At 72.1% G+C, this 456,414-nt stretch carries 400 protein-coding genes, 3 tRNA genes, 6 pseudogenes and 3 riboswitches (2 of these 412 running past the window's edge); of the genes and pseudogenes, 230 read left to right on the top strand and 179 right to left on the bottom strand.

The genetic code is table 11. The annotated features are described in order from the left end of the window. From Srubr_RS26280 to Srubr_RS26260, 5 genes are all read left to right on the top strand, one after another. A protein-coding gene (locus tag Srubr_RS26280) for a GntR family transcriptional regulator (protein ID WP_189997419.1) crosses the window boundary here: on the top strand, positions 1 to 414 show its 3' portion. The gene continues 339 nt to the left of window position 1, outside the view; only the last 414 of its 753 coding nucleotides appear in the window; its start codon lies off the left edge, out of view; the stop codon is at positions 412 to 414. Positions 415 to 890: 476 nt separating this feature from the next. After that, positions 891 to 1,082, top strand: a complete 192-nt coding sequence (locus Srubr_RS26275) for an SPOR domain-containing protein (RefSeq protein WP_189997418.1) — start codon at positions 891 to 893, stop codon at positions 1,080 to 1,082. A 30-nt stretch (positions 1,083 to 1,112) separates the two neighbouring features. After that, complete coding sequence (locus Srubr_RS26270; RefSeq protein ID WP_189997417.1) at positions 1,113 to 1,547, top strand: (deoxy)nucleoside triphosphate pyrophosphohydrolase; 435 nt, start codon at positions 1,113 to 1,115, stop codon at positions 1,545 to 1,547. 318 nt (positions 1,548 to 1,865) lie between these two features. Further along, on the top strand, positions 1,866 to 2,327 hold the full coding sequence (locus tag Srubr_RS26265; RefSeq protein WP_189997416.1) for an ATP-binding protein: 462 nt from the start codon (positions 1,866 to 1,868) through the stop codon (positions 2,325 to 2,327). 269 nt (positions 2,328 to 2,596) lie between these two features. Further along, a complete protein-coding gene (locus tag Srubr_RS26260) occupies positions 2,597 to 5,185 on the top strand; it encodes a SpoIIE family protein phosphatase (protein ID WP_189997415.1) in 2,589 nt (862 codons plus the stop codon). Positions 5,186 to 5,368: 183 nt separating this feature from the next. On the opposite strand, the gene Srubr_RS26255 is transcribed toward Srubr_RS26260, so the two are convergent. Continuing rightward, positions 5,369 to 5,719, bottom strand: a complete 351-nt coding sequence (locus Srubr_RS26255; RefSeq protein WP_189997414.1) for a hypothetical protein — start codon at positions 5,717 to 5,719, stop codon at positions 5,369 to 5,371. Positions 5,720 to 5,814: 95 nt separating this feature from the next. Between Srubr_RS26255 and Srubr_RS26250 the strand changes: the two genes are divergently transcribed. Further along, positions 5,815 to 7,251 carry a glycoside hydrolase family 18 protein gene (locus Srubr_RS26250; RefSeq protein WP_373313588.1) on the top strand — a complete coding sequence of 479 codons (1,437 nt, stop codon included), beginning with the start codon at positions 5,815 to 5,817 and terminating at the stop codon, positions 7,249 to 7,251. On the opposite strand, the gene Srubr_RS26245 is transcribed toward Srubr_RS26250, so the two are convergent. The 4 genes from Srubr_RS26245 to Srubr_RS26230 are packed head-to-tail and all read right to left on the bottom strand — an operon-like array spanning position 7,229 to position 11,142. Next, positions 7,229 to 8,002, bottom strand: a complete 774-nt coding sequence (locus Srubr_RS26245; protein WP_189997413.1) for a succinate dehydrogenase/fumarate reductase iron-sulfur subunit — start codon at positions 8,000 to 8,002, stop codon at positions 7,229 to 7,231. The two genes, Srubr_RS26250 and Srubr_RS26245, sit on opposite strands and share 23 nt — an antisense overlap. Then, positions 7,999 to 10,005, bottom strand: coding sequence for a fumarate reductase/succinate dehydrogenase flavoprotein subunit (locus tag Srubr_RS26240; RefSeq protein ID WP_189997412.1), 2,007 nt, complete (start codon positions 10,003 to 10,005; stop codon positions 7,999 to 8,001). Before Srubr_RS26240 ends, Srubr_RS26245 begins: the two co-directional genes overlap by 4 nt. Next, on the bottom strand, positions 10,005 to 10,826 hold the full coding sequence (locus Srubr_RS26235) for a hypothetical protein (protein WP_189997411.1): 822 nt from the start codon (positions 10,824 to 10,826) through the stop codon (positions 10,005 to 10,007). The genes Srubr_RS26240 and Srubr_RS26235 overlap by 1 nt, the downstream gene beginning before the upstream one ends. Positions 10,827 to 10,851: 25 nt before the next feature. Next, on the bottom strand, positions 10,852 to 11,142 hold the full coding sequence (locus Srubr_RS26230; RefSeq protein ID WP_189997410.1) for a hypothetical protein: 291 nt from the start codon (positions 11,140 to 11,142) through the stop codon (positions 10,852 to 10,854). Between the two features lie 289 nt (positions 11,143 to 11,431). Here Srubr_RS26230 and Srubr_RS26225 point away from each other — a divergent pair, with 289 nt between their 5' ends. From Srubr_RS26225 to Srubr_RS26195, 7 genes are all read left to right on the top strand, one after another. Then, positions 11,432 to 13,669, top strand: a complete 2,238-nt coding sequence (locus tag Srubr_RS26225; RefSeq protein ID WP_189997409.1) for an ABC transporter family substrate-binding protein — start codon at positions 11,432 to 11,434, stop codon at positions 13,667 to 13,669. A gap of 134 nt (positions 13,670 to 13,803) precedes the next feature. Then, positions 13,804 to 15,711 (top strand): translational GTPase TypA, encoded by a 1,908-nt coding sequence (gene typA / locus Srubr_RS26220; RefSeq protein ID WP_189997408.1) that lies wholly within the window; start codon positions 13,804 to 13,806, stop codon positions 15,709 to 15,711. A 482-nt stretch (positions 15,712 to 16,193) separates the two neighbouring features. Next, on the top strand, positions 16,194 to 17,234 hold the full coding sequence (locus tag Srubr_RS26215; protein ID WP_189997407.1) for an ABC transporter permease: 1,041 nt from the start codon (positions 16,194 to 16,196) through the stop codon (positions 17,232 to 17,234). A gap of 103 nt (positions 17,235 to 17,337) precedes the next feature. Then, positions 17,338 to 19,131 (top strand): ABC transporter substrate-binding protein, encoded by a 1,794-nt coding sequence (locus Srubr_RS26210; protein WP_189997406.1) that lies wholly within the window; start codon positions 17,338 to 17,340, stop codon positions 19,129 to 19,131. Between the two features lie 109 nt (positions 19,132 to 19,240). Further along, complete coding sequence (locus Srubr_RS26205) at positions 19,241 to 20,218, top strand: ABC transporter permease (RefSeq protein WP_189997405.1); 978 nt, start codon at positions 19,241 to 19,243, stop codon at positions 20,216 to 20,218. Between the two features lie 14 nt (positions 20,219 to 20,232). After that, positions 20,233 to 21,294, top strand: a complete 1,062-nt coding sequence (locus tag Srubr_RS26200; protein WP_189997404.1) for an ABC transporter ATP-binding protein — start codon at positions 20,233 to 20,235, stop codon at positions 21,292 to 21,294. 13 nt (positions 21,295 to 21,307) lie between these two features. Further along, the gene (locus tag Srubr_RS26195; RefSeq protein WP_189997403.1) at positions 21,308 to 22,429 is read left to right on the top strand and encodes an ABC transporter ATP-binding protein; all 1,122 of its coding nucleotides are present in this window, start codon (positions 21,308 to 21,310) and stop codon (positions 22,427 to 22,429) included. 100 nt (positions 22,430 to 22,529) lie between these two features. Here the strand turns inward: Srubr_RS26195 and Srubr_RS26190 are convergent, their stop codons facing one another. From Srubr_RS26190 to Srubr_RS26160, 7 genes are all read right to left on the bottom strand, one after another. Beyond that, entirely contained in the window at positions 22,530 to 23,015 is a 486-nt protein-coding gene (locus tag Srubr_RS26190; RefSeq protein ID WP_189997402.1) for a hypothetical protein, read from the bottom strand. Positions 23,016 to 23,152: 137 nt separating this feature from the next. Next, positions 23,153 to 23,893 carry a class I SAM-dependent methyltransferase gene (locus Srubr_RS26185; protein WP_189997401.1) on the bottom strand — a complete coding sequence of 247 codons (741 nt, stop codon included), beginning with the start codon at positions 23,891 to 23,893 and terminating at the stop codon, positions 23,153 to 23,155. A 217-nt stretch (positions 23,894 to 24,110) separates the two neighbouring features. Beyond that, a complete protein-coding gene (locus tag Srubr_RS26180) occupies positions 24,111 to 25,154 on the bottom strand; it encodes an ABC transporter ATP-binding protein (protein ID WP_189997400.1) in 1,044 nt (347 codons plus the stop codon). A 25-nt stretch (positions 25,155 to 25,179) separates the two neighbouring features. After that, the gene (locus tag Srubr_RS26175; protein ID WP_189997399.1) at positions 25,180 to 26,214 is read right to left on the bottom strand and encodes an ABC transporter ATP-binding protein; all 1,035 of its coding nucleotides are present in this window, start codon (positions 26,212 to 26,214) and stop codon (positions 25,180 to 25,182) included. 70 nt (positions 26,215 to 26,284) lie between these two features. Beyond that, positions 26,285 to 27,265, bottom strand: a complete 981-nt coding sequence (locus tag Srubr_RS26170; RefSeq protein WP_189997398.1) for an ABC transporter permease — start codon at positions 27,263 to 27,265, stop codon at positions 26,285 to 26,287. Positions 27,266 to 27,368: 103 nt separating this feature from the next. Beyond that, positions 27,369 to 29,129: an ABC transporter substrate-binding protein gene (locus tag Srubr_RS26165; RefSeq protein WP_189997397.1), complete on the bottom strand. Its 1,761-nt coding sequence runs from the start codon at positions 29,127 to 29,129 to the stop codon at positions 27,369 to 27,371. Between the two features lie 81 nt (positions 29,130 to 29,210). Further along, complete coding sequence (locus Srubr_RS26160; RefSeq protein WP_373313583.1) at positions 29,211 to 30,200, bottom strand: ABC transporter permease; 990 nt, start codon at positions 30,198 to 30,200, stop codon at positions 29,211 to 29,213. A gap of 509 nt (positions 30,201 to 30,709) precedes the next feature. Here Srubr_RS26160 and Srubr_RS26155 point away from each other — a divergent pair. The 5 genes from Srubr_RS26155 to Srubr_RS26135 are packed head-to-tail and all read left to right on the top strand — an operon-like array spanning position 30,710 to position 36,292. Beyond that, a complete protein-coding gene (locus Srubr_RS26155) occupies positions 30,710 to 32,335 on the top strand; it encodes a peptide ABC transporter substrate-binding protein (RefSeq protein WP_189997395.1) in 1,626 nt (541 codons plus the stop codon). Positions 32,336 to 32,338: 3 nt separating this feature from the next. Further along, complete coding sequence (locus Srubr_RS26150) at positions 32,339 to 33,259, top strand: ABC transporter permease (protein ID WP_189997394.1); 921 nt, start codon at positions 32,339 to 32,341, stop codon at positions 33,257 to 33,259. Further along, a complete protein-coding gene (locus Srubr_RS26145; protein WP_189997393.1) occupies positions 33,252 to 34,232 on the top strand; it encodes an ABC transporter permease in 981 nt (326 codons plus the stop codon). The genes Srubr_RS26150 and Srubr_RS26145 overlap by 8 nt, the downstream gene beginning before the upstream one ends. A gap of 7 nt (positions 34,233 to 34,239) precedes the next feature. After that, positions 34,240 to 35,214, top strand: a complete 975-nt coding sequence (locus Srubr_RS26140; protein WP_189997392.1) for an ABC transporter ATP-binding protein — start codon at positions 34,240 to 34,242, stop codon at positions 35,212 to 35,214. Beyond that, a complete protein-coding gene (locus Srubr_RS26135; protein ID WP_189997391.1) occupies positions 35,207 to 36,292 on the top strand; it encodes an ABC transporter ATP-binding protein in 1,086 nt (361 codons plus the stop codon). The genes Srubr_RS26140 and Srubr_RS26135 overlap by 8 nt, the downstream gene beginning before the upstream one ends. A gap of 110 nt (positions 36,293 to 36,402) precedes the next feature. Here the strand turns inward: Srubr_RS26135 and Srubr_RS26130 are convergent, their stop codons facing one another. After that, positions 36,403 to 38,532 (bottom strand): S9 family peptidase, encoded by a 2,130-nt coding sequence (locus tag Srubr_RS26130; RefSeq protein WP_189997390.1) that lies wholly within the window; start codon positions 38,530 to 38,532, stop codon positions 36,403 to 36,405. A 172-nt stretch (positions 38,533 to 38,704) separates the two neighbouring features. On the opposite strand from Srubr_RS26130, the gene Srubr_RS26125 reads away from it, so the two are divergent. From Srubr_RS26125 to Srubr_RS26090, 8 genes are all read left to right on the top strand, one after another. Beyond that, complete coding sequence (locus Srubr_RS26125) at positions 38,705 to 38,899, top strand: hypothetical protein (RefSeq protein ID WP_189997389.1); 195 nt, start codon at positions 38,705 to 38,707, stop codon at positions 38,897 to 38,899. A 48-nt stretch (positions 38,900 to 38,947) separates the two neighbouring features. Continuing rightward, positions 38,948 to 39,802 (top strand): N-acetyl-1-D-myo-inositol-2-amino-2-deoxy-alpha-D-glucopyranoside deacetylase, encoded by an 855-nt coding sequence (gene mshB, locus Srubr_RS26120; protein WP_189997388.1) that lies wholly within the window; start codon positions 38,948 to 38,950, stop codon positions 39,800 to 39,802. Continuing rightward, complete coding sequence (locus Srubr_RS26115) at positions 39,799 to 40,215, top strand: DUF6113 family protein (protein ID WP_189997387.1); 417 nt, start codon at positions 39,799 to 39,801, stop codon at positions 40,213 to 40,215. The genes mshB and Srubr_RS26115 overlap by 4 nt, the downstream gene beginning before the upstream one ends. A 158-nt stretch (positions 40,216 to 40,373) precedes the next feature. Continuing rightward, positions 40,374 to 42,836, top strand: a complete 2,463-nt coding sequence (locus Srubr_RS26110) for a hypothetical protein (protein ID WP_189997386.1) — start codon at positions 40,374 to 40,376, stop codon at positions 42,834 to 42,836. Positions 42,837 to 43,015: 179 nt separating this feature from the next. Next, positions 43,016 to 43,945, top strand: coding sequence for an ABC transporter ATP-binding protein (locus tag Srubr_RS26105; RefSeq protein WP_373313581.1), 930 nt, complete (start codon positions 43,016 to 43,018; stop codon positions 43,943 to 43,945). Continuing rightward, complete coding sequence (locus Srubr_RS26100) at positions 43,942 to 44,682, top strand: ABC transporter permease (protein ID WP_189997384.1); 741 nt, start codon at positions 43,942 to 43,944, stop codon at positions 44,680 to 44,682. The genes Srubr_RS26105 and Srubr_RS26100 overlap by 4 nt, the downstream gene beginning before the upstream one ends. Positions 44,683 to 44,714: 32 nt before the next feature. Next, positions 44,715 to 45,875 (top strand): sensor histidine kinase, encoded by a 1,161-nt coding sequence (locus Srubr_RS26095; RefSeq protein WP_189997498.1) that lies wholly within the window; start codon positions 44,715 to 44,717, stop codon positions 45,873 to 45,875. After that, the gene (locus tag Srubr_RS26090; RefSeq protein ID WP_189997383.1) at positions 45,872 to 46,486 is read left to right on the top strand and encodes a response regulator transcription factor; all 615 of its coding nucleotides are present in this window, start codon (positions 45,872 to 45,874) and stop codon (positions 46,484 to 46,486) included. The genes Srubr_RS26095 and Srubr_RS26090 overlap by 4 nt, the downstream gene beginning before the upstream one ends. A gap of 10 nt (positions 46,487 to 46,496) precedes the next feature. Here Srubr_RS26090 and Srubr_RS26085 read toward each other — a convergent pair whose 3' ends face one another. Both Srubr_RS26085 and Srubr_RS26080 read right to left on the bottom strand, forming a co-directional pair. Continuing rightward, the gene (locus Srubr_RS26085) at positions 46,497 to 47,363 is read right to left on the bottom strand and encodes a transglutaminase family protein (RefSeq protein ID WP_189997382.1); all 867 of its coding nucleotides are present in this window, start codon (positions 47,361 to 47,363) and stop codon (positions 46,497 to 46,499) included. A 475-nt stretch (positions 47,364 to 47,838) separates the two neighbouring features. Next, a pseudogene (locus tag Srubr_RS26080) lies at positions 47,839 to 48,837 on the bottom strand (GNAT family N-acetyltransferase); the annotation flags it as partial. 139 nt (positions 48,838 to 48,976) lie between these two features. Between Srubr_RS26080 and fdxA the strand changes: the two are divergent. Together fdxA and Srubr_RS26070 are read left to right on the top strand one after the other, a co-directional pair. Further along, positions 48,977 to 49,294: a ferredoxin gene (fdxA, locus tag Srubr_RS26075; protein ID WP_189997381.1), complete on the top strand. Its 318-nt coding sequence runs from the start codon at positions 48,977 to 48,979 to the stop codon at positions 49,292 to 49,294. Positions 49,295 to 49,418: 124 nt separating this feature from the next. Next, complete coding sequence (locus tag Srubr_RS26070) at positions 49,419 to 50,516, top strand: bifunctional succinyldiaminopimelate transaminase/glutamate-prephenate aminotransferase (RefSeq protein WP_189997380.1); 1,098 nt, start codon at positions 49,419 to 49,421, stop codon at positions 50,514 to 50,516. A gap of 79 nt (positions 50,517 to 50,595) precedes the next feature. Here the strand turns inward: Srubr_RS26070 and Srubr_RS26065 are convergent, their stop codons facing one another. Both Srubr_RS26065 and Srubr_RS26060 read right to left on the bottom strand, forming a co-directional pair. Continuing rightward, the gene (locus Srubr_RS26065) at positions 50,596 to 51,045 is read right to left on the bottom strand and encodes an ATP-binding protein (RefSeq protein WP_189997379.1); all 450 of its coding nucleotides are present in this window, start codon (positions 51,043 to 51,045) and stop codon (positions 50,596 to 50,598) included. Between the two features lie 337 nt (positions 51,046 to 51,382). Further along, a complete protein-coding gene (locus tag Srubr_RS26060; RefSeq protein ID WP_189997378.1) occupies positions 51,383 to 52,375 on the bottom strand; it encodes a heavy metal transporter in 993 nt (330 codons plus the stop codon). A 95-nt stretch (positions 52,376 to 52,470) separates the two neighbouring features. Between Srubr_RS26060 and dapE the strand changes: the two genes are divergently transcribed. Then, the gene (gene dapE, locus Srubr_RS26055; RefSeq protein ID WP_189997377.1) at positions 52,471 to 53,550 is read left to right on the top strand and encodes a succinyl-diaminopimelate desuccinylase; all 1,080 of its coding nucleotides are present in this window, start codon (positions 52,471 to 52,473) and stop codon (positions 53,548 to 53,550) included. A 105-nt stretch (positions 53,551 to 53,655) separates the two neighbouring features. Further along, a complete protein-coding gene (locus tag Srubr_RS26050; RefSeq protein ID WP_189997376.1) occupies positions 53,656 to 54,414 on the top strand; it encodes an LOG family protein in 759 nt (252 codons plus the stop codon). Positions 54,415 to 54,458: 44 nt separating this feature from the next. On the opposite strand, the gene folP is transcribed toward Srubr_RS26050, so the two are convergent. Then, positions 54,459 to 55,319 carry a dihydropteroate synthase gene (gene folP / locus Srubr_RS26045; RefSeq protein WP_189997375.1) on the bottom strand — a complete coding sequence of 287 codons (861 nt, stop codon included), beginning with the start codon at positions 55,317 to 55,319 and terminating at the stop codon, positions 54,459 to 54,461. Between the two features lie 137 nt (positions 55,320 to 55,456). On the opposite strand from folP, the gene Srubr_RS26040 reads away from it, so the two are divergent. Both Srubr_RS26040 and Srubr_RS26035 read left to right on the top strand, forming a co-directional pair. Continuing rightward, entirely contained in the window at positions 55,457 to 55,828 is a 372-nt protein-coding gene (locus tag Srubr_RS26040; protein WP_189997374.1) for a DivIVA domain-containing protein, read from the top strand. Further along, a complete protein-coding gene (locus Srubr_RS26035; protein ID WP_189997373.1) occupies positions 55,825 to 56,412 on the top strand; it encodes a DNA-3-methyladenine glycosylase I in 588 nt (195 codons plus the stop codon). The genes Srubr_RS26040 and Srubr_RS26035 overlap by 4 nt, the downstream gene beginning before the upstream one ends. 28 nt (positions 56,413 to 56,440) lie before the next feature. On the opposite strand, the gene chcB is transcribed toward Srubr_RS26035, so the two are convergent. Then, complete coding sequence (gene chcB, locus Srubr_RS26030; protein ID WP_189997372.1) at positions 56,441 to 57,244, bottom strand: 2-cyclohexenylcarbonyl CoA isomerase; 804 nt, start codon at positions 57,242 to 57,244, stop codon at positions 56,441 to 56,443. A 378-nt stretch (positions 57,245 to 57,622) separates the two neighbouring features. Here chcB and Srubr_RS26025 point away from each other — a divergent pair, with 378 nt between their 5' ends. Next, the gene (locus tag Srubr_RS26025; protein ID WP_004950282.1) at positions 57,623 to 57,790 is read left to right on the top strand and encodes a DUF3117 domain-containing protein; all 168 of its coding nucleotides are present in this window, start codon (positions 57,623 to 57,625) and stop codon (positions 57,788 to 57,790) included. Positions 57,791 to 57,964: 174 nt separating this feature from the next. On the opposite strand, the gene Srubr_RS26020 is transcribed toward Srubr_RS26025, so the two are convergent. Then, on the bottom strand, positions 57,965 to 58,663 hold the full coding sequence (locus tag Srubr_RS26020; RefSeq protein ID WP_289972087.1) for an O-methyltransferase: 699 nt from the start codon (positions 58,661 to 58,663) through the stop codon (positions 57,965 to 57,967). A 234-nt stretch (positions 58,664 to 58,897) separates the two neighbouring features. Here Srubr_RS26020 and sigE point away from each other — a divergent pair, with 234 nt between their 5' ends. Further along, positions 58,898 to 59,611 carry an RNA polymerase sigma factor SigE gene (sigE, locus tag Srubr_RS26015; RefSeq protein ID WP_189997371.1) on the top strand — a complete coding sequence of 238 codons (714 nt, stop codon included), beginning with the start codon at positions 58,898 to 58,900 and terminating at the stop codon, positions 59,609 to 59,611. Then, positions 59,608 to 60,606: a zf-HC2 domain-containing protein gene (locus Srubr_RS26010; protein ID WP_189997370.1), complete on the top strand. Its 999-nt coding sequence runs from the start codon at positions 59,608 to 59,610 to the stop codon at positions 60,604 to 60,606. The genes sigE and Srubr_RS26010 overlap by 4 nt, the downstream gene beginning before the upstream one ends. Before the next feature lie 571 nt (positions 60,607 to 61,177). Here the strand turns inward: Srubr_RS26010 and Srubr_RS26005 are convergent. Beyond that, complete coding sequence (locus tag Srubr_RS26005) at positions 61,178 to 61,333, bottom strand: hypothetical protein (protein WP_189997510.1); 156 nt, start codon at positions 61,331 to 61,333, stop codon at positions 61,178 to 61,180. A gap of 324 nt (positions 61,334 to 61,657) precedes the next feature. On the opposite strand from Srubr_RS26005, the gene Srubr_RS26000 reads away from it, so the two are divergent. The 3 genes from Srubr_RS26000 (at position 61,658) to Srubr_RS25990 (ending at position 64,679) form a co-directional block, all read left to right on the top strand. Then, positions 61,658 to 63,259, top strand: coding sequence for a S1C family serine protease (locus tag Srubr_RS26000; RefSeq protein ID WP_413790259.1), 1,602 nt, complete (start codon positions 61,658 to 61,660; stop codon positions 63,257 to 63,259). Between the two features lie 84 nt (positions 63,260 to 63,343). After that, positions 63,344 to 63,778, top strand: a complete 435-nt coding sequence (locus tag Srubr_RS25995; protein WP_189997369.1) for a sec-independent translocase — start codon at positions 63,344 to 63,346, stop codon at positions 63,776 to 63,778. A 238-nt stretch (positions 63,779 to 64,016) separates the two neighbouring features. Beyond that, positions 64,017 to 64,679, top strand: coding sequence for a hypothetical protein (locus Srubr_RS25990; RefSeq protein ID WP_189997368.1), 663 nt, complete (start codon positions 64,017 to 64,019; stop codon positions 64,677 to 64,679). 84 nt (positions 64,680 to 64,763) lie between these two features. Here Srubr_RS25990 and Srubr_RS25985 read toward each other — a convergent pair whose 3' ends face one another. The 3 genes from Srubr_RS25985 to Srubr_RS25975 are packed head-to-tail and all read right to left on the bottom strand — an operon-like array spanning position 64,764 to position 67,834. Continuing rightward, complete coding sequence (locus tag Srubr_RS25985) at positions 64,764 to 65,897, bottom strand: Mrp/NBP35 family ATP-binding protein (RefSeq protein WP_030787938.1); 1,134 nt, start codon at positions 65,895 to 65,897, stop codon at positions 64,764 to 64,766. A gap of 43 nt (positions 65,898 to 65,940) precedes the next feature. Further along, a complete protein-coding gene (locus tag Srubr_RS25980) occupies positions 65,941 to 66,555 on the bottom strand; it encodes a DUF1003 domain-containing protein (protein WP_189997367.1) in 615 nt (204 codons plus the stop codon). After that, the gene (locus Srubr_RS25975; RefSeq protein ID WP_189997366.1) at positions 66,545 to 67,834 is read right to left on the bottom strand and encodes a magnesium transporter MgtE N-terminal domain-containing protein; all 1,290 of its coding nucleotides are present in this window, start codon (positions 67,832 to 67,834) and stop codon (positions 66,545 to 66,547) included. The genes Srubr_RS25980 and Srubr_RS25975 overlap by 11 nt, the downstream gene beginning before the upstream one ends. Before the next feature lie 190 nt (positions 67,835 to 68,024). Between Srubr_RS25975 and Srubr_RS25970 the strand changes: the two genes are divergently transcribed. Beyond that, positions 68,025 to 68,771, top strand: coding sequence for a hypothetical protein (locus tag Srubr_RS25970; RefSeq protein ID WP_189997365.1), 747 nt, complete (start codon positions 68,025 to 68,027; stop codon positions 68,769 to 68,771). A 150-nt stretch (positions 68,772 to 68,921) separates the two neighbouring features. Here the strand turns inward: Srubr_RS25970 and Srubr_RS25965 are convergent, their stop codons facing one another. Further along, a complete protein-coding gene (locus tag Srubr_RS25965) occupies positions 68,922 to 69,443 on the bottom strand; it encodes a hypothetical protein (protein ID WP_189997364.1) in 522 nt (173 codons plus the stop codon). Between the two features lie 53 nt (positions 69,444 to 69,496). Then, positions 69,497 to 70,624 carry a magnesium and cobalt transport protein CorA gene (locus Srubr_RS25960; protein WP_189997363.1) on the bottom strand — a complete coding sequence of 376 codons (1,128 nt, stop codon included), beginning with the start codon at positions 70,622 to 70,624 and terminating at the stop codon, positions 69,497 to 69,499. 460 nt (positions 70,625 to 71,084) lie between these two features. On the opposite strand from Srubr_RS25960, the gene Srubr_RS25955 reads away from it, so the two are divergent. Further along, positions 71,085 to 71,669, top strand: coding sequence for a suppressor of fused domain protein (locus Srubr_RS25955; protein ID WP_189997362.1), 585 nt, complete (start codon positions 71,085 to 71,087; stop codon positions 71,667 to 71,669). A 53-nt stretch (positions 71,670 to 71,722) separates the two neighbouring features. On the opposite strand, the gene Srubr_RS25950 is transcribed toward Srubr_RS25955, so the two are convergent. Further along, on the bottom strand, positions 71,723 to 72,946 hold the full coding sequence (locus tag Srubr_RS25950; protein ID WP_189997361.1) for an MFS transporter: 1,224 nt from the start codon (positions 72,944 to 72,946) through the stop codon (positions 71,723 to 71,725). Between the two features lie 169 nt (positions 72,947 to 73,115). On the opposite strand from Srubr_RS25950, the gene Srubr_RS25945 reads away from it, so the two are divergent. The 3 genes from Srubr_RS25945 to Srubr_RS25935 all read left to right on the top strand — a co-directional run bounded on the left by Srubr_RS25945 (position 73,116) and on the right by Srubr_RS25935 (position 75,510). Next, positions 73,116 to 73,757, top strand: coding sequence for a DUF6758 family protein (locus Srubr_RS25945; protein WP_030614772.1), 642 nt, complete (start codon positions 73,116 to 73,118; stop codon positions 73,755 to 73,757). A gap of 216 nt (positions 73,758 to 73,973) precedes the next feature. After that, a complete protein-coding gene (locus Srubr_RS25940) occupies positions 73,974 to 74,831 on the top strand; it encodes a PHP domain-containing protein (protein ID WP_189997360.1) in 858 nt (285 codons plus the stop codon). A gap of 73 nt (positions 74,832 to 74,904) precedes the next feature. Then, positions 74,905 to 75,510 (top strand): MarC family protein, encoded by a 606-nt coding sequence (locus Srubr_RS25935; protein ID WP_189997359.1) that lies wholly within the window; start codon positions 74,905 to 74,907, stop codon positions 75,508 to 75,510. A 55-nt stretch (positions 75,511 to 75,565) separates the two neighbouring features. On the opposite strand, the gene Srubr_RS25930 is transcribed toward Srubr_RS25935, so the two are convergent. Next, positions 75,566 to 75,718 (bottom strand): hypothetical protein, encoded by a 153-nt coding sequence (locus tag Srubr_RS25930; protein WP_189751221.1) that lies wholly within the window; start codon positions 75,716 to 75,718, stop codon positions 75,566 to 75,568. Positions 75,719 to 75,926: 208 nt separating this feature from the next. Between Srubr_RS25930 and Srubr_RS25925 the strand changes: the two genes are divergently transcribed. Continuing rightward, entirely contained in the window at positions 75,927 to 76,835 is a 909-nt protein-coding gene (locus tag Srubr_RS25925; protein WP_189997358.1) for an NYN domain-containing protein, read from the top strand. An 18-nt stretch (positions 76,836 to 76,853) separates the two neighbouring features. Here Srubr_RS25925 and Srubr_RS25920 read toward each other — a convergent pair whose 3' ends face one another. Both Srubr_RS25920 and Srubr_RS25915 read right to left on the bottom strand, forming a co-directional pair. Then, on the bottom strand, positions 76,854 to 77,747 hold the full coding sequence (locus tag Srubr_RS25920) for an alpha/beta fold hydrolase (protein ID WP_189997357.1): 894 nt from the start codon (positions 77,745 to 77,747) through the stop codon (positions 76,854 to 76,856). A gap of 903 nt (positions 77,748 to 78,650) precedes the next feature. Then, positions 78,651 to 80,915 (bottom strand): annotated as a pseudogene (locus tag Srubr_RS25915) (DEAD/DEAH box helicase); the annotation flags it as partial. A 522-nt stretch (positions 80,916 to 81,437) separates the two neighbouring features. Between Srubr_RS25915 and Srubr_RS25910 the strand changes: the two are divergent. Next, a complete protein-coding gene (locus Srubr_RS25910) occupies positions 81,438 to 82,184 on the top strand; it encodes a ferritin-like fold-containing protein (protein WP_189997356.1) in 747 nt (248 codons plus the stop codon). A 75-nt stretch (positions 82,185 to 82,259) separates the two neighbouring features. Here Srubr_RS25910 and Srubr_RS25905 read toward each other — a convergent pair whose 3' ends face one another. The 4 genes from Srubr_RS25905 to Srubr_RS25890 form a co-directional block, all read right to left on the bottom strand. Then, complete coding sequence (locus Srubr_RS25905) at positions 82,260 to 82,529, bottom strand: hypothetical protein (RefSeq protein WP_189997355.1); 270 nt, start codon at positions 82,527 to 82,529, stop codon at positions 82,260 to 82,262. Between the two features lie 272 nt (positions 82,530 to 82,801). Beyond that, entirely contained in the window at positions 82,802 to 83,029 is a 228-nt protein-coding gene (locus Srubr_RS25900) for a DUF3107 domain-containing protein (protein WP_189997354.1), read from the bottom strand. Positions 83,030 to 83,206: 177 nt separating this feature from the next. Beyond that, complete coding sequence (locus Srubr_RS25895; RefSeq protein WP_030614744.1) at positions 83,207 to 83,848, bottom strand: TetR/AcrR family transcriptional regulator; 642 nt, start codon at positions 83,846 to 83,848, stop codon at positions 83,207 to 83,209. 156 nt (positions 83,849 to 84,004) lie between these two features. Continuing rightward, on the bottom strand, positions 84,005 to 84,238 hold the full coding sequence (locus Srubr_RS25890) for a hypothetical protein (protein ID WP_189997353.1): 234 nt from the start codon (positions 84,236 to 84,238) through the stop codon (positions 84,005 to 84,007). 197 nt (positions 84,239 to 84,435) lie between these two features. Here Srubr_RS25890 and Srubr_RS25885 point away from each other — a divergent pair, with 197 nt between their 5' ends. The 11 genes from Srubr_RS25885 (at position 84,436) to moeZ (ending at position 99,230) form a co-directional block, all read left to right on the top strand. Further along, entirely contained in the window at positions 84,436 to 85,422 is a 987-nt protein-coding gene (locus Srubr_RS25885) for an alpha/beta fold hydrolase (RefSeq protein WP_189997352.1), read from the top strand. Positions 85,423 to 85,829: 407 nt separating this feature from the next. Beyond that, complete coding sequence (locus tag Srubr_RS25880; RefSeq protein ID WP_413790256.1) at positions 85,830 to 87,140, top strand: DUF3152 domain-containing protein; 1,311 nt, start codon at positions 85,830 to 85,832, stop codon at positions 87,138 to 87,140. Positions 87,141 to 87,197: 57 nt separating this feature from the next. Further along, positions 87,198 to 87,293 carry an Ms4533A family Cys-rich leader peptide gene (locus tag Srubr_RS42110; RefSeq protein WP_351327795.1) on the top strand — a complete coding sequence of 32 codons (96 nt, stop codon included), beginning with the start codon at positions 87,198 to 87,200 and terminating at the stop codon, positions 87,291 to 87,293. Positions 87,294 to 87,570: 277 nt separating this feature from the next. Beyond that, positions 87,571 to 89,289, top strand: a complete 1,719-nt coding sequence (locus tag Srubr_RS25875) for an ABC transporter substrate-binding protein (RefSeq protein ID WP_189997350.1) — start codon at positions 87,571 to 87,573, stop codon at positions 89,287 to 89,289. 4 nt (positions 89,290 to 89,293) lie between these two features. Then, complete coding sequence (locus Srubr_RS25870; RefSeq protein ID WP_189997349.1) at positions 89,294 to 90,346, top strand: ABC transporter permease; 1,053 nt, start codon at positions 89,294 to 89,296, stop codon at positions 90,344 to 90,346. Continuing rightward, on the top strand, positions 90,343 to 91,341 hold the full coding sequence (locus Srubr_RS25865) for an ABC transporter permease (RefSeq protein ID WP_189997348.1): 999 nt from the start codon (positions 90,343 to 90,345) through the stop codon (positions 91,339 to 91,341). The genes Srubr_RS25870 and Srubr_RS25865 overlap by 4 nt, the downstream gene beginning before the upstream one ends. After that, positions 91,338 to 92,930: a dipeptide ABC transporter ATP-binding protein gene (locus Srubr_RS25860; protein WP_189997347.1), complete on the top strand. Its 1,593-nt coding sequence runs from the start codon at positions 91,338 to 91,340 to the stop codon at positions 92,928 to 92,930. Before Srubr_RS25865 ends, Srubr_RS25860 begins: the two co-directional genes overlap by 4 nt. 233 nt (positions 92,931 to 93,163) lie before the next feature. Continuing rightward, positions 93,164 to 94,837, top strand: coding sequence for a DUF3492 domain-containing protein (locus Srubr_RS25855; protein WP_189997346.1), 1,674 nt, complete (start codon positions 93,164 to 93,166; stop codon positions 94,835 to 94,837). Positions 94,838 to 95,553: 716 nt separating this feature from the next. Continuing rightward, positions 95,554 to 96,744, top strand: coding sequence for a hypothetical protein (locus Srubr_RS25850; protein ID WP_189997345.1), 1,191 nt, complete (start codon positions 95,554 to 95,556; stop codon positions 96,742 to 96,744). A gap of 188 nt (positions 96,745 to 96,932) precedes the next feature. After that, the gene (locus tag Srubr_RS25845) at positions 96,933 to 97,892 is read left to right on the top strand and encodes an NAD-dependent epimerase/dehydratase family protein (RefSeq protein ID WP_189997344.1); all 960 of its coding nucleotides are present in this window, start codon (positions 96,933 to 96,935) and stop codon (positions 97,890 to 97,892) included. Between the two features lie 159 nt (positions 97,893 to 98,051). Further along, positions 98,052 to 99,230, top strand: a complete 1,179-nt coding sequence (moeZ, locus tag Srubr_RS25840; protein WP_189997343.1) for an adenylyltransferase/sulfurtransferase MoeZ — start codon at positions 98,052 to 98,054, stop codon at positions 99,228 to 99,230. Between the two features lie 97 nt (positions 99,231 to 99,327). Here the strand turns inward: moeZ and rfbD are convergent, their stop codons facing one another. Beyond that, positions 99,328 to 100,209, bottom strand: a complete 882-nt coding sequence (gene rfbD / locus Srubr_RS25835; RefSeq protein ID WP_189997342.1) for a dTDP-4-dehydrorhamnose reductase — start codon at positions 100,207 to 100,209, stop codon at positions 99,328 to 99,330. A gap of 154 nt (positions 100,210 to 100,363) precedes the next feature. On the opposite strand from rfbD, the gene Srubr_RS25830 reads away from it, so the two are divergent. From Srubr_RS25830 to Srubr_RS25815, 4 genes are all read left to right on the top strand, one after another. Beyond that, complete coding sequence (locus Srubr_RS25830) at positions 100,364 to 100,873, top strand: flavin reductase family protein (protein WP_189997341.1); 510 nt, start codon at positions 100,364 to 100,366, stop codon at positions 100,871 to 100,873. Positions 100,874 to 100,970: 97 nt separating this feature from the next. Further along, positions 100,971 to 102,236 (top strand): beta-ketoacyl-[acyl-carrier-protein] synthase family protein, encoded by a 1,266-nt coding sequence (locus tag Srubr_RS25825; protein ID WP_189997340.1) that lies wholly within the window; start codon positions 100,971 to 100,973, stop codon positions 102,234 to 102,236. Next, on the top strand, positions 102,233 to 103,438 hold the full coding sequence (locus tag Srubr_RS25820) for a ketosynthase chain-length factor (protein ID WP_189997339.1): 1,206 nt from the start codon (positions 102,233 to 102,235) through the stop codon (positions 103,436 to 103,438). Before Srubr_RS25825 ends, Srubr_RS25820 begins: the two co-directional genes overlap by 4 nt. 41 nt (positions 103,439 to 103,479) lie before the next feature. Next, positions 103,480 to 103,740 (top strand): acyl carrier protein, encoded by a 261-nt coding sequence (locus Srubr_RS25815; RefSeq protein WP_189997338.1) that lies wholly within the window; start codon positions 103,480 to 103,482, stop codon positions 103,738 to 103,740. 82 nt (positions 103,741 to 103,822) lie between these two features. On the opposite strand, the gene Srubr_RS25810 is transcribed toward Srubr_RS25815, so the two are convergent. Further along, the gene (locus Srubr_RS25810; RefSeq protein WP_229926820.1) at positions 103,823 to 104,698 is read right to left on the bottom strand and encodes an AfsR/SARP family transcriptional regulator; all 876 of its coding nucleotides are present in this window, start codon (positions 104,696 to 104,698) and stop codon (positions 103,823 to 103,825) included. 375 nt (positions 104,699 to 105,073) lie between these two features. On the opposite strand from Srubr_RS25810, the gene Srubr_RS25805 reads away from it, so the two are divergent. After that, positions 105,074 to 106,219 carry a glycosyltransferase gene (locus Srubr_RS25805; protein ID WP_229926819.1) on the top strand — a complete coding sequence of 382 codons (1,146 nt, stop codon included), beginning with the start codon at positions 105,074 to 105,076 and terminating at the stop codon, positions 106,217 to 106,219. Positions 106,220 to 106,225: 6 nt separating this feature from the next. Here the strand turns inward: Srubr_RS25805 and Srubr_RS25800 are convergent, their stop codons facing one another. Next, complete coding sequence (locus Srubr_RS25800) at positions 106,226 to 107,185, bottom strand: Gfo/Idh/MocA family protein (protein ID WP_373313579.1); 960 nt, start codon at positions 107,183 to 107,185, stop codon at positions 106,226 to 106,228. 184 nt (positions 107,186 to 107,369) lie between these two features. Here Srubr_RS25800 and Srubr_RS25795 point away from each other — a divergent pair, with 184 nt between their 5' ends. Beyond that, entirely contained in the window at positions 107,370 to 108,539 is a 1,170-nt protein-coding gene (locus tag Srubr_RS25795) for a serine hydrolase domain-containing protein (protein ID WP_189997337.1), read from the top strand. Positions 108,540 to 108,597: 58 nt separating this feature from the next. Here the strand turns inward: Srubr_RS25795 and Srubr_RS25790 are convergent, their stop codons facing one another. Both Srubr_RS25790 and Srubr_RS42105 read right to left on the bottom strand, forming a co-directional pair. After that, positions 108,598 to 109,461, bottom strand: coding sequence for an acyl-CoA dehydrogenase family protein (locus Srubr_RS25790; RefSeq protein WP_229926817.1), 864 nt, complete (start codon positions 109,459 to 109,461; stop codon positions 108,598 to 108,600). A 63-nt stretch (positions 109,462 to 109,524) separates the two neighbouring features. Further along, positions 109,525 to 109,623 (bottom strand): annotated as a pseudogene (locus Srubr_RS42105) (hypothetical protein); the annotation flags it as partial. A gap of 384 nt (positions 109,624 to 110,007) precedes the next feature. Between Srubr_RS42105 and Srubr_RS25785 the strand changes: the two are divergent. Next, positions 110,008 to 110,862, top strand: a complete 855-nt coding sequence (locus Srubr_RS25785) for an AfsR/SARP family transcriptional regulator (protein ID WP_308439924.1) — start codon at positions 110,008 to 110,010, stop codon at positions 110,860 to 110,862. A 59-nt stretch (positions 110,863 to 110,921) separates the two neighbouring features. After that, the gene (locus Srubr_RS25780) at positions 110,922 to 111,848 is read left to right on the top strand and encodes an MBL fold metallo-hydrolase (RefSeq protein ID WP_189997335.1); all 927 of its coding nucleotides are present in this window, start codon (positions 110,922 to 110,924) and stop codon (positions 111,846 to 111,848) included. A gap of 62 nt (positions 111,849 to 111,910) precedes the next feature. On the opposite strand, the gene Srubr_RS25775 is transcribed toward Srubr_RS25780, so the two are convergent. Together Srubr_RS25775 and Srubr_RS25770 are read right to left on the bottom strand one after the other, a co-directional pair. Continuing rightward, positions 111,911 to 112,840 (bottom strand): NAD-dependent epimerase/dehydratase family protein, encoded by a 930-nt coding sequence (locus Srubr_RS25775; RefSeq protein ID WP_189999447.1) that lies wholly within the window; start codon positions 112,838 to 112,840, stop codon positions 111,911 to 111,913. Then, on the bottom strand, positions 112,837 to 113,430 hold the full coding sequence (locus tag Srubr_RS25770) for a dTDP-4-dehydrorhamnose 3,5-epimerase family protein (protein ID WP_189999446.1): 594 nt from the start codon (positions 113,428 to 113,430) through the stop codon (positions 112,837 to 112,839). Before Srubr_RS25770 ends, Srubr_RS25775 begins: the two co-directional genes overlap by 4 nt. A 189-nt stretch (positions 113,431 to 113,619) precedes the next feature. Between Srubr_RS25770 and Srubr_RS25765 the strand changes: the two genes are divergently transcribed. Beyond that, positions 113,620 to 114,885, top strand: a complete 1,266-nt coding sequence (locus Srubr_RS25765) for a nucleotide disphospho-sugar-binding domain-containing protein (RefSeq protein ID WP_189999445.1) — start codon at positions 113,620 to 113,622, stop codon at positions 114,883 to 114,885. On the opposite strand, the gene Srubr_RS25760 is transcribed toward Srubr_RS25765, so the two are convergent. Together Srubr_RS25760 and Srubr_RS25755 are read right to left on the bottom strand one after the other, a co-directional pair. Continuing rightward, positions 114,861 to 115,607 (bottom strand): FkbM family methyltransferase, encoded by a 747-nt coding sequence (locus Srubr_RS25760; RefSeq protein ID WP_189999444.1) that lies wholly within the window; start codon positions 115,605 to 115,607, stop codon positions 114,861 to 114,863. The genes Srubr_RS25765 and Srubr_RS25760 overlap by 25 nt on opposite strands. 69 nt (positions 115,608 to 115,676) lie before the next feature. After that, positions 115,677 to 116,657 (bottom strand): twin-arginine translocation signal domain-containing protein, encoded by a 981-nt coding sequence (locus Srubr_RS25755; RefSeq protein ID WP_189999443.1) that lies wholly within the window; start codon positions 116,655 to 116,657, stop codon positions 115,677 to 115,679. A gap of 143 nt (positions 116,658 to 116,800) precedes the next feature. Between Srubr_RS25755 and fabD the strand changes: the two genes are divergently transcribed. Next, positions 116,801 to 117,775 (top strand): ACP S-malonyltransferase, encoded by a 975-nt coding sequence (fabD, locus tag Srubr_RS25750; RefSeq protein ID WP_308439958.1) that lies wholly within the window; start codon positions 116,801 to 116,803, stop codon positions 117,773 to 117,775. Positions 117,776 to 117,850: 75 nt separating this feature from the next. Here the strand turns inward: fabD and Srubr_RS25745 are convergent, their stop codons facing one another. From Srubr_RS25745 to Srubr_RS25715, 7 genes are all read right to left on the bottom strand, one after another. Further along, on the bottom strand, positions 117,851 to 118,636 hold the full coding sequence (locus tag Srubr_RS25745; RefSeq protein WP_373313648.1) for an SDR family NAD(P)-dependent oxidoreductase: 786 nt from the start codon (positions 118,634 to 118,636) through the stop codon (positions 117,851 to 117,853). Next, positions 118,630 to 119,835, bottom strand: a complete 1,206-nt coding sequence (locus Srubr_RS25740) for a serine hydrolase domain-containing protein (protein WP_189999440.1) — start codon at positions 119,833 to 119,835, stop codon at positions 118,630 to 118,632. Before Srubr_RS25740 ends, Srubr_RS25745 begins: the two co-directional genes overlap by 7 nt. Beyond that, entirely contained in the window at positions 119,828 to 120,808 is a 981-nt protein-coding gene (locus Srubr_RS25735; RefSeq protein ID WP_203855056.1) for an aromatase/cyclase, read from the bottom strand. Before Srubr_RS25735 ends, Srubr_RS25740 begins: the two co-directional genes overlap by 8 nt. A gap of 131 nt (positions 120,809 to 120,939) precedes the next feature. Then, on the bottom strand, positions 120,940 to 121,872 hold the full coding sequence (locus tag Srubr_RS25730; protein WP_189999439.1) for a nitroreductase/quinone reductase family protein: 933 nt from the start codon (positions 121,870 to 121,872) through the stop codon (positions 120,940 to 120,942). A 303-nt stretch (positions 121,873 to 122,175) separates the two neighbouring features. Further along, entirely contained in the window at positions 122,176 to 123,198 is a 1,023-nt protein-coding gene (locus Srubr_RS25725) for an LLM class flavin-dependent oxidoreductase (protein WP_308439957.1), read from the bottom strand. Positions 123,199 to 123,229: 31 nt separating this feature from the next. Then, entirely contained in the window at positions 123,230 to 123,964 is a 735-nt protein-coding gene (locus tag Srubr_RS25720) for an SDR family NAD(P)-dependent oxidoreductase (RefSeq protein WP_189999437.1), read from the bottom strand. Between the two features lie 40 nt (positions 123,965 to 124,004). Beyond that, positions 124,005 to 124,445 carry a nuclear transport factor 2 family protein gene (locus Srubr_RS25715; RefSeq protein ID WP_189999436.1) on the bottom strand — a complete coding sequence of 147 codons (441 nt, stop codon included), beginning with the start codon at positions 124,443 to 124,445 and terminating at the stop codon, positions 124,005 to 124,007. 228 nt (positions 124,446 to 124,673) lie between these two features. On the opposite strand from Srubr_RS25715, the gene Srubr_RS25710 reads away from it, so the two are divergent. Further along, positions 124,674 to 125,741 (top strand): glucose-1-phosphate thymidylyltransferase, encoded by a 1,068-nt coding sequence (locus Srubr_RS25710; protein ID WP_189999435.1) that lies wholly within the window; start codon positions 124,674 to 124,676, stop codon positions 125,739 to 125,741. Then, positions 125,738 to 126,721 (top strand): dTDP-glucose 4,6-dehydratase, encoded by a 984-nt coding sequence (gene rfbB / locus Srubr_RS25705; RefSeq protein ID WP_189999434.1) that lies wholly within the window; start codon positions 125,738 to 125,740, stop codon positions 126,719 to 126,721. The genes Srubr_RS25710 and rfbB overlap by 4 nt, the downstream gene beginning before the upstream one ends. 60 nt (positions 126,722 to 126,781) lie before the next feature. On the opposite strand, the gene Srubr_RS25700 is transcribed toward rfbB, so the two are convergent. Together Srubr_RS25700 and Srubr_RS25695 are read right to left on the bottom strand one after the other, a co-directional pair. Then, entirely contained in the window at positions 126,782 to 128,149 is a 1,368-nt protein-coding gene (locus Srubr_RS25700) for an NDP-hexose 2,3-dehydratase family protein (RefSeq protein WP_189999433.1), read from the bottom strand. Between the two features lie 37 nt (positions 128,150 to 128,186). Beyond that, a complete protein-coding gene (locus Srubr_RS25695) occupies positions 128,187 to 129,419 on the bottom strand; it encodes a nucleotide disphospho-sugar-binding domain-containing protein (RefSeq protein WP_189999432.1) in 1,233 nt (410 codons plus the stop codon). A 191-nt stretch (positions 129,420 to 129,610) separates the two neighbouring features. Between Srubr_RS25695 and Srubr_RS25690 the strand changes: the two genes are divergently transcribed. After that, complete coding sequence (locus tag Srubr_RS25690) at positions 129,611 to 130,357, top strand: FkbM family methyltransferase (RefSeq protein WP_189999431.1); 747 nt, start codon at positions 129,611 to 129,613, stop codon at positions 130,355 to 130,357. A gap of 189 nt (positions 130,358 to 130,546) precedes the next feature. On the opposite strand, the gene Srubr_RS25685 is transcribed toward Srubr_RS25690, so the two are convergent. The 3 genes from Srubr_RS25685 to Srubr_RS25675 form a co-directional block, all read right to left on the bottom strand. Further along, positions 130,547 to 132,106: an alpha/beta hydrolase gene (locus Srubr_RS25685; protein WP_189999430.1), complete on the bottom strand. Its 1,560-nt coding sequence runs from the start codon at positions 132,104 to 132,106 to the stop codon at positions 130,547 to 130,549. A 133-nt stretch (positions 132,107 to 132,239) separates the two neighbouring features. After that, the gene (locus tag Srubr_RS25680) at positions 132,240 to 133,784 is read right to left on the bottom strand and encodes an alpha/beta hydrolase (protein ID WP_189999429.1); all 1,545 of its coding nucleotides are present in this window, start codon (positions 133,782 to 133,784) and stop codon (positions 132,240 to 132,242) included. 199 nt (positions 133,785 to 133,983) lie between these two features. Next, positions 133,984 to 137,034, bottom strand: coding sequence for a lysylphosphatidylglycerol synthase domain-containing protein (locus Srubr_RS25675; protein WP_229926986.1), 3,051 nt, complete (start codon positions 137,032 to 137,034; stop codon positions 133,984 to 133,986). A gap of 186 nt (positions 137,035 to 137,220) precedes the next feature. On the opposite strand from Srubr_RS25675, the gene Srubr_RS25670 reads away from it, so the two are divergent. The 5 genes from Srubr_RS25670 to nudC all read left to right on the top strand — a co-directional run bounded on the left by Srubr_RS25670 (position 137,221) and on the right by nudC (position 147,711). Then, positions 137,221 to 137,607, top strand: a complete 387-nt coding sequence (locus Srubr_RS25670) for an MGMT family protein (RefSeq protein ID WP_189999428.1) — start codon at positions 137,221 to 137,223, stop codon at positions 137,605 to 137,607. 320 nt (positions 137,608 to 137,927) lie between these two features. Next, a complete protein-coding gene (locus Srubr_RS25665) occupies positions 137,928 to 141,485 on the top strand; it encodes an ATP-dependent helicase (protein WP_189999427.1) in 3,558 nt (1,185 codons plus the stop codon). Positions 141,486 to 141,597: 112 nt separating this feature from the next. Further along, on the top strand, positions 141,598 to 145,167 hold the full coding sequence (locus Srubr_RS25660; protein WP_189999426.1) for a UvrD-helicase domain-containing protein: 3,570 nt from the start codon (positions 141,598 to 141,600) through the stop codon (positions 145,165 to 145,167). A gap of 52 nt (positions 145,168 to 145,219) precedes the next feature. Then, on the top strand, positions 145,220 to 146,608 hold the full coding sequence (locus Srubr_RS25655; RefSeq protein WP_189999425.1) for a dipeptidase: 1,389 nt from the start codon (positions 145,220 to 145,222) through the stop codon (positions 146,606 to 146,608). A 158-nt stretch (positions 146,609 to 146,766) separates the two neighbouring features. Beyond that, positions 146,767 to 147,711: an NAD(+) diphosphatase gene (nudC, locus tag Srubr_RS25650; RefSeq protein ID WP_189999424.1), complete on the top strand. Its 945-nt coding sequence runs from the start codon at positions 146,767 to 146,769 to the stop codon at positions 147,709 to 147,711. A gap of 69 nt (positions 147,712 to 147,780) precedes the next feature. On the opposite strand, the gene Srubr_RS25645 is transcribed toward nudC, so the two are convergent. Beyond that, the gene (locus Srubr_RS25645) at positions 147,781 to 148,023 is read right to left on the bottom strand and encodes a mycoredoxin (RefSeq protein ID WP_030614688.1); all 243 of its coding nucleotides are present in this window, start codon (positions 148,021 to 148,023) and stop codon (positions 147,781 to 147,783) included. A 232-nt stretch (positions 148,024 to 148,255) separates the two neighbouring features. Here Srubr_RS25645 and Srubr_RS25640 point away from each other — a divergent pair, with 232 nt between their 5' ends. The 4 genes from Srubr_RS25640 to Srubr_RS25625 all read left to right on the top strand — a co-directional run bounded on the left by Srubr_RS25640 (position 148,256) and on the right by Srubr_RS25625 (position 151,798). Further along, complete coding sequence (locus tag Srubr_RS25640) at positions 148,256 to 150,451, top strand: ATP-dependent DNA helicase UvrD2 (protein ID WP_189999423.1); 2,196 nt, start codon at positions 148,256 to 148,258, stop codon at positions 150,449 to 150,451. Positions 150,452 to 150,615: 164 nt separating this feature from the next. After that, on the top strand, positions 150,616 to 150,936 hold the full coding sequence (locus tag Srubr_RS25635) for a hypothetical protein (protein WP_189999422.1): 321 nt from the start codon (positions 150,616 to 150,618) through the stop codon (positions 150,934 to 150,936). Positions 150,937 to 151,109: 173 nt separating this feature from the next. After that, entirely contained in the window at positions 151,110 to 151,478 is a 369-nt protein-coding gene (locus Srubr_RS25630) for a WhiB family transcriptional regulator (protein WP_030787835.1), read from the top strand. After that, the gene (locus Srubr_RS25625; protein ID WP_030787833.1) at positions 151,475 to 151,798 is read left to right on the top strand and encodes a hypothetical protein; all 324 of its coding nucleotides are present in this window, start codon (positions 151,475 to 151,477) and stop codon (positions 151,796 to 151,798) included. Before Srubr_RS25630 ends, Srubr_RS25625 begins: the two co-directional genes overlap by 4 nt. Positions 151,799 to 151,936: 138 nt before the next feature. Here the strand turns inward: Srubr_RS25625 and Srubr_RS25620 are convergent, their stop codons facing one another. Together Srubr_RS25620 and Srubr_RS25615 are read right to left on the bottom strand one after the other, a co-directional pair. Next, positions 151,937 to 153,319, bottom strand: coding sequence for an ABC1 kinase family protein (locus Srubr_RS25620; protein ID WP_189999421.1), 1,383 nt, complete (start codon positions 153,317 to 153,319; stop codon positions 151,937 to 151,939). Beyond that, entirely contained in the window at positions 153,312 to 154,526 is a 1,215-nt protein-coding gene (locus Srubr_RS25615; protein WP_189999420.1) for a TOMM precursor leader peptide-binding protein, read from the bottom strand. The genes Srubr_RS25620 and Srubr_RS25615 overlap by 8 nt, the downstream gene beginning before the upstream one ends. A gap of 329 nt (positions 154,527 to 154,855) precedes the next feature. Here Srubr_RS25615 and Srubr_RS25610 point away from each other — a divergent pair, with 329 nt between their 5' ends. The 4 genes from Srubr_RS25610 (at position 154,856) to Srubr_RS25595 (ending at position 158,985) form a co-directional block, all read left to right on the top strand. Continuing rightward, positions 154,856 to 155,464: a M48 metallopeptidase family protein gene (locus Srubr_RS25610; protein ID WP_189999419.1), complete on the top strand. Its 609-nt coding sequence runs from the start codon at positions 154,856 to 154,858 to the stop codon at positions 155,462 to 155,464. A gap of 219 nt (positions 155,465 to 155,683) precedes the next feature. After that, positions 155,684 to 157,519, top strand: coding sequence for a TerD family protein (locus tag Srubr_RS25605; RefSeq protein ID WP_189999418.1), 1,836 nt, complete (start codon positions 155,684 to 155,686; stop codon positions 157,517 to 157,519). 12 nt (positions 157,520 to 157,531) lie between these two features. Continuing rightward, positions 157,532 to 158,212, top strand: coding sequence for an AIM24 family protein (locus Srubr_RS25600; RefSeq protein WP_189999417.1), 681 nt, complete (start codon positions 157,532 to 157,534; stop codon positions 158,210 to 158,212). 17 nt (positions 158,213 to 158,229) lie between these two features. Next, positions 158,230 to 158,985, top strand: a complete 756-nt coding sequence (locus tag Srubr_RS25595) for an AIM24 family protein (protein ID WP_189999416.1) — start codon at positions 158,230 to 158,232, stop codon at positions 158,983 to 158,985. A 61-nt stretch (positions 158,986 to 159,046) separates the two neighbouring features. Here the strand turns inward: Srubr_RS25595 and Srubr_RS25590 are convergent, their stop codons facing one another. Both Srubr_RS25590 and Srubr_RS25585 read right to left on the bottom strand, forming a co-directional pair. Beyond that, positions 159,047 to 159,568, bottom strand: a complete 522-nt coding sequence (locus Srubr_RS25590) for an NUDIX hydrolase (RefSeq protein WP_189999415.1) — start codon at positions 159,566 to 159,568, stop codon at positions 159,047 to 159,049. After that, positions 159,565 to 161,010 (bottom strand): zinc-dependent metalloprotease, encoded by a 1,446-nt coding sequence (locus tag Srubr_RS25585; protein ID WP_189999414.1) that lies wholly within the window; start codon positions 161,008 to 161,010, stop codon positions 159,565 to 159,567. Before Srubr_RS25585 ends, Srubr_RS25590 begins: the two co-directional genes overlap by 4 nt. Positions 161,011 to 161,200: 190 nt before the next feature. On the opposite strand from Srubr_RS25585, the gene Srubr_RS25580 reads away from it, so the two are divergent. The 4 genes from Srubr_RS25580 (at position 161,201) to Srubr_RS25565 (ending at position 164,400) form a co-directional block, all read left to right on the top strand. Beyond that, positions 161,201 to 162,313, top strand: a complete 1,113-nt coding sequence (locus Srubr_RS25580) for an SDR family oxidoreductase (RefSeq protein WP_189999413.1) — start codon at positions 161,201 to 161,203, stop codon at positions 162,311 to 162,313. 130 nt (positions 162,314 to 162,443) lie between these two features. Continuing rightward, on the top strand, positions 162,444 to 162,905 hold the full coding sequence (locus Srubr_RS25575; protein ID WP_189999412.1) for a molybdenum cofactor biosynthesis protein MoaE: 462 nt from the start codon (positions 162,444 to 162,446) through the stop codon (positions 162,903 to 162,905). Positions 162,906 to 163,078: 173 nt separating this feature from the next. Further along, entirely contained in the window at positions 163,079 to 163,252 is a 174-nt protein-coding gene (locus Srubr_RS25570) for a hypothetical protein (protein ID WP_189999411.1), read from the top strand. Positions 163,253 to 163,302: 50 nt separating this feature from the next. Beyond that, positions 163,303 to 164,400: a YlbL family protein gene (locus Srubr_RS25565; protein ID WP_189999410.1), complete on the top strand. Its 1,098-nt coding sequence runs from the start codon at positions 163,303 to 163,305 to the stop codon at positions 164,398 to 164,400. 277 nt (positions 164,401 to 164,677) lie between these two features. On the opposite strand, the gene Srubr_RS25560 is transcribed toward Srubr_RS25565, so the two are convergent. Then, complete coding sequence (locus tag Srubr_RS25560) at positions 164,678 to 165,220, bottom strand: PPA1309 family protein (protein ID WP_189999409.1); 543 nt, start codon at positions 165,218 to 165,220, stop codon at positions 164,678 to 164,680. Positions 165,221 to 165,384: 164 nt separating this feature from the next. On the opposite strand from Srubr_RS25560, the gene Srubr_RS25555 reads away from it, so the two are divergent. From Srubr_RS25555 to Srubr_RS25540, 4 genes are all read left to right on the top strand, one after another. After that, a complete protein-coding gene (locus Srubr_RS25555) occupies positions 165,385 to 168,339 on the top strand; it encodes a UPF0182 family protein (RefSeq protein ID WP_189999450.1) in 2,955 nt (984 codons plus the stop codon). A 42-nt stretch (positions 168,340 to 168,381) separates the two neighbouring features. After that, positions 168,382 to 168,455, top strand: a tRNA-Met gene (locus Srubr_RS25550). A 210-nt stretch (positions 168,456 to 168,665) separates the two neighbouring features. Next, positions 168,666 to 170,492 carry a tetratricopeptide repeat protein gene (locus Srubr_RS25545; RefSeq protein ID WP_189999408.1) on the top strand — a complete coding sequence of 609 codons (1,827 nt, stop codon included), beginning with the start codon at positions 168,666 to 168,668 and terminating at the stop codon, positions 170,490 to 170,492. Between the two features lie 68 nt (positions 170,493 to 170,560). Then, positions 170,561 to 170,634, top strand: a tRNA-Met gene (locus tag Srubr_RS25540). Positions 170,635 to 170,818: 184 nt separating this feature from the next. Here the strand turns inward: Srubr_RS25540 and Srubr_RS25535 are convergent. Next, positions 170,819 to 171,235, bottom strand: coding sequence for a Fur family transcriptional regulator (locus tag Srubr_RS25535; protein ID WP_189999407.1), 417 nt, complete (start codon positions 171,233 to 171,235; stop codon positions 170,819 to 170,821). 145 nt (positions 171,236 to 171,380) lie between these two features. On the opposite strand from Srubr_RS25535, the gene Srubr_RS25530 reads away from it, so the two are divergent. Beyond that, on the top strand, positions 171,381 to 172,835 hold the full coding sequence (locus tag Srubr_RS25530) for a catalase (RefSeq protein WP_189999406.1): 1,455 nt from the start codon (positions 171,381 to 171,383) through the stop codon (positions 172,833 to 172,835). Between the two features lie 123 nt (positions 172,836 to 172,958). Here Srubr_RS25530 and Srubr_RS25525 read toward each other — a convergent pair whose 3' ends face one another. Together Srubr_RS25525 and hisN are read right to left on the bottom strand one after the other, a co-directional pair. After that, complete coding sequence (locus Srubr_RS25525; RefSeq protein ID WP_189999405.1) at positions 172,959 to 173,354, bottom strand: CBS domain-containing protein; 396 nt, start codon at positions 173,352 to 173,354, stop codon at positions 172,959 to 172,961. A 144-nt stretch (positions 173,355 to 173,498) separates the two neighbouring features. Next, positions 173,499 to 174,299: a histidinol-phosphatase gene (gene hisN, locus Srubr_RS25520; RefSeq protein ID WP_189999404.1), complete on the bottom strand. Its 801-nt coding sequence runs from the start codon at positions 174,297 to 174,299 to the stop codon at positions 173,499 to 173,501. Between the two features lie 215 nt (positions 174,300 to 174,514). On the opposite strand from hisN, the gene Srubr_RS25515 reads away from it, so the two are divergent. Further along, a complete protein-coding gene (locus tag Srubr_RS25515; protein ID WP_189999403.1) occupies positions 174,515 to 175,171 on the top strand; it encodes a TetR/AcrR family transcriptional regulator in 657 nt (218 codons plus the stop codon). Here Srubr_RS25515 and Srubr_RS25510 read toward each other — a convergent pair. The 4 genes from Srubr_RS25510 to Srubr_RS25495 all read right to left on the bottom strand — a co-directional run bounded on the left by Srubr_RS25510 (position 175,125) and on the right by Srubr_RS25495 (position 178,623). Further along, positions 175,125 to 175,448: a DMT family transporter gene (locus tag Srubr_RS25510; protein ID WP_030787784.1), complete on the bottom strand. Its 324-nt coding sequence runs from the start codon at positions 175,446 to 175,448 to the stop codon at positions 175,125 to 175,127. The genes Srubr_RS25515 and Srubr_RS25510 overlap by 47 nt on opposite strands. Before the next feature lie 85 nt (positions 175,449 to 175,533). Then, complete coding sequence (gene rsgA / locus Srubr_RS25505) at positions 175,534 to 176,544, bottom strand: ribosome small subunit-dependent GTPase A (RefSeq protein WP_189999402.1); 1,011 nt, start codon at positions 176,542 to 176,544, stop codon at positions 175,534 to 175,536. Positions 176,545 to 176,555: 11 nt separating this feature from the next. Next, positions 176,556 to 177,872, bottom strand: a complete 1,317-nt coding sequence (gene aroA, locus Srubr_RS25500) for a 3-phosphoshikimate 1-carboxyvinyltransferase (protein ID WP_189999401.1) — start codon at positions 177,870 to 177,872, stop codon at positions 176,556 to 176,558. A 28-nt stretch (positions 177,873 to 177,900) separates the two neighbouring features. Continuing rightward, positions 177,901 to 178,623 (bottom strand): M50 family metallopeptidase, encoded by a 723-nt coding sequence (locus tag Srubr_RS25495; RefSeq protein ID WP_189999400.1) that lies wholly within the window; start codon positions 178,621 to 178,623, stop codon positions 177,901 to 177,903. Positions 178,624 to 178,673: 50 nt separating this feature from the next. On the opposite strand from Srubr_RS25495, the gene Srubr_RS25490 reads away from it, so the two are divergent. From Srubr_RS25490 to Srubr_RS25445, 10 genes are all read left to right on the top strand, one after another. After that, a complete protein-coding gene (locus Srubr_RS25490) occupies positions 178,674 to 179,489 on the top strand; it encodes an SOS response-associated peptidase (RefSeq protein ID WP_189999399.1) in 816 nt (271 codons plus the stop codon). Positions 179,490 to 179,508: 19 nt separating this feature from the next. Further along, entirely contained in the window at positions 179,509 to 180,216 is a 708-nt protein-coding gene (locus Srubr_RS25485) for an alpha/beta hydrolase family protein (RefSeq protein WP_373313647.1), read from the top strand. A 257-nt stretch (positions 180,217 to 180,473) separates the two neighbouring features. Then, a complete protein-coding gene (gene sigR, locus Srubr_RS25480; RefSeq protein WP_189999448.1) occupies positions 180,474 to 181,160 on the top strand; it encodes an RNA polymerase sigma factor SigR in 687 nt (228 codons plus the stop codon). After that, positions 181,157 to 181,468: a mycothiol system anti-sigma-R factor gene (gene rsrA / locus Srubr_RS25475; RefSeq protein ID WP_030609759.1), complete on the top strand. Its 312-nt coding sequence runs from the start codon at positions 181,157 to 181,159 to the stop codon at positions 181,466 to 181,468. The genes sigR and rsrA overlap by 4 nt, the downstream gene beginning before the upstream one ends. Positions 181,469 to 181,579: 111 nt before the next feature. Further along, positions 181,580 to 182,884, top strand: a complete 1,305-nt coding sequence (locus Srubr_RS25470; protein WP_189999398.1) for an HD-GYP domain-containing protein — start codon at positions 181,580 to 181,582, stop codon at positions 182,882 to 182,884. Continuing rightward, entirely contained in the window at positions 182,881 to 184,161 is a 1,281-nt protein-coding gene (locus Srubr_RS25465) for an HD-GYP domain-containing protein (protein WP_189999397.1), read from the top strand. The genes Srubr_RS25470 and Srubr_RS25465 overlap by 4 nt, the downstream gene beginning before the upstream one ends. A 100-nt stretch (positions 184,162 to 184,261) precedes the next feature. After that, positions 184,262 to 185,242, top strand: a complete 981-nt coding sequence (locus tag Srubr_RS25460; RefSeq protein WP_189999396.1) for a hypothetical protein — start codon at positions 184,262 to 184,264, stop codon at positions 185,240 to 185,242. A 106-nt stretch (positions 185,243 to 185,348) separates the two neighbouring features. Beyond that, the gene (gene def / locus Srubr_RS25455; protein ID WP_189751270.1) at positions 185,349 to 185,999 is read left to right on the top strand and encodes a peptide deformylase; all 651 of its coding nucleotides are present in this window, start codon (positions 185,349 to 185,351) and stop codon (positions 185,997 to 185,999) included. Positions 186,000 to 186,287: 288 nt separating this feature from the next. Continuing rightward, entirely contained in the window at positions 186,288 to 187,373 is a 1,086-nt protein-coding gene (gene cyc1, locus Srubr_RS25450; protein WP_189999395.1) for an epi-isozizaene synthase, read from the top strand. After that, positions 187,370 to 188,749, top strand: a complete 1,380-nt coding sequence (locus Srubr_RS25445) for a bifunctional albaflavenone monooxygenase/terpene synthase (RefSeq protein WP_189999394.1) — start codon at positions 187,370 to 187,372, stop codon at positions 188,747 to 188,749. Before cyc1 ends, Srubr_RS25445 begins: the two co-directional genes overlap by 4 nt. A 21-nt stretch (positions 188,750 to 188,770) precedes the next feature. Here the strand turns inward: Srubr_RS25445 and Srubr_RS25440 are convergent, their stop codons facing one another. From Srubr_RS25440 to Srubr_RS25400, 9 genes are all read right to left on the bottom strand, one after another. Further along, positions 188,771 to 189,733: a GlxA family transcriptional regulator gene (locus Srubr_RS25440; protein ID WP_189999393.1), complete on the bottom strand. Its 963-nt coding sequence runs from the start codon at positions 189,731 to 189,733 to the stop codon at positions 188,771 to 188,773. 248 nt (positions 189,734 to 189,981) lie between these two features. After that, entirely contained in the window at positions 189,982 to 190,992 is a 1,011-nt protein-coding gene (locus Srubr_RS25435) for a ribonucleotide-diphosphate reductase subunit beta (RefSeq protein ID WP_203855055.1), read from the bottom strand. Further along, the gene (locus Srubr_RS25430) at positions 190,992 to 193,361 is read right to left on the bottom strand and encodes a ribonucleoside-diphosphate reductase subunit alpha (protein WP_203855054.1); all 2,370 of its coding nucleotides are present in this window, start codon (positions 193,359 to 193,361) and stop codon (positions 190,992 to 190,994) included. The genes Srubr_RS25435 and Srubr_RS25430 overlap by 1 nt, the downstream gene beginning before the upstream one ends. A 122-nt stretch (positions 193,362 to 193,483) precedes the next feature. Beyond that, positions 193,484 to 193,608: riboswitch (cobalamin riboswitch) on the bottom strand. 52 nt (positions 193,609 to 193,660) lie between these two features. Further along, positions 193,661 to 194,167, bottom strand: a complete 507-nt coding sequence (locus Srubr_RS25425) for a GNAT family N-acetyltransferase (RefSeq protein WP_189999814.1) — start codon at positions 194,165 to 194,167, stop codon at positions 193,661 to 193,663. A 201-nt stretch (positions 194,168 to 194,368) separates the two neighbouring features. Then, complete coding sequence (gene mctP, locus Srubr_RS25420; RefSeq protein WP_189999813.1) at positions 194,369 to 195,997, bottom strand: monocarboxylate uptake permease MctP; 1,629 nt, start codon at positions 195,995 to 195,997, stop codon at positions 194,369 to 194,371. After that, positions 195,994 to 196,257 carry a DUF3311 domain-containing protein gene (locus tag Srubr_RS25415; protein ID WP_189999812.1) on the bottom strand — a complete coding sequence of 88 codons (264 nt, stop codon included), beginning with the start codon at positions 196,255 to 196,257 and terminating at the stop codon, positions 195,994 to 195,996. The genes mctP and Srubr_RS25415 overlap by 4 nt, the downstream gene beginning before the upstream one ends. Before the next feature lie 134 nt (positions 196,258 to 196,391). Then, entirely contained in the window at positions 196,392 to 197,153 is a 762-nt protein-coding gene (locus tag Srubr_RS25410) for a GntR family transcriptional regulator (RefSeq protein WP_189999811.1), read from the bottom strand. Between the two features lie 344 nt (positions 197,154 to 197,497). Then, positions 197,498 to 198,283, bottom strand: coding sequence for a glucosamine-6-phosphate deaminase (gene nagB / locus Srubr_RS25405; protein WP_189999810.1), 786 nt, complete (start codon positions 198,281 to 198,283; stop codon positions 197,498 to 197,500). Positions 198,284 to 198,393: 110 nt separating this feature from the next. Then, positions 198,394 to 199,146, bottom strand: coding sequence for an SDR family oxidoreductase (locus tag Srubr_RS25400; RefSeq protein ID WP_189999809.1), 753 nt, complete (start codon positions 199,144 to 199,146; stop codon positions 198,394 to 198,396). Positions 199,147 to 199,239: 93 nt separating this feature from the next. On the opposite strand from Srubr_RS25400, the gene Srubr_RS25395 reads away from it, so the two are divergent. Together Srubr_RS25395 and Srubr_RS25390 are read left to right on the top strand one after the other, a co-directional pair. Then, positions 199,240 to 199,872: a TetR/AcrR family transcriptional regulator gene (locus Srubr_RS25395; protein WP_189999808.1), complete on the top strand. Its 633-nt coding sequence runs from the start codon at positions 199,240 to 199,242 to the stop codon at positions 199,870 to 199,872. A gap of 324 nt (positions 199,873 to 200,196) precedes the next feature. Beyond that, complete coding sequence (locus Srubr_RS25390; protein ID WP_189999807.1) at positions 200,197 to 201,672, top strand: sensor histidine kinase; 1,476 nt, start codon at positions 200,197 to 200,199, stop codon at positions 201,670 to 201,672. A gap of 304 nt (positions 201,673 to 201,976) precedes the next feature. Here the strand turns inward: Srubr_RS25390 and Srubr_RS25385 are convergent, their stop codons facing one another. Next, complete coding sequence (locus tag Srubr_RS25385) at positions 201,977 to 202,234, bottom strand: WhiB family transcriptional regulator (protein WP_003992873.1); 258 nt, start codon at positions 202,232 to 202,234, stop codon at positions 201,977 to 201,979. Between the two features lie 321 nt (positions 202,235 to 202,555). Continuing rightward, positions 202,556 to 203,524 (bottom strand): diacylglycerol/lipid kinase family protein, encoded by a 969-nt coding sequence (locus Srubr_RS25380; protein WP_189999806.1) that lies wholly within the window; start codon positions 203,522 to 203,524, stop codon positions 202,556 to 202,558. Between the two features lie 144 nt (positions 203,525 to 203,668). Here Srubr_RS25380 and Srubr_RS25375 point away from each other — a divergent pair, with 144 nt between their 5' ends. Then, positions 203,669 to 204,121, top strand: a complete 453-nt coding sequence (locus Srubr_RS25375) for a hypothetical protein (RefSeq protein WP_189999805.1) — start codon at positions 203,669 to 203,671, stop codon at positions 204,119 to 204,121. Positions 204,122 to 204,256: 135 nt separating this feature from the next. Here the strand turns inward: Srubr_RS25375 and Srubr_RS25370 are convergent, their stop codons facing one another. The 3 genes from Srubr_RS25370 to Srubr_RS25360 all read right to left on the bottom strand — a co-directional run bounded on the left by Srubr_RS25370 (position 204,257) and on the right by Srubr_RS25360 (position 206,376). Continuing rightward, positions 204,257 to 205,369 carry an RNA polymerase sigma factor SigF gene (locus tag Srubr_RS25370; RefSeq protein ID WP_189999804.1) on the bottom strand — a complete coding sequence of 371 codons (1,113 nt, stop codon included), beginning with the start codon at positions 205,367 to 205,369 and terminating at the stop codon, positions 204,257 to 204,259. 17 nt (positions 205,370 to 205,386) lie between these two features. Continuing rightward, positions 205,387 to 205,803, bottom strand: a complete 417-nt coding sequence (locus Srubr_RS25365) for an ATP-binding protein (protein WP_030609825.1) — start codon at positions 205,801 to 205,803, stop codon at positions 205,387 to 205,389. Positions 205,804 to 206,115: 312 nt separating this feature from the next. Then, positions 206,116 to 206,376 (bottom strand): UBP-type zinc finger domain-containing protein, encoded by a 261-nt coding sequence (locus Srubr_RS25360; RefSeq protein WP_189999803.1) that lies wholly within the window; start codon positions 206,374 to 206,376, stop codon positions 206,116 to 206,118. A 60-nt stretch (positions 206,377 to 206,436) separates the two neighbouring features. On the opposite strand from Srubr_RS25360, the gene Srubr_RS25355 reads away from it, so the two are divergent. Then, on the top strand, positions 206,437 to 208,020 hold the full coding sequence (locus tag Srubr_RS25355; RefSeq protein WP_189999802.1) for a Na+/H+ antiporter: 1,584 nt from the start codon (positions 206,437 to 206,439) through the stop codon (positions 208,018 to 208,020). Here the strand turns inward: Srubr_RS25355 and Srubr_RS25350 are convergent. After that, complete coding sequence (locus tag Srubr_RS25350; RefSeq protein WP_189999801.1) at positions 208,017 to 208,937, bottom strand: 1-aminocyclopropane-1-carboxylate deaminase/D-cysteine desulfhydrase; 921 nt, start codon at positions 208,935 to 208,937, stop codon at positions 208,017 to 208,019. The genes Srubr_RS25355 and Srubr_RS25350 overlap by 4 nt on opposite strands. Before the next feature lie 125 nt (positions 208,938 to 209,062). Continuing rightward, a complete protein-coding gene (locus Srubr_RS25345) occupies positions 209,063 to 209,656 on the bottom strand; it encodes an N-acetylmuramoyl-L-alanine amidase (protein WP_189999800.1) in 594 nt (197 codons plus the stop codon). Positions 209,657 to 209,950: 294 nt separating this feature from the next. Between Srubr_RS25345 and Srubr_RS25340 the strand changes: the two genes are divergently transcribed. From Srubr_RS25340 to Srubr_RS25330, 3 genes are all read left to right on the top strand, one after another. Next, a complete protein-coding gene (locus Srubr_RS25340; RefSeq protein WP_189999799.1) occupies positions 209,951 to 211,357 on the top strand; it encodes a family 2B encapsulin nanocompartment shell protein in 1,407 nt (468 codons plus the stop codon). Between the two features lie 112 nt (positions 211,358 to 211,469). Continuing rightward, positions 211,470 to 212,612 (top strand): family 2 encapsulin nanocompartment cargo protein polyprenyl transferase, encoded by a 1,143-nt coding sequence (locus Srubr_RS25335; RefSeq protein ID WP_189999798.1) that lies wholly within the window; start codon positions 211,470 to 211,472, stop codon positions 212,610 to 212,612. 193 nt (positions 212,613 to 212,805) lie between these two features. Then, positions 212,806 to 213,138 (top strand): DUF952 domain-containing protein, encoded by a 333-nt coding sequence (locus Srubr_RS25330; RefSeq protein WP_189999797.1) that lies wholly within the window; start codon positions 212,806 to 212,808, stop codon positions 213,136 to 213,138. Between the two features lie 46 nt (positions 213,139 to 213,184). On the opposite strand, the gene Srubr_RS25325 is transcribed toward Srubr_RS25330, so the two are convergent. The 3 genes from Srubr_RS25325 to sodN all read right to left on the bottom strand — a co-directional run bounded on the left by Srubr_RS25325 (position 213,185) and on the right by sodN (position 214,554). After that, complete coding sequence (locus Srubr_RS25325; RefSeq protein ID WP_189999796.1) at positions 213,185 to 213,601, bottom strand: VOC family protein; 417 nt, start codon at positions 213,599 to 213,601, stop codon at positions 213,185 to 213,187. A 34-nt stretch (positions 213,602 to 213,635) separates the two neighbouring features. Next, on the bottom strand, positions 213,636 to 213,989 hold the full coding sequence (locus Srubr_RS25320; protein WP_189999816.1) for a helix-turn-helix transcriptional regulator: 354 nt from the start codon (positions 213,987 to 213,989) through the stop codon (positions 213,636 to 213,638). Positions 213,990 to 214,158: 169 nt separating this feature from the next. Beyond that, positions 214,159 to 214,554: a superoxide dismutase, Ni gene (gene sodN, locus Srubr_RS25315; RefSeq protein ID WP_030794683.1), complete on the bottom strand. Its 396-nt coding sequence runs from the start codon at positions 214,552 to 214,554 to the stop codon at positions 214,159 to 214,161. A gap of 145 nt (positions 214,555 to 214,699) precedes the next feature. On the opposite strand from sodN, the gene sodX reads away from it, so the two are divergent. Continuing rightward, positions 214,700 to 215,134, top strand: coding sequence for a nickel-type superoxide dismutase maturation protease (gene sodX / locus Srubr_RS25310; protein WP_189999815.1), 435 nt, complete (start codon positions 214,700 to 214,702; stop codon positions 215,132 to 215,134). Here the strand turns inward: sodX and Srubr_RS25305 are convergent. Next, positions 215,038 to 215,667, bottom strand: a complete 630-nt coding sequence (locus Srubr_RS25305) for a CGNR zinc finger domain-containing protein (protein WP_189999795.1) — start codon at positions 215,665 to 215,667, stop codon at positions 215,038 to 215,040. The genes sodX and Srubr_RS25305 overlap by 97 nt on opposite strands. 99 nt (positions 215,668 to 215,766) lie before the next feature. Here Srubr_RS25305 and Srubr_RS25300 point away from each other — a divergent pair, with 99 nt between their 5' ends. Further along, on the top strand, positions 215,767 to 216,528 hold the full coding sequence (locus Srubr_RS25300) for a class I SAM-dependent methyltransferase (protein ID WP_189999794.1): 762 nt from the start codon (positions 215,767 to 215,769) through the stop codon (positions 216,526 to 216,528). A gap of 54 nt (positions 216,529 to 216,582) precedes the next feature. Here the strand turns inward: Srubr_RS25300 and Srubr_RS25295 are convergent, their stop codons facing one another. From Srubr_RS25295 to Srubr_RS25285, 3 genes are read right to left on the bottom strand one after another with little or no spacing between them, the layout of a single operon-like run. Further along, positions 216,583 to 217,335 (bottom strand): amino acid ABC transporter ATP-binding protein, encoded by a 753-nt coding sequence (locus Srubr_RS25295; RefSeq protein ID WP_030794694.1) that lies wholly within the window; start codon positions 217,333 to 217,335, stop codon positions 216,583 to 216,585. Between the two features lie 50 nt (positions 217,336 to 217,385). After that, on the bottom strand, positions 217,386 to 218,318 hold the full coding sequence (locus Srubr_RS25290) for an amino acid ABC transporter permease (protein WP_189999793.1): 933 nt from the start codon (positions 218,316 to 218,318) through the stop codon (positions 217,386 to 217,388). 40 nt (positions 218,319 to 218,358) lie between these two features. After that, the gene (locus tag Srubr_RS25285) at positions 218,359 to 219,315 is read right to left on the bottom strand and encodes an ABC transporter substrate-binding protein (protein ID WP_189999792.1); all 957 of its coding nucleotides are present in this window, start codon (positions 219,313 to 219,315) and stop codon (positions 218,359 to 218,361) included. Positions 219,316 to 219,872: 557 nt separating this feature from the next. Here Srubr_RS25285 and Srubr_RS25280 point away from each other — a divergent pair. After that, positions 219,873 to 221,096 carry an NAD(P)-dependent malic enzyme gene (locus tag Srubr_RS25280; RefSeq protein ID WP_189999791.1) on the top strand — a complete coding sequence of 408 codons (1,224 nt, stop codon included), beginning with the start codon at positions 219,873 to 219,875 and terminating at the stop codon, positions 221,094 to 221,096. Positions 221,097 to 221,278: 182 nt separating this feature from the next. After that, the gene (locus tag Srubr_RS25275; protein WP_189999790.1) at positions 221,279 to 222,244 is read left to right on the top strand and encodes a zinc-binding dehydrogenase; all 966 of its coding nucleotides are present in this window, start codon (positions 221,279 to 221,281) and stop codon (positions 222,242 to 222,244) included. A 56-nt stretch (positions 222,245 to 222,300) separates the two neighbouring features. Here the strand turns inward: Srubr_RS25275 and Srubr_RS25270 are convergent, their stop codons facing one another. Both Srubr_RS25270 and Srubr_RS25265 read right to left on the bottom strand, forming a co-directional pair. Then, positions 222,301 to 223,353: a PadR family transcriptional regulator gene (locus Srubr_RS25270; RefSeq protein WP_189999789.1), complete on the bottom strand. Its 1,053-nt coding sequence runs from the start codon at positions 223,351 to 223,353 to the stop codon at positions 222,301 to 222,303. Position 223,354: 1 nt separating this feature from the next. Continuing rightward, positions 223,355 to 224,452, bottom strand: coding sequence for a DUF4097 family beta strand repeat-containing protein (locus Srubr_RS25265; RefSeq protein WP_189999788.1), 1,098 nt, complete (start codon positions 224,450 to 224,452; stop codon positions 223,355 to 223,357). 220 nt (positions 224,453 to 224,672) lie between these two features. Here Srubr_RS25265 and Srubr_RS25260 point away from each other — a divergent pair, with 220 nt between their 5' ends. Beyond that, positions 224,673 to 224,852: a DUF6104 family protein gene (locus Srubr_RS25260; protein ID WP_003992906.1), complete on the top strand. Its 180-nt coding sequence runs from the start codon at positions 224,673 to 224,675 to the stop codon at positions 224,850 to 224,852. Positions 224,853 to 224,960: 108 nt separating this feature from the next. Here Srubr_RS25260 and Srubr_RS25255 read toward each other — a convergent pair whose 3' ends face one another. From Srubr_RS25255 to Srubr_RS25240, 4 genes are all read right to left on the bottom strand, one after another. Next, positions 224,961 to 228,767: a multifunctional oxoglutarate decarboxylase/oxoglutarate dehydrogenase thiamine pyrophosphate-binding subunit/dihydrolipoyllysine-residue succinyltransferase subunit gene (locus tag Srubr_RS25255; protein ID WP_189999787.1), complete on the bottom strand. Its 3,807-nt coding sequence runs from the start codon at positions 228,765 to 228,767 to the stop codon at positions 224,961 to 224,963. A 301-nt stretch (positions 228,768 to 229,068) separates the two neighbouring features. Beyond that, positions 229,069 to 230,193: a HAMP domain-containing sensor histidine kinase gene (locus Srubr_RS25250; RefSeq protein ID WP_189999786.1), complete on the bottom strand. Its 1,125-nt coding sequence runs from the start codon at positions 230,191 to 230,193 to the stop codon at positions 229,069 to 229,071. After that, positions 230,190 to 230,930 carry a response regulator transcription factor gene (locus Srubr_RS25245; protein ID WP_189999785.1) on the bottom strand — a complete coding sequence of 247 codons (741 nt, stop codon included), beginning with the start codon at positions 230,928 to 230,930 and terminating at the stop codon, positions 230,190 to 230,192. The genes Srubr_RS25250 and Srubr_RS25245 overlap by 4 nt, the downstream gene beginning before the upstream one ends. A 126-nt stretch (positions 230,931 to 231,056) precedes the next feature. Then, positions 231,057 to 231,734: a spermine/spermidine synthase domain-containing protein gene (locus Srubr_RS25240; RefSeq protein WP_189999784.1), complete on the bottom strand. Its 678-nt coding sequence runs from the start codon at positions 231,732 to 231,734 to the stop codon at positions 231,057 to 231,059. 248 nt (positions 231,735 to 231,982) lie between these two features. Here Srubr_RS25240 and lon point away from each other — a divergent pair, with 248 nt between their 5' ends. Further along, complete coding sequence (gene lon, locus Srubr_RS25235; RefSeq protein ID WP_189999783.1) at positions 231,983 to 234,421, top strand: endopeptidase La; 2,439 nt, start codon at positions 231,983 to 231,985, stop codon at positions 234,419 to 234,421. Positions 234,422 to 234,503: 82 nt separating this feature from the next. Here lon and Srubr_RS25230 read toward each other — a convergent pair whose 3' ends face one another. Together Srubr_RS25230 and Srubr_RS25225 are read right to left on the bottom strand one after the other, a co-directional pair. Next, complete coding sequence (locus Srubr_RS25230; RefSeq protein ID WP_189999782.1) at positions 234,504 to 236,861, bottom strand: SpoIIE family protein phosphatase; 2,358 nt, start codon at positions 236,859 to 236,861, stop codon at positions 234,504 to 234,506. 165 nt (positions 236,862 to 237,026) lie between these two features. Then, positions 237,027 to 237,869 (bottom strand): lysozyme, encoded by an 843-nt coding sequence (locus Srubr_RS25225; RefSeq protein WP_189999781.1) that lies wholly within the window; start codon positions 237,867 to 237,869, stop codon positions 237,027 to 237,029. 240 nt (positions 237,870 to 238,109) lie between these two features. Between Srubr_RS25225 and Srubr_RS25220 the strand changes: the two genes are divergently transcribed. Next, positions 238,110 to 238,601 carry a MarR family winged helix-turn-helix transcriptional regulator gene (locus Srubr_RS25220; protein WP_189999780.1) on the top strand — a complete coding sequence of 164 codons (492 nt, stop codon included), beginning with the start codon at positions 238,110 to 238,112 and terminating at the stop codon, positions 238,599 to 238,601. 76 nt (positions 238,602 to 238,677) lie between these two features. Here Srubr_RS25220 and Srubr_RS25215 read toward each other — a convergent pair whose 3' ends face one another. Beyond that, positions 238,678 to 239,466, bottom strand: coding sequence for a protein phosphatase 2C domain-containing protein (locus Srubr_RS25215; protein ID WP_189999779.1), 789 nt, complete (start codon positions 239,464 to 239,466; stop codon positions 238,678 to 238,680). 372 nt (positions 239,467 to 239,838) lie between these two features. Here Srubr_RS25215 and Srubr_RS25210 point away from each other — a divergent pair, with 372 nt between their 5' ends. The 6 genes from Srubr_RS25210 to Srubr_RS25185 all read left to right on the top strand — a co-directional run bounded on the left by Srubr_RS25210 (position 239,839) and on the right by Srubr_RS25185 (position 246,094). Then, positions 239,839 to 242,676, top strand: a complete 2,838-nt coding sequence (locus Srubr_RS25210) for a sensor histidine kinase (protein ID WP_189999778.1) — start codon at positions 239,839 to 239,841, stop codon at positions 242,674 to 242,676. Further along, on the top strand, positions 242,673 to 243,170 hold the full coding sequence (locus Srubr_RS25205; RefSeq protein ID WP_189999777.1) for a roadblock/LC7 domain-containing protein: 498 nt from the start codon (positions 242,673 to 242,675) through the stop codon (positions 243,168 to 243,170). Before Srubr_RS25210 ends, Srubr_RS25205 begins: the two co-directional genes overlap by 4 nt. Beyond that, positions 243,167 to 243,592: a DUF742 domain-containing protein gene (locus tag Srubr_RS25200; RefSeq protein ID WP_030789923.1), complete on the top strand. Its 426-nt coding sequence runs from the start codon at positions 243,167 to 243,169 to the stop codon at positions 243,590 to 243,592. Before Srubr_RS25205 ends, Srubr_RS25200 begins: the two co-directional genes overlap by 4 nt. Beyond that, a complete protein-coding gene (locus Srubr_RS25195) occupies positions 243,573 to 244,229 on the top strand; it encodes a GTP-binding protein (protein ID WP_189999776.1) in 657 nt (218 codons plus the stop codon). Before Srubr_RS25200 ends, Srubr_RS25195 begins: the two co-directional genes overlap by 20 nt. 23 nt (positions 244,230 to 244,252) lie before the next feature. Beyond that, positions 244,253 to 245,506, top strand: coding sequence for a styrene monooxygenase/indole monooxygenase family protein (locus Srubr_RS25190; RefSeq protein ID WP_189999775.1), 1,254 nt, complete (start codon positions 244,253 to 244,255; stop codon positions 245,504 to 245,506). A gap of 84 nt (positions 245,507 to 245,590) precedes the next feature. Then, the gene (locus tag Srubr_RS25185) at positions 245,591 to 246,094 is read left to right on the top strand and encodes a hypothetical protein (RefSeq protein ID WP_189999774.1); all 504 of its coding nucleotides are present in this window, start codon (positions 245,591 to 245,593) and stop codon (positions 246,092 to 246,094) included. Here the strand turns inward: Srubr_RS25185 and Srubr_RS25180 are convergent. The 4 genes from Srubr_RS25180 to Srubr_RS25165 form a co-directional block, all read right to left on the bottom strand. Further along, complete coding sequence (locus tag Srubr_RS25180; RefSeq protein ID WP_203855053.1) at positions 246,091 to 247,239, bottom strand: C40 family peptidase; 1,149 nt, start codon at positions 247,237 to 247,239, stop codon at positions 246,091 to 246,093. The genes Srubr_RS25185 and Srubr_RS25180 overlap by 4 nt on opposite strands. A gap of 112 nt (positions 247,240 to 247,351) precedes the next feature. Beyond that, entirely contained in the window at positions 247,352 to 247,678 is a 327-nt protein-coding gene (locus Srubr_RS25175; protein WP_189998846.1) for a hypothetical protein, read from the bottom strand. Next, on the bottom strand, positions 247,675 to 248,340 hold the full coding sequence (locus Srubr_RS25170) for a TetR/AcrR family transcriptional regulator (protein WP_189998844.1): 666 nt from the start codon (positions 248,338 to 248,340) through the stop codon (positions 247,675 to 247,677). Before Srubr_RS25170 ends, Srubr_RS25175 begins: the two co-directional genes overlap by 4 nt. 100 nt (positions 248,341 to 248,440) lie before the next feature. After that, the gene (locus Srubr_RS25165) at positions 248,441 to 249,379 is read right to left on the bottom strand and encodes an AurF N-oxygenase family protein (RefSeq protein WP_189998842.1); all 939 of its coding nucleotides are present in this window, start codon (positions 249,377 to 249,379) and stop codon (positions 248,441 to 248,443) included. Positions 249,380 to 249,502: 123 nt separating this feature from the next. Between Srubr_RS25165 and Srubr_RS25160 the strand changes: the two genes are divergently transcribed. Next, positions 249,503 to 250,612 (top strand): ferritin-like domain-containing protein, encoded by a 1,110-nt coding sequence (locus tag Srubr_RS25160; protein ID WP_189998840.1) that lies wholly within the window; start codon positions 249,503 to 249,505, stop codon positions 250,610 to 250,612. Positions 250,613 to 250,727: 115 nt separating this feature from the next. Beyond that, positions 250,728 to 251,564, top strand: coding sequence for a hypothetical protein (locus tag Srubr_RS25155; RefSeq protein WP_189998857.1), 837 nt, complete (start codon positions 250,728 to 250,730; stop codon positions 251,562 to 251,564). A gap of 8 nt (positions 251,565 to 251,572) precedes the next feature. On the opposite strand, the gene Srubr_RS25150 is transcribed toward Srubr_RS25155, so the two are convergent. The 5 genes from Srubr_RS25150 to Srubr_RS25130 all read right to left on the bottom strand — a co-directional run bounded on the left by Srubr_RS25150 (position 251,573) and on the right by Srubr_RS25130 (position 257,142). Further along, positions 251,573 to 253,069, bottom strand: coding sequence for a penicillin-binding transpeptidase domain-containing protein (locus tag Srubr_RS25150; RefSeq protein ID WP_189998838.1), 1,497 nt, complete (start codon positions 253,067 to 253,069; stop codon positions 251,573 to 251,575). Next, complete coding sequence (locus Srubr_RS25145) at positions 253,066 to 254,427, bottom strand: FtsW/RodA/SpoVE family cell cycle protein (RefSeq protein WP_189998836.1); 1,362 nt, start codon at positions 254,425 to 254,427, stop codon at positions 253,066 to 253,068. The genes Srubr_RS25150 and Srubr_RS25145 overlap by 4 nt, the downstream gene beginning before the upstream one ends. Positions 254,428 to 254,575: 148 nt before the next feature. Then, entirely contained in the window at positions 254,576 to 255,820 is a 1,245-nt protein-coding gene (locus tag Srubr_RS25140) for a sensor histidine kinase (protein WP_189998834.1), read from the bottom strand. Next, on the bottom strand, positions 255,817 to 256,542 hold the full coding sequence (locus tag Srubr_RS25135; RefSeq protein ID WP_189998832.1) for a hypothetical protein: 726 nt from the start codon (positions 256,540 to 256,542) through the stop codon (positions 255,817 to 255,819). The genes Srubr_RS25140 and Srubr_RS25135 overlap by 4 nt, the downstream gene beginning before the upstream one ends. Before the next feature lie 93 nt (positions 256,543 to 256,635). Next, entirely contained in the window at positions 256,636 to 257,142 is a 507-nt protein-coding gene (locus Srubr_RS25130) for a protein-tyrosine phosphatase family protein (protein ID WP_189998830.1), read from the bottom strand. 97 nt (positions 257,143 to 257,239) lie between these two features. Between Srubr_RS25130 and Srubr_RS25125 the strand changes: the two genes are divergently transcribed. Then, on the top strand, positions 257,240 to 258,043 hold the full coding sequence (locus Srubr_RS25125; RefSeq protein ID WP_189998828.1) for a nuclease-related domain-containing protein: 804 nt from the start codon (positions 257,240 to 257,242) through the stop codon (positions 258,041 to 258,043). Between the two features lie 103 nt (positions 258,044 to 258,146). Here the strand turns inward: Srubr_RS25125 and ligD are convergent, their stop codons facing one another. Next, on the bottom strand, positions 258,147 to 259,034 hold the full coding sequence (gene ligD, locus Srubr_RS25120; RefSeq protein WP_189998826.1) for a non-homologous end-joining DNA ligase: 888 nt from the start codon (positions 259,032 to 259,034) through the stop codon (positions 258,147 to 258,149). Between the two features lie 53 nt (positions 259,035 to 259,087). On the opposite strand from ligD, the gene ku reads away from it, so the two are divergent. Continuing rightward, on the top strand, positions 259,088 to 260,104 hold the full coding sequence (ku, locus tag Srubr_RS25115) for a non-homologous end joining protein Ku (protein ID WP_189998824.1): 1,017 nt from the start codon (positions 259,088 to 259,090) through the stop codon (positions 260,102 to 260,104). Positions 260,105 to 260,179: 75 nt separating this feature from the next. Here the strand turns inward: ku and Srubr_RS25110 are convergent, their stop codons facing one another. Next, positions 260,180 to 261,436 carry an MFS transporter gene (locus Srubr_RS25110; RefSeq protein WP_189998823.1) on the bottom strand — a complete coding sequence of 419 codons (1,257 nt, stop codon included), beginning with the start codon at positions 261,434 to 261,436 and terminating at the stop codon, positions 260,180 to 260,182. Between the two features lie 117 nt (positions 261,437 to 261,553). On the opposite strand from Srubr_RS25110, the gene Srubr_RS25105 reads away from it, so the two are divergent. Both Srubr_RS25105 and Srubr_RS25100 read left to right on the top strand, forming a co-directional pair. Next, the gene (locus Srubr_RS25105) at positions 261,554 to 261,949 is read left to right on the top strand and encodes an ArsR/SmtB family transcription factor (RefSeq protein WP_229926945.1); all 396 of its coding nucleotides are present in this window, start codon (positions 261,554 to 261,556) and stop codon (positions 261,947 to 261,949) included. A 99-nt stretch (positions 261,950 to 262,048) separates the two neighbouring features. Beyond that, positions 262,049 to 263,278 carry an MFS transporter gene (locus Srubr_RS25100; protein ID WP_189998821.1) on the top strand — a complete coding sequence of 410 codons (1,230 nt, stop codon included), beginning with the start codon at positions 262,049 to 262,051 and terminating at the stop codon, positions 263,276 to 263,278. A 319-nt stretch (positions 263,279 to 263,597) separates the two neighbouring features. On the opposite strand, the gene Srubr_RS25095 is transcribed toward Srubr_RS25100, so the two are convergent. Then, positions 263,598 to 263,669: transfer RNA gene (locus Srubr_RS25095), tRNA-Arg, on the bottom strand. A 166-nt stretch (positions 263,670 to 263,835) separates the two neighbouring features. On the opposite strand from Srubr_RS25095, the gene Srubr_RS25090 reads away from it, so the two are divergent. The 25 genes from Srubr_RS25090 (at position 263,836) to Srubr_RS24970 (ending at position 289,911) form a co-directional block, all read left to right on the top strand. Beyond that, positions 263,836 to 264,396, top strand: a complete 561-nt coding sequence (locus Srubr_RS25090) for a response regulator (protein WP_189998819.1) — start codon at positions 263,836 to 263,838, stop codon at positions 264,394 to 264,396. 150 nt (positions 264,397 to 264,546) lie between these two features. Beyond that, on the top strand, positions 264,547 to 265,527 hold the full coding sequence (gene nrtL / locus Srubr_RS25085) for an ArgS-related anticodon-binding protein NrtL (RefSeq protein WP_189998817.1): 981 nt from the start codon (positions 264,547 to 264,549) through the stop codon (positions 265,525 to 265,527). 53 nt (positions 265,528 to 265,580) lie between these two features. Then, on the top strand, positions 265,581 to 266,972 hold the full coding sequence (gene lysA / locus Srubr_RS25080) for a diaminopimelate decarboxylase (protein ID WP_189998815.1): 1,392 nt from the start codon (positions 265,581 to 265,583) through the stop codon (positions 266,970 to 266,972). A gap of 164 nt (positions 266,973 to 267,136) precedes the next feature. After that, positions 267,137 to 268,426: a homoserine dehydrogenase gene (locus Srubr_RS25075; protein ID WP_189998853.1), complete on the top strand. Its 1,290-nt coding sequence runs from the start codon at positions 267,137 to 267,139 to the stop codon at positions 268,424 to 268,426. A 6-nt stretch (positions 268,427 to 268,432) separates the two neighbouring features. Continuing rightward, a complete protein-coding gene (gene thrC / locus Srubr_RS25070) occupies positions 268,433 to 269,491 on the top strand; it encodes a threonine synthase (protein WP_189998813.1) in 1,059 nt (352 codons plus the stop codon). Between the two features lie 274 nt (positions 269,492 to 269,765). Continuing rightward, positions 269,766 to 270,683, top strand: a complete 918-nt coding sequence (gene thrB / locus Srubr_RS25065; protein ID WP_030610062.1) for a homoserine kinase — start codon at positions 269,766 to 269,768, stop codon at positions 270,681 to 270,683. A 421-nt stretch (positions 270,684 to 271,104) separates the two neighbouring features. Then, positions 271,105 to 273,108 carry a transcription termination factor Rho gene (gene rho, locus Srubr_RS25060; protein ID WP_189998811.1) on the top strand — a complete coding sequence of 668 codons (2,004 nt, stop codon included), beginning with the start codon at positions 271,105 to 271,107 and terminating at the stop codon, positions 273,106 to 273,108. 336 nt (positions 273,109 to 273,444) lie between these two features. Beyond that, on the top strand, positions 273,445 to 274,575 hold the full coding sequence (locus Srubr_RS25055) for an LCP family protein (RefSeq protein WP_189998809.1): 1,131 nt from the start codon (positions 273,445 to 273,447) through the stop codon (positions 274,573 to 274,575). A gap of 160 nt (positions 274,576 to 274,735) precedes the next feature. Further along, on the top strand, positions 274,736 to 274,957 hold the full coding sequence (rpmE, locus tag Srubr_RS25050) for a 50S ribosomal protein L31 (RefSeq protein ID WP_030740744.1): 222 nt from the start codon (positions 274,736 to 274,738) through the stop codon (positions 274,955 to 274,957). A 108-nt stretch (positions 274,958 to 275,065) separates the two neighbouring features. Then, positions 275,066 to 276,133 (top strand): peptide chain release factor 1, encoded by a 1,068-nt coding sequence (gene prfA, locus Srubr_RS25045; protein ID WP_189998808.1) that lies wholly within the window; start codon positions 275,066 to 275,068, stop codon positions 276,131 to 276,133. Positions 276,134 to 276,168: 35 nt separating this feature from the next. Beyond that, the gene (gene prmC, locus Srubr_RS25040; protein ID WP_030790016.1) at positions 276,169 to 277,014 is read left to right on the top strand and encodes a peptide chain release factor N(5)-glutamine methyltransferase; all 846 of its coding nucleotides are present in this window, start codon (positions 276,169 to 276,171) and stop codon (positions 277,012 to 277,014) included. Between the two features lie 52 nt (positions 277,015 to 277,066). After that, a complete protein-coding gene (locus tag Srubr_RS25035) occupies positions 277,067 to 277,714 on the top strand; it encodes an L-threonylcarbamoyladenylate synthase (protein ID WP_189998805.1) in 648 nt (215 codons plus the stop codon). After that, entirely contained in the window at positions 277,711 to 278,388 is a 678-nt protein-coding gene (locus Srubr_RS25030; RefSeq protein ID WP_030790027.1) for an arsenate reductase/protein-tyrosine-phosphatase family protein, read from the top strand. Before Srubr_RS25035 ends, Srubr_RS25030 begins: the two co-directional genes overlap by 4 nt. A gap of 97 nt (positions 278,389 to 278,485) precedes the next feature. After that, positions 278,486 to 279,724 carry a serine hydroxymethyltransferase gene (locus Srubr_RS25025; protein WP_189998803.1) on the top strand — a complete coding sequence of 413 codons (1,239 nt, stop codon included), beginning with the start codon at positions 278,486 to 278,488 and terminating at the stop codon, positions 279,722 to 279,724. 161 nt (positions 279,725 to 279,885) lie between these two features. Further along, complete coding sequence (locus Srubr_RS25020; protein WP_189998801.1) at positions 279,886 to 281,193, top strand: MraY family glycosyltransferase; 1,308 nt, start codon at positions 279,886 to 279,888, stop codon at positions 281,191 to 281,193. A gap of 302 nt (positions 281,194 to 281,495) precedes the next feature. Next, positions 281,496 to 281,936 (top strand): hypothetical protein, encoded by a 441-nt coding sequence (locus Srubr_RS25015; RefSeq protein ID WP_030610083.1) that lies wholly within the window; start codon positions 281,496 to 281,498, stop codon positions 281,934 to 281,936. A 210-nt stretch (positions 281,937 to 282,146) separates the two neighbouring features. Next, a complete protein-coding gene (gene atpB, locus Srubr_RS25010) occupies positions 282,147 to 282,983 on the top strand; it encodes a F0F1 ATP synthase subunit A (protein ID WP_189998799.1) in 837 nt (278 codons plus the stop codon). 74 nt (positions 282,984 to 283,057) lie between these two features. After that, positions 283,058 to 283,303, top strand: a complete 246-nt coding sequence (locus Srubr_RS25005) for an ATP synthase subunit c family protein (RefSeq protein WP_055720591.1) — start codon at positions 283,058 to 283,060, stop codon at positions 283,301 to 283,303. Between the two features lie 37 nt (positions 283,304 to 283,340). Next, positions 283,341 to 283,886: a F0F1 ATP synthase subunit B gene (locus Srubr_RS25000; RefSeq protein WP_189998797.1), complete on the top strand. Its 546-nt coding sequence runs from the start codon at positions 283,341 to 283,343 to the stop codon at positions 283,884 to 283,886. Next, a complete protein-coding gene (locus Srubr_RS24995; RefSeq protein WP_189998795.1) occupies positions 283,883 to 284,698 on the top strand; it encodes a F0F1 ATP synthase subunit delta in 816 nt (271 codons plus the stop codon). The genes Srubr_RS25000 and Srubr_RS24995 overlap by 4 nt, the downstream gene beginning before the upstream one ends. A gap of 158 nt (positions 284,699 to 284,856) precedes the next feature. Further along, positions 284,857 to 286,449, top strand: a complete 1,593-nt coding sequence (gene atpA / locus Srubr_RS24990; RefSeq protein WP_189998793.1) for a F0F1 ATP synthase subunit alpha — start codon at positions 284,857 to 284,859, stop codon at positions 286,447 to 286,449. Between the two features lie 21 nt (positions 286,450 to 286,470). After that, the gene (locus Srubr_RS24985) at positions 286,471 to 287,388 is read left to right on the top strand and encodes a F0F1 ATP synthase subunit gamma (protein WP_189998790.1); all 918 of its coding nucleotides are present in this window, start codon (positions 286,471 to 286,473) and stop codon (positions 287,386 to 287,388) included. Further along, positions 287,389 to 288,825 (top strand): F0F1 ATP synthase subunit beta, encoded by a 1,437-nt coding sequence (gene atpD / locus Srubr_RS24980; protein WP_189998788.1) that lies wholly within the window; start codon positions 287,389 to 287,391, stop codon positions 288,823 to 288,825. A 110-nt stretch (positions 288,826 to 288,935) separates the two neighbouring features. Beyond that, on the top strand, positions 288,936 to 289,310 hold the full coding sequence (locus tag Srubr_RS24975) for a F0F1 ATP synthase subunit epsilon (protein ID WP_023546729.1): 375 nt from the start codon (positions 288,936 to 288,938) through the stop codon (positions 289,308 to 289,310). Between the two features lie 154 nt (positions 289,311 to 289,464). After that, the gene (locus tag Srubr_RS24970) at positions 289,465 to 289,911 is read left to right on the top strand and encodes a DUF2550 domain-containing protein (protein ID WP_189998786.1); all 447 of its coding nucleotides are present in this window, start codon (positions 289,465 to 289,467) and stop codon (positions 289,909 to 289,911) included. A 23-nt stretch (positions 289,912 to 289,934) separates the two neighbouring features. Here the strand turns inward: Srubr_RS24970 and Srubr_RS24965 are convergent, their stop codons facing one another. The 3 genes from Srubr_RS24965 to Srubr_RS24955 form a co-directional block, all read right to left on the bottom strand. After that, a complete protein-coding gene (locus Srubr_RS24965) occupies positions 289,935 to 291,755 on the bottom strand; it encodes a glycoside hydrolase family 18 chitinase (protein ID WP_189998784.1) in 1,821 nt (606 codons plus the stop codon). Positions 291,756 to 291,892: 137 nt separating this feature from the next. Next, entirely contained in the window at positions 291,893 to 292,540 is a 648-nt protein-coding gene (locus Srubr_RS24960; protein ID WP_189998782.1) for a response regulator, read from the bottom strand. Next, positions 292,537 to 293,709, bottom strand: coding sequence for a sensor histidine kinase (locus Srubr_RS24955; RefSeq protein ID WP_189998780.1), 1,173 nt, complete (start codon positions 293,707 to 293,709; stop codon positions 292,537 to 292,539). The genes Srubr_RS24960 and Srubr_RS24955 overlap by 4 nt, the downstream gene beginning before the upstream one ends. 151 nt (positions 293,710 to 293,860) lie before the next feature. Between Srubr_RS24955 and Srubr_RS24950 the strand changes: the two genes are divergently transcribed. After that, positions 293,861 to 294,430: a hypothetical protein gene (locus Srubr_RS24950; protein ID WP_189998778.1), complete on the top strand. Its 570-nt coding sequence runs from the start codon at positions 293,861 to 293,863 to the stop codon at positions 294,428 to 294,430. A gap of 31 nt (positions 294,431 to 294,461) precedes the next feature. Here Srubr_RS24950 and Srubr_RS24945 read toward each other — a convergent pair whose 3' ends face one another. The 3 genes from Srubr_RS24945 to Srubr_RS24935 are packed head-to-tail and all read right to left on the bottom strand — an operon-like array spanning position 294,462 to position 296,607. After that, the gene (locus tag Srubr_RS24945; RefSeq protein ID WP_189998775.1) at positions 294,462 to 295,034 is read right to left on the bottom strand and encodes a cob(I)yrinic acid a,c-diamide adenosyltransferase; all 573 of its coding nucleotides are present in this window, start codon (positions 295,032 to 295,034) and stop codon (positions 294,462 to 294,464) included. Between the two features lie 13 nt (positions 295,035 to 295,047). Further along, positions 295,048 to 295,797, bottom strand: coding sequence for an ABC transporter permease (locus Srubr_RS24940; RefSeq protein ID WP_189998773.1), 750 nt, complete (start codon positions 295,795 to 295,797; stop codon positions 295,048 to 295,050). A 24-nt stretch (positions 295,798 to 295,821) separates the two neighbouring features. Next, the gene (locus Srubr_RS24935) at positions 295,822 to 296,607 is read right to left on the bottom strand and encodes an ATP-binding cassette domain-containing protein (RefSeq protein WP_189998771.1); all 786 of its coding nucleotides are present in this window, start codon (positions 296,605 to 296,607) and stop codon (positions 295,822 to 295,824) included. 79 nt (positions 296,608 to 296,686) lie between these two features. Between Srubr_RS24935 and Srubr_RS24930 the strand changes: the two genes are divergently transcribed. The 4 genes from Srubr_RS24930 to Srubr_RS24915 all read left to right on the top strand — a co-directional run bounded on the left by Srubr_RS24930 (position 296,687) and on the right by Srubr_RS24915 (position 301,727). After that, entirely contained in the window at positions 296,687 to 297,328 is a 642-nt protein-coding gene (locus Srubr_RS24930; protein WP_189998769.1) for a TetR/AcrR family transcriptional regulator, read from the top strand. A gap of 125 nt (positions 297,329 to 297,453) precedes the next feature. Then, entirely contained in the window at positions 297,454 to 298,302 is an 849-nt protein-coding gene (locus Srubr_RS24925) for a 3-hydroxyacyl-CoA dehydrogenase family protein (RefSeq protein WP_189998767.1), read from the top strand. 156 nt (positions 298,303 to 298,458) lie between these two features. Beyond that, positions 298,459 to 298,782 (top strand): STAS domain-containing protein, encoded by a 324-nt coding sequence (locus tag Srubr_RS24920; RefSeq protein WP_014675024.1) that lies wholly within the window; start codon positions 298,459 to 298,461, stop codon positions 298,780 to 298,782. Positions 298,783 to 299,060: 278 nt separating this feature from the next. Next, positions 299,061 to 301,727 (top strand): ATP-binding protein, encoded by a 2,667-nt coding sequence (locus Srubr_RS24915; RefSeq protein WP_189998765.1) that lies wholly within the window; start codon positions 299,061 to 299,063, stop codon positions 301,725 to 301,727. Positions 301,728 to 302,088: 361 nt separating this feature from the next. On the opposite strand, the gene nucS is transcribed toward Srubr_RS24915, so the two are convergent. Then, positions 302,089 to 302,760, bottom strand: coding sequence for an endonuclease NucS (gene nucS / locus Srubr_RS24910; protein ID WP_189998763.1), 672 nt, complete (start codon positions 302,758 to 302,760; stop codon positions 302,089 to 302,091). A 277-nt stretch (positions 302,761 to 303,037) separates the two neighbouring features. Between nucS and Srubr_RS24905 the strand changes: the two genes are divergently transcribed. After that, positions 303,038 to 303,430 (top strand): SCO5389 family protein, encoded by a 393-nt coding sequence (locus Srubr_RS24905; RefSeq protein WP_189998761.1) that lies wholly within the window; start codon positions 303,038 to 303,040, stop codon positions 303,428 to 303,430. A gap of 187 nt (positions 303,431 to 303,617) precedes the next feature. On the opposite strand, the gene Srubr_RS24900 is transcribed toward Srubr_RS24905, so the two are convergent. Further along, positions 303,618 to 304,646: an LLM class flavin-dependent oxidoreductase gene (locus Srubr_RS24900; protein WP_189998759.1), complete on the bottom strand. Its 1,029-nt coding sequence runs from the start codon at positions 304,644 to 304,646 to the stop codon at positions 303,618 to 303,620. Between the two features lie 221 nt (positions 304,647 to 304,867). Between Srubr_RS24900 and Srubr_RS24895 the strand changes: the two genes are divergently transcribed. Continuing rightward, positions 304,868 to 305,200: an ATP/GTP-binding protein gene (locus tag Srubr_RS24895; protein WP_189998757.1), complete on the top strand. Its 333-nt coding sequence runs from the start codon at positions 304,868 to 304,870 to the stop codon at positions 305,198 to 305,200. A gap of 56 nt (positions 305,201 to 305,256) precedes the next feature. Here Srubr_RS24895 and Srubr_RS24890 read toward each other — a convergent pair whose 3' ends face one another. From Srubr_RS24890 to mce, 5 genes are all read right to left on the bottom strand, one after another. Next, positions 305,257 to 306,138 carry an ABC transporter permease subunit gene (locus Srubr_RS24890; RefSeq protein WP_189998754.1) on the bottom strand — a complete coding sequence of 294 codons (882 nt, stop codon included), beginning with the start codon at positions 306,136 to 306,138 and terminating at the stop codon, positions 305,257 to 305,259. Beyond that, entirely contained in the window at positions 306,135 to 307,577 is a 1,443-nt protein-coding gene (locus Srubr_RS24885; protein ID WP_189998752.1) for an ABC transporter ATP-binding protein, read from the bottom strand. Before Srubr_RS24885 ends, Srubr_RS24890 begins: the two co-directional genes overlap by 4 nt. Before the next feature lie 211 nt (positions 307,578 to 307,788). Beyond that, on the bottom strand, positions 307,789 to 308,724 hold the full coding sequence (locus Srubr_RS24880; protein ID WP_189998751.1) for a coiled-coil domain-containing protein: 936 nt from the start codon (positions 308,722 to 308,724) through the stop codon (positions 307,789 to 307,791). 186 nt (positions 308,725 to 308,910) lie between these two features. Further along, on the bottom strand, positions 308,911 to 313,098 hold the full coding sequence (gene scy / locus Srubr_RS24875) for a polarized growth protein Scy (protein WP_189998749.1): 4,188 nt from the start codon (positions 313,096 to 313,098) through the stop codon (positions 308,911 to 308,913). 229 nt (positions 313,099 to 313,327) lie between these two features. Continuing rightward, positions 313,328 to 313,768, bottom strand: a complete 441-nt coding sequence (gene mce / locus Srubr_RS24870; protein WP_030790098.1) for a methylmalonyl-CoA epimerase — start codon at positions 313,766 to 313,768, stop codon at positions 313,328 to 313,330. A 149-nt stretch (positions 313,769 to 313,917) separates the two neighbouring features. Between mce and Srubr_RS24865 the strand changes: the two genes are divergently transcribed. The 3 genes from Srubr_RS24865 (at position 313,918) to Srubr_RS24855 (ending at position 317,518) form a co-directional block, all read left to right on the top strand. Then, a complete protein-coding gene (locus Srubr_RS24865; protein WP_189998747.1) occupies positions 313,918 to 315,117 on the top strand; it encodes an acetyl-CoA C-acetyltransferase in 1,200 nt (399 codons plus the stop codon). A gap of 49 nt (positions 315,118 to 315,166) precedes the next feature. Next, positions 315,167 to 316,123: a methylmalonyl Co-A mutase-associated GTPase MeaB gene (gene meaB, locus Srubr_RS24860; protein ID WP_189998745.1), complete on the top strand. Its 957-nt coding sequence runs from the start codon at positions 315,167 to 315,169 to the stop codon at positions 316,121 to 316,123. A 150-nt stretch (positions 316,124 to 316,273) separates the two neighbouring features. Continuing rightward, positions 316,274 to 317,518 (top strand): MFS transporter, encoded by a 1,245-nt coding sequence (locus tag Srubr_RS24855; protein ID WP_229926944.1) that lies wholly within the window; start codon positions 316,274 to 316,276, stop codon positions 317,516 to 317,518. Positions 317,519 to 317,905: 387 nt separating this feature from the next. On the opposite strand, the gene Srubr_RS24850 is transcribed toward Srubr_RS24855, so the two are convergent. The 4 genes from Srubr_RS24850 to Srubr_RS24835 all read right to left on the bottom strand — a co-directional run bounded on the left by Srubr_RS24850 (position 317,906) and on the right by Srubr_RS24835 (position 320,562). Next, on the bottom strand, positions 317,906 to 318,382 hold the full coding sequence (locus Srubr_RS24850; RefSeq protein WP_189998743.1) for a MarR family winged helix-turn-helix transcriptional regulator: 477 nt from the start codon (positions 318,380 to 318,382) through the stop codon (positions 317,906 to 317,908). A gap of 91 nt (positions 318,383 to 318,473) precedes the next feature. Further along, on the bottom strand, positions 318,474 to 319,283 hold the full coding sequence (locus tag Srubr_RS24845; RefSeq protein WP_189998740.1) for an AIM24 family protein: 810 nt from the start codon (positions 319,281 to 319,283) through the stop codon (positions 318,474 to 318,476). Further along, positions 319,280 to 319,930 carry an AIM24 family protein gene (locus Srubr_RS24840; RefSeq protein WP_189998738.1) on the bottom strand — a complete coding sequence of 217 codons (651 nt, stop codon included), beginning with the start codon at positions 319,928 to 319,930 and terminating at the stop codon, positions 319,280 to 319,282. Before Srubr_RS24840 ends, Srubr_RS24845 begins: the two co-directional genes overlap by 4 nt. Next, on the bottom strand, positions 319,930 to 320,562 hold the full coding sequence (locus Srubr_RS24835) for an AIM24 family protein (RefSeq protein WP_189998851.1): 633 nt from the start codon (positions 320,560 to 320,562) through the stop codon (positions 319,930 to 319,932). The genes Srubr_RS24840 and Srubr_RS24835 overlap by 1 nt, the downstream gene beginning before the upstream one ends. A gap of 228 nt (positions 320,563 to 320,790) precedes the next feature. On the opposite strand from Srubr_RS24835, the gene Srubr_RS24830 reads away from it, so the two are divergent. The 8 genes from Srubr_RS24830 (at position 320,791) to Srubr_RS24795 (ending at position 327,285) form a co-directional block, all read left to right on the top strand. Then, positions 320,791 to 321,135 (top strand): DUF3817 domain-containing protein, encoded by a 345-nt coding sequence (locus Srubr_RS24830; protein WP_189998736.1) that lies wholly within the window; start codon positions 320,791 to 320,793, stop codon positions 321,133 to 321,135. Continuing rightward, on the top strand, positions 321,132 to 321,425 hold the full coding sequence (locus Srubr_RS24825) for an MTH1187 family thiamine-binding protein (protein ID WP_181796415.1): 294 nt from the start codon (positions 321,132 to 321,134) through the stop codon (positions 321,423 to 321,425). Before Srubr_RS24830 ends, Srubr_RS24825 begins: the two co-directional genes overlap by 4 nt. A gap of 142 nt (positions 321,426 to 321,567) precedes the next feature. After that, positions 321,568 to 322,320 (top strand): hypothetical protein, encoded by a 753-nt coding sequence (locus tag Srubr_RS24820; protein WP_189998734.1) that lies wholly within the window; start codon positions 321,568 to 321,570, stop codon positions 322,318 to 322,320. A 152-nt stretch (positions 322,321 to 322,472) separates the two neighbouring features. After that, positions 322,473 to 323,153 carry a DUF4166 domain-containing protein gene (locus Srubr_RS24815; RefSeq protein WP_189998732.1) on the top strand — a complete coding sequence of 227 codons (681 nt, stop codon included), beginning with the start codon at positions 322,473 to 322,475 and terminating at the stop codon, positions 323,151 to 323,153. Next, positions 323,150 to 323,797, top strand: coding sequence for a TetR/AcrR family transcriptional regulator (locus Srubr_RS24810; protein WP_189998729.1), 648 nt, complete (start codon positions 323,150 to 323,152; stop codon positions 323,795 to 323,797). The genes Srubr_RS24815 and Srubr_RS24810 overlap by 4 nt, the downstream gene beginning before the upstream one ends. 821 nt (positions 323,798 to 324,618) lie before the next feature. After that, on the top strand, positions 324,619 to 325,128 hold the full coding sequence (locus Srubr_RS24805; protein ID WP_030610206.1) for a MarR family winged helix-turn-helix transcriptional regulator: 510 nt from the start codon (positions 324,619 to 324,621) through the stop codon (positions 325,126 to 325,128). 43 nt (positions 325,129 to 325,171) lie between these two features. Beyond that, a complete protein-coding gene (locus Srubr_RS24800; protein ID WP_189998727.1) occupies positions 325,172 to 325,510 on the top strand; it encodes a DUF3817 domain-containing protein in 339 nt (112 codons plus the stop codon). Positions 325,511 to 325,584: 74 nt separating this feature from the next. Further along, entirely contained in the window at positions 325,585 to 327,285 is a 1,701-nt protein-coding gene (locus Srubr_RS24795; protein WP_189998726.1) for an acyl-CoA mutase large subunit family protein, read from the top strand. Positions 327,286 to 327,351: 66 nt separating this feature from the next. Here the strand turns inward: Srubr_RS24795 and Srubr_RS24790 are convergent, their stop codons facing one another. Beyond that, complete coding sequence (locus Srubr_RS24790; protein WP_189998723.1) at positions 327,352 to 327,978, bottom strand: TetR/AcrR family transcriptional regulator; 627 nt, start codon at positions 327,976 to 327,978, stop codon at positions 327,352 to 327,354. A 206-nt stretch (positions 327,979 to 328,184) separates the two neighbouring features. Here Srubr_RS24790 and Srubr_RS24785 point away from each other — a divergent pair, with 206 nt between their 5' ends. From Srubr_RS24785 to Srubr_RS24770, 4 genes are all read left to right on the top strand, one after another. Next, complete coding sequence (locus Srubr_RS24785; protein WP_189998721.1) at positions 328,185 to 329,162, top strand: tetratricopeptide repeat protein; 978 nt, start codon at positions 328,185 to 328,187, stop codon at positions 329,160 to 329,162. 625 nt (positions 329,163 to 329,787) lie between these two features. Then, positions 329,788 to 330,444 carry a DUF6230 family protein gene (locus Srubr_RS24780; protein ID WP_189998719.1) on the top strand — a complete coding sequence of 219 codons (657 nt, stop codon included), beginning with the start codon at positions 329,788 to 329,790 and terminating at the stop codon, positions 330,442 to 330,444. 113 nt (positions 330,445 to 330,557) lie between these two features. After that, the gene (locus tag Srubr_RS24775; protein ID WP_189998717.1) at positions 330,558 to 331,103 is read left to right on the top strand and encodes a DUF6114 domain-containing protein; all 546 of its coding nucleotides are present in this window, start codon (positions 330,558 to 330,560) and stop codon (positions 331,101 to 331,103) included. Next, on the top strand, positions 331,093 to 332,583 hold the full coding sequence (locus tag Srubr_RS24770; RefSeq protein ID WP_189998715.1) for a hypothetical protein: 1,491 nt from the start codon (positions 331,093 to 331,095) through the stop codon (positions 332,581 to 332,583). Before Srubr_RS24775 ends, Srubr_RS24770 begins: the two co-directional genes overlap by 11 nt. Before the next feature lie 90 nt (positions 332,584 to 332,673). On the opposite strand, the gene pyk is transcribed toward Srubr_RS24770, so the two are convergent. The 3 genes from pyk to pta all read right to left on the bottom strand — a co-directional run bounded on the left by pyk (position 332,674) and on the right by pta (position 337,496). Continuing rightward, a complete protein-coding gene (gene pyk, locus Srubr_RS24765; RefSeq protein WP_189998713.1) occupies positions 332,674 to 334,101 on the bottom strand; it encodes a pyruvate kinase in 1,428 nt (475 codons plus the stop codon). A gap of 84 nt (positions 334,102 to 334,185) precedes the next feature. Beyond that, positions 334,186 to 335,397 carry an acetate kinase gene (locus tag Srubr_RS24760; RefSeq protein ID WP_189998711.1) on the bottom strand — a complete coding sequence of 404 codons (1,212 nt, stop codon included), beginning with the start codon at positions 335,395 to 335,397 and terminating at the stop codon, positions 334,186 to 334,188. Next, positions 335,394 to 337,496, bottom strand: a complete 2,103-nt coding sequence (gene pta, locus Srubr_RS24755) for a phosphate acetyltransferase (protein ID WP_189998709.1) — start codon at positions 337,494 to 337,496, stop codon at positions 335,394 to 335,396. Before pta ends, Srubr_RS24760 begins: the two co-directional genes overlap by 4 nt. A 193-nt stretch (positions 337,497 to 337,689) precedes the next feature. Between pta and Srubr_RS24750 the strand changes: the two genes are divergently transcribed. Further along, the gene (locus Srubr_RS24750) at positions 337,690 to 338,715 is read left to right on the top strand and encodes an ATP-dependent 6-phosphofructokinase (protein ID WP_181794792.1); all 1,026 of its coding nucleotides are present in this window, start codon (positions 337,690 to 337,692) and stop codon (positions 338,713 to 338,715) included. Positions 338,716 to 338,751: 36 nt separating this feature from the next. Here the strand turns inward: Srubr_RS24750 and Srubr_RS24745 are convergent, their stop codons facing one another. From Srubr_RS24745 to Srubr_RS24720, 6 genes are all read right to left on the bottom strand, one after another. Then, positions 338,752 to 339,459 carry an XRE family transcriptional regulator gene (locus Srubr_RS24745; RefSeq protein WP_189998708.1) on the bottom strand — a complete coding sequence of 236 codons (708 nt, stop codon included), beginning with the start codon at positions 339,457 to 339,459 and terminating at the stop codon, positions 338,752 to 338,754. A 127-nt stretch (positions 339,460 to 339,586) separates the two neighbouring features. Further along, on the bottom strand, positions 339,587 to 340,474 hold the full coding sequence (locus Srubr_RS24740) for a carbohydrate ABC transporter permease (RefSeq protein ID WP_189998705.1): 888 nt from the start codon (positions 340,472 to 340,474) through the stop codon (positions 339,587 to 339,589). Continuing rightward, positions 340,474 to 341,337, bottom strand: coding sequence for a carbohydrate ABC transporter permease (locus tag Srubr_RS24735; RefSeq protein ID WP_189998703.1), 864 nt, complete (start codon positions 341,335 to 341,337; stop codon positions 340,474 to 340,476). The genes Srubr_RS24740 and Srubr_RS24735 overlap by 1 nt, the downstream gene beginning before the upstream one ends. Further along, positions 341,334 to 342,707, bottom strand: coding sequence for an extracellular solute-binding protein (locus Srubr_RS24730; RefSeq protein ID WP_189998701.1), 1,374 nt, complete (start codon positions 342,705 to 342,707; stop codon positions 341,334 to 341,336). The genes Srubr_RS24735 and Srubr_RS24730 overlap by 4 nt, the downstream gene beginning before the upstream one ends. Positions 342,708 to 342,947: 240 nt before the next feature. Continuing rightward, on the bottom strand, positions 342,948 to 343,640 hold the full coding sequence (locus Srubr_RS24725) for a response regulator (protein ID WP_189998700.1): 693 nt from the start codon (positions 343,638 to 343,640) through the stop codon (positions 342,948 to 342,950). Continuing rightward, entirely contained in the window at positions 343,637 to 345,517 is a 1,881-nt protein-coding gene (locus Srubr_RS24720; RefSeq protein WP_189998699.1) for a sensor histidine kinase, read from the bottom strand. Before Srubr_RS24720 ends, Srubr_RS24725 begins: the two co-directional genes overlap by 4 nt. Positions 345,518 to 345,671: 154 nt before the next feature. Between Srubr_RS24720 and Srubr_RS24715 the strand changes: the two genes are divergently transcribed. Next, complete coding sequence (locus Srubr_RS24715) at positions 345,672 to 347,051, top strand: cation:dicarboxylate symporter family transporter (RefSeq protein WP_189998697.1); 1,380 nt, start codon at positions 345,672 to 345,674, stop codon at positions 347,049 to 347,051. A gap of 274 nt (positions 347,052 to 347,325) precedes the next feature. On the opposite strand, the gene Srubr_RS24710 is transcribed toward Srubr_RS24715, so the two are convergent. Then, the gene (locus Srubr_RS24710; RefSeq protein WP_189998695.1) at positions 347,326 to 347,940 is read right to left on the bottom strand and encodes a TetR/AcrR family transcriptional regulator; all 615 of its coding nucleotides are present in this window, start codon (positions 347,938 to 347,940) and stop codon (positions 347,326 to 347,328) included. 126 nt (positions 347,941 to 348,066) lie between these two features. Between Srubr_RS24710 and Srubr_RS24705 the strand changes: the two genes are divergently transcribed. The 7 genes from Srubr_RS24705 (at position 348,067) to Srubr_RS24675 (ending at position 356,143) form a co-directional block, all read left to right on the top strand. Continuing rightward, positions 348,067 to 349,740: an MFS transporter gene (locus Srubr_RS24705; RefSeq protein ID WP_189998693.1), complete on the top strand. Its 1,674-nt coding sequence runs from the start codon at positions 348,067 to 348,069 to the stop codon at positions 349,738 to 349,740. 91 nt (positions 349,741 to 349,831) lie between these two features. Continuing rightward, positions 349,832 to 350,257, top strand: coding sequence for a MerR family transcriptional regulator (locus Srubr_RS24700; RefSeq protein WP_189998691.1), 426 nt, complete (start codon positions 349,832 to 349,834; stop codon positions 350,255 to 350,257). Further along, positions 350,254 to 350,586, top strand: coding sequence for a thioredoxin family protein (locus tag Srubr_RS24695; protein ID WP_308439948.1), 333 nt, complete (start codon positions 350,254 to 350,256; stop codon positions 350,584 to 350,586). The genes Srubr_RS24700 and Srubr_RS24695 overlap by 4 nt, the downstream gene beginning before the upstream one ends. 122 nt (positions 350,587 to 350,708) lie before the next feature. Beyond that, positions 350,709 to 353,003 carry a HelD family protein gene (locus Srubr_RS24690; protein ID WP_229926947.1) on the top strand — a complete coding sequence of 765 codons (2,295 nt, stop codon included), beginning with the start codon at positions 350,709 to 350,711 and terminating at the stop codon, positions 353,001 to 353,003. 209 nt (positions 353,004 to 353,212) lie between these two features. Then, a complete protein-coding gene (locus Srubr_RS24685; protein ID WP_189998689.1) occupies positions 353,213 to 354,949 on the top strand; it encodes a hypothetical protein in 1,737 nt (578 codons plus the stop codon). Further along, positions 354,939 to 355,301 (top strand): hypothetical protein, encoded by a 363-nt coding sequence (locus Srubr_RS24680; RefSeq protein ID WP_189998687.1) that lies wholly within the window; start codon positions 354,939 to 354,941, stop codon positions 355,299 to 355,301. The genes Srubr_RS24685 and Srubr_RS24680 overlap by 11 nt, the downstream gene beginning before the upstream one ends. 206 nt (positions 355,302 to 355,507) lie before the next feature. Next, positions 355,508 to 356,143: a hypothetical protein gene (locus Srubr_RS24675; protein ID WP_203855052.1), complete on the top strand. Its 636-nt coding sequence runs from the start codon at positions 355,508 to 355,510 to the stop codon at positions 356,141 to 356,143. A 72-nt stretch (positions 356,144 to 356,215) separates the two neighbouring features. Here Srubr_RS24675 and glgB read toward each other — a convergent pair whose 3' ends face one another. From glgB to Srubr_RS24655, 4 genes are all read right to left on the bottom strand, one after another. Further along, the gene (gene glgB, locus Srubr_RS24670) at positions 356,216 to 358,627 is read right to left on the bottom strand and encodes a 1,4-alpha-glucan branching enzyme (protein ID WP_189998683.1); all 2,412 of its coding nucleotides are present in this window, start codon (positions 358,625 to 358,627) and stop codon (positions 356,216 to 356,218) included. A gap of 31 nt (positions 358,628 to 358,658) precedes the next feature. Further along, entirely contained in the window at positions 358,659 to 360,044 is a 1,386-nt protein-coding gene (locus Srubr_RS24665) for a maltokinase N-terminal cap-like domain-containing protein (RefSeq protein ID WP_189998681.1), read from the bottom strand. A 91-nt stretch (positions 360,045 to 360,135) separates the two neighbouring features. Beyond that, on the bottom strand, positions 360,136 to 361,836 hold the full coding sequence (treS, locus tag Srubr_RS24660; RefSeq protein ID WP_203855051.1) for a maltose alpha-D-glucosyltransferase: 1,701 nt from the start codon (positions 361,834 to 361,836) through the stop codon (positions 360,136 to 360,138). Then, a complete protein-coding gene (locus tag Srubr_RS24655; protein ID WP_230426667.1) occupies positions 361,833 to 364,067 on the bottom strand; it encodes an alpha-1,4-glucan--maltose-1-phosphate maltosyltransferase in 2,235 nt (744 codons plus the stop codon). The genes treS and Srubr_RS24655 overlap by 4 nt, the downstream gene beginning before the upstream one ends. 332 nt (positions 364,068 to 364,399) lie before the next feature. Between Srubr_RS24655 and Srubr_RS24650 the strand changes: the two genes are divergently transcribed. Then, a complete protein-coding gene (locus Srubr_RS24650) occupies positions 364,400 to 367,018 on the top strand; it encodes a glycosyltransferase family 1 protein (protein ID WP_189999950.1) in 2,619 nt (872 codons plus the stop codon). Positions 367,019 to 367,295: 277 nt separating this feature from the next. Here the strand turns inward: Srubr_RS24650 and Srubr_RS24645 are convergent. The 7 genes and pseudogenes from Srubr_RS24645 to Srubr_RS24615 form a co-directional block, all read right to left on the bottom strand. Further along, positions 367,296 to 367,502 (bottom strand): annotated as a pseudogene (locus Srubr_RS24645) (DUF1990 family protein); the annotation flags it as partial. Between the two features lie 65 nt (positions 367,503 to 367,567). Continuing rightward, on the bottom strand, positions 367,568 to 368,047 hold the full coding sequence (locus tag Srubr_RS24640) for a hypothetical protein (protein WP_229927032.1): 480 nt from the start codon (positions 368,045 to 368,047) through the stop codon (positions 367,568 to 367,570). Beyond that, positions 368,016 to 372,662, bottom strand: a complete 4,647-nt coding sequence (locus tag Srubr_RS24635; protein WP_203855050.1) for a putative T7SS-secreted protein — start codon at positions 372,660 to 372,662, stop codon at positions 368,016 to 368,018. The genes Srubr_RS24640 and Srubr_RS24635 overlap by 32 nt, the downstream gene beginning before the upstream one ends. Next, positions 372,662 to 372,910, bottom strand: a complete 249-nt coding sequence (locus tag Srubr_RS24630; RefSeq protein ID WP_189998478.1) for a hypothetical protein — start codon at positions 372,908 to 372,910, stop codon at positions 372,662 to 372,664. The genes Srubr_RS24635 and Srubr_RS24630 overlap by 1 nt, the downstream gene beginning before the upstream one ends. A 213-nt stretch (positions 372,911 to 373,123) precedes the next feature. Beyond that, a complete protein-coding gene (locus Srubr_RS24625; RefSeq protein ID WP_189998476.1) occupies positions 373,124 to 373,645 on the bottom strand; it encodes a DUF1990 domain-containing protein in 522 nt (173 codons plus the stop codon). 74 nt (positions 373,646 to 373,719) lie between these two features. Beyond that, entirely contained in the window at positions 373,720 to 375,378 is a 1,659-nt protein-coding gene (locus Srubr_RS24620) for a M4 family metallopeptidase (protein WP_189998474.1), read from the bottom strand. Between the two features lie 252 nt (positions 375,379 to 375,630). Beyond that, complete coding sequence (locus tag Srubr_RS24615) at positions 375,631 to 377,685, bottom strand: M4 family metallopeptidase (RefSeq protein ID WP_189998473.1); 2,055 nt, start codon at positions 377,683 to 377,685, stop codon at positions 375,631 to 375,633. A gap of 380 nt (positions 377,686 to 378,065) precedes the next feature. Between Srubr_RS24615 and Srubr_RS24610 the strand changes: the two genes are divergently transcribed. Both Srubr_RS24610 and Srubr_RS24605 read left to right on the top strand, forming a co-directional pair. Then, entirely contained in the window at positions 378,066 to 379,922 is a 1,857-nt protein-coding gene (locus tag Srubr_RS24610; RefSeq protein ID WP_189998471.1) for an ABC transporter ATP-binding protein, read from the top strand. After that, the gene (locus tag Srubr_RS24605) at positions 379,919 to 381,814 is read left to right on the top strand and encodes an ABC transporter ATP-binding protein (protein ID WP_189998469.1); all 1,896 of its coding nucleotides are present in this window, start codon (positions 379,919 to 379,921) and stop codon (positions 381,812 to 381,814) included. Before Srubr_RS24610 ends, Srubr_RS24605 begins: the two co-directional genes overlap by 4 nt. 21 nt (positions 381,815 to 381,835) lie before the next feature. Here the strand turns inward: Srubr_RS24605 and Srubr_RS24600 are convergent, their stop codons facing one another. The 8 genes and pseudogenes from Srubr_RS24600 to glgX all read right to left on the bottom strand — a co-directional run bounded on the left by Srubr_RS24600 (position 381,836) and on the right by glgX (position 389,752). After that, positions 381,836 to 382,396, bottom strand: coding sequence for a GNAT family N-acetyltransferase (locus tag Srubr_RS24600; protein WP_189998467.1), 561 nt, complete (start codon positions 382,394 to 382,396; stop codon positions 381,836 to 381,838). A gap of 131 nt (positions 382,397 to 382,527) precedes the next feature. Beyond that, complete coding sequence (locus tag Srubr_RS24595) at positions 382,528 to 383,940, bottom strand: sulfatase family protein (RefSeq protein WP_189998465.1); 1,413 nt, start codon at positions 383,938 to 383,940, stop codon at positions 382,528 to 382,530. 82 nt (positions 383,941 to 384,022) lie between these two features. After that, positions 384,023 to 384,118 carry a putative leader peptide gene (locus Srubr_RS42100; RefSeq protein ID WP_350969273.1) on the bottom strand — a complete coding sequence of 32 codons (96 nt, stop codon included), beginning with the start codon at positions 384,116 to 384,118 and terminating at the stop codon, positions 384,023 to 384,025. A gap of 60 nt (positions 384,119 to 384,178) precedes the next feature. Further along, positions 384,179 to 385,417, bottom strand: coding sequence for a glycosyltransferase family protein (locus tag Srubr_RS24590; RefSeq protein WP_373313621.1), 1,239 nt, complete (start codon positions 385,415 to 385,417; stop codon positions 384,179 to 384,181). 2 nt (positions 385,418 to 385,419) lie between these two features. After that, a pseudogene (locus tag Srubr_RS24585) lies at positions 385,420 to 386,184 on the bottom strand (dolichyl-phosphate beta-glucosyltransferase); the annotation flags it as partial. A 131-nt stretch (positions 386,185 to 386,315) separates the two neighbouring features. Then, positions 386,316 to 386,789, bottom strand: a complete 474-nt coding sequence (locus tag Srubr_RS24580; RefSeq protein ID WP_189998463.1) for a hypothetical protein — start codon at positions 386,787 to 386,789, stop codon at positions 386,316 to 386,318. Between the two features lie 9 nt (positions 386,790 to 386,798). Continuing rightward, the gene (locus Srubr_RS24575; protein ID WP_189998460.1) at positions 386,799 to 387,305 is read right to left on the bottom strand and encodes a SigE family RNA polymerase sigma factor; all 507 of its coding nucleotides are present in this window, start codon (positions 387,303 to 387,305) and stop codon (positions 386,799 to 386,801) included. A gap of 203 nt (positions 387,306 to 387,508) precedes the next feature. Then, positions 387,509 to 389,752 (bottom strand): glycogen debranching protein GlgX, encoded by a 2,244-nt coding sequence (gene glgX, locus Srubr_RS24570; RefSeq protein WP_189998459.1) that lies wholly within the window; start codon positions 389,750 to 389,752, stop codon positions 387,509 to 387,511. A gap of 163 nt (positions 389,753 to 389,915) precedes the next feature. On the opposite strand from glgX, the gene Srubr_RS24565 reads away from it, so the two are divergent. The 4 genes from Srubr_RS24565 (at position 389,916) to Srubr_RS24550 (ending at position 394,210) form a co-directional block, all read left to right on the top strand. After that, positions 389,916 to 391,139: a L,D-transpeptidase gene (locus Srubr_RS24565; RefSeq protein WP_189998457.1), complete on the top strand. Its 1,224-nt coding sequence runs from the start codon at positions 389,916 to 389,918 to the stop codon at positions 391,137 to 391,139. A 175-nt stretch (positions 391,140 to 391,314) separates the two neighbouring features. Then, positions 391,315 to 392,538: a L,D-transpeptidase gene (locus Srubr_RS24560; RefSeq protein WP_189998455.1), complete on the top strand. Its 1,224-nt coding sequence runs from the start codon at positions 391,315 to 391,317 to the stop codon at positions 392,536 to 392,538. 81 nt (positions 392,539 to 392,619) lie between these two features. Then, the gene (locus Srubr_RS24555) at positions 392,620 to 393,387 is read left to right on the top strand and encodes an enoyl-CoA hydratase/isomerase family protein (RefSeq protein WP_189998453.1); all 768 of its coding nucleotides are present in this window, start codon (positions 392,620 to 392,622) and stop codon (positions 393,385 to 393,387) included. Positions 393,388 to 393,706: 319 nt separating this feature from the next. Then, positions 393,707 to 394,210: an ATP-binding protein gene (locus tag Srubr_RS24550; protein WP_189998451.1), complete on the top strand. Its 504-nt coding sequence runs from the start codon at positions 393,707 to 393,709 to the stop codon at positions 394,208 to 394,210. Here Srubr_RS24550 and Srubr_RS41010 read toward each other — a convergent pair. Then, positions 394,101 to 394,709, bottom strand: coding sequence for a GNAT family N-acetyltransferase (locus Srubr_RS41010; protein WP_373313620.1), 609 nt, complete (start codon positions 394,707 to 394,709; stop codon positions 394,101 to 394,103). The two genes, Srubr_RS24550 and Srubr_RS41010, sit on opposite strands and share 110 nt — an antisense overlap. Before the next feature lie 52 nt (positions 394,710 to 394,761). Here Srubr_RS41010 and Srubr_RS24545 point away from each other — a divergent pair, with 52 nt between their 5' ends. Continuing rightward, entirely contained in the window at positions 394,762 to 395,673 is a 912-nt protein-coding gene (locus Srubr_RS24545) for a helix-turn-helix domain-containing protein (protein WP_189998450.1), read from the top strand. Positions 395,674 to 395,732: 59 nt separating this feature from the next. Beyond that, on the top strand, positions 395,733 to 395,945 hold the full coding sequence (locus Srubr_RS24540) for an EF-hand domain-containing protein (protein ID WP_189998490.1): 213 nt from the start codon (positions 395,733 to 395,735) through the stop codon (positions 395,943 to 395,945). Positions 395,946 to 396,005: 60 nt separating this feature from the next. On the opposite strand, the gene Srubr_RS24535 is transcribed toward Srubr_RS24540, so the two are convergent. Beyond that, complete coding sequence (locus tag Srubr_RS24535; RefSeq protein WP_189998449.1) at positions 396,006 to 396,788, bottom strand: ABC transporter ATP-binding protein; 783 nt, start codon at positions 396,786 to 396,788, stop codon at positions 396,006 to 396,008. Continuing rightward, positions 396,785 to 398,470, bottom strand: coding sequence for a 2-isopropylmalate synthase (locus tag Srubr_RS24530; RefSeq protein ID WP_189998448.1), 1,686 nt, complete (start codon positions 398,468 to 398,470; stop codon positions 396,785 to 396,787). The genes Srubr_RS24535 and Srubr_RS24530 overlap by 4 nt, the downstream gene beginning before the upstream one ends. Positions 398,471 to 398,676: 206 nt before the next feature. Between Srubr_RS24530 and Srubr_RS24525 the strand changes: the two genes are divergently transcribed. Together Srubr_RS24525 and Srubr_RS24520 are read left to right on the top strand one after the other, a co-directional pair. Further along, on the top strand, positions 398,677 to 399,381 hold the full coding sequence (locus tag Srubr_RS24525) for a FadR/GntR family transcriptional regulator (RefSeq protein ID WP_189998446.1): 705 nt from the start codon (positions 398,677 to 398,679) through the stop codon (positions 399,379 to 399,381). Between the two features lie 174 nt (positions 399,382 to 399,555). Next, positions 399,556 to 400,218, top strand: a complete 663-nt coding sequence (locus tag Srubr_RS24520) for an NADPH-dependent F420 reductase (protein ID WP_189998444.1) — start codon at positions 399,556 to 399,558, stop codon at positions 400,216 to 400,218. Between the two features lie 40 nt (positions 400,219 to 400,258). On the opposite strand, the gene Srubr_RS24515 is transcribed toward Srubr_RS24520, so the two are convergent. The 8 genes from Srubr_RS24515 to gcvT all read right to left on the bottom strand — a co-directional run bounded on the left by Srubr_RS24515 (position 400,259) and on the right by gcvT (position 407,927). Then, on the bottom strand, positions 400,259 to 400,813 hold the full coding sequence (locus tag Srubr_RS24515; protein ID WP_189998442.1) for a glycoside hydrolase family 25 protein: 555 nt from the start codon (positions 400,811 to 400,813) through the stop codon (positions 400,259 to 400,261). 37 nt (positions 400,814 to 400,850) lie between these two features. Then, the gene (locus tag Srubr_RS24510) at positions 400,851 to 401,882 is read right to left on the bottom strand and encodes a Ca2+-dependent phosphoinositide-specific phospholipase C (RefSeq protein ID WP_189998440.1); all 1,032 of its coding nucleotides are present in this window, start codon (positions 401,880 to 401,882) and stop codon (positions 400,851 to 400,853) included. A gap of 53 nt (positions 401,883 to 401,935) precedes the next feature. Then, entirely contained in the window at positions 401,936 to 403,078 is a 1,143-nt protein-coding gene (locus Srubr_RS24505) for a WD40 repeat domain-containing protein (protein ID WP_189998438.1), read from the bottom strand. Beyond that, the gene (locus tag Srubr_RS24500; protein WP_189756669.1) at positions 403,065 to 403,472 is read right to left on the bottom strand and encodes a hypothetical protein; all 408 of its coding nucleotides are present in this window, start codon (positions 403,470 to 403,472) and stop codon (positions 403,065 to 403,067) included. Before Srubr_RS24500 ends, Srubr_RS24505 begins: the two co-directional genes overlap by 14 nt. 70 nt (positions 403,473 to 403,542) lie before the next feature. After that, complete coding sequence (locus tag Srubr_RS24495) at positions 403,543 to 404,910, bottom strand: L-serine ammonia-lyase (protein WP_189998436.1); 1,368 nt, start codon at positions 404,908 to 404,910, stop codon at positions 403,543 to 403,545. A gap of 103 nt (positions 404,911 to 405,013) precedes the next feature. Next, entirely contained in the window at positions 405,014 to 406,279 is a 1,266-nt protein-coding gene (glyA, locus tag Srubr_RS24490) for a serine hydroxymethyltransferase (protein ID WP_189998434.1), read from the bottom strand. Positions 406,280 to 406,293: 14 nt separating this feature from the next. Continuing rightward, positions 406,294 to 406,671 (bottom strand): glycine cleavage system protein GcvH, encoded by a 378-nt coding sequence (gene gcvH / locus Srubr_RS24485; protein ID WP_189998432.1) that lies wholly within the window; start codon positions 406,669 to 406,671, stop codon positions 406,294 to 406,296. A gap of 137 nt (positions 406,672 to 406,808) precedes the next feature. Next, a complete protein-coding gene (gene gcvT / locus Srubr_RS24480; RefSeq protein ID WP_189998431.1) occupies positions 406,809 to 407,927 on the bottom strand; it encodes a glycine cleavage system aminomethyltransferase GcvT in 1,119 nt (372 codons plus the stop codon). A gap of 41 nt (positions 407,928 to 407,968) precedes the next feature. After that, a riboswitch (glycine riboswitch) is annotated at positions 407,969 to 408,082 on the bottom strand. Next, positions 408,083 to 408,187: riboswitch (glycine riboswitch) on the bottom strand. It abuts the riboswitch before it with no gap. Between the two features lie 177 nt (positions 408,188 to 408,364). Between gcvT and Srubr_RS24475 the strand changes: the two genes are divergently transcribed. From Srubr_RS24475 to Srubr_RS24430, 10 genes are all read left to right on the top strand, one after another. Beyond that, positions 408,365 to 409,033: an AAA family ATPase gene (locus tag Srubr_RS24475; protein WP_189998429.1), complete on the top strand. Its 669-nt coding sequence runs from the start codon at positions 408,365 to 408,367 to the stop codon at positions 409,031 to 409,033. A gap of 66 nt (positions 409,034 to 409,099) precedes the next feature. Next, positions 409,100 to 409,879: an enhanced serine sensitivity protein SseB gene (locus Srubr_RS24470; protein ID WP_189998427.1), complete on the top strand. Its 780-nt coding sequence runs from the start codon at positions 409,100 to 409,102 to the stop codon at positions 409,877 to 409,879. A gap of 198 nt (positions 409,880 to 410,077) precedes the next feature. After that, the gene (locus Srubr_RS24465) at positions 410,078 to 410,869 is read left to right on the top strand and encodes an enhanced serine sensitivity protein SseB C-terminal domain-containing protein (protein WP_189998488.1); all 792 of its coding nucleotides are present in this window, start codon (positions 410,078 to 410,080) and stop codon (positions 410,867 to 410,869) included. Between the two features lie 349 nt (positions 410,870 to 411,218). Continuing rightward, complete coding sequence (locus tag Srubr_RS24460; protein WP_189998425.1) at positions 411,219 to 412,217, top strand: ABC transporter permease; 999 nt, start codon at positions 411,219 to 411,221, stop codon at positions 412,215 to 412,217. 56 nt (positions 412,218 to 412,273) lie between these two features. Next, the gene (locus Srubr_RS24455; RefSeq protein WP_455569595.1) at positions 412,274 to 414,025 is read left to right on the top strand and encodes an ABC transporter substrate-binding protein; all 1,752 of its coding nucleotides are present in this window, start codon (positions 412,274 to 412,276) and stop codon (positions 414,023 to 414,025) included. Between the two features lie 72 nt (positions 414,026 to 414,097). After that, positions 414,098 to 415,105 carry an ABC transporter permease gene (locus Srubr_RS24450; RefSeq protein ID WP_189998421.1) on the top strand — a complete coding sequence of 336 codons (1,008 nt, stop codon included), beginning with the start codon at positions 414,098 to 414,100 and terminating at the stop codon, positions 415,103 to 415,105. Then, positions 415,102 to 416,193, top strand: a complete 1,092-nt coding sequence (locus tag Srubr_RS24445; RefSeq protein ID WP_189998419.1) for an ABC transporter ATP-binding protein — start codon at positions 415,102 to 415,104, stop codon at positions 416,191 to 416,193. The genes Srubr_RS24450 and Srubr_RS24445 overlap by 4 nt, the downstream gene beginning before the upstream one ends. Next, positions 416,190 to 417,698, top strand: a complete 1,509-nt coding sequence (locus Srubr_RS24440; RefSeq protein WP_189998417.1) for an ABC transporter ATP-binding protein — start codon at positions 416,190 to 416,192, stop codon at positions 417,696 to 417,698. The genes Srubr_RS24445 and Srubr_RS24440 overlap by 4 nt, the downstream gene beginning before the upstream one ends. Before the next feature lie 97 nt (positions 417,699 to 417,795). Further along, positions 417,796 to 419,187, top strand: a complete 1,392-nt coding sequence (locus Srubr_RS24435) for a M1 family metallopeptidase (protein ID WP_189998415.1) — start codon at positions 417,796 to 417,798, stop codon at positions 419,185 to 419,187. A 46-nt stretch (positions 419,188 to 419,233) separates the two neighbouring features. Continuing rightward, a complete protein-coding gene (locus tag Srubr_RS24430; protein ID WP_189998413.1) occupies positions 419,234 to 419,893 on the top strand; it encodes a trimeric intracellular cation channel family protein in 660 nt (219 codons plus the stop codon). Here Srubr_RS24430 and Srubr_RS24425 read toward each other — a convergent pair. Beyond that, complete coding sequence (locus Srubr_RS24425; protein WP_189998411.1) at positions 419,802 to 421,052, bottom strand: alpha/beta hydrolase; 1,251 nt, start codon at positions 421,050 to 421,052, stop codon at positions 419,802 to 419,804. The genes Srubr_RS24430 and Srubr_RS24425 overlap by 92 nt on opposite strands. Positions 421,053 to 421,200: 148 nt before the next feature. On the opposite strand from Srubr_RS24425, the gene Srubr_RS24420 reads away from it, so the two are divergent. Next, entirely contained in the window at positions 421,201 to 422,061 is an 861-nt protein-coding gene (locus tag Srubr_RS24420; protein ID WP_189998408.1) for a thioesterase family protein, read from the top strand. On the opposite strand, the gene Srubr_RS24415 is transcribed toward Srubr_RS24420, so the two are convergent. Continuing rightward, on the bottom strand, positions 422,048 to 422,629 hold the full coding sequence (locus tag Srubr_RS24415) for a TIGR03086 family metal-binding protein (RefSeq protein WP_189998407.1): 582 nt from the start codon (positions 422,627 to 422,629) through the stop codon (positions 422,048 to 422,050). The two genes, Srubr_RS24420 and Srubr_RS24415, sit on opposite strands and share 14 nt — an antisense overlap. 162 nt (positions 422,630 to 422,791) lie before the next feature. On the opposite strand from Srubr_RS24415, the gene Srubr_RS24410 reads away from it, so the two are divergent. Then, positions 422,792 to 423,769: a helix-turn-helix transcriptional regulator gene (locus Srubr_RS24410; protein ID WP_189998405.1), complete on the top strand. Its 978-nt coding sequence runs from the start codon at positions 422,792 to 422,794 to the stop codon at positions 423,767 to 423,769. Positions 423,770 to 423,863: 94 nt separating this feature from the next. Here Srubr_RS24410 and Srubr_RS24405 read toward each other — a convergent pair whose 3' ends face one another. Next, on the bottom strand, positions 423,864 to 424,490 hold the full coding sequence (locus Srubr_RS24405) for a TetR family transcriptional regulator (RefSeq protein ID WP_189998402.1): 627 nt from the start codon (positions 424,488 to 424,490) through the stop codon (positions 423,864 to 423,866). 145 nt (positions 424,491 to 424,635) lie between these two features. Between Srubr_RS24405 and Srubr_RS24400 the strand changes: the two genes are divergently transcribed. The 3 genes from Srubr_RS24400 (at position 424,636) to Srubr_RS24390 (ending at position 426,411) form a co-directional block, all read left to right on the top strand. Further along, on the top strand, positions 424,636 to 424,800 hold the full coding sequence (locus tag Srubr_RS24400) for a hypothetical protein (protein WP_189998400.1): 165 nt from the start codon (positions 424,636 to 424,638) through the stop codon (positions 424,798 to 424,800). Between the two features lie 31 nt (positions 424,801 to 424,831). After that, positions 424,832 to 425,113, top strand: a complete 282-nt coding sequence (locus tag Srubr_RS24395; RefSeq protein WP_189998397.1) for a DUF4190 domain-containing protein — start codon at positions 424,832 to 424,834, stop codon at positions 425,111 to 425,113. Positions 425,114 to 425,241: 128 nt separating this feature from the next. After that, the gene (locus Srubr_RS24390; protein ID WP_189998395.1) at positions 425,242 to 426,411 is read left to right on the top strand and encodes a cysteine desulfurase family protein; all 1,170 of its coding nucleotides are present in this window, start codon (positions 425,242 to 425,244) and stop codon (positions 426,409 to 426,411) included. Positions 426,412 to 426,482: 71 nt separating this feature from the next. Here Srubr_RS24390 and Srubr_RS24385 read toward each other — a convergent pair whose 3' ends face one another. Continuing rightward, positions 426,483 to 427,199, bottom strand: a complete 717-nt coding sequence (locus tag Srubr_RS24385; RefSeq protein ID WP_189998393.1) for an N-acetylmuramoyl-L-alanine amidase — start codon at positions 427,197 to 427,199, stop codon at positions 426,483 to 426,485. Between the two features lie 82 nt (positions 427,200 to 427,281). Here Srubr_RS24385 and mnmA point away from each other — a divergent pair, with 82 nt between their 5' ends. Next, positions 427,282 to 428,415 (top strand): tRNA 2-thiouridine(34) synthase MnmA, encoded by a 1,134-nt coding sequence (gene mnmA, locus Srubr_RS24380; protein WP_189998391.1) that lies wholly within the window; start codon positions 427,282 to 427,284, stop codon positions 428,413 to 428,415. 83 nt (positions 428,416 to 428,498) lie between these two features. Here mnmA and Srubr_RS24375 read toward each other — a convergent pair whose 3' ends face one another. Then, positions 428,499 to 429,281 (bottom strand): alpha/beta fold hydrolase, encoded by a 783-nt coding sequence (locus Srubr_RS24375; protein ID WP_189998389.1) that lies wholly within the window; start codon positions 429,279 to 429,281, stop codon positions 428,499 to 428,501. A gap of 63 nt (positions 429,282 to 429,344) precedes the next feature. Next, entirely contained in the window at positions 429,345 to 429,668 is a 324-nt protein-coding gene (locus Srubr_RS24370) for a DUF427 domain-containing protein (RefSeq protein ID WP_189998387.1), read from the bottom strand. A 65-nt stretch (positions 429,669 to 429,733) separates the two neighbouring features. Here Srubr_RS24370 and Srubr_RS24365 point away from each other — a divergent pair, with 65 nt between their 5' ends. The 10 genes and pseudogenes from Srubr_RS24365 (at position 429,734) to gatB (ending at position 441,097) form a co-directional block, all read left to right on the top strand. Further along, positions 429,734 to 430,273 (top strand): LOG family protein, encoded by a 540-nt coding sequence (locus Srubr_RS24365; RefSeq protein ID WP_189998385.1) that lies wholly within the window; start codon positions 429,734 to 429,736, stop codon positions 430,271 to 430,273. Between the two features lie 7 nt (positions 430,274 to 430,280). Next, on the top strand, positions 430,281 to 430,979 hold the full coding sequence (locus Srubr_RS24360; RefSeq protein ID WP_189998383.1) for an SDR family oxidoreductase: 699 nt from the start codon (positions 430,281 to 430,283) through the stop codon (positions 430,977 to 430,979). A gap of 82 nt (positions 430,980 to 431,061) precedes the next feature. Then, on the top strand, positions 431,062 to 432,069 hold the full coding sequence (locus Srubr_RS24355) for a methionine synthase (protein WP_189998381.1): 1,008 nt from the start codon (positions 431,062 to 431,064) through the stop codon (positions 432,067 to 432,069). Positions 432,070 to 432,083: 14 nt separating this feature from the next. Then, positions 432,084 to 434,279 carry an NAD-dependent DNA ligase LigA gene (gene ligA / locus Srubr_RS24350; RefSeq protein WP_189998486.1) on the top strand — a complete coding sequence of 732 codons (2,196 nt, stop codon included), beginning with the start codon at positions 432,084 to 432,086 and terminating at the stop codon, positions 434,277 to 434,279. Positions 434,280 to 434,538: 259 nt separating this feature from the next. Continuing rightward, the gene (locus Srubr_RS24345; protein WP_189998379.1) at positions 434,539 to 436,794 is read left to right on the top strand and encodes a putative bifunctional diguanylate cyclase/phosphodiesterase; all 2,256 of its coding nucleotides are present in this window, start codon (positions 434,539 to 434,541) and stop codon (positions 436,792 to 436,794) included. A 108-nt stretch (positions 436,795 to 436,902) separates the two neighbouring features. Next, positions 436,903 to 437,435, top strand: a pseudogene (locus Srubr_RS24340) (cupin domain-containing protein). Positions 437,436 to 437,528: 93 nt separating this feature from the next. After that, on the top strand, positions 437,529 to 437,825 hold the full coding sequence (gene gatC / locus Srubr_RS24335) for an Asp-tRNA(Asn)/Glu-tRNA(Gln) amidotransferase subunit GatC (RefSeq protein WP_004925108.1): 297 nt from the start codon (positions 437,529 to 437,531) through the stop codon (positions 437,823 to 437,825). 5 nt (positions 437,826 to 437,830) lie between these two features. Then, complete coding sequence (gene gatA, locus Srubr_RS24330; RefSeq protein ID WP_189998377.1) at positions 437,831 to 439,330, top strand: Asp-tRNA(Asn)/Glu-tRNA(Gln) amidotransferase subunit GatA; 1,500 nt, start codon at positions 437,831 to 437,833, stop codon at positions 439,328 to 439,330. Beyond that, positions 439,327 to 439,566 (top strand): hypothetical protein, encoded by a 240-nt coding sequence (locus Srubr_RS24325; protein ID WP_030614455.1) that lies wholly within the window; start codon positions 439,327 to 439,329, stop codon positions 439,564 to 439,566. Before gatA ends, Srubr_RS24325 begins: the two co-directional genes overlap by 4 nt. Before the next feature lie 16 nt (positions 439,567 to 439,582). Continuing rightward, a complete protein-coding gene (gatB, locus tag Srubr_RS24320; RefSeq protein ID WP_189998375.1) occupies positions 439,583 to 441,097 on the top strand; it encodes an Asp-tRNA(Asn)/Glu-tRNA(Gln) amidotransferase subunit GatB in 1,515 nt (504 codons plus the stop codon). A 65-nt stretch (positions 441,098 to 441,162) separates the two neighbouring features. Here gatB and Srubr_RS24315 read toward each other — a convergent pair whose 3' ends face one another. Continuing rightward, positions 441,163 to 441,960 (bottom strand): SAM-dependent methyltransferase, encoded by a 798-nt coding sequence (locus Srubr_RS24315; RefSeq protein ID WP_373313618.1) that lies wholly within the window; start codon positions 441,958 to 441,960, stop codon positions 441,163 to 441,165. A gap of 76 nt (positions 441,961 to 442,036) precedes the next feature. On the opposite strand from Srubr_RS24315, the gene Srubr_RS24310 reads away from it, so the two are divergent. The 6 genes from Srubr_RS24310 to Srubr_RS24285 all read left to right on the top strand — a co-directional run bounded on the left by Srubr_RS24310 (position 442,037) and on the right by Srubr_RS24285 (position 447,719). Continuing rightward, positions 442,037 to 442,498 (top strand): hypothetical protein, encoded by a 462-nt coding sequence (locus Srubr_RS24310; RefSeq protein ID WP_189998371.1) that lies wholly within the window; start codon positions 442,037 to 442,039, stop codon positions 442,496 to 442,498. A gap of 61 nt (positions 442,499 to 442,559) precedes the next feature. Then, entirely contained in the window at positions 442,560 to 443,135 is a 576-nt protein-coding gene (locus tag Srubr_RS24305; RefSeq protein WP_189998368.1) for a GNAT family N-acetyltransferase, read from the top strand. Positions 443,136 to 443,170: 35 nt separating this feature from the next. Further along, positions 443,171 to 443,806, top strand: coding sequence for a hypothetical protein (locus Srubr_RS24300; RefSeq protein WP_189998366.1), 636 nt, complete (start codon positions 443,171 to 443,173; stop codon positions 443,804 to 443,806). A 195-nt stretch (positions 443,807 to 444,001) separates the two neighbouring features. Further along, a complete protein-coding gene (locus Srubr_RS24295) occupies positions 444,002 to 444,190 on the top strand; it encodes a hypothetical protein (RefSeq protein ID WP_189998365.1) in 189 nt (62 codons plus the stop codon). A gap of 239 nt (positions 444,191 to 444,429) precedes the next feature. Beyond that, positions 444,430 to 447,471 (top strand): helix-turn-helix transcriptional regulator, encoded by a 3,042-nt coding sequence (locus tag Srubr_RS24290; protein WP_189998362.1) that lies wholly within the window; start codon positions 444,430 to 444,432, stop codon positions 447,469 to 447,471. A gap of 38 nt (positions 447,472 to 447,509) precedes the next feature. Beyond that, a complete protein-coding gene (locus Srubr_RS24285) occupies positions 447,510 to 447,719 on the top strand; it encodes a DUF6191 domain-containing protein (protein WP_189998360.1) in 210 nt (69 codons plus the stop codon). A gap of 35 nt (positions 447,720 to 447,754) precedes the next feature. Here the strand turns inward: Srubr_RS24285 and Srubr_RS24280 are convergent, their stop codons facing one another. Continuing rightward, complete coding sequence (locus Srubr_RS24280; protein ID WP_229926936.1) at positions 447,755 to 448,906, bottom strand: PQQ-dependent sugar dehydrogenase; 1,152 nt, start codon at positions 448,904 to 448,906, stop codon at positions 447,755 to 447,757. A 332-nt stretch (positions 448,907 to 449,238) separates the two neighbouring features. Next, entirely contained in the window at positions 449,239 to 450,237 is a 999-nt protein-coding gene (locus tag Srubr_RS24275; RefSeq protein WP_189998484.1) for an aldo/keto reductase, read from the bottom strand. Positions 450,238 to 450,312: 75 nt separating this feature from the next. Here Srubr_RS24275 and Srubr_RS24270 point away from each other — a divergent pair, with 75 nt between their 5' ends. From Srubr_RS24270 to Srubr_RS24260, 3 genes are all read left to right on the top strand, one after another. Next, entirely contained in the window at positions 450,313 to 451,290 is a 978-nt protein-coding gene (locus Srubr_RS24270) for a 2-hydroxyacid dehydrogenase (protein ID WP_189998356.1), read from the top strand. A 386-nt stretch (positions 451,291 to 451,676) separates the two neighbouring features. Then, on the top strand, positions 451,677 to 454,745 hold the full coding sequence (locus Srubr_RS24265) for a putative bifunctional diguanylate cyclase/phosphodiesterase (protein ID WP_189998354.1): 3,069 nt from the start codon (positions 451,677 to 451,679) through the stop codon (positions 454,743 to 454,745). Between the two features lie 243 nt (positions 454,746 to 454,988). Next, positions 454,989 to 456,414, top strand: the 5' portion of a protein-coding gene (locus Srubr_RS24260) for an acetolactate synthase large subunit (RefSeq protein WP_189998352.1). It continues 425 nt past the right edge of the window; the window shows 1,426 of its 1,851 coding nt (coding positions 1–1,426); its start codon is at positions 454,989 to 454,991; the stop codon falls past the right edge of the window.

The following is a 456,414-nucleotide window of genomic DNA, read 5'->3' as shown; positions in this document are numbered from 1 at the left end:
ACCGAGGCCGGCGCTGCCGTCGCCGAGCGGCTCGCCATCCAGGTCGGCGACCGGGTCATGTGCACCCGGTACGTCTTCCGGGAGGCCGGCGAGCCGATGATGCTCTCCACCTCCTGGGAGCCCCTCGCGGTCACCGGCCGCACGCCCGTGATGCTGCCCGAGGAGGGCCCGCTCGGCGGGATGGGCGTGGTCGAGCGGATGCGGGCCATCGATGTCATCGTGGACAACGTCACCGAGGAGGTCGGCGCCCGCCCCGGCCTCGCCGAGGAACTGCACCTGCTCGGCGGGGTCCCCGGCCACGTGGTGCTGGTCGTCCAGCGCACCTACTTCGCCTCCGGCCGCCCGGTCGAGACCGCCGACGTGGTCATCCCGGCGGACCGCTACCGGGTCGCGTACCACCTGCCGGTGAAGTGACCTGGTCTTTGCCGGCTGTACCCCTGACATGGCCCGGTCCGGGCCGGGCCGTCCGGCTGCCTCGCCCGGTCCGGGCCCGCCCCGGCCTCGCCGAGGAACCGACCTCGTAGGGCGGTCCGAGCGGAACCCCGTGTTCCGCTCGGAGTGAGCTAGCGCACACCCCCGCGCGCCGCCGCCCCGGCCCGACGGCGCCCGCCGGTCGTCGCCGCCCTCGCCCGGGGTCCGGTGATCCGGCCGTCCGCCCAGGTGGGCGCCCGGTGGGCCCGGCGGAGCCGCGAGCCGGGGCGGTGGCATCTCCGGCGGCGCGTTCGGTCGTACGCGCCCCCTGACGTTCTGGCTGGTTGCGTACCTCTTTGTGAAAAGCCGTATGCGCAGCGTAAAGGTAGGGCGTACGCTCGGGCATATGCGGAGTGCGGTTTCCTTGTCCGCGGAAGGCGGGTGGAACGGTGCGGGAAGGGGCACGGGCGGTGGGGGCGATGAGTGAGGGGGCGGTTTCCCTGCCCTGGATCGTGATACGGCAGGACGACAACGGCAATCGCTACCGGGTCGGCCGGTACGCGACGCGCGCGGAGGCGCAGAAGACCGCCGACAGCCTCGGCGGCCAGGGCCGGGAACAGCTGTACTGGGTGGAGCGCATCGGCCAGAACGGGGACGGCGCGCAGAACTGACCGGGCGCGCGCTCCCGTAGGCTCCCCTCCATGACGCGCACGACTGCCCAGGTGGAACCGATCGTGGTGGTGGGAGCCGCCCTGTTCGACGGCGGCCGGCTGCTCGCCGCGCGCCGCAGTGCGCCCGCCGACCTGGCCGGGCGCTGGGAGCTGCCCGGCGGCAAGGTCGAGCCCGGTGAGCGGCCCGAGGACGCCTTGGTGCGCGAGCTGCGCGAGGAGCTGGGCGTCGACGCCGAGCCGGTCGAACGGGTGCCGGGGCAGTGGCCGCTGCGCACGCCGTACGTCCTGAAGGTGTGGACCGTCCGCCTGCGTCCCGGCTCGCCCGCGCCTCGGCCCCTCCAGGACCACGACGAGCTGCGCTGGCTCACCCCGGACCGGCTCTGGGAGGTCGACTGGCTGGACCAGGACGTCCCGGCGGTACGCGAGGTCGCCGCCCGCTGGAGCGAGAGCCACGCCGGCTCCTGACGAACGAGAGTCACGCCCCTTCCTGACGAAGCGGACGACCGCGCCCCGCCCCGGCCTCCGGGCTCCCGGGGCTCGCGGACCCACCTGGCTTTCGGGGTATCCGCGGGCTCCGCGTCCGAGCCGGCCCCTGGTTTCCCGCGGTCTTTCCGTCCGGGCGGGTCCGTGGGGCCCCGTGACCTCCGGGCCCGCCCGGCTTTCGGGATTTCTGTGACCCCTGTGCCCACCCACCCCCAGACCTCCGCGCCCCATGGAGCACCCCGTACGCCGTTCGTGCCACAGTGCGCCGTCCCTTGCGGTACCGCCCGCTGGATATCGGGTATGTCCCCATTAACCCCACGAAACCGGACATGGTGGGCTCCGCTGGCCTGGGAAGTGATCGGCGTGATCGACACCGATGGCGGCTGCGCCGAGTGGACCTTTCCCGCGGAGCCGGGCGCCGTGCGCTCCGCCCGCGCGGTGGTCCGGGGCCAGTTGCACGGCTGGGACCTGGACTCCGTCGCCGACCTCGCGGCGCTGCTCGTCAGCGAGCTGGTCACCAACTCGCTGCGGCACGCCACCGGCCCCATCGGCGTACGGCTGCTGCGCCCCGCCGCACTCGGCGACGCCCTGCGGGTGGAGGTCTCCGACCCGCTCCCCGACCCGCCGCGGGAACGCGCCGCCCAGCCCGAGGACGAGAGCGGACGCGGCCTCCAGCTGGTCGCCGGCTCCTCCCGCCGCTGGGGCACCCGGCCCGGGGCGAAGGGAAAGACGGTCTGGTTCGAGCTGGCGGTACCCGGGTAGCCGGGGCACCCACGGGGCACGGGGGTGTACGGCCGTCGACGTGCCGTACGACGCGCGCGCCGGGGGCGCACGTGGTTCGGCGGCCTGTGGTTCGGCGGTGTGTTCCCTGGTTAGAAGAGTGGAAGTGTTGTCACGGACCGGTCCGAAAAACATCTGGACCGACCTGTGATCGTGAACACCGTGTCCTGAGGCGCCGTAGTGCTGGATACTGCGGGCAGCCGCCCCCGGTGACCGGTGCCGGACGCGGTGAGCTGGAGGGGACGGTTCGCGTGAGCGAGATACCAGCGAAGGCCACGGAGTCCGAGGACCCGTCGGACGGCGCGAGGAGTCAGGCCGCACAGGCAGAGGCGGCGGCCGGCGACGCCATGTGGCAGAGCAGTCCGCCCGGTTCCATCTACGACTACATCCGGGTGGCGTCCTTCTCCATCAGCCCCGGCGGCCTCGTCGACCAGTGGAGCCTGCGCGCCGAGCAGCTGTTCGGCATCCCCGCCGACCGCGCCGTCGGCATGGACCCCATAGAGGCATTCGTCGATCCCGACCTGCGCGAGCGCGGCCAGCGGAAGATGGCCGAAATCCTCGACGGGCGCGAGTGGACCGGAGTGGTGCCGTTCCGGATGCCGGACCGGCCGGACGGCACCCGCGGCGAGGAGGGCCTGGCCGAGGTATACGTCATGCCGACGCGCACCGCCGAGGGCGAGAAGGCCGCCGTCTGCATCGTCGTGGACGTGCGCACCCTGCGCAGCATCGAGACCGACCTCGCCGCCTCGCAGGCGATATTCGGCCAGTCGCCCTTCGGTTTCCTGCTGATCGACACCGACCTGCGGGTCCGCCGCGCCAACGAGCGCTTCGCCTCCATCTTCGGCGGCACCCCCGACGACCACCGCGGCAAGGGCGTGCACGACTATCTGCCGCGCCCCGAGGCCGAGCGGGTCTCGGCCACCCTGCGGCGGGTGCTGGAGACCGGCGAGTCGATCACCGACATGCACGTCACCGGGTACGTGCCCGGCTCCGAGGAACGCCGGCACTGGTCCATCAACCTCTACCGCGTGCACAGCGGCAGCGGCCGGCCCATCGGCGTCGCCTGGCTCGGCACGGACATCACCGCCCGCCGGGCCGCCGCCCGCGAGGCCGCCGCCGCCCGCCGCAACCTCGCGCTGCTCAACGAGGCCGGCGCCCGCATCGGCAACTCCCTGGACCTGGAGACCACCGCCCGGGAACTCCTCGACGTGGTCGTCCCCGGCTTCTGCGACCTGGCCACCGTCGACCTCTACCAGGGCCTGCTGGCCGGCGACGAGACCCCGCCCGGCCACGCCGACGGCAGCGCGGAACTGCGCCGCGTCGCCTTCGCCAGCGCCGTCTCCGGCGCCCCCTTCAGCAGCGCGGGGAAGCCCGTCGACGTCGGCGCGGTCCACCACTTCCCGTTCCACTCGCCCTGCGCCGAGGCCCTGCGCACCGCCCGCCCGCAGCGGGTGCCCGCCGAGGAGGGGGGCCTGGTGCAGTCCACGCTGGCCGTGCCGATGGTCGCCCACGACACGGTCGTCGGACTCGCCCAGTTCGCCCGCACCAAGGGCAGCGAGCCGTTCGGCGACCGGGACCGGGACCTCGCCGTCGAACTGGCCGCGCGCGCCGCCGTCTGCATCGACAACGCGCGCCTGTACCGCCGGGAACACGAACGGGCGCTGATACTGCAACGGTCCCTGCTCCCGCCCGGCGACCCCGAGGCGTCCGGCCTGGACATCGCCTGCCGCTACCTGCCCGGCAACGCGGCCACCGAGGTGGGCGGCGACTGGTTCGACGTCATCGAACTGCCCGGCCACCGCACGGCGCTGGTCGTCGGCGACGTGATGGGCCGGGGCCTGCGGGCGGCCGTCGCGATGGGCGAACTGCGCACCGCCGTACGCACCCTGGCGCTGCTGGACCTGGAACCGGCGGAAGTGCTCTCCGCGCTGGACGAGATCGCCCGCGGCCTCGGCACGCCGGGCGGGGTCCAGCAGGCCACCCGCACGGCCCGGCAGCCCCGGGACGCCGACCTGTCCGAGGTGTACCTCGCGACCTGCGTCTACGCCGTCTACGACTCCGTCACCAGACGATGTACGTTCGCCAACGCGGGCCATCTGCCGCCGGTGCTGGTCGAGCCCGGCGAGCCGGCGCTGATGCTCGACGTGCCGCCGGGCATGCCGCTCGGCGTGGGCGGCGAGCCGTTCGAGGAGGTCGAGGTCGAACTGCCGGAGGGCGCGCTGCTCGCCCTGTACACGGACGGCCTGGTCGAGTCCCGGGACCATCCGCTGGACGAGGGCCTCCAGGCGTTCATCGGAGCGCTCACCGATCCCTGCCGACCGCTGGAGGACGTCTGCGACCACGTCCTCAGCACCCTGGACACCCACCACGGCGAGGACGACATCGCCCTGCTGATGGCCCGGGTGCAGGGGCTGCCCGCGGACTCCGTCGGGGACTGGACGCTGCCCCGCGAGCCGCGCAGCGTGGGCCGGGCCCGCGAGTACGCCCGGAACCGGCTGCAGTCCTGGGACCTGGAGCCGCTGATCGACACGACCGAGCTGCTGGTCAGCGAGCTGGTGACGAACGCCCTGCGGTACGGCGAGGGGGAGATACGGCTACGGCTGCTGCTGGACCGCACGCTGGTGTGCGAGGTCTGGGACTCCGGCCTGGTCCAGCCGCGCCGGAGACGCGCCCGGGACACCGACGAGGGGGGACGGGGCCTGCAACTGGTCGGGCTGCTCAGCGCGGCGTGGGGCTCACGGCGGACGCCGCGCGGCAAGACGGTGTGGTTCGAGCTGCCGTTGCCCGGCGGAGAGGGCGGCCTCACCGACCCGGCGGAGGCCCTGCTGAGCCTGTTCTGACACCGCCTGCGCCCCGGCCGCCCGCGGGCGGCCGGGGCGCCACCCCCCTGGCGTCCGGTGCCGGGCGGTCACGCGCGGGCCGCCGTAGGACACCGGGGCCCGCGACCGCGTCGGCGTACGGCGTGCCGTGGGCCCGGACGACCGGCTCGGCCGGCTTCCGCGCGGCGCCGCCCGGTCCTGCCGTCAGGTGTTCCGCGGGGCGGGCGCGGACGGGCGCGCGGTCCCCGGAGTCGTCCGGGTGCGGGCCCGCCGGGCGCGCCGCAGCCGGCCGTACCCGGCGAGGGCCACGGCCGCGACCCCGGCGACGAGCGGCAGTACGAGGTCGGCGGTCGGCGTCTCCTCCGGCCGCGACGGGGCGGAGCGCGCCGTAGTGCGGGCGTGAGCCGCGGGAACCGGACCGGGGGCCTGGACCGTCATCAGCGGCAACACCAGCCATACGGTCCCCGTCAGGAAGCCCAGCAGGGCATGCGCCACCCGTACCCGTATGTGCGCCGTGGCACGCCGGGGCCGGCCCCGGATCAGGAAGGACGTCACCTTTCGGAGCGTATGGGCGGCTCGGGGGCCCGGCGAGCGGGGCGGATACGGGCGGGGGACCGGCCACACGAGGGGGCGGAATGGGCGAGAGACGAATGAACGAGGCCCGGGGCGACGACGGCCACGCGGACGAGAACCCGGCCGGGCAGAAACCCGCGCCCGCCGCGCAAGCCCCCGAAAGCCGACCGCCCGGCCCGAACACGGACCACACCGGCACGACCACCCCGCCCCCGCCCCCACAGCCGAAGCCCACCCCGGACGCGGTCCCCGCCTCGGCCTCCGGCCCCGACTCGGACCTGAAGCGTGCCCAGGCGCCTGGGTCCGGCCCTGACCCGGACTCCCAGCCCGAGCCCGCCTCGGCCTCCGGCCCGCCCTCCGACCCCGCCCGGGCCCCCAAGCCCACCCCGGACACCGCTTCGGACCCCGACCCCGACCCCGCCTCCGACCCGGCCGCCATCCCCCCGACCCCACCGGCCCAAGACACCCCACCCGCCTCCCCCTCCCGCCCCCGCAAGCGCCGCATCCTTCGTCGTCTCCTGGGGGCCCTGCTCGCCCTCCTCCTGGTGCCGTTGCTCACCGCCGAGAGCGCGCTGTGGGTCAACTACACCGGTGATCCGGCGCCCGGCACCCGTACCCGGGGCCGGGACGCCCTCTGGCTGGGGCATGCCTGGGTGGACGGGCGGAAGACCGAGCGGGACGTGCGGGACCTCGCGCGGCGGCTGCGCGACACCGGTATCCGGGACCTTTACGTCCACTCCGGCCCTCTGGAGCACGACGGCACCCTGCCCGCGTCGGCGTACCGGAAGGCCCGCTGGTTCACCGCGGCCGTGCACCGGGAAATCCCCGGCGTCCGGGTGCAGGCATGGCTCGGCGACGTGCTGGCCACCGAGACCCCCGACGGACTGCGCCTGGAACGCGCGGCCACCCGGACCGCGATCCTCGCCTCCACCCGGGCCGTCCTCGACGCCGGGTTCCAGGGCGCGCACTTCGACCTGGAACCCCTGCACTCCGGCGACCGGAACTACCTCGCCCTCCTCGACGACCTGCGCGACCTCACCCACGCCCGGGGCGCGGTGCTGTCCGTCGCCGCCCACCAGATCGACCCGCTGCCCGCCTTCCACTCCTTCTGGGGCACGACCACCGGCCACCCCAAGTGGTGGTCGCAGGCGTACTTCGGGCAGGTGGCCCGCCGGGTGGACCAGATCGCCGTCATGTCGTACGACACCATGCAGCCGTCGCAGAGCCTGTACGGCGGCTATGTGGCCCAGCAGACCAGCCTGGCCCTGGAAGTCACCCCGGACGGCACCGACCTGCTGATGGGCCTGCCCTTCTACCACGAGAACCGGTTCGGCCACTGGGCGCACGCCGAGACGGTCCCGGCCGCCGTGCGCGGGGTCCGGCTCGGCCTGAGCCGTACCGACGCCGACCGTGCCCGCTTCGGCGTCGCCCTCTACGTCGACTTCGCGGCCACCGAGGCGGACTGGCGGGCGTACCGGGACGGCTGGGCGGCTACGCCCCCGACCGCCTCCTGATCTTCGAACCCAGCCACACCAGCGGGTCGTACTTGCGGTCCACGGCCCGCTCCTTCAGCGGGATCAGGGCGTTGTCGGTGATCTTGATGCCCTCGGGGCACACCTCCGTGCAGCACTTGGTGATGTTGCAGTAGCCCAGGCCGTGTTCGTCCTGCGCGGCGCGCCCGCGGTCCAGGCCGGCCCCGGCCGCCGCGTCCAGCGGGTGCATGTCGAGCTCGGCGACGCGCATCAGGAAGCGCGGGCCGGCGAACGCGCGCTTGTTCTCCTCGTGGTCGCGCACCACATGGCAGGTGTCCTGGCACAGGAAGCACTCGATGCACTTGCGGAACTCCTGCGAGCGGTCCACGTCCTCCTGGAACATGCGGTACTCGCCCGGCCCCAGCCCGGCCGGCGGCACGAAGGCCGGGACCTCCCGCGCCTTCTCGTAGTTGAAGCCGACGTCCGTCACCAGATCGCGGATCACCGGGAAGGCGCGCAGCGGGGTGATCGTGATCGTCTCGGCGCGGTCGAAGACCGACATCCGGGTCATGCACATCAGCCGCGGGCGGCCGTTGATCTCCGCCGAGCAGGAACCGCACTTGCCCGCCTTGCAGTTCCAGCGCACGGCCAGGTCGGGTGCCTGGGTGGCCTGGAGCCGGTGGACGATGTCCAGCACCACCTCGCCGTCGTTGACCTCGACGGTGAAGTCCTCCAGGCCGCCGCCCTCGGCGTCGCCCCGCCACACCTTGAAACGGGCCTCGTAGCCGCTCACTCGTACAGCTCCTCTTCGGCGAGGTACTTGACCAGCTCCTCCTTCTCGAAGAGGGCGAGCAGGTCCGGGCGGATGGGTTCGGTTCGCTCGCGGGCGAGCCGGATCTGCGCCCGCGCGGGGTCGGCCGCCGCGAGGGTGCCGGCGGGGTCGGCAAGGGAGCACAGCAGGTTCACGTTGCGCCAGGAGCGGTCCATCCCCGGGTGGTCCTCGCGGGTGTGCCCGCCGCGCGACTCGGTGCGCTCCAGCGCGGCCCGGGCCACGCACTCGCTGACCAGCAGCATGTTCCTGAGGTCCAGGGCGAGGTGCCAGCCGGGGTTGAACTGGCGGTGGCCCTCCACCCCGGCCCGGCGGGCCCGTACCCGCAGCTCGGCCAGTCTGCGCAGGGCCTGCTCCATCTCGTCCTCCCGGCGGATGATGCCGACGAGGTCGTTCATGGTCTGCTGGAGTTCCTGGTGCAGGGTGTACGGGTTCTCCGGCGCCCCCGCCTCGCCCCCGGCCCCGGCGGAACCCCCGGTCCCGGCAAAGCCGTCGGCCCCGGCGGAACCCCCGGCTTCCACGGCGGAGCCGCCGGCCCCGGCGGCGAACGGGCGCAGCGCCTCCGCCGCTGCCGTGTCCACCTGGGCCTCGTCCACCGGCGGGCGCCGGTCCGCGAGCCCCTGCGCGTACTCGGCCGCGTGCCGGCCCGCGCGGCGGCCGAACACCAGCAGGTCGGACAGCGAGTTGCCGCCCAGCCGGTTGGAGCCGTGCATGCCGCCCGCCACCTCGCCGGCCGCGTACAGCCCCGGCACCCCGCGCGCCGCCGCCGTGTCGGAGTCGACCGCGACCCCGCCCATCACGTAGTGGCAGGTCGGCCCGACCTCCATCGGCTCCGCCGTGATGTCGACGTCCGCCAGCTCCTTGAACTGGTGGTACATCGACGGCAGCCGGCGCCGGACCACCTCGGCGGGCATCCGGGTGGAGACGTCGAGGAACACCCCGCCGTGCGGGGAGCCCCGGCCCGCCTTCACCTCGGCGTTGATCGCGCGGGCCACCTCGTCGCGGGGGAGCAGTTCCGGCGGGCGGCGGTTGTGGTCCGGGTCCTCGTACCACCGGTCGGCCTCCTCCTCCGACTCGGCGTACTTGTCCTTGAAGACGTCCGGGACGTAGTCGAACATGAACCGCTTGCCCTCGGAGTTCCTGAGCACCCCGCCGTCCCCGCGCACCGACTCGGTGACCAGGATGCCCTTCACCGACGGCGGCCAGACCATGCCGGTCGGGTGGAACTGCACGAACTCCATGTTCACCAGGGGAGCGCCCGCCAGCAGCGCCAGCGCGTGGCCGTCCCCGGTGTACTCCCAGGAGTTGGAGGTGACCTTGAAGGACTTGCCGATGCCGCCGGTCGCCAGCACCACGGCCGGCGCCTGAAGCACCAGGAAGCGGCCGGTCTCGCGCTCGTAGCCGAAGACCCCCGAGACGCGCTCGCCGTCCTTGAGCACGCGGGTGACCGTGCACTCCTGGAAGACCTTCAGCCGGGACTCGTAGTCGCCGGTCTCCCGGTGGTCCTCCTGCTGGAGCGCGACGACCTTCTGCTGGAGGGTGCGGATCAGCTCCAGCCCGGTGCGGTCACCGACGTGCGCCAGCCGCGGGTACTCGTGGCCGCCGAAGTTGCGCTGGGAGATCCGCCCGTCCCGGGTCCGGTCGAACAGCGCCCCCCAGGTCTCCAGCTCCCACACCCGCTCCGGGGCCTCCCGGGCGTGCAGCTCGGCCATCCGCCACTGGTTCAGGAACTTGCCGCCGCGCATGGTGTCGCGGAAGTGGACCTGCCAGCTGTCGTTCTCGTTGGCGTTGGCCATCGCCGCCGCGATGCCGCCCTCGGCCATCACCGTGTGCGCCTTGCCGAACAGCGACTTGCAGATCACGGCCGTACGGGCGCCCCGCTCGCGGGCCTCGATCGCGGCCCGCAGCCCGGCGCCGCCGGCACCGACGACCACGACGTCCCACTGCTGCCGTTCCACCGCTGCCATCAGAAGAACCTCGGATCGTCGAAGACACCGGACGCGACCAGGTACACGTAGAAGTCGGCGAGCGCCACGCTCAGCAGCGAGGCCCAGGCCAGCTGCATGTGGCGGGCGTTGAGCCGCCCGACGAACTGCCAGGCCCGGTAGCGCGCCGGGTGCTTGGAGAAGTGCTTGAGCTTGCCGCCGACGATGTGCCGGCAGGAGTGGCAGGAGAGGGTGTACGCCCAGATCAGCACGATGTTGGCCAGGAACACCAGGGTGCCCAGGCCCATGTGCCCCCACCGGTAGTGCTCGTCCCGGAAGGCCAGCACGGTGTCGTAGGTGAGCACCCCGGCCACCAGCAGGGCGGCGTAGAAGAAGTACCGGTGGACGTTCTGCAGGATCAGCGGGAAGCGGGTCTCGCCGGTGTACGACCGGTGCGGCTCGGCCACCGCGCAGGCGGGCGGGGACGCCCAGAAGGCGCGGTAGTACGCCTTGCGGTAGTAGTAGCAGGTCAGGCGGAAGCCGAGCGGGAAGATCAGGATGATGATCGCGGGTGAGATGCCCCACCAGGCGCCGAACAGGTCGGCGTTGGGGCCGGCGCGCATGGCCCGGCAGTTCTCCGCCAGGCACGGCGAGTAGAACGGCGAGACGTACGGCGCCGCGTAGTAGTGCGCGTCGGCGAAGGCCCGCCAGGTCGAGTAGACGACGAAGGCGAGCAGACCGGCCGCGGTGCAGGCGGGGGCCAGCCACCAGCGGTCGGTCCGCAGGTGCGGGACGGTGATCGCGGCGCGTGTACCGGTGCGTACGCCGCCGCGCTGCTGGGGGGATTCCGTACCAGTGGCCAAGTCGGGACTCCGGTCGGTAGCGGGTTCAGGGGGCGCGGCGGTCGCGGGCGCCCAGGCCCTCGTCGTCCGAGTCCGTCCACAGGCTGATGTCGTAGGGCGCGTCGGAGATGGTGACGAGGTCGGGCCGGTGGGGCGCGGCCGGGGCGGTGGCGGTCTCCCGCAGCAGGGCCACGCTCTCGCGCAGGTGGGCGGCGTCCAGCCGGACCCGCCGTATCTCCAGGCCGCCGCGGCCCAGCTGGTGCTCCAGGCGGCTCAGCGACCGGTCGAGGTCGTCCAGACAGCGCTGGACGGCGGTGATGTCGTCGTGCACGGACATGACTTGCCCTCGCTTCCACGGGGACCGGCGGGCCATGGGCGGCAACGTTCATGCGCCTTGGAGTGTTGCGCCTCGGCCTGCCGCTGTGAAGGGATGTGCGGCGATTGGCCGGGGCGTACGGGTGCATCGCCCGGGCGGTATGCGCCGCATGGGTGGGCTTACCGGCCGTCGCCGCCGTGTCGCCCGCCGTTGCCGGATCCTTTCCTCTTCAGTGGCGGCATAGATCTGATCAGCTCCATATACCGCCAAATGCGAGCATAAGGCCCGTGGCTCCCCGGAGGTAGCAGAAATGTCCCACGACGGCGACGCCCCCCACGCGGTCGCGGCGGGGCAGCGCCCCACCGGCGCGCGGCCGGCCACGATCCGCCCGCGGCCGCACCGCACCACGTCCCGGCCCCTTCGGCGCGGCGCCCTGCGCTCGGCCGCCTTCCTCACCGCCGGCGCCCTCGCCGTGCCGCTGCTCGCCGGCTGCGGTGAGGACGAGAAGCCCCCCGCCCCCCTCGCCGGGCAGGACATCGCCCCGGTCGCCCGGGGCCTGGTCGCCGAGGGCTCCACCCTGAAGTGGGCCGTGGACGCCCTGCCGGAGACGCTCAACACCTTCCAGGCCGACGCCGACGCCGGCACCGGCCGGGTCGCGCAGGCCGTGCTGCCCTCGATGTTCCGGCTCGACGCGAACGGCCGCCCGGTGGCCAACCCGGCCTACCTGGAATCGGCCGAGGTCATCGAGACAGAGCCGCGCCAGGTGGTGCTGTACAAGCTGAACCAGCAGGCCGTGTGGAGCGACGGCCGGGAGATCGGCGCCGCCGACTTCGTCGCCCAGTGGCGCGCCCTGTCCGGCCGGAACAGCGCCTACTGGACCGCCCGCAACGCCGGCTACGAGCGCATCGCCAAGATCGAGCGCGGCGACAGCGACCTCCAGGTCCGGGTCACCTTCTCCCGCCCCTACGCCGACTGGAAGTCGCTGTTCTCCCCGCTGTACCCGAAGGACGTCATGGGCACCCCGGACGCCTTCAACGACGGCGCCCGCCGCAAGCTGAAGGTCACCGCCGGCCCGTTCCGGGTGGAGAAGGTCGACACCGCGAACAAGGACGTGGTGCTCACCCGCAACCCCCGCTGGTGGGGCAGGCCGGCCAAGCTGGACCGGATCGTGCTGCACGCCGTGCCCCGCGACCAGCGGGCCGCCGCGCTCGCCGACGGCAGCGTGGACCTGGCCGAGGTCGACCCCGCCGACGCCCGGCGGATCGGGCTCGCGCACCGCGCGGGGGGCACCGGCACCCCGCTCCAGGGCGGCGGCCGCACCTCGGTGAAGAAACTGCGCGACTGGGCGCTCGCCCACGGCCTGGACGCCGGGGAGGACGCCGGCCGGGGCCGGCTCGGCCGGACCATCGGCCGCTACCTGGAGCAGCAGCAGGCGCTGCGGGACGTGGAGGTCCGCAAGTCGCTGGAGCCCGCCTACACCCAGCTCGCCCTCAACGGCGCCGGCGGTCCCCTGGCCGACGAACGGGTGCGCCGGGCCGTCGCCCGCGCCCTGGACCGCGGGGAGCTGGCCCGGCTGGTGCTCACCCCGCTGGGGCTGCCCGCCGTGCCCGTCGGCAGCCACCTGGCCCTGTCCGGGCAGGCCGCCTACGCCGACAACAGCGGCGCGCTCGGCGCCCCGGACGCCAAGGAGGTCCAGGCGCTGCTCGCCGACGCCGGCTGGGTGCGCGGCGGCCCGCTGAAGGAGCAGCACAAGACCGAGAAGGCGGCGGGTTCCGAGCGGCACGGCGAGGACGTCTCCGAGGGCGGCGAGGACGGCGCGTACATCGTCGGCGAGGACGACAAGGGCAACCGCCACAAGACCGCGGGCGACCAGCGCGAGCACACCGACCCGCACCTCGCCCGGGAGGGCCGGGCCGGCGGCGCCCCCGGCGCCTACGCCCCCAAGGGCACGGCCGCCCCGGCCGCCGCGCCGGCCGGACCGCTCGCCAAGGACGGCAAGCCGCTCGCGCTGCGCTTCGTGCTGCCCTCCGGCCCCGGCTCGGACACCCTGAACTCGGTCGCCGAGCGGATCTGCGCGATGCTGGAGCAGGCCGGCATCCGCGCGACGATCACCAAGGTCTCGGACGAGAGCTACTTCAAGGACCACATCGCCGCCGGGGACTACGACCTCGCCCTGTACTCCTGGCCCGCCACCGCCTTCCCGGCGACCGACGCCCGGCCCGTCTACGCCAAGCCGCTGCCCGCGGCGGACGGCTCGGTGAACGTCGAGCAGAACTACACCCGGGTCGGCACCGACCAGGTGGATCAGCTCTTCGAGCAGGCCGCGACCACCCTGGACGAGGACGAGGCGCGGGACCTGATCAAGAAGGCCGACTCCCGGATCTGGGCGGCGGCCGGCTCCATCCCGCTCTACCAGCGCCCGCAGCTGGTGGGGGTGCGCGGGAACGTCGTGAACGCGGGGGCCTTCGGGTTCCAGACTCCGGTCTACGAGGACATGGGCTTCCTGAAGAAGGGGGCGAAGGTCTCGCCCGCTCCGGAGAAGGGGTAGGACGGGCCGGGCGAGCCCCTTCGGCGGGGGCCACGTACCATGGGGTGAGGCCGTGGCGTGTCCAGCCCGGCAGGGCCCGCGCGACACGGACGTACGCGCAGGGCAGACCGCACACTCCGGGAGTACGCCACAATATGGCCACGCGCCACGACATCCGCAACGTCGCCATCGTCGCCCACGTCGACCACGGCAAGACCACCATCGTCGACGGCATGCTGAAGCAGGCCGGTGCCTTCGCCGCCCACCAGCTCGACCAGGTCGACGACCGGGTGATGGACTCGAACGACCTGGAGCGTGAGAAGGGCATCACGATCCTCGCCAAGAACACGGCGGTCAAGTACCACCCGAAGGACGGCGGGGACCCGATCACCATCAACATCATCGACACCCCCGGCCACGCCGACTTCGGCGGCGAGGTCGAGCGCGGTCTGTCGATGGTCGACGGTGTCGTCCTGCTCGTCGACGCCTCCGAGGGCCCGCTGCCGCAGACCCGCTTCGTGCTGCGCAAGGCGCTCCAGGCCCGGCTGCCCGTCATCCTGTGCATCAACAAGACGGACCGCCCGGACGCCCGGATCGACGAGGTCGTCAACGAGACCTACGACCTCTTCCTCGACCTGGACGCGGACGAGGAGCAGATCGAGTTCCCGATCGTCTACGCCTGCGGCCGTGACGGCATCGCCTCGCTGACCAAGCCGGACAACGGCACGGTCCCGGCCGACTCCACCAGCCTGGAGCCGTTCTTCTCCACGATCCTGGAGCACATCCCGGCCCCCACCTACGACGAGGACGCTCCGCTCCAGGCGCACGTCACCAACCTGGACGCCGACAACTTCCTCGGCCGCATCGCGCTGCTCCGGGTCGAGCAGGGCGAGCTGCGCAAGGGCCAGACCGTGGCCTGGATCAAGCGCGACGGCTCCGTGCAGAACGTGCGGATCTCCGAGCTGATGATGACCGAGGCGCTCACCCGCAAGCCCGCCGAGAAGGCCGGCCCGGGTGACATCTGCGCGGTCGCCGGCATCCCGGACATCATGATCGGCGAGACCCTGGCCGACCCGGAGAACCCGGTTCCGCTGCCGCTGATCACGGTGGACGAGCCGGCCATCTCCATGGTGATCGGCACCAACACCTCGCCGCTGGTCGGCCGGGGCGCGACCGGCAAGGGCGCCGACAACAAGGCGGCCGTCAAGGACCGCAAGGTCACCGCCCGCCAGGTCAAGGACCGCCTGGACCGCGAGCTGATCGGTAACGTCAGCCTCCGGGTGCTCGACACCGAGCGCCCGGACGCCTGGGAGGTGCAGGGCCGTGGTGAGCTGGCGCTCGCCATCCTGGTCGAGACCATGCGCCGGGAGGGTTACGAGCTGACCGTCGGCAAGCCGCAGGTCGTCACCAAGGAGGTCGACGGCAAGGTCTACGAGCCGGTCGAGCGCATGACGATCGACGTGCCCGAGGAGCACATGGGCGCGGTCACGCAGCTCATGGGCGTCCGCAAGGGCCGCATGGACAACATGTCCAACCACGGCTCCGGCTGGGTCCGTATGGAGTTCGTCGTGCCGTCCCGCGGTCTGATCGGCTTCCGCACCGAGTTCCTGACCCAGACCCGCGGTACCGGCATCGCCCACTCCATCCACGAGGGCCACGAGCCCTGGTTCGGCACCCTGCAGACCCGGAACAACGGCTCCCTGGTCGCCGACCGCTCCGGTGCCGTCACCGCGTTCGCGATGACGAACCTCCAGGAGCGCGGCGTGCTCTTCGTGGAGCCGGGCACCGAGGTGTACGAGGGCATGATCGTCGGCGAGAACTCTCGCTCCGACGACATGGACGTCAACATCACCAAGGAGAAGAAGCTCACCAACATGCGGTCCTCGACGGCCGATGTGACCGAGTCGATCGTGCCGCCGCGCAAGCTGTCGCTGGAGCAGTCGCTGGAGTTCTGCCGCGACGACGAGTGCGTCGAGGTGACCCCGGAGGCCGTTCGCATCCGCAAGGTCGTGCTCGACCAGCGCGACCGCGCCCGCGCCGCGAGCCGCGCCAAGCACGGCTGATCTCCCGGGTACCGAGCCCGGGTGCCCCCGCCATGGGGGGCACCCGGGCTTTTCGCAACCCTTTTTCCGGGGCCCGATGTCCGACATGCGGTGATCGGTGCCCGATAGCCATGTAACAAGTCCGTTTCGCGCCTTCTTCTGGCGAACACTTTGTCCAGATTTTGGAAGGTCTACGCGCGAGCTGTGACTGAATTGAGATCTGCGAGCGGTGGTCGGTAGTCGGCCCATGGCAGATAGTTAGCGGCGTAGCGCTCGGGTCAATGGGTCTCGCGCTGTGGGGACAGTGCCCGACTCACGAGCACCAGGGGGTGTCCGGCCCTCCGTCAGGGGTGTCGGAGGGGAGGCGGAAACCCCCTCCTGTCGGTGAACACGTGAAGTCATGAGGAGGGAACCCCAGTCGTCACGCGCGTCCGGCCGCGGTCACGCGCGTCCTCGGAGTACCCGGGTATCTCTCACACTTATACCTGCGAAACGGACGAACCGTGACAAGTCCTATCGATACAGAGGGCGGCGGGGCGCCGGCCGTCGTCTCCGGCGCGTTACGGCCGGAGCCGGGGACCCGGGCCGCCGAACTCACGGGCCGGTCGCCCGGCCGGCTGATGTGGCTGCGCTTCCGGCGCGACCGCACGGGCGTGATCTGCGCCGCCGTGGTGATCGGCTACTTCGTCGTCGCGCTGCTCGCGCCGCTGCTGGTGAAGCTGCCCGGCACCGATCCGTACACCCTCTACGGCCAGGATCCCGCCTACGCGGACCGTCCCGTGCTCGACGAATTCGGGCTTCCGCTCGGCTACTTGGGGGGCGTCTCGGGCGAGCACTGGTTCGGCGTCGAGCCGCAGTACGGCCGTGATCTCTTCGCCATGCTGCTGTACGGCATGCGCACCTCCCTGTACATGGCGCTCGGCATCACCGTCCTCATCATGCTCACCGGGGTCGTCATCGGCCTGGTCGGCGGGTACTTCGGCGGCCGCACGGACTACTGGATCGGCCGCGGCACCGACTTCTTCCTCTCCTTTCCGCAGCAGCTGTTCTTCATCGCGTTCATGCCCGTCGTGACGTCGTTCTTCGTGGACCCGCGCGAGGAGACGCCGACCTACTTCCGCGCCATGGCGATGCTGATCGTGCTGTGGCTGCTGGGCTGGATGGGCATGGCCCGGCTGGTCCGCTCCACCGTACTCTCCCTGCGCGAACGGGAGTTCGTGGACGCCGCCCGGGTCTCGGGCGCCTCGCCGTGGCGGATCGTCCGCAAGGAGATCCTGCCCAACGTCGTCACCCCGATCCTGGTGCAGTTCACGTACCAGCTGCCCAGCACCATCCTCAGCATCGCCTTCCTGTCCTTCGCCGGGGTCGGCTTCGTCGAGCCGACGCCCGACTGGGGACGCCTCTTCGCCGCCGGCGCCCGGTACGCCGAACAGGACCCGGCCTTCATGTTCTTCCCCGGGATGGCGCTGGTGATCTTCGTCCTGTGCTTCAACCTCCTCGGTGACTCCGTACGGGACGCGTTCGACCCCAAGTCCGGGCGCTAGTACGTCCGTTGGGTGGGGGTGGCTGCCGCCCCCGCCGGCCCGCCCGGCCGGCGCCCGGCAGATCTCACGGATAACAGACCCGACAGGTAGGTGGACAGCCCACATGATGTCTCAGCGTGCCCGCGCAGCGCGTGCCGTCGTGATCGCCCTCGCGGCCGGCTCCCTCGCCCTCACGGCCTGCTCGAAGAACGAGGGCGGCAAGTCCGGGAAGGACACCAAGGAGGACCAGAAGGAGGCGGCGGTCCAGTCCGAACCGGTCGTCTACGCCGACGCCGAGGGATCGACCGGACCCGCGAAGGACGTGCCCGGCGCCAGGTCCGGCGGCACGATCACCGTCTACCAGGAAGCGGGCCTGTCCCATCTGGACCCCGCCCAGATCTACGTCAACGACTCCGGCCAGGTGGCCAACCTGCTCTTCCGCCGCCTGACCCAGTTCCAGGAGGACGACAAGGGCAACGTCTCGGTCGTCGGCGACCTCGCCACCGACTCCGGCAAGTCCTCCGACGGCGGCAGGACCTGGACGTACACGCTGAAGGACGGCATCAAGGACGAGAACGGCAACGCCCTCACCTCCGCCGACGTCCGGCACACCGTCGAGCGCCAGTACGCGAAGTTCATCTTCGACGGCCCCACCTATCTGCAGACCTGGCTGAGCGGCACCGACTACCGCAAGGCCCTGCCCGGCGGCGGCTTCGACGGCAAGCACCTGCCGGCCTCGGTGCTGGACACCCCCGACGACAAGACGGTGGTCTTCCACTTCGACCAGCCGCGCCCGGACCTGCCACAGACGCTCGCCATGCACGGCTACGCCGTCGTCCCCGCGAAGGGAGACACCAAGGAGCGGTACGAGAAGAAGCCGGTCGCCACCGGACCGTACAAGGTCGCGGAGAACAAGGCCGGCAAGACCCTGAAGCTGGTGCGCAACACCAACTGGGACCCGAAGACCGACTCCGTGCGCCACCAGTACGTGGACGGCTTCACCATCCAGTTCGGCGTCACCGAGTCCACGCAGACCAAGCGGCTGCTCGCCGACGAGGGCGACAACAAGAACGCCATCCAGCTCACCGGCGGCATCGACGCCACCCAGATCCAGGACGTCATCAGGAACCCGGAAGCCAACAAGCGCACCGTCAGGGGCTACCAGCCCTACGTCATGGCGCTGACCTTCAACCTCGACCGGGTCAAGAACAAGAAGGTCCGCGAGGCCGCCGCCTACGCGGTCAACTCCAAGTCCCTCATCGCCGGCGAGGGCGGCGCCTACGGCGGTGAGGTCGCACCGAACCTCTTCGCGCCGACGCTGCCCGGCTACGAGCCCTCCTACGACCCCTACGGCCGGCTGAAGACCCCGCAGGGCAACGCCGCCAAGGCCAAGGAACTCCTCCAGGACGTTCCGGCCGCCGAGAAGAAGCTCGTCCTCGCCTACGCCAACAGCGAGCAGGGCCAGCGGCGCAAGGTCGCCCTCGAGGACGCGCTGACCAAGGCCGGCTTCGACGTCGTGGCCAAGGAGATCGACGCGGCCAGCTACTACGAGCAGCTCGGCAAGCTCGACAACCCCTACGACATGTACATCACCGGCTGGGGCCAGGACTGGCCGTCCCCGGGCACGGTCGTCACCCCGATCTACGACGGCTCGCAGGTCTTCGACGGCTCCTCCAACTACTCGCACGTGAAGGACCCGAAGGTCGACGCCCTCATCAAGAAGGCGCTGACCCAGCAGCCGGCCGAGGCCGCCAAGACCTGGAAGGAAGCCCACCACTACCTGCTGGAGAACGTCCTCCCGGCGGCCCCGCTGTGGTACGCGAAGCAGTTCCAGCTCTCCGGCTCGAACGTGGGCGGCGCCCGCTACGGCACGGTGTCCAGCCTCATCGACATCAACCGGCTGTACCTGAAGTCGTGACGCCCGGCCGGGGAGGCGGAGCGCGTCGCTCGGCGAGCGCCACGCCTCCCCGGCCGCACCGGCCCGCCCACCGTCTCCCACTGACTCCGCAGAGAGCAGCCAGCCCGCCATGGTCCAGTTCATCATCCGGCGCACGGTCGGCGCCTTCGTCACGCTGTTCCTCATCGGGGCGGCGACGTTCTTCCTCTTCGTGGCCGCACCCTCCGACTACGCCTCCCTGGCCTGCGGCAAGGACTGCTCGCCCCAGCGGCTGGCGGACATCAGGGAGGCGCTGGGGCTCGACCTGCCCCTGGCCCGGCAGTTCTGGGACTTCATGTCCGGCATCGTGACGGGCCGGGACTTCCCGGCCGGCCACTGCCCGGCGCCTTGCCTGGGCGTGTCGTTCTACTCCGGGGACATGGTCTGGAGCACCATCATGGACCGGTTCCCGCTCACCCTCACCCTGACCGCCGGCGGCGCCGTCGTCTTCCTCCTCGTCGGGATCGGCGCGGGCATGATCGCCGCCTACCGGCGCGGCACCCTGGTGGACAAGGTCGCCACCGGCGCCTCCATGGTGCTCAGCTCCTTCCAGATCTACTTCCTCGGCCCGGTCGTGCTGACGATCCTCGTCTACAGCACCGGCTGGATGGAGGACCCGAAGTACGTGCCCCTCACCCGGGACCCGGTCGGCTGGTTCGTCGGGATGGCGATCCCGGTCTGCGTGCTGGCCACGATCTTCACCGCGCAGTACACCCGTATGACCCGCTCGTCCATGATCGAGCAGCTCGCCGAGGACCACGTGCGCACCGCCCGCGCCAAGGGCATGTCCCGCAGATACGTCTTCCTGCGCTACGCCTGGCGCGGCTCGCTCATCCCCATCGTCACCATCCTCGGCATCGACGTCAGCTCCATGCTGGGCGGCGCCGTCGTCACCGAACTGACCTTCTCCCTCCAGGGCATCGGCCGGCTCGCCGTGGACGGCGCGGTCAACAAGGACCTGCCGCTGACCATGGGAGTGATGCTGTTCGGCGCCTTCTTCATCCTGCTCATCAACATCCTCACCGACATCACCTACGCGTGGATCGACCCCCGCATCCGGCTCTCCTAGGAAGACCAGCCATCGTGACCACAGTGACCAAGGCCGAGGGCGCGCCGGGCCCGGCCGGGCCGGGCGGATTCCTCTCGGTGCGCGATCTCCGGGTGACGTTCTCCACCGAGGACGGCCCGGTCAGGGCCGTCGACGGGCTCTCCTTCGACGTCGACCGCGGCCGGACCCTCGGCATCGTGGGCGAGTCGGGCTCGGGCAAGTCGGTCACCAATCTGACCGTCCTCGGGCTGCACGACCCGCTGTTCACGACCATCGACGGGGAGATCGTCCTGGACGGCAAGGAACTGCTCACCGCCACCGAGAAGGAGCTGGAGCGGCTCCGCGGCAACCGGGTGGCGATGATCTTCCAGGACCCGCTCACCGCGCTGTCGCCCTTCTACACCATCGGCCGGCAGATCGCCGAGCCCTACATGAAGCACACCGGCGCCTCGAAGAAGGCCGCCTGGGCACGTGCCGTGGAGATGCTCGGCAAGGTCGGCATCCCGCACCCCGCGGAGCGCGCCCGGGACTATCCGCACCAGTTCTCCGGCGGTATGCGCCAGCGCGCGATGATCGCCATGGCGCTGGTGTGCGACCCGGACCTGCTGATCGCCGACGAGCCGACCACCGCGCTGGACGTGACCGTGCAGGCCCAGATCCTGGATCTGCTGAAGGACCTCCAGCGGGAGTTCGGCACCGCGATCGTCTTCATCACCCACGACCTCGGGGTCATCGCCGACATGGCCGACGACATCATGGTCATGTACGCCGGGCGGGCGGTGGAGCGCGGCACGGTCGACGAGGTGCTCCGCGCGCCGCGGCACCCGTACACCTGGGGCCTGCTGAACTCCATGCCCCGGCTGGACTCCGACCTCGCCGCCCCGCTGGCACCCATCCCCGGGACACCGCCGAGCCTGCTCACCCCGCCGCCCGGCTGCCGCTTCCACCCCCGGTGCGCCTTCCGGGACCGGGTCGGCGGCGACCGCTGCGTCACCGAGAGCCCCGCGCTGGCGCCGGGCCGCTCCTCGGCGTGCCACCTCGGCGCCGAACAGCAACGCACCATCTTCACCGAAGAGATCAGGCCCCGACTGGGCTAGGAGGACAAAAGCCATGAAAGAGGACCTGGTCCTCCCCACCGCCCGCGAGGCCGCCGCGGACGCGCCGCCGGAACCCCTGCTGGAGGTCTCGGGGCTGGTCAAGCATTTCCCCGTCAAGGGCGGCTTCCCCATCAAGCGGACCGTCGGCGCCGTCCAGGCCGTGGACGGGCTGGACTTCCGGGTGGCCGCGGGCGAGAGCTTCGGCCTGGTCGGCGAGTCCGGCTGCGGCAAGTCGACCACCGGCCGGCTGATCACCCGCCTGCTGGAACCGACCGGCGGGACGATCACCTATCGCGGCCGGGACATCAGCCACGCCACGCGCAGGCAGCTCGCCCCCGTCCGCTCCGAGATCCAGATGATCTTCCAGGACCCGTACTCGTCACTGAACCCGCGGCAGACGGTCGGCAAGATCATCTCCGGGCCGATGGAGATCAACAACATCAACCCGGAAGGCGGCCGGGAGAAGCGGGTCCGCGAACTGCTGGAGATCGTCGGCCTGAACCCCGAGCACTACAACCGGTTCCCGCACGAGTTCTCCGGCGGCCAGCGGCAACGCATCGGTGTGGCACGGGCGTTGGCCCTGGAGCCGAAGCTGATCGTCGCCGACGAACCGGTCTCCGCCCTGGACGTCTCCATCCAGGCCCAGGTCGTCAACCTGCTCCAGAAGGTGCAGAACGAACTCGGCATCGCGTTCGTGTTCATCGCCCACGACCTCGCCGTCGTCCGGCACTTCTCCCAGCGCGTCGCCGTGATGTACCTCGGCAAGATCATCGAGATGGGGGACCGCGACTCCATCTACACCCGCCCGCGCCACCCCTACACCCACGCCCTGCTCTCCGCCGTCCCCGAGGTGACCCTGACGGAGGACGAGGCGCCCCGGCGCGAGCGGATCCGGCTGGCCGGTGACGTGCCGTCCCCCATCTCCCCGCCCTCCGGCTGCCGCTTCCGCACCCGCTGCTGGAAGGCCCAGGACAAGTGCGCCGCCGAGGAGCCCCCGTTGGTCCGTCTCTCCGGCAACCGGGACGGCCACCTCACGGCCTGCCACTTCCCGGAGGAGCCGACCACCGGGGCCCGGGCCGAGGACATCGTGCTGGACCCGGCACTGACGGCGCTGGAGGAGGACCAAGCGGGTTAGCGCAATCTGCTCCCAGTACGTGCGGACGCGGAGCCGATTCACGTATCGGGAAAGGAGATCCGGGCGGGGCGAGCGCGGATCTCCTTTCCGTTTCAGGGGTTCACGGCGTGACGACCCACTGCATCGCCTTCAGGGTGCTGGTCCTCTTGCCGCACAGCACCTTCTTGTTGACGGTCTTGAAGTTGCACGGCTTGTACCCGGGCCCTGCCGCGGCCAGGTAGGTCGTGTGGTTGTAGCGGAAGTCGTTGCCCCTGGTGCCGGGAGCTTCGTAGCAGTAGCGGCCCACCGGAGGCTTCTCCAGCGTCTTGTAGATTCCGAGGCAGAAATTGCCGTAGGGGTCGGCATAAGACGCGATTTGAGAGGCGACCTGCCCCCAGTACTGCGACTTTTTCTTCTGGCACGTTTCCAGGGTGACGTTCTTGTTAGGGCCGTTCCACTGGAGGCACTTGCCCGTCACCGCGCTCTTGAGATGAAAAGTGGAGGCGCCGGCATTCGCCGATGACGCAGGTCCGAGCGCCGTGAACGCGAGAGCGAGTACAGCGCCGCCCATGACCGCAGACTTGCCGAAGATTTGCACGATGGTCAACCGTTCTGTCGGCGGGAATCCCCGTGTGTTGGAGCGTGATCAACTTATTGCTCTCCGTGGTCGACCGGCAAGAATGTTGAGGAAAGCTTGAGCTGCCTGATCACCATCACGCCCGGCGGGTGGGACCCCTGATCCGGCTATGCCTTTCGCGCCACGGTGACTATCTCGGGGGAGCCGGGGGTGAGCGGCCCCCGCTCCCAGTCCCCGTACTGCTCGACGACCCGCAGACCGGCCTCGGTGAGGAAGTACTCCAGTGACCCGGCGTCGAGGAAGCGCAGTACGTTGTGGGCGGTCCTGGGCGCGGGCCAGCCGTCGCCGTCGTAGGTCTCCGTGTACCGCACCAGGCCCCGGTCCAGGCTCTCGCCCCGCACCTCGTGCCACACCCGTACCGCGGTGCCATCGGCGGCGGTGACCTCGTGCACCCGGTCCGGGGTCCACCGCTCCCAGGGCCGGGCGCCCGGATTGCGGGTCTCGAACACGAACCGCCCGCCGTCCCTCAGGGCCGCGCGGACGGCGTGCAGACAGGCCCGGATCTCCTCGTCCGTCACCAGTTCCTGGAAGGCGTGCCCGGTCATGACGGCGAGGTCGAACTCCTCCTGCCAGCGCCGCACCCGCATGTCGCCGAGCACCCATTCGACGTCGGGCCGGGCCTGTCGCGCCTGGGTGAGCATCGCGGCGGCCGGGTCGAGCCCCATCAGCCGCCCCCGGTGCCCTTCGGCACGGGCCCGCCGCAGCAACTGCCCGGTGCCGCACCCGATGTCCAGCACGGAGCCGGCCTCCCGCAGCAGACCGAGGTAGAACTCGTCCCCCGGTCCCCAGGGGTTGAGGCGGTCGTAGAGCGCGGCGAGTGAGAGATCGTCGAAGGCGTTGTCCACCACCGCGGCATTCTGACACACGGTGGGGAACGGCGCGTGGGGGAAATGGGATGCAGAAAGAGGAAAGAGGGAAGAGGAAAGAGGGAAGAGGAAAGAGGGAAGAGGGCCCGTGCCTTGGGACGGCACGGGCCCTCTTTCCCTGGAGCGGACGTTCATGGGCTCGGGTCAATGGGCCGGTGAAAGTCCGTTCCGCGAGGGGCGGCTGACGGAAAGGGGTGTGTCAGGCCGCCGCCTCGGGGTCCTTGGCGAGGCGCGGGGCGGGCACGGTGTCCGACGTCTCCGGGTAGTGGCAGGCCGTCAGGTGGCCCGGCTTGTTGCCCTCCACCTGCACCAGCGGCGGCGCCTCCGACGCGCACTTCTCGGTCGCCTTCCAGCAGCGGGTGCGGAACCGGCAGCCGGAGGGCGGGTTGATCGGCGACGGTACGTCACCGGCCAGTCGGATGCGCTCGCGCGGCTCCTCCTCCACCGTCGCCTCGGGCACGGCGGACAGCAGGGCCCGCGTGTAGGGGTGGCGCGGGTTGCCGTACAGGTCCTCGCGGTCGGCGATCTCCACGATCTTGCCGAGGTACATCACGGCGACGCGCTGGGAGAAGTGCCGGACGATGGCGAGGTCGTGGGCGATGAACACGAACGCGATGCCGAGTTCGTTCTGCACCTTCTGGAGCAGGTTGACGACCTGGGCCTGGATGGAGACGTCCAGGGCGGAGACCGGTTCGTCGGCGACGATCAGCTTCGGTTCCAGGGCCAACGCCCGTGCCACACCGATGCGTTGCCGCTGGCCGCCGGAGAACTCGTGCGGGAACCGGTTGTAGTGCTCGGGGTTCAGGCCGACGATCTCCAGCAGTTCGCGGACCCGCTTCTCCCGGCCGCCTTCCGGGTTGATGTTGTTGATCTCCATCGGCCCGGAGATGATCTTGCCGACCGTCTGCCGCGGGTTCAGCGAGGCGTACGGGTCCTGGAAGATCATCTGGATCTCGGAGCGGATCGGCGCCAGCTCCTTGCGGCCGGCGTGCGTGATGTCCTGGCCCCGGTAGGTGATCTTGCCGCCGGTCGGTTCCAGCAGGCGGGTGATCAGCCGGCCGGTGGTCGACTTGCCGCAGCCGGACTCGCCGACCAGGCCCAGGCTCTCGCCCTCGGCGACCTGGAAGTCCAGCCCGTCGACGGCCTGGACGGCGCCGACGGTCCGCTTGATGGGGAAGCCGCCCTTGATCGGGAAGTGCTTGGTCAGACCGCTGACGTCCAGGAGCGGTTGCGCGTTGCTCATGATGGTGAATCCCGTCTCGTGTACGTCAGTGCCGGGAGGCGGTGTAGTCGGCGAAGAGGTCCGCCCGCTGCTCGGCGGGGAGGTGGCAGGCCGATCCCCTGCCGTCCACCACCTCCAGGAGCGGTCGCTCGGTGGAGCACAGTCCGCCCGTGACCTTGTCGGTGAAGGTACAGCGCGGGTGGAAGCGGCAGCCGGAGGGCGGGTTGAGCAGCGACGGCGGCGAACCGGGGATCGGCGAGAGCGGCACGTCGACCGGGCCGTCCAGGCTCGGCATGGAGCCGAGCAGGCCGAGGGTGTAGGGGTGCTGAGGGCTGCTCAGCACCTCCTTCTTGGTGCCCCGTTCCACGCACCGGCCGCCGTACATCACCAGGACGTCGTCCGCGATGTCGGCGATGACCCCGAGGTCGTGGGTGATGAAGATGATCGCCGTGCCGAACTCCTGCTGGAGTTCCTTGAGCAGGTCCAGGATCTGGGCCTGGACCGTCACGTCCAGGGCGGTGGTCGGCTCGTCGGCGATCAGCAGCTCGGGGTCGCAGACCAGCGCCATGGCGATCATCGCGCGCTGGCGCATACCGCCGGAGAACTGGTGCGGGTAGTCGTCCACCCGCACGTCCGGCTGGGGAATCCCGACCCGCTTCAGCATCTCGATCGCCCGCGCCCGGGCCTCCTTCTTGGAGGCGCCGGTGTGCTTGCGGTACGTCTCACCGATCTGCGTGCCGATCGTGTGGTACGGCGACAGCGAGGCCAGCGCGTCCTGGAAGATCATGGCCATCTTGTTGCCGCGCAGCCGCTCCAGCTCCTTCTCGGAGGCGGTGAGCAGCTCCTTGCCGTCCAGCAGGATCTGACCGTCGATCGCGGTGCGGTGGCGGTCGTGGAGGCCCAGGATCGTCAGGTTGGTGACGGACTTGCCGGAGCCCGACTCACCCACGATGCCGAGCGTCTGCCCCTTGGCGATGTCGAAGCTGAGCCCGTCGACGGCCTTGACGATGCCGTCCTCGGTGGAGAAGTGGACCTGGAGGTCCTTGACGGAGAGGAACGGCTGCTGATCGGTGCTCGTCACGGGGACGCTCCTGAGGGGTGATGCGAGGAAGATCGCCGGGTGGGGCGGGGTCGGAACGGGGCGGGGCGGGTCAGGCGAGCCGGATCCGCGGGTCGATCAAGGCGTAGACGGCATCCACGATGATGTTGAAGAACACGATCGCGCCGGCCGCCAGCAGCGTCACACCGAGCAGCATCGGCAGGTCGCTCTGGTCCACGGACTTCACCGCGAGCCGGCCGATGCCCTGGAGGCTGAAGGTCGACTCGGTGATGATGGCGCCGCCGATCAGCGTCCCCAGGTCGATGCCGAACACCGTGACGATCGGGCCCATCGCACCGCGCCAGGCGAACCGGAAGAACACGTTCGCCCGGGACAGGCCCTTGGCCCGTGCCGTGCGGACGTAGTCCTCGCTCAGTTGCTCGACCAGCTGGGAGCGGGTCATGCGGGTGTAGTTGGCGGTGAAGATGATCGCGAGCACCAGCCAGGGCAGCAGGAGCCCGGAGAACCAGGCGGCCGGGTTCTCGGTCAGCGGGGTGTACTGCGGCTGGTCGAGCCATCCGAGCTGCGCGACGAAGAAGAACATCGCGATGTAACCGACGAAGTAGACCTGGAGGGAGGAGCCGAGCAGCGAGGCGGAGCTGGCGAACTTGTCCAGGAACTTGCCCTGCTTCAGGGCCGCGAGCATGCCCGCGCCGATACCGAGGATCAGGAAGACGACGGCCGCGCCGAAGGCGAGCGAGAGGGTGGTGGGCAGCCGGTCCATGATCGTGTCGAAGACGGGCTCACGGTTGGCGAAGGAGTACCCGAGGCAGGGGGCGTCGCAGTAGTCGAAGCCGGGGTAGTCGCGGCCGGCGAAGATGCCCACGAGCCAGTGCCAGTACTGCACCGGGATCGGCTTGTCGATGCCCAGGTTCTTCCTGATCTGCTCAAGGTTCTCAGGCGTGCAGTTCTTGCCGCAGGACATCATGGCGGGGTCACGCGGCACGGCGTAGAAGAGCCAGAAGGTGATGGCGCTGATGATCAGCAAGATGACCAGCGCGCCGATGACTCGGCGGACAAGGAAGCGGAGCATGAGGCGTGACTTTCCGGACGGGGCGCCGTCGCCGGGGGAGTAGACAGGGGTGGGCCGCAGGGGCGGCCATGCGGGATGGCCGCCCCGACAGGTCGTGCTTTGCTTACTTCTTGGCGTAGAGCTTGCAGAGCGCGACGCAGGTGTTGGCGCCGTCCCAGATGACGTTGCCGACCTTCGAGCCGTACAGGTAGTTGCGGATCTTGTGGTAGTCCGGGACGGCCGCGGCGAGCTCCATGATCATCTTGTCGATGTTGCCCCAGGCCTTGTTGGCCTCTTCGACATCCGGGATCTTGGAAGCCGCCTCGATCGCCTTGTTGACGGTCGGGTCGTTCAGCTGCGCGTAGTTGTTGCGGCCGTCGCCGATGTTCTTGCCGCTCCAGCACGGGTAGAAGACCGAGTAGCCGTTCGGCCAGTCGGGGCTCCAGCCGGCGCCGAACAGGTCGAAGTCGTTGTCGATCTTGCCGATCTGGGTGTAGAAGGTCGACTTGTCGACCTGCTTGTTGACGACCTTGAAGCCGGCCGCCTCCAGGGCGTTCTTGACGGCGACGGCGACCTTCACCTGGGTGTCGGACTGCTGGTAGGCGATGACCAGCTTCTGGCCGAGCTTGCCGGCCTCCTTCAGCAGGGCCTTGGCCTTCTCGGGGTTGCCGCCCGGCGTCTTCTGCGCGTCGTACAGGTCGAACTTGTTGTAGCCGGGGGTCACCGGGGCGAGGATGGTGCTGGCGACTTCGGTGGTCGCCTTGCCGCCGTTGATGGTCTGGATCTGCTGGTGCGGCCAGGCCCAGTTGATGGCCTGACGGACCTTGACGTCCTTGATGCGGGTGGTGTTGATCGGCCAGTAGTAGGTGACCGTATCGACCGCGGTGAGGACGCGCTGCTTCAGCTCCGGCTTGGTGAGAACCTGGGCGATGCGCTCGGGGGCGATCTCGTTGAAGATCGGCACCGCGTACTGGTCGTTGCCCTGGTCCGCGATCCAGCGGTCGGTCGACGCCACCAGCTCGTAGCCCATCTGGAAGATGTACTGGTCCGGGTAGGCGTTGCGGATCGAGTCGGTCTTCGGGTCCCAGTGCTCGTTGCGCACATAGGTGATCGACTTGCCGATCTTGCGGTCGCCGATCTTGTACGGGCCGCAGGAGAACGGATGCTTGTCGTACTTCTCCTTGGTGTCGTGCTTCTTCGGCACCAGGGAGTAACCACGCATCGCGAGCGTGTAGTTGAAGTCGGCGCGGGCCTCGGACAGGCGGAAGGTGATGGTCTTGCCGTCGACCTCGATGGAGGAGAGGCTCTTGCCCTCGTACGGGCCCTTGTACTTGTCGCCGCCCTCAAGCCACGTCTGCACGTAGCGGGGGCCCTCGGTGATGAACGGGGCGAAGAGGCGCTCGAAGGTGTGGCGGACGTCCTCCATGGTGACGTCGGAGCCGTCCTCCCACTTCAGGCCGTCCTTGAGGGTGAAGGACCAGGTCTTGCCGCCGTCCTTCATGGTGCCGGCGTCGGTCGCGGCGTCGCCGACCAGGACGGCGCCGCCCTTGTCGTCCAGCTTGTAGCCGGTCAGCGCGCGCATGATCGGCACGGTGATGGCGGCCTCGGTCGAGTTGTAGATCTGAGCGGGGTCCATGTGGTCCATGTCGAACTGCTGGAGCGAGTAGATCGTTCCGCCCTTGACCGCGCCCTTGACCTCGGGCGCCGGACCGGTCGAGTCGGCCTTGGAGCCGACCGGGATGGACGTCGTCTTCGAGCCGCTGACCTTCGGGGCGTCGTTCTGCCCGGAGCCGCCCTCGTTGCCGCTGCTGCAGGCGCTCAGCACCGAGGTCGTCGCCGCGGCGACGCCGGTGGCGATGAGGAAGTTTCTACGGGAGAAGGACATGACTTCCTGCCTTGGAAAGTGGGAGAGATGAGAGGGATACCGGCACCCTGGCGCCGTTGCCGTGCTTCTGGACTACCGGAGTCAGCGCTTGGACTTGGGGTCGAGAGCGTCACGCACCGAGTCACCGAGCAGGTTGAACGCGAGCACGAAGATCACCATGGACAGGCCCGGGAAGAGCATGAAGGTGATGTCCTCGGTGTAGAACATGGCACCGCGCTGGATCATGACGCCCCAGTCCGGGGTCGGGTCGATCATGCCGACACCGAGGAAGGCGAGACCCGCCTCAGCGGTGACGAACGCCGGGAGCATCAGCGTGCCCTGGATGATGATCGGCGTCCACAGGTTCGGCAGCAGCTCCTTGAAGACGATACGCCTCGGTGAAGCACCCGTGACCTTGGCGGCCTCGACGAACTCCCGTTCGCGCAGGCCGAGTACCTGGCCGCGCAGCAGCCGGGCGATGGAGGCCCAGCCGAAGGCCGCGAGGACGATGATCAGACCGGTGGCCCGCAGCCAGGTCGGGATGTCCTCGTCGGGGGCGATGAAGAGCCCGTACACGACCGGCATGAACGCGATGAAGAAGAGGGTGGACGGGAACGACAGGAGGATGTCGATGATCCGACCCACGAAGTAGTCCGTCTTGCCGCCGAGGTAGCCGGCGGTGACGCCGATGACCACGCCGAGGAACACGGTCAGGAGGGTGGCGGCGACCGCGATGCCCAGGGAGGTGCGGATCGCGTAGAGCAGGAAGGTGAAGACGTCGCGGCCGAGCTGCGGCTCGACGCCGAACCAGAACTCCGAGCTCATGCCGCCGTTGGGACCCGCGGGGTACGAGAAGGCGTTGAGCAGGCTCGGGTTCTCGCTCGCGTAAGTGGTGTACGGGTCCTTGCCGTACAGCTTCGATATCAGCGGCGCGGCGATCGCGATCACGAAGAACAGGATCACGATGTAGGCCGAGATGACGCCCGTCTTGTCGCGCTTGAAGCGCTTCCAGGCGAGCCGGCCCGGGGAACGGCCTTCGCTGCCCTTCGAGCCGTCGGCGGCGCTCGGCTTCACCACGGACTCGTCGGTCACCTCAAGCGGGGCAGCCGCGGATGGAGTTGGAGGGGTCATGGTGCTCCTGGCCCAAGGGAGGGTCTGATGACTCCGCAGGGCGCTCCCCTACGGGCTACGCCGGACTTTTTCAACGCAATTCATTCAAGGTCAATAAATTCTCGGACGCCTTGGTTTTCTCTTTACCTTCTTTACGTTTACTTGACCATTCCGTAGCTACGCGGGTAGCGCGCCGTAACCAATCCGTGCTTCACATCGGACCAACTACGCTAAACGGGCAAGAAGTTCGATATGCGGACGGTGGAGTGTCGACATGCGTACATCACCCCGTCCCAATCCAACGTTTCGGCATCGTTACGCGAAGATCTATTGCGCTGGATGGTCAAGATCATCAGTCGTCGGGTGCCGGGTGCCTGCAATCGGATGACGCGTCCCCCTAAAGGCCGTCTTTTCGGGCGGTACCCGGGAGCCGCGCGCGGTATGTGTCCCCTCGACCCGTACTCGATTTCCGGCTCACGAGGAGGCACGCCATGCGGCGCAGCACGCACGCCCGACGGGTCGCCTGCGTGGTGGCGGCCCTGGTGCTCGCCGCCACGGGCTGCGCGGGCGCGGGCGCCGGCGGCAACGGCGGCGCGGTGCTCAGCTCCTCCTGGGCCGACCCGCAGAACCCGCTGGAGCCGGCCAACACCAACGAGGTACAGGGCGGCAAGGTCCTCGACATGATCTTCCGGGGTCTGAAGCGATATGACCCGAAAACGGGCAAGGCCCGCGACTGGCTGGCCCGGTCCATCGAGACCCGGGACTCGCGCACCTTCACCGTCCGCCTGAAAAACGGCTGGATCTTCTCCAACGGCGAGAAGGTGACCGCCCGCTCCTTCGTGGACGCCTGGAACTACGGGGCGAGCCTGCGCAACAACCAGAAGAACGCCTACTTCTTCGGCTACATCGACGGCTACGACGAGGTCCACCCCCAAAGCGGCCGGCAGCGCGCCGACACCCTGAGCGGACTGAAGGTGGTGGACGACCACACCTTCACCGTCCGGCTCAACCAGAAGTTCTCCGGCTTCCCCGACACCCTCGGCTACGCCGCCTTCGCCCCGCTGCCCCGCGCCTTCTTCACCGACCACGCGGCCTGGGTGCGCAAGCCGGTCGGCAACGGCCCGTACACCATCGAGTCCTATACAAAGGGCGCGCAGATGTACCTGAAGAAGTGGGACGGCTACCCCGGCCCGGACAAGGCCCGCAACGACGGCGTCACCCTGCTCGTCTACACCGACAGCAACACCGCCTACACCGACCTCCTGGCCGGCAACCTCGACCTCGCCGACGACATCCCCGCCGCCCAGCTGAAGAACGTGAAGAGCGACCTGGGCGAGCGCTACCTCAACACCCCCGCCGGCATCATCCAGACCCTCGCCTTCCCCTACTACGACGAGGCCTGGAGCAGACCCGGCGCGGAGAAGGTCCGCACCGGGCTGTCCATGGCGATCAACCGGCGGCAGATCACCGACACGATCTTCCGCGGCACCCGCACCCCGGCCACCGACTGGACCTCCCCGGTGCTCGGCGCGGCCGGCGGGTACAAGAAGGGCCTGTGCGGCCGGGCGTGCGCGTACGACCCCGGCCGGGCGCGCGAGCTGATCGAGGAGGGCGGCGGCATCCCCGGCGGCCGGCTCACCGTCACCTACAACGCGGACTCCGGCTCGCACCGGCAGTGGGTCGACGCGGTGTGCAACTCCATCAACAACGCGCTCGGCGACGACCGGGCCTGCGTCGGCAACCCGGTCGGCACCTTCGCCGACTTCCGCAACCAGCTCGGCGGGCACCGGATGACCGGCCCGTTCCGGGCGGGCTGGCAGATGGACTACCCGCTCATCCAGAACTTCCTCCAGCCCCTCTACTACACCGGCGCCTCCTCCAACGACGGCGCCTGGTCCAACGAGGAGTTCGACCGGCTGGTGGACCGGGCCAACGCCGAGACCGACCCCGCCAGGTCCGTCGCCCTCTTCCAGCGGGCCGAGGAGGTCGTCCGGGACCACATGGCCGCGATCCCGCTGTGGTACCAGAACGGCAACGCCGGCTACTCCGAGCGGCTGTCCCACGTGGCGCTCAACCCCTTCAGCGTGCCCGTCTACAACGAGATCAGGGTCGGCTGAGCCATGGGACGCCATGTCCTGCGCCGGCTGCTCCAGATGATCCCGGTGTTCGTCGGGGCCACGCTGCTGATCTTCCTGATGGTCAACGTGATGGGCGATCCCGTCGCCGGCCTGTGCGGGGAACGGGCCTGCGACCCGGCGACCGCCGCCCAGCTCAGACGGGAGTTCGGTCTCGACCAGCCGGTGTGGCGGCAGTACCTCACCTACATGGGCAAGGTCTTCACCGGCGACTTCGGCACGGCGTTCAACGGACAGCCGGTCACCGAGCTGATGGCGACGGCGTTCCCGGTCACCGTCCGGCTCACCGTCGTGGCCGTCCTCTTCGAGGTCGTCGTCGGCGTCACCCTGGGCGTGGTGACCGGGCTCAGGCGCGGCCGGCCCGTGGACACCGCGGTGCTGCTGGCCACCCTGGTGGTCATCTCCGTGCCGACCTTCGTCACCGGTCTGCTGCTGCAACTGCTGCTCGGCATCAAGTGGCAGTGGATCAGGCCCTCGGTGCGCGCCGGCGGCTTCGACGAGCTGATCGTGCCCGGGCTGGTCCTCGCCTCCGTCTCGCTCGCCTACGTCACCCGGCTGACCCGCACCTCACTCGCCGAGAACCGGCGCTCCGACTACGTCCGCACCGCCGTCGCCAAGGGTCTGCCCCGCCGCCGGGTCGTCACCCGGCACCTGCTGCGCAACTCGCTCATCCCCGTGGTCACCTTCATCGGCACCGACATCGGCGCGCTGATGGGCGGCGCCATCGTCACCGAGCGGATCTTCAACATCCACGGCGTCGGCTACCAGCTCTACCAGGGCATCCTGCGCCAGAACAGCCAGACCGTCGTCGGCTTCGTGACCGTGCTGGTCCTCGTCTTCCTGGTGGCCAACCTGCTCGTCGACCTGCTGTACGCCGTACTCGATCCGAGGATCCGCCATGCCTGAACAGCCCTACGAGCCCGAAGGCGCGATCGCCGGCACCGGCATGGGCGGCGCGATGGACCTCGGCGCGAGCGAGGCCGTCACGCTGGAGGGGACACCGGGCGGACCACCGGCGCCCGGACCGGCCGGCCGGCCCCGCTCACTGTGGTCCGACGCCTGGCACGACCTGCGCCGCAACCCCGTCTTCCTGCTGTCGGCCCTGGTCATCTGCTTCCTGGTGCTGATCTCCCTGTGGCCCTCGCTGATCGCCCCCGGCTCCCCGCTGAGCTGCGACCTGGCCAGATCCCAGGACGGCCCGGCCCCGGGCGCCCCCTTCGGCTACGACGGCCAGGGCTGCAACGTCTACACCCGCACCGTCCACGGCGCGCGTACGTCGGTCACGGTCGGTCTGTGCGCCACGCTCGGGGTGGCGCTGCTCGGCTCGGTGCTCGGCGGACTCGCGGGCTACTTCGGCGGGATCTGGGACGCGCTGCTGTCCCGGCTCACCGACATCTTCTTCGCCATCCCGGTCGTCCTCGGCGGCCTGGTCCTCCTGTCGATGGTCACCTCCACCACGGTCTGGCCGGTCGTCGGCTTCATGGTGCTGCTGGGGTGGCCGCAGATCTCCCGGATCGCGCGCGGCTCGGTCATCACCGTCAAGCAGAACGACTACGTCCAGGCCGCCCGCGCCCTCGGCGCCTCCGACACCCGCATCCTGCTGAGGCACATCGCCCCCAACGCGGTGGCGCCCGTCATCGTCGTCGCCACCATCGCGCTCGGCACCTACATCGCCCTGGAGGCGACCCTGTCCTACCTCGGCGTCGGCCTCAGGCCGCCCAGCGTCTCCTGGGGCATCGACATCTCCGCCGCCTCCCCCTTCATCCGCAACGCCCCGCACGCCCTGCTGTGGCCCTCGGGCGCGCTGGCCGTGACGGTGCTGGCCTTCATCATGCTCGGCGACGCGGTCCGCGACGCCCTCGACCCGAAGCTGAGGTGACGGCGCCGTGCTGCTCGAAGTGCGGGACCTGCACGTGGAGTTCCGGACCCGGGACGGCGTCGCCCGGGCCGTCAACGGCGTCGGGTACGCGGTGGACGAGGGTGAGACCCTGGCCGTGCTCGGCGAGTCCGGCTCCGGCAAGTCCGTCACCGCGCAGGCCGTGATGGGCATCCTGGACACCCCGCCCGGCCGGATCACCGGCGGGCGCGTCCTGTTCCGGGGCCGGGACCTGCTCACCCTCAAGGAGAGGGAGCGGCGCCGGATCCGGGGCGCGGGGATGGCGATGATCTTCCAGGACGCGCTGTCGGCCCTGAACCCGGTGCTCACCGTGGGGGACCAGCTCGGGGAGATGTTCGTCGTGCACCGGGGGCTGTCCCGCAAGGACGCCCGGGCCCGGGCGGTGGAACTGATGGAGCGGGTGCGCATCCCGGCGGCGGCCCAGCGGGTGCGGGACTACCCCCACCAGTTCTCCGGCGGCATGCGCCAGCGCATCATGATTGCGATGGCGCTGGCCCTGCGGCCGGCCCTCGTCATCGCCGACGAGCCCACCACCGCCCTGGACGTCACGGTCCAGGCCCAGGTCATGGACCTGCTGGCGGAGCTGCGGCGCGAGTACCGCATGGGGCTGATCCTGATCACCCACGACCTGGGCGTGGTCGCGGACGTCGCCGACCGGATCGCGGTGATGTACGCCGGGCGGATCGTCGAGTCCGCGCCCGTGCGCGACCTCTACCGGGCCCCGGCCCACCCCTACACCCGGGGGCTGCTGGACTCGGTGCCCCGCCTGGACCGAAAGGGCCGGGAGCTGTACGCCATCAAGGGCCTGCCGCCGAACCTGACGCGCGTCCCGCCCGGCTGCTCCTTCCACCCGCGCTGCCCGATGGCCCAGGACGTGTGCCGCACCGACGAGCCCCCGCTGTACGAGGTGCCCGGCGGCCGGGGCAGCGCCTGCCACTTCTGGAGGGAGTGCCTGCGTGGCTGAGCCGATCCTGGAGGTGACCGGGCTGGTCAAGCACTACCCCCTGACCCGGGGCGTGCTGCTGCGCAGGCAGGTCGGCGCGGTGAAGGCGGTCGACGGCGTCGACTTCACGCTCGGCCGCGGCGAGACCCTCGGTCTGGTCGGCGAGTCGGGCTGCGGCAAGTCGACGGTGGCCCGGCTGCTGTGCCATCTGGAGCGTCCGACCGCCGGCACCATCCGGTTCAGGGGCGAGGACGTCACCGGGCTGTCCGGCCGGGCGCTGAAGGCCGTGCGCCGCGCCGTCCAGATGGTCTTCCAGGACCCCTACACCTCGCTCAACCCCCGGATGACGGTCGGGGACATCGTCGGGGAGCCGTACGAGATCCACCCCGAGGCGGCCCCCAGGGGCGACCGGCGCCGCAGGGTGCGGGAGCTGCTGGACGTGGTCGGCCTGGACCCGGAGTACGCGGGCCGCTACCCCCACCAGTTCTCCGGCGGGCAGCGCCAGCGCATCGGCATCGCCCGGGCACTGGCGCTGCGCCCCGAGGTCGTGGTCGCCGACGAACCGGTGTCCGCCCTGGACGTCTCGGTGCAGGCCCAGGTGGTCAACCTGCTGGTCCGGCTCCAGGCGGAGTTCGGCCTGTCGTACGTCTTCATCGCGCACGACCTGTCGGTGGTGCGGCACATCTCGGACCGGGTCGGGGTGATGTACCTGGGCCGGATCGTGGAGAGCGGCCCGGCCGGCGCGATCTACGACCACCCGACGCACCCCTATACCCAGGCCCTGCTCTCCGCGGTGCCGGTGCCCGACCCGGCGGCCCGCGACCGGCGCGAGCGGATCATCCTCACCGGGGACGTGCCCTCGCCGGCGGCCGTCCCGTCCGGGTGCCGCTTCCGCACCCGCTGCTGGAAGGCGCGCGAGCGGTGCGCGCGGGAGGTCCCGGCGCTGGCGGTGCCTGCCGTCTTCCGGGACGCCGCCGGCCCCGCGGCCCACCCGTCGGCCTGTCACTTCGCCGAGGAGAGGCGACCCGTCCCCTCGGAGAACTCCGGGGACTCCGGGGACTCCGGGGACTCCGGGGGCGACGGGAACGGGCCGGGGTGACATGGCGCACCCCGGCCCGTTTACGGCACCCGCACGGCCGTACGCGATTCAGGCTGCCTTGTCCGTATATCGGTACCGCTTCCGCGAAGTTGCCTGTGTGTTAACGGAGTTCACGGGCGTTCCACCGGGGGCAGGGAGCGCCGCAGGAAGTCCAGCTGGAGGCGGAGCAGGTTCTCCGCGACCGTCTCCTGCGGAGTCATGTGGGTGACCCCGGACAGCGGCAGCACCTCGTGCGGGCGGCCGGCGGCCAGCAGGGCGGAGGACAGCCGCAGCGAGTGGGCGACCACCACGTTGTCGTCCGCGAGCCCGTGGATCACCATCATCGGGCGGTGCGGTGCGGCCGGGTCGACCAGCCCCGCGTCGTCGATCAGCGAGTTGCGGCGGTAGACCTCGGGCTGTTCGCCCGGGTCGCCGAGGTAGCGCTCCTGGTAGTGGGTGTCGTAGAGCCTGAGGTCGGTGACGGGCGCGCCGACCACCGCCGCGTGGAAGACGTCCGGGCGGCGCAGCACCGCCAGCGCCGCCAGATAGCCGCCGAAGGACCAGCCCCGGATCGCCACCCGGTCCAGGTCCAGCGGGTACCGCTCGGCGAGCGCGTGCAGCGCGTCCACCTGGTCCTGGAGCACCACGGCCGCCACGTCGTCCCGGATCGCCTTCTCCCAGGCGGGGGAGCGGCCCGGGGTGCCCCGGCCGTCGGCGACGAGCACGGCGAAACCCTGGTCGGCGAACCACTGGGAGGTGAGGTGGGCGTTGTGCGCGGCCACCACCCGCTGGCCGTGCGGGCCGCCGTAGGGGTCCAGCAGGACCGGCAGAGGAGTGTCGCCGGGGTAGTCCCGTGGCATAAGCACGGCGCATGGAATTCGGCGTGCGCCCCCCTCGGTGAGCGTGACCCGCGGACGCAGCCCCGGATCCTCGGCGTACGACCGGATGGTGGCCGCCGGCTTCCCGTCGCACAGCACCCGGGCCCGGGTGCCCGGCCGGTCCAGGGCGGCGGACACCAGGACGGTCACACCCCCGGCGCGCACCGCGGAGTGCACACCGGGCTCCTCCGACACGCGTTCCACACCCAACTCGTTCACCCTGTACACATGAACTTCGCCAATTTCCGGCGCGGGGGCCTCCGGACCGGAAGAGGCGGAAACCAGTACGTCCCGCGAACCGACGTCCAGAACCGCACGAATGTGCAACTGCGCGCTGGTCAGCGGGCGTTCTCCGACCGTGAGCACCCGGGCGCCGCCCTCGTCCGCGATGCGGACAAGCCGCCCCGAGGGGCTCCAGCAGGGCACACCAGCGAAAAGTTCCAGCCAATCTGGATCTTCATCGGCGTGCACCATCCGGGTGGCCCCGGAATCGGGGTCCACGGCCAGGAACAGCTGACTGCGCTGGTCCCGCGCCTGCACGAGCAGCAGCGGCGCACCCGCCTCTGACCAGTGCACACGTGCCAGATAGGGGTAGCGGGCCCGGTCCCAGACCACCTCCGTGCGACTGCCGTCGAGCCCGAGGACGAACAGGTGTACGTCCGCGTTGGGGGTGCCCGCCGCCGGGTACCGGATGTTGAGTGGCTCACGTTCCGGACGGGCCGGATCCGCGATCCACCACCGCCGCACCGGCGTGTCGTCCACGCGCGCCACGAGCAGCCGGTCCGAGGAGGGAGCCCACCAGAAGCCCCGCGAACGCCCCATCTCCTCGGCCGCGACGAACTCCGCGAGCCCGTAGGAGACGCCCGCCGACTCCGGCTCGGCCAGCGCCCGGTCGCCGTCCCCCTCGGCGCCCACCACCCGCAGCGCGCCCCGCGCGACGTAGGCGACGTGCCGCCCGTCGGGGGCCGGACGGGGGTCGATCACCGGCCCCGGGACGGGGAGTTCACGTGCCGTCCCGGCCCGCAGCTCCGCCGTGAAAAGCCGCCCTGACAAGGCGAAGGACGCCAACTCCACGGAATTGTCGGTGGCATAACCGACGATGCCGCCGCCCCCCTCACGGCTGCGCTCGCGGCGGGCCCGCTCCTCGGGCGGCAGCTCTTCCGGGGAGCCCCGCAGCAGCACCCCGGGATCGGCCGCCAGGCGCTCGGTACCGTCCGGAAGATCCAGTACCCACAGGGAGTTGACCCGGTCGATGCCCGAGCCGGAGCGCAGGAACGCGACGCGCGCGCCGTCGGGCGCCACGGTGAACGAACGCGGCGCGCCGAGCGTGAACCGCTGGGTCCGGGCGTGCCGGCGGGGGAAGGAGTCAGCCTCGGTCGTCATACCCCGACCATATTGGCCATGCGCCCCCTTGTGCGGCTGTGCGCCGAGCGATGCGCGCACACGGATAGTTATGATCACTACCGCTGTGTGGGTATGAACCTGCTGGCGTCTGCATGGATTTGCTCAACTGATCTAGAACCCGCGTCCCTGGGATCTTTGGAGGTGAGCCGCCGTGGCACTCTCGATTTCGGCGGTGGTGCTGCTGGCGATCATCGTCTTCCTGTTGATCAAGAAGTCAGGACTGAAAGGCGGCCACGCGGTCATCTGCATCCTGCTCGGCTTCTATCTCGCCTCCTCGACCATCGCGCCCACGATCAGAGAGCTGACGACCAACGTCGCCGGCATGATCGGCAGCATCAAGTTCTGAGGGCCGGTGTCGCCGGGGGCGGTGCGCGGGACCTCGTAGGGTGGTGCCATGACGGAACTGCCCGCGCGGCGTCTGCTGCTGGTGCACGCGCACCCGGACGACGAGTCGATCAACAACGGCGCGACCATGGCCAGGTACGCGGCCGAGGGTGCCCATGTGACCCTGGTCACCTGCACCCTGGGCGAGCGTGGCGAGGTCATCCCGCCGGAGCTGCGGCACCTGACGGGTCCCGCGCTGGGCACACACCGGCGCGGTGAGCTGGGCGCGGCCCTCGCCGCGCTCGGCGTCACCGACGGCCGGCTGCTCGGCGGCGCCGGGCGCTACGGCGACTCCGGGATGACCGGCACCGCCGACAACGACGACCCCGGCTGCTTCTGGCAGGCCGACGTGGACGAGGCCGCCGGCCACCTCGCCGAGGTGATCCTCGAGGTCCGCCCGCAGGTCCTCGTCACCTACGACGACAACGGCGGCTACGGCCACCCGGACCACGTCCAGGCCCACCGCGTCGCCATGCGTGCCGTCGACCTCGCCGCCGAACGCGGCCACAGCATCGCCAAGGTGTACTGGAACCGCGTCCCGCGCTCCGTCGCCGAGGCCGCCTTCGCCCGCCTCGGGGACGAGCTGGACACCCTGCCGTTCGACAAGAGCGCCGCCGTGGACGACGTACCGGGCGTGGTCGACGACGAGCGCGTCACCACCGCGGTCGACGGCACCGCGCACGCCGCCGCCAAGGCCGCCGCGATGCGCGCCCACGCCACCCAGATCGAGGTGGCCGGGCCGTACTTCGCGCTCTCCAACGCCCTCGCCCAGCCGCTGTTCACCACCGAGTACTACGAACTGGTGCGCGGCACGGCCGAGCCCGGGGAGACCGACCTCTTCGCGGGTGTCGAGGAGGCGTCATGAGCGACGGCGGACCGGGCCCGCTGCTCGCCCAGCCGCTGCGCCCGCCCTCTCCCGGCCGGGCCGCCGCCCTCGTCGGCCTGTTCGTGCTCGGCGCGCTCGTGGGCGTGGCAGGCGCCCTGGTGCAGGCCGCCTGGTTCCCCGGCGGGCTGCTGCTCGCCCTCGCCGGCGCCGCGGGGGCCTTCCTCGGCGGCTCCTACGCCACCCGGAGCCGTGGCGGGGCGGTCGCACCGGCCGTGGGCTGGCTCGTCGCCGTCGTCCTGCTCACCACCACCCGCGCGGAAGGCGACTTCCTGTTCGGCGCGGGCGTCGGCTCCTACCTCTTCCTGCTCGGCGGCATGGTGCTGGCTGTGATCTGCGCCACCGTTGGCGCCGGACGGCAACCCGGCGGCGGCTCCGCCCGACTTGGCAAGTGACGTACCACTTCGCCGTGCGGCGCACGTGCGAGTCCCGTGTGGGTTTCCCCAGCGGTCATGGGATGCGCGTCAGTAGTGGCCAGTATGGTGGTGCGCGCCGCCGAGCCGCCCGAGCAGTCAGGTCGTAAGGGCGGCGGAGCCAACCGGGAGAACCTGCCTTGAGTCGTGAAACTGACACTCCGTCCTCCGGGCCCAACGGGCGCGGCGGAGCCGCATACCCCTCCGGCACCCCGCCGTACGGGACCCCCCTGGCTTCCGACGACGGTACGGGCGCGGGCCGTTCGGGCACGCGGCCGGACGAGAAGAAGACCGAGACCACGCTGACGACCCGGATCCGGATCAACATCCCCGGATCCCGGCCCATCCCGCCGGTCGTCGTGCGCAAGCCCGTCGCGGACGGCGAGGGCGGCGGGGACGAGACGCCCGCCGCCGAGGAGCGGCCCGCGGCGGACCGCGCGTCCGCCGCCGACGGCGCCGCCGGGGTCCCGGCCGGGCCCGCCGGCCAGGCGGAGGAGAAGGCCAGCGACTGGTTCGCGCCCCGCAAGTCCGGTGCCCCGAAGGGCGGTCCGGGCGGCGGTGGCACCAACGGCGCCGGGATCCAGGGCGGTTCCGCCGCCCCGGCTTCCGCCCCCGGCGCGGCGAACCCCCGTAAGGGTGGTCCGGGCGCGTCCGGTTCGGCCGGTGCCACCGGCGCGCGCTCCGGCGGACGTCCCGGCGGGGTGGTCGGCGCCATGACCGCGCCGGGCGGCTCCCGCTCCGGCGGCCGCAAGGGCGGCGCCGCGAACGGCAAGAACCTGCCCGGCGCCACCGGCGGCCCGGTCGCCCCGGGCCACGGCGGCGGCACCGGCTCCTTCGACGTGACCGAGGCGCTGACCGCGGGCCCGCTGGGCGGCGGCTCCCGGCCCAACGCCCCCGAGTCCGGTGCGCCCGGCTCCGATGAACACCGCCGCGACGACCTGCCGTACTTCTCGGGGGACCGCCCGGCCCACGGCGGCCAGGACGGCTACGGCGCCGCTGCGAGCGCACCCGACGGGTACGGCACCGGTGCCGGCGGAACCGACGGCTACGGCGGCGGCGCGGCCGGTGTCCCCGGGCAGGGCGGCGCCGGCGACTTCACCGGGCGCGGCGGACACGGCGGCCCGAACGGGCACGGTGGCGCCAGCGGCTTCAACGGGCCCGGCGGAGCCGGCGGCCCCGGCGGGCCGCAGGGCCCGGCCGGCCCCACCAGCGGCCCGGTCACCGGCGACGGCACCCTCCTGCCGCCCGGCCCCGGCGCGGGCGGCCCCTTCGACGGCCCCTCGGGCGCGGGCGCCGGCCACCCCGGTCAGGGCGCCCCGCGCAGCGCCCTGACCGACCTCGCGGACCTCGACGGCCCCGGTAACGGCCCCGCCGGTGCGGGCCCCCGACCGGCCGGCCGCGGTCCCGGCGGCGGGCTCAGCGACGACACCGCGATCCTCACCCCGCAGAAGCCGGCCCCCGAACCGGGCACGCCCGGCTACCGCTCGCCGGCCGCCGGCAACGTCTCCGGGCAGACCGTCACCAGCGGCATGCCGGTCGTCCCCGGCGCGGGCGGCGGCGCCCCGTTCGGCACCCCCGGCGGCGGCCCGGCGGCACCCGCGCCCAAGCCCGAGCCGGTCCCCGCCCCCAAGGCGGCCAAGCCGAAGAAGAAGGGCCGCAGCAAGCTGATGCTGCTCGGCGTCGCCGTGGTCGTCGTCGCGGGCGGTGCCTACGGCGCCGGACTGCTGATGAACCACACCGACGTGCCCAAGGGCACCACCGTGCTCGGCGTCGACATCGGCGGCGGCACCCGCGACGACGCGGTCAAGAAGCTGGACGACGCCTTCGGCAAGCGGGTCGACAAGCCGCTGAAGCTGTCCGTCGGGGGCAAGACCGTCACCCTCACCCCGGAGAACGCGGGCCTCCAGTTCGACTACCAGGCCACCGTCAGCGAGGCCGCGCACAGCGACTACAACCCGGTCCACGTCGTCGGCTCCCTGTTCGGGCAGAAGCGCGTGGTCGCCCCGGTCATGCCGGTGGACGAGGAGAAGCTGCACGCCGCGCTCCAGCAGGCCGGCGGCGGCTCGGAGGCGGGCGCGGGCGTGGCCACCGACGGCACCATCGAGTTCAAGTCCGGCAAGGCCGTGCCGGTCTACGGCAAGGCGGGCAAGGCCGTCGACGCCGAACACTCCGCCCAGGCGGTCGAACAGGCCTACCGGGCGCTGGTGGAGACGGGCAGCGCCACCCCGGTCGCCGTGCCGACCACCACCCGGCAGCCGACGGTCTCCGACGCCGAGGTCGACCGGATGATGAAGGAGTTCGCCGAGCCCGCGATGTCGGGCCGGGTGACGGTCCAGGTGGACCCGGCCCACTCGGTGCCGTTCAGCCCGCAGAACTCGCTGTGGAAGTTCCTCCGGGTCACGGCCGTGGACGGCAAGCTGGTCGACAAGCCCGACCTGGCCGCCCTCAAGGAGCTGTACGGCCAGGCCTTCGACGGGGTGCTCATCACCCGGGGCAACGGCAAGAAGACGGCCGTCACCCCCGAGGACGTCTACGCCGCGCTGCGTCCGGCGCTGATGAGCAGGACCAACCGGGTCGGGATCATCGAGACGAACCCGAGCTAGGCACGCCGCCGACAGCGTCATGACGGGCCCGTGGCCGGCCGCGGGCCCGTCGTGGCCGGTCGCGCGGTTCCCCGCGCCCCTTCGGGGCACGGTCACCCGCCGGGCATGACATCTGTCACCCGGCGCTCAGGACCCACGGCACTGCCGGACCGCCACCCCCCGCGGCCAGCATGGACGCCATGACGACGACAGCGGTACCGGCCACCACCACCCCGGTGGTCGGGTTCGACCAGGTGACCAAGACGTACGGGAGCGTGCGGGCCGTGGACGGCCTCTCGCTGCGGCTGTACCCGGGGGAGACCGTGGCCCTCCTCGGCCCGAACGGGGCCGGCAAGTCCACCACCCTGGACCTGCTCCTCGGGCTGAAGCAGCCCGACAGCGGCTCGGTCGCCCTGTTCGGCACCAGCCCGCGCGAGGCCATCGTGGCCGGCCGGGTCGGCGCCATGCTGCAGAGCGGCGGGCTGACGGACGGGGTCACCGTCGCCGAACTGGTGAAGCTGGCCTGCTCGCTGCACCCGCGGCCGTACCCGGTCGCCGACGTGCTGGCGCGCGCGGGCCTCACCAAGATCGCCGACCGCAAGGCCGGCAAGCTGTCCGGCGGGCAGACCCAGCGGGTCCGGTTCGCCCTCGCCACCGCCGGCGACAGCGACCTGATCGTCCTGGACGAGCCGACCACCGGCATGGACGTCTCCGCCCGCCAGGCCTTCTGGGCCACCATGCGCGAGCAGGCCGACCAGGGCCGTACGGTGCTGTTCGCCACCCACTACCTCGAAGAGGCCGACGCCATCGCCGACCGGGTCCTGGTGCTGCACCGGGGCCGCCTCCTCGCCGACGGCACCGCCGCCGAGATCAAGGCCAGGGCCGGTGTCCGCCGCATCTCCTTCGACCTGGCCGGCGACATCGACGAAAGCGCCCTCGGCGCCCTGCCGTCCGTCACCCGGATCGACGTCTCGGGCCGGACCGTCCGCATCCAGTCCGCCGACGCCGACGCCACCGTCCACGCCCTGTACGGCCTCGGCCTCTACCCCCGCAACCTCGAAGTCACCGGCCTCGGCCTGGAGCAGGCCTTCGTCGCCATCACCGCCGCCGAGGAGGCGAAGCAGCAGTGAACAGCCTGATCAAGCTGGAAGTCGTCCGGGCCCTGCGCAACCGCAAGTTCCTGTTCTTCACCGTGATCTACCCCTCGGCCCTGTTCCTGCTGATCGCGGGCAACGCCGACAGCCACACCGAGGTCGACGGCACGGGGCTGACCCTGCCGACGTACATGATGGTCTCCATGGCCTCCTTCGGCGTCCTGACCGCCACGCTCATGGGCAACAGCGAGCGCATCGCCAAGGAGCGCGAGAGCGGATGGGTACGGCAGCTTCGGCTGACCCCGCTGCCCGGGCGCGGCTACGTCCTCGCCAAGACCGCGGGCGCGGCCGTGGTCAGCCTGCCGTCCATCGTCATCGTGTTCGCGGTCGCCGCCGTGGTGAAGGACGTACGCCTGGACGCCTGGCAGTGGCTCGCGCTGAGCGGCGCCGTCTGGGCCGGCAGCCTGGTCTTCGCCGCGCTTGGCGTCGCCCTCGGCTACCTGGCCACCGGCGACGCGGTCCGCCCCATCACCATGATCATCTACTTCGGGATGTCCATGCTGGGCGGCCTGTGGATGCCCACCACCACCTTCCCGCAGTGGCTCCAGGACATCGCCCGGTGGCTGCCCACCCACGCGTACGCTGCCCTGGGACGGGCCATCGAACAGAGCCAGGCCCCGCACGCCCAGGACATCGCCGTGCTCGTCGCCTCCTTCGTCCTGTTCGCGGGCGGCGCGGCCTGGCTGTACCGGAAGGACACGCTGAAGGCGTGAGCAGTACGACGACGGAAGACCGGCACATCGCGATGCCGCGGCACACCCCCGTGGGCTGGCCGCCCACCAGCCGGCGCGACCTGATGGTCAAATCGGTGTGGATCCTGGTCTGGCTGGTCTTCCTCAGCTCACCCGTCGAGGACCTGGCCGGCGGCCACCACTCCACCGCCGCCACCGTGGCGGGCTCCTGCGGCCTCGCCGTCTTCGTCGGGGTCTACCTGACGATGGTCTTCCGCAACATCGGCCGCCCCTTCTCCCGGGGCGTCGTGCTCGTCCTCGGCGGGATCCTCGGCATCCTCGCCCCCGTCCTGGCCTACACCCTCGGCAGCGCCTGGCTGGGCCTGTTCGTCTATCTGGCGGTCGCCTTCGGCGCCACCCTGCCGCTGCGCGCCGCCTACTGGGCCATCCCGGCCTCCGCCCTGGTGATGTACCTCATCGGCATGCGCTCCGCCGAGAAGGAGGCGCGCGGCCTGGTCGTCCTCGTCGTGCTCATCGGGTTCGCGATGACCGGCGTCGGCCAGCTCGTGCGCACCACCATCGAGCTGCGCAAGGCCCGGGCCACCGTCGCCCAGCTCGCCGCCAACGAGGAGCGCCTGCGCCTCGCCCGCGACCTGCACGACCTGCTCGGCCACTCGCTCTCCCTGATCACGCTGAAGAGCGAGCTGGCCGGCCGGATGCTGCCCGATCACCCGGAGCAGGCGGCCCGGCAGGTCGCCGACATCGAACAGGTCAGCCGGCAGGCCATGGTCGACGTCCGTGAGGCCGTCACCGGCTACCGGCGGCCCCGGCTGGCCGGCGAACTCGCGGGCGCCCAGGTCGCCCTGGCCGCCGCCGAGGTCGTCGCCGAGGTGCCCGCCGCCCCCGACCTCACCGGCGTGCCGGAGGAGGCCGAGTCCGCCCTCGCCTGGGCGCTGCGCGAGGCCGTCACCAACGTGGTCCGGCACAGCGGTGCCAGCCGCTGCGCGGTACGCCTGCTGCGCCACGAGACCCTGGACGGCCCGGTGCTCGAACTCACCGTCGAGGACAACGGCTCCGGCGGCTCCGGCAAGGGTCCCGGCAACGGTCTGACCGGCCTGACCGAGCGGCTCCAGAAGGCCGGCGGCACCCTGCGCGCGAGCCGGATCAAGCGCGGATTCCAACTGGTCGCCCGCGTCCCGGCGGCCTCCTCGGCCGACATAGGATCCGGGGCATGACGAGCACGATCAAGGTCCTGCTGGCCGAGGACCAGTCGATGGTCCGCGAGGCGCTGGCCGCGCTGCTCGGCCTGGAGGACGACATCGAGGTCGTCGCCCAGGCCGCGCGCGGTGACGAGGTGGTCGACGCCGTCGGCGCGCACGGCGTGGACGTGGCGCTGCTCGACATCGAGATGCCCGGCTGCACCGGCATCGAGGCCGCGGCCCGGGTGCGCCGCGCGTACCCGGACGTGAAGCTGGTCGTGCTCACCACCTTCGGCCGGCCCGGCTATCTGCGCAGCGCCATGGAGGCCGGGGCCGACGCCTTCCTCGTCAAGGACGCCCCCGCCGCCCAGCTCGCCGAGGCGATCCGCAAGGTGCTGGCCGGCGAGCGGGTCATCGACCCCACGCTGGCCGCCGCCGCGCTCGCCGAGGGCGCCAATCCGCTCACCGAGCGCGAACGCGAGGTGCTCCGCGCGGCGGCCGACGGCTCCACCAACGCCGAACTGGCCCGCGCCCTGCACCTGTCCCCGGGCACGGTCCGCAACTACCTGTCCACGGCCATCCAGAAACTGGCGGCCCGCAACCGGGCGGAGGCGGTGCTGATCGCCCGCGAGAAGGGGTGGCTGTAGGGACGCTCGGTCAGTTGAGCCGGGCGCGAGCGGTGCCCGCCTCCTGCCGGATCCTGCGCGCCGCCGCCTCGTCCACCACCTCGATCAGGTCGGCGTAGTGCTCCAGCTCCTCGGCGCCCGCCGTGAACCGCCCGCTCCGCACCAGCAGTTGCCCGCGCTCGTAGCGCAGCCGCGCCGGATGCGCGGGGATGAGCAGCGCCAGCTCCACGGCCCGCAGTCCCACGTCCGACCGCTCCGGCCGCGCCGCCGCCCACGCCCGCATGTTGTTCAGCACCCGCTGCACGACCTCCAGCGGCGGCGCCGGCTCCAGCATCGAGGGGTCCGGCGGCGCGCCCGTGGCGCCCACGACCAGCAGCTCGGCGTCCGTTCCGGTCAGCACCCGCCCGCCCTCGAACGGATCGGCCAGCACCCTCTCCTCCGCCGCTCCGAACCCGACCACGAAGTGCCCCGGCAACGCGACCCCGTACACCGGCGCCCCGGCCCGGCGCGCGACCTCCAGCCACACCACCGACAGCAGGATGGGCAGCCCGCGCCGCCGCCGCAGCACCTCGTGCAGCAGGGAGGACTCCAGCCGCTGGTAGTCGCCGGGCGTGCCGTGGAAGCCGTGGCGGTCGCCGAGCAGCCGGCGCGCCGCCTCCGCCCACGCGCGCGGCCCGCCCGGCCGGTACGGCAGCTCGCCCGCCAGCCGGTCCAGCTCCGCCTGCGCGGCGTCGATGTCGGCGTCGTCCAGCGAGCCGTCCGTCTCGGCACCGATCAGCAGGCACAGCGCCGACAGATCCGGCCGTTCGGCCCGGACCTCCTCGGCGAACCGCCGCCGGACCTCGGCGGAGCGTTCCGGCGGGGGCGGGTACGGCGGCGGCAGATACGGCTGACGCATGACAGCCTCAGCCCCTTCCACGACGGCCGGGGGGCGCGGCCGGGTCGTTCGACGCGTGGCCCCCGGCCGGTTCTTCCAGTGTGCGGCCGGCGGTGGCGGACGCGGCTTGGCCCTCCGGCCGGCGGCCGACGGCGGGCGTGGCGGGGTCTTGCGGCGTGCGGTCCGGGGTGGCGGGCGTGGCGGGGTCTTGCGGCGTGCGGTCCGGGGTGGCGGGCGTGGCCGGGGCGTGTGGTGTGCGGCCGGCGGTGGCGGGCGCGGCTTGGCCCTCCGGCCGGCGGCCGACGGCGGACGTGGCGGGGTCTCGCGGCGTGTGGTCCGGGGTGGCGGGCGTGGCCGGGGCGTGCGGTGCGTTGCCGGATGCGGCAGGTGCGGCCGGTGCTTCCGGTACCTGGCCGGAAGCGGCGGGTTCTTCCGGCGTGCGGTCCGGGGCGGCGGGTGCGGCCGGTACGTCCGGTGTGACGTCGGGCGTGGCCGGTAGTTCCGGGGCGCGGTAGTGGTGGTAGGTGTGGTGCGGCAGGAAGCCGAGGGTGCGGTACAGGGACCGGGCGCCCTCGTTGTCCGTCTCCACCTGGAGCCACGCCGCCGAGGCGCCCTCGTCCAGGGCACGCCGGGCCAGCGCGGCCATCACCTCGGTGGCCAGCCCCTCCCGGCGCCGGGAGGGGTCCACCTCGACGGCGGCGAACCCGGCCCAGCGGCCGTCCACGACACACCGTCCGATCGCCGTCGGCGGCTCGCCGGCCCCGGCACCGGGCACGGCCGCGAACCACACCGACGGTCCGCCGTGCAGCACCCGCAGGGCCGCCTCGCTCATCCCCTTGCGCCGGTACCGGGCGAGCCACGCCTCGTCCGCCGTCCGGGACAGCACCACACCCGTGCCGCCGGCCCGGTCCGCGACCGGCGCCAGCGCCCCGGTCCACAGTTCCGCGGTCACCTCCCGCACCCAGCCGCGCCGCTCCAGCTCCGCGCACAGCAGCTCCTGCGTGCCCTCGGCGCCGGTCGCGGTCTGCACCCGCGCCGGCAGGCCACGCTCGCCGTACCAGCCTCGTACGGCGTCCAGGGCCGCGTCGAGCCCGAGCCCGGGGTGGCCCAGCGGCAGCACACTGTTGGCGCGCCGGGTGAACCCGGCGGCGGCCCGCAGCTCCCAGTCGCCCAGCGGCTCGCTCTCCACCGGCGGCCAGGCGCGCGCGGTGACGCGCGCGAGTTCCGGGTAGGAGGCGGCGGGACCCCGGCGGCGCGCCGGTGCGGCGGGAATCACTTTGCCCGCGACCAGCGCGGTTTCGGGAATCCGGACACGTTCGCCGTCCCGGCGTGTGATCATGAGCACGCCACCGTCCCAGGATGTGAGAACACCCACCGTGTCAGTGAACTTCTCCGGTCCGGCACCGGGTTCGCCCAACCGCCGTACAGAGACCCGTTTCCCCACGTCAGCAGGGGTGATTCGGACCTCCAGGCGTCCTGTCGCCGAGATTTCCACTGGTCAGTTCACCCCTCCTGTTCGGATCATGCTCCGGAACGGAGATACTAGGGGCGGGCATCGACGACGCCGCGCTCCCGCGCGCCAGGCGGCGGGCCTGAGGAGGCTCGCCAGCGCCCTATCGAGGAGGAACGACAGCGTGACCTACGTCATCGCGCAGCCTTGTGTCGACGTCAAGGACAAGGCGTGCATCGAGGAGTGCCCGGTCGACTGCATCTACGAGGGCCAGCGGTCCTTGTACATCCACCCGGACGAATGCGTCGACTGTGGTGCCTGTGAGCCGGTCTGCCCGGTCGAGGCGATCTTCTACGAGGACGACGTCCCGGAGGAGTGGAAGGACTACTACAAGGCGAACGTCGAGTTCTTCGACGAGCTGGGCTCGCCCGGCGGAGCCAGCAAGCTGGGGCTGATCGAGCGCGACCACCCCTTCGTCGCCGGGCTGCCGAAGCAGAGCTGACCGCCCGCCTGAGCGCCAAGCGGCCGCAGCCGCGCCGCCTCGGTCCCGTACGGCCCGATCCTCCCGATCAGCGCCGCACGGGACCGAGGCGTTTGCCGCACCGTACGAAAGTGAGCCACTGATCGTGTCCGCAGTCTCCGACCGGCTCCCGGTCTTCCCGTGGGACAAGCTGGAGCCGTACAAGAAGACGGCCGCCGCCCACCCGGACGGCATCGTCGACCTCTCGGTGGGCACCCCGGTCGACCCGGTGCCCGAGCTGATCCGAAAGGCCCTGGTCGACGCGGCCGACTCGCCGGGCTACCCGACCGTCTGGGGCACCCCTGCCCTGCGCGACGCGATCACGGGCTGGCTGGAGCGCCGGCTGGGCGCCCGCGGGATCACCCACCGGCACGTCCTGCCGGTCGTCGGCTCCAAGGAACTGGTGGCCTGGCTGCCCACCCAGCTCGGCCTCGGCCCCGGCGACAAGGTCGCCTACCCGCGCCTGGCCTACCCCACCTACGAGGTCGGCGCCCGCCTCGCCCGCGCCGAGTACGAGGTCTACGACGACCCGCGCGAGCTGGACCCGGCGAACCTGCGGCTGCTCTGGCTGAACTCCCCGTCCAACCCGACGGGCCGGGTCCTGACCAAGCGGGAGCTGACGGACATCGTCGCCTGGGCCCGCGCCCACGACGTCCTGCTCTTCTCCGACGAGTGCTACCTGGAGCTGGGCTGGGAGGCCGACCCGGTCTCGGTCCTGCACCCGGACGTCAACGGCGGTTCCTACGACGGCATCGTCGCCGTGCACTCCCTGTCCAAGCGGTCCAACCTGGCGGGCTACCGCGCGGCCTTCGTCGCCGGTGACCCGGAGGTCCTCGGCCCGCTGCTGCAGATCCGCAAGCACGGCGGCATGATGACCTCCGCGCCGACGCAGGCGGCGGTCGTGGCCGCGCTCGGCGACGACGACCACGTGCGGGAACAGCGCGAGCGGTACGCGGCCCGCCGCGAGGCGCTGCGCTCGGCCCTGCTCGCCCACGGCTTCCGCATCGAGCACAGCGAGGCGAGCCTCTACCTGTGGGCCACCCGCGACGAGTCCTGCTGGACCACGGTCGCGCACCTGGCCGACCTGGGCGTCCTGGTGGCCCCGGGCGACTTCTACGGCGAGGCGGGCGCACGCCACGTACGGGTGGCCTTCACGGCGACGGACGAACGTGTCCAGGCCGCCGTCTCCCGCCTGACCCGCTGACCGGCGTCGCGGGCCGCGGGCACAACGACGGACGGGGTCCAGGGAACTCCCTGGACCCCGTCCACCGGCACCGGCGGCCTCAGCCGAGCGGCAGGCCCTTCGTCGGCAGGGAGTCCGTCGGCAGCCCGCCCTTGGTGAGCGTGTCCGTCGGCAGGCCCCCCTTCGTCGCGCCGACCGCGGCGTCCCCGAGGACACCCCCCGCGGCCCCGGCCGCGTCGCCCACGGCCTTCTGCGCCACCGGAGTCGTCCGCTTCACGGCGCTGCCGCCGGTCTTGCCCGCGGCCGGCACCGCCTGCCCGACCGCCTTGCCACCCGCGTGGCCCGCGACCGAGGTCACCTGCTGCGCGGCACTGTCGACGGCGTCACCGGCGTGCGCCCCGTCCAGCGCGGTCAGCCCGCTCAGGTTGGGGCCGACGTCGGGCAGGTTCGTGGCCGCACCGGCGGAGCCGGCCGCACCGACCCCGGCGGCCGCTCCCGCTGCGACGAGCAGCGCGGCACGGGCGATCCGGCGGGTCAGAGGGAGGGACATGATGCTCCATTCGACGGGAGAGAACGGTGTCTGCGTCCGAGCCCGTCTCCGGCTCGGACGCCGTGACTACCGCTCGAAGCCCGCGAAGGTTGCGGACGCCCCGGGTAAAGAATGGATAACGCATCGCATTATCGGGTGTGGATAAAAACGGGCAAAGAGCGTCCGGCGTGCGCCGCGCGGAAACCTTCCGGCCCCTGATTTCCCAAGGGTTTCCGCGCTCGGAGGACCACCCGCGCCGGCCGTCCCGTCACTCCGGTGGAGCACAACCCGCGGGAGTGACCGGCCGTACGGCTGTGCGCCCTGCCGCGCGGCCCGCTACGCGGCCCGCCGCAGCGGCCTACTGCGCGGCGACGATCCGGACGGCCCCGGCGGACCGCTCCGCCCCGGCGGCCCCCTCGGAGGCGACGGGGCGCCACTCGTCGGAGTCGCTCCCCACGGTCCACTCCCGCCCCGCGTACGTCACCCGCTCGATGCGCAGCGCCGAGGAGTTGGCGACCGCCCAGTGCGCCAGCTGCCAGCCCCGCTCGAGCTCGTCGCGCCCGGTGGCGTCCTTCTTCGTGCCCTCGGGCACCGGAACCGTCACCGTCCGCCCGCGCGCGGTCGCGGTCACGCTCGGCGACGGGGTCGGCGACGGCACGGGCGTCCCGCCCACCACCGCGCCGGTCTCCTGGAGCGCGTCCCGCCCGAAGTCCCGTACCAGCGCGGCCCGTACCGCGTCCGGGCCGGTCTCGGGCGCCGTGTGCTGCGGGCGCCCGTCACAGGTCAGCGTGGCCGCCGCGCGCCCGGTCAGGGCCGCCGCCAGCAGCGTGGCGTCCAACTCGTGCTTGGCGTACGCCTCCGGGTAGCCGCTGCGCTGCACCCGCTGCGCGGCCACCGTCAGCGGCAGTTCCGTGTAGTGCGGCACCTTGGCCAGGTGCGCGTAGAAGATGCCCGCCGCGTACGTCGGGTCCATGATCTGCCGCTCGCTGCCCCAGCCCTGCGAGGGGCGCTGCTGGAACAGGCCCAGCGAATCCCGGTCGCCGTGCCGGATGTTGCGCAGCCCCGACTCCTGGATGGCGGTGGCCAGCGCGATCGTCACGGCCCGCTCCGGCATCCCGCGCCCGGTGCCCACGGCCGCGATCGTGGCCGCGTTCTCCGCCTGTTCGGGCGTGAACTCGTAGGCGGCCCCGTCGCCGGAGGCCGAGACCACTTCGCAGCCGCGCGCTCCGCCGCCTCCGGTGACGTACTGCACCACGAGGTACGCGGCGACACCGCACAGGACCAACAGGGCCGCCGTGAAACGGAAACGGCGGCCACGGCGCTCGGGAGAGGTGGGGGACGGCTCTGGCACGCGTACAAGGTACTGGAGCCGGGCCGGTGCCCCGCGCGGGGACCGCGCCGTCGGCCCGGCGGTGTTCCGGCAGGTGGCGCGCTAGGGTCGAGGTCATGCCCGACACCTCCCTTGACCTCACGCTGGACGCCGCCACGCTCACCGCGCGGCTCGTGGACTTCCCGTCGGTCAGCGGCACCGAGAAGCCGCTCGCGGACGCGATCGAGACCGCCCTGCGCGCCCTGCCGCACCTGACCGTGGACCGGTACGGCAACAACGTGATCGCCCGGACGGACCTGGGCCGGGCCGAGCGCGTCATCCTGGCCGGCCACATCGACACCGTCCCGATCGCGGACAACGTGCCCTCGCGGCTCGACGACGACGGCGTGCTGTGGGGCTGCGGCACCTGCGACATGAAGTCGGGCGTGGCGGTGCAGTTGCGCATCGCGGCCACGGTCCCGGCCCCCAACCGCGACCTGACCTTCGTGTTCTACGACAACGAGGAGGTCGAGGCCGAACGCAACGGTCTGAGGCACGTCGCCGAGGCCCGTCCGGAGTGGCTCCGGGGCGACTTCGCGGTGCTGCTGGAGCCGTCCGACGGCGAGGTGGAGGGCGGCTGCCAGGGCACGCTGCGGGTGCTGCTGAAGACCACGGGCGAGCGGGCGCACTCGGCGCGCGGCTGGATGGGCTCCAACGCCATCCACGCGGCGGCGCCCATCCTGGCCCGCCTGGCGTCCTACGAGCCGCGCCGGCCGGTCATCGACGGGCTGGAGTACCGCGAGGGCCTGAACGCGGTGCGCATCGGCGGGGGAGTGGCGGGCAACGTCATCCCCGACGAGTGCGTGGTGACGGTCAACTTCCGCTACGCCCCCGACCGCACCGAGGAGGAGGCGATCGCGCACGTCCACGAGGTGTTCGCGGACTGCGGCGTGACGGAGTTCGTCGTCGACGACCACAGCGGGGGCGCGCTGCCGGGGCTGTCCCACCCGGCCGCCGCGGCCTTCATCGAGGCGGTGGGCGGCACCCCGCGGCCCAAGTACGGCTGGACGGACGTGTCCCGGTTCTCCGCGCTCGGCATCCCCGCGGTCAACTACGGCCCCGGCAACCCGCACTTGGCGCACAAGCGGGACGAGCGGGTGGAGACCGCGAAGATCCTCGCGGGCGAGGAGCGGCTGCGGAACTGGCTCACGGCGTAAGGGCGGGCGGGGTGCCGGTGTCTGCCGGACACGCCGGGGTCCCCCTTCCGTAACCCGGATGGATCTAGGCTGAGAAGGAACTACCGGCAAGCGGAGGGAGCGCACATGGCGACCGGAAACCCCGAGGGGAAGAAGCAGCCGCCGGACGAGCAGCGGCTCGGCCCGGTCCTCCGGCGGCGGGGCCAGGTCACCGCCAGCACGACCGACCAGCGGCTGCTGGACGAGCGCGCTCCCACCGACTGGGTCCACACCGACCCCTGGCGGGTGCTGCGCATCCAGTCGGAGTTCATCGAGGGCTTCGGCACGCTGGCCGAACTCCCGCCCGCCATCAGTGTCTTCGGCTCAGCGCGGACACCGGTGGACTCACCCGAGTACGACGCGGGGGTGCGGCTCGGCCGGGGGCTGGTGGAGGCCGGCTTCGCGGTCATCACCGGCGGCGGCCCGGGCGCGATGGAGGCGGCCAACAAGGGGGCGTGCGAGGCGGGCGGCATCTCGGTGGGCCTCGGCATCGAGCTGCCCTTCGAGCAGGGCCTCAATCCCTACGTCGACATCGGCCTGAACTTCCGCTACTTCTTCGTCCGCAAGATGATGTTCGTGAAGTACGCGCAGGGGTTCGTGGTCCTCCCCGGCGGCCTCGGCACCCTGGACGAACTCTTCGAGGCCCTCACCCTCGTCCAGACCCAGAAGGTGACCCGCTTCCCCATCGTCCTCTTCGGCAGCGAGTACTGGGGCGGCCTGGTGTCCTGGCTGAGGAACACCCTTGTCGCCCAGGGCAAGGCCGCCGAGAAGGACCTCCTCCTGTTCCACGTCACGGACGAGGTGGAGGAGGCGGTGGCCCTGGTGTCGAAGGAGGCGGGACGGTAGGGGCCGGCCCGAACCCACCGGGCGCACCCGCGAGTGACCGGCGGCTACGCCAGGCCCCGCCGGGCCACCGTGGGTGGCCGGTGGCCGGCGATGGCGGTCACCATGTCGAGCACCTGCCGGGTCTCGGCGACCTCGTGCACCCGGTACACCTGCGCCCCGAGCCACGCGGAGACGGCCGTCGTGGCCAGCGTGCCGATCAGCCGCTCCTTCACCGGCCGGTCCAGGCTCTCGCCCACGAAGTCCTTGTTGGACAGCGACACCAGCACCGGCCAGCCCGTGGCCACCATCTCGTCCAGCCGCCGCGTCGCCTCCAGGCTGTGCCGGGTGTTCTTACCGAAGTCGTGCCCGGGGTCGATCAGCACCGACTCCCGCGGCACCCCCAGCGAGACCGCCCGCTCGGCCAGCCCGAGGGTCACGTTCAGGATGTCGGCCATGACGTCGTCGTACGTCACCCGGTGCGGCCGGGTCCGCGGCTGGGCCCCGCCCGCGTGCGTGCACACCAGTCCCACCCCGTACCGCGCCGCGACCTGGGCGAGCCCGGGGTCGACGCCGCCCCACGCGTCGTTCAGCAGATCCGCGCCCGCCTCGCACACGGCCTCGCCGACCTCTGCCCGCCAGGTGTCCACGCTGATGATCACATCGGGGAACCGGCGCCGTACCTCCGCGACGAAGCCCACCGTCCGGCGCGCCTCCTCCTCGGCCGAGACCTCCTCGCCGGGCCCCGCCTTGACCCCGCCGATGTCCACGATCGCGGCGCCCTCGGCCACCGCCCGTTCCACCCGCGCGAGGGCCGGCTCGTCGCGGAACGTGGCCCCTTGGTCGTAGAAGGAATCCGGCGTCCGGTTCACGATCGCCATGATCACCGGCTCGTGCGGCCCGAATTCCCGCTTGCCCAGCCTGAGCATCCGCCCTGCCCTCTCCTAGTACGTCCCGCTGTACGGCCGCCTGTGACCCTAACTGTCAGACGCGCATGGCACGATCGGAGCCTGACAGATACCGCTGCCGGCACAGCGTCCGGTACGAGCGTGGGGACCCTGAGGCGATGGTGATGTTCTTGTTCCTGGTCGTCGCGCTGGCCGTCGTGGTCGCCGCGGTGACCCTGGCCGTGGTCGGCGGCGGGGAGAGCGCCCCGCTGCCGGAGGCGGCGCCGGAGCGGCTCCAGGACCCGTTGCCCCCGGACCGCCCGGTGGACCGCGCGGACGTGGAGAGCCTGCGCTTCCCGGTCGCGCCGCGCGGCTACCGCATGGCCGACGTGGACGACGCGCTCGGCCGGCTCGCCGCCGAACTGGCCGAGCGGGACGCCCGCATCGCCGACCTGGAGACCGCGCTGGCCGGCGCCCGGGCCGCCGCGCGGGAACAGCGGGCCGAGCACCCGCGGACGGGCCCGGACCAGGGCCGGGAGGAGCAGCGATGACCAGCCGAGCCGCCGTCGCCGGGCCGGACGGCGCCCCGCGCTGCCCCTGGGCCCTGTCCACCGACGACTACGTGGCGTACCACGACGAGGAGTGGGGCCGCCCGGTCCACGGCGACGACGCCCTCTTCGAACGGCTCAGCCTGGAGGCCTTCCAGTCGGGCCTGTCCTGGATCACGATCCTGCGCCGCCGCCCCGGCTTCCGCGCCGCCTTCGCCGGCTTCCGCATCGAGAAGGTCGCCGCGTTCACCGACACCGACCGCGAGCGCCTGCTGGCCGACCCGGGCATCATCCGCAACCGCGCCAAGATCGACGCCACGCTCGCCAACGCGCGCCTGCTCGCCGACTGGGCCGAGGGCGAGCTGGACGAGCTGATCTGGTCCCACGCCCCGGACCCGGCGGCCCGCCCGGCCCCGAGGACCCTGGACGACGTCCCGGCGGTGACCCCCGAGTCCACGGCCCTGTCCAAGGCCCTGAAGAAGCGGGGCCTGCGCTTCGTCGGCCCGACGACTGCGTACGCCCTGATGCAGGCGTGCGGCCTGGTCGACGACCACCTGGCGGACTGCGTGGCCCGCGGCACCCGGTAGCGGACGGACCCGCCGGCCCCGCTGCGCGCTACCGCCCCAGGTACTTCGGCTTCTCCTTGTCGACGAACGCCTGGACGGCGATGTGGTGGTCCTCGGACCGCCCGGCCCGGGTCTGCAGCTCGTCCTCCTTCTCCAGCGTCTCCTCCAGGGAGTGCGTCAGCCCGTAGGCCACCGCCTCCTTGATCGCCGCGTACGCCACCGTCGGCCCCTCGGCCAGCGTCCGCGCCACCTTCGCGGCCTCGGCGCGCAGCTCGCCCGCCGGGACGACCCGGTTGGCGATGCCCAGCTCCAGGGCGTCCTGGGCGCTGATGCTGCGCGGGAAGAGCAGCAGGTCGGCGGCGCGGCCCGGGCCGATCACCCGGGGCAGCGTCCAGGAGATGCCGGAGTCGGCGGTCAGGGCGACGCCCGCGAAGGAGGTGTTGAACTTGGCGGTGTCGGCCACCAGCCGGTAGTCCGCGGCGAGCGCGAAGCCGAACCCGGCGCCGGCCGCGACGCCGTTCACCGCCGCGACCACCGGCTTCGGCGCCCCGGCCAGGGCCCGCACGATCGGGTTGTAGTGCTCCTTGACCGTGCTCATCGTCCGTCCCGCGCCGGTCTCCCGGTCGCCGGCCAGCAGCCCGATGTGCTCCTTGAGGTCCTGGCCCACGCAGAAGGCCCGGTCCCCGGCGGCGGTCAGCAGGATCGCCCGGACGGCCGTGTCCCCGGCCGCCGATTCCGCCGCCTCCCGCAGGGCCGTCTTCGTCGCGATGTTCAGCGCGTTCATCGCCTCGGGGCGGTTCAGCGTGATCGTCGCGAGTCCGTCGCTCACCTCGTAGAGCACGGTGTCGGCCATGGCGTGTCCCCTCCGGAGTAGCCGCTGGTGACGTACCGCTCAGTACGTCCATGTCTGAGGACAGCATGGCGGAGATCACGGTCCGGCGGCCGGAGCGGACGTGTGACCTGCGTCAAAGAAATCCGGGACGGAGCCGGCCGGAGGAGCCTCGCGGGGTGGCGCAGTATCGCAGGCACATCGCCGAATTGGGTGGTTTTGCTCGCGCGCGTTGCCCAAGCGATGCGGACCGATGTTGGTCATCGGGTCCTGCCATGCGGGATAATGGCCAGGAAGCAATGTGTTCGATGCCGGTGTCGCGTGTCCGTTCCGGACGGCGGGTGCCCCCTGCCCGGGGGTACCGGCAGAGACGATGAGCTGGTTTCAGGAAGGGGAACGAGCATGGCGGCCATGAAGCCGCGGACGGGTGATGGCCCGCTCGAGGTGACCAAGGAGGGGCGGGGCATCGTCATGCGCGTTCCGCTCGAAGGCGGCGGTCGACTCGTCGTCGAGCTGACCCCTGACGAGGCGGCGGCGCTTGCCGACGCCCTCAAGAACGTCGTCGTCTGACGTTCCGATTCTGTCCTCGCGCCTGCCCCGGCATCGTACGCGGTGCTGGGGCAAGCGCGTCTTCGGGGGCGGCCGGCACGGTCGGCGCGGCCCGCACCACATGCACCGCCGGCACCGTCCGCCCGGCCCGTGCCGCACACGTCACCGGCACCGTCCGCCCGGCCCGCGCCGCCGTCAACGCTTGACGGCGCACAGCAGCCCGTCGCCCACCGGCAGCAGCGACGACACCAGTTCCTGGCTCTCCCGCACGGTGCGCAGCAGCTCCCGCAGCCGCAGCACCTCGGTGGGCTGGGGCCCCGAGTCGACCGTACGGCCGTCAGCGAAGACGCCCTCGAAGACCACCAGGCCGCCCGGCCGCAGCAGGCGCAACGATTCGGCGAGGTAGTCCGGGTACTCCAGCCGGTCCCCGTCGCAGAACACCAGGTCATAGCCCGCGTCGGCGAGGCGCGGCAGGACCTCCAGGGCACGGCCGGGGATGAACCGGGCCCGGTTGCTGGCGAAGCCGCAGCCGCGGAACGCCTGCCGGGCGAACTGCTGGTGGTCCGGCTCCGGGTCCACCGTCGTCAGCACCCCGTCCGGCCGCATCCCGTGCAGCAGATGAATGCCGGACACCCCGCAGCCGGTGCCGATCTCCGCGACCGCCTTCGCGTCCACGGAGGCGGCGAGCAGTCGCAGCGCGGCGCCCGTGCTGGGCGACACCGAGCGCAGCCCTGCCTCGCGGGCCCGGTCGCGGGCCCAGCGCAGCGCTTCGTCCTCGGCGACAAAGGCGTCGGCGAACGCCCAGCTCGTCTGCCGGTTGGCGGTAATGACCCTCTCCTGTCCCCGTGGTTGCCTGGGCGTGACTGTATCCGTTGGCGGCGGGAACCCGCAGATGAGCCCGTGCGTTTACAGGGATGAGACGGTGACCGGCGACGCGACGGGGGGCGAGCGGTGGGGCAAGGCGCCGAGCAACTGCTGACGCAGCCGGACGAGCCGGATCAGCGAGTATCAAATTCTCGTAAAACCGCTTATCCGGAGCTAACGGGCGAGGTGGCTATGGTAGGGGCTCCACTGGACACCACCAGAGCCGACAGGGGAGGTGCGGCTGCGCCCGGGGACCGGGGCGGAGTGCTGCGGCGCTTCCTCGGGTCGGCGGGCAGGCCGAAATCCGTGACCGACACCGCTGCTGACAGCCACGCCGCCGGGATCGCCTCGGGCGAGACCCCGACCGCGACCTTCACCACCGACGCGGACGGGCAGGCGTGGACTCCGCCCACGTGGGACGAGATCGTCAGCACGCACAGCGGCCGGGTCTACCGACTGGCCTACCGCCTGACGGGCAACCAGCACGACGCCGAGGACCTCACCCAGGAGGTCTTCGTCCGCGTCTTCCGCTCCCTGTCGACGTACTCGCCGGGCACCTTCGAGGGCTGGCTGCACCGCATCACCACCAACCTCTTCCTGGACATGGTCCGGCGCAAGCAGCGCATCCGCTTCGACGCCCTCGGCGAGGACGCGGCCGAGCGCCTGGCCAGCCGCGAGCCCACCCCGCAGCAGCTGTTCAACGACGCGCACTTCGACGCCGACGTGCAGCAGGCGCTGGACACCCTGGCGCCCGAGTTCCGCGCCGCCGTCGTCCTGTGCGACATCGAGGGACTGTCGTACGAGGAGATCGCCGCCACCCTCGGCGTGAAGCTCGGCACGGTCCGCTCCCGTATCCACCGCGGCCGGTCCCAGCTCCGCAAGGCGCTCGCGCACCGTTCCCCGGAGGCCCGCGCGGCCGAGCGGCGCTCCTTCCTGGCCCGGGTCCCCGCGCTGGGAGGAGGGGGCGCGACCGCGTGAGTGGATCTCGGTCGAAACCTGCCGAGGAGGCACGCCTCGCAGAGCAGCACCTGGGAGACCGGCTCTCCGCCCTGGTGGACGGGGAGCTCGGTCATGAGACGCGTGAGCGGGTCCTCGCGCACCTGGCCACCTGCGCCCGGTGCAAGGCCGAGGCGGACGCCCAGCGCGCGCTGAAGAACGTCTTCGCGGAGGCCGCCCCGCCCCCGCCCTCAGCGAGCCTCCTGGCCCGCCTCCAGGGCCTTCCCGGGGGAGATCCGGACGGCGGCGGCACCACGCCGTCACCCGGGCCCGGACTCGGCCCCTCCGGCGGCCTCGGGTCCTTCGGGGCCCGGCGCGGCGACCGCCTGCCGTTCGGGTACGTCCCGGCCCGCCCGCACGGCCTGCTCCCGGCCGGCGCGGACGGCGCCGACGGCCCCCGGGACGACGGCTTCCGCATCCACCCCGTCGGCCGTCCGGACGACGCCCGCGCCGCCTCGCGTGGCCGGCGGTTCGCGTACGCTGCCGCCGGCGCGGTGTCGCTGGCCGCGCTGGCCCTCGGCGGCGTGACCACCGGCTTCCCCGGCGACCCGGCCGCGGACGCCCGCGGCGGCTCCGGCGTCATCCCGGTGCGCTCGGCCGGCTCCGGTACGGGCGGCGGCGCGGCCACGCCGGACAGCCAGCGCCGGCGCCCCGTGGGACCGCTGCTCGCCCAGGGCGGCGCGCTGATCGGCTCGGCACCGGTGGCGCCGACCACGCTGTCCGCGCCGCTGCTGCCCGGGGTTCCCACCCCGGCCCCCGGGCACGACCGGGCCGAGGCGGTACGCGCGCTGACCGCGCCGGTGTTCGCCGGTGCGGCCGCCGTCTCCCCGCTGATACGCCCGCTGGACGAGACGGTGGCCCTTCCGCTCACCGACTGGCCCATGCCCCCCGGGGCCACCGGCTCCGGCCCGCTGCCCACCCCCGACACCACGCCCTCGTCCTCCTCCGTCACGCCCTCCCCGCATCCCTCGCCCTGACCGTCACCGCGCCACGGCCCGCGAACCTGGTTGAATCCTGGGAGCCGTGACCGTGGCGCCGCCCCGGGGCGGCAGCCGATGTCCTGTGACCAGCCGTGGGGGGAGCATGAACGAGGGGAACGGCGTGCCGCCGACGGACGGACCGCGGGGCACCACGGGGACGACACCGACCGCCCCCACCGCCACGCTCCCCGACGGCGACTTCGAACTGGCCAAGCCGACGCCGACCACGTCGTCCGGCGCCGTCGGAGAGGCCGAGGCGGAGACCGGGGGAGAGGCTGGGGGAACCCCCGGGCAGACCAGGCAGACCGGAGCGGGGCCTGCGCGGCCCGTGACGACGGCGAACGCACCCGAAGCGACGACGGACCCGGTCGTACGGGCCGACGCGACGACGGTCCCGGGTGTGCGGGCCGACGGGGCGACGGTCCCGGGTGTGCGGGCCGACGTGGCGGCAAATCCGGTCGTACGGGCCGACGTAGGGGCCGACTCGGCTGTGCGGGCCGGTGGGGCGCTGCCCCCTGGCGTGCGGGCCGATGAGAGGGCGGGCCTCGCCGGGCAAGCCGAGGCGGTGTCAGCCGAGGCGGGTTCGGCGGCCGGTGGGGCCGACGGCGCCGGTGTGGCCGCCGCGTCCGCCGGGGGTTCCGGCGGCCCGGACGGGGAGGCCCCGGCCGTCGTCGTACCGCACTCCGGTCAGCGGGTCGGTGCCGGACGGGTCACGCCCCTGCACGATCCCGACCCCTACAGCACCCCGCCGTACGGCGAACCCGGCCCCTGGGCACCCGCGCCACCGGTCCAGCATCCGGCGTTCACCCCGGCGCACGGTACGGCTGTACCCGCGCCCCTGGCCCCACCGACACCCCCGGCCCCCGGAGCGCAGGGCACGCCCACGCCGCAGGCACCGGGCCCCACCACGTCCTCCGCCCCGCAGGTGCCCGCGCCTGCTACGGCGCCGGTGCCCGGGGCAGCGGCGCCGGCCATGGCGCCCGCGCCGCGGGCTCCGGGCCCCGCCACGGCTCCCATGCCGCGGATACCCGCGACCGCCACAGCACCCATGCCCGGGGCGGCGGTTCCCGCCACAGCACCCGCTCCCCAGCCGGCGGCTCCCGCGCCGCAGGCACCGGGCCCCACCACATCCCCCGCGCCGCAGGCACCGGGCCCCGCCACGGCATCCGCGCCGCAGGCACTCGCGCCCGCCACGGCCCCCGCGCCCCAAGCACCACCTCTCGTCACGGCCCCCGCGTCCCAGGCACCGCACCCCACACCCCCCGCAGGCCCCGCACTCCCCCCATCCCACGGCGCCCCCGCCCCGCAACCGCAGGAGCCGGGGTCCGCGACGGTGCCCCAGGCCGCCGTACCCCCCTGCCCGGGAACCGGGGCGGTGCCCGAGGATGCCGTATCCCCCGGCCCGGTGCCCGCGGCGGCCGTACCCCCCGCCCCGGAAGGCGGCGTCGGTCCCTGGGCCGGTTATGACCCCTGGGAGGCGGCTCAGGGGCGGGAGCCGTTGCAGCAGACGGGTGCCAAGGTGCTGACGCGGGCGCAGCGCAGGCGGCGGGCCTGGCGGTGGGTCACCGGGTGGACCCTCGCCGTCGCCGTCGTCTCCGGTGGCATCGGCGGAGCCGTCGGCGCCTACGTAGAACGCGAGGGACTCGGCGGCGTACAGCTGCCGCGGCCCGACAGCGTGCCGGCCGGCCGCGCGCCGGACAGCGTGGCCGGGATCGCCGCCCGCGCCCTGCCCAGCGTGGTCACCCTGCACGTGCGGGGCGACGACGGGGCGGGTACCGGCACCGGCTTCGTCCTCGACGCGCAGGGCCACATCCTCACCAACAACCACGTGGTCGAGCCCGCCGGCCAGGACGGCGAGATATCCGTGACGTTCAGCGGCGGTGACACCGTGAAGGCCGAGGTCGTCGGCCGCGACGGCGGCTATGACCTCGCGGTCGTCCGGGTGCGCGGCGTCCACGGTCTCACCCCGCTGCCCCTCGGCGACTCCGACGACGTGCGGGTGGGCGATCCCGTCGTGGCCATCGGCGCCCCCTTCGACCTCGCGGGCACGGTCACCTCCGGCATCATCAGCGCCAAGGAGCGGCCCATCACGGCCGGCGGCGAGAAGAGCGACGGAAGCGACACCAGCTACGTCGACGCGCTCCAGACCGACGCCCCCATCAACCCGGGCAACTCCGGCGGCCCGCTGCTCGACTCCCACGCCCGGGTCATCGGCATCAACTCCGCCATCCGCTCGGCCGGCGGCGGCTCCCACGCCGACGGCGACCAGTCCGGTTCCATCGGCCTCGGCTTCGCCATACCCGTCAACCAGGCCAAGCGGGTCGCCGAGGAGCTGATCGACCACGGCCACGCCACCCACCCCGTGATCGGCGTCACGCTCGACATGGGCTACCCCGGCGACGGCGCCCGCGTCGGCGGCAAGGGCGCCGACGGCGGCCCTGCCGTCACCCGGGGAGGGCCCGGCGACCGGGCCGGACTGAAGGCGGGCGACGTCATCACCGAGGCCGACGGCGCGCGCGTGCGCAACGGCCGGGAGCTGATCGTCAAGATCCGCGCCCACCGGCCCGGCGACCGGCTGCGCCTGACGGTCGAACGCGGCGGCACGGAGCGGGAGGTGTCACTCGTGCTGGGCGCCTCCGAGCAGAACTGACAGAAGTCTCACCTCGGGACGGTACCGGTCGGACGGGATGGCCGGGTACCGTTGAGCGACCGAGGACATCGCAAGGAGCGTCAGGTGTTCAATGACATAGGGCCACTGGAGCTGGTGACCATCATCGTGCTCGCCGTGCTCGTCTTCGGTCCGGACAAGCTCCCCAAGGTCATCCAGGACGTCACGCGCACGATCCGGAAGATCCGCGAGTTCTCGGAGAGCGCCAAGCAGGACATCCGTGAGGAACTGGGTCCGGAGTTCAAGGACTTCGAGTTCGAGGATCTCAACCCCAAGACCTTCATCCGCAAGCAGCTGGACAACGAAGAGCTGGGGCTGAAGGAGATCCGCAACGGCTTCGACCTGAAGAAGGAGATGGCCGAGGTCACGGACGCCGTCCACGGCCGCGACAGCGAGGCGCCGTCCTCTCCGCCCCCGGCCTCCGGCGGACGCGTCGACATGACCAAGAAGCCCGAAGGTCCCGGCGACGACCGCCCGCCCTTCGACATGGACGCCACATAAGTCACGCTTCCTCCTCCCGACACGCAGGCGGGCGTACGCCGCACACGTGACGTGTCTCATAGCGCGCACCCGTCGCGCACGGCGTGAACAGGCCGTTCGCGCGACCCACGCATCCAGAGCCTGCCCTGCCGCTGTCAGCGGTGTGGATATGCTGCCGAGTTGTTGTGCGGACCTGGCGCGTACGCCCGAAGGGGGGCGGGCCGGCCGGTCCGACGAGAGCGAGGAGGCGTCCGGGCAGATGGAGACGACGAGTCGGGTGGGCGCGCAGGCGCCGGCCGCGGAGGGCGGACAACAGCTCCCCTCCGCCCGGCGTACGGTCGACGGTTACCTGCGGGCGCCCTTCCCCTGGTACGGGCTCGACGAGGCGTTCACCGGGCCGCGCTGGCTGATGCAGGTCGGCACGACGTCCGACGGTGCCGTCGAGCACGGCTCGATCGGGCACGGAGACGAGCCCTCGCTGCGGGGCGAGACCGGTTCCGGCGAGCCGCGGGAGAAGTTCGCGGTGGTGGTGACCGTCGCCGCGCAGCCGTCCCGGCGCAGCGCCGACGGCACCGGGCTGCTGGAGGCGACGTCGGTGTCCTCCGCGGCGTGGCTGGCCGGGGTGGGGCTGCTGTCGTTCACCTGGCCCGGACAGATGGACCACAGCCTGCGGGACGACTGGCTGGAGCAGCAGACGGAGACGGCGTGGGCCCTGGCCGACGACCTGGACGGGCCGGAGTGGTCCCGGCTCTCCCTGCCGGTCGACGGGACCGCCGCCTCGTTCCATTACCGGGAGTCGGAGTTCGGGTGGGTGCTCGCCGGCACGACCGGGGCGGGGGTCCATCTGGGCGCGTACGGGCGGGGGATGAGCGCGTACGGGCTCGGGTTCGCCGTGGTGAAGGACATCACCGCTTACACGTGACCGAGGGGGCGCCGGACGGTTCCGGCGCCCCCTCGTCGCGGGGTCCTGGGCCGCCCGGCGGGTGCGGCGTCCGCTGAGAACCCCTCAGAACTTGTTCTTCGGCGTGAGGCCCAGCGACAGGCCCGACAGGCCCCGCTGCCTGCCGCCCAGCTTGCCGGCGATCGCGCGCAGGGCCGAGCCCGCCGGGGAGCCGGGGTCGGTGAGCACCACGGGCTTGCCCTCGTCGCCGCCCTCGCGGAGGCGGACGTCGATGGGGATGCTGCCGAGGACCGGGACCGTCGTGCCCGTGGTGCGGGTGAGGCCGTCGGCGACCAGCTGGCCGCCGCCCGTGCCGAAGACGTCGACCATCTCGCCGCAGTGCGGGCAGGGCAGGCCGGACATGTTCTCGACCACGCCGACGATCTTCTGGTGCGTCTGCACGGCGATGGAACCGGCGCGCTCGGCGACCTCGGCCGCCGCCTGCTGCGGGGTCGTCACCACCAGGATCTCGGCGTTCGGGACCAGCTGGGCCACGGAGATCGCGATGTCACCCGTGCCGGGCGGCAGGTCCAGCAGCAGGACGTCCAGGTCGCCCCAGTAGACGTCGGCGAGGAACTGCTGCAGGGCGCGGTGCAGCATCGGGCCGCGCCAGACGACCGGGGCGTTGCCCGGCGTGAACATGCCGATGGAGATGACCTTCACGCCGTTCGCGGACGGCGGCATGATCATGTTCTCGACCTGGGTGGGCCGGCCGTCGGCGCCCAGCATGCGCGGCACGCTGTGACCGTAGATGTCGGCGTCCACGACACCGACCTTCAGCCCGTCGGCTGCCATGGCCGCCGCCAGGTTGACCGTCACCGAGGACTTGCCGACCCCGCCCTTGCCGGAGGCGACCGCGTAGACCCGGGTGAGGTTGCCCGGCTTGGCGAAGGGGACCTCGCGCTCGGCCTGGCCGCCGCGCAGCGCCGCCGCCAGCTCCTTGCGCTGCTCGTCGCTCATCACGTCCAGGGTGACGTCGACCCGGGTGACGCCCTCGACCCGGGAGACCGCCTCGGTGACGCGTTGCGTGATGGTGTCCCGCATCGGGCAGCCGGACACCGTCAGATACACGGTGACCGCGACCGCTCCGTCCGCGCCGATCTCCACGGACTTGACCATCCCGAGTTCGGTGATCGGGCGGTTGATCTCGGGGTCGTTCACCGTCGCCAGTGCCTCGCGCACCGCGTCTTCCGTAGCCATAAGGACGATGGTACGGCCCGCCGAGGGGCCTGAGGGATGCCCTTCAGCGGTCGTCTGTGTCACGTCCCGGCGGGCGTTCCGCCCGTTCCGCCGGGAATACGACATGACCTGCGTGTCCGTCGTGCCTGCGGTGCTCCTCCAGCTCCTTCAGCAGGTCCTGGAGCTCGGAGCGGATCCAGTCGCGGGTGGCCACCTCGCCCAGTCCGGTGCGCAGCGCGGCCACCTCCCGGGTCAGGTACTCGGTGTCGGCGATGGACCGCTCGTTCTGCTTGCGGTCCTGCTCCAGGTTGACCCGGTCGCGGTCGTCCTGCCGGTTCTGCGCGAGCAGGATCAGCGGCGCCGCGTAGGACGCCTGGAGGGACAGCATCAGGGTGAGGAAGATGAACGGATACTCGTCGAACCGCAGATGGCGGGGCGCGGCGACGTTCCACAGCACCCACACGATGATGACGACCGTCATCCAGACGATGAAGCGTCCCGTGCCCAGGAACCGGGCGATCTTCTCCGACAGCCGGCCGAAGGCCTCCGGGTCCCACTCGGGCAGGAACCGGCGCCGGGGCGGGCGCGGCTGGTCCAGCCGGGGCATCCGGGGCCGGCCGGCGGCCGTGGCGCCCGCCGGGTGGCGCTCGCGGGTCACGGTCTCGCGCTCAGGAACCATGCGGGGGCGCCTCCTCTCCGTTGTCCAGGTGGAACTCCGTCTCCCGCCAGTCGTCGGGCAGCATGTGGTCCAGTACGTCGTCCACGGTCACCGCGCCGAGCAGCGACCCCGACTCGTCCACCACGGGCGCCGCCACCATGTCGTAGGCGGCGAAGAACCCGGCGACGACCGGCAGCGCCGCGTCCGGGTCCAGCGGCTGGAGATCGTGGTCGACCAGCGAGCTGACCAGGGTGTACGGCGGGTCGCGCAGCAGCCGCTGGAAGTGCACGGTGCCCAGGTACTTGCCGGTCGGGGTCTCGTCGGGCGGGCGGCAGACGTAGACCTGCGCGGCGAGGGCGGGCGAGAGGTCCGGGTTGCGGACCCGGGCGAGCGCGTCGGCGACGGTGGCGTCCGGGCGCAGCACGATCGGCTCGGTGGTCATCAGACCGCCGGCCGTGTGCTCCTCGTACGCCATCAGCCGGCGCATGTCGGCCGCGTCGGCGGGCTGCATCAGGCTCAGCAGCCGCTCCTTGTCCTCCTCGGGCAGCTCGCCCAGCAGGTCGGCCGCGTCGTCCGGGTCCATCGCCTCCAGCACGTCCGCCGCCCGCTCCTCCTTCAGCTTGCCGAGGATCTCGATCTGGTCGTCCTCCGGCAGCTCTTCGAGGACGTCGGCGAGCCGGTCGTCGTCGAGGGCGGCGGCCACCTCGGCGCGCCGCTTGGGGGACAGGTGGTGCAGGACGTTGGCGAGGTCGGCGGGGCGCAGCTGTTCGAAGGTGGCGAGCAGGCTCTCCGCGCCCTGCCCGTGCTCCTCCAGGGAGAAACCGGTGACGGCCGACCACTCCGCGGTCAGCGTCTCGCCCTTGGCCCGCCGGAAGGCGCCGCCCTTGCGTCCCTTGCGCAGGAAGACCCGGTCGACCTCCCAGTCCCGCCGGGCGGGCAGCTGCTGCACGGACACGTCGAGGACGGTGACCTCCTCGCCGGTCTCCACCAGCGTCACCCGCCGGTCCAGCAGCTCGCCGAAGACCAGCCGCTCGGTGGGCCGCTGCTCGAAGCGCCGGACGTTGAGCACGCCGGTGGTGATGACCTGGCCCGACTCGATGCCGGTCACCCGGGTCATGGGCAGGAAGATGCGGCGCCGGGTGGACAGCTCCACGACCAGCCCGAGGACCCGCGGGGGCCGCCGCCCGACGCGCAGCATGACGACCACGTCGCGGACGCGGCCCACCTGGTCGCCGGCCGGGTCGAAGACGGGGACCCCGGCGAGGTGCGAGACGAAGATCCGGGGAGCGCCGGCTGCCATGACTGTGCTTCCTTTGCGTGAGGATCGTGGGATTTGCTCGGACATGCCCGCACGTGTGCGCTTCAGGCTAGCCCGTCCTGATCGGATACGCCCTGGTGGGCGGTCCGGACGGACCGGCTCCGCCGGGTGGGCGGCGCCCCGGTACCCTGCGGTACGCCGCTCAGGAACCGTCAGAAAGGCAGCTCCCTTGGTGACTGCGATTCCCCGGGGCCGTACCCGCCGCACCGCTTGGGTGACCGCGGCCTGCGCACTGGTCGTGACGGGAGCGCTGGTGCTGTCGGGGTGCGGCGGCGACGACGATCCCGACGCCGGGACCAACGGGGTCGGCAAGCTGACCCCCGACCGGATCCAGGCGAAGACACGGGCCGCGGCGGACGCGGCGAGCGCGGTACGGCTGTCCGGGACCGTGGTCACCAGCGGCCGTACGTACCGGCTGGACATGCGGCTCAAGGCCGACGGCGGCACCGGGTCGGTGACCGCGCAGGGGACGACGTTCCAGCTGCTGCGGGTCGGCGAGGACCTGTACCTCAAGGCGGGCGCGGACTTCTGGAACCATGCCGACGGCGGCGACGGCGCCTCCGGCAAGCTGGACGGCAAGTATGTGAAGGTGCCGCAGCAAGATCCCGCGTACCGGAAGTTCAGCGGCTTCACGGACAAGGACGTCCTCCTCGACGGTCTGCTGACGCTGCACGGCACGCTGGCGACGGACGGCCGGCACGCCGACGGATCGGGTACCCGCACGATCCGCATCACCGGCGACCACGGTTCCGGCGGCACGCTGGACGTGTCCCTCCAGGGCACGCCGTACCCGCTGCGCCTGGTCCGGGGCGGGCAGGCGGGGACGCTCCGTTTCTCCGACTGGGGCAGGAACTTCACCGTCGAGGAGCCGGCGAAGTCGGAGACGGTGGACTACGGCAGGCAGCTGCCGGCGTCGTAGCGGGCCGGCCGGGGGCGCCGCGGCACCGCGCACGGCTGGTCACCGTTGCCGGAGACCGACGGCACCCGGTATCCGCCGTGGGGCGCTCAGCCCCCGCGGCGCGGCCCGGCGGTGCCGAACCCGGCTCAGCCCGGCGGTGCCGAACCCGACTCAGCCCCTTTTTCCCTTCCGGCGCTTCACCAGCAGCTTCGGCAGGCCCGCCGGTACCGGTCCGCGCGTGGTCACCGGAGTCGGCACCGGGCGCTCCGCGAGACTGCCGTCCGGCAGCGGGGTCACCGAACCGGCCGGCACCAGGCGCAGCACCCGGCACTCGCGGGCCCAGCGGGCCGGCATCCGCTCGCCGTCGGGGGCGTTCAGCCGCTTGCCCTTCAGCTCGGCGACCGCCGCCTCCCACTCCTCGGACCCGGCCGCCAGTTCGCTCACGGCGGCCGGGAACGTCACCAGCCGGCCGCCCTTGTCCTTGCTGCGCACGCTCACCTCGGCGAGGCCGCCGTCGGCCAGCCCCGCCAGCGGCTGCTCGCCCGGCCCGTCGCCGACCACGCACACCGCGCCCTCGTGCCACACGTGCCACAGCGCCCGCGCGGCCGGGGCACCGGCGCCCCTGACCCAGATCAGGCCGGACTTCTTCGCGGCCTCCTCGATGAGGGCCCGGTCGAGCAGCTCGCTTGTCATGGGCCCAGCCTAACCAGGCCGCACCGGACCGCCGGCCGGCCCGCACCGGCCGCTCACAGCCAGCCGTTGCGCTTCAGCGTGCGGTGGATGCCCAGACAGATCGCGGCGGTGATGCCCATGATCACCGGGTAGCCGTACCGCCAGTGCAGCTCCGGCATGTGTTCGAAGTTCATGCCGTACACCCCGCACACCATCGTCGGTACGGCGATGATGGCCGCCCACGCGGTGATCTTGCGCATGTCCTCGTTCTGCGCGACGGACGCCTGGGCGAGGTTGGCCTGGAGGATGGAGTTGAGCAGTTCGTCGAAGCCCATGACCTGCTCCTGGACCCGGGCCAGGTGGTCGGCCACGTCCCGGAAGTACTTCTGGATGTCCGGGTCGATCAGCCGCATCGGCCGCTCGCTCAGCAGCTGCATGGGCCGCAGCAGCGGCGCCACCGCGCGCTTGAACTCCAGTACCTCGCGCTTGAGTTGGTAGATCCGGGCGGAGTCCACACCGCGCGAGACCCCGCCCTTGCGGCCGGGCGAGAAGACCTCGGTCTCCACGTCGTCGATGTCGTCCTGCACCGCGTGGGCGACCGCGATGTAGCCGTCCACCACATGGTCGGCGATGGCGTGCAGCACGGCCGAGGGGCCCTTGGCCAGCAGCTCCGGGTCGTCCTGGAGGCGGTGGCGCAGGGCGCGCAGCGAACCCTGGCCGCCGTGCCGGACGGTGATGAAGAAGTCCCGTCCGGTGAAGCACATGACCTCGCCGGTCTCCACGACCTCGCTGTTGGCGGTCAGCCGGTCGTGCTCGACGTAGTGGATGGTCTTGAAGACCGTGAACAGCGAGTCGTCGTAGCGCTCCAGCTTGGGCCGCTGGTGCGCCTGCACGGCGTCCTCCACGGCCAGCGGGTGCAGCCCGAACTCACCGGCGATACCGGCGAATTCCTCCTCGGTCGGCTCGTGCAGGCCGATCCAGACGAACCCGCCGTCGCGGCGCACCTGCCGCATCGCCTCCTGCGGGCTCAGCGGCCCGGCACTGGGCACGCGGGCGCCGTCGCGGTAGACGGCGCAGTCGACGACGGCCGAGGGCGTCGACGGGTCGCGCGTGGTGTCGTACGACGTCGTCCCGGAGTCCTTGCGCAGCGAGACGCGGGACGAGGGGCGGACCACGGCGCGCAGGTCGCGGATCATCGACATGGGCAGGCTCCTTCGCGGGCGGGCGGCGAAAACGCGCGCGGCGACGGGTGGAACTACCCGGAATGGGGACGTCCTGGCTGTGCGTGTGTGGCACGTCCACAAAGCGGGGAGCACCGCACCGTCGCGGTGGCGGCTTCACTGCCGATGCAGAACTGATTCAGATCAGACAGATCAGGCAAAGCGAAACGAGGTGCTCTTCCGAACGACGACGCGCAAAGGAAGACGGCGGCCAGCCGGTGACTGCGTCAGCGGCCGGAAGAGCGAGTGGTACTGCACGGTCGACTTCGATCCATGGCAGCCCCACCTCCTCCGGCCGGTCCCTCGTAAGGGAGTCTCAACGGTGTCGGGACTTGACAGCGACGCTTCCGCGTGTCGCCCCGAACCCCCGGCTCAGAGTACCAGCCGCCGATACTGTCAAGGCCCCCCTTTGCCCGCTACTGACGAGTTCTATGCTCGCCGCATGGCTGATGTTCTTCCTCTGGTCGAGGCCCGGTTGACCACCGCGCTGGGCGAGCCGGACGCGCGCGCCGCCGTCACCTTCCTCGGCACGGACCGCATCGAGGTGCTCCGCTTCCACGAGGGGGACGTCGTCCGGTACGCCACCCTCGGGATGTCCCGGCAGCCCATGACGGACCCCACGGCGGTGCTCGCCGACCCGGTGAAGGGGCCCCGCGCCGAACTGGTGCTGTCCGTCCGCGCGGGCCTCGCCGACACCGACAAGCTGCTCCGCCCGCTCGCCGTCCTGGCCGCCAGCCCGCAGGTGGAGGGCCTGGTGGTGGCCCCCGGCGCCTCCTTGGACGTGGGCGAGCCGCTGTGGCCCGGCGCCCCCTTCACCTCGGTCCTGGTGGGCGAGCCCGGCGGGCTGGTCGAGGACCTGGAGCTGGACGCCCCGCTGGACCCCGTACGGTTCCTGCCGCTGCTGCCGATGACCCCGAACGAGGCCGCCTGGAAGCGGGTGCACGGCGCCCAGGCCCTCCAGGAGCGCTGGCTGGCGCACGGGACGGACCTCAGGGACCCGGCCCGGAAATCCGTCCCGCTGGACTGACCGCCACCGGCCGCCGGGAGTGACCGATCTCACCAACGCAAGGTGAGATCCGGTCAGTTGGCGAAGACCCCGACGCCGTCCTCGGTCGCGTGCCCGGGCCGGAGCTCCTCGGCTTCGTGCACGAGGGCCCGGCGCCGGACGAGGACCACGAGCGCGCCCAGCACCGCCGTGACGGCCGCCACCACGAACGGGACGTGGATGTCGGTCCACTCCTCGATCTTGGGCGCGAAGTAGGGTGCCGCGGCGGCGGCGAACCAGCGCACGAAGTTGTAGCCCGCGCTCGCCACCGGGCGCGGGGCGTCCGACACGCCGAGGGCCAGCTCGGTGTAGACGGTGTTGTTCACACCGATGAACGCGCCGGACAGGATCGTGCAGACGACGGCCGCGGTGTGGCCGCCGTAGCCGAGCACGAGCACGTCCGCCGCGAGCAGCACCAGCGAGCCGCCGAGCACCTTCAGCGAGCCGAACCGCTCCTGCATGCGCGGGGCCACGATCACCGAGAAGACGGCGAGCAGCAGACCCCAGGCGAAGAACACCGCGCCCGACCGGTACGGCGTCATGTCCAGCACGAACGGCGTGAAGGCCAGCACGGTGAAGAACGTGTAGTTGTAGAAGAACGCGGAGACCGCCGCCGAGGCCAGACCGCCGTGGCCGAGCGCCTTGAGCGGGTCCAGGACCGAGGTCTTGCGGGCCGGCCTGGGCTGCTCCTTCAGGAACGCGGCGATGCACAGGAAGCCGATCGCCATCAGTGTGGCCGTGCCGAAGAACGGGTAGCGCCAGCTGGCGTTGCCGAGGACCGCGCCGAGCAGCGGGCCGCACGCCATGCCGAGGCCGAGTGCGGACTCGTAGAGCAGGATCGCCGCCGCGCTGCCGCCGGCCGCCGCGCCGACGATGACCGCGAGGGCGGTGGAGACGAACAGCGCGTTGCCGAGGCCCCAGCCGGCCCGGTACCCCACGAGCTGGCCGACCGAGCCGGAGGTGCCGGCCAGACCGGCGAACACCACCACGAACGCGAGGCCGAGCAGCAGCGTCTTCTTCCCGCCGATCCGGCTGGAGACGAAGCCGGTCAGCAGCATCGCGACGGCCGTGATCAGGAAGTACGAGGTGAAGAGCAGGGACACCTGGCTGGGGCTGGCGTCCAGGCCCCGGGCGATCGACGGCAGGATCGGGTCGACGAGGCCGATGCCCATGAAGGCGACGACGGAGGCGCCGGCCGTGGCCCAGACCGCCTTGGGCTGTCGCAGGATGCCACCGGCTCCCACGTCTAGGGGGTCCATGTGCTTCTCCCGTCCTCACTAGGTAGTTGGGTTATACACATAGTAAGTTAGCGCACCTAATTAATGCAAGATGCATCTACTTTGCCTGGTCGGGCGTATGGTCGGCTCTTCCGTCCGGACGGGTGATCATCCTTGACGTGGGCGGTCGGGGGTAGGACCGTGGAGCCCTATGAGGGGCGAACCCAGTTGCCCGAGATGCGGTGGCCGGGTCAGGGCTCCCGGACTCTTCGCCGATGCGTGGCAGTGCGATGTGCACGGCACGGTGTATCCGCTGCAGCCCGTGATCCCGCCCAGCGTCGAGGCACTCAATGTCGTCGTGCACCGCACACAGGTACCGGTGTGGATGCCGTGGCCGCTGCCGGTCGGCTGGCTGTTCACCGGCGTGGCGTACGCCGGTGACGACCGCAGTGGCGGCCGTGCGACCGCGGTGGCCTGCTCGGGCCCCGGACCGCTCGGCGGACCCGGTGAGCTGATCCTGATCGCCGAGGAACTGGGCGTCGGCCTCGGCGCGCGCTACGCCGGCATCGACGGTCCGGACCCGGGTTCGTACATGAACGTGGAGAAGCCGCCGCAGACCAAGGTGCTGGCCGCCGGCCGCCCGACCCCGCTCTGGCACGTCTACCGCACCCCCGACGACCGTGCCGTCTTCGCCGGGGAAGCGCTCGGCATGTGGCTGTGGGCGGTGATCTGGCCCGAGCAGTCCGGGCTGCTGATGTACGACGAGCTGGTGCTGACGGATCTGCGGGACGCGGGGGCGGAGATAGACCTGGTGCCGTGCGGGGCGCTGTCGCCGCGCCTGCTCCGGCCGTAGCGCCTGCTGGGGTGCCGGGTTCTGAGCGTTGGCGGGTGCGGGTTCGTTGTGGCTGGTCGCGCCCGCGCGGTGGAGCCGCATATTCGGGACGGCCCCGCCCCCCTGGGGTTGGCTGCCGTAGGGGGCGCTGAGGGGTTGCGGGTATGACGGTCGGGGTGGAAAACACCGCTATCCTTAGGTGTCCGTGTCCCTTCCGCCCGCCTGTCTGGAGTCGTCGTGCGCATCGATCTGCACTGCCACTCCACGGCGTCCGACGGTACGGACACCCCGGCCGAGCTGGTGCGCAACGCCGCCGCGGCCGGACTGGACGTCGTCGCGCTGACCGATCACGACACCACCCGGGGCCACGGCGAGGCCGTCGCCGCGCTGCCCGAGGGGCTGACCCTGGTCACCGGCGCCGAGCTGTCCTGCCGGATCGACGGCATCTCGATGCACCTGCTGGCCTACCTCTTCGACCCCCAGGAACCCGCCCTGCTCGCCGAGCGGGAGCTGGTCCGGGACGACCGGGTGCCGCGGGCCAAGGGCATGATCGCCAAGCTCAACACGCTGGGCGTGCCGATCACCTGGGAGCAGGTCGAGCGGATCGCCGCCGGCGGCTCCGTCGGGCGCCCGCACATCGCGAGCGCGCTGGTGGAACTGGGGGTCGTGCCGACGGTGAGCGACGCGTTCACCGAGGAGTGGCTGGCCGACGGCGGGCGGGCCTTCGTGGAGAAGCACGAGACCGACCCCTTCGAGGCGATCCGGCTGGTCAAGGCCGCGGGCGGGGTCTGTGTGTTCGCCCACCCGGCCGCGGCCAAGCGGGGCCGCACCGTGCCGGACTCCCGGATCGCCCAGCTGGCGGAGGCCGGTCTGGACGGCATCGAGGTCGACCACATGGACCACGACCTCGACGCCCGGGCCCGGCTGCGCGGGCTGGCGAAGGAGCTGGGCCTGCTGGTCACGGGCTCCTCGGACTACCACGGCAGCCGCAAGACCGTGGCGCTGGGCGCGTACACGACCGACCCCGAGGTGTACGGGGAGATCACCCGTCGGGCGACGGGCGCGTTCCCGGTGCCGGGCACCGGCGGAGCCTGAGGCCCTCCGGGGCCGGTCCGCCGTACCCCTTCACGCCCGTACTTCCTCTTCGCGCAAGGCCTGCACTTCCCCCATGTTCGACATCGCCGTCTTCGGCTCCCTGTTCCTGACCCTTTTTGTCATCATGGATCCCCCTGGGATCACCCCGATCTTCCTCGCCCTGACCGCCGGACGGCCGGCCAAGGTGCAGAAGCGGATGGCCTTCCAGGCCGTCTGCGTGGCGGGCGGGGTCATCGCCGTCTTCGGCGTCCTGGGCCACCAGATCCTCAACTACCTGCACGTCTCCGTGCCCGCGCTGATGATCGCGGGCGGACTGCTGCTCCTGCTGATCGCACTGGACCTGCTCACCGGCAAGACCGACGAGCCGAAGCAGACCAAGGACGTCAACGTGGCCCTCGTGCCGCTGGGCATGCCGCTGCTGGCCGGGCCCGGCGCGATCGTGTCCGTGATCCTGGCCGTGCAGAAGGCCCACAGCGTGACCACGCAGATCTCGGTGTGGTCCGCGATCCTCGCGATCCATGTCGTGCTGTGGCTCGTGATGCGCTACTCGCTGCTGATCATCCGGGTCATCAAGGACGGCGGCGTCGTGCTGGTGACGCGGCTCGCGGGCATGATGCTCTCCGCGATCGCCGTCCAGCAGATCATCAACGGTGTCACTCAGGTGATCCGGGGGAGCTGACCCTCGTCGGCTCGGCTCCCCCGGAAAGCTTGAGTGGCGAACGCCCGCGCGCGGGCTACGAGGCCTGGGTCTCGGCCGGGCGGATCCACAGGCGCTGCCCGACGGCGGCGGCCTGCTGAACGATCCGGTTGACGGAGGCGGCGTCCACGACGGTGCTGTCCACGGCGGTGCCGTCGACCTCGTCGAGTCGCATGATTTCGAAGCGCATGGGGCTTCTCCCTTCGTCTGGTCATCCTCCTGCGGAGAACTACTGGTGTGACTGCCGGTGCTTCCGGTGTCGTACCTAGTCAACCTTCCCTTTGTTACGAACATTCCCTACGCTAAGGAAATTTTTCGAACGGCTAATAACCGACCGGTAAGCGGAGCGGAAGGGACCGACCGGGACCGGTTGTGTTCGCACTGTGACCACCGGGACAATGAAGGCAATGAACGACGACCTGGCCGCCGCTCTCGAGGCCCGCATCGACCGCACGAACGAGCTGCTGGAGCGCATGCTCGCCGAGGTGGCGAAGACGCCCTCGACCCACGCGATCTTCGTCGACGCCGGCTATCTGTACGCCGCCGTCGGCCGGCTGGCCGCCGGAACCGAGGACCGCCGCTCCTTCGACCTGGACGCCGAGGGCCTGATCGAGGCGCTGATCGACCGCGCCCGCGTGATCTTCGCGGACAGCCGGCTGCTGCGCGTCTACTGGTACGACGGCGCCAGGCGCCGTATACACACCGCCGAACAGCAGCTCATCGCCGAACTGCCCGACGTCAAGGTCCGCCTCGGCAACCTCAACGCCAACAACCAGCAAAAGGGCGTCGACTCACTGATCCGCACGGACCTGGAGTCACTGGCCAGGCACCGCGCGATCAGCGACGCGGCCCTCCTGGGCGGCGACGAGGACCTGGTCTCGGCGGTCGAGGCGGCCCAGGGCTACGGCGCCCGCGTCCACCTCTGGGGCATCGAGGCACCCGAGGGCCGCAACCAGGCCGAACCGCTGCTCTGGGAGGTCGACAGCCAGCGCACCTTCGACCTGGACTTCTTCAAGCCGTACGTCTCCCGGCGCACGGCCGCCGCGTACGACGCCACCGGCACCGCCCGCCCCACCCGCGAGGACGTCCGCTTCGTCGGCGCCCAGATCGCGGCCAAATGGCTCGCCTCCCGGGGCCGCGAAGCCCTCGTGGAGCTGTTCCCCGGCCACCCCTACCTGCCCGGTTCGGTCGACCAGGACCTGCTGGTCGAGGCCGAGGAACTGCTCCAGTACTCCCTGCGCGGCCAGGCGGAGCTGCGCCGCGCGCTCAGGGACGGGTTCTGGGAACACCTGCGGACCCAGTACTAGGCCGGTACCGCGCGAGTACTAGGCCCGGTTCCGGCGGGCGTCCGCGGTGTCGTCCCAGAAGCCGGCGAGCGCCCGGGCCGTCTCCAGGGGCCGGTCGGTGTTCGGGGAGTGCTCGGCACCCTCCACGACCGTGCGCCGGGCCCTCAGCCGCACGGCCATGTCGTCCAGGAGCGGCAGCGGCCAGGTGTCGTCCCGCGCGCCCGACAGCACGTGGAACGGCAGCGGCACGGCCGCCAGCTCGGCGACCCGGTCCGGCTCCGTGCACAACTGGCGCCCGGTGGCCAGCAGTTGGGCGGGCTTGGTGCCCAGCCAGCGGCGCCGCAGGTCGGCCCGGTCGTCCAGCCCGGCATCGAGCGCCGGCGCCTCCGTCTCCTCCGGCGGCTCCATCGCCTGGAGCGCCTCCCACACCTCGGCCATGCCGAGCACCGCCAGCGCGTCCCGGAGCAGCTTCACGCGCTCCTGCTGGGGCGCCGAGATCTGCGCCGGGCCCGAGGCCATCAGGGTGAGCGACGAAAAGGGCGAGTGGTCGAGCAGCACGGCCGCGCGCGCGATCTGGCCGCCCAGGGAGTGGCCCAGCAGATGCACCGGGCCGCCGATCGCCTCCGCCTGCGCGAGGACGTCCCGCGCCAGCTCCTCCTGCGCGTAGGCCGACTCGTCCGTCACCGGGCCGTCCGACTCGAACTGGCCCCGGCCGTCGACGGCGACGGTCCGGTAGCCGCGCTCGGCCAGCGGCACGTGCAGCGGATTGAAGTCCTCCTTGCTCCCGGTGAACCCCGGCAGCAGCAGCGCCACCCCCCTGGGCTCGACACCGGCGGCCACCGGAGCGTCGACCACGGCGAACTCCCCGCGCGCCGTCCGAAGGGGGTAGGCGCGGGCACCGGGGGGCGGGACGAAGGTGGCGGGCCTGCTCATGGGGGAGAGGCTATCGGGAGGGGGTGAGGGAGGGAGCGCGTGGGTGCGGGCCGCCAGGGCGGGGGCCGGACGTTGAGCTCTTCCGGAAGAAGGGGGCGACTTCCGGCACCGGCGGAAGGGGGCGTGTGGGTTCGGGCCGCCAGGGGGCCGGAAGGGAGCGCGTGGGTGCGGGCCCGCCAGGCCGAGGCCCGGGCGCCGGGTTCTGCGTGGAGGAGGGGGCGTGGGTGCGGGCGCCGGGTTCGGGCCCAGACGCCGATGGCCGGGTCCACTGTCGTGGACCCGGCCATCGGATTGGAGCTGATGCCCTGCCGCCGCCGCGCGTGCGGCGCCGGCTCAGGCCTCGGGCGCCTCCGCGGCGGCCGTGGCCTTACGGGTCCGGCGCGGCTTGGGCGCCGTCGTACCCGCGCTCTCACCGGCCGCTTCGGCGGCGGACTCCGCCGCCTTGCGGGTCCGGCGCCGCGGCTTGACCTCCGGCTCCTCGGTGGACTGCGCCGGAATCTCCGGAGCGGCCTCCGCGGCGGCGGTGGCCTTACGGGCCCGCCGCGCCTTCGGAGCGGCTACCGCTTCCCCGTCACCGGCTTCGGCGGCAGCGGCCGCCTTGCGGGTGCGGCGTGGCTTGGCCTCGGCCTCCGTTTCGGCGGTTTCCGGTGCCGCAGCGGCGGTCTTGCGGGTGCGGCGTGGCTTGGCCTCGACCTCGGCCTCGGGGACCTCGGGCGTGGTGGCGGCCGTTTTGCGGGTGCGGCGCGGCTTGGTCTCCGCCTCGGCCGCAGGGGCCTCGGCAGCAGCCGTGGTCTTGCGGGTGCGGCGGGGCTTGGCCCCGACTTCGGCCTCGGCGGCCTCGGGCGTGGTGGCGGCCGTCTTGCGGGTGCGGCGGGGCTTGGCCTCGGCCTCCGCCTCGGCGGTTTCCGGTGCCGCAGCGGCGGTCTTGCGGGTGCGGCGCGGCTTGGCCTCGGCCTCCGCCTCGGCGGCCTCCGGAGCTGTCGCGGCGGTCTTGCGGGTCCGTCGCGGCTTCGCCTCGACCTCGGCCTCGGCCGCTTCCGGTGCCGCAGCCGCGGTCTTCCGGGTGCGGCGCGGCTTGGTCTCCGCCTCGGCCTCGGGGGCCTCCGCGGCGACCGCGGCCTTGCGGGTCCGGCGCGGCTTCGTTTCCGTGCCTTCCGCGGTGTCCACAGGAGCCTCGGCCGCAGCCGCGGTCTTCCGGGTGCGGCGCGGCTTGGCCTCGGTTTCGGCCTCGGCGGCCTCCGCGGCGACCGCCGTCTTCCGGGTGCGGCGCGGCTTGGTCTCCGCCTCCGCCTCGGGGGCGTCGGGCGTGGCCGGCTCCGCGGTCTTGCGGGTGCGGCGACGAGGCTTGGGCTCCTCCGTGGCCTCGGCCGTGTCCACGGCCGCCTCCACCTCGGGGGCCGGCTCGGCCGTCTTCCGCGTGCGGCGGCGGGGCTTGGTCTCCGTCGCCGGCGCGGCCTCGGGCGCGGGCTCCGTCACCGGAGTGGCCGCGACCACAGGCTCGGTCACGGGCTCCGCCACCGGGTCGGCCGCGATCACGGGCTCGGCCACCGGTGCCGTGGCCTCCGCGGCCTCCGTCATCATCGGTGCGGACGCCGTCGACTTGCGCGTGCGGCGGCGGCGCGGCTTCTCCGGCGCCTCCTCCACGGCGGCGGGAGCCTCCACGGGAGCCACCGGCTCGACGGCGGGCGTCTCCTCGGCCGTGGTGGCCGTCGTGGTCGCCGTCGCGGCCGTCACCGGCTGCGTGGCCGCTCCGCCGCGCGTGCGACGACGGCGGCGCGGGGTACGGGTGGCGGCCGGGGCCTCCTCCGTCCCGGCGGTCTCGGCGGCCGGCGCCGACGCGGTGGGGGCCGCGTCCACCGGCGCTCCGCCGCGCGTACGGCGGCGTCGGCGCGGCGTACGGGCCGGACGCTCGCGCTCGGCCGACTGGGCACGGTCGTCCCGGCCGCCGCGGCCACGGCCGCGCGCACCCCGTCCGCCGGTCTCGCCCAGGTCCTCCAGCTCCTCCGCGTCCAGACCGGCACGGGTCCGCTCGGAGCGCGGCAGGATGCCCTTGGTGCCCTCGGGGATGCCCAGGTCGGTGAAGAGGTGCGGGGAGCTGGAGTACGTCTCCACCGGGTCGTTGAAGTCCAGCTGCAGCGCCTTGTTGATCAGCTGCCAGCGCGGGATGTCGTCCCAGTCGACGAACGTGATCGCCGTACCCTTGGCGCCCGCCCGGCCCGTACGGCCGACGCGGTGCAGGTAGGTCTTCTCGTCCTCGGGGGACTGGTAGTTGATGACGTGGGTGACACCCTCGACGTCGATGCCGCGCGCGGCGACGTCGGTGCAGACGAGGACGTCGACCTTGCCGTTGCGGAAGGCGCGCAGCGCCTGCTCGCGGGCGCCCTGGCCGAGGTCGCCGTGGACCGCGCCGGAGGCGAACCCGCGCCGCTGGAGCTGTTCGGCGATGTCGGCGGCCGTCCGCTTGGTACGGCAGAAGATCATCGCCAGTCCGCGGCCCTCGGCCTGGAGGATGCGGGCGACCATCTCCGGCTTGTCCATGTTGTGCGCGCGGTAGACGAACTGCTTGATGTTCGCGACCGTGGCGCCCTCGTCGTCCGGCGCGGTGGCGCGGATGTGCGTGGGCCGGGACATGTAACGGCGCGCGAGGCCGATGACCGCGCCCGGCATGGTCGCCGAGAACAGCATGGTCTGGCGCTTCGCGGGCAGCATGTCGATGATCTTCTCGACGTCGGGCAGGAAGCCCAGGTCGAGCATCTCGTCGGCCTCGTCGAGGACCAGGCACTTGACGTGCTTCAGGTCCAGCTTCTTCTGGCCCGCGAGGTCCAGCAGCCGGCCCGGGGTGCCGACGACCACGTCGACGCCCTTCTTCAGGGCCTCCACCTGCGGTTCGTACGCCCGGCCGCCGTAGATCGCGACCACCCGGACGTTACGGACCTTGCCCGCCGTCAGCAGGTCGTTGGTGACCTGGGTGCACAGCTCGCGCGTGGGCACGACGACGAGGGCCTGCGGGGCTTCGGTGAGGGCTTCGGGGGTGGCGCGTCCGGCCTCGACGTCGGCGGGGACGGTGACGCGCTCGAGGAGCGGGAGGCCGAAGCCCAGCGTCTTGCCGGTGCCGGTCTTGGCCTGGCCGATGACGTCCGTGCCGGACAGGGCTACGGGGAGCGTCATCTCCTGGATGGGGAAGGGGTTGATGATGCCGACGGCTTCCAGGGCTTCGGCGGTCTCGGGAAGAATCCCGAGGTCTCGGAACGTCGTAGTCAGGGTGCTGCCTCTTCTGTGTGCGCGGTGCGAGGCGAGCGCGGGGGTCATGTCTGACCGTGCCGGGGACGTCGGCTGCCGTACGGACGAACCACTCGGGCAAGCCGTAAGACACGGGACCTCTGCCGACGCTCTAGCGCTCGTACCGCTGAGGGTCTCTCCCGTTGTCGTACGGTCTGAGCCGTACGGTCGTGGAGAGCTGTCGGGTCGGAGCCGATCGGGCCACCGACCGGGCATCCTCATGCGTGCGGCCTGTCGGGACACGTCGAACACCGTCGACGCACTCAGCAGGCGCATTACCACCATACCCCGGATCGGCGCACATGCGATGGCCGATTCGGTCACGTAGTGGTGGTCACACTGATCGGCCGGGGTTTCGCGGTGATCGGCCGAGGGCTTGAGCGAGCTGCCGAGCGGGCTATTGTGCGCCTCATGACTAGCTCTGACAAGCCTGAGAACGCGTCCGCCGCACCGTCCGGTCCCACCGGTGTCGCCGCCCAGGACTGGGCGCAGGCGTCCGCCGACCCGCAGTACCGCGCCGCCGTCGTGGACCTGCTCGGCGCGCTCGCCTACGGAGAGCTGGCGGCGTTCGAGCGGCTCGCGGAGGACGCCAAGCTGGCGCCGACCCTCGCGGACAAGGCGGAGCTGGCGAAGATGGCCTCGGCCGAGTTCCACCACTTCGAGCGGCTGCGGGACCGGCTGACCGGGATCGGCGAGGAGCCGACGGCCGCCATGGACCCCTTCGTGGCCGCGCTCGACGGCTTCCACCGGCAGACCGCGCCCTCGGACTGGCTGGAGGGCCTGGTCAAGGCCTACGTCGGCGACTCGATCGCCAGCGACTTCTACCGGGAGGTCGCCGCGCGCCTCGACTCCGACACGCGGGAGCTGGTGCTCGCCGTGCTGGACGACACCGGGCACGCCGGCTTCGCGGTGGAGAAGGTGCGGGCCGCCATCGACGCCGATCCGCGGGTGGGCGGCCGGCTGGCGCTGTGGGCGCGGCGGCTGATGGGCGAGGCGCTGTCGCAGTCGCAGCGGGTGGTGGCCGAGCGGGACGCGCTGTCCACGATGCTCGTGGGGGGTGTGGCCGACGGCTTCGACCTCGCCGAGGTCGGCAGGATGTTCTCGCGGATCACCGAGGCGCACACCAAGCGGATGGCCGCGCTGGGCCTCGCCGCCTGAGCCGTGCGAGCCCTGGTACGGCCCTGGGCCCGTGGCCCGGGCTCCGGGGTGCCGGGGTCCGATGTGCCGGGCCCCTCAGGCCGGTGCCGATCGCCGGCGCAGGCGGCCCGCCGGGCGCAGCAGCAGGGACAGCGACGCCACCGAGATGACCGCGGCACCCAGCAGGCTGAGCAGAGCGGTGCCGGGCCCCAGGGCGGTACGGGTGACGAAGTCGCCGAACAGGGCTCCGGCGACCCCCGTCGAGTACACCAGGGGGCGGGCCGGCAGCCGGTGGGCGAGCCGGTGCGCCCCCGCCCAGGAGAGGATCAGACCGAGCACGGCGGAGCCGAGCACTTCCAAGATCATGTAGGGGTCCCTCCCACGGCCGGTCCGGCTCGACGGTCGTAGCCCGTCATACCCGTGACCTGCGGATTGCAATCATCGGCTGTGGAGAGGTTGTGCTCCGTATGTGTGTACGGACGCGGGTGCGCACGCGCGGGCGGACCATGCGAAGGGCCCGGCGGCAACGGCCGCCGGGCCCTTTCGACGACTCCGGCTCCAAGCGCGACGCTCACCGCTCGGAATCCGGCGGATTCGTCGGCTTCGAGTTCGTCGGCTGCGAGCGCGAAGCTTTCCGTTCAGAGCGCGCCGAAACCCACCTTGCGCACGGTCGGCTCGCCGATCTCCACGTACGCCAGCCGGTCCGTCGGTACCAGGACCTTGCGGCCATTCTCGTCCTGGAGGCTGAGCAGCCCCGTCTTGCCGGCCAGCGCCTCGGCCACGATGCCCTCGACTTCCTCGACGCTCTGACCGCTCTCCAGAACGATCTCGCGGGGCGCGTGCTGCACGCCGATCTTGACCTCCACGGCTATGTCCCTCCGACGGTCAGTGATGTGCGCGATCAACCGCGCCGTACCCAGCACACATTAGCCCGGTGAGGGGAGCCGTACGCCGCGGGACGGAACGCCAGGAGCGAACACCGGGCGGGAACAAACCGGGACCGGACCCGGAAGGACCCGTGAAGGGCCCCGCGAGGGGTGTCCTCAGTGGTGCTCGGTGCCGTGCAGCGGGAAGCCGGCGATGCCCCGCCAGGCCAGCGAGGCCAGCAGCTGCACCGCCTGGTCGCGTGGGACGCTGCGGTCGCTGTGCAGCCAGGAGCGGGCGACCACCTGGGCGAGCCCGCCGAGGCCGGAGGCGAGCAGCATCGACTCCGCGCGTGACAGGCCGGTGTCCTCGGCGATCACGTCGCAGATGGCCTCGGCGCACTCGTTGGTGACCTTGTCCACGCGCTCGCGCACCGCGGGCTCGTTGGTCAGGTCGGACTCGAAGACCAGCCGGAAGGCCCCGCCGTCGTCCTCCACATAGGCGAAGTAGGCGTCCATGGTCGCCCGGACGCGCTGCTTGTTGTCGGTGGTCGACGCCAGCGCGCCGCGCACGGACTGGATCAGCGACTCGCAGTGCTGGTCCAGCAGCGCGAGGTAGAGGTCGAGCTTGCCGGGGAAGTGCTGGTAGAGCACCGGCTTGCTCACCCCGGCCCGCTCGGCGATGTCGTCCATCGCCGCCGCGTGGTAGCCCTGCGCGACGAAAACCTCCTGGGCGGCGCCCAGCAGCTGGTTCCGCCGGGCTCGGCGCGGCAGACGGGTGCCGCGCGGGCGTGCCGCCTCAGTTTGCTCGATGGCTGTCACGCCGCCTCCCAAAGTCGTCCACATGCGGTCTCGGCCGCGCGGCCATCGTACTTTTCGGTAACCGTGGTGTGCGCGGTGCGAGCGCAGAATTTCACGTACCGGACGACGGCGAAAGCCGTGCGGCGCCCCGAGGCGGTCGGCGGGAGTCCCGCGAGGTCAGCGGTAGTCGTCCTCGTCGAGCGCGACGACGCGCGCCTGCTCCATGAGATCGGCCTCGCTCCCATGGGCGGGGTCCAGACCGGTCAGCGGGTCGTCGCGGTCCGGCGCGATGTCCGCGTGCTGTTCGGCGGCGTCCCCTTCGGGCGCCTCGACGCCGAACTCCGCGGCCGCTCCGGCGTCCAGCTCCTCGATGTCCTCGAAAGCGTCGGGCTCTGTGGGGTCATAGGCCATGGTGGGCTCCCTTCCTACGAACGTCCCTGGAAACAGCAGGGGCCACACGCGGGTGCCCTCTGTACGAGCCTAGGAGACTGCTGATCCGTACGCCATGCCGTCAGGCCCGTCCGCTGTCCGGGTCTCCGTCCGAATCCTGTTTACTCTGTGATGGCGAACACATGAATCCGGACGTGATCACCTCGTAACATTGCCGCATGTCTTCGACCGAGTCGCCGTCCGTGCCGGCCGCCAGTGTTCTTCCCCGAGTGGCGCCCGTCCGGGTCGGTGAGGGCGAGCGACTGCGGTCCGTGGGCCTGCCCGGCGTCACGCTGACGATCCGTTCCCGCCGACCCGCGCGCGAGGGCCTGCCGCCCGCGCTCTACGTCCACGGACTCGGCGGTTCCTCGCAGAACTGGTCGTCACTGATGGCCGAGCTGGCCGACGCCGTGGACAGCGAGGCCGTCGACCTGCCCGGCTTCGGCGACTCCCCGCCCCCGGACGACGGCGACTACTCCGTCACCGGACACGCGCGCGCGGTCATCCGTTATCTCGACGCCGTCGGCCGCGGCCCGGTGCACCTCTTCGGCAACTCGCTCGGCGGCGCGGTCGCCACGCGCGTGGCCGCCGTGCGCCCCGACCTCGTCCGCACGCTCACGCTCGTCTCGCCCGCCCTGCCGGAGCTGCGCATCCAGCGCACGGCGGTGCCGACCGGGCTGCTCGGCGTGCCCGGGATCGCCGCCCTGTTCACCCGGCTCACCAAGGAGTGGACCGCCGAGCAGCGGGTCCGCGGGGTCATGGGGCTGTGCTACGGCGACCCCGGCCGGGTGACGCCGGAGGCGTTCCAGCTGGCCGTGGAGGAACTGGAGCGGCGGCTGCGACTGCCGTACTTCTGGGACGCGATGGCCCGCTCGGCGCGCGGCATCGTCAACGCCTACACGCTCGGCGGACAGCACGGGCTGTGGCGCCAGGCCGAACGGGTGCTGGCTCCCACCCTGCTGGTCTACGGCGGCCGGGACCAGCTCGTCGGCTTCCGCATGGCCGCCAAGGCCGCCCGCGCCTTCCGCCGCTCCCGGCTGGTGACCCTGCCGGACGCCGGGCACGTGGCGATGATGGAGTACCCCGACGTGGTCGCCGGCGCGTTCCGTGAGCTGCTCGCGCAGCCGGCCGACGCCGACGGCACCGCCCCGGACGCAAGGAGCTGAGGGCCAGGGTGGGACGCCACAGCCGCCGCGGACCGGCCCCCAGGACCGAGACGACGGACATAACACCGGAACGCACCGGCAGACACGGCAACCGCGCCGACGGCCGGCAGCAACCCGTCCCCGGGGCACCGGCCGACGGCATGCCCGGACCGGGGGCCCAAGGGCCGGCCGACGGCACTCCGGCCAGGGGCGCGCGGAGGCTCCCGGAGGGCGCCGGGGCCCAGGGCGCGCCCGGGTTCCCTGGTGACGGCTCCGCGCAGGGCCGGCCCGGGGTTGCTGGCGCGGCCTGGGCACCCGGCGGGCCTCAGCAGCCCGAGGGTGGTCGCGCGCAGGGCACGTCCGGGTTCCCCGCCGGTTCGCGGGCGCAGGGCACACCCGGGTTCCCCGCCGGTGCCCCTGCGTACGGCGTGAGCGGGGGCACCGGTGGTGCTTCCGCGTCCGGTGTGGGTGGTGGTCACGGTGCCGCTCCCGTGCACGGCGCGTCCGGGACCGTCGACGGCACCCCCACGCGCGGTGTGCCGCGTTTTCCCGAGGACGGTTCCGCGCGGGGCGGGCATCCGGAGCAGCGGGAAGCCGGGGGCGGCTGGGGTGAGTTGGGCGGCCGTCCGGCCGGTGGCGGCGGGTCCGGTGTGACGCTGCCGCGGCAGCGGCGGGCGGAGCCGGCGGCCGATGCGCGGCGCGGCTCCGGGCAGGGGCCCCGCCAGGAGTACCTTGAGGCTTTCGACGGCGGCGGCGACGGTCAGCGTGCAGGTCAGCGCGGTGCCGGGCCCAAGGGCGCCGGCGGTTCCGCGTCCGGCAACGGCACCGGTACTGGTCAAGGCACCGGTACCGGCAAGGGCCCCGGCGACGACCCCGCGCCCCGTACGACCGGACAGCCGGCCGAGGCGCCGCGGGCGCCCGGTACCGGCGTGCCCGGACCGCGAGCCGGCGGCAAGGGGCGGACCTTCACCGGCATCGCGGCGGCCGCCGTCACCACCGTGCTCGCGGTGATGGTCGCCGGCCAGGTGACCAAGGCGCGGGACGACGACGGCGTACGGTCGCAGTCCGCCACCGGCCACGCCCACGACACCCGGACCTCCGGCGACTCGGCGCCCTCCGCCGTGCCCAGCGCGGCGCCCCTGACGTACGACCAGAAGATGAGCCGTACGTATCCGCTCGGCGCCACGCTGAGCGGACCGGGGAAGTTCGACGTCGTGCCAGGGTTCGACAAGGCGCCCGGCACCGGGCGGAAGTACCGCTACCGCGTCGACGTCGAGCAAGGGCTGGGACTGGACGGCGCGCTGTTCGCCGAGGCCGTGCAGAAGACGCTCAACGACCAGCGCAGCTGGGCCCACGGCGGTGCCCGCACCTTCGAGCGCATCTCCTCCGGCACGCCCGACTTCGTGATCACGCTGGCCAGCCCCGGCACCACCGCCCAGTGGTGCGCCAAGTCGGGCCTGGACACGACCGAGGACAACGTTTCCTGCGACTCGGCCGCTACCGAACGCGTCATGATCAATGCGTACCGGTGGGCTCAAGGAAGCACGACATACGGCGACCGGATCCATGCGTACCGGCAGATGTTGATCAACCATGAGGTCGGCCACCGGCTCGGCCACGGACACGTCACCTGCCAGAAGGACGGCGAACTGGCGCCGGTGATGCAGCAGCAGACCAAGTTCCTGGACCACGACGGGATCCACTGCCGGGCCAACGCCTGGCCGTACCCGGGGAGTTGACAGGCGGCGCTTATGTCACATTGACATAAGCCCGTACGGTCATCCATATTGCTGCGCATGTGGTCCAGTCATGCCGCCCCTGCGAGCGCCGCCATCGAGCTGGCGCTCATCGGCGTGACCGCACTCTGCGTGGCCGACATCCACTGTCGCTGACGCCGCCTCCCGGCGTCCGCGTCGCCACTGTTCACCTTTTCTCTCCGTGACCGTGTCACGGATTTTTCGACGACCCGACGCCGGGGCCGACGTCTGTCCGCAGTCGTCTCACTCCTCGTCCACATGTCTCACGTGTCGAGAGAATCCTCGATCCGCCCGCCGAGAAAACGTCGATCAACCCTTGATCAACTCCTGATCGACTCTCGATCAACCCCGGATCAACCCCGGATCAACTCGACTCGGTTCCGACTCGTCATCCCGAGAGGTCGTCATTCCGATGCGTCAACCGTCCGTCAGAGCGCGCCGCGTGGCAGCGGCATCCGTCAGCCTGGTCGTGGCAGCGGGCGTCGCCGCCTGCGGCCCCGAGGACAGCGATGCCAAGGGCTCCGGTGGCGACTCCACGCCCCACAAGGGCGGCACGCTCACGATCCTGAACTCCCAGCCGCAGAGCGACTTCGACCCCGCGCGCCTGTACACCTCCGGCGGCGGAAACGTCCCCTCGCTGGTCTTCCGCACCCTCACCACGCGCAACCGCGAGAACGGCGAGGCCGGCGCGCAGGTCGTCCCGGACCTCGCCACCGACACCGGGCGCCCGAACAAGGACGCGACCGTGTGGACGTACACCTTGAAGGAGGGCCTCAAGTACGAGGACGGCACGCCGATCACCTCGGCCGACATCAAGTACGGCATCGAGCGCTCCTTCGCCCCCGAACTCTCCGGCGGCGCCCCCTATCTGCGGGACTGGCTGGCCGGTGCCGCCGACTACCAGGGGCCGTACAAGGACAAGAAGGGCCTCGCCGCGATCGAGACGCCCGACGAGCGGACCATCGTCTTCCATCTGGACAAGCCCGAGGGCGAGTTCCCGTACCTCGCCACGCAGACGCAGTTCGCCCCGGTGCCCAAGAGCAAGGACACCGGCACCAAGTACGAGTCGCACCCGGTCTCCTCCGGCCCCTACAAGGTCGTCAAGAACGAGAACGACGGCGAGCACCTCGTCCTGGAGCGCAACCCGAACTGGTCGGCGGCGACCGACGCCGAGCGCAAGGCGTACCCGGACACCATCGACGTGCGCTCCGGGCTCGACTCCTCGGTGATCAACCAGCGGCTGTCCGCCTCCCAGGGCGCGGACGCCGCCGCCGTCACCACGGACACCAACCTCGGCCCCGCCGAACTCGCCAAGGTCAGCGGCGACAAGGAACTGGCCGCCCGCGTCGGCACCGGTCACTTCGGCTACACCAACTACCTCGCCTTCAACCCCGAGGTGAAGCCGTTCGACAACCCCAAGGTGCGCCAGGCGATCGCGTACGCCGTCGACCGCTCCTCCGTGGTCAACGCGGCCGGCGGCAGCGCCCTCGCCGAGCCCGCCACCACCTTCCTGCCGAACCAGAAGTCCTTCGGCCACACGCCGTACGACCCGTTCCCGGCCGGCGCCTCCGGCAACCCGGCGAAGGCCAAGGAGCTGCTGGCGCAGGCCGGTCACAAGAACGGTCTCACCGTCACGCTGACCCACTCCAACAGCAAGGACTTCGAGACCAGCCCGGAGATCGCCACCGCCGTCCAGGACGCGCTCAAGAAGGCCGGCATCACGGTCAGGCTCCAGGGCCTGGAGGACAACGACTACAAGGACAAGATCCACAGCGTGAAGTCCGAGCCGGGCCTCTTCCTCGCCCACTGGGGCGCGGACTGGCCGTCCGGCGGCCCCTTCCTCGCGCCCATCTTCGACGGCCGGCAGATCGTCAAGGACGGAGCGAACTTCAACACGGGCCTGCTGGATGACAAGTCGGTCAATGACGAGATTGACGCGATCAACAAGTTGACCGACCTTGACGCCGCCGCCCGGCGCTGGGGCGCACTGGACAAGAAGATCGGCGAGAAGGCCCTCGTCGTGCCGCTGTTCCACCCGGTGTACAAGCGCCTGTACGGCTCGGACGTCAAGAACGTCGTCATCAGCGACTGGACCGGTGTCCTGGACGTCTCCCAGGTCGCGGTGAAGTAGCGCCGTGAGCGAGGCACTTGCCGCCGTCGGGGCCGCCGGGACGGACACCACCGTCCCGGCGGCCCCGGGGGCCCGTCAGTTCTGGCGGCGGCTGCGGGAGCGGCGCGCCGCCCTCGGCGCCGCCGTCGTGGTCGCGCTCCTCGCCCTGGTCGCGCTCGCCGCGCCGCTGCTCACCGCCCTGGAGGGGCAGGACCCCACCACCTACCACCCCGACCTGATCGACTCCGCCCGCGGAGGCGTGCCCATCGGCTCCTTCGGCGGCGCGAGCGCCGACCACTGGCTGGGCGTCGAGCCGCAGACCGGACGTGACATGTTCGCCCGGCTGGTCTACGGCGCACGGGTCTCCCTGGGCGTGTCGCTGGGTGCCACGCTGGTCCAGGTCCTCGTCGGCGTCGCCATGGGCGTGGCCGCGGGGCTCGGCAACCGCTGGGTCGACCTGGTCCTGAGCCGGGTCACCGACATCTTCCTGTCGCTCCCGCTGATGATCATGGCGCTGGCCCTGCTGGCCGTCGTACCCGACGGCTTCCCCCGGCCGGTCCTGGTCGCGCTCATCCTCGCCCTGGTCGCCGGATGGTCCACGGTGGCGAAGATGGTGCGCGCGCAGACGCTCGCCCTGAAGAACCTCGACTACGTCTCCGCCTCCCGGCTCAGCGGCTGGAGCACCTGGCGGACCGCCGTACGCGAACTCCTCCCGGGCCTCGCCGCGCCGGTCATCACCTACGCCGCGCTGCTGGTCCCGTCGAACATCAGCGCCGAGGCGGCCCTGTCCTTCCTCGGCGTCGGCGTGAAGCCGCCCACCCCCTCCTGGGGCCAGATGCTCACCAGCGCCGACGTCTGGTACCAGGCGGCCCCGCAGTACCTGCTGCTGCCCGCCCTCGCCCTGTTCGTCACCGTGTTCGCGATGACCGTCCTCGGCGACGGCGTCCGCGTCGCCCTCGACCCGCGCGCCGCCTCCCGGCTGCGCGTCGGCACCGGCAGCAAGCGGGAGGCCCGCGCCCAGGCGGCCGTACCGGCCACCGCGCCGCGGGCCGCGCCGAAGAAGGAGGAGGGAGCGTGAACGGCTTCCCCGGTTTCGTCCTGCGCCGGCTCGCCGGTGCCGTGGTCACCCTGCTCGTGCTCTCGATGATCATCTACGTGGTCTTCTACGTCACCCCCGGCAACGTCGCCCAGATCACCTGCGGCCCGCGCTGCTCCCCGGCCCAGGTCCACCAGGTGGCCCAGCAACTCCACCTCGACGACCCGCTGTACGTGCGCTACTGGCACTTCCTCCAGGGCCTCCTCGTGGGCCAGGACTACTCCACGGGCACCTCCGTGGAGCACTGCGCGGCGCCCTGCCTGGGCCAGTCGTACCAGACCGGCCGGGAGGTCACCGACATCATCTGGGCCAAGCTGCCGGTGAGCTTCTCGCTGGTGCTCGGCGCGATGGTGATCTGGCTGCTGCTCGGCGTCGGCACCGGCGTGCTGTCCGCCTGGCGGCGCGGCCGGCTCTCCGAGCGCGTGCTGACCGCGGTCACCCTCGCGGGCGTCGCCACACCCGTCTTCGTCATCGGGCTGGTCCTGATGATCGTCGTCTGCGGCGAACTGCGGCTGCTGCCCTTCCCGCAGTACGTGAACTTCACCGACGACCCCGAACAGTGGGCGTGGAACCTGCTGCTGCCCTGGCTGTCCCTCGCCCTCATCGAGGCGGCCGGCTTCGCCCGGCTGACCCGGGCCTCGATGCTGGAGACGCTGGCCGAGGACCACATCCGCACCTTCCGCGCCTACGGCGTCGGTGAACGCGCGCTGATCACCCGGCACGCGCTGCGCGGCGCGACGGCCTCCGTCATCGCGCTCAACGCGGTCACCGTCGGCTCGGCCGTCGGCGGCGCCGTCCTCACCGAGACCCTGTTCGGCCTGCCCGGCATCGGCCAGGAACTGGTGCGCGCGGTCAAGGTCGTCGACCTGCCGGTGGTCGTCGGCATGGTGCTGGTGACCGGCTTCTTCGTGGTCCTCGCCAACGCCGTCGCGGACGTCCTGTACGCGGTGGCCGACCGACGGGTGGTGCTCGCATGAGCCTGGTGGAAGTGACGGACCTGACGGTCGAGTTCGGGGCCCTGCGCGCCGTCGACGGGCTCTCCTTCAGCCTGGCGGAGGGCGCCGCCCTCGCCCTGGTCGGCGAGTCCGGCTCCGGCAAGTCCACGGTCGCGGGCGCCCTGCTGGGCCTGCACCGGGGCACCGGCGCCCGGGTCGCCGGCTCGGTCCGGGTGGCCGGCACCGACGTCCAGGCGGCCTCCGACGAGGAGCTGCGCCGGCTGCGCGGCGCCAAGGCGGCCATGGTCTTCCAGGACCCGCTGTCCTCGCTCGACCCGTACTACGCGATCGGCGACCAGATCGCCGAGGTCTACCGCGTCCACGCGCGCGTGCCGCGCCGCGCCGCACGCGCGCGTGCCGTCGAGGTACTGGACCGGGTCGGCATCCCGGACGCGGCCCGGCGGGCCCGGTCCCGGCCACACGAGTTCAGCGGCGGCATGCGCCAGCGCGCCCTCATCGCCATGGCCCTGGCCGGCGAGCCGGACCTGCTGATCGCCGACGAGCCGACGACCGCCCTCGACGTCACCGTGCAGGCCCAGATCCTCGACCTCGTGCACGGCCTGCGTGCGGAGACCGGCATGGGCCTGCTGCTCGTCACCCACGACGTGGGCGTGGCCGCCGAGAGCGCGGACGACATCCTCGTCATGCGGCACGGCAGAGCCGTCGAGCGCGGCCCGGTCGGCGCTGTCCTCGCCGCGCCCGCCGAGCCGTACACCCGCGACCTGCTCGACGCCGTCCCGCGCGTGGACGCCCGCCGGACCGCTTCCCCGGCCACCGGCGAGGTCGTGCTGGAGGCCACCGGGGTGCGGCGCGAGTTCGGGCGCGGCAAGCGGGCGTTCACGGCCGTGGACGACGTCTCGGTGACCGTCCGGCGCGGGGAGACCCTCGGCGTGGTCGGCGAGAGCGGCAGCGGCAAGACCACGCTCGGCCGCATGCTGGTCGGGCTGCTGGAGCCGACCGCCGGCGAGATCCGCTACGAGGGGCGCCCGCACACCGGGGTGAACCCGGCCGTCCAGATGGTCTTCCAGGACCCCGTCTCCTCCCTCAACCCCCGCCGCAGCGTCGGCGAGTCCATCGCCGACCCGCTCCGCGCGCGGGGCGAACGCGACGAGGAGCGCATCCGGGGGCGCGTGTCGGACCTCCTGGAGCGCGTGGGGCTCGACCGGGCGCACTACGACCGCTACCCGCACGAATTCAGCGGCGGCCAGCGCCAGCGCGTCGGCATCGCACGCGCGCTCGCCGCCGAGCCGCGCGCCCTCGTCTGCGACGAGCCGGTCTCCGCGCTCGACGTCACCACCCAGGCCCAGGTGGTCGCCCTGCTCGGCGAACTCCAGCGGGAACTCGGCCTGGCGCTGGTCTTCATCGCGCACGACCTCGCCGTGGTCCGCCAGGTTAGCGACCGGGTCGCGGTGATGCGGCGCGGCCGGCTCGTCGAGTACGGGCCCGCCGACGAGGTCTACGACAGCCCGCGCGAGCCGTACACCAAGCAGCTCCTGGCCGCCGTACCCGCGCTCGACCCGGAGCAGGCGGCCCGGCGGCGCGCCGCCCGGCGCGAACCGGCGGCGGCCTAGCGCCCGCTTTCGTATCCGCCTGGCCGCCGTGACGTTTCGCGCCCGCACGGTCACCCTGTGACGCATTAGCGCGGTCGAACGCGACCCGCACGCGAAAGTTACGAGCGTTCACCCCTTTTGGTGGTGCGACGGACAACCGTCCGTCGCACCACCGCCTCGTCCCCTTACGTTCATCCCGCTGCGAGCCGCCGGCCCGACGGCGGCTCCCCAGACGGGAGACCGGGGGTGCACACGTGCGCACAGGGCTGCTTACCGAGGGTGGCCACCCGTATGTCGGCGGTGACGCCGGACTCTGGTGCGAACGGCTGGTACGCGGACTGGAGCAGCACGAGTTCGACGTCTACGCGCTCGGCCACGGCCCGCGCCAGGAAGCCGGCAGCCACCCTGTCCCGCTGCCGCCGCAGGTCCGCCGGGTCCGCACGGCGCCGCCGTGGACGCCCGAGGGGCCCGCGTACGGCAGACGCGCACGCCGGCGTTTCGCCGAGTGCTACGAGGAACTGGCCGGGGCGGTGTGCGCGCGCGCCGGGGCCACCTTGGCCGTGCCCGGGGCGGAGGCGCCGGACCCGCCCGGAAGCCTGACGGACCGTTTCGGCAGCGCGCTGTACGGACTCGCCGAACTCGCCCGAGACAAGGGCGGACTGGCCGGCGCCCTGCGCTCGGACGTCGCCGTACGCGCCCTGGAGCGAGCCTGCCGCGCTCCCCGCGCGCTCTGCGCGGCGCACGAGGCGCGGGTATCCGACCTGCTCACCATCGCCGCACACCTCGAACGCGCCCTGCGCCCCCTCTCACTCGACTGGTACGACGACGACGCCCTCGGCGCGGCCGACCTCTGCCACGCCACCACGGGCGGCCCGCCCGCCCTCTGCGGGCTGCTCGCCCGGCACTTCTGCGGTGTGCCGCTGCTCGTCACCGAGTACGCCGTGCACCTGCGCACGCACTACCTGACGTCCGGCCCGCACACCGCCGCCCCCGCCGTACGCGCCGTCCTCGCCGCCTTCCACGGCCGGCTCACGGCCGAGGTCTACCGCGCGGCGGAACTGCTCACCGCGGGCGACGCGCACGCGCGTCGCTGGCAGGAACGGTGCGGCGCCGACCGCGCCCGCATCCGCACGGTGTACCCCGGCACGGCGGCCGAACGGTTCGCGGACGCGGCCGAGCCGGCGCTCCGGACCGACCCGGGCACGCTGGTCTGGGCCGGGCCCGTCGACCCGGCCAAGGATCTGGAAACCCTGCTGTACGCCTTCGCCGAGGTCCGCCGGGAGGAGCCCAAGACACGCCTGCGCGTCCTGGGCACGCCGACCGGCGCCGTCGGCGCCGCCTACCTCGCCCGCTGCCGGGCGCTGGCCGCGCGGCTCTTCCCGGACGCGGCGGAGGGAGACCATCCCGTCTCCTTCGAGGAGACCGGCCCCCCGAAGCAGACGGCGGTGTCCGACGCGTACGCCGCCGGTGCGGTCGTCGTCCTCTCCGGCGGCGTGGAGGGCTTCCCGGCCGGCCTTGTCGAGGCCATGCTCTGCGGCCGGGCCACGGTGTCGGCGGACGTGGGAGCGGTCGCGGAGGTCATCGGCGGCACGGGACTGGTCGTACCACCGCACGACCCCAGGGCGCTCGCGGAGGCGTGCGTAGCGTTGCTGCGCGATCCGGAGCGCCGTGCGCGCCTTGGTGCCGCCGCGCGCGCCCGGGCGCTGGAACTGTTCACCGTGGAGCGCAACACCATGGCTTTTCACGGTCTCTACCTGGAGATCGCCTCGCGCTGCCCGGTCCGCCGGGCCGCGCCCCGCCCTTTTGCGGCCCCCGCCGAGTCCCTCCTCCCCGGCCACTGGACCGGTCCCGAGGACCGCGCCCTGCCCCGAGGCGTCCCCGCGTGGGCCGCGGACAGCACCCAGCCGTCGGTGGAGGAGGCGCGATGAGAGACCCGGAGGGCCGGAGGCCCGGCAACGGAGCGGACCCGGGCTCGGGCCTGACCGCCGAGTCCGGCGCCGAGCCCCAGGAGGGGCGCGGCGAGCCGAGCACGCCGACCGCCGCAACGGCGGACGACTCGGGAGAGGGCGCCCTGGGCGGGAGAGGCTGTGCGGGGAGAGTCCCGGCCTGGAGTGACCCGAACTCGACGGGCCCGAAGTCGGCGGAACCGGCGTGGCCGGGCCCGGTCCGGAGTGACCCGGCCTCGACGGACCCGGTCGGTTCGGACCACCCAGGGATGCCGAGTGGCGCGGACCCGTGGGACGCGCGGTCGGGGGAGTGGGTGCCGGTGGGGGGGCTGTCGGGAGGTGAACGGTCACGACGGTCGTCACGGGAGCGGCTGCCCGAGGGTCCTCCGTCCGCGGGCTTGCTGTCTGCCGGGTCGCCGCCTGAGGGTCCGTCGCCTGCGGGCCGGTTGCCTGCTGGGGATTCGCAGTCCGTCGGTCCGCAGTCCGTCGGTCCGTTGTCCGTCGGTCCGCAGTCCGCCGGTCCGGTGTCCGCCGATCCGGTGTCCGTCGGTCCGCAGGGGTTCGGGGCCGCCTTCGGTCCGTTGGCCGGTCCGGCCGGGACGGGTGCTGGGAGCGGTCCCTCGCCGTCGACGAGGCCGTCGGCCGGGCTTGGCGGGCCGACGCAAGGCGGGCGTGTTCCGTACGGATCCGGCGACCCGGTGAAAGCCCTGCTGCACCGGCACCGGGAGCTGTGCGAGCGGGCCGTGGACCCGTTGGAGATCGCCGTGGGGCTGGAGGCGCAGGGCGTCACCGACCGGACCGCCGCCCACTGCCGCCACCGTGACGTCTTCTCGCTCGCCGAGGAACTGCACGCGCGCGTGCCGCGCACCACCGAGCGGCCCTCCCCGGAACCCCATCCCCTGCTGGTGCCCCGGGTCCGTGCCGGCTGGCTCCTGCTCACCCTCCTGCCCGGAGCGTTCGGTGCGGCAACGGTGACCGGACTACGCCTCACCCAGGGGACCCCTCGCCTGCTGGTGGCACTCGGCGGCCTCCTCGCCGTCGCCCTCGCCACCCGCGCGGCGCTGCGCCACAGCCCGCTCGCCGGTCCGCCCGGAAGGCGCGCGTGGCGCCCCGCCCCCGGCACCGCCGACTGGCGTACCGCGCCCGGCGCACACGCGGGGGGTACCGCAACTGATGCGCTCGCGGGGCGCATCGCACCCGGCGCTCACGCGGGGCGCACCACCATCGGCACGCGCGTCTGGACGCTCTGGCTGCTCGGGTACGCCCTCCTCGGCGACGGCCTCCTGCACGCCGTACTGACGGGCGGCCCCGACGCCCCGCCCACCGGCGCCCCGGAAGGCCCATGGCCCACCGCCACCGCGCCCGCCCTGGCCCTCCTGCTGGCCTGCGCCCCCGCGGCCTGGTGCGCCCACCTCCTCGCCGTCGGCGCCCACCGAGGGCTCGCCGGCAGCCGGACCCTGAGGCAGTTCACGGCCGCCGTGACACCGCCGCTGCTCGGCGCGTACGCCCTCTTCCTGGCCGCCCTCGCCGCACTGCTCGCGCTGTGCGGCACCGTCCTGCACCAGCCCGCCGCCTACCCGCAGGCCCTCTCCCTGGGCGCCCTGCTGCTGTCCGCCCGCCTGCTCACCGCGCACCGCCACCGGCGCGTCCCCGCCCGCGCGCTGGGAGCCGCCGCCCTCCTGGAGGCGCTGGCGCTGGCGTTGCCGACGGCCGGCCGGCTGCCGGGCTGCGCCTTCCTGGCGGTCCCGGTGCAGACCCTCGTAGACGTCGGGGGCGAGGCCGCCGTTCCGGTCCTCGCCTGCGGCACCGCGGCGCTGGCCCTGCTGTGGCACGCCGGCCGCACCCTCACCCGGGCCTCGGCCCACGCTCCCACGGGAGCACCCGAGTGAATCTCCCGCCCGCCGACCCGACCCACTCGCCGCAGGCATTCGCATCATCCCTCTGAAGGAGAAAACCAGATGACCACCTCCCGACCCGGAGCGTCCGGAGCCACCGGAGCCGCCGGAGCGTCCGGAGCAGCCGCACGAGCCGTCGACACGGCCGGTACCACCCGTGCGCACACCCCGGGAGCCGCCCGATGAGGGTCCTGCTGATCGGAGCCAACGGATTCATCGGCCGCTTCGTCGCCGACCGCCTGCTCGCCGACCCGGCCGTCCAGCTCACAGCGCTCGGCCGCGGTGACGACGCCGACGTCCGTTTCGACCTCGCCACCGGCAGCCCGGGCGCGCTCACCCGCTTCCTGGACGCGGTGCACCCCGGAGTCGTCATCAACTGCGCCGGCGCGACCCGCGGCGGCGCCCGCGAACTCACCCGGCACAACACCGTCGCCGTGGCCACCGTCTGCGAGGCGCTGCGCCGCAGCGGGTGCGGCGCCCGCCTGGTGCAGATCGGCTGCGGTTCGGAGTACGGCCCCAGCCAGCCCGGCTCCTCCACTCCCGAGGACGCCGTACCGCGGCCCGGCGGGCCCTACGGCGTCAGCAAGCTCGCCGCGACCGAACTGGTCCTCGGCTCCGGGCTGGACGCGGTCGTCCTGCGGGTCTTCTCGCCGGCCGGGCCCGGTACCCCGGCCGGCTCCCCGCTCGGCCGGCTCGCCGAGGCCATGCGCCGCGCCATGCAGTCCGGCGACGGTGAGCTCAAGCTCGGCGGCCTCGGCGTCCAGCGCGACTTCGTCGACGTACGCGATGTCGCCCGGGCCGTGCACGCCGCCTCGCTCTCCGCCGCGCAAGGCGTGATCAACATCGGCTCCGGCCGCGCCGTCCGCCTCAGAGACGCCGCCGCCGTGCTCGCGCGGGTGGCCGGGTACGGCGGTGCCCTCCACGAGCTGGACGCCCCGCCGGGGCCGCTGCGCACCGCCCTCGGGCACCCCCGCCCTGACGCCGACCACGCGCCCCCGGTGGCCTACCCCTACCCGGACGGCTGCGGCAGCTGGCAGCAGGCAGACGTACGCACCGCCCGCGACCGCCTCGGCTGGCGGCCCCGCATCAATCTCGAGGAGTCCCTGGCCGACATCTGGATGGAAGCGGCCTGCCGCATCTGACCACGGCCGACGCTCGCGGCGGGCCGGCCCCGGGAGGCCGTGCCCGGCTGCTGGGACGCATCCGTCTCGCGCATCGGAACGGGTGTCTCGGAATGAAGAAGGGCGTGGCAGTGTTACGAGGAGAACAACTGTAGTGATTGACCGACCAACGGAGTCCCCGTGTCGCTGCCACCCCTGGTCGAGCCGGCTTCCGAGCTCACCGTAGACGAGGTTCGCAGGTACTCCCGCCACCTGATCATCCCCGATGTGGGCATGGACGGGCAGAAGCGGCTGAAGAACGCCAAGGTGCTCTGTGTGGGCGCCGGCGGCCTGGGCTCGCCGGCGCTGATGTACCTGGCCGCCGCGGGCGTGGGCACCCTCGGCATCGTGGAGTTCGACGAGGTCGACGAGTCGAACCTGCAGCGCCAGATCATCCACAGCCAGTCCGACATCGGCCGCTCCAAGGCCGAGTCGGCCCGTGACACCGTCAAGGGCATCAACCCGTACGTGAACGTGGTCCTTCACGAGGAGCGGCTCGAAGCCGACAACGTGATGGACATCTTCAGCCAGTACGACCTGATCATCGACGGCACCGACAACTTCGCGACCCGCTACCTGGTCAACGACGCGTGTGTGCTGCTGAACAAGCCGTACGTGTGGGGCTCGATCTACCGCTTCGACGGCCAGGCGTCCGTCTTCTGGTCCGAGCACGGCCCCTGCTACCGCTGCCTGTACCCGGAGCCGCCGCCCCCCGGCATGGTCCCCTCCTGCGCCGAGGGCGGCGTGCTGGGCGTGCTGTGCGCGTCCATCGGCTCCATCCAGGTCAACGAGGCGATCAAGCTCCTCGCCGGCATCGGCGACCCGCTGGTCGGCCGCCTGATGATCTACGACGCCCTGGAGATGCAGTACCGCCAGGTCAAGGTCCGCAAGGACCCGAACTGCGCGGTCTGCGGCGAGAACCCGACCGTCACCGAGCTGATCGACTACGAGGCCTTCTGCGGCGTCGTCTCCGAGGAGGCCCAGGCGGCGGCGATCGACTCCACGATCACTCCCAAGCAGCTCAAGGAGTGGATCGACGACGGCGAGAACATCCAGATCATCGACGTCCGCGAGCCGAACGAGTTCGAGATCGTCTCCATCCCGGGCGCGACGCTGATCCCGAAGAACGAGTTCCTCATGGGCACCGCCCTGGAGAGCCTCCCGCAGGACAAGAAGATCGTCTTGAACTGCAAGACGGGTGTCCGCAGTGCGGAAGTCCTCGCGGTCCTGAAGTCCGCCGGCTTCGCCGACGCGGTCCACGTCGGCGGCGGCGTCATCGGCTGGGTCAACCAGATCGAACCCCACAAGCCGGTCTACTGATCACCGCTCTCGCCCACCGGCGAGGCGAACAGAAGCCCACGGCTCCGACCAGGTCGGAGCCGTGGGCTTCTGTCGTCGCCCGGGTCACGACGACGCCTCACCGCACAGGACGCGGTCCCAGCAGGGGCAGGGCTTCGGCCAGCATGGTGTGCCAGTCGCCGAGCGGGGCGAGTCCGGCGGCGGCCCAGCGGTCGTGGCCGAGCACGCTGTACGCGGGGCGCCGGGCCGGGCGGGGGAAGGACGAGCTGCCGACCGGCCTGACGCGGTCCGGGTCGAGGCCGCCGAGCCGGTAGACCGCCCGGGCCAGCCCGCACCACGTGGTGCTGCCGCTCGCGGTGCCGTGGTAGACGCCGGCCGGGGCACGCCCGGAGACGGCGGCCCGTCCGAGAGCGACGAGTTGCCGCGCCAGGGCGTACGTCCAGGTGGGCTGGCCGTACTGGTCGTCGACGACGTCCAGGGTGTCCCGCTCGGTGGCGAGCCGGAGCATGGTGGACACGAAGTTCGGCCCGTGCTCGCCGTACAGCCAGGCGGTGCGGACCGTGTAACCGTGTTCCGGCAGCAGCTCGGCGACGGCCCGTTCACCGACCAGCTTGGAGCGCCCGTAGGCGTTGACCGGACCGGTGGGCGCGAACTCCCGGTACGGCTCGGTGGCATCTCCGGGCAGCACGTAGTCGGTGGAGACGTGCAGCAGCCGGGCGCCTGTCGCGGCACAGGCGGCGGCGAGGTGGCGGACGCCGGTGCCATTGACAGCGGTGGCCCTCTTCTCGGCCGCCTCCGCGCCGTCCACGTCGGTCCAGGCCGCACAGTTGACGACCACATCGTGGCTGCGGACCGCCGTGCGTACGGCGTCCGGGTCGGTGATGTCGAGGTCCGTCCGGGCCGCGGCGGTGACGTTCTCGCCGGCGCCCGCCAGCATCGCGCACAGGTCCCGGCCCAGCATTCCGCCCGCGCCCGTGACCAGCCATCGTGTGTCCTTCATGAGGGCACCCTGCCGAGCGCGGGTCGAGCCGGCCTCGAAAGCAGCTGGACACGGCCCGCGAATGCCGATTCGAGCGGAATTCAAGCAGTAAGTGAGAAGCGATTGAAAGCCTGTCGGCACAGATATTTTCCGTCGGGAGGTGAACCAGAATTCGATGACGATCACCGAGCGTGCTGGGAACGAAACGGAAGCACTGCGCGACTGCCTGGCACGCTGGCCGAGCGGCGTCGCAGTGGTGACCACCATGGACCGGGACGGGGCCAGGCGGGGATTCACCGCGACGGCCTTCTCGTCCCTGTCGTCGAGCCCACCCCTGGTGCTGGTTTGCCTCGACCGGAGCGCCGACTGTTCTCCCGCGTTCGACGCCGCCGAGGCGATGGCCGTCCATCTGCTCCGCGACGATCAGGAGCAGCTGGCGATGCGCTTCGCGACCAAGGGCGCGGACAAGTACGCGGGTCTGCCCTCCACGCCCGGGCTGGCCCGAGTGCCTCTGCTGGACGGAGTGCTCGCCCGTCTCGAATGCGAGCTGGTGAACCGGTTCGACGGTGGCGACCATGTGATCCTGATCGGGCGGGTGCGGCGCTCCGAAGTGTTTGCCGGTCAACCGCTGATCTACTGCGGTCGTGCCTTTCGCTCCCTGCCTCCAGCGGAAAGTCCGGCGTGAGTGAACGCTTCTTGTTTCCGCGCATGGAGCAGAAGTCGAGGTGTTCTCAAGTGGCAGCGGCGAGCATTCCTCTCAACATCCAGGAAGGGACTGTCATATGTCCAGTCGTGTCGTGATCACCGGAATCGGGGTGCGCGCACCGGGGGCATCCGGAACCAAGGAGTTCTGGGACCTGCTGAGTTCGGGCCGCACCGTCACCCGGCGGATCAGCTTCTTCGACCCCTCGCCCTACCGCTCCCAGGTGGCCGGGGAGTGCGACTTCGACGCCGTCTTCGAAGGGCTGACCGCCCGGGAGATACGGCGCATGGACCGGTCCACGCAGTTCGCGGCCGTATGCGCCGACGACGCGATCGCGGACAGCGGCCTGGAGGTGGACCGTCTCGACCCGCACCGCGTCGGCGTCAGCCTGGGCAGCGCGGTGGCCGCCTCCACCAGCCTGGATGTCGAGTACCAGATCCTGTCCGACATGGGGCGGCACTGGACGGTGAGCCCCGAGTACCTGTCCCCCCACATGTTCGACTACCTCACGCCGGGGGCGATGCCCGCCGAGCTGGCCTGGCGGATCGGGGCCGAGGGCCCGGTGACGATGGTCTCCAACGGCTGCACCTCGGGGCTCGACGCGGTCGGCAACGCCGTCCAGCTGATCCGTGAGGGTTCGGCGGACATCATGCTGGCCGGGGCGTCCGACACCCCGGTCACCCCGATCGTCGTCGCCTGCTTCGACGCCATCAAGGCCACCACCACCTACAACGACGACCCCGAACACGCGTCGCGTCCGTTCGACGCCTCCCGCAACGGGTTCGTCCTGGCCGAGGGCTCGGCCATGTTCGTGCTGGAGACGCTGGAGCACGCCCGGGAGCGGGGCGCGAACATCTACGCCGAGGTGAGCGGCTACGCCACCCGCGGCAACGCGTACCACATGACGGGCCTGAAGAAGGACGGCCGTGAGATGGCCGAGGCGATCGGCGTCGCGCTGGCCGAGGCGGGCAAGAACCCCGAGGACCTCGACTACATCAATGCCCACGGCTCGGGCACCAAGCAGAACGACCGGCACGAGACGGCCGCCTTGAAGCGCAGCCTCGGGCAGCACGCCTACGAGACGCCGGTCAGCTCGATCAAGTCGATGGTCGGTCACTCGCTCGGCGCCATCGGCTCCATCGAGATCGCCGCCAGTCTGCTGGCGATCCAGAACAACGTCGTACCCCCGACCGCCAACCTGCACGAGGCCGACCCCGAGTGCGACCTCGACTATGTGCCGGTCACCGCGCGCGAGCGGCGCGTGGACACCGTGCTGAGCGTGGGCAGCGGCTTCGGTGGATTCCAAAGCGCAGTCGTGCTGAACCGGGCTGGAGGAACGCGATGACAACCGCTGTGGTGACGGGGCTCGGTGTGGTGGCCCCCAACGGGCTGGGCACCGAGGAGTTCTGGAAGGCCACGCTGGATGGCCGGGACGGAATCGCGGAGATCACCCGGTTCGACCCCGCGCCGTACGCGGCCAAGCGGGCCGGCGAGGTGCTGGACTTCGACTCCGCCGAGCACATCTCCGCGCGCCTGCTGGCGCAGACCGACATCTCCACCCGGTTCGCCCTGGCCGCCGCCGACTGGGCGCTCGCCGACGCCGCGGTGAAGCCGTCGGAGCAGGTCGACTACGACATGTCCGTGGTGACCGCCAACGCCCTGGGCGGCTTCGAGTTCACCCACCGGGAACTGCGGAAGCTGTGGTCCCAGGGGCCGGAGCACGTGAGCGTCTACGAGTCGTTCGCCTGGTTCTACGCCGTCAACACCGGCCAGATCTCCATCCGGCACGGCATGCGCGGGCCCAACAAGGCGCTGGTCGCCGAGCAGGCGGGCGGCCTGGACGCGATCGGCCACGCCCGGCGCACCATCCGCCAGGGCACCTCTCTCGCCGTCACCGGTGGTGTGGACTCCGCCCTGGACCCGTGGGGCTGGGCCGGCCAGCTCTCCGGCGGCCGGGTGAGCGCCACCGCCTACCGGCCGTTCGACGCGGACGCCGACGGCTACATCCCGGGCGAGGGCGGCGCGATCCTCGTCCTGGAGGACCTGGCGGCGGCTCAGCGCCGAGGCGCCGGTCAGGTGTACGGCGCGATCACCGGGTACGCCTCCACCTTCGACCCCGCCCCCGGCTCCCCGCGCCCGCCGGCGCTGCGCCGGGCCGTCGAACTGGCCCTCGCGGACGCGGGCCTGGCGCCGGGCGAGGTGGACGTGGTCTTCGCCGACGCGGCAGGGGTCGGCGAGCTGGACCGGCAGGAGGCCGAGGCGATCGCGGCGGTCTTCGGGCCGTCCGGCGTCCCTGTGACCGCCCCCAAGGCGCTGAGCGGCCGGCTCTACTCCGGCGGCGGTCCGCTGGACGTGGTCGCCGCGCTGCTCTCCATCCGCGACGGAGTGATCCCCGCGACCGCCAACGTCGCTGAGGTCCCCGCCGACTACCGGATCGACCTGGTCCGCGGTGGCCCCCGTTACCAGCCCGTGCGGCACGCCCTGGTGCTGGCACGCGGCAAGTGGGGCTTCAACGCGGCGATCGTCGTCAGCGCCCTGGGCGACTGAGCGACCTGTCACAACCACGACTCGGGAATGAGGAATCACCGATGAGCAAGGACATCACCATCGACGACCTCCGTCGCATCATCGCCAGGGGGCTGGGCGTCGAGGGAGAGGACGGGCTGGAGGGCGACCTCCTCGACCGGAGCTTCGAGGATCTGGGCCTCGACTCGCTGGCCGTGATGGAGACGGCGGCCGTACTGCAGCGCGAATTCGGCATCGTCATCCCGGACGACGAGCTCTTCGACACCGACACGCCGCGGGCGCTGCTCGACCGTGCCCGGAGCGTCGCCGCCAGCGCGGGCTGACGTTCCGCGCCCCGCACGGCCGAGGCCGGCGGACTCCCCCTGACGTCAGGGGGAGTCCGCCGGCCTCGGCGGGTGGGGTGGGTCAGCCGTAGCTCACCGCACCCGTGTAGATGTCCTCGGCGCCGGGCAGCAGGTCGAACGCGCGCAGCGACAGCTCCGTGGTGTTCTCCAGCACCTCCCGGTGCAGCCGCTGGAGGCGGGGTGAGGGCTCGACGCCCAGCTCCGCGACCAGGCCGGCACGGAAGTCCCGGAAGACGGTCAGGGCCCGCCAGGTGGCTCCCGAACGGTGCAGGGCGAACATGAGCATGGCGCAGAAGTTCTCGTGGAACGGGTTCTGGGTGACCAGCATCTGCAACTCCGGAATGAGCGTGGAGTGCTTGCCCAGGAGCAGGTCGGCGACGATGCGTCGTTCGTGCACCCGCATCCGGCGCTCTTCCAGGCCGATGATCTCCGCGTGGAGTACCCGCCCGATCGGCACGTCCACCAGGGCCGGGCCGCGCCACAGACTCAGCGCCCGCCCGAGAAGGAGGGACGCGTCGGCAGCGTTCCCCTTGACCAGCGCCGCGTCGCCTTCGATCGACAGCTGTTCGAAATCGCGAAGGTCCGAACTGCTGGGATCGGCCAGCAATTGATACCCCTTGAAGTGGGTGACGATCAATTCCTTGGCACACCCGCCGGAATCTGTTTCCAGTGACCGGGTGATCAGTCGACGCAGTTGCAAAATGTAGGTCTGGAGTACGCAGGCGCTGCTGCGCGGGATGTCGTTTCCCCAGACCTCGTCGACCAAGGTGGCCACCGGGACGACCTGGCCGCAGCGCAGAGCGAGTAGAGCCAGCAACTGCCTGGGCTTTCTCGCGGTGGGGACGATCGATGCGCCGTTGACGGTCACCGTCAGCGATCCGAGCACACCGAGTTCCAGTGTTTCGATGAGCCGATCAGTGGCAGGTGCGAGGACCACTGAATTCTGCCTGATTTTGCTCACTCCCCCGTTGAAATACTTCTAAACTTCTCCGCACAGTACAAATTGCAGTTGCATTGTGCACACAAGATCATCATTCCGATGATAGGCATGCGCTTGTGAGCCTGTCCACAGCGCGGGGTCGCGCCGGAGAGACGCCCCGCTGCCAGGCGGTCATGCCGTTACTCCCGGCGCCCGCCTCCGAGCCCTCGCAAGGCAGCCGGCCTCATCGACCGGAAGCGGCCGCGAGACCGGCGGAGCCCTGGTCCGCGGCGCGGATACGGCGACGCTCGATCACCGGTATACCGCTGTTCCAGTGCCCTCGCGAAGGCTGTGCCGGGCTGGTCGGACACGGATGAGAGGAGCCACTCGGCCATGACACGTACGCTGAGAATGCTGTTCGTGGCGGCGGGGAGCCCGGCCACGGTCTCCGCGCTCGCGCCGCTCGCGACGGCCGCGCGCAACGCCGGTCACGAGGTCTTCATGGCGGCCACCGAGGACATGATCCCGGTCGTCGTCGGCGCGGGGCTGCCCGGGGTGGCGGCCACCCCGAGGAGCATGCGCGACTTCATGTTCGCGACCCGCGACGGCACCCGGCTCGACCTGCCGGCGGACACCGCGACCCGGCTGCGCTTCGGCGGGCGCGGCTTCGGGCGGCTGGCGGCCGGCAGCCTGCCGGCCCTGCGGGAGCTGAGCCGGGCCTGGCGCCCGGACGTCGTCATCGGCGGCACGCTCTCCTTCGCCGCCGGACTGCTCGCCGCGGAACTGGGCGTACCGTACGTCCGGCACGCCTGGGACATGGGCGAGCCGGCCGAGATGGACCAGGGCGCCGAGGAGGAACTCGCGCCGGAGCTGTCCCGGGCCGCACTGCCGGGGCTGCCCGAGCCGCGGCTGTGGGTCCACATCTGCCCGCCGCGCATGCTCGCACCGGACGCGGCGCCCGGCGCGGTGATGCGCTTCGTGCCCACCGGACGGCAGCGGCGGCTGGAGCCCTGGATGTACACCGCCGCCGACCGGCCCCGGATCTGCGTCACGGCAGGCAGCCGGGTCGGCCCCGAACAGGACCTCGACTATCTGCAAGGGCTGGTCGCCGAGGTCGCAAAGCTCGACGCGGAGCTGGTCGTCGCCGCACCGGACGAGGTCGCGGCGGCCCTGACCGCGACGCGGCCCGATGTGCGGGCGGGCTGGCTGCCGCTGGCCACCGTGCTGCGGACCTGCTCCGCGCTGGTGCACGCGGGCGGCGGCCAGACGGCGCTCACCGCGATGCAGGCGGGCGTACCGCAGCTCGTGGTGCCCAACATGCCGAAGCTCGTGCCGCATTCACGGCGGCTGTCCGGCTTCGGCGCGGCCGTCACGCTGCTTCCCGGGCAGGACACCCCCGACGCCATCGCGGCGGCCTGCGACGCGCTGCTGACGGAGCCGTCGTACGCCGAGCGGTCCGCCGAGCTGGCCGCGGACATCGCCGCGCTGCCCGGGCCGGCCGAGGTGCTCGACGCGGTGGAGGAGCTGGCCGGGGCCTGAACCTCCTCACCCTTCGCGGCCGGCCACCCGGTGGATCTGCGCCAGCAGGTCCGCCTGGGCCAGGCAGTCCTCCGGTGCCGGGCTCCCGGATTCCACCGCCGAGACGAAGGCGGAGAGGGCGCTCGCGATCTGGTCCTCCGGGGGCAGGGAGCAGGTGCGGGTGCCCGACGAGGACTCGATCACGATCTGCGGCGCGTAATCCGCGGGCGGCGTGAAGGCGCGGTCGACGAGGATACGGCCGGTGCTGCCGGTCAGTTCGTACCGTGACCGATAGGCGTGCTCCATGCCGAAGGCCAGGTGTGCCATGACCCCGCCGCGTGACCGCAGCAGCGCGGCACCGGCGGTGTCGACCCGGCGGCCGGCTCGGTGCTCCAGAACGGCGCCCCGGACCTCCAGCTCCTCCCGCAGCAGGTGCACGGCCGCGCGCACCGGGTAGATCCCGACGTCGTGGAGGCTGCCGCCGCCCAGCTCCGGCCGGTACCGGATGTCGTCGTCGGGCAGCTGCGGAATGGTGAACGTCGCGTGCAGCGTCCGCAGTTCCCCGATCGCGCCCTCCTCCACCAGCCGGCGGACCGCCGCGTGCCGGCTGTGGTGGACGAAGATGACGTTCTCCCGCAGCACCAGGCCACGGGCGCGGGCCTGGGCGAAGAGCGCGCGGGTGCGGGCCGGGTCCGTGGTGAGCGGCTTCTCGGCGAGCACGTGCTTGCCCGCGGCCAGCGCCGCCTCGACCCACGGGACGTGGAGTGCCGCGGGCAGCGGGACGTACACGGCCTGCACGGTGTCGTCCGCCAGCAGCGCCTCGTACCCGACGACGGGACGGCAGTCGAACCGGCGGGCCGTCTCGGCCGCCTTGGCGGCGTCCCGGCTGGCGACCGCCGCGACCTGGACGAGGGGATGGGCCTTCATGGCGGGCAGCATGCGGCGCCGCGCGAACGCGGCACAGCCCAAGACTCCGACTCTCAGCACCTGGGGCACTCCGGTGGTGGGGACTGGCGGGACCAGGCAACCATGGCGGCGGGACCTCGACGCCCGCTCGAAGGTCGGCGGAAGCGGCACCGCGCGAGCGGCGCGTTGCCGAGAGTCGAGCGAACCACGAGTGCGGGGCGCGACTGTCGTAGGCCATCAGGTGTGGATACGGAGGTAGGACACGATGAGCGAGTCTCCGCGGGGTGGCTGGGCGGCGGACGCCTTCGCCGGGGTTGCCGAGGCGTTCGAGCAGAACTTCGCGGCGGGCGCGGAGGTGGGCGCCGCGGTGTGCGTCTATCACCGCGGTGCGCCGGTGGTCGACCTGTGGGGCGGCTTCGCGGACGAGGACCGGGTGGATCCGTGGCGCCCCGACACCCTCGGGCTGCTCGCCTCGCCGACCAAGGCGCTGGTCGCGGTGGCGGCGCTGCGCCTGGTGGACCAGGGGCTGCTCGACCTCGACGCGCCGCTCGCCGACCACTGGCCGGAGTTCGCCGCGCACGGCAAGGAGGGCATCACGCTGCGGATGGTGCTCAGCCACCGCTCCGGTGTGGTGTGCCTGGACCATGCCCCGATCACCAACGAGGCCCTGCGCACCCACACCCCCATCGCCGAGGCGCTCGCCGAGGCCCGGCCGGAGTGGGAGCCGGACACCGCGCACGGCTACCACGGCATCACCTTCGGCTACTTGGTCAGCGAGCTGCTGCGGCGCCGTACCGGGCTCACCGTGGGCCGGTACTTCGCCCAGGAGATCGCCGGCCCGCTGGGGCTGGAGTGCCACATCGGCGTGCCCGACCCCGCCTCCGCGCACCTGGCGACGATGTTCCAGTCCAAGGCCGAGGCGCTCTTCGCGGGCGACGACGAGGACCTGGCCGCCTTCCTCGACCACAGGTCGCTGACCCACCGGGCGATGATGGGCAGCCTGGCGCTGGACATGGCGACGGTCGACACGGCGTGGGAGGACCCCTCCTACGGCGGGCGGGCGAGCGCGCGGTCCCTCGCCCGCTTCATGGCCGCGTTGATCGGCGAGGTCGACGGGGTCCGCCTGCTGAGCCCGGCCGTCGTCGCGGAGATGACGCGGATGCACTCCAAGGGCCACTGCCTGGTGACGCAGACCACCTGCAACTGGGGTCTGGGCGTGCAGCTTCCCGACCATCCGGTCTTCCCGGCCGAGGTCGGCCTGACCACGGCCTTCGGCCTCAGCGCGGCCAACGGCTCGTACATCTTCGCCGACCCCGAGCACGATCTCGCCTTCGGCTACATGCAGAACGCGGGCTCTCCGGTGATGGGCACGCTGGACGACCGGCCCCGCCGGCTCATCGAGGCCGTCTACCGGTGCGCCGGGACGATGCGGTAACCGCCGGCGTCCGCGGCGCCGCGCCGGGCGGCGCCGCTCGCGTCGGTACGACGGCCCGTCAGACCTCAAGTTCCAGGGCGGCGGCGGTGTAGGCGGCGGCGGCCGGTCCTGGTTGCAGCACCACGTGGCCGACGGCGGAGTTGGCGTCCCGCCACAGCCGCTGGAGGGGGTGGTGCACGCTGTGTCCCGAGGTGCCCGAGGCACGGAAGAGCTGGTTGACCGTGGTCACCAGAAGGTCCGCCGCGAGGGCGCAGTCCCGCTGGTTGCGGGCCCGCTCCAGGGGCGTGGCGAGCGCCCCCCGGTCGGCGACCCGGGCGGCCCGCTCCAGCAGGAACCGGGCCGTGTCGATGGTGCCGGAGGCGCGGGCCAGGGTCTCCTCGTAGAAGCCGCGGGCCGGACCGGGCTGCTTGGGGGACCAGGAGCGGATCTTCTGCGCCGCGTACGACGACCACAGGCCGAGCGCGCCCTCGGCGGCACCGAGGACGGGCAGCGCGAAGAACAGCCCGTTCACCGTCGTCAGGGGAACCTGGTGGCTGCCGGGCGCGGAGGGCTCGGCGGCGCCCTCCAGGAGGCTGCCGAGCGGGAAGCTCAGCTCGGCGGGTACGAAGACGTCCTCGGCGATCAGCGTGTCACTGCCGGTGGCCCGCATCCCCACATCCGACCAGCTCCGCTTCACCGCGTAGTCGGCGCGCGGCAGGGCGAACAGCCGCGGCTCGTACTGCGAGCCCGACTTCGCCACCCCGCACACCAGCGCCCAGTCGGAGTACGCGACGGCGCTGATGTACGGCCAGGTCCCGGACAGCCGCCAGCCGTCCTGCTCGGCATGGGCCCGGCCGACGGGGGAGACGCCGCCGACGACGAGGACGTCCGGACCGTCCTGCCACACCTGCTTGCGGCCCTCCTGCGGCAGGTAGCCGGCCATGCGCGCCATGCTCGCCGCCAGTGACGCGCACCACGCCGTCGCCGGACATTTCGCCGCGATAACGGAAACGGCCGTGCTGATTTCGGCAAAGGTTCCGGCCGCGCCGCCGTACTCCTGAGCCACAAAGTGGCGCCCGAATCCGGCCGCCCTGATGGCGTGCATCACTTCGGGGCTCAACTGCCTTTGTTCTTCGGCTTGTTCGGCATGCCGGGCGGCGAGGGCCGCGATGTCGTGCGCGGCCACTGCGATCCCTGAATCGGACGGAGTGGGTTCGGGCATTCTGGCCTCCTGGGCTCGGCTTGAGCGCCGATGGTGCACCCGGCTCTTCGCAGGGAGCTAGAACACCGCTTGAGCTGACGGAATCCGAGAGCGCTACGAGCCGATTCAAGCGAGCCTCAAGGTGCCCCTCGCAGGCTGAACGGAGGCGGTGCCGAAGCGTCGCCGAGCCGGTCCGAAACGTAAGAACGAGGTGAGTGCGGGGCCCATCGGAATAGCCATGAAAATCTGTCCGCTGTGTGGAAATTCACAGTGGCCGTCCTAGGGGGAATGGAAATTATTCAGGACGTGGTGACGGCGCGGCCCGTCGAGGCGCCGGACGAGCAGACGATGGAGATCAACGTACTGGGCCCCGTCAGAGTCCGGGTCGGCGGACACTCCGTGGTCCCGACCGCCGGCAAGCCCAAGCAGGTGCTGACCCTGCTGGCGCTGCGCTGCGGCCGGGTGGTGCCCGTGTCGACGCTCATGGAAGAGATCTGGGGCGACAAGGTGCCCCGGAGCGGGACCACGACACTCCAGACCTACATCCTTCAACTCCGCAAGCTCATCGCCCGGTCCCTCCCGGACGACTCCCCGCTCAGTGCGAAGGACCTGCTGGTCACGCACTTCAACGGCTACCAGCTGGCCATCCGTCCGAGCGCGTTCGACCTGCGCGAGTTCGAGCGGCTCACCGCCGAGGGCGACGCGCTGCTCGCGGCCGGGGACGCGGAGACCGCCTCCCGCCTCCTGAGCCGGGCCCTCGAACTGTGGCGCGGGCCGGCCCTGATGGACGTGCCGGCCGGCCAGGTCCTGGAGATGGAGGCAATGGGCATGGAGGAGTCCAGGATGCGCGCCCAGGAACTGCGCATTCTCGCGGACCTCCAGCTGGGCCGGCACGCCATGCTCATCCCCGAACTGCGGATGCTCGTCGCCCAGTCCCCGATGCACGAGAACTTCTGCGCCATGCTGATGATCGCGTTGCAGCGGTCCGGTGCGCCGTGGCGGGCCCTCCAGGTCTTCCGCACCCTCCGCCAGACCCTGATCGGCGAACTCGGCGTCGAGCCCTCGAACCGGCTACAGCGGCTGCACCAGGCGGTGCTGTCGAACGTCCCGGACCTGCCGCTCGCCGCCTACGACCTGGTCTGAACCACCCGGCCGCGCGGCCTACACCACCTCACACCCGTTACGTCAAGGAGGCTCCCCTCGTGTCCTCAGCAGCCCATGAGCCGGTTCTCCAGGAGGTGGCCGCCGATGTCTTCGCCTACCTCCAGCCGGAGGGCGGTTGGTGCGTCAGCAACGCCGGTCTCATCGCGTCCGGCGGATCCACCGCACTGATCGACACCGCGGCGACCGAGGCGCGCGCCCAGCGCCTGCGCCAGAAGGTGCTGGCGGACGGCCGTCCGGCGCCGTTCGCCCTGGTCAACACCCACTCGCACGGTGACCACACCTTCGGCAACTTCCTGTTCCCCGAGGCCACCGTGATCGCCCATGCCAACGCCCGCGACGAGATGGACCGGGCCGGACTGCACCTGACCGAGCTGTGGCCGGACGTGGCCTGGGGCGGGGTCGAGGTGCGGCTGCCCGCGGTCACCTACCGGGACCGGCTGACGCTGCACGTCGGCGAGGTGACCGCCGAGCTGCTGCACTTCGGGCCGTCGCACACCGCCAATGACACCGTGGTGTGGATACCGGAGCGGAAGGTGCTGTTCACCGGCGACATCGTCATGTCCGGGTTCACTCCGTTCGTGCCGCTCGGCTCGGTCTCCGGTTCGCTGAAGGTGATCCAGCAGCTCCGTGAGCTGGGCGCGACGACCGTGGTGACCGGTCACGGACCGGTGGCCGGACCCGAGGTCCTCGACGTGACCGAGGAGTACCTGCGCTGGGTGTGGCAGCTGGCCGCGGACGGGATCGCCGCCGGGCAGCCGCCGCTGACGGTGGCGCGCGAGGCCGACCTCGGCCGGTTCGCCGAACTGGGCGAGCCGGAGCGGCTGGTGGCCAACCTGCACCGGGCCTACGCCGAACAGCGCACCCCCGAGGCCGCGTTCGACTTCGACGTGCTGCTCAAGGAGATGGGCATCATCTTCGGCGAGATGATGGAGTACCACGGCGGTCCGCTGACCTGCTGCGCCTGATCCGCCGGCCGCAGGGGGTGGGCCCTCGCCCAAGGCGAGGGCCCACCCCCTGCGGCCTTTTCTCATCCGCGCAGGCTGTCCCACATCGCCGCCATGGACTCGGCCACGGTGAACCGCGGCCGCCAGCCCAGCGCCGAGGCCGCCAGGGAGATGTCGGCCCGGGTCCAGTCGCCGCCGTGGCTGCGCACCGTACCGCCGGTCTCCTTGACGGTGTCGGCGGGCAGGCCGGCGGCCCGCAGCAACTCGCCCACCAGGCTCCGGACGGAGACGGCGGTTCCGCTGCCGATGTTCAGCACGCGGGGCGCCGCGGGCAGCACCGCCGCCCGTACGACCGCCTCCGCCGCGTCCCGGACGTCGACGAAGTCCCGTCGCGCGTCGGAGACGGTCAGCTCGATCACCTCGGACCGGCCGGTGTCGCGCAGCCGGCGGGCCAGCGAGCCCAGGAAGGTCTCGGCGGCCGGATACGGCCCGAGGGTGTTGGCGAGCCGGACGACCACCCCGTCGACTCCGTCCGGGCCCGCCGCGCCGAGCACCGTCTCCGAGGCGGCGAGCTTCACGCGCGCGTAGAGGCTGTCCGGCGCGGGCGTCAGCCCCTCGTGCAGCGAACTCCCCTCGGGCACCGGGCCGTACTCGTGCAGCGTGCCGACATGCACCAGGCGCGGCCGGCCCGGCAGCCGGCGCAGCGCGTCGACGACGTGCTCGACGGGCCGGACGTTGAGCCGCCGCATCTCCGTCTCGTCCGGCCCCCAGCCGGTGAAGGCGTTGACCACGGTGTCGACGCCCTCGCGGGCGAGGAACGCGGCCAGCTCACGACCGCCGGTCGCCACCAGGTCGAGCGGCACGAACCGGTACGGCACCGGGGACGCGGCCGGCCGGCGGGCGACCGCGGTGACCTCGTGCCCCTGCGCGGCGAAGGCGGCACACACCTGCCGGCCCACCGAGCCGGTGCCGCCCAGCACGGCCACGCGCCGGGGCGAAAGCGCGGCGGTCACGGCCCCACCTGCTCCGCCACGCAGTCTTCGTACCGGGGGAGCAGCCCCCGCTCCAGCGCCTCGTTCAGGCTCATCGCCACGCGGTCCCGGTCGGAGACGACGAACTCCGTGTCCGCGGGCCACGGCAGGGCGAGCGTGGTGTCGAACGGGTCGATCGCCTGCTCCAGCTCCGGCACGTAGCTGGTCGACATCAGGTAGTGCATCATCGTGTCGTCCTCCAGCGCCAGGAAGGTGTGGCCGACGCCGACGGGCAGATAGACGGCGCGGAACGACTCGGCGTCCAGTTCGACGCAGTCCCATTTCCCGAACGTGGGCGAGCCGACGCGAATGTCCACGACGAAGTCGAGCGCCCGCCCGTGGGCGCAGTAGACGTACTTGGCCTGTCCGGGCGGCGCGGTGGTGTAGTGGATGCCGCGCAGAACACCGCGGGACGAACGGCTGAGGTTGCTCTGGGCCACGTGGAATTCATGACCGATGCGGGACTGGAACAGCGGCCCCTGCATCGGCGACACGAACACCCCACGCCGGTCCGGGAAGAGCTGGGGCGTGAGTTCGTAGGCTCCTGGCACGGCGAGTTCGCGAACATGCATGACGCATTCCTTGGGCTGTTGGCCTATTGGTGGTGGGAGACTGCACACCGATGCTGCCAGAGAATCGGCAATGCAAGGTAATGGAATGGGTGGGCATTGTCTGTTCTCAAGTGCTTTTCCAGTGGAATTCCAGAACGCGTCGGCATGTTATTTCCGCCGAAGTATGCCGGGTGAGAGGAAGAAAAATCGATGCGTGTTCTGTTCTGTGCCTTCCCAGCGACGGCGCATGTGCATCCGCTCGTTCCGTTGGCCTGGGCGTTGCAGAACGCCGGGCACGAGGTGCGGGTCGCGATCCATCCCGGTGCCGCGCATCTGGTGACCGAGGCCGGCCTCGCCCCGGTACCGGTCGGTGCGGCGCTGACCGAGGTCATGGAGTGGAACGACAATTTCGAGAAACTCGACACGCTCACCGACTTCCTGTCGGTGGACGAGGCGCCCGGGGACGGCTGGGTCCGCAAGTGGGCCGGTATGACCCGGATGCTGGCCGGGTTCACGCCCATGCTCGACGATCTCGTCGGCTTCTGCCGGACCTGGCAGCCGGACCTGGTGCTCTGGGACCCGTTCTGTGTGCCGGCGGCCGTCGCCGCGACGGTGACCGGGGCCGCGCAGGCACGGTTCCTGTGGGGGCAGGACAACATCGGCTGGCTGCACGCCCGGTCGCGGGAGCGGCTGGCGCAGCGCGACGCCGGGCCGGAGGAGGATCCGGTGACCGCGCTGATGCAGCCGATGCTGGAGCCGTACGGCCTCGCTTACTGTGAGGAGCTGCTGCTCGGCCAGTGGTCCATCGACCCGGTGCCCGCGCCGCTGCGGTTGCCGGTCGACCTGTCGTACGAGCCGATCCGGCGGGTCCCCTACAACGGCAACCGGACGCCCCCGGCCTGGGTGCACGAGCGGCCGGCGCGGCCCCGGGTCTGCCTGTCGCTCGGCATGGGGGGCCGGGGCCGGCAGCTCTTCCGCGAGGCGGGGATCTCCTTCGCCGACATGGTCGCCGGCCTGGCCGAGCTGGACATCGAGCTGGTCACCACCCTGCACGCCGAGCAGCTGGCCACCGTGCGGGAGGTGCCGGAGAACGTCCGGCTGGTGGAGTACGTGCCGCTGAACTACCTGCTGCCCAACTGCTCGGCGCTGATCCACCACGGCGGGGGCGGCACCTTCGCCGCGGCCGTGACGCACCGGGTCCCGCAGCTGGTCACCCCCCTGCCGATGTGGGGCGAGGCGCGGACCGCGCGGTACGTCGCCGACAGCGGCGCGGGGCTCATGCTGGAGCCGCGGGAGATCACCGTCGAGGTGCTGCGCGAGCAGGTGCGGCGGCTCGTTGCGGAGCCCTCGTTCCAGGCCGGCGCGGACCAGCTGCACACACAGATGCGATCCATGCCGGGCCCGGACGAGGTCGTGCGCCGGCTGGAGGCGCTGACGGCCCAGCACCGCGGTCAGCGGCGCGCGGTGACGTTGTAGATGCCGAGTTCGGGCCACATGTAGGGAGCGCGTGCGCTGCGCACGGCCAGCCCGCGCTCCCGCAGGATGCGTTCCACCGCCGCCCGTTCGCCGTCCGTCTCGACCAGCAGCGCGCCGATCCCGGGCCAGTCCTCCTCGGCGATGCCGTGGAGGACGTCCAGCTCCGCGCCCTCGGCGTCGATCTTCACCAGGTCGAAGCGCCCGCCGGTGCCGCCCAGGGCCCCCGAGAACGTCTCCACCCGGACGGTCATGGGCTCGGTCGCGAACAGCTGCGCCGCCTCGGCTTCCCCGGTATGCCGGGCCATCAGGCGCTGGGCGGCGGCCAGGAGGGCCGGGTAGAGGGTGGAGTTCCCGGCGAGCCGCGGCACGTGGGCGAAGCCCGCGGCGGCGGCCGGCCGCGCGCCCAGGCAGCACTGGTGGACCTCGACGTCCTGTGCGACGCCGTGCAGCGCCAGGTTCCGGCGCAGCAGCCGGACGTTGCCCGGCACCGGCTCGAAGGCGATCACCCGGGCGCGCGGAAATCTGCGCTTGACGAAAAGGGTGAACAGGCCGATGCCCGCGCCGACGTCGACGACGACGGGCGCGTTGGGGAGGTGGTCGAAGCGGTAGCTCTCGTCGTCCTCGAAGATCTCCCGGTAGCCGAAGCGCGCGGTGGCCTCGTCGGCGGCGTAGCAGGAGAACCCCGGGGCGAGCTCGATCGGTTGGATGCCGTCGTCGGGCATGCGGTCCCCTTCTCGGGATGATGGTCGGCACAGCGCGGGAGCCCGGCCGTGGGCCGGGCTCCCCGTCGGCTACCGGGGCCGCGGTATCGCCACCGCGTTGTACGCCGTGGTCGGCGTCGGCGGCAGCGGGAACCGCGAGTTGGTCAGGTACAGCCGGTCGCGGTACGGCGCGACGGCGCTCGGGGTGTCGAAGCGGTCGTCGGTGATGCGGCGCACGAGCGTGCCCCTGGTGCCGTCCGCGGCGAGCGAGACCACCGCGAGGTCGGTCTGGGACGGTGCGTAGAGCGTACGGCCGCTGACGGCGATGCCGTTGGTGGTCGGGAAGTGCGCGCCGTCGACGGGGACCCGGCGGGCGTCGCCGGTCCGCGGGTCGACCCGGAACAGGGAACCGCCGTCCACGTACTGGTTGACGACCAGCAGGGCCCGGCCGCACGGGGACGGCGCGATGCCGGACCCGGTGAGCTGCCACTGGGTCTGGCTCTGCTGCCACTCACCGGTCAGCGACAGCGTGATGACCCCGTCCCGCTCCGGCAGCGTGCCGCCCGGACCGAACGGCACGCCGAACAGGAGACCGTTCAGCCCGTCGGTGAACCACGCCGCCTCGCGGGTGACGGTCGCCAGGTTCACGACCGTGGTCGCGGTGCCCAGCCCCTCGTAGACCTTGAGGACCTTCCCGGACATGCCGTCCATGACGGTGATGGTCCGGCCCCAGCCGCCGCCGATGAACAGCCGGCCCAGGGGGTCCAGGGCGAGGCCGATCGCGTTGTGGCCCGAGCCGAGCCCGTCGAAGATGAACTCGCCCTCACCCGTGACGAGATCGGCCCGGTAGATCGCGGCGGTGAGCAGCGAACCGAAGTAGGCGAAGGGCCGTCCGCCGATCGCCAGGCCGTCCGGATGCAGTCCGTCGGGCAGGCGCAGGGTGGTCGGCCACGTCGGCTGCCCCGGGCGCGCTCCCGCCCAGGCGGGCGCCGCGGCACCGACGACCGCCGCGCCTCCCGCAGCCGCACCCAGACCGAGGAAACCCCGACGAGTCAGCGTCTTGTTCCGCAATGCGTTCCCCTCCTAGAGATCGACCGCCGCAGGGCGGTGGCCGCACGATGACAGTCCGGGCCGGAGAACCGCTTGAGCGGCCCTTTCGGGGCTGGAGCCGTGTTCAAGCAGGGGTGTAGGGCCGCTCGGAAGACTGCGGAGCCTTGCCACCAGCCGAGAGTGAGTTGTCTGCATTGGACAAGATCGCCTTCCTCTTCCCTGGCCAAGGCTCGCAACGAGTGGGCATGGGTCTCGACTTGCTGCGGCGCTGGCCCGGACTGACCGAGAAGTACTACCGCCGCGCCGACGAGGTGCTCGGCTTCGAGCTGTCCCGGCTCTGCTGGCAGGGCCCGGCGCAGGAGCTGCGGCAGATGCCGGTCACCCAGCCCGCCGTGGTGCTGACCAGCGTGGTGGCGCACGAGGTGCTGCACGCGCACGGCGTCGTCCCGGACATCGTGGCCGGACACAGCCTGGGCGAGTTCAGCGCGCTGGTCTGCGCGGGCGTCCTGGACTGGGTCGACGCGCTGAGGCTGGTCAGGCTGCGCGGAGAGCTGATGATGGCGGCCAACCAGCGGGTCCCCGGCAAGATGGCGGCGGTGGTCGGCCTGGACCTCGCGACGGTGGAGGAGATGTGCGCCAAGGCCGCCGCCGCGTCCGGGGAGGTCGTGGAGGTCGCCAACCACAACGACTTCACCCAGGTCGTGGTCTCCGGGCAGACGGCCGCGGTGGACGCGCTCGCCGGACTGGTCTGGCAGGCCGGTGCCGACCGCGTCGTCATGCTGGAGATCGGCGGCGCCGCGCACTGCACCCTCCTCGGCGGCGTCGAGGACGAGTTCGCCGCGGCGCTGGAGGACGTGGAGTTCCGCGATCCGGTGATCCCCGTCGTCTCCAGCTTCAGCGCCGCGCCGGTCGCCAGTGGCGCGGACGCCCGCGACTGCCTGCTGCGCCAGTTCACCGGCCGGGTCAACTGGACCGGTACGGCCCTGCGGCTGGCGGCCGAGGGCGCGGGCCGGCTGGTGGAGGTGGGCCCCGGCAAGGTCCTGGGCGGTCTGTGCCGCCGTATCACTCCCGGCGTGACCGCCTACCGCACCGACAGCGAGGAGCAGACGGCGCTCACCCTGGCCGGCCTGGCCGGCTGAACCCGAAGCCGTTCACACCGGAAAGGGGCGTCCCGCACGACAGTCGGCGGGACGCCCCTTTTCGGTGTGGTCCGGTCAGTAGTTGCCGAGGCCGCCGCAGACGTTCAGGGCCTGGGCGGTGACCGCGTCGCTGCCGGGGCCGACCAGGTAGGCGACCATGGCGGCCACCTCCTCGGGCACGACGTAGCGGCCGATCGGCACCCGGGCGCTCACCCGCTGGTGCACCTCGTCGGCCGGAACGCCCCACAGGCCGGAGTAGACCTCGCGCACCCGCTCGGCCATGGGCGTCTCGACGAAGCCCGGGCAGACCGCGTTCACGGTCACCCCGGTCTTGGCCAGCTCCAGGCCGAGCGCCTTCGTGAACCCGACCACGCCGTGCTTGGCGGCCGAGTACGGGGCACCGTTGACCACGCCCTGCTTGCCGCCGGTGGAGGCGATGTTGATGATGCGTCCCCAGCCGCTGTCCAGGATGCCGCCGTTCTCCAGGACCTCCTTGGTCATGAAGAAGACGCTGTTGAGGTTGGTGCCGATCACGTCCAGCCACAGCTCGTCGGGGACGTCCTTGGTGACCCCGCCGCCGGACCGGCCGGCGTTGTTCACCAGGATGTCCACCGGTCCGAACCGTTCGGTGGCGGCCCGGACGAAGGAGCGGATGTCCTCGCGCGAGGTGACGTCACAGGCCTGGCCGTCCACGTCGAGGCCCTCCTCGCGCAGGGCCGCGACGGTCTGCGCCAGGACGTCCTCCCGCCGGGCGCACAGGAAGACCTGCGCGCCGTCACGGGCCAGGCGCCGCGTGATCTCCAGGCCGATGCCGCTGGTGGCACCGGTCACCAGGGCGACCGAGGGGGTCCGGGTCATGATTCCTCCTTGTGCGAGCGCCCTTCGACGCTCGAATAGACGGCTCGGACGAGCCGCTGGGCGCGGTCGTCGATGCTGCCCAGCTCGCGGGAGCCGGAGTTCTGGACGTAGGCGAAGGCGAGGTCGTACCGCGGATCGGCGAAGGTGAAGGTGCCGTTGGCGCCGTCGAAGCCGAAGGCGGTGGTCAGGCCGGCGGCGGCCGGGAAGGTGGGACTGTCGGGCAGCATGAACCCCAGCCCCCAGGCCGTGGACATCATGGTGATGCGGCAGGCGCCCCGGGCGTGCACCCGGCCGATCTGGGCGGACGTCCGCTCACTGATCAGCCGGAAGCCGTCGACCTCGCCGAGGAGCGCGGCGTACAGCCGGGCCAGCGACTGGGCGCTGGCCCAACCGCCGTAGGACGGGTCCTCGGCGGTCAGGTCCGGCTCCGGATCCAGCGCCATGCTGGCGACCGTCGAGCGGTGGGTGAGGGAGTCGGGCTTGCCCAGCTCGACGAGCATGGCGATGGCGTCGCCGGGGTCGCCGCCCGACATCACGTCCTCGGCCTTGGACTGGACCATGGTGGCCAGGTGCACCGCGTCCGGGTCGGGCAGGCCGATGTGGCAGTCGAGGCCCAGCGGCGCGGCGATCTCCTCGGCGAAGAACGCGCCGACCGTACGGCCGGTGCACCGGCGGACCAATTCGCTGACCAGGTACCCGAAGGTCACGGCGTGGTAGCCGTGCGCGGTGTCCGGCTCCCACTCCGGCCGGGCCGCGGCGAGCGCCTCGGCGATCGGGGTGTGGCGCCGCATGTGGTCCGCGGTGATGGGGTCGTGGTCCAGGCAGACCACGCCGGAGCGGTGGCTGAGCACCATCCGCAGCGTGATCCTCTCCTTGCCGTGCGCGGCGAACTCCGGCCAGTAGTCGGCGATCGGCCGGTCGAGCTCCAGCACGCCACGGTCCACCAGCAGCAGTGCGGCGCTGGCGGCCAGGGCCTTGGTCGGTGAGGCGAGCACACCGAGCGTCGCCGGACGCCACGGATCGGTGCGCTCGGGGTCGGCGAAGCCGCCCCACAGGTCCGCCACCGGCCTGCCGCGGTGGTAGACGCACACGGCGGCGCCGATCTCCTCCCCGGCGGCGAAGTGCCCCCGGAAGACCCGTGCCACCTCGGCGAAGTCGCTGTCGCAGGAGCCGCCCTGCGGGAAGCCGCTGCCCTCACTCATGGGTCGCGGCGTGGGCCAGGGTGCTACGGCTGTTGCGGCCCAGCGCGGTCCGGATGAACTCCCGTGCGTCGGCGAGGGTCTTCCCGGCGCCCAGCTCCTCGGCGATGGCGCCCGGGTTGATCGCGACGCTGTGCTCGGCCGTCACCAGGACCTCGTCGCCCTCGCCGGCCAGCTCCCACCGTCCGCTGTGCCCGAACAGCAGCCGCGGCGGCACCAGCTGCTTGTAGACGATCCGCTGGCCGGGCAGGCAGACCCGCACCGAGTGCGTGCTGTGCGCGGAGCCGTCCGCGGTGACCGTCTCCATCACCATGTCCTGGACGTTGGGCTCGTCCTCCTTCAGCGTCACCCGCCGCACATGGGGCAACCGCTCGGGCCACAGGTCGGCGCGGTACAGGAAGTCGTAGACCTCGGCGGCCGGCCGCTTCAGCGCCACCGTGTCGGTGAACGTGAACACCACGTCGTCGACCGGGTGGCCGAGTTCGGCGATGCGCGTGAGCGCCTCCAGCTCCACCGCGCTGTTGCGGTCCAGCGCGGAGGAGATCCAGCCGACGGTCTCCTCGGAGTCGTCCACCGCGGTGAACTCGTGGAGCAGGACGATCTCGGTGCCGCCGTCCGGCAGCGGCCGGAAGTGCCACTCGCCGCCCATGCTCGCGATGGGCGCGGCGCTCTCCTCCTGGTCGAAGCGGATCCACAGCGCGTCGGGATCCAGCTCGCGCCGGGACACCCAGGACTTCACCTGGCCGTTGACCTGCGCCCACAGCCGGAACCGCTCGGTGTGCGGGCCCCGGCTGAGGTGCTGTGCGTACACGCTCGGCCCGAAGATGGCGGGCCAGCGGGTCACGTCGGCGGCCAGCTCGTAGAGGGTGCGGGCCGGCGCCATCGAGTACCTGAGGTGCTCGGTGCGCCGTAGTTTCGGCTGCCCGTCCCTCACGCCGGTTCTGCGGTGCTGGCCGCCGGCGGGGATACTGCTCATCGTGGTTCCTCTCCTCCGGGCGCGGCGATCGACGTACGGCCGCAGGTCGATGGCCGCGCCGATCTGCTGCGGCTACCCGGGGGCGAGGCTGGCAGCGGGCGCTAGAGGACAGCTCAAGAGCCCGTGCCGGATCAGGCGAACGGCGGCGCCGGGGCCGTGGCGTTCAGTGCCGTCACCACGGTCTGCTCCTCGAACTCGAAGTGGGACTCCAGCCGTCCGGCCAGTTCCTCCAGCTCGGCGCGCAGCCGCACCGGGTCGGACTCCCCGGGGACGAACCCCTCGACCAGCGCCTGGATCGAGTCCTGGAGCTGGGCCACCACCTTGTGCTGCTCGGTGAGCTGCGCGAGCGCCGGGGCGAGCGCGGGGAACTGGGCGGCGAGCGACGGGAAGACGGCGGCGTCCTCGCCGGTGTGGTGCCGGCGCAGCGCCCCGCAGAAGCTGAGGCAGTGCGTACGCATCTGCTGGGCCAGGTCCGGCGGTGTGCGCTCGATGGTCTGCGCGGTGCCCTCGATCACCTGGTCCGCCTGGGCGCGCAGCGTCGCCAGCTCCTGGCGGAGCCAGTCGTGCACCTCGACGATCCAGTCGCCCATGCCCTTCACCCGCTCTTCGCCGGGCTTGGCCTCGATCCGGTGCAGTACGACGACCGGGATCTCACGGGTGGTCTTGGCCTGGTAGTCGCCGTATCCGGGGGCCTCGGCCACCACCCGCTCGAACAGCTTGTCGCGCTCCGCGCCCTGCGGTGTGGCGGCGATGGCCTTGTAGGTCTCCTCGCCGGTCTCCACGGTCACGATGGGGTTCTTGCGGATGTTGTGGTACCAGCCGGGATGGCGGTCGGAGCCGTTGGCGGAGGCGACGACGACACCCTTGCCGTCGATGACGAGATACCCGAGCGGAGTCTCCCGGGGCTGCCCCGACTTGGCGCCGATCGTCGTCAGCACCGCCAGCGACCAGCCCTCGAACATCCCGGTCATCTTGCCGTTGGTCGCACGGAACTCGGCGATGACCTTCCGCTGGAAGTCGTTGGGGTCGAAACCGGACCAGTTCTCGGCCTGTTCCTTGCTCATGCACGTCCTTTCGGGTCGTATCCGGAAAGGAGGGCGGCTGCACAGGAAGCCGACACAGAAAAACCCGTATGCCTACGCACGCAGTGGAGTAGCCGCAGTGAACCCCCGCTTCAGGGGTTGACGAAACTGCGAGAGACGGGCGAGTGCCGATCCCTGTGTTGGCTGAGTAGCCGCTACCTCCATACGTAGGCCCATACGGGGCTCAAAGGAACTGTAACGCTGATCATCAGCCGCGGGCAAGAACGCCCCGAGGGCGTGCCCAGGGCGAGGCCCACGGCACGCCCTCGGGGCGCCGCGCCCGGGTCAGCCGCCGGCTCCCGACGCCTGGAGGGCCGCCATGGCCTGCTCCAGGACGGCGAGCCGGCCGTTCAGGTCGGTGTCGACCGCGGAGATCATGACGCTCAGGGTGGTCACGCCCGCTTCGGCGTAGGCCGCCATGCGTTCCGCGATCCTGCCGACCGGGCCGACCAGCGACGTCTGGTCGATGAAGCCGGCGGGCACCGCCGCGGCGGCTCCGGCCCGGTCGCCCTTGTGGATCCGCAGGCTCACCTCCCGCGCCTCCTGCGGCCAGCCGAGCTGTGCGGCCAGCTTGCAGTAGAAGTTCCGCGCCGGGTCCCCGATGCCCATCAGGTGGGCGTAGTGGGCGCGCAGCAGGTCCACGCAGCCCGCGATGTCCTCGCCCACCGAGGTGGCCAGGCACGGGATCACCTCGAAGCCGTCCAGGGTGGCTCCGCGCAGGGCACGCCCGGCGGCGATGCGCTCGACGGACTCGGCGACCTGCTCGGGCGCGGCGAAGACGCCGATCCAGCCGTCGGCTATCTCCCCGGCCAGCCGGAGGTTGCGCGGGCCCACCGCACCCAGGTAGACGGGGACCGAGGTGCCCGCCGGCTCGGTGATGACGTGCAGCGGGGCGCCCGCGGCGCCGGAGTACGGCAGCCGGTAGTGCTCGCCCGCGTAGACCACCGGCCGGCCGGACAGCGCCGTCCGTACGATCTCCACGTACTCGCGGGTCCGCTCCAGCGGCCGGTCGAACGGTACCCCGTACCAGCCGTCGGAGACATCCGGGTTGGACACCCCGAGGCCCAGCCGGAACCGGCCGCCGGAGAGCGAGTTGAGGGTCGCCGCGGTCAACGCCGCCATCCCCGGGGTGCGGCCCGGGATCTGCATCACGCCCGAGGCGAGCCCGATCCGGTCGGTCTTCCCGGCGACCAGGCCGAGGACGCTCGCCGCGTCCGACCGGTAGCCCTCGGGGGCGAAGGCGACGTCGTAGCCGAGCCGTTCGGCGGTGACGGCCAGCTCCGCCGCCCCCTGATAGGTCAGGTTCACGCCCAGTTTCACAGTGGTAGCCCTTTCCGGCTCAGATCAGCAGGTGCGCGCCGCCGTCGACGAGGACGACCTCGCCGGTGGTGTAGGCGGCGCGCTGCAGCCCGGCCACGACCTCGGCCACGTCCTCCGGAGTGCCGACCCGGCGCAGCGGCGTGGTGGCCTCGACCCGGGCCCGGATCTCGGTGAAGCCCTGGGTCCAGGGCGTGTCGACCAGGCCGGGCGCGACCGCGTTCACCCGGACGCCGGGGCCGAGCGCGCCGGCCAGCAGCCGGGTCATGTGGTCCACCGCGGCCTTGCTCACGGCGTACGGAATGGAGCTGCCGGCCGGGCGGGTGCCGGCCACCGACGAGATGTTGACGACATGGCCGCCGCCGGGCGAGCGGCGCAGCCACGGCACGGCCGCGACCGTTGTCTGCCAGGTGCCGATGACGTTGAGGCCGAGAATCCTGCGCCAGACGTCGCCCGTCGCGGCGTCGAGGTCCGCGTGCGGGATCGGCTGGGTGACGCCGGCGTTGTTGACCAGCAGGTCCAGCCGTCCGTACGCCGCGACGACCTGCTCGACGAGCTGCCGGGCCTCGGCCTCGTCGGAGACGTCGGCGCGGACGAACCGGGCGTCCGGCAGCGACGCGGCCAGCTCCTGTCCGGCCTCGACACTGCGGACCGAGTTGACGACGACCGCCATGCCCTCGGCGGACATCCGGCGGGCGATGGCGGCGCCGATCCCGGACGACGACCCGGTGACGAGGGCGACGGGCTTGTCGGTCATGCGATTCCTTTCCAGGGGAGGACAGCGTTCGGTACGGATGTCAGGCGAGGGTGAACATGTGGTCGTGCTCCACCCGGCGGGAGCGGTTGCGGACCTCGCCGTCCTCGATCACCAGGACGTCGTGCACCAGGCAGCTCGGGCCGACGACCGGCTCCTTGACGCCGGGGCGGGTGGTGAGGACCAGGGCGTAGAAGCGGGCGTCGTAGGCGCCGTCCTCGCGCGGGGTCAGGTTGAGCATGCTGAACATGTGCCGGCGCTGCACCGGGTCGTCGGCGAACCGGGTGTTGAAGCGGCGCAGTTCCTCGATGATCCCGGCGTGGGTGCGCGCCGGGGGGACGCCGGGAGTGTGCTGGAACTCGCCGTCGGGGGTGAAGGTGTGGGCGTACTCCTCGAAGCGGTTGCTGTCGAGCAGCTGGACCTGCCGGCCGTAGAACTGGCAGACGGCCGTGTAGATGTCCGTGAAGGTCGCCGTGATGGGCATGCGGTGAGGCCTCCGCTGTACTCGGGGTGGAGGGGCCATGGGCGGCCCGGTCCCAGGCCAGCGAGTCTGCGTCGATCGCCTTGAACGCGGCTTGAAACGCGCCTTCGGCACCGCGCGCGGGGCCGTCCTTCCGGCGTACCTCTGCCACTGCTCGACCTCGCCTGGAGCGGAGGCCGCCACGCTGCGGACGTAGGGAAGACCGGTGCCATCTGCTCTGGAGGCTCGTACATGAAGGCGCTCGTACTGTCCGGCGGGTCCGGGACCCGGCTGCGCCCCATCACCCACACATCGGCCAAACAGCTGGTGCCGGTGGCCAACAAACCCGTGCTCTTCTACGGCCTGGAGGCGATCGCCGACGCCGGTATCACCGAGGTCGGTGTCGTCGTGGGGGACACCGCCGACGAGATCACCGAGGCGGTCGGGGACGGCTCCCGCTTCGGTCTCGACGTGACCTACATCCGCCAGGAGGCTCCGCTGGGCCTGGCCCACGCGGTGCTCGTCGCGCGGGACTTCCTCGGCGACGACGACTTCGTGATGTACCTCGGCGACAACTTCATCGTCGGGGGCATCACCGGCCTGGTGGACGAGTTCCGCAGGGAGCGGCCGGACGCGAGCATCCTGCTGACCCGGGTGCCGGACCCCCGCTCGTTCGGCGTGGCGGAGCTGGACGCGGACGGCCGGGTGGTCTCGCTGGTCGAGAAGCCCGAGTTCCCGAAGAGCGACCTCGCCCTGGTCGGCGTCTACCTCTTCTCGCCGGCCGTCCACGAGGCCGTACGGGCCATCACGCCCTCCGGGCGCGGCGAGCTGGAGATCACCCACGCCATCCAGTGGCTTCTCGACCAGGGCCAGGACGTGCGGTCGACCACGATCTCGGGGTACTGGAAGGACACCGGCAACGTCGCCGACATGCTGGAGGTCAACCGCTCGGTCCTCGAGACGATCGAGGCGGGCACGGCCGGGACGGTCGACGCCGCCAGCGAGATCATCGGCCGGGTCCGGATCGAGAACGGCGCGACGGTCAGCGGCAGCCGCGTGGTCGGGCCGGCGGTCATCGGAGCCGGTGCCGTGATCAGCGGCTCGTACGTCGGTCCCTTCACCTCCATCTCCGAGGGGTGCCGTATCGAGGACAGCGAGGTGGAGTACTCGATCGTGCTGCGGGACTCGACGATCACCGGGGTCCGCCGCGTGGAGGCCTCGCTCATCGGCCGCGATGTCGAGGTGACACCGGCTCCGCGCACCCCGTCCGCCCACCGGCTCGTGCTCGGTGACCACAGTAAGGTGCAGATCTCCTCATGACGACCCGTCTTCTCGTGACCGGCGGGGCCGGATTCATCGGCTCCCACTACGTCCGCACGCTGCTCGGCCCCCAGGGCCCGGACGACGTCTGCGTGACGGTGCTGGACAACCTCACCTACGCGGGCAACCCCGCCAACCTGGACGAGGTGCGCGCCCATCCCCGCTTCTCCTTCGTGCGGGGCGACATCTGCGACGCCCCGGTGGTCGAGCGGCTGATGGCCCGGCACGACCAGGTGGTCCACTTCGCGGCCGAGTCCCATGTGGACCATTCCATCGACGGCGGCGCGCAGTTCGTCCACACGAACGTGCTGGGCACGCACACCCTGGTCGACGCCGCGCACCGGGCGGGCGTCGAGCGGTTCGTGCACATCTCCACCGACGAGGTGTACGGCTCGATCGAGTCCGGCTCCTGGCCGGAGACCGACCCGCTGCGGCCCAACTCCGTCTACTCCGCGTCGAAGGCGTCCAGCGATCTGGTGGCGCTGTCGTACCACCGCACCCACGGCCTGGACGTCCGGGTGACCCGCTGCTCCAACAACTACGGCCACCACCAGTTCCCCGAGAAGCTCATCCCGCTCTTCGTCACGAACCTGCTGGAGGGCAGGAAGGTGCCGCTGTACGGCGACGGCGGCAACGTCCGGGACTGGCTGCACATCGACGACCACGTCCAGGGCATCGAACTCGTGCGCACCGGCGGCCGGGCCGGCGAGGTCTACAACATCGGCGGCGGGGAGGAACTCTCCAACAACGAGATCACCCGCATGCTGCTGGAGGCGCTCGGCGCCGACTGGGACTCCAGCGTGGAGTACGTCACCGACCGCAAGGGCCACGACCGCCGTTACTCGGTCGACTGGACCAAGATACGGAACGAACTCGGGTACGCCCCCCGCGTACCGTTCGAGGCGGGCCTGGCCGCCACGGTGCGCTGGTACCGCGAGCACCGCGCCTGGTGGGAACCGCTGAAGGCCGCCATGGTCTGACCGGACGCCATGCGACAGCGCCCGGCCGGGGAAGCCCCGGCCGGGCGCTGTCGTCTGGTCCTACGCCGCGTTCGGCAGCACCGGAGCGCGCAGGTCGGCGAAGTTGAGGAGGGTCAGAAGGCTTCTGGCCTCCACGTTGATGTAGTTGCCGTAGCGGACGAACTCGGTCAGCTGGCGGAGCGTCATCCAGGCGTAGTCGGGCGGGACCTCGGTGGGGAAGCCGGCGTCGGCCTCGACGAGCATGTACCGGTTCTGCGCGTGGTAGAAACGGCCGCCCTCCTCCGAGTGGACGGACTCGAAGCGGATCCGCTCCGGGGGCGCGGTGACCACCTCGTCCAGGTACCGGGGCCGGGCCCCGTTGAGCGGGTAGTTGGCCGGCTGGCAGTGGACCGTCGGCGCCAGCTCGATCACGTCACCGGCCCCTGTCTCGGTCCGCGCCTGCACCAGCAGGTGCATCACCCCGTTGATGGGCTTGGCCAGGAAGGCGATGACCCCCTCGCTGCGCGGCTGGAGCATCACCTGCGACCAGCTGGCCACCTCACGGCTGCTGGCGCTGACGTCCACCCCTACCACGGTGAAGTGCTTGCCCTCGTCGTGGGCGATGACACCGTCGGTCCTCGACCAGCCGCCCACGTCCGCCAGGGGGATGCGCCGCCGGGTGAGCGAGGAATGGCACTTGGTGTCGGTGAACCAGCTCAGCAGCCGGGCCGTGTCGTGGTACGGCTGTGCGTCCGGCCGCCACGAGCGGTTCAGCGCGTCCCGGAAGCCGCCGCCGTGGGCCGGGCCGGTCAGCCGGAACGGGGTCGCGCCGGAGAGCACGGTCCGGGTGTCCATGTTGACCAGGTTGTCGACGGTGAGCAGCTCGCTGATCTGGGCGGCGGTCAGCCAGCAGAAGTCGTCGTGGAGCTCGATCTCCTCGTCGATCTCGATGACCATGTTGCGGTTGCGTTTGCCCAGGAACCACGAGGCCTGCTCGGACTGGAGCGCGTCGTGCAGCACCCGCCCGCGGTGCGGGGCGATGAAGTGCTCCAGGTAGGGGACCGGCTTGCCCCCGTGCACCCGGGTGTAGTTGCTCTTCGTCGCCTGCACGGTGGGCGAGAGCTGGACCAGGTTGACGTTGCCCGGTTCCATCTTGGCCTGGAGCAGGAAGTGCGGGACCCCGTGGAACCTCCTGACCAGGATTCCGAGGATCCCGTACTCGGGCTGCACGATGATCGGCTGCTGCCAGGCGTCGACCTCGCGGCCCGCGTCCCGCACGTCCAGCCCCTCGACGGAGAAGAACCGGCCGCTGCGGTGGACCAGGTTCCCGGTCCCGCGCTCGAACCGCCAGCCGTCGAGCCGGTCGAGCGGCACCCGGGACACCTGGTACTCGTGCGCCCGGCAGCGGTCGGCGAACCAGCTGCTGAAGTCTGCCGTTGTGGAGAACAAGTGGACCTCCTAAGTGCTGATCCGAGCCGGACGGTGGCTAGCGGAGAGCCAGCTGCCGCATGAGCCGGTCGATCACCGACGCGGGGCTGGGCTGGGTCTCCATCTCCGCGCCGATCGCCCGCGCCGCGTCCGTGAAGGAGGGTTCGTCGAGCAGGCGGCGCACCAGCTGCCGTACCCGGTTCAGCTCGATGTCGGCGAACGGCAGCGACAGACCGGCCTCGCAGTCGATCACCCGCTGCGCCACCAGCGGGTTGTCGGCGCCCTCGGGCAGGATCAGCTGCGGTACGCCGTAGTGCAGCGCGGCGGCCGTGGTGCCGGAGCCGCCGTGGTGCACGATCAGCGAGCAGGTGCCCAGGAAGGCGGACAGCGGGAGATAGCCGGGCAGCCGAACGTTGTCGGGCAGCGTGCCCAGGGCCGAGATGTCGGTCGAGTGATCCGCGAGGACGACCTCGGCGTCCAGCTCGCCCAGCGCCTGCATCAGGGTCCTGAGCTTGCTGCCGTCGGACATGAGCGGGATGACCGTGCCGAGGGTCAGGCAGACGCGCGGCCGCTCCGGGCGGCGCAGCGCCCAGTCCGGCACCAGCGCGCCCCCGTTGTACGGGATGTAGCGCATCGGCCACCAGGGGGCGCCGCCGTCGCGGTCCGGGGCGTCCGCCGACAGGCCGCCCAGGCTGGGTGCCCGCGGGTCGATCCTGGCGACCAGATCCGGCTCGCGGTCCTCGATGCCCAGCCGCTTGCGCAGCCCCGCGATGAGCGGGGAGTCCTGGGGGATGACCCCGGTGCGGTGGTTCTGCGCGCCGCTGGCCGTGACGTCCTCGTCGCGCATCGACCACGAGACGCGGTTGCCGACCTCCAGGGCCGGCACGCCCAGGGCCGCGGCCGCCAGCATCCCCGCGGCGTGGTCGGACGGGTACACCACGAGGTCCGCGCCGAAGCTGCGGCCGGCCTCGATGGTGCCCTCGGTCATGGCCAGCGTGAACAGGTCGAAGGGGCGCATCGCACCGGCCAGCTCCCAGTACCCGGGCGGCAGGCCCGCCCCGGCCTCCTCGTCCGTCGGGGCCTGCCCCTTGGAGCCCAGCAACAGATCGGCGCCGACATCGCGGGCCGGGAAGACGTCCACCGTCGGCAGCCCCGACTCGGCGGCGGCCTTGGTCACATAGGCGGTGGTGGCGAGCAGGACCTCGTGGCCGGCTGCCCGCGCAGCCCATGCCAACGGGATGACCGGGAGCAGCAGCCCGTATCCGGGCGCGGCAGGAAAGAGGATTCTCATGGCCCGGATGCTGCCACAGAAAAGCCTGGTCGGTCTTGTGGAGTTTCCCGGCCAATCGCTCGGTTCAGAAATACACAGCCAGGACTCAAGTCGGTCGCGAGCAGCGCTCCACTATTCACGTGGAAATATCTCTGAGCGGGGCGGGCCGGTGGCTGGCCGACGCTCCGGACCCAGCGGAAGGAGTCCACAGCATGGGCCTGCACCTCATCGAATTGGAAGAGGGATTCTCCTGCTATGCCAGCGGGGAGTTCGAAGCCCGATTCATCTACCAGGAGATATTCAAGGACAACAACTACGAACAGTCGGGGCTCCCTGAGGCGCCGTTCGTCATAGACGTCGGAGCGAACATCGGGCTGTTTTCCCTTTACATGAAGCAGAAGTACCCGGCGGCCCGGGTCATCGCCTTCGAGCCCGCCCCGGAGAACCGCCAGGCACTGCGGCAGAACCTGGAACTGCACCAGGCCGACGGTGTGACGGTGTACCCCTACGCCGTCGGCTCCGAGGCCTGCGAGGCGACCTTCACCTACTACCCGGCGATGCCGGGCAACTCCACCCTCCACCCGGAGGAGAAGGCCCTGCAGAAGCGCCTGATGAGCGAACGCCTCGGTGAGCAGGCGGCCACCGACCTGTTCCAGGCCACGACGATCACCGTCCAGGTGGACCGGTTGTCCCGCTTCCTGGCGGAGCACCACCCGGAGGCCACCACCGTCGACCTCCTCAAGATCGACGTCGAGGGGGCGGAGCTGGAGGTGCTGCGCGGAATCGACGACGGGGACTGGGCGAAGGTGCGCAACGTCCTTTTGGAGGTGGACAACACCGAGGGCGCCCTTGCCGAGATCGAGGCCTTGCTGCGCGAGAAGGGCTTCACTGTCGCGAGCGAGCCGGTACCGCTGATGTGGGAAGAGATGCAGCTTTACTACGTCACCGCCCACCGCTGACCTGTTCGTGCGGCTGCCCTGGCCCTGCCCGGCCGGGGCAGCCGCATGCCTGCCGGGCTCAGCCGGTGCTTCACGCGCGCGGGCGGCAGCCCCGGATGATCCGCAAGGCTCCGAATAGGCCCGCGTTGCAGCGCGGGTGGGGAAGGCGCCGCCGGATGCCCGCCGCCGCACTGGAGACGGAAGTGCGGTTTATGAGCAGACCTTGCCGTCCTTCGGCACCGTTCCCTTCAGCAAGTACGTGTTCACCGTCGTGTCGACGCAGTGGCTGCCGCTGCCGTATGCCCCGTGGCCCTCGCCCTTCCAGGTGAGTTGGATGCCTACTCCGCGGCCCAGTTCGTCGGCCATTTCGCGGGTGCCCTCGTAGGGGGTGGCCGGGTCGCCGGTGTTGCCGATCAGCAGGATCGGGGCCGCGCCCGGAGCGGCGACCTGCGGGGTGTCGTACTGCCCCGGTATCGGCCAGTCGTGGCACCAGCCCGCCGTGTCCCAGCCGAGGTAGGCCCCGAACACCGGGGAGATCCGCTCGAACCGGGCCAGCCGGCGCTTGGTCTCGGCGGGGGTCGGCCGCTGCTTGTCGTCCAGGCACGAGATGACCCGCTGGGAGTGGGACGTGGTGCCGTATCGCCCGGAGGCTTCCCGCTCGTTGTACTCGTCGGCGAGCGCCAGCAGTTCGGAACCGTCGCCCTGTCGGGCCGACTTCAGCGCGCTGGTCAGTCTGGGCCAGCTCGACTCGCTGTAGAGCGGGAGGATGATCCCGGTGGTCGCGAGGGTCTGGGTCAGTCTCCGCCCGGAGGAGGCCGGCAGCGGCTCGGCGTCGAGCCGCCTCAGCAGGTCGGCTATCTCCCGCGAACCCCGTACCGGGTCCTGGCCGGTGGACTTCAGGTAGTCGTCCAGCGCCCGCTGGAAGCCACGGGCCTGGTTCTCGGCGTGACCCACCATGTCCGCGGCCGGGTCGACCACCGCGTCCAGCACCAGCCGGCCCACCCGCTTGGGGAACAGGTGGGCGTAGACACCGCCGACTTCCGTGCCGTAGGACATGCCGAAGTAGTGCAGTCTGTCGTCGCCGAGGACCTGGCGCATCAGGTCCATGTCGCGCGCCGTGTCGGTGGTGGACACATGGGCCAGCAGCGGGCCGGCCGCCTTCTGGCAGTCCTTGCCGAAGTCGGCGGCATCCCGGAAGTACGCCTGCTCCTCGGCCGGGGTGTCCGGTGTGGCGTCCACGGTCTCGGCGGTCTGTATCTCCCGGTCGTCGCGGCAGCGCACGCCCGCGCTCGCGCCCACGCCGCGCGGGTCCCAGCTCACCAGGTCGTAGCGCTCGTGGAGTTCGGAGACCGCGGAGGCGAAGTACGGCATCGCCGACAGCCCCGAGCCGCCGGGGCCGCCGAAGTTGAACAGCAGCGAGCCGATGCGGTCGCCGCCGGTCGCCCGGGAGCGGATGAGGGAGACACCGATCGTCTTGCCATGCGGAGCGGACCAGTCCAGTGGCACCTTGAGCGTCGCGCACCGCCAAGCGGCGCCCGGCGCGGGGGAGTCACCGACGGCCTCGCACCGGTGCCAGTCGAGCCGCTGCGAAGTGAGCGAGGCGGGAAGGGCCGTGGCGGACGGCGCGGCGGGGGAGCCCGGTGCCGACGGGGGAGCGGAGCCGGTCCCCTTGCCCTCGTCGCCCTTTCCGTCCCCGCCGGACGAGCCGCCGCAGCCGGCCAGCAGCAGCCCGGCCGCCACCGCGGCCGTCCACCGTAGAAATCGCTTCATGAGCACCCCCCGTAACAGGCCCGCCGCGTCGTGCCGCGCCGGTCGTCCAAGCCATGGTAGGCGTCTTCGGCCCGGTCGTGGGCGCCTGTGGATAACGCTCTGACCTGCGCTTACTCGCCGGTTCCGGGAGATGTCAGGAGCAGACCAGGCCGGCTTTCGGCACCTTCCCGTCCAGCAGGTAGCCGTTCACCGCGCGCTGCACGCACTTGTTCTTGCTGTCGTAGGCCCCGTGCCCCTGGCCCCTGTACGTCAGCTCGACGCCGACGCCCTTGCCGAGCGCGTTCACCATCTTCTTCGCGCCCTCGTACGGGGTGGCCGGGTCGCCGGTGTTGCCGATGACGAGGATGGGCGCCGACCCCCGCGCGCTCACCTCGGGATGGTCTGCGGCGCCGGGCACCGCCCAGTCCGTACAGCTGATCAGGCCCCAGGCCAGGTAGTCCCCGAACAGCTCGGACGCGGCGCGGAACCGGGGGAGCCGCCGCTGGACGTGGTCCACGGTGTACCGCGCCCTGTCGTCGGAGCAGTTGATGGCGGCGTTCGCCGCGGTGAGATTGCTGTACTCCCCGTTCTCGCTGCGGCCGTTCATCGAGTCGGACAGCAGCATGAGGATTCTGCCGTCGCCGTCGTAGGCCTCTTCCAGCCCCTCGGTCAGGTACTCCCAGAAGTCCTTCGAGTACAGGGACTGCGCGATGCCGTTGGTGGCGGCGGTCTGGGTCAGCTCGCGCGGGGAGATGCCCGGGATGGGCTTCTTCTCCAGATCGGCGAGCAGTTTCGCGATGCGCTCCTTCACTTCCTGCGGGGTGTCGCCGATCGGGCATTCCGTGGTCTTGGAGGTGCAGTCCTCGGCGAAGTTGTCCAGGGCGAGCTGGAAGCCCTTCGCCTGGCCCAGCGCGCTCTGTTCGGCGTTCTGGGTGGGGTCGACGACGGCGTCGAAGACGGCCCGGCCGACGTTCTTGGGGAACAGGTGGGCGTAGACGCCGCCGAGTTCGGTGCCGTAGGAGATGCCGAAGTAGTGCAGTTTGCGGTCGCCGAGGACCTGGCGCATCAGGTCCATGTCGCGGGCCGCGTCGGTGGTGCGCACGTGCGGCAGGATCTTTTGGGAGTTCTGCTCGCAGGCCGCGTTGAACTGCCGGGTGCGCCGCAACAGCTCGGTGCGTTCGGCGCCGTCGTCCGGGGTGGCGTCCTGCTGGAAGAACTCGTCCAGCCGGGCGTCGCTCTCGCACTTGACCGGCGCGCTGCGGCCGACCCCGCGCGGGTCGAAGCTGACCAGGTCGTAGCGGGTGCCGAGGGCCGCGTAGTCCGGGCCGAACGCGGGCAGCGTGGTGACGCCGCTGCCGCCGGGGCCGCCGAAGTTGAACACCAGCGAGCCGATCCGGCGGTCCGCGGGGCCGCCGGCCCGGGCGCGGATCAGGGCGATGCCGATCGTGTCGCCCTCGGGCTCGGCCCAGTCCAGCGGCGCCTTCATGGTGGCGCACTGCCACTCGGTGCCGTTCGGCAGCGGCGAGGGGGCGCTGCCGCCGCCCTCCGCCTCGGACGGGACCGGGCAGTCCTTCCAGTCCAGCCGCTGGTGGGTGAGATCCCCGTCCTCGGAGTCGCCGCCGCAGCCGGTCAGCGCGGCGAAGAGCAGCACAGCGGAGGTGGTCAGCGCGGTGGCGCGCAGCCGGGAGGGGTTCGCCATGCTCCCCATCGTGAGCGTGCGCACGCCGGCTCGCGCGGGGCGCGGGCCGTCCGGGCTACATCACCGGGCGCTCAGAGGGCTCCCTCGCGGTTCTCGGGGCGCTCCTTCTCGGTCTCAGCCGTTCCCTCGCGGTTCTCGGAGCGCTCCCTCTCCGTCTCAGCCGTTCCCTCGCGGGTCTCAGAGGGCTTCCCTACCGGCCTCAGAGCGCTCCCTTGCGGGTGAGGTGGTTGAAGGCCAGCCAGCCCGGCAGCACCGGCAGCCACAGGGTCAGCAGCCGGAACAGCAGGACGGCCGGGGCGGCGACCTCCTTGGGCAGGCCCACGGCGATCAGACCGACCGTCAGGGTCGCCTCGACCGCGCCGACGCCACCGGGGGTGGGGGCCGCCGAACCGAGCGCGTTGCCGGCGAGGAAGACGACGGCGACGCTGGCGATGCTCAGCGACACCGAGCCGTCGCCGAAGGCCCGGATGGAGGCGTCCAGGCACATCACGAAGCAAGCGGTCAGCAGCAGCATGCCGCCGATGCCGGTGATGAGCTTCTGCGGCCGCTGGAGCACGTCGAGCATGCGCGGTACGACACCGGCGAACAGCGACCTCACGCGCGTGACGACGAATTTCCGCAGGAACGGCACCGAGGTGACCACGAGGACCAGGACGGCCACCGTCAGCAGGCCCGCGATGACCGTACGGGACGGCGACAGCGACGGCGTCTTCTCGGTACCGGTCAGATAGCCGAAGGAGAGCAGCATCAGGATGTGGCAGCCGAGCCCGAACAGCTGCGAGGCGCCGACACTCGCCACCGCGAGCCCCGGGCGCACGCCCGCGCGCTGGAGGAACCGCGTGTTGAGGGCCACCCCGCCGACCGCGGCCGGTGCCACGATCTTCACGAACGACCCGGCGACCTGCGCCGCCACGGTCCGGGGGAACGGCACCCGCTCCGGTACGAACCCCAGCAGCGCCATCGCCGCGGCGACGTAACTGAGCGCGGAGAACAGCACCGCGGCGGCCACCCAGCCCCACTGGGCCTGCGCGAACAGCGTTCCGAACTCGATGTGGGTCAGTTGCGACAGCAGGTAGTAGGCACCGATCGCGCCGGCGATGAAGCTGATCAGCGTGCGCGGCCGGATCCGCTCCAGACGGGCCGGTTCCACGGGGGCCTGGGGCCTGATCCGCAACACCTGGTGCCGGATCTGGGTGAGCAGGTCCTCCTCGCGGGCTTCCTCCACGGCCTCGTCGATGGCGCGTTTCTCCGCGCGCTGCTCGGCGCGGACGGTCTTCTTGTCGGGTTTTCCGGCGGCTGTCCCGGCCGTCCCGGACGCCTCTTCCAGGCGTGCCAGCTTGGCCTGGCGGGAGGCTTCGAGCACGGCCTCGCGCTCGCGCTGGGCCCGCTCCCGGGCCAGCCGGCGCAGTGTCGCGCGCGTGGAGCGCGTCAGCGCGATCGGCTGGAGCATCGGCAGGCAGTCGGCGACCGCGTCCGGCCCGAGCACGCCGACCGCCGAGGCCACGGCGCGCTCGGCGCCGACCCGCAGGCCGAGCGTGGTGACCAGCTGGGCGACGTCCATGCGCAGCAGCAGTTCCCCGGCCGCGATCTCGCCGCCGCGCAGATCGGTGAGGATCACCCTGCCGGAACGATCCACCAGAATCGCGTCACCGGCCAGCCTGCGGTGCGCGATGCGCCGGGACTGCAGCGCCCGTACCTGGTGCCAGGTGTTGCGCAGCAGATCGTCGGTGATCTCCTCGTCGGCCAGCGAGTCCAGGGTGCGGCCCCCAGTGTGCTCGTAGACGAGCATCACCGCGTCGGGGCCGAGTTCCGAGGTGGCGATCAGCTTCGGCGCGTTGGCGCCGGCCGCGATCGCCGCGTACGCCAGCAGCGCCTCCTGCTCCAGCGCCTGGCGCAGCGACTGGAGGCTGGAGCGGGTGGCGAAGCCGCGCAGGGTCAGATTGCGCCACGCGCGGTAGAAGAACCCCTGTGCCTGCTGTTCCCGGTCGACGACCGTGACGTCCAGCGGCGGGCCGTCCTCCAGGGCGACGAAATAGCGCCGGCCCCGGTCGCCGCTCTCCGACTCCGAGGTGTCCTCCCGGGAGGCGCTGACGGGGCGGAAGCCGACGTGCCTGAGGCCCGCCATCAGGGTCTGGCCGGTGGGGCGGACATTGGGGGAGCCGACCGCGTAGAGGGTGCCGTACGCGACGGACCAGCCGATCAGCACCGTGAGGATGATCGAGAAGGGAGTCGTGTAGCCCGTGACCAGCATCGAGAACGCGTCGAGCAGCAGCACGATCCACAGCACCGCGCGCCACCTGGGTCTGCGGGACATGCCGACGGCCGACATATAGGCGATCACGGGTGCCAGATAGCCGTGCACCGGGTCGGTCAGGGCGTGGATGTCGCCCGGCGAGGGCTGGGTGAGCGCCTCCTGGATCGAGTCCGGGGCGGCCCGGGCGACCCATAGATCGGTGGCGAGCGTCACTCCGTGGGCCAGGACGGCGGCCAGGACGCCGTCGGCGATGCGCAGGCCGTCGCGTTTGACCAGCCGTTCGATGGCGAAGGCGACCGGTACCAGCAGGATCGCGATGCTGGACGCCAGCCCCGCGATCTTGATCAGCAGGTCCGGGGCCTGGCCGGTGCCCTTGTTGATGTCCTGTTCGAACCCCGAGGTGGTGCCGTGCGCGAACGCGGCGATCGCCAGGAGCACCACGATGGCCAGGACGCCCACCAGGAGCCGCATGAGGTCGGAGGGGCGGTGCACGCGCGCGGGGAGCAGCGGTTCGTCGACCGCCACCCGCTCGGCGTGCGGGTCGTCGTCGTACGGCGGGTGGTCCGGGGGGGTGTTCGCCGCGCCGGGCGTCCTCTCGGGGGCCGCGTCGCCGTCCCGCGCGCGCGGGACGTCGCTTTCGTCGGCTGCGGACGCGTCCGTACGCGCGCGCGTGCCGTCGTCCCCGCCTGAGGCCTCGTCGCGCGTGCCGTCGGCCCGGGGCGCGCTGTCGTCCTCACGCGCGCCGTCGTTCCCGGACGGACCGGTGTCCTTGGCCGCGCTGTCGTCATCACGTACGGCGTCGTCGGCCGTGCTGTCGTCGCCACGTACGGCGTCGTCGGCCGTGCTGTCGTCGCCACGTACGGCGTCGTTCTCGGGCGGACCGGTGTCCTCGCGCCGCGCGCCGGTGCCGGTCTCGCCCGCGCGGGAGGCGTCCGGGTGCGCGGAGGCGTCAGGGGTGCCCGCCGCTCTGTCGGGGTGCGCGCCCTGCTCGTTCATGGTCTCTTCTTGGTCTCGTATCACCAGTCACCGCCCGCACGATGGTGGCATGCCCCACCGGCACACCGGGGCATCAGGGTGCGGATGCGCGGGCGCACAGTCTGCCCGAAGCGCCGCTCGGGGGCGAGGACGCCCTTCTCCCCGCACCCCGCCGGGAAGCCCGAGCGGTGCGGCAGGATGGTGCGGATGAGCGAGCAGAGCCCTCCCGAAGACGCCCGCGCCGGTCACCCGGACGCGCTGCCGGAGTACGCCGAGCGGGTCCTGGAGGTCGCCGAGCGGATCCCGCCCGGCCGGGTCATGACCTACGGCGACGTCGCCGAGTGGCTGGAGGAGGGCGGCCCGCGCCAGGTCGGCCGGGTGATGGCCCTCTACGGCGGTGCCGTTCCGTGGTGGCGGGTCGTACGCGCCGACGGCGCGCTGCTGCCCGGACACGAGCTGCGCGCGCTGGCGCACTACCGCGCGGAGGGCACCCCGCTGAAGCAGGCGGGCAGGACCGCACAGGGGCATCTGCCGCGGCTCGACATGCGACGGGCCCGCTGGGACGGCGGTGCGGACGCGGAGGGTCACACCTGACAGCTTCCGCCATCGGATGCCGCCAGGGCAGACCCGTGGCCCGTTCGGGTGACATCGGGGACGTCTGTGGCATGCCGTACGTTCGTGAGGGGTGGGATACGCGTGGCCCGAGCGTCCGGCGGGATGACCCGAGCGTCCGGCGGGACGGCTCGAGCACCCAGCCGGATGACCCGATTGCCCGACGGGAGGAACCGGAAGCTCTGCTTCCGCCCGGGGCGGCGGCGTAGCGCCGGCGGCACGTGTCCCCCTCACCCCGCGGTCACCGCCTCGCGCGCGTGACCGCCCGCCCGCCAGCACAACCACCAGGACCGGCCGATCACGTGAGCTCCTCTTCGTCCACCAGGCGCCTGCCGCACCCCTCGGTGCGGCAGGGGAGCCGTGGCGTCTACCGACTGGTCCGTACCCCGCCGCCCGTCGCGGATCCCCCTCGTCTGGACGCGGCGCAGCGCGCCGTGGTTGACCACCGCGGCGGCCCGCTGCTCGTGCTGGCCGGCCCCGGCACCGGCAAGACCACCACCCTCGTGGAGTCCGTGGCCGCCCGGATCGCCCGGGGCGGCGACCCCGCGCGCGTCCTGGTGCTCACGTTCAGCCGCAAGGCAGCCGTCGACCTGCGCGACCGCATGGCCCTGCGCATGGGCGCCGCCCGCGCGCCCAGGGCGACCACGTTCCACTCCTACTGCTACGCCCTGGTCCGCGCCCACCAGGACAGCGACCGGTTCACCACGCCGCTGCGCCTGCTGTCCGGCCCCGAGCAGGACGTCGCCGTCCGCGAGCTGCTCGCCGGCCAGCCGGAGCTGGAGCGGCTCGGCCTGACCCATGTGCGCTGGCCGGACGAACTGCGCGCCTGCCTGACCACGCGGGGCTTCGCCGACGAGGTCCGCGCCGTCCTCGCCCGCACCCGCGAGCTTGGCCTCGGCCCGGAGGCCCTGGACGCCTTCGCGGGCCGCATCGGCCGCCCCGACTGGCGGGCCGCCGCCGCGTTCCTCGCCGAGTACCTCGACACCCTCGACCTCCAGGGCGTGATCGACTACGCGGAACTGGTCCACCGCGCGGTCCTGCTGGCCCAGCGCCCGGAGACCGCCGCCCGGCTCGCGGCCCAGTACGACGCCGTGTACGTCGACGAGTACCAGGACACCGATCCCGCCCAGGTCCGGCTCCTGCACGCCCTGGCCGGCCAGGGGCGCACCCTGGTCGCGTTCGGCGACCCCGACCAGTCGATCTACGCCTTCCGGGGCGCCGACGTGAACGGCATCCTCGACTTCCCGGCCGCGTTCCCGTGCGCGGACGGCCGTCCCGCCCCCGTCGAGGTACTGCGCACCTCCCGCCGCTCCGGCGCCGCCCTGCTGGCCGCCACCCGCCTGATCACCCGGCGCATGCCGCTGACCCGGCTGCCCGCGGACAAGGTCCGCGTCCACCGCGAACCGGCCCCCGTACGGGAGGGCGGCCGGGTCGAGGTCCACACGTACCCGACGGCCGGCGCCGAACTGGACAACATCGCCGACATCCTGCGCCGCGCGCACCTGGAGGACGGTGTCCCCTGGAGCGACATGGCCGTCCTGGTACGTGCCGGTTCCCGCAGCCTGCCGAGCCTCCGCCGTGCCCTCACCGCCGCCGGTGTCCCCGTGGACATCGACGGTGACGACCTGCCGCTGCGGCACGAACCGGCGGTGGCGCCGCTGCTCACGGCCCTGCGCGCGGTCGCCACGGCGGAGGCTCGGCAGCGGGCGGAGCGACCGGCCGGCGGCTCGGAGGCGGGCGGGCGTACGGGGGAGGACGAGCGCGCGTCGTCCGTTGAGGGGGCCGGGCATACCGGGGACACCGGGCGCATAGAGAAGTCCGGGCCGGCAGCCGAAGAAATCGAAGAGTCGGCAGTCGGAGGAGTCGAAGAAGCCGAAGAGTCGGCAGTCGGAGGAGTCGAAGAAGAGGAAGCCGCCGCAAGCGCATCGGCAGCCGGACGCACCGGCGAACACGGCCCCGACGCCGCCGGACCGGCCCCGGACACCCCCTGGCTCGACACCGAGACCGCCCTCACCCTGCTCACCTCCCCGCTCGGCGGCATGGACGCGGCCGATCTGCGCCGCCTGGGCCGGGCCCTGCGCGAGGAGGAGCGCGCCGCCGGGAACCCGCTGCCGCCGCCCTCCGACGAGCTGCTCACACGGGCGCTCGCCGAGCCCGAGCGCCTGACCGTGCACGACCCGGCGTACGCGCGCGGCGCGCAGCGACTCGGCGCGCTGCTGCGCAAGGCCCGCGAACGCCTCGCGGGCGGCGGCACCGCCGAGGAGGCGCTGTGGGACCTGTGGGAGGGCACACCGTGGCCCGGGCGCCTGGAGCGGGCCGCCCGGCGCGGCGGCGCGGCCGGCCGGAACGCCGACCGTGACCTGGACGCCGTGTGCGCCCTGTTCGCCACCGCCGCGCGCGCGGAGGAGCGCACCGGCGGCCGGGGCGCCCTGAACTTCCTGGCGGAGATCGAGGCCGAGGACATCGCCGCCGACACGCTCACGCGCCGCGCGATACGCCCCGACGCCGTCCGCGTGATGACCGCGCACCGCTCCAAGGGCCTGGAGTGGCGGCTGGTCGTCGTCGCCGGCGTCCAGGAGGGCCTGTGGCCCGACCTGCGGCGCCGTGGCTCGCTGCTGGAAGCCGACCGCATCGGCCGCGACGGCCTCGCCGAGCCGCTGCCCCCGGGCGCGCTGCTCGCCGAGGAACGCCGGCTGTTCTACGTCGCCGCCACGCGCGCGCGCGACCGGCTCGTCGTCACCGCCGTGAAGGCCCCGGCCGACGACGGCGACCAGCCGTCCCGGTTCCTGACCGAGCTGGGCGTCGAACCCAAGGACGTCACCGGACGTCCCCGCCGCCCGCTGTCCGTCGCCGCGCTCGTCGCCGAGCTGCGCGCCACCACGGTCGACCCGCGCGCGTCCGCCGCGCTGCGCGAGGCCGCCGCCCGCCGTCTGGCCCGGCTCGCCGCGCTCGCCGACGAGGACGGCCGACCGCTGGTGCCGTCCGCGCACCCCTACCGCTGGTGGGGCATGTACGAGCCGACCGAGAGCAAGGTGCCGCTGCGCCACCGGGACCAGCCCGTGGTGCTCTCCGGCAGCGCCCTCGACCAGCTCGCCAACACCTGTGCGCTCCAGTGGTTCCTCGGCCGCGAGGTGAAGGCCGACGCCCCCGCCACCACCGCCCAGGGCTTCGGCAACGTCATGCACGTCCTCGCCGACGAGGTCGCCTCCGGCCGTACCCCCGCCGACCTCGACGTCCTCATGGAGCGCCTGGACTCGGTGTGGAACGCGCTCGCCTTCGACGCGCCCTGGAAGTCGCGGCAGGAGAAGGAGAACGCGCGCGTGGCGCTCGAACGCTTCCTGAACTGGCATGTGCTGGACCGGACCGGCCGTACCCCGGTGGCCAGCGAGCAGGACTTCGACGTCACCCTGGAAGCGGGCGACTACCAGGTGCGCATCCGCGGCCAGATGGACCGCGTGGAGAAGGACGCCGCGGGCCGGGCCTACGTGGTCGACTTCAAGACCGGCAAGCAGGCGCCCACCGCGCGCGAGGTGGAGCACCACCCCCAGCTCGCCGTCTACCAGCTCGCGATCCGGGAAGGCGCCGTCGACACCGCCTTCGACGGTGCCCGCCCCGAACCGGGCGGCGCGGAACTGGTCCACCTCCGCCAGGGCGCCGCCAAGCGCGACGGAGGCGACAGCCTGCCCAAGGTCCAGACGCAGGAGCCGACGGCGCAGGAGTGGGTCGGCGAGCTGCTGGCCACGGCCGCCGGCAAGGTCCTCGACGAGCGGTTCACCCCCAGCGCCGGCCAGCACTGCGCACACTGCGCCTTCCGTGCCTCGTGCAGCGCGCGCCCGGAGGGCCGGCACGTCGTGGAGTGAGCCCCGGCGGCAGGCGTGACGTACCCCACCACCCACGCTGACCTGTGCTTCTTCCGCCCCGGGCGACCGCTGGGCACCTGATTGTCAGTCCCCGCCGCTAGCCTCTTTCGACATGTCCGCCCCTATCACCGACCCCGAGCAGCTCAAGGAGCTCCTCGGCATCCCGTTCACCCCGGAGCAGACGGCCTGCATCACCGCGCCGCCCGCCCCGCAGGTGATCGTGGCCGGTGCCGGGTCGGGCAAGACCACCGTGATGGCGGCCCGCGTGGTCTGGCTGGTCGGCACCGGACAGGTCGCCCCCGAGCAGGTCCTCGGCCTGACCTTCACCAACAAGGCCGCGGGCGAGCTGGCCGAGCGCGTCCGCAAGGCGTTGATCAAGGCCGGAGTCACCGACGCCGACTCCGTGGACCCCGACAACCCGCCGGGCGAGCCGGTCATCTCGACGTACCACGCCTTCGCCGGCCGGCTGCTCACCGACCACGGCCTGCGCATCGGCCTGGAGCCCAGTTCCCGGCTGCTCGCCGACGCCACTCGCTACCAGCTCGCCGCGCGCGTGCTGCGCGAGGCCCCGGGACCGTACCCGGCGCTGACCCGCTCCTTCGCCGACCTGGTCAGCGACCTGCTCGCCCTCGACTCCGAACTCGCCGAACACCTCGTCGAACCGGAGGAACTGCGCGCCTGGGACGCCGGTCTGCTGCACACCCTGGAGGGCGCCAGGCTCACCAACGCCGACCTGCGCAAGGTCCCGGAGACGGCCGCCGCCCGCCGGGAACTCGCCGACCTCGTCCAGCGCTACCGAGCCGAGAAACGACGGCGGGACCTGCTCGACTTCGGCGACCAGATCGCCCTGTCGGCCCGCCTCGCCCGCATCCCCGAGGTGGGCCGCCTGCTGCGCGAGGAGTTCCGCGTGGTCCTCCTGGACGAGTACCAGGACACCTCCGTGGCCCAGCGCGTCCTGCTGGCCGGCCTGTTCGGCGGCGGCACCGGCCACCCGGTGACCGCCGTCGGCGACCCCTGCCAGGCCATCTACGGCTGGCGCGGCGCCTCCGTCGCCAACCTGGACGACTTCCCCGACCACTTCCCGGGCGCCGACGGCCGGCCCGCCGCCCGGCAGGCGCTCAGCGAGAACCGCCGCAGCGGCGGGCGCCTGCTCGACCTCGCCAACGGCCTGGCCGCGCCCCTGCGCGCCATGCACGCGGGCGTGCAGGCCCTCCGCCCGGCGCCCGGCGCCGAGTACGACGGCACGGTCCGCTGCGCCCTGCTGCCCACCCACGCCGAGGAGATCGACTGGATCGCCGACTCCCTCGCCCACCTCGTGCGCACCGGCACGCCACCCGGCGAGATCGCCGTCCTGTGCCGGACCGCGACCGACTTCGCCGAGATCCAGGGCGCCCTCGTCGCCCGGGACATCCCCGTCGAGGTGGTCGGCCTGTCCGGGCTGCTGCACCTGCCCGAGATCGCCGACCTCGTCGCCGTCTGCGAGGTCCTGCAGGACCCCGGCGCCAACGCCGCCCTGGTGCGCCTGCTGACCGGACCGCGCTGGCGCATCGGCCCCCGCGACCTCGCCCTGCTGGGCCGCCGGGCCCGCCTGCTGGTCGCCCACGCGCGCGTGGACGCCGCCGACGACCCCGACCGCCGGCTCGCGGCGGCCGTCGAGGGCGTCGACCCGGCCGAGGTGATATCGCTCGCCGACGCCCTGGACACCTTCCTGGAGACCCCGGCCGAGGACTACGGGGACGACGACGGCCTGCCGTTCTCGGCGGACGCGCGCGTGCGCTTCGCCCATCTCGCCGCCGAGCTGCGCGACCTGCGCCGCTCGCTGTCCGACCCGCTGATGGACGTCCTGCACCGCGTCCTCGCCGTCACCGGCCTCGAAGTGGAGTTGTCGGCGTCACCGCACGCGCTGGCCGCCCGGCGCCGCGAGACCCTGTCCAACTTCCTGGACGTCGCCGCGTCCTTCGCCGCGAGCGACGGCGAGGCCACCCTGTTGGCCTTCCTCGGCTTCCTGCGCACCGCCGCCCAGTACGAGAAAGGGCTCGACAACGCGCTGCCCGGCGGCGAGAACACCGTCAAGGTGCTCACCGCGCACAAGTCCAAGGGCCTGGAGTGGGACGTCGTGGCCGTTCCCGGACTCGTCACCGGCACCTTCCCCAGCGCCCAGGGCCGCGAGAAGTGGACCGCGCAGGCCAAGGTGCTGCCGCACGCCCTGCGCGGCGACACCGACACCCTGCCCGACGTCGACAGCTGGGACGCGCGCGGCATGAAGTCCTTCCACGAGGCCATGAAGGACCACCAGTACACCGAGGAACTGCGTCTCGGCTACGTCACCTTCACCCGTCCCCGCTCGCTCCTGCTCGGCTCCGGCCACTGGTGGGGACCCAGCCAGAAGAAGAAGCGCGGCCCCTCCGGCTTCCTGAAGGCCCTGTACGACCACTGCGCCGCCGGGTACGGCGAGATCGAGGCGTGGGCGGAGGAGCCCGCCGAGGACGCGGAGAACCCGGCCCTGCACACGGCCGGCACCGACCAGGTGTGGCCGCTCCCGCTGGACGCCGGCGCGCTGGCCCGCCGCCGTGCCGCCGCCCGGACCGTCCTCGCCCACCTGGACGCCCTCGCCGCCCGTCCCGAAGGCCCCGGCCCGGCCCTGCACGACCCCGCCGGCGACGAACACCCGGACTGGCCCGCGCCACCGGACGACGACCCGTACGACGCCCCGTACGACGAAGAGCCGTACGAAGACCCCTACGGCGACCCTTACGACGGCGACCCTTACGAGGACGCCCCCCACGAGGACCCCCTGCCGCCCCACGGCCACGAGCCCGACGGCGACGAGGAGCCCTACGGCGGGACGCGCGACGCACTCCCGGCCGGCACCCCCGCTTCCACTCCGGACGCCCCCACCGGTCTGGTCCCGCACCAGGTGTCCGCCGCGCAGGACCACCCCCGGACCACCGCGCCGCGGCCCGGCACCGGCCTCACCCCGGAGGAGGCCCGCACCGTCGCCTCCTGGGACCGTGACCTGGACGCGCTCACCGGAGAGCTGCTGCGCGCCCGGCAGGCCGTCACCGAGGTCCCCCTGCCCGCCACGCTCACCGCGTCCCAGCTGCTGCGGCTCGCCGAGGACCCCGACGGACTCGCACAGGAACTCGCGCGCCCCATGCCGCGCCCCCCGCAACCGGCCGCACGCCGGGGCACCCGGTTCCACGCCTGGGTCGAGGCCCGCTTCGAGGAACTGACCCTGCCCCTGCTGGAGCCGGACGAGCTGCCCGGCGGCGACGCCGAGATCGCCGACGAACACGACCTCGAAGCCCTGAAGGAGGCCTTCGAACGCACCGAGTACGCCCGGCGCACGCCCTACCGGGTGGAAGCCCCCTTCCAGGTCACACTGGCCGGCCGCGTCATCCGGGGCCGCATCGACGCCGTCTACAAAAACGGCGACGGTGACGAGGCGACGTACGAGATCCTCGACTGGAAGACCGGCCGCACCCGCACCGCCGACCCGCTCCAGCTCGCCGTGTACCGCCTCGGCTGGGCCGAGCAGCAGGGTGTCCCGCCCGAGTCGGTCACGGCCGCCTTCCTGTACGTGCGCACCGGCGAGGTCGTACGCCCCGAGGGCCTGCCGGACCGGGCCGCGCTGGAGCGGTTGCTCACGGGTGAGACGGAGGGCACACGGGAGGCGACCTGAGTGTGACGAACCGCCCTCCGAGGTTGTCGGTGCGGGCCGATAGGCTCGGAGCATGAGCCAGACCCCGGACAGCGCCGTCCGCACGTACATCGAGCAGCACCGCGCCGCCTTCCTCGACGACCTCGCCGCGTGGCTGCGCATCCCCTCCGTGTCGGCCCGGCCGGACCACGCGCCCGACGTGCGGCGCAGCGCCGACTGGCTCGCCGGCAAACTCAAGGACACCGGCTTCCCCACCGTGGAGGTCTGGCAGACCCCGGGCGCCCCCGCGGTCTTCGCCGAGTGGCCCTCGGACGACCCGCAGGCCCCCACGGTCCTGGTCTACGGCCACCACGACGTCCAGCCCGCCGCTCGCGAGGACGGCTGGGACAGCGACCCCTTCGAGCCGGTCGTGCGCGACGGCCGCCTCTACGCGCGTGGAGCGGCCGACGACAAGGGTCAGGTGTTCTTCCACACACTCGGTGTCCGCGCCCACCTCGCCGCGACCGGCCGCACCACGCCGGCCGTCGGCCTCAAGCTGCTGATCGAGGGCGAGGAGGAGTCCGGTTCCCCGCACTTCCGGGCGCTGGTGGAGGAGCGGGCCGGCCGGCTCGCCGCCGATGTCGTGATCGTCTCCGACACCGGCATGTGGGCCGAGGACACCCCGACCGTGTGCACCGGCATGCGCGGCCTGGTGGAGTGCGAGATCCGGTTCCACGGACCGGACCAGGACATCCACTCCGGCTCCTTCGGCGGTGCCGTGCCCAACCCGGCCACCGCCGCCGCCCGCCTGGCCGCCGCCCTGCACGACGAGCACGGGCGCGTGGCGGTACCCGGCTTCTACGACGGCATCGTGGAGCTGACCGACCGCGAGCGCGAGCTGTTCGCCGAACTGCCCTTCGACGAGGGGCGCTGGCTGCGCACGGCCAAGTCGTACGCCACGCACGGCGAGGACGGTTACACCACCCTGGAGCGCGTCTGGGCCCGGCCCACCGCCGAGGTCAACGGCATCGGCGGTGGCTACCAGGGCCCCGGCAGCAAGACGATCATCCCGTCCACGGCCATGGTGAAGCTGTCGTTCCGGCTGGTCGCCGGCCAGGACCGGGATCACATCGAGAAGGCCGTCCGCGCGTGGGCCGCCGAACAGGTGCCAGCCGGAATCCGGTGCGAGACCGTCTTCGGCTCGGCCACGCGTCCGTGCCTGACGCCGCTGGACCACCCCGCGCTGCGGTCCGTGGTCCGCGCCATGGGCCGCGCCTTCGAGAAGCCGGTCCGCTTCACCCGCGAGGGCGGTTCCGGTCCCGCCGCCGACCTCCAGGAAGTCCTCGGCGCGCCGGTGCTCTTCCTGGGCATCTCCGTCCCGTCCGACGGCTGGCACGCCCCCAATGAGAAGGTCGAGCTGGACCTCCTCCTCAAGGGTGTCGAGACCAGCGCCTACCTGTGGGACGACCTGGCCCGGAACTGACGTACCACGCCCTGACCGGCCGGCGCCGTGCGGAAGGGCACCGCGCGCGGGGCACACTTGAAGGACCGCCCCGCCCGCGCCCGACCCGGTGCCCTCCCGCCCACGTCCCGCCGAACCGCCCGCCGCAAACCGCTGTACTGGGGGAGTTGGAAGCACACGTGACCACCTGGACCGACCACACAGCCGACCGACCCATCTCGCTGACCGCCCCGAGCGGCATCGACCGCGCCGCCCACCACCGGCTGGACGAGGCCTGGCTCGCGGCGGCGTGGAGCCACCCCACGACCCGCTGTTTCGTGGTGTCCGGCGGCCAGGTGCTCATCGACGAGACGCCGGACGGCCGGACCGAACTCGTCATGACGCCGTCCTTCGAGGCGCCGCTCACCGAGGCGCACCGCTACTTCCTCGGCATCGACGAGGAGGGCGTCAGCTACTTCGCGCTCCAGAAGGACTCGCTGCCCGGCCGGATCGACCAGTCCGCGCGTCCGGCGGGGCTGCGGGAGGCCGGGCTGCTGCTGTCGCCGCGCGACGCCGGGCTCATGGTGCACGCCGTCGGCCTGGAGAACTGGCAGCGCACCCACCGCTTCTGCTCCCGCTGCGGTGAGCGCACGGTCATCGCGGCGGCCGGCCACATCCGCCGCTGCCCGGCCTGCGGCGCCGAGCACTACCCGCGCACCGACCCGGCGGTGATCATGGCGGTGACGGACGAGGAGGACCGCATCCTGCTCGGTCGGCAGGTGCACTGGCCCGAGGGCCGCTTCTCCACGCTCGCCGGGTTCGTGGAGCCGGGCGAGTCCATCGAGCAGGCGGTGCGCCGTGAGGTGTCCGAGGAGGTCGGCGTCGCCGTCGGCCCGGTCGAGTACGTCGCCAGCCAGCCCTGGCCCTTCCCGTCCAGCCTGATGCTGGGCTTCATGGCCCGCGCCACGTCCACCGAGATCGACGTCGACGGCGACGAGATCCACGAGGCCCGCTGGTTCTCCCGCGAGGAACTGCACGCGGCCTTCGAGTCCGGCGAGGTGCTGCCGCCCTACGGCATCTCCATCGCGGCCCGGCTGATCGAGATGTGGTACGGCAGGCCCCTGCCGACCCGCGGTTTCGTGTGACACGTGAAGGGCGGCCCCGGCAGAACCGGGGCCGCCCTTCACGTCGGTCGCGGCGCGAGCCGCGCAGCGTTATGCGGCGAGCTTCTGCTTCACCTGGGCCAGCGACGGGTTCGTCAGCGTGGAGCCGTCCGGGAAGAGCACGGTGGGGACCGTCTGGTTGCCGCCGTTCGCCTTCTCCACGAAAGCGGCGGACTCGGGGTCCTGCTCGATGTTGATCTCGCTGTACGCGATGCCCTCACGGTCAAGCTGGCTCTTCAGCCGTCGGCAGTAGCCACACCACGTCGTGCTGTACATCGTCACAGTGCCCTGCATGTCTCTCGCTCTCCTCGCACGGCTCGGAAAATCCCGTCGCGAAGGAGAACACGGACGGGCGGGGTCTCATTCCCGGGCGGGGTATGTCCCCCTGCCCCCGCCCTCCCCGCGCGCCTCCGGGTGTGATGCCTGCCGCATCAGTACGACGATCAGCCTGTAATCAGTACGACTACGAGCTCCCGCCTGTGGACAACTCGCACAGCCGTCCCGGGCGACCTGGCAGCATGGCGGTGTGACAGCAGCAACGCATTCCACCCTCTTCCCGCGGGTCCCGGAGTCGCCCGACGCGGTGCTCGAAGGGCTCGACCCCGAGCAGCGCGAGGTGGCCACCGCCCTGCACGGTCCGGTGTGCGTGCTGGCCGGAGCGGGCACGGGCAAGACCCGGGCGATCACCCACCGCATCGCCTATGGGGTGCGCGCCGGCATCCTTCAGCCGTCCAGCGTGCTCGCCGTCACCTTCACCAACCGCGCCGCCGGAGAGATGCGCGGCCGGCTGCGCCAGCTCGGTGCCCAGGGCGTCCAGGCCCGCACCTTCCACTCCGCCGCCCTGCGCCAGCTCCAGTACTTCTGGCCGAAAGCGATCGGCGGATCCATGCCCCGGCTGGTGGACCGCAAGATCCAGCTGGTGGCCGACGCCGCCGCGTCCCTGGGCACCCGCCTCGACCGCAACGAGTTGCGGGACGTGACCGCCGAGATCGAATGGTCCAAGGTCACCCAGACCGTCCCCGCCGACTATCCGTACGCGGCTGCGAAGGCCGGCCGCGAGGCCCCCCGCGACCCGGCCGAGATCGCCCACCTCTACGCCGCCTACGAGGACCTCAAGCGCGACCGCGCGGTGATCGACTTCGAGGACGTCCTGCTGCTGACCGTCGCCGTCCTCCAGGACCGGCACGACATCGCCGAACAGGTCCGCGCGCAGTACCAGCACTTCGTCGTGGACGAGTACCAGGACGTCAGCCCCCTCCAGCAGCGGTTGCTGGACCTGTGGCTCGGCGACCGGGACAACCTGTGCGTCGTCGGTGACGCCAGCCAGACGATCTATTCGTTCACGGGAGCAACCCCCGACCATCTGCTCGATTTCCGCGTCCGGCACCCCGGAGCCACGGTCGTGAAGCTGGTCCGTGACTACCGATCGACCCCCCAGGTGGTGCGTCTCGCCAACGGCCTGCTCGCCCAGGCGAAGGGCCGCGCCGCCGGACACCGGCTGGAACTCGTCTCCCAGCGCCCCCCGGGACCCGAGCCCGTCTACGCCGAGTACACCGACGAGCCCGCCGAGGCCGAGGGCGCCGCCCGGCGCATCCGTGAGCTGATCGACGCCGGCGTCCCCGCCGCCGAGATCGCCGTCCTGTTCCGCACGAACTCCCAGTCCGAGACCTACGAGCAGGCGCTCGCCGACGCCGGGGTCCCCTACCAGCTGCGCGGAGCCGAGCGCTTCTTCGACCGGCCGGAGGTCCGCAAGGCCGGCGTCGCCCTGCGCGGCGCGGCCCGCTTCGGCGGCAACGACTCCATGCTGGACGACGCCGTGGACCTGCCCTCGCAGGTGCGGGCGGTGCTGTCCGGCGAGGGCTGGACCACCGAGCCGCCGGCCGGCTCCGGTGCCGTCCGGGAGCGCTGGGAGTCCCTGGCCGCCCTGGTCGGTCTCGCCCACGACCTCGCCGCCGCCCGGCCCACGGCCACCCTCGCCGACTTCGTGGCCGAACTGGACGAGCGGGCGAACGCCCAGCACGCCCCGACCGTCCAGGGCGTCACCCTCGCCTCCCTGCACGCCGCCAAGGGTCTGGAGTGGGACGTCGTCTTCCTGGTCGGCGTCGCCGAGGGCATGATGCCCATCACCTACGCCCGCACGGACGAGCAGATCGAGGAGGAACGCCGGCTGCTCTACGTCGGCGTCACCCGCGCCCGCGAACGCCTCCATGTCTCCTGGGCCCTGTCCCGCTCGCCCGGCGGACGCCCCAACCGCAGACCGAGCCGCTTCCTGGACGGGCTGCGCCCCGGCACCACCCCCACCGTCGGACACACCGGCTCCGGCACGGGCGGCGGAGTCGAGCGCGGGTTCACCGCCGGTGCCGTCGCCGCGCCCCGGCGCACCCAGCGCACCCCTGCCCGCTGCCGGGTCTGCGGCCGCACGCTCACCGACGCGGGCGAGATGAAGCTGATGCGCTGCGCGGACTGTCCTTCGGACATGGACGAGGGGCTCTACGAGCGGTTGCGCGAGTGGCGGGCGGTCCAGGCCGAGCGCAGCGGCCAGCCGGACTTCTGCGTCTTCACGGACCGGACGCTCATGGCCATCGCGGAAGCCTGCCCGGAGACCTCCGCCGAGCTCGCCCGCATCCCTGGTGTCCTCAGCCGCAAGCTGCGCAGCTACGGCGCCGATGTTCTGGCCATCTGCGCAGGTCAAGAGCCTGGTGAGGCCGACGGGGACGATTGAGGGGAACTCGTCGAAAAAATAGTTTGCGCATGCCCCGGCAATCCCCATAGGTTCTAGGCACGGAAGCAGCGGCCTTCTCGAAGGCCCCGGTTCCGTGTTGTACTTGCATATCCGAGCGGACTGGTTCACTCCAGTCCCTGAGACGCCGAGAGGAGGCGAGTCCAGTGATCAGCATCAACTTCAGCACCATCAGCGCGGCCAAACTGACCGATCGCTCGACCGTCTCCACGTGCATGCTCGGCGCCTCGAACCAGGGCACCGGTCTGTCCGGCATCTCCGCCGTGCGTCCGGCGTCCTCCGTTGCCCTCGCGGGTCTTCCCGTCCGTGAGCGCGATGAGCGACCGAGCAAGGCACTGGAAGCGGCAGCGGCACAGGCGCACGCCTATGCCTTTGCGGCGGCCGGTGCCGGATTCCGGAAGCAGACGACGCAGCACCACCTGATGTGGGCCTTCCGTGGGCCAGAACCCTGGAGTGATCCAGCCTGATCGCCGATCAGGCCGGCGCCTTCAGGGCCGCGGAACCCCATCCGGGATCCGCGGCCCTTCTGTTTGTCCCGAACGGGACAGCGGAGCGAAGGGGCCTCGGGACAAGAAAAGAACCCGGTACCAAGCCGACACCCGGTCAACCGGCCGGACCGAACAGACGAGGAAGACCAATCGTGCAACTCGAAGCGCACGCCCCGTCCGTACCGCCTTCGCAAACGATCCCCCCGCCCGGCCTCACGGAGGACTCCACCTTGACCCCCCTCACCGCGCTCACCGCGCTCGACGACGCCATCGAGAACCTCGGCGTAGCCGTTCCCTGCCGCTCCTACGACCCGGAGGTCTTCTTCGCCGAGTCGCCCGCGGACGTGGAGTACGCCAAGTCCCTGTGCCGCACCTGCCCGCTGATCGAGGCCTGCCTCGCCGGAGCCAAGGAGCGGCGCGAGCCCTGGGGCGTCTGGGGTGGCGAGCTGTTCGTCCAGGGTGTCGTCGTCGCCCGGAAGCGGCCGCGTGGCCGCCCGCGGAAGAACCCGGTCACGGCATGAACACCGCAGGAACAATCGATCGCCCCCTCACGCACGACCCCAAGAAGCAGGCCCCGATGAAGCCGTCCACCAGCGAGCCCGCCGGCTCCGCGATCCCAGACTCCACCAACACCGGCGCGACCGAAGCGCGCCAGAACAGGAACCGTGAGATGCAACTCATGCAAGAAGCCCTGGCTCGCGCGCATATGCACGACCGGCTTCATGACGCCGTACGGGAACGCCGGGCCATGCGCCTGGCGGTCGCCCAGCGGATGCAGCGCCGGGCCGAGCGCGCCTCGCTGCGCGCGCGCCGCGCGCTCGCCATGGCCGTCATGCAGTGATGAACACCTGAGCAGCGGTGGCCTCCCGGACCCGGGAGGCGAAGCTCCCCGCGGGGGCCGGTCCGGCCGAACGGACCGGCCCCCGCGGCGCGTTGCGCCCCGACGGCAAGGCCGCTCCCAAGCCCGGGGCGCGCCGGATCACGCCCCCGCCGCGGACTCCTCCTCGTCCGGGCCGGCGGCCTCGGCCGCGCCGGTCACGAAGCCCGGCAGCCATTCCTCCAGTTCGTCCCGCAGCCGGACCGTGGCGCCCAGCTGGCACAGGACCCCGATGGTGCTGAGGGTCACCCGGTGTATCAGCAGATAGGCCGGCGGCAGATTGAGCCGCTTGCCGAGCTGGTAGGCGGGGGAGCGTGGGTCGGCGATGCGGGCGGCCTGGCTGCGCATCCAGGAACGGGTGAAGGTGAACGCGTCCACCCGGGCCGGCTCGATGATCGGCAGCAGATAGTCCAGGACCGCTTCCGGGTCCAGCTCGATGGTCTCCTTCACGAACCCCTCCGCGCAGAGCAGTTCGTAGACCGTCTCCGCCTCGCCGTCCAGGGTCATGCGCAGGGAGACGCCGATCGGGGTCGGCAGGCCGCCGGGGAGCCGGTCGACCGTGCCGAAGTCCAGCACGCCCAGGCGCCAGTCGTCCTCCCCGCCGGGACCGCCGGGCAGCAGCCGGAAGTTGCCCGGATGCGGATCGGCGTGCAGCAGGCCGGTGCGCGCCGGGCCCGAGAAGAGGAAGCGGGCCAGCAGCTGACCGGCCCGGTCGCGCTGTTCCTCGGTGCCGTCCGCGATGATCTCCGACAGCGGGATGCCGTCGATCCACTTGGTCACCAGGACCTGCTCGCACTGGTGCACCACCGCCGGGACGACCACGTCCGGGTCACCGGCGAACTCCTCCGCGTGCACGGCCTGGGCCTCGGCCTCCAAGCCGTAGTCCAGTTCCTCGGAGACCCGGTCCCGCAGCTCCGCGATCAGCGGCTTGATGTCCATGCCCGGGATGAGCGGGCCCAACAGCCGGGCGAACCGGCTCAGTTGGCCGAGATCGGACAGGAGGGCCTCACCGGCGCCCGGGTACTGCACCTTGACCGCCACCTCGCGGCCGTCGTGCCACACCGCCCGGTGCACCTGGCCGATCGAGGCCGCGGCGGCCGGCTTGTCCTCGAACTCCTCGAACAGCTCCCGCCAGTCAGGGCCCAGCCGCTCCTCGAGCACCGCGTGCACCGTGCGGGTCGGCATGGGCGGGGCGGCCTCCTGGAGCTTGGTCAGGGCGGCCCGGTAGGGGCCGGCGACCTCCTCCGGCAGCGCCGACTCGAAGACGGACAGGGCCTGCCCGAACTTCATCGCACCGCCCTTCAGCTCGCCGAGCACCTTGAACAGCTGCTCCGCCGTGCGCTGTTGCAGCTCGCGGCCGACCAGCTCCGCGGACTCGCCCACGATCCGCTTGCCCAGCCCCCAGGTCGCCCGGCCGGCGAAGCCGAGCGGGAGCGCGGCGAGCTTGGCGGTACGGGTGACCGCCTTCCGGGGAAGATCAGACATGCGCCCTCCAGGTCCCAGTCGGCCGTGCCGCGCCTGCTTGGCGTTGTCGCTCCGTCGACGGCCGTTGCACCGCCATTGTCTCGCGCCGCCCGCCGTCGGTTGAGGAGCGCTCCCGTTTACTTCTCCTCGCCGCCCCGCAGCCGCACTCCGGATGCGGCCGGACCGGGCGGGTGCGCCAGTCCAGACCGGGCAGACAGACCTCCCAGCGGGTGCCCGCGCCGGCCGGTGACCGCCCGTCGAGGAAGGCCAGGGCATGGGCCGCGGCGAGCCCGGCCACCGTCGTGGCCAGGGCCAGATCGCAGGCCCCGACCCGGCGGACCCGGCCGGAACGCCACTGGGTGACCAACCGGGGCCAGACCGGGTCACGGTCCCGGCGGTCCAGGTCCAGACACCCGGCGCAGCCCGACTCGCCGGGCAGGACCAGCGGCCCGACGACGCCCGTGCCCTCCACCACACCGGCGTACAGATGGGGTGTGCCGGAGGCGAGGAGCGGTTCGGCGGCGCGCGGGTCCGGGGCGTGCACGGCGATGTCCTCCCGGGGCGCGAGGATCACCAGGGAGAAGCCCGGGTCCCCGGCGCCCGACCCGGGGCGGTGGGCATGGCGCGGCGGGCGCTCGGGTGCGGCGCGGCGGACGGCGGCCCGCGCCGCCGCGTCGCGGCGGTCGCCGAGCGACTCGGCGGTCAGCCCGCCCGGCGCCAGGTCCCACGGCTCCACGCGGCCCACGTCGTGCACGTCGATCTCGCCCACGCCGGCGCCCGCCAGCACCGACGCCAGCAGGGCGCCGACCCGGCCCGCGCCGAGCACCCGGACCCGCAGCGCGCGCCGGGCGGCGAGCCGGGCCGGTGCGCCGCCCGGCTCGGGAGTGACGAGGGACAGCGAGGCCAGGTCGGGGCGCAGCCGGTCGAGGACGTCCGGTTTCTCCCGCAGCGCGTGCGCGGCCGGACCGCCGCCGCGGGCGTCGTCGACGAGGCCCGCCCGGGTGAGCCGGGCCACCAGGGTGTCGACCCGGGCGGCCGGCAGGCCCGCCCGGCTGCTCTCCGCGCGCAGCGAGGCCAGCCCGCGGGTGCCGTCGAGCAGCTTCAGCAGGCCCTCCGTCGCCGGGTCCACCGGGCCCAGCGTCACCGCGTGCGCCGGGGTCATCCCGAACTGCACGGTGCCGCGGTCACGCCAGCCGCGCCGCAGCGCGGGCTTCACCATCGGATGCATGTCAGACCCCCGTACCCGTCGAAAAGGCTCAGAACCGGAAAAGTGGCTGAAGAGCGGAAGGGAGACGCGGACCGCGCCTTCGCCGGTGGAACCGGTCACGATCCGCCGACGCCTGCCAGCATGCCCCGGCCCGCCGCCGGGCGCCGGAAGTTATCCACAGGCGGACGAGTTAGTCGTACAAATCGGGCGCGTCGCCGGTCGACAGTGGGATGAACATGGGCAAACAAGATCGGCGGAGCGATCGTACGAATCAAACACATGGTGGGGGATCGGCGGCGAACCCTTCCGGAGCCGGGACTTTGCCCTCGCCCACCGGGTAACGTCGGGGCGTGCCCGCCGACCCTCTGTACCGCGCCGGTGAACCACAGCGCAGCACGACGACCCAGCCGCCCGGCGGCCCGGGGGCGAGCGCGATCGAGGTCCGCAGGAGCGCCCGGCGCCGTCGCACGGTCTCCGCGTACCGCGAGGGCGATCGCACCGTCGTACTGATCCCCGCCCGGATGTCCAAGGCGGAGGAGCAGCGCTGGGTGACCGTCATGCTCGACAAACTCGCCGCCCAGGAGAGCAGGAAGGTGCTGGGCGACGCCGAGCTGGCCGAGCGCGCCGAGCGGCTGTCGGACCAGTACTTCGCCGGCCGCGCCCGGCCCGCCTCCGTGCGCTGGGTCACCAACCAGAACACCCGCTGGGGTTCGTGCACCCCCGCCGAGGGCAGCATCCGGCTCTCGCACCGGCTCCAGGGGATGCCGGAGTACGTCGTGGACTACGTGCTCTGCCACGAGCTGGCCCATCTGCTGGTCCCCGGGCACGGCCCCGACTTCTGGCGGCTGCTGGAGGCCTATCCGCGGACCGAGCGGGCGCGCGGCTATCTCGAAGGGGTCGTCGCCGCCGCACGGCTGCCGCATGTGCCGGGCGCGCGCGGCGAACGGAACGACGCCTGACGCCCTGACCGCCGGCGCCCCTGCGTGCTGACGTTCCCGACGTGCCGGCCACCCCGGCGGCTCCGTGTCCCCGCCCCGTCTCCGACCCCGGAGTGTCCGCGGTCGGGTGTGATCGTGTACCGGCTCTGTACCGACCAGGACCCTTCGGCGGCGCTGTCGGTCTTTGCCGTTAGCCTGGCGCGACGCACTCACACTCGGGATGGGGGACGGTCGTAACGCATGGCCAGGGAATTCCAACGCGGCCACAAGGCCAGGATCAGTGACCTCACGCTGGGCACGGATCTGTACGTAGGCGTGCAGATCTCGGCTCCCGGTCTGACCTTCGACATCAGCTGCTTCGGCCTGGACGCCGACGAACGGCTCTCGGACGACCGGTACTTCGTCTTCTTCAACCAGCCGAAGTCGCCCGAGGAGTCGATCCAGCTGCTGGGCGCGCAGGCGGGCGACACCGAGTCCTTCCGGGTCACCCTCGACCGGATCCCCTCCCGGATACGCAAGCTGTCCTTCACGGCGACCATCGACGGCGCCGGCCAGATGTCGCAGATAACCCCCGGATACCTGCGCATCGTGGCGGGCGGCGAGGAGGTCGCGCGGTACTCCTTCGACGGCTCCGAGTTCTCCACCGAGCGGGCCGTGATGCTCGGGGACTTCTACTTCAAGGACGGGTGGCGGTTCGCCGCGGTCGGGCAGGGCTTCGACGGCGGCCTGGAGGCGCTGCTGAAGAACTTCGGCGGCGAGGTGCTGGAGGAGGAGGCCCCCGCCGTCCCGCAGCAGCCGCAGCAGCCGCAGCAACCGCAGTCCGGCGCGGTCCCCGGCTTCGCCCCGCCCGCCCAGGCCACGCCGCCCGCGTTCGCCGCCCCGCCGGCCCAGGCAGCCCCGCAGCCCGCGCCCGCCCCTGCCCCGCAGCCCGCCCCTGCCCCGCAGCCCGCGCCCGCCCCTGCCCCGCAGCCCGCGCCCGCCCCTGCCCCGCAGCCCGCGCCCGCCCCGGCCGCGCCGCCCGCCCAGGCTCCGCAGCCCGCCCCCGTCCCGCAGGGCTTCGCCCCGCCGCCCGGACACACACCACCCCCGGCCCCGGCGCCCGAGCCGAACGTGCACGTCGCCCCCACGGTCGTCGCCCCCCTGACCCCGCCCGGCGGTACCGTTCCCCCGCCGACCGCGCCCGTGACTCCCGCCCCCACGGCCCCCGCTCCCACGGCTCCCGCGCCCTACGGCCAGCCGCCCCAGCAGCCGTCGTACGGCGGCCCGCCGAGCGCGCCGATGCCCCCCGGGTACGGCCGGCAGCCCGCCCCCTACGGCGGCGGTGGCCAGCCCGCCCCGCCCATGCCGCCGGGCTACGGGCAGGCGCCCGGCCAACCCGCCGCCTACGAGGTGCCGCAGGGCGCGCCCCAGGGCGGTGCCGGGGTGACGGCCGCGCTCCAGGTGTTCAAGGAGACGCCGACCGGTCAGCGCTGGACGCAGCAGAACCAGACGCTCGTCCGTGTCGACCTCGGCATCGGCGGGCAGCCGGTGCTGGCCCGGCAGGGCAGCATGGTGCTCTACCAGGGCAAGGTCGACTTCGGCTACAAGGGCGCCGGTTTCATGGGCCGCGTCGTGGGCAACGCCACCGGCCAGGAGATGCAGCTCATGCGCTGTTCCGGCCAGGGCCAGGTCTTCCTCGCCGAGAACTCCGCCCACCTGCACCCCGTCGAGCTCCAGGGCGACGCGATCTGCGTGTCCGCGGAGAACGTCCTCGCTTTCGACGAGAGCCTGAGCTACGAGGTCCGCCGGATCGAGGGCCACGGCATCCCCGGCGGCGCGCTGTTCACGATGCAGTTCCAGGGCACCGGCACGATCGTCGTCAAGACGCACGGCACGCCCGTGGTGCTGCCGGTCACGCCGACCACCTTCGCCGACTGCAACGCCGTCGTCGCCTGGTCGGCCGGCTCCCAGGTGATCGTCTCCAGCCAGGTCCGCATGCGCCGCAACGCCTACCCGGGCGACACCGGCGAGAGCGTCAACCTCCAGTTCCGGGGCGCGCCCGGCAACTTCATCGTCGTCCAGCCGTACGAGGTCTAAAGGGAGCCCGTCATGAACCAGCCGCTCGCGGGCTTCGCCCCCGCACCCGTCACCGCCCGCATGGAGAACCACGGCAGCCACATGCTGAAGGTCGCCCTGCAGACCGGAAACGACCTCCTCGCGCGCGTGGGGTCGATGGTCGCCTACGAGGGCTTCATCCAGTACGAGCCCAACCCGCCGGCCGTCCGCCAGATCGCCCGCGACTGGGCCACCGGCGAGGGCGCGCCGCTGATGAAGTGCTCCGGTGACGGCCTGCTCTACCTCGCCGACTACGGCGCCGACGTTGTCGTGATCAACCTCAATGGCGACGGCATCTCCGTCAACGCCACCAACCTCCTCGCCTTCGACGCCCACCTGACCTGGGGCGTGGAGCGTGTGAAGGGGCTCGCGAAGTTCGCCGGGCAGGGCCTGTGGAACACGAGGATCTCCGGGCAGGGCTGGGTCGCGCTGACCTCCCGGGGCACGCCGATCGTCGTGGACTGCGGGGGCGGTGAGGACGAGACGTACGTCGACCCGGACGCGCTGGTCGCCTGGTCGCCGAACCTGAAGGTGAAGGGCAAGCGCAGCTTCAAGGCGCAGTCGCTGATCGGCCGGGGCAGCGGCGAGGCCTACCAGATGGCCTTCTCCGGACAGGGCATCGTCGTCGTCCAGCCCAGCGAGGACAGCACCGACCGCCTCCGGATCCGGGGCTGAGGGGGAGCCAGAACACCATGCAGAGCCCGCTTTTCGCGCACAACGACCTCCAGACCCAGGAGCGCTGGAGCCTGCAGAACGCGCAGATGCTCCGGATCACCCTGGACGGCCACGACGACCTCCTCGCCCGCAAGGGCACCATGGTCGCCTACCAGGGGCTCGTCGAGTTCGACGCCGAGTACCAGGGCGACCGGCAGGCACGCGCGCGTGCGCGCACCGGCGAGGGCCTGGACCTGATGCGCTGCCACGGCCAGGGCACGGTCTACCTCGCCAACCTCGCCCAGCACGTGCACATCGTGGACGTCGAGCAGGACGGGCTGACCGTCGACAGCTCCTACGTCCTCGCCATGGACTCCTCGCTGCACTACGAGGTCGTCGCCGTCGACAGCCAGTACGGCATCTCCGGCTCCGGGAAGTACCAGCTGAACATCACCGGGCGCGGCAGGATCGCCCTGATGACCTCGGGCGCCCCGCTGCTGATGCGGGTCACGCCCGACAGGTACGTCAACTGCGACGCCGACGCGATCGTCGCCTGGTCCACCGGGCTGCGCGTGCAGATGCAGGCCCAGACGCACTCCTCCGGGGTGTGGCGCCGGCGTGGCAGCACCGGTGAGGGCTGGGAGCTGAGCTTCATGGGCTCCGGGTTCGCGCTCGTCCAGCCCAGCGAGCTGCTGCCGCCGCAGAACGCCGTGATCGGGCAGGGCCTCGCCGCCCAGTTCGGCATGGGCCAGCAGGGAGCGCGCGGCCAGAACCAGGGCAACGTCTGGAGCTGAGCCGGACGCGGTAAGGGGCGACCGCAAGGGCGGTCGCCCCTTACATCGCGTCGGACGCCCGTCAGAGCCGGGCGCGCGTGGCCTCCAGCAGGCGCACGACCGACTCGTCGGCCACCCCGGCCACCTCGTCGTAGCCGAACCAGCGCAGGTCCAGGGACTCCGCGCTGATCTCCCACGCCGCGCCGGGCGGGGCCAGGACCGCGTACTGCACGTCGAAGTGCCAGTTGCAGGGTGCCGGGATCGGATGCCGGTCCAGCCGCACCGGGCCGCCGGGCAGCAGGGTCAGCCCCGCGATCCCGGACTCCTCCGTCGCCTCCCGCAGGGCCGCCGCCTCCAGCGTCGGGTCGCCAGGCTCGCAGTGACCGCCCATCTGGAGCCACATCCGCAGCTTCCGGTGCAGTGTGAGCAGCACCCGGCCGTGTCCGGGGTCGACGACCAGGGCACTGGCCGTGACATGGCCGGCGTCACAGGCCTTCCACATGCCGTCCGGATGGGCCGCCAGGTGGTCCAGGTACGACTGGCGCAGCTCCTCCTGGCCCTCGTACCCCTTCAGGACCAGGACCGCGTCGTCGTACAGGCTCACTCGGTGCCGTCGCCCTTGGTCTCGTCGTCGTCCTTCTTGCGCAGGCCGGGCTTGTCGTGGCCGCCGCCCGCCGCCTCGCCGAGCATCTTGTCCAGCTCGGAGAAGTCCAGCTGCTCGCGGTGCACGAAACCGTCCGGGTCGTCCAGGTCGGTCGCGGTCGGCAGCATGTCCGGGTGCGCCCACAGGCCGTCCCGGCCGTCGACCCCGCGCGCGTCCGTGAGCGAGGCCCACAGCCGGGAGGCGTCGCGCAGCCGGCGCGGACGCAGCTCCAGGCCGATCAGCGTGGCGAACGTCTGCTCCGCCGGGCCGCCGGTCGCGCGCCTTCGGCGCAGCGTCTCGCGCAGCGCGTCGGCGGACCCCAGACGCGGCTTCGCGGCGGCGTGCACCACCGCGTCCACCCAGCCCTCCACGAGCGCCAGAGCCGTCTCCAGACGGGCCAGGGCCGCCTTCTGCTCGGGCGTGTCCTCCGGCTGGAACATGCCCTGCTGGAGCGCGTCCTGCAGCTGCTCGGGATTCTGCGGGTCGAACTGGCCGACCACGTCCTCCAGCTTCGCCGTGTCGACCTTGATGCCGCGCGCATAGCCGTCGACCGCGCCGAACAGGTGCGAGCGCAGCCACGGCACGTGCGCGAACAGCCGCTGGTGGGCGGCCTCGCGCAGGGCGAGATACAGCCGCACCTCCTCCTGCGGCACGCCCAGGTCCTTGCCGAACGCCTCCACGTTGGCCGGGAGCAGGGCGGCCTTGCGGGCCGGGCCCAGCGGCAGGCCGATGTCGGTGGAGCCGACGACCTCGCCCGCGAGCACGCCCACGGCCTGCCCGATCTGCGTGCCGAACATGGCGCCGCCCATCGACCGCATCATGCCGATCAGCGGGCCCGCCATGGCCTGCATCTCCTCCGGCAGCACGTCGCCCATCGCCGCGCCGACCCGCTCGGCGACCGGGTCGACCAGCTCCTGCCAGGCGGGCAGGGTCGCCTCGACCCACTCCGCCCGCGACCAGGCCACCGCCGAGGCGGAACCCGACGGCAGGGACGTCACGTCGTCCAGCCACAGGTCGGCCAGGCGGACGGCCTCCTCCACGGCCCGGCGCTCGGCCGCGCCGACGCTGGCGTCCTTCGTGCCGTTCGGCGCGCCCTGGGCGACCGTCTGGCGGGCGATCTGCTTGGCCATGTCCCAGTTCACCGGCCCGCCCTCGTACGAGAGCATCTGCCCGAGCTGTTGGAAGGCCGCACCCAGGTCGCTGGGGTTCAGGGAGCCGAACATGGCGGCGAACGGGTTGTCCGCGCCGGGGCCGCCGAAGCCGCCGGCTCCGGGCAGGCCGCCGAAACCGAACGGGTTCGCCGGTCCCTGCCCACCACCGCTCTGCTGGTCCTTCTTCTTGCCCTCGTCGCCGTCCTCCGGCTCCTCCGGCGGAAGGCCGAAACCGAATGGGGTGTCACTCACGGGATTCCTCGGCTGGTAAGGCCACCGGTTCTTCCGGCGGCGCGGCTGCCCGACAACACCACCCAGCGTAGACACCCGGGCCCGATCGGGCCTCGGTGCTTCGCCTGCGGAAGGCCTGCGGCAGGATGGATGCACCTGGTACGTACGCGTCACTCGCGCGCGTACTGAAGACAACCGCTGGAGACGCCCGGTGAGTTCCCCAGATCCGCAGGTTCGCGCAGCGCGAAACCGTTCAACCTCTTCCGCCGTGCGCGGACCCGTCGTCGCGGTGACCGGCGCGGCCGGCGGGGTCGGCGCCCTGCTCACCGAGCGGCTCGCCGCCTCCGACGAGGTCAAGGAGGTCGTCGCCATCGACGAGCGGCGCGGCGAGTGCGCCGAGGCCCGGTGGCACATCCTCGACGTGCGCGACCCGGCGATCGCGGACAAGCTGCGCGGCACCGACGTGGTCGTCCACCTCGCCCTCGACCTCGATCTGGAGACCGACCCGGCGGCGCGCACGGCCTACAACGTGCGGGGGACCCAGACCGTGCTGACGGCCGCCGCGGCGGCCGGTGTGCGCCGGGTGGTGCTGTGCACCTCGGCGATGGTCTACGGCGCGCTGCCGGACAACGAGCTGCCCCTGTCGGAGGAGGCCGAGCTGCGCGCCACCGCCGAGGCGACCGGGGTCGGGGACCTGCTGGAGATCGAGCGGCTGGCGCGGCGCGCCCCGCGCGCGCATCCGGGGCTGAACGTCACCGTGGTCCGGCCGGCCGTCCTGGTCGGCGGCACCGACACCGCGCTGACCAGGTACTTCGAGTCGCCGCGGCTGCTGGTCGTGGCCGGATCGCGGCCCGCGTGGCAGTTCTGCCACGTCGAGGACCTGTGCAGCGCCCTGGAGTACGCCGTGCTGGAGAAGGCCGACGGGGAACTGGCCGTCGGCTGCGACGGGTGGCTGGAGCAGGAGGAGGTCGAGGAGCTCAGCGGTATCCGGCGCATGGAGCTGCCGTCGGCGGTCGCCCTCGGCGCGGCGGCCCGGCTGCACCGCATCGGGCTCACCCCCTCCCCGGCGGGGGACCTGGCGTACACGATGTACCCCTGGGTGGTCAGCGGCAGCCGGCTGCACGACGCCGGCTGGCGGCCGAAGTGGACCAACGAGGAGGTACTGGCCGAGCTGCTGGAGGAGGTGTCGGGGCGGCGCACGGTCGCCGGGCGGCGGCTGGGCCGCAAGGACGCGACGGCGGCCGGTGCGGCGGGGGCGACCGTCGCCCTGCTGGGCGCGGCGGCCGTCGTACGGCGGGCCCGGAAGGCGCGGCGGCGGGTCTGAGGCGCGGCGGCACGCCCGTGGTCCGCGAGGGCCGGTGGCAAGCCTCTGTAGAAGCCTCCAAACCGGGCACGCGCGCGTGCTGCGGAAAGCCGTATTCCCCGATGTCGGACCCGTGGGGCACGATGGGCGCATGGCACTCACGAACGACCACCCGGGTGAGCGGGCGGCCGAGAACCCCGTCAAGCTGATCGCCGTCCGGGAGACACCGCTCTCCGTGGACGAGGTCTTCCGCGCCGTGGGGGACGCCGCGGCCGGGGGCATCGCGCTGTTCGTGGGCACCGTGCGCAACCACGACGGAGGCGCCGACGTGGACGCCCTCGGCTACTCCTGCCACCCCAGCGCCGAGGCCGAGATGCGGCGGATCGCCGAGAAGGTCGTCGCCGACCACCCCGTGCGGGCGCTGGCCGCCGTCCACCGGGTGGGTGATCTGCGGGTCGGGGACCTCGCCGTGGTCGTCGCCGTGGCCTGCCCGCACCGCGCGGAGGCCTTCGACGCCTGCCGCAAGCTGATCGACGACCTCAAGCACGAGGTGCCCATCTGGAAGCACCAGAGGTTTTCCGACGGTACCGAGGAGTGGGTCGGGGCATGCTGATGCCCGGCCGTACACCGGCGGAGCGCCCGCCGACCCCGGCCGTTCTCCCGCTTTCCGCCCGACACACCCCCCTCTCGGGTTGCGTAACCGGCACCCTCGCGTGAGCGTTGTCCGTGCGGATGGTTAATCTGCTGATCAGTCAGTTGCGGACGCTCATGGCGTAGGAGGTCGGCATGGGGGTGCTTGTCTGGCTGCTGATTCCGCTGGTGGCCGCGGTCGGTGGCGGACTGTGGGGCAGTTGGGCCAACCGGACCCGCAAGGTGCGCGGCGACGGCCCCGAGCTGGACGGATACGCCCGGTTCCGCGAGGCCATGGAGAAGTCCCGGCCGGGCGCGCGCGGCGCCTGAGGAGGGTGCCCTGACGGCGCGCCGACAGCGTCGTCCCGTACTGTCGAGGCATGCCACGCCGCACCGTGACGATGCTCGCCTCGACCCTGATGCTGATCGCGCTCCTGTGCGCGGGAGTGCTCATCCCCGTGCCGTACGCGGAGATGTCCCCCGGCCCGACCGTGAACACGCTCGGGAAGCACGACGGCGAGCCGGTGCTGCAGATCTCCGGGCACAAGACGTACCCGGCCGACGGCCACCTGAACATGACCACCGTCCGGGTCACCGGCGCCGACTACCGGATGAACCTCGTCGAGGCCGTCTACGGCTGGCTGGCCCATGACAGCAAGATCGTCCCGCACGACACGCTCTACCCGGACGGCAAGACGGAGGAGCAGTCCAGCCAGGAGAACGCCGAGGAGTTCAGCCAGTCCCAGGAGAGCGCCAAGGTCGCCGCCCTGAAGGAGCTGCACATCCCGGTGAAGTCCTGGGTGATCGTCTCCACGGTCGTCAAGGGCTCCCCGGCCGAGGGCCGGCTGCACGCGGGCGATGTGATCAAGGCCGTCGACGGCACGGCGGTCAAGCAGCCGGCCGACGTCGCCAAGCTGGTGACCAAGCACAAGCCGGGTCAGGACGTCGTCTTCACGATCGTTCCCGCCAAGGACCAGGCGGCCGCCGAGAAGGCCCGCAAGGAGGCGACCGGCACGCGGAACGTCACGATCACGACCCGGGCCGCCGACGACGGCGGTGCCAAGCGGGCGATCGTCGGCATCTCCGCCGGGACCGACCACACCTTCCCGTTCGACATCGACATCAAGCTCGCCGATGTCGGCGGGCCCAGCGCGGGCCTGATGTTCGCGCTCGGCATCTACGACAAGCTCACCCCGGGCAGCCTCACCGGCGGCACGTTCGTCGCGGGCACCGGCACCATCGACGACGACGGCACGGTCGGCCCGATCGGCGGCATCGAGATGAAGACCGTCGGCGCGCGGGACAAGGGCGCCCGGTACTTCCTCACCCCGGCCGACAACTGCGCGGCGGCGGCCAAGGACACCCCGGACGGGCTGACCCTGGTCAAGGTCAAGACCATCGGTGACGCGCTCGACGCGCTCGAGGACATCCGCGGCGAGGACGTCGCCGCCCTGCCGAAGTGCGCCGCCAAGGGCTGAGCGGCCGTGACGCGGCCGGGGGCGCCCCATGGACACGGGGCGCCCCCCAGCGCCGTACCGCGGCCGAACCGCGCCACGTACCGAAGCGCGTCCCGCCGCGGCGAAGCAAGGCGCCGTACCGGGACGCCCTACCAAGACACCGCCGCAAGACGCCGTACCGGGACGCCCTACCAAGACACCGCCGCAAGACGCCGTACCGGGACGCCCCACCAAGACACCGCCGCAAGGCGCCGTACCGAGACGCCGCCCAAGGCGCGCTCCCCGGCGGACGGGCGGATCAGTCCGCGAACGTCGCCACCAGCGCGTCCGCCAGGCCCGGCACCAGGTCGGGGCCGGTCAGGACCTCCGTCGGGGTGTCCTTCTCGCGCAGCCGCAGCGCCGACTCGCGGCTGCCGTCACGCAGCACGGCCACCGTCATGCGGACCTCCTGGCGCTCGGGGTGCCGGGCGACCCACTCGGCCAGCCGGGCCTCGTCCAGGTCGGAGGGGACCTGGGCCTCGGCGGACGGCGGCAGCATCAGCCGCTCCACGGTGAGGGCGCAGCCGGTGACCGCGTCGGGCCAGGCGATGGTGGCGAGGAACTCGTCCAGTGGCTTGCCGGACGGGACCTCGTCCTGCTCGATCGGGGTGAGACCAGCGGTCTCGGACTCGTCCTCGAGGCCCAGCTGGGCCGCGAGCGAAGGTTCCTGAGCCCGCAGCCGTGCGGTGTCTACAAGGGCGAAGAGGCGAGCGGGCTGGTCCCAGCCGAGGCCGGAGACGTACTCGTCGATCTCGAGTACGGCCCGGGTGAGCGGGCTCGCTGCCATGGGAGTGTTGGACATGGTCACAATCCTGCCTCGTTCCCGGCCGGAATCGGGAACCGAGTAAACGGTGAGTAAGTTGCATAGGTGTGGGCCCGCGAACACGGGGGACCACGGTGGGCCCGCGAACCCGGGGGCCTGACGGAACGACAGCGAACTTCGAGGGGCGCACCTTGGCTTTCCAGATGCCGGACCGCGGCGGAGGCCCGACGGGGCCACGGATCAGGGCGGGCCGCCCCTCCCGGAAGGTGCGGGCCCTGCTCGTGACCCTGGGGGTCCTCGCCGCCCTGGGCATGGTCTTCACCATGTTCGCGGGATTCTGGACGGACTGGCTCTGGTACCGGTCGGTGCACTACTCGTCCGTGTTCACCACCACCCTGTCCACGAAGATCGGGCTCTTCTTCGTCTTCGGCCTGCTGATGGCGGTCGCGGTCGGCCTCAACATCTGGCTCGCGCACCGGCTGCGGCCTCCGCTCAGCGCCATGTCCATGGAGCAGCAGAGCCTGGACCGCTACCGCATGGGCATCGCGCCGTACAAGAAGTGGCTGCTGCTCGTCGTCACCTGCCTGGTCGGGCTGATCGCGGGCGCCTCGGCGGCGGGCCAGTGGCGGACGTGGCTGATGTGGGTGAACGGCGTGCCCTTCCACCAGAAGGACCCGCAGTTCCACCTCGATGTCGCCTTCTACGCTTTCGACCTGCCCTGGTACCGGTTCCTGCTGGGCTTCGGCTTCGCCGCGACCATCCTGTGCCTGATCGCCGCCGCGCTCACCCACTACCTGTACGGCGGGCTGCGCGTCACCAGTCCGGGCGCCCGGGCCACCGCTGCCGCGACCGGCCACCTGTCGGTGCTGCTCGGCATCTTCGTCGCCCTGAAGGCGGTCGCCTACTGGCTCGACCGGTACGGCCTCGCGGTCAAGTCCAGCGACTTCAAGGCCACCGACAACTGGACCGGCCTGCGCTATGTCGACGCCAACGCCTATCTGCCGGCCAAGACCATCCTGTTCTGCATCGCCGTCATCTGCGCGCTGCTGTTCTTCGCCACGCTGTGGCGGCGCACCTGGCAGCTGCCCGTCATCGGCTTCGGCCTGATGGTGCTCTCGGCGATCCTGATCGGCGGCCTGTACCCGGCCATCGTGCAGAAGTTCCAGGTGCAGCCGAACGAGCAGGCCAAGGAGGCGCCGTACGTCCAGAAGAACCTGAACGCCACCCGCGAGGCGTACGGCATCGACGACACCAAGGTCACCGACTACGAGGGCGAGTCCAAGACCAAGGACAAGAGCACGCTGCGCGGTGCCGCCGACGACGCGGCGAGCTTCCGGATCATCGACCCGAACATCGTCTCCCCGACGTTCCAGCAGCGTCAGGAGATGAAGGACTACTACGGCTTCCCGGACAACCTGGACGTCGACCGGTACCCCGGCAAGGACGGCAAGGAACAGGACACGGTCATCGGGCTGCGCGAGCTGGACCTGGCCGGCGTCCCGAAGCACAACTGGATCAACGACCACTTCCGCTACACGCACGGTTTCGGCGTGGTCGCCGCCAAGGGCACCGAGGCCAAGGGCGGCGAGCCGGTGTTCACCGAGTACGACCTGCCGTCCAAGGGCGACCTCGGCACCTACGAGCAGCGGATCTACTACGGCGAGAAGACCACCACCTACTCGATCGTCGGCGGTCCCCAGGAGGAGATCGACTACTCCGACAACGACGGTGAGAAGCCGACCAGCTACCGGGGCGGCAGCGGCGTCAACCTCGACAACCCGGTCAACCGGGCCGCGTACGCGCTGACGTTCAACGAGCCGCAGATCCTGTACTCGGGCGCGATCGGCAAGGGTTCGCGAATCCTGTACAACCGCACCCCCAAAGAGCGCGTGGAGGCGGTCGCCCCCTGGCTGACCATCGACGGCGACGCCTACCCGGCGGTCGTCGGCGGCCGCATCCAGTGGATCGTCGACGCCTACACGACCACCAACGGCTACCCGTACGCCTCCCGTACGACCCTGGGCGATACGACGGCCGACTCGCTGACCGCGACCAACAACTCCCGCGCGGTGGTGGCCCAGCAGAACCAGGTCAACTACATCCGCAACTCGGTGAAGGCGACGGTCGACGCCTACACCGGTGAGGTCAAGCTGTACCAGTGGGACACCCAGGACCCGGTGCTGAAGACCTGGATGAAGGCGTTCCCGGACACGGTGCAGCCCAGGAGCGCGATCTCCGGCGACCTGATGGACCATCTGCGCTACCCGCAGGACCTGTTCAAGGTGCAGCGCGAACTGCTCACCCGCTACCACGTGACGGACGCCGAGACCTACCTGACCGGCAGCGAGGTGTGGCAGGTGCCCAACGACCCGACCAACAAGTCGGGCAACGCGGTGCCGCCGTACTACCTGAGCATGAAGATGCCGGATCAGAAGCAGCAGGCGTTCTCCCTGTCGACGACGTTCACGCCCACCGGGCGGGACAACCTGGCGGCGTTCATGACCGTGGACGCGGAGGCCGACAGCAAGGACTACGGCAAGATCAGGATTCTGAAACTGCCGACCAGGACGACGGTCGACGGACCCAAACAGGTACAGAGCAAGTTCAACTCGGACGAGAGGATCGCCTCCACGATCAAGCTCCTGAGGGGAGACGACTCCGACATCGAGTACGGCAACCTGCTGACCGTGCCGCTGGACGGCGGACTGCTCTATGTGGAGCCCGTCTACGTCCGCGGCAGCGGACTCAAGCTGCCGCTGCTGCGGAAGGTTCTGGTCACCTACGGGAACCAGACCGAGTTCGAGAACACCCTCGACGAGGCGCTCGACAAGATCTTCGGCACCAAGAAGTCGGCCACCAGGCCGCCGGGAACCGGCACCCCGCCCGACACGAGCGACCCGACGGTCCGGCAGGCGCTCCAGGACGCCCAGAAGGCCTTCGACGCGGGGCAGCGGGCGCTCCAGGACGGGCCGGACTGGGCCGCGTACGCCAAGGCGCAGGAGCAACTCCGGGAGGCCCTGAAGAAGGCCGAGGAGGCCCAGTCCAAGGCGGACGACAAGACCGCCGACGACAAGACCGGCGGGAAAACCGACGACAAGGCCGGTGACAAGGCCGGCGGCGAGACCGGCGAGAAGGACGGCGGGAAGAACCAGAGTTGATCAAGACGCCCCTCGCGCCGTGGTACGGTTGACACGCAACGGCGCGGGGTGGAGCAGCTCGGTAGCTCGCTGGGCTCATAACCCAGAGGTCGCAGGTTCAAATCCTGTCCCCGCTACTCACGTCGAAGGCCCGGATCCGGAAAAGGGATCCGGGCCTTCGTGGTGTGCGAACTCACATACCGAGGGGAGTGACGGCCGCGCCGCCGTGGGGAGTTGGGGGGTGTGTGTTTGACTTGTCACTCTGTGGGCATGTCGACAAAACGCCGAAGTGACCTTACGGGCTGCTGCGGTATACCGGGTGTACCCAGGTTGCAGGTGGTGCGACGATGGACGTTATGGGGGAGAAGGCAACTCTGTTCGAGTCAGGGCGATTTGCGCAGTCTTCCGGTACGGAGTCGGCCCGCGACGAGTTGGCGGACATGGGGGAGGCCGCCGAGGAGACGCGCCTCGCGCTCGCCGCGCAGAGCGGGGACGCCGAGGCGGCCAGCGTCCTGGGGGCGATGCTGCTGCGCCGCGGCGAGCTGGACGCGGCCGAACCCCATCTGCGCGCCGCCACCGCGGCCGGTGACCGGGCCGCCGCCAACAACCTGGGCGTCCTGCTGCACCAGCGCGGTTATCCCGAGGAGGCGGCCGGCTGGTGGCGGATCGCCGCCGTGGCCGGGTCCGCCGCCGCGGCGCACGCCCTCGGCCGCTACCACCGCGAGCGCGGGGACGAGCCGGCCGCCGAGTACTGGCTGCGCCAGTCCGCCGAGCAGGGCCATGTCCTCGGCGCCTACGCCCTCGCCGACCTGCTGGAGCACCGCGGCGACGCCGGCGCCGAGCACTGGATGCGGTCCGCCGCCGAGCGCGGGCACCGCGAGGCCGCCTACCGGCTGGCCCGGGCGCTGGACCGCGCCGCCGGGCACGGGGAGGAGTGGCCCGGGGAGGGAAACGGCCCGGACAACGGGGTCGCGGAGGCCGAGCAGTGGTACCGGCAGGCCGCGGCGCGCGGGCACCGGAAGGCCGCGCTCCAGCTCGGGGCGATCCTGGAGCGGCGCGGTGAGCTGAAGGAGGCCGGGCGCTGGTACCTGACCTCCGCCAAGGACGGCGAGCCGCGGGCCGCCTGCGCCCTCGGCTTCCTGCTGCGCGACGCGGGCGACACCGAGAGCGCCGCCGTGTGGTGGCTGCGCGCCGCCCAGGAGGGCGACGGCAACGCGGCCAACGCCCTGGGCGCGCTGCACGCGGAGCGCGGCGAGACCCAGACCGCCGAGCGCTGGTACCGGGCCGCGCTGGACGCCGGCGACGACAACGGCGCCTACAACCTCGGCCTGCTCTGCGCCGAGCAGGGCCGCACCGCGCAGGCCGAACAGTGGTACCGGCGGGCCGCCTACGCCGGGCACCGGGAGGCCGCCAACGCGCTGGCCATCCTGCTGCTCCAGGGCGGCGACACGACCGGGGCCGAGCCGTGGTTCTCCAAGGCCGCCGAGGCCGGAAGCGTGGACGCCGCGTTCAACCTCGGCATCCTCTACGCCGGACGCGGCGAGGAGCGGATGGCGCTGCGCTGGTACGAGCGGGCCGCCGCCGCCGGACACGCCGAGGCCGCCCTCCAGGTGGGGATCGCCCGGCTGCGCGAGGGCGACGAGCGGGAGGCCGAACGCCATCTGCGCTGCGCCGCGGGGGGCGGCAGCGCGGAGGGCGCATACCGGCTGGCCACCCTGCTCGACGCGCGCCGGCCGCCCGAGCCCGCGCACGAGCTGGGCGAGATCGTGCACGAGAAGACCGAGTGCGAGGAGTGGTACGAGCGGGCCGCCACCCAGGGGCACCGGCGGGCCCAGGTCCGGGTCGGGATGCTGGCCGCCGCCCGGGGGGACGTGGTGGAGGCGGCGCGGTGGTACCGGACGGCGGCCGAGGCCGGCTCGCGCAACGGCGCCTTCAACCTCGGGCTGCTGCTCGCCCGTGAGGGCAGCGAACCGGAGGCGGCGGTGTGGTGGACCCGGGCGGCCGACGCCGGCCACGGGCGGGCCGCGCTGCGGCTGGCCCTGGTCTACGCGCGTCGTGGCGAGCTGGCGGAGGGGCAGCGCTGGGCCGCCCGTGCGGTGGAGCTGGGTCCGGCGGAGGTGGCGGAGCGGGCGGGGCGACTGCGGGACGCGCTGCGCGAGGAGCTGTCGGCGTGACCCCGGCCACTCACCCGCCAAGGGATTTGCATCCCGGCTCAACAGTCACGTAGTGTCTTGTTCATCGACGCGGGGTGGAGCAGCTCGGTAGCTCGCTGGGCTCATAACCCAGAGGTCGCAGGTTCAAATCCTGTCCCCGCTACTGAAGGCCGAGGGCCGGAATCCAGAAATGGGTTCCGGCCCTCGGTCGTTCCGGCGCTCGCCTGATCCGGACAGTGACGTCCGCCCGATCCGGGCGGCGCAAAGGTGGGTCAGCGGAAACGGGCAGCAAAAAAAGGGGGCTCTCGCCCCCCTTCTGCCGCGTGTCACGCGATGGGCCGCTCAGGTCACGCGCCGGCGCAGTCCGGGCACAGCCCCCGGTAGGTCACCTCGACGTCCGACACCGTGAAGCCGAAGCGCTCGGTGTCGGGGAGGTCGGCGAGCGGGTTTCCGTTCGGGTGGACGTCACGGATCGCGCCGCAGCGGGCGCACACCAGGTGGTGGTGCGGCCGGTGCGCGTTCGGGTCGTACCGCTTGGCGCGCTTGTCCGTCGTGACTTCCAGCACCTCGCCGAGCGAGACCAGCTCGCCCAGGGTGTTGTAGACGGTCGCCCGGGAGATCTCGGGCAGTCTCGCGACGGCGCGCGCGTGGACCTCGTCGGCGGTCAGATGGACGTGCTCGCCGTTCAGGACCTCGGCCACCACGCGCCGCTGCGCGGTCATCCGCCATCCGCGTCCACGCAGCCGTTCCAGAAGGTCGCTCATGGCCACCAGCCTAACAGGAAGGATCCCCAGATCGGGAATAGGTGTGACTTTGGATCATCACTTGACTTAGACAAAGTCCATTGTAGGATCGGGAACGGCTTTGGCCACAGGACAGGACAAGTCAGTGATGACGCAGGAGGCGCACGTGTCGCAGGGACCGCTCACCACGGAGGCCGGAGCTCCGGTCGCCGACAACCAGAACAGCGAGACGGCGGGCGTCGGCGGGCCGGTCCTCGTCCAGGACCAGCTGCTGCTGGAGAAGCTGGCCCACTTCAACCGGGAGCGGATCCCGGAGCGCGTCGTGCACGCCCGCGGTGCCGGTGCCTACGGCACCTTCACCGTGACCGCGGACGTCACCCCGTACACGCGTGCCGCCTTCCTGTCGGAGGTCGGCAAGCAGACCGAGGTCTTCCTGCGGTTCTCGACCGTGGCGGGCAACCTCGGCGCGGCGGACGCCGTGCGTGACCCGCGGGGCTTCGCGGTGAAGTTCTACACCGAGGAGGGCAACTACGACCTCGTCGGCAACAACACCCCGGTCTTCTTCATCCGGGACGCGATCAAGTTCCCGGACTTCATCCACACCCAGAAGCGCGACCCGTACACCGGCAGCCAGGAAGCCGACAACGTGTGGGACTTCTGGTCGCTGTCGCCGGAGTCCACGCACCAGGTGACCTGGCTGTTCGGCGACCGCGGCATCCCGGCGTCGTACCGGCACATGGACGGCTTCGGCTCGCACACCTTCCAGTGGAGCAACGAGGCGGGCGAGGTCTTCTGGGTCAAGTACCACTTCAAGACCGACCAGGGGATCAAGAACCTCACCGCCGAGGAGGCGGAGGTCCTCGCGGGCAAGGACCCCGACTCCCACCAGCGCGACCTGCGCGAGGCGATCGAGCGCGGGGAGTTCCCGAGCTGGACCGTGGGCGTGCAGATCATGCCGGCGGCCGACGCGGCGACCTACCGCTTCAACCCGTTCGACCTGACCAAGGTGTGGCCGCACGCGGACTACCCGGTCATCACGATCGGCAAGCTGGAGCTGAACCGCAACCCGCGCAACATCTTCGCCGAGGTCGAGCAGTCGATCTTCTCCCCGGCGCACTTCGTGCCCGGCATCGGCCCCTCGCCCGACAAGATGCTCCAGGGCCGGCTGTTCGCCTACGGCGACGCGCACCGCTACCGCGTCGGCATCAACGCCGACCACCTGCCGGTCAACCGCCCGCACGCCACCGAGGCACGCACCCACTCCCGTGACGGCTACCTCTACGACGGCCGGCACGGCGGCGAGAAGAACTACGAGCCGAACAGCTTCGGCGGGCCGCAGCAGACCGGCCGCGCGCTGTGGCAGCCGTTCGACGGCTTCACCGGCGGCACCGGCAACCACCCGACGCCGGTCCACGCCGAGGACGACGACTTCGTCCAGGCGGGCAACCTCTACCGGCTGATGACCGAGGCGGAGAAGGAGCGGCTGATCGCCAACCTGGCCGGCTTCATCGCCAAGGTCTCGCGCGAGGACATCATCGAGCGCGCGATCGGCAACTTCCGCAACGCCGACGCCGACTTCGGCAAGCGGCTGGAGAGCGCGGTGCAGGCGCTGCGCGGCTGAGCCGGCCGCCCTCGCGGCTGGGCGGGCCGGACCCATGGTGCTCTGGGTCCGGCCCGTTCGTGCGTTCACAACAGGCGGGCGGGCCGCCGGGGCAGGGACCCGGCGGCCCGCCCGTTGCCGCGTTCAGGAGGCGGGGGCGGGCTCCCGGGCCGGGATCCAGCGGCGGACGATGTCGCGGACCGAGACGATCCCGGCCACCTCGCCGCGGTCGAGCACGACCAGGTGCCGGAAGCCGCCGTGCGCCATGGCGCGGGCCGCCTCCTCCAGGGTCCAGGTCGGGGCGGCGAAGACGATGTCGGTGGTGGTGTGGGCGTGCAGGGGTTCGGCGTCCGGGTTCTGGCCGAGGCCCACGGAGTCGAGGATGTCGCGTTCGGTGAGGATGCCGATGCCGCCGGCGTCCGGGTCGAGGACCACGGCGGCGCCGACGCGGCGGGACGACATCAGGGTGGCTGCCTGGCGGAGGGTGTGGGCGGGGCCGAGGGTGAGGATCACCGTGCTCATGGCGTCACGGACGAGCATGAAGGGGCCACCTCCTGGGAATCCCGGGAAACCCCGGGATTCACTTGTTCACAAGTGGGGGTGGGCCCAGGGTGACAGGCACAGGAAGGGACAACAAGGGGGCGCGCGCCGCTCGTCGACGGCGCGCGCGGGGCGTGCCGGTGCTCAGGGGCGCGGGGCGAGGTACCCCAGCAGCTCGTCGTGCAGCAGGCCGTTGGACGCCGCCGCGTCGCCGCTGTGCGGGCCCGGGCGGCCGTCGAGGCCGGTGAAGGTGCCCCCCGCCTCGGTGACGATGATCGCGGTGGCGGCCATGTCCCACAGGGACAGCTCCGGTTCGGCGCAGATGTCCACGGAACCCTCCGCGACCATCATGTACGGCCAGAAGTCGCCGTACGCGCGCGTGCGCCACACCTGACGGGTGAGGTCCAGGAAGCCGTCCAGGCGGTCCCGCTCCTCCCAGCCGGAGAGCGAGGAGTACGCGAAGGAGGCGTCCGCGAGCCTGCCGACGCGGGAGACGCGGATGGGCGTGCCGGCGGCCAGGTCCCGGCCGGTGAAGGCGCCGTGGCCCTTCGCCGCCCACCAGCGGCGGCCGAGGGCGGGGGCGGAGACGACGCCGACGACCGGCTGGAAGCCGTCCTCCGCCTCCTCCATCAGGGCGATGAGGGTGGCCCACACCGGGACGCCGCGGACGTAGTTCTTGGTGCCGTCGATCGGGTCGACCACCCAGCGGCGCGGGCCGGTGCCCTCGACGCCGTACTCCTCGCCGAGGACGGCGTCCTGGGGGCGGGCGCGCTGGAGCCGGTCGCGGATCAGTTCTTCCGCCGCCTTGTCCGCTTCGCTCACCGGCGTCATGTCCGGCTTGGTCTCCACCTTCAGGTCGAGGGCCTGGAAGCGGGCCGTGGTGGCGGCGTCGGCCGCGTCCGCGAGGGCGTGGGCGAGGCGCAGGTCGTCGAGGTAGTCGGGCATGTGACGAACGGTATCCGCCGGGCTCGGCGCGGGGCCACAGGGGGCGGCGGGCGGTGGTATCCGGTCACGGCGGTACGGCCGCCCACGGCCCGTGTACCGGCGGTCACCACCCCCGTACCTCATCGCACGCCCCCCACACCCCTCGCGAACCCTTGACAGTGCATACAGGCCCGTCAAATCTGGGCGCTAAGTCACTGTGGCCCAGGGAGGCGCGGATGCCTGCTGCCCGGGAATCGTTGTTGGACGCCGCCTACGCGGCGCTCGCGCGCCGGCCGTGGGCCGCGGTGCGCATGGTCGACGTGGCCGCGCGGGCCGGGGTGTCCCGGCAGACCCTGTACAACGAGTTCGGCAGCAAGGACGGCCTGGCGCGGGCGCTGGTGCGGCGGGAGGCCGACGGCTACCTCGCCGGTGTCGAGCGGGCCCTCGCCGGGCCCGCCGAGGCCTGCGACCGGCTCACCGCGACCGCCGAGTGGACGGCCGCCGCGGCCCGGGACAACGTGCTGGTGCGGGCCCTGCTCACCGGCTGCTGGACCGAACGGCTGCCGAGCCCGCCGCTCACCGCCACGCACTCCACCGCCCTGGTGCCGGCCCAGCGCCGGGCGGACGGGCCGCTGCCGGCGCCCCGCGACTTCGTACGGATCGTCCGGGACCGCGCGGCGACCGCGCTGGCCGCTCCCGGCACCGCCCCGGCCGACCTGCTGCTCTCGTGCGAACTGGTCGTCCGCCTCGCCCTGTCCTGTGTGGCGGCCCCGCCCGGAGAGGGCGGCATCGCGGAGCTGGTGCGGGCCGTGCTCCCGCGCCACCTGACCGGGCCGGCGCGGCCTCCTAGTGCGCCGACCCCGACAGCTGGAGCCCGATCACCCCGACGATGACCAGGCTGATGGAGACGATCTTCAAGGTGGACACCAGGTCGCCGAGGAAGACCATGCCGTAGATCGCGGTGCCCGCCGCGCCGATCCCGGTCCACACGGCGTACGCCGGGCCGACGTCCAGCTTCTTCAGGGACAGGGTCAGCAGACCGAAGCTGCCCAGCGCGAACGACGCGAAGGCGATCGTCGGCCACAGGCGCGTGAACCCGTGTGAGAGTTTCAGGCACACGGCGAAACCGGTCTCCAATATTCCGGCCACTATGACCAGCAGCCACGCCATGTGCTGTCCTCCCGTTGGATCCGGATCTCCGGCTCGGTGTGATTATGCACTCACCGGACTGACGCCCGGGCAAACAACGCGGGACTCAGTCGCCTTCCCGGCGCTCCCGCGTGGCCAGCAGCCGGCGCAGCGAGTACAGCCGCGCCGGGTCGGCGTGCCCGTCCGCCACCCACGCGTCCAGCGCGCAGTCCGGCTCGTCGTGGCTGCACGCGCGCGGGCAGTCCGCGGTGCCCGGTTCGAGGTCCGGGAAGGCGTGGATCACCCGGGACGGGTCGATGTGGGCGAGCCCGAAGGACCGCACGCCCGGGGTGTCGATCACCCAGCCGTCCGCACCGGCCAGCGGCAGCGCGAGCGCGGAGGTGGTGGTGTGCCGGCCCCGGCCCGTCACCGCGTTGACCAGTCCCGTCGTCCGCCGGCGCTCCTCCGGCACCAGCGCGTTGACCAGGGTCGTCTTGCCGACGCCCGAGTGCCCCACGAACGCCGTGACCTTGCCGCTGAGGTGGGCGCGCACCCGGTCCGCCGCACCGCCGTTCTCCAGCTCCTCCCGGCTGGTGACGACGTACGGGATGTCCAGGTCGCCGTAGAGCTCCAGCAGCTTGTCCGGCGGGGCCAGGTCCGACTTGGTCAGCACCAGCAGCGGATCCAGGCCGCCGTCGTAGGCCGCGACCAGGCAGCGGTCGACGAGGCGGGGGCGGGGCTCGGGGTCGGCCAGGGCGGTGACGATGGCCAGCTGGTCGGCGTTGGCGACGACCACGCGCTCGTAGGGATCGTCGTCGTCGGCCGTGCGCCGCAGCACCGACGAGCGCTCCTCGATGCGGACGATCCGGGCGAGGGTGTCCTTCTTGCCGGACAGATCGCCGACCAGCGCCACCCGGTCGCCCACGACGGCGGCCTTGCGGCCCAGCTCGCGGGCTTTCATCGCCAGCACGGGCCGGTCGTCCACCAGGCAGGTCAGCCGGCCCCGGTCGACGGTGAGGACCATGCCCTCGGCGGCGTCCTCGTGCTTGGGCCGGATGTTCGTGCGCGGCCGGTTGCCCTTGCGGTTGGGGCGGCTGCGGATGTCGTCCTCGTCGGTGTGCTTGCCGTAGCGGCGCATGGCGTACGTCCCTACTGCCCGAGCATCCCGGTCCACAGCTCGGGGAAGTCCGGCAGGGTCTTCGCCGTCGTCGCCACGTTCTCGATCCGCACACCCGGAACCGCCAGGCCGATGATCGCACCGGCGGTGGCCATGCGGTGGTCCTCGTAGGTGTGGAACGTCCCGCCGTGCAGCGGGCGCGGGCGGATGTGCAGGCCGTCGGCGGTCTCCGTGACATCGCCGCCCAGCTCGTTGATCTCCTTGGTGAGCGCGGCCAGCCGGTCCGTCTCGTGCAGCCGCAGATGGGCCACGCCACGCAGGGTGGACGGCGAGTCGGCGAGCGCGGCCACCGCCGCGATGCCCGGGGTCAGCTCGCCCACGTCACCCAGATCCACGTCGATGCCGTGGATCGCGCCCGACCCGGTGAACACCAGCCCGAACTCGGTGAGTTCGCAGGAACCGCCCATCTCGGTGAAGATCTCCCGCAGCCGGTCACCCGGCTGGGTGGTGCGGGCCGGCCAGTCCGGGATCAGCACCTTGCCGCCGGTCACCAGGGCCGCCGCCAGGAACGGCTGCGCGTTGGACAGGTCCGGCTCGATGGTCAGGTCCCGGCCGAGCAGCGCGCCCGGCGTCACCCGCCACACGTTCGGCTCGCCGCCCGACTCCGGGGTGTCCACCTGGGCGCCGACCGCGCGCAGCATGTCCACCGTCATCCGGATGTGCGGCATCGAGGGCAGGGTCGCGCCGGTGTGGCGGACCTCCACGCCCTGGTTGAAGCGCGGGCCGGACAGCAGCAGCGCCGAGACGAACTGCGACGAGGAGGAGGCGTCGACCGAGACCGGGCCGCCGTCCAGGGCCCCGCCGCCGTGCACGGTCAGCGGCAGCGCGCCCCGGCCGTCGTCGTCGATCCGGGCGCCCAGCTGCCGCAGCGCGTCGATCACACCGTTCAGGGGGCGCTCGTAGGACCGGGGGTCCCCGTCGAACCGGATCGGACCGTCGGCCAGCGCGGCCACCGGCGGCAGGAACCGCATCACCGTGCCCGCGTTGCCGACGTCCACCGTGGCCGGGCCGCGCAGCCCCGTGGGCAGCACCCGCCAGGCCTCACCGGTGCCGTCGGGACCGACGCCCTCCTCGATCTCCACGCCCATGGTCCGCAGCGCACCGGCCATCAGCAGGGTGTCGCGGGACCGCAGCGGTCGGCGCAGCCACCCCGGCTCGGAGGCCAGGGCGGCGAGCACCAGGGCGCGGTTGGTGACCGACTTGGACCCCGGCACGTGGACCGTCGCGTCGACGGCTCCGCTCGCGTGCGGGGCGGGCCAGAGGGCGGTGGAGGAGCTGTTCGGGGCCATGGGGCCACTTTATAAGGAGGGCCCGGGGTCAACCTTCCAGCAGCCAGCGGCCACCGCCGACGAGCGAGCACAGCGACACCGCGTGGAACAGCAGCAGCCACAGGCCCGCCGGTACGTGCGTCAGCCGGGACAGCTGGTCGGCGTCCGAGTCGCCCGCGCCGCCCCGGGACCGCCTGGCCTGGAGTTCGAAGGCCGGCCGGACCCCGCCGAGCAGCAGGAACCACACCACCGCGTACCCGAACGCCGCCTGCACCTGCGGCTGCGCCAGCCAGGACACCAGCAGGAACGTGCCGCCGGCGAGGACCACGGTCAGCACGCCGTAGGCGTTGCGGATCATCACCAGCATCGCCACCAGCAGCGCGGTCGCCGCCCACAGCAGCAGGGTGACCCGGTCGGCCGCCAGCAGCGCGGCCCCGCCGAGGCCCAGCAGGGAGGGGGCCGGGTAGCCGGCGGCGGCGGTCAGGATCATGCCGGCCCCGTACGGCTTGCCCCGGCTCACGGTGAGGCCGCTGGTGTCGGAGTGCAGCCGGATGCCGGTGAGCTGCCGGCCGGTGAGCAGCGCGAGCAGACCGTGGCCGCCCTCGTGCGCGATGGTGATCGCGTTGCGGGACATCCGCCACGCCGGGTGCGGGACCACGACGGCCAGCGCGGCGGCGAGCGTGGCCAGCACCACCCACAGTGCCGGGGCGGGCTGGGTGCCGGTGAGCCGGTCCCAGAGGTCGGGCAGCGCGGTGGCGGCGAGGCTGGCCATGTCCGGTGACGGCTCCCTGTTGTCGTGACGGGTCTGGCAGTGTGGCACTTATGTGCGGACGGTATGCATCGAGTCGTAGGCCCGAGGATCTCGCGGGTGTCTTCGGGATAGAGAAGTGGGAGCCCGAGGAGACCCTGGAACCGGACTACAACGTGGCGCCGACCAAAGAGGTCTACGCTGTCCTGGACCGTCCCTTGAAAGACGCGGAATCCCCCCGTCCGGTTCGCCAGCTGCGCAAGCTCACCTGGGGACTGGTGCCGTCCTGGGCCAAGAGCCCCGAGGGCGGTGCCCGGATGATCAACGCCCGCGCGGAGACCGTGCACGAGAAGCCCTCCTACCGCCGTGCCTTCGCCGCCCGCCGCTGCATCCTGCCCGCCGACGGCTACTACGAGTGGGTCACCGGCGAGCAGGAGCGCGAGCTGGAGGTCGAGGGCCGGAAGAAGCGGCCCCGAAAGCAGCCGTACTTCGTGCTGCCCGCCGACGGCTCGGTGTTCGCGATGGCCGGACTGTACGAGTTCTGGCGCGACCGGACCCTGCCCGACGACCACCCCCGCGCCTGGTGGGTCACCTGCTCGGTGATCACCACCGAGGCCGAGCGCACCCCGCTGGCCGTCGCCCCCGCCGAAGGCCCCCGCTCCCTCGCCGACATCCACCCCCGGATGCCGCTGATGCTCACCCCGGACCGCTGGGACGCCTGGCTCGACCCCGCCCGCACCGACCCCGACGCCCTGCGCGACCTGCTCGCCTCGCCCCCGCCCGGCCTGATGCGCGCCTACCCGGTCTCCACGGCCGTCAGCAACGTCCGCAACAACGGCCCGGAGCTGCTGAAGGAGCTGGAGGCACCGGAGGAGGGCACACTCTTCTGACGTGACGGATGTGATGAACGTGACGGATGTGACGAACGTGACGGATGTGACGAACGCGAACGTGACCAAGGTGACCGACGTGACCGACGTGACCGTAGTGACCACGGAGACGGTCGGTACGGAGGCCGGGGACGCCCGGATCACCTGGCACCCCGCGCGGACGGCGCGGCTGGTGCTGGCCGTGAGCCATGGCGCGGGCGGCGGCATCGAGGCCCGCGACCTCCAGGCGCTCGCCGGCGCGCTGCCCGCGCACGGCGTGACCGTCGCCCTCGTCGAGCAGCCCTGGCGGGTGGCCGGCAAGAAGGTCGCGCCCGCGCCGAAGACCCTGGACACCGGGTGGCGCGGGGTGTGGCCCGCGCTCACCCGGCCCGGCCTGCCGGTGATCTCCGGCGGTCGCAGCGCGGGCGCCCGCGTCGCCTGCCGTACGGCGGCCGGACTCGGCGCGCACGCCGTGCTCGCCCTGAGCTTCCCGCTGCACCCGCCGGGCAAGCCGGAGAAGTCCCGCGCCGACGAGCTGCTCGGTGCCGGGGCGCCCACGCTGGTCGTACAAGGCGGCAACGACCCCTTCGGGAAGCCGGCCGAGTTCCCCGCGGGCGATTTCGCCCTGGCCGAGGTGCCGGGGGCCGATCACGGCTTCGCCGTACCCAAGCGCGCCGGGATCACCCAGGAGCGGGCGCTGGAGATCGTCACCGGCGCGGTGCTGGAGTGGGTCACGGCACTCGGGTGACCCGGGAATGCCGGGCGGCGGCCCGCTGTTGAGGGGGTCAGAAGTGCCGGCGTCCCGGCACCGACGTCGTAGCAGGAGAGGAAGTCCGCCGCATGGGTTCGACCATCTGCCCGGCCCGAGACAGCCGCACCGACCTGGACTGGTCGGTGCTGCACGCGGCCAAGACGGCTCCTATTCGAGCGGCGGCGGGTACGGGTGGTGTTCTATCCTCCGAAACGAGTGGGATCGGTTTCGGTCCCGCCCGGGATCTTGAGGAGGTGGGTCCGGTCACTGGGACCGACGCAGGGACCGAGAACGGCCAGGCGGAGCTGCCCGAGGGCCAGGGCATCGGCGCGTCCGAGACGAGCGCGGAGCGCAGCGCGCGCTTCGAGCGGGACGCCCTCGAGTTCCTCGACCAGATGTACTCGGCCGCGCTGCGCATGACGCGCAACCCGGCCGACGCCGAGGATCTGGTGCAGGAGACCTACGCCAAGGCGTACGCGTCGTTCCACCAGTTCCGCGAGGGCACCAACCTCAAGGCGTGGCTGTACCGGATTCTCACCAACACCTTCATCAACTCGTACCGCAAGAAGCAGCGCGAACCCCAGCGCAGCGCGGCCGAGGAGATCGAGGACTGGCAGCTCGCGCGCGCCGAGTCGCACATGTCGACGGGTCTGCGCTCCGCCGAGTCGCAGGCGCTCGACCACCTGCCCGACTCGGACGTGAAGGAAGCGCTGCAGGCGATCCCCGAGGAGTTCCGCATCGCCGTCTATCTGGCGGATGTGGAGGGCTTTGCCTACAAGGAGATCGCCGACATCATGGGGACACCCATCGGTACGGTGATGTCCCGGCTGCACCGGGGCCGCCGTCAGCTGCGCGGCATGCTGGAGGACTACGCCCGTGAGCGCGGGCTGGTCCCGGCGGGCGCCGGAGAGTCGAACGAAGCGAAAGGCTCGGGCTCATGAGCTGCGGAGAGCCGCACGAGACGGACTGCAGTGAGGTCCTCGACCACCTGTACGAGTTCCTCGACAGCGAGATGCCGGACATCGATCGCGACAAGTTCCAGCACCACTTCGAGGAATGCTCCCCGTGCCTGGAGAAGTACGGGCTGGAACAGGCCGTGAAGAAGCTGGTCAAGCGGTGCTGCGGGCATGACGACGTGCCGGCCGACCTGCGGGCCAAGGTCATGGGGCGGATCGAGCTGATCCGCTCCGGCCAGACCGTGCCGGAGCACGACGTGACCCGGGCGCCGACCGCGCCCCAGGAGACCTGACACGCCGGGTCAAATCACCCGTACGTGCTAATCCTCAGGTCATAAGCCCCACACCCCCCGATTGCCGCCCTAGGCTCCGAGCCTGGACAGACGCGGTCGGGGAGGGGCGTGATGGACGCGGTACCGGCGAGGACACGCGGCTATGTGGCCGCCGTCGCCCTGCTGGCCGCCCCCTGCCTGTCCCGGCCGCCGGACACCCCCGGTTCCTGGCTGGCACCGGCCCTGCTCGCCGCACTCTACGCGGCCTGTGAGCACGCCGTGCACCGGCGCTTCGGCGGCACCTTCTACCCCGTGCTGCTCGCCGGAGCGTTCCTGCTGCCGCCGTCGGCCGCCGCGCTCGTCCCGGTCCCGGCCGCCCTGCTCTGCCCGGTCGACCACCGGCCCGCCCTGCCCCGCCGGGTATGGCGGGCCGCGCGGCCCGCGCTCGCCGTATGGGCCGCCGCCCGGGTGCACGAGGCGCTCGGCGGCCGGGACGCCGTCGCCGGCGCCGACTTCCCGTACGCCCTGCTGCCCGCCGGCGCGGCCGTGCTCGCCTTCTGCCTGGTGCTCACCGCGCTCGACGGCGGCCTGCGCGCGGCGGCCGGGCTGGTGCCGCCGTGCCGGACCTGGCGCGCCCTGCTGGCCCGCTCGCTCGCCCCCGTCGCGGTGCACGGACTCGCCGGCCTGATGATGGCCGTGCTGTGGCGCAGCCCCTACGGACCGGTGTCCGCGCTGCTCGTGCTGCTGCCCATGTGCGTCTCCTGGTGGGTGTTCGCCCAGTACCACCGCGAGCGCGCCGCCCACCAGGCCACCATCCGCGCCCTCGTCCAGGCCGTCGACATCAAGGACGGCTACACCCGCGGCCACAGCGAACGCGTCGGCCAGGCCTCGGTGCTGATCGCCCGCGAACTCGGTCTGGACGACGACCGGGTGGAGGTGCTGCGCTTCGCAGGCATCCTGCACGACGTCGGCAAGCTGGGCGTGCCCACCCGGCTGCTGCGCAAGGACGGGCCGCTCACCCCCGAGGAGCGGCGGATCATCGAACTGCACCCCGAGTACGGCCACGAGATGGTCCGCGGGATCTCCTTCCTCGGCGAGGCCCGCACCGCCATCCTCCACCACCACGAACGGCTCGACGGCACCGGCTACCCCTACGGACTGGCCGGCGACCGCATCCCCGAGTGCGCCCGGATCGTCGCCGTCGCGGACGCCTTCGACGCCATGACCTCCACCCGCTGCTACAGCCGGGCCCGCCCGGTCGAGGCCGCCGTCGCCGAGCTGGAGCGCTGCGCCGGGGCGCACTTCGACCCCCGCATGGTCCGCGCGCTGGTCCGCGCCCTGCGCCGGGAGGGCTGGCGCCCGGCGGTCACCGCCGACGAACCGGCGTACGGCACCGCGCCCGCCGAGCGGACCCCGCGCACCGGGGCCCACCGATGACCGTGCTGGGGCTCATCCACACCGCCGCCGCCCTCGTCGCGGCCGGCTCCGTCGCCGAGACCCTGTGGACGGGCCTCGCCGACCGGGGCGACGCGCTCGCCTTCGGCCTGCTCGTCACCGTCGGCGAGCTGACCCGCTGGAGCGACGACCGGGCCCGTCAGGCAGCGCCGCTCGGCGCCGCCGGCTCGCTGTCGTACGCCCTGCTGGGCGCCGTCGCCGGCCGGCCCAGCCAGCACGACGCCGCCCAGGTCGTCACCGTCGTGCTCGTCGCCGCGCTGCTCGGTGCCGTCCCGCACATCTGGTCCGGCCGCGCCCCCACCGCCGACCACCTGGCCCGCCGGGTCCTCACCGTCGGCTTCGCCGCCCTGTGTTTCCAACCCCTGTACAACAAGGGCGTCTTCACCGCCTGGGACGGCCCCGCCTACGCCCTGCTGCTGCTCACCCTGCTCGCCCTGACCTCCCTGAGCGGCACGGCCCTGGCCGCCGCGCTGGCCCACTGCCGCACCGGCCGGCCGTTCGGCCCGCTGCTGCGCGAGGAGGTGCGCGGGCTGCTCGGCATCGGCTCCGCCGTCGTCGCGACCGGCGCGGTGATGGCGCTCGCGGTGGCCGTCGCCGGGCTGTGGGCGCTGCCCGTGTTCTGCCTGCCCCTGCTGCTCGTCCAGCTGTCCGTGCGCCGGTACGCGGCGGTCCGCGCCACCTACCGGCAGACCATCGCCTCCCTGGCCCGCGCCACCGAGATCGCCGGCTGCACCCCCGCCGGGCACGCCCGCCGGGTGGCCGCGCTCAGCGTCGCCGTCGGCCGCGACCTGCGGCTGACCGGACCGGAACTGACCGTGCTGGAGTACGCGGCCCTGATGCACGACATCGGACAGCTCAGCCTGGTCGACCCGGTCCCGGCCGGCGCCACCGCCGCCCTGCCCGCGGCGGAGCAGCGGCGCATCGCCCTGCTCGGCGGGGCCGTCGTCCGGCAGACCGGGGTCGACCCGGCCGTCGCCGACGTCGTCGAGCGGCAGGCCGACCCCTACCCCGAGCAGCCGCTCGCCGCCCGCATCGTCCGCGCGGTCAACGCCTACGAGGAGAAGAGCCGGGACGCCGGCCCCCGGGGCGCCCGGCGCGCGCTGGAGGAACTGCGGCTCGGCACCGCCGGGGACTACGCCCCCGAGGTGGTGGAGTCGCTCGCCCGGGTCCTGGCCCAGCCCCGGACGGCGCGGGAACGCGTGCCGGTGAGGCGGCCGGGATGGTCTGATCCCGCGCCGGGCTGGGTAACCCATGGGTAATGAGCGCCTTTCCCACCGTACGTGGTTGGATGCGAGGGAGAGGGTGTCCGGGGGCACAAGCCAGCCCACTGTGCGGAACTGGAACTGGCAGGCGGGAATCGTGAGGATCTTCGGCAAGGGACGGCACCGGCCCTCCGCCTCCTGGCGGCAGGCCACCGACCGCGCGTTCACACTCATCGGCGACGGCCGGTACGAGGACGCGGGCGAACTGCTGACACGCGCCGCCGACCTCGAACCCTGGCTGTCGGAGTCCTGGTTCAACCTCGCGCTGCTGCACAAGTTCCGGCACGACTGGGAGCAGGCCCGCGCGGCCGGACTGCGCGCGGTCGCCCTGCTCGACAAGGACACCGGGGCGCCCGACTGGTGGAACGTCGGCATCGCCGCCACCGCCCTGCAGGACTGGCCGCTGGCCCGCCGCGCCTGGCAGGCGTACGGGCTGAAGGTGCCCGGGGGATCGCTGGCCACCGCCGAACCGCTGGGCATGGAGCTGGGCAGCGCGGCCGTACGGCTCTCCCCGGAGGGCGAGGCCGAGGTGGTCTGGGGCCGCCGGCTGGACCCGGCCCGGCTGGAGGTGCTGTCCATCCCGCTTCCCTCGTCCGGGCGACGCTGGGGCGAGGTCGTGTTGCACGACGGCGTTCCGCACGGCGAGCGCACCACCTCCACCGGGCACTCCTACCCGGTCTTCGACGAGATCGAGTTGTGGGCGCCCTCCCCCGTGCCGACCTGGGTGGTCCTGCTGGAGGCGGCCACCGAGGCCGACCGGGACGCGCTGGAGCAGCTGGCCGCCGACGCGGGATTCGCCGCGGAGGACTGGTCGTCCTCGGTGCGGCTGCTGTGCCGGATGTGCAGCGAGTCCCGGATGCCCTCCGACGAGGGGGAGGGGGTGCACCTGGACCCGCACGACCACAGCGAGCCGGGGCATCCCGGGCCGCTGGGGCACCGGACGGACGGGCAGCTGTGGGTGCCCGAGCGGGAGTGCGGGGTGGCCGCGCCGGCCTCGCTGGTCCGGGGGCTGCTCGACGGCTGGGTCGCCGACAGTCCGGATTCGCGTGACTGGCGGGATCTCGAAGAGGTGTGCTGAGGACCGCGCCCGGCCGTGCGGTTCCCCGCGCCCCTTCGGGGGGCGGACACGTAACCTGTACCAGCAACATCTCCCCCCTGTTCTTTGAGGAAGGCGTACGTCGGTCATGGCGCAGCAGGACACCGATCAGCAGCACGCGGGCGTGCTCCCCGTCGACGACGAGGGCTATGTCGTCGACACGGAGAACTGCGAGGAGCGCGAGAATGCCTGGCGTGAGCGCGGCACCTCGCGGCCGATCACGGTCGTCGGCAACCCGGTCCTGCACAAGGAGTGCCAGGACGTCACCGAGTTCGGCGAGGAGCTCCAGCAGCTGGTCGCCGACATGTTCGCCAGCCAGCGCACCGCCGAGGGTGTGGGCCTGGCCGCCAACCAGATCGGTGTCGACCTGAAGGTCTTCGTCTACGACTGCCAGGACGACGAGGGCGTCCGGCACGTCGGCGTGGTGTGCAACCCGAAGCTGGTCGACCTGCCCGCCGAGCGGCGCCGGCTCGACGACAGCAACGAAGGCTGCCTGTCCGTCCCCACGGCGTACGCCTCGCTCGCGCGCCCCGACTACGCCGAGGTGACCGGCCAGGACGAGCGGGGCAACCCGATCAAGGTCCGGGGCACCGGCTACTTCGCGCGCTGCCTCCAGCACGAGACCGACCACCTCTACGGCTACCTGTACATCGACCGGCTCTCCAAGCGGGACCGCAAGGACGCGCTGCGGCAGATGGCCGAGAACGAGCCGCGCTACCCCGTGGTCGCCAACGACTGACCCACGCGGACCACTGGGGCGCCCGGCCGGGAATCTCCCGGCCGGGCGCCTTCGTGTTGCCCCGGACCACCGGTCCGTCCGCCGTGCAACCCGTCTCCCCGATGCTCGGGATGGCCCGCAACCAGTCAGACAAGAGGGCTGTCCAGACATGTTGGGGTAGTGAATGGAGCAAATCCATTCCCACAACGGTCACTTGTGGTGCTGAATGTAAGTACGGGGATACATACGGCGCACGCCCCGCGCAAGGGGAGGGGTGTGCGCTCCTGGCGGCTGAGAGGGGTTTGTTCTGTGCAAGCTTTCCCACGCAGCACCACGGCGACGGCGACAGCGGTCGTAGTCCCACCGTCACTGGCACTCCCGGTGATCGAGTCCTCCTTTCCACGGCAACTGCACCCGTATTGGCCAAAGCTTCAGGAGAAGACCCGGCTCTGGCTGCTGGAAAAGCGGCTGATGCCGGCGGACAAGGTCGCGGAATATGCCGACGGACTGTGCTACACCGACCTCATGGCGGGCTACTACCTGGGGGCCCCGGACGAGGTGCTGCAGGCCATAGCCGACTACAGCGCCTGGTTCTTCGTCTGGGACGACCGCCACGACCGCGACATCGTCCACGGCCGGGCCGCCGACTGGCAGCGACTGCGGAACCGGCTGCACACGGCCCTGGACGCGCCCCGGTCCCAGCTGCGCCACCCCGACCCCCTCGTGGCGGGCTTCGCGGAGAGCGTGCTGCGGCTGTACGGCTTCCTGCCGCACACCTGGAACCAGCGGTTCGCCCGGCACTTCCACGCCGTGATCGAGGCCTACGACCGAGAGTTCCGCAACCGCGCCGAGGGGCGCGTCCCCGGCGTCGAGGAATACCTCGCCCTGCGCCGCCTCACCTTCGCCCACTGGATATGGACGGATCTGCTGGAGCCCAGCGCCGGATGTGAACTCCCGGACACGGTACGGAAAAATCCCGCGTACCGCCGGGCGGCGCTGCTCAGCCAGGAATTCGCCGCCTGGTACAACGACCTCTGCTCGCTGCCGAAGGAAATCGCGGGCGACGAGGTGCACAATCTCGGCATCAGCCTCATCACCCATGCCGGGCTGACCCTCGAAGAAGCGGTGGAGGAAATCAGACGGCGCGTCGAGGGATGCGTCAGCGAATTTCCCGAAGCCGAGCGCAACGTCCTCGCACTGGCCCGGCAGATCGACGACGGAACGGCACGCGGCCGGGAACTGAGCGCCGCGGTCCGGACCTGTGTCGGCAATATGCGCAACTGGTTCAGCTCCGTCTACTGGTTCCACCACGAGTCCGGCCGGTACATGGTCGACAGCTGGGACGACCGTGCCACGCCCCCGTACGTCACGAACGAAGCGGCAGGTGAGAAATGACCGTAGAGTCGGTGCGGCCCCAGAGCCCCGCCACCCCCGGGACGTCCGTACTGCGCGAACCGCCCCTGGCCCGGGGGGCCCTGCCGGTCCTCGGGCACGGCCTGAGACTGGTCCGCGACCCGCTCGCCTTCATGTCCGCGCTGCGCGACCACGGCGACGTCGTACGCCTGCGGCTCGGCCCCAAGACGGTGTACGCCGTCACCACCCCGGAGCTGACCGGCGCGCTGGCCCTCAACCCGGACTTCGCGATCGCCGGCCCGCTGTGGGAGTCCCTGGAGGGACTGCTCGGCAAGGAGGGCGTGGCCACCGCGAACGGGCCCCGGCACCGCCGGCAGCGGCGCACCATCCAGCCCGCGTTCCGGCTCGACGCGATACCGGGCTACGGCCCCGTCATGGAGGAGGAGGCGCACGCGCTGACCGAGCGCTGGCGGCCCGGCGAGACCATCGACTGCACCTCCGAGTCCTTCCGGGTCGCCGTCCGCATCGCCGCCCGCTGCCTGCTGCGCGGCGACTTCATGGACGAGCGCGCGGAACGCCTCAGCGTCGACCTCGCCACCGTCTTCCGGGGCATGTACCGCCGGATGGTGATCCCGCTCGGGCCGCTGTACCGGCTGCCGTTCCCGGCCAACCGCGAATTCAACCGGGCCCTGGCCGATTTGCATCTGCTGGTGGACGAGATCGTCGCCGAACGCAGGGCATCCGGTCAAAGGCCGGACGATTTGCTGACGGCATTGCTGGAGGCGAAGGACGACAATGGCGACCCCATCGGGGAACAGGAGATCCACGACCAGGTCGTGGCGATACTGACACCCGGCAGCGAAACAGTGGCGTCCACCGTCATGTGGCTGCTCCAGGTCCTCGCCGAACACCCGGAACACGCGGAGAAGGTACGGACCGAGGTCGAATCCGTGACCGGTGGCCGACCGGTCGGATTCGAGCATGTCCGCTCCCTGCGGCACACCAACAATGTCGTCGTCGAGGCCATGCGGCTGCGGCCCGCCGTGTGGATTCTGACGCGGCGCGCGGTGACCGACACCGCACTCGGCGGCTATCGCGTTCCGGCCGGTGCGGACATCGTCTACAGCCCGTACGCGATCCAGCGCGACCACCGCTCCTACGACCGCCACCTCGACTTCGACCCCGACCGCTGGCTGCCCGAGCGGGCCAAGGACGTGCCCAAGTACGCCATGAGCCCGTTCAGCGTGGGCAACCGCAAGTGCCCCAGCGACCACTTCTCCATGACCCAGCTGAGCCTGATCACCGCGGCGGTCTCGGCGAAGTACCGCTTCGAACCGGCCGACGGTTCGGACGACAGCACCCGCGTCGGCATCACGCTCCGCCCGCACAACCTGCTGCTGCGCGCGAGGCCCTGGTAGGCCGCCGATGCCGGCGCGCGCTCAGGCGGCCCGCGGGCCCCGGAACGCGCGCCGGTAGGCGTTCGGGGTGGTACCCAGCGCCCGGAGGAACTGATGGCGCAGCGCGGCGGCCGTACCGAACCCGGTGCGCCAGGCGATCGCGTCCATCGTCTCGTCGGTGCCCTCCAGCAACTCCTGTGCCAGCAGCACGCGTTGCCGCAGCAGCCAGCGGTAGGGCGTGGTCCCGGTCTCCTGCCGGAAGCGCCGGGCGAAGGTGCGCGGTGCCATATGGGCGCGGGCGGCGAGCTGCTCGACGGTGATCTCCTGGTCGAGGTGGGTCTCCATCCAGGCCAGCACCTCCCCGACCGTGTCGGCCGGAGCCTTCGGCAGGGGCCGCTCGATGAACTGCGCCTGCCCGCCGTCCCGGTGCGGCGGCACCACCATGCGGCGGGCCAGCTTGTTGGCCACCTCCGGGCCCTGCTCCTTGCGCACCAGGTGCAGACAGGCGTCGATCCCGGCGGCGGTCCCGGCGGAGGTGATCACCGGGTCCTCGTCCACGTACAGCACGTCCGGCTCGACCTGGAGCCGGGGATAGCGCCGGGCGAGCTGCTCGGCGTGGTGCCAGTGCACCGCGCACCGCCGCTCGTCCAGCAGCCCCGCCGCGGCCAGGACGAACACCCCGGAGCAGACGCTGAGCACCCGGGTGCCCCGGTCGACCGCCCGGCGCAATGCCGTCAGCAGCTCCGGCGGGAACTCGCGCACGGTGAAGTCCTCGCCCGCCGGCACGGCGATCAGGTCGGCCTCCTCCAGCCGCTCCAGGCCGTGCGGCGTGGACACCGTGAACCCGCAGTGGGTGGTGAGGCCCGGCCCCTCCGCCGACACCACGGCGAAGTCGTACACCGGCAGCCCGTCGTCGCTGCGGTCCATGCCGAACACTTCGCAGACGACGCCCAGTTCGAAGGGATGCACGCCGTCCAGCAGCACGGCGACCACGTTTTTCAGCATGCCGCCAGTCTGCCTCGGCGGTGGCAGTAATTCGAGGGTCTACGGCAGTCCTGCCCCTGCCGGTCAGGAGTGACCGACGCGACAGTGGTGTCCATGAACGAGAACCAGATCGAAGGCTTGATCGGAATCGGACTGACCCTGGGCATCCTGGTCCTCCTGGCCCTCCCCTCCCTGCTCGGGCACCTGCGCGACAGGCGCATCGACCGGCAGATCAGGGAGGCCCAGGAGGCCCGGGACAGTGGGAGGGGTCAGAAGTCCTCGTCGAGGTCGACCGTGCCCTCGACGGCGACCTGGTACGCGGAGGGGCGGCGCTCGAAGAAGTTCGTCAGTTCCTGAACGCCCTGGAGTTCCATGAAGGAGAAGGGGTTCTCGGAGCCGTAGAGCGGGGCGAAGCCGAGGCGGGTGAGGCGCTGGTCGGCGACGCATTCGAGGTACTGCCGCATCGACTCGGTGTTCATGCCCGGGAGGCCGTCGCCGCACAGGTCGCGCGCGAACTGCAGTTCGGCTTCGACGGCTTCCTTCAGCATGTCGGTGACCTGCTGCTGGAGCTGGTCGTCGAAGAGGTCGGGTTCTTCCTTGCGGACGGTGTCGACGACGTCGAAGGCGAAGCTCATGTGCATGGTCTCGTCGCGGAAGACCCAGTTGGTGCCGGTGGCCAGGCCGTGCAGGAGGCCGCGGCTGCGGAACCAGTAGACGTAGGCGAAGGCGCCGTAGAAGAAGAGTCCTTCGATGCAGGCGGCGAAGCAGATGAGGTTGAGCAGGAAGCGGCGGCGGTCGGCCTTGGTCTCCAGGCGGTCGATCTTCTCGACCTCGTCGATCCATTTGAAGCAGAACTCGGCCTTCTCGCGGATGGAGGGGATGTTCTCCACCGCGGCGAAGGCGGCCGCGCGGTCCTCGGGGTCGGGGAGGTAGGTGTCCAGCAGTGTCAGATAGAACTGGACGTGGACGGCTTCCTCGAAGAGCTGTCGGCTCAGGTAGAGGCGTGCTTCGGGGGAGTTGATGTGCTTGTAGAGGGTGAGTACGAGGTTGTTGGCGACGATGGAGTCGCCGGTGGCGAAGAAGGCGACGAGCCGGCCGATGAGGTGCTGTTCCTCGGGGGTGAGTTTGGCGAGGTCGGCGACGTCGGAGTGGAGGTCGACCTCTTCGACGGTCCAGGTGTTCTTGATGGCGTCCCGGTAGCGTTCGTAGAAGTCGGGGTAGCGCATGGGGCGCAGGGTGAGTTCGAAGCCGGGGTCGAGCAGGTTGGTGTTACGGGACATTACTGGCAGGCCTCGCAGGACTCGGGGTTTTCCAGGGAACAGGCGACCGCTTCGGGGTCCGCGGTGACCTGTGCGGGGAGGGTGGGCTGCGCCTGGGCGGCGCGGGCGATGCGCGTCGCGGGGCGCGAACGCAGGTAGTACGTGGTCTTCAGGCCCGATTTCCAGGCGTAGGCGTACATCGAGGAGAGCTTGCCGATGGTCGGCGTCTCCATGAACAGGTTCAGCGACTGCGCCTGGTCGAGGTAGGGGGTGCGGGCGGCGGCCATGTCGATCAGGCCGCGCTGGGGGATCTCCCAGGCCGTGCGGTACAGGGCGCGGATGTCCTCGGGGATCCACTGGAAGTCCTGCACCGAGCCGTTGGCCTCGCGCAGTGCCTCGCGGGTGCGGGCGTCCCAGACGCCGAGGTCCTTCAGGTCCTGCACCAGGTAGGAGTTGACCTGGAGGAACTCGCCGGACAGGGTCTCGCGCTTGAACAGGTTCGACACCTGCGGCTCGACGCACTCGTACACCCCCGCGATCGACGCGATGGTGGCCGTCGGCGCGATCGCCAGCAGCAGCGAGTTGCGCATGCCCGTCCTGGCGATGCGCTCACGCAGCGCCGCCCAGCGCTCGGGCCAGGTGAACTCGACACCGTAATGGTCGGGGTGCAGCACGCCCCGGGCCGTGCGGGTCTTCTCCCAGGCGGGCAGGGGGCCGTTGCGCTCGGCGAGGTCGGCGGACGTCTCGTAGGCGGCCAGCATGATCCGCTCGGAGATGCGCGTGGACAGCGCCTTGGCCTCGGCCGAGTCGAACGGCAGCCGCAGCTTGAAGAAGACGTCCTGGAGGCCCATCGCGCCCAGCCCGACCGGGCGCCACTTGGCGTTGGAACGCCCGGCCTGTTCGGTGGGGTAGTAGTTGATGTCGACGACGCGGTCGAGGAAGGTGACGGCGGTGCGGACGGTGGCGTCCAGGCGGTCCCAGTCGATGTCGCCGTCGCGGACGAAGGCGCCGAGGTTGATGGAGCCGAGGTTGCAGACGGCCGTCTCGCCGTCGTTGGTGACCTCCAGGATCTCGGTGCAGAGGTTGGAGGAGTGGATGACGTTGCCGGGTTCGGCGGTCTGGTTGGCGGTGCGGTTGGCGGCGTCCTTGAAGGTCATCCAGCCGTTGCCGGTCTGGGCCAGGGTGCGCATCATCCGGCCGTACAGTTCCCGGGCGGGGAGGGTCTTCTTGGCCAGGCCGGCGGCTTCGGCCTTGCGGTAGGCGGTGTCGAAGTCCTCGCCCCACAGGTCGACGAGGTGGGGGACGTCGGCGGGGGAGAACAGGGACCACTGGGCGTCGGCGTTGACCCGGCGCATGAACTCGTCGGGGATCCAGTGGGCGAGGTTGAGGTTGTGGGTGCGGCGGGCGTCCTCGCCGGTGTTGTCGCGCAGCTCCAGGAACTCCTCGATGTCGGAGTGCCAGGTCTCCAGGTAGACGGCGGCGGCGCCCTTGCGCCGGCCGCCCTGGTTCACGGCGGCGACCGAGGCGTCCAGGGTCTTCAGGAACGGCACGATCCCGTTGGAGTGCCCGTTCGTCCCCCGGATCAGCGAACCGCGCGAGCGGATGCGGGAGTACGACAGCCCGATGCCGCCGGCGTGCTTCGACAGCCGGGCGACCTGGTGGTAGCGGCCGTAGATGGAGTCCAGCTCGTCCAGCGGGGAGTCCAGCAGGTAGCAGGACGACATCTGGGGGTGGCGGGTGCCGGAGTTGAACAGGGTGGGGGAGGAGGGCAGGTAGTCCAGGCGGCTCATCAGGCCGTAGAGCGAGGCGACCTCGTCCACGGAGCGGGCCGTGTCGTCCTCGGCCAGGCCGCTGGCCACGCGCAGCATGAAGTGCTGGGGCGTCTCGATGACCTTGCGGGTGATCGGGTGGCGCAGCAGGTAGCGGCTGTGCAGGGTGCGCAGGCCGAAGTAGCCGAAGCGGTCGTCGGCGCCCTCCGCCACGGCCGAGTCCACCAGCGCGTCCAGCCGTCCGGCGTGGGTGCGCACGAACTCGGCGGTGCGGTCGGCGACCAGGCCCTCGCGATGACCCACCGTGATCGACCCGGTGAAGGAGGTCACGCCCTGGGAGGCGGCCTCGGCCCGGATCGCGAGGGTCAGCAGCCGGGCGGCCAGCTTCGAGTAGGCGGGGTCCTCGGCGATCAGGCCGGCGGCGGCCTCCGTGGCCAGCTCGCGCAGCTCCGCCTCGTCGGCCCGCGCGGACCGGCCGCGCAGCGCGGCGGCGGCGACCCGCCCGGGGTCGGCGTCGGGCAGATCGGCCGTCAGCTCGGACAGCGTCCGCAGCAGCGCGGTACCGGGAGCGTCGGTCTCCGGTCCGCTGACCGAAGCCGGGTCGGCTGGCGCGATGGTCACGTGGGGGTCTCCCTCGCTCGGCACGGGGCCTGGCGGAGGGCAGGGGACAGCACGAGCGCGCGACGGCTCTCGCGTCCACCGGCCCATTCCACGAGGCCCGGACGTCGGGCACACCGGCCGGGTGGCCGGGTGCGCTGTCGGCAGGTCCTCGGACTGACGCTCGTACGCGGATACGCACAAGTACACCGTTGCGGGACAGTTCCGGATTCGCACCGGATTCCCCTGCGGCGACAGCGAGCATGAGCATACATCTTGTGCCGGGCTGTCGTGTCACCCCCAGATGTTGTGTCCCGGTGGTGTCAGAGCGTCAACTCGTAGGTGAGCAGCGTGATGCCGTCCAGCTCCGGCACGGGATTCCAGTCCCGTTCGGGTGTGCGGACGAATCCCAGCCGTTCATAGATGCGGTGGGCGGTGCGCATGGTGCGCTGGGTGGACAGGACGACGGCCGTGCAGCCCTCCGTGGCCCTCGCGCGCTCGATACAGGCCCGGACGAGCGCCTCGCCGGCGCCCCGGCCGCGGGCCGCGCGGTCCACCGCGAGCATGCGGATCTCCGCCTCGCCGGGGCGGGCTATGTCCGCCATGGGGCCACCGGACGGGACGAAGGTGACGCCGCCGAGCGGCCGGTCGTCCGCGACGGCGACGAGGACCTCGGCGGCGGCGGCGCGTTTCGCCACGTCCTTCAGCTCGCCCAGGTACGCGTCGCTCTCGCCGAAGTCCAGGAGGCCGTCTCCGAGGTAGGCCTGTGCGGTGATCTCGCCGAGGACGGCGTACTCGGGAGGGGCGGCGGGCCGGATGACGATGTCCATGGGCCGAGTGTGCCGGACGGGTACGACAAGGCGTCGAAGTTTTCCACAGGGTGCGTGCCCCGCCGGTTTCCACAGGGTGCCCCGCCGGGGAGGGCCGCGCGTCACCCGCCCGGACCGGTGTATGGCAGCGGGCCGGACAGGCGACGGCAGCGGGCCGCCGACGCGTCTGCTGTCGGCGGCCCGCTGCGGATGTCGCGTGGGTCAGTGCGCGCTGCCCGCGGTGGCCGGCGGAAGCTCCACCTGGACATCGGGGTCGCCGGAGTCCGCCGTGTAGTCCTCCGGCTTGGTCTCGTCGATGCCCGCGGGGGCCTTCACGGCCTTCAGGACGACCGTCAGGACCACGGTGACCAGGACGTTCAGCACGAACGCCGTCAGGCCGATGTAACCGATCTCGCCGATGCCGGGGATCTCCTTCGAGGAGCCGCCGAAGTGCTTCTGCGTGGGCGAGGCCACCCCGTAGGCGGCGGCCGTGCCGTAGACCATGCCGACCGCCCAGCCGGCCAGCAGCGCCCAACGGTGGAACCAGCCGGTGAACAGGCCGCCGACCAGGGCCGGGAAGGTCTGCAGGATCCAGATGCCGCCCAGCAGCTGGAAGTTGATGGCGACGGTCTTGTCCATGGTGAGGACGAACACCAGGGCGCCGACCTTCACCAGCAGGGAGACCAGCTTGGAGACCTTGGTCTCCTCCGCGGCCGTCGCGTTCGGCTTGATGAAGTCCTTGTAGATGTTGCGGGTGAAGAGGTTGGCCGCCGCGATGGACATGATCGCGGCCGGGACCAGGGCGCCGATGCCGATCGCCGCGAACGCCACGCCGGTGAACCAGTCCGGGAACATGTCCTCGAACAGCTGCGGGATGGCGAGCTGGCCGTTGGAGACCTTCACCCCGGCCGCGATCGCCATGAAGCCCAGCAGCGCCAGCAGACCCAGCATCAGGGAGTACAGCGGCAGGATCGTGGTGTTGCGGCGGATCACCTCACGGCTGCGGGACGACAGGGTCGCGGTGATCGAGTGGGGGTACATGAACAGCGCGAGTGCCGAGCCGAGCGCCAGCGTGGCGTACGTCCACTGGCCCGCCTCCGGCGGCGCGAGCGCCCCGCGCGGCTTGCCGGTGGCCGGGTTGACCTGGTCGAACGCCTGCCCCGCCTTGGCGAAGACGTCGTCGAAGCCACCCAGCTTGATCGGGATGTAGATGATCGCCACCGCGATCACGATGTAGATCAGCGTGTCCTTGACGAACGCGATCAGCGCGGGGGCGCGCAGGCCGGAGGAGTAGGTGTAGGCCGCCAGCACACCGAAGGCGATGAGCAACGGCAGGTCCTTGATGAACCAGTTGGTGTTCTCGCCGCCGCCGACGCCCATCACGTCCAGCACCGCCTGGATGCCGACCAGCTGGAGCGCGATGTACGGCATCGTCGCCAGGATGCCGGTCACCGCCACCGCCAGCGACAGGCCCTTGGAACCGAACCGGCCGCGCACGAAGTCGGAAGTGGTGACGTACCCGTGGCGGTGCGAGACCGACCACAGACGGGGCAGGAAGGTGAAGATCAGCGGGTACACCAGGATCGTGTACGGCACCGCGAAGAAGCCGGAGGCGCCCGCCGCGTAGATCGCCGCCGGCACGGCGACGAAGGTGTACGCCGTGTACAGGTCGCCGCCGAGCAGGAACCATGTGATCCAGGTACCGAAGGACCGCCCGCCCAGGCCCCATTCGTCCAGGGAGTGCTCGTTCTCGGCCCTGCGCCAGCGTGCGGCCAGGAAGCCGAGGACCGTGACGACCAGGAAGAAGAAGATGAAGACGCCGAGCGCGACGCCGTTGACGCCGTCCTTCACTTCGCCGCACCCCCGCTGGCTTCCTTGCGGGCGCGCTGGTCACGCTGCCAGAGTTTGTACGCCAGCATGGTGAGCCCGGCGGAGATCAGTACCCAGAGCATCTGGTACCAGTAGAAGAACGGGATTCCGATGAGCGTGGGGTCGACCTTGGCGTACGAGCCGACCCACAGCATCGCCACGAAGGGCGCTACGAGACACAAGGCGATGATCACCCTGACCGGTGTCACCACCGGTGGTCTCACTTCAGGCGTTCCGGACATGCCACGGCTCCGTCCCCTCGCTGATCACCTGTGCAATGAGCAGGAAATCTAGGTGACTGTGTCATGACAGCGGAAGCCCTCGTCCGCATATCGGTACAGCGATTCGGCGAACGTGTCCTGCCGTTGTCCGGCCGTTACTCCGCCGGGCGCTTCAGCCGGGCGACGAACTTGTAGCGGTCCCCGCGGTAGACCGAGCGCACCCACTCCACCGGCTTGCCCTCGCGGTCCAGCGAGTGGCGGGAGAGCATCAGCATCGGCAGACCCACGTCGGTGCCGAGCAGGGCGGCCTCGCGGGGTGTGGCCAGGGAGGTCTCGATGGTCTCCTCGGCCTCGGCGAGGTGGACGTCGTAGACCTCGGCGAGCGCGGTGTACAGCGAGGTGTACTTCACCAGGGAGCGCCGCAGGGCGGGGAAGCGCTTGGCCGACAGATGGGTGGTCTCGATCGCCATCGGCTCGCCGTTGGCCATGCGCAGCCGCTCGATGCGCAGCACCCGGCCGCCGGCGGTGATGTCGAGCAGCTCGGCGAGCCGGTCGTCGGCGGTGATGTACCCGATGTCCAGCAGCTGCGAGGTCGGCTCCAGGCCCTGGGCCCGCATGTCCTCGGTGTAGGAGGTGAGCTGGAGCGCCTGGGAGACCTTGGGCTTGGCCACGAAGGTGCCCTTGCCCTGGATGCGTTCGAGCCGGCCCTCCACGACCAGTTCCTGCAGGGCCTGGCGCACCGTGGTACGGGACGTGTCGAACTCGGCGGCCAGCGTGCGCTCGGGCGGGACCGGCGTACCCGGCGCCTGCGTCTCCGTCATGTCGAGCAGGTGCTTCTTCAAGCGGTAGTACTTGGGCACGCGCGCGGTACGGGTGGTGCCTGCCTCGTTCTCCGCACTGCTGACGTCGGTGCTCATGCTCTGCCTTCCCGGCTCCGGATGCCGAAAGCGACCGACATCCCATCGGCCACGGCTCACATCGTGGCACGGGTTGCTCTGCCAGCACTCCACCCGCACGCTCCGTGATCCCCTCTGTATACCGCCGCACCCGCTGTTGGTCTAGTCCATCGGGCGGGTGAGCGGAAAGGACACGGGGCGAGGACCGGGGTCCGGCGTGAGGGAGGCGACGGGGCGCCGTCGGCCGGCTACCGCCCCCGTCGATCCGTCGATCCGTCGATCCGTCGGTCCGCCCCGCCTGCGCGGCGAGGCGCCGCCCCCTTGCCGGTGCCGGAGCCCGCCGACGGTGCCGTCGGTGTGTCTCCCTAAAGGCCCTGCCACTCCGGCTTGTTGGCGTAGGTGTGGCGGAAGTAGTCGGCCAGCTTCAGCTTGGACGCGGCGGCCTCGTCGACCACCACCGTGGCGTGGGGGTGGAGCTGGAGCGCGGAGGCGGGGCAGACCGCGGCCACCGGGCCCTCGACCGTCGCGGCGACCGCGTCCGCCTTGCCCTCGCCCGTCGCCAGCAGCACCAGGTGCCGGGCCTCCAGGATCGTCCCGATGCCCTGGGTGATGACGTGGTGCGGGACCTGCTCGATGTCGCCGTCGAAGAAACGGGCGTTGTCGATCCGGGTCTGCTCGGTCAGCGTCTTGATCCGGGTGCGCGAGGCGAGCGAGGAGCACGGCTCGTTGAATCCGATGTGTCCGTCGGTCCCGATGCCGAGCAGCTGGAGGTCCACCCCGCCGGCCTCGGTGAGCGCCCGGTCGTACGCCTCGCACGCCGCCTGGACGTCCTGCGCCGTGCCGTCCGGACCCATGAACGCGTCCATCCCTATGCCCAGCGGCTCCAGCACCTCCCGGCGCAGCACCGAGCGGTAGGACTCGGGATGGTCCGCGGGCAGCCCCACATACTCGTCGAGCTGCGCGATCCTCGCCCGGGAGGCGTCCACGGCGCCGGAGCGCACCTTGGCGGTCAGGGCCTGGTAGACGGGCAGCGGGGTGGAGCCGGTGGCCACGCCGAGCAGGGCGTCGGGCTTGCGTCGCAGCAGCTGGGCCATGGCCTCGGCGATGAGCTCGCCGCCCGCCGCGGCGTCCGGAACGATGACAACTTCCACGCTGGGCCTGCCGTTCTGAAGTGGGCTCTGTGCGTCTATGTGGTTTAGACCAATCTAACAGAGCCGCCGTTCGAGGGCGTGGGAAGAAGCGGGGAAGACCCGGGAAATTCTCAGCTGAGGGAACCTCCCGTCGCGTCCAGCCAGTGACCGGTCACCCACCGGCCGTCGTCCGATGCCAGGAAGGCCACTGCGTCGGCGACATCGGCCGGCGTTCCCACCCGCCCCAGCGCCGAGAGCGCGGCGGCCCGGGCCCGGCCGTCCTCCGTGCCGTTCAGGAGTTCCGCGGTGTTGTCGGTGTCGATGATGCCGGGGGCCACCGAGTTCACCGTGATCCCGCGGGGGCCGAGCAGCTTGGACAGGTCCCGGGTGAGGACGTCCAGCGCCGCCTTGGTCATGGAGTAGGCCAGGAGGTCGGGCATCACCGCGCTCCGCGCCAGCCCGGACGATATGTTCACCACCCGCCCGCCGTCGCGCAGCCGGTCCACGCCGAGCCGGGTCACGAAGAAGGGGGCCTTGGCGTTCACCGCGAACAGCCGGTCGTACTCCTCCTTCTCGATCTCCTCGAAGGGGCGCGCGGTGCCGATGCCCGCGTTGTTCACCAGGATGTCCACCCCGTCCGCGTGCCGGTCGAACTGCGCCCACAGCCGCTCGGCGTCCCCGGGCGTGCCCAGCTCCACCCCGATCGCGAACGCGGAGCCGCCCGCCGACTCGATCGCGGCCACCGTCGCCTCGGCCGCCTCCTCATTGGTGCCGTAGTGCACCGCCACGCGGGCGCCGTCGCGTCCCAGCCGCTCGGCGATGCCCCGCCCGATGCCCCGGCTCGCACCCGTCACCAGCGCCGTCTTTCCTGTCAGCGCGCCCATGGCCGCCCCCTCCGATTTGTCTAGCGGTCGTTACAGAAAAACCGTACACCACCCCGCCGGCAATTTTCTAGGGGTCGCTATAAAATGGTTCGCATGGCCACCGGGCAGGACACACAGGCGAAGAGCGGCGGGGCGGGCCGGACGCGGGGCAGGCCGCGCTCCTTCGACCGCGCCACGGCACTGGAGAAGGCGCTCCTGGCCTTCTGGCAGCACGGGTACGAGGCCACCTCGGTCTCCGACCTCACCCGCGTCATGGGCATCGGCGCTCCCAGCCTGTACGCGGCCTTCGGCGACAAGCAGTCCCTCTTCGACGAGGTCGTCCGCGTCTACAGCGGCACCCACGGCGCCTTCGGCGCGCGCGCCCTCGACGAGGAACCCACGGCCCGCGAGGGCGTCGCCCGCATGCTCCGCGAGGCCGCCGCCGAGTACACCGACCCGTCCCATCCGCAGGGCTGCATGATCATCCACGCCGCCATCAACTGCACCAACCCGGAGGTCGAGGCGTTGCTGCGGGACCGGCGCAACGCCAACATCGCCGCCATCGAGTCCCGGATCCGGGCGGACGTCGCGGCCGGGCTGCTGCCCGCCGGCACCGACGCCGCGGCCCTCGCCCGGCACACCGGCGCCGTGATCCAGGGCATGTCCCAGCAGGCCCGCGACGGCGCACGCCGGGAGGAACTGGAAGCACTCGCGGAAATTGCCATGGCCATCTGGCCCCACGACTGACCCGGGCGGGCTAGGCTGCGTGGCATCGCGGGCCGGCGCCTGCTACGGCGCCGACGCTTCCGCGCCATGGACACGCCGACGTGGTCTAGTCCAGAATCGAACAACAGCAAGCCTCCGTCTTCCCCGCACAGGAAGACGGACCGAGGATCCGGTGCTCTCTGCCCTGACTGCCCGGCTCCTCGACCTTCGGCCGACCGGGACCGCACACCCCACGGCCGTTGATGCTCCGGGCTGCGGTGCCGGGAGGGTTGAGGGTCCCTTCCAGGCGCCGCGGCCCGCGGGTGTTTTTCCGGCCACTGTCAGGCCCCGGGTACGCTCGCACACGTGCCCTCCATGAACGAACTCGTACGCCAGCACACCGCCCTGGACGACTCCGACCTCGAGTGGCTCCACCTGCTGGTCTCGGAGTGGCAGCTGCTCTCCGACCTCTCCTTCGCCGACCTGGTGCTCTGGGTGCCCACCCGGGACGGCACCCGGTACGTCTCGGTCGCCCAGATGCGGCCCAACACCGGCCCGACCTCCTACCAGGACGACATGGTCGGCCACCTGGTCCCGCGCGGCCGGCGGCCGATGCTGGACGTGGCGCTGGACGAGGGCCGGATCGTGCGCGAGGGCGACCCGGAGTGGCGTGAAGAGGTCCCCGTACGGGTCGAGTCCATCCCGGTACGGCGTGAGGGCCGCGTCCTCGGCGTGATCGCCCGGAACACCAATCTGCTCACCGTGCGCACCCCGAGCCGCCTGGAGCTGACCTACCTCCAGAGCGCCTCCGACCTCGCGCAGATGATCGCCGCGGGCTCCTTCCCGTTCCCCGGCCAGCAGGTCGACATGGACGCCTCCCCGCGCGTCGGCGACGGTCTGATCCGGCTGGACGCGGACGGCATCGTCCAGTACGCCTCCCCGAACGCCCTCTCCGCCTACCACCGGCTCGGCCTCGCCGCCGACCTGGTCGGTCACCACCTCGGACAGACCACCGCCGAACTCGCCCCCACCCGGGGTCCGGTGGACGAGGCGCTGGCCAAGGTGGCCAGCGGCTGGGCGCCGCGCGAGTTCGAGATCGAGGCGAACGACGGTGTCATCCAGTTCCGGGCCATCCCGCTCAAGCCCAAGGGCACCCGCATCGGTTCGCTGGTGCTGCTCCGCGACGTGACCGAACTGCGTCGGCGCGAGCGGGAGTTGATCACCAAGGACGCCACCATCCGGGAGATCCACCACCGGGTGAAGAACAACCTCCAGACGGTCGCCGCCCTGCTCCGGCTCCAGGCCCGGCGCATCGAGTCCGAGCGCGGCCGGGAGGCGCTGGAGGAGGCGGTCCGCCGGGTCGGTTCCATCGCGATCGTGCACGAGACGCTGTCGCAGAACCTGGACGAGCGGGTCGAGTTCGACGACATCGCGGACCGGGTGCTGGCCATGGTCGCCGAGATCTCGCCGGGCAAGGTCACCGGCCGGCGCACCGGACGGTTCGGCATACTCGACGCCGAAGTGGCCACCCCGCTGTCCATGGTCCTCACCGAGATCCTGCAGAACGCCCTGGAGCACGGCTTCCGAGAAGGCGACACCGGCACGGTCGAGGTCTCCGCGGTGCGCGGCGGCACCACCAAGGAGGCCCGGCTGCTGGTCACGGTCCAGGACGACGGCGTCGGCCTGCCCGAGGGCTTCGACCCGCACCGCTCGGGCAACCTCGGTCTGCAGATCGTACGGACGCTGGTGGAGGGGGAGCTGGGCGGATCCTTCGACATGGTGCCGGCGTCCGGGCGCGGAACCCGGGTGATCCTCGACATCCCGGTGCGGGCCCAGAAGTAGGCGCCTTCCTCACGGCGGAGCCCCGCGGGGGGCGGCGACGGGGGCGGCGATTCTCTTCTCCTTCGACCGGCAACTCCCGTGTCCTCAAGGTGTTTATCGGAGAAGGCGCCGCCAAGGTGCTACCGGTGATGCGTTCGAGCACAGCAAAAAGCCCCGGACCGCCATTGGTCCGAGGCTGATGCTCGTTGCTGCTCTGCTTTATCGCTAAGCGCTCCGGGGGAACTGCGCGCTGCGGCTCGGGGGCGGGAGATGCGTACGTGCTGTGCGCGCCGCCAAGCTCAGGCTGTCAGCAGGGGTGGGTATGTCAGGCGGAGGCCTGACGGGCCCGGTTGCGGGCGGCGCGGCGCTTCATGGCGCGGCGCTCGTCCTCGCTGAGACCACCCCAGACGCCGGAGTCCTGACCGGACTCGAGCGCCCACTGCAGACACTGCTCGATCACCGGGCAGCGACGGCAGACGGCCTTGGCTTCCTCGATCTGCAGCAGCGCAGGACCGGTGTTGCCGATGGGGAAGAAGAGCTCGGGGTCTTCCTCGCGGCAAACGGCGTTGTGACGCCAGTCCATGGCTGCTACCTCTCCTTGGTATTACGTGCAGGTTGCTTGTGAATGTGAACGCTTTCACGAATCCCTCAACAAGTGAAGGGCCGACCGTCGAGTTCACACCCGGCGTGGTCCTTGGTTTGAAGAGGGGTTCCGGTGATCAGTGGAGGCCGGTGTTGCGGGCCGTCCCGATCGCCACGTAGAGACTCGCAAACCTCGGCGACGGATACAACCCCTTCCGGGAAGTTTTTTTTGATTCCTCGGTGTCGACTAGGTCACAGCCGTACTTCCATGGGGTGGATCCTGGCCTAAACGTTCGAGTGAAAGGACTTTTGCCCGTTCCGCTCACACAATCACACGCAGTGCACGGCGTACGCCTGTGAACGTCACGCTCGTACGCAGCCCGAGGTGGTCACCGTCCATCTGGAGAGGCAGCGGCACCTTCGAATGCAAGGTGAACTGATCCAGATCATGCAGGGAGACCGCGTGCTTCCCGTGCGGCCCGCGCTCGGGGGACGAAGTGAGCAACTGGGTGCCATACCGGGCAACCGCGGCCGTCGAGAGACGGCTGAGACCCAGCACGTCGATGCCGGTGTCGAACGACGCCTTGGGTGAGGTGTACATGGGGCGGTTGCCGAGGTACGTCCACGGGGACGTGTTCGAGACTATGGCGACGACGAGATCCTCGACGGGGTCCGCGCCGGGCCGCTCCAGCGTGATCGTGCCGTTGCGCCGGTTCGGCTCGCCCAGGAACTGCCGGACGACCTGCCGGACGTAGAGCGCGTGGGTCGACTTCTTCCCGCGCTCGCGCTGCTGCTCGACCCGGCCCACCACACCCGCGTCGAAACCGAGCCCGGCGTTGAAGGTGAACCAGCGGGCCGGCACCGCCTCGTCCTCGGTGCCCGGCGGGCCCGACGTCAGCCCGAGGCCGACGATCCGCTCGGTGCCCTCGCGCAGCGCGTCCAGCAGTGCGCCGGTGGCCTCGACGGGATCGTTGGGCAGGCCCAGCGCCCGGGCGAAGACGTTCGTGGAACCGCCGGGGACGACGGCCAGACCGGGCAGGTGCTCCGGGTCCGGGCCGGCGTGCAGGAGGCCGTTGACGACCTCGTTGACCGTGCCGTCGCCGCCGAGCGCCACCACCAGGTCGATGTCGTCGCTCTCCGCCGCCTGCCGGCCGAGGTCGCGGGCGTGGCCGCGGTACTCGGTGGTGACCGCCTCCAGCTTCATCTCGCTCGCCAGCGCGTGGATGAGCACATCACGTCTGCGTGCGCTTGTGGTGGTAGCCGCCGGATTGACCACGAGAAGTGCACGCATGCATGGCAGCGTACCTACTGGGGGGTATCGGGCCCAGTCCGAGGTAGGGATCCGGTAAGAGGCGGGGCGTGAGCCTGAACACGCTCCGCCGGGCGCGTCCCGGGTACCCGGCGGTGACCGGGGCGCGACGGCTACCCTTCAGGGGTGAGCAGTCAGCAGAACCCCGCCTCCGAGACCGCCGAGACAGCCGTGACCGACGGACCCCGTCCGCGCCGGCTGACGTACGCGGCGGTGCTGGCCGCGCTGGAGGGCGCCGCGCTGGTGGCCGGCGGCCTGTGGGTGCTCGTCCGCGGGGTCACCGGTGAGCCGGACGACCGGCAGCAGGCCGTGACCCTCGGCATCACGCTGATCGTGCTCGCGCTGCTGCCGCTGCTCGCCGCGCGCGGGCTGCTGCTGCGGCGCGGCTGGAGCCGGGGCCCCGCGGTGATCACCCAGCTCATGGCGCTCCCGGTCGCCTACAGCCTGCTCCAGGCCGACAGCATGGCCATCCCGGCCGGCATCGCCCTCGCCGCGATCGCCATCGCCGCCCTGGTCCTCCTCGTCAACGGCGAGACGACCCGGGCCCTCGGCATCAAGGGACCCGGCCGGGCGGAGTAGGGCCCGGCGGGCAGGACGTACGGGGACTGGAGTGAAGGGCGAGTCACCGCACCGGCCGCAGCGCTCCCCCGGCATCCGCCGGCCCGGGCCACACCGCCGCCCGGCACTCCCGGGGCCGGCCCAGGCAGCCGCGCGTCACTCCTCCACGAGGAGCTTCTCCCGCAGCTGGGCCAAAGTGCGGGCCAGCAGCCGGGAGACGTGCATCTGGGAGATGCCGACCTCCTGCGCGATCTGCGACTGGGTCATGTTCCCGAAGAAGCGCAGCAGCAGGATCCGCTTCTCGCGCGGCGGCAGGTCCTCCAGCAGCGGCTTGAGGGACTCGCGGTACTCCACGCCCTCCAGCGCCTCGTCCTCGGCGCCCAGGGTGTCGGCGACCGCCGGCGACTCGTCGTCCGTGTCGGGGACGTCCAGGGACAGTGTGGAGTACGCGTTCGCCGACTCCAGGCCCTCCAGGACCTCCTCCTCCGAGATGGCCAGCTTCTCGGCCAGCTCGTGGACCGTCGGCGACCGGCCGTGCAGCTGGGACAGCTCGGCGGTCGCGGTGGTCAGCGAGAGCCGCAGTTCCTGGAGCCGGCGCGGCACGCGGACCGCCCAGCCCTTGTCGCGGAAGTGCCGCTTGATCTCGCCCACGACGGTCGGGGTGGCGTACGTGGAGAACTCCACCCCGCGCTCGGGGTCGAACCGGTCGACGGACTTGATCAGACCGATCGTGGCGACCTGGGTGAGGTCGTCCAGCGGCTCGCCGCGGTTGCGGAACCGGCGCGCCAGGTGCTCCACGAGCGGCAGGTGCATGCGGACGAGCTGGTTGCGCAGTTCCGCGTACTGCGGGCTGCCCTCGGGCAGCGAGCGCAGCTCGACGAACATCGCCCGCGCCCCGCTGCGGTCCTGGACGCCGTGCTGTACTGCCTGCGCGGTCTCCGTGTCCGGCGTGTCGTCCTCGGCGTATCGCTCGTGCTCGCTCATCGTCCCGCCCGTAGCCCTTCCCCGAGCCCTGGCCCCCGCGCGGACGGTGGATGCGGCGCCGTCGCCTGCCGTCGGCGGTGTGCCCTGCCCGGCACCGTCGCCGTCGACCCGCGCGGAGCCGTCGTCCGGGTGCGGCCTGGCCTGCTCGGGGATGCCGTCGATGCCGTCCGCCATGCGCCGGGACCCGTCCCGGGTCTTCGCCCCGGAGGTCTCGGCGTCACCCGACCAGGAGGCGCCCCCGTCCCCGGCCGGCAGCTCCCGTGTGCCGCGCTCTTCGTCCCGCACCGGACCGTCCCCGTTCCTCAGGCCGGCCCGGGGCCGACACCACGCTGTTTGTAGAGGCTGATCGAGACCGTCTTGTCCTCGTCCACGGCGGACGAGACCTTGCCCGCGAGGGCCGACAGCACGGTCCAGGCGAAGGTGTCCCGCGAGGGGGCGTGGCCGTCCGTCGTCGGCGCGGACACCGTCACTTCCAGCGAGTCGTCGACAAGACGGAAGACACAGCTGAGCACCGAGCCGGGCACGGCTTGCTGGAGCAGGATCGCGCAGGCCTCGTCCACGGCGATGCGCAGGTCCTCGATCTCGTCCAGGGTGAAGTCCAAGCGAGCCGCCAGACCGGCCGTGGCCGTCCGCAGCACCGACAGGTAGGCACCCGCAGCCGGCAGCCGGACTTCCACGAAGTCCTGGTTCGCCGCGGGCTCGCCTGCGATCTGGGACACCCTCACCTCCATGGTGGTACAAGCTTTACGGGGCCGAGGGTCGCCCCCCGGGGTAACGCGTACATGGTTCAAGCGGTGACGCTATCGCGCTCCGAACGTTCCTGTCCCCGGGACCCCAACCCCCTGGCGTCACTCACAGTAAAGCTCCGGATACGCTCCGTGTCTAGGGGGTGGGCGGGCCCAAATGGGAAGAGCGCGCGCCGGATTGACGTACCCAGACGTCAGACGCTCGAACCGTCGTGCGGAAGCCGCCACAAGCAGTGTCACACGAGAACGCGGTCGGACGAGAAGTCCCGCTCGCACGAACGCGGGTCAGACGAGCACATGGTCGACGAAGCACCACCGCCAGTCCTCGCCGGGCTCGAAGGTCCGCATCACCGGGTGCCCCGTCCGCGCGTAATGCTCCGTCGCGTGCCGTCCCGGCGAGGAGTCGCAGCAGCCGACGTGCCCGCAGCTGAGGCAGAGCCGCAGCTGCACCGGGTGCGTACCGTCCCGCAGGCACTCCGGGCAGGTCGCGGCGAGCGGCGCCGGTTCCGGGTGCGGCAGCGCTTCGGCGTGCGTGCACTGTTTCATGATTGCCAGATTACGACGGGTGTGCGGACGACCGCGCGGGACAAGAGGTGGGCGAGGACCTTGGACGTGATGCCCCTGCTGTTGCTGGTGGCGGGCAGTGCGGCGGTGGCCGCGGCGGCCCGGCGCACTCCCGCGCCGGCCCCGCTGCTGCTGGTCGCCGTGGGCCTGGCGGTCTCCTACATCCCCGGCGTGCCGTCGTACACCCTCGACCCGCACGTGGTCCTGCCGCTGCTGCTTCCCCCGCTGCTGTACACCTCGGCGAGCGACAGCTCCTACCTGGACCTGCGCGCGCAACTGCGTCCGGTCGCGCTGCTCTCGGTCGGGTACGTCCTGTTCGCGACCGTCGTCGTCGGCTGGGCCGCCTATGCGATCGTCCCCGGGCTGTCGCTGCCCGCCGCGCTGGTGCTGGGCGCGGTGGTGGCTCCGCCGGACGCGGTGGCCGCCGCGGCCGTCGCGCGCCGGGTCGGCCTGCCCTCCCGGATCACCACCATCCTCCAGGGCGAGTCCCTGGTGAACGACGCCACCGCGATCACCGCCTACAAGGTGGCGCTCGGCGCCGCCGTCGGCGCGGGCGCCACCTGGGCCGGCGGCATCGGCGAGTTCGCGCTCGCCGCGGTCGGCGGGGTCGGGATCGGGCTGGTCCTCATGGCACCCCTGCACTGGCTGCGCACCCATCTGAACGAGCCGCTGCTGCAGAACACGCTCTCGCTGCTGATCCCGTTCGTCGCCTACGGGGTCGCCGAGCAGGCGCACGCCTCCGGGGTGCTCGCCGTCGTGGTCGTCGCCCTCTACCTCGGCCACCGCGCGTGGGAGGTCGACTTCGCCACCCGGCTCCAGGAGGAGGCGGTGTGGAAGATGGTCGCCTTCGTGCTGGAGTCCGCGGTGTTCGCCCTGATCGGGCTGCAACTGCCGATCGTCCTCAAGCGGCTCGGGGAGTACCAGGGGCTCGCCGCGGTGTGGTACGCGGTCGCCGTCTTCCTGGTCGTCGTGGTGGCCCGGTTCGTCTGGGTCTACCCGGCCACCTTCCTGCCCCGGCTGCTGTCGGAGCGCATCCGCGCGCGCGAGGAGAACCCCACCTGGCGGGGCGCGATGGTCACCTCGTGGGCCGGCATGCGCGGGGTCGTCTCCCTTGCCATCGCCTTCGCCATCCCGTCGACCATGGCCGACGGCCCGCGCAACCTGATCCTCTTCCTGACCTTCACCACCGTCATCGGCACGCTCGTCGTGCAGGGCGTGACGCTGCCGCCGCTGATCCGGCTGCTGCGTTTCCCCGGCCGCGACCGGCAGGCCGAGACCCTCGCCGAGGCCAACGCCCAGGCGCAGGCGTCGCGGGCCGCCGAGGCCCGGCTCGACGACTTGCTCGCCGACGAGCGCAACGCCCTGCCGCCGCCGCTCGTCGACCGGCTGCGCACCGTCCTGGAGCGCCGCCGCAACGCCGTCTGGGAGCGGCTCGGCCAGGTCAACCCGGTCACCGGCGAGTCCGTGGACGACACCTACCGCCGGCTGTCCCGGGAGATGATCAGCGCCGAACGCGAGGTCTTCGTCAGGCTCCGCGACCACCGTCACATCGACGACGAGATGCTGCGCGCCCTGCTCAGGCGCCTGGACCTGGAGGAGGCGGCGGCCTTCAGGGAGGCCGGTTAGCGCTCCGGGGCGACTGGAGGGGGCTCCGGGAACGGCCGCCCGGTGACGACGGCGGCGATCGTGCTCCCGCGCGCGAAGGCGCCCTCTTCCGCGAGGGCGACAAGCCCGTGGAGCAACTTGGCGACATAGAGACGTTCCACGGGCAGTCCGTGCCGCTGCTCGAAGTCGCTTGCGAACGCCTCCAGTTCGGGAGTCGTACGGGCGTACCCGCCGCAGTGGAAGCGGTCGTCCAGGGACCAGACGCCGGTACGGGCGCCGAAGGCACGTTCCTGCAGCGTCTGTATGTCAGCCTCCAGGAAACCGCCCTTCAGGACCGGTATGCCGAGCGCGCGCCCGTCCGTCCCGAGTCCGGCGGCCAGTCCGGCGAGGGTGCCGCCGGTGCCGCAGGCGACCGCGACGACCTCGGCCTGGCCGCGCAGTTCCGCGCCCAGCGCCCGGCAGCCGTGCACCGCCTCGGCGTTGCTGCCGCCCTCCGGGACGACGTACGCGCCCTCGGCACCGGCCGCGCGCAGGATTCTGGTTAGGGTCTCCGGCTCGGTCTTGCGGCGGTAGGTCGATCTGTCGACGAAGTGCAGCCGCATGCCGTCGGCCGCGCACCGGGCCAGGGACGGGTTGAGCGGGCGGCCGGCCAGCTCCTGACCGCGCACCACGCCCGTGGTGGGCAGGCCCAGCAACCGGCCCGCGGCGGCGGTGGCCCGCAGGTGGTTGGAGTAGGCCCCGCCGAAGGTGACCAGGGGCCGGCCGCCGGCCGCCGCGATGTTCGGCACCAGCTTGCGCCACTTGTTGCCGACGAGATGGGGGTGGATGAGGTCGTCGCGCTTGAGCAGCAGCCGGAGCCCGCGGCGCTCGAACCGGGGGTCCCGCACCTCCTGAAGCGGGGAGGGCAGGCGCGGGGCGAGCGGTCCGGTGCTGGTCACGGCTCCATTGTCGCCCGGGGCGGGGTGTCCGGGCGCGGCTGCCGGCCGGGCGGTGACCGGACCGGCCGGGGGCGCGGGAACGCGCGACCGGCGTCGGCGCGGCCCGCGGCCGGCGCGCCACGGCGCTACTCCTTCAGCCGTTCCCGCACCCGCTGCCTGAGGGAACGCATCGAGACACCCCGCGGATCCACCTTCCCCGGCTGCCACTCCAGGTGGCCGATGACCGACCGCTCCGTCCAGCCGTGCCGGCGGCACAGGGCCGCGGCGGCCCGGACGATCGCCTCCAGCTGCTCATCCGGCCACGGGTCCTCCCCGTCGCCCATGTTCTCGCACTCGAAGCCGTAGAAGTGCCGGTTGCCGTCGGTGTTCGCCTCGTTGTCCGGCGGCAGCCCCTTCTCGGCGATCACCGCCCGCAGCACCTCGTCGTCGCCGGACCCGGCGTGGTTGGCGCGGCCGTAGCCGACCAGGTGGACCCTGCCGTCCTTGGTGATCACGCCGTGGCACAGCGGGCCCGGCAGGTCCGGGTGGCCGTCGCGGCACAGGTCCACCGTCCGCTCGCTGCCCCGGGTCACCGTGTGGTGGATCATCACGCCGTGGACGGGCCCCCAGGGGCCCTTGTGATTGCGGTTGTGATCCCGCCAGTCGCCGACCTCGACGACCGTGACGCCCTCGGCCCGGAGCGCGTCCAGGAATTCGCTCGCCGACATGGGTGAGGCCATGCCCGACTCCTTCGTGCCGTGCCCGTCCGGCCACGGATCCGGCCGGACGTCCTGCCTGCTTCTACCGAAACCGGACGTCCCGGAACACATCGTTCGTACGGTGTGCGAGCCGATCCGGACAGCGAACGATGCCGTGCGGACCTGGACAGAATCCTTGCCTGTGCCCACTAATCCGATGATCCATTCCCGCTCTTTCGGGTAATGGCGCGGACACATCTCGTGCTGGGAGGCTCGGACGCGAGACCGGTGCCCGGTGCACTGCGGCGCCGGGCATACATGGGAGGGCGTTTCTTTATGTCGGTAGGCGAAGAGGTCCGTACCGATCAGGACAGGCCGCAGCAGTCCCTCGGGACGGCGGCGGCGCGCAACTTGGCCACCACCACCAAGTCCGTTCCGCAGATGCAGGAGATCAGCTCCCGCTGGCTGCTGCGCACGCTTCCCTGGGTCGACGTCCAGGGCGGCACCTACCGGGTGAACCGACGGCTGACCTACGCCGTCGGCGACGGCCGCATCACCTTTGTGAAGACCGGTGACCAGGTGGAGGTCATCCCGAACGAACTGGGCGAACTGCCGGCCCTGCGGTCGTACGCGGACGAGGAGGTGCTGGCCGAACTGGCCCGGCGCTGCCGCCAGCGCGAAGTCGCGCCCGGCGAGGTGATCGCCGACTTCGGCCACCGGACCGACGAGGTGTACCTGCTCGCCCATGGCCGGGTGGAGAAGATCGGCACGGGTCCCTACGGCGACGACGCCGTCCTCCAGGTCCTGGCCGACGGCGCCTACTTCGGCGACCAGGCGCTGCTCGACCCGGACGCGATCTGGGAGTACACCGTCCGCGCGCACACCGCGACCACCGTGCTGGTGCTCAGCCGCCAGGACTTCCAGCAGGTCGCCGAGCGCTCCGACTCGCTGCGCGCCCACCTCGAAGGGCTGCGCTCGATCCCCCGGCAGCGCACCAACAAGTACGGCGAGAAGGAGGTCGAGCTGGCGGCCGGCCACTCCGGCGAGCCCGACATCCCGCACACCTTCGTGGACTACGAGCCGCGGCCCCGCGAGTACGAACTGAGCATCGCCCAGACCGTCCTGCGCATCCACACGCGCGTGGCCGACCTCTACAACCAGCCGATGAACCAGACCGAGCAGCAGTTGCGGCTCACGGTCGAGGCGTTGAAGGAGCGTCAGGAGCACGAGCTGGTCAACAACCCGCAGTTCGGCCTGCTCAGCAACTGCGAGTACGACCAGCGGATCCAGCCGCACGACGGCGCGCCGAGCCCGGACGACATGGACGAGCTGCTCAGCCGCCGCCGGGGCACGAAGCTCTTCCTGGCCCACCCGCGCGCGATCGCCGCGTTCGGCCGCGAGCTGAACAAGCGGGGCCTGGTCCCGGAGACCATCGACATCGGCGGCAACCGCATCCCCACCTGGCGCGGGGTGCCGATCTACCCCTGCAACAAGATCCCGATCAGCGAGGCCCGTACGACCTCCATCATCGCCATGCGTACCGGCGAGTCCGAGCAGGGCGTCATCGGGCTGCGGCAGTCCGGCATCCCGGACGAGATCGAGCCGAGCCTGTCCGTGAGGTTCATGGGCATCAACGAGCAGGCCATCATCAAATACCTGGTGACGGCCTACTACTCGGCCGCCGTGCTGGTGCCCGACGCGCTCGGTGTCCTGGAGAACGTCGAGATCGGCCGGTGGGGGTGACGTTTCCGCACGTAGTGGCCGTGTTCCCGGCCGCCGGGAGGGGTAGGCCCTCGGGGAACGCGTCCGGGCGGTCCGGTGGCACCGGCTCGCGCGGACCTGGCGAGGGGGAGGCATGGCCGAGTACATGACGGAGACCGACGAGCGTTCCCCGGCGGTGCCGGGTTCCGGCACCGCCGGGAGGACCCGGGAGACCACCGGGACCGCCACCGCTCCGCTCGACGGGCAGGAGGCCCTGGCGCAACTGGAGCGCACCCGGACCCTGGTCTATCCGGAACTGCGCGCGGCCGTGGAGTCGCTGCCCGACGCCATGCGCCGGATCGGGCTCTACCACTTCGGCTGGCAGCACGCCGACGGCACACCGGCGGCGGGCAACGCGGGCAAGGCGATCCGGCCGGCGCTCGTGCTGGCGGCGGCAGCGGCGCTCGGCGGCCCGGTGGCCCGGGCGTCCGCGGTCCGGGCCGCGGCAGCGGTCGAACTGGTCCACAACTTCACGTTGTTGCACGACGACGTGATGGACCGGGACACCACCCGCCGGCACCGGCCGACGGCCTGGACCGTGTTCGGGGACACCGACGCGATCCTCGCCGGGGACGCCCTCCAGGCGCTGGCCCTGCGGCTGCTCGCCGAGGACCCGCACCCCGCCTCCGTCCCGGCCGCGGCCCGGCTCGCGTCCTGTGTGGTGGAGCTGTGCGAGGGGCAGCACGCGGACACCGACCTGGAGCAGCGCGCTCCGGACGCGGTGACGCTGGACGAGGTGCTCGCCATGGCCGAGGCCAAGACCGGCGCGCTGCTGGGCTGCGCGTGCGCGCTCGGCGCGCTGTACGCGGGAGCCGGTGCGGAGGAGGTGGCCGCCCTGGACGGCTTCGGCCGCCAGGCCGGGCTCGCCTTCCAGCTGATCGACGACGTGATCGGTATATGGGGAGACCCGCGGCATACCGGCAAGCCGGCCGGCGCGGACCTCGCGGCCCGCAAGAAGTCCCTGCCGGTGGTGGCGGCGCTCACCTCCGGCACGCCGGGGGCGTCCGAGCTGGCCGCGCTGTACGGCAAGCCGTACCTCGCCGAGGAGGCGGAGGACGGGGAGATCGCGCGGACGGCACTGGCGGTGGAGCGGGCCGGCGGCCGGGACTGGGCGCAGGCCGAGGCGGCCGACCGGATGGCCAGGGCCATGCAGGAACTGGCCCGCGCGGTCCCCGACCCGGAGGCGGCGGGCGGCCTGCTGGCGCTCGCCGAGTTCGTCACCCGGCGCAGCAGCTGAACGCCGCCGGCGGCCGAGGAGGACCCGGAGGCTCCGGGCCCGTGCGGCTCCTGACCCCGCACGGCCGACGGAGACTCCGGCCAGGGGCCCCGCACACCCCCACAGTGTGCGGGGCCGCCGCGCACCGCCCCTGTCCTGGGCGGCGGTTGCGATGAGGGCGCCTGAGCCGCCGGGGACGCCGTAGCGTGGATGGATGCCGAAACTGCCGTACATCCTGCACATCACCGAACGCTCGCTGTGGGAGGCGGCGCGTGAGCGCGGTGCCTATGAGCTGTCCACCCGGGGCCGCACCCTCCAGGAGGAGGGTTTCATCCACTTCTCCAGCCGCGAGCAGCTCCCGCGCGTCGCCGCGTTCCTCTACGGCGGCTACGACGGGCCGGACGAACTGGTCGTCCTGGTCGTGGACCCGGCCAAGGCCGGGGCACCGGTGCGCTACGAGTCCGCCGAGCCGGGCGGCGAGGAGTTCCCGCACCTGTACGGGCCCCTGCCGGCCGAGGCCGTGGTGGACGTGGAGCCCTGGGCCTGAACCGGCCGGCCCACTGCCCGGCCGGCCCACTGCCCGGCCGACCGCGTCAGGGCGCCGGGCGTTCGAGGAAGCGGAGCTGATTGCCCGCCGGGTCCCGGAAGGCGCAGTCCCGGACCCCGTACGGCTGGTCCATCGGCTCCTGGAGGACGTCGGCGCCAGACTCCCGCACCCGCTCGTACAGCGCGTCGCAGTCGGGCGTGGTGAAGATGACCCCGCGCAACAGGCCCTTGGCGAGGAGTTCGTTGAGGGCCTGTTTGTCCGCGGGCGAGGCGTCCGGGCTCGCGTCCGGCGGCTCCAGCACGATCTCCACGTCCGGCTGGAGCGGGGAGCCCACGGTCACCCAGCGCATCCCCTCGAAGCCCACGTCGTTGCGGATCTCCATGCCCAGCACATCGCGGTAGAAGGCGATGGCCTTGTCATGGTCGTCCACCGCGAGGAAACACTGCGCGAGTTTCACGTCCATGGGCTCACCCTAGATCCGTTCGGCACCCCGCGCCTCAGTACGGGCGGCGGCGCGGCCGGGTCAGCCTGCGGGCCACGCACGGCGGGATCACGGCGCTGTCCTCGTGGTCGCGGGCCCGGTAGGCGCTCGGCGTCTCGCCGACCAGCTCGGTGAAGCGGGAACTGAAGGAGCCGAGGGAGGTGCAGCCGACGGCGAGGCACACCTCGGTCACGGTGAGGTCGCCCCGGCGCAGCAGGGTCTTGGCCCGCTCGATCCGGCGGGTCATGAGATAGCCGTACGGGGTCTCGCCGAACGCCTTGCGGAAGCTGCGCTGGAAGTGGCCCGGGGACATCAGGGCGTCGCGGGCCAGCTCGGTCATGTCGAGCGGTTCGGCGTACTCCCGGTCCATGCGGTCACGCACGCGCCGCAGGCGCCTCAGATCCTCCAGTACGGTCACCCGCCCAGCCTCCCACAGCCGCGTCGGGGGCCACCTGGGAGAAGAAACCGCACCCGGTCCGCGGTGCGCCGTGGTGGGCGCGGGTCCGCGGGCCGGGTGCGGACAGGAGGTGCTCAGGCGGTCAGGCCTGCTTGGTCTCCCAGAAGATCTTGGCGATCTGCTCGATGTAGTCCAGAGCCTTCTGGCCCGTCGCCGGGTCGGTGGACGCCTTGGCGGCCGAGAGGGCCTTCAGGGTGTCGTTGACCAGCTGGTGCAGCTCCGGGTACTTCTCGAAGTGCGGCGCCTTGAAGTAGTCGCTCCACAGGACGGAGACGTGGTGCTTCGCGAGCTCCGCGCGCTGCTCCTTGATGACGGTGGCGCGAGCCTGGAAGTGGGGGTCGTCGTTGCCGGCCATCTTCTCCTGGACGGCCTTCACCGACTCCGCCTCGATGCGGGCCTGGGCCGGGTCGTACACGCCGCAGGGCAGGTCGCAGTGGGCGCTGACCTTGACCTTGGGGGCAAACAGGCGGGAAAGCATGGAGCATTCCTTCCTCGTGATCGTCTTCTCAGGTGCGACATTACTCCCTGAGGAACGCGATTTCTCGGCTGCCCCCTAGGGCTTAGGACAAAAGTCCAGGGTGAGACTGAGACTGGTGGAGGAACGGACCGGGGAGGTGCCGGGGATGCCGGAACTGTCGCAGGAGACCGAGCGGGGGAGGGGAGCGGCGCCCTTCGGGCTGGCGGAGGTGACCGGCCCGTCCATGGTGCCCACGCTGCACCACGGGGACCGGCTGCTGGTCCGGTACGGGGGCGTGGTGCGGCCCGGTGACGTGGTGGTCCTGCGCCATCCCTTCCAGCAGGACCTGCTGGTGGTCAAGCGGGCGGTGGAGCGGCGCGACGGCGGCTGGTGGGTGCTCGGGGACAACCCGTACGCGGGCGGGGACAGCACGGACTACGGGGTGGTGCCCGAGGAACTGATCCTGGGCAAGGCGCTGTTGCGGTTCCGGCCGGCCGGGGCCGGTCAGCGGTCGCCGCTCGCGGTGGTGCGCTGGGCGCTCTCGGCGGTCCGGCCGCTGCTGCCCGACCGGTCGGCCTCCAGGCGTTTGCGGGCCCGGTAGGCGGCCACGTTGGCGCGGGTGGCGCAGCGGTCCGAGCAGTAGCGGCGGGAGCGGTTGGTGGAGGTGTCCAGGTAGGCGTTGCGGCACGGGTGCGCCTGGCACAGGCCGAGGCGGTCGACGCCGTACTCGGTGAGGTGGAAGGCGAGGCCCATCGCCGCGATCGCCGCGTAGCCGGCGGTGGCGTTGGAGGGATGGTCGGCCAGGTGCATGTGCCACAGCGGCCGGCCGTCGTCGTCCCGGTGGTCGTGCCCGGAGATCTGCGGGCTGACCGGGAACTCCAGCAGCAGTGAGTTCAGCAGGTCCACGGCCAGGGTCTCGTCGCCCTGGTCGGCGGCCTCGAAGACCGCGCGCAGCCGCGCCCGGACCGAGCGGAAGCGGGTCACGTCGGCGTCCGTGGCGCGGCGGGCGGCCGACGCGTTGACGCCGAAGAGCTCGCGGACGGCCTCGACCGTGGTCAGGGTGTCCTTGCCCCGGACCGGCTCCTCGCTGTTGACGAGACGTACGGCGTAGTCCGAGTAATAGGCCAGTTCCACTTGTAGTCCTTACGCGGGCGTCTTAGGGTCGGATCTGCGGTCGGGTAAGAGCCGGTCGTGCTTCCAGGGTATTACGCGGGATGAGGGGAGTCGGATTTCATGACGACGACGAGTACCGGAACCGACTGGGCGGCCTGGCAGGAGAGCTGGGACCGGCAGCAGGAGTGGTACATGCCGGACCGCGAGGAACGCTTCCGGATCATGCTCGACATGGTCGAGGCGCTGGTGGGCACGGCACCCCGCGTGCTGGACCTGGCCTGCGGCACCGGCAGCATCACCGCCCGGCTGCTGAGCCGCTTCCCCGACGCCACCAGCACCGGCGTCGACCTGGACCCGGCGCTGCTCGCCATCGCGCACGGCACCTTCGACGGCGACGACCGCGTCCGGCTCGTCACCGCCGACCTCAAGGACCCCGACTGGACGGCCAGGCTGCCGTACGACTCCTACGACGCGGTGCTCACCGCGACCGCCCTGCACTGGCTGCACGCCGAACCCCTCGCGGCCCTCTACGGCCGGATCGCGGGACTGGTCCGTGACGGCGGTGTCTTCATGAACGCGGACCACATGATCGACGAGACCACGCCCCGGATCAACGCGGCCGAGCGCGCCCAGCGGCACGCCCGCATGGAACAGGCCAAGCGGGACGGCGCCCTGGACTGGGCCGACTGGTGGCAGCTGGCGGCGCAGGACCCGGTCCTCGCCGAGCCGACCGCCCGCCGCTTCGAGATCTACGGCGAGCACGCGGACGGGGACATGCCCTCGGCCCAGTGGCACGCGCGCGTGCTGCGCGAGAAGGGGTTCGCCGAGGTCCGGCCGGTGTGGTGCTCCCCGTCGGACACGCTGCTGCTCGCGCTGAGGTAGGCGGGCAGGCGTGCGTGGCGGTACGGATGGCCCGTACCGCCACGCACGCGCGGGTCACAGGACCTTGGACAGGAACGACTGCGTCCGCTCGTGCCGCGGGTTGGTCAGCACGTCCCTGGGGTGGCCGGATTCGACCACCACGCCGCCGTCCATGAAGACCAGGCTGTCGCCCACCTCGCGGGCGAAGCCCATCTCGTGGGTCACGACGACCATGGTCATGCCGGACTCGGCGAGGTCCCGCATGACGTCCAGGACGTCACCGACCAGCTCCGGGTCCAGGGCCGAGGTCGGCTCGTCGAACAGCATCAGCTTCGGCTCCATCGCCAGCGCCCGGGCGATCGCCACCCGCTGCTGCTGGCCACCGGAGAGCTGGGAGGGGTAGTGCCCGGCCCGGTCGGCCAGGCCCACGCGCTCCAGCAGCCGCATGGCCCGCTCCCGGGCCTCGCCGCGGCTTGCGCCCTTCACCTGGACCGGCGCCTCCATGACGTTCTCCACGGCCGTCATGTGCGGGAACAGGTTGAAGCGCTGGAAGACCATGCCGATGTCGCGCCGCTTCATGGCGACCTCGCGGTCCCGCAGCTCGTACAGCTTGTCGCCCTGCTGGCGGTAGCCGACCAGCTCGCCGTCGACGTACAGCCGCCCGGCGTTGATCTTCTCCAGGTGGTTGATGCAGCGCAGGAAGGTCGACTTTCCGGAGCCGGAGGGGCCGATCAGGCAGAACACCTCGCCCGGCTTCACCTCCAGGTCGATGCCCTTGAGCACCTCGACCTGGCCGAAGGACTTGTGCACGCCCTCCGCCTTGACCATGGGGACCGCGTCCCGCGGCCGGGTGTCCTGCTTCTTGCTCAGCTTGTCGGTCATGCCGTGACCTTCCTGCTGGAGAAGGTCGTCAGATTCTTCTTCACCTTCTGCCACGGGGTCGGGGGGAGGGTGCGGCTGGAGCCGCGGGCGTAGTACCGCTCCAGGTAGTACTGGCCCACGCTCAGCACCGAGGTCATGATCAGGTACCAGGCCGCGGCGAGGAAGTACATCTCCACCGGGGCGCCGGAGTTCTGGCCGATGTCCTGGGCGTAGCGGAAGAGTTCCGCGAACTGGACCTGCGCCACGAGCGAGGTCGTCTTCAGCATGTTGATCACTTCGTTGCCCGTCGGCGGCACGATCACCCGCATCGCCTGCGGGATCACCACCCGGCGCAGGGTCTTGCCGTGGCTCATGCCGAGCGCGTGGGCCGCCTCGGTCTGGCCCTCGTCCACCGCGAGCAGGCCGGCCCGGCAGATCTCGGCCATGTACGCCGCCTCGTTCAGACCCAGGCCGAGCAGCGCCGTCAGCAGCGGCGTCATGAAGCTCGACCAGTAGTCCTTGTAGATCGGCATCAGGTTGATGTACTCGAAGACCAGGCCCAGGTTGAACCAGAGGAACAGCTGGACCAGGACCGGGGTGCCGCGGAAGAACCAGATGTAGAACCAGGCGATCGCCGAGGTCACCGGGTTCTTCGACAGCCGCATCACCGCCAGGATGATGCCGCCGACGATGCCGATCAGCATCGACAGGACCGTCAGCAGGAGGGTCTTGCCGACGCCGGTCATGATCCGGTCGTCGAAGAAGTAGTCGGGTATCGCGTGCCAGTTGATCTTGCCCTGGGCGAACGCGTTGATGATCGCGACGAGGACCGCGATCGCGATGACGGCGGTGACGTACCGTCCGTAGTGCCTCACCGGGATGGCCTTGATGGCCTCGGCGCCGGCCGGGGGCGTGTCCTTCGGACCCGCCGTCTTGTCGATGTCAGTCACGGGGAGTGCCTCTCGGTGGCCGCTGCTTGCAGGTCGCGGGTCACTTGCCGCCGTTGATGACGGACTCCTTGACGGCGCCGTCCTGGGCGCCCCACTTCTCGAGGATCTTCTGGTACTCGCCGTTCTTGATGAGCGCGTTCATCGCCGCCTGGAGGGCGTCCCGCAGCTGGGTCTCCTCCTTGGAGACCGCGATGCCGTACGGGGCCGCCTCGACCTGCTCGCCCACCAGCTCGAAGTCCTTGCCGCCGCCGGAGGTCTTCACGGCGTACGCGGCGACCGGGAAGTCGGCGGACACGGCGTCCACGCCGCCCGAGCGCAGCCGGGTCTGGGCCTGCTGGTTGTCGTCGAACGCCTCGATGGAGAGCTTCTTGCCCTTCGGACACTTCTTCGCCTGCTGCTTGGCCAGGTCGTCCGAGGTGGTGCCGCGCTGCACGGCCAGCTTCTTGCCGCACAGGTCGTCCCAGGTCTTTATGCCCTCGGTGTCTCCCTTGCGGGTGTATATGGAGACACCGGCGGTCAGATAGTCGACGAAGTCGACGCCCTCGCCGACGTGCTTGCCGGTGTCGGGATCGATGCCCTCCTGACGGTTCTTGCTGTCCGTCATCGCCGACATCGCGATGTCGTACCGGTCCGAGCGCAGACCGGTGAGCAGGGCGTCGAAGGTGCCGTCCTGGAACTCGAACGTCACCCCGAGCTGCTTGCCCAGGGCCTCCGCCAGGTCCGGGTCCAGGCCGACCACCTTGCCGCTGGAGTCCTTGTACTCCACGGGGGCGTACGCGATGTCCGAACCGACCCGGATCTTGCCCTTGCCCCGGATGTCCTGCGGGAGCTTGTCGGCGAGCGGGGCGCTGTTGGACGCGCTGCCGGAGTCCTTGTCCTTGTCCTTCGTCTGGTCACCGCAGCCGGTGAGCAGCAGGGCGCCTGCGACCGCGATCGCACCGACCGCGGCAAGACGGGAGCGCGCGGCGGTGGTACGACGGGTGGAGCTTGCGGTCATCGTGGTTCCTCCGGCGGATGGGAAGAGTTGCCGATGGGTCGACGGAAACACACACCTTCGGGTGTCGCGACCTCGTGGGTTTACGGCATCTTGCCATTCGGACTACGCCATTCAGGGGAGTCGCTATGTCAAAATCGCATAACGGGTGACCCCCGAATCGGATCAGGTCGGTACAACTTCGGTCCTTAGCCGCAGGACCATCTGCGGTAATCCGCTCCGCCGGCCGGAGAATCTTCGGCGTGTCTCACCATGCGGTCAGCCCGGCCCCTCTGTGGCGTGCGCGATTTCCAGCCATTCCGGCCCGCCGGTCGCGCGTCACCTCGGCGCCGCCCGCCCGTTCCGGGATGTGACCTTGGACCTATTGGACTCGTCGTGGGCACCGTCCGTCCGGTAAGAAGGTTCTTTACACCCCTCATCCGGGGCTCAGGGCGCGTGTGCGGCGCGCCCGTCGCGTATGGCCTCGTACGTATCAGCAATCGGGCCGTACGCGGTGCCCGCCCACCCCTCACCAGGAGTGGACGACCCTCAAACCATGCATACCTAAGGGGTAAGACAAAGTGGCAGCGGAGATCGTCAATCCTCGCAGCGACAGCACAACGGACCAGGACGGCGGGGCCGAGCCCCTCGATTCCTTCGATCCGGCGTTCGCGCTGCACCGCGGCGGCAAGATGGCCGTGCAGGCCACCGTGCCGGTCCGCGACAAGGACGACCTTTCCCTCGCGTACACGCCCGGCGTCGCGCGCGTGTGCACCGCGATCGCGGAACAGCCGGAGCTGGTCAACGACTACACGTGGAAATCCAGTGTGGTCGCCGTCGTCACCGACGGTACGGCCGTGCTCGGGCTCGGGGACATCGGCCCCCAGGCATCCCTCCCCGTGATGGAGGGCAAGGCCATCCTGTTCAAGCAGTTCGGTGGCGTGGACGCGGTCCCGATCGCCCTCGACTGCACCGACGTCGACGACATCGTGGAGACCGTCGTCCGGCTCGCTCCCTCCTTCGGCGGAGTGAACCTGGAGGACATCTCGGCCCCCCGGTGCTTCGAGATCGAGCGCCGGCTCCAGGAGCGGCTGGACATCCCGGTCTTCCACGACGACCAGCACGGCACGGCCGTCGTGACGCTCGCGGCGCTGCGCAACGCGGCGCGGCTGAGCGGACGCGAGATCGGGCAGCTGCGGGCCGTCATCTCGGGCGCCGGCGCGGCCGGTGTCGCCATCGCCAAGATGCTGGTCGAGGCCGGCATCGGGGACGTGGCGGTGACGGACCGCAAGGGCGTGGTGTCGGCCGACCGGGACGACCTGACCCCGGTCAAGCGCGAGCTGGCCGGATTCACCAACAAGGCCGGCCTCACCGGTTCGCTGGAGAACGCCCTGGCGGGTGCGGACGTCTTCATCGGCGTCTCCGGCGGTACGGTCCCGGAGGAGGCCGTGGCCTCCATGGCGGAGGGCGCCTTCGTGTTCGCGATGGCCAACCCGAACCCCGAGGTGCACCCCGACGTCGCGCACAAGTACGCGGCGGTCGTCGCCACCGGGCGCTCGGACTTCCCCAACCAGATCAACAACGTGCTGGCCTTCCCCGGCATCTTCGCCGGCGCGCTCCAGGTGCGGGCCACGCGGATCACGGAGGGGATGAAGATCGCCGCCGCCGAGGCGCTGGCCGCGGTGGTCGGTGACGACCTCGCCGCCGACTACGTGATCCCGTCGCCGTTCGACGAGCGGGTCGCTCCCGCCGTCACCGCGGCGGTCGCGGCCGCCGCGCGCGCGGAGGGCGTCGCCCGCCGGTGACCTGGCACTGAACGGCCCCGCCCGCTTGGGCGGGGCCGTTTTTCGTTGGGAGGGGTGCCCGGCGAGAGGGCCGGGTGCGGGTGGCGGTGGTCCTGCGGCGTACGGGTGCCGTCGCGCAAGAGGGCATGTGTCACAGGGGGGACTGGTTCCGCCGGGTGCGTCACACCCCTATCGTCGGCTGCATGTTCGCTGTCTACGCTGCCCGAATCGACCGCGACCAGCCGCTCACCGGCCTCGAGTTGGGGGAGCGTCCGGCTCCCGAGGTCCGTCCCGGCTGGAGCACGATCACCGTGCGCGCCGCCTCCCTCAACCACCACGACCTCTGGTCCCTGCGGGGCGTCGGCCTCCCGGAGGACCGGCTGCCGATGATCCTCGGCTGCGATGCCGCCGGTGTCGACGAGGACGGCAACGAGGTCGTCCTGCACTCCGTCATCGGCCAGAGCGGCCACGGCGTCGGCCCGCACGAGCCGCGCTCCATCCTCACCGAGCGCTACCAGGGCACCTTCGCCGAACAGGTCGCCGTACCGACCTGGAACGTGCTGCCCAAGCCGAAGGAGCTGTCCTTCGCCGAGGCCGCCTGTCTGCCGACGGCCTGGCTGACGGCGTACCGGATGCTGTTCACCAACGCCGGGGTACGGCCCGGGGACTCGGTCCTCGTGCAGGGCGCGGGCGGGGGTGTCGCCACGGCCGCGATCGTCCTCGGCAAGGCGGCCGGACTGCGGGTCTTCGCCACCAGCCGGGACGAGGCGAAGCGCAAGCGGGCCATGGAACTGGGCGCCGTGGAGGCGGTGGAACCGGGGGCCCGGCTGCCGCAGCGGGTGGACGCCGTCATCGAGACCGTGGGCGCCGCGACCTGGTCCCACTCGGTGAAGTCGCTGCGGCCCGGTGGCACGCTGGTCATCTCCGGGGCGACCAGCGGGGACCGGCCCTCGCATGCCGAGCTGACCCGGATCTTCTTCCTGGAGCTGAAGGTCGTCGGGTCCACGATGGGCACCAAGGACGAGCTGGAGGACCTGCTCTCCTTCTGCGCCGCGACCGGTGTACGGCCCGTGATCGACGAGGAGCTTCCCCTGGACCGGGCACGCGAAGGCTTCGAACGGCTCGCGTCCGGCGAACAGTTCGGCAAGATCGTGCTGACCAACTCCTAGGGTTTCGGGGGAGCTCGCCCTCTCGGCCCGGCCGTCTGGAGGGCGGGCGCTCCCGGTCAGGGCTTGTGGGCGTGGAGGACCGCCGCGATGCGGGTCGCTGCCTTGGTGAGGTGGTGGCGGGTTTCCTGGAGCTGGGCCGGGGTGATGCCGTTGTCGCGGGCCGCGTCGCGGATGTCGTCGCGGAAGCGGTCCAGCAGGCGGTCCAGGTCGCGGGCCGGGTCGCCGGTGGGCGTCTCGTGGGCCCAGGCCGGTTCGTAATCGGCGGGGAAGTCCTCCGAGGCCGGGGTGTAGTGCGGCTCCGGCTCCGAGGGCGGTGTGGTGCGGGGCGTCTCCTTCGTCGTGCGGGGGAAGCCCCGGTCCGTCCCCCAGTCCCTGGCGAAGTCGCCGAATTCCTTCGTCAGTTCGGACAGGCCCTCGCGGAGGCCCGTGGGCCAGTCGCCGCGCGTGAAGTGGTCCTGGACGCGTTCCTGGACGCGCCGGGCGATGCGCTGTACCTCTTCCTGCGCCTGGACCCGCGCCCGGGCCTGCGCCTCCTGGGCCTGGCGGCGGGCCCGCTCGGCCTCCTCGCGTGCCCGGCGGCTCTCGTCCTTCGCGCGCCGCGTCTGCTCCTTCCACTCCTGCTTGACCCGGCGCATCTCCTCCTTGGCGGCCCGCCACGCCTCCTTGTCGCCCAGGTCGCCGTACTCCCCGTGGGCGAAGTCGCCCCCGGACGTCCGTGCGCGGCGGGCCTCGGACGCGGCGGCGCGCACCTCGCGGCGCAGGTCGCCGGCCGCGCCACGCACGTCGGCCCTTATCTCGGCGGCCAGTTCCGCGACCGATTCGCGGATCTCCAGCTCCAGGTCGGCCAGTTCACCGCTGCGGTCGGCCAGCTCGGCGCGGCCCGCGTCCGTGATGGCGTACACCTTGCGGCCGCCCTCGGTGGTGTGCCGGACCAGGCCCTCCGCCTCCAGCTTGGCCAGGCGCGGGTAGACCGTGCCCGCCGAAGGGGCGTAGAGGCCCTGAAAGCGCTCCTCCAGGAGCCTGATCACCTCGTAGCCGTGGCGCGGGGCCTCGTCGAGCAGCTTGAGCAGGTACAGGCGCAGGCGGCCGTGGGCGAAGACGGGAGGCATGTCAGAGCACCTTCTTGTCGGTCGTGCCGTCGGCCGGGGCGCCGGTGGCGGTGGCGTCCTGGCCGGAGACGGAATTGTCCCCCGGCGTGGCCGGTGGGTGATCGGCCGGGTGGGGTGCCGTGCGGGCCTCCGGGGCGGCCGGGGCGTTCGAGGGGGCGCTGGGTGCCTCCGGCGCGGTGGGCGAGCCGGGGGTGCCGGGGGGCGCCGGGTCGGTGACGGTCACGGTGACGGTCGTGGTGTCGGACTCCGGCGGTCGCGGCGGGCCGGCCTGCCAGGACGTGTGCTCCTCCTCGTCCCGGGGCGGCCGGCGCAGCAGGGCTATCGAGCCCGAGACCGTGGTGGCCCGCAGTCTGCCCGTGCCCGCGCCGAGCCGGCCGGTGATCTTGTGCGCGCCCCACCGGCCGTGCACTCGCAGCCCCTCGAAGGCGTTGGACACCACGCCGCTCGCGGTGTTCGCCTCCACCTCGGCGTCCGCCGGGTGCGGCAGGCGGATGGCGATCTCGCCGGAGACGCTGGTCAGGCCGACGTCCGTGGGGCCGTCCGGGTCCAGGTCGACGATCATCGAGCCGCTGACGGTTTCGGCGCGCACGGAGGGGCCGGAGCCCGCCACGACGGTGAGGTCTCCGGAGACCGAGTGGAACGTCAGGTCCCCGGTGACCGCCTGGGCCTCCAGGCTTCCCGAGACGGTCTCCGCGCGGACCGGGCCCGAGACGCCGACCAGGGTGCTGTCGCCGTTCACCCCCCTGATCACCGCGGCCCCGCGGATGCCCGAGACGACCGCGCCGGCGCCCACCACGCCCACCTCCACGCGCGTGCCGGCCGGGACCGCGAGCGAGACCACCGCGCTGCGGCGCCGGCTCTTGCGGTCGAGCCACTTGAGGAAGCCCTTCCACGGCAGGTCCTCGTAGGCCACGGTCAGCGTGGAGCCGTCCCGGGTGACCACCAAGGGCGGGCCCTTCAGCTCCGAGACCTCCAGCCGCGCCGAGTCCTCCTCCGTGCCGACGACGTTCACCGTGCCGTTGACGATGCGGACCTGGAGATCGCGCACGGGGCTGTCGAAGGTCAGCTTCTGGGGTTCGGTGACGGACCACTCGGACATGGGACCTCCTCGGCCGGACACGGTCGTGACACGCCATATCGCGTCTTCTCTCAAACACGATATATCGTGGCGAGGTGAAGTCAAGACACCCGTTCGAGGGAAGGCGCCGGCGTGTGGGGGACGCCTGCGCGCGGCTGCCCCGGGCCGGGGCGCGTCGGCGGCGGCATACGCTGGTGGGGAGAGTTGCCGGCTGGATGTTTACGCAGGAGACGTAGCCCCTATGTACTTCACCGACCGCGGTATCGAGGAGCTGGAGAAGCGGCGTGGCGAGGAAGAGGTCACCTTCGAGTGGCTCGCCGAGCAGTTGCGCACGTTCGTGGACCTGAACCCGGACTTCGAGGTGCCCGTGGAGCGGCTGGCCACCTGGCTCGCCCGGCTCGACGACGAGGACGACGAGTAGGCCGGCGGACGGCGGGAAACCCCGTCGGACAGGCGAAAGGGCCCGGTGCCGAGCGAGAACTCGGTACCGGGCCCTTTTCGGAGGGCTTACGCCTCGGCCACTTCGGGCTTACGCCTCGAACACCTCACGCACCAACTGCTCCTGCTCGGCCTGGTGCCGCTTCGCGGAACCCACCGCCGGGGAGGAGGAGTGCGGACGCGAGATGCGCCGCAGCCGCTCGCCGGCCGGGATGTCCGCGCCGACCGCCAGGTCCAGGTGGTCGATCAGGTTGAGCGCGATGAACGGCCACGCACCCTGGTTCGCCGGCTCCTCCTGAGCCCAGAGGTACTTCTCGGCGTTCGGGTACTTGTTGACCTCCGCCTGGAGCTCGTCACCCGGCAGCGGGTAGAGCCGCTCGATCCGGATGATCGCCGTGTCCGTGACGCCCCGCTTCTGCCGCTCGGCCTCCAGGTCGTAGTAGACCTTGCCGGCGCAGAAGACGACCTTGCGGACCGCGGCCGGGTCGACCGTGCTGTCGCCGATGACCGGGCGGAACTGGCCGCTCGTGAACTCCTCCGCCTTCGACGCGGCGGCCTTCAGGCGCAGCATCGACTTCGGGGTGAAGACGACCAGCGGCTTGTGGTGCGGGTTGTGCACCTGCCACCGCAGGAGGTGGAAGTAGTTCGACGGCGAGGTCGGCATGGCGACCGTCATGTTGTTCTGCGCGCACAGCTGGAGGAACCGCTCGGGGCGCGCGGAGGAGTGGTCCGGACCCTGGCCCTCGTAGCCGTGCGGGAGCAGCAGGACGACGCCGGAGGTCTGGCTCCACTTCTGCTCCGCCGACGAGATGAACTCGTCGACGACCGTCTGGGCGCCGTTGACGAAGTCGCCGAACTGGGCCTCCCACATCACCAGCGCGTCCGGGCGGGCCAGCGAGTAGCCGTACTCGAAGCCCATCGCCGCGTACTCGGACAGCAGCGAGTTGTAGACGTTCAGCCGCGCCTGGTCCTCGGCGAGGTACTGCAGCGGGGTGTACTCCTCGCCGGTCTCCCGGTCGATCAGCACCGCGTGGCGCTGGCCGAAGGTGCCGCGCTGGGAGTCCTGGCCGGCCAGCCGGACCGGGGTGCCCTCCAGCAGCAGGGAGCCGATGGCGAGGGTCTCGCCCATGCCCCAGTCGATCGTGCCGTCCTCCACCATCGCCGCCCGGCGCTGGAGCTGCGGGAGCAGCCGCGGGTGGACGGTGATGGTGTCCGGGATGTTGACCTGGGACTCGGCGATCCGCTTGACGACCTCGGTGGAGACCGCGGTCGGGACCGCGACCGGGAAGCCGTCCTGGGGCGCCTGGGCGTCCCCGGTGGCCGGCTGCGAGGTGGCCTCGCGGACCTCGGTGAAGACCTTCTCCAGCTGGCCCTGGTAGTCCTGGAGGGCCTGCTCGGCCTCTTCCAGGGTGATGTCGCCGCGACCGATCAGGGACTCGGTGTACAGCTTGCGCACCGAGCGCTTCTTGTCGATCAGGTCGTACATCAGCGGCTGGGTGAAGGCCGGGTTGTCCGACTCGTTGTGACCGCGGCGGCGGTAGCAGATGAGGTCGATCACCACGTCCTTGTTGAACGCCTGGCGGAACTCGAAGGCCAGACGCGCGACGCGGACCACGGCCTCCGGGTCGTCGCCGTTCACGTGGAAGATCGGGGCCTCGATCATGCGGGCCACGTCCGTCGCGTACATGGAGGAACGCGAGGACTCGGGGGCGGCGGTGAAGCCGACCTGGTTGTTGATGACGATGTGGACCGTGCCGCCGGTGCGGTAGCCGCGCAGCTGCGACATGTTCAGGGTCTCGGCCACCACGCCCTGGCCGGCGAAGGCCGCGTCGCCGTGGATCGCCACCGGCAGCACCGTGAAGTCCGTGCCGCCCTTGTTGATGATGTCCTGCTTGGCGCGGGCGACGCCCTCCAGGACCGGGTCGACGGCTTCCAGGTGGGAGGGGTTGGCGACCAGCGAGACCTTGATCTGCTCGCCGTCCAGGCCGGTGAAGGTGCCCTCGGCGCCCAGGTGGTACTTCACGTCGCCGGAGCCGTGCATCGACTTCGGGTCGAGGTTGCCCTCGAACTCGCGGAAGATCTGCGCGTACGACTTGCCGACGATGTTGGCCAGCACGTTGAGGCGGCCGCGGTGGGCCATGCCGATGACGACCTCGTCCAGACGGGACTCGGCCGCGGAGTCGATCACCGCGTCCAGCAGCGGGATGACGGACTCGCCGCCCTCCAGGGAGAAGCGCTTCTGGCCGACGTACTTCGTCTGCAGGAAGGTTTCGAACGCCTCCGCGGCGTTCAGCCGGCGCAGGATGCGCAGCTGCTCCTCGCGCTCCATCTTGGAGTGCGGGCGCTCCACCCGGTCCTGGATCCACTTGCGCTGCTTGGGGTCCTGGATGTGCATGAACTCGATGCCGGTGGTGCGGCAGTACGAGTCGCGCAGCACGCCGAGGATGTCGCGGAGCTTCATCATCGACTTGCCGGCGAAGCCGCCGACGGCGAACTCGCGCTCCAGGTCCCACAGGGTGAGGCCGTGCTCGACGATGTCCAGGTCGGGGTGCTTGCGCTGCTTGTACTCCAGCGGGTCGGTGTCGGCCATGACGTGGCCGCGGACCCGGTAGGAGTGGATCAGCTCGAAGACGCGGGCGGCCTTGGTGACGTCGTCGTCGTGGCTGGCGTCGATGTCCTTGAGCCAGCGGACCGGCTCGTAGGGGATGCGCAGCGCCTCGAAGATGTCGTCGTAGAAGCCGTTCTCGCCGAGCAGCAGGTTGGCGACCTGGCGCAGGAACTCGCCGGAGGCGGCGCCCTGGATCACCCGGTGGTCGTAGGTCGACGTGAGCGTCATGACCTTCGAGATGCCGAGCTTGTTCAGGGTGTCCTGGCTGGTGCCCTGGAACTCCGCCGGGTAGTCCATGGAGCCGACGCCCATGATCACGGACTGGCCGGGCATCAGGCGCGGCACGGAGTGGACGGTGCCGAGGCCGCCGGGGTTGGTCAGGGAGACCGTGACGCCGGTGAAGTCGTCCATCGTCAGCTTGCCGTCGCGGGCGCGGCGGACGATGTCCTCGTAGGCCTGCCAGAACTCGAAGAAGTTCAGCGTCTCGGCCTTCTTGATGGCCGCGACGACGAGCTGGCGGTCACCGTTGGGCTTGACCAGGTCGATGGCCAGGCCGAGGTTGACGTGCGCCGGCTTGATCAGGGTCGGCTTGCCGTCCTTGATGCCGTACGACCAGTTCATCGACGGCATGGCCTTGATGGCCTGCACCATCGCGTACCCGATGATGTGCGTGAAGGAGATCTTCCCGCCGCGGGCGCGCTTGAGGTGGTTGTTGATGACGATCCGGTTGTCGAACAGCAGCTTCACCGGGACGGCGCGGACCGAGGTGGCGGTCGGCATCTCCAGCGAGGCGTCCATGTTCTTCGCCACGGCGGCGGACGGGCCGCGCAGCGTGACCAGCTCGGGGCCCTCGGGGGCCTCCTTCGCCGGTTCGGCCTTGGGCTTCGGCTGAGCGGGCGCCTGTGCGGGTTGCGCCGGCTTGGCCGGGGCGGCCTTCGCCGCGGGGGCGGCGGGAGCCGCGGGGGCCGGGGCCTGAGCGGGGGCCGCGGCGGGCTTCGGGGCCGGGGCGGCGGCCTGGGGGGCCGGGGCCGCGGGTGCCTGCGGGGCCGTGGTGGTCTGCGCGGACCCGGTGGCCGCGGCACCCGCCGGGGCCGGGGTGGCAGGAGCCCCCGGCTTGTAATCGGCGAAGAAGTCCCACCAGGCGCGGTCTACGGAGTTCGGGTCCTGGAGGTACTGCTGATAGATCTCGTCGACGAGCCATTCGTTCGCACCGAACGCGGCTGCGGGGTTCTTCCCGGCTTGGTCGTCGGTGGAGAGACTCGATGAGTTACTGGGGGACTGTGGCGACACGGCGGCAACCGCCCTCTTCCGCTTCACAAGGTGATGGACAGCGGGAATAAAGGCTACGCCTCCATGGCCGGGAAGGTCAGGTCGGGCAAGGTCATCGTCGCGTAAGTCACATCGGAAATCTTGTTTCGGGGCTTGATATGGCGGGAAACAAGCGTGGTTCCGCAGGTGAGAGGGTGCACCGGCGGGGCCCGCCGCCGCCGTCGTCAGGCGGGTGCCCGGGCCTGCGCCGATCACACGTGTCCTGCCGCGCGAACCCGCCGGGGACCGTCGTGGATCTTGTGCTTCCGGTTCGGACCCTACGTCAACTCGTCAGGGAAGTCAGTCCCGGAAGAGTGACGATGATCCGGCAGCCACGCTCGGATTCGGCCACCCCGATCCGGCCGCCGTGCAGATCCACCGCCCACCGGGCGATCGCCAGGCCGAGCCCGGTGCCGCCGTCGCTGCCCGGGCCGTGCGGCCGGGTGACCGCGCCCCGGTTGAACCGCTCGAACACCCGGTGCCACTCGGACCGGGGGATGCCCGGGCCCTCGTCCAGGACCTCCAGCACCAGTGACTCCGGCTGCGGCCCGCGCCGCGCCTTCACGGTCACCCGGCCGTGCGGCGGGCTGTGTTTGACCGCGTTGTCGATCAGGTTGGCGACGACCTGGTGGATGCGCTCGGGGTCCGCGTGGGCGGTCAGCTCCGGCGGCGAGACGTCCAGGTGCAGATGGACGTCGGTGCGGGTGTGGCTGCCCGAGCCGGAGGCGATGCCCGCGCGCACGGAGGCGACCATGTTGGCCTCCTTCAGCACGCCCGACAGGTACGGCCACACCTCGAACCGGCGCGCCTTCAGCGGCACCACGCCGTTGTCCAGCCGGGACAGGTCCAGCAGGGTCTCCACCAGGCGGCCCAGCCGCTCGGTCTGCTTCAGGGCCGTCCGCATGGTCTCCGGATCGGCCTCGGTGACCCCGTCGACGATGTTCTCCAGCACCGCGCGCAGCCCGGCGATCGGGGTGCGCAGCTCGTGCGAGACGTTCGCCACCAGCTCCTTGCGCTGGTTGTCCTGGGCCTCCAGCTCGTCGGCCATGACGTTGATCGTCTGCGCCAGGTCGCCGAGTTCGTCGCGGCGGTTCTCCCGCACCCGGCGCGTGTAGTCGCCCTGCGATATGGAGCGGGCCACCGTGTTCATCTCGTCCAGCGGCATGGTCAGCGAGTGCGCCACGAACTGGGTGATGAGCAGGGTGGCGATCATCGAGAAGACCGTGATGAAGCGCAGCTCCGTCTGGGTGTGCACCGCGACGAGCGACAGGCCGGTGGTGATGAGCACCGCGATGACGACCAGCGCACCCAGCTTGGTCTTGATCGAGAACGGGCGCACGCCGCCCCAGGGTTCCTCGCCGAGGGCCCCGGGGCTCCTCCGTGCGGCCTGGCGCCCGCTGCCGCTCACAGGGTCGGTGTCTCCAGCGCGTAGCCCACGCCGTGCACGGTCCGGATCCGCTCCGCGCCGATCTTGCGGCGCAGCGCCTTGATGTGGCTGTCGACCGTGCGGGTGCCGGAGGCGTCCGCCCAGTCCCACACCTCGGCCAGCAACTGCTCCCGGGAGAGCACCGCGCGCGGGGTGTTCGCCAGGCACACCAGCAGGTCGAACTCGGTCGGCGTCAGGTGGACGTCCTCGGACTTCACCCGCACCCGGCGCTGGGCGTGGTCGATCTCCAGCTCGCCGAGGCGCAGGATGCCGGTGCGGGGCGTGGCGGCGGCCAGCGCGGCCCGCTCCACCCGGCGCAGCAGCACATGCACCCGGGCCGCCAGCTCACGCATGGAGAACGGCTTGGTCATGTAGTCGTCGGCGCCCACGCCGAGCCCGACCAGCATGTCCGTCTCGTCGTCCCGCGCGGTCAGCATCAGCACCGGCACCGGCCGTTGCGCCTGCACCCGCCGGCACACCTCCAGGCCGTCGAAGCCGGGCAGCATGATGTCGAGGATCAGCAGGTCGGGCTGCCAGGCCTCGGCCGTGTCGACGGCGGCCGGACCGTCGGCCGCCGTCTGCACCAGGAATCCCTCGGCACGGAGCCGGGCCGCGATGGCGTCGACGATCGTGGGGTCGTCCTCGACGACCAGCACCCGGCGCTGTGCGCCCGGGGTGGTCGTCGCCGCGCCGCTCTGGGAGGTGTGTGTCTGCTCCATCGCCCGCCCCTGTTGTGTTGCTTTCCGGAATCCGTGGGGTGATCCCATGTCTGCGTCCGACGCTTGCCCGATCGGCTGAATGATCCGCGTCAGGGCAGCACATTACGGGGACTCACCGCGCTGTCGCTATCCAGGTCGGACGGCGAGGTGGACGGCGTCGGGAACGCCCCGGGCAACGGGCACCTCTTCGGTACGCACCCGCTGGAACCCGGCATTCCGCAAGGTTCCTTCAAATTCCGGAGAGGGTTCGGCGGACCACACCGCGAGCACTCCGCCGGGCCTCAACACCCTTGCGCAGGCCGCCAGTCCGGCCGGTGAATAGAGGCTGTCGTTGTCCTCGGTGACGGTCCAGCCGGGGCCGTTGTCGATGTCGAGGCAGAGCGCGTCGAACGTGTCGGATGTCTCATTGACGTACGCGACGAGGTCGGATCGGACGATCGTGGTGCGGGGGTCGGCGAGGGCGCCGGCGGAGATCTCGGCGAGCGGGCCGCCTTGGTGCCAGTCGATGACGGCGGGCTCGCGTTCGACCACGGTGATCCGGCCCCACCTCGGATCGGCGGCGGCGTGTGCGAGCGAGAAGCCCACGCCCAGCCCCCCGATCAGCACCGCCGGGGCCGCGCGCCCGTCCAGCGCGTCACGGGCGGCGTCGACCAGCAGCCGCTCCGAGCGGCCGTCGGAGGTGTCCATCAGGAAGCAGCCGTTGGCGATGATCTGCAGGAGCGCACCGTGCCTGCGCAGCACCACCTCGCCGTACGGGCCTTCGCGTCGATCCAGGACCACGGGGGTGTCGTACACGGCAGTCATGTCCCCCATCCTGCTCGAACAGGGCCCGATGGTCACGGGAATTGGACAGGACGCCCACGGACGAGTGGTCCACGGCGAGGGCGGGCGGGGCGGCCGACGGGTGTGGGGCCGACCGGTCCTCACCGCCGAGGCCCCGGGTGCGCCGGTGGGAGCAACTGATCGCTCAGAGCGAACAAGTCTCCGGGAACAATCGGCTCCGCCGGAACATTGAGTCGGCATAGCTCAAGTTGACTGCCTAAGGGGAGATCATGGCTGCTGAGTCACCGGCGTTCACGCTGACCCTGCCCGTGCTGCCGCTCGACGACGAAGTGGTACTGCCCGGCATGGTGGTTCCGCTGGACCTGAGCGACGCCGAGGTGCGGGCCGCGGTGGAGGCCGCGCAGGCCGCCGCCCGCTCCGAACCCGGCAAGCCCAAGGTGCTGCTGGTGCCTCGGGTCGACGGCACGTACGCCAAGACGGGCGTCCTCGGCACGGTGGAGCAGGTGGGCCGGCTGGCCGACGGTGACCCCGGGGCCCTGATCCGCGGCCGGAGCCGGGTCCGCATCGGCGCCGGCACCACCGGACCGGGCGCCGCGCTCTGGGTCGAGGGCGCCGGCGTCGAGGAGAGCGTGCCGGACCCGCTGCCGGGTCAGGTCGCCGAACTCGTCAAGGAGTACAAGGCGCTCGCCACCAGCTGGCTGCGCAAGCGCGGCGCCTGGCAGGTCGTGGACCGCGTCCAGGCCATCGACGACGTCTCCGCGCTGGCCGACAACTCCGGCTACTCGCCCTTCCTGTCCACCGAGCAGAAGGTCGAACTGCTGGAGACCGCCGACCCGGTGGCCCGCCTCCGCCTCGCCACCCAGCAGCTGCGCGACCACCTCGCCGAGCAGGAGGTGGCCGAGACCATCGCCAAGGACGTCCAGGAAGGCGTCGACAAGCAGCAGCGCGAGTTCCTGCTGCGCCGTCAGCTGGAGGCCGTGCGCAAGGAACTGCGCGAGCTGAACGGGGAGAACTCCAAGGACGCGGCCGAGGAGTCCGACGACTACCGCGCCCGTGTGGAGGCCGCCGACCTGCCGGAGAAGGTCCGCGAGGCCGCCCTGAAGGAGGTCGACAAGCTGGAGCGCGCCTCCGACCAGTCGCCCGAGGGCTCCTGGATCCGCACCTGGCTGGACACCGTCCTGGAGATGCCGTGGAACGAGCGAACCGATGACAGCGCTTCCGCGTACGACATCCGGGGTGCCAAGGCCGTGCTCGACGCCGAGCACGCGGGCCTGGAGGACGTCAAGGAACGCATCACCGAGTACCTGGCCGTGCGCAAGCGGCGCGCCGACCGGGGCCTGGGCGTCGTCGGCGGGCGGCGCGGCGGCGCGGTGCTGGCCCTCGTCGGCCCGCCCGGCGTCGGCAAGACCAGCCTCGGCGAGTCCGTCGCGCACGCCATGGGCCGCAAGTTCGTCCGGGTCGCCCTCGGCGGCGTCCGGGACGAGGCCGAGATCCGCGGCCACCGCCGTACGTACGTGGGTGCGCTGCCCGGCCGGATCGTGCGCGCCGTCAAGGAGGCCGGGTCGATGAACCCGGTGATCCTGCTGGACGAGATCGACAAGGTGGGCTCCGACTTCCGGGGCGACCCGGCCGCCGCCCTGCTCGAAGTCCTCGACCCGGCGCAGAACCACACCTTCCGCGACCACTACCTGGAGGTCGAGCTGGACCTCTCCGACGTGGTCTTCCTCGCCACCGCCAACGTCCTGGAGGCCATCCCGGAGGCCCTCGCCGACCGCATGGAGATCGTCCGCCTGGACGGCTACACCGAGGACGAGAAGGTCGTCATCGCCCGCGACCACCTGCTCCCGCGCCAGCTGGAGCGGGCCGGCCTGGACCGGGACGAGGTCACCCTGGAGGAGAGCGCCCTGCGCAAGCTGGCCGGCGAGTACACGCGCGAGGCGGGCGTGCGCACCCTGGAGCGCTCGATCGCGCGCCTGCTGCGCAAGATCGCCGCTCAGCACGAACTGGGCGAGCGGGAGCTGCCGTTCACCGTCACCGACGGCGATCTGCGCGACCTGATCGGCCGGCCGCACCACGTGCCCGAGTCCGCGCAGGACCCGGCCGAGCGCCGTACGGCGGTGCCCGGCGTGGCGACCGGTCTCGCGGTCACCGGCGCCGGCGGCGACGTGCTCTACGTGGAGGCGTCCCTGGCCGACCCGGAGACGGGCGCGGCGGGCCTGACCCTGACCGGCCAGCTGGGTGACGTGATGAAGGAGTCGGCGCAGATCGCGCTGAGCTTCCTGCGCAGCCACGGCGCCGAACTGGAACTGCCGGTGGCCGACCTGAAGGACCGGGGCGTGCACATCCACTTCCCGGCGGGCGCGGTGCCCAAGGACGGCCCCAGCGCGGGCATCACGATGACCACGGCCCTCGCCTCGCTGCTGTCGGGCCGGCTGGTCCGCACGGATGTGGCGATGACCGGCGAGGTCTCGCTGACCGGCCGGGTCCTGCCCATCGGCGGCGTGAAGCAGAAGCTGCTCGCCGCCCACCGCGCCGGGGTGACCACCGTGATCATCCCCAAGCGCAACGAGCCCGACCTGGACGACGTGCCGGCCGAGGTGCTGGACAAGCTCGACGTCCACGCCGTCACCGACGTCCGCCAGGTCCTGGAGCTGGCGCTCGCGCCGGCCGCGGACGGCGTGGAGCCGGCGGTTCCCGCGGCGGCGTGACGGACGCCACGGGAAGGGCGGGGCCCGGGTTCCGTGAGGGAGGCCCGGGCCTCCGCCACACCCTGTACCCGCTGTTTCCCTCTCAGAGCGCGGCCGGGGTCTGCTCCGCCCACACCGTCTTGCCGGTCCGCTCGTGCCGGGTGCCCCAGCGCTCGGCGAGCTGCGCGACCAGCAGCAGCCCCCGGCCGCCCTCGTCGAAGATCCGGGCCCGGCGCATGTGCGGGGTGCTGCCGCTGGCGTCGTACACCTCGCAGATCAGGCCGGCGCCCGGGCGCAGCAGCCGGAGCCGGACGGGCGGGCGGCCGTAGCGGATGGCGTTGGTGACCAGTTCGCTGACGATCAGCTCGGTGGTGAACGCGGCCTCCTGGAGGTCCCAGGCGGACAGCTGCTCCTCCACGTACCGGCGGGCCAGGGAGACGACGGTCGGCTCGTGCTCCAGCTCCCAGCAGGCCACCCGGTCCTCGGGCAGGGCCCGGGTACGGGCCAGCAGCAGGGAGACGTGGTCGTCCGGGCGGGGGCCGGCCAGCCCGGTGAGGACCCGGTCGCACACCGAGTCCAGCGACGGCGCCGGACGGTCCGGTGCGCCGTACACCCCGTCCAGGGCCCGGCCGACGGCCCGGCCGTCGGGCTCGGACGGCCCGTTCGCGCACAGCGCCAGCAGGCTGCCCTCGGGCAGCTCCGTCTCGACCGCCTCGAAGGGCGGCCCGCCCAGCCCCAGCGGCGGCCCGGCGGGCACGTCGAGGACGCGGACGGCGCCGTCGGGGGTGACCACGGCGGGCGCCGGGTGCCCGGCCCGGGCCGCCGCGCACCGGCGCGATACGGGGTCGTAGACGGCGTACAGGCAGGTGGTGCCGATGCCGCCGGCGGTCTCGGTGGCCGGGTCCGCGCTGCTCTCGTCGGCCGCCAGCCGCAGCACCAGGTCGTCCAGGTGGGCGAGCAGCTCGTCGGCGGGCAGGTCCACGTCGGCCAGGGTGCGCACCGCCGTGCGCAGCCGGCCCACGGTGGCCGAGGCGCGGATGCCGCGGCCCGCCGCGTCGCCCGCGACGAGCGCCACCCGCGCCCCCGACAGCGGGATCACGTCGAACCACTCGCCGCCCGGACCGGTCCCGCCCGCGGCCGGCAGACAGCGGGTGGTGATCTCCAGGGCGGCCTGGTCGGGCAGCGGATGCGGCAGCAGGCCGTGCCGCAGGGGCGCGGTGTCGGGGGCCGGGGCCTCGGCGCGGGCCTGTTCGATGCAGGCGGCGGCCTTGGCGGTGAACTCCTCGGCGAGCCGTACGTCCTCCGGCCCGAACCGCTCCCGCCGCCGGGTACGGCCGAACAGGGCCACGCCGAGCGTGCCGCCCGCGCCGACCAGCGGCACCGCCAGCAGGGACCGGGTGCCGGAGGCGCGCAGCCACCCGGCGCACGGGTCCAGCGCCGCCCACTCGGCGATGCCCGGTTCCGCCGTGTCGTACAGCAGCGGGCGGGCGGTCGCCAGGCAGCGGGCGGGCGGCGAGCCGGCCGGGCAGACGACTGCCTCGCCGACGCAGGTGCCCCGGGTGGTCCCCGTGCCGTCCGGGACCGCGCGCAGGGCGGCCCGGCGCAGCACGACCTGCCCCGGCTGCGGGCCGCCGGCCCCGCTGCCGCCGGAACGCGGACGGTCCAGCAGGTCGACGGCCATCACGTCGGCCAGCCGGGGGACCGTGACCTTGCCGAGTTCCTGGGCGGCGAGGACCTGGTCCGCCGCCGACGCGGCGCGCGGGCCGGTCCGGTCCGCCGGGGACGGCCCGTCGGCGTCCGGGGCCGGCCGCGACACGGACAGGCAGACGGCCCGGACCCGGCCGTCGGCGTCCTTCAGCGGGGTGAGGACGGCGGTCCGGCCGAAGTCCGGGCCGAGCCGGCCCTGTGCCTCCTGCGGCCGGCCGGACTCCAGCGCCGCCCGCATGGACCGCTCGGCCTCCTCGCTCGCGGCGCCGGGCACGATGTGGGTCAGGCGCAGCCCGCGCATGGCGGCCTCGGGCAGGGCGAGGGCGTGCTCCAGCCGGCGGTTGGCCCGCAGCAGGCGCAGGTCCGGGTCGAAGACGGCCAGCGGGAACGGCGACTGGAGAAAGGTCCACTCCTCCAGGGGATCGCCGCGGGGCGGCTGCGGCCGGGCCGTCACCGGGCTCACCACCAGCCAGTCGGTGCGCCCGGCGGGGGAGGTGCGGCGGTGGGCGAGGACGTCCAGTTCCAGGCGCCGGCCGTCCTGGTGGCGCAGCGGGACGGTGCCGTGCCAGCGGCTGCGGCCGGCCAGGGTACGGCGGGCGCCGGCGGCGTCGGTGGCGAGCAGCGCGGCGGCGGGCCGGCCGACCACGGCCGGGGAGTCGTAGCCGAGCAGCCGCCGCGCGCCGTCGCTCCAGCCGGTCAGGATGCCCCGCTCATCGATGGTGGCCGTGGCCGTGTACGTCGCTGGTCGCTCCATCGCCGCTCATCTCGCCCTTGCTCGGCAGGCTCTCCTGACCAGCATGATCCCGGGCGGCGCGGAGCACCAACGCAGGGCGCGGGCCGGGGAGAACGGCCCGCGCCCGGAGGCGCCCGCCGGCCGGGGCCGTCCCCGCTCGCCACACGGCCCGCGGCCGGCCGCCGCTCAGCCGTTGGCCAGGGCCTGTACCCGGTCCAGGGCGCCGTTGAACTTGTTGTGGTCGCCGACCGTCGGGCCGGAGGAGGTGTACTGCCACATGGTGTAGAACGACCACCCGGCCGGCAGCGTCCCCGGGTCCGCGGCGTAGCGGGCGATCCACAGCGGGTGGTTCACCGCGAAGCCGCCGTAGTTGCCGGTGCACTGGGTCCACCAGGTGGTGGCGGTGTAGATCACGGCGTACCGCCCGGTGCGCGCCTTGTAGGTGTTGAGGAAGTCGGCGATCCAGCTGACCATCTGGCTCGCGGTCTTGCCGTAGCAGGCGGCGCCGTACGGGTTCCACTCGATGTCGAGGGCGCCGGGCAGGGTCTTGCCGTCCCGCGACCAGCCGCCGCCGTGGTCGACGAAGTAGTTGGCCTGGGCGGCGCCGCTGGTGGTGTCCGGGGTGGCGAAGTGGTAGGCGCCGCGGATCATGCCCACGTTGTACGAGCCGTTGTACTGCTGGGCGAAGTAGGGGTTCGTGTAGTACGTGCCTTCCGTCGCCTTCGTGTACGCCCAGCGGACCCCGCTGTTCCACAGCGTGGACCAGGCGACGTTGCCCTGGTGGCTGGAGACGTCCACGCCCTCGGTCTGGGTGGCGTCGCCGGTGCTGGGGGTGCCGTTCTGTCCGTCGTGGGCGAGGACGCCCATGCCCATGTGGGCGGAACCGCGGGCGGGCACGTCCGCGGCCCGTGCGGCGGAGAGGGGGAGCGTGAGGGAGAGCGCCGCGAGCAGGGCCGTGACCAGGACGGCGAGGGGGCGCGGGCGGAGCGGGTGGGTACGACGGGTGGGACCGGGTCTGAGCACGGTCATGGCGTGCCTCCGGGATGGGGAGTGGGGGAGCGATGTGGGGATCGTGGGGGTGACCGCCGGCCCACTGGGCGTGGGCATGCCATTAATGGCGTGGTAAAGAAGCTACGCACGTAGATGACGGCGTGGAAGAGGGTCCGGACGACGCCGTTGGTCTATGCCTGCGAAATACTGACGGAGCTGCGGCAATGACGACGTGTGACAGAAACTTTCAGGACTGCGAAACCGATCAGGGGTGCTGACGTGCACGAGGACAGAAACAGCGGCGGACCGGGCGTCGCCTGCCAGGTGACGCCCAGTGGTGCAGACCAGGAATTCCTGTCGCTGGAACGCGAGTTGACCGTGCTGCTGCGGCGCGCCCGGGCCAACCAGGCGGAGATGGCCCGGGAGGTCCACCCCGATCTGGAGTCCTCCGCCTACGGCCTGCTCATCCGGCTGGACGAACAGGGCGGCCAGCGGGCCACCGAACTCGCCGCCTACATCGGGGTCGGCAAGGCCACCATGTCCCGGCAGCTGCGCGCCCTGGAGGAACTGGGCCTGATCGCCCGCGAACCCGACCCGGCCGACGGCCGCGCCTGGCTGGTCACCCTCACCGACGAGGGCAGCCGCCGCGTCGGCACCGTCCGCGAGGCCCGCCGCGCCCGCTACGTCCGCGAGCTGGCCCACTGGGACCGCCGCGAGGTCGCGGAGCTGGCCCGGCTGCTGCACGAACTGAACGACGTCATGGCGAAATAACGGCCCGCCACCGCGCCTGCCCCGCGGCTCGCAGGCAGCGCGTACCCGCGGCCCGCGACCGCGCGCAGACCGCGGCTCACAACCGCGCGTACACCACCGTCGCGTCGTCGTGCGTCTTGCCCCGCCCCAGGAACGCCCGCCGCTCCCGGTCCGCCGCCTCCAGCTCCCGCACCCGCTCGACCAGCGACCGGGCGCCCTCCTTGGCGACCACGTCGAACAGGGCCGTCCAGTCCCCCTCGCGGAACATCTCCGTCCACCGGGTCGCGCCGTCCGTCAGCGCGGCCAGCTCCCGCACCGCGCGCCGGGGCAGCACACCGGTGACCGCGCGGGCCGCCACGGCGGGGTCGGCGGCGGCCGTGAAGAACCCGCCCTCCTTGTTGCGCAGGCGGGCGTCGATCAGGGCGTCCGAGGCCAGCGCGGAGCGGGGGAGCCGGGCGAGCCGGTCGTCCAGCACCGGGGTCACCACCCCGTCGGGCCCCCGCAGCAGCAGCGCCGCGTCCGACAGCACCAGGTACTCGACCTCGGCGGCGGACCAGCGGGCCACGGCGACGGTTGCCTGGGGCGTTCGCGGGTGAGAAAGGTCACAGGTGTCCGCGTGCGCCTCGGCGGTGCGCCGGATCGCCCGCGCGAGAATCTCCGGCAGCGTCAGATCTCGGCCGGAAACGGTCAGTTCGGTCAGCGCGCCGCCCAGTCGCGCGGTGAACCAGGGCACGGAGTGCAGGCAGCCCGCCCCACCGCTCGGCGGCGTCACCCCGTCCAGGGCGATCACGCAACCTCCCTGTCCGCAGGCGGGTAGTCCGACACCGGCGAAGTCCTCGTTGGGGCGGGCCGCGTCGCCGGGTTCCGAGACGAGATCAGTACGCACCCGGTCAGTCTGCACGACCCCTTCACACGGTGCGCCACGGCCCGGCAAGCGCCCCGGAATTCCCGTGACCTCGCAGGTCAGGCGCCGGGTTTGGGTCGGAATGGGGCGCTCCGGGAAGACGTGGTGGCGAATATTGCCAAAGCCGGCCGCGCGCGTCCAACCGGCCCGCCGCGTCCGAGCCGGGCACGCGCCGGAGGAACTTGCCCCCCAACTCCCCTCCGATGTTCACTCCTTCGGGTGGCGGGTCAGGTGATGCGCGACCACTGCCCACCGGCGCTGGGAGGGTCGGGAACCGTACGAACCGGGTGTACGCACCACTTGGCCCCGAAGTGACGGGGCACCACCCGGGCCCCTGGGTAGACGAGTTCGAGAATGCGAGCACCGGTGCAGAAGAAGCGGCCTCGGCGCACAGGCAGTCAGCCGGCCCCCGCGGGGACCGTCCCGCAGACCCCCGTGGGCACCGGCCGCCCCACCCATGTGCGCACCCGGCTCATCGTCGCCGTCGCGGTGGTGGCCGCCGCCGTGGCCGGGGCCGGCGTGCCCGCGCTGCTCACCGCCTCCCAGGACGTCGGCGACTCCCAGGAACTGGTGACGCTCGCCGCCCGCACCCAGGACGCGCTCACCCTCGCCCACTCCCTGGCCGACGAACGCGACGAGGTCACCCCCTACGTCGCGGCCGGCCGCCCCCGCTCCAAGGCGCCCTCCGAGGACCGCAGCGCCCGCGTGGACCGGCAGGTCGCGGAGTTGCGCGCGGACACCGACACCCCGGCCCGCCTGCGCACCGCCCTCGACGGCATCGACAAGCTCCGCCGCGCCGCCCTCACCGGCAAGACCGACGCCCTGCGGACCCACCAGGCCTACTCGGCGGCCATCACCGAACTGCACCGGCTCGCCGAACAACTGGCCGAGCAGCTGCCCCCGCGGGCCGGCTCCGGCACCCACGCCCTCGCCGAACTGGACTCCGCCGTCCAGCAGTCCGCCGCCGCCCGCGGCCTGCTGCTGGCCGCGCTGAACGTCCCCGCCGCCACCCGGACGGCCATCGACCCCGTCACCGGCCTGCCCACCACCTCCGCCGCCGGCGACGACACCGACCGCCGGCAGCGCGACGCGCTCACCGCCGCCGCCCAGCAGGCCCGGCTGCGCGCCGACGCGGCCCTCTCCGACTTCCGCGCCACCGCCTCCGAGGCGGCCGTCGACTCCTACGACTCCACGGTCACCGGCCCCGAGGTCAACTCGGCCGAGAAGTTCCTGGCCCTGCTCACCGACCAGCCGGCCCTGGCCGACAGCGAGCTGACCACCTCCGCCAAGAAGCTGGACGCGGCCCTGTCCGCCCGCGTCGACCTGATGCGCGGCGCCGAGTCCGCCCTCTACGACCGCCGCACCAAGGACCTGGAAAAGCTCCGGGACGACGACGTCACCGCCCTGGAGATCCGCGTCGCCGTCCTCGGCGTGCTGCTGCTGGTCGCGGTCGGCGTCGCCACCGCCATGGCGCGCAGTCTGACCCGCCCGCTGTCGGTGCTGCGCCGCGGCTCGGCCCGCCTCGCCGAGGCCGAGGACCCGGCGGCTCAGGACCCGATCGCCTTCACCGGCCGCAACGACGAGTTCGCCCAGGTGGTCCGCTCGGTCAACGCCCTGCACGCGCACGCCGTCGCCCTGCACGAGCGGGTGGCCACCCTGGAGACCGACCGCAAGCACCTGGTGGGCCAGCGCCAGAAGATGGCCGACGCCCGCGAGGAACTGCGCGCCGAACTCGCCGACTCCGCCGCCCAGCTGGAGCGGCTGCGCACCAGCATCGGCTCCACCTTCGTCAACCTGGCGCTGCGCACCCTGGGCCTGGTCGAACGCCAGCTGGCGGTCATCGAGGGCCTGGAGGACCGCGAGCAGGACCCCGACCGCCTCGCGACCCTCTTCAAGCTGGACCACTTCGCCACGGTCATGCGCCGGCACAGCGAGAACCTGCTGGTCCTCGCCGGCACCGAGCACGTCCAGCAGCACCCCGGCCCGGTGCCGCTGGTCGACGTGGTCCGGGCGGCGGTCAGCGAGATCGAGCGCTACGAACGCGTCCGCATCGCCTCCCTGCCGCCGCACGCGCATGTGGCCGGGTTCGCCGCCGACGACCTCTCCCACCTGCTGGCCGAACTGATGGAGAACGCCACGTCGTTCTCCCCGCCGGAGCTGCCGGTGGAGGTCTCCGGCTGGCTCCTGGAGTCGGGCGAGGTCATGCTCTCCGTCCAGGACGAGGGCATCGGCGTGGCCGAGGAGCGCCTGACCCGCCTCAACGCCCGCCTCACCGACTTCGACCCGCGGTCCCTCTACGACCAGGACGACGCCGACGGGCTCGGCCTCGGCCTCTACGTCGTCGCGCGCCTCGCCCACCGCCACGGTGTGCGGGTCCAGCTGCGCGACCAGAAGCAGGGCGGCACCGCGGCGGTCGTGGTCCTGCCGGCGCAGCTCCTCGCCGAGGCCCCGCCGACGGCCCTGCCGCCGACGACCGCGGCCGGCGGCACCACGGGTACGTACACCCTGCCGGGCGCCGACGCGGAGGCGAACTCCAACGTCCTGCGCGCCCGCACCAAGGACCCGCTGGTGGCCCTCGCCGAACGGGCCGTACAGGACACCCACGACCAGGCCACCTCGCCCACCGACCCCACGGAGACCCGCCCCAAGCCGACGGAGACCCCCGCCGAGACGACGATGGAACTCCTCCTGCCGACACCGCAGGAGGAGCCGGCGGAGCCGGAAGAGCCGGGGGCACCGGAGCGGCCGACGGCACAGACCGACCTCTCGGCGACCCCGCCCACGGCCCCGGCAGCCGCCGACGGCGAGCACGCCCCACAGGGGCCGCCCGCCCGCGACGACGAAACCCGCACGGATGATGCGGGCGGCAGCCCGGGAGCCGACGGCGAAGCCGAGGCGAAGCCACCGGCCGAGCCGCCGCAGGCACCCGCGACGGAGCTGCTCACCAGCAAGGGTCTCCCCAAGCGCACGCCCAAGATCACCGCCCCCGCCGCCCCGCCCCGCCAGCGCAACACCCGCGTCGACGCCGACGCCCTGCGCCGCAGGCTCGGCGGCTTCCGCAGCGGCGCCGAGGCCGGCTACCGCGACGCGGAGACGGAGATCGCCGAGAAGACGGCCGGCCACCGACGGCCGGCCGGCTACGCACACGCCGAAGAAGCCACGGGGGGCACAGCCGAGGAGGCAAGCAGTTGACCGCGCCCACTACCTACGGACTGAGCAGTGAAGCCCGTAACCTGCACTGGCTGCTGACCAACCTGGTCGAGGAAGTACCCGGCATCCAGTCCGTCGCCGTGGTCTCCTCGGACGGACTGCTGCTGCTGTCGTCCGACCCGGCCCACACGGAGCAGTCCCGTGCGGCCCGCCCGGCGAAGGGCCCGCGCGGTTCCGCCGCCGACCTCGCCACCATCGTCTCCGGCATCGGCAGCCTCACCGTGGGCGCCGCCCGGCTGCTGGAGCACGGCGGGGTCAAGCACACCATGGTCGCGATGGACGAGGGCAGCCTGTTCGTGATGTCGATCAGCGACGGCTCGCTGCTCGGCGTGCACGGCTCCGCCGAGTGCGACATGAGCGTGGTGGCGTACCACATGGCGCTGTTCGTGGGCCGCGCCGGGCACGTCCTGACGCCCGAACTCCGCAGCGAGCTGCGTAAATCCATGGAGGCCGAGTCGACGGGGAGCACCCGGTGAGCGGCCCCGCGAACAAGCCCGGCAAGCAGCGGCTGCCGGTACGCGGCGGCGACCGCAAACCCGCCCGCGTGCGCCCCTACTCGCTCACCGGCGGCCGTACCCGCTTCGGTCACGTCCTCCTCGTGGAGACGTTCGTGGCCGCGCTGGAGGCCCCCGAGGAGCGCAAGGAACTGACGAACGGCTCGCAGGCAGGCCGGGGCATGCCGGAGATGCTGGCCATCGTCGAGTTGTGCCGCCGTATGCGCACGGTGGCCGAGATCGCCGCGCTGCTGAAGATGCCGCTCGGCGTGGTCCGCGTCCTCCTGAGCGATCTGGCGGACCAGGGAAAGATCCGTGTGTACGGCACCGGAACCGGTCACGGCACCGGCCGGCCGGACCGCGCGCTGCTGGAAAGGGTGCTGAGTGGACTCCGCCGTCTCTGACGCCACCGCCGCCTTCGGGGGCGCTCCCCTCGCCGCCTCCTACGGCGAGCCGGACGAGGACCTGAGGTCCTGGCAGACCGACCGGACGCGGGCTCCCATCGCGACGAAGATCGTGGTGGCGGGCGGCTTCGGCGTCGGCAAGACCACCCTGGTCACCTCCGTCTCGGAGATCACGCCCCTGCAGACCGAGGCGCTGATGACCGAGGCCAGCGAGGACACCGACGACCTGTCCGCCACCCCGGGCAAGCTGACCACCACCGTGGCCATGGACTTCGGCCGCATCACACTCGACGACGACCTGGTGCTCTACCTGTTCGGCACGCCGGGCCAGCAGCGGTTCTGGTTCATGTGGGACGACCTGGTGCGCGGCGCGATCGGCGCCGTCGTCATGGCCGACACCCGCCGCCTGAAGGACTGCTTTCCCGCGCTGGACTACTTCGAGAGCTGCGGACTGCCCTACGTCGTCGCCGTCAACCACTTCGACGGCAGCGAGCGGTTCGAGCCGGAGGACGTGCGGGAGGCGCTGACCATACCCGCGCACATCCCTGTCATGATCATGGACGCGCGGCGGCGGTTCTCGGTCATCGAGACCCTCCTGGCCCTCGTCGGCCACGCGCTGGACGAAACCCCCGAGTAGTCCTGATAGGAGTCCCCACCCGCATGCGGAAGATACTCGTCGTCGGAGCCGGCCAGTCCGGCCTCCAGCTCGCCCTCGGCCTGCAGTCGCACGGCTACGAGGTCACCCTGATGTCGAACCGGACCGCGGACGAGATCCGCTCCGGCCGGGTCATGTCGACGCAGTGCATGTTCCACACGGCACTCCAGCACGAGCGCGACCTGCAGCTGAACTTCTGGGAGTCCCAGGCCCCGAAGATCGAGGGACTCGGCGTCTCGGTCGCCGCGCCGGGCTCGCACGACCCGGGCCCCACCCAGCGGGCCATCGACTGGGTGGGCAAACTGGACGGGTACGCGCAGTCGGTCGACCAGCGGGTGAAGATGGCCGGCTGGATGGAGACCTTCGCGCAGCGCGGCGGCCAGCTGGTCATCCACGGCGCGGCCGTCGGCGACCTGGACTACTTCTCCCGCACCTACGACCTCGTACTGGTCGCGGCCGGCAAGGGCGAGCTGGTGTCGATGTTCGCCCGCGACCCCGAGCGCTCCCCGTACGCCGAGCCGCAGCGGGCGCTGGCGGTGGCGTACGTGCACGGGCTCGGCCCGCGCCCGGAGCACCCGGAGTTCGACGCGGTCCGCTGCAACCTGGTCCCCGGGGTCGGCGAGCTGTTCGTCATGCCGACGCTGACCACCTCCGGCCGCGCCGACATCCTGTTCTGGGAGGGCATACCCGGCGGCCCGCTCGATGTCTTCCGTGGCGTCAAGGACCCGGCGGAGCACCTCTCCCTGACCCTGGAACTCATGGAGCGGTTCACGCCCTGGGAGTACGCGCGGGCCACCGAGGTCGAACTGACCGACGCGGGCGGCACGCTGGCCGGGCGCTACGCCCCGACCGTGCGCAACCCCGTCGGCCGGCTGCCCTCGGGCGGTCTGGTCCTGGGCGTGGCCGACGTGGTCGTGGCCAACGACCCGGTCACCGGGCAGGGCTCCAACTCGGCGTCCAAGTGCGCGGCCGCGTACCTTGCCTCGATCCTGGAGCACGGCGACAAGCCGTTCGACGAGGAGTGGATGCGGGCCACCTTCGACCGCTACTGGGCCACCGCGCAGCACGTCACCAAGTGGACCAACGCCATGCTGGCGCCGCCGCCGGAGCACGTGCTGAACCTCATCGGCGCGGCCGGGTCGCTCCAGCCCGTGGCGGACCGTTTCGCCAATGGTTTCAACGACCCGGCCGACTTCGAGGACTTCTTCTTCGACCCGGACAAGGCGGCCGCCTACCTGGGATCTTTCACCGGAGCCTGATGGTTTTGCCCCTTTTGACACCCGATGGTGGCGGGGGGACGCTGGTTCAGGTGTGCAGGGGGGACGAGCCATGGAGGAGTTTCCATGAACGGTCGACGTGTACGCCTCGCGGTTCTGGCGCCCCTGACCGTGTCGTCGCTCGCGTGGGGGGCGGTGACGTTCTCCGCCCCGACAGCGGCGGCGGCATCGCCCAGCTGTAGCGTCACAAGCACCGACAACCCCAATAACCTGCAGGTCAGCGGCAGGGACTTCAGGCCCAACAAGTCCGTGGCCGTGGAATCCGCCAACGGGTCCGAGGGCAGCGTGAAGGCGGACGCCACCGGCCGCTTCTCCCTGACGGTGACCGGCGCGAGCGGCACCGTCAGCGCCCAGCAGATCGGCGGCCCCGTGGTCGGGTGCGGCACGGCCGCTGAGGGGGAGCAGAAGAACGCCAGGGAGCAGTTCCGCGAGGGCTTCCGGCAGGGATTCGCGACCGTGCGGGAGAACTGCGACAAGAGGGAGCGGCAGCGGGGGTTCGCGCGCGTGGACGAGAACTTCGAGAGGGGGTTCAACGCCGGCGCGGACGCGGCGGCCAGGCGGTTCTGCTAGGTCCGGCCGGGCCGTCGGGGAGCGGGGCGTACGGCACCCAGGATCGGGTGGGCGGCGATCGGTGAGACCGTGACCCGTCCGCCCGGCCGCGGTGCCTGGACGACCTTGCCGTCCCCCACGTACATCGCCACGTGCGTCGCCTCGGGGAAGTACACCACCAGGTCCCCCGGGCGCAGCCGGCGCAGCGGCACCTTCGCGAGCCGGTCCCACTGCTCCTGGCTGGTGCGCGGGACCGGGACGCCCGCCTGGGCCCAGGCCCGCGAGGTCAGCCCCGAGCAGTCGTAGGCGTCCGGGCCCGCCGCGCCCCACGCGTACGGCTTGCCGACCTGGTCCAGGGCGTAGCGGACCGCGCGGTCGGCGGCCGGCGCGGCGGGGCCGGCGGCGGCCGGCGCGGCGGGGCCGGCGGCGGGCGGCGTCGCCGGGCGGCCGTCGGGCAGGGCGCCCGCGGTGGTGAGTTCGCGCTGGGCCTGCGCGACCCCCTGCTCCTCCAGCCGGGCCACGGCCGCGAGCTGGTCCGGGGTGAGGCCGGCCAGCATGCGCTCCACGCCGGCCAGTTCCGTCCGGACGTCGTCGCGCTGCCGCTTCTGCCGGGCGGCCAGGCCGAGCTGGGTGTCCAGGGCCTTGCGGGCCGCGCGGGCCAGGGCGTCCTGGCGGCGCTCCGCGTCGGCCAGCCGGGCCACCGCGCGGGCCCGTTCGCGCGCCAGCTCGCCGATGACGTGCCCCTCGTCCAGCGCGGCCTGCGGATCGGGGGCGAGCAGGAGGCGGACGTAGGGGCCGAGGCCGCCGCCGCTCTGGTACTGCTGCCGGGCCAGCCGGCCGGCGTCCAGCCGCTGGGACCGCAGGGCGAGCCGGGCGCGGGCCAGTTCGCCGTCCAGCCGGGCCACCTCGGCGCGCTGCCGCTCCAGCTTCTCCGTGGTGGCGTTGTAGGTCTCGGTGGCCTGCTCGGTCCGCCGGTACAGCCGCTGAAGGTCCGTCAGCAACTGGTGCACGGACGGCTGCTGGTCCGGCGCTGCCGCGGACGGCTGTGCGTCCGGTGCGGACACGGACGGCCGTGGGTCCGGTACGGCCGCGGCGGGTACGGGCGCGAGGACGGCCTGGGCCGCGACCGCGGCCGTACCGGCCAGACGCCGGAGCACTGCTGACACGTCATCACCTCCGGGGCGCGGAGGGCGGGCTTTCCGCCGTCCGTCGCACGGTGATAATCAGACGTGTCGGCACACAATATGCGGGAAGGCTGCGCGGTTCGGCGCACCGCTTTCACTCGTTCGTGTCACCCGGCTTGCCGGATCGCGGGGCATCGGGCGGGGGAGCGGCCGGGGCGGCCGGCCTGGACCAGGGCCACCTGAGCCGTCCACCGGTGGTGTCGTCCGGGTCGTACCGGTACTTCCAGCCCTGGACCAGCCCGAGCCGTCTGCTGTGCCCGCGCGGTGCGCGCCGGTAGACCAGCACCGTGGGCGGGCCGCCGTCCGGGTCCGGGACGGGGATGCGGTAGGTCTTCGGGGGGTGCCCGGTGGGGCCGAGCAGGACGGGCAGCACCCTGCCGTCCATGGGGCCGCCCTCGAAGGGGGTGTCCTGGCTCTTCACGCGCTCGGCACCGGGTCGGTCTCGGCGAGCGCGGCGACGAGCGCCGCCGTCTGCGCGTCGCGGCCCGCGGTCACCTTGAGGACGGCCACGAACTGCTCCACCAGCCAGTCCCGCAGCTCCGCGGGCGGCGGCTGCTTGTCGTTGTCCAGCCAGATCAGCGAGGCCGCCTCCACGGCCGCGATCCACATCCGCACGGTCATGCGCAGCGGCGCGCCGGGCTCGCTGACCTCCATGTGCTGGTAGATGTGCTCGGCGGCGGACCGGCGCACCCCGTCCACGATGGAGGTGGTGCGCTTGGTCTCCACCACGCTGCCGCCCTGGAGCAGCGCGGCGAAACCGGTGTCGTGCTGGTCGACGAATTCCAGGTAGCGGTCCAGGACGCGGGAGAGGCGGGACAGCGGCGACGTCTCGTTGGGCTCGTCGAAGCACTGGTTCAGCTGCTCGGCGGCCGACCCGAGCGCGGCCTCGTAGAGCTGCTGCTTGCCGCCCGGGAAGTAGCGGTACACCAGGGGACGCGAGACTCCGGCCGCCTCCGCCACGTCATCGAGGGACACGTCCTCGGGCGCGTGGTGCGCGAAGAGCGAGAGCGCGGCGGCGAGGAGCTGGGTCTTTCGCTCCTCGACGCTCAGGCGGCGGTATGCGGGGGTGGCCGACTGGGTCATGGCGGTCAGCCTAACCGCCGTCGTGAGGCCGTCACGCGGCGCTCGCGGGTGGCCGGGGCGCACGCGCGCCGCGTCCGCGCCCCCTGGAGGGGCCGCGGGCCTACGCGAGGAGACCCGACGCCCTCCACAGCCGGCGCCCCACGCCACGCAGGACACCGATGTCGTCCAGGAAATCGGTCAGGCGCTTCGCACCCGTCTGCATGACTTCCCGCCGGTGCCCGCTGGCCTTCACCTGGGCCATCGCCTCCCGCTTGTCCAGCCCCACGTTCGTGTACACCTCCGGGTTGACGAAGGCGACCGAGAAGACCCGGGCGAACTCCCCGGAGGTGACCCGGGTGAACTCCTGGGACCACTTCGGGGCGGTCACCATCTGGCGCCGCAACTCCTCACGGGCGTACCGGACGTGCCGGGCCTCCTCCACCACGTGGATCCGCGTGACGCCCCGGATCAGCGGCTGCACCCGCTCGTCCGGGAAGGTCAGCCGCTGCATCCAGTCCAGGACCTCCTCGCCGAGCAGCGTGGCGGTGAACGAACCGGGCGTGGTGGAGATGGTCTTGAACAGGCGGCCGAGGTTCTGGTGGGTCCGGCTCACCGGGTACCAGGGCGTGTCACCGCGCGAGATCAGGCGCGCGAACATCTTCGAGTGCCGGCACTCGTCCTCGATCTCGGTGAGGGCGTAGCGCACGTGCGCGCTCGTCGCCGCCTTGTCGTAGACGTGCCGGACCAGCAACTGCATCAGGATCAGCTCGAACCAGATGCCGAGCGAGGCCAGCGCCGCGGCCTCGTGCCGGGAGAGCAGGATGCGCTGTTCCTCGCTCATCCGCCGCCACATCGGGGTGTCGTAGAGCGAGACCAGCTCCGGCGGCCAGAACCACTTGCCCTCCTCGAAGGGCGCGTCCCAGTCCAGCTCCTTGTCCGGGTCGAAGGAGTGTTTGGCGGAAGAGGCGAGCAGCCGTTCGGCCACTTGTTCCCGGTCCTTGAGCAGGCCCAGCGCGTCGCGCAGGCCGTCCAGCGCGTCCGCTTCCGTCAGGGTCGTCATGGCTCCCTCACCTCGTTACCCGGGGGTAGTCGCTTCTGCTCTTATAAGACTCCTTGTCAGTAAGGCCGTCAATCCCTTGCGCAGGACTTGTTGACCCGGCGAGTACCCGTGAGCCTGGTTCGTATGGGGACTCACGACCTGTACGCCAACGAGCCGGCGGACCCCCTCTGGCGGGTGCCCGCCACCGGCGCTGCCCGGTTCACCTGGGAGTACGACGACGGCCGCGACCGTCTGCTCGCCCTGTACCAGAAGGGCAAGGACAAGCAGTGGGACGGGCGGACCCGCATCGACTGGGGCCTGGAGGTGGATCCGTACGACGCCCTCGGCACGCCCGAGGAGGCCATGTCCCTGTACGGCACCCGCCACTGGGACAAGCTCTCCGACCGGGACAAGGGCGAACTGCGCCGGCACTACGCCTCCTGGCAGTTCAGCCAGTTCCTGCACGGCGAGCAGGGCGCGATGATCTGCGCGGCGCGGATCGTGGAGTCGGCGCCCGACCTGGACGCCAAGTTCTACTCCGCGACCCAGACCATGGACGAGGCCCGGCACGCCGAGATCTACGGCCGGTTCCTGCACGAGAAGATGGGCCTGCTCTACCCGGTCAACGACGACCTCCAGTCGCTGCTCGGCGACACCCTGCGCGACAGCCGCTGGGACATGCCCTACCTCGGCATGCAGGTGCTGATCGAGGGCCTGGCGCTGGCCGCGTTCGGCATGATCCGGGACACCACGACCAAGCCGCTGCCCAAACAGATCCTGACCTACGTCATGCAGGACGAGGCCCGGCACGTGGCCTTCGGCCGGATGGCGCTGCGCGACTACTACCGGCAACTCACCGACGCCGAACTGCGCGAGCGCGAGGAGTTCGTCATCGAGGGCTGCCATCTGATGCGCGACCGGCTGCGCGGGGTGGAGGTGCTGGAGAACTTCGGCATCCCGAAGGCCGAGGCGGAGGAGATCAGCGAACAGTCCGAGTTCCTCCGGCTGTTCCGCAAGCTGCTGTTCAGCCGCATCGTCCCGTGCGTCAAGGACATCGGCCTGTGGGGCGAGCGCCTCCAGCGGGCCTACGCCGACATGGGCGTCTTCGAACTGGGCGACTCCGACCTGGACCAGCTCATGGCCCAGGACGAGGAACTGGCCGACCGGTTGGACGCCGAACGCTTCGCCGCGGAGGAGCGGGAGCGGGTGGCGGAGGTGGAGGCGACGATCGAGTCGGGCGCGACGGAGGACTGACGGACCGCGCGGCCGGGCGGACGCGGGAGGCCGGCGGACCGCGCGTACGCCGTGGGGGTGCGCGGGGCGCGGTGATGGGGGTGCCGGCGCGGTGCAGTAGCGTGCTGGCGTGTCCATGCCTCCCCCGCCGCAGCCGTCGTACCCGGGTCCCTACGGGCAGCAGCCCCCGCAGGCCGCCCCCGGCCCGTACGGCTCGCCGTACCCCCAGCCGGCGCCCTACCCGCAGCAGCAGCCGTACCCGCCGCAGCCGTACCCCGCAGGGCAGCCCTACCCGCCGCAGCAGCCCTACCCCGGCTGGGGGGTGCCGCCCATGGCGCCGCCGCCCAGGAAGCGCCGGGTCGGGCTGGTGCTCGGCATCGTGGGCGGAGTCGTCACGGTCGTCGTCGCCGGTCTCGTGGTGCTCGGCATGGTGGCCGACAGCGGCTTCCCGGCGGCTCGGAACAAGCTGGTGCTGCCGCACAGCCTGCTCGACGGCGAGTACACCCTCGCCGAGGACCTCTCCGGCACCGAGGGCAAGAAGGTCGAGGACGAGGCCGACGGCGCCTGGGACGCGCGGGACGTGCACGCCACCGTCGGCCGTTACGGCCCGCCCGGCGACGACTCCCGGGCCATGCTGCTCGTCTCCGGCATGTACGGCCGGTTCAAGAACACCCCCGCGATCCGCCGCGGCCTGCTCAAGGGCGCCGCCGAGGCCGACGGCGTGACGGTGGAGCGGCCCGCGCGGGACATCGTCCCGGTCGGCGCCTCCACCACCGTCAGCTGTCAGGTGCTCACCCAGAAGAGCGCCGCGGTGACCCTGACCTACGGCGTCTGCGCCTGGGCGGACGGCAACACGGCGGCCGTCGTCGGGGAGGTCGACCGCTCCGTGCGCGACCCCGCCGACGTGGACCTGGAACAGGCCGCGCGCACCACCCTGCGGATCCGCGCGGAGATGCTCCGGCCCGTCGGCTGAGCCGGCCCTCAGCCGGCGAGCACCGCCCGCATCACCTCGCGCGCGATCGGGGCCGCGGTGCCGCCGCCGCTGATCTCGCCCCGGTCCGCCGCCGCGTCCTCCACCACCACCGCGACCGCCACCTCGGGCTCGGGCGCGTCCTCGGACTGCGCCCAGGAGACGAACCAGGCGTACGGCACCCCCGTGTTGCCGACCCCGTGCTGGGCCGTGCCGGTCTTGCCGCCGACCAGCACGCCCGGGATGGCCGCGTTGGTGCCGGTGCCCTCCCGGACCACCCCGGCCATCAGCTCCGCCAGCCGCGCCGCGGTGGCCGGCCGCATCACCTGCCGGCCGGGCCGGGCCCCGCTCCCGGACAGGGGTGCGCCGCCGTGCCGGGTGGTCCGCTCCACCAGGTACGGCGGACGCAGCACCCCGCCGTCCGCGACCGCCGCCGCGACCATCGCCATCTGCAGGGGCGTGGCCCGCGTGTTGTACTGCCCGATCGACGACAGCGCCAGCTGCGCCCGGTCCACGCGGGTGTCGAAGGTGCTGGGGGCCACGGAGAAGGGGATGCGTACCTCGGTGTCGTTGAACCCGAACGCCTGCGCCGTGGCCACCATGTCCCGCGCCCCCACGTCCACGCCCAGCTTGGCGAACACCGTGTTGCACGACCACTCGAAGGCGTCCCGCACCGAGGCGTCCGCGCAGCCCTCGCCCTCGTTGGTCAGCCGGGTGGTGGTGCCGGGCAGCCGGTAGGGGTCCGGGGAGTCGGTCCGCTCGTCCAGGTCCGTGACCACGCCCGCGTCCAGCGCCGCCGCCGCGGTGACCACCTTGAACGTCGACCCCGGCGGATACGTCTGCCGCACCGCCCGGTTGAGCATCGGCTTCTCCGGATCGTGGTTGAGCCGGGCCCACGCGGACACCACCGCCTCGCTGTTGCCCGACAGCTCCGCCGGGTCGTACGACGGGCTGGTCACCAGCGCCAGAATCCGGCCCGTGGCCGGTTCCACCGCGGCCACCGCGCCCTTGCGCCCGGCGAGACCCCGGTACGCGGCCTCCTGCGCCCGCCGGTCCAGGGTCGTCACCACGTCACCGCCGCGACCGCGCGCCCGGCTCACGTCGCTCCACAGCGGCAGCGGCCTCAGCAGCGGATCGGTGCCGGACAGCACCCCGTCCTCGGCGTGCTCCAGGAACGTGGTGCCGTACCGCTGCGAGGCGAAGCCGGTGACCGGGGCGTACAACGGGCCGTCCGGGTAGGAGCGTTCGTAGCGCAGCTGCTCGCCGGTGTCCACCGAGCCGGTGACCGGACGCCCGTCCACCAGGATGTTGCCGCGCGGCTGCTGGTAACGGGCGATCGTGGCCCGCCGGTTGGCCGGGTTGCCGTCGTACTCCCGGGACTGCACCACCTGCACCCGGGCCGCGTTCGCCAGCAGCGCCGCCAGCAGCAGGGCGCAGAACGCGCGGGCGTGCCGGATGTACCGGGCCGTCGGCCGCCCGCCGTCGGGCAGCGGGCCGTACTCGGTCACGGCGCCTCCCGGCCGTCGTACTGGCTGCGCGCCGAGTCGCTCACCCGGACCAGCAGCGCCACGATCGCCCAGTTGGTGACCACCGAGGAGCCGCCCTGGGCGAGGAACGGCATCGCCATGCCGGTCAGCGGGATCAGCCCGGTCACCCCGCCCGCGATCACGAACACCTGGAGCGCGATGAGCGAGGCCAGCCCGACCGCGAGGAGCCGGCCGAACGGCTCGCGCAGCGCCAGCCCCGCCCGGTAGCCGCGCTCCACCAGCAGCGCGTACAGCAGCACGATCGCCGCGAGCCCGGCGAGGCCCAGTTCCTCCCCGGCCGTCGCCAGGATGAAGTCCGACTTGGTGGCGAAGCCGATCAGGATGGAGTGCCCGAGCCCCAGCCCGGTGCCCAGGACCCCGCCCGCCGCGAAGGCGAACAGGGACTGGGCGAGCTGGTTGGGGCCCCGCCCGGCCTCGATGGTGGCGAACGGGTGCAGCCAGTCCTCGATCCGCCCGCCCACATGCGGCTCCAGCCGTCCCACGGCGACGGCGCCGAGCACGGCGAGCAGCAGCCCGACCGCGATCCAGCCGGTGCGCCCGGTGGCCACGTACAGCAGCACCACGAACAGCCCGAAGAACAGCAGCGAGGTCCCGAGGTCCCGCTCCAGCACCAGGACGCCGACGCTCACCAGCCAGATCGTCAGGACCGGCCCGAGCACCCGGCCGGTCGGGAACTGCAGCCGCCACAGCCGCCGCCCGGCGTACGCCAGCGCGCTGCGGTTGGCGGCCAGGTAGGCGGCGAAGAACACCGCGAGCAGCACCTTCGCGAACTCGCCGGGCTGGATGGAGAACCCGGCGACCCGGATCCAGATCCGGGCCCCGTTGACCGCCGGGAACAGGATCGGCAGCGCCAGCAGGACGAGGGCGGCCACCACGCACACGTACGCGTACCGCTGGAGCACCCGGTGGTCGCGCAGCACCAGCACGACCCCGATGAACAGCCCCACGCCCAGCGTGGACCACACCAGCTGGGTCGGGGCCGCCCGGTCGCCCGGTGTCTCCAGGTCCAGCCGGTAGATCAGGACCAGGCCCAGCCCGTTGAGCAGCACGCCGATGGGCAGCGGCAGCGGATCGGCGTACGGCGCCCGGATCCGCACCGCGATGTGCGCGAACAGGGCGAGCACCCCGAGCCCGGCGCCGTACCCGACGGCACCCGGCGGCACGGTCCCGGACCGGGCCAGCCCCACCGCGCAGTAGCCGTACACGGACAGCAGGACGGCCAGCACGAGCAGGGACAGCTCGACGCCCCGGCGCCGGGGAAGGCGCACGGCGCGCACGGGAGCGCCGACCGCCGCCAGAGTGCTTCCGGCCTTCGTCATGCCCGGAACTTACCGAAATGGGGCGCCTTGTGTGCGTTGTTGGGTGCCGGGCGCGCCCTTGAGGCGCGAAGCGCCTGAAGGGGCGCGGGGAACGGCGCGCTCAGCCACACTCGACGGGAAGCCGGAGAACCACCCGCGGTCCCGAGCCCTACTCGCCCCCGGGCAACCGCAACGTAGCCACCGCGCCCCCATCGACCGCATTGCCGAAGCCCAGCGCAGCGCCCAGCACCTCCGCCTGCCCCACCGCGATGGTCAGCCCCAGCCCGTGCCCGGTCGCCCCGCCCTCCGTGCGGAACCGCTGCGGCCCGTGCGCCACGAGGTACTCCGGATACCCGGGCCCGTGATCCCGTACGGTCACCACCGGCCCGTCCACGGTCAGCACCACCGGAGGCGCCCCGTGCCGGTGCGCGTTGGCCACCAGGTTCCCCAGCACCCGCTCCAGCCGCCGCCGGTCGGTCTCCACCCGCACGTCCCGCAGGACGCGCACCTCGGTGTCGGTGCCCGAGGCCCGCACGACCCGTTCGGCCAGCGCGCCCAGCGCCTCCGTGCCCAGCTCCAGCCGCTCCCGTCCGGTGTCCAGCCGGGAGATCTCCAGCAGGTCCTCCGTCAGCGTGCGCAGCGCCGCCACCCGGTCCCGCACCAGCTCCGTCGGCCGGCCCGGCGGCAGCAGCTCGGCCGCCGCGTGCAGCCCGGTCAGCGGGGTGCGCAGCTCGTGCGCCACATCCGCGGTGAACCGCTGCTCGCTCAGCAGCTTGCCCTGCAACGAGGCCGCCATCGAGTCCAGCGCGGCGGCCACCGCGGCCACCTCGTCCTGCGGCCGGGCCGGGTCCTTCGTACGGGGATCGTTCACCCGGGCGTCCAGGTCGCCGGCGCTGATCCGGCGGGCCACCCGCGCCGTGCCGTGCAGCCGCCGGGTCACCCGGGTCACCGCGAACACCCCGACCAGCACCGTCGCCCCGATCGCCAGGGCCGACGACCACACGATCGACTCGTCCAGGCCGGCGATGGTGCGGGACTGCTGCGAGTAGTCGACCGCCACGCCCAGCGCCCGGTGCCCGGCCACCGGCCCGGCCGCCCACATGGCGGGCCGCCCCCGGTAGGGCGCGACCATCGTGCCGCGCTGCCCGGACACCGCGAGCCTGCGCAGCGCCGGGGGCAGCTCCGCGGGGTCCACCCGGGCGCCCGGCAGCAGCCGGTCCCCGGCCTCGTACGCCTCGGTGGCGTCGGCGAGCCGGGACAGCGCCAGGTCACGGGCCTGGCCCACGGTCTGGTCGGTCACCGACACGTGCACCAGCACGCCGAGCAGCGCGGCCAGCGCGCAGCACATCACCGTGATGAACGCGGCGGCCCTGACCGCGAGCGCGCCGGACCAGTGCGGCAGCGTCAGCCTCATCGCGCGCCCGGGGAGGCCGAGGGGGACGGCGTGCGCCGGGCGTGCGGGCCGTCGCCGACGTGCAGGTACTCGTCGCGGGAGAACACCATCGCGCGCTGGTCCGGGTCCCACACCCAGGTGGTGCGGTACTCGTAGCCGGAGGTGTCGGCCGGGGAGCGTTCGATCAGCGCCCGCCCGGCCAGCTCCACCCCGAGCAGCGCGTCGTTGTCGGCCAGCACCCGCACCAGCCGCCGCCCCTCGGCGGTGTAGACCCGCACCGCCGTCTGGTTGGTCGGGTACAGCCGGAAGCCCAGCGTCAGGTCCGCCCGGCCGTCCCCGGTCAGGTCCCGGTGGTACGGCTTGAGCAGCGGGCAGCGGTCCCGCTCGCCGCCCGGCCGGCACTGCCTCATCCGGTCCACGGTCGCGTGGTACGTCCCCTTGGGGCCGTAGTCGTCGGGGTGCGCCGTCAGCTCCGCCGCCACGACGTCCACCGGATCGACCTTGCGGACGTCGCCGCCGGGGACCGTCACGCCCTTGACGGTCTCCCGGGTCGCCACGGCGTACGGGTAGGCCGGGCTGGACGCGGGCTGGAGGTCGGGCCACAGCCGGGTGGGGCTGACGGCGGTCGTGGTCGGCCCGGCGCCGCGCAGGCCGCCGGTGTCCCCGCAGGCCGTCGCCGTCGCCGACAGCAGGGCGACGGCGGCCAGGGCGAGGGCGGTACGGGCGGGTCGACGGGCCGGCATCCCTACATTCTGACCGAAGTCTGCTTTGTACTGCTTCGTACGCTGTGGGTGAGGGAGCGGTGGGCCCTGCGGCCCGTGTGCGGGCGCGGCGGACTACTCGGCCAGCTCCTCCAGCAGCCGAACGGTCGCCAGACCCGTCCGCAGGTACTCCACGAACAGGTCGTTGTGCAGCGCCCACGCCGACCGCCGGGCCCGGATCAGCTGGATCGCCTGGTCGGCGGTGTCGCCCCGCTGGACCAGGGCGTGCGCGACGATCAGCCCCGAGCGGTTGTACCCGTGGAAGCAGCGCACGAGCACCCGGCGCCCGGCGTCCAGAGCGTCGTTCGCCGCACGGGCCAGCCGGATCACCCCGGCCAGCTGGGTGCCGTCCAGCGGCCCGTCCGGTATCGGCCACACGTGGTGCTCCACGCCCGGACCGGGCCCGTGGCCGGGCAGCCGCAGCAGCGACTGCACCACGTCGAACTCGTCTCGTACGACGGCGAGCTCCAGTCGCCCGGACCGGTCCCGGAACTCGTGGCCGCCCATCCACAGGCCGGGCACGATCTCGTTCCACGGGCTCCTCGGAGCCGGTACGTCGGGCTGCTTTCCGCGGGTCCGCAACGATGCCTCCCCAACTCCCCGCACAGGGCCGCCCACCACGGTAACCGGTCTTGCCCCGGGAGCACCCCGCCTGTTCCCATGGTCGAGGGGTGATGGCATGAGCGGACTGCGCGTGGTGCCGGCCTTCCGGCACGGTCGTGAGCGGCTGTACGTCTGCCGCGCGGACGGAGCCGGCGTGGCCTGGTACGACCGTGAGGCGGGCCGGGTCGATCTGCTCGCCGAGGACGAGCGGGACGCCGTGCTCCAGGCGCTGCACCCCTTCCTGACCGGCCCGGTCACCGTGGGACCGCCCCCGGTCCCGACCCCCGCCGAACTCGCCCGGCTGACCCTGCACCCGGACGACGACCTGGCCCCCAATCGCCCCGGCGAGGCCCTGCTCGTCGCCTTGGACCGCGACCCCGGCCCCGCGCACCGGCTGCGCCCCGACCCGCGGCGGCGCGCCCTGACCGCCGAGCAGGCCGTGGGGCGGGCGCTGGACGGGCTGGAGGGCGCCGGCTGGCACACCCTGCACTCCGTCCCGCTCCCCGGCGGCGACCGCATCCACCACCTGGTGATCGGCCCCGGCGGGCTGTTCGCCGTCCACGCCCTGTACGCCCGCCGGGCCCGGGTCCGCATCGCGGATCCGATGGTCGCCCTGGGCCGCCGTGAGGCCGGGCCGCTGCTGCGCCCGCTGCGCTCCGCCGCCGACCGCGCCTCCTACGCGCTGACCGCCGAGGTCCGCCCGGTGCTGGCCCTGGTGGGCCCGGCCGAGGTGACCGTGACGGCCGAGCCCCGCGGGGTGCGCATCCTGTGCGACCCGGAGCCGGCGGACCTGGCCCGGCTGGGCGGGGTGCTCAAGCCGGCCGACGTGGAGGCACTGCACGGGATGGCACGGGACCGGAACGTCTGGCTGAGGGTCTGAACCCCGATCGCCCGGGGTGGGTGCGCCACGGCAGGGGAGTGGTCGGCCCTGGAGCCCGTAGGGGGTACGGCAGTGCGGCGGCCGGCTCCGGGTCAGGCGCGGCTCACGGCAGGGGAGCGGCCGATTCCGGGTCCAGCAGGGGCGCCATCAGGTCGCCGTGGTCCGCCAGGCGCGGGGCGATGTCGTCGGCCCGGAACTCCAGCTGCGCGGGGTTGCGGCAGTCGGCGACCTCCTGCCAGGTCACCGGCGCGGACACCAGCGGGGCCGGGCGGGCGCGCACGGTGTAGGGGGTGGCCGTGGTCTTGCGGGCCGCGTTCTGGCTCCAGTCGACGAACACCTTCCCCGGCCTGAGGCTCTTCGTCATCCGGTGCACCACCAGCCGGGGCAGCGCCCGCTCGGCCTCCACCGCCAGCGCCTTCGCGTACTCGGAGGTCCGCTCGGACGAACTGCCGCGCACCGCCGCCAGCAGGTGCAGCCCCTTCGACCCGGCGGTCTTCGGGTACGCCTCGATCCCGTCCGCCGCGAGCCGCTCACGCAGCCACAGGGCGACCTCGCAGCAGTGCACGACGTGCGCGGGCGGCCCCGGGTCGAGGTCGAAGACCAGCCGGTCCGCCTCCTCGGGGCGCTGCACCAGCCACTGGTGGGTGTGGAACTCGGCGACCAGGTTGGCCGCCCAGACCAGGCTCGGCAGGTCCTGGACGACCACCATCCGGGCCGGGCTGTCCGGGGAGGAGCGGGGGACCTCGGCGGTGGTGACCCACTCGGGCGTACCCGGCGGCACGTTCTTGGTGAAGAACCGCTGGCCCCCGGGGCCGTCCGGGTAGCGCAGGAAGGACACCGCCCGGTCGCGCAGGTGGGGCAGCAGGGCGGTGGCGGTGGTCGCGTAGTAGTGCAGCAGCTCCGCTTTGGTGAAGCCGGTCTCCGGATAGAGCACCTTCTCCAGGTTGCTGAGCGCGACCCGGCGCCCCTCCACCTCTGTGATAGGCGTCATAGGATGACAATCCCAGACAAACCGGAGAAAACGGCAATGGAAGGGTGCGGCACGTGCGATCGATATGGAACGGCGCGATCTCCTTCGGCCTGGTCAGCATCCCGATCAAGCTGGTGAACGCCACGGAGAGCCACGCGATCTCCTTCCGCCAGATCCACACCGAGGACAACGGCCGCATCCGCTACCGCAAGGTGTGCGAACTGGAGGACCGCGAGGTCAGCCAGGCCGAGATCGGCAAGGCGTACGAGGACGCCGACGGCACGATGATCCCGATCAGCGACGAGGACCTCTCCCACCTGCCCATCCCCACCGCCCGCACCATCGAGATCGTGGCCTTCGTGCCGGACGACCGGATCGACCCGCTCCAGATGGGCGCGGCGTACTACCTCGCGGCCGGCGGGGCCCAGGCCGCCAAGCCGTACACGCTGCTGCGCGAGGCCCTCAAGCGCAGCAACAAGGTCGCCATCGCCAAGTACGCGCTGCGCGGGCGGGAGCGGCTCGGCATGCTGCGGGTGGTCGGCGACGCCATCGCCATGCACGGGCTGCTGTGGCCGGACGAGGTCCGGGCCCCGGAGGGCGTCGCGCCGGACGAGCACGTCACCATCCGCGACAAGGAGCTGGACCTCGCGGACGCCCTGATGGACACCCTCGGCGAGGTCGACCTGGAGGACCTGCACGACGAGTACCGGGAGGCGCTGGAGGAGGTCATCGCCGCGAAGGCCTCCGGCGAGGCCCCGCCCGAGTCCCCGGCCCCCGCCGCCGGCGGCAAGGTGCTCGACCTGATGGCCGCCCTGGAGAACAGCGTCCGGGCGGCCCGCGAGTCCCGGGGCGCGGAGGAGGACGCGGAGGTCAGACAACTGCGCCGGGGCACGCCGGCACCGAAGGAGACGGGCGCCAAGAAGTCCACGTCGACGACGAAGAAGACCCCGGCCGCGAAGAAGGCCGCCCCCGCCCGCAAGTCGACGTCCAAGGCGGGGGAGGGGGCGGCGAAGAAGACGGCGACGGCGAAGAGCACGGCCGGGAAGAAGGCGGCGACGAAGAAGACGGCGTCCCGGAAACGGACGGCGTGATCCGTGCGGGGGAGTGCCGCGGCGGCGGCGCAACGGTCGTACCGCACCCCTCGCGCCCCCCGCCCGCGCCGGTCGTCAGGCGGCTGTCCGGGAGGACACCCGCCGCCGTCCGAGCAGCACCACCCCGCCCCCCGCCACGGCCAGCCCCGCCAGCGCCGTGCCGAAGACCGTCGCACCCGTCGTGAGGCCCACCGCGTCGCTCAGGTAGCCCGCGCTCACCGGGAGGAGCCCGGCGGGCAGGTAACCCCCGACGTTCAGCGCCGCGTTGGCCTCGGCGAGCCGCGCCCCCGGCACGGCCGAGTTCAGCAGCGACAGCCCCCCGAGCTGCCCCATCCCCTGCCCGGCCCCCGCCAGCAGCGCCGCCCCGGCCAGCGCCGCGACCGACCCGGTGTGCACGGCCGTGAGGAGCGCGGCCATGCCGAGGGCGGTGGCGCCGGCGCCGCAGGCCAGCACCGTGCGCCGCCCGAGCCTTCGTACCGCGAACTGCACCCCCGTGGCGGACAGGAACATCGCGAACGCCAGCGCCCCGGAGACGATCCGGCTCCCGGTGCCGAGCAACCCCGCCAGCAACGACGGCCCGAGCGACAGGACGAAGGACGTGGCGGTGAGGCCGGGGGCGAACACGGCTGTTCCCAGGGCGAGTTGCCATCCGGCGCCGCGCGGCACCCCGGGCACCCGCACCCACCGCCCGGCATCGCGACCGCCCCCGCCGTGACCCCCATGAGCACCGCGCGCCGGCATCCGGACCACGACCACCGCGGCCGACGCCAGCAGCAACGCCTCCACCGCGAACACGGTGACCGTGGGTCCGGGCAGCGTCTCGGACAGCACCCCGGCCAGCAGCGGCCCCAGCCCCGCCCCGAACACCATCGCGCAGGAGGCGAGCAGCGCGGCGAGCCGCCGCCGGGCGGGCCCCGCCACGTCCGTCACCGCGGCCATACCGGCCGAGACCACGGCGCCGACCGCGATGCCGGTGCACAGCCGGGCCGCGATCAGCGCCCCCACGCCGCCCGCGGTCGCGAAGCCCAGGCAGGCGACGAGGGCGAGGCCCAGCGCGGGCAGCAGGACCGGCTTGCGCCCGATCCGGTCGGAGACGACCCCGCAGATCAGCAGGGACGCGAGCAGGCCCGCGACGTAACAGGCGAAGACCACGGTCAGCGTGCCCCTGCCGAACCCCATCTCGCGCTGCCACAGCACGTACAGCGGGGTGGCCGCGTTGGACAGCACGAACACCGCCGTCACGGGCCAGGCGGCGAGCCAGACCCACCGGACGGGCGCCTCACCCCCGTCCACCGCTTCCCGGGCACGCTCACCGGCGGTCGCCGCCGTCATGGCACAGTCCTCCCCTGAACCTCGGTACGAGTCAAGTCGTACTTGTACGAGCGGAGTCGAACTTAGCATGCAGTACGATCAGAGTCGTACAGGAAGTGCGTGAAAGGGGAGCCGCAGTTGACCGGGCAGAGGACCGAAGCGACCCAGCCGGCCGTGGGCGTGAAGGAGCGGCCGGAGCCCCCCGGTCTCCCCGACCCGCTGCCCGAACCGGCCGCCGCCGACATCAGGCTGGAAACCGTGCTGGGCGCGCTCAGCGACCCGCTCAGGCTGCGGATCGTCCGCAAACTCCTCCTGGAGTCCGAGGAGTTCGACCACACCTGCGGCTGGTTCGGCCTGGACCGCCCCAAGTCCTCGCTGACCCACCACTTCCGGGCCCTGCGCGAGGCGGGCGTCACCCGGCAGCGCCAGTACGGCCTGGAGCGCCGCAGTCAGGTCCGGGTGGCCGACCTGAACGCCCGCTTCCCCGGCCTGCTGGACCTCGTGGCCGCCTGGACCCCGCCGGACGGCGACTGAGACACCCCGGGATGCGGACCGCGCCCCGGTCCCCGACCATGGAAGTCGTCGCCGGGGGAGGGACAGTCAGGGCCGGGCCGACCTCCTGGGAGTGTGACGATGACCGGTGACAGACCCTCCGCGGCGGCCTGGCGCAACCTGGTCATGGCCACCGTCGGCTTCACCCTCACCTTCTGGGCCTGGAATCTGATCGCCCCGCTCGCGGCCGACTTCGACGGACGGCTGCACATGGGCGCCTCGGCCCAGTCCCTGCTGGTCGCGGTCCCGGTCCTGGTCGGCTCGCTCGGCCGCGTGCCCATCGGGGCGCTCACCGACCGCTACGGCGCCCGCCTGATGTTCCCGCTGACCAGCGCCCTGACGATCATCCCCGTACTGCTCCTGATCCCGGCCCGGTCGTCGTACGCGGCCCTGCTCCTGGTGGGCTTCGTCCTCGGCCTCGGCGGCACGACGTTCGCCATCGGCGTGCCGCTGGTCAACTCCTGGTTCCCGCCCGCCCACCGGGGCGCGGCCCTCGGCGTCTTCGGCATGGGCATGGGCGGGGTGGCGCTGTCCGGCTTCCTCACCCCGCGCATGTACCACCGGGGCGAGAACCTGCCGTTCCTGGTCCTGGCGGTCGCCTTGGCGGTGTACGCCGTCCTGGCCGCCTTTCTGATCAACGACCGCCCCGGCCGCCAGATCCCCTCGACCCCCCTGACGACGCGCCTCACCCAGGCGGCCCGCCTCCGCGTCACCTGGGAACTGTCGGCGCTCTACGCGATCGGCTTCGGCGGCATCGTCGCGTTCGGCGTCTACCTTCCCACCTACCTGCGCACCTGGTACGGCCTCAGCCCCACCGACGCCGGCACCCGGGCGGCCGGCTTCGCCCTGGTCACGGTGGTCTTCCGGCCCATCGGCGGCTGGCTGGCGGACCGCGTCCACCCGGCGACCGTCACGGCCTGGGCGCTGGGCCTGGTGGCGGTCCTCGCGGTCATCCAGTCCTTCGACCCGGTCCTGGTCCCCACGGCCACGGTCTGCCTGCTGCTGATGGCGGCGGGCCTCGGCACGGCCAGCGGCTCGGTCTTCGCCCTGGTCTCCCGGGTCACCCCCCAGCCCCAGGTGGGCAGCGTCACCGGCATCGTCGGCGCGACAGGCGGCCTGGGCGGCTTCGTCCCACCCCTGGTCATGGGCGCCGTCTACAGCGCCAAGTCCTCGTACTCCATCGGCTACATGCTCCTGTCCGACCTGGCCCTGGCGGGCTGCGTCTACGTCTACGGCCGCATGCGCACGGCGGGGTCGACCCCGGAGCCGGCCCCGTCCCCGGCCCACGCGCCCGAGGCCCCGACCAGGTGAGAGCACCCCATGGGGTCCTGCCCCGCGGGCATCTCTTACAGCCGGAGCAGATCCGCGACCATACGCAGGCGACTACCGGCGTGCTCGCGGCGACGGTGTCCGTGACCTCCGTGCCCACCAGGACAAAGGGGTCGCACAGTGCTGGTAGGTCCTCACCATCTCCAGGCCCCCGCCTGCGGCGACGCTTCAAGGTCCCGTCCGCGCCTCGTCCACAGACCCCGCATACGGCCGCTCCGCACGGCATACGCCCGAACAAGCACGAAGACCCCGGCCTCAGCGTTTCAGCTGAGGCCAGGGTCTTCAGGCACCTTTTACAAGGTGCCCCCGGCAGGATTCGAACCTGCGCACACGGCTCCGGAGGCCGTTGCTCTATCCCCTGAGCTACGGGGGCGTGTCGGGCGCTGAGCTTCTCGCTCGCGGCGACGGGTAGAACATTAGCAGGTCTGGAGGGGTGATCAGGAACCCGGTTCCCGGGGCGGGGATCAGCGGGTCCCCTGGAGGGGGCGGAAGTGGGGAAAACCCGGACGCGGTGGCCGGTCCGCACCTACTCTCGACTTGTGCCAGGCGCTTCGGGCCGGGTGCTTGTTGTGGACGACAACAAGGTCATCCGGCAGCTGATCAGGGTCAACCTCGAACTGGAAGGGCTAGAGGTCGTGACCGCGGCCGATGGTGCCGAGTGTCTGGATGTGGTCCATGAGGTGCGGCCCGATGTCGTGACGCTCGATGTCGTCATGCCCCGGCTGGACGGGATCCGCACCGCCGCCCGGCTCCGCGCCGATCCCCGTACGCACCACCTGCCCGTCGCCATCATCAGCGCCTGCACGCAGTACGAGGTCCAGGCCGGCCTCGACCTCGGCGTGGACGCCTTCCTCGCCAAACCCTTCGAACCCGCCGAGCTGGTCCGGATCGTGATGGACCTCATCGAGCGCAAGACCAGTCGCGCGGCGGCCGGGGGAGAGGGGCCCGGCGTGGACGCGCATCGGGGAGACGGGGATCCGGGCAAGGCCGCTGGTGCCGGTGATGCCCCTGGTGACGGTGAGACGGCCGAGCGGGACTCGGCCGGGCAAGCCCCCGAGGAGATCGACGGTCTCCCCAGCCATGACGGCATCCATCCCTGACCCTCCGCCGTCGGAGACATGACCGTCGGTCGTCGGAGGCGTGACCGTAAGCCGTCGAAGGTGTGACCGTCCGTCGTCGGACTGTTGCCGGAGGTCGTGGAACGGATAACCGGCTCACCCACCCGGCCCCTCCTCCCCTACGCTTGTCCCGTGACCCCCGCCGACCTCTCCCGCACCGTGCTGGACGCGGTGTGCCGTGCTGTCGGTGAGGGGGAACTGAGCGTGGCCGTCCCCGAGCGGGTCGTGGTGACCGAGCCGGGGCCCGGCGGGTGCGGGGACTTCGCCACCGCCGTCGCGCTGCGGCTCGCGCCCGCCGCCGGGCAGCCGCCGCGGCACGTCGCCGGAATCCTGCGGGAACGTCTCGTCGGGGCCGACGGGATCGAGGACGTCGTCGTCACCGGGCCGGGGTTCCTCAACATCCGGCTCGCGGAGCGGATCGACCCCGTGGCCGCGCTGGTCGCGGAGATCCGGGACAAGGGCGCCCGGTACGGGCACGGTGACGCCCTCGCCGGGCAGGTCGTCGCGCTCCGGGTGCCGTACGAGGTGCGGGCCGAGACCGTCGCCGACGCCGTCGTACGCATCGTGGGGACCCAGGGCGGCCGGGCCACCGTGGAGCACGGCGAGCCCGTCAACCTGCGGCCCGTGCCCGCCCCGGAGGACCCCGCGCCGCTCGGGCCCGACGCCGCCCGGTGGGCCCTGCTCCACCCCGCCCCGCACGACCGGCCCCGGATCACCGCCGACCACCTGGTGCAGCGTGAGGGCAATCCGCTGTTCCGGGTCCGCTACGCCCACGCCCGTGTCCGCTCCCTCGGCCGCAACGCCGCCCGCCTGGGCTTCGCCGCCGAGCCCGGCCCCCCGCGCACCGGCACCGGTGCCCCCCTTCTCACCCCCCTCGCCGACCACCCCCGCATCCTCGCCGCGGCCGCCACCCACCGTGCCCCGGACCGGCTCGCCCGGCATCTCGTCACCGTCGCCGATGCCGTGCTGCCCCTGTTGCCTTCCGTGCTTCCCGTCGGCGAGGAGAAACCCTCGGCCGCCCACCGCGCCCGGCTGGCCCTCGCCGAAGCAGCCGGAACGGTGCTGGCCGGCGGCCTCTCCCTGCTCGGCATCGACGCACCCGAACATCTCTGAGGCGCGTGAGCAGATGCGTCCCGGAGAGAGACAGAGAGCCTGAGAATCACGTCATGAGCCGTTCCGCCCATCCCGCCGGGCCCCGCCACGCCGACGTCCTGCCCGAGGGCCACCACCCCGCGCCGCCCGCCGACCTCAACGCCCTGGACCGGAAGGTGTGGTCGCAGACCGTCACGCGCGGCGACGACGGCGTGGTCGGTGTCGCGGGGATTCCCGTCACCCGGCTCGCCGAGGAGTTCGGCACGCCCGCCTACATCCTGGACGAGGACGACTTCCGCGCCCGCGCGCGTGCCTGGCGCACCGCGTTCGGTCCGGACGCCGACGTGTTCTACGCCGGCAAGGCGTTCCTCTCCCGGGCCGTCGTGCGGTGGCTGGACGAGGAGGGGCTGAACCTGGATGTGTGCTCCGGTGGCGAGCTGGCCACCGCGCTGTCCGCGGGGATGCCCGCCGAGCGCATCGCCTTCCACGGCAACAACAAGTCCGTCGAGGAGATCCGCCGGGCCGTGGAGGCCGGTGTCGGGCGGATCGTGCTCGACTCCTTCCAGGAGATCGCGCGGGTCGCCCACACCGCGCAGTCCCTCGGCAAGCGGCAGAAGGTCCAGATCCGGATCACCGTGGGCGTCGAGGCGCACACCCACGAGTTCATCGCCACCGCCCACGAGGACCAGAAGTTCGGCATCCCGCTGGCCGGCGGGCAGGCGGCGGAGGCCGTGCGGCGGGCGCTCCAGCTCGACGGGCTGGAGCTGATCGGGCTCCACTCGCACATCGGGTCGCAGATCTTCGACATGTCCGGCTTCGAGGTCGCCGCCCACCGGGTCGTCGGCCTGCTGAAGGACGTCCGCGACGAGCACGGCGTCGAACTGCCCGAGATCGACCTCGGCGGCGGCCTCGGCATCGCCTACACCAGCGCCGACGACCCCCGCGAGCCGCACGAGATCGCCAAGGCGCTCACCGAGATCGTCACCCGCGAGTGCGAGGCCGCCCGGCTGCGCACGCCCCGCATCTCCGTCGAGCCGGGGCGGGCCATCGTGGGCCCCACCGCCTTCACCCTGTACGAGGTCGGCACGGTCAAGCCGCTGGACGGGCTGCGGACCTACGTCTCCGTCGACGGCGGCATGTCGGACAACATCCGCACAGCGCTGTACGACGCGCAGTACACCGTCGCGCTCGTCTCCCGGGCCTCCGACGCCGAGCCGATGCTCGCCAGGGTCGTCGGCAAGCACTGCGAGAGCGGGGACATCGTGGTCAAGGACGCGTTCCTGCCGGCCGACCTGGCACCGGGCGACCTCGTCGCCGTGCCGGCCACCGGCGCGTACTGCCGGTCCATGGCCAGCAACTACAACCACGTCCTGCGGCCGCCCGTCGTGGCCGTACGGGACGGCGAGGCCCGGGTGATCGTCCGGCGCGAGACGGAGGACGACCTCCTGCGTCTCGACGTCGGGTGACGCACGCCCCGAGAACGACGGGGACCGGAAGAGCGGAAGATCTGCGGTCTTCCACCCCGTACAAATGAAATGGATGTCTCACGATCCGGACGAAGGGTAGAAACTCCCGTCCGGTGAGTGAGACTGGTTCAACCGTAGACGGTATGAGGAAACGAGGTCGGATGATGCGTACGCGTCCGCTGAAGGTGGCGCTGCTGGGCTGTGGAGTGGTCGGCTCAGAGGTGGCGCGCATCATGACGACGCACGCCGACGACCTCGCCGCCCGGATCGGGGCCCCCGTCGAGCTCGCCGGCGTGGCCGTGCGGCGTACCGGCAAGGCCCGCGAGGGCATCGACCCCGCGCTCGTCACCACCGACGCCACCGCCCTGGTCAAACGCGGGGACATCGACGTGGTGGTCGAGGTCATCGGCGGGATCGAGCCGGCCCGGACGCTCATCACCACCGCCTTCGAGCACGGCGCCTCCGTCGTGTCCGCCAACAAGGCCCTGCTCGCCCAGGACGGGGCCGCCCTGCACGCGGCGGCGGAGGCGAACGGCAAGGACCTCTACTACGAGGCCGCCGTCGCCGGTGCCATCCCGCTGATCCGGCCGCTGCGCGAGTCGCTCGCCGGCGACAAGGTCAACCGGGTGCTCGGCATCGTCAACGGCACGACCAACTTCATCCTCGACAAGATGGACTCGACCGGCGCCGGCTACCAGGAGGCCCTGGACGAGGCCACCGCCCTGGGGTACGCCGAGGCCGATCCGACCGCCGACGTCGAGGGCTTCGACGCCGCCGCCAAGGCCGCCATCCTCGCCGGTATCGCCTTCCACACGCGCGTCCGCCTGGACGACGTCTACCGCGAGGGCATGACCGAGGTCACCGCCGCCGACTTCCGCTCCGCCCGGGAGATGGGCTGCACCATCAAGCTGCTCGCCATCTGCGAGCGCTCCAAGGACGGGACGTCGGTCACCGCGCGGGTGCACCCCGCCATGATCCCGCTCAGCCACCCGCTGGCCTCCGTGCGCGGCGCGTACAACGCCGTGTTCGTGGAGAGCGACGCCGCCGGGCAGCTGATGTTCTACGGCCCCGGCGCCGGCGGCTCGCCCACGGCCTCCGCCGTCCTCGGCGACCTCGTCGCCGTCTGCCGCAACCGGCTCAGCGGCGCCACCGGCCCCGGCGAGTCGGCCTACGCCGACCTGACCGTCTCCCCGATGGGCGACGTCGTCACCCGGTACCACATCAGCCTCGACGTGGCCGACAAACCGGGCGTGCTCGCCCAGGTCGCCACCGTCTTCGCCGAGCACGGGGTGTCCATCGACACCGTTCGGCAGCAGGGCAAGGACGGCGAGGCCTCTCTCGTCGTCGTCACCCACCGGGCCTCCGACGCCTCCCTGTCCGGGACCGTCGAGGCACTGCGCAAGCTCGACACCGTGCGGGGTGTCGCCAGCATCATGCGGGTTGAAGGAGAGTAACCAGCAATGACCCACCAGTGGCGCGGAATCATCGAGGAGTACCGGGACCGGCTGCCCGTCTCCGACACCACGCCGGTCGTGACGCTCCGTGAGGGCGGCACGCCCCTCGTGCCCGCGCAGGTGCTCTCCGAGCGCACGGGCTGCGAGGTCCACCTGAAGGTGGAGGGGGCCAACCCCACCGGGTCCTTCAAGGACCGCGGCATGACCATGGCGATCAGCAAGGCCAAGGAGGAGGGGGCGAAGGCCGTCATCTGCGCCTCCACCGGCAACACCTCCGCCTCCGCCGCCGCGTACGCGGTGCGGGCCGGCATGGTCTCGGCCGTCCTGGTGCCGCAGGGCAAGATCGCCCTCGGCAAGATGGGCCAGGCCCTCGTGCACGGCGCGAAGATCCTCCAGGTCGACGGCAACTTCGACGACTGCCTCACCCTCGCCCGCTCGCTCAGCGAGAACTACCCGGTGGCGCTGGTGAATTCGGTCAACCCGGTGCGGATCGAGGGCCAGAAGACGGCCGCCTTCGAGATCGTGGACATGCTCGGCGACGCGCCCGACATCCACGTCCTGCCGGTCGGCAACGCGGGCAACATCACCGCCTACTGGAAGGGCTACAAGGAGTACGCCGCCGACGGCGTCTCCACCCGTACCCCCCGGATGTGGGGCTTCCAGGCCTCCGGCAGCGCCCCGATCGTGCGCGGCGAGGTCGTCAAGGACCCGTCGACCATCGCCACCGCCATCCGCATCGGCAACCCCGCCTCCTGGAACCACGCGCTGGCCGCCCGGGACGAGTCCGGCGGCGCCATCGACGAGGTGACGGATCGTGAGATCCTGCGCGCCTACCGCCTGTTGGCCGCGCAGGAGGGCGTCTTCGTGGAGCCCGCCTCCGCCGCCTCGGTGGCCGGTCTGCTCAAGGCCGCCGAGCAGGGCAGGGTCGACCCGGGCCAGCGCATCGTGTGCACGGTCACCGGCAACGGCCTGAAGGACCCGGACTGGGCCGTCGCCGGCGCGCCGCAGCCGGTCACCGTCCCGGTCGACGCCGCCACCGCGGCCGAGCGCCTCGGCCTCGCCTGAGCGCCCCCGAACCGGGTAATCCCTGACAAGGTGCACAGGGGGCTTACGACACGCATCGTGCGCCTCCTGTGCGCCCTATGTCGCCACAGAACCTTCCTTCGATAGGCTGTACCGAACCCGCCTGCCGCATATGCCCTCGCGCATGGCAGGCGCCGCGCCGTCTCCGCGGCCCGGCGGGTCTTCGTACGTCAGTCATCGGCAGTCCACCGGGTGACCATCGAATCCATCGAGCGTCATTCGACCGTAAACGCAGCTCAAGGAGAGTCTTCGAGCGATGGCCGGTCCAGCGTTCCGCGCCGCCGCCGTCCGGGTGCGCGTTCCCGCCACCAGCGCCAACCTCGGCCCGGGCTTCGACGCCCTCGGCCTCGCGCTGGGGCTCTACGACGACGTGGTCGTCAGGGTCGCCGACTCCGGGCTGCACATCGACATCGCGGGTGAGGGCGGCGAGACCCTGCCGCGGGACGAGAGCCACCTCCTCGTCCGCTCCCTGCGGACCGCCTTCGACCTGCTGGGCGGACAGCCCCGCGGGCTGGAGATCGTCTGCGCCAACCGCATTCCGCACGGCCGGGGCCTCGGCTCCTCCTCCGCCGCCATCTGCGCCGGCATCGTGGCCGCCCGCGCCGTGACCATAGGCGGCGAGGCCCGCCTGGACGACGCCGCGCTGCTGGAACTGGCCACCGAGATCGAGGGCCATCCGGACAACGTGGCCGCGTGTCTGCTCGGCGGTTTCACGCTGTCCTGGATGGAGGCCGGCAACGCCCGCGCCATCAGGATGGAGCCGCACGATTCCATCGTTCCGGTGGTTTTCGTGCCCGGAAAGCCGGTACTGACCGAGACCGCCCGCGGTCTGCTCCCGCGCACCGTGCCGCACGTGGACGCCGCCGCCAACGCGGGCCGCGCCGCCCTGCTGGTCGAGGCCCTCACCAGGCGCCCCGAGCTGCTGCTGCCCGCCACCGAGGACCGTCTCCACCAGGAGTACCGGGCCCCGGCCATGCCCGACAGCGCCGCGCTCGTGGAGCGGCTGCGCGCCGACGGCATCCCGGCCGTCATCTCGGGTGCCGGGCCCACCGTCATGGCCCTCGCCGACGCCGACAGCGCCGACAAGGTCTCCCACCTCGCGGGGGAGGGCTGGGCCGCCAACCGGCTGGACCTGGATGTCCAGGGAGCGAGCGTGCTGCCGCTTGCGACCTGACACACGGTTGCCGGATTTGGAGAGGGGGAATGTTTGTTGGATCCGGTAGTGTTAACCTCAAGTCTGCACCCGACCCCACCATGGCGAGGTGCCTCGTGTCCCCGTCCGGGACAGACATTCTTCCGGGAGCCTCCCGGGCCACTCCGTGTTCCGTGCGCCGTACCTGGGCAGTACGACGTATGCGGACACTGAGCGGGCCGCCGGTAGGGGTACCCCCTCTGGGGGAGCTTCGGAATCGGTGCTACCACGCCACGTGACACTGGGTGCCACGGCTCGCGGAAGCGCCATCACCGCACATTTCTTCCGCCGCTTTGGCGGACCACCGCCCCGGCACGGTTCACAGAAGACAGGACCGTAGCCGGACAGCACAACCGGTCGCCGAGCCAGACAGGCCGACGTCCGCTCCAGGGAAGGACCCTTCGTGAGCGACACCACCGATCTGATGGGCGCACGTGTCGAGGAGACCGCTGCCGCGCCCGCCACGGACGCCTCCGCGCCTGCCACCGGTGCCGGCTCCCGGCGGCGCCGCGGTACCGGCCTCGAGGGCATGGTGCTGGCCGAGCTGCAGCAGGTCGCCTCGGGCCTCGGGATCAGGGGCACCGCGCGGATGCGCAAGAGCCAGCTGATCGAGGTCATCAAGGAGGCGCAGGCCGCCGGGGGAGCCCCCGCCGCCAAGGCCGACACCGCCACCGAGACCAAGCCGAAGCGCCGGGCCACCTCCCGCGCGCGCACCGGCGAGGAGGCCGCCGAGAAGAAGGCGGCCAAGACCGCCGAGGCCCCTGCCGAGAAGGCCGCGGCCCAGCAGCAGATCGAGATCCCGGGCCAGCCGGCCGGGGACACCTCCCGCGCGGGCGCGGCCGAGCGTGGGGCGGAGGACACCGCGCCGGCCGAGCGCCGGCGCCGCCGCGCCACCGCCGAGGCGGGCAGCCCGGCGCAGAACGGCGCCGAGACCGTCGCCGCCGAGGCCCGGACCGAGCCCAAGGCCGAGACGCCCGCGCTCCAGCCCCAGCAGGGCGAGGCCAAGGGCGACGCCGGTGACGGCGAGGGCCGTGGCCGCCGGGACCGCCGCGAGCGCGGCCGGGACCGGGACCGCCGCAACAAGGGCGACGAGCAGCAGGGCGGCCAGCAGCGTCAGCAGCAGGGCCAGCAGCAGGGCGGCCGCCAGGACAGCCGGCAGGACGACGACGACTTCGAGGGCGGCCGCCGTGGCCGTCGCGGCCGCTACCGCGACCGCCGGGGCCGTCGCGGCCGTGACGAGATCGCCGAGCCGCAGCTGGCCGAGGACGACGTCCTGATCCCGGTCGCGGGCATCCTGGACATCCTCGACAACTACGCCTTCATCCGGACCTCCGGCTACCTGCCGGGCCCGAACGACGTCTACGTCTCCCTCGCCCAGGTCCGCAAGAACGGCCTGCGCAAGGGCGACCACGTCACGGGCGCGGTCCGCCAGCCGAAGGAGGGCGAGCGCCGCGAGAAGTTCAACGCGCTGGTCCGCCTGGACTCCGTCAACGGCATGGCGCCCGAACACGGTCGCGGCCGCCCGGAGTTCAACAAGCTGACCCCGCTGTACCCGCAGGACCGGCTCCGCCTGGAGACCGACCCGGGCGTGCTCACCACCCGGATCATCGACCTGGTCTCGCCGATCGGCAAGGGCCAGCGCGGTCTGATCGTGGCCCCGCCGAAGACCGGCAAGACCATGATCATGCAGGCGATCGCCAACGCGATCACGCACAACAACCCCGAGTGCCACCTGATGGTCGTCCTCGTCGACGAGCGTCCGGAAGAGGTCACCGACATGCAGCGGTCGGTCAAGGGCGAGGTCATCTCCTCGACCTTCGACCGTCCGGCCGAGGACCACACCACGGTCGCCGAGCTGGCCATCGAGCGCGCCAAGCGGCTGGTCGAGCTGGGCCACGACGTGGTCGTGCTGCTGGACTCGATCACCCGTCTGGGCCGTGCCTACAACCTGGCGGCGCCGGCCTCCGGCCGCATCCTGTCCGGTGGTGTCGACTCCACCGCGCTCTACCCGCCGAAGCGGTTCTTCGGCGCGGCGCGCAACATCGAGGACGGCGGCTCGCTGACCATCCTCGCCACCGCTCTGGTGGACACCGGGTCCCGCATGGACGAGGTGATCTTCGAGGAGTTCAAGGGCACCGGCAACATGGAGCTGAAGCTCGACCGGAAGCTCGCGGACAAGCGGATCTTCCCGGCGGTGGACGTGGACGCGTCCGGCACCCGTAAGGAGGAGATCCTGCTCGGTGCCGAGGAGCTGGCCATCGTCTGGAAGCTCCGCCGGGTGCTGCACGCGCTGGACCAGCAGCAGGCGATCGAGCTGCTCCTCGACAAGATGAAGCAGACCAAGTCGAACGTCGAGTTCCTGATGCAGATCCAGAAGACGACGCCGACGCCGGGCAACGGCGACTGAGCGTCGGCGCACCGCTGAAAAGGGCCGCTTCCCGTCCGGGGAGGCGGCCCTTTCCGCTCCCCCCGCTGTACCGGTGGCGAGATCTTTGCCACAGAGTTCCCGGCGGGCACCGATTGCCCGGCACCCCGTCGGCGGCCCCGTATCCGCAGGTGAGCGCCGTCCGCTCGGCCCGCCCGACTACGTACCGTGCCCGTTTCCGTACCCGTCGGCCACTGTGTGTTGTGCAACCCTGTCCCGAGTTTCTCTGTCTGACCAGGCAGAGCGACGATGGAGCGGTGACGACCGCGCCCGACCCTGACCGCAGGGGGTATCCGACCGCCGAGACCTAGGAGCGATGTGGCCGCCGAGAGCACGCCCGCCATAACCGAGCCGGGCACGACCGGTCCCCGCCGCCGGGGCAAGGGGCGCCGCCGCAAGGCCCCCAGTACGGCCCGCAAGGCCCTGCGCGCGACTGCCTGGACCGCGGCGGGTGTCGTCGTGCTGGGCGGCGCGGGCGCCGGGTTCGTCTACTTCAAGCTCAACGGCAACCTGCACAGCGTCGACCTGAACCAGGCCCTCGGCACCGACCGGCCCGAGAAGATCGACAACGGCTCCGAGAACATCCTGGTCCTCGGCTCGGACACGCGGGCCGGCTCGAACAAGAAGCTCGGCGGCGGCACGGACGACGGCAGCGCCCGCTCCGACACCGCGATGATCGTCCACGTGTACGAGGGGCACAAACGGGCCAGCGTGGTCTCGATCCCCCGGGACACCCTGGTCGACCGCCCCGAGTGCACCGACACCAAGGGCACCGTCCACCCGGCCGCCACCGAGGTGATGTTCAACGAGGCGTACTCCACCGGCGGCGCGGCCTGCGCCGTCAAGACCGTCGAGTCCATCACCGGCATCCGCATGGACCACTACCTGGAGGTCGACTTCCAGGGCTTCCAGCAGCTCATCGACGACCTCGGCGGCGTACGGATCACCACCAGCGAGGACATCCACGACAAACAGAGCCACCTCGACCTCAAGGCCGGCCCGCACACCCTCGACGGCGAGCAGGCCCTCGGCCTGGTCCGCACCCGGCACGGCGTGGGCGACGGCTCCGACCTCGGCCGCATCCAGCTTCAGCAGGCGTTCATCAAGGCCCTCATCGACCAGGTCAAGCACGTGGGCGTCTTCAGCAACCCCAAGAAGCTCTACGACCTCGCCGACACCGCCACCAAGGCCGTCACGACCGACTCCGACCTCGGCTCGGTCAACTCCCTGATCGACTTCGCGGGCGGCCTGAAGGGCATCGGCTCCTCGGACATGAAGATGGTCACGATGCCGGTCCAGTACGACCCGGCCAACCCCAACCGGGTCCTGCTGGACACCGCCAAGGCCCAGCTGGTCTGGAACGCCCTGAGGAACGACCAGGAGATCCCGAAGGCGGCCACGGAGGGCACGGCGACGGGCGAGGCCAACGGCGTGGTCAGCGCCCCGTGACGGGCGCGGGGCGGTGTCTGCGCACCCCCGGGAATAGAACTGTCGCACCCCCGGTTTGGGTGGATGGCGCCAGTCCTGGCAGACTGGTACGTCGGCTCCGGTTCACGCCTCCGCATCCCGCGGCAGCGACCCGGCGCCCTCCCGAAACCTAGGAGACACCTTGAAGCGCGACATCCACCCCGCGTACGTCGAGACGCAGGTCAGCTGCACCTGCGGCGCGTCGTTCACCACCCGCAGCACCATCGAGTCCGGCACCATCCGGGCCGAGGTCTGCTCCGAGTGCCACCCGTTCTACACGGGCAAGCAGAAGATCCTCGACACCGGTGGCCGTGTGGCCCGCTTCGAGGCCCGCTTCGGCAAGGCCGCCGGCTCCAAGAAGTAGCGAGCCCCATTTCGCCGGTCCACGGCCACACCCGCTCACCGGCGGGTGTGCCCGGGACCGGCGTTTTTGGTCGCCGCCCTTCCCCTCACCGCAGTACAGGAGCCCAAGATGTTCGAGGCCGTCGAGGAACTCGTCGCCGAGCACGCCGACCTGGAGAAGAAGCTCGCCGACCCGTCGGTCCACGCCGACCAGGCGAACGCGCGCAAGCTGAACAAGCGCTACGCCGAGCTGACCCCGATCGTCGCCACGTACCGCTCCTGGAAGCAGACCGGCGACGACATCGACACCGCCCGCGAGCTGGCCGCCGACGACCCCGATTTCGCCGCCGAGGTCAAGGACCTGGAGAAGCAGCGCGAGGAGCTCACCGAGAAGCTGCGCCTGCTGCTCGTCCCGCGCGACCCGAGCGACGACAAGGACGTCATCCTGGAGATCAAGGCGGGCGCGGGCGGCGACGAGTCGGCGCTCTTCGCCGGCGACCTGCTGCGGATGTACCTGCGCTACGCCGAGCGGGTCGGCTGGAAGACCGAGATCATCGACTCCACCGAGTCCGAGCTGGGCGGCTACAAGGACGTCCAGGTCGCGGTGAAGGCCCGCGGGCAGATCGAGCCCGGCCAGGGCGTCTGGGCCCGGCTGAAGTACGAGGGCGGCGTGCACCGCGTCCAGCGGGTCCCGGCGACCGAGTCCCAGGGCCGCATCCACACCTCCGCCGCCGGCGTGCTCGTCACCCCGGAAGCCGAGGAGGTGGACGTCGAGATCAACCCCAACGACCTGCGCATCGACGTCTACCGGTCCTCCGGCCCCGGCGGCCAGTCCGTGAACACCACCGACTCCGCCGTGCGCATCACGCACCTGCCGACCGGCGTCGTCGCCTCCTGCCAGAACGAGAAGAGCCAGCTGCAGAACAAGGAGCAGGCGCTGCGCATCCTGCGCTCCAGGCTGCTCGCCATGGCCCAGGAGGAGGCGGAGCGGGAGGCCGCCGACGCCCGCCGCAGCCAGGTCCGCACCGTCGACCGCTCCGAGAAGATCCGCACCTACAACTTCCCGGAGAACCGCATCTCGGACCACCGCGTCGGCTTCAAGGCGTACAACCTGGACCAGGTCCTGGACGGCGACCTCGACGCGGTCATCCAGGCCTGCGTCGACGCCGACTCGGCGGCGAAGCTCGCCGCCGCGTAACACCCGTACGCACCAGTTCGACACGGAGGAGACGCGTGAACCTGCTGCTCGCCGAGGTGGCCCAGGCCACCCAGCGGCTGGCCGACGCCGGTGTGCCCTCGCCGCGCAACGACGCGGAGGAGCTGGCCGCGTTCGTGCACGGCGTGAAGCGCGGCCAGCTGCACTCCGTGAAGGACGCCGACTTCGACGCCCGGTACTGGGAGGTCATCGCCCGGCGCGAGCAGCGCGAGCCGCTGCAGCACATCACCGGGCGGGCCTACTTCCGCTACCTGGAGCTCCAGGTCGGGCCGGGCGTGTTCGTGCCCCGGCCGGAGACCGAGTCCGTGGTCGGCTGGGCCATAGACGCCGTGCGCGCCATGGACGTCGTCGAACCGTGCATCGTCGACCTGTGCACCGGCTCCGGCGCCATCGCGCTCGCCCTCGCCCAGGAGGTGCCGCGCTCGCGCGTGCACGCCGTGGAGCTGTCCGAGGACGCCCTCGTGTGGACCCGGAAGAACATGGCCGGCTCCCGCGTCGACCTGCGCCAGGGCGACGCGCTGACCGCCTTCCCGGACCTCGACGGCCAGGTGGACCTGGTCATCTCCAACCCGCCGTACATCCCGCTCACCGAATGGGAGTACGTCGCCCCCGAGGCCCGCGACTACGACCCCGAGCTGGCGCTGTTCTCCGGTGAGGACGGACTCGACCTCATCCGGGGCCTCGAACGCACCGCGCACCGCCTGCTGCGCCCCGGGGGGGTCGTCGTCATCGAGCACGCCGACACCCAGGGCGGCCAGGTGCCGTGGATCTTCACCGAGGAGCGGGGCTGGGCCGACGCGGCCGACCACCCCGACCTCAACAACCGGCCGCGCTTCGCCACCGCCCGCAAGGCGCTGCCGTGACCCCTGAGACGACTTCCATCCCGCAGTACGTGTACGAGGAGGCCCGCTAGCCATGGCACGGCGATACGACACCAACGACGCGACCGACCGCGTGACGGGTCTGCGCGAGGCCGCGTCCGCCGTCCGCCGCGGCGAGCTGGTGGTGCTGCCGACCGACACGGTCTACGGCATCGGCGCCGACGCGTTCTCCTCGCAGGCGGTCGCCGACCTGCTCGACGCCAAGGGCCGGGGCCGCGGCATGCCCACCCCCGTCCTCATCGGCTCCCCGAACACCCTGCACGGCCTGGTCACGGACTTCTCCGAGCTGGCCTGGGAGCTGGTCGACGCGTTCTGGCCGGGCGCGCTGACGCTCGTCGCCAAGCACCAGCCGTCCCTCCAGTGGGACCTCGGCGACACCCGGGGCACGGTCGCCGTGCGCATGCCGCTGCACCCGGTCGCCATCGAACTGCTCACCGAGGTCGGGCCGATGGCCGTCTCCTCGGCGAACCTCTCCGGCCACCCGGCGCCGGAGGACTGCGACGCCGCCCAGGACATGCTCGGCGACTCCGTCTCCGTCTACCTCGACGGCGGCCCCACCCCCGGCAACGTGCCGTCGTCCATCGTGGACGTCACCCGCCGGGTGCCGGTGCTGCTGCGCGAGGGCGCGCTCTCCCCGGAGGAGCTGCGCAAGGTCGTACCCGACCTCGAGGTGGCGAATTGACGGCCCCTGGGACGGGGCGCGGCATAGGCGGCGGGAGCTGGAGCGCGGAGGAGACGACGACGTTCGGGTTCCCCCGCGACACCTTCCGCATCCTCCACGTCAGCACCGGTAACGTGTGCCGCTCGCCCATCACCGAACGGCTGACCCGCCACTTCGTCGCGGAGCGGCTCGGCGTGCTCGGCGGCGGGCTGATCGTGGAGAGCGCGGGCACCTGGGGCCACGAGGGCGCGCCCATGGAGTCCCACGCGGAGACGGTACTGGCCGAGTTCGGCGCGGACGCCTCCGGCTTCGTCGGCCGGGAACTGCTGGACGAGCACGTGATCAGGGCCGACCTGGTGCTGACCGCCACCCGTGACCATCGCGCCCAGGTCATCTCCATGGGCCACTCGGCGGGCCTGCGCACCTTCACCCTGAAGGAGTTCACCCGCCTGGTCCGGGCGATAGATCCGGCCACTTTGCCGCCGCTGGAGGACGGCGTGGTCATGCGGGCGCGGGCGCTGGTGCGGGCCGCGGCGGCGCTGCGTGGCTGGCTGCTCGCCCCGAACGCCGAGGCGGACGAGGTGTACGACCCCTACGGCGCGCCGCTGACGTTCTTCCGCTCCATCGGCGACGAGATACGGGACGCCCTGGACCCGGTGGTCACGGCGCTGACGGGGGTCCCGGCGCGGACGTAGGGGGGCGTGAGCGCCCCTTGCGGCGCGACACCGGGCGGCCCATGGGGGACCGGCCTACATTGGACGTACGTCACCGCCGACCGCCCGGGAGCCCGCCATGTCGGTCACCCACACCCTCGAGACCGACGTCCTGCGCCGGCAGGACCCGGCGATGGCCGAACTCCTGCTCGGCGAACTGGCACGGCAGTCGACCACGCTCCAGCTGATCGCCGCCGAGAACTTCTGCTCCCCGGCCGTCCTCGCCGCCCTCGGCTCCGCGTTCGCCAACAAGTACGCCGAGGGCTACCCCGGCGCCCGCCACCACGGCGGCTGCGAGATCGTCGACGTCGCCGAACGCGCCGCCGTCGACCGCGCCAGGGCCCTGTTCGGCGCCGAGCACGCCAACGTCCAGCCGCACTCCGGCTCCTCCGCCGTGCTGGCCGCCTATGCGGCCCTGCTGCGCCCCGGGGACACCGTCCTCGCCCTCGGCCTGCCCCACGGCGGCCACCTCACCCACGGCTCGCCGGCCAACTTCTCCGGCCGCTGGTTCGACTTCGTGGGCTACGGCGTCGACGCCGAGACCGGGCTGATCGACCACGACCAGGTGCGCCACCTGGCGCGGAACCACCGGCCCAAGGCCATCGTGTGCGGCTCCATCGCCTACCCCCGCCACCCGGACTACGCCTTCTTCCGGGAGGTCGCCGACGAGGTCGGGGCCTATCTGATCGCGGACGCCGGTCACCCCATCGGGCTGGTCGCCGGGGGCGCGGCACCGAACCCGGTGCCGTACGCGGACATCGTCTGCGCGACCACCCACAAGGTGCTGCGCGGCCCGCGCGGCGGGATGATCCTGTGCGGGGCCGAGCTGGCCCGGCGGGTGGACCGGGCCGTGTTCCCGTTCACCCAGGGCGGCGCCCAGATGCACACCATCGCCGCGAAGGCGGTCGCGTTCGGCGAGGCGGCGACACCCGCGTTCGAGGCGTACGCCCATCGGGTGGTCGACAACGCCCGGGTGCTGGCCGGTCACCTGGCCGCGGAGGGGCTGGTCGTCACCACCGGCGGCACGGACACCCACCTGATCACCGCGGACCCGGCCCCGCTCGGCGTGGACGGCCGCGGTGCGCGCGGCCGGCTGCTCGCGGCCGGGCTGGTGCTGGACTGCTGTGTGCTGCCGCACGGCGACGGCCGCGGCCTGCGCCTGGGTACGGCGGCGGTGACCACCCAGGGCATGGGGGAGCCGGAGATGGTGCGGATCGCGGCGCTGCTCGCGGCCGTGTTGCGCGGCGAGACCGAGCCGGCCCGGGCCCGGGAGGAGGTGCGCGCGCTCACCGGCCGGTTCCCGCCGTACCCCGGCTGAACGGGGGTAGAAGGGGTCCCGTACCTCCCGGTGTGGACCCATCCGGGCCGTGGCGTACGGCACGGTGTGCAACCCCCGTCGCTACCCGGCCGTCCTCATCCATATGCATCCGTCGCTAGGGTGTGAGGCTGTGATGGCCAGCGAGACCTGTGGGGAAGCCCGTGCGTGAATACCTGCTGACGCTCTGCATCACGGCCGCGGTGACGTATCTGCTGACGGGGCCGGTACGGAAGTTCGCGATCGTGGCCGGGGCGATGCCGGAGATCCGGGCCCGGGACGTGCACCGGGAACCCACTCCGCGCCTCGGCGGTATCGCCATGTTCTTCGGACTGTGCGCGGGCCTGCTGGTCGCGGACCACCTGACGAACCTCAACGAGGTCTTCGCCAAGTCCAACGAGCCGCGGGCGCTGCTCTCCGGGGCCGCGCTGATCTGGCTGATCGGCGTCCTGGACGACAAGTTCGAGATCGACGCGCTGATCAAGCTGGGCGGCCAGATGATCGCCGCGGGCGTGATGGTCATGCAGGGTCTGACGATCCTGTGGCTGCCCATCCCGGGCGTCGGCAACGTCGCGCTGACCCAGTGGCAGGGCACCCTGCTGACGGTGGCCCTGGTGGTCATCACGATCAACGCGGTGAACTTCGTGGACGGCCTGGACGGTCTCGCGGCCGGCATGGTGTGCATCGCGGCGGGCGCGTTCTTCCTGTACGCCTACCGGATCTGGTACTCGTACGGCATCGAGGCCGCCGCCCCCGGCACCCTGTTCGCGGCCATCCTGATGGGCATGTGCCTGGGCTTCCTGCCGCACAACATGCACCCGGCGCGGATCTTCATGGGCGACTCGGGTTCGATGCTGATCGGCCTGGTGCTGTCGGCGGGCGCGATCTCGATCACCGGGCAGGTGGACCCGGACGCCCTCGCGCTGTTCACCGGCTCGGAGAAGGCGGCGGTGCACCAGACGGTGCCGGTCTACATCCCGCTGCTGCTTCCGCTGACCATCATCGCCGTACCGGCCGCCGACCTGGTGCTCGCGATCGTCCGGCGCACCTGGCGCGGTCAGTCCCCGTTCGCCGCCGACCGCGGCCATCTGCACCACCGCCTGCTGGAGATCGGCCACTCGCACAGCCGGGCCGTGCTGATCATGTACTTCTGGTCGGCGCTGATCGGCTTCGGGGCGCTGGCGTACTCGGTCAACTCGGCGTCGATGTGGATCGTGCTGGGCGTGGTCTTCCTCAGCGCGGTCGGCCTGGTCCTGCTGCTGCTCCCGCGCTTCACGCCGCGCGTGCCGCTGTGGGCCCAGCGCTTCGTCCCGCCGCGCTACCGCAGGCGCCGTGTCCCCGAAGCCGCCGCGGAGTCCGCCGCCTCGGAGGTCACGGAGAGCGACGAGCGGTCCCCGGTCACGGCCGGGGTCTCCGGCGTCAACGGAGCGACCGCGCTCGGCGCCCGTTCGCGTTTCCTCGATCGTCGCTGATACGCCCAAGGTAAGAATCTGACTAGAGCATTGCCAACTCGTGGGGGAGCAAAGCGCCCTAATACCAGACAAGTGGGCGGCGTTTCTGCACAGACGGGCACCTTCACTCTCATGTGTGACAGCAAGCACACCCAACAGGTAAAGACCTCATCAAATAGTTTGTGATACGGTTCACGAGAACCCCGGATAGGACCGAGAGGCCTGAGTGCGACGGTCCGTAGGTGTGAGATCTCGATCACTCGGTCCGGGACTACGCTCGTCCATGACGACACCCTGCCCCCTGTGAAAGCGGAGTTGCCGCCATGCCGTCCAATGACGCCCGGATCCTGGCCCAGGCCGCAGTGCCCACGGCTGCCGTCGGTGTGATCGCCGCCGTCGTCAGCGCCGTGGTCGCCGGCGGCAAGGGGGCGATCGGGGCCGTCGTGGGGACGCTGGTGGTGATCGTCTTCATGGGGCTCGGCCTCTACGTGCTCCAGCGCACCGCCAAATCCTTTCCCCAGCTGTTCCAGATGATGGGCCTGATGCTGTACGCGGCCCAGCTTCTGCTGCTGGTCATCTTCGTCGCGCTGTTCAAGAACACGACGCTGTTCAACCCGCGTGCCTTCGCCATCACCCTCGTGGTCGCCACCCTCGCGTGGATCGCCGCGCAGACGCGTGCCCACATGAAGGCCAAGATCCTCTACGTCGATCCCGATGCCTCGTCGAAGGGCGACAAGCCCGAGAAGACAGGGCATTCGTCGTGAGAAGTAGGGCCGGGATAAAGGCGCACGAGAGATGCTGCTATCGTCCGGTGCCAACTGCGGCATCGCGGGCGCGGGCATTTGAGCTGACGCCTGCTCGAACGCGAGGCGAGATGCCCCACAGCCGCCCCCACATCCGTAACACCAGTCCCGTGCCGACCCGCGGCCGTGCGCCGCGCCGACACAACGAGGTTGCCGTACCTATGCGCCACGATGAAGGAGCCCGCGGTGAGTGCTGACCCGACGCAGACGCTCGCTTTCGACACGAGCTGCCACCTGTTCGACGGGTGCGGCTTCCCGGCTCCGGGCCTGCACTCGTTCCTGTTCAAGCCGCTCTGGGGCGACGCGGACAGCAACTTGTACTTCAACAAGACGATGCTGCTGGCGCTCCTCGGTTCCATCATCATCGTGGGCTTCTTCTGGGCCGCCTTCGCCAAGCCGAAGGTTGTCCCGGGCAAGCTCCAGATGATCGCCGAGTCCGGTTACGACTTCATCCGCCGCGGCGTCGTCTACGAGACCATCGGCAAGAAGGAAGGCGAGAAGTACGTCCCGCTGGTCGTCTCGCTGTTCTTCTTCGTCTGGATGATGAACCTCTGGTCGGTCATCCCGGTCGCGCAGTTCCCGGTGACCTCGATCATCTCGTACCCGGCCATCCTGGCCGCCATCGTCTACATCCTCTGGGTCGGGCTGACCTTCAAGCGGCACGGCTTCGTGGGCGCCTTCAAGAACTTCACCGGCTACGACAAGTCCCTCGGCGCGGTCCTCCCGCTGTCGATGACGATCGAGCTGTTCTCGAACCTCCTCGTGCGGCCCTTCACCCACGCCGTCCGACTCTTCGCGAACATGTTCGCCGGTCACACGCTGCTGCTGCTCTTCACGATCGCCAGCTGGTACATGCTGAACGGCATCGGCATCGCCTACTCCGCCGTCTCGTTCGTGATGGTCATCGTGATGACCGCCTTCGAGCTCTTCATCCAGGCTGTCCAGGCGTACGTTTTCGTACTGCTGACCTGCAGCTTCATCCAGGGCGCGCTCGCCGAGCACCACTGAGCGACCCGACCACCCACCCCCAGACACCCGGTGGCCAACCCCCACCGGTCATTGAAAGAGAAGGAAGAACCGGCATGTCCGCTCTCCAGACCCTCGCCGAAGTCAAGATCCAGGGCAACCTCGGCTCCATCGGTTACGGTCTCGCCGCCATCGGCCCGGGCGTTGGCGTCGGCATCATCTTCGGTAACGGCACGCAGGCCCTCGCCCGTCAGCCCGAGGCGGCCGGTCTGATCCGCGCCAACCAGATCCTGGGCTTCGCCTTCTGTGAGGCGCTCGCCCTGATCGGTCTGGTCATGCCGTTCGTCTACCCGGCCTCCTGACCCGACCGCCGCGCACCAATAGACGAAAGGCACTGATATGAGCCCCCTGGTTCAGCTGGCGGCTGAGGAGGCCGAGAACCCCCTCATCCCGCCGATCCCAGAGCTCGTCATCGGCCTGATCGCCTTCGTCATCGTCTTCGCCTTCCTCGCCAAGAAGCTCCTCCCGAACATCAACAAGGTTCTGGAAGAGCGCCGGGAAGCCATCGAGGGCGGTATCGAAAAGGCCGAGGCCGCGCAGACCGAGGCCCAGAGCGTCCTTGAGCAGTACAAGGCCCAGCTCGCCGAGGCCCGGCACGAGGCCGCGCGCCTGCGCCAGGAGGCGCAGGAGCAGGGTGCCGCGCTCATCGCCGAGATGCGGGCCGAGGGCCAGCGCCAGCGCGAGGAGATCGTCGCCGCCGGTCACGCCCAGATCGAGGCCGACCGCAAGGCCGCCGCGTCCGCGCTGCGCCAGGACGTCGGCCGGCTCGCCACCGAACTGGCCGGCAAGCTCGTCGGCGAGTCCCTTGAGGACCACGCCCGTCAGAGCCGTGTGATCGACCGCTTCCTCGACGAGCTCGAGGAGAAGGCCGAGGCCACGCGATGAACGGAGCGAGCCGCGAGGCACTGGCAGCCGCACGGGAGCGTCTGGACGCGCTGACGGACTCCACGTCCGTGGACGCCGCGCAGCTCGCCGACGAGCTGGCGGCCGTCACCGCGCTGCTCGACCGCGAGGCCGGCCTGCGCCGGGTCCTCACCGACCCGGCGCAGCCCGGAGAGGCGAAGGCCCAGCTGGTCCAGCGTCTGATCGGCGGCCAGGTCAGCGGTCCGACCGCCGACCTGCTGTCCGGGCTGGCCCGGTCCCGCTGGTCGCAGCCGCGCGACCTGGTGGACGCGCTGGAGGAGCTGGCGGACATCGCCGACCTCACGGCCGCGGAGAAGACGGGCACGCTCGACGACGTCGAGGACGAGCTCTTCCGGTTCGGCCGGATCGTCGCCTCCAGCACCGGGCTGCGCGCCGCGCTCACCGACCGCGCCGCCGGCACCTCGGCCAAGACCGAGCTGCTGCACCGGCTGCTGGGCGGGCGGGCCAAGCCGGCCACCGAGCGACTGGTGACGCGCCTGGCCACCGCGCCGCGTGGACGTAGCCTGGAAGCGGGACTGGAGTCCCTGTCCAAGCTCGCCGCCGAGCGCCGGAACCGCGTGGTCGCCGTCGTCACCTCGGCGGTGCCGCTGAGCGACGGGCAGAAGCAGCGCCTCGGTGCCGCCCTGACCAAGCTCTACGGCCGTCGGATGCACCTCAACCTGGACGTCGACCCCGAGGTCATCGGCGGCATCCGGGTGCAGGTCGGTGACGAGGTCATCAACGGCTCCCTCGCGGACCGGCTCGACGAGGCCGCCCGCCGCATGGCGAGCTAGCAGCAACTCGATATATCGGTCTTTCGAGAAACTCCGGAAGACGCAGTACGTACTTACGGCCCTGGTTGGGCCGTGCAGAGGATTCACCTCCTGTTGGGGGGAGTCCCCATCCCCCCAAAGTGAAACTTCGGGCCCAACAAGGAGAGCAGGGAACCCAGATGGCGGAGCTCACGATCCGGCCGGAGGAGATCCGGGACGCGCTGGAGAACTTCGTCCAGTCGTACAAGCCGGACGCGGCCTCGCGCGAGGAGGTCGGTACGGTCACCCTTGCCGGCGACGGCATCGCGAAGGTCGAGGGCCTCCCCTCGGCCATGGCCAACGAACTGCTGAAGTTCGAGGACGGCACCCTCGGCCTCGCGCTCAACCTGGAAGAGCGCGAGATCGGCGCCATCGTCCTCGGTGAGTTCAGCGGCATCGAGGAGGGTCAGCCGGTCACCCGTACCGGTGAGGTCCTCTCCGTCGCGGTCGGCGAGGGCTACCTCGGCCGTGTCGTCGACCCGCTCGGCAACCCGATCGACGGCCTCGGCGAGATCGAGACCGACGGCCGCCGCGCCCTTGAGCTGCAGGCCCCCACGGTCATGCAGCGCAAGTCGGTGCACGAGCCGATGGAGACGGGCTACAAGGCCGTCGACGCGATGACCCCGATCGGCCGCGGTCAGCGTCAGCTGATCATCGGTGACCGCCAGACCGGCAAGACCGCCCTGGCCGTCGACACGATCATCAACCAGCGCGACAACTGGCGCTCGGGCGACCCCAAGAAGCAGGTCCGCTGCATCTACGTCGCCATCGGCCAGAAGGGCTCCACCATCGCCGGTGTGCGCCGCGCGCTGGAGGAGAACGGCGCCCTGGAGTACACGACCATCGTCGCCGCCCCGGCGTCCGACCCGGCCGGCTTCAAGTACCTGGCGCCGTACACCGGTTCGGCCATCGGCCAGCACTGGATGTACCAGGGCAAGCACGTCCTGATCATCTTCGACGACCTGTCGAAGCAGGCCGACGCCTACCGCGCCGTGTCGCTGCTGCTGCGCCGGCCGCCGGGCCGTGAGGCCTACCCGGGTGACGTCTTCTACCTGCACTCCCGGCTGCTGGAGCGCTGCGCCAAGCTCTCCGACGACATGGGTGCGGGTTCGATGACCGGTCTGCCGATCGTCGAGACCAAGGCCAACGACGTCTCGGCGTTCATCCCGACCAACGTCATCTCCATCACCGACGGCCAGTGCTTCCTGGAGTCGGACCTGTTCAACGCCGGTCAGCGTCCCGCGCTGAACGTCGGTATCTCCGTCTCCCGAGTCGGTGGTTCCGCCCAGCACAAGGCGATGAAGCAGGTCTCCGGCCGCCTCCGCGTCGACCTCGCCCAGTTCCGTGAGCTGGAGGCCTTCGCCGCCTTCGGTTCCGACCTGGACGCCGCCTCCAAGGCCCAGCTGGAGCGCGGTCAGCGCATGGTCGAGCTGCTGAAGCAGGACCAGTACCAGCCGATGTCCACCGAGGACCAGGTCGTCTCCGTCTGGGCCGGCACCACCGGCAAGATGGACGACGTTCCGGTCGCCGACATCCGCCGCTTCGAGAAGGAGCTGCTGGAGTACCTGCACCGCAGCGAGCAGGGCCTCATGACCTCCATCCGTGAGGGCGGCAAGATGTCCGACGACACGCTCACGGCCGTCGCCGACGCGATCGCGGCCTTCAAGAAGCAGTTCGAGACCTCGGACGGCAAGCTGCTCGGCGAGGACACTCCTGCCGCTGCTTCCAAGTGACGTAAGGAAGGGACCTGACTCATGGGAGCCCAGCTCCGGGTCTACAAGCGTCGCATCCGATCCGTCAGCGCGACCAAGAAGATCACCAAGGCGATGGAGATGATCGCCGCCTCGCGCGTCGTCAAGGCGCAGCGCAAGGTGGCGGCCTCCACGCCGTACGCGACCGAGCTGACGCGCGCGGTCACGGCGGTGGGCACGGGTTCGAACACCAAGCACCCGCTCACCACGGAGGCGGAGAACCCGACCCGCGCCGCGGTCCTGCTCCTGACGAGCGACCGCGGTCTGGCCGGCGCCTTCAACTCCAACGCCATCAAGGCCGCGGAGCAGCTGACCGAGCGCCTGGAGCGCGAGGGCAAGCAGGTCGACACGTACATCGTCGGCCGGCGTGGTGTCGCCCACTACAACTTCCGTGAGCGCAAGGTCGCGGAGTCGTGGAGCGGCTTCACCGACGAGCCGACGTACGCGGACGCCAAGAAGGTGGCGGCGCCGCTGATCGAGGCCATCCAGAAGGACACGGCCGAGGGCGGTGTGGACGAGCTCCACATGGTCTTCACCGAGTTCGTCTCGATGATGACGCAGACGGCGCTCGACGCCCGGCTGCTGCCGCTGCGCCTCGACGAGGTCGCCGAGGAGGTCAAGCCCCAGGGCGAGATCCTCCCGCTGTACGACTTCGAGCCCTCGGCGGAGGACGTCCTCGACGCCCTGCTGCCGCGCTACGTGGAGAGCCGCGTGTACAACGCGCTGCTCCAGTCGGCCGCTTCGAAGCACGCCGCCACGCGGCGCGCGATGAAGTCGGCCACCGACAACGCGGGCGAGCTGATCAACACGCTCTCCCGTCTTGCCAACGCGGCCCGCCAGGCCGAAATCACCCAGGAAATCAGCGAGATCGTCGGTGGCGCGAGCGCCCTGGCCGACGCGACCGCGGGGAGTGACCGATAAATGACCACCACTGTTGAGACCGCGACGGCTACGGGCCGCGTCGCCCGGGTCATCGGCCCGGTCGTCGACGTGGAGTTCCCCGTCGACGCGATGCCGGACATCTACCAGGCACTGAACGTCGAGGTCGCCGACCCGGCGAACGAGGGTCAGAAGAAGACCCTGACCCTTGAGGTCGCCCAGCACCTGGGTGACGGCCTGGTCCGCACCATCTCCATGCAGCCGACCGACGGTCTGGTCCGCCAGGCCCCGGTCGTCGACACCGGCGCGCCGATCTCGGTGCCGGTCGGCGACTTCACCAAGGGCAAGGTGTTCAACACCCTCGGTGAGGTGCTGAACGTCGACGAGTCCTACGAGGGCGAGCGCTGGCCGATCCACCGCAAGGCGCCGAACTTCGACGAGCTCGAGTCGAAGACCGAGATGTTCGAGACGGGCGTCAAGGTCATCGACCTGCTCACCCCGTACGTCAAGGGCGGCAAGATCGGTCTGTTCGGCGGCGCCGGCGTCGGCAAGACGGTGCTCATCCAGGAGATGATCTACCGTGTCGCCAACAACCACGACGGTGTCTCCGTGTTCGCCGGTGTCGGCGAGCGCACCCGTGAGGGCAACGACCTCATCGAGGAGATGACCGACTCGGGCGTCATCGACAAGACCGCGCTGGTCTTCGGTCAGATGGACGAGCCCCCGGGCACCCGTCTGCGCGTCGCGCTGGCCGGCCTCACCATGGCCGAGTACTTCCGTGACGTCCAGAAGCAGGACGTGCTGTTCTTCATCGACAACATCTTCCGCTTCACGCAGGCCGGTTCCGAGGTCTCCACGCTGCTCGGCCGCATGCCGTCCGCGGTGGGTTACCAGCCGAATCTGGCCGACGAGATGGGTCTCCTCCAGGAGCGCATCACCTCGACCCGCGGTCACTCGATCACCTCGATGCAGGCGATCTACGTCCCCGCCGACGACCTGACCGACCCGGCCCCGGCCACCACCTTCGCCCACCTCGACGCGACGACGGTGCTCTCCCGTCCGATCTCCGAGAAGGGCATCTACCCGGCCGTGGACCCGCTGGACTCCACGTCCCGGATTCTGGACCCGCGCTACATCTCGCAGGACCACTACAACGCGGCCATGCGCGTGAAGACGATCCTGCAGAAGTACAAGGACCTCCAGGACATCATCGCGATCCTCGGTATCGACGAGCTGGGCGAGGAGGACAAGCTGGTCGTCCACCGCGCCCGTCGGGTGGAGCGCTTCCTGTCCCAGAACACCCACGTCGCCAAGCAGTTCACCGGCGTGGACGGCTCGGACGTGCCGCTGGACGAGTCGATCGCCGCGTTCAACGCGATCTGCGACGGCGAGTACGACCACTTCCCCGAGCAGGCCTTCTTCATGTGCGGTGGTCTCGACGACCTCAAGAAGAACGCCAAGGAGCTGGGCGTCTCCTGAGCCCCGTGCTCATCCGAGGGGGCGGGCGCGTCCCGCCCCCTCACCCACGCCCACTAGAATTGACCCCAACACCCGGCGCCCCTGCCGGGTGGTGACCCGAGGAGCCACTCTTGGCTGCTGAGCTGCACGTCGAGCTGGTCGCCGCCGACCGCCAGGTCTGGTCCGGCGAGGCCACCCTGGTCGTCGCGCGCACCACGTCCGGCGACATCGGCGTCATGCCCGGTCACCAGCCGCTGCTCGGTGTGCTGGAGTCGGGCCCGGTGACCATCCGTACGAGTGAAGGTGGAACGGTCGTCGCCGCGGTGCACGGCGGTTTCATCTCGTTCGCGGACAACAAGCTGTCCCTGCTGGCCGAGATCGCCGAGCTGTCGGACGAGATCGACGTCCAGCGCACGGAGCGGGAGCTGGAGCGGGCGAAGGCGGAGGGCGACGCCGCCGCCGAGCGCCGCGCGGACGTCCGACTGCGTGCTGCGGCGGCGCGCTGAACCAGCCGCGCGGTACGTTGACGTCACTCAGCCGCGGCCGGCCCGGAGCAATCCGGTGCCGGTCGCGGCTGAGGCAGATGTGGGTGTTTTTTCCGTTTCGTTACTCAAGTGCAGAAGCAGTTCCACCAACTAGGAGACGAGGAGGTCGGTGCCGATGGTCCTCGCTCTGACTGTGTGCGGAATCGTGGTCGCGCTCGTGGTGGTGGGGCTGTTCCTGTTCGGGCTGCGGCGCCGGCTCATCCAGCGCTCCGGCGGGACCTTCGACTGCTCGCTGCGCTGGGACGTCCCGGAGAAACCGGACACGGGCGGCAAGGGCTGGTCCTACGGCGTCGCCCGCTACAACGGCGACCGCATCGAGTGGTACCGGGTCTTCTCCTACGCCGTCCGTCCCCGCCGGGTCCTGGAGCGGGCGCAGATCGAGGTGGCCGGGCGCCGGCTGCCCGAGGGCGAGGAGGAGCTGGCGCTGCTCTCCGACGCGGTGGTACTGGCCTGTACGCATCGGGGAACCCGCCTCGAACTCGCCATGAGCGAAGACGCGCTGACCGGATTCCTCGCGTGGCTGGAAGCAGCCCCGCCCGGTCAGCGCGTCAATGTCGCTTAGGCGCTTTTCAGGTCGTACAGGTCTTACAGGCTGTCGTTGATCGCGCTCACCAGCTCGCCGTTGCTGGTGTCGCCGCTGAACTCCCAGAAGAACGCTCCGCCGAGGCCCTGGGTGTTGGCCCAGGCCATCTTCGACTTGATGGTGGCGGGAGTGTCGTAGGACCACCAGTTGGTGCCGCAGTGCGCGTACGCCGTGCCGGCGACGGTGCCGGTGGCCGGGCAGGAGGTCTTGAGGACCTTGTAGTCCTCGATGCCCTGCTCGTAGGTGCCGGCCGCCGGGCCGGTGGCCGTGCCGCCCGGGGTGTCCTGGGTGACGCCGGTCCAGCCGCGGCCGTAGAAGCCGATGCCGACGAGCAGCTTCTTGGCGGGCACGCCGATCGACTTGAACTTGGCGATGGCGTCGGCGGTGGTGTAGCCCGCCTTCGGGATGCCGTCGTACGAGGTGAGCGGGGAGTGCGGGGCGGTCGGGCCCTTGGCGTCCCAGGCACCGAAGAAGTCGTACGTCATCACGTTGTACCAGTCGAGGTACTGGGCGGCGCCCGCGTAGTCCGCGGCGTCGATCTTGCCGCCGGCCGTGCCGTCGGCGGTGGTGGCGGCGGTGACCAGGTAGTCGGGGCCGAACTTGGCGCGCAGCGCGGCCATCAGGTTCTTGTAGGCCGCGGGCCCGCTGGTGTCACAGGTCAGACCGCAGGCGTTCGGGTACTCCCAGTCGATGTCGATGCCGTCGAAGACATCGGCCCAGCGCGGGTCCTCGACCAGGTCGTAGCAGGACTGCGCGAAGGCCGCCGGGTTCTTGGCCGCGTCCGCGAAGCCGCCGGACCAGGTCCAGCCGCCGAACGACCACAGCACCTTGATGTGCGGGTACTTGGCCTTCAGCTGGCGCAGCTGGTTGAAGTTGCCGCGCAGCGGCTGGTCCCAGGTGTCGGCGACGCCGCTGACCGAGTTCTCGGCGGTGAACGCCTTGTCGTAGTCGGCGTAGGAGTCGCCGATCGCGCACTTGCCGCCGGTGACGTTGCCGAAGGCGTAGTTGATGTGCGTGATCTTGGCTGCGGAGCCGGACGTCACCAGGTTCTTGACGTTGTAGTTGCGGCCGTAGATGCCCCACTCGGTGAAGTAGCCCATCTTCACCTTGTCACCGGTGGGCGGCTCGGTGCTGCCGCCTCCGGTGGTGTGCACCTTGACGGCGCCGCTGACCGGGCCGGTCTGGTCGGCCGTGTCGCGGGCCTGCACGCTGTAGGAGTAGTCGGTGCCGGCGGTCAGGCCGGTGTCCGTGTACGAGGTGGTGGTGACGGTGGCGACCTTCTTGCCGTCGCGCAGCACGTCGTAGTTCTTGATGCCCTTGTCGTCGGTGGCCGCGCTCCAGGAGAGCTTCACCGAGGTGTCGGTGACGGAGGAGGCGGTCGGGGTGCCGGGGGCGGACGGGGCGGCGTCGCCCGGCTGTGTGGAGCCGTCGCAGCTGTCGCCGTTCAGCTTGCAGTTGGCCGGGGAGCCGGGGCCCGAGCCGTTGAAGCCGAAGGAGACGGAGGCGCCGGGGGCGATGGTGCCGTTCCAGCCGACGTTCTTGGCGGTCCAGTGGTCACCGGAGTTGGTGACGGTGGCGTCCCAGGCCGAGGTGACCTTGGTGCCGGAGGGGAAGTCCCACTCGACGGTCCAGGAGCTGATGCTGCTGGTGCCGGTGTTCTTGACGGTCCACTGGCCGCCGAAGCCGGAGCCCCAGTCGCTGGTCTTGGTGAAGGTGGCCGTTGCGTTGGACGCGGCCTGGGCGGGGCTCGCGAGGCCGACCGCGCCGGCCAGGGGGAGCAGCAGGGACGCGAACCCTGCCGCGGCTCTGTGTCTGAAGCGCATGGAGCGCCTCCCTCGTAGTAGAGGTGTCAGGGGCATGACTGAGCCTTCATGCCCCACGGTGCTGCGAGGGTAGAAAGGTCTGGACCACAGGTCAATAGGTCTGGACCATTCTGGCGGCCATTGCGGCGGGCGCCCCGCTACAGCCCCAACTCCCTGGCCAGCACCGCGGCTTGCACCCGGCTGCGCAGCCCCAGCTTGGCCAGCAACCGGCTGACGTGCGTCTTCACCGTGCCCTCCGCCATGTCCAGGCGGCCGGCGATCTCCGCGTTCGACAGCCCCTCGCCGACGCAGCCGAGCACCTCCCGCTCCCGCCGGGTCAGGTCCTCCAGCACCGCCGGGTCGGCCGCCGTACCCCGGTCCGCGACCGGGCCCGCGGCGAACTCGGCGATCAGCCGCCGGGTCACGGCCGGTGCCACCACCCCCTCCCCGCGCGCCACCGTCCGTACCGCCTCCAGCAGCTCCCGCGCCTCCGCGTGCTTCAACAGGAACCCCGCGGCCCCGGCCCGCAACGCCCCGAACACGTACTCGTCCAGGTCGAACGTGGTCAGCACCAGGACGTCGGCGAGCTGCTCGGCCACGATCCGCCGGGTCGCGGACACCCCGTCCAGTACCGGCATCTGCACGTCCATCAGCACCACGTCCGGCCGCAGCCGGCGGGCCAGTTCGACCGCCTGCTCCCCGTCCGCCGCCTCCCCGGCCACCTCGATGTCGGGCGCGCTGCCCAGGATCAGCGCCAGCCCGGCGCGGACGGCGGACTGGTCCTCGGCGACCAGGACACGGATCATGCGAGTTCTCCTTCGGTGAGCGGAAGCACGGCCCGTACGGCCCACAGGCCGCCTCGGGGCCCGGCCTCGAACGTGCCGCCGAGCAGCGCCGCCCGCTCCCGCATCCCGGTCAGACCGGCCCCGGAGCCCGGCACCCGGGGGGCGCCGCCCGGCCGGTACGGGCTGGTCACCCGGATGTCCAGCAGGCCGTCCCGCTGCCGCAGCACCACGCGCACGCTCCCCTCGGCCGCGTGCTTCAGGGCGTTGGTCAGCGACTCCTGCACGATCCGGTAGGCGGCCAGCTCCACGGGCGCCGGCACCTCGCCGTGCCCGGCGTCGAGCGTGACGTCCAGGCCGCCCGCCCGGGCGGTGCCGACCAGCGCGCCGAGGCCCGCCAGGGTCGGGGAGGCGGCGGGCTCCCGGTCCCCGGAGCGGTCCCGCAGGATGCCGATCAGCCGGCGCATCTCGGCCAGCCCCGCCACGCTGTTCTCCCGGATGACGACCAGCGCCTCCCGGGAGGTCTTGGCGTCCTCCAGGGAGAGGGCCGCCGTGGAGTGGATGGCGATGGCCGACAGGTGGTTGGCGACCATGTCGTGCAGCTCGCGCGCCACCCGGGCCCGTTCCGCGTTGACCGCCTGGGTCCGGTCCATCTCGGCCAGCAGCGCGGTCTGTTCGGCCCGCAGCCGGGCGGCCTCGGCGGCGTCCCGGTGGCCGCGCACCAGCGCGCCGGTCGCGGCGGGTGCCAGCGCCACCACCCCGACGCCCAGCCCGATCAGCAGCCCCTGCGGGTCGTGCCAGAGCCCCGCCGGCACCACCCCGCCGAGGACCGTGAGCATCCCGGCGATCCACGGGATGCGGCGGGCCGAGGCCGGGGTGCCGTACAGGACGGCCGCGTACATCAGGTCGGTGTACAGCACGACCGTGATCACGCTGCCGAGGGTCACCGTGTCCAGGACCAGCATGAGGGTGCCGACCAGCAGGCCGACGCGCGGCCGGACGCGGCGCAGCGGTTCGCACGCGGCGGTCAGCGCGAGCGGGACCAGGGGCGCCCAGGGGGTGTGCCACAGCACCAGGTTGTCCGTGTGCTCCCGGGGGTGGATGCCGAGCGCCCACAGCAGCAGCCCGCCGAGCAGCCCGCCCACGGCGATCCACCAGTCGTCTCGGTGCGGGCGGGTGAACGTGCGGGCCATGCCCCCATCCAACACGGCCGCGGCCCGCCGCGCCTGCTCCCCGGGAAGGGTGCGGGACTGCGACTTTCGCTTACGGCACTCTCCTCAGCGCCGACGACGCGGCCGCCCGGCCCGGCCGGGACCCTGGAGGGGGAAACGAGGGGAGTGAACCGTGATCGTCGGCCTGGTCATCGCCTGCGAGGTGGCGTTCTGGGTGCTGCTGGCGGCCGGACTGGCCTTCCGGTACGCGCTGCGGATGCCGCGCACCGGACTGGCGCTGCTGCTGTGCGAACCGCTGCTGGAGGTCGTGCTCTTCGTCGCCACGGCGATCGATTTGAAGCACGGCGCGCAGCCGGACTGGCGGCACGGGCTGGCCGCGGTCTACATCGGCTTCACCGTCGGCCTCGGTCACTCCACCATCAAGTGGGTGGACGCCCGGGTGGCCCACCGCTTCGCAGGCGGCCCGCCCCCGGCGAAGCCGCCCAAGTACGGCACCGCCCGCGCCGTCCACGAGTGGAAGGTCGCCGGCCGCTGGATCCTGGCCGCGGTCGTGGCGCTCGCCCTGCTCCAGGGGGCGGTCTGGTACGTCGGCGACGCCGCCGGCACCGGCTCGCTGCGGGTGTGGCAGCAGCGCATGCTGTGGCTGATCGGCATCAACGTACTCATCGCGGGGTGCTACACGGTGTTCCCGAAGCGGGCTCCGCAGCGGGGCGACGACCGGGAACCGGCCGGGCGGCGCTGACGCTCACCGCCCGCGCCCCGTCGCGCGGCGGCTAGCGCTCCCCGCCCGGAACCCACAGCACGTCCCCGGTCTCCTGGTTGGCGGTGCGGGCCAGGATGAACAGGAGGTCGGAGAGGCGGTTGAGGTAGGTCGCGGTGAGCGGGTTCATCGTCTCGCCGTGTGCCTCAAGGGCCGTCCAGGTGGAGCGCTCGGCCCGGCGGACGACCGTGCAGGCCTGGTGCAGCAGGGCCGCGCCCGGGGTGCCGCCCGGCAGGATGAAGGAGCGCAGCTTCTCCAGCCGCTCGTTGAACCGGTCGCAGTCCGCCTCCAGCCGGTCGACGTAGAACTGCTCGACCCGCAGCGGCGGGTACTCGGGGTTCTCCACGACCGGCGTCGACAGGTCCGCGCCCACGTCGAACAGGTCGTTCTGGACGCGGGTGAGGACCGTGACGATCTCCTGTGCCAGCCCGCCCAGCGCGATGGCCGTGCCGATCACCGCGTTGGCCTCGTTGGCGTCGGCGTAGGCGGCGATCCTGAGGTCCGTCTTGGGCACCCGGCTCATGTCGCCGAGGCTGGTGGTGCCCTGGTCGCCGGTCCTGGTGTAGATACGCGTCAGATTGACCATGCGGCCAGCGTAGTTACGATCCGGCCGTCCGGAACACCCGTGTGCCCGCCGTCACGGCCAGCGCGGTGAAGCCCACGGCGACCAGGGCCCCGTAGAGCATGTGCGCGCTCGTGTAGTCGCCGACGTAGGCGTCCCGGACCGCGTCCACCAGATAGCGGAACGGGACGAAGTGCGACAGCACGTCCAGCCAGGCGGGCGCGAGGGTCATCGGGAGCATGAGGCCGGACAGCAGCATCGACGGCATCGACACCGTGTTGATCAGCGGGCCGAACTCCTGCGGACTGCGCACCTTCATGCCGAGCGCGTACGACACCGAGGCCAGCGAGACCGTGAGCAGGGCCACGAAGGCGAAGCCGACCAGGACGCCGGCCAGTGGCGCGCGCAGACCCATCACCAGCGCGGCCAGCACCAGCAGCACCGCCTGGAAGACGAACACGGTGGCGTCCCGCAGTACCCGGCCGAGCAGCAGGGCGAGCCGGCTGACCGGGGTCACCCGCATCCGCTCCACCACCCCCTGCCCCTTCTCGATGATGACCGTGAACCCGGCGAACAGGGCGCCGAAGAGTCCCAGCTGGAGCAGCAGCCCGGGGACCAGCACCTGCCAGGAGCTGCCCCGCCCGCCCAGCGGCAGGTCCGTGAGCAGCGGGCCGAAGAAGAGCAGGTACAGCAGTGGTGTCAGCACGCCGAAGAGCAGGGCGAAGCGGGAGCGCAGGGACTGGCGGATGTAGCGGCCGTAGATGAGGGCCGTGTCGTGGAGCAGCATCGTTTCCGGATCTCCTTGTACGGCTTATACGGCGACGGGGGCGGTGTCGGCAGGGGCGGGGCCGCGGCCGGTGATCGCGAGGAAGGTGTCCTGGAGGGTGGCGTCGAGCGAGCCGCCGTAGCGGAGCTTGAGCGCGCCCGGGGTGCCCTCGGCGGCGACCGTGCCGTGGTCGACGATCACGAGGCGGTCGGCGAGGGCGTCGGCCTCGTCCAGGTAGTGGGTGGTCAGGAAGACGGTCGTGCCGTGCTCGTCGCGCAGCCGGCGGACCAGGGCCCACAGGTCGGCGCGGCTGCCGGGGTCGAGCCCGGTCGTCGGCTCGTCCAGGAAGAGCACCTTCGGGTGGTGGGTGAGCGCCATCGCGATGTCCAGGCGGCGCCGCTGGCCGCCGGAGAGCGCGCCGGTCTTGCGGTCCAGGAACTCGGTGAGGTCCAGCTCGGCGGCCAGTTCGGCGGCGCGGGCGACGGCCCGCGCCTTCGGCAGGCGGTACAGCCGGCCCTGGGTGACCAGCTCTTCCCGCACGGTGATCTGCGGGTCCACTCCGCCGGACTGGGCGACGTAGCCGCTGACCCGGCGCACCCCGGCGGGGTCGGCCACGAGGTCGCGGCCGGCCACGGTGGCCGCGCCGCCGGTCGGCTCCAGCAGGGTGGTGAGCATCCGCAGGGTGGTCGTCTTGCCGGCGCTGTTGGGGCCGAGGAAGCCGAGGATCTCGCCCTCGTGGACGGTGAGGTCGATGCCGCGTACGGCCTCGACGGGACCGGACCTCGTCTGGAAGGTGCGGGCGAGGCCCGACGTGCTGATGACTGCTGCCATGCCCTCAGAAAAACAGAGTCTCTGAAAATTTGCAACGACCCCAATTTTTCATCGAGACCAGTGAAGTTAGGATGAGGGCATGGCTGAGGGGCTCAGGGAGCGGAAGAAGAGGCAGACCCGGCAGTACATCTCGGATGTCGCCACCGGGCTGTTCCTGGAGCGCGGCTTCGAGGCGGTGACCGTCGCGGAGATCGCCGAGGCGGCGAACGTCTCCGTCAACACCGTCTACAACTACTTCCCCGCCAAGGAGGACCTCTTCTTCGACCGCTCGGCCGGCGTGGCCGACCGGCTCGCCCGCTGGGTCCGCGGCCGGGACGTGGGGGAGTCCGCCGCCCGTGCCGTCCTGCGCGAACTGCGCTCGGAGGTCGAGGCCGTCTCGCCCCGGGTCGGCCTGATGGCGGGCTACGACCGCTTCATGCGGGTCATCCACGAGGCGCCGGCGCTGCGTTCGCGGCTGTGGAGCCTGCAACAGGAGACCCACGACATCCTGGAGGCGACCCTGCGCGAGGAGACCGGCGCCGCCCCCGACGACCCGCTGCCGGACCTGATGGCCGGTCAGATCTGCTGGGTCCACCAGGCCGTCTTCGTCACCATCGGCCGCGAGATGGTCGCCGGCCGCAAACCGGCCGAAGTATCACGAGAGGTGCTCGTCCTGATGGACGACATCGAGGACCTGTTGAGCGAAAAGGTCCTCAACTACGCCGTCCGAGGCGCCGCCTGACCCCTGCCGGTGTGATGTCCGTCAATTGAGACGTGACGCGCGTTACTTACCGGTCACACGGCGCTCCCGGAGCGCTATGGTCCGCCGGAGAGGCAGACGTTCAGGGCGTTCTAAGGGGAGTCGGAGTGGCACGGAAGCTTGCCGTCATCGGGGCCGGGCTCATGGGATCCGGTATCGCTCAGGTCGCCGCGCAGGCGGGCTGGGAGGTCGTGCTGCGGGACGTCACCGACGAGGCGCTCGGGCGCGGCACCGACGGCATCAGGGCCTCGTACGACAAGTTCGTGAGCAAGGGCAAGCTGGCCGCCGAGGACGCCGAGGCCGCCCTCGCGCGCATCACCCCCACCACCGACCTCGACGCCGCCGCCGACGCGGACGTCGTGGTGGAGGCCGTCTTCGAGAAGCTGGAGGTCAAGCACGAGATCTTCCGCGCGCTCGACAAGCTCGTGCGCGAGGACACCGTGCTCGCCTCCAACACCTCGGCCATCCCGATCACCAAGATCGCGGCGGCCACCGAGCACCCCGAACGGGTCGTCGGCGTCCACTTCTTCTCGCCGGTGCCGATGATGAAGCTCGTCGAACTCGTCCGCGGTTACAAGACCAGCGACGAGACCCTCGCCACCGCCCGGGAGTTCGCCGAGTCCGTCGGCAAGACCTGCATCGTCGTCAACCGGGACGTGGCCGGCTTCGTCACCACCCGGCTGATCTCCGCCCTCGTGGTGGAGGCGACCAAGCTCTACGAGTCCGGCGTCGCCACCGCCGAGGACATCGACCTCGCCTGCAAGCTGGGCTTCGGCCACGCCATGGGCCCGCTCGCCACCGCCGACCTCACCGGCGTGGACATCCTGCTGCACGCCACGAGCAACATCTACACCGAGTCCCAGGACGAGAAGTTCGCCCCGCCGGAGCTGATGCGCCGGATGGTGGACGCCGGTGACATCGGCCGCAAGAGCGGGCAGGGCTTTTACAGGTACTGAGCCCCACGCCGCCGCACAGTCCCCGGGAGTATCACTCCCGGGGGTGAATTCGGTATCGGTTTGCTGACAAGCAGCAACCGCACCGCCACCCGCACAGTCAGACGGGGCACAGCATCCGTCACCGAGTACGCCAACCGCACTCAACGGGGAGCGCATATGCACATCAGGGGCGACCACGCCGAGCTGGTCGTCGGGGGCCGCCTCGACGTCCGCAGCGCGGCGGACGCCCGTACGGCCCTGCACTCGGCCGTCGACACCGGAGTCGGCGACCTGGTGCTCGACCTGTCCGAACTGGATTCCTGGGACGCCACCGGACTCGGCGTGATCATGGGCGCCCACCGGCGGGCCGGCCGCTGCGGGCGCCGGCTGGTGCTGCGGGGCGTGCCCCCGCAGATGCAGCGCCTGCTGGTGGCCACCCGGCTGCACCGCATCCTCGCCATCGAGGGCGGCATCGGCGTGGAGTCGCTGCCCCGGGTGTGAGGCACCCGCGGGGGCGCGGCGCGTACCAGGCGGGGTCCGGCCGGACCGGGCGCGATCGCCGAACCGTACGACGGGGGCAATCCTCCCGAGACCGTGACGTCTCGGACCGCGGGGCACCCTGCCCTGTCGCCCGGACCCGGTGACGGTTTAAGGTGCGGTCGCCCGCCGTCTCGCGACCCTCTGCCGAGCGGGCCCGGACCAGAAGCGACAGCGCGGTGTGCGACGAGGCCGGGAGGGCCACAACACGGGCACACGACGCTTTTGGGGAGCTTGAACCCATGGACCCGATCAACCCGGGACCCGAGGACCACGGCCAGGCGGACCGCCGCCGTCCGTCCCGGGACCCCCTCGCCTCCGACCTCGCCCCGGCGGCGCCGGCGCCCGCCCGCATGGAGCGGCTGGTCTGCGGCGATCTCCAACTGACCGTCAATCCGGTCGACGGCAGCGAGATCGAGCCGTGCCCGCCGGCCGAGCGCCCCGGCAGGGCCACCAAGCGCACCGCCGTCGAGCGCGCCGAGATCGAGCTCGCGGCCCGTCCGCCCGCACCGGCCGGTTCCGCCCCCGCCGCGCCCGAGGTGCCGGAGCGTCAGGAGGAGCGCGAGCGCCTGGCCCGGCTCCTGGCCCGCGGGCGCTCCGTCCGCCTCACCGGCCCGGCCGGTTCCGGCCGCACCGCGCTGCTCGACGCGGTCGCCGGGGACTGCCGCGACCTCGCCCCCGACGGCGTGGTCCGGCTGAGCGGCTTCCGCCGGGCGCCCGGCGACCTGCTGCACGACCTGTTCCACGCCGTCCACGACGCCCCCGGCTACCGTCCCGATCCGGACGAACTCCGCGCCCTCGTCGGGGAGATCGGCGCGGTCGTCGTCGTGGACGACCTGGAGTTCGGCGGCGCCGCCCTGGGCGAACTGCTCGACGCCACCCCCGAGTGCGCGTTCCTGTTCGCCGTCACGCCCGACGTGCCCGCGCCCTCCGCCGAGGCGGACGTGGAGGAGGTCTTCCTCGGCGGTCTCGACCGGGCCGCCGGGCTGGCGGTCCTGGAGCGGACCGCCGGCCGGGCGCTCACCGAGGAAGAGGTCAACTGGGCCGGCGACCTGTGGTTCGAGTCCGAGGGGCTGCCGCTGCGGTTCGTGCAGGCCGGTGCCCTGCTCCGGCAGCGCGACCGGCTGCGGGCCAGCACCGGCGCGGTGGACGAGTACGGGGTCTTCGAGGACGTCCGCAGGCCCGCCGAAGCGCCGGTGGAGCCGGGAGAGGAGGTACCGCTGCCCTCCCTCGGCGAGGCGGCGGCGCCCGCCCCGCTGCTCGCCTCCCGGCTCAGCCCCTCCGCCCGGGCCGCCCTGCGCTTCGCGGTGGCCCTCGGCGGCGAACTGCCGCACCAGGCGCACCTGCCCGCCCTGGTCGGCGACACCCACGCCGACGCGGCGCTCGGCGAGTTGATGAGCTGCGGGCTGGTCTCCCCGGTCGGCTCCCGCTACCGGCTCGCGGCCGGTGTGCGGACCCAACTGGAGGCCGCCGGATACGCCGACGACGCGGCCGGGCACGCCCTCACCGCGGCCCGGCACTACGCCTGGTGGGCCGGGCACCCCTCGGTCACCCCGGAACGGGTGTGCGCGGAGGCCGACGCGGTGCTGGCCGCGCTGGCCGCCGTCGTCCCGCGCGCGTCGTCGTCCGCCGCCGACGACGAGGGCGGCGCGGTGCGGCTGGCGCGTACGGCGGCGCCCGCCTTCGCCGCGGGGCTGCACTGGAGTGCCTGGGAACGGGCCCTGCGGTCCGGCGCGGAGGCCGCCCGGCTGAGCGGCGAGGTAGCGGAACAAGCCTATTTCCACCACGAGTTGGGCATCCTCGCGCTGTGCTCCGGGCAGTTCGGCCGGGCGCGCGCGGAGCTGGAGGCGTCGAGCGGGCTGCGCGGTGCGCTCGCGGACAAGCGGGGCGCGGTGGCCGGCCGCCGGGCGCTGGCCCTGCTCGCCGACCGGGCCGGCGAGGTGCCGGGGCGGTCGGTACCGGGGCCGTCCGTGCCGCCGCCGTCCGCTCCGGTGCGCGAGGAGCCGGCGGAGGCGCGTCAGGACGTGCCGGTGCCGGCGCCCTACGGCTCCCCGGGCGAGACCCAGTTCACCCGGCAGCTGACCCAGCCGGTGCCGCGGCCGGTGGCGCCACCGGCCGCGGCACCGGTGGCGGAACCCGCGACGCGACCCGCGGCGCGGGGCGGCGGCCTGCGGCGGCTGGCCCGGCGCAACCTGGTGGCGGCGGGTGCCGGTGCCCTGCTCGCGGCCGTGCTCGGTACGGTCGTCACGCTCGGCATGACGTCCTCCGGCAGCGCCGGCCAGGACCCGGAGGGCAAGGTCGACGCCAATCCGTCGGCGAGCCCCGGAGTGGGCGACGGGGACTCGGGAGTGGAGCCGACGGACACCGGGGACACCGGCGCGGTCGGCGGCCGGCCCACGTCACCGGGTCCGGACGGCACGTACGGCACGGCGGACGACCCCGCGCCGCCGAGGGCCACGTACCACCCCTCGGAGAGTGGCGAGCCGTCCCGGCCCGGCGCGTCCCCCGGTTCGCCGTCGACATCGCCGAGGCCCGGCGGGTCGGGCGGTTCGTCCACGGGCGGTACGACGGGCGGCACGCCCGGCGGCTCCAGCGGGAGCGGCGGCGGGGACTCCACCGGCTCGACGGGGGGCACGCCGACGGGCGGCACGACGACCGGCGGCTCGACGGACGGCTCGTCCACGGGCGGGACGACGGGCACCGAGACGGGCGGCACCACCGGTACGACGGGGGAGACCACCGGCGGCTCGACGGACGGTACGTCCACGGGCGGGACGACGGGCGGCACCACCGACACCGGCGGCGCCACGTCCGGCGACACCACCGGCACGACGACCTCCGGCTCCACCGGCGCCACCACGGCCTCCGCGACCAACCCGGCCCCGTCCACGACCGACCCGGTGATCTGACCCCCGCCACGGTGACGAACGCCTCCCGGCAGCGGACCGGGGGGCGTGCCGGCGGGGGACGGGCGAAGCCTGTCACCTGCGCCGGGCACCGCCCCGTTCCCCGCCGCGACGGCGCTCGGCCGCGACGGTGGCGTCCGGCGGCGGCCGACGCTCCGACGCCGGTTGGGCACCTCCGGTCCGCGCCGCGGGGGTTGAGTGCCACGGCGGCGGACGGGGCGTGGGCGGAGGCGGGAGGGGTAAGGCCGCACGTTTTGCCGGGCACCGCTCCGCTCCCCGCCGCGACGGCGCTCGGCCGTGATGGTGCGTCCGGCGGTGGCCTACGGGGCCGAGGGGGCGGTGTCGCCGGGGCGGGCCGTGGCGGTCAGAACAGGCGGAGCTTGTCGTCCTCGATGCCCCGGAGGGCGTCGTAGTCCAGGATGTGGCAGTCGATGCCGCGGTCGGTGGCGAGGACGCGGGCCTGGGGCTTGATCTCCTGCGCGGCGAAGACTCCGCGGACCGGCGCCAGATGCGGGTCGCGGTTCAGCAGGTCCAGGTAACGGGTGAGCTGTTCGACACCGTCGATCTCGCCCCGCCGCTTGATCTCCACCGCCACCGTCCGGCCGTCGGCGTCCCGGCACAGGATGTCCACCGGACCGATCGCGGTCATGTACTCGCGGCGGATCAGGGTGTACCCCTCGCCCAGGGTCTCGATGCGGTCGGCGAGCAGTTCCTGGAGGTGCGCTTCCACGCCGTCCTTGATCAGGCCCGGGTCCACGCCGAGTTCGTGCGAGGAGTCGTGGAGGATCTCCTCCATCGTGATGATCAGTTTCTCGCCCGCCTTGTTGACGACGGTCCACACCCCCGCCTCCTCGCCGGTCCCCTCCTTCAGCGTGCAGGGCGGCGACATCCAGTTGAGCGGCTTGTAGGCCCGGTCGTCGGCGTGGATGGAGACGCTGCCGTCCGCCTTGACCAGGATCAGTCGCGGTGCCGAGGGCAGATGGGCGGTGAGCCGGCCGGCGTAGTCGACCGAGCATCGGGCAATGACGAGACGCATGGTCGGCAACGCTACTCGACGCGCGCCGGTGCACGCGATCCGCCCATCCCGCTCCCTGTGGAACGTCCCAATTGTCCCTGGAACCTCTTGTTCATCCCTGGCCGATAGTGAGCATGAGCCGACCGTTCCATATACGCATTCTGCTGGTGTGGTCACCGACCGTTGCCTACCGTAGGGAACGGGAGGTTGCGGCCCCTGTACCGAGCGTGTTCGAAATCGCGAACTCCCCCATCTGTCCGCCAACCCCTGCGCTTTCGGGGGTGCGAGAGGAGAACCCATGTCGCTCGACGTCTCACCGGCCCTACTCGAACAGGCCGAGCGAGGCGAGGTCGACGAAGCAGCATTCGTCGACTGCGTCCGGACCTCCCTGCCCTACGCATGGGAGATGATCAGCTCCCTGGTGGCCCAGCTGAAGGTGGACGGCGGCCCCTTCGCCGACAACCAGACGCCCCCGCCGGACGAGCAGGCGCGCGGTCAGCTGCTGCGTGCGCTCGCGAGTGACGCGATACGCGGCGCGCTGCAGCGGCACTTCGGTGTGCGGCTGGCCTTCCAGAACTGCCACCGTGTGGCGGTGTTCCCGCTGGACGCCTCGGTGGACGAGACGCTGGCCCGCTTCACGTCGGTGCGCGCCCAGCTGCTGAACCAGTCCCCGGAGCTCCGGGACTGCTGACGCGGCCGCGGCACGGCCGTGACCGGGTCGCCGGAGCCGTCGGCTTGCCGCTCCACCCCGTGGGAGGTGCATGCGTCGTCGGGGCGGCAAGCCCCCGGGCGGCCCCGCGCCGGGGACGGCCGGCGGGGCCCGGGAGTCCGGGACCGGCTGGCCGTGAGAGCGGCGCGGCCCGGGGCGGACGGCGCGGTCAGCGCAGTTGGGGCAGTACCTCCGCGCCGAGCCGCCGCAGGTTCTCCTCGGTGGCCGCGAGCTGTCCCGAGCCCTCGACCATGAGGGCGAAGCGGGAGATCCCGGTCCGCTCCGAGGTGGCCGCGAGCCGGTCGGCGGCGAGCCGCGGGGTGCCCACCGGATGCAGCCCGCAGAGCAGTTCGGTGTAGGCGTGCGGGTCGCGCATCACGCGCTGCCGTCCGTCCACCGTCATATGGGCCGCGAGCCCCTGCCGCAGCCAGCCCGGCATCGCCTTCAGCAGGGTTTCGGCCGCGTCGCTGCGCCGGTCGGCGAGCTGGCAGACCCCGGCCGAGACATGGGCGGCGCCCGCGATCTCCTCGGCCGGCCGGCCCGCCGCGCGGGCGCACTCCCGCCACAGGGCGACCATCTCGGCCTTCTCCTCGTCCCCGACGTGCATGCCGAGCAGCATCGGCAGCCCGCGCTCGGCGGCCAGCCGTACGCTCGCCGGCGAGGTGCAGGCCAGCACGACCTCGGGGCCGGGGGCGTCGGTCAGGACGTCCGACGGGCGGGGTACGACCGGCACCTCGCGGAAGGAGTACCGCTCGCCGTCGGCCGCCACCGCCGGTTCGCGCAGCCAGCGCAGCAGCAGATCGAGGGACTCCGGGAACCCGTGTTCGTACGCCTTCAGGCCCGCGCCGAACACCTCCAGGTCCACCCAGGGGCCGCCGCGCCCGACGCCCAGGGTGAACCGTCCGCCGCTGGTGACGTGGAGCAGCGCGGCCTGCTCGCCGAGGGCGACCGGGTGCGAGGTGGGCAGGACGCTGACCGCCGTGCCGACCCGGATGCGGTGGGTGCGGCCCAGCAGCAGCGCGGCCAGGGTGACCGCCGAGGGGCATGTGCCGTAGGGCACGAAGTGGTGCTCGGCCAGCCATACGGCGTCCAGCCCGGCCTGCTCGGCGACCTCCGCGGAGCGGACCGCCCGGTGCAGCGCCTCTCCCGGACCCTGGCCGGGGAACTGGGCGGCCAGCACAAAAGTTCCTACGCGCATCGCATTCCTGCTTCCTTGGCTCCGACCCGGAGCTCCCCCACCCGGCATAACCGTCTGACACGTGCCAAGGACACGGTCCCGCAGGGAGATTTGCCGATTGTCTGCAGAATGGGTCGCCCAGGAGGGGGACTTGTGGGGGTTGGTTCCGTACCCGTACCCCGCTCGGCGCCGCGTAGGCTGGATGGCGCCCGTGCTTCCTGTATAGCCCCGAGAGGTGTCCCGTGTCCCCGCGTCGCAACCGACCGAAGGCAGCCGGATCGTCGGGCCGGAGCGCCGAGGACGACCCCGCGGGCCGGTACGGCGGCTGGCAGTCCAGCGAGAGCTGGCAGGGCGAGGACTGGAGCGTGCGGCACGTCGCCGGGGCGAGCGCACACGGCAAGACCTACCGCTGCCCGGGCTGCGACCAGGTCATCCCCTCCGGCGTCCCGCACGTGGTGGCCTGGCCCGAGTACGCGGGCGTCGACGACCGCCGGCACTGGCACAAGGCCTGCTGGAACGCGAAGGACCGCCGCACCACGCGGGTGCAGCGGTCCCGTAACGCGCCGAGGTTCTGAGCCGCGGACCAGGCGGTGCCGTACGGCTCACACGTCGTACGGCTCACATGTGCGGCTCACACGTCCCGGCTCCGCAGCAGCGCGTACGTGCCCGCGTACACCGCCGCCGTCAGGCCCAGCATGATCCACAGCGGGTCCCAGCCGGACGGGCCGGACTCGGTCAGGGAATTGGAGTAGAAGACGCTCAGCTGGTTCGGGATCGAGTACTCGAACAGCCAGTCGCGCAGCTTCTCCATCGACTGCGCGACCATGAACATCGCGATCACCAGCGGAGCCAGCACCACGCCGATCATGATGGTGATGGCGCCCGCGGAGTGCCGGATGACCGAGCCGATGAGCAGCGAGAGCAGACCGAGCAGCGCGATGTAGAGGCTGATGCCGACGGTGGCCTTGAACCACTCCGAGCCGCTCGGGGTGCGGGCACCGGCGCTCTCCAGCATGGACACCTGGACCATCGCCACGAAGGCGGACGCGACCAGGGTGAACACGAAGGCGACGGTGAAGAACACGATCGACTTGGCGGCGAGCACCCGGGCCCGGCTGGGGCACGCGGTCATCGTCGTGCGGATCATGCCCGTGCCGTACTCCGAGGCCGTGGTCAGCACGCCGAGCGTGATGATGCAGATGGAGCCGAGCAGCAGGCCGAAGAAACCGAGCGTCAACGGGTTCTCGCCGTCCAGGTCCGCGGAGCTGGAGTTGGCCGAGACCAGCGCGCCGGCGGCGAGACCGATGCCGACGACGAGCAGCACGAACACGCCGAGCGTCCACATCGTGGAGCGCACCGACCTGATCTTCGTCCACTCGGAGGCCAGCGCGTGCCCGAGATGGGTGCGCACGACCGGGATGGGCGAGGTGTAACCGGCGTACGACCCACCAGGCGCCTGCCACTCGGGCGCGGCGGCCGGGGCCTGCGGCATCGGGGGCTGGGGGGTGCTCATCGGGCGTCCTCGGGCTGGGTCGTCGGGGCGGCGGAGACGGGGGCGGCGGGGGCGTCGGCCGGGGCCGCGCCGGAAGCGGCGGCCGGGCTCGTGGCGGCGGCCGGGCTCGTGGCGGGGGCCGGGGGAGCGGCGGCGGGCGCCTGCTGCGGCGCGGGCGGGGCCGCGGGAGCCTGCGGGGCGGCCGGCGCCTTCTTGGTCAGCAGCGTCGGCTGGTCCTGCGACACCGGGGCGGCCGGAGGAGCCGCAGGGGCCGCCGGGGCCGCGGGCTGGGCCGGAGGGGCCGGCTGGGCGTACGGATTGGCCGTACCCGGCGCCGCACCCGCGGCCCCGTACCCGTGCGCCGGGGCACCCTGCCCGTTGCCCGGTGCGCCGCCGTACGGGCCGCCCGGGGGCACCGCGAAGGGCTGGCCGCCCTGCTGCGGCGGCGGAGGGGCGTACCAGCCGGGCTGCCCCTGGCCGGGGACCGGCACGGGCGGCTGGGCGCCGGGCGGCAGCGGCTGCTGGAGGCCCGCCTTCTGGTCGACGGTCGAGCGGTAGTCCACGGCGGCCTGCGTCATCCGCATGTACGCCTCCTCCAGCGAGGCCTGGTGCGGGGACAGCTCCCACAGCCGGACGCCCGCCTCGTGCGCGAGGTCGCTGATGCGGGGCAGCGGCAGCCCGGTCACGCGCAGCGCGCCGTCCTGCTCGGGCAGCACGTGCCCGCCCGCCTCGGCGAGCGCCGCCGCGAGCTTCTCCCGCAGCTGCGGCTCGGTGTCGGGGGTGCGCACGCGCGCGAAGTCGGCGGAGTTCGCCGAGATGAACTCCGTCACGCTCATGTCGGCGAGCAGCTGCCCGCGCCCGATCACGATGAGGTGGTCGGCGGTCAGCGCCATCTCGCTCATCAGGTGGGAGGAGACGAAGACCGTACGGCCCTCCGCAGCCAGCGCCTTCATCAGGTTGCGGACCCAGAGGATGCCCTCGGGGTCGAGGCCGTTGACCGGCTCGTCGAAGAGCAGCACCTGCGGGTCGCCGAGCAGCGCGGCGGCGATGCCGAGGCGCTGGCCCATGCCGAGCGAGAAGCCCTTGGAGCGCTTCTTCGCCACGTCCTGGAGACCGACCACGCCGAGCACCTCGTCCACGCGGCGGGCCGGGATGCCCGACAGCTGGGCGAGGCTCAGCAGGTGGTTGCGGGCGGACCGGCCGCCGTGCACGGCCTTGGCGTCGAGCAGCGCGCCGACCTGCCGGGGTGCGTTGGGCAGCTTGCGGTACGGATAGCCGCCGATGGTGACCGACCCGGACGTGGGGTTGTCCAGCCCGAGGATCATCCGCATCGTCGTGGACTTGCCCGAGCCGTTCGGCCCCAGGAAGCCGGTCACGGCTCCTGGCCGTACCTGGAAGGAAAGGTTGTACACGGCGGTCTTGTCGCCGTAGCGCTTGGTCAGGCCGACAGCCTCGATCATGCTCCGCACCCATCGAAAAGGTTCAGGAAGGCGGGGCACACGCCCCCGTAAGGGTTAGGAGGATATCCAGGCGCTGACGGTTCCGCCCAAGAGAGAGTAAAGCCGGAGAGCCGTGGACCACCCGGCCCCCGGCGTGCCAGGAGGCGGAGACGGTGAAGGGGCGGCGGGACCGGGCCCGCCGCCCCTTCACCGTGTCAGCCGCGCGTGACGACTACCGGGACTGCTGCGCCGGAACGCTCCGGGAGATCGGCTCGTCGTCGCCGGACGTGCCGGCCGCGGCCACCGCGGCGCCGGTCAGTGTGGCGAGCATCTCGCGGACGTTCGTCAGCTGGGCGTTGATGCTGTCGCGGCGGTTGGTGAGCGCCGCCAGCTCCCGCTCGGACTCCGAACGGATCCGGTCCGCCTTGGCATTGGCGTCGGCCACGATGTCCTCGGCCTGCCGCTGGGCGGTCTCCACCGTCTGCCGGGCCCGGCGCTCGGCGTCGGTGCGCAGCTTCTCCGCCTCCAGGCGCAGCTGCTCGGCCCGGTGCTCGATCTCGGCGAGCCGCTTCTCGGCCTTCTGCTGGCGCGAGGCGAGGTCCCGCTCGGACTGCTCGCGCCGCTTGGCCAGGTTGGTCTCGAAGTCGGCGGCGGCCTGCGCGGCCTTGGCGCGGGTCTCCTCGAAGAGGGCCTCCGCCTCCTCCCGCTTGGACTGCGCGTCCTTCTGCGCCTCGGCACGCAGCTGGGCCGCGTCCGCCTTGGCCTTCTCCACGATCCGGACGCCCTCGTCCTCGGCCTTGGCCTTGCGCTCGGCCGCGTACGCCTCGGCGTCGTTGCGGACCTGCTGGGCCGCCGACTCGGCGAGGTCGCGATGCTGCTCGGCCGCCCGCCGGGCCTCCTCACGCAGTTCCTTGGCCTCTTCCTCGGCCAGCCGCAGGATCTTCTCGACCCGCGCGCCGAGACCCGCGTACGACGGCTCGGCGTCGGTGATCTGGGCCTGGGCGTTCTGCGTTTCGAGGTGCAACTCCTCGATGCGCTTCTCCAGGGCGGTGATCCGGGCGAGAGCGCTGTCACGGTCGGAGACGAGCTTGGAGATGCGTTCGTCCACCTGAGCGCGGTCGTATCCACGCCGCACAAGCTCGAAGCCGTAGGGGGAAGTGTCGCTCATGGGGTTCCTGTCGAATGAGACCGGTGAGTGAGGTGATACAAGAATCCTAGGGGCCACAGCGGTGTGTCATCGAGCGGATACGGTTTTGATCTGGAGAATGGCACCTCTTTCGGGTGGCCGGTCGGCGGACCGCTTGCCAAGGAGTCGGGCAAAGCACCCAGAAGACACCACAACGCCCCCTGTCCGCTAGCTCTCTGACGACTTGCCACCCGATCGGGGGGCGCCCACGGCAGCGCCCGCCTTGACCCCGCCGTCCTTCCCGGGCGCGGGCGCCTCAAGGGACCCCAGCGCCTCCAGGACGTCCTGCACCCGGGAGATCTCGGCGTTGATGTCCTCGCGCCGGCGCATCAGGATCTCCAGCTCCCGCTTGCCCTCGTCGACGGTGCGCCGCGCCTCGCGGACCGCCTCCGCCTTCAGTTCCTCCGCCTCTTCCACCGTACGCCGTGCCTCGCGGACCGCGTCGGTCTTCAGCTCCTCGGCCTCCTTGACCAGGCGCGCCTTCTTCTGCTCGGCCTCCTTCAGCAGGCCCTCCGCCTTCTTCACGGCGGCGATCCGCACCTTGCCCGCCTCGGAGTCGGCCTCCGAGACCAGCTCCTTGGCCTTCGCCTCGGCCTTCGCCAACTGCTCCTCGGCGGCCTTGATGAGCGCGTCGCAGCGGTCGCCGGTGGACTTCATCGTCTCGGCCGCCTCGCGGCGGGCCCGCTCGTGCAGCTCCTCGATCTCGGTGGTGACCCGGCTCTGCAGCTCCTCCGCGCGCTCCCTTATCGCGGTGGCGTCCCGGCGCGCGCCGACCAGCAGCTCGTCGGCGTCCGTACGGGCCTTCTCCACCAGCGAGTTGCCCTCGATGGTCGCCTCGGCGACGATCCGCTCGGCCTCGCTGCGGGCCGCGCCCACCATCGTGTCGGCCTGCGACTCGGCGTCCGCCGTGGTCTTCAGGGCCTGCGCCTGCGCCTCGGCGAGCAGCTTGTCGGCCTCCGCCGTGGTCTCCGTGATGAGCTTGTCGACCTGCTCGGCCGCCTCCGAACGCCGCTTGTTGGCGTCCTTGCGGGCCTCGTCCAGGGTCCGCTCGGCCTCCTCGCGCGCGGAGTTGACGAGCCGTTCGGCCTCGGCCTCGGCGTCCGCCTTCGTCCGCTCGGCCTCCGCCCGCACCCGCTTGGCGTGCGCCTGCGCGGAACCGACCGTCTCGGCGGCCTCCGCGCGCAGTCGCTCGGCCTCGCCCGTGGCGTCCCCGATCAGCTGCTCGGCGTTCGCGACGGCCTCCGCGCGCACCCGGTCCGCCTCGGTCAGCGCCTCGGTGCGCACCCGCTCGGCCTCGGCGGTGGTCTCGGTCTGGAGGCGTTCGGCTTCCTTGCGGGCCTCGGTGATGAGGGTGTCGGCCTGGGCGGCGGCGTCGGAGCGGATGCGGTTGGCGTCCTCGCGGGCGTCCGCCCGGGTACGGGCCGCCGCCTCGTTGGCCTCGGTGAGCGTCTCGGACGCCTCGGTCCGGACCCGCTCCGCCTCGGCCGCGGTCTCGCCGCGCAGCCGCTCGGCCTCCGCGACCGCCTCGGTGCGCACCCGTTCGGCCTCGGCGGCGGTCTCGGTCTGGAGGCGTTCGGCTTCCTTGCGGGCCTCGGTGATGAGGGTGTCGGCCTGGGCGGCGGCGTCGGAGCGGATGCGGTTGGCGTCCTCGCGGGCGTCCGCCCGGGTACGGGCCGCCGCCTGGTCCGCCTCGGCGAGCGCGTCCGACGCCTCGGTGCGCACCCGCTGCGCGTACTCGCCCGCGTCCGCGCGCAGCCGCTCGGCCTCGGCGATCGCCTCCGCCGTCGTCCGCTCGGCCAGCGCCTTCGCGGCCTCCGACTCCTCGTGCGCCTCGCGCCGCACCCGGGCGGCGTCCTCGCCGGCCCGCTCCCGCTCGGCGTAGGCGTCGGAACGGACCCGGTCCGCCTCCTCCTCGGCCTCCCGCCGGGTACGGTCCGCCGCGTGCTCGGCGGCCGAGCGCAGCCCGGCGATCTCCTCCTGGGCCTGCTCGTGCAGCCCGGCGACGGAGTCCCGGACCTGCTGGGCGTGCTGTTCGGCGGCGGCGACCATCTCGCCGGCCCGCCGGTCGGCCTCCTCCACCAGCCGGGTGGCCTCGGCCTGCGCCTCCTCGACCCGCTTGCGGGCGGCGGCCAGCAGCTCCTCGCTCTGCTCACGGGCCCGCTGCCGCTCCTGGCCGGCCTCCTCACGGGCGGCGCCGAGCAGCTCCTCGGCCTCGCGGCGGCGCCGGGCGGCCTCCTCCTGCGCGGCGGCCAGCGTCTCGGACGCCTCGGTGCCCAGCCGCTCGGCGGCGGCCTGCGCCTCCGCGCGCACCCGGTCCGCGGTGTCCTGGGCCTCCGCCTTCAGCCGCTCGGCCTCCGCGGCGGCCTCCGACCGCAGCCGTACGGCGATGGCCTCGCCCTCGGCACGGGAGGCGGACGCGTCGGAGGCGGCCTCGGTGCGCAGCCGTTCGGCCTCGGCCTCGGCCTGCTCCTGGAGCGTACGGATCCGCTCGGCGGCCTCGGCGCGCAGCCGCTCGGTCTCCTCGGCGGTCTCCCGGCGGACCCGGGCGGCCTCCTCGCGGGCCTCGGTCAGCGCCCGCTCGGCCGACGCCAGCCGCTCCTGCGCCTCGGCCTGCAGCCGGGACAGCTCCTCGGCGGTCTCCGCCCGGCGGGCCTCGACCGCCTTCTCGGTCTCCTCGCGCAGCTCACGCGCGGCCTTCTCGGCGTCCGCCCGGGCCGTCTCGGCCTGCTCGGCGGCCTCGGCGCGCAGCCGCTCGGCCTCCTCGCGGGCGCGCTCCAGGGCCTCCTCGGCCTGCCGGCGCAGCGCGGTGGCGCGCTCGGCGGCCTCGGCGCGGACCTTCTCGCTGTCGGCCGTCGCGGTCTGCCGCAGCTCCTCGGCGTCCGCCTTGGCCTTGCCCAGCAGCTCCTCGGCGGACCTGGCCGCCTCCTCGATCTTGGCGACGGCCTCGCGGCGGGCCTCGGCACGGATCGACTCGCCCTCGGCGACCGCGTCGGCGCGCAGCTGCTCGGCCTCGCCGCGCAGCCGGCGCGCCTCCTCCTGGAGTGCGACCGTCTTGGCCCGGTACTCCTTGGTGTCGTCCTTGGCCGCGCCCTTGAGCTGCTCGGCGATGTCGTGCGCCTCGGCACGCAGCCGGTCCGCCTCCGCCTCGGCCTCCGAACGGATCCGCTCGGCCTCCTCGGCGGCGGCCCGGGTGGTCTTGCGGGCGTCCTCCGACGCCTTGTTGAGCACGTCCTCGGCGGTCTTGGCCGCCTTGGACAGCTGGGTGGCCGTCTCCTCGGCGGTGATCGTGCGGGCCTTCTCGGCGGCCTCGGCGACGATCTTCTCGGCCTCGGCGCGGGCGTCCGCGACCAGTTGCTCGGCCTCGGACCGGGTGTGCTCGGCCTCCTTGGTGGCCTCCTCGACCAGCCGGGCGACCTGCTCCTTGGCGGTGCGCGTACGCGTCTCGTTGGCGGCCTCGGCGCTCGCCAGCGCCTTGGCGGCGGCCTCCTTCGCCTCGGTGACCACCTTCTCGGCCTCGGCCTGCGCCTTGCGCAGCGCCTCCTCGGCCGCCGCCATCCGCTCCTCGGCGGCCCGGCTCAGCTCGGCGGCCTGCCGGCGGGCCGCGTCCGACTCGGTGACCGTGGCGGTGCGCAACCGCTCGGCGTGCTCGGTGGCCTCCTGCGCCTGCGTCGAGGCCGCGTTCAGCAGCCGCTCGGCGTCCGCGCGGGCCCGGCGCAGGATCTGGTCGGCCTCGGCGCGGGCCGACTCGGCCTCGTCGCGCAGCCGCTCCCGGGCCTCCCGGGTCAGCCGCTCGGCCTCCGCGCGGGCGGCGGCCATGGCCTGCTCGGCCTCCGCGCGGGACTCCTCCAGCAGCCGGCGGGCCTGCTGCTCGGTGCGGGCGCGCAACTGCTCCGCCCACGCCACGTTCTCGTTGACGTGCGACTCGACGGTGGCGCGGCGCTCGGCCAGCTCCTGGTCGAGCTGCTGGCGCCGGGTCACCGCCTCCTGGTGCAGCTCCGCCTGGAGCCGGGCGGCCTGCTCGGCGTGCTCCTGGAGGATGCGCTGGGTCTGCGCGCGGGCCTGGCTCAGCTCCCGCTCGGCGTCCTGGCGCAGCTGCTCGGCCTGCATCTGGGCGTTGCGCAGCAGCTGCTCGGCCTGGTAACCGATGTCGCCGCCGTCGTAGGCGGGCCGGGTCATGAGGGTGCGGCGCGCCTCGTGCAGCTTGGCGCGCAGCACCTCGACCTGGTAGCCGAGGTCCTCGGCGTGCTGGATCGCCTTCTCCCGCTCGGTCCTCAGCCGCTTCATCTCGGCCTCGAACCGAGAGAGGTGGTCGACGTCAGCCGCCGGCTCTCGCTCCTGGCTCTCGTAGCCCCGCACTGCGCGGTCCCATCCGTCCCCTGGTCAGCTTCTCCAACGAGCTCCGTCCATCCGCCGAACGGGGCCCCCGGGGAAGGGTGTCGGACAGAGGGCGGAGCACGGGCTGCTGCCCCGACGCTCGTCCCCCGAAACCCGGACCCCGGCTCGGTCCCGCCGGCAACGGCAGGACCCGGCCGCCCCGGTTGACGGGACGACCGCCCCCAACCCTACCGGCCCTTATGTACGGGGGTCAGTGCTCGGGCGTCTCAACAGGGGCCGAAGTGACCAGTTCTGTGAGGACGCCATGGCAGTCCTTGGGGTGCAGGAAGGTGATCCGCGAGCCCATGGACCCGCGCCGGGGCTCGTCGTAGAGCACGCGCACGCCCTTGCCCCGGATCTCCTCGGAGTCGGCGTCCACGTCCGCGGTGCCGAAGGCGATGTGGTGGACGCCCTCCCCGTTCTTCGCGAGCCACTTGGCGACCGTGGAGTCCTCGCGGACCGGCTCCAGCAGCTGCAGGTAGGAGGCACCGCCGTCGGAGGTGCCGTTGATGCGGAGCATGGCCTCGCGCACGCCCTGCTCCTCGTTGACCTCGGTGTGGAAGACCTCGAAGCCGTACGTGGCCCGGTAGAACTCGACGGTCGCGTCGAGGTCGTGGCAGGCGATCCCGATGTGGTCGATTCGCGTCAGCATGGATTCAGTGCAGCGCTCACGGGGTGGTTACGCAACGTGCGCGCGATCACACCGACGGGCCGGTGACGACCTGTCCAACCGCTCAGTACATTCGAAGTAAACCCTCGTTCACTCCTCGGCTGCGCGCAGCTGGAAGGGGATCGCACCTCATGTCTTCTGGAACGACCAGCTCGGTGATCGTCGCGGGCGCCCGGACGCCCATGGGGCGGCTGCTGGGCTCCCTGAAGTCCTTCTCCGGAGCCGACCTCGGCGGCTTCGCGATCAAGGCCGCCCTCGACCGTGCGGGGATCGGCGGCGACCAGGTGCAGTACGTGATCATGGGCCAGGTGCTCCAGGCCGGCGCGGGCCAGATCCCGGCCCGCCAGGCCGCCGTCAAGGCCGGCATCCCGATGAACGTTCCCGCGCTCACCATCAACAAGGTGTGCCTCTCCGGCCTCGACGCCATCGCCCTCGCCGACCAGCTGATCCGCGCCGGCGAGTTCGACATCGTCGTGGCGGGCGGCCAGGAGTCCATGACCAACGCCCCGCACCTGCTGCCCGGCTCCCGCGAGGGCTACAAGTACGGCGCGCTCGAGATGCTCGACGCGATGGCCTACGACGGCCTGACCGACCCGTGGGAGAACATCCCGATGGGCGAGTCCACCGAGAAGCACAACACCCGCCTCGGCATCAAGCGCCCCGAGCAGGACGAGGTCGCCGCCCTGTCCCACCAGCGGGCCGCCGCCGCCCAGAAGAACGGCCTGTTCGAGGCCGAGATCACCCCGGTGGAGATCCCGCAGCGCAAGGGCGACCCGGTGCTGTTCAGCAAGGACGAGGGCATCCGCGCCGACACCACCGTGGAGTCCCTGGCCAAGCTGCGCCCGGCCTTCACCAAGGACGGCACGATCACCGCCGGCACCTCCTCGCAGATCTCCGACGGCGCCGCCGCCGTGGTCGTGATGAGCAAGGCCAAGGCCCAGGAGCTGGGCCTCGACTGGCTCGCCGAGATCGGCGCGCACGGCAATGTGGCCGGCCCCGACAACTCCCTCCAGTCGCAGCCGTCCAACGCCATCCGGCACGCGCTGGAGAAGGAGGGCCTGAACGTCTCCGACCTGGACCTCATCGAGATCAACGAGGCGTTCGCCGCGGTCACCGTGCAGTCAATGAAGGACCTCGGCGTGTCCACGGAAAAGGTGAACGTCAACGGCGGCGCCATCGCGCTCGGCCACCCGATCGGCATGTCCGGCGCCCGCCTCGTGCTGCACTTGGCGCTGGAGCTCAAGCGCCGGGGCGGCGGGATCGGCGCCGCCGCGCTGTGCGGCGGCGGCGGCCAGGGCGACGCGCTGATCGTGCGGGTGCCGAAGTCCTGAGACCCCGTAGGTCCGATTCCGGTACGTCGGTGAAGTGAACGGAGCTGTGATGCAGGACGTCTCCTCTCTGGTGGCCCAGGCCAGGGAAGGCCGGCCGCGGGCCGTGGCCCGGCTGATCTCCCTGGTGGAGGGGGCGTCACCACAGCTGAGGGAGGTCATGGCGGCCCTGGCGCCGCTGACCGGCAACGCCTATGTGGTGGGCCTGACCGGCTCGCCCGGCGTCGGCAAGTCGACCTCCACCTCCGCGCTGGTCACCGCCTACCGCAAGCAGGGCAGGAGGGTCGGCGTCCTGGCCGTCGACCCGTCCTCCCCGTTCTCCGGCGGCGCCCTGCTCGGCGACCGGGTCCGGATGTCCGACCACGCCTCCGACCCCGGTGTCTACATCCGCTCGATGGCCACCCGCGGCCACCTCGGCGGGCTGGCCTGGGCCGCCCCGCAGGCCATCCGGGTGCTGGACGCGGCGGGCTGCGACGTGATCCTGGTCGAGACGGTCGGCGTCGGCCAGTCCGAGGTCGAGATCGCCTCCCAGGCCGACACCAGCGTGGTCCTGCTCGCCCCTGGCATGGGTGACGGCATCCAGGCGGCGAAGGCCGGAATCCTGGAGATCGGCGACGTGTACGTGGTCAACAAGGCCGACCGGGACGGCGCCGACGCCACCGCCCGCGAGCTGAACCACATGCTGGGGCTGGGCGAGGCCCGCGGCCCCGGCGACTGGCGTCCGCCCATCGTCAAGACGGTCGCGGCTCGCGCCGAGGGCGTCGACGAGCTGGTGGAGGCCCTGGAGAAGCACCGGGCCTGGATGGAGGAGCGGGGCGTCCTCGCCGAGCGCCGCACGGCCCGCGCGGCCCGCGAGGTGGAGACCATCGCCGTCACCGCGCTGCGCGAACGCATCGGCGACCTGCACGGCGACCGCCGGCTCGGCGCCCTCGCCGAACGCATCGTCGCCGGCGAACTGGACCCCTACCGCGCGGCGGACGAACTGGTCACGGGACTGACCCAGGGCTGAACCCTGGCCGGTCCGGTGATCACCCTGCTACCGTGACCGGCATGCTGTTCCTCCTCATGGCGTAGGGCCACACCCGGCAGCCGGGGCCGCACAGGCGGCCACCGGGCCCTCAGGTGTCCCCTTTTTCCGCCTCTTCAGAGGAACTTCCGCGTGTCCACGCCCCTTTCGCGGCCTTCGTACGCCGCCGTCCTGCGCGTGCCCCAGGCCCGCCGCACCTTCACCGCCGCCCTGGCGGGCCGTCTGTCCTACGCCACGGCCGGCCTGGCGGTACCGCTGTCCGTCACCGCCGCCACCGGTTCCTGGGCCGTCTCCGGCGTCGTGCTGTCCCTGTTCGGCGCCACCACGGTCCTGCTGATGCCGATGCGCGCCGCCCTGGTCGACCGCCACGGTCCGCGCCGGGTCCTGCTGCCCATGTCACTGCTGTACGGCGCCCTGCTGGCCCTCCTGGCCGCGCTGACCTGGAGTCCGGGCGCACCCGCGGCGGCCGTCGCCGGCACGGCCGCGCTCGCGGGCTGCTGCGCGCCGCCGCTCGGCCCCGCCATGCGCGCCCTGTGGTCCGCGCTGATGCCGGACGAGGGCATGGCGCGGCGCGCCTACAGCCTCGACGCCGTCGCCGAAGAACTGCTGTACGTCTCCGGTCCGGCGCTGGTCGGCGCGCTGCTGGGCGCCGCCCCGGCGGCCGCCGGCATCCTGCTGAGCGCGGTCCTGAACGTGGCCGGCACCTGCGCCTTCGTCACCTCCCCGGCCCTGCCCGGCCCGCGCCCCGCCGCCGCCCGCCGGCGACGGTCCGTGCCGGTGCGGGGGCTGCTGCCGGCGGTCGTGGTCGCGCTGGGCCTCGGGCTGGCCATCAGCGCCGTGGAACTGCTGGTGCTGGCCTTCGCCGAGGCACGCTCCTACGACCCCGCGCTGGTCCCCTGGGTCCTGGGCGCGCTGTCGGTGGGCAGCGCGCTCGGCGGGCTCGCGGCCGGGGCGGTGCGCTGGCGCGCGCCCGCCCGGGTCCGGCTGTGCCGGTTCGCCGTGGCCTTCGCACTGGTGCTGGCGGCGGCGGGGCTGGCGCCCGGCCTGTGGACCCTGTCCGGCGTGCTGGCCCTCGCGGGCGCGTTCATCGCCCCGGCACTGACGACCGCGTATCTGCTGGCCGACGAGACGGCGACGGAGGAGACCCGGATCCAGGCCGGGGCCTGGGTGAACACCGGGGTGAACGCGGGGAGTTCGGCCGGGGCGCTGGCGGCCGGGCTGCTGATCGGCCGCCTGCCGCTGCCGCTGTGCTTCGCCCTGGCGGGCGCCGCCGCCCTGGTAACGGCCGTGGCCGCGGCCGTCCGTACGGCAGCGGCGGGCCACGCGCCCGGACCGGTCCCGGCGAGCACGGGCGACGAGACGGCCGCCACCGCCTGACCACCGAGGACCGCCGATACCCGGCGCTCCGGCGACGCCGACGGCGGTGGCTGCCGCCGGACAGGCGGGGCGGTGCGGTGGCCGTATGGGTGTGACTGTCGCCGGGCGGTGTCTGTGACCGCCCGTTGTTCCGCGCGCCGGACGGTGTCCTCTGCTGGGCCCCGGGCCGTGTGGGCGGCGTGGCCGTCGGGGGCTGTCCGGCGCTCGGCGGGTGCCGGTGAGCGGTGCCAAAGGGCTCACACGCGTACCGGTCGGCGGGGTCGGGTGGGCTCACGGGGGCTGCGGTGAGCGGTGCCGGAAGGGCTCGCGCGGGTGTCGGTCAGCGTGCCGGGCGGCTTGCGCGGGCGGCGGTGCGTGGTGTCGCCGCCGCCCGCCCGCGCGGCTGGCTCAGGGACGTCCCCGCTGTCCTCTCAGGTGCTCGGCGACCGGCTTGAGCGCCTTGTCCAGCTCCATCAGCGCGTCCGGCGACAGCAGGTCGATGAAGTGCCGGCGCACCGAGGCCACGTGATGCGGCGCGACCTTCCGCATCATCTCCATGCCATGGTCCGTCAGCACGGCGTACAGCCCCCGCCGGTCGGTGTCACAGTTCTCGCGGCGGACCAGGTTGGCGTTCTCCATGCGGGTGATCTGGTGCGAGAGCCGGCTCTTGGACTGAAGGGTCGCGGAGGCCAGGTCGCTCATCCGCATCCGTACGTCCTCCGACTCGGACAGGTGCACCAGGATCTCGTAGTCGTTCATTGTCAGGCCGAACGGCTGCAGATCCTTTTCGAGCTGGTACGTCAACAGCCTGTTGACCTCCAGGTGGGTGCGCCAGGCGCACTGCTCCGCATCGGTCAGCCAGCGCGTGGCCGTCTCGGTCTCCATGAATGAAGTCTACCTAAGAAGTTGAATGGCGAACTAACTTGGGTGGTGTGACGTGCGCACGCGTTCGACGTCACACTCCGCAGACTACCGCTCACAGCCCGAAGCGACGCTGGAGGTCTCCCAGCTGTCCGGGAAGGCGCGGTGCACCCGACGATTGCGGACCGTGCCCGCCCGGTGTCATTCCGCCACCTCCCGGCACCCCGGGTTCCGGCGGAACCGCCCCGGTCGCCACCTCGGCCATGAGCGTCTCGGTCGACTGCAGCAGGACCGTCCCCGCGCCGACGAACTCGAACTGGTGCTCCTCCCCGGAGACCCCGCCGAGGCCCGTCATCGCACGTAGACCGCCCAGGACACCCGTCAGGTACCCATGGTCGTAGTGATGGCACGGGGACGGGCAGTCGGCCCACCCGACGAGCGCCTGCGGGTCCACCCGGATCGGAGGTTCCACGAACACCACCGGACCGTTTGATGCGGCTACGAACTTTCCGGTTCCGATCAGGGTCAGAAAGCCCGGGACGATCGACTGTTTGAGCGCGAGACTTGGCTGAAAAGCGAGCAGATTGCCCGCGCGAATGGTCAAGTTCCCGTCGTCCAGGTCGTAGGAGTTGACGTCGAACGCCCGGTCGGCCAGCAGCATCTTCCCCGAGCCCTCCGCCACGACCCAGTCGCTCGCGTGCAGTGGCGAATGAAACGACGTACGGACAAGCCGGTCGAGTCGCCCGTGCCCGATGCCGTTGAACTCGATCGACCCGTAGTAGGCGATCATCTTCCCCTTCTGCAGGAACCACTGCCCGCTCTTCAGCTCCACACAGAAGGTGTACGGGGTGACGTTGTCGTCGGCGGGCAGCGACAGCGGGTCGTGCACGACCGGTCCGGCGCCCGGGGTTCCGTAGGTGCTCACAGCTTCTCCTCCGAGGCCTGGACGTACACCGTGCCGTTGCCGCTCAGCTCCAGCTGGAAGGCCTCACCGGAGCCGCGGCCCACCATCTCGCGCCAGCCGAGCGCGGTGGACAGCCTGTTGCGGATCTCGCCGTGGTGGGCGACGTACGCCTGCGGGTCGACGTGGACCGGGCGCTGCGGGGTGACCGGGACCTCGAAGACGCCGCCGTGCGCCATCACCGCCACCGAGCCGTGCCCCTGGAGCGTGGTCGTGAACAGCCCCTGCCCGGTGACCTGCCCGCGCACCAGACCCATCACCCCGCCCTGGGCGCCCATGAACATCGTGCCCTGCCGCAGGGTGCCCTCGAAGGCGAGCAGCCGGTCGGCCTCCACGTAGAGCGTGTCACCGGAGAGGGTGATCACCTGGACGTGGTGGCCGCCGTGCCCGAAGAACACCGTGCCGTTGCCCTCGACCGTCATCAGGGGGGTCGCCTCGCCGGCCACCCGGCGCCCGATCATGGACATCAGCCCGCCCTGGCCGCCCTGGACGTTGGGTGTGAAGGACACGTCCCCGCGGTAGGCGAGCATCGCGCCGCGCTGGCTGAACAGCCGCTGCCCCGGCGCCACGGTCGCCTCCACCATCTTGGAGTTGATCTCCCGGAAGGTCATCACACGTCTCCCGCGATCGTGGTCCGCTCGCTCGGCTGCACGTACACCAGCCCGTCGCCCTCGAAGCGGATCTGGAAGGCCTCGCCGCCGCCCTCCCCGAGGATCGTGCGGAATGTCACACCGGACTGGAAGGACTGCCGGACATCACCCTGGTGGGCGACATAGGCGCCCGGGTCGACGGTCAGCGGGTACTGCGGGGTCACCCGGAGGACGACCGCCGGGCCGTCGGAGAGGATCGCCGCCTGTCCGTGTCCCTCCACGGTCGTCGTGAACAGGCCGTTGCCCTGGGAGGCGCCGCGCACGCCGGTGAACGTCGTGCCCGTACGCAGCCCCGCGTCCGTCACCAGCAGATTGCCCGCCTCCACGTAGAGCTTGTCCCCCTGGAGGGTGACCAGGTTGATCTCGGACGCCCGGTCCGCGAACCAGCACGTCCCATGCCCTTTCACCTCCATCACCGTCATCTGCTCGCCGGTGAGCCGCCGGGTCACCATTCCCCGCAGCCCCTCGCCGCCGCCGCTCAGCTTCTTGAAGGCCATCTGCCCGTCGTACGCGACCATCGAGCCGTTCTTCGCCTTCACGGCATCCCCGGTCATGTCGACGGCGAGCACCTTGCTGCCCTGGAGTCGGAACATCGCCACGCTGCGAAACTAGCGGCGGCACGGGTGGACGGAACAGGGCCCACGGGTGGAAACCCACCCTGAGCCGACCCCTAGGGGCGAGGTTTGCCACAATGGGGGAACGCTTGTGCGTGCGTTCACAAAGCGGTTCCGCCGCCGACTGGCGTCGGCACGCACCGGCACGCACAAACCGGCAGTCCGTAACCGGCAGACCGTCGTCGACCCTCCCACCGAAGGTGACCCGTGGACATCAAGACCGCCACCGCCCTCCGCCGCCTCCGCCTGGTCTCGGCCCCGGAGGCCGTGTCCTTCCTGATCCTGCTCGTCTGCTCGGTGCTGAAGCGGACCACGGACTTCGACGCGGTCCCCGTGATGGGAGCGATCCACGGCGTCCTCTTCATCCTGTACGTGATCTTCTGGGCGGACGCCTGGAACCGCGCCAAGTGGCCCCTGAAGACGGCCGCCCTCTACTTCATCCTGTCGGTGCTGCCCACCGGCGGCTTCTTCGCCGAGCGCAAGCTGCGCCGCGAGGCCGAGGACGCCGTGATCGCCGCCCGCGCCCGCAAGGAAGGGGTCGTGAACGCATGATCGTCGCTTTCTCCGTGACGCCCCTCGGCGTCGGTGAGGACGTGGGGGAGTACGTCGCCGACGCCGTACGCGTGGTCCGCGAGTCGGGCCTGCCCCACCGCACCGACGCCATGTTCACCTCGATCGAGGGCGAGTGGGACGAGGTCATGGACGTCGTCAAGCGCGCCGTCGCGGCCGTGGAGGCCCGCGCCCCGCGCGTGTCGCTCGTCCTCAAGGCCGACATCCGCCCCGGGGTGACCGACGGTCTCACCAGCAAGGTGGAGACCGTCGAGCGGTACCTCGCCCGGTAGCGCGACCCCTTCGCGGCAACCCCGGTCCTGTGGGCCGGGGTTTTCCCGTCCCCGATGTTTGAGCGATCGCTCAAAGCGGTGTACGTTCGGCGCAAGATGATTTGAGCAGTCGCTCAAACACTGTGCTCACGTGGGGGAACACATGGGTCTCTACATAGAGACGCACATCCGCGCCGACCTCGACGAACTGTGGGCACGCACCCAGGACCCCGCCCGGCACCAACGCTGGGACCTGCGCTTCACCGAGATCGACCACCTCCCGCGTGCGGAAGGCGAACCGCAGCGCTTCCGCTACGCCACGCGCGTGCTGCCGTTCCTCACCGTCTCCGGCACCGGCGTCGCCGCCGGCGAGAAGGAGCGCGCCGACGGCACCCGCACCTCCGCCCTGCGCTTCGCCTCCCCGCACCCCCTCTCCCTCATCGCCGAGGGCCGCGGCTACTGGCGCTACGTGCCCGACGCCCACGGCGTCCGCTTCCTCACCGGCTACGACTACCGCCCGCGCTGGGGCCTCCTCGGCGCCCTCGCCGACCGCCTGCTGTTCCGCCCCCTCATGGGCTGGGCGACCGCCTGGTCCTTCGACCGGCTGCGGCTCTGGCTGGAGCGCGGCATCACCCCGGAGCGGGCCCGCCGCAACTGGCTCGCCGAACTCACCGTCCGGGCCCTGGTCCTCGCCCTCTGCCTGACCGTGCTCGGCCACGGCTCGCTCCCCGGCCTGCCCGGCCCCTTCACCGACGCGACGGCCTACCTGTGCCCGCTGCTGCTCGTACCCGGCGCCTTCCTCGCCCTGTTCAAGGCACCCCTCGCCGGCACTCCGGCCGCCCGCCGGTGCCTGCGCACGCCAGGCACCGGCACCCGGGCGCCCAGCCTGCTGAAGACGCTGGAGAAGCGCGGATGACGCACCCCGGAGAACCGCGACGACGCCCCCGGAGAACCGCGGCGACGTCCCCGGAGAGCCACGGAAGGCGTCCCCGGAGCACCACGGATGACGCTCCCGGCGAAACGCCTTTCAGGACGAGCACGAACGACGACGCCCCTGGAGAAGTACCGATGACCTCCATCTTCCGGGCCGCGATGGGCCCCGCATTCGACCGCCTCCACCCCGCTCTGCGCCGCCGCTTCTCCGTCGGCCTGGCCGGCGGCGAGGCATGCACCGGCCGGGGCGTGATGGACCGGATCTGGCACGGACCGGCGTTCGTGAAGCCGTTCCTCGCCCTCGGCGCCACCCGCAACATCCTCGTCCCACGGGCCGGCCGGAACGTCCCCTTCGTGATCGAGAACGTGCCGTACACCGACGGCTTCGGCCGTGAGACGGTGAGTTTCGTGCGCACTTTCGACCTGCCCGGCCGGCCCCGCCGCTTCGACGCGCAGATGGTCCTCGGCCCCCGCGGCGACCGCGTCCTGGACTACCTCGGCACCCACCAGCACCTCGCCACCGACCTGCACTTCCACGCCGAACCCGACGGTTCCCTGCTCATCCGCTCCGGAACACACCGGTTCCGGGAGGGCCCGGTGGACCTGCGCGTCCCCGATCTCGTCGGAGCCACCGCAGAGGTGCGCGAGTCCTACGACGACACCACCGGCCGGTTCCGCATCCGGGTGCGCGTGGTGAACCGGTACTTCGGGCCGCTCTTCGGCTACGAGGGCTCCTTCACCGCCTCGTACACCGACATCCGCACCCGCGGCGTACGGCCCGGGCTGCGCCCGGTGCGGGAGGAGGCGCGCGCATGAGCCCGGAGACCGCGAGGTCCCAGGAGACCAAGACCAGACTGCTGGAGGGCGCCCTGCGCACCCTCACCGAACAGGGCATCGCCAAGACCTCGGCCCGTACGGTGGCCGCGGCGGCCGGCGTCAACCAGGCGCTGGTCTTCTACCACTTCGGATCCGTGGACGAACTGCTCGCGGCGGCCTGCCGGTACGGGGCGGAGCAGGCGGTGGCCCGCTACCGGGAGCGGCTCGCCGAGGTGGGCACGCTGTCCGAACTGCTGTCCGTCGGCCGCGAGATCCACGAGCGCGAGCGGGCCGGGGGCCATGTCGCCCTGCTCGGCCAGCTGCTGGCCGGTGCCCCGACCCACCCCGGCCTGGGCCCGGCCACCGCCGCCGGGCTCGACCTGTGGATCACCGAGATCGAGCAGGCCCTCCGCCGCGTCCTGGCGGCGACACCGTTCGGCGAGTTCACCGACCCGGCGGGGCTGGCGCGCGCGGTCGCCGCGTCCTTCGTCGGGATCGAGCTGTACGAAGGGGTGGACGAGGCCGGGGCCGGGGCGGCGCTGGACGCGCTGGAGCAGCTGGGGGCCCTGGTCGCCGCGGTGGAGTCCCTGGGCCCGGTCGCCCAGCGCGCCGTACGGCACCAGCTGCGGCGACGGACCCAGTAGCGGAGGGGCGGCGGGTGCGGGCGTGCCGTGACGGTCGCCCACGTCCCTTCCGTCCGAGCCGTTCACACTCCCGGCGCCGGGCCCGCCCCCGGAGACGTCCGCTCGTACCGCACCTGGTGGCCGGAGCGGCGGGAGGCCGGCAGGCCCACGTCGCGCGGGACCGTCAGGCGTGACGCGGGTCTGGGACGCGTCGCGCGGGACCGTCAGGCGCGAAGGCACCGGGGACGCGGCGAGGCCCGGGCCGGTGGACGAGGGCGCCGGTGGCCGCCGGTCCGGCCAGTCCCGCGAGGGACGACGGCGCGGTGGCGGCCCGGCAGCCGTACCGGCGCCTCGGAGTCCGGGCACCCGGCTTTTCGTCCCCAGGCCCGCCGGACGGACCGCCGTGGGCCGCCACGGGGCCCCGGAATCCGTGACCACGACCACGTCCGGCCAGGAGAAGACGCACCACGTCCGGCCAGGAGAAGACGCTCGGCATCGGGCCGCGGGCCCGCTGGAGACGGACGGGGCGTTCCGTTCGCGGCGGCCGGCCGAGGCGGAGCTCGGCAGGCCGTTGCCGGGGCCGGCCCCGGCCGTCCCGGAGCGGCCGGACGCCGGTATTCGCGCCGTACGCCGAATACGCCCGCGGCCCCGGCGGGCAGCGGCTGGTGCCGGCCATCCCCGGCCGTACACCGAATCCGGCGCGTCCGAGGGGGGCCGCCGGGAGCGGGTCCGGCACCCTGTGTCGTCGTGCGCTCGCCCTGCGCGCCCGGGTGGGAACGGCCGGTGACCGAAAGCCGAGACAGGGCTGACCGGCATATGACCGGCCGGTAGGGTCTGATGACGTGCCCAAGCCTCTCAGCCTTCCGTTCGACCCCATCGCCCGCGCCGACGAGCTGTGGAAGCAGCGATGGGGAAACGTGCCCTCCATGGCCGCGATCACCTCCATCATGCGGGCCCAGCAGATCCTGCTCGCGGAGGTCGACGCGGTGGTCAAGCCGTACGGGCTGACGTTCGCCCGCTACGAGGCCCTCGTCCTGCTCACCTTCTCCAAGGCCGGTGAGCTGCCGATGTCCAAGATCGGTGAGCGGCTGATGGTGCATCCCACGTCCGTGACGAACACCGTGGACCGGCTGGTGAAGTCCGGGCTGGTGGCCAAGCGTCCCAACCCCAACGACGGCCGGGGCACGCTCGCCGTCATCACCGACAAGGGCCGCGAGGTGGTCGACGCGGCCACCCGCGACCTGATGGCCATGGACTTCGGGCTCGGCGTGTACGACGCGGAGGAGTGCCGCGAGATCTTCGCGATGTTCCGCCCCCTGCGGATCGCGGCACACGACTTCACGGAGGAGTGACCCGGGACAAGATCTCCCGGAACGGGTGGTTACGCTCGACTCCATGAAAAAAAGCGTGCTGACCCGCTACCGCGTCCTGGCCTACACCACCGGTGTCCTGCTGGTGCTGCTGTGCCTGAGCATGATCGCGAAGTACGGGCTGGACATGAACGGCGCAGCCGACTTCACGCGGGTCGTCGCCATCGCCCACGGCTGGCTGTACGTGGTCTACCTGGTCTTCGCCTTCGACCTGGGCTCCAAGGCGAAGTGGCCGGTCGGCAAGCAGCTGTGGGTGTTGATCGCCGGCACGATTCCCACGGCCGCGTTCTTCGTCGAGCGCAGCATCAGCCGCGAGCTGGAGGCCAAGGCCGCCGGGCAGACCCCGGCCGTCGCCGAGGCGTAGCCGCACCGCCGTACGGGTGCCGTACGGCGGTCTGCCATCGACATTTACTAGGACGTCCAAGTAAATTCGTAGGTATGGACGCTCACGCCATAGAGGAGGGCCGCCGCCGCTGGCAGGCCCGTTACGACGCCGCGCGCAAGCGGGACGCGGACTTCACGACACTCTCCGGTGACCCCGTGGAACCGGTGTACGGACCCCGGCCGGGGGACACGTACGAGGGATTCGAGCGGATCGGCTGGCCCGGGGAGTACCCCTTCACGCGCGGGCTCCATCCGACCGGCTACCGCGGGCGCACCTGGACCATCCGCCAGTTCGCCGGCTTCGGCAACGCCGAGCAGACCAACGAGCGGTACAAGATGATCCTCGCGGCGGGCGGCGGAGGGCTGTCCGTCGCCTTCGACATGCCGACGCTCATGGGGCGCGACTCCGACGACCCGCGCTCGCTCGGCGAGGTCGGGCACTGCGGGGTCGCCATCGACTCGGCCGCCGACATGGAGGTGCTGTTCAAGGACATCCCGCTGGGGGATGTGACGACCTCCATGACCATCAGCGGTCCGGCCGTGCCCGTCTTCTGCATGTACCTGGTCGCCGCCGAGCGGCAGGGCGTCGACCCGCGGGTGCTCAACGGCACCCTGCAGACGGACATCTTCAAGGAGTACATCGCGCAGAAGGAGTGGCTGTTCCAGCCGGAGCCCCATCTGCGGCTGATCGGCGACCTGATGGAGTACTGCGCGGCGGGCATCCCCGCGTACAAGCCGCTGTCGGTCTCCGGCTACCACATCCGGGAGGCCGGCGCCACGGCCGCGCAGGAGCTGGCGTACACCCTGGCCGACGGGTTCGGATACGTCGAGCTGGGGCTCAGCCGCGGCCTGGACGTGGACGTCTTCGCGCCGGGGCTGTCCTTCTTCTTCGACGCGCACGTGGACTTCTTCGAGGAGATCGCCAAGTTCCGCGCGGCCCGGCGGATCTGGGCGCGGTGGATGCGGGACGTGTACGGGGCGAAGAGCGACAAGGCCCAGTGGCTCCGCTTCCACACCCAGACGGCCGGTGTGTCGCTGACCGCGCAGCAGCCGTACAACAACGTGGTGCGCACGGCCGTGGAGGCGCTGGCCGCGGTGCTCGGCGGGACGAACTCGCTGCACACCAACGCCCTGGACGAGACCCTCGCGCTGCCCAGCGAGCAGGCCGCGGAGATCGCGCTGCGCACCCAGCAGGTGCTGATGGAGGAGACCGGGGTCGCCAATGTGGCCGACCCGCTGGGCGGCTCCTGGTACGTCGAGCAGCTGACGGACCGGATCGAGGCGGACGCGGAGAAGATCTTCGAGCAGATCAAGGAGCGGGGCCTCAGGGCTCACCCGGACGGCCGTCACCCGATCGGGCCGATCACCTCCGGGATTCTGCGCGGTATAGAGGACGGCTGGTTCACCGGCGAGATAGCCGAGTCCGCCTTCCGCTACCAGCAGGCGCTGGAGAAGGGCGACAAGAGGGTGGTGGGCGTCAACGTCCACACCGGGTCGGTGACCGGGGATCTGGAGATCCTGCGGGTCAGCCACGAGGTGGAGCGCGAGCAGGTCCGCGTCCTCGCCGGGCGCAGGGCCGCCCGCGACGAGGCTGCCGTGCGCGCCGCCCTCGACGGCATGCTGGCGGCGGCCCGCTCCGGGGCCAACATGATCGAGCCGATGCTGGACGCCGTACGCGCCGAGGCCACCCTGGGCGAGATCTGCGGGGTGCTGCGGGACGAGTGGGGGGTCTACACCGAGCCGGCCGGCTTCTGACCGGACCACCGACGCGCCGCCCGCCGGGCACTGTGCCCGGCGGGCGGCGCGCCCGTGCGGGGTCTGCTAGGGGGTGCGGGCCGCTCCCGCGAGGCCCAGCAGGAGGATCCGGATGAAGCTGTGGACCCACTCCTCGTCGGCCGGTTTGCCGCTGACCAGGGTGCGGTGGACCACCGCGCCCGCGACCATGTCGAAGATCAGGTCGACCGTGCGGGCGGCCTGCCCGGGGTCCGGCTCCGGGGGGAGTTCGCCGCGCTGCTGGGCGCGGGCGCGGCCCTGGAGGACCAGGCGCATCTGCCGGTCCACGATGGAGGCGCGGATGCGTTCGCGCAGGGCGTCGTCGCGGGTGGACTCGGCGACCACCGCCATCAGGCCGCTGCGGGCCTCCGGGCGCGCGAGGATGGCCGCGAACTGCAGGACCACGCCCTCGATGTCGGCGGCGAGGCTGCCGAGGTCGGGGAGTTCCAGCTCGTCGAAGAGTTCCGCGACGGCGTCCACGACCAGTTCGTTCTTGCCGGCCCAGCGGCGGTACAGGGTCGTCTTGGCAACCCCGGCCCGCACCGCGACGTCCGACAGGGTGAGCTTGGACCAGCCCAGCTCGACCAGAGCCTCCCGGGTCGCGGCCAGGATCGCGGCGTCCGCGGCGGCGCTGCGCGGGCGTCCGGTACGGCTGGCGGGGGTGCGGCTCTGCATTCCCCGACCATAACCGGCGGGTCCTGGGGCGCCGTGAGGGAGATCACCGGGGTGGGGTGCCGCGCGCTGCCCTCTTGGCATTACGCTACGACTCGTAGCGAAAGCTCGTGAGGGACGTACACGGGCAATGGCCGCAAGGCGCGGGTGGGGACCCGGCGCCGCACAATGCTTTTCGTTCAGGCGCCGGATCGGGGGAGGATAGACGCATGCAGCCACGGAACATGTCCATGAGCGGTGTCGTCGACCTCGCCGCGGTGAAGGCGGCCCAGGAGGCCAAGGCCAAGGCCAAGGCCGAGCAGGCGCGCGCCGAAGCCGCCCGGCAGGGCGGGACGGGGGCCGTCTCCCCGGCCGACCTCGTCATCGACGTCGATGAGGCGGGGTTCGAGCGGGAGGTCCTGCAGCGCTCCGCCGAAGTCCCGGTCGTCATCGACTTCTGGGCCGAGTGGTGTCAGCCCTGCAAGCAGCTGAGCCCGGTCCTGGAGCGGCTGGCCGTCGAGTACAACGGGCGCTTCCTCCTCGCCAAGATCGACGTCGACGCCAACCAGATGCTGATGCAGCAGTTCGGGGTCCAGGGCATCCCGGCCGTCTTCGCCGTCGTCGCGGGTCAGGCGCTCCCGCTCTTCCAGGGCGCGGCCGGCGAGCAGCAGATCCGGCAGACCCTGGACCAGCTGGTGGCGGTGGCCGAGCAGCGCTTCGGGCTGACCGGCCTGACCGTCGACCCGGAGGCCGAGCCGGGCGGTGCGCCGGCGGCCGCGCCGGCCGAGGGCCCGTACGACGCGGCGCTGAACGCCGCCGCGCAGGCGCTGGACGCGGGCGACCTGGACGGGGCCGTGCGGGCGTACCAGAACGTGCTGGCCGACGATCCGGCCCACCCGGAGGCCAAGCTGGGCCTGGCACAGGCGGAGTTGCTCCGGCGGGTGCAGGGCATGGACCCGCAGAAGGTGCGTCAGGAAGCCGCCGAGAAGCCCAAGGACGCCGAGGCGCAGATCGCCGCCGCCGACCTGGATCTGGTGGGCGGTCACGTCGAGGACGCGTTCGGCCGGCTGATCGACACCGTGCAGCGCACGGCGGGTGACGACCGGGACGCCGTACGGCGCCGGCTGCTGGAGCTGTTCGAGGTCGTGGGCCCGGAGGACCCGCGGGTCGTGGCGGCTCGCCGGGCCCTCGCGCGCGCTCTTTTCTGACGGGCGGTACCTGGCCACGGCTTGTGATGCCGTGGTGAAAGATCCTCCGCCAAGGCATCACGGCGGCCGCGCTTTACCAAATCTTGGGAAACGCGGCCGCTGTTACTCCGAGTAAATCGAGGCCGTTGGTCTGTCTGGATTCGTCCAGGGATCAACGGCTTTGCTCTGCCCAGCGATGCCACCGTATGTCGCGCTCCGAGACCGGTCGGTCGTCCTCCGGTTATCCCGCCGTTACTAGCCAGTAACGAACCCCCTTGTGTCCAGGCCGAGAATGCACCACGATCGGCGACGCTCGGTCCCTTCCCGTACCCCGGCAGCCGGCCGGGTCGCGGGGCAGTCTGGGTCCCCACCGAGCGGGGCCGGCGGCAGTGGCGCCGGGTCCAGGGCAGGGGGGTCTTCGCCACCCTGGCGAAGCCTGTCCAGCAAGGTTGTGCGTGATGTGTGTCAGGCGCGACCCAGTGGTTGTCGCTCGGGGGTGATCGCCGGTGATTCGGGCGCGCAGTGCGCCGCCGAGTGCGGGCGCTCTCCTTTCCGAGGACGTAGCACTTCTCCCATCCCTGCCCGGCTGAGCCGCCGACCGAGGGCGAGTCCGGGCCAGGAGATGTACGTCCGAGAAGGAGGAAATATGGAGTCCCAGGTGCGTGGCGGGACCAGATGGAAGCGGTTCGCTGTGGTCATGGTGCCCAGCGTGGCCGCTACAGCCGCGATAGGTGTCGCCCTCGCGCAGGGCGCTCTCGCGGCTTCGTTCAGTGTGTCGGGGCAGGAGTTCAAGGTCAGCGCCGACAAACTCGTCGGTCATGGCTTCACCCAGTACGGTGCGGTCGACACGGGCAAGTCCCTCGAAGGCAAGGACGAGGCGCACCCGGTGGCGGTCTCGGCCTTCACCACGGCCGAGATCACCAACATGTGCCAGTCGGTGGTCACTCCGATCCCGTTCCTGGGCAAGAAGGTCACCCTCAGGCTGACCGCGGGTGACAAGGGCAAGGATGTCGAGGCGTCGCAGCTTTACATCGATGTCGCCAACCTCAAGGCCGACGAGGCCCTGTTCAGGGAGATGGACATCGGCGTCGCGGCCGGCAGCGCCACCAAGGGCCCCAAGCCCAACCCCGATGAGTACAAGCAGAAGAAGGCCAGCCCCTTCGGGTTCGCGCAGCAGGCCGACACGGCCATTCTGACCGGCGTGGAACAGACTGCGTGGGCGACCACCGCCGGCACGTTCAAGCTGTCCAACCTGCACATGGGGCTGCACTGGAACGACGGCAAGGGAATCGAGTGCTACTAGGCACACGATGACGGGCGGGGGAGCCACTGGTTTCCCCGCCCGCCCCTCACCCCCCGGCCTTCCCAGCCAGCACCACATCACCAGAGCAACGCCGTACCAGGGAGCTGTTGTCCATGAGCGCCGAGACTTCTGCCGCCGTACCCGGTCAGTTCACCCGCCGGAGGCTGCAGTTCCGCGCCTGGCGGGGCCGCCGCCCGTTCTGGGCGGGACTGTACGTCATGCTCGGCGGCTTTCCGATCATGTACTTCCCGTACGCCCACATCAAGTTCGGTCAGCTCACGGTGGCGATGGCGACCACCGCGGGAGCGGGGTCCCTGATCATCGGTGTGCTCCTCGTCGTCCTGGGTCTGACCCTGTGGTTCCAGCAGCACGTACGGGTCTTCGCGGGCGTCGCCGCGATCCTGCTGGCGCTGGTGTCCCTCCCGGTCTCCAACTTCGGTGGCTTCATCATCGGCTTCCTGCTGTCGCTGTTCGGCGGCGCCATGGCGGTGGCCTGGGCACCGGACAAGTCGGCGGGGCGGGCAGCGGCGGCCCCGGCCGGCGACGACGATGCTCCCGGGGACGAGGGGGCCGGGACGGCCCACGGGGTGCAGGAATCGAACGACCTGTCAGGAACGATCCCGGCCAACGGGGCGAACGGGAGGCACAGTGCCGGCTGACGAGGTGACCCGCGGGAGCGACGTGGACGGGTCCCGCGCGAGATCCGGGCCCCGCCACGCGGCCCCCAAGAAGTCACTGTTCACCAGGTTCCACATGCCGGCCGGCAAGGCCATAGCCTCCGTGGCGATGCCCACGGCCGTGCTCATGGGCATGGGCCTCACGTCCACGCTGGCCCTCGCCGACAACAACGGCAACTCTTCCTCCCCGTCCCCGCACCCCTCCGCGTCCACCTCCGCGTCGGCCAAGGACCTGACGCGCGAGGAGTACGAAGCCTGCGTCAAGGCGCTGGACGAGGACAAGGGCAAGGACAAGGACCCGTCTCAGTCACCGTCCGCCTCGGAGAAGGCGTCGGACGCGCCGTCACCGGAGAAGACCACCACGAGCGGGAAAGAGGGCGAGAGCGAGAAGACGCGGGACAAGGGCGGTGCCTCTTCGTCGGATTCAGGTTCCGACGACAAGGCCACGCCCGGCCCGACCGCGCCCTCGGACTCCGCTTCCGCCGCGCCGGACACGGGGAACTCCGGCTCGTCCGGCACGAGTTCCCGCTCCTCCGCGTCGGACTCCGGTGCGGCGGGCCCGGGTTCGGGCTCCGGCGGTGACGCGGACGCGTCGGCGAAGACCCGGGACGGGAACCTCCTGGACACCATCGGCGACACGATCGGTGACATCCTCTCCGGCGGCCGGGACAAGGGCACCGGCACCTCCACGCAGACCGTGGGCCCGGCTCCTACGGCGTCCCAGTCGCCCAAGGCCGAGGACTCCGGCACGGACTCCGGCGGTGCCACCGCCGAGGACACCGCCGACGACACCGCCGGGAACAAGGCCAAGGCGGCCGACGACACGACCGGTACCGGTGAGAAGGCCGGCGAGAAGGACACCACCGGGCCGGCCGGGGAGGCGACCCCGACCCCGTCGTCCAGCCCTGCGTCCACCCCTTCGGACACCCCGTCGTCCGGCCCTTCGGGCACCCCGAGCCCGTCCGGGAGCGAGTCCGCCTCCGTCGAGGACTGCCCGGTGGCCACGGACGAAGAGGGCGGCGTCGACAACACGGTGGCGGTGGCGGACGACCCCTGGTACCTGGACGCCAGCTCCCTGCTCCTGAAGGGTGCCGACTACCAGGGCATCGTGGAGGTGAGGCGGGCGAACGGCACCACGAAGAAGGTGCTGAAGTACGTCATCTCCGACGGCACCGAGATCGGGGACCTGCACCAGACGGTCAAGGACAAGCAGGCGAACAAGACCTACCACGTCCAGGCCGCCAAGGGCTCGAAGTCCACCATCACCGGCGGCGACACGGTGATGTACACCGAGAGCATCTCCGGGAACCTGTTCGGGCTGCTGCCGGTGACCTTCAGCCCCGACAGCCCGCCCCCGCTGAACATCCCGCTGATCTACTTCACCCACGTCAAGGTCGTCCAGGCGGCCCAGTTCGGCGGGAATCTGCACATTCCGGGGATGCACATGTACACGACCGACTGAGCGGTCGCACAAGCCGGTCCGGGAGCCGCACAAGGCCGAGGGCGCCCCCTGTCGCAGGGGGCGCCCTCGGTGTGTCACGGGACCGGTGGGTCAGCTGCTCTGGTCGCCCAGGTGGTGGACGCGGAGCATGTTGGTGGTGCCGGGGACGCCGGGGGGCGAGCCGGCGGTGATGATCACGGTGTCACCCGCGTCGAACCGGCTCAGCTTGGCGACCTCCTGGTCCACCAGGTCGACCATCTCGTCCGTGGTGTTCACGAACGGCACGACGTGGGACTCGACGCCCCAGCTCAGGGTGAGCTGGTTGCGGGTCGACTCCTCGGTGGTGAAGGCGATGATCGGCTGGGTGGCCCGGTAGCGGGACAGCCGGCGGGCGGTGTCACCGGACTTGGTGAACGCGATCAGGCCCTTGCCGCCGAGGAAGTCGGCGATCTCGCAGGCCGCGCGGGCCACCGAACCGCCCTGGGTGCGCGGCTTCTTGCCCGGCACCAGCGGCTGCAGGCCCTTGGACAGCAGTTCCTGCTCGGCCGCGGCGACGATCTTCGACATGGTCTTGACCGTCTCGACCGGGTACGCGCCCACCGAGGACTCGGCCGACAGCATGACCGCGTCGGCGCCGTCCAGGATCGCGTTGGCCACGTCCGAGGCCTCGGCGCGGGTCGGCCGGGAGTTGGTGATCATCGACTCCATCATCTGGGTCGCGACGATCACCGGCTTGGCGTTGCGCCGGCACAGCTCGATCAGGCGCTTCTGCACCATGGGGACCTTTTCGAGCGGGTACTCGACGGCGAGGTCACCGCGGGCGACCATCACGGCGTCGAACGCCGCGACGACGTCCTCCATGTTCTCCACCGCCTGCGGCTTCTCCACCTTGGCGATGACGGGGACGCGGCGGCCCTCCTCGTCCATGACGCGGTGCACGTCCTGGATGTCCTTGGCGTCCCGGACGAAGGACAGCGCGACCATGTCGCAGCCCATGCGGAGGGCGAAGCGCAGGTCCTCGACGTCCTTCTCGCTCAGCGCGGGCACGTTGACGGCCGCGCCGGGCAGGTTGATGCCCTTGTGGTCGGAGACGACACCGCCCTCGATGACGATCGTCCGCACCCGCGGGCCCTCGACGTCCAGGACCTTCAGCTCGACGTTGCCGTCGTTGATCAGGACCTGGTCGCCGCGCGAGACATCGCCCGGCAGCCCCTTGTACGTCGTACCGCAGATGTGCTTGTCGCCCGGCACGTCCTCGGTCGTGATGACGAACTCGTCACCGCGCTCCAGCTCGACCGGACCCTCGGCGAAGGTCTCCAGACGGATCTTCGGGCCCTGGAGGTCGGCGAGGACGCCGATGGGGCGGCCGGTCTCCTTGGACGCGGCCCGGACGCGGTCGTACCGCGCCTGGTGCTCGGCGTGGGTGCCGTGGCTGAAGTTGAAACGGGCTACGTTCATGCCCGCCTCGATCATGGCGACGAGCATCTCGTGGGAGTCGACCGCGGGGCCGAGAGTACAGACGATTTTCGAACGGCGCATGGGGCGATCCTATCGGTTTGTTTCGCTACGGAATATTCCGTCTGGCGGAAGATACAAATGAGTGCCGCACCGCTCAGGTGCTATTCAGTTGTTCTTTCCGACCAGTGCGTAGGTCTGCGTCGCGATCTCCAGTTCTTCATCCGTCGGCACCACGGCGACCGCCACCCGGGCGGACTCCGGCGAAATCAGCCGCGCCCCGCCGCCGCGCACGGCGTTGCGCTCCGGGTCGACGGCCAGGCCCAGACCCTCCAGGCCCGCGACCGCCGCCTCCCGCACCGGGGCGGCGTTCTCCCCGACCCCGGCCGTGAAGGCCACCGCGTCCACGGTGCCGAGCACCGCGTAATAGGCGCCGATGTACTTCCTGATCCGGTGAATGTAAATGTCGAAGGCGAGCGCGGCCTCTTCGTCGCCCTCGTCGATCCGGCGGCGGATCTCCCGCATGTCGTTGTCCCCGCACAGACCGAACAGACCGCTCCTCTTGTTGAGAAGAGTGTCGATCTCGTCCATGGACATATCGCCAACCCGGGCCAAATGGAAGATGACGGCCGGATCCAGATCACCGGACCGCGTACCCATCACGAGCCCCTCCAAGGGGGTCAGCCCCATGGAGGTGTCCACACAGCGGCCCTTCTCCACCGCGGAGGCGGAGGCGCCGTTGCCCAGGTGCAGCACGATCACGTTGACCTCGGACGGGTCCTTGCCCAGCAGCCGCGCGGTCTCGCGGGAGACGTAGGCGTGCGAGGTGCCGTGGAAGCCGTAGCGGCGGATCCGGTGGCGGTCGGCGATCTTCGGGTCGATGGCGTAGCGCGCCGCGGACTCCGGCATCGTCGTGTGGAAGGCGGTGTCGAAGACGGCGACCTGGGGCAGGTCCGGGCGCAGCGCCTGGGCGGTGCGGATGCCGGTGAGGTTGGCCGGGTTGTGCAGCGGGGCGACCGGGATCAGCCGCTCGATCTCGGTGAGCACCTCGTCGTCGATGACGGTGGGCTCGGTGAAGAACATCCCGCCGTGCACCACCCGGTGCCCGATGGCGGCCAGTTCGGGGGAGTCCAGGCCGAGGCCGTCGCGGCCCAGCTCCTCGGCGACCGCCTTGAGGGCGGCCTCGTGGTCGGCGATGGGGCCGGTGTGCTCGCGGGTTTCGCCGCCGGTGAGGCAGGTGTGCTCGATCCGGGAGGTCTGCTCGCCGATCCGCTCGACCAGGCCCACCGCGAGGCGGCTGCTGTCCCGCATGTCCAGCAGCTGGTACTTCAGCGACGACGAGCCGGAGTTGAGGACGAGGACACGGGTGGGGGAGGTCACTGCTGGGACGCCTTCTCGGTGGGGGTGTGGGCGGGGGTCTGGGCCTGGATCGCCGTGATGGCGACCGTGTTGACGATGTCCTGGACGAGGGCGCCGCGGGACAGGTCGTTGACCGGCTTGCGCAGACCCTGCAGGACCGGGCCGACGGCGATCGCGCCGGCCGAGCGCTGCACGGCCTTGTAGGTGTTGTTGCCTGTGTTGAGGTCCGGGAAGACCAGCACCGTCGCCTGCCCGGCCACGTCCGAGTCGGGCAGCTTGGTCGCCGCGACGGACGGCTCCACGGCCGCGTCGTACTGGATCGGGCCCTCGATCTTCAGATCCGGCCGGCGCGAGCGGGCCAGCTCGGTGGCCTCGCGCACCTTGTCCACGTCGGCGCCCGAGCCGGAGGTACCGGTGGAGTACGACAGCATCGCGATCCGCGGCTCCACGCCGAACCGGGCGGCGGTGGCCGCCGACTGGATGGCGATGTCCGCGAGCTGCTCGGCGTTCGGGTCCGGGTTGACCGCGCAGTCGCCGTAGACCAGCACCTTGTCGGCCAGGCACATGAAGAACACCGACGAGACGATGGAGGCGTCCGGCCGGGTCTTGATGATCTCGAAGGCGGGCCGGATGGTGGCGGCCGTGGAGTGCACCGAGCCGGAGACCATGCCGTCGGCCAGGCCCTCCTGGACCATCAGGGTGCCGAAGTAGTTCACGTCGGAGACCACGTCGTAGGCCAGCTCCACCGTGACGCCCTTGTGGGCGCGCAGGGCCGCGTACTTCTCGGCGAAGGCGTCACGCAGTGCGGAGGTGGCCGGGTCGATCAGCTGGGTGTCGCCGAGGTCGATGCCGAGGTCCGCGGCCTTCTTGCGGATCTGGTCGACCGGGCCGAGCAGGGTCAGGTCGCACACGCCCCGGCGCAGCAGCACCTCGGCCGCGTGCAGCACCCGCTCCTCGGTGCCCTCCGGGAGCACCACCCGCCGCTTGTCGGAGCGGGCCTGCTCCAGCAGCTTGTGCTCGAACATCATCGGGGTGACCCGGTCGCTGCTCGGCGCCGAGACCCGGCGGGCCAGCTCGGCGGTGTCGACGTGGCGCTCGAACAGGCCGAGCGCGGTCTCCGCCTTGCGCGGGGTGGCCGCGTTCAGCTTGCCCTCCAGGGAGAACAGCTGCTCGGCGGTGGGGAAGCTGTTGCCGGACACCGACAGCACCGGGGTGCCCGGGGCGAGCCGGGCGGCCAGGGTGAGGATCTCGTCGCGCGGCACCTCGTTGAGCGTCAGCAGCACACCGGCGATCGGCGGGGTGCCGGCGCTGTGCGCGGCCAGCGAGCCCACCACCAGGTCGGCCCGGTCGCCCGGGGTGACCACCAGGCAGCCCGGGGTCAGGGCGCCCAGCAGGTTGGGCAGCATGGCGCCGCCGAAGACGAAGTTCATCGCGTCCCGGGCGAGGCCGGAGTCGTCGCCGAGCAGCACCTTGGCGTCCAGGGTGTGGGCGATCTGGGCGACCGTCGGCGCGGAGAGCGCGGGGTCGTCCGGGACCACGTAGCAGGGCACCGGAAGCCGGTCGGCCAGCCGCCCGGCGATCTCGTCGCGGTCCTCGCGGGCCACCCGGTTGGTGACCATGGCCAGCACGTCGCAGCCGAGCCCGTCGTAGGCGCGGTAGGCATTGCGGGTCTCGGCCAGCACCGCCTCGGCGGTCTGCTTGCGGCCGCCCACCACGGGGATGACCGAGGCGCCGAACTCGTTGGCGAGCCGGGCGTTCAGGGACAGCTCGTCCGGCAGCTGGGTGCCGGCGAAGTCGGTGCCGAGGACCAGGACCACGTCGTAGTCCCGGGCCACCAGGTGGAAGCGGTCGACGAGGGCGGAGACCAGTTCGTCCGTGCCCTGCTCGGCCTGGAGCGCGGACGCCTCCTGGTAGTCCATGCCGTAGACCGTCGCCGGGTCCTGCGCGAGGCGGTACCGGGCCCGCAGCAGCTCGAACAGCCGATCGGGTCCGTCGTGGACGAGCGGACGGAACACGCCCACCCGGTCGACCTGCCGGGTGAGGAGTTCCATGACCCCCAGCTCCACGACCTGGCGGCCGTCACCGCGGTCGATCCCGGTCACGTACACGCTGCGCGTCACGTGTCCACTCCGTTCCTCATGTCGCTTCTGTCGCCTCTTCGGCATAAAAATCGCCCACCAAGGTGAGCCGAACCCTCTTGACAATACCCCTGCTGACGGATAAGGCGCCCGTCAGGACTTCACCGCTCCGACGGACGTGAAAGAATCGGCACTGGCTCACCGGCACACGACAGCGAGCAGGAGACACAGCACGATGCGCATCGGAGTTCTCACCGCAGGCGGCGACTGCCCCGGCCTGAACGCCGTGATCCGCTCGGTCGTGCACCGGGCGGTCGCCCAGTACGGGGACGAGGTCATCGGCTTCGAGGACGGCTACCGCGGCCTGCTCGACCGCCACTACCGGCCCCTCGACCTGGACGCGGTCAGCGGCATCCTGGCCCGCGGCGGCACCATCCTCGGCTCCTCCCGCCTGGAGCGCGACCGGCTGCGTGAGGCCTGCGAGGGCGCCGCGGACATGGTCGAGGAGTTCGGCATCGACGCGCTGATCCCGATCGGCGGCGAGGGCACCCTCACCGCGGCCCGCATGCTCTCCGACGCGGGCCTGCCGGTCGTCGGCGTACCGAAGACCATCGACAACGACATCTCCTCCACCGACCGCACCTTCGGCTTCGACACGGCCGTGGGCGTGGCCACCGAGGCGATGGACCGCCTGAAGACCACCGCCGAGTCCCACCAGCGGGTGATGGTCGTCGAGGTCATGGGCCGGCACGCCGGCTGGATCGCCCTGGAGTCCGGCATGGCCGCCGGCGCCCACGGCATCTGCCTGCCCGAGCGGCCCTTCGACCCCGCCGACCTGGTCAAGATGGTCGAGGAGCGGTTCGCCCGCGGCAAGAAGTTCGCCGTCATCTGCGTCGCCGAGGGCGCCCACCCCGCCGAGGGCACCATGGACTACGGCAAGGGCGAGATCGACCAGTACGGCCACGAGCGCTTCCAGGGCATCGGCACCGCCCTCGCCTACGAGCTGGAGCGGCGCCTCGGCAAGGAGGCCAAGCCGGTCATCCTCGGCCACGTCCAGCGCGGCGGCGTCCCCACCGCCTACGACCGCGTCCTCGCCACCCGCTTCGGCTGGCACGCCGTCGAGGCCGCGCACCGCGGCGAGTTCGGCAAGATGACCGCGCTGCGCGGCACCGACATCGTGATGGTGCCGCTCGCCGAGGCCGTCACCGAACTGAAGACGGTGCCGAAGGACCGCATGGACGAGGCCGAGTCGGTCTTCTAGAACCGGTCTTCCGCAACCTCGCGCGGTCGCCGTCCGTCAGGCGGTCCGGTCCGTCACGGACCGCCAGAAGGCCTCCACGATGGTGTCCAGGAACCGCTGCCCCGGTTCGCCGGCGCTCCGGCTGCCGCCGCCCCAGCCGAGGGTGGCGGCCATGCGCCCCTGGTAGTCCTGGTGCAGTTCCTGAAGGACCGGCTCCAGGACGTCCCGGTCCAGGGGGACGAGCTTCAGCAGCGGCCGCACGTACGCCTGCCAGCGGGTCGTCACCGCGCTGCGCAGCAGCTCCGCCAGCTTCGCCTCGCGGCCGGTGACGGCGACGAAGTCGGGCAGCGCCAGCCGCAGAATCCGCGCGAGCGCGGCCGACTGGCGTTCGTTGCCCCGCCACACCCCGCTCTCCTCCGCCCTCCGATACGCGCGCAGGTCCATGCCGACGGCGTGGGCGACGTCCTCGGGCGCCACGGACCGGGCGATGCGATGCTCGCGCAGGGTCCGCGGCCGGCTGATCAGCTCGCCCGGCGAACACCACAACACGCCCGCCAGCGCGGTGAGTTCGGGGTTGCCGGGGGAAAGGGTGCCGCGCTCCCAGGCGATCACGAGGTCGGCGGTGACGTACGGCAGCCCGTACGAGACGCGCATTCCGTACGCGACGTGCTCGGGACCCATGCCGAGCGCGGCGCGGAGCCTGCGGGCGGCCGGGGCGTCGAACGGGGGAGCCGGGGGGTTCGGTTGGGCTGAGGGTTGGCGCACCCCGCACAACGTAGGGCCGTGCGGGGGCCCTGACCACGGTCGGTTCCGCCGAGATCACGGATCGTAGGAACGTACGGGGTGATCACCGGGACTGCCCCGGCACCAGGTGTCATCCCGCCTCACCGCCTCACCCCTTCACCGCCCCGCCCAGCGCGAATCCGCCGCCGAGCCGCCGGGCCACCAGGACGTACAGCAGGATCACGGGCGTCGAGTAGAGCACGGAGAACGCGGCGAGCTGGCCGTAGGCCACCATGCCCCGGTTGCCGAAGAAGTCGTTGACGCTCACCGAGGCCGGCATCCGGTCGGGGCTGAGCAGCAGCATGAACGGGACGAAGAAGTTCCCCCACATCATCACGAACGAGAACACGGTCACCACGGCCAGCCCCGGCCCCATCAGCGGCAGCACGATCCGCACCAGCGACTGCGCGGCCGAGGCCCCGTCCGTCCAGGCCGCCTCCTCCAGCTCCCTCGGCACGCTGTCCATGAAGTTCTTCATCAGCCAGATGGCGAAGGGGAGCTGGGAGGCGGCGAAGAAGAAGACGGTGCCCTGGAGGGTGTCGATCAGGTTCACCCGCACGAACAGGGCGTACACCGGCACCATGATCGCGGTGATGGGCAGGCTGGTCGCGAACAGGATGGTCAGCAGGAACGGCCGGTTCAGCCGGGAGCGGAACCGGGACAGCGGGTACGCGGCGAGGGCGGCGCAGCCGACGGTCAGCGCGGTGCCACTGCCGCACAGCAGCAGGCTGTTGAGCAGCGGCGTGTAGGTGATGCCGGGGGTGAGGACCGCGCGGAAGTTGTCCAGGGTGAGCCCGTCCGGGATCCGTACCCGCAGGCCGGCGCCCGGGTCCACGGCGGACAGCAGCACCCAGGCCAGCGGCAGCGCGAAGGCGGCGGCCAGGGCGAGCAGCGCGAGGTCCGCGGCGAGCCGCCGGGTGGCGCGCCGACGCGACGGACGCCGACGGGAGGCGTGTCGGTGGGAGACACGCCGGCGGGAGGCGCTTTGGCGGGGCATCAGACCTCCGTCCGCAGCAGCCGCAGATAGACCACGGAGAACAGGGAGCCGACCAGCAGCAGGAGCAGCGCGACCGCCGTGCCGTACCCGATCATGCTGTTCTGGAACGCCTGTTCGTACATGAACAGCGGCAGGGTCTGGCTGCGGTCGCCGGGCCCGCCCCGGGTCATCACCCAGATCAGCCCGAAGACGGAGAGCGTCTGGAGGGTGTTGAGCATCAGGTTGGTGCCGATGGAGCGGCGGATCATCGGCAGCGTGATGTGCCACAGCCGCCGCCATCCGCCGGCCCCGTCCACCTCGGCGGCCTCGGTGATCTCGGCGGGGATCTCGTCCAGCGCGGCGGAGTACACCAGCATCGAGAACGCCGTCCCGCGCCAGACGTTGGCGAAGGACACGGCGAGGATGGGCAGTGTGAACAGCCAGTTCTGCCGGGGCAGGTGCAGCCAGTCCAGGACGGCGTTCAGCGTGCCCTCGCGGCGGAAGAACGCGTACAGCAGGAACCCGGCCACCACCTCCGGCAGCACCCACGCGGTGATCACCACCCCGCCGGTGAGGGTGCGGACGGGTTTCGAGGCGCGCTTCATCAGCGCGGCCAGCGCGAGCCCGAGGGTGTTCTGCCCGATGAGCGAGGACAGCACCGTGAACACCAGGGTCAGCCAGACGGCGTTCAGGAACGCGTCGTCCTGAAAGGCCCGGCGGAAGTTGGCGAGGCCGGTGAAGGAGGAGTGGGCCTGGCCGGTGAGCTGGAGGTCGGTGAAGGCGATCCAGACGCAGTAGGCGATCGGCCCGGCGAGGAAGAGCAGCAGCAGGACCAGCGCGGGAACGAGCGGGAGGGCCCGGACGGCCGGGTGCCCGCGCCTCACTTGCGGACCACTCGGCCGCCGGTGACGTCCTCGACGGTGGCGTCGTAGCCGCTCGCCGCCTCCGCCACGGACAGGTCACCGGTCGTGACGCCCTCCATGGCCTCCTGGATCGCGGTGGACACCTTCGGGTACGCCGGGTACGCGGGCCGGTAGTGCGTGTGGGCCACCAGGCCGGTGAAGAACCTCAGGCCCGGCTGGGCGCCGGTGTAGGCGGGGTCGGCGGCGACGTCCTCGCGCACGGCGATGCCGGAGTTGGCGATGTACCACTTACGGGCGTTGTCCTTCGTCTGGAGCGTCTTGACGAAGTCGAAGGCGAGGTCGGGGTTGGCCGCCTTCGCCGGGATGGCCCAGGTCCAGCCGCCGGACATGCTCACCTTGCCGGGCGCCTGGCCGTGCTGGGTGGGCATGGCGGCGAGCCCCAGATGCCGGGACCAGTCGGGCCAGGGGTGCCCGCTGCCCGGCTGCCAGGTCTGCGGCAGCCAGGAGCCGTCCAGGGCGATGCCGAGCTTGCCCTGGGGGAGGAGTTCGCCGTTGACGGTGGTGTTGAAGTTCGGGTCGAGGGCGTCGGAGACGTCGGGGCCGAGCTTCTCCCGGTAGACGGTCTCCACGAACGACAGCGCGTCCTTGAAGCCCCGGGACCCTACGACCCACTTGCCGGTGGTGTCGTCGTACAGGGGGTCCAAGGAGCCGTCGCCGGTGCCGTACAGGAGCATCTCGAACCCCTGCATCGTGGCCCGTTCGCCCGCCGGTTTGCCGGTGTAGACGTTGAGCGGGACGACGCCGGGGACCTTCCGCTTGATGGTGCGGGCGGCGGACAGGACGTCCGCCCAGTTCCTCGGCCGCCAGTCCGGTGGCAGGCCCGCCTTGCTGAACACCCTTTTGTCGAACCAGAGTCCGCGGGTGTCCGTGCCGTCCGGCACCCCGTACGTCTTGCCGTCCCGGCCCTTCGCCGCCGCCTTCGCGCTGCCGATGAACCGCTTCCAGTCCGGCCACTTGGCCAGATAGGCGTCGAGCGGCTTCAAGTAGCCGCTGGTGATGTCGGAGTTGATGAGGAAGGTGTCCTCGTAGACCAGGTCCGGGGCGGTGCGCGGGGAGCGCAGCATCTGCTGGAGCTTGGTGTAGTACTCCGCGTCCGGCGCCTTGATCGGCACGAACTCCACCTTCTTGCCGGGGTGTTCGCGCTCGAACTGCTCTTTGACGCCGGCCAGGTAGGTGTCCGCGACCTTGACGGAGTTGTCGGTGGACTGCTTGTACGACACCTTGACCGTGTCCGGGCCGTGGCCGGATCCGCTGCCGCAGGCGGCGAGGGCGGTGACGGAGAGGGCGGTGGTGAGGAGGGCGGAGAGGGCGGCGGTGGGGCGCACGGGCATGACCTCCTGAGCGCACGTGGGGGTGGCGCGGAGATGACTGCCGTGTGAAGGTAAGAGTGCTGGTCCGGTCAGGTCAATGCGTCTGCGGGGTGATACCGCCCCGGCCGGGCCGTCCCGGGCACCGCCCGGCCCGCCGTGCCCGGGCGGGGGAGCCGGGGGTCCGCACCCGCGCCGCGGCCCGGCAGAGGAGCACCGGCTCACCAGCCGCAGGGCCGGGGGTCCGCACCCGCGCCGCGGCCCTCACCGCCCCTGCGGGACCCACCGGTACACCAGCTCCGGCCGCCCCACCTGTCCGTACAGCGGCCTCCGGGCGGCGCGGCCCGTGTCCACCAGGTGTTCCAGGTAGCGGCGGGCCGTGATGCGGGAGATGCCCGCCGCCTCGGCCAAGCCGGCCGCCGTGAGCCCGTCCGGCGCCTCCCGCAGCGCGCCCGTCACCCGTTGCAGCGTCGGTGCGCTCAGGCCCTTCGGCAGGGCCGCCGGCGTGGGGGCGCGCAGGGCCGCCAGGGCCCGGTCCACCTCGTCCTGGCCGCTCGCCTCGCCCGCCGCCGCGTGGAACTCGGCGTAGCGCACCAGGCGGTCCCGGAGCGTCGCGAACGTGAACGGTTTCAGGACGTACTGGACGACGCCCAGCGAGACGCCCTCGCGCACCACCGCCAGGTCCCGTGCCGAGGTCACCGCGATCACGTCCGCGTGGTGTCCGCCCGCCCGTAGCGACCTGGCCAGCTGCAAGCCGTGCACGTCCGGCAGGTGCAGGTCCAGCAGGAGCAGGTCCACCGGGGTGCGGTCCAGGATCCGCCGGGCCTCCGCGCCCGTGTGCGCCTTCCCGACCGCGACGAACCCCGGCACCCGGCCGACGTACATCACGTGCGCGTCGGCGGCCACCGGGTCGTCCTCGACGACGAGGACGCGGATGGGCTGCTGTTCGTCCGTCATCGGCCGCCGCCGAGGGACGCGTGTCCGCCGTCGCTTGGGGATGCGGGTCCGTGGTCCGGGGACGCGTGCGCGCTGCTGCCGGGAGTCATGGAGCCGTCGCCCTTGAGCGCGGGCCCGTGGTCTTGAGGCGCGTGTCCGTTGCCGGCCGGGGATGCGGTCCCGTCGCCTGCGGACGCGTGTCCGCCGCTGCCCGGAGAGACGGAGCGGTCGCCCGTAGACGCGCAGCCACCGCCCGGCGACGCGCACCCCTCGCCGCCCACGGACGCCCGCAACGGCAACCGCGCCTCGAACACCGCTCCGTCCTCGCCGTCCTCGCCACACCCCGTCACCGTCAGCGTGCCCTCGTGGCGGGTCACCGCCTGGCGGGCCAGGGCCAGCCCGAGCCCCCGCCCGCCCGGCCCGGCCGGCTTCGTGGAGAACCCGCGCTGGAACACCAGGCCGGCATGCGCGGGGTCGACGCCGGGGCCGGTGTCCGACACCCGCAGCACCAGCTCGGCGCCCGAAGCGTACGCCGTCACGGTCACCCGCGCCCGGACGCTGCCCTGGGCCGCGTCCACCGCGTTGTCGATCAGGTTGCCGAGGATCGTGACCAGGTCCCGCGCCGGGAGTTCGGCCGGCAGCAGGCCGTCGTCCAGGCGGCTGTCCGGGGAGACCACCAGTTCCACGCCCCGTTCGTGCGCCTGGGCGGTCTTGCCCAGCAGCAGCGCGGCCAGCACCGGTTCGCTGACCGCCGCCACCACCTGGTCGGTGAGGGCCTGGGCCAGCTCCAGCTCGGCCGTGGCGAACTCCACCGCCTCCTCGGCCCGGCCCAGCTCGATCAGCGAGACCACCGTGTGCAGCCGGTTCGCGGCCTCGTGCGCCTGCGAGCGCAGCGCCTGCGTGAAGCCCCGCTCCGAGTCCAGCTCGCCCATCAGGGACTGGAGTTCGGTCACGTCCCGGAGCGTCACGACCGTGCCCCGGCGCTCGCCCCCGGACACCGGGGAGGTGTTCACCACCAGCACCCGGGACGTGGTCAGGTGCACCTCGTCCACCCGGGGCTCGGAGGACAGCAGCGCGCCGGTCAGCGGGGCCGGCAGGCCGAGCCCGGCCACCGAGCGGCCGATCAGGTCCGCGTCCGGGAGGCCGCCGAGCCCCAGCAGCTCCCGGCCGCCGTCGTTGACCAGCGCGACCCGGTACTGGCCGTCGAGCATCAGCAGCCCCTCCCGGACCGCGTGCAGCGCCGCCTGGTGGTAGTCGTGCATCCGGCTCAGCTCGGTGGCGTTCATGTTGTGCGTGTGGCGGCGCAGCCGCGCGTTGATCACATAGGTGCCGACCGCGCCCAGTACCAGCGCCCCGCCGGCCACCCCGAGCAGCGCCGTGACCTGGTCCCGGATCCGGGCGCTGATCGTCTCCACCTTGATGCCGGCGCTCACCAGCCCGACGATCCGGCCGCCGTCCGTGACCGGGGTCACCGCGCGCACGGAGGGGCCGAGCGTGCCGGTGTAGGTCTCGGTGAAGGTGCGCCCCTGCCGGGCGGGCCCGATGGTGCCGAGGAAGCGCCTGCCGATCTGCGCGCGGTCCGGGTGGGTCCAGCGGATGCCGGACGGGTCCATGATCGTCACGAAGTCGACGTTGGCGTCCCGGGTGACCTGGAGGGCGTACGGCTCCAGCCGGGCCGTGGGGTCCGGTTCGCGGATGGCCGCGCGGACCGAGGGGGCGTCGGCGACCGACCGGGCCACCGCCGTGGCCTGCCGGGCGGCGGCCTCCTCGGCCTGCCGCCGGTCGCCGACGTAGGTGAACAGCGCGTACCCGGCCACGACCACCGCGATCAGCACGGCCTGCATGGCGAACAGCTGGCCGGCCAGGCTGCGGGGTCGGGGGAGGGCGGGCAGACGCATGCCAGCAGTGTGCCTCTCCGTCCGATCGTGAACTAAATGAACGGAAGGGTGACCGCCCTCACAGGCCGGGAGATAGTCACGGCGTTCCCAACAACGGCCCGGACGTGAGCCGCACGCCGGTTGTTCGCCGACGAAGACGTCAAGGAGGGCAGTCGTGGCCGCCAGCCCAGCCGATACGGCATCTGCCGCACCCCGTGCCCAGCGGGACCGGACCCATTACCTGTACATCGCCGTCATCGTGGCGGTCGCGCTCGGCATCGCCGTGGGCCTGATCTGGCCCGACGCGGCGGTGGAGCTGAAGCCGCTGGGCACCGGCTTCGTGAACCTGATCAAGATGATGATCTCGCCGATCATTTTCTGCACGATCGTGCTCGGTATCGGTTCGGTACGGAAAGCCGCGAAGGTCGGAGCGGTCGGCGGCATCGCCCTCGGCTACTTCCTGGTGATGTCGGTCGTCGCGCTCGCCATCGGTCTCGTGGTCGGCAACGTGCTGCACCCCGGTGACGGGCTGCACCTGACCGACGCGCTCCGCAAGAGCGGGCACGCCCAGGTGGAGAGCGACGCGCTGCCGCCGGTGGACTTCGTGCTGTCGATCATCCCGGACACGTTCGTGTCCGCGTTCACGCAGGGCGAGGTGCTCCAGACGCTGCTGGTGGCGCTGCTCGCCGGGTTCGCGCTCCAGGCCATGGGCCGGGCCGGGCAGCCGGTGCTGCGCGGGATCGAGCACCTCCAGCGGCTCGTCTTCCGCATCCTGTCGATGGTGATGTGGGCGGCACCGGTCGGCGCGTTCGGCGCGATCGCGGCCGTGGTCGGCTCCGCCGGCGTCGACGCGCTCAAGAGCCTGGCCGTGCTGATGCTCGGCTTCTACATCACCTGCTTCCTGTTCGTCTTCCTGGTGCTGGGCGCGCTGCTGCGGATCGTCGCGGGGCTGAACGTCTTCTCGCTGTTCAAGTACCTCGCCCGTGAGTTCCTGCTGATCCTGTCCACGTCCTCGTCGGAGTCCGCGCTGCCCCGGCTGATCGCGAAGATGGAGCACCTGGGCGTCAGCCGGCCGGTGGTCGGCATCACCGTGCCGACGGGCTACTCGTTCAACCTCGACGGCACGATGATCTACATGACGATGGCGTCGCTGTACATCGCGGACGCGCTGGGGACGCCGATGTCGGTCGGCGAGCAGATCCCGCTGCTGCTGTTCCTGCTGCTGGCGTCCAAGGGCGCGGCCGGGGTCAGCGGCGCCGGCCTCGCCACGCTGGCCGGCGGCCTGCAGTCGCACAAGCCGGCCCTGGTCGACGGCGTCGGGCTGATCGTGGGCATCGACCGCTTCATGAGCGAGGCGCGGGCCCTGACGAACTTCGCGGGCAACGCGGTGGCGACGGTCCTCGTCGGGACGTGGACCAAGGAGATCGACAAGGGCCGGGTGCGCCGGGTGCTGGCCGGCGAGCTCCCGTTCGACGAGACCACACTGCTGGACGAGGCGCGGCCCGCGGTGGACGAGACCCCGTCGGCCCGGAAGGAGGGACTGGTCAAGGCCTGAGCGCCCGCCGCCGTTCTCCGGCCGTCCGGCCCCACCCTGAACCGCCGCCGTTCTCCGGCCGTCCGGCCCCACCCTGAACCGCCGCTGTTCTCCGGCCGTCCGGCCCCGCCTGAACCGGGGCCGGGCGGCCGGCTTTTCGTCGGTCCACGGCGTTTCCACGGCATTCCTGTGGCACGTGACGGCGTTTCCACGGCATTCCTGTGGCACGTGACGGCGTTTCCACGGCACTCGTACGACGCTTCCGAGGCGCTTCCGCGACGTTTCCGCGGCGCTTCTACGCCACCTCGGCCACCAGCTCCATGGCCCGGGAGGCGGGTACGCCCGCCGCGGTCAGGACGGCGACCGTGGCCGAGCGGCCCGCCTGCTCCGCCGCCAGGAGGCCGTCGTTCACCGCCTCCATCAGGGCGAACAGCATCTGCTCGTGGACGTACGCCAGCGCCGGGGCGGGCAGCGGCGACTGGAACACGCCCGTGTCCAGCCCGCGCTGGAGCAGCCGCACCTTCGACTCGCGCAGGGGGGCGAGGCGGTCGCGGATGCCCTGGACGGTGACCGTCCGCTGGGCCAGCGCGATCAGCAGCCGGTAGCGGTCGGCGGTCTGCCAGATCGCGAGCACCGACCGGGCCACCGCCTCCGCCGGGTCCGTCACCCCCGCCCGGCCCGCCGCGTCGGCGTCCGCCAGCGCCTGCACCGCCTCGTCCACGAGCGTGCTGATCAGCGCCTCGCGGCTCGGGAAGTGGCCGTACACCGTCCGTCGTACGACGCCTGCCGCGCGGGCGATCTGGTCCATGGAGACGTCGGGATCGCGCAGCAGCTCCGCGAGGGCGACGTCGAGGATGCGGCGCCGGTTTGCGTCGGCGCGGCTGGTGTTACCCGTGGTCATGGCGGTCATTGTGCCTTCCCGCCCCTTTCCGACTGGACTTGCACAGTCCTGTGCAGCGTCGTACATTGCACATTGTTGTGCAATTGCACGTTACTGTGCAAGTCCGTCGCGTACCCGAGGAAGGCGACCCCTGCCATGCGACTCGTCATGACCGAACCGGTCGAAAGGATGGAGCGCCCCTACGCCCGGCGATGGTGGGCGCTGCTGGTGCTCTGCCTGAGCCTGCTGATCATCGTGATGGCGAACACCGCCCTCACGGTCGCCGCGCCCGACATGACGAAGGACCTCGGGCTCTCCAGCGCCGACCTGCAGTGGGTGATCGACGGCTACACCGTGCCGTACGCGGCGCTGATGCTGCTGCTCGGTGCGATCGGCGACAAGTACAGCCGGCGCGGCGCGCTCGTCCTCGGCCTGGTGGTGTTCGGCGGCGGAGCCGTCTTCGGCTACCTCGCCGACAGCGCGGCGACCGTCATCGCGGCCCGCGCCGTGATGGGCGTCGGCGCGGCGCTGATCATGCCGGCCACGCTCTCGCTGCTCGCCGCGACCTTCCCGCGCGCCGAGCGGGCCAAGGCCATCACCCTGTGGACCGCCACCGCCGGACTCGCCATCGCCGCCGGACCCGTGGTGGCCGGTGCCCTGCTGCGCGACCACGGCTGGTCCTCCACCTTCCTGATCAACGTGCCCGTCGCGGCCGTCGCGCTGATCGCCGCCTTCGTCCTCGTCCCGCCGTCGAAGGCGGGCCACCACGACCGCATCGACTACGTCGGCGGCGTGCTGTCGGTGATCTGGACCGCCGCGCTCGTCTACATGATCATCGAGGGGCCGCACTTCGGCTGGGGCGCCAAGGCGATCGGCGCGGCCGTCGTCGCCGGCGTGGGCCTGGTCGTCTTCGTGCTGTGGGAGCTGCGCCACCCGCGCCCGATCCTGGACGTGCGCCGCTTCACCGCCCGCCGCTTCGCGGGCTCCAACCTCGCCGTCGCCCTGTTCTTCCTGGCCGTCTTCGGCGCCTTCTACTACCTGACCCAGCACCTGCAGTTCGTCCTCGGCTACGACGCCCTGCAGACCGGTGTGCGCATGCTGCCGCTGGCCGGCGCGGTCTTCGTCGGCTCGGCCCTGACCGCCCTGCTCACCCCGCGCGTCGGCATGAAGTGGACCGTCGGCGCGGGCATGGCCGGCGGCACGGTCGCCCTCGCGCTGCTCACCCGGGTGGACGCCGGCTCCGCGTACGGCGACTTCGTGGCGCCCCTGATCATCCTGGGCCTCGCGATAGGCCTGGCGCTCTCGCCCTGCACCGACGCCATCATGGGCGCGTTCCCGGAGTCGGAGCTGGGCGTCGGCGGCGCCGTCAACGACACCTCGCTGGAGCTGGGCGGCTCGCTCGGCATCGCCATCCTCGGCTCCCTGCTGGCCACCTCCTACAGCGACCACCTGTCCGACGCCACCCGGGGCAGCAAGCTCCCGGCGAGCGCCCTGGACACCGCGCAGGACTCGGTCGGCGCCGGGTACGCCGTCGCGCAGGGCATCGGCGAGAAGGCCCACGAGGCCGCCGCGCGGGCCCAGCAGGCGACCGACCCGCAGCAGGCCGCGCAGCTCAAGCAGCAGGCCGGCGAGCTGGCCTCCGGCGCCCGGCAGATGGCCGACGCGGTCGGCTCCGCCTTCTCCGACGCGGTCGCCCACACCAGCCTGGTCGGCGCGGTGATCCTGGGCGTGGGCACGGTCCTGGTGGCCGTCCTGCTGCCGCGCAAGGAAGCGGAGACCTCGCGGGCCCAGGACGCGGAGAAGGAGCTGGCGGACAGCAGGACCGCCTGACCTTCCGGCGCGGGGGAGCGCGAGACCGGCCGGGACCGCCGTCCCGGCCGGTCTTGCGTTGACGCCGACGTCAACCCGTACCGTCGGGGACATGCGAATCGGCGAGCTGGCCGCACGGGCCGGAACCACGACCCGCACCCTGCGCTACTACGAGTCCCGGGGGCTGCTGCCGGCCCGGCGCGACGCCCACGGACACCGGACGTACGACGAGGGCGATCTGCGGCTGCTGGCGCAGATCCGCACCCTGCGGGACTTCGGCTTCGACCTGGAGGAGACCCGGCCGTTCGTGGAGTGCCTGCGGGCCGGGCATCCGCAGGGCGACTCCTGCCCGGCGTCGCTGGTGGTCTACCGGAGCAAGCTGGCCGAGCTGGACGCGCTCATCGGGCAGCTGACCGCCGTACGGGAGACGGTCGCGGGGCAGCTGGCGCGGGCCGAACGGGCACGCGACGAGCTGGCTGCCGAGGCGCTGGTTCCGGGAGGTCCGGAACCCGTGTGTGAATTGGGAGGGCAGCGATGAGCAAAGCGGCAAATGTGGCGGAAGTGGGGGACGCGGACTTCGCGACGGAGGTCCTGGAGGCGCGACTGCCGGTGCTGGTGGAGTTCACGGCCGACTGGTGTCCGCCGTGCCGGCAGATGGCGCCGGTGCTCAGCCGGCTCGCGGCCGAGGAGGGCGAGCGGCTCAAGGTCGTCCAGCTGGACGTGGACCACAACCCGGAGACCACGAACGCCTACAAGGTGCTGTCGATGCCGACGTTCATGGTCTTCCGGGACGGTGAGCCGGTGAAGGCGATGGTGGGCGCGCGCCCCCAGCGGCGGCTGCTGGAGGAGCTGGCCGACGTGCTGTGAAGCGGCCGCCGACCGCCAAAAAATCCCCCGGGCAATTGCGCTCGGGGGATTTCTCTGCGTATATTCGGTGGTTCGCGACTTCCATTTCAAGAGATCGCGAAGAAGTCCAGTTGCCACAGTATATGCGGGCGGGAGCGGAATTGTCAAACGCGGATCTGTCGAACAGCGAATTCACCGACGATGAATTGCGTGGCGAGCAGGAATTCATCGACGGACTGTACGCGCGCGTGGACGTCCTGCGCGGCGAGACCGAGACCTCCGTCGCGGACGCGCTCGCCCAGGGCGACAAGCCCATGCAGGCCCGGCTGGAGCGGGACATCCTGGTCGCCGAGCGCTCGGGGCTGCTCGCCGCGCTGAACGCCGTGGACGGCTCGCTGTGCTTCGGCCGGATCGACCTGGCCGACGGCACGACGCACCACATCGGCCGGATCGGGCTGCGCGAGGACGACGCCGAGCGGACCCCCGTCCTGATCGACTGGCGGGCCGACGTCGCCCGCCCCTTCTACCTGGCCACCGGCCACACCCCGATGGGCCTGCGCCGCCGCCGGCACATCGCCACCGAGGGCCGGACGGTCACCTCCCTGCACGACGAGATCCTGGACCTCGGCGACGCCACCCGCACCGGCCACGAGGACCACAACGGCGACGCCGTGCTGCTGGCCGCGCTGAACTCGGCGCGCACCGGCCGGATGAGCGACATCGTGCAGACCATCCAGGCCGAGCAGGACCGGATCATCCGGGCGCCGCACCGCGGGGTGCTGGTCGTGGAGGGCGGCCCCGGCACCGGCAAGACCGCGGTGGCCCTGCACCGGGCGGCGTACCTGCTCTACGAGCACCGGGAGCTGCTGGCCCGCCGCGCGGTCCTCATCGTCGGCCCCAACCCCGCCTTCCTCGGCTACATCGGCGAGGTGCTGCCCTCCCTCGGCGAGACCGGGGTGCTGCTGGCCACGGTCGGCGAACTGTTCCCCGGGGTGAAGGCCACCGCGACCGACACCCCCGAGGCCGCCGCCGTCAAGGGACGTGCCGACATGGCCGAGGTGCTGGCCGCCGTCGTCCGCGACCGGCAGGCCCTGCCGGACCCGGTGATCGCGATCGAGCACGACCGGGAGGTGCTGATGCTGGACGACGGCCTGGTGAACGTCGCCCGCGAACGCACCCGCGCCGCCAAACTGCCGCACAACGCGGCCCGCGAGCACTTCGAGGGCTACATCCTCAACACGCTCACCGAGCTGTACGCCGAGCGCGTGGGCACCGACCCCTACGACGGCAGCAGCCTGCTCGACGCCTCCGACATCACCCAGATCCGCGACGAACTCGCCGAGAACCCCGAGGTCTGGGACGCCGTCGACCGGCTGTGGCCGCGGCTCACCCCGCGGCGGCTGGTCGCCGACTTCCTCGCCGAGCCCGACGGCTACCTGCCCAAGGAGGACGCCGACGCGATCCGCCGCCCGGTGACCCGCGCCTGGACCGTCGCCGACGTGCCGCTGCTGGACGAGGCGGCCGAACTCCTCGGCGAGGACGACCGGCTGGCCCGCGCCCGCGCCGAACGCGAACGCGAGACCCAGGTGGCCTACGCGCAGGGCGTGCTCGACGTGTCGTACGCCTCCCGGACCTACGAGTTCGAGGACAAGGAGGACAGCGACCCGGACGCGAGCGAGGTGCTGTCCGCGCACGACATCATCGACGCCGAGCGGTTCGCCGAACGGCACGAGGAGGCCGACCACCGCAGCGCCGCCGAACGGGCCGCCGCCGACCGCACCTGGGCGTTCGGGCACATCATCGTGGACGAGGCGCAGGAACTGTCGCCGATGGCCTGGCGGTTGCTGATGCGGCGCAGCCCGACCCGCTCGATGACCCTGGTCGGCGACCCCGCCCAGACCGCCGAGGCGGCCGGCGTCGGCTCCTGGGCGGACATCCTCGCCCCCTATGTCGAGGACCGCTGGGAACACACCCGGCTGGGCGTCAACTACCGCACCCCGGCCGAGATCATGGACCTGGCGGCGGCCGTGGTCCGCGCCGAGCACCCGGACTTCGAGCCGCCCAGCTCGGTGCGCTCCACCGGCGTACGGCCCTGGGTGCGGCAGGCCCTGGACGACCTGCCCGGCGCGGTCGCCGAGGCGGTCGCCGAACTCACCCCCGACGAGGGCCGGCTGGCGGTGATCGCCCCGCGCGACCTGCACCACGCCCTGGCCGCGCGCCTGGACGGCGTCACGGCGGGCGCGGAACCCGACCTGACCCGCACGGTGGTCCTGCTCGACCCCCGCCAGGCCAAGGGCCTGGAGTTCGACTCGGTCCTGGTGGTGGAACCCGCCGCCTACGGCACGAGCGACCTGTACGTGGCCCTGACCCGCGCCACCCAACGCCTGGGCGTCCTGCACACGGGGACGCTCCCGAAGGGACTGGTGGACGCGGTCTGACGCGCCGGGGGCGCGGTCCCCTACCGCTCCGGGATGCCCGGCAGGGCGGCACCCCACGTCCTCGCGTGGGCCCTCACGGTCTCCGCCCTGCCGTGCACTGCCTGACGACATGACGAGTCACCGCGTTTCATGGGTCCCCCCTGTGCCGCCGCTCTATGCTGAAGGCCCTTGACCGGCGTGTCGCACAAGGCTTTCCGCCGAGGAGCGCATTGAGTACCGATCACGTGCCGTCGCAACCCCTACCGCCGCAGCAGTCACCGCGCGTCGCCGTAAGGCCACCGGCCGTCGCCCCGCGGGTGAGCGAGGCCTGCCGCCTGCTCTGCGCGGGAACCTACCTGGACACCAAGTACCGCGATCAGGTGATCGACGAGCTGTACGGGAGCGAACACCGGGTCGTGGCGCCCTCGTTCGGGTTCGACGCCGCCCGGGTCCTGGCTCACGCGCTGCGCGCCCGGCGGGTGGAGCTGGCCTGGGCCGTCGCGGTCACCCTGCTCATGGCGCTGGGAGCGGTGGCCTCCTACTGGCTGCTGATCCTGGTGATTCCCGGGCTGCTGATGACGTTCGGCAAGGCGATCAGGGGCATCGCGGACGCCCCGCCGGTCCACCGACGCCTGCCGTCCTTCGTGCTGCGCTGGGTCGGACGGCTGCTCCTCGCCTACCTGGTGTACTACAGCGTGGTCCGGGGCCTGGGAGGGACGGCCGAGAAGGAGGCCGGGGCCGGGAAGGTGCCCGGCAAGCGCTCCGCCCTGCTCACCGTGCTGGATTTCGTGACCCCCGACATCCGGCCGTGGGAGGCATGGCTCTCGTTGGCGGTGCTGCTGGCACTGGGGGTGTGCGTCGCCGGGCAGGAGCTGCACTTCGTGCGGGTGCTGCGCGGCGAGCTGTCCTCGCGCGGCTTCGCGAGCGCCGCCGTCGACCGGGCCGAGCGGTTCCAGGGACGGCGTTGGCTGCGGGTCGCCCGCCGCATCCGACGCGAGCAGTACTCCCCGCTGGTGATGTACCACGAGGCACACCCCTTCTGTGGCGCCGGCACCGCCCAGGACCCCTGGGTCCTCGCGGTCGAACTGCGGCCGAACGGAACGAGTCAGACACGGGCCCTCGGGAACACGACGGTTCTCGCCGCGATGCGCCCCTTCATCGAGCAGCTGCGCGAAGTGGCGGAGTCCGCCGAGGGAAGCGGCCAGGTCGTACGGGACCGGCTCCGCGGTCTGCGGATCGACGAGTGCGTGTTTCTGCCGGTGGAAGGTCTGCGGCACCGTGAGGAGGCGCCGTACGACCAGGCGTCGTTCGAGGCACACCGGGCGCGGGCCGTGGAGGAAGGCGGTGAGAAACGCCGGCACTTCTTGCGCATCATGGTCGACGGCTGGGAGGAGGGCCTGGTCGTCACGGTCTTCGTGCGCATCCACACGCAGGGCCGGATGCTGATGCTCGAGATCGCCCCGCACGCGCTCCTGCCGGTCCGGGCGGACTTCAAGGACGCCGATCATCTCGCCTATCGCTTCGCCGACATGAACGCCTTCGGCAAGGCCGTGCACATCTTCACCCTGGTGGCCGGGGCGCCCGGACAGGCCTTGATGACGCTCGGCCGTCACGCCCTGCGAGGCTGGCGCCGACTCACCGGTGAGGCCGACGGCACCGAGCCCGGCGGGCCGGCCCTGTCGGTACGCGAACTCGCCGCGGAGCCCGCCGGGTCGCTGTTCCAGACCATGGACGTCGACCGCTATCTGAAGAGCGTGCAGGACCGCATCGCCTACGGTGTCAAGGCGGCGCTGGCGGAAGCCGGATACCAAACCGGTGAATTCGCCCAGAAGATCGTCCACATCAGCAACGGCGGCGTCAACATCGATTCGGTCGTGGGCGGCACCTTCGCCATCGGCGCCCATGCCCACGCCACGACCAGCGGCGCGCAGCCGCTGTCGCAGAGGGGAGCCGGCTATGGCCGATGAACAGGCTCAGCCCCACATCACCATCGGTGACGTGTCCGGCAGTACCTTCGCCATCGGCAGTCACGCGCGGGCGGAGAGCCATCACGGTACGCCGTCGACGTCACGCGATGACCGCACCGAGCAACTCCTCGTCGCCGTGAGGCAGCTGAGAGCGGATCTGGTCAGGGTGCGGGCGAGCGAGCAGACCGCCGGCCTGGACGCGGCCCTCGCCGACACGGAGGAAGAGATCGTTCGCGCCGGAAGCGCGGACGAGCGCCGTCTGCGGCGGCTGCGGGAACTCCTCACCGACGCGGCTTCGTTGACTACCGTGCTGTCCTCGGCGGGAGCGGTCGCGGGGCTGCTCGGGATGTGAGGACGAGTGCGATGAGCGGGGCAGGGCGCTACTGGAACGAGGACGCCCAGCGGTGGGACGAGCGAGGCGACCCCGGTACGCCACCCGCCGGGGTGTCGCCTTCCCCGGTGCGGCCGGCCGGTCCGCCGGATACCGCCTGGCCGGTCCCGGCGGCCCCCGCTCCAGACCCAGGCGCCCCACGGGCCGGCCGCCGCGCCCTATGGGCGGTGGCCGCCGTGGTCGTGGCCGCGGTCGTGGTCGCCGGTGCGGTGGTGACCCGGGTCGCCGGGGACGGCCGGGCCGACCGGGCCGGCTCCTCGGCATCCCCGGCGGTGTCCCGCGGCGACCACCGGGTCGGCGGTGAGCCGTCCGCCGGGGCCGGCACCCCGGCCGGTGCCGCCCTGCCCGAGGGCTACCGGCTCGTCCACGACGCGGAGGGCTTCAGCGCAGCGGTTCTCGAGGGGTGGAAACGAGGCACCCCGGACGGAGCGGGCGGTACGTTCTGGGTGCCCTACGAGTCGCCGGAGGACCCGGCGCGCTACCTCGTCGTGTCCGAGGTGGCCGAGGCCACCCTTGAGGAATCCGTCGAAGCGGTCGGCCGACGGGAGGGGTACGAGCAGCTGGCCGACCCCGAACCCTTCGAGCGGGACACCGTCACCGGCCGGCTCTTGGGGTACCGCCTCGACGGGGAAACGGACGGGACCTGGTATGTCGTCGACATCCGCTTCCAAGCGGCCGACGGTAAACAGTACAGCGTGGCCGCCTGGCAGGCCGACGATCCGGACCTGACCGAAGAACGTTCCATCGTCGACACGGCGACGAGCAACTTCTGCCCTCCGGAGACAGACTGCGGGATCTCTTAGGGAAGGCCGGACCTCCTGGACGGTGTCCCGTACATGCACTATGGCTCCGCTGGAAGGAGCGATCACCGATCGTTACGCCGGTCGCAGCCACACCGTGGCCAGTGGGGGCAGGGTCAGGTGGAGGCTTGTGGGGCGGCCGTGGGCGCCCCGCGGGTCCGGCTTGAGGGGGTCCGGGTGGGTCACGCCGCTGCCGCCGTAGCGCGCCGCGTCGGTGTTCAGGACCTCCACCCAGGCCGGGACGTCCTCCGGCACCCCGACGCGGTAGCCGGGGCGGACCACCGGTGCCAGGTGGGAGACCGCGAGCAGCGGGGTGCCGTCGGCGGCGCGGCGCAGGAACGCGAAGACGTTGTCGTCCGCCGCGTCCCCGGCGATCCATTCGAACCCCGCCGGATCGGTGTCCCGCTGCCACAGCGCCGGGGAGGCCCGGTACACCGTGTTCAGGTCCCGGACGAGGTCCTGCACGCCCCGGTGGTCCGCCGCCGCGCCGTACCCCGCGTCCAGCAGCCACCAGTCCGGACCGCGCGCCTCCGACCACTCGGCGCCCTGCGCGAACTCCTGCCCCATGAACAGCAGTTGCTTGCCGGGGTGGGCCCACATGAAGCCCAGATAGGCCCGGTGGTTGGCGCGCCGCTGCCACCAGTCGCCCGGCATCTTCGACACCAGGGACCCCTTGCCGTGCACCACCTCGTCGTGCGAGATCGGCAGGACGTAGTTCTCGCTGTAGGCGTACACCATCGAGAACGTCATCTCGTGGTGGTGGTACTTGCGGTGCACGGGGTCGTGGCTCATGTACTGGAGCGAGTCGTGCATCCAGCCCATGTTCCACTTCAGGCCGAAGCCGAGCCCGCCGAAACCGCTCGGGCCCCGGTGGTGGGTGGGGCGGGTGACGCCGTCCCAGGCCGTGGACTCCTCGGCGATGGTCACCACGCCCGGACAGCGCCGGTAGACGGTGGCGTTCATCTCCTGGAGGAAGGCCACCGCGTCCAGGTTCTCCCGGCCGCCGTGCTCGTTGGGCGTCCACTGCCCGGAGTCCCGTGAGTAGTCCAGGTAGAGCATGGAGGCGACGGCGTCCACCCGCAGCCCGTCGATGTGGAACTCCTCGCACCAGTACACGGCGTTCGCCACCAGGAAGTTGCGCACCTCGCGCCGGCCGAAGTCGAACTCCAGCGTGCCCCAGTCCGGATGGGCGGCCCGCGCCGGGTCCTGGGGCTCGTACAGCGGGCGTCCGTCGAAGGCGGCCAGTGCCCAGTCGTCGCGCGGGAAGTGCGCCGGCACCCAGTCCATCAGCACCCCGATGCCGGCCTGGTGCAGCCGGTCCACCAGGTACTTGAAGTCGTCGGGCGTGCCGAGGCGGGCCGTCGGAGCGTAGTACCCGGTGACCTGGTAGCCCCACGAGCCGCCGAAGGGGTGCTCGGCGACCGGCATCAGCTCCACGTGGGTGAAGCCCATCTCCCGAACGTACGCGGGGAGTTCGTCGGCGAGTTCGCGGTACGTCAGTCCGGGGCGCCAGGAGGGCAGGTGGACCTCGTAGACGGAGAACGGGGCCTCGTGCACCGGGGTGTCCGCGCGGTGCGCCAGCCACTCGGCGTCGCCCCACTCGTGGTGCGAGACGTCCACGACGGACGACGTCGCGGGCGGGACCTCGGTGCGGCGGGCCAGCGGGTCGGCGCGCAGGGTGCGCGACCCGTCCGGCCGGGTGATCTCGAACTTGTACAGCTCCCCCTCTCCGATCCCCGGCACGAACAGCTCCCAGACCCCGGTGCCGCCCAGCGAGCGCATCGGGAAGCCGGTGCCGTCCCAGAGGTTGAAGTCGCCGCAGACCCGGACGCCCCGCGCGTTCGGCGCCCACACCGCGAACCGGGTGCCGGTGACGCCCTGATGGGTGCCGACGTGGGCGCCGAGCGCCCGCCACAACTGCTCGTGCCGGCCCTCGCCGATCAGGTGCAGGTCCAGCTCGCCCAGGGTGGGCAGGAAGCGGTAGGGGTCCTCGGTCTCCAGGACCGTGCCGTCGTACGCCACGAGCAACCGGTAGGCGGGGACCGAGGCGAGCGGGACCAGGCCGGAGAAGAAGCCGTCGCCGTCGTCGTGCAGCCGCGCGCGCAGCTCGCCGCAGTCCACGGTGACGGCCCGCGCGTACGGGCGAAAGACGCGGAAGGCGACCCCGCCGGGGGCCGGGTGGGCGCCGAGCACGGCGTGCGGATCGTGATGGGTGCCGTGCAGCAGCCGCACCCGGTCATCGGCGTCGACGGCGGCGGAGGCCGCGGAGACGACGGGCGCGGCCGGGGCGGGGACGGGGGTGCCCTCCGGCCCGGACGGCCCGGACGGCCCGGACGGCGCGGACTGTGCGGGCACCCGCGCGGACCGCGCCCGCGTCGCTTGGGCCTGCGCCGCTTCGGCCTGTGCGGCTCGGGCCTGCCCGGCCTGTGCCTGCGCGGCTCGGGGGTGTCCGCCGGAGTTCCCGGCGGCTGGCTTCTTGGACGTCACGAGCGAGTCTCCCGGACGAGGAACGGGTCGGTCAGGTCGGGTCGGACGTGGCGAGGCGGCGGATCGCCGACATCGGTACGGGGAGCCAGTCGGGCCGGTGCCGGGCCTCGTAGACGACCTCGTAGACCGCCTTGTCGGTCTCGTAGGCCCGCAGCAGCACCGGATCGGTGCGCGGATCGCGGCCGGAGGCCTCCGCGTACCCGGAGCAGTAGGCCGCCCGGCAGGCGTGTGCCCAGCCCGGGTCGGGCGGGCGGACCGAGCGGGCCGCGTAGTCGAAGGAGCGGAGCATGCCCGCGACGTCCCGCACCGCCGGCTGCGGCATGCGCCGCTCCGCCAGCGGCCGGGCCGGCTCGCCCTCGAAGTCGATCAGCGACCAGCCGCCGGCCGGCGCCCGCAGGCACTGCCCCAGGTGCAGATCGCCGTGCACCCGCTGGGCGGTCCAGGTGCGGCCCTCGGCGGCGAGCGCGGCCAGCGCGGTGTAGGCCGAGCGCAGCCCGGGTTCGTACGGCGCCAGGGCCGGCACCGCCCGCGCGGCCGCCGCCAGCCGCTCGGTCATGCCGTCCACCAGCGGCTCCAACTGGCCGCGGCCGAGGGTGACGGTGGGCAGGGCACGGGCGAGCGCGGTGTGCACCTCGGCGGTGGCCCGGCCCAGGGCGTGGGCCTCCGCCGTGAAGTCCTCGCCCTTGGCCAGTTCGCGCAGCGCCAGCTCCCAGCCGTCGCTCGCCCCGCTGACGTAGGGCTGGAGCACGGCGAGCACATACGGTTCCCCGCCCGGCTCGGCCCGCAGCCAGCCCGTGGGCGCGGGCACCCGGGGACAGCCCTCCCGGGCCAGCGCGAGCGGCAGCTCCAGGTCGGGGTTGACGCCGGGCACCACGCGGCGCAGCACCTTGAGAATGAACGTATCTCCATAGACGACCGACGAGTTGGACTGCTCGGCGGTCATCAGCCGGGCCACGAGACCGGGCCGGATCTCCTGGCGCGCGTCCCGCTCGAAGCGCAGCACGCCGATCCGGGTCCGGCGGCGCAGGGCCTCCAGGAGCAGTTCGGCGGGCCGGGGGTCGTACAGCGCGTCGTACACCGTGCACCCGGCGAGCGGCCCCTTGGCGACGTGTCCGATCAGCGCGGGCGCCAGCCGGGGCGGCAGCGCCCGGCGCACGCCGACGAGGAGCTGGTAGCAGTCGCCGGGGTGCGGCTCACCGCCCGGCGCGGACGGCTGGTGGACCCGCAGCAGCAGGTGGTACAGGCCCACCCGGCCGCCGGACGGCAGCAGTTCGGTGACGGTCACCGGGGTGAAGGCGGTGACCGGGCGCCCCTTGCCGGCGAACCAGCGCTGCCGGGGCAGCCAGGTGCGCAGCAGGGGGTCGAGCGAGGCGAGGAGTGAACCTGTGGTGCCGGAGGGGGTGACCGTTTCCGCCATGGCGTCACGTCCTTTCCCCGGGGAGTAGTCGGGGTGTTACTGAGGGGTGCCCCGGGTGGGACGGCGGAAACCGCCCCACCGGGCGCCGGGGCTACGCGGCCTCGCGGCGCAGCCGGAACCAGTAGAAGCCGTGCCCCGCGAGGGTGAGCAGGTACGGCAGTTCGCCGATGGCCGGGAAGCGCACCCCGCCGAACAGCTCGACGGGATGCCGTCCGCCGAACCGGCTGAGGTCCAGCTCCGTGGGCTGGGCGAAGCGGGAGAAGTTGTGAACGCACAGCACGAGGTCGTCCTCGTACTCCCGCAGGAAGGCGAGCACCGCCGGGTTGGAGGAGGGCAGTTCGGTGTAGGAGCCGAGTCCGAAGGCGGGGTTCTGCTTGCGGATCTCGATCATCCGGCGGGTCCAGTGCAGCAGCGACGACGGGGAGGACATGGACGCTTCGACGTTGGTGACCTGGTAGCCGTGGACCGGGTCCATGATCGTGGGCAGGAACAGGCGCCCGGGGTCGCACGTCGAGAAGCCGGCGTTGCGGTCGGGGGTCCACTGCATGGGGGTGCGGACGGCGTCGCGGTCGCCGAGCCAGATGTTGTCGCCCATGCCGATCTCGTCGCCGTAGTAGAGGATCGGCGAGCCGGGCAGGGACAGCAGCAGGGCGGTGAACAGCTCGATCTGGTTGCGGTCGTTGTCGAGCAGGGGGGCGAGGCGGCGGCGGATGCCGATGTTGGCGCGCATGCGGGGGTCCTTGGCGTACTCGGCCCACATGTAGTCGCGTTCCTCGTCGGTGACCATTTCGAGGGTCAGCTCGTCGTGGTTGCGCAGGAAGATGCCCCACTGGCAGTTCGAGGGGATCGCGGGGGTCTTGGCGAGGATCTCGGAGACCGGGTAGCGGGACTCGCGGCGCACGGCCATGAAGATGCGCGGCATGACGGGGAAGTGGAACGCCATGTGGCACTCGTCGCCGCCGGCGGAGTAGTCGCCGAAGTAGTCGACCACGTCCTCGGGCCACTGGTTGGCCTCCGCCAGCAGCACCTTGTCCGGGTACTGGGCGTCGATCTCCCGGCGCACCCGTTTCAGGAACTCGTGGGTGGCGGGCAGGTTCTCGCAGTTGGTGCCCTCCCGCTGGTACAGATACGGCACCGCGTCCAGCCGGAACCCGTCGATGCCGAGGTCCAGCCAGAACCGCAGCGCGGAGAGGATCTCCTCCTGGACGGCCGGGTTCTCGTAGTTGAGGTCGGGCTGGTGCGAGAAGAAGCGGTGCCAGTAGTACTGCTTGCGCACCGGGTCGTACGTCCAGTTGGAGACCTCGGTGTCGACGAAGATGATCCGGGCGTCCTGGTACTGCTTGTCGTCGTCGGCCCAGACGTAGTACTCCCCGTACGGCCCGTGCGGATCCCGCCTCGACTCCTGGAACCACGGGTGCTGGTCGCTGGTGTGGTTCATGACGAAGTCGATGATCACCCGCATGCCGCGCTGGTGGGCGGCGTCCACGAACTCCACGAAGTCGGCGAGGTCACCGAACTCCGGCAGGACGGCGGTGTAGTCGGAGACGTCGTAACCCCCGTCCCTGAGCGGGGACTTGAAGAAGGGCGGCAGCCACAGGCAGTCCACGCCGAGCCACTGGAGGTAGTCCAGCTTGGCGGTCAGGCCCTTCAGGTCGCCGACGCCGTCGCCGTTGCTGTCCTGGAAGGAGCGGACCAGGACCTCGTAGAAGACGGCGCGTTTGAACCACTCCGGGTCCCGGTCCTTGGCCGGAGTGTCCTCGAAGGTGTCCAGTACTGGCTCGTTGACGGTCATATCGTGGGTGACCCTCCGATCTGCGGGTTGGACGGTCGCAGGACGGTGAAGACATGCGCGGGCCGGTGACCCGGTTCGAGACGCACGTAGTTGGCCCTGCCCCAGTGGTAGGTCTCACCGGTGAGCTCGTCGCGCACCGGCACGGACTCGTGCCAGTCCAGGCCGAGTCGCGGCATGTCCAACGAGACCGTGGCCTCCTGGGTGTGGTGCGGGTCCAGGTTGACGACCACGACCACCGTGTCCGTCCCCGCGCGCTTCGAGTAGACGAGCACCGCGTCCTGATCCGCGTGGTGGAAGTGGAGGTTGCGCAGCCGCTGGAGTGCCACATGGCGGCGGCGGATGGTGTTCAGGCGGGTGATGAGCGGGGCGATGCTCCGGCCCTCGCGCTCGGCGGCCTCCCAGTCGCGGGGCCTGAGCTGGTACTTCTCCGAGTCCAGGTACTCCTCCCCGCCCTCCTTCAGCGGGGTGTTCTCGCACAGTTCGTAGCCGGAGTAGATGCCCCAGGCGGGGGAGAGGGTGGCGGCCAGCACGGCACGCACCTCGAACGCGGGGCGCCCGCCGTGCTGGAGGTAGGCGTGCAGGATGTCGGGGGTGTTGGCGAAGAAGTTCGGCCGCATGTAGGCCGCCGCCTCCCCCGTCAGCTCCGTCAGGTACTCCGTCAGCTCCTGCTTGGTGGTGCGCCAGGTGAAGTAGGTGTAGGACTGCTGGAAGCCGGTCTGGGCCAGGGTGTGCATCATCGCCGGGCGGGTGAACGCCTCCGCCAGGAAGATCACGTCCGGGTCGCCGCGGTTGATGCCGGCGATGACCCGTTCCCAGAAGACCACGGGTTTGGTGTGCGGGTTGTCCACGCGGAAGATGCGCACGCCGTGGGCCATCCAGTGCCGCAGGATGCGCAGGGTCTCGGCGACCAGGCCGTCCATGTCGGCGTCGAAGGCGATCGGGTAGATGTCCTGGTACTTCTTCGGCGGGTTCTCGGCGTAGGCGATCGAGCCGTCCGGGCGGTGGTGGAACCACTCGGGGTGCTTCTCCACCCAGGGGTGGTCCGGGGAGCACTGGAGCGCGAAGTCGAGTGCGACCTCCAGGCCGTGCCGGCGGGCCTCGGCGACGAAGAAGTCGAAGTCCTCCAGGGTGCCCAGGTCCGGGTGGACGGCGTCGTGGCCGCCTTCGGGGGAGCCGATCGCCCAGGGCACGCCGACGTCGTCGGGGCCGGCGGTCAGGGAGTTGTTGGGGCCCTTGCGGTGGGTGGTGCCGATGGGGTGGATCGGGGGCAGGTAGACGACGTCGAAGCCCATGTCCGCGATCGCCTTCAGCCGGCGGGCGGCGGTGCGGAACGTGCCGTGGGGGCGTTCGGCGGTGCCCTCGGAGCGGGGGAAGAACTCGTACCACGAGCCGTACAGGGCGCGTTCGCGTTCCACCAGCAACGGCATCGGGTCCGAGGCGGTCACCAGCTCCCGCAGCGGATACCGGGCCAGTACCTCCGCCACCTCCGGGGCCAGCGCCGACGCCAGCCGCCAGGCGGCCGGGCGGTCACGGTCCCGCAGGGCCGCCACCGCGTCCAGGACGGGCCCGCGCTCCGCCTCCGGCACCCCGGCGGCGGCCCGCTCGTGCAACTGCGCGCCCTCCGTCAGGACCAGTTCGGTGTCGATGCCGGCCGGGATCTTGATCCGGGCGTGTTCGCGCCAGGTGGCGAGCGGGTCCGACCACGCCTCCACCGTGTAGGTCCAGTGGCCCGGTTCGCCCGCCGTGACGGTGGCACCCCAGCGGTCGGTGCCCGGGGCGAGTTCCCGCATCGGCGTCCAGGGCCCGGGCCGGCCCGCCGGGTCCCGCAGCACGACGTTCGCCGCGACGGCGTCGTGGCCCTCCCGGAACACGGTCGCCGTGACCTCGAAGGACTCCCCGGTCACGGCCTTGGCGGGCCTGCGGCCGTGCTGGACCACGGGGCGTACGTCGAGGATGGGGATGCGGCCCAGGGAGGTGGCGGGCCGTTCTCCGGCGGTGGGCTGTTTCCCGGTGCCGGACGGTCCCGCGACGCCGGACGGTTCCCCGGTGCCGGACGGTTCCGCGGTGGCGGACGGTTCCGCGGTGGCGGGCGCGTGGTCCGGGGCGGGCCGTTCGGGGGTGGCGGGCGCGTGGGCGGGCGTCGTTCCGCCCTTTCCGCCCGTCGGCTTCCTTCCTGCTGCCTTGGCCTTGCTGCTTGCCGGGTGTGGTGACGAGTGGTGCCTGGCGGGCATGACCGCTCCTGTCCGCTGCAACGTGGGTATGGGCGGATGGACGTGGGGAGGTGGGTCCTGCGATGTGCTGTGGTACGCCTGTGGGGTGGATACCGAAGAGCCTTCCCCCTGGGTTCGGGTGGGCAATCCGGCACTGTGTTAACTACTCATGCGTACGTCCGCACACAAGACCGGTTCCCCTTCTTTCCGGGTGCCCGGTGACCGGCGCCTGACGCACCGACACCCCCGGCCGGTACGTCCCCACCGACCGCGCGGTAACCACTACCGTCGAAGGAGACGACGAGGCGCACGGCTCCGTGCGGCTCACCCCGCGACGCGTCCCGAGGTGGAATGTGAAGGCGATCCGTCGGTTCACCGTCCGTCCCGTTCTCCCCGACCCCCTGCGGCCGCTGAGCGACCTGGCGCGCAATCTGCGCTGGTCCTGGCATGCGGAGACGCGCGATCTGTTCCAGTCCGTCGACCCCGAGGCATGGGCCGCGTCCGGTGGTGACCCGGTGCGGCTGCTGGGCCGGGTGCGCCCCGCCCGGCTGGCCGAACTGGCCGGTGACCGGCGGTTCCTGCGCCGCCTGTCCGCCGTCGCCGACGACCTCGACGACTATCTGACCGGGGAGCGCTGGTACCAGACCCAGGCGGACGGCCTGCCCGCCGCCATCGCCTACTTCTCCCCGGAGTTCGGCATCACGGCCGCCCTCCCGCAGTACTCCGGCGGGCTAGGCATCCTCGCCGGCGATCACCTGAAGGCGGCCAGCGACCTCGGCGTTCCCCTGATCGGCGTCGGACTCCTCTACCGGCACGGCTACTTCCGCCAGACCCTCTCCCGGGACGGCTGGCAGCAGGAGCACTACCCGGTGCTCGACCCCAACGAACTGCCGCTCACCCAGCTGAAGGAGCCCGACGCCACATCCGCGCACGTCCGTCTCGCCCTGCCCGGCGGCAAGGAGCTGCGCGCCCGGATCTGGCTGGCGCAGGTCGGCCGGGTGCCGCTGCTGCTGCTCGACTCGGACGTGGAGGAGAACGACCTCGGCGAACGCGGGGTCACCGACCGGCTCTACGGCGGCGGCAGCGAACACCGGCTGCTCCAGGAGATGCTGCTCGGCATAGGAGGGGTGCGGGCGGTGCGGACGTACTGCCGGCTCACCGGGCACCCGGTGCCGGAGGTGTTCCACACCAACGAGGGGCACGCCGGGTTCCTCGGCCTGGAGCGGATCGCCGAACTGTGCGCGGACGGGCTGGACTTCGACGCGGCGCTGGAGGCGGTGCGGGCCGGCACGGTGTTCACCACGCACACCCCGGTCCCGGCCGGCATCGATCGCTTCGACCGGGACCTGGTGGGCCGGCACTTCGGCCCCGACGCCGAACTGCCCGGCATCGATGTGCGGCGGGTGCTGGAGCTGGGCCGGGAGACGTACCCGGGTGGCGAGCCGAACCTGTTCAACATGGCGGTGATGGGACTGCGGCTGGCCCAGCGCGCCAACGGCGTCTCGCTGCTGCACGGCCAGGTCAGCCGGGAGATGTTCGCGGGCCTGTGGCCGGGGTTCGATGCCGAGGAGGTGCCGATCACCTCGGTGACCAACGGGGTGCACGCCCCGACCTGGGTGGCGCCGGAGGTGCTGCGGCTGGCCACCCGGCAGGTCGGCGCCCAGCGGGCCGAGGACGCGCTGAGCGTCGGCGGCTCCGAGCGCTGGGACTCGGTCGCGGACATCCCGGACCAGGACATCTGGGAGCTGCGCCGCGCCCTGCGGGAACGGCTGGTGCTGGAGGTACGGGAGCGGCTGCGCACGTCATGGCGGCAACGCGGGGCCGGGGACGCCGAGTTGGGCTGGATCGACGACGTCCTGGACCCGGACGTGCTCACGATCGGCTTCGCCCGCCGGGTCCCGTCGTACAAGCGGCTGACGCTGATGCTCCGGGACCGCGACCGGCTGACGGAACTGCTGCTGCACCCCGACCGTCCGGTGCAGATCGTGGTCGCGGGCAAGGCGCACCCGGCGGACGACGGCGGCATGCGGCTGGTGCAGGAACTGGTCCGGTTCACCGACGACCCGCGGGTGCGCCACCGCATCGTCTTCCTCCCCGACTACGGCATGGCGATGGCGCAGCGGCTCTACCCCGGCTGCGACGTCTGGCTGAACAACCCGCTGCGCCCGCTGGAGGCGTGCGGTACGTCGGGCATGAAGGCGGCCCTGAACGGCTGCCTGAACCTCTCGGTGCTGGACGGCTGGTGGGACGAGTGGTTCCAGCCGGACTTCGGCTGGGCCATCCCGACGGCGGACGGCGCGGGCACCGACCCCGACCACCGTGACGACATCGAGGCGGCCGCCCTGTACGACCTCCTGGAACAGCGGATCGCGCCCCGCTTCTACGAACGCGGGCGCGCGGGCCTGCCCGACCGCTGGATCCAGATGGTCCGCCGGACCCTCTCCCTGCTCGGCCCGAAGGTGCTGGCCGGCCGCATGGTCCGCGAGTACGTGGACCGCCTCTACGCCCCCGCCGCCCGCGCCCACCGCGCGCTGACCCCGGACACCGCCCGGGACCTGGCCGGCTGGAAGGCCCGGGTGCGGGCCGCCTGGCCCGGGGTGAGCGTGGACCACGTGGAGACGACGGCGACGACGCCCACGGCGGAACTGGGGACCACGGTGGGCCTGCGGGTCCGGGTGGCCCTCGGCGAGCTGACCCCCGAGGACGTGGAGGTCCAGGCGGTGTCGGGCCGGGTGGACGAACAGGACCGCATCACGGACGCCACGGTCGTCCCGCTGAAGCCGGCCGGCACCGCCGACCTGGAGGGCCGCGTGCTCTACGAGGGCCCCCTGTCCCTGGACCGCACCGGCCCCTACGGCTACACGGTCCGCATCCTCCCCACCCACCCCCTCCTCGCCTCCTCCGCGGAAACGGGCCTGGTGACGATCCCGCCGGAGGAGGTGGTGGAGGGGGCGGGGGTGGTGTTGCGGTGAGGGAGCGGGGCGGTCACCGAATCGCCCCGCCCGGATTCGGCAGGGCCGCTCGGTGGTCTGCTGCCCGCTACGGCGTGCCGAGGATCTCCATGACCCGTTCCCTCACTCGGTCGCTGAAATCGGAGACCTTATGGCGGCCGGCGCCGCGCTTGACCCCCTCTCGATCTGCCACTCCGTGAAGAGAGTGGGTCCGAGTGCTTCCGTGACATTTGGCTGCCTCAAAGTGATGTGCCGAGGAATCTTCTGACCTACAGAGGGGCGGGTCCGCACACCTGGGGCTGAAGGCGGACACCGTGAGCCAGACCGTGCCGTCGCCGGTGCGGTCGACGACGAAGGCCTCCTCGCCGCACTCGGGGTAGCCCTCAAGGGTGCCGTAGGTCCAGCCGGCGCGGCGGGGTTCCTCTGCGGTCCATATGAGGACCGCCTCGGCGGTCCTCCGGAACACCGCGTGGCCTTCGCCGAGGTGGGTGCGCGTGGCCGCTGGACCGGTGGCACCCCTCTACTCAGGCCATCAGCACCATCGGGGGCCGTCAAGCGTGGCACCGACCGTCAATGCGACATGTGGAGGAATCTCCTGATCTCGCTGATGGTTGTCTGCCATTCGGATACCTCGTGCCCCTCTTCGTCGACCGTTGATCTCGGTTCGACGGAATGCCAAGGCTCCGCGGGGTTGAAATGTTCCGGCAGGTCTTCAAGGAAAATGATCGAGTTTTGAATGAAGACGGTCTCCCCGGACCTGTAGAGGGGCCAGCAGGTGATGAAGTTGCTGTGTGACGGATCCGTGATGGACGAAATGAGGCACGACGTAGTGTCGTGTCCACCTTCCAGAATCCTTAGGCAGCTTGCCCAGCTGGTTTGGTATTGCTCCACGCCCCAATAGGTCAGATCCATTGGAAAGCTCTCTTCGAAGTCGCCCACCGTGATGTGCCCAATGGCACTCTCGCCCGCTGCGACTCCGGAGCGGGACGGCACAGACAGCACTCGGATGGAGAAGGCCTCACTTCTTGATGTAGTTGAGGTCTGCGTCATAGGTGCCAATCCTCTGTCCCCTTTTATTGAACATCTTCCAGCCGTCGGAGACATTATGGCCATCCACGTCCGGCGTTATGTAGTTCTTCCCGTTGAAGAACACCTCTTGTCCGTGTGAGTGGAAAGGTGCCTTCTGAGGAGAGATTCTCTTAGTGTATCCAAGTTCGGCAGCCCTGTCCGCGGGGGTCGCAGCGTAGAGCTCGTGATTCGCATCCCGCCGGTCTTTGACCATGTCCGGGTGATACGGGTCCCGTTCCAAGGCCGGAGATGGTGTGTAGCCCTCAGGGAGAATTTCCTTAGGTTCGCAAGGGGTTAGCCCGAGCGGATCGGCCCAGGTGTGGGGATTGTGAACGTAAGTGTCGGGGTTGGGTGCAGGTGAAAGTCCGAGGGGGTCGGGTGTGAGGTAGCGCGCTGTTTCGGGGTCGTAGTGGCGGTAGTAGTTGTAGTGGAAGCCGGTTTCGGGGTCGTAGTACTGGCCTGGGAAGCGTAGGGGGGTGTAGGTGGTGCTGTTTGTTGACCACGCCGTTGTGCCCCAGAGGGTGCTGCGGGTGTGCCAGGCGATGTCGCCCTGTTCGTCCAGCAGTTCTGTGGGGGTGCCGATGAGGTCGGTGATGATGGCGAAGAAGCGGGAGTCGATCTCCTCTTGGGGCGCGTCGGCTGCGGTGATGCGTTCCGTTTGAGCCAGGGGGCGTAGGCCCTGGTGGTCCCAGGTCAGGGTGATCGGGTGGGGGAAGGCTTCGGATGTTGTGGTTTGTTCGCAGAGCGTTGTGCCGTCCCAGGTGAAGTCCACTCGCTCCACGACTGTTTCGCCGTCCTCGCCCAGGCGGAGTTTCGCGGTGCGGCGGCCCAGGGGGTCGTAGGTGTAGCGCCAGCGAGTGCCGTCGGGGGTGACCACTGAGGTGAGGCGGTCTTCGGCGTCCCATTCGTAGTGCCAGGTGTCCGGCTTGCGAGAGAGGCGGGTTTTCTGGCGGAGGGTGATGCGGCCGAGGGCGTCGTGTTCGTAGCGGACGTTGCCGGCTCGGGTGATGCGGGTGCCGGTGTAGGTGCGGGGGCCTGTTGACTCTGCTCCGGGGTGGGTTGCCGGCCAGGCGGCTTCGGTTTGGTTGCCTGCCTCGTCGTAGGCGTAGCGTTCCGTCCAGCCTGCCGCGTGGGCCGCCGTCACCCTGCCTGTCGCGTCCAGGTCGAAGCGGCGCGTGCCGGACAACTCGTCCTCGATGGCGGTCAGGTTGCCGTCGGCCCGGTAGGTGTACCTCCGGTTTTGGACTCTGCGGCCTCCTGCGCCGGTGACCGACTGGGCCGTGAGGCGGCCCGTCGGGTCGAAGGTGTGTTGCAGGGTGATCGTGTCGCCGACCAGGCGCCTCAGTTCGTGTCCGGCCTCGTCGTAGGAGAAGTCGATCGTCCGTCCGGATGCCGTCATGCCTGTGCGGCGGCCTGCCTCGTCGTAGGACCAGGTGGTCTTCGCCCCGGTCGGGGTCACCCGGCTCGTGCGGCGGCCTAAGGCGTCGTAGGTGTACGTCACCGTGCGGCCGTCGACCGTTTCCGAGCGCAGGCGGCCGTGGCGGTCGCGGAGCAGGGTGAGGGTGGTGCCGTCGGGGCCGGTCGCGTGGGCGAGTTGGTCGGTCAGGTCGTAGGCGTAGGTCGTGACCCCGCCCGCCACGGTCTTGCGGAGTACCTGGCCCAGCGCGTTGCGGTCGAACCTCGTTTCCTCGCCGAGGGTGTTCCGTCGTGCCGCCAAGCGGCCTGCCGGGTCGTACTCGTACGTCAAGGTCCGGCCGTCGAAGTCCGTCTCGCGGGCCAGGTGGCCTGCGGGGTCGTACTCGTACGTCCAGGTCAGGCCCTGTGGGTTGGTGACCTTGGTGAGGCGTAGTTCGGTGTCGTGGGTGAATTCGTAGCGGACGCCGTCCGGGCCGGTGCGGGCGGTCAGCAGGTCGAAGTGGGTGTACTCGAAGCGGGTGACGCCGCCGAGGGGGTCGGTGTGGCTGGTGCAGTTGCCCTCGCCGTCGTACGTCCACGTTTCCGTGGTGCCGTCGGGGGCCGTGTGGCGGGTCAGTCGGCCTTCGAGCGTCCATTCCAGGCGGGTGACGCCACCGAGTGGGTCCGTGATGGCGGTCGGGAGGCCGAGGGTGTTGCGTTCGTAGCGGGTGGTCGCGCCCAGGGGGTCTGTCATCTGCACGGGGAGGCCCGTGGGGTCGCAGACCACCGTGGTCGTGTTGCCTAACGGGTCCGTCACCGAGGTCAGGTGGCCCGCCTCCGTGTAGGTGAAGCGGGTCGTCCGGCCGGCCGGGTCCGTCACCGACGTGCGGTTGCCCCGATCGTCGTAGGTCTGGTGGAACACCGTGCCGTCCGGGTTCACCACCTTCACCGGCAGGCCGAGGGCGTTGTACTCGGCCCTCGTCTCGCGGCCGTCCGGGCGGGCGACCGAGACGAGGTTGCCCGTCTCGTCGTACTCGAACGCCGTCGTGTGGCCCAACGGGTCCGTCGTGGACAGCAGACGGTTGTAGCGGTCGCGGGTGTAGTGGGTGGTCGCGCCGAGTGCGTCGGTTTCGGCGATCACCTGGCAGCGGTGGTTGATCAGGTATTGGGTGGTGTGGCCGTGTGAGTTGGTGATGGTCGTGGTGTGTTCGCCGGTGTCGGGGTCCACCGGCGAGTAGGTGAAAGTGGAGGCCAGGTGGCCGGCGTCGCCGGACTGGTGGGTGCAGCGGTCCTGGTCGTCGTAGACGTAGGTGAAGTGGCTGTCGTTGGTGTCCGTCCAGGAAGTGACGCGGCCCTGGTCGTCGTAGCCGAAGACGGTGGGGCGGCCGGAGGAGTTGACGACCTCGGTGAGGTTGCCGTCGGTGTAGCCGTAGCGGACGAGTTCCTGGTCGGTGCCGTCGGCTGCCGCGTTCGCCAGGTGCAGCGCGGTGACTCTGCCGTCCGAGCTCGACAGCAGTAGCCGGTGACCGGCCGCGGAGGCGATCGCCAGCGGGGTGCCCTCGGTGTCGTACTCGAAGGTGATCCAGTTGCCGTTTCGGTCGTTCAGCTGTTCCAGGACCGCCAGGTCCTCGGAGCGGTCTGCGAAGTGCCGTACCCGGCCCGACTCGGGGTCGGTCAAGGTGTAGCCGTCGTCCACCCGGTCCAGGGGCCAGCGCGGGCCGTGGCTGGGCAGGGTCGGCACGCCCGGGGCGGGATGGGGGTAGGCGAGCGTCACCCCGTCCTCGCCGACGAAGACGACACCCTCCACGTCGATCTCCAGGCGCTGGTCGAGGGTGGAGGACCAGGCCGGGCCGAACCAGCCACCGAGCCGGTACGACGACTCGAACTGGCGCTTGACGACGAGGGGCAGGATGCCGGGGAGCGAGACGTCGGTCTGCGGCAGCACCATCCGGCCGGTGGCGACATCGACGGGGTCCTTCTCGCAGACCTTGTCGACCGGGCGCCGGGAGACGTCCTCCGCGCCCTCCTCGACCGCGTTCCGGGCTCCCTTGCGCGCCCCTTGCTCAGCGGCTTCCTCCGCACCCTTCTTCAGCCCCAGCCGCAGACCGCTGCGTCCCAGCCCCGCGCCCTTGGTGCCGAGGAGTTCGGGCAGGAACCGGCCGCCGGATTCGGAGGGGTCCTTGCGGAACTCGTCCCACATGGTCTTGGCGGTGCGTTCGGGGTGGGCGGCGGTGGAGACCAGCCCCGAGAGCGTCATGCTGACGTTCTGCATGTACGCGGCGGGGTGGTTGAGGTTGTAGGGGTCGATGGGGTTCAGGCCGCGGACGAAGGTGCCCAGGCCGGCCGTGCCCTTGACGACGCCCCCGGCGAAGTGGGTCAGCTCGATGCCGGCGGACAGGACACCGTCGGACAGGTTGTTCTTGATGCGGTCCAGCGGCGGGGGCTCGGCCGGAGCGTGGGCGAGGGCCGTCCTGACCTTGCCCTGGGCTTCGGCGGCGGCGGTGTTGCGCTGCTTGCGGGCCTGGGCCAGCTGATGGAGCGCGGCCTGGACATCGGCCTTGCCCGGGTCCTGGAACTCGGCGGGCCGGGGGCCGGGGTCCTCGCCCGCGTGCGCCTTCTCGTTGTAGGCGGCGACCTTCTCCTTGTGGGCCTCGAACGCCTCCTTGGACGCCTTCACGCCCTTCTTGTACAGGCGCACGGCTTCCTCGGCCTGTCCTTGCGCCCACTTCACCGTGTCGGCGTACGACTCCAGCGCGCCGGCCGCCGTCTCACACGCCTGGGCGGCCTGCGCCCACTTGACCGGGTGCACACCGAACTTCTCCCGGAACGCGTCCCCGCCCTCACCCCTCCAGCCGGAGGAGTCGACCTTCTTCAAGCCCTGGCCGACCTTGTCGAAGGCGCTGTGGAAGTCCCGCAGGTGCTTCGCGCTCTGCCGGATCTTGGCCGGGTTGCCGTGGACGAGCTCGTTGGCCTCCTCACTCTCACCGAGCTGCTGCTCACCCGGGGTCGCCCCCAGATCGGAGGCGACCCCGTCGCCCCAGTCCTCCACCACATCGGCCCACTTGTGCGCCCCGACGTAGTCCAGACCGTCACCGATCTTGTCCGTCGTGTAGTCCACGCCCTTGCCGACGAGCTTCTTGCCCCGGTCGACCAGATCCTCCCCGCCGCTGAGGAGCTTGTTGGTGACATCCCCGATCCCCATCAGCCCTCCTGGCCCTGCTGCCCGGCAGCTTCGGCGCGGGCCTCGGCAGAGGGACCGAACGCCTCGTCCAGCATCTGGTCGTAACGCTCCCGCGAGACACCGACAGCACCCGCCACGTCGGCCGGTCCCACGCCCGGCACAACCGAGGAGCGCGAGGTCAGCGCATCACGGGCCGCGTCCTTCCAGCCCTGCTCACTGTTCGCCCACGCCTGACGGAACGACTCCCCGCGCGCCCTCACCGTCCGCACGTCGAGGTCTGGAGTGTCCGGTACGGACTCGGGGCTCGTCCATGTAGTCGTACAGGCGTGACCTGGGTATTCGTGTCGTCGGGATGGTGGTGTCCCCGTGGTCGAACATGCTTCGGATCATTACACTCACGCGTTGCCGTCAGCAACGCGGCACGGGTGTCCGGTGAAGAGGTTGGCGGGATCCCGTTCCACTCGGAACAAGGGGGCGTCAGGTCACGGTTGTGGCTGGTCTTCGCAGAGGCGTTTGAGGACTGTTCCGCAGCGGCGGGCGTAGGCGTGCTGGAAGCCTCTGGTGGCCGGGCCGCCTGCCTTCGCGTACCACTTGGCCGGCTTGCTGAAGGCGGACACCGTGAGCCAGACCGTGCCGTCGCCGGTGCGGTCGACGACGAAGGCCTCCTCGCCGCACTCGGGGTGGCCCTCAAGGGTGCCGTAGGCCCAGCCGGCGCGGCGGGGTTCCTCTGCGGTCCATATGACGCGGCAGGGTGCCTTGACGACGCCGGCCAGGGTGACCGTGACGTCGACGCCGGGGGCCGCGCGGTCGGCGGTGGCGTCGATGCCGACGCCCAGTGTGCGGTGCATCTCCCAGGTGAGGACCGCCTCGGCGGCCCGCCGGAACACCGCGTGGCCCTCGCCGAGGCGGGTGCGCACGAGCATGGGACGGAAGCCGGGCGGGCAGAACGTCAGGTCGTCGCGGGTCGCACCGACCGGCTCATAGGTGAAGGGCGCCGAGGACATGGGTCACAAGGGTAGGGCGGCACCCGGGACGCGCTGGTCCCGGGTGCCGCCCGCCTGTGCCGGTCCGGCAGGTACTAGTTGACGTTGACGGCGGACCACGCCGCCGCGACCGCCTTGTACTCGGTGCTGGTGGAGCCGTACAGCGCGGACGCCGCGTTCAGGGTCGCCGTGCGGGCGGCCTTGTAGTTGGTCGTCGACGTCATGTACGTGGTCAGCGCCTTGTACCAGATCTGCAGCGCCTTGGCGCGGCCGATGCCGGTGACGGTGGAGCCGTTGTACGTCGGCGAGTTGTAGCTGACGCCGTTGATCGTCTTCGCGCCGCTGCCCTCCGCGAGGAGGTAGAAGAAGTGGTTCGCGACGCCGGACGAGTAGTGGACGTCCTTGTTGCCGACCGTGGAGGACCAGTAGTCCGCCGAGCCGCCGTCCTTGCTGGGCTTGTCCATGTAGCGCAGCGGGGTGCCGTCGCCGTTGATGTCGATCTTCTCGCCGATGAGGTAGTCACCGGGGTCGGACGCGTTGTTGGCGAAGAACTCCACGCCCGTGCCGAAGATATCGCTGGTGGCCTCGTTCAGGCCGCCGGACTCACCGGAGTAGTTGAGGCCCGCGGTGTTCGAGGTGACGCCGTGGCTCATCTCGTGGCCGGCCACGTCGATCGAGGTCAGCGGGCTGGCGTTGCCGTAGCCGTCGCCGTAGGTCATGCAGAAGCAGCTGTCGTCCCAGAACGCGTTGACGTACGCGTTGCCGTAGTGCACACGGGAGTAGGCGCCGACACCGCTGTTCTTGATGCCGTTGCGGCCGAAGGTGCTCTTGTAGAAGTCCCAGGTCAGGCCCGCGCCGTAGGCGGCGTCGGCGGCCGCCGTCTGGTCCGAGGAGGAGGTGGAGGCGGTGCCGGTGCCGAAGACGTTGGTCGAGTTGGCCACCAGGGTGCCCGTGCCGGACGTCTTGCGGGCCAGGTTGTACGTCTTGTGGTTGCCCCGCGCGCTGTCGGTGAGCTGGTACGTCGACCCCGACTGCACGGAGTTGAGGGTGACCGTGCCGGAGTACAGCGTCTTGCCGGTCGCGTTCTCGATGCCCTGGTACTCGTAGAGCTTCTTGCCGGTGGCCGCGTCGGTGATGACGTGCAGCTGGTTCGGGGTGCCGTCGTCCTGGAAGCCGCCGACGATCGTCTCGTAGGCGAGGACGGGCTTGCCGGAGCCGGCCCAGACGACCTGGCGGGCGCCGTCCGCGGTGGTCTTGGCGGAGCCGAGCGCCTTGGCGGCGGACACGGCCTGCTGTTCGGCCTTGGCGGCGGTGATCTGCGGCTTGAGCGAGGCCGGCTTCAGGGCCGCGGGATTGGCCTTGGTGACGCCCTGGGTCGCGCCGGACTTGGCGGTGTGGACGATCAGGTCGCCGCCGAGGACCGGAAGGCCCGCGTAGGTGCGCTCGTAGCGGGTGTGCAGCGTGCCGTCGGCGTCCTTGACGACGTCCTTGGCGACCAGCTTCTCCTGGGCGCCGAGGCCTATGTGCCGCGCGGTCTCGGTGGCGTCGGCCTGGGCCTGCTGGATCAGGGAGGTGCGGGCCGCGGCGGTCAGCGCGGTCGGGGCGGCGGCCAGGGGCTTGGCAGCGGCGGCGGCTTCGGTCGGGGCCTGCGCGTTGGCACTGGTGGTCAGACCGGTGGAGAGCAGGGCTCCGGCGGCGACAGCGGTGGCGATGGCCAGGGTGGTGCGCTTGTGACGCGCGTAGAGGGGGCTCACGGAAGCTCCTTCTCGTGGGGGAGTCCGGTCAGTGCGGGGTTACTGGCCGGCGTGTGTGGCGTTGTGAAGTTGCTGTGCTGCTGCGGCGGGTGGAGAGAGAGTGACATCAAGGACGCGGACATGTCAGGACCCTGAAGTGATGTTGGCTGAAAATCGACCAGCCGGTGAACGTTTCGGGGGTGTTAACCGGCGCCGCCCGAGGGGGTCCCGCCCCCGGGCGGCGCCGTCAACTCCGGCCTTTCGCCCTGCTGTTTACGGGAAGGTCAGCTTCCAGCCGTTGATCGTCCCGGTGTCGTAGGTGGCTTGATCCTGTACCCGCAGCTTCCAGGTCCCGTTGGCCGATTCCGCCGCCGCGTTGACCGTGTAGGTCTCGTTGACGCCGTCCGCCGAGTCCGAGGAGCTGTAGCCCTTCAGCCGGTAGGCGGTGCCCGACGGGCCGACGAGATCGATCACCAGGTCGCCCCGGTAGGTGTGCGCGATGTCCACGCTCACCTGGAGGTTGGCCGGCGCGTTCCCGGTCCGGCCGGTGACGGTGATGTCCGAGGTGACGGCCGCTCCGTTGTCCGGGATGGCCACCGGCGTGCCGCTCTCGTACGAGGTGCCGCCGCCCCCGCCGCCGCCGGAGCGGGCGCCGACCCCGATGCCCGCCCAGGCGTCCTGCACCGCCTTGTACTCGGCGCTGGTGGTGCCGTACAGCTCGCCGGCCGCCGCGAGGGTGCCGGTGCGGGCGCCCGCGTAGTTGGTGGTGGACGTCCACTTGGTGGTCAGCGCCCGGTACCAGATCTGCAGCGCCTTGTCCCGGCCGATGCCGGTGACCGGAAGGCCGTCCGCGGTGGGCGAGTTGTAGCTGACGCCGTTGACGACCTTGGCGCCGCTGCCCTCGCTCAGCAGGTAGAAGAAGTGGTTCGCCGGGCCGGACGAGTAGTGCACGTCCACGCCGCCGATGCCCGAGTACCAGTTGTCCTTGGACGCGCCGTCCTTGCTGGGCTTGTCCATGTAGCGCAGCGGGGTGCCGTTGCCGTTGATGTCGATCTTCTCGCCGACCAGGTAGTCCCCGACGTCGGTGGAGTTGTTCGCGTAGAACTCCACGCCCGCGGCCATGATGTCGCTGGTCGCCTCGTTCAGGCCGCCGGACTCACCGCTGTAGTTCAGGTTCGCGGTGGCCGAGGTGACGCCGTGGCTCATCTCGTGGGCGGCCACGTCGATCGAGGTCAGCGGCTTGGCGTTGCCGGAGCCGTCGCCGTAGGTCATGCAGAAGCAGCTGTCGGTCCAGAACGCGTTGACGTACGCGTTGCCGTAGTGGACGCGGGAGTAGGCGCCGACACCGTTGTTCTTGATGCCGTTGCGGCCGAAGGCGCTCTTGTAGAAGTCCCAGGTGAGCGCGGCGCCGTAGTGGGCGTCCGCGCCCGCGGTGGCCGCGTTGGAGCTGGTGCCGTTGCCCCAGGTGTCCGAGGACTGCGAGAACAGCGTGCCGGTGCCGGAGGTGCCGCGGTTGAGGTTGTACGTCTTGTGGCCGCCGCGCGCCCCGTCGGTGAGGTTGTACGTCGAGCCCGACTGGGTCGTGGTCAGCGTGACCTGCCCGCTGTACTGGGTGTTGCCCACGCCGTTCTTGACGCCCTGGTACTCGTAGAGCTTCTCGCCGGTGGCCGCGTCCGTGATGACGTGCAGCTCGTTGGGGGTGCCGTCCTCCTGGAGCCCGCCGACCACCGTCTCGTAGGCCAGCACCGGCTTGCCGGTCGCGGCCCAGATCACCTTGCGGACGCTGTCCGCGGCCGGCTTGGTCCCGCCGAGCGCCTTCGCCCGCCCCACGGCCTGCCGCTCCGCCGCCGCCTTCGGCACCGCCGGGGTGAGGCCGGCGACCTTCAGCGTGGCGTTGGTGGCCCGCACCACCTCCATGGTCTTGCCGGCGGTGTCGGTGGCCACGACCAGGTCGCCGCCGAGCACCGGCAGGCCCGCGTAGGTGCGCTCGTAGCGGGTGTGCAGGGTGCCGTCGGCGTCCTTGACCACGTCCTTGACGACCAGCTTCTCCTGGTCGCCCAGGCCGAGTTGGCGGGCGGCGGCGTCCCGGCCCGCGTCGGCGTGCCGGATCAGTTCGGCGCGCTGCGAGGGGGTCAGCTTGACCGCCGTGTGCGCCGGGTTCGCCTGGCCCGGCCGCGGTGCCTGCGGGGTGGCGGTGGCGGCGCCGGCCTGGACGGCGGCGGCGATCAGGGCGGCGACGCCGGCGAGGGCGACGGTGGCGGTGCGGTGGTGCGCGGTGCGGCGCCGTGCGGTGTGGGAGGTGCGTCCGCGAGAGGAACTGCTTCTCAACACTGACTCCTTCTGCGAGACCGCGGGTCGCGCGGCCAGGGGAGACCGGACGGTGGGTTCGGGCGTCCGGGCAGAACAGGGCGTTACGCGGAACCAGGTGCGGGTGCTCGGCCGGCCCACGCGCGTACGAGAGGGCTGTGGGGTCGCTGTGAGTCGGCCTGGGAAGAGTGGCAGGAGATCCCGCCACCTGTCAGGAGCGCATCACAAACTTGGCCGGAAATGGTTCGTTGACCGGATGTTCATGTTCGGTATGCGAACTGTTGGGGCGCGGTGTTCTGGGGAGGCCCGCCCCTGCGACCCCGGTCCTAGGTCCGATGTCCCGGTGAGGTACGGCCAAAACTCGATGGGCCTCGCCGGGGACGGTCCGTACGCTCGCGATGATGTCCACTACACGTTCGACCGCCGACCGTTCCGCCGTACGCACCCTGCTGCGCCTGTGGCCGTACGTGCGCCCCGTGCGCGCCCGGCTGTTCACCGCGGCGCTCGTCGCGGTCGTCGCCTCCTGCACCGGGCTGGTGATCCCGCTCGTGCTGAAGTGGCTGGTGGACGGGCCGGTCGCCGACCACGACCCGGCGGGCGTGTGGCTCGGCGCGCTCTACCTGCTGCTGCTCGGCATCGCCGAGGCGGTCCTGTTCGGCATCCGGCGCTGGCTCGTGGCCCGGCCGCTGTCCCGCGTCGAGGCGGAGCTGCGGGCGGACCTGTACCGCCGGCTGCAACGCCTGCCGGTGGCCTTCCACGACCGCTGGGCGTCCGGCCAGTTGCTCTCGCGCGGCACCACCGACCTGATGCTGCTGCGCGTGTTCCTCGCCTTTCCGCTGACCTTCCTGCTGGTCAACGGCGTGACGATCCTGGTCGGCGTGTCCATCATGCTGGTGCAGGACTGGATGCTGGGCCTGGTCATCCTCGGCCCGGCCGTCCCCGTGATGTGGACCTGCGCGGTCTTCGAACGGCGGTACGCGCAGGTGGCCCGGCGCGCCCAGGACCAGGTCGGGGACCTGACCACGGTGGTCGAGGAGAGCGTGCTCGGCATCCGCGTCGTCAAGGGCTTCGGCCGGCACCGCAGCCAGGCGCGCGCCTTCCGGGAACTGGCCGGCCGGCTGCGGGGCACGGAACTGCGCAAGGCGCGGCTGCTCGCCACCATCTGGGGCGTCATCGTGGCGCTGCCCGAGGTGGCCATCGGGGCGGCCCTGGTCCTCGGCGCCGTCCGCGTCGCCGACGGCGAGCTGTCCGCGGGCACGCTGGTCGCCTTCCTCAGCACCGCGCTGGCGCTGCGCTGGCCCGTCGACTCCATCGGCTTCCTGCTGGCGATGAGCCAGGAGGCGGCGACGGCGACGGAACGCTACTTCGAGGTGATGGACGAGGAGGTGGAGGGGAGCGGCGAGGGCACCGCGCCGGGAACCGCGGGGGCGGGTGAGGCTCAGCCCGAGTCCAGAGCCCGTACCGCGCCCGTCCCCGCATCGGGCCCGGCGTCCCGGGCCGAGGCGGGCGCCGCATCCGGGATCCGGTTCGAGGGGGTGCGGTTCCGGTATCCCGACGCGCCTGCCGGCTCCCCGCCCCTCCTCGACGGCATCGACCTGCACATACGGGCCGGGGAGTCCATGGCCCTGGTCGGCGCCACCGGCAGCGGGAAGACCACGCTCACCGCCCTCGTCCCGCGCCTGTACGAGGTCACCTCCGGCCGGATCACGCTGAACGGCGTGGACATCACCGGGATACCCCGCGAGGAGCTGCGTGCCAGGGTCGCCGTGGCCTTCGAGGAACCCACCCTGTTCTCGGCCGGCGTCGGCGAGAACGTGCTGATGGGCGCCCCGGACGGGGCCGGGAAGCCCGAACTGGACCGGGCCCTCGCCATCGCCCGGGCCGACTTCGCGCACGCGCTGCCGCAGGGCACCGACACCCGCGTGGGCGAGCAGGGCCTCAGCCTGTCCGGCGGCCAGCGCCAGCGTCTCGCGCTGGCCCGCGCGGTGGTCGGCCGGCCGGAGTTCCTCGTGCTGGACGACCCGCTGTCCGCCCTGGACGTGCACACCGAGGCCGCCGTGGAGGCCGCGCTGCGGCAGGTCCTCGCCGACACCACGGCGCTGATCGTCGCCCACCGCCCGTCCACGGTGCTGCTCGCCGACCGGGTCGCCCTGCTCTCGGGCGGCCGGATCGCGGCCGTCGGCACCCACCGGCAACTGCTGCGCGACAACGCCGAGTACGCCCATCTGATGTCCGGGGAACGGGAGGACTCCCGATGACCACCACGTCCGCCTCCACCCCCGCCTCCACCCCCGCCGTCACCGTCGGCGAACCCGGCCGCACCCAGGACCCGGACGGCGACGGCGGCGCGGGCGGCCGGGGCGACGCCTTCGACCGGGACGTCCTGCCCGTCCCGCCCGGCGCCACCGCCGCCCTGCTGCGCTCGCTGCTCGCGCCGATGAAGGCCCGGGTCGCGGTCACCACGCTCCTGCTGCTGCTCCAGCAGGCGGCGGTGCAGGCGGGCCCGCTGCTGGTGGCGTACGCCATCGACACCGCCGTACCGGCCATCCGGCACGACCGCGACGGCCCGCTGATCGCGATCGCCGCCGGCTATCTGCTGTGCGCCCTCGCCTCGGGCGCTTTGCAGTTCGCGTTCATCGAGGTCTCCGCGCGGGTCAGCCAGGACGTGCTGCTGGACCTCAGGGGCCGGATCTTCCGGCACGCGCAGGCGCTGAGCATCGACTTCCACGAGCGGTACACCTCGGGCCGGCTGATCTCCCGGGCCACCACGGACGTGGAGTCGCTGCGCGAACTCCTCGACGAGGGGCTCCAGGAACTGGTGACCGTCATCCTGTCCTTCATCTCCGTCTCGGCCCTGCTGCTCTGGCTGGACCTCGGCCTCGGCGCGGTCGCGGTGGCGTCCTTCGGGCCGCTGTACCTGCTCGTCCGGATCTACCGGCGGCGCGCCGGGCGGGTGTACGGCGCGAAGTCCACGGCGATGGCGGCGGTGATCGTGAAGTTCACGGAGACGATGAACGGCATCCGCCCGGTGCGTGCCTTCCGCCGGGAGGCAGCGAACGAGGCCGAGTTCGCGATCCTGAACGCCCGGCACGAGCGCAGGAACGGGGACGCGCTGCTGGAGATGGCCCGCTATGTGGTCGGCTCCCGGCTGGTGGCCAACACGGCGGTCGCGGCGATCGTGCTGTGGGGCGCCCACCGGGTGGCCTCCGGCTCGCTGGAGCTGGGTGTGCTGGCGGCGGCGGTGCTGTACCTGCGCCGCCTGTACGACCCGATCGACCGGCTCGGCATGTTCCTGAACTCCTACCAGTCGGCCGCCGCGTCCCTGGAGAAGATCGCCGGTCTGCTGGCCCAGGAGCCGACCGTGCCCGAACCGGGGGTGCCACGCCAGCTCCCGCCACGCGCGGGCGACGTCCCGGGACGTGAAGTGGTGTTCGACGGGGTCCGGTTCGGCTACCGCACCGGCGGCGAGGTGCTGCCCCGCTTCGACCTCACCCTGCCCGCCGGACAGACGGTGGCGGTCGTCGGCTCCACCGGCGCGGGCAAGTCCACCCTGGCCAAGCTGCTCGCCCGGTTCTACGACCCCTCCGCCGGGCGGGTGCTGCTGGACGGCGTGGACCTGCGCGAGCTGTCCACGGCCGAACTGCGGCGTGGCGTGGTCATGGTGACGCAGGAGGCGTTCCTGTTCTCCGGCACGGTCGCCGACAACATCGGCCTCGGCCGGCCCGACGCCGGCCGGGAGGAGATCGAGCGGGCGGCGAAGGCCATCGGCGCGCACGAGTTCATCAACGCGCTGCCCGACGGCTACGACACCGACGTCCGCAAGCGCGGCGGCCGCATCTCGGCGGGCCAGCGCCAACTGGTCGCTTTCGCACGGGCGTTGCTCGCCGATCCGGCCGTGCTGATCCTGGACGAGGCGACCAGTTCGCTGGACGTGCCGGGGGAGCGGGCGGTGCAGCGGGCGATGGCGACGGTGCTGCGGGGCCGCACCGCCGTGGTCATCGCCCACCGGCTGTCCACCGTCGAGATCGCGGACCGGGTCCTGGTGATGGAGGGCGGCCGGATCGTCGAGGACGGCACCCCGGCCGAACTCGTCGCGGGCACGGGCCGGTTCGCGGACCTCCACCGGGCGTGGCGGGACAGCCTGGCATGACCGGCCGGCGGCCCGCACGCGTCAGTTCGACGGTGGGCCGTCGTGCAGAATCCTCTGGAAAAGACGGTGGTCCCGCCATTCCCCGTCGATGTGCAGGTAGCGCGGGGCCATGCCGATCGGCTCGAAACCGTTCTTGCTCAGCACGCGTTGTGACGGCGCGTTGTCGGGGAGCGTGGTGGCCTCGATGCGGTGCAGGCCGATGATGTCGCGGGCCGCGCGGCAGACGCTCGCCACTCCGGCACCGGCCAGCCCCCGGTTCTGCTGGTCGGCGGCCACCCAATACCCCAGATGGGCGCTGCAGAAGGGCCCGAACGCCATTCCCGAGAGGGTGATCGTGCCGATGACGGCGCCGTCGCTCTCGAGGACCCAGGGCACCGCACGCTGTTCCGCGAACTGCTTCAGTTGCTCACGGATGCGTGCGGCCTGGCCTTCGACCGTGAAGAAACTCTCCGGGCGGCGGGGTTCCCACGGAGCCAGGTGGTCCCGGTTCGCGGTATACGCGCGATGCAGTGCCTCCGCGTCGTCGAGGGAGACGAGCCGCAACCGGGTCCCGCCGGGCAGCACTTCTTCAGGAATGATCATCCGGTCACGGTAGCCCGCGCAACCCGCGGGCCAGTGCGAGGAGTCGGCGGAGTCCCAGCCGCTTCCGCCCGTCCGGCCCGGCGGATGGTCCCTCGGGCGTGAACTCCGCGTCCCGGCCCCGGGTGTGCCGGTCAGGAGCCGGCGGTGTACGGCAGCAGCCCCCGTGCTATGTCCTCCCACGCCCCCTTCAGCTCGGCCAGCAGTTCCGGACGGGCGGCGGCCAGGTCGGCCTGTTCGCGCAGGTCGGTGGCGAGGTCGTAGAGGTGGTCGGTGCCGGTGGTGTCCTGGTAGTACTTCCAGTCACCCCGGCGCAGCGCCCGGTTGCCCCGGACCCGCCAGAACAGGTCGCGTTCGGGCAGGCGTTCGCCGCGCAGCAGGTAGCCCGCGAGGCTGGTGCCGTCCAGCGGATGCGCCGGGTCGGGGCGGGCGCCGCCGAGTTCCAGCAGGGTCGCGGTCCAGTCGGGGGAGAAGTTCGGTTCGTGGCTGACCTGGTGGCCGTCGATCCGGGCCGGCCAGCGCAGGATGGCCGGCACCCGGATGCCGCCCTCCTGGAGACCGGCCTTCTGCCCGCTCAGCGGCCACTGGTACGACCAGCGCTCACCGCCGTTGTCGCTGGCGAACAGCACCAGCGTGTTCTCCTCCTGCCCGGAGCGGCGCAGCGCGGCCAGCACCTCGCCGACGGCCGCGTCCAGGCTCTGCACCATCTCGGTGTACTTGGCGACCGAGCCCCCGTCCCGGTGCCCCAGGGCCGCCGTGGCCTGGGCCGGTGTCGTCGCCGCCCGGACCCGAGCGGCGATCTCGGCGCCGGTCGCCGCGTCGCCCTCGGCCAGCCAGGGCCAGTGCGGGGTGGTGAAGTTGAGGTTGAGCAGCCAGGGCCGGCGGTGTCCGCGGCCGACGTACTCGACGGCCCGCTCGGTCAGCACGGTGGTGTAGTAGCGCAGGTCGTGGTACTCGGCGTCGCCCTCGTACAGGTCGTAGTCGCCGAGCTGGCCCAGCTTGGAGAAGTACTCCAGGACCCCGCCGAAGTTGCCGAAGAACTCGTCCCAGCCGGACTTGGTGGGGCTGTAGTCGGGCAGCCAGCCGCAGTGCCACTTGCCGATCAGGGCCGTGTCGTAGCCGGCCTTCTTCAGCAGGGAGGCGAGCGTGGGATGGCCCGGGTCCAGGCCCTGGGACCGGTCGGCCACCGGTTCGGCCAGGCCGCCCTCGGTACGGCCCGGGTAGCGGCCGGTGTAGAGGCTGAAGCGGGTCGGCGAGCAGGTCGCCGAGCCGGAGTAGGCGTCGGTGAAGCGCACCCCCTGGCGGGCCAGCCGGTCCAGGTTCGGGGTCTTGATGTGCGGTGCGCCGTACGCGGAGAGGTCGGCCCAGCCCAGGTCGTCACCGAGGATGACCAGGAAGTTGGGGCGGGACCCGGCAGCGGCGGCGGGGCGGGAGCGGAAGGGGCGTTCGGCGGGGGCGGCCTGGGCGGGCGACGCGGCACCGGTGACGGTGGAGACCGCGCCGCCGCCGAGCAGACCGCCGAAGGCACGGCGGGACATGTCGGACATGCGGGATCCTCGAAACGGCCGTGCCCCGTGACGGGGCACGGCGGGGTGAAGGAGGGAAGGAGAAGGGGAACGAGGGTGCGGGTCAGCGACACAGGGCGCTGGACTGCCGGCACAGATCCACATGCCGCCGTGCCACGAGCGCGATGCGCGCGTACGTGTGTTCCGTGGCAGGCCTCATGATCACAGGACGGTGCCAGGAACCCGCATCCGCCGTCAAGACACCGTCCGGCAGGCGGGATCACGGCACCCCCAGCTCGAACAGGGCGTAACCGGCGTACGAGCCGGAGGCCAGCGCCGCGATCCCCAGCAGCGTGCACAGCACCGGCAGGCTCAGCCGGCGCAGCGCGACCGCGAGCGGCACGAACAGCGGGAAGCAGGGCAGCAGATAGCGGGAGATGTTGGCGACGATCTGCTGGCTGCCGAGGACCAGGGCCAGCGTGATCACGGTGTACAGGACCAGCACCGCCGGCGGGCGCAGCCGCAGCAGCAGCGGCAGCAGCGCGCACACCAGCAGGATGACGCCGACCGAGATGACGTCCGTGAACGGGTACGCGAAGAGGTAGTCGAACTTGCCGACGGGCACGGACGTCAGCACGTCCAGGGTCTGCTTGCCGTAGTCGAAGCTGTGTGCCCAGGCGCCCGACTGGAGCTTGAAGTAGCCGCCCAGGTCGCCCATGCGGTTGCCGACCCACAGCAGATAGCCGAGGAGCCCGAGCGGGGCCAGGGCCATGGCCAGCACCGGGCGCAGCACCCCGTCCTCCCGGCGGCGCAGGGACAGCAGCGCGGACACGCAGAGCGCGGCGATCAGCGCGCCGGCGGTGGGCCGGTTCAGCCCGGCCGCGAAGGTGAGCACCCCGGCGGTGAGCCAGCGCCGGGTGAGCACGGCATGGCAGGCCCAGGCCGCCAGGGCCACGTACAGGGAGTCGGAGTAGACCGCCCACTCCACGCCCGAGCCCGGCCACACCGCCCACAGCCCGGCCGCCGCGAGCCCGGCCCGCCGGCCGCCGAACCGCTCGGCGACCGCGTAGATGCCGAGGGCGGCGGCGAAGGAGGCCACGATGGAGACCAGCAGCCCGGCGCCGTAGGAGCCGAGGCCGGTGACCGCCGAGGTCAGCCGCATCAGCGCCGGGTAGAGCGGGAAGAACGCCGCCGAGTTGCCCTCCAGCGTGATCAGGCCGGTGGCGCCCGGGACCGGGACGAGCTTCGGGTCGTAGCCGTGCAGCGCGATCTGCTGGTACCACCAGCCGTCCCAGGTGGCCAGCACGTCCCAGGCGTGCGCGCCACCGCCGAACCGGGGGTGCTTCGTGCGGTAGTCCCCGGTGGAGGACAGCAGGTACATGAAGGAGCAGAAGCCGGCCAGCTTCAGGGTGCCGAACAGGGCGAGGACCGGGCCGTGGCGGCGGGCGGCGGCCCGCAGCCGGGAGTGCGGCGCGGCCTCGGTGTCCGGCCTTCCTATGCCGGGCAGGGTCGCGGTCACCGGGCCACCGGCCCCGGGCGGCGGGCCAGGGTGCGCCGCATCCGGACGATCCCGCGCAGGTCCGCCAGCGCGGTGGCGACCAGGTCCACGCTGCTGTCCGGGTCGTCGACCCAGTCCACCGGCACCTCGTGGATCCTCAGGCCCGCCCGCTCGGCGAGCACCAGCAGCTCGGTGTCGAAGAACCACTCGCCGTCCCGCACCAGCGGCAGCAGCCGCTCGGCCGTCTCGCGCCGCACCGCCTTGAAACCGCACTGGGCGTCGGAGAAGCCCACGGCGAGCGTGCAGCGCAGCAGGACGTTGTAGCAGCGGGAGATGACCTCGCGCTTGGTCCCGCGCACCACCCGAGACCCCGGCGCCAGCCGGGTGCCGATCGCCAGGTCGGAGTGGCCCGAGATCAGCGGGGCGACCAGCGGCAGCAGCGCCGCCAGCCCGGTGGACAGGTCCACGTCGAGGTACGCCAGCACGGGCGCCCGGGAGCCGGACCAGGCGGCCCGCAGGGCCCGGCCCCGGCCCTTCTCCGGCAGCCGCAGCGAGGTCACCTCGGCCAGTTCGGCGGCCAGCCGGGCGGCGATGTCCGGGGTGCCGTCGGTGCTCGCGTTGTCGGCGATGGTGATCCGGAACGGATAGGGGAAGGTGTCCCGCAGGTGCGTGTGCAGCCGCCGGACGTTGGGCTCCAGGTCCTTCTCCTCGTTGTAGACCGGCACGGCCACGTCCACGACCGGCTCGGCCGCCTCGTGGGCCGCCGGCAGCGGGGCGGGCCGGGGTATCCGGCGGAAGGCCGGCGCGCCGGCGGACTGCCGGCTCGGCCGGCTGGGTCGGATGTGCGTCACATGAACCCCGTTTGTCTCTGATCGGTCGGGTGTGCCGGGGCACACCGGGGCGGGCGGCGGGTCGAGGGCTAGCCGGCGTCCGTGGCGAACGGCGGCCGGTGGGTGGTCGTGGCCGTGGGCGTGCGGAAAGTGCTCCAGGTGTCCTCCGGGGTCGTGGAGCCGACGCCGTCCGTCGGCGTCACGGTCGCCGTGGTCGGCGTGGACGGCGTGTGGTCCGGTGACCGGGGCGGCGGCTCGGACACCGAGGCACCGGGGGCCGGCGTCGCGGTCGAGGTGGGTGTCGGTGTCGGCGTCGGTGCCGGACTGGTCGCCGGCCGCGGCGGCGCGGCCGGGCGGTCGTCGGTGGGGCCGTGCGGCCACAGCACCAGCACCAGGCCGAGCCCGGCGCCGGCCAGCACACCCCCGGCGGCCCGGCGCGTCGCGCGCGCCCGGCGCCGGGCCCGCACCCCGGCGCGCAACGCCTCCCGGTGCCGGGGCTCGAAGGGCACCGGCTCCGGGTCCTGCCGCAGCAGCCCGGCCAGCCGCCGCTCGAAGTGGTCCATGCTTCTTCCTCACCCCACCGGCTCGATGACGTCGGCCAGCAGCCGGCGCAGCCGGGCCACTCCGCGCGCGGCGTGGGACCGGGCCGTGCCCACCGGGCAGCCCAGGGCCTCGGCGACCTGCCGGTCGGGCAGGTCCTGGTAGTAGCGCAGCACCACGGCGGCCCGCTGGCGCGGGGTCAGCTGGGCGAGCGCCGTCTCCAGCCGGGACCGTTCGGCGACGGTCGCCGACAGGTCTCCGGCCGCCGCCGTCTCCGGCAGCTCCTCCACGGGGCGCTCGCCCCACCAGCGGCGGCGGGCCGAGCGGGCCGCGGCCCGCGCGAGCACCTTGCGCACGTAGGCCTCCGGCGCCTCGTCGGCGACCTTCGGCCAGACGAACCACAGCTTGACCAAGGACTCCTGCAACAGGTCCTCGGCCCGGTGCCGGTCGCCCCCGGTGAGCAGACGGGCCAGATGGAACAACACCGACCAGCGGGCCGCCACGAACGCGTCGTACTCACCGGCCCTGGCCTGCTCCATCCCCACGGTCCCCGTTCTCGCCGGCTGTCTACACCAGGAGAAAGGCCCTGGACCCGGGTCCGCGCTGCACTCGACGGGCGTGATCCGCGTCACGCACAGCCGGCACACAGGCCCCGCGCAGTGTCACACACGCCCCTGACCGGCTCGGGCACACCGTCAGGGCACAGCGCCTGCCGCCGTCACAGAGCCGCCGCCGTACCGGCTCAGGCGGCCCGCAGCAGCAGGACCGTCCGCTCCGGCACCGTGATCCGCGCGCCCGCCCGGTGGACCGTGCCCGGCTCCCCGGCCTGGTCCTCCGCCGAGGTGTCCACGACCACCTCGTACCGCTCCGCCCACGGCGGTCCCGGCAGCACGAACCCGGCCGGCCGCCCGCCCGCGTGCAGCACCGCGAGGAAGCTGTCGTCCACCACCGGCGCGCCCCGCTCGTCCCGGCCCGGGATGTCCCGCCCGGACAGGTACATGCCGAGCGTGGCGGCGGGCGCGTACCAGTCGCCCTCGGTCATCTCCGTGCCCCGCGCGGTGAACCAGGCCAGGTCCCGCAGCCCGTCCGCGGTCTGCGCGCGGCCGGAGAAGAAGGCCCGCCGGCGCAGCACCGGGTGCCGGTGGCGCAGCGCGATCAGCCGCGCGGTCAGGTCGTACAGCGCCCGCCAGCCGGGCTCCTGAAGCAGCGACCAGTCCACCCAGCCGATCTCGTTGTCCTGGCAGTAGGCGTTGTTGTTGCCGTGCTGGGTGCGGCCGAACTCGTCGCCCGCGACCAGCATGGGCACGCCGGTGGACAGCAGCAGGGTGGTGAGCAGGTTGCGCAGCTGCCGGCGGCGCAGCGCCCGTATGTCCTCGTCGCCGGTCTCGCCCTCCGCCCCGCAGTTCCAGGAGCGGTTGTCGTCGGTGCCGTCCCGGTTGTCCTCGCCGTTGGCCTCGTTGTGCTTGCGCTCGTACGACACCAGGTCGCGCAGGGTGAAGCCGTCGTGCGCGGTGACGAAGTTGACCGAGGCGTACGGGCGCCGGCCGCCCCAGGCGTACAGGTCGCTGGAGCCGGACAGCCGGTAGCCCATCTCCCGTACGTCGGGCAGGGCACCCCGCCAGAAATCGCGCACGGCGCCCCGGTACCGGTCGTTCCACTCGGTCCACAGCGGCGGGAAGGCGCCCACCTGGTAGCCGCCGGAGCCGATGTCCCACGGCTCGGCGATCAGCTTCACCCGGCGCAGCACCGGGTCCTGGGCGATCACCGCCAGGAACGGCGAGAGCATGTCGACGTCGTGCATGGAGCGGGCGAGCGCCGCCGCGAGGTCGAAGCGGAAGCCGTCCACGCCCATCTCGGTCACCCAGTAGCGCAGCGAGTCGGTGATCAGCCGCAGCACCTGGGGCTGGACGACGTGCAGGGTGTTGCCGCAGCCGGTGTAGTCGGCGTAGCGGCGGGCGTCGTCCTGGAGCCGGTAGTAGCCGCGGTTGTCGATGCCCTTCAGGGACAGCGTCGGGCCCAGCTCGCCCGCCTCCGCGGTGTGGTTGTAGACCACGTCGAGGATGACCTCGATGCCGGCCGCGTGCAGCGCGCGCACCATGCGCTTGAACTCGCCGACCTGCCCGCCCGTCGTACCGGAGGCGGCGTAGCCGGCGTGCGGGGCGAAGTAGCCGATGGAGTTGTAGCCCCAGTAGTTGGTCAGGCCCCGGCGCAGCAGGTGGTCCTCGTGCGCGAACTGGTGCACCGGCAGCAGCTCCACGGCCGTGACGCCCAGCTTCACCAGGTGCTCGATCGCGGCCGGGTGGGCGAGCCCCGCGTAGGTGCCGCGCAGTTCCTCGGGGACGGCCGGGTGCCGCTTGGTGAAGCCGCGCACGTGCAGTTCGTAGATCACCGAGTCGGCCCACGGCGTCTTGGGGCGGCGGTCGTCGGACCAGTCGTCGTCATCGTGCACGACGACCCCCTTCGGGACGTACGGTGCCGAGTCGCGCTCGTCGCGCACGGTGTCGGCCACCGACTGGTCCGGCCAGTCCCGCACGTGCCCGTACACCTCCGGCGGCAGCGCGAACTCGCCGTCCACCGCCCGCGCGTACGGGTCGAGCAGCAGCTTGGCCGGGTTCCAGCGGGCGCCGGTCCACGGGTCCCAGCGGCCCTCGACCCGGTAGCCGTACCGCTGTCCGGGCATCACCCCGGGCACGAAGCCGTGCCATATCTCGTGCGTCAGCTCGGTCAGCGGGATGCGGGTCTCCCGCCCGGCCTCGTCGAACAGGCACAGCCGGACCGCCTCCGCGCCCGCCGCCCACAGCGCGAAGTTGGTGCCGGCGACCCCGTCCGGGCCGGTCCGGAACCGGGCCCCCAGCGGGGTGGGCGTACCCGGCCACACGACCGGGGCGGGCGGTACGGGCCGCCGGGCGCCGTTCACCGCCGCCGGTTGCCCGCTCCCGGCGGCCGGCTCCCCGGCCGGTGCCCGCTGCTCGGCTGCGCTCGTCACTGTCGGCCCCTCTTCCCGGCGGCTCGTCCGTGGCTCCGACGCGGGCGCCGGGGCGCCCGCTCGCGTGCGCGGCTCCCCGGCGTGGTCGTCCTTCCCTCTGTTCTGCCCAGCGGGTGGCTCGCACTCACGTTTCCCCGGGGCGTGCCCGGTCGTTGAGACCCGTGTGAGGCACGCAACTGGACGCGCACGGCGCGCGGGGGCCGCGCTGGCCGCCGTACTGACATGGGCGGGGCTGCTCGCGGGCTGCTCCGTCGACGGCCCGGGACCACTGGGCATGGGCGGGGCACGGGGGGACTCCCCGGCCCCCGAGGACGTCATCCGGGTGACCCCCGACGACGGGAGCCGGGCCGTACGCCCGGACGAGCGGCTGCGGATCCGGGTGCCCGGCGGGCGCCTGGAGAAGGTGACCGTCGTCAAGGAGCAGGACGCGCGGGTGTCGCCGGTCCCCGGGCGGATCGGCGCCGACGGGCTGACCTGGCGCCCCGACGAGGAACGGCTGGCGCTCGCCGCCCGGTACACCGTCGACGTGGTGGCGCTGGACCCCCGGGGCCGCCGCTCGGCCCGGCACACCACCTTCACCACCTACGTCCCCGGCGAACGGTTCATCGCCTACGTCACCCCGGAGAACCGCGCCACCGTCGGCACCGGGATGATCGTCTCGCTCTCCTTCAGCCGGGAGATCGCCGACCGGGCCGCCGTCGAGCGCGCCGTGAAGGTCACCGCCCGGCCGCCCGTCGAGATCCGCCCGCACTGGTTCGGCAAGGACCGCCTTGACTTCCGCCCGGAGCGGTACTGGAAGCCCGGCACCGAGGTCACCGTGGACCTCGGCCTGCGGGACGTGGAGGGCGCGCGGGGCGTGTACGGCCTCCAGGACAAGTCGGTGACCTTCACCGTCGGCCGCGGCCAGGTCTCGCTGGTCGACGCGGCCCGGCACATGATGGAGGTGCGGCGCGACGGAGCGCTGCTGGCCACCGTCCCCATCACCGCGGGCGCCCCCAAACACCCCACCTACAACGGCAAGATGGTGGTGATGGACATGCTGGAGGTCACCCGCATGAACAGCCGCACGGTCGGCTTCGGCGGCGAGTACGACATCCCCGACGTCCCGCACGCCATGAAGCTCACCGACTCCGGCACCTTCCTGCACGGCAACTACTGGGCCACGGACGCCCCCGGGACGGCCAACGTCAGCCACGGCTGCGTCGGTCTCAGGGACGTCAAGGGCGGCGGTTCGGACACCCCGGCGGGCTGGTTCTTCGACCGCAGCCTCGTCGGCGACGTCATCGAGGTCGTCAACAGCAAGGACAAGACGGTCGCCCCGGACAACGGCCTCGGCGGCTGGAACATGGACTGGAAGGACTGGACGGCGGGCAGCGCGGTGAAGTGACGGCGCGGTGAGGGGGGCCCGGCGGCCGAGGTGCAGGTCGCGGGGGGAATCTGCGACGGAACGGTGACGTTCACCCCGCGCCTGGCGTGCATCCAGGCAGTTAATATGCGCGCACATGAGTGGTGGGGAGCGGGCCGGGTCATGCCTGGTCCGGCGAGGGGAGAACAACTTGAACATGCGGCCTGTACCGGGGGCGTCGAATCGGGGGCGGCGGGGCCGTAGGGGACTGGCGCTGATAGCCGGGGCCCTGGTGCTGTCGCTCGCCGCGTGCGGCGGAGGCGGAGACTCCGGGGCCGGTTCCGGCGCGGGGAAGGGCAAGGGGGACGGGAAGGACGCGCAGTCCACGGCCGCGGTGAGCATCGCGCCCAAGGCCGGCGCCACCGGCGTGGACACCAGCGGCACCCTGAAGGTCGGCGTCACCGGCGGCAAGCTGACCGAGGTCACCGTCAAGGACGAGAAGGGCGTCGAGGTCGAGGGCGCCATCGGCGCGGGCGGCGCGTCCTGGACGCCGTCGACGCATCTGGCCGCAGGCACCAGGTACTCGGTGCACGCGGTCGCCGAGGACTCCGCGGGCCGCCGGGCCGCCGAGGACTCCACGTTCACCACGCTGACGCCGAAGAACACCTTCATGGGCTACTTCACGCCCGAGGACGGCTCCACCGTCGGCGTCGGCATGCCGTTCTCCATACGCTTCACCCGGGGCATCACGCATCCCGAGGACGTCGAGAAGGCCATCCGCATCAAGACCGAGCCGGCCGTGGAGGTCGAGGGCCACTGGTTCGGCAACGACCGCCTGGACTTCCGCCCCGAGAAGTACTGGAAGCCCGGCACCAAGGTCACCGTCGACCTCGGCCTGGACGGCGTCGAGGGCCGCGACGGCGTCTACGGCAAGCAGCGCAAGACCGTGAAGTTCACCATCGGCCGCAACCAGGTCTCCATCGTGGACGCGGCCAAGCACACGATGAAGGTCACCCAGGACGGCAAGGTCGTCAAGACCATCCCGGTCACCACCGGCAAGCCCGGCTACGACACCTGGAACGGCCAGATGGTCATGAGCGAGAAGCTCACCGTCACCCGCATGAACGGCGAGACCGTCGGCTACGGCGGCGAGTACGACATCAAGGACGTCCCGCACGCCATCCGCCTGACCACCTCCGGCACCTTCCTGCACGGCAACTACTGGGGCGGCGGCGCCTTCGGCAACTACAACGCCAGCCACGGCTGCGTGGGCCTGCGCGACGTGCGCGGCGGCTACGACAGCTCCGTCCCGGCGGCCTGGTTCTTCAACCACTCGATCATCGGTGACGTGGTGATCGTCAAGAACTCCCACGACCGCACGGTGGCCCCGGACAACGGCCTCAACGGCTGGAACATGTCCTGGGCGGAATGGAAGAAGTGAGCCTTGAGTGATGCGACGGGCCCGGTGCTGTGACCTACGGCACCGGGTCCGTCCGCGTTAGTGCCCGTTAACCTGAGCCCTATGACCGTCACTCTCGAAGTCGCCGAAGGCGTCGGCACCCTGCGGCTGGACCGGCCGCCGATGAACGCGCTGGACATCGCCACCCAGGACCGGCTGAAGGAGCTCGCCGAGGAGGCCGGCCGCCGGGACGAGGTACGCGCCGTGGTCCTCTACGGCGGCGAGCGGGTGTTCGCGGCGGGCGCGGACATCAAGGAGATGCAGGACATGGACCACGCCGGGATGATCCGGCGCGCCCGTGCCCTCCAGGACGCGTTCACCGCCGTCGCCCGCATCCCCAAGCCCGTCGTCGCCGCCGTCACCGGCTACGCCCTCGGCGGCGGCTGCGAACTGGCCCTGTGCGCGGACTACCGCATCGCCGCCGACAACGCCAAGCTCGGCCAGCCCGAGATCCTGCTCGGACTGATCCCGGGCGCCGGCGGCACCCAGCGGCTGCCCCGGCTGATCGGCCCCTCGCGGGCCAAGGACCTCATCTTCACGGGCCGCCAGGTGGGGGCCGAGGAGGCGCTGTCGCTCGGTCTGGTGGACCGGGTCGTCCCGGCCGCCGAGGTGTACGAGCAGGCGCACGCCTGGGCCGCGCGGCTCGCCAAGGGCCCGGCGATCGCGCTGCGCGCGGCCAAGGAGTCGGTCGACACCGGCCTGGAGACCGGCATCGACACCGGGCTCGCCGTGGAACGGAACTGGTTCGCGGGCCTGTTCGCCACCGAGGACCGCGAGCGGGGCATGCGCAGCTTCGTGGAGGAGGGCCCGGGCAAGGCGAAGTTCGTCTGACGGATCGGCGAACGGCCGGTGGGACGGGCGTGTCCCGCCCCGCCGGCCCGTCCGTGAGCCGGTCGATTGACGGGTTGTCTGATTCCCGAGTCCCTCGTTGGGGCGGTTTGTGGGAGCCTTGGGGCAGCCCTGGAACCGCGCCGCCGAGGGAGTCCGACGCTTGCCGGAAAGTGAGCCGTCGCCGCAGGTCAGCGGGGCCCTGTCGGACTTTTTCAGGCCTCCGGCATATGCCCCCGGACAGGGCCGGATCGAGGATGCCCGGCGGGGGTATTCCTCCGGAACGCCCCCCAAGACGGCTCCGGACGGCCATCATGGGGACATGGCGGGGCTGGAGGGCAACGAACAGCCGCGGGGACACGGCCGCGCAGCCGCGGCACGCTGGTCGCCCGCGATCGCGGACGAACAAGCGCTCAAAGCGCTCGAACTGTTCGGAGACCCGACGGAGGCGGAGGTCCCGCTGCCGTCCCGCCCGGAATCCGCCGCCAGCGCCCGCCGGCTCGCCCAGGTCGTGGTCCTGGACATCTGGCGGCTCAGCCCCCGACTGGCCGAGGACGCCGTGCTGCTGGTGTCGGAACTCGTCGGCAACGCCGTACGGCACACCGGCGCCCGCGTCTTCGGCCTGCGCATGCGGCGCCGCCCCGGCTGGATCCGGGTGGAGGTCCGCGATCCCTCGCGCGCCCTGCCCTGCCTGCTGCCGGTCCAGGAGACCGACGTCAGCGGCCGCGGCCTGACCCTGGTGGACAAGCTGTCCGACCGCTGGGGCGTGGACCTGCTGCCCCGCGGCAAGACCACATGGTTCGAAATGCGCGTCGCCGACCGGTAGCCGCCACCGGCCGACCGGCATCAAGCCCACCGCTTCCCAGGCGGACGGCAAGGCGCCGCGGCCGCCCGGCGACCCCGCGCCCCAGCGCCAGTGCTCCGCCGTCGGTGGCCCAGGCCCGCACCCCGTCCCGGCGGTGCCGGGCGTAGGCGATCCGGGGCTGCGCCGGGTCCTCGATCTCGCGCAGCGCGCACGACGGCTCGCCCGGCAGCGGGTCGGCCACCGGAACCGCGTCGATCGTCTCGGCCGTGCGCCCGGTCCGGTCCAGCAGGGCCGTCAGGAAGCGCGGGCTCATCGACGCGGCCAGCGGGTCGGAGTCCACCGAACGCAGGGTCTGGTACACCCAGTCCGCGTCCTCGTCGGTGAAGACCACCGTGTGCGCGGTGAAGGACAGCACCCCGGCGTCCCGGGGCGTGGGCTGCGGCAGCACCGTCGTGGTGCCGTCCGCCGGCTGGAAGCGCCCCGCTGCCGCCGCGTCGAGAACGTCCCGCAAGGTTCCCACGGCCCCGTACCCCCTTGAGTCTCCACCCGCTGGAGGGCCCAGACTCCCAGACATGAACGACGACGGCACCAGGCTGTTCACCATCGGCGAGCTGGCCCGGGCCACCGGGACGGGCGTGCGCACCATCCGCTACTGGTCCGACGAGGGCGTGCTCACCCCGGTGACCCGCTCGGCCGGCGGTTACCGGCTCTACGACGCCGGGAGCGCGGCCCGGCTGGAGCTGATCCGCACCCTGCGCGAACTCGGGCTCGGCCTGGACGAGGTGCGCACGGTGCTGGCCGGCGAGCGGACCGTGGCGGAGGTCGCGGCCACGCACGTGGCGGCGCTGGACGCGCGGATCCGGTCGCTGAAGGTGACCCGCGCGGTGCTGTCGACCGTGGCCCGCCGGGGCTCCGAAGCAGAGGAGATGACGCTCGTGAACAAGCTCGCGCGACTGTCCGCCGCCGAACGGCAGCGGATCATGGAGGAGTTCGTGGCGGAGACGCTGCACGGACTGGACACCGTGGACCCCGACATCCGGGAGCGGATCCGGCGCACCGCCGTCCACCTGGCCGAGGACCCCACGCCCGAGGAGGTCGACGCCTGGGTGGAGCTGGCCGAGATGCTCCAGGACCCGGGGTTCCGGGCGCAGATGCGCCGGGCCGTCGAGTTCAACGCGGCCGACCGCAGGCCCGGCGAGCCGGGCGGGCGGTCCCTGTGGTTCGCCAAGCGGCTCGTGGAGCTGGTGGGGCCGGCCCGGGAGCGCGGCGTCGACCCCACGGGCCCCGGCGCCGAGGAGGTGCTGGACGACCTGTTCGGCGACGCCGACCGGGCCGGGGTGCTGGAGCGCATGACGGCCGGCTTCGACGAGCGCGTGGCCCGCTACCGGCACCTGCTCGCCGTGGTGAACCGGCAGCCCGCCCCGCCGCACACCGAGGACTTCGCGTGGGTGGTCGACGCACTCCGCGCTCGTGCGGGCCGTTAATCTGACCAGCGTCAGTACGCCAGCACGGCATGAGAAACACGAGCAAAAGGGGCGGATCGGTGGCGGACATCGAGGAAGCACGCAAGCAGTTCCAGCGGATGGACGCGGACGGTGACGGTTTCATAACCGCCGCGGAGTTCAAGTCCGCCCTGGCACAGGAGGGCGACTGGAACGTCACCGAGACGGTCGCGGAGGCCATCATCAAGTCCCGTGACCTCGACGGCGACAAGGTCCTGTCGTTCGACGAGTTCTGGGCCTACCTGAACAAGTGACCCCGGGACGGCAGGGGGTGCCCGTCCCGCACGGACCGGGCACCCCCTGCCGTCACCCCGTCACCGCCTGATCCGCACGCTCCAGCGGCCCTCGTGCCGCTGGAGCGTCAGCGGCAGCCCGAAGCACGCGCCGACCTGGTCGCCGGTGAGCACCGAGCCCACCGGACCCGAGGCCAGTACCCGCCCCTCGCGCAGCAGCACGGCGTGCGTGGTGCCCGCCGGCAACTCCTCCAGATGGTGCGTGACCAGCACCGTCGCCAGCTCCGGACGCTCCGCCCGCAGCGACTCCAGGGCCTCGATCAGCAGCTCCCGGCCGGGCAGGTCCAGGCCGGTCGCCGGCTCGTCCAGGAGCAGCAGCCGCGGCTCGGGCATCAGCGCCCGCGCGATCAGCGTCCGGCCGCGCTGCCCCTGCGACAGCGTCGGCCACCGCGCGTCCCGCAGCGCGTCCAGCCCCAGCGTGGCCAGCAGCGCCTCGGCCCGCTCCCGCTGCTCGGGGGTGGGCCGCCACCGGGGAACAGGCTCCACGGAGTTCGTCGCGCCGGTCAGCACCACGTCCCGTACCCGCAGCGGCGAGGTCAGCGGATGGCGCGGGTTGACGTGTCCGACCAGTGTCCGCAGCTGCCGCAGATCCACCCGGCCCAGCCGGTGCCCGAGCACCTCCACCGTGCCCCGGGTCGGGTGCACCACCGCGCCGAGCAGCCCGAGCAGCGTGGACTTGCCCGCGCCGTTGGGGCCGAGCAGTGCCCAGTGCTCCCCGGCCCGCACGGTCAGCGACACCTCCTGGAGCAGGGGCCGCCCGTCCCGGACGACGTGGACGTCCTCGGCGCGCAGTACCTCGTTCATCGCACCGCCCGGTTCACCGCGGACAGCACCGCCCGCACCGTGGCCGACGGTCCCGTGCCCGCGCCCCAGGCCGTGACCCCGGCGACCCGGCACTTGGCGAAGGCCGCCGCCGGACCCTGGGTGAAGTCCAGGATCCGCACCGCCAGACCGGCCCCGGCCAGCGCGTCGGCGAACGCGGTCGCCACGCAGGCGCCGGTGCCCTCGTGGTCGCCGACGCGGTCGCCGGCCTCCAGCGTGCCCACGAAGCGGTGGACGCCGGGCGCCTCCTCGTGCGCGGACCAGGCGTGCAGCCGTACCGCGCCCTCGGTCAGATAGGCCGCCCGGAACAGCTCGTACAGCTCCTTCGGGGTGGCCTCCCGCCCGCTGTCGTCCGTCGCCTCCTGCACGATCCGGGCGAACTCCGGCCGCATGTCCGGCGGCAGGTCGATCCCCGCGTACTGGCTCAGCAGGTACGCCATCCCGCCCTTGCCGGACTGGGAGTTGACGCGGATCACCGCCTCGTAGGACCGCCCGAGGTCGGCCGGGTCGACGGGCAGGTACGGCACCTCCCAGGGCGCCTCCCGCTCGCTCAGCCCCGCCTCGGCCGCCCGCCGGGCGTGGTGGGCGAGCCCCTTGCTGATGGCGTCCTGGTGGGTGCCGGAGAAGGCGGTGTGGACCAGCTCGCCGGCGTACGGGTGCCGGGGGTGCACGGGCAGCCGGTTGCAGTGCTCCACCGTCTCCCGTACGGCGTCGATGTCGCCGAAGTCCACCATCGGGTCGACCCCCTGGGTGTAGAGGTTGAGGGCCAGGGTCACCAGGTCGACGTTACCGGTGCGCTCGCCGTTGCCGAAGAGGCAGCCCTCCACCCGCTGCGCCCCGGCCAGCACGGCGAGTTCGGCGCAGGCGACGCCCGTACCGCGGTCGTTGTGCGGGTGGACGGAGAGGATGACGGAGCCGCGGCGGGACAGGTTGCGGTGGATGTACTCGACCTGGTCGGCGTAGACGTTCGGGGTGGCGATCTCCACCGTGGCCGGCAGGTTGTGGATCACCGGCCGGTCGGGGCTCGCGTCCCACAACTCGGTGAGCCCGTCGCACAGTTCGAGCACGAAGTCGGGTTCGGTGAGGTTGAAGGTCTCGGGGGAGAACTGGAAGCGGACGCCGGGGGCGTTGCCGGCCCGCCGGGCCATGTGCCCGGCCGCCTCCCGCACGGTGCGCCACACCTCGTCCCGGCCCCGCCCGAGCACCACGTCCCGCCACACCGGCGAGGTCGCGATGTACAGGTGCACGACCGTCCGGGGCAGCCCGGCGATCGCGTCGAAGGTCCGGTCGATCAGGTCGGTCCGGGCGGGCGTGAACACCACGGGCGTCACGTCGTCCGGTACGGCCCCGTCCGCCACGAGGTGCCGTACGAAGTCGAAGTCCGTCCGGCTCGCGGAGGGGTAGCCGACCTCGATCTCCTTGAAACCGGTCGCCACCAGCAGGTCGAAGAAGCGGCGCTTGCGGGGGGTGTCCATCGGTTCGGCGAGCGCCTGGTTGCCGTCGCGCAGGTCGACGGGGACCCACAGCGGGGCGCGCTCGATACGGGCGGAGGGCCAGCGGCGGTCCCCGGCGGGGACGTGCACGCGGTCCTGGTAGGGGCGGTAACGGTGGTACGGCATGCGGCTCGGCCGCTGCGGATCCCAGACGGCGGGGGCGGTGGTCATCGTCGGCTGTGGCCTTCGGCTCGGTCGGAAGGTGACCGGCAGCGCGGAGCCCCGCGGCGGGGCGCCGGTCGCGTCAGACCCCGCCGCGGCAGCCGAGAAGAAGCAGACCGCGGAACATGCGGGGTACGCTATCCACTCCTCAGCTCCTCAGACAAGTGAGAATCGTCGGGCAACACCCGCACCTCTCGGACAAGTTGGTGACCCCCATGCCGTTCGGCGCCCTCCGCCCCAGCCCGTTGGTCGAACAGGCGGCGCAGCGCCTGCGCGAACAGATCGCGGCCGGACACTGGCCGGTCGGCGGCAAGCTGCCCGGCGAGACCACGCTGGCCAAGGAGCTGGGGGTGGGCCGCTCCACGGTCCGCGAGGCCCTGCGCGCCCTCGCCGGCGCGGGCCTGGTCCGGGCCCGGCACGGCGCCGGCGTGTTCGTCATCGCCACCGAGCCCGCCGAGGACTGGCCCACCCGGCTGCGCCGGGCCGCGGTCACCGACGTGTACGAGGTCCGCATGGGCGTCGAGGTCCAGGCGGCCCGGCTCGCCGCGCGCCGCCGCACCCCCGAGGACGTCACCGCCCTGCGGGCCGCGCTCAAGGGCCGCCGCGCGGCCGTCGCGGCCGACGACGCGGCCTTCGTGGAGGCCGACATCGCCCTGCACGTGGCCGTGGTCACCGCCGCCCACAACCCGGTCCTGTCCGACCTGTTCACCGAGTTCGTGCCCGTCCTGCGCGAGGGCCTGATCGCCGTCGTGGACCTCACCAGCCTCCGCGAGACCGACCCCGGCACCGGGGACCACACCCACACGGGCCTGGTCGAAGCCGTCATCACCGGCGATCCGGAGGCCGCGGCGGCCATCCTGCAGACCGAACTGGAGTCGACGCTCGGCCTGTTGCGGGCGGGAGGCGAGGAGGCACCGTAGCCGACCCGGGCGTTCCCGACCGGCACCCACGGCGGCCCGGTCCCGTGAACGGCCACCGACCGTCCACGGCTACGGCGACCTGCGGCGGTTGGGTGGCCGGAATAGCGCGGCCGTCCCTGCGGTTGTCCAGGACGACAGAAGCATGCACGTGCATCAATAGGCGGAAGGTCGGCCATGAAGATCGGCATCATCGGCGCGGGGAACATCGGCGGCAACCTCACCCGGCGGCTCACCGCCCTCGGCCACGACGTCTCCGTCGCCAACTCCCGCGGCCCCGAGACGCTGAAGGACCTGGCGCGGGAGACCGGCGCCACCCCGGTGCGCGCCGAGGACGCGGCCGAGGGTGCCGAGGTCGTCGTCGTCACCGTCCCCCTGAAGGCGGTCCCGGACCTCCCCGCGGGCCTGCTGGACGGAGCGGCCGAGGGGGCCGCGGTGATCGACACGAACAACTACTACCCCAAGCAGCGCGACGGCCGGATCGACGCCATCGAGGACGGGGGCCTGACCGAGAGCCGCTGGGTCGAGCAGCATCTCGGCCACCCCGTGATCAAGGCGTTCAACGGCACCTACGCCCAGGACATCCTGGACCGCCCGCTGCCCGCCGGTCACCCCGACCGCATGGCGCTGCCCGTCGCCGGGGACGACGAGGCCGCCAAGGCGAAGGTGCGCGCCCTGATCGACGAGATCGGCTTCGACACGGTCGACGCCGGCGGCATCGACGACTCCTGGCGCCAGCAGCCGGACACCCCGGTGTACGGCCTGCGGGCCGGCGCGGACGCGGTACGGGAGGCCCTGCGCAAGGCCTCCCCGCAGCGCCCGGCGGACTTCCGGTACTGAGAGGCACTGAGGCGTACTGGTGTAGCCCGCCGCCCGGCCGTCAGGGCGTGGCCCAGTCGCGCAGGTCGTCCTTGTCCGCGAACTGGGCCACGTTCTTGTCGAGGGGCTCGCTGGTGTACTGGTGGAACCGCCACTTGGCCTTGATGCGGGGCTTGCCCTTGGTGACGTAGTCGGCGATCCACAGCCCGTCCCCGGCGTAGGACGTGGTGTCGATGTTCAGCCAGAAGTGGCGGTTGCAGTAGAGCACGACCCGGTTGTCCGGCCGCGACTCCTTCAGCTTGCGGATGAAGCGGTCCTTCTCCGCGTTGCTCGCGTGGGTTCCCTCGCCGGTGTTCTCCCAGTCGACGGCGAGGACGTCGCCGGGGCGGTCCGGGGCGTGCCGCAGGAAGTACTCGGCCTGGGCGGTGATGTGGCCCGGCCACAGGAAGTGGTAGAAGCCGACGACCAGGCCCGCGTCACGCCCTCGCTTGGTCTGGGCCGCGAGCCTGGGATTGACGTACGAACGGCCCTCCGTCGCCTTGATGAAGACGAAGGAGAGGCCGTCCGTGGCATAGGAGGAGGACTGGAAGGCGCTGACGTCGATGCCATGGAGCATGCAGGGGTTGTGCCCTGCCGGCCCGTGGCCGGAACATTCAGCCGCGGGCGGTCACCGAACCGAGTACGGACGCGGACTTCGCCGACCAGTCCGAAGTGATCAGGCTCGCATGGCCCTTGGCCAACAGCGCGAGCCGGGCGGCGACTTCGGCGTCCGTGGGGTTGGTGGAGGAGATCGCCGGGGACACGTTGTGGGCGTCGGTGGCGATCAGTATGTAGTGGTTCGCGGCGTAGAACGAGGTGTCGTAGCCGTTGTCGGCATAGGCCGCCGCGTCGCCGTCGAAGAACACGAACCAGGGCCGGATCGAGGCGTCGTAGCGGCTGGCGCGCGGGTCGCCGTTCGCCGCGCCCAGCACGGCGGGGAAGGCCTGGGCAGCGGAGATGTTCCCGGCCGCGGACAGGTCGCGCAGGTGGTCGCCGTACTCCTCGTCCGTCCAGTAGCTGTCGAACGGGTTGGCCTGCTCCACCGTGCCGGGGATCAGGTCGAGGAGGAACTTGCCCTTCATCGCGTCCCGGGCCGGCCAGGCGTCGGCCCTCGCCGCCGCGTCCAGCGTGGCATGGGTGCCACCGAGCAGATCCGCCGGTTTGTAGACGTCGCCGCCCAGCTTCTGTGCGACGAGCGTGTCGAACTCGTCCGGGCCCATGCCCGCCTTGTCGTTGAAGCCGACCTTCATCTCCACCTTGACGACGATCGGCGGATGGTCGGGGTGGAGCCGGTTCCAGGCGGCCATGTTGTCCAGACAGCTGCCGAGGTCCTGGTTACGGCTCTTGCTGTACAGCTCGCTCGGCGTCTTGGCGGCCTCGCAGTTGTTGTCGTTGCCCAGCGGGTTGCTGTGGCTGACCCGCCAGCGGTGGCTGATGCTGTCGACGTACACGTCCAGTTCCAGCAGCGAGGCGCCGGAGTCCAACGCCTGCGCGAAGTACGGGTACTTGTCCTTCTCGTAGGCGTTGTGCGTGCCGATGGCCGTCGTCGCGGAGAACTTCGGTGACGCCGCCTGGGCGTTCACCGGTGCCCCCGCCAGCACCGCGGCGGCCCCCACGAGCGCCACCAGCCCTCTCACCCCACGCATGACCGAACTCCCTTTCGCCGACGCCGAGTTGGCGGCAGCCTAAGGTTGATCGGTTACTGCGCGGTAGCCCCTGGAGGAACATCAGCCTCCGCAGCCGGCGAGCGCCACCACAGGCTGGCCGTCCCGTCGGCCCCCACGGTGGCCACCAGCCGGGCGTCCGGGCTGAAGGCGAGCGCGGTGACGCGCTCGGCCCCGTCACCGAGCGGACGGCCCAGCGGGCGGGGCCGCGCACGGTCGGTGACGTCCCACAGCCGCACGGTCCGCGCGGAGTCGACGGTCGCCAGCAGCCGGGCGTCGGGACTGAAGGCGAGCGCGGTCGTGCGCCCCCCCGGGCCGCCGAAGGCGGGCCCCGCCGCCTCGGGGTGCCGCAGATCCGACACGTCCCACAGCCGCACCGACCCCTCGGCACCCGCGACGGCGAGGGTGCGGCCGTCGGCGGAGAACTGGGCGGCGGCGACGGCCTGGCGCAGCCGGCTCAGGGTGGTCGGCCGCGGCGGCCGGCCCGTGTCCAGGCGCAGCTCCGCCAGCCGGGCGGGGCCGGTCGTGCCCGAGTCGGCGAGGACGACCCGGTCCCGGCCCGCCGCCACCGCCTTCACCTCCATCGGGGCACCGTCGACGGACCACCGGGTCACCCCCGAGCCGACGGCGAGCGCCCGCACGTCCGCCCCCCCGGCCGCCACCAGCGTGCGGCCGTCCGGACTCGTCGTGACGGCCGTCACCCGGCGCACGCCCGCCGGGACCGGGACCCGTTCGGGATGTCCGGGGTCCGCCACGTCCCAGGTGCTGGCCGAGGTCCGGGTGACCGTCACCAGCAGCCGGCCGTCCGGGGTGAACGCCAGCGCCTCGGCCCGCCCGCGCGGACCGAGCCGCCCGGCGGCGGCCAGGCTCCAGTGCTCCGGTCCGGGCGGCTGGGCCTGCCCCGGCGCCACCCCCCGCCAGGGGCCGGGCAGCACCGCGGCGGCCGTCAGACACGTCAGGGCGACCAGCCAGGCGGTGAGCAGGCCCGGAAACCACCGGCCCCGGGACCCCAGCCGGTGCCGCGCCGGGACCGGAGCCGCCGCCGGCGGCACCGGGCGCGTCCCCAGGGCGGCGATCAGCCGCGTGCCGGGGCCCGCGTGCCGCACCGGCGGCAAGTCGGCAGGGCGGACGGCCAGCGCCAGCACCAGACGGCCGAGCGCGCTGTCAGCTCGCAGCACTGGACCCCCTCGGCTGCGACAGCGCCTCTTCGGCATCCGCGCCGGCCTGCCGGGCGGTGGGCAGCGGGGGCTCGGGCTGCTGACCCGCGCCCGCGCCGGTGATCGGGATCGCCTGGAAGAACTTCGCCACGACCAGCGGGGTGGTCACCCCCACGGCGAACGCGGCGGTCGCGTTCGGCAGCTGACCGGAGTTCCCCAGCGCCGCGGTGAGACCGAACCCGGCGAACAGCCGCAGCCCGATGGCCACCAGCATCACCGGCCGGTCGGCACGGGTGCGCCAGGGCCAGCGCCAGCGGCTGCGCGGACCCGTCGGACGCATCAGCGCCGAGAGGTTGAGCGCTTCGGCCACACTGCTGCCGAGCAGTCCCCACAGCGCGGGGTACAGGTCGATCACGCCAGGAATCGTAGCGCCGAGTGACGCGAAAAAAGCTATTTGTGACGGTGTGGTCGGAAATCGTACCGGTTCAGCACTCGATGATGTTGACCGCCAGGCCGCCCCGGGCCGTCTCCTTGTACTTCACGCTCATGTCGGCGCCGGTGTCCTTCATGGTCTTGATGACCTTGTCCAGGGACACCTTGTGGGAGCCGTCGCCGCGCATCGCCATCTTCGCGGCCGTGACCGCCTTCACCGCGGCCATGCCGTTGCGCTCGATGCACGGGATCTGGACCAGGCCGCCGACCGGGTCGCAGGTCAGGCCCAGGTTGTGCTCCATGCCGATCTCGGCCGCGTTCTCCACCTGCTCCGGGGAGCCGCCGAGCACCTCGGCGAGCGCGCCCGCCGCCATGGAGCAGGCGGAGCCCACCTCGCCCTGGCAGCCGACCTCGGCGCCGGAGATGGAGGCGTTCTCCTTGAAGAGCATGCCGATCGCGCCGGCGGCGAGCAGGAAGCGGACCACGCCGTCCTCGTCCGCGCCCGGCACGAAGTTGATGTAGTAGTGCAGCACCGCCGGGATGATGCCGGCCGCGCCGTTGGTGGGGGCCGTCACCACCCGGCCGCCGGCCGCGTTCTCCTCGTTCACCGCCATGGCGTAGAGCGTGATCCACTCCATGGCGTGCGCCAGCGGGTCGCCCTCGGCGCGCAGCTGGCGGGCCGAGACGGCCGCGCGGCGGCGCACCTTCAGCCCGCCCGGCAGGATGCCCTCCCGGGACATGCCGCGCTGGACGCACTCGCGCATCACCCGCCAGATCTCCAGCAGGCCCGCGCGGATCTCCTCCTCGGTGCGCCAGGCCCGCTCGTTCTCCAGCATCAGCGAGGAGATCGACAGGCCCGTCTCCTTCGTCAGGCGCAGCAGCTCGTCACCCGTGCGGAACGGGTACTTCAGGACCGTGTCGTCCAGCACGATCCGGTCCGCGCCCACCGCGTCCTCGTCGACCACGAAACCGCCGCCGACCGAGTAGTACGTCTTCGTCACCAGCTCGGCGCCCGAGGCGTCGTACGCCCACAGGGTCATGCCGTTGGCGTGGTACGGCAGCGCCTTGCGGCGGTGCAGGACCAGATCGTCGTCGTAGGAGAACGGGATCTCGTGCTCGCCGAGCAGCGCTATCCGGCCCGCCTGCCGGATCTTCTCCACCCGCTCGTCGGCCGTCTCCACGTCCACCGTGCGCGGCGAGGCGCCCTCCAGGCCGAGCAGCACCGCCTTCGGGGTGCCGTGGCCGTGGCCGGTCGCGCCGAGCGACCCGTACAGCTCGCAGCGCAGGGCGGCGACGGAGCCGAGCAGGCCCTCGTTGCGCAGCCGGCGGGCGAACATGCGCGCCGCGCGCATCGGGCCGACCGTGTGGGAGCTGGACGGGCCGATGCCGATCGAGAACAGGTCGAAGACCGAGATGGCCACGGGGGACTCCTCAATACGGGGGTGGTGCGAAGGGGCGGTACAGGGGCGCGGGCACCGCGCACGCCGGTACTCCCAGTGTGCGCGGTGCCCCGCGAAACGTGACTTACTTGCTCAGACCCGGGTACAGCGGGTGCTTGTCGGCGAGCGCCTTGACGCGCGCCTTGAGCGCCTCGGCGTCGTACGACGGCTTCAGCGTCTCGGCGATCACGTCCGCGACCTCGGCGAAGTCCTCGGCCGTGAAACCGCGCGTGGCCAGCGCCGGGGTGCCGATGCGCAGCCCCGAGGTGACCATCGGCGGGCGCGGGTCGTTCGGGACGGCGTTGCGGTTGACCGTGATGCCGACCTCGTGCAGCCGGTCCTCGGCCTGCTGCCCGTCCAGCTCGCTCGCGCGCAGGTCCACCAGGATCAGGTGCACGTCCGTGCCGCCGGACAGCACGTTCACCCCGGCCTCGCGCACATCGGCCGCGGTCAGCCGCTCGGCGAGGATGCGGGCGCCCTCCACCGTACGGCGCTGGCGCTCCTTGAAGTCCTCGCCCGCCGCGACCTTGAAGGACACCGCCTTGGCCGCGATCACGTGCTCCAGCGGACCGCCCTGGAAGCCCGGGAAGACGGAGGAGTTCAGCTTCTTCGCGAAGTCCTTCTTCGCGAGGATGATGCCGCCGCGCGGGCCGCCGAGCGTCTTGTGGGTCGTGGAGGTGACCACGTCGGCGTACTCCACCGGGTTCGGGTGCAGACCGGCGGCGACCAGGCCGGCGAAGTGCGCCATGTCGACCCACAGGTACGCGCCGGTCTCGTCGGCGATCCGGCGGAACTGGGCGAAGTCCAGCTGCCGGGGGTACGCCGACCAGCCCGCGATGATCACCTTCGGGCGGTGCTCCTTGGCGAGCTTCTCCACCTCGGCCATGTCGACCAGGCCGGTCTCGGCGTCCACGTGGTAGGCGACCACGTTGAACTGCTTGCCGGAGAAGTTCAGCCGCATGCCGTGGGTGAGGTGGCCGCCGTGCGCCAGGTCCAGGCCGAGGATGGTGTCCCCGGGCTGGGCCAGCGCGAACAGGGCCGCCTGGTTCGCGGAGGCGCCGGAGTGGGGCTGCACATTGGCGTACTCGGCGCCGAACAGCTCCTTGACCCGGTCGATGGCGATCTGCTCGGCCACGTCGACGTGCTCGCAGCCGCCGTAGTAGCGACGGCCCGGGTAGCCCTCGGCGTACTTGTTGGTGAGGACCGAACCCTGCGCCTCCATCACCGCGAGCGGCGCGAAGTTCTCGGAGGCGATCATCTCCAGCGTCGACTGCTGGCGGCTCAGCTCGGCGTCGACCGCGGCGGCGATCTCCGGGTCCAGCTCGTGCAGGGGCGTGTTCAGGACAGTCATGGGGCTACGACTCCTCAGCCGGCGGTGAAGGCGGTGTACTCGTCGGCGGAGAGCAGCTCGGCCGGCTCCTCGGTGACGCGTACCTTGAACAGCCAGCCGCCCTCGAAGGGGGCCGAGTTCACCAGCGACGGGTCGTTGACGACGTCCTCGTTGACCTCGGTGACCTCACCGGTGACCGGCGAGTACAGGTCGGAGACCGACTTCGTGGACTCCAGCTCGCCGCAGGTCTCGCCCGCGGTCACCGTGGAGCCGGCCTCGGGGAGCTGGACGAAGACGACATCGCCGAGCGCGTTGGCCGCGTGCTCCGTGATGCCGACCGTCGAGACGCCGTCCTGGGCGTCCGACAGCCACTCGTGCTCCTTGCTGTAGCGCAGCTGCTGGGGGTTGCTCATGGCCTGAATTCTCCTGTACGCGCGGGAGTGGTGATGACGGGGGGACTGGGGAAACCGCTGGTGAGCGGGCGAATGTGCGCAGGCTCACGCGCCGCCCTCGGGCCGGGGTCCCGGGCCGGTGCGGGCGCGGGCGGCGGTTACTTCTGGCGCTTGTAGAACGGCAGCGCCACGACCTGGTACGGCTCGTGGGTGCCCCGGATGTCCACGCCGACGCCTTCGGTGCCCGGCGCGGCGTGCGCCGCGTCGACGTAGGCCATGGCGATCGGCTTGCCCAGGGTGGGGGAGGGGGCGCCCGAGGTGACCTCGCCGATCACCTCGCCGCCGGCCACCACGGCGTACCCGGCGCGCGGCACCCGGCGGCCCTCGGCGACCAGCCCGACCAGCACCCGGGGCGGGTTCTGCGCGGCCCGCCCGGCGGCCTCGGCCAGCGCCGCGCGGCCCACGAAGTCGCCCTCCTTGTCGAACTTGACCACGCGGCCCAGCCCGGCGTCGAAGGGGGTCAGGGAAGTGCTCAGCTCGTGCCCGTACAGCGGCATGCCCGCCTCCAGGCGCAGCGTGTCCCGGCAGGACAGCCCGCACGGGACCAGTCCGACGCCCTCGCCGGCCTCGGTGAGCGCCTGCCACAGCGCCACGGCGTGCTCCGGCTTCACGAACAGCTCGAAGCCGTCCTCGCCGGTGTACCCCGTACGGGCGATCAGCGCCGGGACGCCGGCGACCGTGCCGGGCAGCCCGGCGTAGTACTTCAGGCCGTCCAGGTCGGCGTCGGTGAGCGACTTCAGGATGCCGGGGGACTCGGGGCCCTGCACGGCGATCAGCGCGTAGGCGTCCCGGTCGTCGCGGACCTCGGCGGCGAAGCCGGCCGCGCGCTCGGTGAGGGCGTCCAGCACCACCTGGGCGTTGGAGGCGTTGGCCACGACCATGTACTCGGTCTCGGCCAGCCGGTAGACGATCAGGTCGTCCAGGATGCCGCCGTCGGCCTGGCAGATCATGGTGTAGCGGGCGCGGCCGACGCCGACCGAGGCGATGTTGCCGACCAGGGCGTGGTTCAGGAAGGCGGCGGCCTCGGCGCCGGTCACGGTGATCTCGCCCATGTGGGACAGGTCGAACAGACCGGCCCGGGTGCGCACGGCGAGGTGCTCGTCGCGCTCGGAGCCGTAGCGCAGGGGCATGTCCCAGCCGGCGAAGTCGGTCATCGTCGCGCCCAGCGAGCGGTGCACGGCGTCGAGCGCGGTATGACGGAGTTCGGTACTGCTCATCGGTCGGTCGTCTCCCAGGGCAAAGGACGGGCGAGGAACGTTCCTCCCCATCTGTCATCGGAACCTGAGAGGTTCGCCGCCACCGCCACGGGGACGATCACGGCTTGCACCTTGGGTGGAGCCGCCGGCGGCGGCGGCCCGCTTTTCAGATGTGCCTCGCCCGCGCGGTAACGGGGCCTGAGAGATTCAAGGGAGGGACTTGCTCCTTCGGCGCCCCAGGCGGCCCCGAGGGGGCCCGGGGACTCTCCCGCGCGGATTCAAACGGCCGGTATGCAGTTGGCGGGCTCATCATTGCACGCCACACCCCGGCCATCCAGAGCGTGCCGCTTGTGACCGACCTGTGGCCGTAAGCACACGAACCGCCGACCGTTCTCCATTACCTTCCCTTTACAGAGAACGGGCATGGGACCGATCGAGCCCTCGGGAGGACGATCACGGTGAACAGGACCTCGGCCTACGCCGCCCACGCCGGCCTCGCGGTGCCGGGACAGCCCGCCGCGGCGGTCCGCGAACGCGGCGCGGACCGCCCCGCGCCGGTCGTCCGCGACCTGCGCGACCGGGCCGGCCGCAGCCCGCACGCCCTGCTCTTCGGCCCCCGTGACCTGGTGGTCGTCACCGGCTTGCCCGGCAGTGGCAAGTCCACCCTGATGCGCCGCGCGGTCACCGGCGGCCGCGTCGACTCCCAGGACACCCGGGACCGCTGGCAGGCCCGCGTCCCCGGCTTCCTGCCGTACGCGCTCTACCGCCCCCTGGTCCGCCTCGCCCACTACGCCGGACTGTGCAGGGCCCTGCGCACCGGGGAGGGGCTTGTCGTGCACGACTGCGGCACCCAGCCGTGGGTGCGCGCCTGGCTGGCCCGCGCGGCCCGGCGCCGGGGCGGCACCCTGCACCTGCTCCTCCTCGACGTCAGCCCCGAGACCGCCCGGCAGGGCCAGCGCGAGCGCGGCCGGGGCGTCTCCCGCTACGCCTTCCGCCGCCACCGCCGCGCCACCGCCCGGCTGCTGCGCGCGGTGGAGAAGGGGCGGCTGCCGGGCGGCTGCGGTGCGGCGGTGCTGCTGGACCGGGACGCGGCGGACGTCCTCGCCCGCGTCGGCTTCACGCGGTGAGGCACTGTCAGCGCCACCCGCTAGCCTTCATGGTCACAGCAGTGGTTCCCAGCAGGCGGTAGGCACATGGACTTCCCGGCGGACTTCCCGGCACAGGCGCACCCGCACCCGCACGGCGGTTGGCCCGGCAACGAGCTGGAGGAGGTGTTGTCGGCCTCCCTCGGCATCCCCGCGGCGGGCGGCCGGATCGTCGAGGTCCTCGGCCGCAGCTTCCTGTGGATCCCGCTGCCGAACGGCGGGGGCCCGGACAGCGGCCCGCTGGACCTGCCGACGCTCGACATCGACGGCCAGGCGTACGTCCCGGTGTTCAGCTCCGAGGAACAGCTGCGCCAGGTGGCCGGCTCCCACATGTCGTACACCATCGCCCCGGCGGTGGAGTTCGCCCGCGGCCTGCCCCCGCAGGTGGGCATCGCCGTCAATCCCGAGGGCGTGGTCGGCATACCGCTGCCGCCCCAGGCCGTGGCCGAGCTGTGCCGGGTGGGCCGCACCCCGCTCGACGGCCCGGGCACCGGCGGCCGGGTGCGCCTCTTCGAGCCCGACTGGCAGGACGACCCGGTGGACTTCCTCGCCGCCGCCTCCGCCGAGTTCGCCGGGACCGGCGTGGTCCTCACCGCCCGCCGCTGCCTGGCCGCCGTCGAGACGGCCGACCCGGCGATGTTCGTGGGCGTCGAACTCTCCCAGTGGGAAGGCGACCTGCGCGCCCTCCCCCTCCAGGCCCTCGGCAAGGCCCTGGCCGAGGTCCCCGTCAAATGGCCGGTCAACCTGGTCCTGCTGGATGTAACGGACGACCCGGTGGCGACCTGGCTGAAGGCGAACGTCCGCCCGTTCTACACATCCGCCCACTGAACCGAGCCCCAAAGGGGCGCGGGGCTGTGTCCGATATGCGGCTCCGCCGCGGGGCGCGACAAGCCACAACGCACCCGCACACGCGTACGAACGCCAAGGTCCCGAGCTACTAGGCGCATAAGCTGTGCTCAAACGCCGGGTCACCAAAAAGAAGGGGCACACCAGGTGAGCGCGAGCCACAGCGGCAGCGTCGAGCACATGCTGCGCCAGGTCACGCCCGGACGCTACGACGCCTACGAGTCCTTGCTGCGCGCCCTCGCCACCCCCACCTCCGGCCAGGTCTTCATGCTCCTGTGGCACGGCCAGGCCGGCGCCCCGGACGCCCAGTACGGGACCATGGAGGTGGACGGCTTCCCCTACGCCCCCTGCGTGACCTCCGCCCAGGAGCTGTCGGCCAGCGGCTGGAACCGCTCCTACGAGGTGGCCGACGGCCTGGACGTGGCCCGCACCCTCTACCCCGACCACTACGGCCTCTGGCTCAACCCGCACGCGCCCGGCGGCGGCGTCGGCATCCCCTGGCCGGACCTGCGCCGCATCGCCACCGGTCTGGACCGCCAGCCCGCCGGCCCGTTGCGGCTGTCCGAACCCGGTATCGAGATCCCGCAGTTCTACGCCCTGCTCGCGCAGAACGCGCACCGCACCCCCGCGCTGCGCTCGCTGCGCCGCGCCTGGGTGCAGCCCGCGCTCGGGGCGCCCTACCTCGCCATCGGCCTGGACGTGTACGACACCTCGCCCGCCGCGGTCGACTCGGTGCGCGCCATGATGCAGCAGTCCATCGGCGCGGTCCCGGAGGGCCTGCCGGTCTCGACGGTCGCCATGACCGACGACCACGACCCGGTGGTGATGTGGATGCGGGCCAACGCGCGCCCCTTCTACGACCGTGAGGCGCACGCCCCGGTGCCCCCGCAGCAGCCCCCGCTCCAGGTGCCGGCCCCGCCGCAGGCGCCGGCCGGCGGCTACGGCTACCCGCCGGCGCGCAGCGGCTACTGAGCAACGAGGCGTGGTGGCAGGTTTGTTGACCGGCCCGCACAATGCACGGGAGCGGGACGCTTCTGCGCGCGTAGACATCGGTCGTACCTCCCGAACCGCGTAGATTCGCCGATCTGCCCCAACTGGCCCGCGTCCGAGGGCCGTTACCCACTGTTCGGATAACGGAATCCCCCGCACTGCATCACGGTTGCGCATACTTTCGCCGTCAGCTCTGGCGGGTGATCACAACGACGCTGAAGACTCGCGACTCAGACACGAGGCCGAGGCCACGTGTTCGATGGCAAGTCGACAAAGCCGCAATCCGCGGCAGGCGCAGGCCGGTCACCACCGGCGAGAGGGGTCGCTCACCGTGACCGCACCGATCGAGACCACCGGGGCGGCAGCCGAGACGCAGCCGGAGGCTGTGCTGGAGGGTGCCGGTAAGGGGCAGATCGAGGGTCGTTCCCTGGGCCAGATCGCCTGGTCCCGGTTCAAGAAGGACAAGGCCGCCGTCGCCGGCGGCGTCATCGTGATCCTGCTGATCCTCCTCGCCGTCCTCTCGCGCCCCATCCAGGCCCTGTTCGGCCTCGACCCCAACGCCTTCAACCAGGACCTGATCACCCCGGACACCTCGCTGCCCACGGGCAGTTGGGGCGGCATGAGCGCGGACCACCCGCTCGGCGTGGACCCGAAGTTCGGCCGGGACATCGCCACCCGCATCCTGGAGGGCTCCTGGGTGTCGCTGGTGGTCGCCTTCGGTGCCACCGTCCTGTCCAACGTCATCGGCGCGATCATGGGTGTCATCGCGGGCTACTACGGCGGCCGGGTGGACTCGATCATCAGCCGGCTGATGGACACCTTCCTCGCCTTCCCCCTCCTGCTCTTCGCGATCGCCATCTCCGCCACCCTCCAGGGCGGCGCGTTCGGCCTCAACGGCCTGCCGCTCCACCTGAGCGTGCTCATCTTCGTCATCGGCTTCTTCAACTGGCCGTATCTGGGCCGGATCGTGCGCGGCCAGACCCTCGCACTGCGCGAGCGCGAGTTCGTCGACGCGGCCCGGGGCATGGGCGCCAAGGCGCCGTACATCCTCTTCCGGGAACTGATGCCGAACCTGGTCGGCCCGATCATCGTCTACTCGACGCTGCTGATCCCGACCAACATCATCTTCGAGGCGTCGCTGAGCTTCCTCGGCGTCGGCATCCAGCCCCCGCAGGCGTCCTGGGGCGGCATGCTCCGCGAGGCGGTCACCTACTACCAGGTCGACCCCCAGTACATGATCGTCCCCGGCCTGGCCATCTTCGTCACCGTGCTGGCGTTCAACCTGCTCGGTGACGGTCTCCGCGACGCTCTCGACCCGCGCAGCCGCTGACGCCTGCCGCGGAGAGCCCGACAAGTTTTCAATCAATGGAGGGGAAAGCGCCCATCATGCGAAGGTCAGCGCTGGCCGCTATCGCGGCCATCGGCTCCGCCAGCCTGCTTCTTGCGGGTTGCAGCAAGGCCGATGACAACACCAACGAGAACGGCACCAAGTCGGCCGGGGCCAACGCCGCGACCAAGGGCGTCGTGAACGCGTCGGACAAGAAGGGTGGCACCGTCACCTACGAGATGTCCGACGTCCCGGACTCCTTCGACCCGGGCAACACGTACTACGCGTACATGTACAACCTCAGCCGGCTGTACGCCCGTCCGCTGATGACCTTCAAGCCGGGCCCCGGCGACGAGGGCAACACCCTGGTCCCGGACCTCGCGGCGACCAAGGGCCAGCCGAGCGACGGCGGCAAGACCTGGACGTACAAGCTGCGTCCGGGCCTGGAGTACGAGGACGGCACGCCGATCACCTCGAAGGACGTCAAGTACGCCGTCGAGCGCTCCAACTTCGCGCGTGACGTGCTCTCCCTCGGCCCGAACTACTTCCAGCAGTTCATGGCCGACGGCGACAAGTACAAGGGCCCGTACAAGGACAAGAGCGACAAGGGTCTGTCCTCCATCGAGACCCCGGACGACACCACGATCGTCTTCCACCTGAAGCAGGCCTTCCAGGAGTTCGACTACCTGGTCGCCACGCCGCAGACGGCTCCGGTGCCGAAGGCGAAGGACACCGGCGTCGACTACGTCAAGCACATCGTGTCCTCCGGCTCGTACAAGTTCCAGAGCTACGAGGACGGCAAGCAGGCCGTGCTCGTGCGCAACGAGAACTGGGACCCGAAGACCGACCCGCTGCGCAAGCAGCTCCCGGACAAGATCGTCGTCAAGCTGAAGGTCAACCCGGAGACCATCGACCAGGACGTCATGGCGGGCAACGCCATCGACCTGGTCGGCACCGGTGTCCAGGCCTCCACCCAGGCCGAGGTGCTGACCGACCCCGCCAAGAAGGCCAACACGGACAACACCTACGGTGGCCGTTCCGTCTACCTGGCGATCAACACCAAGCTGAAGCCGTTCGACAAGCCCGAGTGCCGCAAGGCCGTGCAGTACGCCATCGACAAGGTCTCGGTGCAGACCGCCGAGGGCGGCCCGGTCCGCGGTGAGATCGCCTCCACCGTCCTGCCCCCGGACATCCCGGGCTACGCCAAGGCCGACGCCTACGCCACCAAGGACAACAAGGGCGACATCGCCAAGGCCAAGGACCTGCTGAAGGACTGCGGCCAGACCTCGATCTCCACCAACATCACGGCCCGTTCGGACCGTCCGCAGGAGATCGACGCCGCCACGGCGATCATCAACTCGCTGAAGAAGGTCGGCATCAACGCCAGCCTCAAGCAGTACCCGTCGGGCAAGTACTTCACCGACTACGCGGGTGTGCCGAAGTTCATCCAGAAGCAGAACATCGGCCTGATGATGATGCAGTGGGGCGCCGACTGGCCCTCCGGCTACGGCTTCCTCCAGCAGATCCTGAACGGCAAGGCGATCAGCCAGTCCGGCAACACCAACCTGTCGCTGTACGACAGCAAGGAAGTCAACGACCTGCTGGGCAAGGCGATCGGCACCCAGGACACCGGCGAGCGCAACAGCCTCTACACCCAGATCGACAAGAAGACCATGGACGACGCCGTCCTCGTCCCGCTGACCTACTTCAAGGTCCTGCTGGGCCGTCCGCAGAACTACACCAACCTGGTTTCCACGGCGGCCTTCAGCGGTCAGTACGACTACCTCAACATCGGCGTCGCGTCGAAGTAGCAGCCCCGGAAGGCAGGTGAAGGCATTGGTGCCCGTGGGCCTCCCGGCCCGCGGGCACCAGCGCCGGCCCCCGTGATCTCGTACATCCTCCGCCGGACGTTCGCGGCAGTGATCCTGCTGCTGGTCGTCTCCGCGGTCACCTTCGCCATCTTCTTCCTGCTGCCGCGACTCGCCGGCCAGACGGCGGACCAGCTGGCACAGCAGTACATCGGCAAGAGCCCGTCGAAGGCGGACATCGCCGCGGTCAAGCACAACCTCGGTCTGGACCAGCCCGTCTACGTCCAGTACTGGCACTTCATCAAGGGGATCGTGGCCGGCGCCACGTACGACCTCGGCCCGACCACGGTGCGCTGCGACGCGCCGTGCTTCGGCTACTCCTTCAAGAACCACCAGGCGGTCTGGCCGGAGCTGACCTCCCGCATCCCGGTCACGGCCTCGCTGGCCGCGGGTGCCGCCGTGCTGTGGCTCCTGTCGGGTGTGGTGGTCGGCGTGATCTCCGCGCTGAAGCCGCGCTCGTTCTTCGACCGTCTCTTCATGGGCGTCGCGCTCGCCGGTGTCTCGCTGCCCATGTTCTTCACGGGCAAGCTGGCGCAGCTGCTCTTCACCGTCCAGATCCCGATCTTCGGGCGCACCTACGTCCCGCTCACGGAGAACCCGGCGCAGTGGGCCAACACCCTCTTCCTGGCCTGGTGCTCGCTCGCCCTGCTGTACTCCGCCATCTACGCCCGGCTGACCCGCTCGGGGATGCTGGAGACGATGAACGAGGACTTCATCCGCACGGCCCGGGCCAAGGGCCTGGTCGAGCGCAGAGTGGTGGTCAAGCACGGACTGCGCTCCGCGCTCACCCCGATCATCACCGTCTTCGGAATGGACCTCGGTCTGCTGCTCGGCGGCGCCGTGATCACCGAGTCCGTGTTCTCGCTGCACGGCATCGGCGAGTACGCGGTGCAGGGCATCACCGACAACGACCTGCCTAAGATTTTGGGCGTGACCCTGCTCGCCGCCTTCTTCGTCGTGATCGCAAACCTTGTGGTGGACGTGCTCTACGCCGCCGCCGACCCGCGGGTGAGGCTCTCGTGACCGAACTCTCCAAGACCGGTGCCACGGCGGGCGAGCCCGCAGCCGACCGGCGTCCCGAAGCCTTCCTGGAGGTCCGCGACCTCAAGGTGCACTTCCCGACCGACGACGGCGTGGTCAAGTCCGTCGACGGGGTCAGCTTCTCGCTGGAGAAGGGCAAGACCCTCGCCATCGTGGGCGAGTCCGGCTCCGGCAAGTCGGTGACCTCGCTGGCCATCATGGGCCTGCACCGGCTCGGCGCGCGCGGCAAGAACGTGCGGATGTCCGGCGAGATCTGGCTGGACGGCAAGGAACTGGTCTCCGCCTCCCCGGACGAGGTGCGCAAACTGCGCGGCCGGGAGATGGCGATGATCTTCCAGGACCCGCTGTCCGCGATGCACCCCTACTACAAGGTCGGCGACCAGATCGTCGAGGCCTACCGGGTGCACCACGACGTCAGCAAGAAGGTCGCCCGCGCTCGGGCCATCGAGATGCTCGACCGGGTCGGCATCCCCGAGCCCGCCAAGCGCGTCGACGGCTACCCGCACGAGTTCTCCGGCGGCATGCGCCAGCGTGCCATGATCGCCATGGCCCTGGTCAACAACCCCGAGCTGCTCATCGCGGACGAGCCGACCACCGCCCTCGACGTGACCGTCCAGGCGCAGATCCTCGACCTGATCCGCGACCTGCAGAAGGAGTTCGGCTCCGCGGTCATCATGATCACCCACGACCTCGGCGTGGTCGCCGAGATCGCCGACGAGGTCCTGGTGATGTACGGCGGCCGGTGCGTGGAGCGCGGTCCGGCCGGCGAGGTCTTCGAGCAGCCGCAGCACCCCTACACCTGGGGCCTGCTCGGCTCGATGCCCCGTATCGACCGCGAGACCTCCGAACGGCTCATCCCGGTCAAGGGCCAGCCGCCGAGCCTCATCAACGTCCCCTCGGGCTGCGCCTTCCACCCGCGCTGCCCGTACGCGGACATCCCCAAGGGGAACGTCACCCGCACGGTGCGCCCCGAGCTGGAGCAGGTGAGCACCGGGCACTGGTCCGCCTGTCACCTCCCGACCGAGGACCGCCAGCGGATCTGGACCGAAGAGATTGCGCCGAAGCTGTGAGTGAGACCAAGAAGACGGACGAGGCCGCGATCCCTCAGCAGACGTCGGCTTCCGAGGGCTCGGCGGACCGCGAGGTGCTGCTCCGGGTCGAGGGCCTGACGAAGCACTTCCCGATCAAGAAGGGCATCCTGCAGCGCCAGGTCGGCGCCGTGAAGGCCGTCGACGGCATCGACTTCGAGGTGCGCAAGGGCGAGACCCTGGGCGTGGTCGGCGAGTCGGGCTGCGGCAAGTCGACCATGGGCCGGGTCATCACCCGCCTCCAGGACCCGACCGGCGGGAAGATCACCTTCGAGGGCCAGGACATCACCCGGCTGAGCACCGGGCAGCTGCGCCCGCTGCGCCGCGACATCCAGATGATCTTCCAGGACCCGTACGGCTCCCTGAACCCCCGCCACACCATCGGCTCGATCGTCTCGGCGCCCTTCCGGCTCCAGGGCGTGGAGCCCGAGGGCGGGGTGAAGAAGGAGGTCCAGCGGCTCCTCTCCCTGGTCGGCCTCAGCCCCGAGCACTACAACCGCTACCCGCACGAGTTCTCCGGCGGTCAGCGCCAGCGCATCGGCATCGCCCGCGCGCTCGCCCTGAAGCCGAAGCTGGTGGTGGCGGACGAGCCGGTCTCCGCGCTGGACGTGTCGATCCAGGCGCAGGTCGTGAACCTGATGGACGACCTCCAGCAGGAGCTGGGCCTGACCTACGTGATCATCGCCCACGACCTGTCGGTGGTCCGGCACGTCTCGGACCGGATCGCGGTGATGTACCTCGGCAAGATCGTGGAGCTGGCCGACCGCACCTCGCTGTACGAGACGCCGATGCATCCGTACACCAAGGCGCTGATGTCGGCGGTGCCGGTGCCGGACCCGAAGCGCCGGGGGCAGAAGAACGAGCGCATCCTGCTGCGCGGCGACGTCCCGTCCCCGATCGCCCCGCCCTCCGGCTGCCGGTTCCACACCCGCTGCTGGAAGGCGACGGAGATCTGCCGGACGACCGAGCCGCAGCTCGTCGAGCTGAAGCCGGGCCAGCGGGTCGCCTGCCACCACCCGGAGAACTTCGCCGACCAGGCCCCGCAGGACACGGTCCTGCTGTCGGCGGCGAAGGCGGCGTCGGAGCTGGTCCCGGACGCGGTCGTCTCCGACGGTTCGGCGGAGCCGAAGCCGGCGGCGGAGGAGAGATCGGCGGGCGGGAAGGAGCCGGCGGCCGCGGAGAAGCCGGCGGCCGCGAAGGCACCTGCCGCGAAGGACACCGCTTCCGAGGCGACCGGCTCCGAGGAGGCTCCCGAGGCGACCGCTTCGGAGCCGGCCGGGGCCGCCGGGTCCGCCGAAGCCGTTTCCGAGGCCGCCGACACCGCCCCGGCCCCCGAAGCCGCCGAGGCCGCCGCGGCGGCGGAGCCGGCCGAGGAGAAGACCGGCCCGGGGGCGAAGTCCACGCCGAAGGCGACCGGGAGGACGAGCGGGAAGGCGCCCGGCAAGCCGTCGGCCGGGAGCGGCGCCGAGGAGTCGTCCGACAAGTAACGCATGACGACCAAGAAAGTCATGTACATGCCTGAACGGGAGAGTGCAGAGTCGTCCGTGTCCGACCACCGATCGGCACGCTCGAAAGGGACGATCCATGGCACTCTCCCGTTCGGCACGTCTCGGAGTCCTCGTCACCGCGGCGGCCTCCTTCCTGGCCATCGCCGCCTCCGCGCCCCCGACCCAGGGCGCCCCCGGCATCGGCGACCCCTACTTCCCGCGCCTCGGCAACGGTGGCTACGACGCCCGCCACTACGACCTGGACGTGGCCTACGCCCCCGGCACCGGCCGACTGGACGGCCGTACCACGCTCACCGCGCGCGCCACCCACACCCTCTCCTCCTTCGACCTCGACCTTCAGAAGCTGGAGATCACGCGGGTGGAGGTGAACGGCAGACGGGCGCGGTTCACCCGGGACGGCGACGAGGTCACCGTCACCCCGCGCCGGGCGCTGCCCAAGGGCCGTGACTTCACCGTCTCCGTCACCTACGGCGGCATACCCGAGCCCCTCGGCGGACCCATCGTCTTCGGCTCCGAGTACGGCTGGATGAAGACCCCCGACGGCGTCTTCGTCGCCTGCCAGCCCAACGCCGCCTCCACCTGGTTCCCCTCCAGCGACCACCCCGCCGACAAGGCCACCTACGACATCCGGATCAAGGCGCCCGAGGGCCTGACCGCGGTCTCCAACGGCCGGCTGGTGTCGACGTACGACAAGGGCGGCTCGACGTACACCCACTGGCGGGAGTCGAAGCCGATGGCGACCTACCTGGCCACCGCCACCATCGGGAAGTTCGACGTGCGCACCGGGCGGACCCCCGGCGGCATCCCGGTCTACGTGGCGATCGACCCCGCGCTGAAGAGCGCCGTGGACGTCGACGTCTACGGCGTCACCTCCGCCGTCACCGACTACTGGTCGCAGGTCTTCGGACCGTACCCCTTCGAGGAGACCGGTGCCATCGTGGACGACATGCCCAGGGCCGGGTTCTCGCTGGAGGTGCAGTCCAAGCCCGCGTACTCGGCGGTGCGCAACGAGACGACGATCGTGCACGAGCTGGCCCACCAGTGGTTCGGCGACTCGGTGAGCGTGGCGCGCTGGAACGACATCTGGCTCAACGAGGGCTTCGCCACCTACGCCCAGTGGCTGTGGGACGAGCACCAGGGCACCCGCTCCGCCCACGACGCCTTCCGCGCCGGATACGACTCCCGGCCCGCCGACTCCGCGTTCTGGCAGGTCAGGCCAGGCGCCCCGGAGCGGGACACCATGTTCGCCTCCGCCGTCTACCAGCGCGGTGCGATGACGCTCCAGATGCTGCGCGAGCGGATCGGCGACCCGGCCTTCTTCCGGCTGCTGCCCACCTGGACCAGGCTCCACCGGTACGGCAACGCCTCCACCGCCGACTTCGTCCGCCTCGCCGAGCGGGTCAGCGGGCGGCAGCTGGACGACCTCTTCGACACCTGGCTGTTCACAGCAGGGAAACCCGCCCTCTGACCTGGCTTTGTAAGGTTCAGCCGCGCTGGCAGTAGAGAATGTCAGGGTGCAGCTCGAGCAACTCTTCAGTCCCTCCGTCCAGCACACGCTCGATGTGATCGGGATCTTCGTGTTCGCGATCTCCGGCGCCCTGCTGGCCGTCCGGAAGAACTTCGACGTGTTCGGCATCGCCGTGCTCGCCGAGGTCACCGCGCTGGGCGGCGGACTGTTCCGGGACCTGGTCATCGGGGCCGTCCCCCCGGCGGCCTTCACGGACCTCGGGTACTTCGTCACCCCGCTGCTCGCCGCGCTCGTCGTCTTCTTCCTGCACCCGCACGTGGAGCGCATCCAGGCGGCGGTGCTCGTCTTCGACGCGGCCGGCCTCGGCCTGTTCTGCGTCAGCGGCACGACGAAGGCGTACAGCTACGGGCTCGGCCTGACCGCGTCGGCGACGCTGGGCCTGGCCACCGCCGTCGGCGGCGGTGTGCTGCGGGACGTGCTGGCCAACGAGGTGCCCTCGCTGCTGCGCTGGGACCGCGACCTGTACGCGGTCCCGGCGATCGTGGGCTCCGCGATGGTGGTGCTGTGCATCCGCTACGACATCCTCACCCCGCTCACCAGCGCCTTCGCCGCGCTCACGGCGTTCGTGCTGCGCCTGCTCGCGATGCGGTTCCACTGGCGGGCGCCGCGTGCGTGGAACCGGCGCTCGACGGTGACGGAGGAGTAGCGGCCCCGGCGGCGGAGGTGTCCCGCCCCGTGGCGTGGCCCTGGCCCATCTGGCGGGTCAGCCAGCGGAAGACGGTGGTGACCTGCGGGCGCCACAGCGCCATGGTGTGCCCGCCCGCGCTGCGCGGCAGGTGGACCACGCGCACGGTGGTGGGCGCCGCGGCGGCCGACTCCAGCGCCCTGCCCGCCTGGTAGCCGTCGCCGGACTGGCCGGAGAGGTACAGCGCGACCGGCGGCGGGGTGGCCGCCGCGCGCAGCAGCAGGTACGGGTTGTTCGCCGCGCGCAGGGCCGGGGTCCGGGCGGCGAGGGAGTCGCGCTCGCCGATCGGGTCGTTGTAGCCGGACATGCTCACCGCGGCCCGGTACCGGTCGGGGTGCGCCACGGCCAGCTTGACCGCGCAGTGCCCGCCCGCCGAGTACCCGGCCACCGCCCAGCCGCGCGGGGCGGGCTGGACCCGGAAGTTGTCCTTGACCATCTTGGGCACGTCGATGCTGAGCCAGCTGTCGGCGTTGACCCGGCCGGGGATGTTGGCGCAGCCGGTGTCCACGCCGGCCAGCAGACTGGTGCGCGGGGCGACCAGGACGAACGGCGCCACCCGGCCGTCGCGCATCAGCGGCAGCAGCTGCTCGGCGGCGCGCAGTGAGCCGAACCATGCCTTCGCCGAGCCCGGGTAGCCCGGCAGCAGCTCCACCACCGGGAACTCGTGGTGCCGGTAGGCCGGGTCGTCGTACTGCGGCGGCAGCCAGACGTAGACCTCGGCGTTCACCCCGGAGACGCGGCCCTTGAGCTGGGTGACGCGCACGGGGCCGGCCGCGCGCATGCCGGGTCCGCCGACGGGCCGGAAGGTCTGCCGGACCCTGGGCAGCCGCTGCACCGCGATGCCTCCGGTGCCGTCCCGTCCGAGGTCGGCGGCCCGCTGCACGTGGTCGCCGGTGCCGAGCAGGTCGCCCCAGTCGTCGTACAGGTTGTTCTGGTTGTTGACCAGCACGAAGACCAGCGTGACGGCCGTGACCTGGGCGAACAGCAGCATCAGTACGCGGGCCGCCGCCCGCAGCGGTCTGGGTCCGCGCATCCGTGACCACAGCGCGAGCGGCAGGACGAGGGCGACCACGGACAGCAGGACGGTGGTGCAGAGGAACGGAGTCCCGGTGAGGCTCATGTCCTCATAGAGGGGATTCCGGGGCGGTGGGTTGTGGACGTGTCCGGACACTTGCCGAGAAATTGCCCGATCTCCGCCGGGGGAAGAGTTCACCGGCCGCCCACAAGAAAAGCTACCGCTTAGTATTTACATGTTGTACCGTTCGCGCATGGCAGAAGCAGCTACCGTTCCCGCCTCGCCGGCCGCGATCGGCGACAGCGAGTTCGACCGCGACACCGCGGTCACCCGGCGCGAGCCCGGCGTCTACGACATCGACCTCTCGGCCGGCTGGACCATCATCAGCGCCGTCAACGGCGGCTATCTGCTGGCCGTGCTCGGCCGGGCGCTCGCGGACACCCTCCCGCACCCGGACCCCTTCTCCATCACCGCCCACTACCTGACCGCCTCGCGGCCCGGTCCGGCGGTCGTCCGCACCGAGACCGTCCGCACCGGCCGCACCCTCTCCACCGGCCAGGCCTCGCTCTTCCAGTACGACGACGAGGGCAACGAGGTCGAACGCATCCGCGTCCTCGCCTCCTACGGCGACCTCGCCGCCCTCCCCGACGACGTCCGTACGACGGCCACCCCGCCCCCGATCCCCCCGCTCCAGCGGTGCTTCGGTCCCGAGGACGGCCCGGCCCCGATCGACGGCAGCAACGCCATCGCCGACCGGCTGATGATCAAGCTGGACCCCGCCACCACCGGCTGGGCCCTCGGCACCCCCTCCGGCAAGGGCGAGATGCGCGCCTGGTTCGGCCTCGCCGACGGCCGCGACGCCGACCCGCTCTCCCTGCTCCTCGCGGTGGACGCCCTGCCGCCCACCGCCTTCGAGCTGGGCCTGAAGGGCTGGGTGCCGACCGTGGAACTCACCGTCCACGTGCGGCAGCGCCCGGCCCCCGGGCCGCTGCGGATCTCGATCACCACCCGCAACCTGGCCGGCGGCTTCCTGGAGGAGGACGCAGAGGTCTGGGACAGCGCGGACCGGCTGGTCGCGCAGTCCCGCCAGCTGGCCCGGGTCAGGCTCGGCTGAGCGGCACCCGTCCCAGCCAGGCCGCCAGCCGCTCGTAGGCACCGGCTCCCTCGGGGGCCGGCACCGGCGCGCCGAAGGGGCGGCCCTCCCTGGGCCCCTCCGGCAGCGCCTCCCGCGCGGTGGCCAGCGAGAACTCGGCCAGCTCCGGATCGAGCGGGAACGGCCGGCCGATCGCCTCGGACAGGTCCCAGGTGTGCGCCACGGTCTCCATGACGAACGCCGACAGGGCGGCCCGCCCGGGGATCTTCCCCCAGGGAACCGTCACCGACGACGCCATCCGCTCGTCGCTCTCCCACGCCTTCAGCGCCCGCTTCCGGGCCTCTTCGTAGGCCCCGGCCCAGCCGTCGTCGGGCACCTCGGGGGCGGTCACCGGCTCGCTGCGCTCCGTACCGGTCTCGCCGACGGCGGTGACTCCGCGGGTGCCGCCGACGATATGGCCGAGCAGCGCGCGCACGTCGTACTCGGCACACGGGGTGGGCGCGGACAGCTGATCGGGACGCACGGCCTCGACGAGCCGGGCCGCCTGGGCGGTGGCACGGGCGTACAGGGGGCGGGGATCGGTGGTCATGACGGCCTTCCTTCACAGCGGTGGCGGGTGCCCGCGGTGGCGGCGCGGGCGCCTGCGCGCCGGGTCCGCCGCACCGGGGCGGCTCGGGAGTACGCTCCCGCCGAAACCTGACATCCGCCGTCAGGTTTGCCACGGTCACCCGCCCGGCGGCACCCTGGCGCGGTGAAGTCCGACCGGCTGCTGTCGATCCTGCTGCTCCTGCAGACCCGGGGCCGGGTGCCCGCGCCCGAACTCGCCGAGCGGCTGGAGGTGTCGGTCCGCACCATCTACCGGGACGTCGAGGCGCTGTCCGCCGCAGGGGTTCCGGTCTACGCCGAGCGCGGCCGGCACGGCGGCATCGGCCTCCTCGCCGGCTTCCGCACCGACGTCACCGGTCTGACCGCGGACGAGTCCCGGGCCCTGTTCGTGCTGGCCGCCCAAGGCGCGCACGCCGCGCTCGGCCTGGACGCGGCCCTCGCCTCGGCTCTGCGCAAGGTCATGGCCGCGCTGCCGGCGCCGCACCGCCCCGCCGCCGAGGTGACCAGCCGCCGGGTCCTGGTCGACGCCACCCGCTGGAAGAGCGGCCCGGAGCGGGCCGTCGACCTCGCGGTGCTCCAGGACGCGGTCTTCTCCGACCGGCGGCTGAGGCTGCGTTACCGGCACAGCGGGGAGCGGGAGGTGCGGACGTACACCGTCGATCCCTACGGTCTGGTGGCCAAGGCGGGCGTCTGGTACCTGGTCGCCGACCGGCGCGGCCGGCCCCGGCTGTTCCGGGCCGACCGGGTGCGCCGGGCGTGGCTGCTGGACGAGCCCGTACGGCGCCGGCCCGGCGTGGAACTCGCCGACGCGTGGGAGGAGTTGCGGCGGCGGGTGGAGGAGCGGGAGGCCGGGGTAGAGGTCACCGTGCGGGTCCGGCGCGAACTGGCCGACATGTTCCGGCGGATGGCAGCCGCCGAGCTGACGGCGGAGTTGGAGGACGACGGCGAGAGTCCGTGGGTCACCGCCCGGCTGGCCTACCCGGCGCTCCGGGCGGTACGCCAACTCCTCGTGTTCTCCGACCGGGTGGAGGTCCTGGACCCGCCCGAGGCGCGTGCGGAACTGGTGGCGGGGGCGCGGTCGGTGCTGGCGCTGTACGGGGAGGCGGGGACGGCGGAGGGCTGAGCGGGGCTGTGCCGGCGGGCGGGGGCGGGGTGAGCCGGGCTGCGCCGGCGGGCGGGGCCGGGAAGGACTGAACGGGGCTGGTGCCCGGGGCGGTTCAGTCCAGCCAGTGGGCGCGGCCGAGGGTGATGAGCCGCAGCTGGCGGGTGGCGAGCCGGGCCACCCGCTCCCGCTCGTCCTCGGGGGCCTCCAGCGCCTCCAGGAACAGCGAGGCGGTGACGAGCATCTGGTCGACGTAGAGGTGCGCGAGCATCAGCAGGTCGTCCTCGCTCCAGCCCTCGGCCTCCCGGTCCTTGGCCAGCTCGGCCCGGACCTCCTCGGCGAACCGGTGCAGCTGGGCCCGGATGGCCTCCCGCACGGGCTGCACGCCCCCGTGCCGTTCGCGGGCGATGAACCGGACGTGTGCGGGGTACTCGGCGACATGACGGGCGATCAGCTCGACGGCGCGCGCGATGCGTTCCTCACTGTCTCCCGTGGTGGACACCGTCGTCCGCACCATCGGATGCAGGCTGCCCAGCGCCTCGTCGACCAGGGCCACCCCGAGGTCGGCGGTCGAGCGGAAGTGCCGGTAGAAGGCGGTCGGGGCGACCCCGACGGCCCGGGTGACCTCACGCAGGCCCAGACTGCTCAGGCTCTGCTCCTCCAGCAGGGCGAGCGCCGCGTCGAGGAACGCCTGCCGGGTCTTCTGCTTCTGGGCCTGCCGGATGCCGAGGGTGTGACTCATGTCATCCAGTTAACAACTGTTCTCTGGAATTGGAAAGCCGTGAGAAGCGCTAGACTCAAAGTCAGTGAACAACTGTTACTACAACTGTTCACCCAAACTTCACACCGGCTGAACACGAGGCATATCGGAGGGGGGATTCCATCCCATGCTGTTCCTCGTCGCCGCGCTCATGCTGCTCGGAGTGGTGCTGGGCACCGTGGCCCACGTGCCGCCGGCCGTCAGCGCCGTCCTGGCCGCCGTCATCGCCGTCTGGCTCGGCGTCTTCGCGCTCCGCGAGCGCCACGGCCGCCGCCGCACGTCGTCCGACTGACCGTCGCGCAGTCTCCCGGGAGCTGAGCACCATGCACCTCACCGCACCGGCCGGCACCGGCCGCACCGACACGCGTCCGCGCACCCGGGACGCCGACGGCATGGCCGTCGCGTCCTTCATCCTCGGCCTCCTCGGCCTGCTCGTCCTCAACCTCCTTCTCGGCCCGATCGCCGTCGTCCTCGCCGTGGCCGCCCTCTGGCGCGGCACCGCCCGCCGGGGCCGGGCCTTCCTGGGCCTCACCCTCGGCATCGCCGACCTGGTGGTCCTGATCGTGTCGATGGAGGTCACGGGGACGGTGTCCTGGAGCCTGTGAGGAGCGGGCCCCCGCCCCGCCGGCCGAGCCGCGCGCCGAGTCCGCGCGCGCCGGAGCGGGGCGTGTCCCGGCCAACCCTCCTCGCGGGCCCGGCCCGGTCGCGGGGGAGCCGTAGAATCGGCCTCACCATGGCTTACCTCGACCACGCCGCGACCACCCCGATGCTCCCGGAGGCGGCAGAGGCGCTCACCGCCCAGCTGAGCATCACGGGCAACGCCTCCTCCCTCCACGCGTCCGGACGGCAAGCCCGCCGCACGGTCGAGGAAGCCCGCGAAACCCTCGCGGAAGCACTCGGCGCCCGCCCCAGCGAGGTCGTGTTCACCTCGGGCGGCACCGAGGCCGACAATCTCGCCGTCAAGGGCCTGTACTGGTCCCGCGTCGCCGCCGACCCGGCTCGTACCCGCGTCCTCGCCAGCCCCGTCGAGCACCACGCCGTCCTCGACGCCGTGCACTGGCTCGGCGAGCACGAGGGCGCCACCGTCGAGTACCTCCCCGTCGACGCTTATGGGCGCGTCCACCCCGAGGCGCTGCGCGAGGCCATCGCCCGCGACCCCGGCGACGTCGCCCTGGCCACCGTGATGTGGGCCAACAACGAGATCGGCACGATCATGCCTGTCCGCGAACTCGCCGACGTCGCCGCCGAGTTCGGTGTCCCTCTGCACGCCGACGCGGTCCAGGCCTTCGGGCAGGTCCCCGTCGACTTCGCCGCCTCCGGCCTCGCCGCCATGACCGTCTCCGGCCACAAGATCGGCGGCCCGTACGGCATCGGCGCCCTGCTGCTCGGCCGGGAGCACGCCCCCGTACCCGTCCTGCACGGCGGCGGCCAGGAGCGGCACGTCCGCTCCGGCACCCTCGACGTGCCCGCCGTCGCCTCCTTCGCCGTCGCCGGGCGGCTCGCCGCCGAGCGGCGGGAGCGGTTCGCGCGGGAGGTCGGCGGCCTGCGCGACCGGCTGGTCGACGCCGTGTGCGGCGCCGTACCGGACGCGATCCTCGGCGGCGACCCGGCGCCCGGGGGCCGGCTCCCCGCCAACGCGCACTTCACCTTCCCCGGCTGCGAGGGCGACTCCCTGCTGCTCCTGCTGGACGCCCAGGGCATCGAGTGCTCCACCGGCTCCGCCTGCACCGCGGGCGTCGCCCAGCCCAGCCACGTCCTCCTGGCCACCGGCACCGACCCGGACCTGGCCCGCGGCACCCTGCGCTTCTCCCTCGGCCACACCTCCACCGAGGCGGACGTCGAGGCCGTGGCCAAGGCGATCGGCCCGGCGGTGGAACGCGCCCGCGCGGCCGGCCTCACCTAGCCCGCCCGCGGGCCGCACTTACCTGGCCCGCCGCGCGGCCGGCCCCACCTGGCCCGCCCTCGCGGCCCAGCTCACCTCGCGGGCGGGGACGCCGGCGGGGACTCGGCGCGCTCGTCGCCGACCAGGCGTATGTACCGCTCCCAGTCCCACAGCCGCCCCGGGTCCGTGTGGTCCGTGCCCGGCACCTGGTGGTGCCCGATGATGTGCTCCCGGTCCACGGGGATGCCGTACCGCCCGCATATCGCGGCCGCCAGCCGGGCCGAGGCCGCGTACAGGGCGGCCGTGAAGGACGCCGGGTCCTCCACGAAACCCTCGTGCTCGATGCCGACGCTGCGTTCGTTGTACTGCCGGTTGCCCGCGTGGAAGGCCACGTCCAGCTCGCGGACGAGCTGGGTGATCCGCCCGTCCCGGCGCACGATGTAGTGCGCCGCCGCACCGTGCCCGGGGTCCTTGAAGGCCCGCACCGCCGACGCGTACCCGCCCTGGGTGACATGGACGACCACCCGGTCCACCGGATAGTCGGCCGGCCGGTCCGCCCGCCGGTAGTTCGCCGCCGAGGCCGCCACCCAGCGCGCGCCGGGGAAGTCCACCGCGCCCGCCGGCCGCGGCTTGTCCACCCCGGGCAGCCGCCACCACGACCGGGACAGCTCCTCGCGGGCCAGCAGCGCCGTGCCCACGGCCGCCGCGACCCCGCCGACCAGCAGGGCCCGCCGCCCCAGCCGCCGGTCCCCGTCACCCGCCGGAGGTCCCGTGCCCGCCCCCGCCGCCGAACCCGAAGTCGCCCCCATGTGACCGTCAACGGACAGCCGGCCGGCCGGGTTCCCGCACCCCCGCACGCTCGTTCTGGCGCCCCCGTACCCTGGAAGGGTTATGACTGACACCCCGCAGCGCACCCGCCCCCTCCGCGTCCTCGCCGCCATGTCCGGCGGAGTGGACTCCGCCGTCGCCGCCGCGCGTGCCGCGGAGGCCGGCCACGACGTCACCGGCGTCCACCTCGCGCTCTCCGCGAACCCGCAGTCCTTCCGAACCGGCGCGCGGGGCTGTTGCACCATCGAGGACTCGCGCGACGCCCGCCGCGCGGCCGACGTCATCGGCATCCCGTTCTACGTCTGGGACCTCGCCGACCGCTTCCGCGAGGACGTCGTGGAGGACTTCGTCGCCGAGTACGAGGCCGGCCGGACCCCGAACCCGTGCCTGCGCTGCAACGAGAAGATCAAGTTCGCGGCGCTGCTGGACAAGGCGCTGGCCCTCGGCTTCGACGCCGTGTGCACCGGCCACTACGCCAAGGTGATCGTGAAGGAGGACGGCACGCGCGAGCTGCACCGCGCCTCCGACATGGCCAAGGACCAGTCGTACGTCCTCGGCGTGCTGGACGACAAGCAGCTCGCGCACGCGATGTTCCCGCTCGGCGACACGGTCACCACCAAGGAGGAGATCCGCGCGGAGGCCGAGCGCCGGGGCCTGGCCGTGGCGAAGAAGCCCGACTCGCACGACATCTGCTTCATCGCCGACGGCGACACCCAGGGCTTCCTGGCCCGCCGCCTCGGCAAGGCCGAGGGCGACATCGTGGACGAGTCCGGCAGCAAGCTGGGCACCCACGAGGGCGCGTACGGCTTCACCATCGGCCAGCGCAAGGGCCTGAGGATCGGCACCCCGGCCCCGGACGGCAAGCCGCGCTACGTCCTGGACATCTCCCCGGTCACCAACACGGTCACCGTCGGCCCGGCCGAGGCCCTGGACGTCACCGCCCTCACCGCGATCAGGCCCCGCTGGTGCGGCACCGCCCCCGCCGGCCCCGGCACCTACACCGCCCAGCTGCGCGCGCACGGCGGCGAGACCGGGGTCACCGCCGAACTCGTGGCCGGCGAGCTGCGCGTCACCTTCACCGAGCCGGTCCGCGGCGTCGCGCCCGGCCAGGCGATCGTGCTCTACGACGGCACGCGCGTGGTGGGGTCGGCGACGATCGCGTCCACGACGCGCGCGACGGCGGCGACGGCGGTCTGAGCCACACGGGCCACCCCGCCCTTCCCGGCGGGGTCGCCACGCGTCCTTCCCGGCGGGGTCGCCACGCGTCCTTCCTGGCGGGGTCATCCCGCGAAGAACTCCGCCAGCACCGGCCCCAGCACATCCGGCTCCACCATGTGGGTCTGGCCCGGCAGGACCCGGTACGTGCCCCGCGGCACGGCCTCCGCGATCGCCTGGCCGGCCCGGTGCATCCACTCCGGGCCGGCGCCGCCCGCGAGCGCGAGGACGGGTACGGAAATCCGGGCGAGCAGGCCCCCAGGGAGCAGGCCGTCGGCCATGACCGCGTCGTCGTGGGCGAGGCTGGGCGCGAGGGTCTCCATACCGGCCCACATCGGGGACTGGCGGGCGCGCTGGATCATCTCCTCGCCGAGGCCGGTCTGGCGCAGGAACAGCTCCACCGCGTCCCCGCGCCGGCCCTCGGCCAGGGCCTCGGCCAGCCGCTCCTTGTAGGCCGCCTCGCGCGCGGCGCCGTCCGCCAGATGGTCGGCGTACGGCACCTCGTACACCGCCGCCCGGGTCGCCGGCACCCCGTCCGCCGCCGCGCGCAGTACCAGCGCGCCGCCCGAGGAGACCCCGAACAGCGCCGCGTCGCCGCCCACGGCGTCGACCAGCGCGGCCAGGTCCTCCACCTCGCGGTCGACCGCGTAGGGCGCCGTGTCGCCGCTCTCGCCGCGGCCCCGGCGGTCGTAGACGACGGCCGTGCAGCGCCGCGCGAGGCGCTCGGCCAGGGGCAGCACGGTGCCGCCGGTGGACATCGCGCCGCTCACCAGGATCACCGTGGGCCCGTGGCCGGTCACGTGGTATGCGAGGAAGGTGCCGTCGCGGGAAGTCGTCTTCTTGTCCATGGCCGTGCAGACTGCCGCACGGCCGCCCGCTCACCGGTCACGACACGGCGGTACCGGGGGTGGTCATGAGACCTCGGTGTCGTAGAAGCAGTAGTGGTCCTTGAGTTCCGCCACGCCGGGCTCGGGGTCGGGGTACGCCCAGACGAGGTCGGCCGCGTCCGGCAGCGACCAGTAGGACGCGGTGCCCTTGTAGGGGCAGACGGTGTGCGTGCCGGAGGGGGTCAGCAGATCGAGGCGTACGTCCTCGGCGGGGATGTAGTACCGCACCGGACAGCCCGTCTCGCGCAGTTCCAGCGGACGGTCGCTCTCCGCCAGGACCTGGCCGTCGCGCACCGCGCGCACGTGCCGCCCGCTCTTGTGGATCGTGATCGTGTGTCCATCGGTCATACCGGAACAGCACCGGACGGACCGCTCTTCTTCCCGCGCGGCGCGGGCACCGTACGGTATGAGCCATGAATATCTGCGTCTTCCTGTCCGCCGCCGACCTCGACGAGCGTTACACGCGTCCCGCGCGCGAGTTCGCGGAACTGCTCGGCAAGGCCGGTCACACCCTGGTCTGGGGCGGTTCCGACAGCGGTCTGATGAAGGTGGTCGCCGACGGTGTGCAGGAGGCGGGCGGCCGGCTGCTGGGCGTCTCCGTGGAGTTCCTGGCGAACAAGGCGCGGCCCGGCGCCGACGAGATGATCATCGCGGCCGACCTCGCCGAGCGCAAGAAGCTGCTGCTGGAGAAGGCCGACGCCGTGGTGATCATGGTGGGCGGCACCGGCACCCTGGACGAGGCCACGGAGATCCTGGAGCTGAAGAAGCACGGCCGCACCCACAAGCCGGTCGTGCTGCTCAACACGGCCGGGTTCTACGACGGCCTGCGCGAGCAGTTCCGCCGCATGGAGGCCGAGGGCTTCCTGCCCCGCCCGCTGGCCGAGCTGGTCTTCTTCGCCGACGAGCCCGCCGGGGCCCTGGCCTACCTGGAGGAGCAGGCCGCCGGGCACTGATGCGAGCATGGGCTCCATGGCTACTCATGTGATCACCGGGGCCGGTTCCGGCATCGGCGCGGCCGTGGCGCGCCGGCTGCACGCGCGCGGGGACGACATCGTGCTGCACGCGCGCGACGCGGCCCGCGCCAAGGAGCTGGCGGCGGCCTTCCCCGGCGCCCGTACCCTGGTCGGCGACCTCGCGGACCCGGACAAGCTCTCCTGGGCGTTCTCCCACCAGTCGCTCCCGGACCGGGTGGACTCCCTGCTGCACGTCGCCGGGGTCGTCGAGCTGGGCGGGGTCGGCGACCTCACCCCGAAGGCGTGGCACCACCAGCTGAACGTCAACCTGATCGCCCCGGCCGAGCTGACCCGGCACTTCCTGCCGCAGCTGCGGGCGGCCCGCGGCCACGTGGTCTTCGTCAACTCCGGGGCCGGGCTGAACGCCAGTGCCGGCTGGTCCGGGTACGCCGCCTCCAAGCACGGCCTGAAGGCCCTCGCCGACGCCCTGCGCCAGGAGGAGCACGCGAGCGGCGTCCGCGTCACCTCGGTCTACCCCGGCCGCACCGCCAGCCCCATGCAGGCCAAGGTGCACCAGCAGGAGGGCAAGGAGTACGACCCGGAGAAGTGGATCGACCCCGAGTCGGTCGCCACGACGATCCTGATGGCCCTGGACCTGCCGCGGGACGCCGAGGTCAACGACCTGACGGTGCGCCCGGGCCGCTGACCCGGGTCCCGGGCCCGTAGGCCCGCACCACTGGGCGCACCGGGCGTACCACTGGGCGTCCCGGGTTCCGTAGGCTTCCCTGGTGAGCGAAAACAGCCAGTTCAGGTTCCCGGGAGCCACCGGCGTCGGCTCCCTGCCCGGCACCGACGCGCGGGAGGCCGCCAAGACCGTCACCGGCAGCTTCGAGGACTTTCCGTTCCTCGCCGAGCTGCCCGCGCGCGGCCCCGGCGCCGACATGATCGGCCGGACCGCCGGGATGCTGGTCGAGCTGTACGCGCGCGTGGAGCCCAGCGGCTGGCGGATCGGGGACCGGCCGGGCCGGGACACCAGGCGGGCGCGGTCCTGGCTGGTGGAGGACCTGGACGCCCTGGAGGAGTTCACCCAGGGCTACGAGGGCGATCTGAAGGTGCAGGCCGTCGGGCCGTGGACGCTGGCCGCCGCGCTGGAGCTGAGGAACGGCGAGGCCGCCCTGTCGGACGCCGGTGCCTGCCGGGACCTCGCCGCCTCGCTCGCCGAGGGGCTGCGGCTGCACCTGGCCGAGGTGCGGCGGCGCGTCCCGGGCGCCCGGCTCGTGCTCCAGCTCGACGAGCCCTCCCTGACCGCCGTGCTGCGCGGACAGGTCCGCACCGCCAGCGGCTACCGCACCCACCGCGCCGTGGACCGGCAGGTCGTGGAGGCCACGCTGCGGGACGTCGTCGCGGCGGCCGGCGGCGGGCCGGTGACCGTGCACTCCTGCGCCCCGGACGTGCCGTTCGCGCTGCTGCGGCGGGCCGGCGCGGCAGCCGTCTCCTTCGACTTCGCGCTGCTCACCGAGCGTGACGACGAGCTGATCGGCGAGGCCGTCGAGGCGGGCACCCGGCTGTTCGCCGGTGTCGTGCCGGGCACGGACGGCCCGTTGTCAGACCCTGCCGGTAGCGTCATGGGTGTCAGGACGCTGTGGCGCAGGCTGGGGCTGCATCCGGGGTTGCTCGCGGAGGCGGTCACGGTGACCCCGGCGTGCGGTCTGGCGGGGGCGTCCCCCGCCTACGCGCGCCGGGCGCTCGCCCACTGCGTCCGGGCGGCGAGATCCCTCGCGGACAACCCTGAGTGACGGAGGACAACACGGTGGCCGGCGACAAGCAAGCGGAGACGACAGCGGTGCCCGCCGAGGCCCGCGAGACCCACGCGCGCCTGGCGGAGCAGGTCGAGGAGCACCGCTTCCGGTACTACGTGAAGGACGCTCCCGTCGTCAGCGACGCGGAGTTCGACCGGCTCCTGAAGTCCCTGGAGGACCTGGAGGAGCGCTATCCGGAGCTGCGCACCCCGGACTCGCCCACCCAGAAGGTCGCGGGGTCCTACGAGACGGAGTTCACCGCCGTCGAGCACCGCCAGCGGATGCTGTCGCTGGACAACACGTTCAACGACGAGGAACTGGCCGCCTGGGCCGACCGCATCGCGCGGGAACTGGGCGACCAGGCGTACCACTTCCTGTGCGAGCTGAAGGTGGACGGCCTCGCGGTCAACCTCACCTACGAGAAGGGCCGGCTGACCCGCGCGGCCACCCGCGGCGACGGCCGCACCGGCGAGGACATCACGCCGAACGTGCGCACCATCGCGGAGATCCCGGACCGCCTGGGCGGCGCGGAGGTGCCCGACCTGGTGGAGATCCGCGGCGAGGTCTACTTCCCGATGGAGAAGTTCCTCGAACTGAACGAACGCCTGGTCGCGGCCGGTGACAAGCCGTTCGCCAACCCCCGCAACGCCGCCGCCGGTTCACTGCGTCAGAAGGACCCGAGGGTCACCGCGACCCGCCCGCTGCACATGGTGGTGCACGGCATCGGCGCCCTGGAGGGCTTCACCGGCCTGACCCGGCTCTCCCAGGCGTACGACCTGCTGAAGACCTGGGGCCTGCCCACCTCGCCGCACAACCGCGTGGTCGACGGCCTGGACGGGGTGCGCGAGTTCATCGCGTACTACGGCGAGAACCGGCACTCCGTCGAGCACGAGATCGACGGTGTCGTGGTCAAGCTGGACGAGATCCGCCTCCAGGGGCGGCTCGGCTCCACCGCGCGGGCGCCGCGCTGGGCGATCGCCTACAAGTACGCGCCGGAGGAGGTCAACACCAAGCTGGTCGACATCAAGGTGGGCGTCGGCCGCACCGGCCGGGTCACTCCGTACGCCCAGGTGGAGCCGGTCACGGTGGCGGGCAGCGAGGTGGAGTTCGCCACCCTGCACAACCAGGAGGTCGTCAAGGCCAAGGGCGTCCTCATCGGGGACACCGTGGTGCTGCGCAAGGCCGGTGACGTCATCCCGGAGATCCTCGGCCCGGTGGTGGACCTGCGGGACGGCAGCGAGCGGGAGTTCGTGATGCCGGGCACGTGCCCGGAGTGCGGCACGCCGCTGCGGCCGATGAAGGAGGGCGACGTGGACCTGCGCTGCCCGAACGCCCGTACGTGTCCGGCCCAGTTGCGCGAGCGGGTGTCGTATCTGGCGGGCCGCGAGTGCCTGGACATCGAGCACTTCGGCGCGGTGGCCGCCGCCGCGCTGACCCGGCCGCTGGAGCCGGCCGACCCGCCGCTGGTGGACGAGGGCGACCTGTTCGACCTCACGGTGGAGAAGCTGCTGCCCATCAAGGCCCATGTGCTGGACCCGGACAGCGGACTGCCCAAGCGCGACCCCAAGACCGGTGAGGAGAAGGTCGTCACGGTCTTCGCCAACCAGAAGGGCGAGCCGAAGAAGAACACCCTCGCCCTGCTGGCGAACATCGAGGCGGCCAAGTCCCGTCCGCTGGCCCGCTTCCTGAACGGGCTGTCCATCCGGCACGTGGGGCCGGTCGCCGCGCAGGCCCTCGCGCGCGAGTTCCGCTCCGTCGACCGCATCGAGCAGGCGACCGAGGAGGAACTGGCGGCCACCGACGGCGTCGGCCCGATCATCGCCGCCGCGCTCAAGGAGTGGTTCGCCGAGGACTGGCACCGCGAGATCGTCCGCAAGTGGAAGGCCGCCGGGGTGCCGCTGGAGGACGAGGCGTCCGGCGAGGACGAGGGGCCGCGCCCGCTGGAGGGGCTCACGGTCGTCGTCACCGGCACGCTGGAGCACCACACCCGGGACGGAGCCAAGGAGGCACTGCAGAGCCGGGGCGCGAAGGTGACCGGTTCCGTTTCGAAAAAGACATCTTTCGTCGTTGTGGGTGACAACCCCGGATCGAAATATGACAAGGCCATGCAGCTGAAGGTTCCTGTTCTGAACGAGGACGGTTTCGGCGTCCTGTTGGAGCAGGGCCCGGAAGCGGCGGCCGAAGTCGCGCTTCCGACCGAGGAGTAGCGGTTGAAGGCCACCCGATCGGCGCATATCAGTTGCATACGGGTGGCCCGGGCGCATTCGGGCAACCGTCGGAGACCGCTGCCCGTGGAAGCCTTCCGCGGCCTACTGTTGAGGTGTGCGCCTGCCGTGCCCAGCTGCGGCTGGGGCACCCCCGTGCCCTCGACAGGCCCGGGGAGGGTTTCTTCGACGCGGAGCCGCTGATGGTTGACGGGCATCGGGCCGCGTGGCGTGGGCACCGCCGGCTGTGAGAGGGACGGGAATGGAACCGACCGAGAGCGCCGCCCCCAACGCACGGCTGCGCCCGCGCCGCCGCGCCGGGGCCTGGCGCGAGAACCGGTGGACCGGGTGGGCCGAGGGCCGTACGGGAGTGCGGCCACGCCCCGTCACCCCGCGCCCCGCCGGCCCGTGCGCGTCCCCCGAGCCCGCCGCCCCGCTGCCGCCGGCCGTCGAACCCGCCCCCGGCCTGGCCGGCGACGACACCGAACGGCACCCGTCCTGGCCGGCGCAGCCCGCCGCCGTCGTCGCCGCCGCGGGATTCGTCCTGGGCGCCGGGTTCTACCGCGCCTGCGTCGGCCACCACGCCCTCTTCCCGAACGGCACGGTCGGCTGGGCGCTGGCCCTGCTCACCGGCGTCATCGTCGGCCACCTCGTCATGCTGGGCCGCGCCCGCTGGTGGGGCGGCACCGGCTCGGGCGCCGCCCTCACCCTCGCCGTCCTGCTGCTGTACGGCTGGGTACCGGCCGGACTGGTCAGCCTCACCGTCGTCGTCCTGGTCGGCATCGCCCGCCGGCACCGCTGGCGCCAAGGGGTGCTGCACGGCGCGGTGGACATCCTCGGCATCGGCGCCGGCGCCCTGCTGCTCGGCGCGTTCGGCCGGGTCCCGAGCGTCGAGGACCCCTGGCGGCCCGACAACTGGAGCATCGCCACCGCCCCCGAGGTCGTCCTGGTCGCGGTCGCCTACCTGGCCGTCAGCCGCGGCCTGCTGTGGTACCTGAACGCGCCGCGCGACGGCGGGCTGCCCACCATCGCCCGCGCCGCCGTGGTCAGACAGGGCCTGGTCGCCGTCGCGCTGCTCGGCATCGCGCCACTGCTGTGCGTCGTCGCCGACGCCGAGCCGATCCTGCTGCCGCTCTTCGCCATCCCGCTCATCGCCCTGGACTCCACGCTGTGGATGGCCCGCGCCCGCGCCGAGGAGCAACTGCGCGACCCGCTGACCGGGCTGCCCAACCGCCAGTGGCTGCTGGACCGCATCTGGACCGCGCTGGACGACGCCGACCGCATCGGGGCGCGCGCCGCCCTCATGCTGATCGACCTCGACCGTTTCCGCTCGGTGAACGACACCCTCGGTCATCTGGCCGGTGACCGGCTGCTGCTCCAGATCGCCGACCGGCTGCGGCTCGCCCTGCCGCGCGGCGCCGAGGCCGCCCGGCTCGGCGGTGACGAGTTCGCCGTGTTACTCCCCGTCGCCGACTCCACCACGTCGGCGACGCGCGTCGCCCGCTCTCTCGTCACCGCCCTCAGCTCCCCGCTCGACCTGGACGGCCTCACCCTCGTCCTGGAGGCCAGCGCCGGTGTGGCCGTCTTCCCCGATCACGCCCTCGACGCCGAGGGAATGCTGCGCCGCGCCGATGTCGCCATGTACCAGGCGAAGCGGGACCGCACCGGCGTCGAGGTCTACGAGTCCAAGCGGGACTCCAACACACCTGACCGCCTCGGCCTCCTCGGCGATCTGCGCCGGGCCCTCGACGCGCACGAGGTCCAGCTGCACTACCAGCCCAAGGTCCGCTTCGACGGACAGGTGGCCGGTCTGGAGGCGCTGGTCCGCTGGGTCCACCCCGAGCGCGGCAAGGTGCCGCCGGACGAGTTCATAGCGATAGCCGAGTCCTCCGGGCTGATGCCCCACCTCACCGAGTACGTCCTGGAGACCGCGCTCGGCCAGGTCGCCCGGTGGCGCGCCCAGGGCCTGCGGGTCCCGGTCGCCGTCAACGTCTCCCCGCGCGACGTCCACACCCCCGGCTTCGCCGGCTCCGTCGCCGCCCGGCTGGCCCGGCACGGGGTCCCGGCCGGGGCGCTCCAACTGGAGATCACGGAACACGTGCTGCTGGAGGACCCGCAGCGGGCCGCCGACACTCTCGCCGGGCTCACCGGGCACGGCGTGAAGATGTCCCTGGACGACTTCGGCACCGGGTACTCGTCCCTGGTGCACCTGCGGCGGCTGCCGGTCAGCGAGCTGAAGATCGACCGTTCCTTCGTGGCCCGGCTCGCCGTCGACACCGAGGACGCCGAGATCGTCCGCTGCACGGTGGACCTGGCCCATTCGCTGGGCCTGCTGGTCGTCGCCGAGGGCGTGGAGGACGACGAGACCTGGGAGCGGCTGCGGGACCTGGGCTGTGACGCGGTGCAGGGCTGGCTGGTCGCCGCGGCGATGCCGCCCGACGAGACCACGGCCTGGCTGCGGGCCCGCGGCTCCCGGGGCTGGCAGCGCCCGACCCCGGCCCTGCCGGCCGCGGAGTAGCCCTCCCCCGGGCCCCGGCCCGAACGCGTGTCACCGTGGGGAATCCGTCCGGCCACCATGATCGTTGTACGGGCACCCTCACATCAGGCCACTTCGAGGAGACGCGCCATGTCGCTGTTCGTGCCCAGGTTCGACGACACCGTGCTGGTCCGGGACGCCGAGGCCGAGGTGGTGGGGGACGCCCCCGTGGCCGTACGGCTGCTGGCCGACAGCAGCGCGAGCGGCGGCGCGCTGTCCACCGTGCGGGTCACCCTCGCCGAGGGGGCCGACGGCGCCCGGCCGCATGTCCACCACAACTCGGCGGAGATGTTCTACCTGCTCGACGGCGAGGCCGAGGTCCTCTCCGGCGACGACGTGGTGACCGCCGCACGCGGCGACCTGATCATCGTCCCGCCGGACCGCCCCCATTCCCCCAAGCTCTCGGCTCCGCTCGAGCAGGGGGCACCCCCATCGCCGCCGCGCCCGGCGCCACCGCCGACCTGCTCGTCGTCATCGCACCGGGCGTCGAGCGCTTCGAGTACTTCCGCCACCTCCAGCGCATCCGCCTGGGCGAGGCCACGCCGGAGAGCCTGCTGGAGGTCCAGGAGCTGTACGACAACCACTTCCTGAAGAGCGCGGCCTGGGACGGCCGGCGCCGCTGAGGAGGGGCCCCGGGGAAACCGTTTCACGGGCACGGGGCCCGGCCCCATAGGATTGGGCCCAAACCACACACACTCACCCCAGAGGATCGCTGCATGCCTGGCATCACGCGCGAGGAGGTCGCCCACCTCGCCCGGCTGGCGCGTCTGGAGCTGAAGCCCGAAGAACTCGATCACTTCGCAGGCCAGCTTGACGACATCATCGGCGCGGTCGCCCGCGTCAGCGAGGTCGCCGACCAAGACGTACCGCCGACCTCGCACCCGCTCCCGCTGACGAACGTCATGCGGCCGGACGAGGTCCGTCCCTCGCTCACCCCCGAGCAGGCGCTCTCCGGCGCCCCGGCCCAGGAGCAGCAGCGTTTCAAGGTGCCGCAGATCCTGGGGGAGGAGTGACCACCATGACGGACAGCAACATCATCAAGCTCACGGCCGCGCAGATCGCCGAGAAGATCGCCTCCGGCGAACTGACGGCGGTCCAGGTCACCGAGGCCCACCTCGCCCGGATCGAGGCCGTGGACGAGAAGGTCCACGCCTTCCTGCACGTCGACCGCGAGGGCGCCCTCGCCCAGGCGCGTGCCGTGGACGCCAAGCGCGAGCGCGGCGAGAAGCTCGGCCCGCTGGCCGGCGTCCCGCTCGCGCTCAAGGACATCTTCACCACCGAGGGCGTGCCCACGACCGTCGGCTCGAAGATCCTCGAAGGCTGGATCCCGCCGTACGACGCGACGCTCACCAAGCGGCTGAAGGCCGCCGACGTCGTCATCCTCGGCAAGACCAACATGGACGAGTTCGCCATGGGGTCCTCCACCGAGAACAGCGCCTACGGCCCGACCGGAAACCCCTGGGACCTCACCAGGATTCCCGGCGGTTCCGGCGGCGGTTCCTCCGCCGCGCTCGCCGCCTACGAGGCCCCGCTCGCCATCGGCACCGACACCGGCGGCTCCATCCGCCAGCCGGCCGCCGTCACCGGCACGGTCGGCGTGAAGCCGACCTACGGCGCGGTGTCCCGCTACGGCATGGTCGCCTTCTCCTCCTCCCTCGACCAGGGCGGCCCCTGCGCCCGTACGGTCCTGGACGCGGCCCTGCTGCACGAGGTGATCGCCGGCCACGACCCGCTGGACTCCACGTCCATCGACGCCCCGGTCCCGCCGGTGGTCGAGGCCGCCCGCAACGGCAGCGTCCAGGGCATGCGCGTCGGCGTGGTCAAGCAGTTCCGCGGCGAGGGCTACCAGGCCGGCGTCATCCAGCGCTTCGACGAGTCGGTGGAGCTGCTGAAGCAGCTGGGCGCCGAGATCGTCGAGCTGGACTGCCCGTCCTTCGACCTCGCCCTGTCGGCGTACTACCTGATCGCCCCGTCCGAGTGCTCCTCCAACCTCGCCCGCTTCGACGGCCTGCGCTACGGCGCGCGGACCGGCGACGACGGCACGCACTCCGCCGAGGAGGTCACCTCCCTGACCCGCGAGGCCGGCTTCGGCCCCGAGGTCAAGCGCCGGATCATGCTCGGCACGTACGCGCTGTCGAGCGGTTACTACGACGCGTACTACGGCTCCGCGCAGAAGGTCCGCACGCTCATCACGCGGGACTTCGAGAAGGCCTTCGAGCAGGTCGACGTGATCGTCTCCCCGACGACCCCGACCACCGCCTTCCCGATCGGCGAGCGCGCCGACGACCCGATGGCGATGTACCTCGCGGACCTGTGCACCATCCCGACCAACCTGGCGGGCAACGCGGCCATGTCCCTGCCCTGCGGTCTCGCCCCGGAGGACAACCTCCCGGTGGGCCTGCAGATCATCGCCCCGGCACTGAAGGACGACCGGCTGTACAAGGTGGGCGCCGCCGTCGAGGCCGCCTTCGTGGAAAAGTGGGGTCACCCGCTGCTGGAGGAGGCACCGTCGCTGTGAGCAAGCTGTCGAAGGCCAAGGACTTCAAGAAGTCCAAGTCCGGTACGTACCTGTCCATGGCCGCCACCGCGTTCGGCGCGGTCGGCGCCGCGAAGCAGATCAAGAAGGCCCGCGCCGAGAACGACACGCTGAGGCTCGTCGACGCCGTCGTCACCGCCGCAGGCATCGTCACCGGCCTCGCCATCCTCTACCGCGAGCTGAAGCGGTTGGGCGACGACGACGTCCTGCTGGGCTGAGAGGGAAGTTTTCACCGTGACCACCACGACCGACCTGGTGTCGTACGAGGACGCGCTGGCGGCGTACGACCCCGTCATGGGCCTTGAGGTCCATGTCGAACTCGGCACCAAGACCAAGATGTTCTGCGGCTGTTCGACGGCGCTCGGCGCCGACCCGAACTCCCAGACCTGCCCCGTCTGCCTCGGCCTGCCCGGCGCGCTCCCGGTCGTCAACGCGACCGGCGTCGAGTCCGCCGTCAAGATCGGTCTCGCGCTGAACTGCGAGATCGCCGAATGGTGCCGCTTCGCCCGGAAGAACTACTTCTATCCGGACATGCCGAAGAACTTCCAGACCTCCCAGTACGACGAGCCGATCGCCTTCAACGGCTACCTCGACGTGCAGCTGGAGGACGGCGAGGTCTTCCGCGTGGAGATCGAGCGCGCCCACATGGAGGAGGACACCGGCAAGTCGACGCACGTCGGCGGCGCCACCGGCCGTATCCACGGCGCGTCCCACTCCCTGCTGGACTACAACCGCGCCGGCATCCCGCTCATCGAGATCGTCACCAAGCCGATCGTGGGCGCCGGCGAGCGCGCCCCCGAGGTGGCGAAGGCGTACGTCCGCGAGCTGCGCGAGGTCATCCGTGCCCTCGGCGTGTCCGAGGCCCGCATGGAGATGGGCCAGATGCGCTGCGACGTGAACCTGTCGCTGATGCCCAAGGGCGCCGACAAGTTCGGCACGCGCTCGGAGACGAAGAACGTCAACTCCCTGCGCTCGGTGGAGCGTGCGGCCCGCTACGAGATCATGCGCCACGCGGCCGTGCTCTCCGGCGGCGGCACGATCGTCCAGGAGACCCGCCACTTCCACGAGGACACCGGGTCCACGACCTCGGGCCGCGTGAAGGAGGAGGCCGAGGACTACCGGTACTTCCCGGAGCCCGACCTGGTCCCCGTCGCGCCCTCGCGCGAGTGGGTCGAGGAGATCCGCGCGGCCCTGCCCGAGCTGCCGCTGGCCCGCCGTACCCGGCTGCTGGCGGAGTGGGGCATCTCCGCGACCGACATGCAGGCGATCCTGAACGCCGGCGCGCTGGACCTGATCGTCGCCACGATCGACGCCGGTGCCGACGCGGCCGCCGCCCGCAAGTGGTGGATGGGCGAACTCGCCCGCAGCGCCAACGAGTCCGGCACGGCGCTGGACGAGCTGGCGATCACCCCGCAGCAGGTGGCCCGGGTGACCGAGCTGGTCGCCAAGGGAGACCTGAACGACAAGCTGGCCCGCCAGGTCATCGAGGGCGTCCTCGCGGGCGAGGGCACCCCGGACGAGGTGGTGGACAAGCGCGGTCTGAAGGTCGTCTCGGACGAGGGCGCGCTGACCACCGCCGTCGAGGAGGCCATCGCCGGCAACCCGGCCATCGCGGACAAGATCCGCGGCGGCAAGGTGGCCGCGGCCGGCGCCCTGGTCGGCGCGGTCATGAAGGCCACCCGCGGCCAGGCCGACGCGGCCCGCGTCAAGGAGCTGATCCTGGAGAAGCTGGGCGTCACCGAGGGCTGACCCCACCCGCGTACGGCCCCGGAGGCACGGTCGCCTCCGGGGCCGTAGGCATGTTCCCGTACGGCTTACGCCCGGCGCCCCACGACCCGTACGAAGCCCAGCGCGCGCCCTTCGTCCGCGCGGAGCATCTCGGCGGACCGGCCCGCCATGCGCACGTGGAGATCGTCGGTACTCTCCTCGGTGACCACGTCGCACCACAGCAGCCAGTCCCGCCAGCCGTCCTCCAGCCAGTCGGCCGCCTCGACTTCCACGGCACCGCTGCGGGTCCAGTGGCGCCGCCACCAGTCCGCGGTGTGGAAGCACCAGAAGGCGGGCTCCCACCAGGGCACGAGGTGCTCCGGCGGCTCGACGCCCGTCGGCTCCTCGCGCAGCGCCGGGACGACGACCCCGATCCGCCCGCCCGGCTTCAACAGCCGGGTGAGGGACGGCAGATACAGGTCGTCGGTGCCGAAGTACTGGTAGGCGTCGACGGAGACGATCGCGTCGAACGTCCCTTCGGCGAACGGCAGGTCGTGGGCCTCGGCGCGCACGGGCAGCACCCGGTCGGCGACACCCGCCTCGGCGAGCCGTACGGCGTTGTCGTCGGGGTTCACCCACAGGTCGGCGGCGGTGACCTGGAGGCCGTACTCGCGGGCCAGGAAGACGGAGGTCATCGCCCGCCCGCAGCCCAGGTCGAGCACGCGCGCGCCCGGCGGCAGCGCGTCCAGCCCCAGCGCGGGGGCCAGCCACTCCAGCAGCCACAGCGCGTGCGGGCCCATCTGGTTCTCGATGGTCCAGCGGGCGTCGTAGCCGTTGCTGCGGGGGTAGCGCGGGTGGGTGACACGGCGGGTGAGCGCGTCCGGTGTGGTCGGTGTGTTGGTCACAAGCAACCACCCCTAGCAGCCGGGAGGGCCGCCCCGCACCGGGTTTTCGCCGCCGCGGCGGGTACGCTCGCCCGCCATGAGGGGAAGCACCGAATCCGCTGTCGGACCCGCGACGACGGAGACCGCCGGAGAGCCGGAGACCGCCGGGGACGCCGCTGTGCGGGCCGGGGGAGCCGAGGAGCACCCGGGGATCGCCGAGGAGCACGCCGGGGGTGCCGAGGACCATGGCGGGGATGCCGGGGAGCACGCCGGGGGTGCCGAGGACCATGCCGGGGATGCCGGGGAGTACGCGGGGGATGCCCGGCGGGCCCGTTGGGTCGCCGTCGGCACCGGGGCGCTGCTGACCTGCGCGGGACTGGCCGCCGCGCTGCTGAGGTCCGCCGGCACCGCCCCGGCGCTCGTGCCCGCCGCCTACGCCCTCGGTGCCGCCGTGTGCGCGTCCGCGGCGGTGCTGGGTGCCAAGGGCCATACCCGCAGGGCCTTGTGGTCGCTGATCGCAGGAACGATGATCATGGCGCTGGGGGACCAGTTCGACTGACGTGTTTTCGCCGTACCGACCGGGTCCCGGCGGACGGACTGCGGGAAGGGAGTGCGGCTTCATGTACGCGACATCGCTCGGTGACGACGGTGCCGAACTGCGGCCCCTGGAGGTGTGGCACGCCGGTGAGCTGCTGGCGAACATCGACCGGGGACGGGAGTTCATCGGCCGGCACATAGGGCTCGCGGACGTGGTGTCCGATCTCGACGGGGCCCGCGCGTGGCTGAAGTCGTACGCCGACAAGCGCGCCGCCGACGCCGGCGGCGTGCACGGGATCTGGCTGGACGGCAAGCTCGTCGGAGGGCTGCTGTTCCGCGTCTGGGACACCCCGAGCGGGGTCTGCGAGGCCGGCTGCTGGCTGGAGCCGGGCGCGGCCGGGCGCGGGCTGGTCACGCGCGGCATGCGGATGCTGCTCGACTGGGCCTTCGAGGAGCGCGGCATGCACCGGGTGGAGTGGCAGGTGTCCTCGGCCAACGAGGCCAGCATCAACGTGGCCCGGCGGCTCGGCATGACCCGCGAAGGCGTGCTCCGCGAGAACTTCCCGCACCGGGGCGTGCGCACCAGCACGGAGATCTGGGCGGTGCTGGCCCCCGAGTGGCGCGCGGCACGCGCGCGTACCGCGCGAAACGATCATTAAGAGACCTCTCAGACAGCGTCCGTACGGTGCCGGACATGGCAACGAAGACAGCGCAAGGCGCTGAGACCGCCGGCACCGGGTCCGGCACCGACGCGCGCGAGGACGACGAGACGACGACGGCCGGCCCCGGGGCCGTGGCGGAGACCGGGAAGACCGGGGAGACCGGGAAGACCGAGCCGGTGGACGCGGCCGGCGAGGAAGACGGGGACGACAGGGAAGGCGGAGAGGACGGGGTCCGGGAGGACGGCGAGGCGGACGGCGCCGGTGGCAAGGTGCCCTCCGGGGTCGGCCAGGGCGCCGGTGCCGTCGTCTCCGCCGCGCTGGGCCTGGTCTCGCTCACCGGCGGCTGGATCGGCACCATGGCCTCCGCCCGTGAGCAGCTCATCGGCCAGCTGCGGACGTCCACCAGCGCGAGCGTCGGCACCCAGCTCAAGGAGGTCTACGGCGACGCCTGGCACACCACCGCCCTGTGGGCCGGGCTGTTCGCGCTGGCCGCGCTGATCACCGCCGTGGTGGTGCTGGTCCGGCCCGCGTTCGGCGCCCCGGGCCGCCCGCAGGCCGCCTGGACCAGGTCGGTGGCCTGGGCGGGCCTCTCGCTCGGCGTCATCGGCCTGCTGCTGGCCGTCCTGAAGTACTCCGACGCCCTGCTGGCCGTGCCCTCCGCCGGCTGAGCGGACCGGTGTCCCAGGGGCCTTAGGCGTCCCCGCCCGGCGCGCGGACGGCCTAAGGCCCCTTACGCGCGCGTGCGGCCCGCCGGACGCGCGAAGATGCGGAACTCTCCCGATGCGGCGGACCCGGCCGTGGGACGAGGGTGGGAGGCGTCGCGGAAAGCGGCACCCGCCACCGCATCCCGGGAGGAACCCGCCATGTACGAGCTCGAACTGCACCGCCTCCGCTCCGCCGAGCTGCGCCGCACGGCGCGGGAGGAACGCCTGGCCCGCGAGGTCGTCCGCGCCCGCCGCGCCGCCCGCCGCGGGCGATCCGGCCACGCCGCCCCGGCCGCCGAGTCGCATACCGGCGGCTCCCGGCGGCACGGGCTGCCGCGCGCCGCGTGACGCCGGGGGCGCGGAGCGACCGGACGGGGGACGGCCGCTCCCGGCACCAGGGCCGTGGGGCTTCCGGGCGGAGCCACACGGCCCTTCCGGCCGTCAGTACGACTTTTCCGGCTGTCGGTACGGCTTTTCCGGCCGCCAGCGAGGCCGTCCCGTCCGTCGGTACGCCCCTCCCGCCCATCGGTACGACCATCACACGGGGCCTGTGGAAAACCAGTGCCAGGCCGTCGGGACCTCGTGCGATGCTCGGGCCCGTGGAGACCAGGTCCGTCAGTCCCGTGTTCGTCGGCCGCACCGCCGAGTTGGCCACGCTGCGCGACGCGCTCGCCCGAGCCGACGCCGCCGAGCCGCAGGCGCTGCTGCTCGGCGGTGAGGCAGGCGTGGGCAAGACCCGCCTCGTGGAGGAGTTCGCCACGTCCGCGGCCGGCCGTGGCGCGGTCGTCGCCGTCGGCGGCTGCGTGGAGATCGGCGCCGACGGGCTGCCGTTCGCCCCCTTCTCCGCCGCGCTGCGGGCCCTGCGCGACGCCCTGCCCGAGGCGTTCGCCGCCGCCGCGGCCGGCCAGGAGGAGGAACTGGCCCGGCTGCTGCCCGACCTCGGCGAGGCCGGCGCCGGCCGCCACGACGAACAGGGCATGGCCCGCCTGTTCGAACTCACCGCCCGGCTGCTGGAGCGGGTCGCCGCCGACCACACCGTCGTCCTGGTCCTGGAGGACCTGCACTGGGCCGACGCCTCCACCCGTCACCTGCTCGCCTATCTGCTGCGCACCCTGCGCGCCGGCCGCCTCCTCGTCCTGGCCAGCTACCGCAGCGACGACATCCACCGCCGCCACCCGCTGCGCCCCCTGCTCGCCGAACTGGACCGGCTGCGCACCGTCCGCCGGATCGAACTGGCCCGCTTCACCCGCGAGGAGGCCTGCCGCCAGATCGCCGGCATCCTCGCCGCCGAACCCGACCCCGCCCAGGTCGACGAGATCTACGAACGCTCCGACGGCAACGCCTTCTTCATCGAGGAACTCGCCGTCGCCGCCTGCCAGGGCAACTGCGCCGGCCTCACCGACTCCCTGCGCGACCTGCTCCTCGTCCGGGTCGAGGCGCTGCCCGAGAGCGCCCAGCGGGTCGCCCGGATCGTCGCCGAGGGCGGCTCCACGGTGGAGTACCGGCTGATCGCCGCCGTGGCCCGGCTGGCCGAGGACGACCTCATCGAGGCGCTGCGAGCCGCCGTCGGCGCCAACATCCTCACCGTCACCCCCGGCGGCGACGGCTACCGCTTCCGGCACTCCCTGGTCCGCGAGGCCGTCGCCGACGACCTGCTGCCCGGCGAACGCTCCCGGCTCAACCGCCGCTACGCCGAGGCGCTGGAGGCCGATCCCACGCTCGTCCCCGCCGACGCCCGGGTGATGCGCCTGGCCAGCTACTGGTACCACGCGCACGACGCCGCCAAGGCCCTGCCCGCCGTCCTCGCCGCCGCCGTCGTCGCCCGCCGCCGGCACGCCTACACCGAACAACTCGGGCTGCTGGAACGGGCGATGGAGCTGTGGGACAACGCCCCCGCCGAGGTGCGCGCCGCCCTGCGCCCGGTCGACTACGCGGAGGTGTACCCCCCGTGCGGCTGCGACCCGGCCACCACCCCGCTGCGCTACCTCGACCTGATGGCCGAGGCCGCGGTGGCGGGCCGCTTCGGCGGCGAACGGGAACGCGCCCTGAAGATCACCAAGCGGGCCCTGCGCCTGCTGGAGGAGGACCCGGACCCGCTGCGCGCCGCCTGGTTCTGGGTGCAGCGCTCCCGGCTGGTGCAGGCCCAGGCCCGCGGTGACGGCTGGCGGGAACTGGCCACCGCGCAGGACCTGGTGCGCGGTCTGCCGCCGTCCGAGGTGCACGCCGAGGTGCTGGCGGTCGTCGCCAACTGGTCCATGCAGCACCGGCCCGGCCCCGAGGCGCTGGCCGCCGCCGAACGGGCCGTGGAGTACGCGCGCATGGTGGGCGCCCGCGAGACCGAGCTGCACGCCCTGCTCACCCTGGGCGGGCTGACGGTGGAGTCCGGCGACCCGGAGGCGGGCCTGGCGCAGATGCGGCAGGTGCTGCGGGACACCCTGGCGGAGGGCGTGCACCCGGTCGCCGGCCGGGCCTACGTCAACCTGCCGTCCGCGCTGCGCAGCGTCGGCCGCGACCGGGAGGCCGTACCGCTGCTGCGCGAGGGCATCGAATTCTGCCGCCGGTACGGACTGCTGGACTCCGGGGCCTGGGCCTGGGGCAACCTCTCCGAGGCGCTCTACGCGCTCGGCCGGTGGGAGGAGGCCGCCGAGGCCGCCGCGCACGCCACCCGGGTCGGCCACAGCGCCAAGCCCCGGGCCGGGGGCGCCCTGCGCCTGGCCCACCTCGCCCTGGCCCGCGGCGACCTCGCCGAGGCCGCCCGGCAGCTCGCCACCGCCCGCTCCTGGTACGGCACCCACGACCCGCGGCCCCAGCAGTCCCTGCCGCTGATCCGCACCGCCGTCGGCATAGCCGCCGCCGAGGGCAGGACCGACGACGTCCGCGCGCTCCTCCTGCCGGTCCTGGACGCCGGTTTCCCACCCGGCACCCACCGGTACGGCTGGCCGCTGCTGCTGGCCGCCGCCACCGCCGAGGCCGACGCCCGCGCCCTGCCCGCCGCCCGGCCAGGCCGCGCCGGGATCCTCGACCGTCTCGCCACGGCCGTACGGACGATGACCACCGGCGTCCCCCTGTGGCAGGCCCACAGCCAGTGGGCCCGGGCCGAACTGCTGCGCGCCGAGGGCCGGGACACCGCCGGGACCTGGACCCCGGTGGTCGCCGCCTTCGAGTGCCTGGACCGCCCCTACGACCTCGCCCGGGTCCGGCACCGTCTGGCCGGGGCGCTGCTGGCCGAGGGCGGCGACGACGAACGCGACCGCGCCGTGGAACTGCTCAGGCTGGCCGCGGCGGTCGCCGACCACCTGAAGGCCCGGCCGCTCGCCGATGCCGTCGCCCGGCTCGCCCAGCGGGCCCGGCTCACCCTCAACGGCGGCAAGCGGCGGGACCCGGCCGCCGATCCGGCCGCCGCCTTCGGTCTCACCAGCCGGGAGCGGGACGTCCTCGGCCTGGTCGCGGCCGGCCGTACCAACCGGCAGATAGCCGAGGAACTGTTCATCTCGCCGAAGACCGCGAGCGTCCACGTCTCCAACATCCTCGGCAAGCTCGGTGTCTCGGGCCGGGGCGAGGCGGCGGCGGTGGCGCACCGGCTCGGCCTGCCCGTGGCCGGGACACTCGCTGCCGAATCGTCCGGGTGAGACCTACGCTGGAGAAAACCGGCAGTGAGGGGGGAGCCGTGTTCAACGTCTTCGAGGAACTGTTCGCACCCGGCCGCAAACACACCAGGGACGAACTCAAACGCCTGGAACTGTCCCGCGAGGACGTCGGCGACAACGACCCCGGCCGCGGCCCCATAGACCTGGCCTCCGGCAAGGCGGTCATACGGCTGTCCGCGCCCGAACCGCCGGTACCGGCCGACGAGGAAACCGGGCCCGAGCCCGGCTGACCTCGGCCGACGGGTGGGCCGACGGGCGGGCGGGCTCAGCGGACCTGAAGCTCCAGCACCCGGTCGTCCCCCTTCTCCGGCGTGCCCCGGCCGTCCGTGTTGCTGGTCACCAGCCACAGCCGGCCGTCGCCCGCCGGGGCCACCGTGCGCAGCCGGCCGTAGGTGCCGGTGAGGAACGCCTGCGGGGCGGCCGAGGCCGAGGTGCCGTCCAGCGGGACGCGCCACAGCCGCTCGCCGCGCAGTCCCGCCATCCAGATCGCGCCATTCACCTGGGCGATACCGCTGGGGGAGGCTTCGTCGGTGTGCCACTGGGCCACCGGGTCCTGGAAGCCGGCGTCGGAGGAGCGGCCCTCCGCCTCCGGCCAGCCGTAGTCGCCGCCGGGCTTGACCGCGTTCAGCTCGTCCCAGGTGTCCTGCCCGAACTCCGAGGCGAACAGCCGCTGGTGACCGTCCCAGGCCAGCCCCTGGACGTTGCGGTGGCCGTAGGAGTACACGACGGAGCCGGGGAAGGGGTTGCCGGGCGCCGGTTCGCCGTCCGGGGTCATCCGGAGGATCTTCCCGCCGAGCGAGGACCGGTCCCGCGCCAGGCCACGCTGCCCGGTCTCGCCGGTGCCCGCGTACAGCATGCCGTCCGGCCCGAACGCGATCCGGCCGCCGTTGTGGATGGCGCCCTTGGGAATGCCCTTGAACACCGTGTCGGGAGCGCCCAGTCGCTCACCGGCCGGTTCGCGCTCGTCGTAGCGGACGCGGACGATCCGGTTGTCCGAGGCCGAGGTGAAGTAGGCGTAGATCATGTGGTCCGTGGCGTAGCCGGGGGACGGGGCGATGCCCAGCAGCCCGCCCTCGCCGGCCGGGGAGACCCCGGGGACCGTGCCCAGCACCGTCGTCCGGCCGGTTTTCGCGTCGATCCGGCTGATCGTGGCCTCGTCCCGGGAGGAGACCAGCAGATCACCGCCCGGCAGCACGGCCAGCCCCCACGGCGACTTCAGCCCCTTCGCCACCGTGCGCAGCACCGTCGCCGATCCCTTGGCGGGCGCGGCCGGCTCGGTGCTCCGGGAGGCGGTCGATCCCCCGGAGACCGTGGCGGCCGGCGTCCGGCCCGGCGCGTCCCCGCCCCCCGAGGAGCAGCCGGCCGTGAGCAGCAGGGCGGTCACGGCCAGCACGGCCGGTACGGCTCGACGTCGCACGATCACGGTTCCCTTCCGGCCGGCGGACACCACGGCGGCCCCACGCCGCACGCTACTCCGGCGCCACGGACGACGGACACCGGCCATCGGCACCCGGCCGGGTTCCCGCTCGCCGGGTCCTGATCCACGGCCACCGGCTCCCGGTCCGCGGTGGCCGGAAATCCCCCTGACCCGAACTCATCCCCAGCAACAACGCTGTCCCGGGACCTCAGCCCCAGCAACAACTCCGCCCCGGGACCTCAGCCCCAGCAACAACTCCGCCCCGGGACCTCAGCCCCAGCAACAACCCTGTCCCGGGACCTCGGTTCCAGGAACGACAGCGCCTCGGGACCTCAGTCCCAGGAACCCTGCGCCGCCGGCAGCCTGGCCACCTCCGCGAGGTCCTGCGCGGTCAGCCGCAGCCCCGCCGCCCCCGCGTTCTCGGCGGCCCAGCGCTCCCGCTTGGTGCCCGGCAGCGCGATCACATGACGGCCCTGCGCCAGCACCCAGGCCAGCGCCACCTGGGCGGGGGTGACCCCCTCTCCGTGCCGCCGGGCTATGCGCCGCAGCCCCGCGACGATCGGCTGGTTGGCCGCCATCATCTCGGCCGTGAACCGGGGATGCCGGGCGCGCACGTCGTCCGGTTCGAAACCCTCGCCCGGCGTCAGCGTGCCGGTCAGGAAGCCGTTGCCCAGCGGCATCGCCGCGAGGAACCCCACTCCGCGCGCCTCGCACCACGGCAGCAGCTCCCGGACCGCCTCCGGCGACCACACCGACAGCTCCGCCTGCACCGCGCTCACCGGGAACACCTGCTGGACCCGCTGCAACCGGCGCAGCGTCGCGTCGTACAACCCGGCGCCCGAGCGGCGCCCGCCGCGCGCCCCCAGGGCGCACAGGCCCAGCGCCCGCACCTTCCCGGCCCGCACCAGGTCCGCCATCGCGCCCCACGTCTCCTCGACGGGCACCTCGGGGTCGGGGCGGTGCAGCTGGTACAGGTCGATCACGTCCGTCTGGAGCCGGCGCAGCGAGGCGTCGCAGGCCCGCCGCACATAGCCGGGGCGGCCGTTGGCCACGATGTGCTGCTCGCCCACCAGCAGCCCCACCTTCGTGGCCACGAAGGCGTCCCGGCGCCGCTCCCTGAGCACCCGGCCCAGCAGCAGCTCGTTGGTGAACGGGCCGTACATGTCCGCGGTGTCCAGCAGGTCCGAGCCGAGGTCCAGCGCCCGGTGCACGGCTTTGACCGACTCCTCACCCCGCTGCCGGGATGCGGTGTACGCCCAGCTCATCGGCATGCATCCGAGTCCGACGGCCCCCACCGCGAGTCCCCCCGCGCCGATCGTCCTGCGCTCCACCTGCTCGTGAACCTCCCTCTGCCCGGCCACCAACCTAACCTCTGCGCCCGCGCGGCCCTGACATAGCCTCCTGGCATGAGTGCTGAGGTCTGGCTTCCCATTCCGCCCGAGGAGATCGAGGGGCTGCCCGCGGGGCCCCGTTACCTGTTCTGGGACGGTGGCGCGGACGGTGACCAGCCGTTTCCCGGCGACCCGGCGCGGTGCGCGGTGTACGTGGTGCCGTACATGAAGCGGCTGTCGGTCCGGGTGGGCCCGCTGCCGCACCTGACGAACGTCCGGGTCGTGCAGACGCTCACCGCCGGTGTCGACGACATCACCGCACGGCTTTCGGACATCCCGCCGGGCGTACGCCTGTGCAACGCGCGGGGCGTGCACGAGACCAGCACGGCCGAGCTGGCGCTCACCCTGACCCTCGCCGCGCTGCGCGGCATCCCGGAATTCGTCCGCGCCCAGCGGCAGGAGCGCTGGACCGGCGGATTCCACCCCTCCCTCGCCGACAAGAGCGTGCTGATCGTCGGCTACGGGTCCATCGGCGCCGCCATCGAGGACCGGCTCACGCCCTTCGAGGTCGCGCGGGTCGCACGGGTCGCACGCTCCGGTCGCACGGTAGCGCGCGGCCCCGTGCACCCGATCACCGATGTGCCCTCCCTGCTTCCACACGCGGATGTCGTGATCCTGTGCACCCCCCTTACGGAGGACACCCGGGGACTCGTGGACGCGGACTTCCTCGCCCGGATGAAAGACGGTGCGCTGCTCGTCAACGTCGCGCGCGGAGCCGTGGTGGACACCAAGGCGCTCCTCGCCGAACTGGAACGGGGCCGGATCATGGCGGCCCTGGACGTGACGGACCCCGAGCCGCTGCCCCCGGGCCACCCCCTGTGGCAGGCGCCGGGCGTGCTGATCAGCCCGCATGTCGGCGGGCCCTCCTCGGCCTTCCTGCCGCGCGCCAAGCGGCTGATCGCCGACCAGCTGACCCGGTTCGTGAACCACGAACCCCTGCGGAACGTGATCCTTACGACCGGTCCTGAAACGGCGGGAGCAACCGGGCGCTAGGCGCCTTCCGGCACCCTCCGCAATCTTTCGGACGCGCCCCGTACCGGTATACGCCCTGGTCGTCACGGAGCGTAGAGACGCTATGTCCCTGAGTGACGATCCTGGTGTATCGTCCCGGGCAGGGGCAGCGCCGCTGACGTTTCGGCGCCGGGGATGGACATTTCAGATCTGTGAGGGGGGCGACGGGCGATGCACGGCCTATGGACGAACGATCCGACGCGGCGGAGCCGCCGACGGCGACCCTGGCGCACGGCCGCGGGCGGACGCGGCCATCACACCAGCCACCACAGCCACCACCAGCGCAGGTACAGCGGCCGTCACCGGCCGGCGTATCCGGCGCAGCGGGACCGTCAGGACCGGGGAACGGCACGCACCGGGAGGCCCCGGTGAGCGCCCCGACCTCGGTGACGACCCCCCTGGGCAGCGCGGTCCGCGCACCGCACCCGCACGAGGCGCCGCCGTCGCGCCGGCCGGTGGCCGGCGAGAACAGGCGCCTGGCGGAGCAGCTCGTCCTCGCCCTGGTCTGCGCGGCCTACGCCATCGGATCCGCCTTCGGCTGGGGCTCGGACCGGGTCGCGGACGTGATGGGCGACTTCGGGCTGAGCGCGGCGGCGGCCGCCGCCGCCGTCTCCTGCTTCCTGTACGCCCGCGGCCCGAGGGTGCGCTTCCGGTCCGCCTGGCTGCTGTTCGCCCTCTCGGCGGCGATGAGCTCGCTGGGCAACGCGGTCTGGGGGTGGTACGAGGTCGCCCTGAGCGCGCCGGTGCCCAGCCCCAGCTACGCCGACCTGTTCTTCCTGTGCTTCGCGCCGCCCGCCATCGTGGGCCTGCTGGTGCTCGCCAAGCGGCCGGCGAGCAGAGCGGGCTGGATCTGTCTCGGGCTGGACGCCTGGCTGATCGGCGGCTCGCTGCTCACCCTCTCGTGGAGCCTCGCGCTCGCCCAGGCGGCCCGCATCGACGGGTCGAGCGTGGCGCACGCCGCGCTGTCGCTGGCGTACCCGCTGCTCGACATCGCCCTGGTCAGCATGGTGCTGGCGCTGCACTTCCGCCGCGCCCCGGGCAACCGCACGGCGGTGAACACCGCGATCGGCGCGCTCGCGCTGACGGTGCTGTGCGACGCGCTGTTCACCTCGCCGCTGCTGCACAGCAGTTACCGCTCCGGGCGGCTGCTGGACGCGGGCTGGTTCGCCGGTTCCCTGCTGCTCGCCTACGCGCCCTGGGCCGCGCCCCGGCGCCAGGGCGGGCCGGAGGCGCACGGACCCGACGGGCACACGCGCGTGGTCCACGAACACGTGCCGGGCCAGCGCGGCACCGGCCAGTGGAGCACCGGCCAGTGGAGCACCGGCCAGTGGAGCACGGAGCACCACCCCGCGCCCCCGCTGCCCGCACCGGGCGGCGACCACCTCCGGTACCCGGCCGGCCGGCCGCTCACCGGCTCCCTCGCCGCGCTCACCCCGTACCTCGCCGCGGCCGTGTGCACCCTGGGCATCCTGTACAACGTCCTCAACGGCCGCAGGCCCGACCACGTCGTGCTGATCACGGCGGGCGCCGTGGTGCTGGCGCTCGTCATCCGGCAGGGCATCATGCTGCTGGACAACATCACCCTCACCCAGGAACTGGCGCAGAAGGAGAACCACTTCCGCTCCCTGGTGCAGGGCTCCAGCGACGTCATCATGATCGCCGCGCCCAACGGCGTCCTGCGCTACGTCTCCCCGGCCGCCGCCGGGGTGTACGGCCGGCCCGCCGAGGAACTGGTGGGCACCGAGCTGGCCGCCCTCATCCACCCGGAGGACCTGGGCTGCGTGGTGCACGAGGTGCGCCGCTTCCTGGCCGCGAGCCCGGTGGAGGAGCCCACCACGCGCATCGAGTGCCGGTTCCGCTCCGGCGACGGCGGCTGGCTCAACGTCGAGTCGACCGTCAACCGCCACCACGGCGGGCTGATCTTCAACAGCCGGGACGTGACCGAGCGGGTCCGCCTCCAGGCGCAGTTGCAGCACAACGCCGAGCACGACCCGCTGACCGACCTGCCCAACCGCGCGCTGTTCACCCGACGGGTGCAGCAGGCCCTGGCCGGCCGCCGGGCCACCGACCGGGGCGCCGCGCTGCGCGGTACGGCCGTGCTCTTCATCGACCTCGACGGGTTCAAGGCGGTCAACGACACGATCGGGCACCAGGCCGGGGACGAACTGCTCATCCAGGCCGCCCGCAGGCTCCAGGAGGCGGTCCGGCAGGGCGACACCGCCTCCCGGCTCGGCGGTGACGAGTTCGCGGCCCTGATCGTCGGCGACGGTACCCGGGACCGGGCCGCCCGCGAGCGCAACATCCTGGAACTGGCCGACCGGCTGCGGGTGACCCTCTCCCAGCCGTACGCCATCGACGGCAACGACGTCCGGGTCGCCGCCTCCATCGGCGTCGCCTTCGCCGAACCGGGCCTGGGCGCGGGCGAGCTGCTGAGAAACGCCGACCTGGCGATGTACCGCGCGAAGTCGGCCGGAAAGGGCCGGGTCGAGCTGTACAAGCCGCAGATGCAGCAGGACGTCGTCCGCAAGGCGGAGCTGGCCACCCGCCTGCGCGCCGCGCTGCACGACGGCGAGTTCACGCTGCTGCACCAGCCGGTGGTGTGCCTGGAGAGCGGCCGGATCACGACCGTCTCCGCGCAGGCCCGCTGGCGCTCCTCCCAGGGAGTGCTGTTCACCCCCGCGGAGTTCCTGCGGGTGGCCGACGACGCCGACAAGACCGCCGAGCTGAACCGCTGGATCCTCCAGCAGGCCGTCCAGCAGGCGGCCGAGCGGGCCGCCGCCGGGGTCGCCGTACCGGTCACGGTCCGGATGAGCGCCCGGCGGCTGCTGGACCGCTCGTCCCCGCTGGGCTCCGTGGAGGCGCTGCTGAACCGGCACGGGCTGCCGCCCGGGGCGCTGGTCGTGGAGCTGTCCGACACCGACCCCCGCGTCTCGCTGGACGAGCTGGAACGGCGGCTGACGGCGCTCAGCCGGCTCGGGGTGCGCATCGCCCTGGACGGCTTCGGCAGTGGCTACGCGGCCATCACGGCACTGCGGCGGCTGCCCGTGGACATCCTCAAGCTCGACCGCGGTCTGGTCGAGGGCGTGGTGGAGTCCGCGCGGCTGCACAAGATCACCAGCGGTCTGCTGCGGATCGCCGGCGATCTGGGCCTGCAGTCGGTGGCCGAGGGCGTCGACCTGCCCGAGCAGGCGATCGCGCTGCGCGCCATGGGCTGCACCCACGGCCAGGGCATGGCGTTCGCCGGTCCGCTGGACGAGTACCGGCTGCGCCGGGCGCTCGGTTCCGGTCACTACCCGGTGCCGCACGCCTCGGTCGAGCCCGCGTTCGCGGGCAGTGCGAGGGAGCCCAACGGGGTGTATACAGGGGGCGTTCCCGCTGTCTTCGGGGGCGGCAGTGCCCTTCGCTCACATTCTGAGACTCCCGTCCCACCCACTTGACACGTGGTGCGTGCCGGGGGGAGGGTCAGTTCCATGCGCACCCGAATTCTCGTACTTGGACAGCGCGTCGGCTGAGCTGGGAACCGCCGGAGGACGATCCGGAATCCCCAGCGACCTCACCGGCGCGCTCCCCTCGCTTGCCTTGCGGCACGAGGGGTTTTTTGTTGCACGAGCGCCCTTCGTGCAGCGCCCCAGATCCGCCCGAACCTCGCAAAAACCCTCAGCATCGAGAAGAGAATGCCGATGACCGAGCAGGCCACCGGGGCCCACCATCCGCAGCCGCGGCCCCGTTCCGGAGGACAGCAGTCCGCCCCCGTCGAGCACGTCACGGGTGCGCAGTCCCTCATCCGCTCCCTTGAGGAGGTCGGCGCGGACACGGTATTCGGCATTCCCGGCGGCACGATCCTCCCGGCGTACGACCCGCTGATGGACTCCACCCGGGTGCGGCACATCCTGGTCCGGCACGAGCAGGGCGCCGGCCACGCCGCCACCGGCTACGCGCAGGCCACCGGCAAGGTCGGCGTCTGCATGGCCACCTCGGGCCCCGGCGCCACCAACCTGGTCACCCCGATCGCCGACGCCAGCATGGACTCCGTCCCGCTGGTCGCGATCACCGGACAGGTGGTGTCCTCCTCGATCGGCACGGACGCCTTCCAGGAGGCGGACATCGTCGGCATCACCATGCCGATCACCAAGCACAGCTTCCTGGTCACCAAGGGCGAGGACATCCCGCGCGTGATCGCGCAGGCTTTCCACATCGCCTCCACCGGCCGCCCCGGACCGGTCCTGGTCGACATCCCCAAGGACATCCTCCAGAAGAAGACCACCTTCTCCTGGCCGCCCGTGATGGACCTGCCCGGCTACCGCCCGGTGACCAAGCCGCACGCCAAGCAGATCCGCGAGGCGGCCAAGCTCATCACCGCCGCGAAGCGCCCCGTCCTCTACGTCGGCGGCGGCGTCCTCAAGGCCCAGGCCACGGCCGAGCTGAAGGTCCTGGCCGAGCTGACCGGCGCCCCCGTCACCACCACGCTGATGGCGCTCGGCGCGTTCCCCGACAGCCACCCGCTGCACGTCGGCATGCCCGGCATGCACGGCAGCGTCGCCGCGGTCACCGCGCTGCAGAAGGCCGACCTGATCGTGGCCCTCGGCGCCCGCTTCGACGACCGCGTCACCGGCAAGCTGGACAGCTTCGCCCCGTACGCCAAGATCGTCCACGCGGACATCGACCCGGCCGAGATCGGCAAGAACCGGGCCGCGGACGTGCCGATCGTCGGTGACGCCCGCGAGGTCATCGCCGACCTGGTCCAGGCCGTGCAGAAGGAGCACAGCGAGGGCCACAAGGGCGACTACACCGCCTGGTGGAGCGACCTGAACCGGTGGCGCGAGACCTACCCGCTCGGCTACGACCTGCCCGACGACGGCTCGCTCTCCCCGCAGCAGGTCATCGAGCGGATCGGCGAGCTCGCCCCCGAGGGCACGATCTTCGCCGCCGGCGTCGGCCAGCACCAGATGTGGTCCGCGCACTTCATCCAGTACGACCAGCCCGCCACCTGGCTCAACTCCGGCGGCGCCGGGACGATGGGTTACGCGGTCCCCGCCGCCATGGGCGCCAAGGCCGGCCGCCCGGAGCGGACGGTGTGGGCGATCGACGGCGACGGCTGCTTCCAGA

Origin of the sequence: Streptomyces rubradiris (assembly GCF_016860525.1) — a bacterium.
Lineage (GTDB): Bacteria > Actinomycetota > Actinomycetes > Streptomycetales > Streptomycetaceae > Streptomyces > Streptomyces rubradiris.
Note: the sequence above shows the minus strand (reverse complement) of the source record. Positions and strands in the feature narration are given on the sequence as shown.

Bases quoted from the DNA above. Each gene is read 5' to 3' on its own strand.
- Srubr_RS26275 (WP_189997418.1), top strand. From the start codon at position 891: ATGAGTGAGGGGGCGGTTTCCCTGCCCTGGATCGTGATACGGCAGGAC.
- Srubr_RS26270 (WP_189997417.1), top strand. From the start codon at position 1,113: ATGACGCGCACGACTGCCCAGGTGGAACCGATCGTGGTGGTGGGAGCC.
- Srubr_RS26265 (WP_189997416.1), top strand. From the start codon at position 1,866: ATGTCCCCATTAACCCCACGAAACCGGACATGGTGGGCTCCGCTGGCC.
- Srubr_RS26250 (WP_373313588.1), top strand. From the start codon at position 5,815: ATGAACGAGGCCCGGGGCGACGACGGCCACGCGGACGAGAACCCGGCC.
- Srubr_RS26240 (WP_189997412.1), bottom strand. From the start codon at position 10,005: ATGGCAGCGGTGGAACGGCAGCAGTGGGACGTCGTGGTCGTCGGTGCC.
- Srubr_RS26230 (WP_189997410.1), bottom strand. From the start codon at position 11,142: ATGTCCGTGCACGACGACATCACCGCCGTCCAGCGCTGTCTGGACGAC.
- Srubr_RS26225 (WP_189997409.1), top strand. From the start codon at position 11,432: ATGTCCCACGACGGCGACGCCCCCCACGCGGTCGCGGCGGGGCAGCGC.
- typA (WP_189997408.1), top strand. From the start codon at position 13,804: ATGGCCACGCGCCACGACATCCGCAACGTCGCCATCGTCGCCCACGTC.
- Srubr_RS26210 (WP_189997406.1), top strand. From the start codon at position 17,338: ATGATGTCTCAGCGTGCCCGCGCAGCGCGTGCCGTCGTGATCGCCCTC.
- Srubr_RS26205 (WP_189997405.1), top strand. From the start codon at position 19,241: ATGGTCCAGTTCATCATCCGGCGCACGGTCGGCGCCTTCGTCACGCTG.
- Srubr_RS26195 (WP_189997403.1), top strand. From the start codon at position 21,308: ATGAAAGAGGACCTGGTCCTCCCCACCGCCCGCGAGGCCGCCGCGGAC.
- Srubr_RS26180 (WP_189997400.1), bottom strand. From the start codon at position 25,154: ATGAGCAACGCGCAACCGCTCCTGGACGTCAGCGGTCTGACCAAGCAC.
- Srubr_RS26170 (WP_189997398.1), bottom strand. From the start codon at position 27,265: ATGCTCCGCTTCCTTGTCCGCCGAGTCATCGGCGCGCTGGTCATCTTG.
- Srubr_RS26165 (WP_189997397.1), bottom strand. From the start codon at position 29,129: ATGTCCTTCTCCCGTAGAAACTTCCTCATCGCCACCGGCGTCGCCGCG.
- Srubr_RS26155 (WP_189997395.1), top strand. From the start codon at position 30,710: ATGCGGCGCAGCACGCACGCCCGACGGGTCGCCTGCGTGGTGGCGGCC.
- Srubr_RS26150 (WP_189997394.1), top strand. From the start codon at position 32,339: ATGGGACGCCATGTCCTGCGCCGGCTGCTCCAGATGATCCCGGTGTTC.
- Srubr_RS26145 (WP_189997393.1), top strand. From the start codon at position 33,252: ATGCCTGAACAGCCCTACGAGCCCGAAGGCGCGATCGCCGGCACCGGC.
- Srubr_RS26130 (WP_189997390.1), bottom strand. From the start codon at position 38,532: ATGACGACCGAGGCTGACTCCTTCCCCCGCCGGCACGCCCGGACCCAG.
- mshB (WP_189997388.1), top strand. From the start codon at position 38,948: ATGACGGAACTGCCCGCGCGGCGTCTGCTGCTGGTGCACGCGCACCCG.
- Srubr_RS26115 (WP_189997387.1), top strand. From the start codon at position 39,799: ATGAGCGACGGCGGACCGGGCCCGCTGCTCGCCCAGCCGCTGCGCCCG.
- Srubr_RS26105 (WP_373313581.1), top strand. From the start codon at position 43,016: ATGACGACGACAGCGGTACCGGCCACCACCACCCCGGTGGTCGGGTTC.
- Srubr_RS26095 (WP_189997498.1), top strand. From the start codon at position 44,715: ATGCCGCGGCACACCCCCGTGGGCTGGCCGCCCACCAGCCGGCGCGAC.
- Srubr_RS26090 (WP_189997383.1), top strand. From the start codon at position 45,872: ATGACGAGCACGATCAAGGTCCTGCTGGCCGAGGACCAGTCGATGGTC.
- Srubr_RS26085 (WP_189997382.1), bottom strand. From the start codon at position 47,363: ATGCGTCAGCCGTATCTGCCGCCGCCGTACCCGCCCCCGCCGGAACGC.
- Srubr_RS26065 (WP_189997379.1), bottom strand. From the start codon at position 51,045: ATGTCCCTCCCTCTGACCCGCCGGATCGCCCGTGCCGCGCTGCTCGTC.
- dapE (WP_189997377.1), top strand. From the start codon at position 52,471: ATGCCCGACACCTCCCTTGACCTCACGCTGGACGCCGCCACGCTCACC.
- Srubr_RS26050 (WP_189997376.1), top strand. From the start codon at position 53,656: ATGGCGACCGGAAACCCCGAGGGGAAGAAGCAGCCGCCGGACGAGCAG.
- folP (WP_189997375.1), bottom strand. From the start codon at position 55,319: ATGCTCAGGCTGGGCAAGCGGGAATTCGGGCCGCACGAGCCGGTGATC.
- Srubr_RS26040 (WP_189997374.1), top strand. From the start codon at position 55,457: ATGGTGATGTTCTTGTTCCTGGTCGTCGCGCTGGCCGTCGTGGTCGCC.
- Srubr_RS26035 (WP_189997373.1), top strand. From the start codon at position 55,825: ATGACCAGCCGAGCCGCCGTCGCCGGGCCGGACGGCGCCCCGCGCTGC.
- chcB (WP_189997372.1), bottom strand. From the start codon at position 57,244: ATGGCCGACACCGTGCTCTACGAGGTGAGCGACGGACTCGCGACGATC.
- Srubr_RS26025 (WP_004950282.1), top strand. From the start codon at position 57,623: ATGGCGGCCATGAAGCCGCGGACGGGTGATGGCCCGCTCGAGGTGACC.
- Srubr_RS26000 (WP_413790259.1), top strand. From the start codon at position 61,658: ATGCCCGGGGCGGCGGTTCCCGCCACAGCACCCGCTCCCCAGCCGGCG.
- Srubr_RS25990 (WP_189997368.1), top strand. From the start codon at position 64,017: ATGGAGACGACGAGTCGGGTGGGCGCGCAGGCGCCGGCCGCGGAGGGC.
- Srubr_RS25985 (WP_030787938.1), bottom strand. From the start codon at position 65,897: ATGGCTACGGAAGACGCGGTGCGCGAGGCACTGGCGACGGTGAACGAC.
- Srubr_RS25980 (WP_189997367.1), bottom strand. From the start codon at position 66,555: ATGGTTCCTGAGCGCGAGACCGTGACCCGCGAGCGCCACCCGGCGGGC.
- Srubr_RS25975 (WP_189997366.1), bottom strand. From the start codon at position 67,834: ATGGCAGCCGGCGCTCCCCGGATCTTCGTCTCGCACCTCGCCGGGGTC.
- Srubr_RS25965 (WP_189997364.1), bottom strand. From the start codon at position 69,443: ATGACAAGCGAGCTGCTCGACCGGGCCCTCATCGAGGAGGCCGCGAAG.
- Srubr_RS25960 (WP_189997363.1), bottom strand. From the start codon at position 70,624: ATGTCGATGATCCGCGACCTGCGCGCCGTGGTCCGCCCCTCGTCCCGC.
- Srubr_RS25955 (WP_189997362.1), top strand. From the start codon at position 71,085: ATGGCTGATGTTCTTCCTCTGGTCGAGGCCCGGTTGACCACCGCGCTG.
- Srubr_RS25950 (WP_189997361.1), bottom strand. From the start codon at position 72,946: ATGGACCCCCTAGACGTGGGAGCCGGTGGCATCCTGCGACAGCCCAAG.
- Srubr_RS25945 (WP_030614772.1), top strand. From the start codon at position 73,116: ATGAGGGGCGAACCCAGTTGCCCGAGATGCGGTGGCCGGGTCAGGGCT.
- Srubr_RS25935 (WP_189997359.1), top strand. From the start codon at position 74,905: ATGTTCGACATCGCCGTCTTCGGCTCCCTGTTCCTGACCCTTTTTGTC.
- Srubr_RS25930 (WP_189751221.1), bottom strand. From the start codon at position 75,718: ATGCGCTTCGAAATCATGCGACTCGACGAGGTCGACGGCACCGCCGTG.
- Srubr_RS25925 (WP_189997358.1), top strand. From the start codon at position 75,927: ATGAAGGCAATGAACGACGACCTGGCCGCCGCTCTCGAGGCCCGCATC.
- Srubr_RS25920 (WP_189997357.1), bottom strand. From the start codon at position 77,747: ATGAGCAGGCCCGCCACCTTCGTCCCGCCCCCCGGTGCCCGCGCCTAC.
- Srubr_RS25910 (WP_189997356.1), top strand. From the start codon at position 81,438: ATGACTAGCTCTGACAAGCCTGAGAACGCGTCCGCCGCACCGTCCGGT.
- Srubr_RS25905 (WP_189997355.1), bottom strand. From the start codon at position 82,529: ATGATCTTGGAAGTGCTCGGCTCCGCCGTGCTCGGTCTGATCCTCTCC.
- Srubr_RS25890 (WP_189997353.1), bottom strand. From the start codon at position 84,238: ATGGCCTATGACCCCACAGAGCCCGACGCTTTCGAGGACATCGAGGAG.
- Srubr_RS25885 (WP_189997352.1), top strand. From the start codon at position 84,436: ATGTCTTCGACCGAGTCGCCGTCCGTGCCGGCCGCCAGTGTTCTTCCC.
- Srubr_RS42110 (WP_351327795.1), top strand. From the start codon at position 87,198: ATGTGGTCCAGTCATGCCGCCCCTGCGAGCGCCGCCATCGAGCTGGCG.
- Srubr_RS25875 (WP_189997350.1), top strand. From the start codon at position 87,571: ATGCGTCAACCGTCCGTCAGAGCGCGCCGCGTGGCAGCGGCATCCGTC.
- Srubr_RS25860 (WP_189997347.1), top strand. From the start codon at position 91,338: ATGAGCCTGGTGGAAGTGACGGACCTGACGGTCGAGTTCGGGGCCCTG.
- Srubr_RS25845 (WP_189997344.1), top strand. From the start codon at position 96,933: ATGAGGGTCCTGCTGATCGGAGCCAACGGATTCATCGGCCGCTTCGTC.
- rfbD (WP_189997342.1), bottom strand. From the start codon at position 100,209: ATGAAGGACACACGATGGCTGGTCACGGGCGCGGGCGGAATGCTGGGC.
- Srubr_RS25830 (WP_189997341.1), top strand. From the start codon at position 100,364: ATGACGATCACCGAGCGTGCTGGGAACGAAACGGAAGCACTGCGCGAC.
- Srubr_RS25825 (WP_189997340.1), top strand. From the start codon at position 100,971: ATGTCCAGTCGTGTCGTGATCACCGGAATCGGGGTGCGCGCACCGGGG.
- Srubr_RS25820 (WP_189997339.1), top strand. From the start codon at position 102,233: ATGACAACCGCTGTGGTGACGGGGCTCGGTGTGGTGGCCCCCAACGGG.
- Srubr_RS25815 (WP_189997338.1), top strand. From the start codon at position 103,480: ATGAGCAAGGACATCACCATCGACGACCTCCGTCGCATCATCGCCAGG.
- Srubr_RS25805 (WP_229926819.1), top strand. From the start codon at position 105,074: ATGACACGTACGCTGAGAATGCTGTTCGTGGCGGCGGGGAGCCCGGCC.
- Srubr_RS25795 (WP_189997337.1), top strand. From the start codon at position 107,370: ATGAGCGAGTCTCCGCGGGGTGGCTGGGCGGCGGACGCCTTCGCCGGG.
- Srubr_RS25790 (WP_229926817.1), bottom strand. From the start codon at position 109,461: ATGGCCGGCTACCTGCCGCAGGAGGGCCGCAAGCAGGTGTGGCAGGAC.
- Srubr_RS25785 (WP_308439924.1), top strand. From the start codon at position 110,008: ATGGAAATTATTCAGGACGTGGTGACGGCGCGGCCCGTCGAGGCGCCG.
- Srubr_RS25770 (WP_189999446.1), bottom strand. From the start codon at position 113,430: ATGCATGTTCGCGAACTCGCCGTGCCAGGAGCCTACGAACTCACGCCC.
- Srubr_RS25765 (WP_189999445.1), top strand. From the start codon at position 113,620: ATGCGTGTTCTGTTCTGTGCCTTCCCAGCGACGGCGCATGTGCATCCG.
- Srubr_RS25760 (WP_189999444.1), bottom strand. From the start codon at position 115,607: ATGCCCGACGACGGCATCCAACCGATCGAGCTCGCCCCGGGGTTCTCC.
- Srubr_RS25740 (WP_189999440.1), bottom strand. From the start codon at position 119,835: ATGAGTGAGGGCAGCGGCTTCCCGCAGGGCGGCTCCTGCGACAGCGAC.
- Srubr_RS25735 (WP_203855056.1), bottom strand. From the start codon at position 120,808: ATGAGCAGTATCCCCGCCGGCGGCCAGCACCGCAGAACCGGCGTGAGG.
- Srubr_RS25730 (WP_189999439.1), bottom strand. From the start codon at position 121,872: ATGAGCAAGGAACAGGCCGAGAACTGGTCCGGTTTCGACCCCAACGAC.
- Srubr_RS25720 (WP_189999437.1), bottom strand. From the start codon at position 123,964: ATGACCGACAAGCCCGTCGCCCTCGTCACCGGGTCGTCGTCCGGGATC.
- Srubr_RS25715 (WP_189999436.1), bottom strand. From the start codon at position 124,445: ATGCCCATCACGGCGACCTTCACGGACATCTACACGGCCGTCTGCCAG.
- Srubr_RS25710 (WP_189999435.1), top strand. From the start codon at position 124,674: ATGAAGGCGCTCGTACTGTCCGGCGGGTCCGGGACCCGGCTGCGCCCC.
- rfbB (WP_189999434.1), top strand. From the start codon at position 125,738: ATGACGACCCGTCTTCTCGTGACCGGCGGGGCCGGATTCATCGGCTCC.
- Srubr_RS25695 (WP_189999432.1), bottom strand. From the start codon at position 129,419: ATGAGAATCCTCTTTCCTGCCGCGCCCGGATACGGGCTGCTGCTCCCG.
- Srubr_RS25690 (WP_189999431.1), top strand. From the start codon at position 129,611: ATGGGCCTGCACCTCATCGAATTGGAAGAGGGATTCTCCTGCTATGCC.
- Srubr_RS25685 (WP_189999430.1), bottom strand. From the start codon at position 132,106: ATGAAGCGATTTCTACGGTGGACGGCCGCGGTGGCGGCCGGGCTGCTG.
- Srubr_RS25680 (WP_189999429.1), bottom strand. From the start codon at position 133,784: ATGGCGAACCCCTCCCGGCTGCGCGCCACCGCGCTGACCACCTCCGCT.
- Srubr_RS25675 (WP_229926986.1), bottom strand. From the start codon at position 137,034: ATGAACGAGCAGGGCGCGCACCCCGACAGAGCGGCGGGCACCCCTGAC.
- Srubr_RS25670 (WP_189999428.1), top strand. From the start codon at position 137,221: ATGAGCGAGCAGAGCCCTCCCGAAGACGCCCGCGCCGGTCACCCGGAC.
- Srubr_RS25660 (WP_189999426.1), top strand. From the start codon at position 141,598: ATGTCCGCCCCTATCACCGACCCCGAGCAGCTCAAGGAGCTCCTCGGC.
- Srubr_RS25655 (WP_189999425.1), top strand. From the start codon at position 145,220: ATGAGCCAGACCCCGGACAGCGCCGTCCGCACGTACATCGAGCAGCAC.
- Srubr_RS25645 (WP_030614688.1), bottom strand. From the start codon at position 148,023: ATGCAGGGCACTGTGACGATGTACAGCACGACGTGGTGTGGCTACTGC.
- Srubr_RS25625 (WP_030787833.1), top strand. From the start codon at position 151,475: ATGAACACCGCAGGAACAATCGATCGCCCCCTCACGCACGACCCCAAG.
- Srubr_RS25620 (WP_189999421.1), bottom strand. From the start codon at position 153,319: ATGTCTGATCTTCCCCGGAAGGCGGTCACCCGTACCGCCAAGCTCGCC.
- Srubr_RS25615 (WP_189999420.1), bottom strand. From the start codon at position 154,526: ATGCATCCGATGGTGAAGCCCGCGCTGCGGCGCGGCTGGCGTGACCGC.
- Srubr_RS25605 (WP_189999418.1), top strand. From the start codon at position 155,684: ATGGCCAGGGAATTCCAACGCGGCCACAAGGCCAGGATCAGTGACCTC.
- Srubr_RS25600 (WP_189999417.1), top strand. From the start codon at position 157,532: ATGAACCAGCCGCTCGCGGGCTTCGCCCCCGCACCCGTCACCGCCCGC.
- Srubr_RS25595 (WP_189999416.1), top strand. From the start codon at position 158,230: ATGCAGAGCCCGCTTTTCGCGCACAACGACCTCCAGACCCAGGAGCGC.
- Srubr_RS25575 (WP_189999412.1), top strand. From the start codon at position 162,444: ATGGCACTCACGAACGACCACCCGGGTGAGCGGGCGGCCGAGAACCCC.
- Srubr_RS25570 (WP_189999411.1), top strand. From the start codon at position 163,079: ATGGGGGTGCTTGTCTGGCTGCTGATTCCGCTGGTGGCCGCGGTCGGT.
- Srubr_RS25565 (WP_189999410.1), top strand. From the start codon at position 163,303: ATGCCACGCCGCACCGTGACGATGCTCGCCTCGACCCTGATGCTGATC.
- Srubr_RS25560 (WP_189999409.1), bottom strand. From the start codon at position 165,220: ATGTCCAACACTCCCATGGCAGCGAGCCCGCTCACCCGGGCCGTACTC.
- Srubr_RS25555 (WP_189999450.1), top strand. From the start codon at position 165,385: ATGCCGGACCGCGGCGGAGGCCCGACGGGGCCACGGATCAGGGCGGGC.
- Srubr_RS25545 (WP_189999408.1), top strand. From the start codon at position 168,666: ATGGACGTTATGGGGGAGAAGGCAACTCTGTTCGAGTCAGGGCGATTT.
- Srubr_RS25535 (WP_189999407.1), bottom strand. From the start codon at position 171,235: ATGAGCGACCTTCTGGAACGGCTGCGTGGACGCGGATGGCGGATGACC.
- Srubr_RS25525 (WP_189999405.1), bottom strand. From the start codon at position 173,354: ATGCTCGTCCGTGACGCCATGAGCACGGTGATCCTCACCCTCGGCCCC.
- hisN (WP_189999404.1), bottom strand. From the start codon at position 174,299: ATGCCCGACTACCTCGACGACCTGCGCCTCGCCCACGCCCTCGCGGAC.
- Srubr_RS25515 (WP_189999403.1), top strand. From the start codon at position 174,515: ATGCCTGCTGCCCGGGAATCGTTGTTGGACGCCGCCTACGCGGCGCTC.
- Srubr_RS25510 (WP_030787784.1), bottom strand. From the start codon at position 175,448: ATGGCGTGGCTGCTGGTCATAGTGGCCGGAATATTGGAGACCGGTTTC.
- rsgA (WP_189999402.1), bottom strand. From the start codon at position 176,544: ATGCGCCGCTACGGCAAGCACACCGACGAGGACGACATCCGCAGCCGC.
- aroA (WP_189999401.1), bottom strand. From the start codon at position 177,872: ATGGCCCCGAACAGCTCCTCCACCGCCCTCTGGCCCGCCCCGCACGCG.
- Srubr_RS25495 (WP_189999400.1), bottom strand. From the start codon at position 178,623: ATGGCCAGCCTCGCCGCCACCGCGCTGCCCGACCTCTGGGACCGGCTC.
- Srubr_RS25490 (WP_189999399.1), top strand. From the start codon at position 178,674: ATGTGCGGACGGTATGCATCGAGTCGTAGGCCCGAGGATCTCGCGGGT.
- rsrA (WP_030609759.1), top strand. From the start codon at position 181,157: ATGAGCTGCGGAGAGCCGCACGAGACGGACTGCAGTGAGGTCCTCGAC.
- Srubr_RS25470 (WP_189999398.1), top strand. From the start codon at position 181,580: ATGGACGCGGTACCGGCGAGGACACGCGGCTATGTGGCCGCCGTCGCC.
- Srubr_RS25465 (WP_189999397.1), top strand. From the start codon at position 182,881: ATGACCGTGCTGGGGCTCATCCACACCGCCGCCGCCCTCGTCGCGGCC.
- def (WP_189751270.1), top strand. From the start codon at position 185,349: ATGGCGCAGCAGGACACCGATCAGCAGCACGCGGGCGTGCTCCCCGTC.
- Srubr_RS25445 (WP_189999394.1), top strand. From the start codon at position 187,370: ATGACCGTAGAGTCGGTGCGGCCCCAGAGCCCCGCCACCCCCGGGACG.
- Srubr_RS25440 (WP_189999393.1), bottom strand. From the start codon at position 189,733: ATGCTGAAAAACGTGGTCGCCGTGCTGCTGGACGGCGTGCATCCCTTC.
- Srubr_RS25435 (WP_203855055.1), bottom strand. From the start codon at position 190,992: ATGTCCCGTAACACCAACCTGCTCGACCCCGGCTTCGAACTCACCCTG.
- Srubr_RS25425 (WP_189999814.1), bottom strand. From the start codon at position 194,167: ATGGACATCGTCATCCGGCCCGCCGCCCCTCCCGAGTACGCCGTCCTC.
- Srubr_RS25415 (WP_189999812.1), bottom strand. From the start codon at position 196,257: ATGTCCGGAACGCCTGAAGTGAGACCACCGGTGGTGACACCGGTCAGG.
- Srubr_RS25410 (WP_189999811.1), bottom strand. From the start codon at position 197,153: ATGAGCACCGACGTCAGCAGTGCGGAGAACGAGGCAGGCACCACCCGT.
- Srubr_RS25400 (WP_189999809.1), bottom strand. From the start codon at position 199,146: ATGGGCGCGCTGACAGGAAAGACGGCGCTGGTGACGGGTGCGAGCCGG.
- Srubr_RS25395 (WP_189999808.1), top strand. From the start codon at position 199,240: ATGGCCACCGGGCAGGACACACAGGCGAAGAGCGGCGGGGCGGGCCGG.
- Srubr_RS25385 (WP_003992873.1), bottom strand. From the start codon at position 202,234: ATGGACTGGCGTCACAACGCCGTTTGCCGCGAGGAAGACCCCGAGCTC.
- Srubr_RS25380 (WP_189999806.1), bottom strand. From the start codon at position 203,524: ATGCGTGCACTTCTCGTGGTCAATCCGGCGGCTACCACCACAAGCGCA.
- Srubr_RS25360 (WP_189999803.1), bottom strand. From the start codon at position 206,376: ATGAAACAGTGCACGCACGCCGAAGCGCTGCCGCACCCGGAACCGGCG.
- Srubr_RS25345 (WP_189999800.1), bottom strand. From the start codon at position 209,656: ATGGCCTCACCCATGTCGGCGAGCGAATTCCTGGACGCGCTCCGGGCC.
- Srubr_RS25340 (WP_189999799.1), top strand. From the start codon at position 209,951: ATGTCGGTAGGCGAAGAGGTCCGTACCGATCAGGACAGGCCGCAGCAG.
- Srubr_RS25335 (WP_189999798.1), top strand. From the start codon at position 211,470: ATGGCCGAGTACATGACGGAGACCGACGAGCGTTCCCCGGCGGTGCCG.
- Srubr_RS25330 (WP_189999797.1), top strand. From the start codon at position 212,806: ATGCCGAAACTGCCGTACATCCTGCACATCACCGAACGCTCGCTGTGG.
- Srubr_RS25325 (WP_189999796.1), bottom strand. From the start codon at position 213,601: ATGGACGTGAAACTCGCGCAGTGTTTCCTCGCGGTGGACGACCATGAC.
- Srubr_RS25320 (WP_189999816.1), bottom strand. From the start codon at position 213,989: ATGGACCGGGAGTACGCCGAACCGCTCGACATGACCGAGCTGGCCCGC.
- sodN (WP_030794683.1), bottom strand. From the start codon at position 214,554: ATGCTTTCCCGCCTGTTTGCCCCCAAGGTCAAGGTCAGCGCCCACTGC.
- sodX (WP_189999815.1), top strand. From the start codon at position 214,700: ATGCCGGAACTGTCGCAGGAGACCGAGCGGGGGAGGGGAGCGGCGCCC.
- Srubr_RS25300 (WP_189999794.1), top strand. From the start codon at position 215,767: ATGACGACGACGAGTACCGGAACCGACTGGGCGGCCTGGCAGGAGAGC.
- Srubr_RS25295 (WP_030794694.1), bottom strand. From the start codon at position 217,335: ATGGTCAAGGCGGAGGGCGTGCACAAGTCCTTCGGCCAGGTCGAGGTG.
- Srubr_RS25285 (WP_189999792.1), bottom strand. From the start codon at position 219,315: ATGACCGCAAGCTCCACCCGTCGTACCACCGCCGCGCGCTCCCGTCTT.
- Srubr_RS25275 (WP_189999790.1), top strand. From the start codon at position 221,279: ATGTTCGCTGTCTACGCTGCCCGAATCGACCGCGACCAGCCGCTCACC.
- Srubr_RS25270 (WP_189999789.1), bottom strand. From the start codon at position 223,353: ATGCCTCCCGTCTTCGCCCACGGCCGCCTGCGCCTGTACCTGCTCAAG.
- Srubr_RS25265 (WP_189999788.1), bottom strand. From the start codon at position 224,452: ATGTCCGAGTGGTCCGTCACCGAACCCCAGAAGCTGACCTTCGACAGC.
- Srubr_RS25260 (WP_003992906.1), top strand. From the start codon at position 224,673: ATGTACTTCACCGACCGCGGTATCGAGGAGCTGGAGAAGCGGCGTGGC.
- Srubr_RS25245 (WP_189999785.1), bottom strand. From the start codon at position 230,930: ATGGAGCAGACACACACCTCCCAGAGCGGCGCGGCGACGACCACCCCG.
- Srubr_RS25240 (WP_189999784.1), bottom strand. From the start codon at position 231,734: ATGACTGCCGTGTACGACACCCCCGTGGTCCTGGATCGACGCGAAGGC.
- lon (WP_189999783.1), top strand. From the start codon at position 231,983: ATGGCTGCTGAGTCACCGGCGTTCACGCTGACCCTGCCCGTGCTGCCG.
- Srubr_RS25230 (WP_189999782.1), bottom strand. From the start codon at position 236,861: ATGGAGCGACCAGCGACGTACACGGCCACGGCCACCATCGATGAGCGG.
- Srubr_RS25225 (WP_189999781.1), bottom strand. From the start codon at position 237,869: ATGACCGTGCTCAGACCCGGTCCCACCCGTCGTACCCACCCGCTCCGC.
- Srubr_RS25210 (WP_189999778.1), top strand. From the start codon at position 239,839: ATGCGAGCACCGGTGCAGAAGAAGCGGCCTCGGCGCACAGGCAGTCAG.
- Srubr_RS25190 (WP_189999775.1), top strand. From the start codon at position 244,253: ATGCGGAAGATACTCGTCGTCGGAGCCGGCCAGTCCGGCCTCCAGCTC.
- Srubr_RS25185 (WP_189999774.1), top strand. From the start codon at position 245,591: ATGAACGGTCGACGTGTACGCCTCGCGGTTCTGGCGCCCCTGACCGTG.
- Srubr_RS25170 (WP_189998844.1), bottom strand. From the start codon at position 248,340: ATGACCCAGTCGGCCACCCCCGCATACCGCCGCCTGAGCGTCGAGGAG.
- Srubr_RS25165 (WP_189998842.1), bottom strand. From the start codon at position 249,379: ATGACGACCCTGACGGAAGCGGACGCGCTGGACGGCCTGCGCGACGCG.
- Srubr_RS25160 (WP_189998840.1), top strand. From the start codon at position 249,503: ATGGGGACTCACGACCTGTACGCCAACGAGCCGGCGGACCCCCTCTGG.
- Srubr_RS25155 (WP_189998857.1), top strand. From the start codon at position 250,728: ATGCCTCCCCCGCCGCAGCCGTCGTACCCGGGTCCCTACGGGCAGCAG.
- Srubr_RS25145 (WP_189998836.1), bottom strand. From the start codon at position 254,427: ATGACGAAGGCCGGAAGCACTCTGGCGGCGGTCGGCGCTCCCGTGCGC.
- Srubr_RS25140 (WP_189998834.1), bottom strand. From the start codon at position 255,820: ATGAGGCTGACGCTGCCGCACTGGTCCGGCGCGCTCGCGGTCAGGGCC.
- Srubr_RS25135 (WP_189998832.1), bottom strand. From the start codon at position 256,542: ATGCCGGCCCGTCGACCCGCCCGTACCGCCCTCGCCCTGGCCGCCGTC.
- Srubr_RS25125 (WP_189998828.1), top strand. From the start codon at position 257,240: ATGAGCGGACTGCGCGTGGTGCCGGCCTTCCGGCACGGTCGTGAGCGG.
- ligD (WP_189998826.1), bottom strand. From the start codon at position 259,034: ATGACGCCTATCACAGAGGTGGAGGGGCGCCGGGTCGCGCTCAGCAAC.
- Srubr_RS25110 (WP_189998823.1), bottom strand. From the start codon at position 261,436: ATGACGGCGGCGACCGCCGGTGAGCGTGCCCGGGAAGCGGTGGACGGG.
- Srubr_RS25100 (WP_189998821.1), top strand. From the start codon at position 262,049: ATGACCGGTGACAGACCCTCCGCGGCGGCCTGGCGCAACCTGGTCATG.
- lysA (WP_189998815.1), top strand. From the start codon at position 265,581: ATGAGCCGTTCCGCCCATCCCGCCGGGCCCCGCCACGCCGACGTCCTG.
- Srubr_RS25075 (WP_189998853.1), top strand. From the start codon at position 267,137: ATGCGTACGCGTCCGCTGAAGGTGGCGCTGCTGGGCTGTGGAGTGGTC.
- thrC (WP_189998813.1), top strand. From the start codon at position 268,433: ATGACCCACCAGTGGCGCGGAATCATCGAGGAGTACCGGGACCGGCTG.
- thrB (WP_030610062.1), top strand. From the start codon at position 269,766: ATGGCCGGTCCAGCGTTCCGCGCCGCCGCCGTCCGGGTGCGCGTTCCC.
- prfA (WP_189998808.1), top strand. From the start codon at position 275,066: ATGTTCGAGGCCGTCGAGGAACTCGTCGCCGAGCACGCCGACCTGGAG.
- Srubr_RS25035 (WP_189998805.1), top strand. From the start codon at position 277,067: ATGGCACGGCGATACGACACCAACGACGCGACCGACCGCGTGACGGGT.
- Srubr_RS25025 (WP_189998803.1), top strand. From the start codon at position 278,486: ATGTCGGTCACCCACACCCTCGAGACCGACGTCCTGCGCCGGCAGGAC.
- Srubr_RS25015 (WP_030610083.1), top strand. From the start codon at position 281,496: ATGCCGTCCAATGACGCCCGGATCCTGGCCCAGGCCGCAGTGCCCACG.
- atpB (WP_189998799.1), top strand. From the start codon at position 282,147: ATGAAGGAGCCCGCGGTGAGTGCTGACCCGACGCAGACGCTCGCTTTC.
- Srubr_RS25005 (WP_055720591.1), top strand. From the start codon at position 283,058: ATGTCCGCTCTCCAGACCCTCGCCGAAGTCAAGATCCAGGGCAACCTC.
- Srubr_RS25000 (WP_189998797.1), top strand. From the start codon at position 283,341: ATGAGCCCCCTGGTTCAGCTGGCGGCTGAGGAGGCCGAGAACCCCCTC.
- Srubr_RS24995 (WP_189998795.1), top strand. From the start codon at position 283,883: ATGAACGGAGCGAGCCGCGAGGCACTGGCAGCCGCACGGGAGCGTCTG.
- atpA (WP_189998793.1), top strand. From the start codon at position 284,857: ATGGCGGAGCTCACGATCCGGCCGGAGGAGATCCGGGACGCGCTGGAG.
- Srubr_RS24985 (WP_189998790.1), top strand. From the start codon at position 286,471: ATGGGAGCCCAGCTCCGGGTCTACAAGCGTCGCATCCGATCCGTCAGC.
- atpD (WP_189998788.1), top strand. From the start codon at position 287,389: ATGACCACCACTGTTGAGACCGCGACGGCTACGGGCCGCGTCGCCCGG.
- Srubr_RS24970 (WP_189998786.1), top strand. From the start codon at position 289,465: ATGGTCCTCGCTCTGACTGTGTGCGGAATCGTGGTCGCGCTCGTGGTG.
- Srubr_RS24965 (WP_189998784.1), bottom strand. From the start codon at position 291,755: ATGCGCTTCAGACACAGAGCCGCGGCAGGGTTCGCGTCCCTGCTGCTC.
- Srubr_RS24960 (WP_189998782.1), bottom strand. From the start codon at position 292,540: ATGATCCGTGTCCTGGTCGCCGAGGACCAGTCCGCCGTCCGCGCCGGG.
- Srubr_RS24955 (WP_189998780.1), bottom strand. From the start codon at position 293,709: ATGGCCCGCACGTTCACCCGCCCGCACCGAGACGACTGGTGGATCGCC.
- Srubr_RS24945 (WP_189998775.1), bottom strand. From the start codon at position 295,034: ATGGTCAATCTGACGCGTATCTACACCAGGACCGGCGACCAGGGCACC.
- Srubr_RS24940 (WP_189998773.1), bottom strand. From the start codon at position 295,797: ATGCTGCTCCACGACACGGCCCTCATCTACGGCCGCTACATCCGCCAG.
- Srubr_RS24935 (WP_189998771.1), bottom strand. From the start codon at position 296,607: ATGGCAGCAGTCATCAGCACGTCGGGCCTCGCCCGCACCTTCCAGACG.
- Srubr_RS24930 (WP_189998769.1), top strand. From the start codon at position 296,687: ATGGCTGAGGGGCTCAGGGAGCGGAAGAAGAGGCAGACCCGGCAGTAC.
- Srubr_RS24920 (WP_014675024.1), top strand. From the start codon at position 298,459: ATGCACATCAGGGGCGACCACGCCGAGCTGGTCGTCGGGGGCCGCCTC.
- Srubr_RS24915 (WP_189998765.1), top strand. From the start codon at position 299,061: ATGGACCCGATCAACCCGGGACCCGAGGACCACGGCCAGGCGGACCGC.
- nucS (WP_189998763.1), bottom strand. From the start codon at position 302,760: ATGCGTCTCGTCATTGCCCGATGCTCGGTCGACTACGCCGGCCGGCTC.
- Srubr_RS24905 (WP_189998761.1), top strand. From the start codon at position 303,038: ATGTCGCTCGACGTCTCACCGGCCCTACTCGAACAGGCCGAGCGAGGC.
- Srubr_RS24900 (WP_189998759.1), bottom strand. From the start codon at position 304,646: ATGCGCGTAGGAACTTTTGTGCTGGCCGCCCAGTTCCCCGGCCAGGGT.
- Srubr_RS24890 (WP_189998754.1), bottom strand. From the start codon at position 306,138: ATGAGCACCCCCCAGCCCCCGATGCCGCAGGCCCCGGCCGCCGCGCCC.
- Srubr_RS24885 (WP_189998752.1), bottom strand. From the start codon at position 307,577: ATGATCGAGGCTGTCGGCCTGACCAAGCGCTACGGCGACAAGACCGCC.
- Srubr_RS24880 (WP_189998751.1), bottom strand. From the start codon at position 308,724: ATGAGCGACACTTCCCCCTACGGCTTCGAGCTTGTGCGGCGTGGATAC.
- mce (WP_030790098.1), bottom strand. From the start codon at position 313,768: ATGCTGACGCGAATCGACCACATCGGGATCGCCTGCCACGACCTCGAC.
- Srubr_RS24865 (WP_189998747.1), top strand. From the start codon at position 313,918: ATGTCTTCTGGAACGACCAGCTCGGTGATCGTCGCGGGCGCCCGGACG.
- meaB (WP_189998745.1), top strand. From the start codon at position 315,167: ATGCAGGACGTCTCCTCTCTGGTGGCCCAGGCCAGGGAAGGCCGGCCG.
- Srubr_RS24850 (WP_189998743.1), bottom strand. From the start codon at position 318,382: ATGGAGACCGAGACGGCCACGCGCTGGCTGACCGATGCGGAGCAGTGC.
- Srubr_RS24840 (WP_189998738.1), bottom strand. From the start codon at position 319,930: ATGACCTTCCGGGAGATCAACTCCAAGATGGTGGAGGCGACCGTGGCG.
- Srubr_RS24835 (WP_189998851.1), bottom strand. From the start codon at position 320,562: ATGTTCCGACTCCAGGGCAGCAAGGTGCTCGCCGTCGACATGACCGGG.
- Srubr_RS24825 (WP_181796415.1), top strand. From the start codon at position 321,132: ATGATCGTCGCTTTCTCCGTGACGCCCCTCGGCGTCGGTGAGGACGTG.
- Srubr_RS24820 (WP_189998734.1), top strand. From the start codon at position 321,568: ATGGGTCTCTACATAGAGACGCACATCCGCGCCGACCTCGACGAACTG.
- Srubr_RS24815 (WP_189998732.1), top strand. From the start codon at position 322,473: ATGACCTCCATCTTCCGGGCCGCGATGGGCCCCGCATTCGACCGCCTC.
- Srubr_RS24810 (WP_189998729.1), top strand. From the start codon at position 323,150: ATGAGCCCGGAGACCGCGAGGTCCCAGGAGACCAAGACCAGACTGCTG.
- Srubr_RS24800 (WP_189998727.1), top strand. From the start codon at position 325,172: ATGAAAAAAAGCGTGCTGACCCGCTACCGCGTCCTGGCCTACACCACC.
- Srubr_RS24795 (WP_189998726.1), top strand. From the start codon at position 325,585: ATGGACGCTCACGCCATAGAGGAGGGCCGCCGCCGCTGGCAGGCCCGT.
- Srubr_RS24790 (WP_189998723.1), bottom strand. From the start codon at position 327,978: ATGCAGAGCCGCACCCCCGCCAGCCGTACCGGACGCCCGCGCAGCGCC.
- Srubr_RS24785 (WP_189998721.1), top strand. From the start codon at position 328,185: ATGCAGCCACGGAACATGTCCATGAGCGGTGTCGTCGACCTCGCCGCG.
- Srubr_RS24780 (WP_189998719.1), top strand. From the start codon at position 329,788: ATGGAGTCCCAGGTGCGTGGCGGGACCAGATGGAAGCGGTTCGCTGTG.
- Srubr_RS24775 (WP_189998717.1), top strand. From the start codon at position 330,558: ATGAGCGCCGAGACTTCTGCCGCCGTACCCGGTCAGTTCACCCGCCGG.
- pyk (WP_189998713.1), bottom strand. From the start codon at position 334,101: ATGCGCCGTTCGAAAATCGTCTGTACTCTCGGCCCCGCGGTCGACTCC.
- Srubr_RS24750 (WP_181794792.1), top strand. From the start codon at position 337,690: ATGCGCATCGGAGTTCTCACCGCAGGCGGCGACTGCCCCGGCCTGAAC.
- Srubr_RS24740 (WP_189998705.1), bottom strand. From the start codon at position 340,474: ATGCCCCGCCAAAGCGCCTCCCGCCGGCGTGTCTCCCACCGACACGCC.
- Srubr_RS24730 (WP_189998701.1), bottom strand. From the start codon at position 342,707: ATGCCCGTGCGCCCCACCGCCGCCCTCTCCGCCCTCCTCACCACCGCC.
- Srubr_RS24725 (WP_189998700.1), bottom strand. From the start codon at position 343,640: ATGACGGACGAACAGCAGCCCATCCGCGTCCTCGTCGTCGAGGACGAC.
- Srubr_RS24720 (WP_189998699.1), bottom strand. From the start codon at position 345,517: ATGCGTCTGCCCGCCCTCCCCCGACCCCGCAGCCTGGCCGGCCAGCTG.
- Srubr_RS24710 (WP_189998695.1), bottom strand. From the start codon at position 347,940: ATGACCGCCATGACCACGGGTAACACCAGCCGCGCCGACGCAAACCGG.
- Srubr_RS24705 (WP_189998693.1), top strand. From the start codon at position 348,067: ATGCGACTCGTCATGACCGAACCGGTCGAAAGGATGGAGCGCCCCTAC.
- Srubr_RS24700 (WP_189998691.1), top strand. From the start codon at position 349,832: ATGCGAATCGGCGAGCTGGCCGCACGGGCCGGAACCACGACCCGCACC.
- Srubr_RS24695 (WP_308439948.1), top strand. From the start codon at position 350,254: ATGAGCAAAGCGGCAAATGTGGCGGAAGTGGGGGACGCGGACTTCGCG.
- Srubr_RS24690 (WP_229926947.1), top strand. From the start codon at position 350,709: ATGCGGGCGGGAGCGGAATTGTCAAACGCGGATCTGTCGAACAGCGAA.
- Srubr_RS24680 (WP_189998687.1), top strand. From the start codon at position 354,939: ATGGCCGATGAACAGGCTCAGCCCCACATCACCATCGGTGACGTGTCC.
- Srubr_RS24665 (WP_189998681.1), bottom strand. From the start codon at position 360,044: ATGGCGGAAACGGTCACCCCCTCCGGCACCACAGGTTCACTCCTCGCC.
- treS (WP_203855051.1), bottom strand. From the start codon at position 361,836: ATGACCGTCAACGAGCCAGTACTGGACACCTTCGAGGACACTCCGGCC.
- Srubr_RS24655 (WP_230426667.1), bottom strand. From the start codon at position 364,067: ATGCCCGCCAGGCACCACTCGTCACCACACCCGGCAAGCAGCAAGGCC.
- Srubr_RS24640 (WP_229927032.1), bottom strand. From the start codon at position 368,047: ATGACGCAGACCTCAACTACATCAAGAAGTGAGGCCTTCTCCATCCGA.
- Srubr_RS24635 (WP_203855050.1), bottom strand. From the start codon at position 372,662: ATGGGGATCGGGGATGTCACCAACAAGCTCCTCAGCGGCGGGGAGGAT.
- Srubr_RS24625 (WP_189998476.1), bottom strand. From the start codon at position 373,645: ATGTCCTCGGCGCCCTTCACCTATGAGCCGGTCGGTGCGACCCGCGAC.
- Srubr_RS24610 (WP_189998471.1), top strand. From the start codon at position 378,066: ATGTCCACTACACGTTCGACCGCCGACCGTTCCGCCGTACGCACCCTG.
- Srubr_RS24605 (WP_189998469.1), top strand. From the start codon at position 379,919: ATGACCACCACGTCCGCCTCCACCCCCGCCTCCACCCCCGCCGTCACC.
- Srubr_RS24600 (WP_189998467.1), bottom strand. From the start codon at position 382,396: ATGATCATTCCTGAAGAAGTGCTGCCCGGCGGGACCCGGTTGCGGCTC.
- Srubr_RS24595 (WP_189998465.1), bottom strand. From the start codon at position 383,940: ATGTCCGACATGTCCCGCCGTGCCTTCGGCGGTCTGCTCGGCGGCGGC.
- Srubr_RS42100 (WP_350969273.1), bottom strand. From the start codon at position 384,118: ATGAGGCCTGCCACGGAACACACGTACGCGCGCATCGCGCTCGTGGCA.
- Srubr_RS24580 (WP_189998463.1), bottom strand. From the start codon at position 386,789: ATGGACCACTTCGAGCGGCGGCTGGCCGGGCTGCTGCGGCAGGACCCG.
- Srubr_RS24575 (WP_189998460.1), bottom strand. From the start codon at position 387,305: ATGGAGCAGGCCAGGGCCGGTGAGTACGACGCGTTCGTGGCGGCCCGC.
- Srubr_RS24560 (WP_189998455.1), top strand. From the start codon at position 391,315: ATGCGGCCTGTACCGGGGGCGTCGAATCGGGGGCGGCGGGGCCGTAGG.
- Srubr_RS24555 (WP_189998453.1), top strand. From the start codon at position 392,620: ATGACCGTCACTCTCGAAGTCGCCGAAGGCGTCGGCACCCTGCGGCTG.
- Srubr_RS24550 (WP_189998451.1), top strand. From the start codon at position 393,707: ATGGCGGGGCTGGAGGGCAACGAACAGCCGCGGGGACACGGCCGCGCA.
- Srubr_RS24545 (WP_189998450.1), top strand. From the start codon at position 394,762: ATGAACGACGACGGCACCAGGCTGTTCACCATCGGCGAGCTGGCCCGG.
- Srubr_RS24535 (WP_189998449.1), bottom strand. From the start codon at position 396,788: ATGAACGAGGTACTGCGCGCCGAGGACGTCCACGTCGTCCGGGACGGG.
- Srubr_RS24530 (WP_189998448.1), bottom strand. From the start codon at position 398,470: ATGACCACCGCCCCCGCCGTCTGGGATCCGCAGCGGCCGAGCCGCATG.
- Srubr_RS24525 (WP_189998446.1), top strand. From the start codon at position 398,677: ATGCCGTTCGGCGCCCTCCGCCCCAGCCCGTTGGTCGAACAGGCGGCG.
- Srubr_RS24520 (WP_189998444.1), top strand. From the start codon at position 399,556: ATGAAGATCGGCATCATCGGCGCGGGGAACATCGGCGGCAACCTCACC.
- Srubr_RS24515 (WP_189998442.1), bottom strand. From the start codon at position 400,813: ATGCTCCATGGCATCGACGTCAGCGCCTTCCAGTCCTCCTCCTATGCC.
- Srubr_RS24510 (WP_189998440.1), bottom strand. From the start codon at position 401,882: ATGCGTGGGGTGAGAGGGCTGGTGGCGCTCGTGGGGGCCGCCGCGGTG.
- glyA (WP_189998434.1), bottom strand. From the start codon at position 406,279: ATGACTGTCCTGAACACGCCCCTGCACGAGCTGGACCCGGAGATCGCC.
- gcvH (WP_189998432.1), bottom strand. From the start codon at position 406,671: ATGAGCAACCCCCAGCAGCTGCGCTACAGCAAGGAGCACGAGTGGCTG.
- gcvT (WP_189998431.1), bottom strand. From the start codon at position 407,927: ATGAGCAGTACCGAACTCCGTCATACCGCGCTCGACGCCGTGCACCGC.
- Srubr_RS24470 (WP_189998427.1), top strand. From the start codon at position 409,100: ATGGACTTCCCGGCGGACTTCCCGGCACAGGCGCACCCGCACCCGCAC.
- Srubr_RS24465 (WP_189998488.1), top strand. From the start codon at position 410,078: ATGCTGCGCCAGGTCACGCCCGGACGCTACGACGCCTACGAGTCCTTG.
- Srubr_RS24455 (WP_455569595.1), top strand. From the start codon at position 412,274: ATGCGAAGGTCAGCGCTGGCCGCTATCGCGGCCATCGGCTCCGCCAGC.
- Srubr_RS24435 (WP_189998415.1), top strand. From the start codon at position 417,796: ATGGCACTCTCCCGTTCGGCACGTCTCGGAGTCCTCGTCACCGCGGCG.
- Srubr_RS24425 (WP_189998411.1), bottom strand. From the start codon at position 421,052: ATGAGCCTCACCGGGACTCCGTTCCTCTGCACCACCGTCCTGCTGTCC.
- Srubr_RS24420 (WP_189998408.1), top strand. From the start codon at position 421,201: ATGGCAGAAGCAGCTACCGTTCCCGCCTCGCCGGCCGCGATCGGCGAC.
- Srubr_RS24415 (WP_189998407.1), bottom strand. From the start codon at position 422,629: ATGACCACCGATCCCCGCCCCCTGTACGCCCGTGCCACCGCCCAGGCG.
- Srubr_RS24405 (WP_189998402.1), bottom strand. From the start codon at position 424,490: ATGAGTCACACCCTCGGCATCCGGCAGGCCCAGAAGCAGAAGACCCGG.
- Srubr_RS24400 (WP_189998400.1), top strand. From the start codon at position 424,636: ATGCTGTTCCTCGTCGCCGCGCTCATGCTGCTCGGAGTGGTGCTGGGC.
- Srubr_RS24395 (WP_189998397.1), top strand. From the start codon at position 424,832: ATGCACCTCACCGCACCGGCCGGCACCGGCCGCACCGACACGCGTCCG.
- Srubr_RS24390 (WP_189998395.1), top strand. From the start codon at position 425,242: ATGGCTTACCTCGACCACGCCGCGACCACCCCGATGCTCCCGGAGGCG.
- Srubr_RS24385 (WP_189998393.1), bottom strand. From the start codon at position 427,199: ATGGGGGCGACTTCGGGTTCGGCGGCGGGGGCGGGCACGGGACCTCCG.
- mnmA (WP_189998391.1), top strand. From the start codon at position 427,282: ATGACTGACACCCCGCAGCGCACCCGCCCCCTCCGCGTCCTCGCCGCC.
- Srubr_RS24375 (WP_189998389.1), bottom strand. From the start codon at position 429,281: ATGGACAAGAAGACGACTTCCCGCGACGGCACCTTCCTCGCATACCAC.
- Srubr_RS24370 (WP_189998387.1), bottom strand. From the start codon at position 429,668: ATGACCGATGGACACACGATCACGATCCACAAGAGCGGGCGGCACGTG.
- Srubr_RS24365 (WP_189998385.1), top strand. From the start codon at position 429,734: ATGAATATCTGCGTCTTCCTGTCCGCCGCCGACCTCGACGAGCGTTAC.
- Srubr_RS24360 (WP_189998383.1), top strand. From the start codon at position 430,281: ATGGGCTCCATGGCTACTCATGTGATCACCGGGGCCGGTTCCGGCATC.
- Srubr_RS24345 (WP_189998379.1), top strand. From the start codon at position 434,539: ATGGAACCGACCGAGAGCGCCGCCCCCAACGCACGGCTGCGCCCGCGC.
- gatC (WP_004925108.1), top strand. From the start codon at position 437,529: ATGCCTGGCATCACGCGCGAGGAGGTCGCCCACCTCGCCCGGCTGGCG.
- gatA (WP_189998377.1), top strand. From the start codon at position 437,831: ATGACGGACAGCAACATCATCAAGCTCACGGCCGCGCAGATCGCCGAG.
- Srubr_RS24310 (WP_189998371.1), top strand. From the start codon at position 442,037: ATGAGGGGAAGCACCGAATCCGCTGTCGGACCCGCGACGACGGAGACC.
- Srubr_RS24305 (WP_189998368.1), top strand. From the start codon at position 442,560: ATGTACGCGACATCGCTCGGTGACGACGGTGCCGAACTGCGGCCCCTG.
- Srubr_RS24300 (WP_189998366.1), top strand. From the start codon at position 443,171: ATGGCAACGAAGACAGCGCAAGGCGCTGAGACCGCCGGCACCGGGTCC.
- Srubr_RS24295 (WP_189998365.1), top strand. From the start codon at position 444,002: ATGTACGAGCTCGAACTGCACCGCCTCCGCTCCGCCGAGCTGCGCCGC.
- Srubr_RS24290 (WP_189998362.1), top strand. From the start codon at position 444,430: ATGCTCGGGCCCGTGGAGACCAGGTCCGTCAGTCCCGTGTTCGTCGGC.
- Srubr_RS24270 (WP_189998356.1), top strand. From the start codon at position 450,313: ATGAGTGCTGAGGTCTGGCTTCCCATTCCGCCCGAGGAGATCGAGGGG.